The following is a 461,373-nucleotide window of genomic DNA, read 5'->3' on the forward strand; positions in this document are numbered from 1 at the left end:
CTGTTGGCCGGGAAGGGTTTCTACTACGATCTTTACATGAGCCAATTTGGCGAGCCCCTGGTGGAAGAAGTGAGCCAATCATGAATGCCATGGACATCCTGATGCGCCGCTGGCGCCTGGAAACAGAATCCACCGTGCCGCCGTTTGAGCAGGTCCGGCTGCGCATCCTGGACCTCGCCGCCTCCGGAGAACTGGCCGTGGGAACCAAGCTTCCCTCGGTCAGGGCGTTGGCGGCCGACCTTGGCGTGGCCGCCAACACGGTGGCACGGGCCTACCGCGAACTGGAACAGGCCGGCGTGGTCGTGACGGCGGGGCGCAGCGGCACCTCCGTCGCCACCGGAGGGGACCGGCTGGCCGCAAAGGTGGCCGATGCCGCGGACGCCTTTGCCGCCGTCGTGCGCGAACTCGGGGTTCCGCAGGCACAGGCGCTGCGGATCGTCACCGCAGCACTGGAACGCGGGTAATTTCCCCTGCCCCAGGGGTGCGTGTTCGAACGAAGTTTCGATTATACTTTTTGAAGGAAGGCTGCGCGCGGCGTACAGGCGGGCGCGGCACGGCCACGGCGCGGACCGCGCTGCGGCGTCAGTGATGTGAAGGAAACTTTTGAAACAGTCTGTATCCACTGAAATTGTCCGCCCGGACTTGTCCCGTCTCGTCGTCAAGGGCGCCCGCGAGCACAATCTGCGCAACGTGGACCTTGACCTGCCCCGCGACGCCATGATCGTGTTCACGGGCCTGTCCGGCTCCGGCAAGTCCTCGCTGGCCTTCGACACCATCTTTGCCGAGGGGCAGCGGCGCTATGTCGAGTCCCTGTCCGCCTATGCGCGCCAGTTCCTTGGCCAGGTGGACAAGCCGGACGTGGACTTCATCGAGGGGCTCTCGCCCGCCGTGTCCATCGACCAGAAGTCGACGTCGAAAAACCCGCGCTCCACGGTGGGCACCATCACGGAGATTTACGACTACATGCGCCTGCTGTGGGCGCGCGTCGGCACGCCGCACTGCCCCGTCTGCGGGGAACCCATCACCAAGCAGACACCGCAGCAGATCGTTGACCAGCTGCTGGAAATGCCGGAGGGCACCCGCTTCCAGGTCCTGGCGCCGGTGGTCCGCGACCGCAAGGGCGAGTTTGTGGAACTGTTCCGGGAACTGGCGGCCAAGGGCTATTCCCGCGCCAAGGTGGACGGCGAGCAGGTCCAGCTCAGCGACCCGCCGAAGCTGAAGAAGACGTTCAAGCACACCATTGAGGTGGTCGTGGACCGCCTCGTGGTCAAGGACGGGATCCAGCAGCGGCTCACCGACTCCGTGGAAACCGCCCTGGGCCTGGCGGAGGGCCGCATCCTGGCCGAGCTCGTGGACCTGGACGCCGGCGATTCCGGCCGCATCCGCTCGTTCTCGGAAAACCTGGCCTGCCCCAATGAGCACCCCCTCGCCATTGACGAGATTGAGCCGCGGTCCTTCTCCTTCAACAACCCCTTCGGCGCCTGCTCCGCCTGCAGCGGCATCGGCACCAAGCTGGAAGTGGATGAGGAGCTGGTTGTCCCCAACCCGTTCATGTCCCTGCGCGACGGCGCCATTGCACCGTGGTCGCTGGGCACCGCCACCACCGAGTACTGGAACCGGCTGCTCGAGGGCCTGGCGGCCGAGCTGGACTTCACGCTCGAAACCCCCTGGAACAAGCTGTCCACCGACGCCCGCACGGCCATCCTGTACGGCAAGGACCACAAGGTTGTGGTCCAGTACCGCAACCGCTTCGGCCGTGAACGCAAGTACAGCACGGGCTTCGAGGGCGCCGTGCAGTACATCCAGCGCAAGCACATGGAGACGGAGTCCGATTCCGCCCGGGACCGCTACGAAGAGTACATGCGCCAGATCCCGTGCCCGGCCTGCGGCGGGGCGCGCCTGAACCCGGCATCGCTGTCCGTGCTTATCAACGGCATGTCCATCGCCCAGGTGTGTGCGCTCTCCATGCGCGACTGCTTCGACTTCCTCTCCAACCTGGTCCTCACGGGCCGGGAGGCGCAGATCGCCAGCCAGGTCCTGAAGGAGATCCAGGCCCGCCTGAAGTTCCTGCTGGACGTGGGCCTGGAATACCTGAACCTGGAACGCGCCTCGGCCACCCTCTCCGGCGGCGAGGCACAGCGCATCAGGCTGGCCACCCAGATCGGGTCCGGCCTGGTCGGCGTGCTGTACGTCCTTGATGAGCCCTCGATCGGCCTGCACCAGCGCGACAACCGCCGCCTCATCGAAACGCTGACCCGGCTGCGCGACCTCGGCAACACGCTCATCGTCGTGGAACATGACGAGGACACCATCAAGGAGGCCGACTGGATCGTGGACATCGGCCCCGGCGCCGGCGAGCACGGGGGCGAGGTCGTCCACTCGGGGTCCCTCGAGGGCCTGCTGGCCAACACCGAATCCCTTACGGGCGACTACCTGTCCGGACGCAAGGCCATCGCCGTCCCGCCCAAGCGGCGCAAGTACGACAAAAAGCGCGAACTCACCGTGGTCGGGGCCCGGGAAAACAACTTGCACACCATTGATGTGAAGTTCCCGCTCGGCGTCCTGACGGCCGTGACCGGTGTCAGCGGCTCCGGAAAGTCCACCCTTGTCAACGAGATCCTGTACAAGGTGCTCGCCAACAAGCTCAACGGCGCCAAGCAGGTGGCCGGACGCCACCTGCGTGTGGACGGCCTGGAGCACCTGGACAAGGTGGTGCACGTTGACCAGAGCCCCATCGGCCGCACCCCGCGCTCCAACCCGGCCACCTACACGGGTGTTTTTGACAACATCCGCAAGCTCTTCGCCGAGACGAATGAGTCGAAAATGCGCGGCTACCAGCCGGGCCGTTTCTCCTTCAACGTCAAGGGCGGGCGCTGCGAGGCCTGCACCGGCGACGGCACGCTGAAGATTGAGATGAACTTCCTGCCCGACGTCTACGTGCCCTGCGAAGTGTGCCACGGCGCCCGCTACAACCGCGAGACGCTCGAGGTCCACTACAAGGGCAAGTCCATTGCGGACGTGCTGAACATGCCCATCGAGGAAGGCGCCGAGTTCTTCGCCGCCTTCACGCCCATCGCCCGGCACCTGCGCACGCTGGTCGACGTCGGACTGGGCTACGTGCGGCTGGGGCAGGCTTCCACCACGCTCTCCGGCGGCGAGGCGCAGCGCGTCAAGCTCGCGGCAGAACTGCAGAAGCGCTCCAACGGACGCAGCATCTATGTGTTGGACGAACCCACCACGGGCCTGCACTTCGAGGACATCCGCAAGCTCCTGCTGGTGCTCCAGGGCTTGGTGGACAAGGGCAACACCGTCATCGTCATCGAGCACAACCTCGACGTGATCAAGAGTGCCGACTGGATCGTGGACCTGGGCCCCGACGGCGGCACCGGCGGCGGGCGGCTTGTGGCGGCAGGCACGCCCGAGAAGGTGGCCAAGAGCTCCGAGAGCTATACGGCCGAGTTCCTCCGCGAGGTGCTGTAAGGCGCCGGAACCACCGGAGCCAGATATGCCCGTTGCGGCATGGATGGCCTCCAGTGTGCCGGGGTCGTGAGAAACTATGGACGTGAGTACTGCAATCCCTGCCACAAACGCGGGCATAAAACGTGACGGCCCGCCCTCTGTGGTCCTTTTTGACCTCGACGGAACCCTGGTTGACCCCGCCGGCGGCATCACCGGAGGCCTGCAGCATGCCCTTGCTGCCATGGACCTGCCGGTTCCCAGCCTCGACGAGCTGAACGCCGTCATCGGACCCAAGCTTGCCGACGCCCTGGTCAACCTCCTGGGCGTGCCCGCCGGCAAGGTGGAGGATGTCATCGCCGCCTACCGCGCCTGGTACGGGGCCCGGGGCATGGCCATGTCCGTCGTCTACCCCGGCGTGGAGGAGGTGCTGGCGCAGCTGCAGGCGCGCGGCGTGCAACTTGCCGTGGCCACCCAGAAGCCGGAGCCGCTGGCCAAGGTCCTGCTGGCCCATCACGGGCTGGACCGCTACTTTGTGGCGATCCGGGGCTCGCACGCCGACGAGACGCTGAAGCCGGGCGACCCCGGCTACCGTCCCGGAAAGACGGAAATCATCGCGGCCGCCCTGGCGGAGACGGCACCCGCGGCTGCCGCCGGTGCCGAACCCGGCCAGCTGCCGCACGCCGTCATGGTGGGCGACCGGCACCAGGACGTTCACGGTGCCGCCGGCAACGGGCTGGAGTGCGTCGGCGTTGCTTGGGGATTTGCCGCCGACGGAGAGCTGGCAGCGGCAGGAGCCCGCGCCGTCGTCCAGTCCGCGGAGGAACTTCTGGCAACGCTCACCGCAACGGCGGGGGAGGGCACCCATGGCGATCTATGACATGACCCGCGTGCTGACGCGCGGAACCATTAAGGGCCTGTGCCGGCCCACCGTTGAAGGCGTGGAGAACGTTCCCGTGGAAGGGCCATTCATCGTGGCACCCAACCACCTTTCATTTTTTGACTCGGTCATTGTCCAGGCGCTGACCCCGCGGCCAGTGTCCTTTTTTGCAAAGGCCGAGTACTTCACCGGCAAGGGGCTCAAGGGCAAGCTGCAGAAGGCCTTCTTCGAATCCGTGCATTCCATCCCCGTGGAGCGCGGCGAGCAGGCGGCCAGCGTTGCGGCGCTGAAGACACTCCTGGAAATTCTGGGCCGCGGCGACGGCGTTGGCATCTACCCGGAAGGGACCCGCTCGCGCGACGGTGTGCTGTACCGGGGGCGGACCGGCGTCGGCTGGCTGGCGCTCACCACCGGCGCACCGGTTGTTCCCGTGGGCATCATCGGCACCGAGAAGCTGCAGCCGGCCGGGAAGAAGACTGTCCACCCGGCCCCGTTCACGCTGCGCTTTGGCAAGCCGCTGACGTTTGAAAAGACAGGCCCGGACCATTCACTGCCTGCCCGGAGGGCCGCCACCGACGCCATCATGGACGCTATTGCGGAGCTGACCGGCCAGGAACGCAGCACCAAGTACAACCAGAGCCCCGCCGCCGAATAGTCCCCCCGCCCTTGCACAAACAAGGGCAGGGCCGTGCGCACCGGGCCGGGAGGGGCCCGGCACTGCCTTGGGCCCGGCACTGCACCGCGCTGCTTTGGGCCGGCCCGGCGGCGACAGCCTAGGATGTAGTTGTGGCAGATCCCAGCACCTACCGGCCCAAGACGGGCGAAATTCCCACCGATCCCGGCGTATACCGTTTCAGGGACGAACACGGGCGCATCATCTACGTGGGCAAGGCCAAAAACCTGCGCTCACGGCTGAACTCCTACTTCGCCAACCCGGCCACGCTGCTGCCCAAGACCCACGCCATGGTGCACCATGCCGCGAGCGTGCAGTGGACCATCGTGGGCAGCGAGCTTGAAGCGCTGCAGCTGGAATACACGTGGATCAAGGAATTTGCACCCCGCTACAACCTGGCCTTCCGGGACGACAAGACGTACCCGTACCTGGCCGTGTCGATGGGCGAAAAATACCCGCGCGTGCAGGTCATGCGGGGGGAGCGGCGCAAGGGCACCAAGTACTTCGGCCCGTACACGGCGGGCGCCATCCGGGAAACCATGGACACCCTGCTGCGCGTGTTCCCCGTGCGCAGCTGCAGCCCCGGCGTGCTGCGCCGGGCCGAGCGCAGCGGCCGGCCCTGCCTGCTCGGTTACATCGACAAGTGTGCCGCACCCTGCGTGGGGCGCATCAGCGAGGAGGACCACAAGGCCCTCGCCCAGGACTTCTGCGACTTCATGGGTGGCGAGGCCAAGCGCTTCATCAGCACCCTCGAGAAGCAAATGAAGGAAGCCGTCGCCGAGCTCGACTATGAGCGGGCCGCCCGGCTGCGCGACGACATCATCGCGCTCAAAAAAGTTTTCGAACGCAACGCCGTGGTGCTGGCGGAAGACACCAATGCCGACATTTTCGCCGTCGAACAAGATGAACTCGAGGCGGCCGTCCAGGTGTTCTACGTCCGCGGCGGGCGCATCCGGGGCCAGCGCGGCTGGGTGGTGGAGAAGGTGGAGGACGCCACGGACGCCGAACTCTGGGAGCACCTCATGCAGCAGGTCTACGGTGCCGAGGAGTCGCAGCAGGACAACATTCCGCGCCAGATCCTGCTGCCGGAGCTCCCCACCAACCACGAATACCTCGCCGAATGGCTGGGCGGGCTGCGGCAGGGGAAAGTCTCCATCAAGGTGCCGCAGCGGGGTGAGAAGGCCGCGCTCATGGACACCGTCCAGGCGAACGCGCGACAGGCCATGCTGCTGCACAAGTCACGCCGGGCGGGTGACCTGACCACGCGGTCGCTGGCCCTTGCCGAACTGCAGGAGGCCCTCGACCTGCCCATGCCGCTGCTGCGCATCGAATGTTACGACATCTCGCACGTGCAAGGCACCAATGTGGTCGCATCCATGGTGGTTGTGGAGGACGGAATCGCTAAAAAGGGGGAGTACCGCAAGTTTGCGATCACCGGCGATGCCGCCATTGACGACACCGCATCCATGTACGACGTCATCAGCCGCCGCTTCAAGAATTACCTGGCCGAGCAGCAGGAGCGTGCCCAGGCGGCACCCGCCTCCGGCCAGATTTCCCCCGGGGGAGAGGCAGCCGAGACTGTCCGCGGCAAGTTCGCCTACCCGCCCAACCTCGTGGTGGTCGACGGCGGCGTGCCCCAGGTCAACGCGGCATCGCGTGCGCTGGCGGACCTCGGCATCACCGACGTGGCCGTGGTTGGCCTGGCCAAGCGGCTCGAGGAGGTGTGGGTTCCGGACAGCGATTTCCCTGTCATCCTGCCCCGTTCCTCCGAGGGACTGTACCTGCTGCAGCGCATCCGCGACGAGGCCCACCGCTTCGCCATCACCTTCCACCGGGCCAAGCGGGGCAAGGCCATGGTTGCCTCCGTGCTGGACACCGTGCCTGGCCTTGGCCCGGCCAAGCAGAAGGCGCTGCTGGCACACTTTGGCTCGCTGAAGAAGGTCCGGGCGGCATCCCCGGATGAATTGTCACAGGCCAAGGGCATCGGCCCCGCCCTCGCGGCGGCCATCCATGCCACCCTCGGCGCCGACGGTTCGGGTGAGGGTGCTGCGCCGGCAGTGAACATGACGACGGGCGAAATCCTGGACTAGCGGGCAGCACCGGTGCCGCGACCCCTTAACCCGCTTCGCGAGTTTGGGGCCCCTGCGACTAGGCTTAGTGGCAAGACTGCCAGCAATCTAGTGACAGGGAAGTGCAATGACAGAACAGCAGGACGAAACCTCAACCGTGGATGGGGACCTGACTCCCATCAAGCCTGTCGAATCGGAACTTCTGGTTGTCACCGGCATGTCCGGGGCCGGCCGAAGCACGGCCGCCAATGCCCTCGAAGACCACGGCTGGTACGTAATTGAGAACCTGCCGCCGCAGATGCTCGGCACACTGTCCGAGCTTGTCTCGCGCATGCCGGGGGCGCTGCCCAAGCTGGCCGTCGTCGTCGACGTGCGCGGCAAGGCCCTCTTCGCCGACATCCGCGAATCACTCAACGCCCTGTCCGCCGCCGGCGTCGCCTACCGGGTGCTGTTCCTGGACGCCAGCGACGACACCCTGGTGCGCCGCTTCGAGCAGGGCCGCCGCCCGCACCCGCTCCAGAAGGACGGGCGCATCCTCGACGGCATCGCCGCCGAGCGCGTGCTGCTCGCCGAGATGAAGGCCCAGGCGGAAATGCTCCTGGACACCTCCGACTTGAACGTCCACCAGCTGGGTTCAGCCGTCACGGAGCTGTTCTCCGAGTCCGGCCCGGTGGTGCTGACCCTGACCGTCATGAGCTTCGGCTTCAAGTACGGCCTGCCCGTGGACGCCAACTATGTTGCCGACGTCCGCTTCATCCCCAACCCACACTGGATCCCGCAGCTGCGCCCGCTCACAGGCCAGGACGAGGCCGTCAGCAACTTTGTCCTCAAGGACAACGGCGCGGCAGACTTCGTGGACCGCTACGTCCACGCCCTGGAACCAGTGCTGGAAGGCTACCGCCGCGAGAACAAGCACTATGCCACGATCGCCATTGGCTGCACGGGCGGCAAGCACCGTTCGGTCGCCGTCGCCATTGAACTGGCCAAGCGCCTGAGCCAGCTGCCCCGCGTCACCACCAGCATCCGCCACCGCGACCTCGGCCGGGAGTAGGCGCGCGTGTACACGGGAATTTTGCCGATCATTCCGTCGGCAGCGAAATTGTCGGGCCCGGAATCGGCAGTGCAGGTGGCAGCCCTCGGCGGCGGGCACGGGCTGGCCGCCTCCCTCTCCGCCCTGCGCCTGATCACCGGCAACATCACCGCCGTCGTCACGGTCGCTGACGACGGCGGTTCCTCCGGCCGCCTGCGCGAAGAGTTGGGCGTCCTTCCCCCGGGCGACCTCCGCATGGCGCTGGCCGCACTGTGTGACGACACCGACTGGGGCCGCACCTGGCGCGACGTCATGCAGCACCGCTTCACCTCCCGCGAGGGCATCTCGGGTTCCCTCGACAACCACGCCTTGGGGAACCTGCTGATTGTCACCTTGTGGGAGCTGTTGGGCGACACCGTGGCCGGACTGCGCTGGGCGGGTGCCCTGCTGGGCGCCCGCGGCGAGGTGCTGCCCATGGCCAGCGTGCCCCTCACCATTGAAGGGCGGGCCAAGGACAACGGCGTTCCAGGCCCGCTCATCACCGGGCAGTCGGTCCTGGCCAAGGCGGGAGAACTCGACTATGTCCAGCTCATGCCGCAGGACGCACCGGCGTGTGCGGAGGCCGTCGAGGCAATCCACAACGCCGACTGGGTGGTCCTGGGCCCCGGTTCCTGGTACACGTCCGTGCTGCCGCACCTGCTGCTGCCGGAAATGCGCGACGCCCTGTGCACCACCAAGGCCAAGCGGCTGCTCACCATGAACCTGGACGTCAACGATGCCGAGGCAGCCGGCATGAACGCCGCAGACCACCTGCATGTCATCGCCCGCTACGCGCCGGGATTCACGGTCGATGTGGTGCTGGCCGATCCGCGGTCCATCGCCGACGTTGACGAGTTCCGGGCAGCCGCAGCCATGATGGGCGCGCAGGTGGTGTTCGGCATGGTCGAAGGCACGGCCGGCAAGGCGGTCCATGACCCGTTGCGGCTGGCCGCGTCATACCGCGATATTTTTGGGGGATATTAGATGTTTGTGAAAGTGGAGGCTGAACCATGGCGCTGACAGCGGCGGTAAAAGAGGAACTCTCCCGTCTGGAGATCAAGAAATCCTCGGTGCGCAAGGCTGAAGTCTCAGCCCTGCTGCGATTCGCCGGGGGATTGCACATCATCTCCGGGCGCATCGTGATCGAGGCCGAGGTGGACACGGCGGCAACGGCCCGCCGGCTGCGCCTGGCCATCGCCGAGATGTACGGGCACCAAAGCGAGATCGTCGTCGTTTCCGGCGGCGGGCTGCGGCGCGGCAGCCGCTACGTGGTGCGCGTTGTCCGCGACGGTGAGGCACTGGCGCGCCAGAGCGGCCTGCTCGACGGCAGGGGACGTCCCGTGCGCGGGCTGCCGTCCGCCGTCGTCAATGGTTCGACGGCGGATGCCGAGGCGGTCTGGCGCGGCGCCTTCCTGGCGCACGGCTCCCTGACGGAACCCGGCCGCTCCTCGGCCCTGGAAGTCACCTGCCCCGGCCCGGAGGCCGCGCTTGCCCTGGTGGGCGCCGCCCGACGGCTGGACATTGCCGCCAAGGCGCGCGACGTCCGCGGCGTGGACCGGGTGGTCATCCGCGACGGCGACACCATCGGTGAACTGCTGGTCCGCATGGGTGCCCACGACACCTTCCTCGTCTGGGAGGAGCGGCGCATGCGCAAGGAGGTGCGGGCAACCGCCAACCGCCTGGCCAACTTTGACGACGCCAACCTGCGCCGCTCGGCCCAGGCCGCCGTGGCTGCCGGCGCCCGGGTGGAGCGTGCCCTGGAGATCCTCGGCGACGACGTCCCGGACCACCTGCAATATGCCGGCGCCCTGCGCGTGGCCCACAAGCAGGCGAGCCTGGACGAGCTGGGCCGGCTGGCCGACCCTCCGCTGACCAAGGACGCCATCGCCGGGCGCATCCGCCGCCTGCTGGCCATGGCGGACAAGAAAGCCAAGGACCTGGGCATCCCGGGCACTGAGTCCAACGTCACTTTTGACATGCTGGATGGCTAACGCGCCTAGTATGAAAGAGTAGAGACGTGGGGCGGCCGGAAACGGCTGTCCACAGGTTCGGCCCACGTGGCCGGCAAACACTAGAAGAAACGCAATGGAGGAACCGTGACTAAGTACACACTTCCAGAACTCAGCTATGACTACGCTGCTCTGGAGCCCAATATTTCCGCCCGCATCATGGAATTGCACCACAGCAAGCACCACGCAGCATACGTTGCCGGTGCAAACCAGGCCCTTGAGCAGCTGGCAGAGGCCCGCGAAAGCAACAACTTCGCCAATATCAACAGGTTCTCCAAAGACTTGGCATTCCACCTCGGCGGCCACACCAACCACTCCATCTTCTGGAACAACATGTCACCGGACGGCGGCGACAAGCCTGAGGGCGAGCTCGCAGCAGCAATCGACGACGCCTTCGGCTCCTTCGACGCCTTCCGCGCCCACTTCACCGCCGCCGCCATGGGCATCCAGGGCTCCGGCTGGGCGCTGCTGTCCTACGAGGGCCTCGGCGGCAACATGGTCATCGAGCAGCTGTTCGACCAGCAGGGCAACGTCCCCGTGGCCACCACCCCGCTGCTGATGCTGGACATGTGGGAGCACGCCTTCTACCTGGACTACGTCAACGTCAAGGCTGACTACGTCAAGGCATTCTGGAACCTCGTGAACTGGGCCGACGTGTCCAAGCGCTTTGAGGCGGCCCGCAAGAACGCCACCTCGCTGATCCTGCCGTAAGGCGGAACTGCGGCGCGGCGGCAGCACCGCCGCGCACATGACCAATATATGGACGCCCGCTCCGTAAGATTAACGGGGCGGGCCCCATAGAACGTAATATGGATCACGACGCCTGTTTTTACGGCGCCAGCAAGAAGATCTCTGCCCAACGTCGTGCGGGAAACCATGGTTGAAGGTGACCTTCAGCCTGTCTACGTGTGTTCAATTTGGAGCACCAAGGAGAGAGAACAAGTGACTACTCGTATTGGTATCAACGGGTTCGGCCGCATCGGCCGCAACTACTTCCGCGCCGCCCTTGCCCAGGGTGCCGACATTGACATCGTTGCCGTCAATGACCTGACCAGCCCTGAGACCCTGGCACACCTGCTCAAGTACGACTCCGTAACCGGCCGCCTGGCCGCCAGCGTTGAAGTTGTGGACGGCCACCTGGTTGTCAACGGCAAGACCATCCAGGTCTTCGCCGAGCGCGATCCCTCCAACCTCCCCTGGGGCGAGCTGGGTGTTGACATCGTCATCGAGTCCACCGGCTTCTTCACCAAGGCAGCAGGGGCACAGAAGCACATCGATGCAGGCGCCAAGAAGGTCCTGATCTCCGCACCGGCCTCCGACGAGGACATCACGATCGTCATGGGCGTCAACGACGACCTGTACGACCCGGCTGCGCACAACATCATCTCCAACGCATCCTGCACCACCAACTGCCTCGGCCCGCTGGCCAAGGTCCTGAACGACAACTTCGGCCTGGAGCGCGGTCTCATGACCACCATCCACGCCTACACTGCCGACCAGAACCTGCAGGACGGCCCGCACAGCGACCTCCGCCGTGCACGCGCCGCCGCCATCAACATGGTCCCCACCTCCACGGGTGCGGCCAAGGCCATCGGCCTGGTCCTGCCGGAGCTCAAGGGCAAGCTCGACGGCTACGCCATCCGCGTGCCCGTCCCCACGGGTTCCGCCACCGACCTGACCGCAACCGTCAGCCGCGAGGTCACTGTTGAGGAAGTCAACGCCGCCTACAAGGCTGCAGCCGCCGAAGGCAAGCTGGCCGGCTACCTGACGTACACCGAGGATCCCATCGTTTCCTCCGACATCGTCACGGACCCGTCCTCCTCGATCTTCGACTCGGGCCTGACCAAGGTCATTGGCAACCAGGTCAAGGTTGTTTCCTGGTACGACAACGAGTGGGGCTACTCCAACCGCCTGGTCGACCTGACCAAGCTCGTCGCCTCGAAGCTCTAAGGCGAACGAATGACTCTTCACACCCTCAACGAACTTATCGATGAAGGTGTCCGCGGGCGGTACGTACTGGTCAGAAGTGACCTGAACGTGCCGCTCGACGGCTCTAACGTCACAGACGACGGGCGCATCAAGGCATCCCTGCCCGTCATCAAGGCACTGGCAAATGCCGGCGCACGCGTCCTGGTCAGCGCCCACCTGGGCCGGCCCAAGGGAGCTCCCGAGGCAAAGTACTCACTGGCCCCGGCCGTGACGCGCCTGGCTGAACTGGCCCCCGAATTGAACGCGACACTGGCAGCCGACACCACCGGTCCCGCCGCCCAGGCGGCTGCTGCCGCCCTGGCCGACGGCTCCGTCCTGGTGCTCGAGAATGTGCGTTTTGACGCCCGCGAGACCTCCAAGGTCGACGGCGAACGCGCGGCTTTCGCTGCCGAGCTCGCCGCCCTCACAGGGGACAACGGCGCCTACGTTGACGACGCCTTCGGTGCGGTGCACCGCAAGCACGCCAGCGTGTTCGACATTGCCAAGGCACTGCCGTCCTACCAGGGCGACCTGGTCAAGACCGAGCTCGAGGTGCTGCGCAAGCTCACCACCGAGTCCGAGCGGCCCTACGTGGTGGTGCTGGGCGGATCCAAGGTCTCCGACAAGCTGGCCGTGATCGACAACCTGATCGGCAAGGCAGACTCCATCCTGGTGGGCGGCGGAATGCTGTTCACCTTCCTGGCAGCCCAAGGCTTCAAGGTGGGTGCCTCCCTGCTTGAGGTCGACCAGATCCCCGTGGTCCAGGACTACCTGGCACGCGCAGCCGCGGCAGGCACCACGTTCGTGCTGCCCACCGACATTGTGGTTGCGGCGGCGTTTGCCGCCGACGCGGCCAACGAGGTCGTGCCGGCGACGGACATGGAGGCAAGCTCCTTCGGCGCCACCGGGCTCGGCCTGGACATCGGACCCGAAACCGGTGCCGCGTTTGCCACGGCCATCGCCGGAGCCAAGACGGTCTTCTGGAACGGCCCCATGGGCGTGTTCGAGTTTGCCGCCTTCGCAGAGGGCACCCGCGCCGTGGCAGCAGCCCTGGCCGCGAACAGCAGCAACGGCGGCTTCACCGTCGTCGGCGGCGGCGACTCCGCCTCCGCAGTCCGCTCGCTCGGTTTTGAGGATGCCGCCTTCGGGCACATCTCCACCGGCGGCGGTGCCAGCCTGGAATTCCTTGAAGGCAAGGAACTCCCCGGACTGGTTGCACTGGAACGCTAGCTGCACCGAGGTGGTGGCAGGGTCCGCCCTGCCGCCACCTTTTTGCCGCAGGCACCCCTTGACTTTTAGCTACAAGTTTTACTCTAAGCAACGCAAGAAACGAGAGAAGCGATGACTACTTCAACGAACGGCAATTTTGACCGGACGCCGCTGATCGCAGGCAACTGGAAGATGAACATGGACCACGTCCAGGGCATCACCCTCCTGCAGAAGCTGGCATGGACGCTGTCCGACGCCCGCCATGACTTTGCCCGGGTGGAAGTTGCTGTCTTCCCTCCCTTCACCGACCTGCGCGGTGTGCAGACCCTGGTCCAGGGCGACAAGCTCAAGCTCGCCTACGGCGGCCAGGACCTCTCCGACAAGGACTCCGGCGCCTACACCGGCGACATCTCCGGTGCCTTCCTGAACAAGCTCGGCTGCGCATACGTCCTGGTGGGCCACAGCGAACGCCGCGAAATCCACGGTGAAGGCGACGAGCTGCTCAACGCCAAGGTCAAGGCCGCGTTCCGCAACGACGTCACGCCCGTGCTGTGCGCCGGTGAAGGCCTGGAGATCCGCAAGGCCGGCACCCACGTCGAGCACACCGTCGCCCAGGTCCGCGGCGGAGTCGCCGGCCTGACCGCCGAGGAAGCCGCCAAGCTCGTCATCGCCTACGAGCCCGTCTGGGCCATCGGCACCGGCGAAGTGGCCGGCCCGGAAGATGCACAGGAAATGTGTGCCGCCATCCGTGCCGAACTCGCCGAACTCTTCGACGCCGAAACGGCCGCCAAGACACGCCTCCTCTACGGCGGCTCGGTCAAGGCGAACAACGTGGCGGCCATCATGTCCGAGCGTGACGTCGACGGTGTCCTGGTGGGCGGCGCAAGCCTCGATGCCGGCGAGTTCGCCAGCATCGCCCGCTTTGAAAGCCACCTCGTCACGAAGTAGTCCCCACACGCTCCCCGGCCTCGTACCCCGGCCGGGGCCCCTCGCGTGTGTGGGCCCATCCACTTGCCCGCCCGACAAGTCGCTTCGCGATTTTGCCGGAACGCGGCAGGCATGGGCCCGGCACCCCTCCCGGGGCTCCCGGGTCCTCCCTCCGTCATGAACCGTGTCCATTCGCAATGTGCGGGTGGACACGGTTAGACTTGGCTGCGGTGCAACCACCAAAGTCTTGATTTACCCATCTCCATGCTGAAAGGCCCCTCCGTGGAAGCTCTACAAATCGCACTGCAGATTCTTTTGGGTGTCACCAGCCTGCTGCTGACCCTGTTGATCCTGCTGCACAAGGGCCGCGGCGGCGGCCTCTCTGACATGTTTGGCGGCGGCATGAGCTCAAACCTCGGTTCGTCAGGTGTTGCCGAGCGCAACCTGAACCGCTTCACAGTGGTCCTGGGCATCGTCTGGGGCCTGGTCATCATCGGCCTCGGCCTGATAATGTCCTACGGCAACATTGGCGGCTAGCAACACGCCGCAAGACAGGAGAAGGGCCCCGATTGGTTTGCACCGATCGGGGCCCTTCCCTTTGCCCTGCAGAACCGCCTGCAGCAAGGTCCGCAGAATTCCTCCGCACCCCGGCAGACGAAAATGACGGATCCGATTGACTCGGATCCGTCATTGTCGCACCACCAACGGGCTGTGGGCGTGCCCAGCCCCGCTCTGCTGCCTAGGGCTCGCGGCGCATGAGGGCGCCCGGCACCTTGGCGGCGGCCGCTTCGTCGAGCAGCCACAGCGTCTTGTTGACGCCGCGTGCACCCGATGCAGGCACCTGCACCTCGCTGGCACCGGCCAGGCCCAGGCCCACCGCGGCGGCCTTGTCCGCCCCTGCGGCCACGATCCAGATTTCCTGGGCCGAGTTGATGGCCTCAAGGGTCAGGGACACGCGCTCCGGCGGCGGCTTGGGGGAGTTGCGCACGCCCACTGCGGGAGTGCCCTTGGTGCGGATGCCTGCCATCTCCGGGAACAGCGAGGCGATGTGTGCGTCCGGGCCCAGGCCCAGCAGCAGCACGTCGAAGCGGGGGACGGCGGGCGCCTGTGCCGGGGACGCGTCGTCGTTCTCCCACTCCGCAGCCGCCGCGGCGGCGAGCTCCGCAACGTACAGTGCCGCGGCCTCGTCCACATCGGCTGCGGTGTCGCTGGCAGCCATTGCGTGCACGCGCGCCGGGTCCACGGGGATGTGGTCCAGCAGCGCCTCAGAAGCCTGGCGGAGGTTGCGGTCAGGCGAGCCGGTTTCCACAAAGCGGTCGTCGCCGAACCAGAAGTTGACCTTGCCCCAGTCGACCGCGAGGCGGGCGGGGGATGCGGCGACTGCGGCGAGCGTGGCAATGCCGACGCTGCCGCCGGTCAGCACCACGGTTGCTTCGCCGCGTTCACTCTGGACGTCCAGCAGCCGGGTGATGAGCCGGGCAGCCGTGGTGGCGGCCAGCACATCGAAGGAGGGGTGCGGGGTGACACGGATGTTTGAACTCATGACTGGACAACCTCTTCTTCTGCCAATAGCTTTTGCAAGCCTTCGGTGACAACTTCGCCAAACACGTCGTCCGGATCAAGACGGCGCAGTTCCTCGGCCAGGCAGTCCTGGAGGGACCGCCGCGGCAGGGAAATTTGTTGCTGGGGCTGGCCCGGCTGGCTCAGCACGGCCTCGAGGCTGCCGGGGCGGGTGAGTTCCACATTGCCCTTTGACCGCTCGATGACAACCTGGCGGATGCCGGTGCCGCGCGGATCCTCCACCACGGAGATGGGGACCTGCAGTGCCTTGTGCAGCCACGACGCCAGCAGCAGTGTGCTGGGGGAGTCGCTGGCACCCTCGACCCGGAGCCCCGTGATGGGGTCCGCGCCGTCGTACTGGTCAAGGGCGGCTGCGAGCTGGATGCGCCAGTTGGTCAGGCGCGTCCAGGCAAGGTCGGTGTCGCCGGCCGCGTACGTCAAGGCGATGTGCTTGAGCGCGTCGCGGGGGTCATCCGCGTTGGCGGAATCGGTGATCCGGCGGTGGGCGATGCGGCCCACGGGCGACTTGCTCGGAACCTGCGGTGCCTCATTGGGCCACCATGCCACGATGGGCGCGTCCGGCAGCAGCAGCGCGGAGACGATGGACTCGTTCTCCACCGCCAGTTCGCCGTAGCCACGCAGCACGATGACCTCGGAGGCACCGGCGTCGCCGCCCACGCGGATTTCACCGTCGAGGCGGGTTTCCTCCCCGGATGAACCGGTCGCGAGCACGATGATGCGGCAGGGGTGCTCCCGGCTGGCCAGGTTGGCCGCCGCGATGGCTTCCTCCTCCAGGCCGTTTTTGGTGATGACCACCAGTGTCAGGACACGGCCCAGGGCGACAACGCCGCCCTGCTCGCGCATCTTGACGATCTCCTTGGTGATCTTGGAGGTGGTTGTGTTGGGCAGTTCAACGATCATGGACGCCGCCACATCCTTCCGTCTCGGGTCAACAGTTCGTCGGCTGAGGCGGGGCCCCAGCTGCCGGGTTCGTAGCTTTCAGGCTGGATGCCCTCGGCTGCCCAGTATTCCTCGAACGGGTCAAGGATCTTCCAGGACAGTTCCACCTCTTCATGGCGGGGGAACAGGGGCGGTTCGCCGAGCAGCACATCCAGGATGAGGCGCTCGTACGCTTCCGGGCTGGACTCGGTGAAGGCATGTCCGTAGCCAAAGTCCATGGTGACGTCGCGGACCTCCATCTGCGTGCCCGGCACCTTGGAGCCGAAGCGGATGGTCACGCCCTCGTCCGGCTGGACGCGGATGACGACGGCGTTCTGGCCGAAGTCGTCGTCTTCATGGTCGGTGAACAGCAGGTTGGGTGCACGCTTGAACACCACGGCGATCTCCGTCACGCGGCGGCCCAGGCGCTTGCCTGCCCGCAGGTAGAACGGCACGCCCGCCCAGCGGCGGGTGTTGATGTCCAGGCGCAGCGCGGCGTAGGTTTCCGTGGTCGAATCGGCGGGAATGCCCTCTTCGTCCAGGTAGCCCAAGACCTGCTCACCGCCCTGCCAGCCGCCGGCAAACTGCCCGCGTGCCGAGTGGGTGGAGAGGTCGTCCGGCAGCTTGACTGCTGCCAAGACCTTTTCCTTTTCAGCGCGCAGGTGGTCGGCGTTGAAGGAGATGGGCTCCTCCATGGCCGTCAGCGCGAGAAGCTGCAGCAGGTGGTTCTGGATGACGTCGCGGGCTGCGCCCACGCCGTCGTAGTAGCCGGCACGGCCGCCGGTGCCAATGTCCTCGGCCATGGTGATCTGGACATGGTCGACGTAGTTGGCGTTCCAGAGAGGCTCGAAGAACTGGTTGGCAAAGCGCAGCGCCAGGATGTTCTGTACCGTCTCCTTGCCCAGGTAGTGGTCGATCCGGAACACGGCGTCGGCAGGGAACACCGACTCCACAATGTTGTTCAGGGCGCGGGCGGACTCCAAGTTGTGGCCGAAGGGCTTTTCAATGACCACCCGGCGCCAGCTCTCATCCTCCGTCTGTGCCAGGCCGTGCTCGGACAGCTGGCGGCAGACCTGCTCAAACGCCTTCGGCGGGATGGACAGGTAGAACGCGTGGTTGCCGCGCGTGCCGCGGCTTGCATCCAGCCCTGCCAGGGTGGACTTGAGCCGTTCGAATGCGTCGCCGTCGTCAAATTCACCCTCAACGAAGCGGATGCCCTCGCGCAGCTGGTTCCAGACGGCCTCGTCAAAGGGCGTGCGGCAGTACGCCTCCACGGAGGCGCGCACCTCCTTGGCAAACTGTTCGTCGCTCCACTGGCGGCGGGCAAAGCCCACCAGCGCAAAGCTGGGCGGGAGAAGTCCGCGGTTGGCGAGGTCGTAGACGGCGGGCATGAGCTTCTTGCGCGCCAGGTCCCCGGTCACTCCAAAGAGCACCAGGGACGACGGGCCCGCCACCCGGGACAGCCGGCGGTCGCGGCTGTCCCGGAGCGGGTTTTCATTGTGTCGTGTAGCAGAAGTGGACATCTGTTGGGCAGCGCCTTATGCGTTCTCGGTGCGGCCCGCAAGCGCGGCCACAGCAGTCTGGAGTTGGGCCACGCCGGCGGCGGTGTCGTTCAGGTGCAGCCGCAGGACCGGGCGGCCATGGGCCGCCAGCACTGCTGCGTCGCCCGCCGCCTGGGCGGCAATGAGCTCGCCAAAGCTGAACGGCCGGTCCGGGATGGCCAGGTCCGCGGTGGCGGTACCGGTCACCTGCAGGAACACTCCGACGGCGGGGCCGCCCTTGTGGAACTGCCCGGTGGAGTGCAGGAAGCGCGGGCCCCAGCCAAAGGTGACCGGACGCGCAGTGGCCTGTGCCAGCTCGTCGCGGATCCCCTCCAGGGGTGCGTTGTCCAGGCGGTCCAGGTAGACCTGGACGCTGAGGTAGCCATCCGCGCCGAGCGTTCCGGCAAGTGCGGCCAGCGCATCGGTGACGGTGGTCGCGCCGGCCAGCCATGCGGCGTCGGAATTGGCGCAACGAACCTCGACGGCACCGTCAACAAACAGTGCAGCGGTGGGCGCCGGGGTGGCGTCAAGCAGGCCCCGGGCGGCTTCCTTGGCGGCCTCGACGTCCGGCTGGTCGAAGGGGTTGATGCCCAGCAGGCGTCCGGCGACGGCGGTGGCGAACTCCCACACCATCATCTGCGCACCCAGGTCTCCGGCGATGCTGACCTCGTTCTCGCGAAGTTCAACGTCGGAGTCCCCGGCCACCAGCCGCACCACCAGTACGTCGGCGGCACCGCCCGTGACCTCGGGAGAGTTGGGGCCTGCCACGACCGGCAGCACGCCGGTGCCCAGCTTGCCCGTGGACTCGGCGATGAGCTGCTCGGCCCAGTCCGCGAAACCGACAATGCCCGAACCTTCGTCGACGATCACAATCTTGTTGCGCAGCGGCGAGGTGCCGCCCAGGGCTGCGCCAAGGCGCAGGCCCACGTTGTCGACGTCGTCGTCACGGAGCATCTCGGCGGCTTCCTCGGCGGAATCCAGGAGTGCCGCGATGTCGACACCGGCCAGGCCGGAGGGCACCAGGCCAAACGCGGTCAGGCCGGAGTAGCGCCCGCCAACGTTCGGGTCAGCATTGAACACCTTGCGGTAGCCGGCCTCGCGGGCAGACTTGTCCAGGGGCGAGCCGGGGTCGGTGACGATGATGATGCGCGACTTGGCATCGAGGCCCGCGGCAGTGAACTCCTGCTCAAAGATGCGGCGCTGGGAGTCCGTTTCCAGGGTGGAGCCGGACTTCGAGGAGACCACGATGGCCGTGGTGGCCAGGCGGTCGCTGACGGCGGCGCGGACCTGGTCGGGGTCGGTGCTGTCCAGGACGGTCAGCTCGACGCCTGCGGTGGCCGTGATGACCTCCGGGGCCAGGGACGAGCCGCCCATGCCACAGAGGACAATGTGGTTGACGCCTTCGCCGCGGAGCTCGTCGCGCAGGGCGGCGATGTCCTCCAGCAGCGGCGCCGATACCTCGGGTGCCTCAACCCAGCCGAGCCGGATCGCCGACTCCGCTTCGGCGTCCGCGCCCCACAGGGTGGCGTCCTTCGCGAAAATGCGTGAGGCGACCTGGTCGGCGACCAGTGTCATGAGGTGCGTGGCGCCGGCCTCCTGGGCAGCGCCGGTGGCTGCAAATGCCAGTGATGTCATGGGTGTTTCCTAGCCTTCCGCGCCGGCTGCGTCGAGGGCTTCCTGCACGTGGTTGAGCAGTTCCTTCCAGCTGGCGACGAACTTGTCGAGGCCTTCGGTCTCCAGCAGGTTGACAACGTCGTTGTAGGAGATGCCCAGGCCCTCAAGCTTGTTCAGCAGGGCGTTGGACTCCTCGTAGCTGCCCGTGATGGTGTCGCCGGTGACGACGCCGTGGTCGAACGTGGCGTCGAGGGTCTTCTCCGGCATGGTGTTGACCACGTTGGCGGCGACCAGCTCGGTCACGTACAGCGTGTCCGGGTAGGCCGGGTTCTTGACGCCCGTGGAGGCCCAGAGGGGGCGCTGGGGGAGTGCTCCAGCGTCGGCCAGGAGGGCCCAGCGCTCGGAAGAGAAGACCTCTTCGAAGGCCTGGTAGGCGAGGCGTGCGTTCGCAAGGCCGGCCTTGCCCTTGAGTGCTGCGGCTTCGTCCGTGCCGAGGGCGTCGAGGCGGGCATCGATTTCCAGGTCCACGCGGGAGACGAAGAAGGAGGCGACGGAGTGGATGTCCGCCAGGTTGTGGCCGTTGGCCTTGGCGAGCTCCAGGCCGCTGAGGAAGGCGTTCATGACGGCGCGGTAGCGGTCCAGGGAGAAGATCAGCGTGACGTTGACGCTGATGCCTTCGCCGAGGGTGGCGGTGATGGCTTCGAGACCCTCAAGCGTGGCGGGGATCTTGATGTAGACGTTCTTCTTGTTGACCTTTGCGTACAGGCGCTTGGCCTCGGCGAAGGTGCCCTCGGTGTCCCAGGCCTTGCGGGGATCCACTTCAATGGACACGCGGCCGTCGACACCCTTGGTGGCCTCGGCGATGGGTGCGAACAGGTCACAGCCGTCAGCAACGTCGGCCGTGGTGATTTCAAAGACGGCGTCTTCGGCGTTGATGCCGGCGGCGGAGAACTTCTTCAGCTCCGGCTTGTAGTCGTCGCTCTTGGTGATGGCGGCCTCAAAAATGCTGGGGTTGGTGGTCACGCCAACTACGTTCTTTTCCTTGATCAGGGCCGCAAGGCTGCCGCTGTTCAGGCGTTCGCGGGAAAGATCATCAAGCCAGATGGAAACACCGGCGGCGGAGAGGGCGGCGGTGGGTGTTGAGTTGCTCATTGTGCGTTCTTCCTTAGCATGTCCAGGGATTGGAGCCCTGCCTTGTACAGCATTGCAGGGGAGGTGTTCTATTCCTGGCGCCGCCCGCAGCAGCAGGCGGCGCCAGGAAGAACGGGTGTTGCGGTTAGGAGTTGGCGTCTGCCAGCGAGTCCTTGGCCGCGGCCGTCACGGCCGCGGCGGTGATGCCGAACTCGTTGAACAGCACCTTGTAGTCGGCGGAGGCGCCGAAGTGCTCGAGGGAGATGGAACGGCCTGCGTCGCCCACGAACTCGCGCCAGCCCAGGGCCAGTCCGGCCTCGACCGAGACGCGGGCCTTGACGGCCTTCGGCAGGACCTGCTCGCGGTACTCTGCGGGCTGGGCGTTGAACCACTCGACACACGGCATGGAGACGACGCGGGCGGCGATGCCTTCGGCGGCGAGGGCCTCGCGGGCCTCAACAGCCAACTGGACCTCGGAACCTGTGGCGATGAGGATGACCGCGGGGTTGACTGTCACGCCGTCGGACACGGCCTCAGCCAGCACGTAGCCGCCCTTTTCCACCAGGTCCGCCGAGGCGAACTCGGTGGCCGTTGCCGCACCGTTGCCGCGGGGGTAGGTGGGGATGTTCTGGCGGGTCAGCACGATGCCGGCCGGGTTGTCCTTGGTTTCCAGGATCTTCTTCCAGGAAGCGGCAACCTCGTTGGCGTCGCCGGGACGGACCACGTCCAGGCCCGGGATGGCGCGCAGGCTGGCGAGCTGCTCCACGGGCTGGTGGGTGGGGCCGTCCTCGCCGAGGCCGATGGAGTCGTGCGTCCACACGTAGATGGACGGGACACCCATGAGGGCGGAGAGGCGCACGGCCGGGCGCTGGTAGTCGCTGAAGATCAGGAACGTTCCGGAGTAGGCCCGGGTGGGTCCGCTCAGGTGGATGCCGTTCACGATCGAGGCGGCTGCGTGCTCACGGATGCCGAAGTGCAGGACGCGGCCGTACGGGCCGCCGGACCAGGTGTCGGTCTGCTTGGCAGCCGGGATGAAGGATCCGGTGCCTTCCAGGGTGGTGTTGTTGGAGCCGGCGAGGTCGCAGGAGCCGCCCCAGAGTTCCGGCAGGACACCGCCGATGGCGTTCAGGACCTTCCCGGATGCGACGCGGGTTGAGACGTCCTTGCCGCCTTCAAATGCGGGCAGGTTTTCTTCCCAGCCGGCCGGCAGTTCCTTCTTCTCGATGCGCTCGAGCAGGGCTGCGTTCTCCGGGTTGGCAGCCTTCCAGGCGTTGAATCCGGTGTTCCACTCTTCACGGGCTGCGGCGCCGCGGTCCACCAGCTGGCGCGTGTGGTCCAGGACCTCGGGCTCAACCACGAAGCTCTTCTCCGGGTCAAAGCCCAGAACTTCCTTCACGGCGGCAACTTCGGCGGCACCGAGTGCGGAGCCGTGGATGGCGCCGGTGTTCTGCTTCTTGGGGGCGGGGTAGCCGATGATGGTGCGCAGCGAAATGATGGACGGCTTGGAGGTCTCGGCCTTCGCGGCGGCCAGGGCTGCATGCAGCTCGGCAACATCCTCGACGTATTCGCCGGTCTTGGTCCAGTCCACACGCTGGACATGCCAGCCGTAGGCCTCGTAGCGCTTGAGGACGTCCTCGGAGTAGGCGATGTTGGTGTCGTCTTCAATGGAGATGTGGTTGGAATCGTAGATGACAACCATGTTGCCCAGCTCCTGGTGGCCGGCCAGGCTGGAGGCCTCGCTGGTGACACCTTCCTGGAGGTCGCCGTCGGAGGCGATGACCCACACAGTGTGGTCGAAGGGGCTGGTGCCCGGTGCGGCGTCGGGGTCCATCATGCCGCGCATGCGGCGCTGTGAGTAGGCGAAGCCGACGGCGGAGGCCAGGCCCTGGCCCAGCGGGCCGGTGGTGATTTCCACGCCGGCGGTGTGTTTGTACTCCGGGTGGCCCGGGGTCAGCGAGCCCCAGGTGCGCAGCGCTTCCAGGTCGGAGAGTTCCAGGCCGTAGCCGGAGAGGAACAGCTGCACGTACAGCGTCAGGGACGTGTGTCCGGGGGAGAGGATGAAGCGGTCGCGGCCCAGCCAGTCGGGGTTCTTCGGGTCGATCCGCATGACCTTCTGGAACAGCAGGTACGCGGCCGGGGCCAGTGACATGGCGGTGCCGGGGTGGCCGTTGCCAACCTTCTCAACAGCGTCGGCAGCCAGGATGCGGGCAGTGTCCACTGCGCGCTGGTCGGTGGCGGTCCAGTTAAACGTTGGCAAATCCAGATGTGACACTGACAGGTCCCTCTCGTTATGGGCAAAACGTTGCAAATTCGGGCAAGCATGTGCAGCGGCGAAAGCTTGAGACACTGGCCGCACCACGCGCACGTTCCCGGATCTGCATCTGTGATTTTGGCAATCAGGACGTGCGTGGTTCAGGCTTCGTGGCGCGCCTGCGAGCCCGGACATAACCAAAGTTACACGACAAGGGCAGCCAAGCGTGATTGGTTTTCATATGTTGAGCACGTATTTCCTGTGCCTTGACATATGGATTTTTTCTGCTGTCACATAACTGGCGGCTATGATATGTACTTGGCGCGCATTCTGTTCCCGCGGGGACTGGCGCACCGTACCGCACGAATTTTCTGCGGCTGATCCAATCGATGAAAACATGGTGACAACACACGTGAGTGCCGCGCAAACCCCCATCGCCGAGACCGGGGCAAGGCCCCCCATCAGCTTCTCCGAAAAGGCCAAGGGCTACCTGGCCCTGACCAAGCCCCGGGTCGTGGAGCTGCTGCTGGTCACCACACTGCCCACCATGTTCTACGCGCACAGCTTCGCCGGCAATTCCGGCGTCCCCAGCCTCTGGCTGATGGTGGCCACCATGGTGGGCGGGGCACTGGCCGCCGGTGCATCCGGCGCGTTCAACTGCTATATCGACCGCGACATCGACAAGGTCATGAACCGCACCTCCAAGCGGCCGCTCGTGACCGGTGTGATCACTCCCCGTGAAGCCCTCGTGTTCTCGTGGGTCTTGACCGTCATTGCAGTGGTTCTGCTGTGGAGCATCAACCCGCTGACCGGCATGCTCGGCATCGGCGCGATCGTCATGTACGTGGTGGTCTACTCGCTCATCCTCAAGCGCCGCACTACCCAGAACATCGTCTGGGGCGGCGCCGCCGGCTGCTTCCCCGTCCTGATAGCCTGGGCCGCCGTCACCAACACCATCCAGTGGCCGGCCGTCATCCTGTTCATGATCATCTTCCTGTGGACGCCCCCGCACTACTGGCCGCTGTCCATGCGCTACAGCGACGACTACAACGCCGTCAACGTCCCCATGCTCGGCGCGGTTGCCGGCTCACGCACGGTTGCCGTCCAGGTGGTCCTGTACACCTGGGCCATGGTCGCCTGCTCGCTGCTCATGATTCCGCTGGGCGGTGCAGGGATCGTCTACACCGTGGTGGCTGCCGGCGCCGGCGCCTGGTTCCTCTACGAGGCCCACGTCCTCTACAACAACTCCAAGAAGGATCTCGTCACCAAGAAGAACGCGATGAAAGTTTTTCACGCCTCCATCACGTACCTGACGCTGGTTTTCCTCTCCCTTGCCGTGGATCCCTTTGTCGGCTCCGCGCTCATGGGCTAGTTTTTCATCCTCTCCGCCCGGTGCTGGTTCACCGGCGGATGGAACCGCACCAGCACGACGGCGGCCGGCACCTTCCCCAGGGAAGCTGCCGGCCGCCGTTGGTTAAGCAGGCGATTGGCCGCACCAACCACTCGGGAGCCTGATGCAGCCCCGGAGCTGATCCTCACGTGCGCGGTCTCCAACGATTGGTGCCGCCCTGCCAACCCGCGTTTGGGGACCGGAGGTTCCGGGGGTGCGGCAGGCTGGGTTTGGGGTCCCGTCGTCGCCACCCGTGGTGCACACAAGCGGCCCTTGCGACGCCTTTGCCGACGCGGTGGCGCAGCTTTCGTGGTCCGCCGTATTTCTTTGGAGCGAGGCCGGGCGCCGAGAAAGGGGCAAAACCGCGTGCTGAGGGGTGGGTTTCGCCGAAAATGGGTTAAAGCCGCGAGATGGGTGTATGACCTGCACCCATCCCGCGGGTCATGCCCCGGGTCGGTGAAGGGGGCGCGGATTGGTGCGGACCAGGCCCCGGCTCGGTGATCGCTGCGGGGAGGCGCGGCGGGTTTAGGGCCGGCTCGGCGATTGCGGCGGGACGGAACATCGGAGTCGCCCATACCTGGCCGCACAGATCCGCGGCAATGGCAGGAGAAGCACAAAAGCGGCCGGTGCCTTCACAGTGGAAGGCACCGGCCGCCGTCGTTCCCGGCTGCCGTGCACTCAAGCTCGCGGCGGGTCCCGCAGCCGCCACAGGGCCCTCGGCCGTGGGCCGGGCATGCGGGTGGATGCTACTTCGCCGCCAGGGCATCCCTGCCGCGGTTCAGCGCCACGTCGAACATGTTCGTGGCCACGGTCAGCATGAGCGACGCGCCGGCCATGTGGAAGATGACCAGGGTGATCGGGATGCCCGTGAAGTACTGCCAGTAGCCGATGAAGCCCTGCAGGATGACCGAGCCCAGGAGCAGGAGGGAGGCGTTGCGGAGAATGTCGCCGCGGCCGTTGCGCCACAGCAGAACCACCAGGACGACGGCCGTGGCCACCAGCAGGTAGACCGGCAGGGCGTGCAGGCGCGTGGCGAAGTAGCCGTCCAGTTCCATGCGGGGGGAGGTGGAGTCGCCGGAGTGCGGGCCGGAACCTGTGACCAGTGTGCCGAGAACCACGGCAAGGTAGCTGGTTGCGGCTGCCACAACACTGAGCTGGCGGATGATCGGCCGCGGCCGGGCAACGGCGGGCGCGGTAGCTCCGGTGCGGTCGTAGGCGCGGTTGACCAGCAGCATTGAAATGACCACCAGGGCCGCCGACACAAGGAAGTGCAGGCTGACAACGTAGGGGTTCAGTCCGGTCAGCACGGTGATGCCGCCGATGACAGCCTGCGCCGGAATGACCCCCAGTAGGGCCGCGGCTAGCCAGAACAGGTCCTTGCGTTCCTTGCGCAGGTTCCACAGCATGACCAGCAGGACCAGCCCGACGGCGGCGAGGGCGAAGGTCAGCGTGCGGTTGGCAAACTCGATGAAGCCGTGGATGCCCATTTCGGGCGTGTTGGTCAGCGACTCCGCCGTGCACTTGGGCCAGGTGGGGCAGCCAAGCCCGGAACCGGTCACACGCACGACGCCGCCGGAGACGATCAGCACGCCCTGCCCGATCAGCGACGCAACACTCAGCCGCTTGATCGCAGGGGTGACGGTTCGGGGAAGCCTTTCGGCAAAGTTCTGCAGTGCTGTGTTGCCTTGACTCACTTCAGTGACGCCTTTCAATTCCATTTGAACCACTTGAGTGCTGCAACGGTGGCAACGAGCGCCCACGCCAGCAAAATTACCAGGCCCCACACGTCGAGGCGGCTGTCGATCAGCGCCGCCCGCATCAGGTCGCCCAGCGCGCCGGACGGCAGCCACTGCACCACGCCGTCAAGCACACCCGAAAACTTGCCCACCGGCATGACAATCCCGCCCACGGCCGCGAACAGGATCCAGCCCAGGTTGGTAATGGCCAGCGTCGCCTCGGGCCGGACGGTTCCGGCGATCAGCAGGCCAAGCGCCGTGAACGTGCCGGCGCCCAGGATGAGCAGCGGGATGCCGAGCAGCACCCCGGCCAGCGGCGGCCGCCAGCCCATGAAGGCTGCCACGGTCGAAATCAGCACCACCTGCAGCGACAGCGCCACGAGCACGGCGATGACCTTGCCCGCAATCAGCCCGCCCTTGCCCAGCGGCGTGGTGGAGAGGAAGCGCAGCACGCCGTAGCGCCGGTCAAAGCCGGTGGCGATGCCCTGCCCGGTGAATCCAGTCGACAGCGCACACAGGGCCAAGATGCCGGGGGCGGCCACGGCGACCCGCGAGGGACCCAGGCCGTCCAGCAGGGGCGTGGCGACGAGCGCAACCAGGCCCAGCAGCGGCATGACCACCATCAGCACCAGCTGTTCGCCGTTGCGCAGCATGGTCGCCGCCTCATATTTGCCCTGTTCCAGGATCCGCCGCGCCAAAGTTGCCGGGCGTCCCGTGGCGGCTGTGTCAAAGAGCGTGCTCATGAGTTCCCCTTGGCTGTCTCTACGGAATCGTCCGACGCCGGATGGCCGGCCTGCGCTGTTGCGGCGCCTCCCTGCGACACTGCCAGGAAAACGTCCTCCAGGGACTGGGAGGCCAGGTGAAGTGCTGTGGGCATGAGGGATTGACGTGCGCACCAGGCGCCGAACCGTTCCAGGTCGCCGGCTTCCAGCGTGCCGCGCAGGCGGTAAAAGCCCGGCCGTGTCTCCGTGCAGTCCAGTCCGGGCCGCTCCAGCCCGGCCAGGTCAAGGCCGGGGGAGGACTCAAAGGTCAGTTCACGCTGTTTCAGTGCTGCGGTGGAGCGTTCCAGCAATTCCGGCACCGTGCCCTGCGCCACGGTCTCGCCCTTGTCCACAATGTAGACGTAGTCGGCGAGGCGCTGTGCGTCGTCGAGCAGGTGCGTGGTGAGGATGATCGCCTTGCCGGCGTCCCGCAGCTCACGGATCAGTTCAAAGACCATGAGGCGCGACTGGGGGTCAAGGCCGGCACTGGGTTCGTCCAGGAACAGCACCTCGGGGTTGCCCAGGATGCTGGCGGCCAGGGCCACCCGCTGCTTCTGCCCGCCGGAGAGCCGGCGAACGGTGGTGTCGGAGAATTCGCCGATGCCCAGGCGGTCCACGAGCGTGTCCACGTCAAGGGGGTTCTCGTACAGCCCGGCGACGTGCCGGAGCAGGGCCACGGGGCGCGCGGCAGGCGGGAGCCCGCCGTCCTGCAGCATGACCCCGACACGGGCCCGGAGGGCTGCATCGCCGCGGGCGGGATCATGCCCGAGCAGGGAGATGGTGCCGCCCGTGCGGGTCTGCAGGCCCTGTGCACATTCAATCGTGGTCGTTTTTCCCGCACCGTTGGCGCCGAGCAGCGCGGTGACGGCGCCAAAGTGCGCTTGCAGGCTAATGTTGGAAACAATGCGTTTCATCCGGCCGTCAAGGGCCGCCAGCGGCCCCACGTCCTTGATGAGCCCGGAGATGTCCAGGGCGGGGGAGTTTGTGTTTGTCACGCGCCCATTCTACGCGACGTAGATGTGCCTTTTGCCGGTCCATGCGGGGCGCCGGCGCGTGGGTAGGCTCACCTTAGTGGAATAAGGGAACTAATTACGGCATACTTGTGTTGTCTATTGTTGTATGTTATTTCGACTGCGTGGAGGTGCAAATGAGCCAGCATGTATCGCCGGGGGTGCTTGCCTCCATTGAGCCCGACGAGAGGACCCGGGACAGGGTCCTCACGGCAGTTCTGGAACACGGCCCTGTCAGTGCAGCCCAGCTGGGCACGCTGCTCGGCCTGACCCCCGCAGCCGTCCGGCGCCACCTTGACACCCTTTCCCGCGAAGACCTCATTGAAGTCAAGCTCATCAGCAACGCCAAGACCGGCGCCGGCCGCCCGGCCCGCCGTTACGTCGTGTCCCGCCGCGGCCAGACCGAGATTGGCGACGACTACCTGGAAATCGCCCGGCTGGCACTCGACGAGATTGCCGGCGTCCTGGGCGAGCAGGGCGTGGTTGAGTTCGCCCAGCGCCGCTTTGCCAAGATGGAGGCCAAGTACCAGCCCATGGTCGACGCCGCCGGGTCCGACGTTGCCGCCCGGTCCAAGGCCCTCGCGGCGGCACTGAACGCAGACCGCTTCGTTGCCACCTCCGACTCCCTCAACGCCGGCACGCCCATGGCTGCCGAGCAGCTGTGCCAGGGCCACTGCCCCATCCAGGAACTGGCATCCTCCTTCCCTGAGTTCTGCGACGCCGAGACCGAAGTGTTTTCCCGGCTCATCGGCGTCGATGTGCGCAGGCTCTCCACCATGGCCAGCGGAGGCCACGTGTGCACCACTCACGTGCCCACCGGCCGCGCCGTCGTAAGCAAGCACACCCACAAGCAACCGGGCTCCTGAAGCCCGTCGAAACCGATTTCCAACCATCAGCAAGAAAGGCCATGATGACGGATCAACTAGCGCAGGATGTAGGCGCGGAGGCTGCTGTCGAGGACACCACGCTCCACCACATCCTCGAGGCAAACCCTGAACTGGAAGGCTTGGGAAACTACGCCTTCGGCTGGTCGGACAAGAACGTAGCCAGTGACAACGCCCGCCGCGGCCTGAGCGAAGAGGTCGTCCGCGACATCTCCGCGAAGAAGAACGAGCCCCAGTGGATGCTGGACATGCGCTTGAAGGGCCTGAAGTACTTTGACCGCAAGCCCATGCCCACCTGGGGTGCCGACCTCTCGGGCATCGACTTCGACAACATCAAGTACTTTGTGCGTTCCACCGAGAAGCAGGCCACCACGTGGGAAGAGCTGCCGGATGACATCCGCAACACCTACGAGAAGCTCGGCATCCCCGAGGCAGAGCGCAACCGCCTCGTCGGCGGCGTCACGGCACAGTATGAGTCCGAGGTCGTCTACCACCAGATCCGTGAGGACCTGGAAGCACAGGGCGTCATCTTCACCGACACCGACACCGGCCTGCGCGAATACCCGGAACTGTTCCAGGAGTACTTCGGCACCATGATCCCGGTGGGCGACAACAAGTTCGCCTCACTGAACACGGCCGTCTGGTCCGGTGGCTCCTTCGTGTACGTCCCCCCGGGCGTCCACGTGGAAATCCCGCTGCAGGCCTACTTCCGCATCAACACGGAAAACATGGGCCAGTTTGAGCGCACGCTCATCATCGCCGACGAGGGCTCCTACGTCCACTACATCGAGGGCTGCACCGCGCCGATCTACACTTCGGACTCGCTGCACTCGGCTGTCGTTGAAATCGTGGTGAAGAAGAACGCACGCGTCCGCTACACCACCATCCAGAACTGGTCCAACAACGTGTACAACCTGGTGACCAAGCGCGCCATTGCACACGAGGGCGCCACCATGGAATGGGTCGACGGCAACATCGGCTCCAAGGTCACCATGAAGTACCCGGCCGTCTACCTTGTGGGCGAGCACGCCAAGGGCGAGACCCTGTCGGTGGCCTTCGCAGGTGCCGGCCAGCACCAGGACACCGGCTCGAAGATGGTCCACATTGCGCCGAACACGCAGTCCTCCATCATCTCCAAGTCCGTGGCGCGCGGCGGCGGACGCTCCGCCTACCGCGGCCTGGTCCAGATCCGCGAGGGTGCCAACCACTCGGCCAACACCGTCCGCTGTGACGCGCTGCTGGTGGACACCATCTCGCGCTCGGACACCTACCCCTACGTTGACGTGCGTGAAGACGACGTCTCCATGGGCCACGAGGCAACCGTCTCCAAGGTCAGCGAAGAGCAGCTGTTCTACCTGCAGTCCCGCGGGATGCCCGAGGACGAGGCCATGGCCATGATCGTGCGCGGCTTCATTGAGCCGATCGCCAAGGAACTGCCCATGGAATACGCGCTTGAACTGAACCGCTTGATTGAACTGCAGATGGAAGGGGCCGTCGGCTAAATGACCGAGCTCACGCAAGAACACGAAACAGATTCAAAGGTTTGGACACAGGGTTTCATCAAGGGCATGACCGAAGAGGGCGAAAGCCTCTCGGAGATCAACCCTGAGACCGGCCCCCTCGGCGGCGCCGCTGCCAAGGCCCACAGCCACGGCGGCGACAGCCACGGTGGCGGGGTCGGTGTGCCGGACAGCTCACGCGCCGGCCGCCTGACCTCCTACAAGCTTGCCGACTTCCCGGCCATCACCGGCCGCGAGGAAGACTGGCGCTTCACCCCGCTCAAGCGCCTCCGCGGCCTTGACCGGGTCGGCATCAAGGGCCAGGAGCTCAACGGCCCCGCGCCGGTCGTCGAGATCTCCAAGCCCGACGGCGTCACGGTTGAGACCGTGGGCCGCGACGACGCCCGCATCGGTTCCGCCGGCATCCCCGAGGACCGCGTGGCAGCCGCTGCCTGGGAAAACTTCACCGAGGCCACCGTGGTCACCCTGCCTGCAGAGTTTGCGGGCAATGCGGTCAACCCCACCACCTTGACGTTGACCGGACAGGGCGAAACCCCCGCCGCTTCGCACATCATCGTGCACGCCAAGAAGTTCGCCACCGGCGTTGTTGTCCTGGACCACCGCGGCACCGCCGTTCTCAGTGAAAACGTGGAGATCGTGGCCGAGGACGGCGCCAACCTGACGGTTGTCAGCATCCAGGACTGGAACGACGACTCCGTGCACGCAAGTGCCCAGCACCTCAGCATTGCCCGCGACGCCAAGATCAAGCATGTTGTGGTCAACCTGGGCGGAGACCTGCTGCGCACCACCCCGTCAGCCCGCTACACGGGCCCCGGCGGCGACGTGGAAATGTACGGCCTGTACTTTGCCGACGCCGGCCAGCACCTCGAGCAGCGCCTGTTTGTGGACCACTCCACCAAGCACTGCAAGTCCCGGGTCACCTATAAGGGTGCGCTGCAGGGCGAAAACGCCCACGCAGTGTGGATTGGCGATGTGCTGATCCGTGCCGAGGCCGAGGGAACAGACACCTACGAGCTCAACCGCAACCTCATCCTGACCCAGGGTGCCCGCGCTGACTCGGTGCCGAACCTGGAAATCGAAACGGGCCTGATCGAGGGTGCCGGCCACGCCAGCACCACCGGCCGTTTCGACGACGAGCAGCTGTTCTACCTGCAGGCCCGGGGCATCGATGAGGAAACGGCCCGCCGACTGGTGGTCCGTGGATTCCTCAACGAAGTCATCCAGCACATCCAGGTTCCGGAGCTCGAAGAGCGTTTGCGTGACGCAGTGGAACGCGAATTGGCGGCGACGCCGCAGTGAGCGAAACCTCCACGCCCGCCGGCGTCGTCGTCTGCCAAGCCAACGACGTCCAGGTAAAGACGTCCTTGCTGGTCGAGGTCGACGATTACCCCATCGCCATTGTGAGGGATTCCTACGGTGGGCTCCATGCCATCGGGGACACCTGCTCCCATGCGGAGATTTCCCTCAGCGAAGGCGACGTGGAGGACGGCACCATCGAATGCTGGGCACATGGCAGCTCCTTCGACCTCACATCAGGTCAGCCGCTGACATTGCCCGCATTCGAGCCCGTGCCCGTCTTTGCCCTGGCAGTCCACGGCAGCGACGTCTACGTGGACGTCACCAACATTCTTAACGGCGTCAGCCCGCAGTAATTGCGCACAGCAACCGCCGCAACCACACTTTTTAGGAGAAAATAGAGTATGTCTACTCTGGAAATCAAGGACCTGCACGTCAGCATCACCACTGAGCAGGGCAGCAAGGCCATCCTCAAGGGCGTCAGCCTGACCATCAACACGGGCGAAACCCACGCCATCATGGGCCCGAACGGCTCCGGCAAGTCAACCCTCGCCGCAACCATCGCCGGCCACCCCCGCTACACCGTGGACAGCGGCTCCATCACCCTCGATGGCGAAGACGTGCTGGCCATGACCGTTGATGAGCGTGCCCGCGCCGGCCTGTTCCTGGCCATGCAGTACCCGGTGGAAATCCCCGGCGTCACCATGACCAACTTCCTGCGCACCGCCAAGACGGCCATCGACGGCGAAGCCCCCAAGCTGCGCACCTGGACCAAGGACGTCAAGGAAGCCATGGCGCAGCTGCGCATCGAACCCGAGTTCGCACAGCGCAACGTCAACGAAGGCTTCTCCGGCGGCGAGAAGAAGCGCCACGAGATCCTCCAGCTGGAGCTCCTGCGCCCCAAGTTCGCCGTCCTCGACGAGACCGACTCCGGCCTGGACGTTGACGCGCTGAAGGTTGTCTCCGAAGGCGTCAACCGCGCCATCGACGCCGGCGGCCTCGGCACCGTGCTGATCACCCACTACACCCGCATCCTGCGCTACATCAAGCCGCAGTTTGTGCACGTGTTTGTTGACGGCACCATTGCGGAGCAGGGCGGCGCGGAACTGGCCGACCGCCTGGAAGATGAAGGCTACGACCGCTACCTGGTTGCAGAGTCCGCAACGGCGTAACGCCCGCGCACTGCACCGTACGTCAACGGAGGAATCATGACTGACATTAGCGAATCAAGCCCGGCACTGGTTGCCGGCCAAACCGACCTCGAGGACGTCGAGGAAGCACTCAAGGACGTCATTGACCCCGAACTGGGTGTCAACATCGTGGACCTCGGCCTGCTCTACGGCCTGCGCTATGGTGACGACGGCGCCCTGCTCCTGGACATGACGCTCACCACGGCGGCCTGCCCGCTGCAGGACGTCATCGAGGAACAAGTGGAGAACTCGCTTGGACCCATCGTTGACGAATGGCGCATCAACTGGGTGTGGATGCCGCCGTGGGGTCCCGAGCGGATCACGGACGACGGCCGCGACCAGATGCGGGCCCTCGGCTTCAACATCTAGTCCCCACTCGCTCCCTAATCTCGTACCTCGAGTGGGGCCCTCGCGAGCGTGGGCCCAGTCGCCCCAAACAGACGAACCGCCGCCGTCCACGAACTTTTCGTGGACGGCGGCGGTTCTCGGCGTCTGCAGGCTTTTAGACCTTCGGGACGGCGAAGGTGTCACAGGCTGCCAGGTCGGCGCTCTGGTAGCCGGTGTATAGCCACTTTTGGCGCTGCTCGCTGGAGCCGTGGCTCCAGCTTTCCGGATTGGTGCGGCCCGTGGCAGCCTGCTGGATCCGGTCGTCACCCACGGAGGACGCCGCGGACAGGGCATCGTTGAGGTCTGTTTGGGTCAACGCCTTCAGGAACGGCTCGCTGCTGCCGGGCGCCGGCTGGGACGAGGCATAGCGCATCCAGATGCCGGCATAGCAGTCCGCCTGCAGCTCGGTGCGCACCGCACCGGACTCGGCGCCCCTCGCGTTGCCTTGGGCGTTGTTAATGGTGCCGGTCAGGTTTTGCACGTGGTGGCCGAATTCGTGGGCCACCACGTATTCCTGTGCCAGCGGGCCGCCGGAAGAGCCGAACTGGGTCTCCAGCTGGGAGAAGAAGTCGGGGTCAAAGTACGCCTTGTTGTCGCCGGGGCAGTAGAACGGGCCCACGGCCGAGGTGGCCGGGCCGCACGCCGTGCTGACCTGCCCGGTGAAGATCACCGTTTTGGGGACGGCGTAGCCCACGCCGTACTGCTTCAGGTAGCCCGGCCAGAAACCGTTGAGCGAGTTTGCCGTGCCGAGGATGCGGCAGTCGAGGCGGTCGTTGGCATCGGCCCCCGTCAGGCAGCTGTCAATGCCGGAGGCGCCGGCCTGTTCAACTGCCGGCTGGGAGCCGGTGTCGCCGACGAGTGCGCCCAAAAGGTCCGGATTGATTCCCAGCAGGGCGCCCAGCAGCACCACGATCCCGCCGCCCAGGCCCAAACCCACCTTGCCGCCGCGCCCCATGCCGCCCCGCCGGTCTTCCGCCTGCGACGGATCCAGCCGCGCCCCCTCGTTGAATGTCATGGAATCAGGGTACCTGCCGGCGGCGGCCCGGCAAGGGTGCGCCGCAGCCGTTGCGCAGAAAATCGTCACGGGACGTCACCGGAAGGCCGCCATGCCACAGCTTTCGCCTAGGATTGAACGATGCCCTTCATTGAGCGCCTGATCCACTGGGCCGGTGTTCGGGGCCGCCACCCGGCCGTCATGGTGGGCGGCGCCTCCCTGGACTATGCCGGGCTCCTGGCTGCGGCGCAGGAACCAGCTGCAGCCCCCGGTGGCGCTGCATCATCCCTGGCCATCATTGACCTTCCGCCCGGTGTGGACCTGGCCGCAGCCTTTTGCGCCGCTGCCCACCGGAGGCAGGTGGCCATGGTTCTCGACGCCGGGTGGCCGGCGGAATTGCGGGGGCAACTGGCCGGCCGTGCCCGGGCGTGGGCTGCCGACAACCACATCCCGCAGCAGCCGGACGCGCCGGGTCCCTTCCTGCTGGGCCTGTCGTCCGGGACGAGCGGCGTGCCCAAGGCCTTTACGCGGACCGCCGCCTCGTGGCGGGAATCCTTTGCGGCCAGTGAAGAGTACTTCCACCTGTCACCGGACACCGTGACGCTGGCCCCCGGTCCGCTTGCCGCCAGCATGAATCTCTATGCACTGGGGGAGTCCCTCTTTTCAGGGGGAACCTTTGTTGGCCTGCCGCACTTCAGCCCCGACGCTGCCCTGGCCGCCCTGGCAGGGCACCGGGCAACCCGGCTGGTCCTGGTGCCCACAGTCCTGGAACTGCTGGCGCGCCGCGCCCTCGCCACCGGCCAGGCTGCGCCGGCGCTGAGCCACATTGTTTGCGCCGGAGCCGCCTTGACACCGGCAACACTGTCGCTGGTGCGCCAATGGGTTCCCCATGCCCTCATCCAGCAGTACTACGGCGCTGCCGAGCTGGGCTTCGTTGCTGCCTCGACCATCCAGCCAGCCCCTGCCCATGCAGGTGCCCAAATCCATGCCCTTGCCCTTACCCATGTCGGTGGCCATGGCGACGGGGGCGGTCCGACACCCGGGACAGGCACGGCATTGCCGGACGCGGCCGCACCCAACGCAGTTGGCCGGGCCTTCCCGGGGGTGCAGCTGGCCATCCTGGACCGGCAGGGTGTGGAACTGCCTGCCGGGACGCGTGGCAGCGTGTGCGTGAAGGGCGCCCTTGTCTGCAGCGGCTACGCGTGGGGCGACGACGGACTGGCCTTCTCAACATTGGGAGGCGGATGGCACACGGTCCATGACCAGGGCTGGCTCGATGCCCAAGGAGTGCTGCACCTTGCCGGCCGGGCCAGCGACATGCTCCTGGTCTCCGGCGCCAATGTCTACCCGCACGCGGTGGAGGCAGCGATGGCCGCAGCCGCCGGCGACAGGCTCTCGGACATCATCGTGGCCGGCATCGCTGACCCGCTCCGCGGCCGGATGCTGGTGGCCGCATTCCGCCCCGCCGGGGACGGGTGTGCGAGGAAAGGCATGCCCGCCCTGCTGCGCGCTGCCGTGGGTGCGCTGCCGGCAAGCCACCGTCCGTCCCGCTACTACGAACTGCAGGAACTGCCCTTGACGGGCAGCGGCAAAATCAGCCGGCAGGTATTGGCGCAGTGGATAGAAGAGGGGGACGCCCGTGCACGCCGCAGCAGCTGACCGCAGGCCGAACGCCGTCGTGCTGGTGGCACGGCGGCTGCCCAATGCCAGGGCGGGCGGGGCCTATGCAGCCTTTCGTGCCCATGAGCTGGCGGCGGCTGCCATCCGGGGCGTGGTGGCGTCCGCGGGGGTGGACCCGGGGCAGATTGACGACGTGATCCTCGGCAACGCCACAGGTGGCGGCGGAAACGTGGCCAGGCTGGCCGCGCTCACTGCAGGGCTCCCGGATTCCGTGCCGGGGCTGACCGTGGACAGGCAGTGCGGCTCCGGCCTTGAGGCGGTGGTCCTCGCCGCCCGGCTGGTCCAGGCGGGGGCGGGGGAGCTGTACGTTGCCGGGGGAGTGGAGAGCATCAGCACCGCCCCGGCCCGTGCCCACCGCGCCGCGGACGGCACGCTGGATTTTTATGACCGCGCGCAATTTGCACCCCTGGAAACGGGCGACCCCGACGCCGGCACCGCCGCCGAAAACGTGGCGCGGCACTTCGGCATCTCCCGGGAGCGGCAGGACGCCTACGCCGTGGAGAGCCACCGCCGGGCCGTTGCGGCGGCACGCGGCGGGCTTTTCGACGGCGAGCTCCTGCCCTTTGCGGGCCTGGCCGCGGACCAGGGGCCCCGGCCTACATTGGACGGGCGCCTCATGGCCCGGTTCCCGCCGGCCTTCGTGCCCGGCGGCACCGTGACGGCAGGAAACTCCTGCCCCTTCAGCGACGGTGCAGCTGTGATGCTGGTGGCGGAATTGGGACGGGCTCGGGAGCTGGTGGCGCGCAGCGGGGCCACGGTGCTGCAGTTCCAAGGCAGTGCCGTGGCAGGCAACGACCCCAACCTGCTCGGCGTGGGCGCCGCCCACGCCATGCGCCGGCTCCTCGACGACCGCGGGCTGTCCGTGGGCACGCTGCGGAATTCCAGCATCGAGTTCAATGAAGCGTTTGCATCCCAGGTTCTCGCCACCGCGGACCTGCTGGGACTGGATGCCACCCGGTTCAACCGCGACGGCGGGGCGCTGGCCCTGGGGCATCCGTACGGCGCCTCGGGCGCAGTCCTCGTCACGCGGCTGCTCGCCCAGGCACAGAAGGGGGCGGCCCCGGGAGGGGCCGCCCCGGTTGAAGACCTGTTTGCCATGATCAGCATGGCCGGCGGGATGGGCATCGCGGCCCACTTCCGGCCGCTGGAAATCTAGTCCGCGGGCGTGCGTTCCGAAGGACGCGCGGCAGGCTCGCCCAGGCCGCGGGCGGCGAGGGCCTCGCCCGTGCTCCGCGCGTATGCCACGGTGGCAATGACCACCGGCAGCGACCGGGCCATCAGGTTGCGCTCCAGGCCGCGGGCACGCGCCGCGTCACGGACGTCGGCGAAGGCGCCGATGACAAACGGAATGCTGCGCAGCATCAGCGCCACCGTCAGGGAAAACCGTTCCGGGTCGGCCCCGATGCGTTCCAGCGGGCGGACGAGCGAGGCCAGGCCGTCCAGCAGCTCATCCACGGGCGTGGTGGCCGTGAGGATGTTCGAAGCCAGCACCGTGGCAATGATGGCGGCAATGACCTGCCACGCTACTGCCGGTCCGTGCTGCCACCACTGGTAGGCGGCGATCAGGACCAGAAAAATGAGCATCAACTTGACCGCCCGCCACAACCTGCCCCACGGCAGCCCGGCCGCGAAATGGGCGCCGACAACGGCGGCGAGGACCGCCGTCGTCGTCCATAAGCCCGCGGCGACAGACACAAACGGAGAGGCCAGGCACAACACCGCCACCGCAAACAGGGCCGCGGCCTTCAGCCCCAGCCGCATCCGGTGGAAGAAGGAGTCGCCTGGAATGTAGCCGGCCACCATGAACGCATGTCCGCGCACTATCCCACAAGCCTTCGGTAGCGCTCGACCGCTTCCCGGGGCCCGCCGTCGAAGGCAATCTCCCCGTCATCTACCACCAGGACCCGCTCAAACGTGGCGGCCAGGGCGAGGTCGTGCGTGGACATGATGACCTGCTGCGGCAGGGCTGACAGGCGCTCCATCAGCAGCCTGGTGTTGCGCAGGTCCAGGAGGGTGGAGGGCTCGTCGAGGACCAGGATGGAAGGTTCGACGGCGAGCACGGTCGCCAGGGCGGTGAGCTGGCGTTCTCCGCCGGACAGTTCGTAGATGCTGCTGGCCGCCAGGTGCTCCAGCCCGTAGCCTGCCAGGACCGCCATGGCCGCCTCCCGTCGCTTGGCCTTGCTGAGCCTGGTGCGGCGCAGCGACAGCTCAACATCCTCAAGCGGCGTGGGCATGACCAGCTGCGACAGCGGGTCGGTGAAGACAAAGCCCACCAAGGAGCGCACGGCCGAACCCTCGCCATGGGTGCTGCGGCCGTGGACATGGACCGTGCCCGAAGAAGGCAGGACCAGGCCGTTGAGCAGACGCAGCAGTGTTGACTTGCCGCTGCCGTTGGCGCCGATGACGGCGATGCGGCGCTCATCAAGGGTCAGTGACAGCGGTGAGAGGATGCGCTTGGGTTCGGGGGAGCGGGGGTCGCCGGATTCGATGCTGACGCCGGCGGCGGACAGGACAATTGAGGGGGTTGCCGGCTGGTTCACTTGCGACGACGCACCAGGAGGTCCGGGAACGCGCGGTGCAGGCTCAGTGCAATGGCCACGGCGATGACGTTCTTGATGATGTCGCCGGGAATGTAGGCAAGGTCCGTCAGCACGGCGACCTGCAGGCCCATCCCACGGACCATGAAGCCGGCAATTCCGAAGACGTGGATCACCAGGCCGCCGGCCAGGGCGGCGCCGAAAAGCCCGGCCACGCGCCAGCGGCTGCGCACGGCAAGGGTGGCCAGGGCGCCCACCACCGCTGCGCCGAAGATGAATCCGATGATGTATCCGGCGGAGGGGCTCGCCAACACGGCGGGGCCTGCGCGGAAGCCGCTGAAGATGGGCAGGCCGATGAGCCCGAGCAGGACGTAGAGGCTGACGGCGGCGGTGCCGCGCGAGAATCCGAGCACCAGCCCGCACAGGCTGACCACCAGGGTTTGCAGTGTGATGGGAACGCCCAGTGCACCGACGTTGATGCCGGGGATGGCCACCGAGGCGGCCATGAGGGCCGCAAACACTGCAATGAGTGAGAGATCCATCGCATTCCAGCCGCGCCGCCGCCGTGCGGGGGCCGCGGCTGCTGGGGGCCGGTTGCCGTTGCCGGGGTGCGGTTCATTCATGGTGCCGACCCTGCCTTGGGGATCTGTTGACGTCATTAAAAGCTGCTTTCATTCGATTCTTCCGCAGTCCGGGATTTTCGCCACTACGGATCGTCGTTAGACTAGCTAGGTTGCGCTCGGTGTTTCTGCCCAAAATCAGACTTGAACACTGTTCAGCAATTTCCGCTTATGTGAAAGGTTACACGTTGATATCGGTCCAAGACCTTGAGTTACGTGCCGGAGCGCGCCTGCTCATGGACGAAGTATCATTCCGCATCGACAACGGTGACAAGATCGGTTTGGTGGGCCGCAACGGTGCCGGCAAGACCACGCTGACCCGCGTCCTTGCGGGCGAAGGCCTGCCCGCAGGCGGGAAGGTGACGCGCACGGGGGAGATCGGCTACCTGCCGCAGGACCCGCGCACCCCAGACATGGAGCAGCTGGCCAAGGACCGGATCCTGTCTGCACGCGACCTGGACCAGGTCATCACCAAGCTGCGCAAGGCCGAGACCGACATGGCCAGCGAGGACAATGCGGTCCGCGACAAGGCCATGCGCCGCTACGACCGCCTGGAAATTGAATTCCTTGCCAACGGCGGATACGCCGCCGAGGCCGAGGCTGCCGCCATCTCCTCGAACCTGGCACTGCCCGAGCGGATCCTGAACCAGCCGCTTAAGACCCTCTCCGGCGGCCAGCGCCGCCGCGTGGAACTGGCCCGCATCCTCTTTTCCGGCGCCCAGACCATGCTTCTCGATGAGCCCACCAACCACCTCGACGCGGACTCCATCTCCTGGCTGCGCGACTTCCTCAAGAGCCACCAGGGCGGGCTGATCGTGATCAGCCACGACACCGAACTGCTGGAAGCCACGGTGAACAAGGTTTACCACCTGGATGCCAACCGCGCCACGATCGACCAGTACAACCTGGGCTGGAAGAAGTACCTGGCCCAGCGTGAAACCGACGAGCGCGCCCGGCGCCGGGAACGTGCCAACGCCGAGAAGAAGGCCGGCGTCCTCATGGACCAGGCCAACAAGATGCGCGCGAAGGCCACGAAGGCCGTCGCCGCGCAGAACATGGCCAAGCGCGCCCAAAGGCTCTTGGACGGTTTGGAAGAAGTGCGGGCCCAGGACAAGGTGGCCGCGCTGCGCTTCCCCGACCCCTCGCCCTGCGGCAAGACCCCGCTCATGGCCGAGGGGCTCAGCAAGTCCTATGGTTCGCTGGAGATCTTCACCGACGTTTCACTGGCAATTGACCGCGGCTCCAAGGTTGTCATCCTGGGCCTCAACGGTGCCGGAAAGACCACGCTGCTGCGCATGCTGGCCGGCGTGTCCAAGCCGGACACAGGCGAGATCATCCACGGCCACGGCCTGAAAGTCGGCTACTACGCCCAGGAACACGACACCCTGGACGTCACACGCACTGTTTTGGAAAACATGCGGGCCTCGGCCGGTGACATGAACGACGCGGAAGTGCGCGGCATCCTGGGCTCTTTCCTGTTCTCCGGCGACGACGTCAACAAGCCTGCCGGCGTGCTTTCCGGCGGCGAGAAGACCCGCCTGGCCCTGGCCACCATTGTGGCCTCCAGCGCCAACGTGCTGCTGCTCGATGAGCCCACCAACAACCTGGACCCCGCCAGCCGTGCGGAAATCCTGGGCGCCCTGAAGAACTACACGGGCGCAGTTGTCCTGGTCAGCCACGACGAGGGTGCCGTGGAGGCGCTGGATCCGGAACGCGTCGTGCTGCTGCCCGACGGCGACGAGGACCTCTGGAGCCAGGACTACCTGGACCTGATCACCCTCGCATAGCTTCCTTGTTGATGGGGGGCGGGCCCAGTGCATGGTCCTGCCTCCATCCACAGTGTGCGTCAGCGGACTGCGGTCTCAGTTGCCCCAGTGCTCTGCAGAAGCTGCCGGTAGCTGATTGACAGCATGGCCTGGTGGCTTCCGGCTCCGGCCCACAGCACAGGGTACTGTTCAAGGTCGGTGTCGAGGAAGGCGCGAATCGGTTCCCTGTGGCCCATCGGTGCCACCCCGCCCACAGGCTGGCCCGCATGTTCCAGCACGAATTCCGGCGTGGCGCGGGTGATCTTCGGCAGTCCGTGGTCACGCGCCACTTTTTTGGTGTCGACCTTGCCGGCGCCGCTGGACAGTATTAGTAGGGGCTCGCCGCCGCACTCAAAAATAAGGCTGTTGGCGATGGCCCCCACCTCGCAGCCAAGTACAGCGGCCGCGGCCGCGGCGGTGGCCACGGAGTCCGGAACAACCACCACGGTGTCCTCCAGCCCGGCCGCTGCGAGTGCAGCCCGGACGTTTTCAACAACAGGATTGGGAACTTCGGTTTCGCTGTCCACGCTCATGGCCCAAGCCTACCGGCCGAGGGCCCCGTTGCGAGCGTGCGAGCAATGGGAGGCCGGCAGGCGCTACCGGCCGAGGGCCCCGTTGCGAGCTCGCGGGCACTGGGAGGCCGGTGGCCGCTGCCCTGTGTCAGAAGCCCTGCGCGTCCAGCAGGGCGTCCTCTTCCTCTTCGGCCGTGGGTTTCGCTCCGGGCTTGCGGACCTTGGTGTGGCGGCGCGGGTGGAATGCGGAGCCGCGGCCGTAGAGCTCGTCCACGGGCACGCCCGACTCGGCGGCCTCCATGGCGTCGTAGTCGTCGTTGCGCCGCTGCATGCGGGCCGCATAGCCAAAGCCGACGAACGCCAGGATGCCAAAGGCGATCCACTGCAGCGCGTAGCTCAGGTGCGAGCCCTCATCAATGGACGGCGCGGGGAAAGGTGTGGGGTTCACCGCGGCGGCGGGGGACTCGGTGGCCAGCTGCGCATACGCCCCGGTCTTGATGTCGTACGGCAGCTGCGCCGCGTATGAGTCGAGGTCGATGGAGGCGATCTGTCCCTCGGGGGCGCCCCGGTCCAGTGCGGGTTCCGGCGGCTTGAGCCGCCCCACCACGGTGACTTGACCGGATTCCGGCTGCGGCACGCTGTCCGGGTGGCCCGCCTCCTTGTTGCCGATCGGCAGCCAGCCGCGGTCAACAATGACGGTCTCGCCGTTGTCGAGCTTCAGCGGCACCAGCACCTCATAGCCGGGGGCGCCGTTGAGGGGCCGGTTGCGCACGATTCGCTGGTCGGCGCTCTGGTAGGTGCCTGTCATGCGCACCTGCGTCCATTCCCGGGCGGGGTCCAGTGCATCAAAGTTTCCCGAGATGTCGTTGTAGTCGACAATCTCTCCGGAGTAGTTTTGCTGGATCTTGGCAATGTTTTCGACGACGGCGTTGCGCCGGTTCATCTGCCAGTTCCCCAGCGCCACGCAGGCTACCGCGAACACGAGCGCCATGGCAAAGTAGCCGATCCAGCGGCTGGAGAAGAGGAACTTGTAGGTCTTCATGGATTAGGCGGGATCCTCGGGGTTCAGCGGCAGGGCGTCCAGGGGCAGGGTCTCCTTCCACAGGGACCGGCCCTTCAAATAGTCTTCCAGCCATGCGACGTGGTCGTCGCAGGCCAGCCAAATCTTTCGGCGATCCGGTGTGTGGATCTTGGGGTTGTTCCACAGCAGCTGCGTCGTGGCATCGGCGCGGCAGCCCTTGCGGGAACAGACGGGGGATTCGGGACCCTGCGGTGCGCCCGGGTTCCCGCCGCCAGGCAGCATGTCAAAGATGCTCATGGTGCTTCTCCTGCTCATGTTCTGCCTGGCCCCGGCGTGGTTCCTCCGGGGCCGGAATGTCCGCATCCTGCCGCGGGGCTTTCGCAGCCGGTTCGTCATGGTCTGTGTCGGGGACAATCTCGCCGGTGAGGATGTCGCCGGGGGAGGACCCGCCGTCGTCCGAGGGCACGTCAGCGGCGCCAATGGCGTACATGGGGGCCTCGTCGAGCAGCTCGACATCGTTCTGGTGGGAGACATCCGCTCCGCCGTTGGCAATCATGACGGCCACCCAAGGCAGCACCACGGCGCCGACTATCGGGACAAGCTTGAACCAGCCATCGAAGACAAAAATGGCGGCAAGGCACACCATGCGGATGCCCATTGTGACGGAGTACTGCACCATGCGGTGGCGCATGTCGTCGCTGTGGGCCACGGTGGCGTTGGTAATGGACTGAACGGGGGCATCGGAGGCGCCATGACGGTACTTGCTGCGCCTGCCCGCACCGAACTTCGGCGTAGCTGATTGGTCTTTCATCACACTCCAAGGGACGTCTTCATTCTCTCACTGCCGGGGTGCACAACCAAAAGCCAAGTGTGTGCCGGGGTGCCTTTCACCGTAGGATTCATAAGCGAATATGTTTCAACATTGGCTTCCAGGAGGAATACATGAGTGCACCGGCAGGCGAAGAGCGCCAGGGTCGCAGTGTTTTGGTCACCGGCGGCAACCGCGGCATCGGGCTGGCGATTGCAAAGGCCTTCTTGGCCAACGGGGACAAGGTGGCGGTGACCTACCGCAGCCCTTCGGAGCTGCCTGACGGCATTCTTGGCGTGGTGGCCGATGTCACTGACGCGGCCTCCATCGACGCCGCGTTCACCGAGGTTGAGGCCGCGCATGGTCCGGTGGAGGTGCTGGTGGCCAACGCCGGCATCACGAAGGATACGCTGCTGTTGCGCATGAGCGAGGACGACTTCACTTCCGTGGTGGACACCAACCTCACCGGCGCCTTCCGCGTCATCAAGCGCGCCTCCAAGGGCATGATCCGGCTGCGCAAGGGCCGCGTCGTGCTGATTTCCTCCGTGGTGGGCCTGTACGGCTCGCCCGGACAGATCAACTACGCCGCCTCCAAGGCCGGGCTGGTGGGCATCGCCCGTTCCCTGACCCGCGAGCTGGGTTCGCGCGGCATCACGGCCAACGTGGTGGCACCCGGCTTCATCAGCACCGACATGACGGCGGAACTGCCCGAGGAAACCCAGAAGCAGTACCTGTCCTCGATCCCGGCCAACCGCTTCGCCTCCGCCGAGGAAGTGGCCAACGTGGTCCGCTGGGTTGCCAGCGACGAGGCCGCGTACATCTCCGGCGCAGTCATCCCCGTCGACGGCGGACTGGGCATGGGCCACTAGGCCCGCAGCCGCACACTGTCCCCGCACGTAAGATTCAAGGCAGGACAGCCGCACACTTAGGTGCGGCAACAACCCTGCACGCACAAGATTAAGGAATGCATCAATGGGAAAGCTTGATGGAAAGACAGCCATTGTTACCGGCTCCTCACGCGGCGTGGGCGCCGACGTGGCCAAGTTCCTGGCCGCAGAAGGCGCCGCCGTGGTGGTCAACTACCGGCAGAAGGCACCGCGCGCCAACAAGGTCGTGGCCCAGATCCAGGAGGCAGGCGGCCGCGCCGTCGCCGTGGGCGCGGACCTGACCACCCAGGAAGGCGTGCAGGCCCTGGTCAGTGCGGCCCTGGAGAACTTTGGCTCCCTGGACCTGGTGGTCCTGAACGCCTCGGGCGGCATGGAAAGCGGCATGGCCCCGGACTATGCCCTGCAGCTCAACCGCGACGCCCAGGTCAACCTGCTCAACGCCGCCATGCCGGTGCTGCCGGCCGGTGCGCGCGTGGTGTTTGTCACCAGCCACCAGGCGCACTTCATTGAAACCGTGCCCACCATGCCCGAGTACGAGCCCGTTGCCAAGAGCAAGCGTGCCGGCGAGGACGCCCTGCGCGCCCTGATCCCGAACTTGGCCGCCGAGGACATCTCGCTCGTCGTCGTCTCCGGCGACATGATCGAGGGCACCGTCACGGCCACCCTGCTGGACCGTGCCAACCCGGGCGCCATCGAAGCCCGCCGTGCCGAGGCCGGCCGGCTGTACTCCGTGGCCGAGTTCGCCGAGGAGATCGCCAAGATGGCCACGGCCGACGTCCCCAGCGGACACACCGAATACGTTGGCGGCGCCGACTACTTCAAATAGGCCTGTCCAAGTTGCCCCGACCCAACAGTCCCGGCCGGCTTTAAGGTGCGACGGCGGATGGTTGCCTTTCCCATGGGAAGGAAGCCATCCGCCGTCGTACTTTAAGCGGTTGCGGGCGGGCCGCCGGGCGGACTAGATGTTCGCCAGGGCCAGCGCCACGTCAAGGTTGGGGATGTTGATCTGGGCGTCGGCCACGGCCCGTACTGCAGGCTTGGCGTTGAAGGCCACGCCCAGTGCGGCGGCGGCCATCATGTCGAGGTCGTTGGCGCCGTCGCCGAGGGCCATCGTGGCCGTTTCGGAAATGCCGGCCTCGGCGCTCCAGGCTCGCAGCTGCACGGCCTTCGCGGCCCTGTCCACCACAGCCCCGCTGACCTTGCCGGTCAGTACGCCGTCAATAATTTCAAGGTCGTTCGCCAGTGCATGGTCCAGGCCCAGCCGCTCGGCCAGCGGCGCCAGGATCTGCGAGAAGCCGCCCGACACCGCGCACACCACGTGCCCGGCCGCCTTCGCCTCGGTGACGAGCCGCTCGGCCCCGACCGACATCTTGATCTTGGCGCCCACCTCGGCAAGGACGCTTTCAGGCAGCCCCGCCAGCGTTGCCACGCGGTGGTGCAGGCTTTCGGCAAAGTCCAGTTCCCCGCGCATGGCCGCCTCTGTGACCTTGGCCACTTCGGCCTCTGTCCCGGCGTGGGCCGCCAGCAGTTCGATGACTTCCTGCTGGATCAGCGTCGAATCCACGTCCATGATGATGAACTTGCGCCCCGCCTGCCGCAGGGAGTCCGGCACGACGGCGGTGCTGACGCCATCTTCCGCTGCATCTGCCAGTGCTGTGCGGAGCCGGGTCAGGCGGGCCGCATACTGGGCCTCGCTGGTACCGCTGGGGTTCAGTGAGCCCAGCTCAAGGATTGCGGCATCGAAGCCGGGGTGGTTCTCCACACGCTCCGAGGCGATCCTGTAGCCGTGGTCGGCCAGGACTGTACGCACCTTGTCGAGGGCTGCGGGGGAGAGTGTTTGGCCATAGCTGACTGCGGTAAGTGTGGAGGGCATGAGTAGCATTCTAGCGAATTCACGGCCGGGCCCGGTCCCGCGGCGCCACGCGGCGTCATCATCTGCGGCCTCCGCGCCGCACCTGGGGACGGGCCTGCTGCGCCGTCCCGCTGCCCTGGCGCAGCGGGCGCGCTGGTTAGCGCTGGCCGCCCCTCGTGTCATAGGCTCTTGGCTTATGAGTGAAGTTTTGGGTTTGGCCGGTGTCAGCGTAGTCCGCGGCACCAAAACACTGTTGAACAACATCGACTGGCGCGTCACCGAAGGCGAACGCTGGGTGGTCCTTGGCCCCAACGGCGCCGGCAAGTCCACGCTGCTGCAGATCGCCGGTGCCCGCATGCACCCCACCCGCGGCGTGGCCGGCATTCTCGACGAGGTCATGGGCGCCGTGGACGTCTTTGAACTGCGCCCCCGCATCGGCCTGGCCTCCGCCGCCCTGGCCCACCAGATCCCCGAGCACGAAAAGGTGCTCAACGTGGTGGTCACCGCCTCCTACGGGGTCACAGGGCGCTGGCGCGAGGACTATGAGCGCGACGACGAGCGCCGCGCCTTTGGCCTGCTGGAGGAGTGGGGTGTGTCCACGTTCTTCAACCGCCCCTTCGCTTCCTTGAGCGACGGCGAACGCAAGCGGGTGCAGATCGCCCGGGCCCTCATGAGCGACCCCGAACTGCTGCTCCTGGACGAGCCCGGTGCCGGGCTGGACCTGGCCGGCCGCGAAGGCCTGGTCAAGCGCCTGAGCGAGCTCGCCGCGGACCCCTTCGCGCCCAGCACGGTCCTGGTCACCCACCACCTGGAGGAAATCCCGCCGGGATTCACCCACGCACTCCTGCTGCGCGACGGCGGCGTCGTGGCCCAGGGCCCCATCGCGGACGTCCTGACGGAGGAAAACCTCTCCGCCACCTTCGGCCTGCCCCTGTCAGTCTCAAGCACCGCGGGCCGGTACACGGCCACGGCACGCAACTAGCCGCCGCGCGCCCCCGCCGCACGTGAACGCGCTCGAATCCCTCTTCATCCTGCTCGGCGGGCTGTGGGCCGGCACCATCAACACCGTGGTGGGTTCGGGCACGCTGGTCACCTTCCCCATCCTGATCGCCCTGGGCGTGGCCCCGGTCATGGCCGTGGTCAGCAACGCCATGGGCCTGATCGCAGGCGGCATTTCGGGAACGTGGGGGTACCGGCGCGAACTGCGCGGGATGCGCCACAACCTGGTGCGGCTCATGCCGGCGTCCATCCTGGGCGGCATCACCGGAGCGTACCTGCTGCTGCACCTGCCGGAATCAGTTTTTTCCGTGGTGGCGCCGGTGCTGATCGTGCTGGCGCTTGCGCTGGTCATATTCCAGCCGAAGCTGCAGCAGGCCATCAAGGTGCGGCGTGAAAATGCGCCGGCCGCCCGCTCGCACGACCTCGCGATGGTGGTGCTCGTGTACCTGGCCGGTGTTTACGGCGGCTACTTCGTGGCGGCCCAGGGAGTGCTCCTCGTGGCCATCCTGGGCATCTTCATGTCCGGCACGCTGCAAAACGCCAACGCCGTCAAGAACGTCCTGTCCCTGAGCGTCAACGTCATTGCCGCCATCTCCTACCTCCTTTTTGCCCCCGAAATGATCATCTGGCAAATTGTGGGCTTGATTGCCGTCAGCTCCCTCGCCGGCGGTTTCATCGGAGCCCGGATCGGGCGGAAGCTGCCGCCCGTGGTGCTACGCAGCGTCATCGTGGTGCTGGGACTCGTCGCACTTTTCTTCATGATCCAGAAACTGGTTGCCGCATGATCATCCACCTCGAATCTGCCAACGACCCCCGCGTCAGCGACTACGTCTCACTGACCGACGTCCAGCTGCGCAAGGCCAAGGAGCCCGCCGAGGGGCTGTACATCGCCGAAAGCCCCAAGGTGGTGCGCCGTGCCCTCGCCGCCGGACACAGCCCACGCTCCTTCTTTGTCTCGGAGAAGCGGCTGCCGGAAGTCCAGGACGTCCTTGACGCCCACCCCGGCATCCCCGCCTACGTGGGCACCGCCGCCATGCTCGAGGACATCACCGGCATCAACCTGCACCGCGGCGCCATGGCATCCATGCACCGCCCCGCGCCCGTTCCCGTTGAGGCGCTGCTGGTCGGGGCCCGCCGGGTGGCCGTGCTGGAAAACATCAGCGACCACACCAACATCGGCGCCATCTTCCGCTCCGCAGCAGCCCTGGGCATCGACGCCGTCCTCATCAGCCCCAGCTGCGGGGACCCCCTCTACCGTCGCAGCATCCGCGTCAGCATGGGCACCGTGTTCGCGATTCCCTGGGCCAGGCTTGAGAACCTCCCTGCTGGTTTGGAGCTGCTGCACGGCGCAGGATTTGCGACGGCGGCCCTCGCCCTGGAAGAGGATTCGCTCACCATCCATGAGCTCGCGGCGCGCAACGAGGACAAGCTCGCGCTCATCCTTGGCAGTGAGGGCTACGGCCTGAGCCGGGAGACCTTGGACACGGCACAAAACACCGTCATGATCCCGATGTACGCGGGAGTTGATTCGCTCAACGTCGCCGCTGCCAGCGCGGTGGCATTCTTCGCCACGGACCCGCGCCGCTGAGTCCCTTGAGCCCCGCGCCAATGGCAGGGCAGCGGGCTGCAGCCCGGACCGTCCGGGAGGGCCGGGCGGGAGTAGGCTGGCACCATGAAGCTTGATGAGAAAGTCCCTGATTTTTCACTGCCCGACCAGCACGGGAAAGTACGCACCCTAAAGGAACTGACCGCCGACGGGCCGCTCGTGGTCTTCTTCTACCCGCTGGCCGGCAGCGGCGGCTGCACCAAGGAAGCCTGCCACTTCCGGGACCTGCAGGCGGAATTTGCCGCTGCCGGCGCCTCCATCGTGGGCATCAGCACCGACTCCGAAGCCAAGCAACTGGAGTTCGCCACGAAGAACAGCTTCAACTATCCACTCTTGAGCGACAGGAAAGGCGAGGTCGCAGATCTCTTTGGCGTCCGGCGTCGGCTGCTGGCAAAATCCCTGCCCACCAAGCGGGCCACCTTCATTGTTGACAGGGACGCCATCCTGCGTTTCGCGGTGTCAAGCGAAACCAACATGGACCTGCACGCCGACCAGGCGCTGGCGGCGCTGGAGGCCATGAACTAGAACCGGCCCGCAAGGAGTCCGGCCGGAACCGGTTCCGCCGCGGCCCGATGTGGCCCGGCTTGGTGAATCTGCCGGGAACCGGTAAAGTTTCTAGCTGGTCCCAGTGGCCATAACATTCATCCGTCTGGCAAAATCCAGGCAATAACACTCTGAGGTTCACAGTGAAGCAGAACACCCACCCCAAGTACGAAGCCATCGTTTTCAACGACCTCGCTTCCGGCACCAAGTTCCTGACGCGCTCCACCGCCACGTCCAGCAAGACCATTGAATGGGAAGACGGCAACACCTACCCCGTCATCGACGTGGAAATCTCCTCAGAGTCGCACCCGTTCTACACCGGCAAGCAGCGCATCATGGACAGCGCCGGCCGTGTCGAGCGCTTCAACGCACGCTTCGCAGGTTTCGGCAAGAAGTAATTCATCCGCCCCTGCACCGGCCCGCACCGGGCAGCGAACAGCCGACTTACTTGTCGTGTTTTCGCCGCCAGGTGCGGGCCAGCTGTTTAAGCGGCGGTTTTGCCTGGAGCACGGACTGACGCGAAGATGGAGGAATGGCAATTCTTCTGCACGGCGAATACAAGGTCCACGGCGGCAAGCTGGTGGTGGTTGACACCCACGTGGCGGACGGGCGCCTGAGCGGCGTGCGGGTCAGCGGAGACTTCTTCCTGGAACCCGACGAGGCGCTCGACGCCATCAACAACGCACTGGAGGGGCTTTCCGCCAGCCTCCCTGCCGAGGCCATTGCCGAGGCAGTCACCGCGGCGCTGCCGCCGGATGCCGTGCTCTTCGGCTTCTCCCCGCAGGCCGTGGCCATCACGGTCCGCCGCGCCTTGACGAAGGCCTCCAGCTGGATCGACCACGAATGGGACATCATCGCGCCCACGGTCTTGCCGACGGCGGTCAACGTCGCCCTCGATGAGGTGCTGACGGAGGAAGTGGGTGCCGGGCGGCGCAACCCGACGCTCCGGTTTTGGGACTGGGATGAACCGTCCGTGGTGATCGGCAGCTTCCAGTCCTACCGCAACGAGCTGGACCCGGCAGGCGTGGAGAAGTACGGCATCCACGTGGTGCGCCGGATCAGCGGCGGAGGCGCCATGTTCATGGAGGCCGGCAACTGCATCACCTATTCCCTGTACCTGCCCCAGACCCTGGTGGACGGGCTGAATTTTGAAGATTCCTACAAGTTCCTGGACGCCTGGGTGCTCGCGGCGCTCGAGTCCATGGGCATCGAGGCGTATTACGTTCCCCTCAACGACATCGCGACCGACAAGGGGAAAATCGGCGGAGCTGCACAGAAGCGGCTCAGCAACGGCGCCATGCTCCACCACGTCACCATGAGCTACGACATCGATGCCGACAAGATGGTCGAGGTGCTGCGGATCGGCAAGGAAAAGCTGTCCGACAAGGGCACCCGCTCCGCCAAGAAGCGCGTCGACCCGCTGCGGCGCCAAAGCGGCATGAGCCGGGAGGACATCCTGGCACGCATGGCCGAGACCTTCACCGCCCGCTACGGTGCCCGCCCCGCCAGCCTCACCGACGAAGAGCTGGAAGAGGCCCGCCGCCGCGTCGAGGGCAAGTTCGGCACGGAGGAATGGCTGCACCGCGTCCCATGAGCCTGCCCACCAGCGCCGCAGCGACCCGGGGGAGACGCTGGCCCAACCAGCCGCCGGCCTCGTTCGCCTTTGTCATGGCCACCGGAATCGTCTCCTCCGCCCTGCTCGACGCCGGATGGACCCGCACCTCCTGGACCCTCCTGTGCATTGCCGCGGCAGGGCTGGTGGTGCTGCTGGTTGGCCTGGTGGGCCGGCTGCTCACGCACACCAACGATGCCGTCGCCGACTTTCGCAACCCGCACAAGGGATTCGGCTATCTGACCGTGGTGGCTGCCATCAACGTGGTGGGAATCGGCTTCCACCCCGTGGCGCCCGCCGCCACCTGGATCATGGCTGCCATGAGCATGCCGCTGTGGCTCTTCCTGGCCTACGGGGTTCCGCTGTCCATGATGCTGCGGACTGAGATCGGTGAGACGCGCCGGCCCCGGCTGCTGCCCGTCGATGGCACGTGGTTCCTGTGGGTGGTCTCCACCCAGTCCCTGTCCATGGCTGCCGCCTCGCTGGCCTCCGGGGGCAGCAGCGTGCGGCTGCTCAGCGACACCGCCGTGGCATTCTGGGGTGTGGGCATCATGCTGTACTTCACGCTGACCACCCTGGTGATGCTGCGCCTGCTGACCGGAGGCGAGAACCTGGGCGGGATCGTACCCACCAACTGGATTTTCATGGGTGCAACCGCCATCACGGTGCTGGCCGGTTCCATGATCCTGCACCTGCCGTCCGAGGTCCCCGTCATCGCCGTGGCCGGCGCCACCGTGGGCGGCATCAGCTACCTGCTGTGGGCCTTCGGCCTGTGGTGGGTGCCGCTGCTGGTGGCCTTCGGCTTCTGGCGCCACGTGGTGCGGCGAGAACCGCTGCGCTATGGCACCTCGCTGTGGTCCATCGTGTTCCCCCTGGGCATGTTCGCCGTGGCCACATTCAGGTTCGGCAAGGAAAACCACATGCCCCTGGTTGCATGGGTTGGCGATGTCACCACCTGGGTGGCCGTGGCAGCCTGGCTGGCCGTTGCCCTGGGCATGCTGTTGACGTTCACCCTCTGGATGCGGCGCGGGGCTCCCGCCACCTAAGTGGCAGGAGCCCCGCATTCAGGCGTGGATTTGGTGTCAGGCGGCGGCCTGTGCCCGCAGTGCCCGCAGAAGCTGGTCACGCTGCTCCACCACGATCCGGCGCAGCCCCGCGGCGGCATCCGGGTGTTCCGCCAGCCAGGCGTCCGTGCGGTGCACGACGGAATGGTGCTCCGGCGCGGTGCCGGGCTCCAGGTCCTGCGACACCGGGAACAGCCCGCGCACAATGCGCCCGGCAATTTCCAGGCTCCTCGAGCTCCACACGTCCTCGATCGCAGCAAAGTACGGTTCGATGTACGGCTCGAGCAGTTCCGCTGCGCCCACCGTGAACCCGGCAATCGTGGCGCTGAGCAGTTCATTGCTCAGCTCGGACCCCACCACGGCCTCCTGCCAACGGGCAGCCTTGCCCTGGGGGTCCGGCAGCGCCGCCACGGCGAGACAGCGGTTGGCCCGGTGCTCGGCCGTGGTGTCGGCTGCCAGCTCGCCATCCAGCTCGGCCGTCGTCGCGGCCCCGCGTGCCGCGAGCTGCTGCCACAGCAGCCAGCGCAGGCTGCCGTCCACCACCAGCCCGGCCGGGACGTCGCTGCCGGCAAGCAGCTGCCTGCTCCAGGCGTTCACGGCATCCGTGCTGCGCCCCAGCAGTGCCAGGGTGCGCGCCCACACCAGCTGTTCGTCGCTGCCGGCACCCGCCTGCGCCAAATGATGTTCGACGCCGGCCCGCAGGACGTCGCGTGCGCCGTCACGGTCCGCGGCCGGGCAGTACTGGGCCAGTGCGAGCAGCGAGTTGTCGGCGAGGGTCTGCAGGAGGCTCGTGTCCGCCTCCCCGCCTGCTTGGGACACAACCGTGCGAAGGTACACGGCGGCCGGCAGGAGCCCGTCCCGCGTGGCGTTCCACAACGCGGACCAGACCAGGCTGCGGGCCAGGGGGTCGGCAACAGTGCCCACGGAAGCCAATGCGGTGGAGAGCGAAGCTGCGTCGAGACGGACCTTGGCGTACGTCAGATCCTCGTCATTGACCAGCACGAGGTCGGGGGAGGGGCGCCCCACTGCCTCTGCCACGATCGTCTGCGCCCCCACCACATCAAGTGCGAACGAGTCGCTCCTGACCAGGGCTCCGCCGTCGTGCCTGAAAAAACCGACCTTCAGGCGGTGCGGGCGCACGGCTGCGCTGCCGGTGACGGGGTCCAGGGCCGTCTGGCTGATGGTGAGCTGCGTGACGGCGCCCTTGTCCGTGTCCAGGTCCGGGAGCAGGGTGGACATGCCTGAGGTGCCCAGCCACTGGGCGGCCCATTCGTTCAAGTCGCGGCCGGAGGCCTTGCTGAGCGGGACGAGCAGGTCATTGAGCGAGGTGTTCCCGTATTCGTGCGTGCGGAAGTACTCGCGGGAGCCGGCGATGAACGCATCCTGGCCCACGTACGCTACCAGCTGCTTGAGGACGGAGGCGCCCTTGGCGTAGGTGATGCCGTCAAAGTTGGCCTTGGCCGCCTCGAGGTCCGGGATGTCGGCGACGATGGGGTGCGTGGTGGGCAGCTGGTCCTGCGTGTACGCCCACGCCTTGCGGCGGCTGGCGAACATGGTCCACGACTTGGGTCCCCACGGCGTGGCCTCCGCGACGGCGAGATGGCCCATGAAGTCGGCGAAGGACTCCTTCAGCCAGAGGTCGTCCCACCAGCCCATCGTGACGAGGTCGCCAAACCACATGTGCGCCATCTCGTGCATGATCGTGTTGGCGCGCTGCTGGTAGGCGGTGTCGGTGGCGCGGGAGGCGTGCAGGTACGACTCGGTGAAGGTGACCAAACCGGGGTTTTCCATGGCGCCGAGGTTGTATTCGGGCACGAAGGCCTGGTCGTACTTGCCGAACGGGTACGGGTAGTCGTAGAGCTCGTTGAAGTACTTCAGCCCGGCCTTGGTGACCTTGAAGATCTCCTCCGCGTCGAAGTGCGGGGCGAGGGATGCGCGGCAGTACGCGGCAAGCGGGATGTCCAGCGTCTGCCCTGCGTGGGAGCTGTCCGGCCCGAACGCCATGGAGAAATGGTCCTCCGCCTTGAAGTAGGGGCCGGCCAGGACCGTGGTGATGTAGGTGGAGATGGGCAGCGTGGGCGCAAACTCCCAACGGACGGTTCCCGCGTCCGGCAGTTCCTTGCGGCTGCTCACGGACTGGTTCGAGGCGACCTCCCACGCTGAAGGCGCCGTGACGCGGAAGGTGTAGGGAGCCTTCAGGTCGGGCTGTTCAAAGTTGGCGAACACGCGGCGGGCGTCGGCGGGCTCGTACTGCGTGTACGTGTATGTCTTGCCGTCGGCGGGGTCCACAAAGCGGTGCAGGCCCTCGCCGCTGCTGGAATAGGCGGCCGTTGCGCGGACCACCACCGTGTTCTCTGCCGCCAACCCGGGCAGGTGGATGCGCGAGCCGTCCACCACCTCCGAGATGTCAAGCGCAGTTCCGTTCAGGACCACGGACTCGACGCTCGGGCCGATGAAGTCCAGGAACGTAAAGGTGCCGGCAGCGGTGTCGGCGGAGAAGGTGATGGTGGTGGCGCTGGGGAAGCCCGGGATTGCCGGGTCTTCTGCCAGGCCCAGGTCCAGTTCAACGTCGTAGTTGTGGACCGTGAGGAGGGATTTTCGGGCGGCTGCTTCGCTTCGCGAAAGATTATGGTTTGACACCATTTCATTCAATCACGGACCCCCGAAAAAGGCCCCCCGGCCAGTGCCCCCGGTGCCGGGACCGTCGGTGCACCGGGTTGGGCGGGCGCCAGGCCATGGCGCGGACAACTGCTCAGGTGGACATGAGGTGCACGGCGCCGAACGCCAGGGCGGCGATCAGGGCCCATGAACAAAGAGCCATGACCGTGGCCCGCAGCCCCGTGTTCAGCAGCTCGCGGATGCGGACGCTGGAACCGAGCCCGAACAATGCCGCACCCAGGGCAATGTCCTGTGCCAGTGCCCCCGCCTCGATCGCGGACTCCGGCAGCCACCCCGTGGTGCGCAGCGCCACCATGGCCAGGAAGCCCAGCACGAACAGCGGAACCACCGGTGGAAACTTGGGCGCCTCCACGGCCTCAAGGGTGGTGGCGCGGCGCAGCTCCAGTGCCCTGGCATGGCTCCTGCGCTCCAGGGCGCCGGCCACGCCAACAATCGGGGCCAGCAGCACCACGCGGGTCAGCTTGACCACCACGGCGGCGCTCAGTGCAACGGCGCCGGCGGTCTGGGCGGTGGCCACCACCTGGCCCACGTCGTGCACCCCCGCGCCAACCCACTGGCCAAATTGCAGCGGGCTGAGCCCCAGCGGGTTCATGAGCAGCGGCAGGATGCCGATGGCCAGCGTGCCGCACAGTGTAACGAGCGCCACGGGGAGCACCGTGTCCTCATGCTTGGTTCCCTTGACGGCCGCCATGGCACCAATGGCCGACGCCCCGCAGATGGAAAATCCCGTGGCGATCAGCAGGGGGGTGTCGCCGCCAAGCCGGAACAGCCGGCCCAGTGCCAGCGTGCCGGAAAAACTGAGCAGCACCACGCCGATGATGAGCGCCACGCTCACCCACCCCAGGTCCATGATGTCGCCCAGGCTGAGCTTGAGCCCCAGAAACACAATGCCGACCCTCATCAGGTGCTTGCCGGCGAAATTCAGCCCCTTGCGCCACGGCCCCTCGCACAGGGCCTGCGTCCCCGGCAGGTTCACTGCCGCAATGCCAAGCACGACGGCGACGGTCATCGCCGGGAGCAGCGGCACCAGGGAGTGGACCAGGAGGGAGACGGCCACCGCGGCCACCGCCGCTGCAAGGCCGGGGCCCAGCGAACGGGCCGTGGCAGCGAAAGGCGCCATCCCGCCGTCGGGCCTCACCATGGGCTGGGCTTGTAGTCCTTGAGGAAGACGCCGTACTGGTCCTCGCCGGACTCGCCCATGACAATCGGGTCATAGACGCGGGCGGCGCCGTCCACCAGGTCGAGCGGGGCATGGAAACCCTCCTCGGCGAGGCGGACCTTGGTGTAGTGCGGGCGTTCGTCGGTGATCCAGCCCGTGTCCACGGCCGTCATCAGGATGCCGTCGGTGTCGAGCATTTCCTTGGCGCTGGTGCGCGTGAGCATGTTCAGCGCGGCCTTGGCCATGTTGGTGTGCGGGTGTCCGGGGCCCTTGTAGGCGCGGGAGAACTGGCCCTCCATGGCGGAGACGTTGACAATGTACTTTCGGTGCGCCGGGGAGGCTGCCAGGGCCGGGCGCAGGCGCGAAACCAGCAGGAACGGGGCCGTGACGTTGCACAGCTGGACTTCGAGCATCTCCAGCGGGTCAACCTGGTCAACCACCTGCGTCCAGGAGTTGATGGTGGCCAGGTCAGGGACCAGGCCGCCGGCGTCGATGGCCGTGCCGGCCTCTATGCGCTCCAGCGAAGCCGAACCCATGGACAGCGCCAGCGAGGCAATTTCGTCCCCGGCCAGCTTCGGGTGCTCCATCATTTGCGTGGCCAGGGCCAGGGGGTGCTTGTCATGGGCGTGGCCAAAGGTGACCAGCTCGGGCATGGGGGCGTCCGTGGGGAGGTCCTCCAGCTCGGCATCGATGAGCGGCTTGAAGGCGTTGCCGGAGCGGCGCACCGTCTGGGCGGCATTGTTGATGATGATGTCCAGCGGGCCGGCCTCATTGAGGGAGTCGGCCAGGGCCACAACCTGGGTGGGGTCGCGCAGGTCGATGCCCACGATCCGGAGTCGGTGGAGCCACTCGCCTGAGTCTTCCATGGCTGCGAAGCGCCGGGCGGCGTCCTTGGGGAAGCGGGTCGTGATGGTGGTGTGGGCGCCGTCGCGGAGCAGGCGCAGGGCAATGTACATGCCGATCTTGGCCCGGCCGCCCGTCAGGAGGGCACGCTTGCCGCTGAGGTCGGTCCGCGCGTCGCGCTTTGAATGGTTGAAGGCGGCACAGTCCGGGCACAACTGGTGGTAGAAGGCATCCACGAGCGTGTAGTGCTGCTTGCAGATGTAGCAGGGCCGGGAACGGATGAGCGTGCCCGCAGATTCACCGGTGGTGGACGGCTGGAGCTTGTTTCCCCGCGTTTCGTCGTCTATCCGGTCCGGCGCCGCGGTGGCGGTCAATGCAATGACGGCCTTGTCGGCATCGTTGACGGCATCGCGCTTGACGTTGCGGCGGTGCCGCTTGACGGCCTTGAACATTTTTCCGGTGGCCCGGCGCACCGACACGTAGTCGGGATGTTCTTCGTCGTAGACGTGGATGGTTTCCAGAACCTTGATGCAGTTTTGGATTTCTTCAGGGGTCAAATCGGGGGCGCTCACTCCACAATGTTAGCCTCTCGGCGGCGCCCCCGATCCCCGCGGGCATTAGCCGCCCGTCACCGAGTTGACGACCTTGACCTGGTTCTCCACGATCTTGTCAACGGTTTCCTGGGCAAGCTGGTCCCGTTCCACCGCCGTGGCCAGCGCTTCCGGGAGTTCGGCCGCAGCCGCCCGTGCCAGCTCGATCTCTCGCTCATCCGGCGGCGAGACCACCTGGCCCTTGCTGAGGACGGTCAGGCCCGACTCGGTGATGGTGAATCCCCGGGCCCGGTCAAGGTCCGGGTCGACGCCGATGGTCGCCCCTGCGGGCACCTTCACGTTTTTGTCGATGATGGCGCGGCGCACAACGGCACCCGGGCCAATCGTGACCTTGTCGAGGAGGACAGATGCCTGCACGCGTGCACCGGCGCCGATGTAGACATCGTTCGAGAGCACGGAATTTTCCACGACACCTCCGGAGACCACGACGCCGGGGGCGACAATCGAGTCCAGCGCCGCGCCCACCGAGTTCTGCTCACCCCGGACAAACTTGGCCGGCGGCGAGGTGGTGTTCCTGGTGAAGATCGGCCAGGCCCTGTTGTAGAGGTTGAAGATGGGCACCGGCGAGATCAGGTCCATGTGTGCGTCGTAGTAGGAGTCGAGCGTGCCCACATCGCGCCAGTAGTTGCGGTCGCGGTCTGTGGCGTCCGGGATGTCGTTGGTGGAGAAGTCGTAGACAAAGGCTTCGCCGCGGTTCACAAAGTAGGGGATGATGTCCCCGCCCATGTCATTTTTCGTGTCGTTGTTTACTGCGTCCAGCTCGAGGGCCTCGACCAGCGCATCCGTGTCAAAGACGTAGTTGCCCATGGATGCCAGGAACTGATCGGGGGCGTCTGCCAGGCCGGGGGTGGAATCCGGCTTCTCAACGAACGCCGCAATCTTGTGTGCGCCGACCGCACCGGCGACCGGATCGCCGTCGACCTCGATGACGCCAAACTGGTTTGCCATATCCAGTGGCTGCCGAACCGCTGCGACCGTGGCCCGTGCACCTGAATTGATATGGCTCTGAACCATTTGTTCAAAGTCCATCCGGTATACGTGATCGGCACCGACCACCACCACAATGTCCGGCTCGGCGTCCCCGATCAGGTTCATTGACTGGTAGATGGCATTGGCGCTGCCAAGGAACCAACTCTTGCCGCGGCGCTGCTGGGCCGGCACCGACGCGACGTAGTTGCCCAGTTGGGTGGACATCCGCCATGTCTCTGAAATGTGGCGGTCCAGGCTGTGCGACTTGTACTGGGTCAGCACCACAATTTTGAAATATCCCGAGTTTGCCAGGTTGGACAATGCGAAATCGACCAACCGGAATCCTGCGAATGGAACAGCAGGTTTTGCGCGGTCCGCTGTCAAGGGCATCAACCTCTTGCCCTCACCGCCTGCCAACACGATCGCCAGAACTTTCTTTACTGACATGATCAAACCTCCGACAGCTTCGTTGATGCACTTTGTTGTCCCCCGATAACGGTCACAACAACTTCACACTAGAACAAATGTGTTCCGACAGACTACCTTGAGACTGTGCGTATAGATATTGTGACGAAAGAGTTTCCGCCCGAGATTTACGGGGGAGCCGGCGTGCATGTGGCCGAGCTCAGCCGTGTCTTGGCCAGCCGGGCAGAGTTGCGCGTTCATGCTTTTGGAAATGAACGTTTGACGAATTTTCATGGCGCGGAAGTCATGTCGTACCAAAATCTTCCCGAACTTGACAATGCCAATGCGGCAGTCCAGACTATGGGCGTCGATCTGCAGATGGTGTCCGCGATCGCCGGCTCCGATCTGGTTCATTCGCACACCTGGTACGCCAACATGGCCGGCCACATAGCGTCGCTTCTCCACGGCATTCCGCATGTGCTCAGCGCCCACAGCCTGGAGCCCCTGCGTCCCTGGAAGGCTGAACAGCTTGGCGGCGGCTACGCTGTCTCGTCGTGGGTGGAGAAAACCGCCTACGAAGGCGCTGCTGCGATCATCGCGGTCTCCGACGGCATGCGCAAGGACATCCTGCGCAGCTACCCGGATGTGGACCCTGCCAAGGTCAAGGTAATCCACAACGGCATTGACGTGGCCGCCTGGCAGCGCGATGAGAAGGACGACGTCGTGCGTTCCCTTGGGATTGACCCTGACCGTCCCAGCGTTGTGTGGGTTGGCCGCGTGACGCGCCAGAAGGGTGTGCCGTACCTTTTGAAGGCGGCGGCCTCCCTTCCTCCGGAGGTGCAGCTCGTACTGTGTGCCGGTGCCGCAGACACGCCTGCTCTGGGTGCCGAGGTCAACGAGCTGATTGAGGGGCTCAAGGCCCAGCGCGACGGTGTGATTGTCATTGAGCGGATGCTGCCGCGGGCTGAGCTGATCCAGGTGCTCAGTCATGCAACGGTCTTCGCATGCCCGTCCATCTACGAGCCCCTCGGGATCGTGAACCTTGAGGCCATGGCCTGCGGCGCGGCAGTCGTCGCCAGCGCAACGGGCGGCATCCCTGAAGTGGTCGCCCACGGTGAAACCGGTTTGCTCGTTCCGCTGGAGCAGGTCAGTGACGGCACCGGAACTCCGTTGGATCCGGAGAAGTTTGTGGCCGACTTTGCTGCCGCAATGATCGAGGTTGTCAACGACCCCGCCCGGGCCCGGGCCATGGGGGAGAAGGGGCGCCAGCGCGCCACCGACTTATTCTCCTGGGAATCAATTGTTGAACAGACCCTCGACGTGTACCAGAGCGTCCTGCCGCAGTAGGCATTCTTGGCTGGCTTCAGCCGTCGCAACAATAAACCAGCCGTCACCATGAATTGGTGGCGGCTGGTTTTTTGCTGTCTGCATTTCGGCTGAGGTGGCCCAGTTGGGTGGGTGTTTACCGTTGGTCGTGGTTGTTGGGGGTGGTGTTGGTGGGTGTTGGTGGTGTGGGGTTGTTGAGGCCGTGGTGGTAGGTGTTGCGCAGGGGTGTTTGGGTGGGATCGATGGTGGGTGGGGGTGTGTAGTAGGGGGTGCCGGTGATGAGTTGGAGGGTCCATTGGCTGTTGTGGAGCAGGGTGTGGTGGCGGCTGCAGAGCAGGGCGGCGTTGTTGAGATTGGTTTCTCCTCCGTGTTGCCAGGGGGTGATGTGGTGGGCTTCGCAGTGGGTGGCGGGGGCTTGGCAGCCGGGGAAGGTGCAGCCGAGGTCGCGGGAGTAGAGGAGTTTGTGTTGGAGGGGGGGGTGAAGAGGCGTTGGGTGCGGCCGGCGTTGATGATGGTTTGGCCTTGCCCGTAGGTGAGGCGGGTGATGTCGGGGTCGCAGAGGGTGGTGTTGAACAGGGAGAGGGGCATGGGGCCGGAGTGGGTGGTGTAGGCGGTGCCGGTGCCGTCGGTGCGGGTGAGGTCTGCTTCGCTGCAGGTGATGATGAGTTGGGATTTTAGGCCGCCGTTGACTGGCAGGGTGTTGGCGCGGGAGGCGAGCTTGAGGCTGGAGACGAGTCCGTCGAGGAGTTTTTGTCCGTGGGTGCGTTCGTCTCTGGCGGCCGGGGCGGTGGTGGGGTCGGTGGTGTCCAGGCCGGGGAGTTCTTGGTTGCTGCCGGGTTCCGGGATTGGGATGCCGTCGATGAGGTGGGGCCAGGGCGGGATGGGTTCGTGCCCGTCCCCGGCCGAATCGTCATCGTCGGGGCGGGTGTCATCGCCGAGCCTGCCGCCGTACCAGCCCGGCCCAAACCCGTCTCCGCCGGCCGGCCCGGCATCCTGCTGATCGTCCTCGGGATCCTTGAATCCTGCATCGTGGCTGCCGGTGTCCGGTCCCGGGTCGTGGGCAGGGTCCTGTCCTGTGCCTTGGTGGGGGTCCTGTTCCGGGTCGTGCCCGGTGGTCGTGGCTGGTGGTGTGCCGCGGCCGGGTGGCTGGCTGCCGCTGCCGCTGCCGCTGCCGGTGCTGGTGGCGGGGGCGCGGCCGTTGCCGGTGCTGTCACCGGTCCGGGCACCTTTGCTGGTCTCGGTGCTGTCGTGAGGGGTGCCGGTGGATCCGTCGCTGTCGGCGCCATCGGTGCCGCTGTTGTCGGCAGGGGTGTTGAGGTAGTGGGTGGTGGTGGCGAGGTGGTCGAGCAGGTTTCCCTGGCCGTCCATGACCGAGTCACTGCCGCCGCCGGTGCCGTGGTCGGTGGTGTTGTTGTCTCCGCCGCCGCTGGTGCTGGTGCCGGTGCCGGTGCCGTTGGTGCGGTCGCTGTTGTTGTCACCGTTGTTGGTGGTGTTGATGTCTTTGTGGTGGTTGGGGTTGGTGGCGTGGCTGATGGTGGCCATGATGTGTTCGTATTGTTCGATGGTGCAGTGGCCGTAGATGCCGATGAGTCCGCGGCGGGGTTTGCGGAAGAACAGTCCTTGTTTGGCGTGCAGGTCGGCGGTGGAGGGTTTGCTGCCGTCGGGATCCAGGTTGGCCATGATGCGTTGACCCAGGGCGCGCAGGTCGGCGGGGCCGTGGGTGGTGGCGGTGGTGGTGAGGTCGTGTTCGATGGCCTCGGGAATGTCGGGGTTGATGCGTCCGTTGGCGGCGAGCCGGTCGGCTTCTTGGAGGAAGCCGAGCACGGTGTGGGCTTGGTCGGTGTTGATGGTCCCGTCAGCCAGGGCGGTGCCCAGTTCCGGGTGGGCCGTCGGGGTTTCCGCGCCGCTGATGCCATCGATTCTGGGCAGGAGTTCTTCGGCGAGGAGGATGCGCCGGTAGGCGTCCCCGCGGGCCAGGTGCAGGGTTAGTTCGAGCAGGTCCGTGGTGTTTTTCGCCCCGGTGGCGGTGAAGCGGCCGGCGGCCACGCGCCGGTCCAGTTCCGCCGCGGCCTGGATCGCCAGGGCCTGGGCGAGGCGGGTGACTTCCTCCACGGCGCGGGCCCAGGCGACGCACTCGGCGTCGGTGAACGCGCCCGGGTCGACCCCGAACGCGGCCGCGGCGAACGGGTCATCCCCGCCGCCGGGCAAACCGCCGGTGTCGGGGGATTGGGCCCAGTCCGGGGGTGTGGTGGTCGGGGCGGCCATCGTGGCGAGGTCGGCGGCATGGTCCAGGAGCCGGTGCACCCTGTCACCGGCCGGTCCTGCCACTGTGGTGGGGTCCGTTTCTTCAGGCCCCATCGCCGTCGTCCTCATACATTCATTCTAATACAGGCCTCTGACAAGGTAGTTGGACATTGGTGCTGGTGGGGACAACCCACCCGGCAAGGGCCCCTGTGGAGGAACAACCACTCGGGTGCGGCTCTTGTTCGACCGTCTGTCCGCACCGGACGGCCCGTCTGGCCAAGCTTTGCGGTGCAAGGTTGGGTCGCTGGAGTCTGGCGTTGTCCTCTTGGACAAGGTTGTGGATAACTTATGGCAGGTTTTTGGCACTGAGTGTATTTTGGGATGACTGCTAGCGACAGGCGTCACTGTAGATGTCTGCCACTCATAACGACTTATGGGGGACCGCTATGACCGGGCCGAACTTTACGACCGCCTACGCGCAGGGTGCACCCACAGAAGGCCAGCTGCCTGGGAGTGGTGCAGACTGCCGTGGGCCATCTAACGGCCGCGGCCGAGACGGCGCGCGGAGTGCAATGGGGCGAGCCGTCTTGGTTGCCGCGGCCCTGATTGCAGGTGTTTTGGCCTTGGTCGGATGTTCCACCCCACCAACGGCGACCCCTTCAAGCAGCACCGGTGCGGCTACTTCGGCGCCGGTAGAAAGCACCGCTCCGCCGCCGACCACCGCGGCCCCTGCGGTGTATAAGCCCGCTACAGACCAGGGGCCGGCCGAAAACGTCCCCGTGCCGGTACTGCCCGACAAGGCCAAGGAATTCAGCAAGGAAGGACTCATGGCCTTCACTGAATATTGGTACTCCACCCTCGGCTACGCATTCGAAACCGGTGACACTAAACCCATGACGGATATTACGGGTACGGGATGTCCCATTTGCTCAGTCATGACTAAGGCCGCTGTTGCGTGGCATGAGGAAGGGCGGTAGATCGTCGGAGGGCAAATGATCGTCATTGACACTGCATCGTCATTCGCTTCGACTGATGACGGCATATATCAGGCCGTCGCCACGGTTCGTCAGAACCCAGTCAAGTATTTCCATGGGGATGGGACGCTAGCGGAGGACAAAGGCGCCACGCCCACAGTCAAAGACGTAATGTTTGCTACCTATGAGTCGGGTACGTGGACTGCCAACAACGTACTTCACATGCAAGGTAGCAAGGGTCATGATTAGGCCGCTCATACTCAGGGCTGTCATTGTGGTCGCAAGTGCTGTCGCCTTGATGCTAATTGGTCCATCGAGTTCGATTGCGGATGAAACATCTCTTGAAACGCCCGTTTGGACCGATCCAGGCATTGAAACCGCAGCCGTATCGTTGATCCCAGGATCAGAAGATACCTATGTTGCTGCGCCTATTAGTGATTCGATTGACCCGTATATATGTGAGGCGCGCGTTGCCTGCACTGACGGCGACATCATTGATTTCCCTCAATGTCGGATCGTGATACCCGATTGTACGGCTGGCAAGGGAAGCCCGGATGGCGCGCCAGGCGATGTCATCTACTGGTATTTCGCGGACTCCACCAAGAGCCCGCCGGTCTGGACATTCTTCGATGGTCCCGTTTGCGTCTATGGCAAAGAAAGGCCCGTCGATGTTCTGGCGGAGATTGCCGGGCAGATCACCCATGAGTTCCAACAAGTGCCCATCGCCCCGGCGGTGATTGGTTCCCAGCCCGGCCCGCACACCCTGCGCGGCAGGGAAACCAACGTCTGGGCAGAAGCCGCCACCCAAAACTTCCAACTGAACCTCCTGGGCCAGGCCGTCACCATCACCGCCACCCCGGCCGCCTACACCTGGGACTACGGCGACGGCACCCTCTTCGGCCCCACCGACGTCCACGGCGCACCCCTGCACGAAGACCGCATCGGCGAACAAACACGAACCAGCCACGTCTACACCGAAACCGGCGAAAAATACATCAACCTCACCACCCACTTCAACGGCACCTACACCGTCAACGGCGGCCCCGAACTGCCCATCCCCGGCCAAGGCAACATCCCCTCAGCCCCGCTCTGGATCAAGGTCTGGCGCGCACAAATCAACCTCTACGCCGACAACTGCTTCGAAAACCCCAACGGCATCGGCTGCTAACCACGGCGCGCCAAGGATCTTCACGCCGCCAGAGATCATGCATACGCACGCCCAGAAACCAGAGCGGTGCAATGCTGCGCCGGGGACAGGGAAAAAGCGACCAATGCTGCGACAGGGTCAGGGGAAAAGCGACCAATGCTGCGACGGGGTCAGGGAAGAAGCAACCATGACTGCCAGGCTTGCCTGGAACTGTCCCAGGTTCCGTGAACCTCCACCAGCTCGGCGGCTGGGTCGAAGGCGGGCGCCAACCCATTCAGTCCGTGACGACCTCCCTTGAAAGCGACGTGCAAGGACGCTACGAGGTTGAGGCCACCTTTGATTCATCAAGGTGACCTCCCGCCGTCGTGCTATAGGAGTAGAGGGAGCTACTTTTTGGAGGCAGCCTTCGCCTGGGCGATGAGCACCTTCTCGTCGACCGGTGCATCGGAGCTGGCGCGCAGGGCACGGTAGTACTCGCGGGCCTCGTCCTGCCGCTCGCGCTCAATGCCGGAGGCAATGGGGGCGCGGAGGTGCTCGGGACCGTAGCCAAACGCATCAACGAGGTCCAGCGCGTGGGGGCGCAGTTTGGCCAGGACTCGGTTGATGTAGGGGGACAGGGTGCGGGCGCGCTGCATGGAGATGCGGCCGTTCATGAGGTACCAGTCGAGGTGCTTCTCAATCAGGCCCAAGCCGAACAGGTCGCGCAGGCGGGTCAGCACGCGCTTGGTGCCCGCGTCGTCAACGCGGCCCAGGGCGGCCGTGAACGCTTCCCACTGCAGCAGTTCGGCGTGTGCACGGGCAGCCTCGATCAGGTCATTCTGGTTGTCATTGAAGATCGCGGCGCCCTTGTCCTTGGGCATCTTTGCCGCCTCCTTCAGGGCACCGGCCACGTCCGCCACCATGGTCTGGACGCGCTCGGTCAGCATCTGGCGCTGGGTGTCCTCATCCTTCAGTGCCCTGGCGGACTTCTGGGCGGATCCGGTATCGGTGACAAACTGTGCAACCTGGCGCAGGCCGGTCTTGTTCAGGGTCAGGTCGGCGGCCTGGCCGGCCACAAAGCGGGCCAGCACGCCGAAGTCCAGGTTGCGGAGTTCCTTGCTGTAGTCGGCCAGCAGGCGCTTGGCCACGAGCTGGAGGAGCACGGTGTTGTCGCCCTCGAAAGTTGCGTAGATGTCCAGGTCCGCGCGCAGCGAAGTGAAGCGGTTGCCCACCATGAAGCCGGCGCCGCCGCACGCTTCGCGGCATTCCTGCAGCGTGTCCAGTGCGTGCCAGGTCGTGACCGACTTCAGCGCCGCGGCCAGGGTTTCCAGGTCCTGCCGGTCCTCGTCGGTGTCATGCGCACCCGAGAAGACGTCGTCAAACTTTACGAGCAGTTCCTCATGCGCAAAGGCGGCGGCATACGTGGTGGCCAGCAGCGGCAGCAGGCGGCGCTGGTGGCGCTGGTAGTCCAGCAGCACCACTTCCTCCGTATCCGAGGCGGCATTGAACTGGCGGCGCTCCGTGGCGTACTGGATGGCGATCTTCAAGGCCACTTTGGATGCTGCCACCGCTGCACCGTTGAGCGAGACGCGCCCCTGTACCAGGGTGCCGAGCATGGTGAAGAAGCGGCGGCCGGGGCTCGCGATGGGGGAGCTGTAGCTGCCGTCGACCGCCACATCGCCGTAGCGGTTCAGAAGGTTGGTGCGGGGGATGCGCACATTGTGGAAGGCCAGGCGGCCGTTGTCGATGCCGTTCAGGCCACCCTTGATGCCGTCATCCAGTCCTTCGATTCCGGGCAGGAACTCCATGGTTTCCGGGTTGCGCAGGTCAACATAGAACGCGTGGACGCCGTGGTTGACGCCCTTGGTGATGAGCTGGGCAAAGACCACGGCGGCAACACCGTGCACGGCGGCATTGCCGAGGAACTCCTTCCACGCGGCCCGGAACGGGGTGTTGATAACGAACTCCTGCGTTTCGGCGTCATAAGTGGCGGTGGTGCCGATTGAGGCGACGTCGGAGCCGTGCCCGATTTCCGTCATGGCGAACGCGCCCGGGATGGACAGGTCCATGATGCCCGGCAGCCACTTGTCCTGGTGCTCCTCGTTGCCCAGGTGCAGCACGGCGGAGCCGAACAGGCCCCACTGCACGCCGCCCTTGATCTGCAGGGACGGGTCGGCGATGACCAGCTCCTCAAAGCCGGCAACATTGCCGCCGTGGTCGTTGGTGCCGCCCAGGCGTTCGGGGAAGGCGCGGTGCACGCCGTTTGCCTCAACGAGGATGCCGAGCTGCTGGAGGACACGCTCACGGTGCTCCACGTGGCCCAGGCCTTCGACCTTGTGCAGCTCCGGCCGCCCGGCCAGTTTGCGGGCGGCCAGGCGCACCTCGGCCCAGCGGCCAAGCAGCAGCTCACCGAGCTGGGCAGTGTCGACGCCGGCGTCGCTGCCGGCCACGGACGAAACAGGGGTCATTGTGTTGGTCATGATTATCCTTCTGTTGCGAAATTTGAATCTGTTGCGAAATCTTGGTCTTGCCATTGCTGAAACGCCGGTGGTGCCGGAACTGCGGTTACTGCTCGGGACCGGGTGCGCCGCCCGCGGCCACCAGCCTGCCCACGCCGTCGAACAGCCATGCAGCGATCTGCTCGGCCATGGCCTGGGAATGCGGCTTTGCCGGATTCTCCGGCGTCTGCAACCACAGTTCCCCGGCCGTGCGCACCATGCCGATTGCCGCCGTCGGCCAATAGTCCAGCAGTGCCGACTCCGGCGCGCCCAGCAGGTGCCGCAGCGGGTCGGTGATCATTTGGGTCACGGAATCGAAGAACCCGATGAGTTCCCCGGATGTGCGGGCGTCGCCTTCCGTGGGCGTCGTCGCGAAGAAGTAGACGTTGGGTGAGGTCTGCGCCATCTGCAGGTACGCGGCCACCATGGCCGTCACTCCGGCGCGCGGGTCCGTGGCGCCCTGTCGTGCAGCCGCGATGGTGTCCTGCATTTGCCGGATCACGACGGCGCCCACCGCCTGCCGCAGTCCCGACTTGTCGCCGAAGTACCGGTAGAAGACGGACTTGGAGGTTCCCGCGGTGACTGCGATGTCCTCCATGGAGGCTTCCGGGCCGAGGCGGTGGATGGCGCGCCGGGTGGCCTTGATCAAGGCGCGACGGCGTTCCTCGCGGTGCGTTTCCCACCTCGCCGAACGCCCGTCAACAGCGGGGAGGGAGGTGGCTTGCGCAAGGGGGTTGCCCCGAGGCTGGTCCTGGATGGTTGGCGGTTGGCTTGGCCCGCGCCCTGGCGTGTTCACGATACTCAGCGTATCAGGTACGCTGAGTATCAGTTACAAAAGTGATTCCCAGAGGAGAATGCCTTATGACCACGCCCACATCCGCAGTCCAGGCCACCACGCCTGCACCGTCCGCCAGCCCCGCCCCGCGCAAAGCCGTGGTGGTGGGTGGCAACCGCATCCCCTTCGCCCGTTCGGGCGGCGCCTACACGCACTCCTCCAACCAGGACATGCTGACCGCCGCACTGGACGGACTTGTTGCCCGCTTTGGCTTGGCCGGCGAGGAAATCGGCGAGGTTGCCGCGGGCGCTGTCCTGAAGCACTCCCGCGATTTCAACCTGGCCCGGGAGGCTGTGCTGGGCTCTGCGCTTGCCGCCACGACACCGGCCTACGACCTCCAGCAGGCGTGCGCCACCGGCATGGAAGCCGTAATCGGGCTGTCCAACAAGATCAAGCTGGGCCAGATCGACTCCGCCATTGCCGGCGGCGTCGACTCCGCCTCGGACGCCCCCATCGCCGTCAGCGAGGGCCTGCGCACCATCCTGCTGGACCTCAGCCGTGCCAAGACTGCAGGGCAGAAGGCGAAGATCATTTCGCGCATCCGCCCCAAGGACCTCACGCCCAACGCACCCACCACGGGCGAACCGCGTACCGGCCTGTCCATGGGCGAGCACCAGGCATTGACCACAGCGCAGTGGAACATCACCCGCGAGGCCCAGGACGAACTGGCCCTGGCCAGCCACAAGAATCTTGCCGCCGCCTATGACCGGCATTTCTTTGACGACCTGATCACGCCGTTCCGGGGCCTCAGCCGCGACTCCAACCTTCGTGCGGACTCGTCCATGGAGAAGCTGGCCAAGCTCAAGCCCGCCTTCGGCAAGTCCCTCGGCGAGGGCGCGACCATGACGGCCGGCAACTCCACCCCGCTGACCGACGGCGCTTCCACCGTCCTGCTGGCCTCGGAAGAATGGGCCACGGCCCGCGACCTTCCGATCCTTGCCGATGTGGTGGACGGAGAAGCCGCCGCCGTCGACTTTGTCCACGGCAAGGACGGGCTGCTCATGGCTCCCGCGTTCGCAGTTCCCCGCCTGCTGGCCCGCAACGGCCTGACGCTGGATGACATTGACTACTTTGAAATCCACGAGGCCTTCGCCGGCACCGTGCTGAGCACCCTCGCCGCCTGGGAGGACGAGGAATTCGGCAAAACCCGCCTGGGACTGGACGGGGCGTTCGGCACGGTCGACCGCAGCAGGCTCAACGTCAACGGCTCCTCCCTTGCAGCCGGGCACCCCTTCGCAGCAACCGGCGGACGGCTCGTGGCCACCCTCGCCAAGATGCTGCACGAACGCGGCACTGTCGACGGCCGCCCGGCGCGCGGGCTGATCTCCGTCTGCGCCGCCGGCGGCCAGGGCGTCGTCGCCATCCTGGAAGCACGGTGACACCCGTGAGCCAGACCAACAAGGCCTCCGCCATCCGCGACAAGTCAGACAAGTACACCGAATTCGTCAGCCGCGGTTTCGGGCGCGACCTGGCCAAGCGGCTGGGCCTGCCGCAGCCGGCCGTGCTGCGCCGCTACAGCCCCAACGCTCCGCTGGTGGAGGGCCCCATCCTGGTGGTGGGCCAGGGCGCCGGGGCCGACGGCGTTGCCCGGGTGCTGCTTGATTGGCACCAGGACGTGCGGCGCCATGCAACACCCAAGGAGAAGCTGGGTGCCATTGTTGTGGTGCTGGACGCCCTGGAGCACCCCGAACAGCTTTCGGATCCAATGCTGACCATCGGTGCAGCGCTGCGCGACCTCAACAGGAACGCGCGCATCGTAAGCATCTCCCGGCCAGCCCTGGACAGTGACGCCCCCGCCCTGGCCGCAGCCCGCAACGGCGTGGACGGCATCATCCGTTCCGTGGCCAAGGAGCTGCGTGCCGGGGCCACGGCCAACGGCGTGCTGCTGGCCAACGGCATCGCAGCGGATGCGCCCAGTGCCATGTCCGCACTGCGCTTCTTCCTCTCCGGGCGGTCGGCATTCGTGGACGGCCAGTTCCTGACCGCCTCCGCGGACGGTGCAGCCACTGGCACGGACTGGGCCAGGCCGCTGGACGGCAGCGTCGCCGTGGTCACGGGCGCAGCCCGCGGCATCGGTGCCGCAATCGCCCGCACCCTGGCACGCGACGGCGCCACGGTCATCGCCGTGGACGTCCCGGCAGCGGGCGACCACCTGGCCGCCGTCGCCAATTCCATCCGCGGCACCGCACTGCAGCTTGATGTCACGGCACCGGATGCCGGCGCGCGCATCCTGGAGCATGCCATCAGCCGCCATGGCCGCCTGGACATCGTGGTGCACAACGCCGGCATCACCCGGGACAAGCTGCTGGCCAACATGGACGCGGCCCGGTGGGATTCAGTCATTGCCGTCAACATCGCCTCGCAGCTGCGCATGAACGAGGCCTTCCTGGCCAGCAGCAGCTTTGCCGGGAACGCGCGCATCATCAGCGTCTCCTCCACCAGCGGCATCGCCGGCAACCGCGGGCAAAGCAACTATGCCGCGTCCAAGGCTGGGGTCATCGGCATGGTCCGCTCCACCGCGAAGCTGATGGCGGAGCGCGGCGGCACGGTCAACGCCGTCGCACCCGGGTTCATCGAAACCGACATGACGGCCAAGATCCCCTTCGCCACCCGCGAGGTGGCGCGCCGGCTCAACAGCCTGCAGCAGGGAGGGCGGCCCGGCGACGTGGCCGAGGCCATCGCCTACTTTGCCCAGCCCGCCGCGGCCGGCGTTACGGCAAATGTGCTGCGGGTGTGCGGCCAGAACCTGGTGGGACAGTGATGGCCGAGACCGTGCTGAGCGAGATGCCCTCGCTGTCCAAGCTGTACGTCAACGCGGCCGCGACTGCCGCCAAGAGCAGCCTGCTGCGCACCGCCCCGGTCGTGGCCCTGCCTGCGACAGCCGTGGAGGTGCGCGGCGTCCGGCCTGACCTGGCCAAGGTCACAGAGTTTGCACACCTCATGGGCGAGCCGGCCCGCGACGTGCTGCCCTCGGGCTACCTGCACGCCTTCGCGTTCCCAGTTGCCATGAGCGTCATGGTGGCGGAGGACTTTCCGCTGCCGCTGCTGGGCATGATCCACCTGCGCAACCAGGTGGAACACCTCGCCCCCGTGCATTTCGACGACGAGCTCTCCGTCCGCGCCTGGGCCCGGGACCTCACCGGGCACCGCAGCGGCACGCAGGTTCAGATCGTGGCGGAGGTGCTTAGCGGCGACGGCACCGCGCTGCTGTGGCGTGGGGTGTCCACCTACCTGGCGAAGGGCGTGTTCCTGCCAGGCCTGGACAAGCCGTCAGAGCCTGCGGTGCGGGTGGACTTTGTGCCACCGGCGCCCACGGCGCAGTGGCGCCTGGGCGTCGATACCGGGCGGGCCTATGCGGCGGTGTCCGGCGACTTCAACCCCATCCACCTCAGCGTCCTGAGCGCCAAGGTGCTGGGCATGCGCCGGTCCATCGCCCACGGCATGTACGCCGCCGCCCGGGTGCTGGCCACGGTTCCGCTGGCCAAGCCGCCGGCGTACAGCTGGGACATCGCCTTTGACTCGCCCATCTTCCTGCCGGCCACCGTATCGCTCGAGGTGGTTGACCGCAGGGCTGACGACGGCGCCTGGCTGGGCTCGGAGTTCACCGCCTGGAATGCGCACAGTTCCCGGAGGTTCTTCAGCGGATCCGTGACCGCCTCCTGAGCATTTGGGCCTTCCCTCTGGCACGTGCCGGCGGGAAGGCTCAGTTGTCCATGGAGTCCTCGTAGGGGTAGGCGGAGATGATCCCCTGGATGCGGTCGACGGCGGCCGGCTCCAGTCCGCTGGGTGCCACCCCGTTCCACGCGCCAACGGCCACATCGCCAAAGTTGTGGCCGTGGCTGGCGGGGACAGCCTCGCCAACGAACATGTCCACGGCCACTTGCAGGTATGTGAACAGGGGAACCCGGCGCATGGAGTCGCTGACGTCGGGGGCGCGGCCGCCGTCGGCAGCCGTCCCGTTCAGCCAGTCCGGCTTTTCCCAGATGAGCCGCGGGGACAGCCACGTCACGGCATCGGTGCCATGCTGCAGATACGCCACGCGGCCGGCGACCCACGGCCCGGCCAGTGCGTCGAAGTCCCCGTTGTTGGAGAGCCAGCGCACGTTGCGCCCCGCCTGGTAAACAGGCTGCCATTCGGGGGAGCCGGCGTCCCTCGTCTCCTGCAGCGTGCCCCATGGCTGGGAGTTGTTGGGTGCCCCGGAGAACACGGCTCCGTCGACGCTGTCGACAAGGTCCTGCGCGCCGGAAAAGGCAGACTGCATGCCGGAGGCACCCAGGCTCAGCCCGTAAACCACCAGGTCAGGGCGCTGCGCAGCCGGCATGGAATTGCGTTCCTCGGCGACGGCTGCGTACAGGGCCTGTGCTGATTCGCGGGGGAGGTCCTGGTGAAACAGGAACGACACCCAACTGGGCTGGTAGGAATACTGCATTGAGACAATGGCGGTGTCCCCGCCATGCAGGTACTCCAGCGAGTCGACTGCCTGGCGCTCCAGCCAGCCCGAACCCGTGGGTGTGGCCACCATCAGCACGGAGCGGTCAAAGCCGCCGGTGCGCTTGAGCTCGGCGACCGCCACGGCGGCACGTGCGGCCATGGAATCTTCCTGGCCGGCACCTACATAAACCCGCACGGGTTCCTTGGCCGCCTTGCCTGTGGCAGCCCCTATGGCGGCGGCAGTGGGCCCGCCCCCGACAAAGGCCCGTCCCTGCATGCCGAGCCTGTCCCAGCTGACGGCTGAATCCGCACCTGCGGAGCGGTGGGTGGAGGAGGGTTCGGAAATCCCGGCCGGGGTTGTGGCGTTGCGCGCCCCATACACGCGGTCGGTGCCCCACAAGGCTGCGGAAACCAGCACAGTGGCCGCCAGCGATGCAACCAGCACGCCGGCCAGCACCCCGGCCGGACCCGCGAACCCCGACGGCAGCCCGGCCCGGCCCGAGGCCCGCCGTGCGGCGGCCGCGGTGCGGTGCAGGCACCACCGCACCCCAAGGGTTGCGGCGGCCGTCAACAGCGCCGCGACAAAAAACCCGGCGAAGTCCGGACCGTCAACGGGCGGCATCTCCACGTGGGTCCGGACGTCGTTCTGCCACCGCACAGCGACGACGCCAACGAGCACTGCATACAGCAGCAGGGCGGCAGCAGCTGCGATACGCAGCCACACCGGAAGGCGCAGCGTCGCCGGCCAGGCGGGCAGCCGCCGTCGGACGAGAAATTTGTGGGCGGCCGTGCACAGCCATGCGGCGAAAACATAAGCAAGAATGCATGCCAGCCCGGCCAGGAACCCTTGGAACACGGCAGGCCGGGGGACCAGCGACGGGGTCAGCGCCAGCCCGGCCGCGGCGACGCCCGCAATGGCGCCGAAAAGTGAGGCGGTTCGGATGCTGCCCATGGATGATGTCCTGCCTCGAAGTGGAATCCCAGCCTAGCCGGGCCGGAGGCGGCGGTGCGCCATCATCGGATCTCGCTGTTGACGGATGCGCGGTTTCCGGCGGACTGGCCGGCCGCATGCGCATTGGCGGAACCGAAGGCGATGGCTGACCGCCGGGCGGCGCGGGCCTGGGGGTACAGCTGGTGCGCGTGGTCCTCGGCCCGTTCCTTGCGGCCGGCCAGCACCAGCGCATTGCCAGGCCCGCCGGTTGCCACCTCCTGCGCGTAGATGCTGCTCAGCCGCTGCGCCACCGTGGTCAGGAACGCCAGTTGGAACTGCCGCCGTTCCAGAGTCTTCTCATGCGCGCTCAGGTACGGCTTGTACGGGTACTCCACCCACCAGGCGGCCATGGCGGCCTCCAGCTGCAGCAGCAGGGACGTGAAGAGCCGGAGGATCTGGGCGACGTCGGACTCGGCACCGATCAAGTAGATGACCTTTTGTTTCGACGTGGTGGCCAGCAGGACCCTGACCGTGTCGAAGGCGGTGGCAATGGCGATGAAGCCGTGCGCACGGCCCACACGGTAGGCGCCTCCGACCTCAAAGCGTTCCTCCACCATGGTCTCGCGCGGCCGGCCAGCCTTGCCTGCCTCGGCGTCGATGGCCGCCTGCTGGATCCCATAGCGCACCATGAGGCGCTCGGCATGTTCCTGGAACGTCTGGGCCTCGGCGGGAAACGGGGTGCCCTCCGCCTTGGCCAGCAGCTTCATGATCAATGCCAGCGTCTTGTCCGCCTTGCGGGCGGCCTGTGACGCGAGGTCCGGATTGTTCTCCATGGTGGTTCACCCCTTGTGTCGCTGCAGCCGCTGTCCGGCCGCACTGTTCTGCTTGTCCTGTGTTGTTCCCGTCCGGAAAAAGCTGCCGGATTGTGATCTTCCCGACGGTATCGGCAGGCACCGACATTCTTGGCCGCCATGCCCGTTTCAAGGGACATTCCCAGCCCACGTATGAGAGGAAACAAAAAACTCCCCAAGAAACTTTCGTTTCTTGGGGAGTTCGTTTGTGCGCGGAGGGGGACTTGAACCCCCACCCCGTTTCCAGGACTAGCACCTCAAGCTAGCGCGTCTGCCATTCCGCCACCCGCGCAGGTGATGACAGGAAACCGTTTCAGGCTCTCGCTTGAACCGTTGCTCCCTGCAGCAGCGATGAAAACAATAGCACGACTTTTGCCTGAAACAACAATCGGGTGTTCCGGCCCCGGAATCCATGCCTGCAGGCCCCGCCAAACGGCCCAAAAGGTAGGCTGGAGCAAACGCACCAGACATAAGGAGTTTCCCCTTGAACACCGTCAGGCCCGAGGACGAGGTTGCCGGCATCTGTGCCGACCTCATCCGCTTTGACACCAGCAACTTTGCCGACAACGAGGGCCCGGGGGAGCGGGCGATTGCCGAGCATGTGGCCGCACTCATCAACGACGCCGGGCTCGAGACGGAGCTGTACGAGTCCTCGCCGGGGCGGGCCAACGTGGTCACCCGCATCGAGGGCACCGACTCCTCCCTTCCCGCGCTCGTGGTCCACGGCCACCTTGACGTGGTCCCCGCCGAAGCGGCCGACTGGACCGTTGACCCGTTCGCCGGAGAGGAAAAGGACGGGCTGATCTGGGGCCGCGGCGCCGTGGACATGAAGGACATGGACGCCATGATCCTCAGCGTCATGCGGTCCATGGGGCGCGAAGGCCGCAAGCCGAAGCGCGACATCGTCTTCGCCTTCTTCGCCGACGAAGAGGCCGGAGGCACCTATGGCGCCCGCTGGTCGGTGGACAACCGTCCCGACCTTTTCGAGGGTGCCACCGAGGCCATCTCCGAGGTGGGTGGCTTCTCCACGGACATCAACGGCAAGCGCGCCTACCTGCTCCAGACAGCTGAGAAGGGCCTGGCCTGGCTTCGGTTGACCGCCCACGGCCGGGCCGGCCACGGCTCGCACATCAACACGGACAACGCGGTCACCCGCCTGGCCCGCGCCGTGACCCGGATCGGCGACCACAAGTGGCCCATCGAGTACACCGACACCACCCGCGCCTTCCTCGAGGGGGTCTCGGAGCTGACCGGGATCGAATTCGACGAGTCCAACCCGGACACCCTGCTGCGCCAGCTCGGCACGGTCTCCCGCTTCGTCGGAGCCACGCTGCAAAACACGTCAAACCCCACCTACCTGAAGGGCGGCTACAAGGCCAATGTGATTCCCGGCACGGCGGAGGCCATGATTGACGTCCGCACCCTGCCCGGCCAGCACGAGCAGGTCCTGGAAATCGTGCGCGAACTGGCGGGCGAGGGCATCGACATCTCCACCATCCACAACGACGTATCCCTGGAAACCCCCTTCGCCGGCAACCTCGTCGACGCCATGATCGACTCCCTCCACGCCGAGGACCCCGGCTCGACCGTCCTGCCCTACACCCTCTCCGGCGGCACCGACAACAAGTCGCTGAGCCGCCTGGGCATCACCGGATACGGCTTCGCCCCGCTGCAGCTGCCCCCGGAGCTGGACTTCACCGGCATGTTCCACGGCGTCGACGAACGCGTCCCCGTCGACTCCCTCAAGTTCGGCGCCCGGGTCCTGGACCGCCTGCTGAGCACTTACTGAACCATGCAACGGCCCGGCCGGCCGCCGCATATCGCGAAAGGCACCACCATGACACCTGAAGAAATCCTGCCCGGCGAACTGCTCGAACGGTTCCGGGAGCGGGCCCGCGGCTATGACGAACGCAACGAGTTCTGCCACGAGGACCTCGCCGAGCTGAAGGAGCAGGGCTACCTCAGGCTTTTTGCCCCCAAGTCCGACGGCGGGCTGGGGCTTGGGCTGGAAGCGGCCGCCGCCGCGCAGCGCAGGTTGGCAACGGCCGCGCCGGCCACCGCACTGGCGGTCAACATGCACCTGGTGTGGACCGGCGTCGCACACCTGCTCATGGAGCGCGGCGACGATTCGCTGCACTGGGTGCTGCAGGAGGCGGTGGCAGGTGAGGTGTTTGCCTTCGGCATCTCCGAGGCCGGCAACGACTCCGTGCTGTTCGACTCCAACACGGTGGCGGCGCCGCAGGGCGACGGCAGCTACGCCTACACGGGGACCAAGATCTTCACCTCGCTGTCCCCGGCGTGGACGCGGCTGGGCATCTTCGGCAAGGACTCCACGGGGCTGGATCCGGAGCTGGTGTTCGGCTTCATCACCCGCGAGACCCCCGGCTACACGATCAAGGACGACTGGAACACGCTGGGCATGCGCGCCAGCCAGTCCTGCACCACCGTGCTGGAGGGCGCGGTGTCCCCGGCGGACCGCGTGTTCCGCAAGCTCCCGGTAGGCCCCAACGCCGACCCGCTGATCTTCGCCATCTTTGCCTGCTTTGAAACACTCCTGGCCGCCGTGTACACCGGCGTGGGGGAGCGGGCGCTGGAGATCGCCGTGGCCCAGGTGCACAGGCGCACGTCCAAGAAGACGGGGAAGAGCTACGCGCAGGACCCGGACATCCGCTGGCGCGTTGCCGACGCCGCCCTGGCCATGGACGGGCTGTACCCGCAGCTGGCGGCCGTGGCCCGGGACGTGGACCAGCAGGTGGACCACGGCAGGCTGTGGTTCCCGAAGATGGTGGGGCTGAAGATCCGTGCCACGGAGACGGCGCGGGACGTGGTGGACAAGGCGATCCGGGTCAGCGGCGGCGGGACATACTTTGCCGGCAACGAGCTGGGCCGGCTGTACCGGGACGTGCTGGCGGGAATTTTCCACCCCTCCGACGACGAGTCGGCGCACAATACTGTGGCCAATGCGTGGCTGGGCCCGGTCGAACCCTAGGCGGGCCGGGCGCCGTCGTGCGTGGCATGGAACGCATGGCGGACCGGGCGCCGGCCACGGTGTGGTGCGGGCCTAGTAGATGTCCAAGGTCCGCTCCACCCGGAGCACCTTGCGGCGCATCAGGTACCTGCGTTCCCCGCCCATGTAGAGGGTGCTGCGTTCAAGTTCCCACTTGCCGTATTCGGCGTGCTCGCGCAGGCGCTGGTAGGCGGTGGGTACGGATTCGCCGGAGGAGACGGTGATGAGCAGGTACTCGTACTGGCGCAGGGGCGCACCCCTGCCCTTGGCGACGGGCTTGATGACTTCCCTCATGCACACATCCTTTCTCCAGCGGGACCGGACCTTGCCTTCATGCCCCACGCTACCCCTTGCACGGCGCCTCCGGCGGGCGGAAACGGACATGTCGGGCAGCCGGGTCCGGCGGAGGGGCAAAAAATGACTTTCAAGTTCCCCCGCTCACTGGTAGCGTCAATCGCATGAGCATTGATCCCCGCGCCGCCCTGAGTGCCCTGACCACAGCACTGGAAGAACACCTTGTGGCCGCCTCGGCCCGCCGCGGGGAGGAGGACCCCATTGTTGAGGCCACCTTCCTGGGCATCATCGACGCCTTTGAGGCCTATGAGGAAGCCCTCTTCGACGCCTTTGACGAGGTCACCCCGCTGGTGATCTACGGTGAGGACGAGGACTTCGGCGACGACACCGACGAGGACGGCGACGACGAGCTGGAGCCGATCAGCGAATAGCCGGCCCCGGGCAGCCGTTCAGCCCAGCCGGGAAATCTCCCGCAGGACCCCGGCGATCTGGTCGGGAAGCGGAGTCAATTCAGAATTCAGTGTGTCCTTGAGCTGGTCCTGCGTGCGCGGGCCCACCACGGCGGCCGAGACCGACTGGTGGTCCAGCAGCCAGCTCAGCGCAACATCCAGGGGTGCGCGGCCCAGTCCGCGGGCGGCGGTGACAAGCGCGTCGGTGATCCGGGCCGGACGCCCGTCCAGGTACTTCTCCACATAGGACGCCATGGTCTCGCTCGCGGCGCGGGAATCCCCCGGGACGCCGCCGCGGTACTTTCCCGTCAGCGCACCCCGGCCCAGGGGGGCCCAGCACAGCAGGCCGGCCCCCACATGCTCGGCCGCCGGGATGACCTCCCGTTCCACACCGCGCTGCAGCAGCGAATACTCCACCTGGTTGGCCACCAGCGGGGCTTCGCACAAGGTGGCGGCGCGGGCCAGCTGCCAGCCGTTGTAGTTGGACACGCCGGCGTAGCGGACTCGGCCGCTGGAGACAGCGAATTCCAGCGCACCCAGGGTCTCCTCGAGCGGGACGTTGCCGTCCCAGATATGGGCCAGCCACAGGTCCAGGTGGTCGGTGCCGAGCCGGGCCAGTGAGGCGTCAAGCCCGGCCAGCATGGCCCTGCGCGAGGTGTCGACCATCCGCAGGCCGTTGCGGTGGCTGATTCCGGCCTTGGAAATGAGAACAACATCACTGCGGGGAACCACATCCCCCAGCAGTTCGCCGATGATGGCTTCGCTGCGGCCCTCGCCGTAGCTGACCGCCGTGTCAAGGGTCGTTCCCCCGGCATCCAGGAAGTCGCGCAGCATCATTCCGGCCGTTTCGGCCTCAGTTTCCCTGCCCCAGGTCATCGTGCCCAGCGCCAGGGACGAGACACGCAGACCGCTGGTGCCCATGAATCTTTGTTCCATAGCGCCAAGCTTACGGTGGTTTGCCCTCCTGCCGGGGCACCCGCCGTCGTCCGTGGCCGGGGGAGGCGCCTGGCATGCTCTAGGCTAAAACCCGTGAACTGGTTTGAAGCTGCCTTCCTGGGCCTTGTGCAGGGCCTGACAGAATTCCTCCCGATTTCCTCCAGCGCCCACCTGTTTGTGGTGGGCAAGTTCCTGCCGTCGGCGGCGGATCCGGGTGCGGCCTTCACGGCTGTGACACAGCTGGGCACCGAGACGGCCGTGCTGATCTTCTTCTGGCGCGACATCGTGCGCATCATCAAGGCCTGGTGGGGTTCGCTGCGGGGCCGCGTGCCGCGCAACGAACCCGACGTCCGCATGGGCTGGCTGGTCATCATCGGCTCGCTGCCGATCGCGGTGCTGGGCGTTGTGTTTCAGAAATACATTGAGGGCACGTTCCGCAACCTGTGGCTCGTGGCCACCACGCTTATCGTGTTTGGCCTGCTGCTGGCCGTCGCCGACCATGTCGCCACGCAGCGCAAGCACCTGGAGGACCTCTCCTACAAGGACGGCATCATCTACGGCTTTGCGCAGGCCCTGGCACTCATTCCCGGAGTCTCCCGCTCCGGCGGCACCATCACGGCCGGGCTGCTCATGGGATACACCCGCGAAGCTGCCGCCCGCTATGCATTCCTGCTGGCCATCCCGGCCGTGTTCGCCAGCGGCCTGTATGAGCTGTACAAGATCTTTGGCGAACACGAAGGCGCCCAGGGGCCGTTCAGCATCCCCCAGACGGCCCTCGCCACCGCGATCGCGTTTGTTGTGGGCTACCTGATCATCGGCTGGTTCCTGAAGTACATCTCCACCAAGAGCTTCCGCCCGTTTGTGTGGTACCGGATCGCCCTTGGCGTGGCCCTGTACTTGCTGCTGGGCACCGGGGTCATTACGGCGTAGCACGGGCCCGCGCCCGACCCGCTAAGCTGAACGGTGTGAAAACTTGGAAGTCCCATGCCCTGCCCCAGCTCCCCGGCCGCATGCCGGCCATCGCGCTCCACGAAACAACACAGCAGCGCGTGGTCGCCCTGCCGGAGACGGATCCCGCCAGCATGTATGTCTGCGGGATCACCCCGTATGACGCCACGCACATGGGGCACGCCGCCACGTACGTTGCCTTTGACCTGCTGAACCGGGCCTGGCGCGACCAGGACCGCGCGGTCAGCTATGTGCAGAACGTCACCGACATCGACGACCCCCTGCTGGAGCGGGCCGCCCGCGATGGAGTTGACTGGCGTGAGCTGGCCGCCGACCAGACGGCCTTGTTCCACGAAGACATGGAAGCACTCAACGTCCTGGCACCCACCTGGTACGTCGGCGCCGTCGAGGCCATTGAGTGGATTGTGCCCAAGGTTGAGGAGCTCGTCGCGGCAGGGCTGGCCTACCCGGTGGCCGGCACCAACGGGGAGCCCGACGGCGACATTTACTTCTCCGTCGAGGCCGCCTCCGCTGCCACCCGGGAAGGGGGCCCGGACGCCGCGTGGTGGCTGGGCCAGGTCTCCGGCCTCACCCGGGAGCAGATGCGGCCCGTCTTCGCCGAACGCGGCGGCGACCCCGACCGCTCCGGCAAGCGGCACCCGCTGGATGCCCTGCTCTGGCGCGTCGCACGCGACGGCGAACCCCACTGGCCCGGTGCTTCACTCGGCGACGGCCGCCCCGGCTGGCACATTGAATGCACTGTCATCGCCCAGAAGTACCTGCCGCAGCCGTTCACCGTCCAGGGCGGCGGCAGCGACCTCATCTTCCCGCACCACGAAATGGGTGCCGGCCACGCGTTCGCACTCGCACACGAACCCATGGCGCGCCACTACACCCACACGGGCATGGTGGGCCTCGACGGGGAAAAGATGAGCAAGTCGCTGGGCAACCTGGTGCTGGTCTCCAAGCTCCGCGCGGACGGCATCGACCCCGCCGCCATCCGCCTGGCCATCCTTGCCAACCACTACCGCAGCGACTGGTTCTGGACGCAGGAGCTTCTCGACGACGCCGAACTGCGCCTGGCCCGCTGGCGCGACGCCCTCCACGCAGCCCCCGAGGGCTCGGGCAAGCCGCTGCTGTCCGAACTGCGGGCGGCACTGAGCAGCGACCTTGACGCCCCGCGCGCCCTCGCCGCCGTCGACGCCTGGGCCGCCCAGGCGCTGCAGGCCGAGGCGGCCGTGGCGGGGGATGCCGGCAACGGCGCCTCCGAACAGGACGCCGACATGGTCTCCGACTCGGTTGAGGCGCTGCTGGGCATCGAGCTCTAAACGGGTCCGGCCCACCCGGTGGGCCGCCCAAGACAGCCCCGCCCCGACTGTGACGCAGTTGATGCACCAAATGAGGCCAAAAATGCCCGAAACGGTGCAACAACCGCGTCACAGTTCGAAGATGGGGGGCAGGGGAGGGGCTGGGCCAGGCAGCTACGGCTGGTCGCGGCCCCTGCGGCGCAGGTACCGCTCAAACTCCTTGGCGATCGACTCGCCCGTGGCCTCCGGCAGCTCGGCCGTGTCCTTGGCCTCCTCCAGCTGCTGGACGTATGCGGCAATTTCCGGGTCGGCGGCCGCCAGCTCGTTGACACCGCGCTCCCACGCCTGGGCGTCCTCGCCGAGGTCGTGGGTGTCCAGCGGCACGTGCAGGAAGTCCTCAATCCGGTTGAGCAAGGCCAGCTGCGCCTTGGGGGAGGGCGCCTGGGCCACATAGTGCGGCACGGCAGCCCACAGCGAGATCGTTGGCATGCCCGCCAGCATCGCCACCTCGTTCAGCACCCCGACAATCCCCACGGGACCCTCATATTGCGACTGTTCGAGTCCGAGGTTCTCGGCGAGCTCCTCGTCGTCGCACGTGGCCGTGACTGGGATGGGGCGGGAGTGCGGGACATCGGCCAGCAGTGCACCCACCAGCAGCAGGTAGTTGACGTTGAGTTCGGCAGCCTTGGCCAGCAGCTCGGCCGTGTAGGCGCGCCACCGGTACGACGGCTCGATGCCGTGGACCAGGACCACGTCAATGTTGGAGTCGGGGATGGACGCCTTGGTGATCTTGGTCAGCGGCCACTTGATCTTTCGCCCGCCGCGGGAGGTCAGGCGCACCTCGGGGCGGGTGAACTGGAAATCGTAAAAGTCGTCGGGCTCAATGACGGCCACGCGCTTGGCACCCCACAGGCGGTGCAGGTGGGCCAGCGCATCGCTGGCGGCCTCGCCGGCGTCGTTCCAGCCCTCGAAGGCGGCCAGCATGACCGTTACGCGGTCCTCGCCGGGCAGCGGATCCAGCATCCGCCTCATTGCTCCATCATCATTTCTGCTCACAACTCCACCCTACGGCCCCCTTGCCCTGTGTGCACCACACCGGCCGCGCGGCGAGCCGGGCGTGCACGTGCCGGGGCGGAACCGGGGGGCCCGCGCAATCCACGTAGACTGGGGGCATGCTTTCACACGCTGCCGATGCCCTGTACCCCAGCACACCTGCCGAACCCGCACTCAAAGCCGTCCTGTGGGACATGGACGGAACCCTGGTGGACACCGAACCCTACTGGATTGCCGCCGAAATGGAGCTCGTGGCCGCCCACGGCGGGCACTGGACCGAGGCCGACGCCATGTCCCTGGTGGGCAATGCGCTGGAATCCACCGCCGCCGTGCTGCAAAACGCCGGGGTGGCGCTGTCCACGCGTGAGATCATCGACAACCTCTCCAACTCCGTCATCGCCGGCATCCGCCGCCAGCTGCCGTGGCGCCCGGGTGCCCGGGAACTCCTCGCCGACCTGCACGCCAGCGGCGTCCGCTGCGCCCTGGTCACCATGAGCGAGCGCCCCATGGCCACGGAGGTCGTCAACGCCCTGGGCAAGGCCTACTTTGAGTTCCTCATCACGGGGGAGGAAGTGGAGAACGGCAAGCCGCACCCGGAACCGTACCTGCTGGCCGTCGAGCGGCTGCGCCGCAGCGACCCCTCGCTGACGCTGGCCCACTGCGCAGCGCTCGAGGATTCCGTGCCGGGCGTGGCCTCCGCGATCGCCTCCGGTGTGGCCACCATTGCCATCCCGCACGCCGTGCCGCTGCCGGAGGACCCGCGCCGCACCACCTGGGACACCCTTTCAGGGAAGACGGCCGACGACGTTGCTGCCGTTGTGCTGGCGCGCGCCGCCGCCGGGGCTGCTTTGTGAGCGGTCCTGCACCGGGCACGAAGCCGCGCCGCGAGGGACTGGTCCTGGGCTCGGTCCGCGGCACCCCCATCATCCTTGCCAACTCCTGGTTCCTCATTGCTGCCATCACCGTCCTGGTCTTTGGCCCGCAGCTCACCCGACCCTTCGGCAACTGGGCGTACCCGGTGGCGTTCGGCTACGCACTGCTGCTGTTGTTTTCGGTGCTCATCCATGAACTGGCCCACGCCGTTGCGGCCAAGATGTACGGCTGGCCCACACACAAGATCGTGCTGAACCTGTGGGGCGGGCACACCGAGTTCGACTTCAGCACCGCCACCCCCGGCAAGGCCCTGGTGGTGGCGTTTGCCGGGCCCGTGGCCAACTTTGTGCTGGCCGGGCTCGGCTGGCTCGTCAAGCTGGCGCTGCCGGAACCGGCGTCGCTGGGTGTCCTCATTGCCTTCCTGCTGACCAACATCTTCATCTGGGCAAACCTGCTGATCGGCGCCTTCAACATCCTCCCGGGGCTGCCGCTCGACGGCGGCCGGCTGGTGGAATCGATCGTGTGGAAGAGCACCGGAAGCCAGGAGCGGGGCACCATTGCTGCCGGCTGGGCCGGCCGGATCATCGTGGTGCTGTTTGCCGTGGGGGTCCTGGCGGTGCCATACCTGACGGGCGGCGAACCGGACCTGACCACCACCTTCATCATGATCCTGCTGGCAGGCTTCCTCTGGATGGGCGCCTCGGCCTCCATCAAGGGTGCCGGCATCAGGCTGCGCCTGCCCGGCATCACGGCTGCCGGCCTCGCCCTCCCGGCGGCCGGCGCCTCCGTCCAGTGCAGCGTGGCCCAGCTGTGGACGCTGCGCGGGGAACACCCGGACGCCCCAATCGTGCTGTTTGGCGCGGACGGGCGGCCGAACGCCGTCGTTGATGAACACGCCCTGGCGCATGTTCCCCCACAGGCCGCCCCCGGCACACCGGCCACGGCCGTGGCGCGGGCCCTCTCGCCGGGCGCCTATGTCCCGGAAACCGCGTCAGGCGCCGAGCTGGTGACGTACCTGTCGCAGCTTCCCGACGTCGAATACGCGGTGGTCGACCCCCTGGGCAGGGTCACCGGCCTGCTCACCCAGGCCAGGGTGGTCGCAGCCATCACGGGCAAGGCCGCCTGAGGCCCGCCCCGCCAGCCCCGTCCGCCCCCGGCGGCACCCTTCATTTTGCGAGCAACAATCACGAACAGGAACTTCCATGAAGCAGCAAGACCCCACAGCAGCCGCACCGCACGGCGCCGACCAGCGCCGCGGCCCCTTCCGGGCCGGCGAACGCGTCCAACTGACCGACGAGCGCGGCCGCATGAACACAATCACCCTGACACCCGGCACGGCTTACCACACGCACAAGGGCTTCCTCAACCATGACCTGCTGATCGGTTCCCCCGAGGGCTGCATCGTGGAGAGCAACGTGGGCCAGCAGTACCAGGCGTTGCGCCCTCTGCTCTCCGACTTTGTGTTGTCCATGCCGCGCGGTGCAGCCGTCGTGTACCCCAAGGATGCCGGCCAGATCATCACCATGGGCGACATCTACCCCGGCGCGCGCGTCGTTGAGGCCGGCGTGGGCTCCGGTGCACTGTCCATCTCGCTGCTGCGTGCCGTGGGCGACGACGGCTACCTGCACTCCTTCGAGCGCCGCCAGGAATTCGCCGACATTGCCCGCGGCAACGTGGAAACCATCTTTGGCGGCCCGCACCCGGCCTGGAAGATCTCACTCGGCGACTTCCAGGACGAGGTCGTGGCCCAGGAAGCCCCCGGCAGCATCGACCGCGTGGTCCTTGACATGCTGGCACCCTGGGAATGCCTCGACGCGGTGGCCACCGTGCTGGCTCCCGGCGGCGTGTGGATCAACTACGTCGCCACCGTCACCCAGCTCTCCCGCACCGCCGAGGCCATCCGCGCCGACGGCCGCTTCACCGAACCCGACGCCTGGGAATCCATGGTCCGCGGCTGGCACCTGGAAGGCCTCGCCGTGCGCCCCGACCACCGCATGGTGGCCCACACCGGCTTCCTGATGGTCACCCGCCGGCTTGCCGACGGCGTGACGGGCCTGAACCTGAAGAAGAAGTCCAAGGGCGAGTTCAGCGCCGAGGACCTCAACGCCTGGACGCCCGAGGCCGTGGGCGAGCCCGCCGTCTCAGACAGGAAACTGCGCCGCGCCGCCCGCGACGCCTCCTCCACCGTGCAGACCAAGGGCACCAAGTCCAAGGGCGGCGAGGTTCCGGCGGCTCCGGAGCAAGGGCACTAAACTCGAAGTACCAGCCGACTGCGAAAGGTATCCCGGCCATGAGCGACCCCACCCACACCAACCCTGCAACCCCGGAACCGTCGAACCCTGCAGCCACCCCTGCGCCGGGCTCACTCGGTGCCAGCTATTCAGCGGGCCCCGGGCAGCAGGCCGTGCTGGAGCGCCAGCTCAATGTGCTGCGGGACAAGGCACGCAACCTTGACCGCCAGCTCGCCTCGGCAACCACCAACAACTCCAGGCTCGTGGCCATGCTGGAGACTGCCAAGACGGAGATCCTGAAGCTGCGCAGCGCCCTGGAGAACGACGGCGAACCCCCCTACGGCTTCGGCACCATCCTGGCCATCAATGCGCCCAGGCACGGCACGGGCGGCAACGTCGCGGCAACACGCGAGAGCCTGGACATCTACGCGTCAGGGCGCAAAATGAGGGTTGGCCTGAGCCCGCTGCTGCGGCTCTCCGAGCTGAGCGTGGGCCAGGAGGTCCTGCTCAACGAGGCGTTCACGGTGATTGCCGGCCTGGGCTATGAGCAGGTGGGCGAGCTGGTCACCGTCAAGGAACTGCTGGGAACCACCCGCGCCCTGGTCATTGGCCGCGCCGACGAAGAACGCGTGGTTCGGCTGGCCGGCGCCCTGCAGGGCGCCGTCAAGGTCGGCGATGCCCTGACCGTGGAGGGCCGCACCGGCTATGCGCTCGAAAAGGTGCCGCGTTCAGAGGTGGAGAACCTGATCCTGGAGGAAGTCCCGGACATCTCCTACTCCGACATTGGCGGGCTCACCTCCCAGATCGAGCAGATCCGCGACGCCGTGGAACTGCCCTTCCTGCACCCGGACCTCTACCGTGAGCACGGGCTCAAGGCTCCGAAGGGGATCCTGCTGTACGGCCCTCCCGGCTGCGGCAAAACCCTGATCGCCAAGGCCGTCGCAAACTCCCTTGCCCAGCGCGCAGCAGAGCGTTCCGGGGTCAAGGACCAAAAGAGCTACTTCCTGAACATCAAGGGCCCGGAACTGCTGGACAAGTATGTGGGGGAGACGGAGCGCCAGATCCGGCTCATCTTCAGCCGTGCCCGTGAGAAGGCCTCTGACGGCAGCGCCGTGGTGGTGTTCTTTGACGAGATGGACTCCCTGTTCCGCACACGCGGAACGGGCGTCTCCTCGGATGTTGAAACCACCATCGTGCCCCAGCTCCTGAGCGAGATCGACGGCGTCGAGCGCCTCGACAACGTCATCGTCATCGGTGCCTCCAACCGCGAGGACATGATCGACCCGGCCATCCTGCGGCCCGGCCGCCTGGATGTGAAGGTCAAGATCCAGCGCCCCGACGCCGAGGCCGCCGCCGACATTTTCACCAAGTACGTCACCACCTCCCTGCCGTTCCACCCCGACGACGTCGCCGCCAACCACGGGGACCTGCAGGAAACTGTGGACGCCATGATCCAGCGCACCGTGGAGGCCATGTATGCCACCGACAAGTCCAATGAGTACCTGGAAGTCACCTACGCCAACGGCGACACCGAAATGCTCTACTTCAAGGACTTCAACTCCGGTGCGGTGATCCAGAACGTGGTGGACCGGGCCAAGAAGTACGCCATCAAGGACCTGCTGACCAGCGGTGAGAAGGGCATCCGGATCGAGCACATGCTGCGCGCCGTGGTGGACGAGTTCCGTGAACATGAGGACATGCCGAACACCACCAACCCGGATGACTGGGCCCGCATCTCCGGCAAGAAGGGCGAGCGGATCACCTACATCCGCACCATCATCCAGAGCAAGGAGGGCCAGGTCCCGGGCAAGACCCTGGAAACCCTCCCCAACACAGGGCAGTACCTGTGAGCGTTGTGCGGGTCATGGGGGCGGAGACCGAATACGGCATCCACGCCCCCGGTGCGGGCCAGTTCAACGCCACCTGGCTGTCCACCCAGGTGGTCAACGCCTATTCAAAGTCGACGGCGCACCGCGCCTCGGCCGGCGGGGAGACCCGGTGGGACTACACGGACGAGGATCCGCTGGCCGACGCCCGCGGCTGGTCCATGGCCCGGGCCGCGGCGCACCCCAGCCAGCTCACCGACACCGAGCTCACCGCAGCCCAGATCGCGCTGGAGGGCGGGGAAACCGGGGATCCGTCCCTGCCGCCCATGATGAACATGGTGCTGGGCAACGGGGCGCGGCTCTACGTGGACCACGCCCACCCCGAATACTCCTCGCCCGAGGTCACCAACCCACTCGACGCCGTCCGCTGGGACGCGGCCGGGGACCTGGTGGCCCTGGCCGCCGTCAGGCGCATCGCCGCCACGCCCGGGATGCCCGGGGTGAACCTGTACAAGAACAACACGGACAACAAGGCGGTCTCCTACGGCAGCCACGAGAACTACCTGATGCCGCGCGGCGTGCCGTTCCAGAACATTGTTTCCGGGCTAACCCCGTTCTTCGCCACCCGCGCCGTCATGTGCGGGGCCGGCAGGGTGGGGCTGGGCCAGGACGGCTCCGGGGCGGGCTTCCAGATCAGCCAGCGGGCCGACTTCTTCGAGGCGGAGGTGGGACTGGAAACCACCATCCGCCGCCCCATCATCAACACCCGCGACGAGCCGCACGCCGTGGCCGACAAGTACCGGCGCCTGCACGTGATCATCGGCGACGCCAACCTCAGCCAGGTCTCCAACTACCTCAAGTTCGGCACCACGGCGCTGGTCCTGGACATGATTGAGCACGGCACCGCACCCGTGCTCCGGTTCGCCGACCCCGTGGCGACGCTGCGCGCCGTCAGCCACGACTGGGAACTGCGCGGCAAGCACCTCCTGGCCGACGGCAGCGCCGTCACCGCCCTCGAAGTGCAGTGGCGCTACCTCAATGCCGCCAAGGAACACTGCGCCGCCAACGGCTCCAGCCACCCTGAGACGGGCGACGGCCACACGGCCGCCGTGCTGGCCAAGTGGGAGGAAGTCCTGGACGGACTGGGGCGCGACCCCATGTCGCTGGCCGGCCAGCTGGAATGGGTGGCCAAGCTCAACCTGCTGCAGCAGTACCGGACCCGTGACGGCATGGCCTGGGACGACCCCCGGCTGGGATTGATCGACCTGCAGTGGTCCGACATCAGGCCGGAAAAGGGGCTGTACTACAAGCTGCTGGAACGAGGGCGCATGGAGCGGATGGTCAGCGACGAATCCATCGCGGCGGCCGTCGAATCACCGCCGTCGGACACCCGCGCCTACTTCCGGGGCCGCTGCATCCAGCAGTTCGGCGCCAATGTTGTGGGGGCCAGCTGGGATTCGGTCATTTTCGAGCTGCCGTCCCTGCGCCGCCTGCAGCGTGTGTCCACCAAGGAGCCGCTGCGCGGCAACAAGGAGCTGACCCAGCCCCTTTTTGACCGCCACCAGCATTTGGAAGACTTCCTCGCCGAGTTGGTGTCAGGTTCCGTCTAAAGATAAGTTGGACGAACATCCATTCGTTTGACTATCCATTTCCCGGGGGAAACATGCCTTCAGCACGTTCGTCTTTCATCGCTGCCACCGCCACTGCCGCCGTCCTGGCCCTTTCCGCCTGTGGCAGCCCTGCAGCGACGGACAACGGCAGCAGCCAGGAAGCCAAAAAGGAGCAGGTCAAGGCCAAGGTCCTCACTGCCGCCGAGCTTGAGCAGATTGTCGGCTCGCTGACCAACGCCGCGGGGGAGTCCGCCGAGGTCATGCCCGCCTCTGCCCTGGAGGGCAGCGACGAGCTCTCCAAGAAGCTTTTTGAAAACGCGAAAGTTACCCCGGCCTCCTGCAAGGACGCCAACCAGACCAGCCTGGACCTGCCCGAGGGCACGGTCTCGGCCGCCGGCAGCTGGGTGGACCTGGAAACCTCCGGGGCAACCGTGGTCACACTTGTTTCCGGAGATCCCGCCGCCCTGGGCGAACTGGCCTCCTCCACCAACGACAGGCGCGCCGAATGCGGCGAGTTCACCCTGGAGGTCTCGGGCATGACCATCAAGACCACCATCACCGAGGCGGAAGCGGACACCTCAGCCGAGGAGGACGCCGCCTTCATGATCAGCCAGGAGCTCTCCGTCGGCACCGTGACGAAGACCGCCGTCGTGGAAGCCACCCAGGGCGCCGTCACCGTCAACGCCACCCAGGTCTCCGGCGGCTCCGAAACCCCCAGCATCAGCGAACTCTCGGAACTGGTCAACAAGACCTTGGCGGCGGTTGCCGCCAAGTAGCCGCGGCCCGCGTCCAAGCCGAACCCCTGAACGCAGGCAAACCGGGGGTGTCCGTGGCAGGATGGATTGTAGGCACCGGAGCCGGTGCCCACGAACCACGCATATAAGGACGCATCATGGCTTCACAGGAACAGAAAAACGTCTCCTCGCGTACCGAAGAGGAACATGTTGAGGATGTGCCGCTGCCCGCGCCGTCCCCCGACTCGGCCGCTGCGCAGGCTGCAACGTCCGGCGTGGACGACCTCCTCGACGAGATCGACGGCGTGCTGGAGAGCAACGCCGAGGAGTTTGTGCGCGGATTCGTCCAAAAGGGCGGACAGTAGCCGCCATGGGCGGCCAGGTGGGGCGGGGGTTCCCGGCGCTGGAAGCCGGGGGCACCTCGTCGTCGTTCTTTGACCATGTGAGCCGCAGCAATCCAGAACTGCTGCCGTTCCGCACAAGCATGGGCCCCGGCCAACTGCCTGCAACCCCGCACGGGACCACCATCGTGGCGCTCTCGTTTGCCGGCGGCGTGCTGATGGCGGGAGACCGGCGCGCCACCATGGGTTCCATGATCGCCAACCGGCACATTGAAAAGGTGTTCCCGGCGGACCGGCATTCTGTGCTCGGCATTGCCGGGACGGCCGGGATCGCCATCGACATTGTGCGCCTGTTCCAGGTGGAGCTGGAGCACTACGAGAAGATCGAGGGCACACAGCTGAGCTTGGAGGGCAAGGCCAACCGGCTTGGCGCCATGATCCGGGCCAACCTGCCCATGGCGCTGCAGGGCCTCTCAGTGGTTCCGCTGTTTGCCGGCGTCGAGGCGGGCGAGCCTGCCGGCCGGCTGTTTTCCTACGACGTCACCGGCGGGCGCTACGAGGAGCTGGAGCACCACAGCGTGGGCTCCGGTTCCGTGTTTGCCCGCGGTGCGCTCAAGAAGCTGTGGCGTCCCGGGCTGAGCGCGGACGAGGCCGTTGCGGTGGCCGTCGAGTCGCTCATTGACGCCTCCGACGACGACTCCGCCACGGGCGGGCCGGACCTGGTCCGGCAGTTGTGGCCCGTGGTGTACCTGGTGACGGCCGACGGCGCCGCCCGGGTTGGGCAGGACGCCCTGGCCGCCGTGGTGGAAGCCATTGTGGCCCGTCGCACGGCCGAACGCAGGGAGGCCTAGCATGGCACAGCAATTTTACGTTTCTCCTGAACAGGTCATGAAGGACCGGGCCGACTTTGCCCGCAAGGGCATTGCCCGCGGCAAGTCGGTGGTGGTGCTCAGCTGCCGGGACGGGATCGCCCTCGTGGCGGAAAACCCTTCGCCCACACTGCACAAGATTGGTGAGATCTACGACCGGATCGCCTTCGCCGCCGTCGGCAAGTACAACGAATTTGAGAGCCTGCGCCAGGCCGGAGTTCGCTATGCCGACGTCCGCGGCTACTCCTACGACCGGGTGGACGTCACGGCCCGCGGCCTCGCGAGCGTCTATGCGCAGAGCCTGGGCACGGTGTTCACGGCCGAGCAGAAGCCCTTCGAGGTGGAGCTGGCGGTTGCCGAGGTGGGGGAGTCCGAGTCCGGTGACCACATTTTCCGGCTGAACTTTGATGGTTCCATCGCGGACGAAAGCGGCTTCCTGGCCATGGGCGGGCAGGCGGAGACTGTCCAAGCCGCCCTGGCTGCGCAGTGGCAGCGCGGGGCCGGCATGGCCCAGGCGCTGCGCTGGGCCGTGGCGGCGCTCGAGTCCCCGCACGCACAGGCAGCTGCGGCCGCGTCCGGTGCACCGTCACCTGGCGGATCCGGCGGGGCGCACCTGCCGGCCGCCTCACTTGAGGTGGCGGTGCTGGAGCGCAAGGCGGCGGCGGAGCGGGGCACGCACCGCACCTTCCGGCGCCTCAGCGACGACGAAGTGGCCCTGGCGCTGGCCGCCGGAAGCTAGAGACGCAACACTTTTTCAACCCTTCCCTTTAAGGAGACACACCCGGTGGACCGGCGGATATTCGGCATTGAAACAGAATTTGGCGTCACCTACTCCTCGCCCGGCCAGCGCCCGCTGTCCCCGGAGGAGGTGGCGCGCTACCTGTTCCGGAAGGTCGTGAGCTGGGGCCGGTCATCCAATGTGTTCCTGCCCAACGGCTCGCGGCTGTACCTGGACGTTGGCTCCCACCCGGAGTACGCCACGGCCGAATGCGACGGCATCGCCCAGCTGGTCGCCCATGACCGGGCGGGGGAGCGGATCCTGCACGACCTCGTACAGGAGGCGCAGTCGCGGCTGGAGCATGAGGGCTACACCGGCAAGGTGCTCCTGTTCAAGAACAACGTTGACTCCGCCGGGAACTCCTACGGCAGCCATGAAAACTACCTCATCACCCGCAAGGGCGAGTTCAACCGGCTGGCCGACATCCTCATCCCGTTCCTGGTCACCCGACAGCTGCTGTGCGGCGCAGGCAAGGTGCTGCCGGCCCAGCAGGGCGGCAAGTACGCGTTCTCGCAGCGGGCGGACCACATCTGGGAAGGGGTCTCCTCCGCCACCACCCGCTCGCGCCCCATCATCAACACCCGCGACGAACCGCACGCCGACGCCGAACTGTACCGGCGCCTGCACGTCATCGTGGGCGACTCCAACATGTCCGAGACCACCACCATGCTCAAGGTCGGCACCGTGGACCTGATCCTGCGCATGGTCGAGGCCGGGACCATCATGGAGGACATGCGCCTGGAAAACCCGATCCGCAGCATCCGCGAAATTTCCCACGACATCACGGGAAGCCACCCGCTGAAGATGGCGGACGGGCGCACGCTCACCGCCGTCGAGATCCAGCGCCACTACTTGGCCAAGGTTGCTGCGTTTGTGCAGGCCAACGGCGCCCACAACGACCTTGTCCCGCGCATCATGAACCTGTGGGAGCGCACCCTGGACGCCGTGGAGTCCGGAAACCACTCCACCATCGACACCGAGATCGACTGGGCCATCAAGGCGAAGCTGATCGGTGCCTACGCCAACCGGCACGGCCTGGAATGGGGCTCCCCGCAGGTGGCCCAGCTGGACCTGCGCTACCACGACATCTCCCCGGAACGCGGCCTGTTCAACATGCTCGAACGCCGGGGCTCCGCCGCCCGGGTGGTCGCAGACGCCGACATTGCGGAGGCCGTCGATGCCGCCCCGGCCACCACGCGGGCCCGGCTGCGCGGCCGCTTCGTCACGGCCGCGCGCGATTCCGGCCGCGACTACACGGTCGACTGGGTGCATCTGAAACTCAACGACCGCTCGCACCAGACCATCCTGTGCAAGGACCCCTTCAAGAACGACGACGAACGGGTCGACCAACTGATCGCCTCCCTCCGCGCGGACTACTGAGGGGACGCGGCCACCTGGGACGCCCTGGCGGGAAAGGGTGCCCGGGCGGAGGGGTTCGGAAACTCACAGGCGGTGCCCAGCTTCACATTCCCGGCCAATGGGGAACATCCAGCTTCGGCGGATAAGCTGAACTCTGGCTTTCTCCAGAGCCGGCATCCGTTCCATACCTGTCCCGCCATCGAAAGTGTTTCCGTGCGCCGAATTCTTGCACTCATCCTGCCTCTCATGCTGCTGTTGACCGCCTGCGGCCAGTCGGCATCCACCGATCCCACCCCCAGCGCATCGGCGAGCGTCCCGCCGTCGAACGCGGAAGTGTTCGCCTCCGTCAAGGTGGAGGACCAGGGCAAGGGCAAGGCGCCCAAGGTCACCTTCAAGACCCCCCTCGCCATCACCGCCGAGTCGATGGCCGTGGTCTCCGAAGGCAAGGGCGAGCCCGTCAAGGCCGGCCAGGCCATCGTCCTCCAGGCCATCGGCTTCAACGCCGAGGACGGCAAGACCAGCGGCGACAGCTTCTCCGACCCCGCCGGCCAGCGCATCCTCCTGGACGACGCCTTCAAGTCCAGCAACCCGCTGGTCTACAACACGTTCGTGGGCGCCAAGGTCGGCTCCTGGGTTGCCTACGCCTACCCGGCCCAGGCAACCGGTGCCACGGCCAGCACCGAGCCCGCAGCCATGACGGTGTTCCTCGTTGAATCCGCCGCCGACGTGGCCAAGCCCCTCAGCAAGCCTGAAGGCGAGACAGTTGCACCGGTGGCGGGCCTGCCCACCGTGAAGGACGACGACAAGGGCGTCCCGGTCATCACGATCGGCGATGCCAAGGCCCCCACGGCACTTGTGGCCCAGGACCTCATCACGGGCAAGGGCGCCGTGGTCAAGGAAACCGACACCATCGTGGCCAACTACGTCGGCGTGAACTTTGTGGGCGGGGAAATCTTCGACTCCAGCTTCCAGTCGGGCAAGCCTGCGACCTTCCCGCTGAACCAGGTCATCAAGGGCTGGACCCAGGGCCTGGCCGGCAAGACAGTGGGCTCCCGCGTGCTGCTCGTCATCCCCGCAGACCTGGCCTATGGCGAACAGGGTTCGGGCAAGGCCAAGGGCGACCTCGTGTTCGTTGTTGATATCCTTGGTGTCCAGTAACCCCTTTTCCACCCCTCTCAACCCAAGGAGCAACATGTCTTTTGGAGCCCGCAACTTTGACCGCACCAAGCCGGAAATCGACTTCCCGGACCATGGCGTCCCCACCGAACTGGTGATTGAGGACATCATCGAAGGCGACGGCACCGAAGTGGTCCGCGGCAGCACCGTCTCCACCCACTACGTCGGCGTTGCCTTCTCCACTGGTGAAGAGTTCGACTCCTCCTGGAACCGCGGCACCCCGCTGGACTTCAAGGCCGGCATCGGCCAGGTCATCCAGGGCTGGGACCAGGGCCTGCTGGGCATGAAGGTCGGCGGACGCCGCCGCCTGGAAATCCCCTCGGAGCTGGCCTACGGCTCGCGCGGCGCCGGCGGAGCCATCGGCCCCAACGAAGCCCTGATCTTCGTGGTCGATCTCGTGGCAGTGCGCTAACACGCCCCAACCAACCGGCCCGCACCGGGCAGGCATGAAACACGGAAACCCCGTGCTTTTGCCTCCTGGTGCGGGCCGGTTGTTTAACGGGCACGGCGGCGTCGGCGGCGCAACAACGGCCCCGCCTAGTACTGTGGCCATGTGCCCACAAAAATTGATGCCACCGAACGCCTGCTCAACCTGGTGATCGCCCTGTTGGGCACCCGCCGCGGCTACAGCAAGAAGCAGCTGCGCGAAAAGGTCAACGGCTACGCCCCCGAAGCCGCCACCGCCGCTGCCGAGGCCACGCTGCTGCAGTCCTTCGAGCGCATGTTTGAACGTGACAAGAACACCCTCATGGAGCTCGGCATCCCCATCTCCCAGACCGAGCCGGACGAGGGCGACATCCACGAGCAGGTCCTCTATCGGATCAAGCCGGAGGACTACCAGGTGCCGCAGATCCGGCTCGACGAGGACGCCATGTCCCTGCTCGCCATTGCCGCCAACTTGTGGGCCGAGGCAACCCTGGGCGGCGCCGCACAGTCCGCACTGCGCAAGATCGCCACCCGGGCCGGCACCGGCTGGTACGACGACGACACCACCTCCCGCTCCCGCATCCGCACCGCGGAGCCCGGCTTCGAGCCGCTGTGGTCGGCCCTGCGCGGCCACCACCCCGTCACATTCGGCTATCGCCGGGCGGGCGAAACCGCCAGCATCCAACGCACCGTCCAGCCGTGGGGGCTGGGCAGCAAGTACGGCCAGTGGTACCTCGTGGCATTTGACCTGGACCGGGGCGCCGAACGCCACTTCCGGCTCTCCCGCATCACCTCCGACGTCCACGTCCTGCCGGAAAACTACACCCGTCCCGAGGGCTTCACCATCGCCCCCGTGCTGGCCACGCTCGGCACCGGCAACGAACTCACCGCCCGCATCGCCGTCCCGTCCGGCACCGCACACTGGCTGCGCAGCCGTCCAGGAGCCGCACCCGTAGCGGACCCGGACTGGCACCGGGACGGCTGGGACATCATCGAAACCGGCTACCGCGAGCAGGAGCTGATGGCCGACGACGTTGCCGCCATGGGTGCCGCGGCGCAGGTTTTGTCCCCTCCCGCCCTCCGCGACGCCGTGGCGGACAGGCTGCAGCAGGCAGCGAAGGCCGCCGCCGCACCCCTGCCCGGGACCCTGTGGCGCCGGCGAATGGCCGACCCGCACGCCCGGAAAAAAGACACGCGCGACCGCCTCATCCGCCTGCTGTCCATGGTGCCGTACCTCGCGGCCAACCCCGGCGTGGCCGAGTCCGAGGTCCTGGCAGAGTTCGGCATCACCGAGGCCGAGTGGTCGAAGGACATGGACACGCTCAACGTCACGGGCCTGCCCGGCTACTTCCACGGCGACCTCATGGACGTGACGTCGGAGGCCGGGCAGGTGTTCATCCGCGACGCGGAAACCCTCGCCAGCCCGCTCCGCCTGACGCAGGAGGAAGCCTGCTCGGTGCTGATCGGGCTGCGGGCCCTCTCCGCCGTGCCCGGCACCGCAGCCGCCGCCGCCCTCGACTCCGCCACAGAGTCGGTTGCGGCCGTGGCGGGGCAGGACGCCTGGCTGGCGGACGCCGTCGGGCTTGAGATCATGAACGGCACCGACACCGCCACCGTCACCGCGCTGCACGCCGCCATTACCGGCGCCCGCGCCCTGGACATCACCTACCTGGTGCGCAGCCGCGACGAGCTCAGCCGCCGCACCATCGAGCCGTACCGGCTGTTCTCCGTGGATGCGGCCTGGTATGTGCGCGCCTGGTGCCGCGAATCATCGGCGCTGCGCAGCTTCCGGGTGGACCACATCAAGTCCATGCACGACGCAGGGGAGCGGCTGAGCCCTCCGACCAGCCTTCCGGCGGGGGAGCCGGGCGGCGGCCTGTACCACCCAAACCCGGATGACGTGGCGGTGGAGCTGGTGGCCGACACCTTGACCGCACGCCGCCTGGGCCCCGCCTACGGCGCCGGGCTGTTCGACCTGGGGGAAGGGCGCGTGGGGCTGCGCCTGCTGGTGGGCAGCACCGCCATCCTGCCGTCGCTCATGGCCAGGCTCGGCGGGCATGCCGCTGTCGTGTCGCCGGAGTCCGCACGCCGGGAGACTGCCGCATGGCTGGCCGACGCTGCGCAGGGCCCCGCCCATGGGCAGAGTCACGCTTATGGCTTAACTCCCGGGGATCTTCCCAGCGTGGACGGATAGACTCAATAAATGCCTTGGTGGTCATGGATTCTCATATGGGTCGCGCTCTCAGCGCTCGCCCTGCTGTTCCTGGTTTTCTGCGGCTTCAAGCTGTGGCGGCAGGTGGTGGCGCTCGTGCGCACCTTCAACCAGGTCACGGCCGAACGCGGCGCATTCTGGGACAAGAGCCTGGAAAAAGCTGCTGTGGAGCACGTCACAGAACCGCGGACAGCAATTCCGGGCAGTGCGGTTTTTGCAACACCCGAAAAAATGAAGGATGATTACCTAGCTGCCAAGGAAGAACGGCGATTCGTCCGTCTTCAGCGGCGCGTCGCCCGCAGGAAAGAACGCGGACAGCTCCAATCCTTGCGCGACATCGAAGCAATACAGGACGTAGGATGAACCTAAAGGAAAGGCTATACTGTGGCAATTTTTAGGGAACCGTGGGTTCTTGGCATCATTATTATTGTGGCAATCTTGCTCTTCGCTGCACCAAAGCTCCCGGGCATGGCCCGCAGCCTTGGCCAGTCAATGCGGATCATCAAGTCCGAGGTCAAGGAAATGAAAAACGACGGCAAGGCCGAGCAGGCCTCCGCTGCGCCGACTCCCACACCGGCCCCCGCTGCATCCCCAGCACCCGAAGCACCCGTTGAGGGCAAGATCGTCAACGATCCCACACAGGGCAATGCCTCGGGCGAAGGTACCGGAACCGGTACCGGCGCTCAGTCATAGAAACCCTCGCAGCACCGGTGGGCGCAACAAAGGGCCGAAAGGCCAACCCTGAAGGGCGGATGCCGCTCAAGGCGCACCTGATTGAGGCACGCAACCGCCTCTTTAAGAGTGCCTTGGCAATGATTCCGGGCGTTGTCCTTGGCTGGATCATCTACGACCCGCTTTTGTTTGCGGTCACGCAGCCTCTGCGTGACATCAGTGAATCACGTGGCATTGTTGCGGCGCTGAACTTTCCGGGCGTAGCGTCGTCCTTCGACCTAAAGCTCCAGGTCTCACTGATCTTGGGACTGGTCATCGCGTCGCCGGTCTGGATCTACCAGCTGTGGGCGTTCATCACGCCCGGGCTGACCAAGAAGGAACGGCACTACACGCTCTCCTACATGTTTGCGTCGGTGCCGCTGTTCCTGGCCGGCATTTATGCCGGCTGGCTCATCTGGCCCAACATCGTGAAGGCGTTGACTTCCTTTACGCCGGCGGAGACTGACAGCGCCAACCTGATGCAGGCCATGGACTACCTTCAGTTTGCCTTGCAGTTGATGCTGTTCATGGGCGTGGCCTTCCTGGTGCCGGTGCTGCTGTTCGCCTTGAACGCCATCGGCCTGGTGCGGGGCAAGACCTACCTCAAGGCCTGGCGTTTCACCATCCTGGGTGTCACCATCGTCTCCGCGATGGCGGCCCCGGGGTCGGATGTCATGAGCATGTTCTTCCTTGCGGCACCGCTGCTGGTCCTGTACTTCGGCGCCATTGGACTGTGCATCCTCAATGACAAGCGCAAGGACCGCCGGGACGCGAAGAAGGTCAAGGAATCCGAGGCCAACGCGGATGTGGCGACACCCTCAACCGACCTCGAGAAGCTTTAGGACCGAAAGCGTGCCAGCGCTGACGTAGGCTGGAAGCATGCCGAACTCTGAAATGCGCAGTCCTTCCGAACGCTACCTGGAAGCCAAGCAGCGCCTCCAGGACCAGGGCAGTGAACTTGCCGCTTTCGCCACAACCCTGGCTTTCGAGCTGGATGCTTTTCAAGACACCGCGTGCCGGGCCGTTGAGGCCGGCCGCGGTGTTTTGCTTGCCGCGCCCACCGGGGCGGGAAAGACCATTGTCGGCGAATTCGCCGTCTACCTTGCACTGCAGAACGGCCACAAGGCCTTCTACACCACCCCCATCAAGGCGCTGAGCAACCAAAAATTCCAGGAACTCAGCGACAAGTACGGCGCCCACAACGTGGGCCTGCTGACCGGCGACACCAGCATCAACTCCGAGGCGCCCGTGGTGGTCATGACCACCGAGGTGCTGCGCAACATGCTCTACGCGGATTCGGACACCCTCACCGGCCTGGCCTACGTGGTCATGGACGAAGTCCACTACCTGGCCGATCGCACTCGCGGCGCCGTGTGGGAGGAAGTCATCATCCACCTGCCCAGCGAAGTTGCCGTGATTTCGCTCAGCGCGACCGTTTCAAACGCCGAGGAATTCGGCGCCTGGCTGGGGACCGTGCGCGGCGACACTGCCGTGGTGGTGTCCGAACACCGGCCCGTGCCGTTGTGGCAGCATGTCATGGTCCGCCGCGACCTTGTGGACTTGTTCGCCGAGAATGTGGCCTTTGACGAGGCCGCCCCCGATCCCGGATCGTCCGGTTCACCCACAACCCGCAGCAACAAGACGCCGAAAATCAACGGCGAACTGCTCAAGCTGGCGCGCAGTGAGTCTGTCTCCACCGGCAGGGGATCCGGCTACGGGCGCCGGGGCGGACGCGGCAGCCGCGACGACCGCGGCCGGGACGACGGCCGCAACAGCCGCGGGGGAGACCGCGGGGGATCCCAGGGCTGGGCCCGCCCGGCCTCACGCCCCCAGGTCATCCGCGCCCTGGAAAGCCAGAACCTGCTCCCGGCCATCACCTTCATCTTTTCCCGCGCCGCCTGCGACGCCGCCGTGCAACAGTGCGCCGCGGCGGGCCTGTGGCTGACCACGCGCGCCGAGCAGGACGAAATCGCCCGCCGCGTGGACGCCGCCTGCGCCGAGCTGCCTGATTCCGACCGGGAAGTGCTGGGCTTCTGGGGCTGGCGCGACGGACTGCTGCGCGGGCTCGCCGCCCACCATGCAGGTTTGCTGCCCGGATTCAAGGAGGTCGTGGAGGACCTCTTCGCCGACGGACTGGTCCGCGCCGTGTTCGCCACGGAGACCCTGGCCCTGGGCATCAACATGCCCGCGCGCACTGTGGTGCTGGAGAAATTGGAAAAGTTCAACGGCGAAGCCCATGTGGGCATCACCGCGGGGGAGTACACGCAGCTGACCGGCCGGGCCGGGCGGCGCGGCATCGACGTCGAGGGCCACGCGGTGGTGCTGTGGCAGCCCGGAACCGACCCCGCCGCGGTCGGCGGGCTGGCCTCCCGGCGTACGTACCCGCTCAACTCCAGCTTCCGCCCCACCTACAACATGAGCATCAACCTTGTGGCCCAGTTCGGCCGTGACCGCACCAGGGCCATCCTGGAATCCTCCTTCGCCCAGTTCCAGGCCGACCGGTCAGTGGTGGACCTGGCGAAACAGGTCCGCTCCCGCGAGGAGTCCCTGGCCGGCTACGAAAAGGCCATGACGTGCCACCTGGGCGATTTCAACGAGTACGCCAAGCTGCGCCGCGAACTTTCCGACCACGAATCCGGGGCGTCCAAGTCCAAGGCGAAGCAGCGCCGGGAGGCGATCGCGCACTCGGTGGCCGCGCTCCGTGCCGGGGACGTGATCGAGGTGGGCGGCGGGCGCAAGGCGGGGTACGCCGTCGTGCTTGACGACGACCAGCATTCACGCGCGCCCCGCCCCGGCATCCTCGGCCTGGACAAGGAATACCGGCGGCTGGGCCTGCACGACCTCACCGGCCCCGTCGAACCGCTGGCGCAGGTGCGGGTGCCGAAGGGATTCAACCCCAAGGTGCCCAAGGACAAGAGGAACCTGCTGGCTGCCGTCCAGGCGAAGCTGGATGCCGGCGTGGCGCGTCCGGGCCGTTCCTCAGGGTTCAGCTTCACCGATTCCGGCGAGGAGGAGGGCATCGCCCGGCTCCGGCGGCAGCTTCGCGCCCACCCCTGCCACGGCTGCAGCGAACGTGAAGACCACGCCCGCTGGTCGGAGCGCTGGTGGACGCTGCGCAAGGAGACGGACGGGATTGTCCGGGCCATCCAGTCACGCACCAACACCATTGCACGCACCTTTGACCGGGTGATCGACCTGCTCGCGGGCTACGGCTTCGTTGTCGCGGACGACGCCGGTGTGCTGCGTCCCAGCGCCGACGGGCAACGGCTGCGGCGCGTGTACGGCGACAAGGACCTGCTGATTGCCCTTGCCCTGCGCCAGGGCTCCTTCACGGACTTGTCGCCGGAGGAGCTGGCGGCCTTTACCACCACGCTGGTGTACCAGTCCAAGCGCGACGCCGAGGGGGCGCGCCCGCGCATGCCAAGTGTCAGCCTGGAACAGTCGGTGGAGGATGTCATTGTGCTGTGGTCCCGGTTGCAGGATGCGGAGGAGTCGCACCGGCTGCCGCTGACGGGGGAGCCCGAACTGGGCCTGGTGTGGCCCATGTTCAAGTGGGCGCAGGGCCGCAGCCTGCACGACGCGCTCAACGGCACCGACCTGGCCGCCGGGGACTTTGTGCGCTGGACCAAACAGGTGATAGACCTGCTGGGGCAGCTCTCGCAGGTGCCGTCGCTGCCTGCCGGCTTTGCCGGCGCCTGCCACAAGGCCATGGACCTGGTGCGGCGCGGGGTGGTCTCCTACTCCACCGTGATCGACGAGGAGCCGGACCCGGACGAACTGCCCGCCGACGAAGCCCCGCCGCAGCTTGCCGGGTTGGAGATCGCCGTAAATCCCGTGGCGGATTAGGGACTTTTCCCGGCCCTGCCGCGGTTGTACCTGCTGCCTGGCCCCGCCGCATGCGCGGAGCCGTGTCATTCTTGTTGCTTTTTTTCGAAAGGACCTGTCTTTCCCATGTCACTGACCCTGTACCGCAACGGTTCCGTTTACAGCGCAGCAGACCCTTTTGCCACGGCCATGCTGGTGGACGGCGACGTCGTGGCGTGGGTGGGGTCCGAGCACGCCGCCACTTCGCTGCTGGATTCACGCATGACGGAGATCGACCTCCAGGGCGCGCTCGTTGCGCCCGGCTTTGTCGATTCACACGTCCACGTCACCGAAACCGGGCTGGCGTTGGAGTCCGTTGACCTTTCAGGGGCACGCAGCGCGCGGGACGTGTTGGACCTGGTGGCGGGTGCCGCGCCGCTGGCCGATGGCGCGGACGGCATGGTGCTGGGCCATGGCTGGGACAACTCCGGCTGGGCCGACACCACGCTGCCCACCGCCGTTGAGCTGGACAACGCCTCCGGGGGCCGCGGCGTGTACCTGGCCCGGGTGGATGTCCATTCGGCGCTGGTATCGGGCGCTTTGGCGCAAAGTTCCGGGCTGGCCGCACTCTCCGGCTGGGACGGAAGCGGGCTGGTGTCCGGTGCGGCGCACACCACTGCGCGCGGGGCTGCACGGAATGTGACGCCCGCGCGTCGTCGTGCCCTGCAGGAGCGGGCCCTGCGGCACGCGGCTGCCAACGGCTACGTGGCCCTGGCGGAGATGAGCGCACCCCACGTGGGGAGCGTGGAGGACCTGCAGGCGCTCATGGAGCTCACCGCGGCGGATGCGCCCGAGGCGCTGCCGCAGGTGCTGCCGTACTGGGGGCAGCTGGTCTCAAACGCGGCGGAGGCCCGGGAAGTGCTGGCCGGGCTGGGCGTGGACGTGCTGGGGCTGGCCGGCGACTTGAACATTGACGGTTCGCTGGGGTCGCGCTCTGCACTGCTGCGCGGGCCGTACGCGGACGATTCCGCAACCTCCGGCGCGGCCCAGCTCACGGTGGAGCAGGTGGCCGCGCACTTTGCCGCAACCTCCGAACTGGGGCTTACCGGCGGCTTTCACGTCATTGGCGAAGGCGCCATGGACATTGCCGTCGCAGGGCTCGAGCAGGCCGAGAAGATGGTGGGAATTGACGCCATCAGGGCTGCCGGACACCGCCTGGAACATGCGGAAATGGTGGACGCGGCGGCCATGGCAGCGCTGGCCAAGTACTCCGTGGGTGTCTCCGTGCAGCCCATGTTTGATGCCCTGTGGGGCGGGGCCGACGGCATGTACGCCCAGCGCCTCGGCGCGGAGAGGGCGCTGGGGCTGAACCCGCTCGCCCGGTTCTATGAGGCCGGCGTGCCGCTGTTCTTCGGCTCTGATTCCCCTGTCACCCCGTTGAACCCCTGGGCGAGCGTCCGGGCGGCGCTGAACCACCACGAGCCGTCGTCGCGCATTTCCGCGCGGGCCTCTTTCATCGGCCACACGCGGGCCGGCTGGCGCGCCGCCAAGTCGGAAAATCCGTTCCACGGCCAGCTCGGCGCAGGCGCCCCGGCAAGCTTCGCCATATGGGACGTCGAGCAGCTCATGGTTCAGGTGGCGGACGAGCGTGTGCAGTCCTGGTCCACGGATCCCCGGGCCCGGACACCCCTGCTGCCCGCCCTGGACACGGGAAGCGATCCGGTCTGCCTGCAGACCGTCCACCTTGGCCGGCAGCTGTACACCAGCGGGGACATCAGGATCGGCGCATAATTCGCCCAAATAGGGTGAACGGGAATATGACCTGGGACACGCTGGCTGACCTGCGGTGATGGCCATCGGTGCAGGTCAGGGCCGTGTTGACAGCGGAACTGCGGGCAATTAGTTTTAGGTGAGCGGAGAACCTCCTTGGGGAGGGACCCGGTCGGTGCGGGCAACCGTCTTACCGACACACGGAGATAAGTTCACGCGCCAGTAGAAAACAGATCGGCACCGTGTGCACAACTGTGCACGCCCGCGGCTGCCATTTGGTCCGAAGGCGCGTGGACTTATCTTTTCCCCAGACTCCTCACTTATACTGGGTCTTTGACTTGGTCTGCCCGACCACTGTGAGCAGGCGCCTGTTGCCGGCACTGGTGGAGGTAGTGCTTGGCCTCCCCTCCGCTTTCAGAACCGAAAGGCAGCAATTGTTGCGTGTCCTGACCATCATTCCCACCTATAACGAGATTGAGTCACTGCCCAAGACGCTGGCCCGCCTGCGCGCCGCAGTCCCCGACTCGGACGTGTTGATAGCAGACGACAACAGCCCCGACGGCACGGGTGCGCTGGCCGATGAATTCGCCGCCAATGACCCGCAGGTCCATGTCCTGCACCGCGCGGGCAAGGAAGGCCTGGGCGCCGCATACCTGGCGGGCTTCACCTGGGGTCTCGAAGCAGGCTACGACGTGCTGGTGGAAATGGACGCCGACGGCTCCCACCAGCCCGAGCAGCTGCCGCTGCTCCTGGACGGCATTGAGCAGGGCGCAGACCTCGTGCTGGGTTCTCGCTGGGTTCCGGGCGGCAAGGTGGTCAACTGGCCACTGCACCGCAAGCTGATCTCCACCTGCGGCAGCATCTACTCCCGTGTACTGCTGGGCATTCCCATCCGCGACGTCACCGGCGGCTACCGCGCCTTCCGGCGCAGCACCCTGGAGGCACTGGACTTCGATTCCGTTGAGTCCGTGGGCTACGGCTTCCAGGTGGACATGCTTTGGCGTGTCTGCCAGAAGGGCCTGAAGGTGGTGGAGGTGCCCATCACGTTCGTGGAGCGCGAATTTGGTGCCTCCAAGATGAGCGGAAACATTGTCCAGGAGGCCATGGTCAACGTCACCAAGTGGGGACTTTCCGCCCGCTGGAGGAAGCTCACAGGCCGCAAGGGCTAGCCCCCGCCTTCCACCTTAAACAAGGAACGCCCCCGAGAAGGTTCTCGGGGGCGTTCCTTGTTGGTGCGGCACTGTCCAGATTTAGACCTTCTCGCCGCGCTTTTCGCGCAGGATGGTCAGGCGGTCCGCCAGGATGGTTTCCAGCTCGGGGATGCTGCGGCGTTCCAGCAGCATGTCCCAGTGGGTGCGCACCGGCTTGTCATTGGAAGTGTCGGGAGCCTCGCCGTTGACCAGGAGGGCTTCCTTGCCGGTCTTGGACGTCCAGGTTGCCGGAATCTCAGCCTCGGCTGAGAACATGACAAACACCTGCTCGCCGTCCGCGCAACGGTATTCCACGCGCTGGCGGGGTGCCGGCTCCACGCCGGACTCGGTTTCCATGCTCTGTGCGCCCAGGCGCATGCCACGCAGGCTGCGATCGCTCATGATTTCTCCCTCAAAATAGTTCCCAACAGGTTCAACGCTGCACACCCGCCAGTTGTTCCGTGCACTGTGCGGTCTGCGCAAAAAATAACGGCCGGGCAAAATGCCGCGCGGCCAAACACCTATTATACGTGCTTGGCCGCGCGGCATTCTCCGCCTGCTGGTGAATCAGATCAGGGGCTTGGCCCCGGCCTCGTCGGCGGACTCGCCGTCGTCGTGGCCGTCGTGGACGGCGTTGCCCAGGACGTTGCCGATGCCCTTCAAGGCATCTCCGACTTCACTGGGGATGATCCACAGCTTGTTGGAGGTGCCCTCGGCGATCTTCGGCAGCGTCTGCAGGTACTGGTAGGCCAGCAGCTTCTGCGTGGGATTGCCCTTGTGGATGGCGTCGAAGACCTTCTGGATGGCCTGCGACTCGCCGTCGGCGCGGAGGATGGCCGCCTTCGCGTCACCCTCGGCCTTCAGGATCGAGGACTGGCGTTCGCCTTCGGCCGTCAGGATGGCCGACTGCTTGGTGCCCTCGGCGGTCAGGATCGCGGCACGGCGGTCACGCTCGGCGCGCATCTGCTTCTCCATGGAATCCTGGATGGACAGTGGCGGATCGATCGCCTTGAGCTCAACGCGGCTGACGCGGATGCCCCAGCGGCCGGTGGCCTCATCGAGCACGCCGCGGAGTTGGCCGTTGATCTGGTCACGAGAGGTCAGCGCCTCTTCAAGGTTCAGGCCACCGACGACGTTGCGCAACGTCGTGGTCGTCAGCTGCTCCACGGCCTGGATGTAGTTCGCGATCTCGTACGTGGCTGCACGCGGGTCAGTCACCTGGAAGTAGACAACCGTGTCGATGGAGACCACCAGGTTGTCTTCCGTGATCACCGGCTGCGGCGGGAACGACACCACCTGTTCGCGCAGGTCCAGCAGCGGAAGCAGCCGGTCTACGAACGGAATCAACACCGTCAGGCCTGGGTTGAGCGTGCGCTGGTACTTGCCCAGCCGCTCAACAACGCCTGCCCTGGCCTGCGGAATGATCCGCACAGACCTGACCAGGACGATGACAACAAATATCAGCAGGACCAGAACAACAAACAGCCAGACGACTGCGCCGACTCCGTCTCCCATGAAATCCCCTCTTTTCTCTAATAATGAATCAATCTGCAGCCCCTTTGCGGCGCGCCAGCCGGAGCCGGCGGCCAAGGCGGCAGTCAAGCTGTGGTTGCGGCCGTTCCGCTGGACTTGTGGGTGGTGGGCCCGCTGACAATGGCAGTAGCACCGTCAATGGCGGAGACCTCCACGGAAGCGCCAACCGGCAGCTCCGCGCCGCCGGTGATCCGGGCCGTCCAAATGTCGCCGCCGATCTTGACGAGCCCGCCGCCGGTGCCCACGGTCTCCAGGACCACGGCCCTGTGACCGATCAGCCGGTCAACGTTGGACAGCTGGTCGGCCGGGCCGCGCTTGAGGTGCGCCAAGGCTAGCGGCCGGATCAGCACCGTGGTGGCGAGTGCCACCACGCAGAAGATCACGATCTGCAGCCACAGGTCGGCGCCGAACAGGAACGCGACAAGGGCTGCCAGTGCGCCGACAGACATCAAGATGAAGTACAGGTTCAGCGTGAGCATCTCGGCCACGGCCAGCAGCAGGAACACCGTCAGCCAGAAGATCCAACCGAACTCATTAATCCAGTCAAGCATTGAGTCCCCCTTAGAGACTTGTATTGCGTAGTTACGAGCCTACTACGAGAGGCTGGGAAAAACCGTCTAAATGACGGCCTGCAGCGGCATGCGCAGCGGGTCCGAACCCACCTCCCCGGCCAGTTCGGCCAGAATGTCCACGGCGTCGCGCAATTCCTCGCCGGCGTAACAAAACGGCAGCCGCAGGTAGCGTTCAAATGCCCCGTCGATGCCGAAGCGCGGCCCCGGGACCAGCCCCAGCCCATGCGTGCGTGCAGCCAGTGCGAGGGCCGAGCTTGAGACCGTCTCGGTGTTGATCCACAAATTGAGTCCGCCGTCGGGCACCTGGAGCTGCCACTGGGGCAGCCGCTCCCGCAGCAGTTCGACGGCGGTGTCGCGTCCGCGCCGCAGCTCGGCACTGCGGCTGGCCGCCATGGTGGGCCAGTCCCGAAAGAGGTGCACTGCCACCAACTGTTCCAGCAGGGGCGTGCCAAGGTCGACGGCGGGACGGTTGCGCAGGAGCTGGGCCACCACCTCACGGGGTCCGCGCACCCAGCCGATCCGCAGCCCGCCCCAGGCCACCTTCCCGAGCGAGCCGAGGGTGAGGATGTTGGGGTTGAATGCAGCCATGGGCGGCATTGCGCCCCGGTCAATGTCCAGGTGGGCCGTGGTTTCATCGACCACCAGAACCGTCCCCTCACGCGCGGCGGCTGCCGCGAGGTACTCGCGCTCGTGGATTGGCATGCTCATGCCGGTGGGGTTGTGGAAGTCGGGCATCAGGAACGCCAGGCTGGGGGCGGCCCGGCGGATTTGCAGCAGCGCCTCCGGCAGGTCCCATCCGGTGTCCTGCCTGACAGGGAACGCCAGCACCCGTGCACCCACGGAGGAAAAGGTGTCAAGGGCGTGGGGGTAGCTGGGCTGCTCCACCAGCACCCGCTCACCGGGGGAGTATAGGGTGCGCGTGACCAGGTTCAATGCGTGCTGGGCCCCGACCGTCACCATGACCTGGTCTGCCGATGTGGGCAGCCCCCTGTCGCGGTAGTGCTGGGCGATCGCCTCGCGCAGATCGGGCAACCCAACCAGGTCGAAGCCGTCATGGGAGAGGTAGGCCGGCAGTTCCTCCACGGCGGCGGCGTACGCCGCATGAAGTCCGGGATAGGCCGGTGCGGTGGCCTTGGTGAAGTCCAGGGGCAGGCCCGGATGCAGGGCATGCTCCCCTCGTTCCCGTCCGGGAAGGCGCAGTGTGCTTCCGGAGCCGCGCACACTGTCCAGGAAGCCGTCGTCGCGCAGCTTGGAGTATGCGGCAGCAACGGTGGTCCGGCTCAGTTCCAGGGCCTGGCTGAGCTCGCGTTCCGCCGGCAGTCTTGCGCCGCTGGCCAGGCGCCCGTCCAGCAGCAGCACACGGATGCGTTCCGCCAGGGCCTTGTAGGCGGGACCGTTGCTGCGCCATTCGCCGAGCTCCCGCGCCAGCCGCCTGCCGGTGACAAAAGTGTTCATAAGGCCACAATACGTGAATTGGCACTGTTTCATAAGGCCAGTTTGGCTAAGCTTGACCCATGCACTCGTTCTTCACCACCCAAAAGCTGTCCGTCCGGCTCGTCCGGCTCTTTGCCGGACTGGCCCTCTACGGCGTCGCCATCGCATTGATGATCCGCGGCAACATTGGTGCCTCACCGTGGGATGTCTTTGCCCAGGGCCTCTCGCGCAGCACCGGCATCTCCTTTGGGCTGTGCACCATCATCATCAGCGGCGTCGTGCTGCTGTTGTGGATTCCGCTGAGGCAGCGCCCCGGGTTTGGCACGATCGCCAACGCCCTCATGGTGGGCGCCTTTGCCGACATCGGATTGGCCTTCATCCCACAGGCCACCGGCCTGGGCCTGCAGGCACTGTCCTTTGCAGCCGGACTGTTCCTTCTGGCCTTCGCCACGGCGCTCTATATTGGAGCGGGACTTGGCCCCGGCCCGCGCGACGGACTGATGACCGGCCTGGTCCGGGTCACCGGCCGTCCCGTCTGGCTCATTCGCACGGCCATTGAACTGTCGGTCGTGGTGGTGGGATTTTTCCTCGGCGGCGTGGTGGGGGTCGGAACAGCTGTGTTTGCCCTGGGTGTCGGCCCGCTGACCCAGCTCACGCTGCGGTGGCTGAAGGTGGACCTGCATGCCAAGGGCCGGCGCACCACCATGGTTGACCTTGCTGCCGGGCGCGGGCCGGACCTGGACGGTGCGGCCGTGGCCGGTGCCGAGCCTCAGTCAAAGGCTGCGCCCACCGCCTGACAGCCGTGTTGCTGGCGTCCCCGCCGGCCCCGGCCCCGACCCCGCCCCGTCCGGCGCGGGGCGGGCAGCTCCGACGCTGGAGTGCTCGGCTACCGGATGTCGTCGCGTCCCACCCGGTTTGAGAGATTCCGCCCGCCAAACAAGAGCTCCATGGAAAACGTCAGGATGGCTGCTGCCTGCGCCAACCACTTCCTCGGCCCGGGCGGGGCATCCTCCAGGGCGGGAGCCTGATCTGTTGTGCCGCCTGTGGCATCCCGGCTGGCGATTCAAGTTCGCTGCTGTCCACGATGTGCCCCTGTCCCTGGGTTCGGCTTCCCGGCACCTTAACCATGGCGCCTGGACCGCTCCGCGTAAAGGGTGCCTGCCGGCTGCCGCCAGACAGGCTTCAGCCGGCAGCTTGCTGTAGCATCTGTGTGCGCCGGAGGGGCCGCGGGTGCCTAGGCTCGGGCGGCAGCCACCTCGAAGACAGAGATGCGGAAGGCCGCCGTCGCCTCCGTCAAGGCGGGCAGTCCGGCGAGCCGGTCGCCAAGCGCCACGGCGTCCAAGTGGTGGCCGGCCGGACCCATGAGGGACACATTGCCGACGTCGGCCGGGGCCAGTTGCAGCGGCACGGCCAGTTCACGGCTGTTGACCAGGTCAAACTCGGCCCCGAAGGATTCTCCCAGCGCCGCCTCCTTGTCCTCCTGGATGCCGAGCAGCCCGGCGGCATCGGCAATCTCCGCGAGGTGCCCGGGCATGGGCGTGACCACCACGAGATGTCCGCCGGGCTTGAGTATGCGGGCAAACTCTGCGCTGTTGCGGGGTGCGAAGATGACCAGCACGACGTCGGCCGTCCCTGCACCCAGCGGCAGCTCCCGCCACAGGTCCCAGACCACGTTCACGGCGCCGGGGTTGCGGCGGGCGGCACGGCGCAGCGCGAACTTGGAGATGTCCAGCCCCACGGCTGCGGGTGCGGGCCGCCCGTCCCGGTCCAGTCCGGCCAGCAGCTGATGCAGGTACCAGCCGGTTCCGGTGCCGGCGTCAACCACGACGGGCAGGGCAGGTTCCGGGGTGCCGGATCCGGTATTGGACGAGGCGGCGGAGTCGGAGAGCAACGGGCCCACGGTGTCGACGAGACCGTCTGCCAGCGGACGGTAGTGCCCGGCGTCGAGGAAGGCGTCGCGGGCGGCCACCATGGCGGCGGTGTCCGGAACGAACTTGGTGCCGTGGCCCGTCAGCAGGTTCAGGTACCCCTGCCGGGCAATGTCAAAGCTGTGGCTGTTGGCGCAGGACACCGAGTGGCCGCCACGGGTGGAAAAGTCGAGGCCGCAGATCGGGCAGAGCAGGGTGTTCAATGCGGCAGTGTCCATCCCACAAGCCTAGTGGCTGCCGGAATGGGCCGCGGCGTCCCGCCCGGCAGCCGTCCTTTAGGAGTTCTGTGACGCAGTTGTTGAACCACCGGGATCTGTGACGCAGTTGGTCCACCAAATTTCGGCAGAAAACGCTTTCCTGGTGCAACAACTGCGTCATGGATCATGAAACAGGGGAGGGGAACCGCAGCAGCTAGAAGTTGAGCCCGGCCTTGGCCGCCGCGATGTCGGGATTGGCCCAGTACCGGGCGTACTCGGCGTTGGCGCAGAGCGAGCGCGTGTGCGCCTTGTCAATGTACAGCGTGCCGAAGAGGTGGTCGGTTTCGTGCTGGACGATTCTTGCCTGCCACCCCGAGAAGGTGGCGGTCTGCGCGGTGCCGTGCTCGTCGTCGTACTTCAACTCGACGGAGGAGGCGCGGTCCACGACGGCCTGCCAGCCCGACATGGACAGGCAGCCCTCGTAGTGGGAGGCCGGTTCGGTGCCGAGCGGGGTGTAGCTAGGGTTGATGATGGTGAACAGTTCGAGGGGTTCGCGTGCGCGGGCGGCGGCGTTCTCGGCGGAGACCTCGAACGTGTCCTCGAGCACGGCGAGCTGGAGCGGGATGCCGATCTGCGGGGCGGCCAGGCCCACGCCGGGGGCCGCGCGCATGGTGTCCGTCATGATCTCGATGAGCCGGGCAAGTTCGTCCGGGGTGAGCTGGCCGGTGAACGGCAGGGCGCGGGCGCGCAGCACGGGGTGGCCGGCCTGCACAATGGCCGGCAGCCGCCCGGAACCCGGCTCACAGGGGGACAGCACGGCGTCGACGGCGGCGCGCAGGTACGCGGCGTCGATGGCGTGCCCAAATGATGAGGGCTCAGTCATTGCCGCCCTCAATGCGCCACGAGCCCACGGGCGTGTAGGCACTGTCGGAGACGGTCTCAGAGGTGCCCGGGACCAGTTCGTAGTGTTTGAGATTGCCCGCCCAGTAGCGCAGGATCCTCCCGAGCTCCTCTTCCGGCTCACCTGCCAGTGCGTCCAGGTCTATGTCCATCGTGAATTTCATGCAGGCCTCCCCATGTGCCGCCGGGCGGGATGCCGCGGCGTGGTTCCATTGTGCCAAGTGGAGGCCAGCCCTTGCCATATTGACCGATCGGGGACATGGTGGGCTAAAGGGCTGCGGCAGGGTTGCGGTGGCGCGTGCCCGGTGCCAAGGACAGGACAACAAAGGGGATGGGCATGTCTTCCAACAGTTTCAATGCACGCAGTGAACTTGCCGTTGACGGCGAGCGCTATGAGATCTACCGGCTGGATGCGGTGCCCGGCTCGGGGCGGCTGCCGTACAGCCTGAAGGTCCTACTGGAGAACCTGCTGCGCAACGAGGACGGGCGCCTCGTCACGGCGGACCAGGTCCGGGCCGTGGGGGAGTGGGATCCTGCGGCGGAGGCCAGCAAGGAGATCCAGTACACCCCGGCGCGCGTGCTGATGCAGGACTTCACCGGTGTCCCCTGCGTGGTTGACCTGGTGGCGATGCGCGACGCCATGGCGGATTTGGGCGGGGACCCCACCAAGATCAACCCGCTCATTCCCGGCGAGCTGGTCATTGACCACTCCGTCATTGCCGACGTCTTTGACCGGCCGGACGCCCCGCGCCGCAACTCCGAGCTGGAATTCCATCGCAACAAGGAGCGGTACGAACTGCTGCGGTGGGCCCAGCAGTCGTTCGCGGATTTCCTTGTGGTCCCGCCGGACACGGGCATCTGCCACCAGGTCAATCTTGAGTACCTCTCCCGGGTGGTGTTCACCAGTGAGCGCGACGGCGTGAAGCAGGCCTACCCTGACACTCTCGTGGGTACGGACTCGCACACGCCGATGGTGAACGGCCTGGGCGTTCTGGGCTGGGGTGTGGGCGGCATTGAGGCCGAGGCCGCCATGCTGGGCCAGCCCATGAGCATGCTGGTGCCGCAGGTGGTGGGCTTCAAGCTCACCGGCGAGCTGCCCGAGGGCACCACTGCCACCGACCTGGTCCTGACAGTGGCAGAGCTGCTGCGCAAGACACGGGTGGTGGGGAAGTTCGTGGACTTCTTCGGCCCAGGCGTGGCCAACGTGCCCCTGGCCAACCGCGCCACCCTGGGCAACATGAGCCCCGAGTACGGCTCCACCTGCGCCATCTTCCCGATCGACGCCGAGACCCTCGACTACATGCGGCTCACCGGCCGCTCCGAACACCAGATCTCCCTGGTGGAGGCTTATGCGAAGGAGCAGGGCATCTGGCACGACCCGCTCCACACCCCCGACTACAGCCAGATCGTTGAGCTCGACCTGTCCACCGTGGAAAGCTCCATTGCCGGGCCCAAGCGGCCCCAGGACAGGATCCCGCTGCGCAGCGCCTCCCGAGCCGTCCGCGGCCTGCTCGCCGGGGAGCCGCAGGAGGTGGCCGTGCTGGCCGGCGGGCTGGATGACGCAGGGGACGAATCCTTCCCGGCCAGCGACCCCGTGGCCATCAGCACCCGCATCCCGCGTGACGAGCCGCCGCACGAGGTGGGGGACAGCGAAGGCGACGGGCTCGACTGGCCCAGCGATCCGGCGTCGTTCATCCTTGATGGCCAACAGCTCACCCTGGACCACGGTGACATTGTCATCGCCGCCATCACCTCCTGCACCAACACCTCCAACCCGTCGGTCATGATCGGGGCGGGGTTGCTGGCCAAGAAGGCAGTGGAGCTGGGCCTGGACCGCAAGCCGTGGGTCAAGACCACCCTGGCGCCGGGCTCGCGCGTGGTCACCGACTACCTGGACCGGGCCGGGCTCACGCCGTACCTGGACAAGATCGGCTTCGGGCTGGTGGGCTACGGCTGCACCACGTGCATCGGCAACTCCGGCCCGCTCATCCCCGAGGTCAGCGACGCCGTCACTGAGAAAGACCTCAACGTCTCGGCCGTGCTTTCCGGCAACCGCAACTTCGAGGGCCGCATCCACCCCGAGGTCAAGATGAACTTCCTGGCGTCGCCGCCGCTGGTCATCGCCTACGCCCTCGCAGGATCGATGCATGTGGACCTGCTGCGCGACCCGCTGGGTACCTCCGCCGCCGGGGAGCCGGTGTTCCTGAAGGACATCTGGCCCACGACGGCGGAGATCAAGGAGGTGGTGGGCGCCAACCTTGCGGCGCACATGTTCACGGACGGCTACGCGGATGTCTACCACGGCGATGAGAACTGGCGCGGCATGGATGTGCCCGAGGGCGACATGTTCGCCTGGTCGAACGACTCCACCTACGTGCGCAAGCCGCCATATTTTGAGGGCATGCAGCGGGAGCCGGCCCCCGTGGAAGACATCGTGGGTGCCCGTGTTTTGGCGCTGCTGGGCGACTCCGTCACGACCGACCACATCTCCCCGGCAGGCAACATCCGTGCATCCTCGCCGGCTGGGCTGTACCTGCAGGCGAACGGTGTGGCCCGGGCCGATTTCAACTCCTACGGCTCCCGCCGCGGCAACCACAACGTCATGATCCGCGGCACATTCGCCAACATCCGGCTGCGCAACCAGCTGGTGCCCGGCACCGAGGGCGGCTTCACCCGGCGGTCCGCGGGCGGGCCGGTGGAGACCATCTTCGACGCCTCCAACACCTACCTCGATGCGGGCACGCCGCTGGTGGTCATCGCCGGCACCGACTACGGCTCGGGCTCCTCGCGCGACTGGGCGGCCAAGGGCACCATGCTCCTGGGCGTCAAGGCCGTCATCGCGACGTCGTTTGAGCGCATCCACCGCTCCAACCTGATCGGCATGGGCGTGCTGCCCCTCCAGTTCAAGGACGGCGACACGGCGGGGACCCTGGGCCTGACAGGCTTTGAAACGTACTCCGTACTGGGCCTGGCCGGGGCGGATCCGCTGCCCCGCGAGGTCACCGTGAGGGTGGCCGACGACGACGGCAGCACGCGGGACATCGTGACGACGCTGCGGATCGACACCCCCGCCGAGGAGGCCTACTACGCGCACGGCGGCATCCTGCAGTACGTGCTGCGGCAACTTCTGGAGAACTGACCCACGGCGGCCGCGACGCCCATGGGGCCTGCGTCGCGGCCGTGCGCAGAGGCAGAGTGAGGGTGCCGCCGGGGTGTGGGTGCCCGGGGCATAAAGTCAATGTTACGGCCCAGTACGCCCGGGATTCCGGGGTTTCCAAGAGGCTCCATGGCGAATCGTGCATACTGATTCAATGACTGACGCAATTAACACAGAACGCCTTGCCCTGCGCCCGTGGAACGACTCAGACGTCGACTTTGTCTATGACTTGTACTCCCGGTGGGTGGTGCAACGCTTCATCGGCAACGAGCCGGCAGTTATGGAAAGCCGCTCCGAAGCCGTGGACCGGCTGGAGCGATTCAAGGCCCTTGACCACCCCGTCCACGGCATCTGGGCCGTGACCCGCAAGGAAGACGGACTGCCTGTGGGCACACTCCTGCTCAAGCCCATCCCCGCCTCCGGCGAGGAACCGCTGGAACCCTCGTCCGACGTCGAAATTGGCTGGCATTTCCACCCCGACCACTGGGGGAACGGCTTTGCCTCGGAGGCGGCGACTGCCGTGCTCGAGCATGCCTTTGCCGGCGGCCTGCCGCAGGTGGTGGCCGTGACCAACCCGGCGAACGAGGCCTCGCAGAGCGTGTGCCGGCGCCTTGGCATGGAGCACCGGGGGTTGTCCAAGAAGTACTACAACGCCCAGTGCGAGCTGTTTGTGATCGGCAATCCGGCGCTGGCAGCCGACTAGTTTGAAGGATCTCCCGGGCCCGGCGTTGGGCCCGGGATTTTCTGTCCCCAGGAGGAAATGTGGCTGAGTTGCTGTCGGGTGGAAACATGAATTCAGTGCAGCGTGATGGCGAATCCGTCCTGCGCAACGCGGGACCGTGGACGCCGACCGTGCACCGTTACCTGCAGTACCTGCGGCGGGCCGGCATCGACTGGATTCCGCAGGCGCTGGGTGAGGACGCCGGGAGGGAGCGGCTCAGCTTCGTGCCGGGCGAGGTGCCGATGTACCCGCTGCCGGACTGGGTGTGGCATGACAGCGTCCTAGCCGAAGGCGCCCGCAAGCTGCGCCGGCTCCACGATGCAAGCATCGGCTTCGGCACGGACGGTGCGGTTTGGCAGTCCCCGGCGAAGGTCCCTGCCGAGGTCATCTGCCACAACGATTTTGCACCCCACAACCTCGCCTTCCACGACGGGCGCATGACAGGCGCCATCGACTTTGACATGTGTTCGCCAGGCCCGCGGCTGTGGGACCTGGCGTACTTCGCCACGCGCGCCGTGCCGCTGACCCGGGACACGCCGTCGAACGCGCCGGCAATGGACCGGGCCCGGGAACGTGTGCAGCTGATCCTCGATGCCTACGGGTCCGACGCCGGCTGGGACGACGTGCTGCGCGTTGCCATCATCCGGCTGTGGGACCTGGCCGAATTTTCGCGGGCGAAGGCCGTTGAACTCGGCAAGCCTGAGCTGGACGCCGACGCTGACATGTACGAAAGGGACGCCGAATTTCTGGCTTCCGAGCGGGATCTCTCACCCTAAACCGCACTGCGCCCGGCCCCCGGTGTTCCAGCCAGCGGTCCGGGCAGCCGAGGGCGGCCACGCTTGATTCATGATGAATCACTGGGTAGGGTTGAATGGAACAGCAAGGACTGGAGCGCATCATGATCACAGCAGATAGCAGCCTCGACAGCATTCGCAAGGAAGCGCTGCAGCGCCAGGCGCGGCAGCGGGTCGATGTGCTCGATGAGATGAGGGCCGTCAAGAACGCGGTGGACCGCGGGCTGTCACAGCGTCCGATCGCGGACCTCCTCATGACCAGCCAGGCGAGGGTTTCCCGGCTGCTCAAGGCCATCGAGCGCAGGGGCGGGGATCTTGGCCAGGAACCGGAGGAGATCATTCTCCGTGCGACAGCCTACGACACCGACAGAAAGCAGCTCGTGCACGCCCTGCAGGTGTTTCCATACACTTTCGGCGAAGACGCGCCGTACGCCCATGAGGGGCGGATCCCCGGTACGTGGGACCAGGTTGTTGCTTGCCGGGCGCAGAAGATGCTCAGCGTCGAAGAGTTTGACCAAGTCCGCCGGGCCATTGGCCGGTGAAGTGCAGGAGGCCCACCGGGCGCTGACCGAGTTGCTGGCTCCCGGAGGTGCGCTCCATCAGGCCCCCGCCATTCTGGGCACCTATTTTGATGACGCCGCAATCATCCGAACGGCGCACCAGTATATGGAGACGACACAGCGTGGAGTCATTCAAGACGGCAGGGCTGTGGTGGTGAGTGCGGGGCCTCCCGCAGCAGGCAAGAGCTCTGTCTTAAATGGATTGCATCTTGCTGGATACCGCCTCATTGACCCGGATGCAGCAAAGGACCTCCTGCTTCACGACGCGGATGCCCATGGCCTGCTCGACTACCGTTCCGGCGTGCTTTTGCCCGACGGCGAGCCCGTCAAGGTGCGGGAACTGGCCTCCCATGTACATCATGCGTCCACCAGGGTTGCGGACATTGTCAGGAGCCTGGCCATGGCTGCGGGGGAAAACATCATTATTGACGGGACCCTGCGATGGGAGCCGCTGGGGCAATTGTATGTAGACGAATTGTTCGCCCACGGTTACGCCGGTATCGACGTCGTTGATGTGGAAGTGCCCCTGAAGACTGCATTGAAACGCGCACGCCAGCGGTGGTGGGACGGCAGAAGGCACTCGCCTGCCGGCGGGAGATTCGTCCCCGAGGACGCGATCCGTGCATGCTATGGCGCAAATCCCAATGAAAGCCTCAGTGCCGCCAATGCCATGCAGCTCGCCCAGGACGCTGCCGAGGGATTGGGCCATGGATCCCTTCGGCGCTTCGATGTGGACCCGCAGTCGCAAGTGCCGGTGCAAACCCGGTACACAATTTTCGGCACTTAGCAGCCCTTCACCCCTGCATTCGACATTGAGCAGGACTGGAGAACCATTCCTGCCCCCGAGGCGGGCGACTGGCGCTAAAGTGGACTGCGACGAAGACCCGGGGAAAGAGGCGCCATGAGTACAGGTACAGACGTGACAACAACTGCAGGGCAGCGGCATGCGGCCGACAGCCATGAATGGATCCGGGTGCAGGGTGCCCGCGTGAACAACCTCAAGGACATCAGCGTCGAGATCCCCAAGCGGCGGCTGACCGTGTTCACCGGCGTTTCCGGTTCAGGCAAGAGCTCGCTCGTATTCGGCACCATCGCTGCGGAGTCCCAGCGCATGATCAACGAGACATACAGTGCTTTTGTGCAGGGGTTCATGCCCACGCTGGCGCGCCCCGACGTTGACGTCCTCGAGGGGTTGACCACGGCGATCCTGGTTGACCAGGAACGGATGGGCGCCAACCCGCGTTCCACGGTCGGCACCGTGACCGATGCCAACGCCATGCTGCGGATCGTATTCAGCCGCCTGGCCCAGCCCCACATCGGCTCACCCCAGGCCTACTCCTTCAACGTCGCCTCCATCTCCGGTGCCGGCGCCGTCACCATCGAGAAGGCGGGGGAGAAGGTCAAGGAGCGCCGCAGTTTCTCCATCACCGGCGGCATGTGCCCGCGCTGCGAAGGCATGGGCAAGGTCAACGACTTCAACCTGGAAGCGATCTTCGACGCCGGAAAGTCCCTGTCCGAGGGTGCCGTCCTGGTGCCCAACTACAGCATGGATGGTTGGTATGGGCGCATCTTCTCCGGATCCGGATTCTTTGACATGGACAAGAAGCTGGGCAAGTACACCAAGACGGAACTGCACGACCTTCTCTACAAGGAGCCCGTGAAGATCAAGGTCGAGGGCATCAACCTGACATATGAGGGCATCATTCCCAAGATGCAGAAGTCAATGCTCGCCAAGGACGTGGACGCCATGCAGCCCCACATCCGCGCCTTCGTGGAGCGCGCCGTCGTGTTCACCACCTGCCCCGAGTGCGCCGGCACCCGCCTGGCCGAGCACGCCCGCAATTCCAGGATCGACGGCGTCAGCATCGCCGACGCCTGTGCCATGCAGATCAGCGACCTGGCCGCCTGGGTACGCACTTTGAACGAGCCATCTGTTGCGCCGCTGCTTGAGTCGCTGGGGGACACCCTCGATTCCTTCGTGGACATTGGGCTCGGCTACCTGTCCCTGGACCGCCCTTCCGGCACGCTTTCCGGCGGCGAGTCGCAGCGGACCAAGATGATCCGGCATCTGGGGTCCTCCCTGACTGACATCACTTATGTCTTCGATGAGCCCACCATCGGCCTGCACCCGCATGACATCGCACGCATGAACCAGCTCCTGCTGCAGCTCAGGGACAAGGGCAACACCGTGCTCGTTGTGGAACACAAGCCCGAGGCCATCGCCATTGCCGACCACGTAGTGGATTTGGGTCCGTTGGCCGGTTCCGCCGGGGGAGAGGTGGTCTACGAGGGTTCGATTGAGGGCCTGCGTGCCAGCGGCACCCTCACCGGCAAGCACCTGGACGACCGCATGTCGCTCAAGGAGGCGTTCCGCAAGCCGACCGGCAAGCTGGAGGTCCGCGGGGCCACGGAGAACAATCTCAAGAACGTCGACGTCGACATTCCCCTGGGCATGCTCACCGTAGTCACGGGCGTGGCCGGCTCGGGCAAGAGCTCGCTCATCCACGGCTCCGTGTCCGGCCGCGAAGGCGTGGTCACGGTGGACCAGGGCGCCATCCGCGGCTCCCGGCGCAGCAACCCCGCCACCTACACAGGCCTGCTGGACCCCATCCGCAAGGCCTTCGCGAAGGCCAACGGCGTCAAGCCCGCCCTGTTCAGCGCCAACTCCGAGGGCGCCTGCCCCACCTGCAACGGCGCCGGCGTCATCTACACCGACCTGGGCATGATGGCCGGCCTCTCCACGGTCTGCGAGGAGTGCGAGGGCCGCCGCTTCCAGGCCGCCGTCCTCGAATATCACCTGGGCGGGAAGAACATCAGCGAGGTACTGTCCATGTCGGTCGACCAGTCGGTGGAATACTTTGCTGAGGGCGAGTCCAAGCTGCCGGCCGCACACAAGATCGTGAGCCGCCTGTCCGACGTCGGGCTTGGCTACCTCAAGCTCGGCCAGCCGCTGACCACCCTCTCCGGCGGTGAGCGCCAGCGCATCAAGCTGGCCACGCACCTGGGGGAGAAGGGCGGCATCTACGTCCTCGACGAGCCCACCACCGGCCTGCACCTGGCCGACGTCGAGAAGCTCCTGGGCCTGCTGGACCGGCTGGTTGAGTCCGGGAAATCGGTCATTGTGATCGAGCACCACCAGGCGGTCATGGCGCATGCAGACTGGATCATTGACATTGGGCCCGGTGCCGGGCACGACGGCGGAACCGTTGTTTTCGAGGGAACGCCGGCTCAGCTCGTGGCTGGCCAGGAGACGCTGACGGGCCAGCACCTGGCCGCGTACATCGGGGCCTGATGTTCAGACGGTGTTCGATGGTGCGCGGGCCGGTTGAGCTGTCCTATGTGGTGGGCGGTTCGGGGCCGGTGGTGGTGTTTTTGCACGGGCTTGCGGGGGAGTCGGGGGAGTTTGCCCCCACCATGGCCGCGCTGGTTGGCGGGTTCCGCGTCATTGCACTCGACCAGCGTGGGCACGGCCGCAGCACCAGGCGGCCTTCCGACCTGTCCCGTGAGGCGTATGTGCAGGATGTCGTGGCGCTGATTGACCATGTGAGCCCTGGGCAGCCCGTCCATTTGGTGGGCCAGTCGATGGGTGCCCACACGGCCATGCTCGTGGCTGCGGCCCGGCCGGACCTGGTGGCGTCGCTCGCCATGCTGGAAGTTGACGCCGGCTCGGGCTCCTCCGATGATGCCGCTGCATTGGGGCGCTACTTTGCCGGCTGGCCGGTGCCGTTTGCCTCCCGCAGTGCGGCCCAGGCATTTCTGGGGGAGTCGCCGGTTGCGGGTGCATGGGTTTCAGCGTTGGAGCGCAGGGACGGCGGACTGTGGCCCCGTTTTGACGCTGACATCATGGAATCGTGCATCCGGGCAGTGGGCGTGCCGCGATGGGATGAATGGGCAGCTGTGAAGGCCCGGACGCTGGTGATTTACGCTGAAAACGGCATGTTCACCGAGGCCCAGAAGACCGGGTTCGTTGGGCACCGGCGGGGCACGCTGCGTATCGATCTGCCCAACGCCGGCCATGATGCCCACCTGGACCAATGTGAGCCGTGGACGGAGGCACTACAGGCCTATCTGTCAGAATCACTGGTGGTTTGTGACAGATAACTGCATAACTGTCAGTAGGCGTGTTCGCTTGAGACAGGCAGGGCTGAAATGGATTCCCAAACCAATGCCAAGCAGCAGGGACCAGATGGAGCCGGCCGTCCGGAAGAACGTCCTACGCCACGGTCCACAACATGGCCGGAGGGCGGATTCGACACGTTGACGTGGGGCGATCCGGATATAATCGTTGATCATTGTGCGGAAGCCTCCTTTTTGCCATTGGCCACGGCACGGCACTGGCAGTCGACGTCGCCACCAGCACAGAGTCTTGGAATTCACGGGTGGGTGCCAGGAAGGATGCTGCCGTGAGGAAAGCCCTCAATCTTTGGGCTCGGCAGCCGGTGGTGAATGCCTTGTCCCGGCAAGAGAAGCTGGGCCTGGACTACCGGCGGACGAAACGCGCCATGGACGAGCTGGAATCCGCGGGACTCGTCATCAGAGTCAACAAGTTCAAGCAGGGGCATTTCTGGAGAGCCCCGGACATGCATAAGGCGCTGAATGCCTTCGTGGACAGGGCTGGCCGTCGAGCCGCACCCTGAACGCAAATCCGGCAGAGCAAGAGCAACCTGCTGGCCGGTCATTGCGTGAAGCCCTGGCGGGCAACCTGAGGATCAGTCGGTGTCCGTTGATGCGGCGGCCTGGCTGTCCGCGTAGTTAAGAACCTTCTCCAGCGACTCCAGCAGGTCAAAATCCTCCGGCCCAACGATATACGCGGCGGGTTTTCCGTTCTTCGTGATCTGCACACGTTCCCGGCCGTAACTGGCGCGTGCAACCACGTCTGCCAGTTCGCTGCGCAACTCACGGACAGATACTGATGTTGTAACAGTTGTCATGAACTGCACTCTATATTGTGTACACATCCGCGTACGAATCGCGTCATATTCCGTGTACACAGTGGACATGGGCTGGACTGGTCGGGCGTGTACACATTTAGGCTCAAGAGAGGGGTTAGGGCGTGTACATTGTGTACACGCATGTCCGGATGGCAGTTTACGCCTCCGGCAGCTCCTGGCACTTGAGTGCATTCAGGGGATTCCCGTGGTGCGGGCCGGAGGGATCGCCGCAGTGGCAAAAAGGCGGCCGCGCGTCAGTCTCGTGCTGAAGAAACGTGAACCAGGGAAGCCTTGGAAAAGTGCATAACTAACCACTTCTGACGCACCTGGCTAATGCGCCGATAATCTACATTATGTAAAGTAAAGTGAAATCGGGGCTCCCCGATCCGCCAGAATTGTCCCCTGCTCATCCAAACTGGTCCGCAATGGACCGGGCTCACTGCACATGGACCACCGGCAGGTGAATAGCTAAAGTTGAGGCATGACGCGGTCGACGTCGGCAGCCGTACTTGATTCAGCACCCGGACAAAACGTGTGCCAGCTGACGTCGCGCCAGCGCGGCTCCGACGGGCTTGCGGTTCAGCCGCTGACGGCGTGGGCGTTGCCTGTCGGCGACGCCGCCCCAGTTCGCACGCTGCCCTCACCTATGGGCCGGGAAACTTTCATTGCCCTTGTGTGGTGCGCGTCCACTTCCCGGCATGTCGGCTATGGGTCTTGGCTCGAGCGCGACCGGCTGATCTTCCTGGGCCGGGACCCGACGATCGTTGGTATGGCTTCGCAACCGTTCAGGCTCGATTTTGAACTCGACGCTGCAGGCTGGGGGGACCAAAGAGTCGGGGCACTCCCCCGCATAACTGGTGCCAATTTGCACTGGCTTGCCGGCTATAAGCGCCCACGATGCCTCGACACGGTTGACGCCCACACAATCACCGGGTTATTGCACGAAGGTCCGCTTGGTCTGCGAAACGTTGTCCGTGCAGCTGGAAATCCGGTCATGGTCCTCCCCCATGGGTGGAGCGAGGGAAAGGGAATAGCACCATGAAACTCACCATCAGCCTGCAGGTCACTCTCGACGGCGTCGCACAGGCGAACGGCGGCAACAATGAGGAAATGGACCCCGGCTTCACGCGCGGCGGCTGGGCGCTTCCGCTCAACGACAACGAGGCCGCGCGGTACATCCTCGATACTTGGCGCCGCCCGGATGCCTTCCTGCTCGGGCGAAAGACGTTTGGCCTGTTCGAGACTTACTGGGGTGCCCGGGGCGAGGACGGTGGGTTTGGCGAGGCGATGAGCTCGAAGCCGAAGTACCTGGTTTCTACGACCGTGACCGACCCAACGTGGGAGCAGACCACGGTCATCTCCGGCGATGTCGCCGCTCAGGTGCGAGAGCTCAAGGCGCAACCCGGCGGCGAGTTGCTTGTGGTGGGCAGCGCGGCGCTTGCGCAGTGGCTGCTCGAGAACGAGCTGGTGGATGAGCTGAACCTCGTCCAGTTTCCGGTGATCGTCGGGGAGGGCAGGCGGCTCTTCCCGCAAAGCGGTCTGGACTTCGGGCTTGAGCTGCTGGATTCGGCGGTATTTGGCACCGGCATTGTGGCGCTCACCTACCGTGTTGGCGGCCGCCCCGCGTACGCCTGAGCCTCCGGATCGAAAATTTGGAGCGCCTGGTCAACGTCATCGACGATCGGTGCGAGTCCGGTACCTTCGAGGCGCAGATCGCCAACGAAGCGTCCAGTGTCGATGCCACTAGGATTTGCCGGCACCTTCACGGCATGCGTTTGGCCGGACCCATCGACAACTCCAAAGCCGTTCTTGTCGGACCCGCCGCCCCCACTCCCCCGCGACTGCCTTTTTGTGGGGAGGAGCTATGTGCGCCTCCTGGCCCGAGCGCCGAAATCATCGAGTACACGGACCACGTCTTTGGCCAACCAGATTCGATTTCGTTTCCCTGTCGAAATTTGGACCAGGATCCCCGCGTCAACGAGGCGGTTGATTGCTACCTGGGCATTGACGCTGGACACGCCCAGTTCGGTGGCTGCCATGGAGCCGTCGATGACAGGCTGGCGGAGCAGGACGCCCAGGAGTCGGTGTGCTGAAGAGTCCCGTCTGGCCTTGACGCTCTCCCGCCACTTGCCGTTGACGGATTCCAGGTCACCGACGAGCGTGCGGCCGTTGTGGACGGCGGCAAACGACGCCTCCGCGATGGAATGAACTATGGGTGCGATGTCGCCTGCCCGGTAGGCGCCGAGTGCCTCAAAGTAGCTGCCCGTGTCATGCAGTAGTCCGGCGGACACGGGAACGGCGACATTGCGGGTCAACCTTCCACCCCGCAGCATTGCCTGTATCAGGGCACGGCCAACCCTCCCATTTCCGTCCGGGAACGGGTGGATCGTCTCAAACTGGGCATGTGCAATGGCGATTTGAATGAGAACAGGAAGGTCGAGGCGGTTGGCGAATGTGGTGAGATCCTCCATCAGGGCAGGAACGCGGTCGTGGTGCGGAGGCACGAACTGCGCGGTGTGGGGCCCCAGATTCCCCCCGCCAATCCATACCTGCTGGTCACGCCAGTGGCCAACGATGCCCGGGTTGCTTTCCTCCAGCAACGCCCGGTGCATTTCCAGTATCGCCCTGCCGTCGATGGTTTCGGAGAGCGACAAGGCGGCCTGCATGGCCCGGACGTTGCCGACAATCAGCTGCGCATTCTTGGAAGCATGGGCACCGAGCTCAGCCAAGGCAATCTGACGGGCGCCACTCGAGAGGTTCTCAATCTCCGAACTTGAGGCGCTTTCAGTGCGCAAAAGAATTGATGCGAACGGTGCGGCAATTTGACCAACCTCCGCATCGAAGCGTGCAAGCTCACTGGAGGCTTCCTCGGTCAAAGCCTGCAGTTCGCCGTCGACGGAAATTTTCTGCGCGGAAATGAATGGCGGAACGGCCGCCCGATACGGGCCAGACGCCCTGCGTCGTTGCGTGCGTGAGGCATGCCCCTCCCCGACGCTGTGCCATGGAAGCTCTTCATAATCGAGTGCCGGCCAGCCTGTTGTCCTGTTATCCGTTGGCATGGCTCAATCATACCAATGGGAACTTAGTTATCCATTGGTATGGCCAGAAATTCTAATGGGTTGATGCTGGCGCGGGGCCTAACCCTGTTGGCTCCCGGTGGCTGAAGCGGTACCAATTTCCCTAGTCTCCACGACGGAAGATCCGTCTGCCGCGCAAGTCCACAGCGCTCGTCCAGCAATGGCTTCCACCGTGAGCGGGTGGCTTCGTGGGTGGAAAGGATACGGGTTCAGTTGCTGCTTCCGGGCAGTGGGCGGGGAAAGGCTGCGGATGGCGTGCATCCATGCTTCGCCCCGATTCCAGCAGGAGAACCTGGACGGTTGATCCGCGCGTATTACAACTGTTTGAGCATTTCCAGTTCACGCTTTGCCGGGTTCACGTTGTAGGCCACGCTGTGACCAGTCGCGGCGTATCCGTGGCGCTCGTAAAAGCTGATGGCACGCGCATTGTCCTCGTGCACGTGGAGCGTCAGCCGGCCGTCTTTGGCACGCGCCCATTCCTCCACCGATTCCAGCAGGGCGTCCGCCAATCCAGCCCCCGTTCCGCGCCACTCGGGCACCACGAACACCCCCACGAGCAGCGGTCCGGTGGCGGAATCCGGGACATAGCCGCCCATGGTTCCCACCCATCCGCCCGCACCGGTCACCGCAGCAAGCTGGATCCCGTGGACACCGGAGCCCCGCCCGCCCCGCAGCCGCCACTCAGCCTCATCGTGTGCCAGCGCCTCGGCAAGGGTCTCCGCACAGGCATCGGGCGTGTCTCGAATCATCTGCAGCCGCAGTTCGCGCACTTCACGCCAGTCGGCCTCAGTGGTGCGTCGGATTGAGTAGTGTTCTGAGGTCATCTTCAAAAGCCTATTCCATCGTGCACGACTGCATGGACCGTATGATCGAGAAGGCAAGCCGCCGCAAACGATCAAAGGAGATCCATGAACCCGCTGCCGGAATTCGCCTCCCCCACCGATGTTGCCGACCAGGTGGCCCGGTCCCAAGTCCTGTCCCCCGCCCTGCACCCGCTCTGGTCCGGGGCCAGGCTCAGCGGCCCCGCCTACACCGTCCGCTGCGCGCCGGGTGACAACCTGATGCTGCACGCGGCCATCCACCGGGCGCCTGCCGGTTCAGTGCTGGTGGTCGACGGCGGTGACGCCTCCCATGCGGTGGCCGGCGGGAATGTTTGTGCCGTGGCCCATCGGCGCGGCATTGCCGGGATGGTCATCGACGGTGCCATTCGGGACGTTTCAGAGATCCGCGGGCTGGGTTTTCCGGTCTTCGCCCGTGCCGTGGTGCCCAAGCCCGGAGTGAAGGCGGTGCCGCTCCCCCTGCAGGAGCCTGTCACGTGCGGCGGCGTCCTGGTGTACCCCGGCGATTTCATCGTGGCCGATGAGGAAGGGATCGTGGCCGTTCCCGCGGCGGACGTGGGGGCGGTGATGGATGCCGTTGCCAGCAAGGTGGCGGCCGAGCGCGCCCAGGGGCTGGACGCCTGGGCATCTGCCCACGATGAGAAGATCAACTCCATCCTGCGGGCAGCGGGCCTGGATTGGTAGCCGGCCGCGGCCGGGGCCGCACCGGAACAGCGCCGGCGTGCATTGCCGTGCTCGGCGGCGTGCCTGCGGACCATGCTGCGTCGTTCGTTCGCGGGCAGTACAACCCGCACGCGGTGGAGACGCCCTGGCAACGACGGCATGTCGAACATTTCGCCATTGATTGAACCAAAGCCACCCGGCCCACGTGTCACAGGCAGAACAGCCACCACAAGTGCACCGTCCACATGGCCGGTGGGTCAGGCAGGCAGCCATGGTTCTTCCCAGGGACTTCGTCGACGCGGCGTTGCGGGTACTGATAGCCGTCGCTCTGGCCATTGACGCCGTCGTCCATCTGAAACTGGCCTACTACTACCAAATTGCAGCTCCGGGAGGAATCGGGCAGGGAAACCTGTTCTGGATCGAAGCCGGCGCGGCGATCCTCGCAGGGCTGTACGTTTTCTTCCGCGGCAGCCGGCCGGCTTACGCCGCGGCGCTCATCGTCACCTTTGGCGGGGTTGCAGCGGTACTGCTGTACCGCTACGTTGACGTCCCAGCGTTCGGCCCGTTCCCGGCCATGTACGAGCCGGTCTGGTTCTTTGAGAAATCCCTCAGCGCAGTGGCGGAAGCAGCGGGAGCCGTGCTGGCCGCCGTCGGACTGTTCAGGAAAAGGCCGGCGCACCTGCACACGGGAGCCCAGACCCTAGCCAGGTGAACCATCCGGGCCCATACTGCGTATACACGTCAGGAGGTGGGCATGCGCCAGGACGAGCAGGCGGCACTGCGGGAGCTGCACGGCGACTACGCCCAGCTGCTCTGGCGGTTTGCCATGCGGCTGGTCCACGACAGGGCGCAGGCGCAGGACGTGGTGCAGGAAACCCTGTTGCGGGCGTGGCAGCACCCGGAGGTTCTCACGCGGGAACCGGCGGCGCTGCGGGCGTGGCTGTTCACGGTTGCCCGGAACCTGGTCATTGATGAATGGCGCAGCGCCCGGCACCGGCACGAGTTCGGCACGGACCAGCTCCCCGAGACGCCTGCCGACGATGCCACGGAGCGTGTCCTGGACGCCTGGCTCGTGGGCGACGCCATGGAAAGCCTCAGCGCCGACCACCGCGAGGTCATCCGGCTGGCCTATTACGGCGGCCGGGACACTGCGTCGATCGCGGCGGAGCTGGACATCCCGGAGGGCACAGTAAAGTCGAGGCTGCACTACGGCTTGCGGGCCCTGCGGCTGGCCTTGGAGGAGAGAGGGGTGAGCGGGCGATGAGCGCGGACCTGTACGCCTTGTGGGATGCCGCCTACGTCCTTGGCTCCCTTTCTGCCGTCCAGCGCCGAGAATTCGAGGCCCACCTGTCGGACTGCACCGCCTGCCGACAGCGGGTGTCCGAGCTCTCCGGCCTGCCCGGGCTGCTGGCCCTGGCCCGGGATGACAGCGGGGTTCCCGCCCTAGCGCCGGCAGGCCCCCAGGCAGCCCCGCTGTACGGCGGGCTGGCCGCCAAGGTCGCCGCCCGCCGTCGCCGGTGGGCCTTGGCAGCCGCGGCCGCTGCCGTTGTTTTGGCAGGCACGACGGCGGGACTCACCTCCGTGCTCGGCCCCGGCACCGCTCCTCCGCCCCTGGCTGCCACCAGTGCCGCCGCCGCCGGCGTGCCGCTCACCTTCTCCGGCGCCTACGCGCACGGCATGACGGCGACGGGAAGCCTGGCGAGCCAGGCCTGGGGAACCCGGATCGACTGGCACTGCAGCTACCCCGCCGGAACGTACTCGGGCGGGCCTGCGGGCAGTGACTTTGTGCTGGTCATGGTCTCCAAGTCCGGGGCGGAGACCACCCTCGCCAGCTGGACCGCCGGACCGGGCAGTGAGGTCTCGCCCACGGCAACCACGGCAGCCCCGGTATCTGCCATCGCCCGGCTCGACATTAGGGACGGCAACGGGGCCGTGCTTCTCAGCGCGGCCCCGTGATGCCGCCCCGGCGGCGCCGGACGGCTCAGTAGGCGCTGCCGCCGTAGGAGGAGGACGACGGCATGGGCGAGGTTGAGGTGACCTTGGCACCGTCCGGGCCGACCACCCACCAGATGCCTCCATACCCCTGGCCGGTGGTGTCGCCCGGCTTCTTGTCGCCGGCAAAGGTGTACAGCGGCAGCCCGTTGAGCGTCACCTGCTTTGCGCCGCCCGTTCCGGTGATGGTGCCAACCGTCCCCGTGACGCCCTCGATGGTGGGTGTGGCCGCCGTCGTGGTCACGGCCGGCCAGAGGCTGATGCACGGCCCCGTGCAGGCGCTGGCGGATTCGCCCTTCGTGTCATGGTCGTAGTAGTAGAGCGTCATCCCGGCGCCGTTGACCAGGATGGTGCCCGGCGAGGTGCCCGCGGTGTGGAGCGTGCCGGCCGCGGCCTGGGACTGCGACGATCCGCCGGGGGCGCCGTACAGGCCGCCGCTCCCGGGCGTGCCGCCGCACGCGGTGAGCGCTGCCAGCGCCAGTGCGCTGCCGGCAAGCCAAAGTCGGGTGCTGTTCTTCATGGCGATTCTCCCCTTGACTGGGTGGAGCCCGTGCGGCCCCATGCCCAGCACACGAAATGGAGGCCGGTCCGGTTCATCCGTGGCAGGATCGAGCCATGGAAAACACTGTACTGACGGGGCTGCTGATCTGCGACGGCGGGGAGCAGCTGGCCGCCGTCGTGGCACACCTCCCCCTGCACCTGGAACTGACACGCGCCGAGCCGGGCTGCCTTTCCTTCGACGTGGTCCAGACGGCGGACCCGCTGGTGTGGGAGGTGTCCGAGCGGTTTGTGGACGCGGCGGCCTTTGGGCTGCACCAGCAGCGCGTCAGGGCCAGCGAGTGGGGCCGTGAAACGCAGGGCATCCGGCGCGACTATTCATTGTCCGTGGACCGGCCCGGCGCTTGATGGCCCCTGGCCAAAACGCCGCGACCCCTTGACCTTCCGCGGTTTTCGGCATGGAATGGAAATAGGTTCCAGCACGGGGCCTGCACACTGCGTCCGGCCCGCACCGGCCGGGCACCGACCCGGGAGGTGCCGCCATGACTTTCCTGATTCTGGCCGCCCTGGCCACTGGCACGGCAGCCGCCACCGTCTGGCTCGCCGAAACGCGCCCGGCCCGGGAAAACGACCCCGACTCCGCCTTTTGGTACGCCTTCGCCGGCTTGTGCGTGCTGGCCCCGATCATCCTGGCGCCCGCCTTTACGAGCAACGCCGCGTCGCTGACGCTGCTGTTCCTCTCGGGGGTGGCCGCCATTGCCACCCACCTTGCGCTGCGCCGCCGCCGCGGGATGGCCGCTGAGGCCGCCCGGCAGGGTTTGCTGCAGGCCGCCCTCACGGCCGCCGCAACACAGCACCAGGCGACGCTCGACCATTGGGCCTGCTACGTGCTGGACCCGGAAACAGCGAGCAGGCTCCCTGCCATGACCAACATCAACCGGCCCGAAACCGCTTCACTGGTCCGCCTGCTGACCGCCACCGAGGAGCTTTCGCCGGCCCCTCCCCTGACGCACGACGGCGTTGCCGCCTACCAGCATTCCGTCACCGAGCTGGGGCGCGCCCTGGCAACGGCGGAAGATGCGGCGGCCAGACACTGACGGTGGGCCGGCGACCTACGGGGACCGGGCCAGTCCGCACTACTGGACGACGAGTACGGGGACCGGCGACTGGTTGACCACCGCGGCGCTGACGGAGCCAAGCAGCAGGCCCATGATGCCGCCGTGTCCGCGGCGTCCCACGACCAGCATGCGGGCTCCTTCGGCCGCCGACGACAGGGCCGAGGCGGGAAGGCCCTGGATGAGCCGGGCCGACACGGAGGCGGGGACGTCCTCGCCAAATGCCTGGAACAGCGCGTCCTGCAGCACCTTGCCGGCGGCCTCTTCGAAGCTGCCGATGCCGACCGCTGCATAGCTGGCGATCTTGGTGGGCTTCTCCCAGACCGCCACGGCATCGACGGTGCCGCCCATCTCGGAGGCCAGGCGCGCGCCTTCCTTCAGCGCGTTGACCGACGCGGCGGAACCGTCCACGCCAACGACAATGCGAACACCTGATGCAGCTTCAGACACGAGACACTCCTTCGTCACCACGGGCCTTTCCCGTTGCCCTCCATTCTCCCGTACAAAACCGAAAGAACGAACTTGGCCGGGGCCGCTGCCATGTCAGTTGCCGGGCTGCACCGGCTGCTCCGTTGGTGCGGGCTGGTCCTTCTTGACCTGGCCCGGCGGTTCCGCGGCAGGGGTGGGTTCGGGCTGGACCGGCGCGGCGGGCTCCTGTGTTGCTTCAGGTTCCTGCGTGGCCTGTGGCTCCGGCTGTGCCGGGGCCTGCGTCTGCTGCGGCTGGACCGGCTCGACCGGGGGCACATAGTCGCCGGGCTTGGGGTCGTTGACACCCACCACCAACGGGGCTGTCGGGGCCAGCATGGATGCCGGCGGCTGCGCAAACGGCACCGCCGCGTAGGCGGGGTTGTTGCCGGCCTCATTGTTGACGGCGGCCCACATCGAGCCGGCGAGGTCGGCGCCGTCAACGCCGTAGTAATACTTCCCGTTGATGATGATGTCCTGGTTTGCCCACTTGTCGCCGGTGCCCTGGTAGCTGCCGAACCAGGCAGCCGTGGCGATGCCGCTCGTGCCACCCACCGTCCAGGTGTCGGTATTGCCGTCGGTGGTGCCGGTCTTGGCGAAGGCATTGGACTTGTCGTTGAGCGGGATGTACCAGCCGGAGCCCTTGGTCAGCACGTTCTGGAGGGTGTACGTTACGCCGGCGGCCACTTCCTCGGTCATGGTCCGCTGGCAGTCGGCCCCGGGCACCTGGTATGACTTGCCAGAGGAATCAACAATGGATTCCAGCGCGATCGGGTTGCAGCGGACACCCCCGCTGGCAAAGGTGGCCATGGCTGTTGCCATGTCGATGGGCGCCACGTTCTGCGTGCCGATCAGGTTCGCGATGCTGGAAAGGTCGTACGGCTGGTTGCTCTTGCCGTCCTTCACGCCGGCCGCTGTCGCCATCTTCTGGATGTTGCAGAGGTCCAGGTCCGCCGCGGTCTGGAATGTGACGGTGTTGATGGAGCGGTAGAGGCCTTCTTCAGCCGTCATCGGGTAGTAGTGGTTGGGGTCGTCGTTGGGCAGCAGGAAGCTGCCGGACACGGCGGGGTCGTAGACGCCCGTGGTGGTCCCGCAGCTGTTCTTCCAGTTTAAACCTGCGGGATAAAGCCGTACCGCACCATTGATCGAGGTCATCATGGAGTGGCCGCTGTTGAGCCATTCGGCATACACAAACGGCTTGAACGTGGACCCGATTGGGAAGCCGCCTGCGCCGTGCAGGGCCTCCCCGTTGGTGTCATTGACGGGCAGGGCAAAGTTTCCCATGTAGTTGCCCGGTGCCTCGGCAGGATCGTAGACGGTGTTCTGCGCCATGGCCAGCACCTTGCCGGTGTTGGGCTGGACGCTGACGACGGCGGCGCCGCGCTGGAGCGGGTCGGTGGGGGCCATGGTGGCGGTCGCCTGCTCCTGGGCCACCTTCTGCAGGGCGGGGTCCAGTGTGGTCTTGATGGTCAGGCCGCCCTGGAACAGGAGCTTGGCGCGTTCCTCAGCGGTCGCCCCGAAGGCGGGATCGTTGAGGATCAGCTGCTGGACGTAATCGCAGAAATACGGTGCCGAGGCGGCGGCCGCGCACCCCTGGGGGGTCTGCGTCAGGTGCAGTTCCAGGGGAGCTGCCACTGCAGCGTCGTGGTCGGCCTTGCTGATCAACTTTTGCACCAGCATCCGATCCAGCACGTCGTTGCGCCGTTCCACTACCTTGTCCGGGGCGGTGATGGGATCGTAGTAGCCCGGGCGGTTGACCACGCCCGCCAGGGCTGCGGCCTGGGGCAGTGTCAGGTCCTTGGCAGTGGTGCCAAAGTACAGTTTCGCAGCAGATTCAATGCCGTAGGCACCGTTGCCGAAGTAAATGATGTTGAGGTAGCCGGCCAGAATGTCGTCCTTGGACATCTTCTTCTCCAGGCCGATCGACATCTGGATTTCCTTGACCTTGTCGGCCATGGTCTTTTCCAGCCCCAGCTTGGCCTCGTCGGCCTTGCCGTTGGCCACGAGCTGCTCGATGAGCATGTTGTTCACATACTGCTGGGTGATGGTGGAGGCGCCCTGGCGGCTGCCTTTCAGGGTGGCCAGGGCCGCGCGGATGATGCCCTTGGCATCCACTCCGCCGTGTTCGTAAAAGCGTGCATCCTCAACCGCCACAACGCCGTCGCGGATGAACTTGGACATGTCCTCCAGCTTCACGACCTGGCGGTCCTGGGCATACAGGGTGGCAATGGTGGAGCCGTCCGCCGCGAGGACGGTGCTGGTTTGCGCGGGGGCGCTGAAGTCCAGTCCCTCGGGGACCACGGAGAGGAACTTGTCGGCGCCGCTGACGGCCGCCGTCGCTGCGATGCCCAGCGGTGCCATGAGGGCCGCAATGAGCACCCCGGCGATGCCGCACACCATGAGCAGGCGCAGCCAACTGCTTGACGTGGCGCCAAGACCCAGTTCACCTTTTCGCGTTCTTGCCTTGGCCATCGCCCAACTTCCCCTCGGTGTTCGTCCTGTCCAACGCGGTCTTGTCCAACGCCGTCATGCCACGTGCCGCCGCCATGCAGGCATGGCAGGGCACTTCGCCAGTCTCCTCCCGTTAGATGGGTATTTGCTGAAAACCAGCTGAACAATTTGTGGCCGGGGCGCTGTGGCACCGGCTCCACGGGGCGTGTGGGAACCGCGTGCTAGCTTGGAAATGGGCCGGCCTGCACCTTGTGTGCCGGGTTCTCCGTGGCCTGCCCGAGGAACGCGCCGGCCCGTGCCGGAGCGGAACAGTCCGTCCATTGAGTGAAAGCCGCAGGTCCATGACAGCCCAGCCCCAGTACCGGACAGCCTCCACCGTGGAGGACTTTCGGGTGCACCTCGCGGAGGTGCACGGCAGGATAGCCGCAGCCGCCTCACGGGCCGGGCGCGACCCCGGAACCGTCACGCTGCTGCCTGTCAGCAAGACGGTGGATTCCGACCGGCTGCGGCTGGCCGTCGCCGCCGGCTGCACCGACCTGGGCGAGAACAAGGTGCAGGAGGCCCTGCGAAAAAGCGGGGAGCTGGCAGACCTTCCGGAGCTGCACTGGCATGTGATCGGCCACCTGCAGAGCAACAAGGCCAAGTTTGTGGCGCGCTTCGCCCACGGGTTCCAGGCCCTGGACCGGCTGTCCCTGGCGAAGACCCTCAACAACCGGCTCGAGGCGGAAGGCCGCACCCTCGATGTCATGGTGCAAGTGAACACATCCGGCGAGGACAGCAAGTTCGGCCTGCCGCCGGCGGAGGTGGCGGCCTTCATGCAGGAACTGCCCGCCTTCGATCGGCTGCGCGTCGTGGGGCTCATGACCCTGGCCGTCAACAGCCCTGATGAACAGCGGGTGCGCGCTTGTTTCAAGACCCTCCACGCACTCAGGGGGCAATTGCAGCAGGAGGCGCCGTCCGGCGTCGAACTCGGGGAATTGTCCATGGGCATGTCCGGCGACTTTGAGCTGGCCGTGGAGGAGGGTGCCACGGTGGTGCGCGTGGGGCAGGCCATTTTTGGGGCGCGGGCACTGCCGGACAGCTACTACTGGCCCACAGGCGGCTGAGGAAACATGGCCGCCGTTTCGCCGGCAATGGCGGCGCGGCGGGCGCAGGAGTCGTATGCTCGTGGCATGGCTAAATTCTTCGACGTCCATCCACACGATCCGCAGCCACGTTCAGTGGGCCAGATCGTGGACATCCTCAAGTCCGGCGGGCTGATCGCCTACCCCACGGACTCCTGCTACGCGCTTGGTGCGCAGCTGGGAAACCGGGAGGCGCTGGACCGGATCCGCCAGATCCGCCGGCTGGACAGCAAGCACCACTTCACGCTGGTGTGCAAGGACTTTGCACAGCTGGGGCAGTTCGTCATGGTGGACAATGACATCTTCCGGGCCATCAAGGCCGTCACGCCCGGGCCGTACACCTTCATCCTTCCCGCCACCAAGGAGGTGCCCAAGCGGCTGGCACACCCGAAGAAGAAGACCGTGGGCGTGCGCATCCCGGACAGCCGGCTGATCCACGACATCCTCGAGGAGCTGGGCGAGCCCATGCTCTCCAGCACCCTGCTGCTGCCGGACGAGGAGGAGCCGCTGACCCAGGGCTGGGAGATCAAGGAGACGCTGGACCACGTGGTTGATGCTGTGATCGAATCCGGCGACGTCGGCTCCGAACCCACCACCGTGGTGGATTATTCCAGCGGTTATGCCGAAGTGGTCCGCCGCGGCATGGGAGACCCCAGCCGCTTCGAATAGGCACGTCATGGCTTTTCACCGCGGCCTGGCACAAGCGGGCCGCACCAACTGGAGACAAGGGAGTTTCACATGGCAACGAAGAGAACCGCCCACACCGGATACACGGTCCCAGGCCTGTCGCTGCAGGACGGGCACAAGGTTGCGGAGCTGCTGCAGTCGCGGCTTCACGCACTCAACGACCTGGCGCTCACGCTCAAGCACGCGCACTGGAACGTGGTGGGCCGCGACTTCATCAGCGTCCACGAGATGCTGGATCCGCAGATCGAGCTGGTCCGGGCCATGGTGGATGAAACGGCCGAACGCATCGCCACCCTGGGTGTCTCCCCCAACGGCCTGCCCGGCGCGCTGGTCGCGGCGCGGACCTGGGACGACTACTCCATCGGCCGCGCCCACACCTCGGCGCACCTGGCCGCACTCGATGTGGTCTACACCGGTTTCCTCTCCAGCCACCGCAAGACACTGGCCTCGGTGGGCGAGCTCGATCCGATCACCGAGGACATGGTCATCAACCAGTGCGCGCAGCTGGAATTGTTCCAGTGGTTCATGCGCGCCCACCTGGAGGACGACGCCGGCGACCTCGCCAATGCGGGCGCAAAGACCGAGCGTTCGGCCGCCAACAAGGCCAAATGAGCACCGCGCCGGGCTGTCCGTCGGCGCGCGTGGGCGCATACCCCCGGACGGCGATCGTGACCGGTGCCGACCGCGGGATCGGCCAGGCATCCGCCCTGGCACTGGCCCGCGACGGCTTCGACGTTGGCTTCACCTGGCATGACACGGAGGCCGGCGCGCTGGAGACCGCCGCCGCCATCGAAGCACTGGGCCGCCGGGCGTTCTTCATGTGGCTCGACACCTCGGAACTGCCCACGTGCGGCCCTGCCGTGGAATCGCTGGCGGGCCAGCTGGGTTCGCTGGGCGTGTTTGTCAACAACGTGGGGGTCGGCCTCACCAAAGCCGTCATCGACACGCAGTACGCCGAATGGCAGCGCATCCTGGACACCAACCTCAACGGCGCATTCCTGTGCCTGCAGGCTGCGGCCAGATCTATGGTGGCCGGCGGTGTGGGCGGGCGGATTGTGGTGGTCACCAGCATCCACGCCAAGCAGCCGCGCTTCGGCTATGGCGCGTACTGTGCCTCCAAGTTCGGGTTGGACGGACTGGTCAAGACCCTGGCCGTGGAGCTGTCCGGGCACGGCATCACCGTCAACGCGGTTGCGCCCGGCGAGATCGCCACGCACCTGCCGGCAGCGGAGACCCGCCACCCGCACGACATCCCCCGCCCCGGCATTCCGCTGGGACACGCAGGCACGGCGGAGGAAATTGCCGATGTCATCGCCTTCCTTTCCTCCCCTGCCGCCAGCTATGTCACCGGCGCCAGCTGGGAGGTCGACGGCGGCATGGGGCCGGTGGGGGCACAGGCCAGTTCCCACCTGCAAAACGACGACTGGCGTGCGGCCACCACCAAGGGGACGAGCCAGGAGAAACGGTAGTGGTCGCGCGGCGTCCCACCTTTCGTCGAGGACGTGGCAGGCTGGCGACTGTACGGGAAATTTCACCCACGGTCGCCAGCCTGCCACGTCCTCAGTGCCCAGCCGCCGGAACGGCGAAGACCTTGGCCAACCCTCGTCGAACATTCACCTATCGTCGGCAGGCGCCCCCGGGAGGTTCGCTCGGGTCCCTGCGGCAGCACGGTCTTCTCCGGCGGCCGTTGGGCAGGCTACATGCGCTTCTTGACCCGTGACGTGGCGGGTGCGCTCCAGGGGTCTTCCGGCCAGGGGTGCTTGGGGTAGCGTCCGCGCATCTCGGCACGGACCTGCGCGTAGGGGCCGTTCCAGAAGGACGCCAGGTCGTCGGTCACGGCAAGCGGCCGGCGGGCCGGGGACAACAAGTGGAACAGGACCGGCACGCGGCCTCCGGCCAGGCGTGGTGTTTCAGCCAGCCCAAAGCACTCCTGAAGCTTGACCGCGGCCACGGGAGCCCCGCCGTCGTGAACGTCGGGGTAGTCGATGCGGATGTTGGAGCCGCTGGGAACCGCAAGGGTTTCCGGAGCCAGCTCTCCCAGCCGTGAGGCTTCCGGCCAGGGAAGCAGGCGGCGCAGCGGATCGGACAGCGAAAGGGAAGAAAGCGCCCTGCCGGATGCGACAGATTCCAGTTCGGGACCCAGCCAGTCGGCCAGCCGCTCCAGAAGCGCGGCGTCGCCCACATCGGGCCACGGCTCCCCCAGTTCTCGGTGCAGGAGGGCCAGGCGGCGGCGCAGCGCATCGGCGGATCCGGACCAGGAGAGCAGGCCCATCCCGTCCTTCGCCAGTGCGGCGGCCACTGCCCCGCGGCCTTGTTCCGGCGTGGCCTTCACAGGGGTGGAGGACAGAACGATGGCGCCGAGGCGCTGCTCACGCCGGGCGGAAACTCTTCCGCCACTGAACTTTGCCAGCACCGAATCCGCCAGCATGGTCGAGGCAACCATCTCCGCGTTCTCCCGATCCAGCGGCGCCGCGGCCCGGATGAGTGCGCCGGTGCCCGCAGCGTCCCGGCCGTCGGCCCGGGCGACCTCGGCCACGGCGAGCCAGTCATGGCCGGCCAGCGGGCTGCCCGCCGGGAGCCCCGCCCGCGTGCCGGATGAGAGCAGGTACTGCTGCCCGGTGGCGCCTGCCACCAGCCGCGCCACCCTGTCAGGGAAGGCCAGCCCGACGACGAATCCCGCCACCTCCGAGCGTTCCATCGCCGTTGGGGCGGCCGGGACAGCGGCTGGCCCGGCGCCCTTGGTTTCAAGCCGGGCGTCCTGGTGCACGAGCCGTTCCAGGCGATGCACCTCCTGCTTCCACCGCCGGGTGCCGGGATCGCCCCCGGAACGGAGGGCGGCAAGCAGGGCGGTGAGGTCGGCGCCGGGCGCGCGGGAGTCGCCGGAGACCAGTGCCACTATTTCGGCGGCGGCCTTGGCCCCCACCACGCGGGCCCCGTCAAGAAGGGCGCGTGCCAGGCGAGGGTCGGCCGGGATGTCGGCCAGGGTCTTGCCAAGGGCTGTGGCGTGCCCCGTGGCGTCGACGGCGCCGAGCTCACGCAGGACGGCGACGGCGGCGGCCATGGCCTGGGGCGGAGGTGAGTCGGGCAGCAGCAGCCCGGCGCCTTCGGGCGCTCCCCAGCAGGCCATTGTCAGGGCGGCTGCGCTGAGGTCGGTCACGGAGATCTCCGGCATTGGATGGGCCGGTGCCGCGGCAAAGGTTTTCTGGTCATAGCAGCGCACCACCGTGCCGGGGCCGAGGCGGGCGGCGCGTCCGGCGCGCTGTTCCGCCGAAGCACGGGAGGTGGAGACGGTGACGAGCCCGGTCATGCCGCGGCCCGCATCGCGGCGGGGTTCGCGGGACAGGCCGGAATCGATGACGAGCCGCACGCCGGGCACAGTCAGGGATGATTCGGCCAGTGAGGTGGAGACGATGATGCGCGGGGCGCCGCCGGGCTCCCGGCCCGACACTGCACGGTCCTGTTCCCGAGCCGGCACCTGCCCGTGCAGTTCCAGGATGTCCGTGTTTGCCGTGGTGGCGCGCAGCCTTGCGGCGATGTGGCCCACTTCCCAGGCCCCGGGGGCAAAAACCAGTGCGTCAACCTCTGGGTTTATGGTGACGGCCTCCGCGTGGGCGGCGGCTGCCGTGTCCGCCACGTGGTCAAGGAAGGCCCGGCTGATGCCGCGCTGGTCCATGCGGGCAACAGCGGCAGGTGCCCACCTGACCTCAAGGGGGAACAACGCCGAGGGGCAGTCGACAACGGGAGCCGGGGACGCGCCGTCGTCCGAACCCAAAAGCTTGGCGAAGCGCGGGGCATCCAGGGTGGCGGACATCGCGATGAGGGTCAGGTCGCCGCGCATTTGCCGGACCTCGCCGAGCATGCCAAGCAGGAGGTCGGTGTCGAGGCCGCGCTCGTGCACCTCATCCAGCACGACGGCGGTGGCGCCTTCCAGCCCCGGGTCGCGCAGGAGGCGGCGCAGCAGGATGCCGGGGGTGAGGAATTCCACGACGGTTTGCGGCCCGGTGTGGCTTTCGCCGCGGACCGTGTAGCCGACCTTGCTGCCCAAGGCGCTGCCGTCAAGTGTTGCGAGGCGGCGGGCGGCCGAGCGGACGGCAACCCGGCGGGGCTGGGTCACGATGATTCTTCGGGCGGCACCGGCATTGAGCGCGTTGGCCACAAGGGGCGGCACAAGGGTTGTCTTGCCCGTGCCGGGAGGGGCCTGGACCACGGCCGCGGCACCGACAACGGTGCCCAGCAACGCCGAAAGCCCGGGCAGGGACTGTGCGAACACAAGCCCCTGCCCGAGCAGGTTTAGGTCAAAAGTTCCGCCGGGAAGCACTCCCGCAGCGGATTTTTGCACGGGGATCAGCCGATCTGCAGCTCGCCCATTTCGCCCCAGGAGTCGCCGTCAACCTTGCGGGAAACGATCTTCGGAGTGGAGACCAGGTGCGGGCGCATGGACTCCAGGCCTGCCTTGAAGTGGTCACTGTTGACGTGCAGTCCGGCGGCTTCGTCGTCGAGGAAGGCCTCCACCAGGACAAACTCGTTGGCGTCCTCCACGCTGCGCGACCAGTCGAACCAAAGGTTGCCCGCCTCGGCACGGGTGGCCTGCGTGAACGGGGTCACGGTGTCGATGAACTGCCCGGCGGATTCGGGCTTGACCTGGAACTTCACAACAATAAAGTACATAGCTGCCACTCTAGACGAGGGGGACGTGGGGCCCCAACAAGGCAGGCAGCCCTGTTGGGGAAATCACCGGAAACCGGAGTGCTGCTACCAGCCGCGTTCACGCCACTCCGTGAGGGAACCCCGCTCGGCTGCCAACGTGGTGGGGTTGCCGTGGCCCGGCAGGACGATGGCGTCGGGGTACTCGTTGAAGAGGCGCGCCTCGACGTCGTTCAGCAATTGCGTGAAGCGTGCAGGGTCCTGCTCGGTGTTGCCCACGCCGCCCGGGAACAGGGAGTCGCCGCTGAAGATGATGGGTGCCGAATCGTCCCCGCCCGCCAGGACATAGGCGATGGACCCCGGAGTGTGCCCGCGCAGGTGGATGGCGGCCAGCTCAAGGCCGTCAACCGAGACGGTGTCCCCGTGGTTGAGCGGCTGGCTGGTGGCGACACCGCACTCGGCTGCAATTCCCTCGGCATCGGCGGCCCCGGCGGCTGTCGGCGCGCCGCTTTCGGCGACAAGGGCGGCCAGCGCCCTGACATGGTCCCAATGCTGGTGCGTGGTGGCAATCAGGGAGAGGCGCGCCGGAACCTGGGCGTCCGTGGCTGCGTCCGCCAGCAGGGTGTTGATGGCCGGGAGGTCGTCGGCGGCGTCGATGAGGATTTGCGCGCCTGTGCCCTTGGCTGTGACCAGGTAGACGTTGTTCTGCATTGCGGAAACAACCGCACGCCGCACAGTGTGGTTGGGCAGGTCGTGGATCAGGGAAGATTCTTCGCTCATGGCTCAAGCGTAATGGCCAAGGGGTGCAACAGCGAGCGAGTCCGTGCCCTGCCTTGGCGGCGCCCCGGACGCCGCCAAGGCAGGGCCCCGTCTCACCATGCGGCTGGGCGCCAAGGTGTCTCGACGCCACACGCCCCGCGGCCATAGTGTGGGTGGGCGTGGCGTTTCAGGCCACCAGCAATTCCGACAGACCCGAATCCGCGAGGACGAACACATGATCCCTGCAACAAGCATCACCCGCGCCGAGGTTGAAGAAGCCGCCCGGCGGCTCCAAGGGCGAGTCCGCCACACACCCGTCCTGAAGCTCGACGCGGCCCACTCCCCCGGCGATGTCTGGCTCAAGTGCGAGTTCCTGCAGCACACGGGCACGTTCAAGGCCCGCGGCGCCTTCAACCGGGTTCTCGGCTGCCTGGAGCGCGGCGAGCTCGACCCTGAGGTGGGGATCGTGGTTGCCTAGGGCGGAAATGCAGGGCTGGCCAACGCCTACGCCGCCGCCGAGGTTGGTGTGCCCGCCACCGTCTTTGTCCCGCTCACCTCACCCGCCGTGAAGGTGGAGAAGCTGCGGAAGGCGGGGGCCGACGTCGTGCAGGAGGGCGCAGAGTATGCTGATGCCTTCAACCTGGCGATGGCGCGTGCGGCCGAAACCGGTGCCGTCTATTGCCACGCCTACGACCAGCCGGAGATCGCGGCCGGGGCCGGAACCATCGGCCTGGAGTTGCTTGAACAGCTCGACGGCATCGACACGGTGCTTGTAGCCGTGGGCGGCGGCGGACTCATGGCGGGCATTGCAGCAGCCCTGGAGGGGCAGGCAAAAGTTGTGGCGGTGGAGCCGGAGAACGCACCGACGCTGCACGCCGCACTGGCCGCCGGGGAGCCCGTGGACGTGGAGGTCTCCGGCGTCGCCGCGGATTCACTCGGTGCCCGGCGCATTGGCGGAATCGGCTTCAGCGTGGCGGTCCGTGCCGGCGTCGATAGCGTCCTGGTCAGCGATGCCCAGATCACCGACGCCCGCACGTTCCTGTGGGAAAACTACCGGATCGCGCTGGAAAACGGTGCCGCTGCGGCCTACGCCGCGCTGCAGTCCGGCGCTTATGTTCCGCGCGACGGCGAACGCGTGGCAGTCGTCCTCTGCGGTGCCAACACCGATCCCGCCGGGCTCTGACGCCGGGCCTTAGGACAGCCAGCCCGCCCTCCTCATCGACGCTGTCGCAGCAATGGCTGGTTTTCCCCGGACCCCGGCGCACCAATGGCTGAGTTTCACTGGACGCGATCGCACCGCCGGCCGCTTTTTGCTCGCCCATGCCGCACCGGGGCGTTCAGCCGCAACACCCGCCGCGCCGGGGGTGCGACAGCGTTGCCAATAGACGTGCCATTGCTGCGAGAGCGTCGAGGAAAAACGGGCCATTGCTGCGATGGCGTCGAGAGGCGGGGAGGGTTAATGTGCGACGGCGGCTGCCCACCCCAGGTGGGCAGCCGCCGTCGGGCTGCATTGCCTTCCAGCCTTCGCCTGCTGCTGGTGGACTGCCTTACTCGGCCGGATCGGCCGCCTTGTGGTTGGTGCCGGCGGAAAGGGACTCGGCAACTGCTTCCGTGACGGAACCGCCGGCCTTGCCGCCCACCATGCCCTGAAGCAGGCTGATGATGTCCAGCCCGGTGGTGTCCTTGATCAGCTGCGTTGTTTCCTGCACGCCGCTGGAGACGTTCTTGCTCAGGTGGCTGGCGCCGTCGTTGGAAATGACGGTCATGTCCTTGATGGCTGACATGGGTGCGGCAACCTCGCGGGCCATGGCCGGCAGGACCTCCAGTACCTTGCTGAGGATGGCGGCCTCGTTGAACTTCTCGTAGGCCTCCGCCTGGGCGGCAATGCCTGCTGCCTCTGCGACGCCCTTGGCCTCGGTGGACTCGGCCTCGGCCTGGCCCCTCGACTTGATGACGGCGGCATCGGCGCGGCCGCGGGCCTCGATGACGGCGGCTTCTGCGTTGCCGCGGGCCGTGTTGGCGGCGGCGTCTGCCTCGGCGGCAACCCTGTCGCCCTCTGCCGTGAGCTTGCGCTTGGCGAGTTCAACGGTGGCCTCGATTTCAGCGGCAGCCGACGCCCGGCGTCGTTCCTCCAGCTTGGCATCAGCCTGCTGGATGAGGCGGTACTTGTCTGCGTCGGCCGGCTTGCGGACCTCGGTGTCGAGCTCCTTTTCACGCAGCTCGGCACGGCGCAGGGCCACCTGCTGGTCGCGGATGATGACCTGTTCCTGCTGTTCGGCGGCGGCAAGCGGGCCCGCTGCGTCGGCACGGGCCTGGCGGGCGTCGGCCTCTTCCTTGAGCTCTGCGCGCTTGATGGTCAGCTGCTGCTGGGCCAGGGCCACCTGCTCGTCGGCAAGCGCCTTGGCCTGCTCGGATTCCTGCAGGGCCAGGGCTTCTGCGATCTTGGCGTTCTTCTCCACCAGGGCTGCCTCGGGTCGGCCAAGGTTGGCCAGGTAGCCGGAGTCGTCGTCGACCGACTGGATCTGGAAGGTGTCGATGACCAGGCCCTGGTTGTGCATGGAGTGCTCGGCCTCCTCCTTCACGCTCTTGGCGAAGGTGGCGCGGTCCTTGATGATGGATTCCACGCTCAGCGTGCCCACGATGGAACGCAGCGAACCGGCGAGGGTTTCCTGCGTGTAGTGGTCGATGGCCTCCTGCTGGTTGAGGAAGCGCTGGGCCGCCTTGCGCACGGAATCCGCGTCGCCGCCAACCTTGACCTGTGCCACGCCGGTCAGGTGCAGCTTGATGCCGTTCTGCGAAATGCCCTCAATTTTCAGCGAAACCTGCCGCGAGGCAAGCGAGAGCGGGTAGGCGCGCTGGGTGAACGGGTTGATGAAGATGCGCCCGAACACGACGCGCTGGCTGTTGGGGTCCGGCTGGGACTTGTTGTCCTTGGAGGAGATGACCAGCGCCTGGTCCGGGCTGGCGATGTGCAGGGCCATGCGGGAGATGATGAGGCCAATGACGACCACAAAAACGACCACGCCCAGGCCGATGAGCAGCGGGATGAGAAGCAAAAAGTTCAAAATGAGACCTTCCAGAGCTTGCGGCGGCTGGGTGGAGACCTGCGAACCGCCTGAGTCTTCCCATCCTACGGACGGCCGGCCTTTTCTCCACATGAAGGAGAAAAGGTTACGGCGCCCGCCTGCCGGATTCCGGCTTAGGGTTCCATTCCCGCATGGACCGGAACGTGGTCGACGGCGTTGCGCCGGTGGATGTTCTTGGCGTTGCGGTCAAAACCCTTGGCGTCCAGGTTGTTGCCCAACCGGAACGCCGCGAGGGCTTCGTCGTAGATGCCGTTCATGCGCTGGCCCGAGTACTCAGCGCTGGTGCCGTCGTTGAAGGTGATGGACACGGTGGTTTTGGCCGGGAAGTGCCGGCTCATGCGGACGTATCCGTCGTTGTCCTGCGTCAGGTGGATCATGGGGTTCCGTGTTCTGCTTGAGGTGCCGGCCCGGGCTGGTGCGCGGCGGTGGGTTCAACGCTAGTGCAGGTTCAGGCGTTCGGGGCAACGGCGGTGCCGGCACCGCGCCGGCGGATGGCCGGGAGGGCGCCCAAGGTGGCGGGCGCGCCCGGGGAGGCGGCGCCGTCGTGCAGGGAAGTGCGGGCAGGCGAAGGCGGCAGGCTGCTGGAAGCCTCAGGGCTGGGGTTTTGGCCCAGGACGGTGAATCCGGAATCGGCGATCATGTCAAGGTCGGCCTGCCCTGGCTGCCCCTCGCTGGTCAGGTAGTCGCCGAGAAACAGCGAGTTGGCGATGTGCAGGGCGAGCGGTTGAAGGGTGCGCAGGTGCATCTCACGGCCGCCGGCCATGCGCAGTTCCGTGGACGGGCAGGCGAAGCGGACTAGGGCGAGGATGCGGATGCAGTGGGCAGGGGTGAGCAGCCAGGTGCCCTCCAGGGGTGTGCCGTCGAAGGGCATGAGGAAGTTGACGGGGATGGAGTCGCTGTCCAGGTCGCGGAGGGCGAAGACGGCGTCGACGAGGTCGCCGTTGCCCTCCCCCATGCCGACGATCAGGCCCGAACACGGCGAGAGGCCGGCGGACTTGGCATGCTCCACGGTGCGGATGCGGTCGGCGAAGTCGTGGGTGGTGCAGATGTCCTTGTACATGGCCTCGCTGGTGTTGAGGTTGTGGTTGTACGCGTCCGCGCCGCAGGCCTTGAGCTTTTCGGCCTGGCCTTCCTTGAGGATGCCCAGGCACGCGCAGACCTCCACGCCGGGATGATCTTCCTTCAGGCCCTCCACCATGGCGGCGACGCGGTCCACGTCGCGGTCGGTGGGACCCTTGCCGCTGGCGACGAGGCAGACGCGGGAGGCCCCGGCCGCGATGCCGCTGCCTGCCTGGGCCAGGGCTTCCTCCGGCTTCAGCCACGTGTACTTCAGGATTTGCGCTGCGGAGCCCAGCCTCTGGGAGCAGTAGGTGCAGTCTTCCGGGCACAAACCGGATTTGAGGTTGACCAGGTAGTTTACCTTCACCGCATTGCCGAAGTGCGCGCGGCGGAGGCGGGCGGCTGCGGCCACGAGGTCCATGAGCTGGTCGTCGCTGGATTCGAGGATGGCGAAGGCGTCGTCGCGGGACAGCACGGCACCTTCGAGTTGGCGGTCGGCGAGGGCATTGAATGAATTGAACACTGTTCAAGTGTGCAGGCCGGACCGTTCCGGGTCAAACGGTTACGCCGTGTTGTGCGGCGCCCTGCCGCCAGCCGGGCGGCCAATGCATGCGGGGTGGGCCGCCGGTATGTGCCCGTGCACGCCCGCTCCCCCGGCATGGGGCAAAATGGAGGGGCCGCCTACCCGAAGGGACCACACATCCATGGCATTGACCCGCGAGCAGCTCGTCGACACGGCGTTTGGCATTCTGCGCGACTACGGCCTGGCCGACCTTTCCATGCGGCGGCTGGCAAGGGACCTCGGCGTGCAGGTCGGGGCGCTCTATTGGCATGTGAAGAACAAGCAGGAATTGCTGGGCGTGCTCTCGGTCATGATTCTGGCCCGGGTGGAAGGCGGCGCCGGCCAGGATGCCGCACACGGCGCCGTCCCCCAGGCCCGGCCTGCGTTGGCCGCCGACGAAGCGGCTGCCGCAATCCGGCGTCGTGCCCGGGACATCAGGAACGCGCTGCTGGGCGTGCGCGACGGGGCGGAGGTCGTGGCCTTGACGCATGCCCTGGACCCGGATGCACTGCCCGCCCTGAAGGACCTTGAGCCTCTGTTTGCCGCGGCCGGGATGACCCTGGAACAGGCAAACTGGGCGGGGAACGCGGTGGTCAACTACATCCTGGGGGCCGTCAGCCAGGAGCAGACCCGGAACGGCTTGATTGCTGCGGGCCTGCTGCCCGGTGAGGCCGATCCCGGCGGCGACGCTGCGGCGTTCAACTTCGGGTTGGACATGTTGCTGGCAGGGACCCGCTAATCTCTTGGCCGCCGGTTCGAGTCAGGCCCGGGGCACAATGTGGCGCTAACCTGCGGTTATGTACTGCAAGCCAGGGCCGTTTGGGACCAACTCGCCTTTGACCCCCATTAGTCAAAAAATTCCGGCGGTGCCGCTCCCCTTTTCAGCAGGGCGAGCTCCCCCTTTTTGGTGCCACAGCGACCACTTTTGCGTAGTCCGAAATGCTTTCCAGGCCGCTCAAGCGGTCAAAGCAGGTAAGCGGGCCGGCTCCTTAATTGCTGGCCATCGAACTTCGGCGGGACCCAATTACGAACGATATCTTGTGCCGCTGCAGGCAAGGTGTTTATGGCCAAGTTCCAGAGTGTGTCGTATCCCGCGTTATCTCATTCAACAGGATCCTGAGAACGTCCATTGCCGGGTTCCGGCAGCGTGAATTCACTTCCGGAGGTGCGGGGCCACACGAAGCGGTCGAACTACGCTGCCGCGTCGAAACAAGTGGCTAGCCGATTCCCGCCAATCGGATGCCAATAACCAACTTTGGATCATCACGCCCCTTAAACATTGCAATATTGGGCCGGCCGGTCACCGCTTTGCAGATGTTCGCTCGAACCAATTGACCACCTGCATGGAGGCATGGAGGCATGGAGGCATGGAGTCTTCGGTGACATACGCTCGACCGTGGGACGATTTCTTCCACCCTTGAGAAACTACACAGAAATCTGTATAGTTTCCGTATGACCACCATGACCATCACAGAAGCATCCCGTGCCGGCGTCTCATCTCTTGTTGCCTCGGCTGAAGCGGGAAACGATGTTCCCCTGTCCCGCCATGGCAGAGTCGTTGCCGAGGTTGTTTCCGCTGATGAGATCGCCGGCCTGAGGCGTGATCGTGACACTCTTCGCGATGCGGCGCTCGTCATGGCCCGATTCGCAACCGACACCGGGGTCCGCACCGACCTGGACCAGGCCATGGAATTCTTCGGCTTCACCCGCGCTGAACTGGAAGCCGAGATTGCCGCTGACATCGCAGCCGGGCGAGCGTGACAACACGCCCCCAGCGAGTCTGCGTAGTTCGACTCACAGAGGATGCCGTAGCCGACCTTCATCGACTCAGTAAGAAAGACCCCCAGATCGTCCGCACCGTATTCAAGAAGATGCTGCTGCTGGAGCGGTCAACCAACGCCGGCGAGCCCTTACTTGGGGCTTTGATTGGATTCCGCAAACTCGTTGTAGGTGACCGGGATTGGCGCATTGTCTGGCGCGTAACAGCGGACACCGATGGCACGCCGATCCTTGATATCTCCGAAGTATGGGCCGTAGGCGTCCGATCCGACAGCGAGGTCTACGAGGAACTCAAGGCACGCGTTGCACGGATAGGCGACGACCCCAAGCTCCAACCACTAAAAGACGTCATTACCCAAATGGGTCGTCTCTATGAATCCGTTGCAGCCGCCGCGGAACCTAATCGGGAGTCGTCCCTGCCTGGCTGGCTTCAGGCCGCCCTCCGCGAACAACTCAACCTTGACCAGGAAGAGATCTCGAAAATATCGGAGCGGGAGGGACAGGAGCTGCTGATGGAATTCTGGTCCGGCCGCCAGAAACCCTAGAGCACAAGGCGAAAGTCGAAGATGCGGGCCCGGCGACTGCCAACTGTTCCCGGCCGAAAGCTAACCGCCAATCTGAACCAAACAAATGTCACACGGTCGCCCGCAAACAGCCCCGACGAGCGTTTCGAATTCTCGAAGAACGCGCATTCCCTCGACCCTCGGCTGCGGCGTAAAATGATAAGAACTGTCGGCACCCTGCACTGTTTCGTGGCAAATCGCTGACAAGCCCGTTTCCACGGAATGAGACGCCCAAGCAAAAAATATATCGGGAGCGAACAGCAGCCGCTCCCCTTTTACTCCCCCTTTTCAACCAATAACCATGGCAATGCGCGACATGTCACGGCATTCGAAAACAGTGAAACTCGCCGAAAACACGGGAAATATGGCAAGTACCCCCACCCAACAGAATCCAGGTAGTGAGATTCTCTTGGCCGCCGGTTCGAGTCCGGCCCAGGGTACAAAGGCCCTCTGACCCGCGGTTTCATTCTGCGGGTCAGAGACGTTTATGAGCAAGAACGGCCAACTCCCCCTTTTCTCCCCAAATTCAGCAAATTTGGGCTCTTGTGACTCTTCCGTGGGTGTTTTTCGCGCGCCTTAACGTCCACACGCCGCTTCCTGCCTAGGTTTTTGACTGTCGAAAGAACGATCACCATGGCGGGGAAACGGCGTGCAGAAAACAATCACAAGGTCTGCCGTGCTCGGAGCCGAAATATGCTTGGAGTTCACTCGGCCTCCCACTCCAATAGGGGGCGCTGATTCTAGTCACGTATATTTCAACGATGAAACTCCCCAACATACTTGTCGGCTCCGTCCACTCAAATTCACTGTCGCCTGATTCTGGTGGCTGATTTGTCAACTGAAAAGTGAAACTGCCCACTCACTGATAAGTGTGTCGCCCAGCCAATTTTTTGCTAGTCGTTTGCGGGCAGAAGTGCCGCGTAGCTGGGCGTCTGGGCCAACGAATCAGGAGGACTTGTGACGTCGTATTGCGTCAGCACGACCGGTGGGATTGACCCCTCAGGCGTCCACACCGAGCAGGTGCCCCCTCAGTGTGCGGGTTGTGTACCGGTTCCGGAACAGCCCGCGACGCTGCAGCAGCGGGACCACGCGGTCCACAAATTCTTCCAGGGACCCGGGAAGGACGGGCGGCATCAGGTTGAAGCCGTCCGCGCCCCCATTCTCAAACCAGTGCTGGATCCCGTCTGCAACCTGTTCGGGGGTGCCGGCCATGGTGCAGTGGCCGCCTCCGGCCGCCAGCCGATCCAACAGCTGGCGCACCGTGGGTCGTTCCGTCTCAACCAGCCGCAGGATGGTGGCATACCTGCCCGCCGGACCGGAAAATTCCGACGCCGGTGCCAGCCGCGGGACGGGGGCGTCCAGCTCCCAGCTGATGCAGTCCTGCTGGATGAACTTACCCAGCTGGGCCAGCGACTGGGCCACCGGCACCAGCCCGTCCAATTCCGCCCGTGCAGCAGCGGCCTCCTTGGCTGTGCTGCCGATGTAGCTGACTAGACCCGGCATCACCACCACTTGGCCCGGATCTCGGCCCGCACGGGCGGCGCGGGCCTTGACGTCCCGGTAGTACTGCTGTGCGCTCGACAGGTCCGCTGCAACGGAATACACACCTTCGGCATGGCGTGCCGCCAGATTGCGACCGTCCTCGGAAGCGCCTGCCTGGAACAGGACGGGGCGGCCCTGCGGGGAACGAGGCACGTTGAGCGGCCCGGCCATCCGGAAGTGCCGGCCCTCGTGGTGCACGGGCCGAATTTTGGACATGTCGGCGTAGGCTCCCGCGGGATCTGCACGGATGGCGTCGGCGTCCCAGGAGTCCCACAGGGCCAGGGCGGCCTGGACGAACTCGGCCGCCCGCCCGTACCGTTCGGCATGCACGGGCAGTGTGTCCATGCCATAATTCTGTGCTTCCGCGTCGAACATGGAGGTCACCACATTCCAGCCCGCCCGTCCGCCGCTGATGTGGTCAAGCGAGGCCAACATCCGGGCCGCGGGAAACGGCTCGTAGAACGACGCCGGGATGGTGCACACCAGGCCGATCCGCTCCGTGCCGGCCGCCATGGCCGACAACAGGGTCAGGGGTTCGAGGTTCCACAGCGGGCCGTGGGTGATGTCGCCCTGGGACTGGCCGTCCGCCAGGAACACGGCGTCGAAGCATCCGCGTTCCGCCGTCTGTGCAAGGCTGGTCCAATAAGCGTGGTCCACCAGATCCGCGGGCCTTGCCCTTGGGCTGCGCCACGCGGCATTGTGGTGCCCGCAGCCGTGGACAAAGGCGTTCAGGTGGAGCTGTCTGGCGGGTGCCCCGGGCATCAGTTCATCACCAGGCCGCCGTCGACCACCAGATTCTGGCCGGTGACACAGCGCCCCCAGGGCGAGGCAAAGAAGAGCGCGGCATCGGCCATTTCGGCGGGCGTGGTGATGCGCCGCAACGGGGTGCTTGAAGCAATGAGGTCAAAAACCTCCTCCGGCGTGGCCGAGCTGGCATCGGTGGTGCGCAGCAGCCCGCCGGAAACCATGTTGACAGTGATGTTCTCCGGGCCGAGGTCCACCGCAAGCGTGCGGGTCAGCGACAGCAGGGCGGCTTTTGCCGCCGTGTAGTCGTGGTACGGCACCACGGGATTCTGGAACAAGTTGGTGCCAATGTTCACCACCCGGCCAAACCCTGCACGGCGCATGCCCGGCAGCGCCTGCTGGACCGTGTTGAGCGCGCCGCGGACCGTGCCGGAGAACTGGGCATGCAGTTCCTCCCATGACAGCTCCCCCGCCTTGCTGCGCGCGTCCCCGTTGAAGGAGAAACCCGCCAGTGCGTTGTTGACGACCGTGGTCACCGGGGCACCGAAGTGGTCCTGCGCCGTGGCAAGCATGGCGGCCACCTGGCCGGGATCGGTGACGTCGGCCTGCAGGGCCACGGCCCGGCCGGCCCCTGCCGTCGCAGCCAGGTCGTGCGCCGGTCCGGCGCTGTTGAGGTAATTCACCACCACCCGGGCACCGGAATCCAGGAATGCCCTGGCAATGGCTGCGCCGAGTCCGCGCGATGCGCCGGTGACGAGGACGATTTGTTCGGAAATGTGCATGGGTCTCCACCTTTGAAAGGCAAAGAGATGGGTTGCATGGCAGCGCAGGCGCGCAAAAGGCCAGCAGGACATCCCTTCGCTAGTGCTAACTAGATCAGGTTCAACGGGTGTTCTCTCAGCCCCGTTTCGGGGCACCCCGTGTCACTGCAAGCGAGTATAGCCACAATCCCTGCCGGCCCCGCAATCGGGCCTGCAAGCCGGTGCCGGTTGTTACGCCAGGCGCTTGCGGACCATGTCGGAAACGGCCTTGCCGTCAAAACGGCCGGCGATTTCGGCGGTGATCGGCTTCATGGCCAAGCCCATCTGCTTCATGGACAGTGCGCCCTGCTTCTCTTCCAGGCCGGTGATGATCCGGTCAACAATGGCGGCTGCCTCCTCGGCCGTGAGCGGCTTGGGCAGGTATGCCTCGATGACCTCTGCCTCGGCGACTTCTGCCGCCGCGCGGTCGGCCTCGCCGGCCTCCGTGTAGATCGCGGCCGTCTCGCGACGCTTGGCAGCCTCCTTCTGCAACAGCGCGGTGACCTGGGCGTCGTCGAACTCCACAGGCGTCTTGCCGCCCTTTTCCTTGGTCTCAATTTCACCGAGGACGTTGCGGACGGTGGTCAGGGCAACCTTGTCGCCGGCCTTCATGTGTGCAACGACGTCGGTCTTGAGTTTTTGCTTCAGCGTAGACATGTGTCCCCTAAGAGTCGGTGTATGCGTGCCTGACGGCAATCGAGAACAATTATCCACCGTCCACGGGGCCGAAACAGCATGGGAGGGCAGACTGCGGGCGCGGTTGCCGCCTATGGTTGGATAAATGACCAACAACGGGGGGCGTCATGGCAGCGGAAAAGTGTGAAGCGATCCGGCGGGCAGGCTGGGCCGTGGCGGCCGTGGTGGCTGCGGTCGGGATTTGGCCCGGTTGCCGGGGCCGCCGAGAGCTACCAGCAGCTGATCATGAGCAGGGAACCCACCAGCGAGCTGATTCAACACGCCTTCCCCGACGCCATGGATGAAACAACCGCCAGCGAGCCGCCGCAGCCCCGCGCCTGAGCCACACGGAGCGGGCACGGACCGCGTCAGGGGGAAGTACGGCCGGCGGTGACCAGCCCGTGTTCGTAGGCGGCGATGACCAAGCCGGCGCGGTCGCGGGCATGCAACTTTGCCAGCAGCTTTCCGATATGGGTCTTGACCGTCTTGATCGAGATGTACAGTTCCGCGGCGAGCTCGTCATTTGAGCGGCCCCGCGCCACCAGCGTGAGCACCTCGACTTCACGGGCCGTGAGCCGTCCCGGCCCTGTCGCGGGGGCGGCGGGCCTGCTCACGAAATTTTCCACGAGCCGCGTGAGAATGGCCGGGGCAAACAGGGACTCCCCCGCATGCGTGCGCCGGATCGCGTCGCGGAGCTGGTCCGGGTGGGCATCCTTGAGCAGGAAACCGCTGGCGCCGGCCCGCAGCGCACCGTAGACGTATTCATCCAGCTCAAACATGGACAGCACCAGCACCCGGCAGCCTGACAGTGCAGGGTCGGAGGTGATCTCCCGCGTGGCCTGGATGCCGTCGCCGCCGGGCATGCGGATGTCCATCACGACAACATCGGGGGCCAGCTGCCTTGCCACGCTGACAGCTTCCGTTCCGGAGGCGGCCTCCCCGACAACGGCGATACCCGGCGCCCCGCCGATCAGCAGCGCCAGGCTGTGCCTCAACAAAGGCTGGTCGTCGGCAATCACCACCCGGATGTCGGGTGCGGCAGGCCCGGCGGTCATGGGCGCCCCTGGTCGGGAATGCGGGCGGTCAGCGTAAATCCCTGCCCGGTGGAGGACGTGTGGAGCGTGCCGCCCAAGAGTGCGAGCCGTTCACGCAGGTTGTCGAGGCCGTGTCCGGCGCCGGGTTGCGGCTGCCAGCCATCCTGCGGGCCTCCATCCTGAACCACGACGACGACCATCCCACCTTCGCGCCGCAGCTCCACCTCCGCGCGGGCCGGGCCGGCATGCCGCAATGAGTTGTTGAGTGCCTCTCGCACCACGGCGCAAACGGTGAGCTGCACTCCCGGGGCCGTGTGGCCGAGGTCCCCGACGGCCAGGGTGGCCCTGAGCCCGCCGTCTTCCGCCGACCGGATGATCGAGGGCAGGTCTGCCAGTGATTCGGCCGGGCGCAGCGGTGCCGCGCCCGGTTCGCGGAGCAGCTGGAGCATGCGGCGCAGCTCGGTGGTCGTTTCACGCCCGGCCTCTTCGATGTCCGCCAGGGCTTGGCCCCGTTCCGTCTCGCCTGCGGGCCCCTGAACGCTGCGCGCGGCGGCGGCACGGACTGTGATCAGTCCCAGCCCGTGGGAGACAAGGTCGTGGAGCTCCGCCGCAATCCGCAGGCGCTCGGCCTGGGTTGCGCGCTCGCCCGCCCACGCGGCGACCGCATCCTCGTGCACCGTGCGTTCAGTTCGGATCCGCAGTTGGGTCCCAATGACGACGACAAGCGCGGCCGCTGCGGCGATGCCCAAGACCGCGGCCGCAGCGGCGGGGCTGTCAATGCCGACTGTCAGGATGAATATCGCCAGCGCCAGCAGGATTTCCGCTGCCACCAGCCCTGTGCGTGAACGCCACAGGGGCCGGTCATTTTCCATCCCACCATGCTAGCCGCCCGGCCTGCTCCCGGCTTCGGACCAGGGTCTGAGGGACCAGGGTCGCATGTCATCGCCTGAAGTGAGGTCCCTGGCCCGATGACTGGACACCCGGGCCAAGATTGGATTGAACCATGCTTCAATTCAACTCACTCAGCAAACGCCACGGCTCCCATGCCGCGCTCTCCGATGTCTCGTTCCAGGCCCTGCCCGGCCGGGTGACGGCCTTCCTTGGCCCCAACGGGGCCGGCAAGTCTTCAACCCTGCGGATCCTGCTTGGACTGGACCGTCCCACCACGGGAACGGCCCTCGTCAACGGGCAGGCGTACAGCAAGTTGCCAGATCCACTGCGCACGGTCGGTTCCATGCTGGACGGGTCGGGCGCCCACCGCTCCCGCACGGCCCGCAACCACCTGGCATGGGTGGCACGAGCCGGCGGCATCCCCCAGCGCCGTGTTGGCGAGGTGCTCGAACAAGTGGGCCTAGCTGATTCCGGCAGAACCCGTGTTGGCCAGTTCTCCCTGGGCATGGGCCAGCGGCTGGGCCTTGCCGCGGCACTGCTCGGCGAGCCGGAGGCGCTGGTGCTTGATGAGCCCGTCAACGGGCTCGATCCGGAGGGCATCCGCTGGATTCGCAGGCTACTGCGCGGCCACGCTGATGCCGGCGGCACAGTCCTTCTGTCCAGCCACCTCATGGGCGAGGTGGCTGAGATCGCCGACGACCTGGTGGTCATCACGGCCGGCCGCGTCGTCGCTGACGGGGGTGTCGCCCAGGTGACCGCAGGCTTCGCCTCGCTCGAAGACGCCTTTTTCGCCCTCACCGGCGGTGCGGAGGCCCGGCGATGAGAACCGGACGCTTCTTCCTGGCCGAACTCCGCAAGACGGCCACCCTTCCCGCGGCGTGGGCAGGGATCGCCGTGGCGCTGCTGGGTTCAGCGGCAATCACCGTGCTCAACGCGTTTACTGTACGCGGCGCCGTGGCAGCTGGCACGCCGGGGATGGTTGCGGATACGTCCGCCTTTGAGGCGGGATTCGCGGCCATGCCCATTGTCGGCGTCGTGGGTGCCGTGGTGGTCGGTGTGACGGCCATCGGCAGCGAGTACACGGCAGACCGGGCAGAATCCGGCGGAGCACGGCAAATCAGCACCACGCTGGCTGTTGCGCCGCAACGGCTGTCCCTGTTCACGGCGAAGGCCGCGGTGGTCCTCACCTTTGTCGCCTTGGCCGCCCTATTGACGATACCCGGCAACATCGCGCTTGCGCAGGCCATCATCGGGGACGCCGGAACCGAAACGGTCAGTGCAGCCGATGCCGTCAGCCGTTCGCTGGGCACCGCACTGTACTGGGCATTGATGGGGCTGCTCGCCTTCTCCATCACTGCGCTGGCACGCAGCGGCATCATTCCGCTGATCGTGCTCATTGCCAACGGTTCCGTTGTCTCCTTCTCGCTGCTGCTCTCGATGCTCACTCCCCTGGCGCACTGGCTTCCCGACCTGGCAGGGCGAAAGTTGTTCGGCTTCCCCGGTGAGTTTGTTCTCGAGGGCGGCCTGGACCCCGTCCCCGGCGCGATCGTAATGGCCGGCTGGACTGCCGTGATGCTTGTTGTCTCCGGTGTTGTGTTCAATCGGCGGGATGCCTGAGATGGCCGTGACAAAGGGTGGCCTGGTCCTGGCTGAGCTGTCAAAGCTGCGAACACTGCCGTTGGCGGTCCTTGCAGCGGCGGGCACCGTCGTGCTCGGCGCCGCAATCTCCGCTGCCATGGCTGCCACTGGACTGCGTGAATCCGCGGGGGTGGTCGATGCCGTGCTGGCATCCGTCCCTTTTGCCCAGCTGGGGATCATCCTGCTGGGTATCCTGCCCGCGGCGCATGAATACGCGGGCGCCCAGATCCGCACCTCCCTCACGGCGGTTCCGAACCGGATGGTGTTTCTTGCCGCGAAAAGCGTGGCAGCACTGATGGCGGTTTCCCTCACCGCCGTGGCCGCCTTGGGCGCGGGCTTGCTGGCTGCGGTTGTCACCCGTTCGGCGACGGGCTTCACCGGGGCCGGCGCTGATGCTGGACCGTGGGCACTCGCCGGTGCTGCACTCTATCTATTGCTGACAGGGCTGCTGGCGTATACCGCTGCCTTGCTCCTGAGGCACCTTATGCCTGCGCTGGTGGTGATGCTGGCGCTGGTCCTACTCGCCTCACCGCTGGTGGGAGCGGCCACCGAGCACGCACGGTGGCTGCCCGACCGCGCCGGCAGTCTCCTCTACCTGCCCGATACCGACCCGGTGCTTTCGGCGGGAACCGGTGCACTGGTGCTGCTGGGCTGGGCGCTTGTTGCGGGGATGGCAGCGGCGGTGAGGTTCACGAGCAGGGATCACTAGTCGCTTCGGCTGCTGCGCCAGGCGATTGGCAGGTGTTCCCGTTTTAGCCATGCCCAGGATGCCTGATATGGCTGTTCAATGGATGAGCGGCAACCGATCTTGCGCTCGATATCTCTCGGAACCTTCCATTCCATGGCGCAGCCACTGGAACAAACGCCCAAAACTCAAAGAACCGGATTACCGACCGGCGTCCCACCTCCAGAGCCCTGAACTCACAAACCATGCCCATTTCCGAAGTGACCGGACATCACTCATGCATTACGTCTTGAGAAGACGTTTCATTCACCGAAGGCCTCCCAACCTTCATGAGCCACCTGGCAAAATATAGTAAAGGTTCGAGAGCCATCATTGGAACCCACAATATTAATGCTAAAAATAGACTTTCAATTAGTTCTTTGTGGCCGGGTCTGTAAACCATTGAGAACTCTTTTTCCGGAGGATAGGCAACAACGGCGATGACCCATAGGGCTGCGATCAAAAAATGCAAGATATCAGGGCCAGCGTGAAGCTCAATAGCGGATACTTTTTGCTTCTAAACATGGATACGGCATGCCAAATCCAAAGCGTTAGAGGGAGAGCCAGCGACCAGTAATAATTTATGATCATGGATGCTGTGCCAAAGTGTTGTCATAACTCCCACCAGCCGTACCACGGCAGGTGCTCGGGAAAATATTTGAGCACACTAAAGTGACCATCATAATTGGCGCATGGGTTCTGGAGTGCCAAAATCCTCCACAATCCGCCAGAAATGCAGGATCCGAGTTTGGTGAAGAAATATCGAATAACCCCCGTCTCATTGCATCCCTGCCCCCAAAGTGAAGGTTCAAAAACTCGCGGTCATTATATTTTGCTTGCGCATCACCATGGCTCCGGTCACGGTGATGATGCTATCAGGCGTTCATCCCAGTCTGACTTGGAGCCGGACGTGACTTCATGGGAGCTGCCTCCTGAGGGCCGAGGGGGTCAATCGGGCTGAGCAGAAAGTTCGATCCGTTGGCTGCTTGCCAGGCCGCCGAATCGGCACTGCCTGGCAAGGACGCGTTCACGCCCCAAACCTCCAACGGGTATATTCAAACGCTGCGGGTGCTGCGGACCGCCCGCACCGTCTTCCCGAACCAAATCAGCTACGCCCGCACCTCCGCCCGGAGGAATTTCGCACGAGATGCCGCCGTCTGGGCAGTGAATTCCAGGCAAGGGCCATGGCAGCCGTCAGGCCCGGCGGCGACCCGCCCAGCCCCGGCGTGCTGACCCAATGATGCTGAAGCGGCTGGCCACACCACGCCGCTCCCTCCCGCAGGAAGTGTCAAAGGAAGCCATTGCCACTATCGCTGAATATACCCCCGTAGGGTATGATTGCACTGTTGCCAGTGAAGCAGCGCGTCGCGCGCCCGCAAGAATGCACGAATCAGGTCCCGCCACCGCAGCTCGTCCCCCAACGCATAGTTCACCCTCCCCGCAAAGGAAGTGTCATGCAAGAGCACCACGGCGACCACCAGCACGGTGATGCGGCCATGAAAACGCAGCCATCAGGCGTCGACCATTCCACCATGAACCACGCAGGCAGGGACCACGACGACCATGCCGTCCACTCGCACGGCGAGCATGCCGGGCACAGCGTGGCGATGTTCCGCGACCGGTTCTGGCTCTCGCTGATCCTGAGCATCCCCGTACTGGTTTTCAGCCCCATGGTGGGCCACCTGCTCGGCTACACGGTGCCGGATTTCCCGGGCGCCTCGTGGATTCCGCCGGTGATCGGCACATTCATCTTCCTCTACGGCGGCATGCCGTTCCTGAAGGGCGGCTGGGGCGAGATCAAGTCCCGCCAGCCCGGCATGATGCTGCTGATCTCCATGGCGATCGGCGTCGCGTTCATCGCCTCGTGGGTCACCAGCCTGGGCATTGGCGGCTTCGACCTGGACTTCTGGTGGGAGCTGGCCCTGCTGGTGGTCATCATGCTGCTGGGCCACTGGATTGAAATGCGTGCGCTCGGTTCGGCCAGCGGCGCCCTCGATGCACTCGCCGCGCTCCTGCCCGACGAAGCGGAGCGCATCACGGCCGACGGCACCGAAACCGTCGCCATCGGGGAACTAAGACACGGCGACCTGCTGCTGGTCCGCTCCGGCTCGCGCCTGCCCGCCGACGGCGTCATTGCCGAGGGCACGGCCGAGATCGACGAATCCATGATCACCGGCGAATCGAAAACCGTCTCCCGCACCGTGGGCGACGCCGTCACCGCCGGAACCGTCGCCACCGACAACTCGCTGCGCGTGCAGGTCACCGCGATTGGCGAGGACACCGCCCTGGCCGGCATCCAGCGGCTCGTCGCCGAGGCGCAGGCGTCCACCTCCCGCGCCCAGGCCCTCGCCGACCGCGCCGCCGCCTTCCTCTTCTACTTCGCAGCCGGCGCCGGCGTCATCACGTTCATCGTGTGGGCCCTGCTCGGCAGCATCCCCGACGCCGTCACCCGCACCGTCACGGTCCTCGTGATCGCCTGCCCGCACGCCCTGGGCCTGGCCATCCCGCTCGTCATCGCCATCTCCACCGAACGCGCCGCCCGCGCCGGCGTCCTGATCAAAAACCGCATGGCGCTCGAGCGGATGCGCACCGTGGACGTGGTCCTCTTCGACAAGACAGGCACGCTCACCAAGGGCGAGCCCACCGTCACGGGCATTGCCATGGACGACGGCGTCACAACAGTTGAGCTGTTGGCCCTCGCCGCCGCCGTGGAGTCCGACAGCGAACACCCGTCCGCCCGGGCCATTGTGGCCGCTGCCGCAAAGCATGGTGCGGCTGTTCCTCCCGCCTCAGATTTCCAGGCGCTGGCCGGTCGCGGCGTGACCGCCACTGTCAACGGCTCCCCCGCCGCCGTGGGCGGGCCGGCACTGCTGGCCGAGCACGGCATCACCGTGCCGGAGAACGTCACCGCGGCAACGCAAGCCTGGATCACCCGCGGCGCCTCCGTGCTTCACGTCATGCGTGACGGCCAGGTGATGGGCGCCGTCGCCCTTGAGGACGAGGTCCGTGAGGAGTCCCGCCAGGCGATTGCCGCCCTGAAGAACCGCGGCATCAAGGTTGCCCTGATCACCGGCGACGCACGCCAGGTGGCAAACGCCGTGGCCGCAGAGCTGGACATTGACGAGGTTTTCGCCGAGGTGCTGCCGCAGGACAAGGACCAGAAGGTGCGCGAGCTGCAGTCCCGCGGGCTGAAGGTGGCAATGGTGGGCGACGGCGTCAACGACGCGCCCGCCCTGGCCCGGGCCGAGGTGGGCATTGCCATCGGTGCGGGCACCGACGTGGCCATGGAATCGGCCGGCGTGGTGCTGGCCGGAAACGACCCGAGATCCGTGGTGTCCATGATCGACCTCTCCCATGCCAGTTACCGCAAGATGTGGCAGAACCTGGTGTGGGCTGCAGGGTACAACGTCATTTCGGTGCCTTTGGCGGCCGGCGTGCTGGCGTTCGCCGGCTTCGTGCTCTCCCCCGCGGCCGGGGCCGTGCTGATGTCCCTGTCAACCATCGTGGTGGCGTTGAACGCACAACTGCTGCGCCGGCTCGACCTCAACCCGGAGAACGTCCGGTAACTCCTCCCCAACACCCGGGCCGCAACGCCCGCCTGGCCCGCCTTGCCCCCAATTCCGGAGACCAGAAAGGAGCAGCCATGTTCACCGCCGCCCGGTGCCTCTTGGCGAAGCCGTGCCGCCGCCACGTAGCACTCCTTGCCGTGCTCGCCGGGCTGGTGGCCGCACTGCTGGGAATGCACGTCATGGCCGGCGGACCCCTGCCGGCCGGCACATCCGGGGCACACGCGGCATCAATGGCCGCTGCGCCTGCGAGCGCACTGGTGCATGAAGCCGGGATGGTGTCCGGGCTGCCTGCGAGCGCCGATGGCAGCATGGACATGGCATGCCCTGCCACCGGGCATGGCCAGGAGCTGCCGTCGCATGGCGGCTGCGCTCCCCTGCCCGTTGCCTCCCTGCTGGGGCTGGCCAGCCCCGCAACGCTGGGGGCATGGTCCCTGAAAGTTCCCTTTCCCCGTGTTCCGGGTCGTGCGTTCCGGCACAGGCCGTCCGGGGCGCCGTCGTTGGAACAGCTGCAGGTGAACCGCACGTAGAACACCGGCTGACTGGTTGCGCATCCGTGCGCCCATTCGTCCCTGTCCGTGTCAGCCGCGCATGTGCGCGCCGGACGGCCTGATCCTTGCCGTCCGTTCACCTTGTTGAGGAATACTTTCATGTCTTATCCCAAGAGCAATATTGTCCGTCCCACCCGCCGCGGTTTCCTTGGCCTGTCGCTGGCCGCCACGGCTGCGGCAGCGCTCGCTGCCTGCTCCGCCGATCCCGCAGCGGATGCGGCGAGGCGGGTCATGCCCACCGACCCCCTGGTGGCCGAGCGTGAGGCGCTGCGGCCGTCGTCGGGCGTGACGGTTGCGCACGTCCTGGAGGCGGGCACCGCCTCCACCACCCTGGATGGACAGTCCGTGTCCACGTGGGGCTACAACGGAGCGTTCACCGCCCCCACGCTGCGTGCCCGGGCCGGTGACCGGCTGCAGGTCACCGTGCGCAACGCCCTGCCTGAGCCGACCAGCGTCCATTGGCACGGGCTGGCGCTTCGCAACAATGACGACGGCGTCCCCGGCCTGACGGAGGAGGCGGCCGCGCCGGGTGGCGCGCATGTGTACGACTTCAAGCTGCCGCACCCCGGCACGTATTGGCACCACTCCCATGTGGAGATGCAGCGAGAGCGCGCCCTGTACGGGGCCCTGGTTGTGGAAGATCCCCAGGAGCCGCTTGAGTACGACCGCGACTGGGTCATCGTGCTGGATGACTGGGTGGACGGTGTGGGAGGGACCCCGGACGACGTGATGGCCGAGCTCTCTGAGGGCATGGGGGCGATGGCGGGCATGGACCACTCGGCCATGGAGGGGATGGGCCACGGTGACGGGCCCATGCTGATGGGCCGCCACATGCTCATGGGGGCGCGCAGCGACTACCTGGGCGGGGATGCCGGTGACGTCTATGTCCCGCACCACTTGTTCAACGGCCGATCCTCCGATTCCCCGGAGATCTTTGAGGCCAAGGCCGGCGAGCGCATCCGGATGCGCATCATCAACGCCGCCGGGGACACCGCCTACCGGGTGGGGCTGCCGGGGCAGGCGCTTACCCTGACCCACAGCGACGGCTTCCCGGTCCAGCAAACCCAGGCCGACGCCGTCGTGCTTGGCATGGGCGAGCGCATTGATGCCCTCCTGACTGTCAGGGAGGGGCAGACGCCGGTGCTGGCGCTGGCAGAGGGCAAAGGCCAGCTGGCCTACGGACTTGTCAGCACGGGGACGGGTGAGGCTCCAACGGTGGAGGGGCTGCCGCAGGGCTTGGCGGGGACCGTGCTCGACGGCGGAAAGCTCACCGCGGATCCTGCGGTGCTCCTGCCGAAACGCAAGGCTGACCGCAGGCACGAGCTGCGGCTGACCGGCGGGATGGCAAAGTACGACTGGGGCATCAACGGGCGCCGCTTCGACATGGACAAGCCGTTCGAACACAGTTTCGATCTGCGGGCCGGCGAGCGCGTGCAGGTCACGTTCATCAATGACACTGACATGTGGCACCCCATGCACATCCACGGGCACACGTTCCAGATTGGTGAGGCGGGCGCACGCAAGGACACGGTGATTGTGCGGCCCGGCGAGACGGTGGTGGTTCACTTTGATGCCGACAACCCGGGGCAATGGCTCACACACTGCCACAACGCGTACCACGCAGAGCGCGGCATGATGGGAGTGTTCTCCTACCTCAAGTAGTGCCGGAGGGGCCGGGCCGGCGTCGTGCACCGTGGCGCCGCCGGCAGGGCCGCGGCCGCAGGATCTGCAGGCGTATAATTTCCTGCATCCACGGGAACAGATTCCTGACAGCAGCCGGCGCCGGCCCTCTATAGAATCCAGGTGGTTCGCATGCGGACCGAAATCAGCGAGAAATGGGTGCGCGCCATGGTGGGCGGCACCGCCGTGGTGGACAGCCGGGCGCCGATGCTCTACTGGGAGCAGAAGTTCCCCATCCCTGCCTACGCCTTCGCCCCGGAAGACATCCGCATGGACCTGCTCACCCCGTCCACGGCAGCCCCGGCGGGGCCGCCAACGTTCTATAGCCCCAAGGGCCCCGTGGCCCAATGGTATGACGTACACGCCGACGGCAGGGTCCTGCCCAACGCCGCATGGCGGAGGGACGCACCAGAGCTCGAGGGGCGCACCACCTTCAGCTGGGACCCTGCGGGCATCGACCGCTGGCTCGAGGAGGAAGAGGAGGTCCACAGCCATCCCCGCGATCCGCACAAGCGCGTGGAGGCGCTCCCCAGCTCCCGGCACATCACGGTCTCGCTCGACGGCGTGCTGCTGGCCGACAGCACCGACCCCGTCCTGCTCTTTGAAACCTACCTGCCCACCCGCTACTACCTGCCCCGCGCAGACGTGCGCCTGGACCTGATGAGCCGCGGAAACAACCGCAGCCACTGCCCCTACAAGGGATATGCCGAAGACTACTGGGATGCGCCGGGGTCGCCTTCCGTCGCCTGGGCCTACCCGGACCCGTATCCCGCTGTGGCGCGCATCAAGGACAGGATCTCCTTCTACAACGAATCCGTGGACATCACCGTCGACGGGCTGGCTGTCCCGCGGCCCCGCTCCATCTTCTCCAACACGAAGAACCGGCCCAGCGACGGCTAGTAGCGGCGCATGGGCAGATAATGGAAGCATGGACTTTGAACTGCGCACCATCCCCGGTTGCCCCAACGATGCCGCAGCCAAGGCACTCTTCAGCGAGGCGCTCTCGCTGGAAGGCTTTGCCCCAGCGGCGCTCGCCGTCAGGGAGGTTCGTAATGACGATGAGGCGGCAGCCCTGAACTTCCACGGCTCCCCCACCTTCGCCGTCAACGGCCGCGACCTGTTCCCCACCGACAATGAACCTGCCGTGACGTGCCGGGTTTACCCCACACCTGCGGGCCTGCGCGGCAACCCCGAACTGGGCACACTGCGCAGCGCCATCCGCGAAGCAGCCGGCCGGTCCGCGGTCTAGCGGGGGCCGGGCGATCTGGCCCCGGACCCTGGACCCGCAGGCTGCCGCCACGTCATTCGGCAGCCCGGTCCCACAACCCCGCATCCAGTGCAAACAACGTGGCGGTTACCCTGTTGCTCGCACCGGTCTTCACATAGATGTGCTCCACATGGTTCCGGGCGGTCTTTGGCGCAATGACGAGTGCCGCGGCGATCGACTTGTTGTCCATCCCGCGGCACAACAGCCGCAGCACCTCAAGCTCCCTGGCCGTCAGCGAAGACGGCAGGGAACGCCGTCGTGCCTCCTTGAACCCGGCAGCCGCAAGGACGGAGTCGACGGCGGCTCCCGCCAACCTGCCCGCCCCGGACTCCGCACGCAGGCGTCCCGCGGCATCCGCCGGCAGCAGCCCCGGCCGGTGCGGACGCGGCTCAAGCATGCTCTGGTAGGCGTCGGCCGCGGCCAGGATGCACTGCCCCGGGTCCAGCTCACCCGCACCCAGGCCGCGCGGATAGCCCGATCCGTCAAGCCGCTCCCGGTGCGCACCGGCCAGCTCGGCCACGCGGTGCATGCCCGGCACCCGGCCCAGGATGCGCCCGCTCAGGAACGGGTACAACTGCAGGCGCTCGCGGTCCACGGCCGAGAGCGGTCCGGGCTTGTCCCAGATGCCGTTGGAGACACCCATCCGGCCCAGGTCGTGGACCCAGCCGGCGCGGCGGACGGCCAGGACCTCCGCACTGCTGCAGCCTTGGTGCACGGCGGCCTGCGCGGCGAGCGCCGACACCTGCCGCGAATGCCCCGCCGTCCACGGCGATTTCAGGTCGGCAAAGTCGCCCATGGCCGCCAGCACGCCATCCAGCTCCGCAGCTGTGAGGGCCGACTCTGCCGGGGCCGCCGCCAGCGCAGCCGGCCACGGGTCAAGCGCCAGCAGACCTTCCGTCAGCCCTGCGGCCCGGGCGCAAAAGACATCGGCAAGCTCCGGGTCGAACTGGGTGCCCCGGCGCTCCCTGACAATGCCAACGGCAGCGTCCAGGCCCGCGTTGCGCAGGAAAACCTCCACGGTGTCGGCCAGCTGTGCAATGCGCATCTCCACGGGAATGTCGACGCCGGACACCCCAGCGGGCAGGCCCCGCCCGTCCCAGCGTTCAAAGGTGTGGCGCAGGATGCCCGGCAGCTCCGCGTCGAGCCCCACCCTGTCTGCCAGGCGCCCTGCAGAGGTGCAGTGCGAGGAGATCAACGCCCGAACAGCCGTGGTTGCCGTGGCCGCAAACTGGGAGCGGCGCACGGTGCGCTGCAGCAGGGGCAGCCCGGTGCCGGTGTGGCGCAGCATCAGCGAGAGCATGGGCAGCCCGTGGGCGTCGATGAAGTAGTAGTCGGCACGGAAAGCGATGTCGTCGCCAAACAGGGCGGCGAGTTCGTGGGAATCCGCATGGCAGCCGATCCAGGCGAGCAGGTTCGCATAAAAGATGCGGCCCCGTGGCTGCTCCGGGATGCCCAGCGTGTCCGCGATGCGCAGTCCCAGTAGCGTGGCCCGCAGCATGTGCTCCATGGGCTGGCCCAGCCCCAGGTCGATGGCCAACGACAGGGCCGCCAGCATTTCGCTGCGGCGGGCGGCCGGTTCCACCCGGTGGTCAGGGGCGCCCTGCCCGGCGCCGCTGCGTGCCGCGGAGCCCTCCGGGACAGGCCCGGAGGGCTGTCCCTTGGCAACGCCCGAACCGTGGTCAGCCACCTGTTAATTCTAGGGTCGGTCCGTGCGCACGGCACGCGTGAATATTGGCCGTCAGGGGCTCAGTAGCTGAACGACACAACGGCGTCCTCCCCGATCCAGTCCCACATCTGCACGGTCCCGCCCGCGGCCGCATTCGCGGCGAAGCCGGTGCGGTCCACCTTCCGGGCATCCAGGCAGATGGGGCAGACCAGGAACTTCCCGCCGGCAGCCTCGTAACGGGACAGCAGTCCGGACAGCGGCGGGCATCCGTCGCACGCCACCACGTTGGCGAAGCCGCTGAGGGCAATCCGAACGGCCTCCTTCGTCAGGAACATCAGAGTCTGCCGCCCTTGCTCGGCGGCGCCAACCGCCACGAGGAACGCCACGGTGACGCGCTCCGGATCTTCCAGCCCCGTGCACAGGCTGATGACTGCCTTGTTCATGATGTGGTCCTTCCGAGGTGTGCCCCCGTGTGGGCGGCTTGTTGTTTGGAGGGGGCTGGTTGTGTGCGGGCTGGTGCGGTGGAGGGGAAATGCAGGCTCATGTCCGCGACGAAGAGGCCCCTTTGCGGAAGCCAAAAGTCGCCGAGGTGTAGCTGTTGCGGCAGCGGTTTTGGCGCCCCGGCGTCGGTGCCGTCGATTACGGCATGGCTGGCCTTGACCACCCACACCCGCATGGGCCGCGCCTGGTACGTCTGCCCATTCGGCACCGTCCCGGCCAGCCGCAGCGTCCCCGCATGCAGGGCAGGTCCCATGAACCTGCCCATGCCGGCCAGCACGGCGGGCCGCCCCCAGAACCCCTCGGGAAGGAGGCCTGCCGCGGTGGTGAGGGCCGCCGTCGAACGCGTTTCCTTCAGTTCAAGGCTCCACCGCACGACGCCGGGCACGCCCACCGTGAGTGCGAAGGGACCCTCCCAGTGACGTTCCACCGGGGTGAGGGCGGTCCCGGCGAGGTCGGCGCCAAAGTAGCGGGCGCAGCTTTGCTCGGGCGGGGCGTCGGCGTAGATGGTCCAGCCGGCGTTGGGGCGGAAGAGCCACAGTGCAGCGTAGGCGGGTCCGATGGAACTGGCCGGGAAGCGCCGGAACGCCAGACAGTGTCCTGAGCTGAACGGCATGCCCATGAGGGCGTAGCCGCTGAGCCGTTCGTCGGTCCCGGGAGGCAATGCGGCGGTGGTCTCGGCAAGTGCTGCGCAGTCCCGGGGTGATGGTGTGGCCATGATGAGCTCCTTCACGTTGTGTGAAAAAGCGTAGGTCCGCCGGGCGGCGCACGCATGGGGCATCTGCCCCATCTTTGGGTCTCAGCAGCCGCCACCACGAGGAAAGCGGCCATACGCGTGTCGGGCCCCCGTACCCGCGCCGAGTTCTGAGCGCGCCGACAATCTGGGCCCCACGAGTTCTGATGTCCCCACCGTATTCTGACGTCCCCACCCATTTGTACGGTTTTACCCATGCATGTCGACGCAGAGGTCAGAACACGATGCAGACGTCAGAACTCAGCACACCAAGGTCATCCCGTGAGAGTGGATCCCACCCAGAAATTGCGGGGAACGGGACGGCAGTGCGCGATTTCACGCTATTTCAACCGAAACCCAACTTTGCAGGCCGCCAGGCGTTGGCGGAACACCGGAGATTGCCACCACGGGGATGCCCCGCGGCCTGCTCAGCGGTCGATGGGCGGCTGCTGTGGCGACATCGGGTCGGGTGGGAAGACCGGCTCCGGCGGGACCGGATGCGGATACGGTTCGTTCGGATCCGGCGGGCGGTACGGGTCAGGCGGCTGGGTGGGATCAGGCGGGTACGGCGGCTGGGTGGGATCGGGGTGGCGGGGCCTGTCAGGATAGGGAATGCTGGCCCGCACCGCCCGCCCCTCGCTAGGTGTCATGGGTGGCTCGCTTTCATCTGTCAGGCGCCGGTCCTGCGCGGTTCGATGTCCGGGTCGCCTGTGGTCTCTTCCTCCAGAAGTTCGGGTTCGGGCACGATCAGCTTGATGAAGTCCTCCACCGCTGAGTGCTTCCCGTCCGGATGGTTTTCCGTTGCCGGGTTCTCTTCGACTGGGTGCTTGCTCATGTACCAACGCTACGCCGCGCGAAAAGGTGAGGGAATAGTTTTTGGCGGAAGGACGCCGTCGGGCATCCCCCCGGGGATTCCGGTTTGATGAATCCAGCGGGACAACACAGACAAGACGCAGGCTTCACTGGCATAGTTCATATCCACACAAAAAGTGAACCTGGAGGCATGCATGCGCAAAAAACTGATCTTGGCAGGGGTCCTGCTGGTGCTGGCTGTCGCGGCGGTGTGGGGCGGCAGCGTCATCTACGCCAACGTGCAGAACAGCCGGGCGAGCAGCGAATTCACGCTTACGCCCCAGTCGCCGGAAACGGGCGGGCCAAGCGCGGGCGCAACCGCCAGCCTTGGCCCGGAAGGGTTGAACGGGACATGGAAAGTCGCGGCAGGTTCGCAGGCCGGCTACCGGGTGGACGAGGTGCTGAACGGCCAGAATGCCACCGTGGTGGGACGCACCAGCGGGGTGCAGGGCGAGGTCACCATCGACGGCACGAGCCTCACCTCGGCAAAGGTGGTCGTGGACATGAACGGGCTCGTCACCGACAGCGACAGCCGGGACAGGCAGTTCACCAGCATCGTCAAGACCCTGGACTTCCCCACCTCGACGTTTACACTGACGGAGCCCGTGGACATTTCTGCGGTGGCAACCGGGACGGCGTCGGTCACGGCCAAGGGCGAACTGACGATCGCCGGGGCCACGCAGGCCGTCACAGCCAGCCTCCAGGCGCAGGCCACGGCAGGCGGGGTGCAGGTGTCGGGCTCGATTCCGATCACATTCTCAGACTTTGGCATCGACGCCCCGAACCTTGGATTCGTGAAGGTGGAGAACTCCGGAACCGTGGAGATGCTGCTGGAATTGGCCAAATAGGGCGGGCCCCCGGAGCCCGGCGTCCACCTGCTCAGTCGGCGGCGAAGGCCAGGCCGCGGCTGGCCAATTCCCCGCCCAGGATCCGTACCGCCTTGGGTCCCACACCATGCAGTGCCAGGAGATCCCCGGCACTGCGGGCGGCCAGCTGGTCGAAGCGTGTGATGCCTGCATTGGCCAGGGCCCTTGTTGCGGGCCTGCCGATGGCCCGCGGAAATTCCGTCTCTTCCGGTGTCCCTGGATCGCTCATTGGCCCATTCTTGCACGGCGGAAGGTCCGGCTCCACGGACACGGTTCAGTCTGTTTCCGCCAGCAGGTCCAGGGCAAACCGGCCCATGGCCAGGCGTTGGGCCATGAAGGCGTGCAGTTCCGGCGAATCGGGTTCCTCCAACCGGGGGGTTACCAGGGTAAAAAGTCCGGTGAACAGCGCCAGCGACAAGGCGTGCCCGCGTCTGACGGCGCTCTTGTCCACGTGGCTGCCGGACTGTGCCAGCCCCTCACAGTAGGAGCCGAGGCACTGCGGCTCCAGCCTGTGTACAGCCTCCGCCGGGAGCCGGCCGTCGTTGGCGTGCCCGGCCAGCAGCTGGCTGAGGTCGAAACCGGGGCAGGCCGGGCCGGCGAGACCCCAGTCGATGGCCACAAATTGTGCAGGGCCGTCCCGGCCGCTTTCGATGACCAGGTTTTGCGGGCAGGCGTCCCCGTGCGAGGGAAGTTGGGGCATGGCCAGCATTTCCTCCACAATGTCCCCGGCACGCACGGCCAAGGCGCGCAGCCCTGCCACCAGATCCGGCGTCGCCGCGGGGGCCACCGACGGCAGCCGCCACAAGTCCTCCCCCAGCAGCGACGGCACCAGCACGTGGGCGCCGACGCCGTGTACATAGAAGCGCAGCTTGCCTGCGGCGCCCTCCTCATCGAATTGCGGCCAGTTGGCACGGACCGCCCGGCTGCCGGCCAGACGCCCCAGCCAATGTGCCGCTTGGGCAAACACCTCATCAGACCACGAGGCGTCCGGATGTTCCTGCACGTCCTCCATCCAGATCACGGTGCGCTGCGGGTCCACGTCGCAGAGCCCCAGGACATCTGGCAGCCGGCCACCGCCGGGCACCACTTCGGCAAGCCGGGAAGCATAAATCTCCGCCTCGGTGCGCCACAGGTACTGGCTGGCCAGTTCCTCCCGCATGCCGGGCGGCACCTGTCCGATTCCATGCCACAGCAAGGGAGACTGGATGAGTTTTGCCACAACACTAAAGGGCTTGGTCCTGCTGTCAGCGGTGTTCCCGTCGCCAGCCGCCAGGGCGGCAGTCCTCTGGACCCGCCACAGCCCGCCGGTGGTCATGTTGGGAGTGGGCATCTCGATGCGGGCCGCCCGCACCGACAGGACAGCCTGCGCCGCGCCATGCATGGCTGCGCCGGCAACTGCCGCCAAAGTTGCTGCATCCGGCGCAGCTGCACCCATGATGCCCAGGTTTCCGCATGCATTTTCCATGATGGTCCCTTGCCGAGGGGTTGGCGTGCTGCCTCCATGGTGAAACCCACCGGCCCGCCTGTCAACAGCGGATGATTTGTGCCTCGTCCGAACAAATATCCGGCAGGACTGTGACGGGTGCCGCACGCCGTCGAACAGTGTCGGTGCCTGCCCGTAGGCTTGTCCCAGCAGGTTTTGTCCACGTGTTTGCGGGATCAGAACATCGACCCGAACAAGCGAAGGACATGCCCTCATGATGGGAGCCCACCACGCCGCCAGCGGCGCCGCCGTCTGGCTGGCCCTGACCACCCAGTTTGAAGTGGGGCTGGGCGGGCTGCACCAAATGCTGCCTGCCGTCCCCGAATCCGTGACGGTGGGGTTGGGCCTGATGGAGATGACCCCCACGGCCGTCGTGGCCGGCGCCGTGGTGGCCGCCGGTGCCGCGCTGGTTCCCGACGCCGACCACCGGCACGCCACGATCGCCAACTCACTGCCGCCGCTGTCCAACGCCCTGTGTATCCAGATCGGACGGATGTCCGGCGGACACCGGCAGGGCACCCACTCCATTCTGGGCCTGGCCGTCTTTGTGCTGATCGCGGCACTGGCGGGCATGTGGCGCATTGAGCTGCCATTCGGCACCATCTTCCCCGGTGCCGGGCTGCTGGCCGTGCTGCTGGCTTCGTTCGCGGCGAAGGCGTTGAAGTTCATCCCCGACACCATGCAGAAATTCCCGTGGATCCTGGGCATCTCCGTGGGCGCCTACGTCACCATGTTTGCCCCGCAGGAGGACTACTGGTTCCCCATGGCGATGGGCATCGGCGTGGCCGCCCACATTGCGGGCGACATGCTTACCACCGGCGGCTGCAACTTGATCTGGCCCATACGCATCAAGCCGCCGCGCTGGCTCCGCCGCATGCCCCTGGTCCGGAAGATCTGGCGCCCGGGGGGCCACGTTGCCGTGCCGATCCTGGGCAACGCCGGCTCCGTCCGCGAGTGGCTGCTGCTTGTTCCGGTCAGCGGCTACGTCATTTGGGCCATCGCCGCCGCGGCCTTCTCCTAGGGTTCCGCCGCCCGGCCCGTTTCCACCAGCCACAGCTGCAGCTTCCCTGTGACGGAACCCCTGCCGTGCCGAACCACCCGGTAGCGGTGACCGAAATCGTCCGTGACGTGCTCACCCTCCACTAGTCCGGTGGCCAGGGGCTGCAGTTGCAGGGTTTCAAAGATGTCGGCGAGCAATGCCGCCGAGGTGCCTGCATGGAACCGCCGGATCCGGTGCTCTTCCGGGAACCGCCGCATGGCACGCAGCCATTCCTGCTGCAGCCACGCAAACTCCACCGTCCCGTGGGCCCGGCTGAGCACCATCCCGCCCGCACCGGCAACCAACCGGTGGGAGCTTCCGCCCCTGTCCAGGACGCACACGGCCTCGTCCAGATACTCAAAGGCGGCCACGACGGCGGCACTGTCCGAATGGCGGCTGAAGTGCCCGCCGTCGTCAATGGCAACATATCCCCCGGCCTGCCCCGCCGTTGTTCCCTCCATGGGACTCCTCCTCCGCATTTGCCCGTCGCACCGCCCCGGCCGCGATCCCCACTCCAGAAAACCATCGCCCCGGCGCCTCGAACGGACCCTTGACGATACCCATATGCGAATGGCCGCAACTTTGCCGGTTCCTTGACGCACCGCCGTCCCGGCAGAGAGCGCCCCGCTGCTGTTAACATGGCCTGTGGGATGCACGACGGCGGTCCCTCCTTCGCTGTTGAACGTTAGACAAGGTTGTGGCTGGGCATGTACGTAAAGATCTGTGGCTTGCAAACTGCCGAGACGGTGGCCGCCGCGGTGGATGCCGGCGCGGACGCCGTCGGTTTTGTGTTTGCCCCCGGCAGCCCCCGCACGGTGACTGCGGAGTTGGCCGCCGAACTTGTTGTGCAGGTGCCGGCAGGTGTGGAGACGGTGGGGGTTTTCCGCAACCAGCCCCTGTCGGAGGTGCTTGACACGGCCCGCCGGGCAGGAGTGTCCACTGTGCAGCTGCACGGGGACGAATCCCTGGCGGACATGCACCAGGCCAAGGCAGCCGGGTTCCGCACCCTCCGGGCATTCTCCGCCGAGGCCTACAACGCAATCACCGCGGCGGAGAAGCAAGCCTGGGATGCCGAGAGGCTGCTGCTGGATGCCGTGGAACCAGGGGCCGGAGTCACCTTTGACGCGGCGATGCTGCACAGTGTTCCTTCCGGTTTCTGGCTGCTGGCCGGCGGGCTCACCCCGGGCAACGTGGCCGCGCTGGCGTCCTCCCTTAAGCCGAACGGCGTGGACGTGTCCAGCGGCGTCGAATCCAGCCGGGGAATCAAGGACGCGGCGCTGATCCGGGCGTTTGTTCGCGCTGCACGGAGCTGACGGCCCGGCTCCGGCTACGGCCTGTCCGCGCCGGGAACCAGCCTTGAGCCTTGCGACGCGGGCCTAACGGCTGTTAATGCGGCTTCGCTGATTCTTCCGTGGCAGTGGTGGCGCAGCTTTCGCGGTCCGCCGTGTTTTTGGAGCGAGGCCGTGCACCGAGAATGGGTTCAAACCGCGCGCCGGAGGGTCAGTTTCGCCGAGAATCGGCATGACCCGCGAGACAGGTGTATGTCCTGCACCCATCTCGCGGGTCATGACCCGGTTCGGTGAAGGGGCCGCGTAATGGTGCGGGGTTGGCCCCGGATCGACGTTCCCGGCGGGATGCGCGGCGGGTTTTCCCCGGCTTGGCGGCCAGGACCAACTGAAGAGCCACAAGGGCGGCATGTGCCTCGTCCCGGAGTCGCAGGTTTCAGCGGCGTTCGCGCACCACCAGCGTCTGGACCGCAACGCCCACCGGTCCGTCGACGTCGTACAGGCGGGAGAGCGTGGTCCCCGCCCCGCCGCCGTCCACCTGGGACTCCGACTCCATGCCCAGCCATTCCCCGGCTGGTGCGCGGTGGAGGTGCAGGGACAGGTCAGCGTTGGCAAAAAGGTACGTTTCCGGGGGCAGCACCCAGCTGATTCCGCTGCCGGAGTCAGCCACGGCGGCGGCCAGCATGAACGGGGTGGTGGTCGCGCCGTCAATGATTGGCACCCGCAGCCGGAACCAGGCAGCCCCGGGACCGGGCCGGGCAATGTTGCCGCCCGCCATGCGGTGTTCAACGGCGTTGTAGTAAAACGATGTGCCGTGCGGCATCCCCGGAATCACCGCCGGCTCGGAGCAGGATGCGGGACCCGGCAGCAGGCGGTCCGGCGACCACCCGGGAACGCCGTCCGGAAGCGTGAAGCCCTGGCCCCTGACAGCCAGCATGTGTGCCCGTGCCACCAGCACCTCCCCGCTCAACAGGTCAACGGTCATCCGCATGGTTGAACGTCCCGGATGCAGCGCGGTGCGTGAATGCAGCGGTGCTACCGGCACCGGCTTGACCAGCTCCATGCTCATCCGGCTCAGCGTCCAGGAGTGGTCCGGCAGTTCCGACTCCGCCACGTGGGCCAGCAAGGCCCCGGCCGCCCCGCCATGCTGCGCCCGCTCATCCCACGGGCCGCGGGAGAGCGCGGAGGGGAGCCAAGCGCCGTCGTGCATGGAAAAGACAGCGGAAGGTTCAGCCAAAAGCGGGGTGGACACGGTTCTCCTTGGTTGGCAGGCAACATCGGCTACTGGTCAGCAGCCTAGCCTGTTCGCGGGCCGGGACCCGGCGGCTGCACGCCTGATCCGGATGCCTGCCGGCCGTCGGACTCGCACGTCCAAAAAGTTTGCAACCGAGAGAGGCGAAGAGGAATAATTCCCGCACGGCAGGCCTTACACTTGTTGACCTGCCCGGCGGTGCGGCAGCCCTTCAAGGCGAACGTTCCGGCAGCCCATAATTTTCCGTATTAAATCGAGTTCAGGATTCCCATGTCTACAACCAGCGTTCAAGTGCCGGACAAACTATCGGCCAGGGACCGCACCACCATCGGCGTGCTCCTCGTGTCCGCGTTCGTGGTGATCCTCAACGAAACCATCATGAACGTGGCCCTGCCGAAGCTGATGCATGAGTTCCAGGTGTCGCCGTCGGCCATCCAGTGGCTTGCGACGGCGTTCATGCTCACCATGGCCGTGGTCATCCCCACCACCGGCTACCTGCTCCAGCGCCTGCCCATCCGCACCGTGTTCATACTCGCGATGGGCCTCTTCTCGGCCGGCACGCTGCTGGCCGGGCTCGCACCGGGCTTTGAGGTGCTGCTGGCCGCGCGCGTTGTCCAGGCCTCCGGCACGGCCATCATGATGCCGCTGCTCATGACCACCATCCTGGACCTTGTCCCCACGCACCGCCGCGGCGCCGTCATGGGCAACGTCTCCATCGTCATTTCCGTGGCCCCGGCCATCGGCCCCACCCTGTCCGGGCTGATCCTGCACTCGCTGTCGTGGCGCTTCATGTTCCTGCTGGTGCTGCCCATCGCGCTGATCGCCCTGGTCCTCGGCGCCCGCCTGCTGCCCACCGACGGCGAACGCAGCAAGTCCAAACTGTCTGTTCCCTCGCTGCTGATGTCCATCCCCGCGTTCGGCGGTCTCGTCTACGGCCTCAGCGGCATCGGCTCCCCCGACGCGCAAACCCACCAGGTCGCGCTTGTCTCCCTGGCCGTGTCGCTGCTGTTCCTGGCTGCGTTTGTGCTCCTGCAGCTGCGCCTGCAGCGGACCGACTCCGCGCTCCTGGACATGCGCCCCTTCAAGTACCGCCAGTTCACCCTGGCCCTGGCCCTCATGGTCATGGCCATGCTGTCCATGTTCGGCGTGATCATCCTCCTGCCCATGTACCTGCAGAACGTGCGCGGGCTGGACGTGCTCTCCACGGGCCTGGTCATGCTTCCCGGCGGCGTCCTCATGGGCCTGCTGGCGCCGTTCGTGGGCAAGTTGTTCGACAAGGTTGGCGCCCGCCCGCTCCTGGTTCCCGGAGGCTTGCTCCTGGCCGCCGTCCTGTTCGCCTTCACGCAGCTCAGTGAAACCACGCCGCTGCCGCTGATCATCGGCCTGCACCTGCTCATGTCCACCGCACTGGCGTTCATCTTCACGCCGTCCTTCACCGCCGGCCTGAACCCGCTGCCGCACTCCCTGCACTCGCACGGATCCGCCGTCCTCTCCACGCTCCAGCAGCTGGGCGGCGCGGCGGGAACGGCGCTCCTGGTGGGCATCATGTCCGCCGGGACGGTTGCCGCGGCCGCTGCCGGAAAGGGCGAGATCGCCGCCCAGACCGCCGGCTTCAGCAACGGCTTCCTGGTTGCAGCGATTGTCTCGCTGGGCATTGTGGTGATCGCGCTCTTCATGGGCAAGTCCGACGCCGGGACCTCCCCCGCGCCCGATGCCGCCGACGCTGTGCTCGCCAAGGAGTCGCACTAGTTCGCAGCCGGATTCCGGCCCAGTTCCGGAATCCCCGGGCCCGCCACCAGCACGGTGGCGGGCCCTTCTGCTTGTTTCTGCTTGCTGCAGGTTGCCGGCGGCTCAGTCCGGGACCAGGAAGTGCCATCCCAGCCACCACACAAACAGCAGCAGGGCAATGCGTGCAGCCCGGTGAGCAAACACGTTCCCCAAGAGCACTCCCAGCGGAGCGATCACGTCCGGTCTGGCCCGGGCCACCAGAACCAGGGTGATGCCGGCCACCGGAACCAGCACATAGCCTGCCACCATCAGGGCAAGGATCATGGCTTCACCGCCGACCGGACCAGTCCGGCGGACGCCGCGAGCCACACAATCATCATGAGCCAGCGGCTGGCGTCATTGTCGAACAAAGGCTGCAGCAGGTCCGTCAGCGGAGGGAACGCCCACGCTCCGGCGGGGTCTAGCATGTCGGCGAAGTAGTTTCCCAGTTCCCACAAGGCCAGGAACAGCAGGACGGCCGCACACCACCAGGCTGCCCGGCGCAGCGGTTTTGGGGCGTGTGCGTGCACTTCTCCCGTCCCCGGCTCCCGGGCGGCCCGGCCGCCCGCCTGCTGCGCCGCATCCCCCGTTCGCGGCCGGGCCGGGGACCGGCTTTGCGGCCAGGCCACCAGCTGCATCGCCACGCCCACCAGTCCGACCACAGCAGGAATGCCCAGGCTGCCGGGCGGCGCCAGGACCACCACAACGGCGGCTCCCACGCCCACCGCCAGCATGGTCCACACCGGGGCCCGGCCAGACATCCGCGGCGGCCGGCCTTCGCCCGCGGCCAGGTGCGCCGGTTGCCGCCGCACGTGCAGACGGGCCGTGTCCGCACCCAGCACCAGCCCCGCGGACAGAAAGATCCAGCCGTCCACGGGGACGCCCCGGTAAAAATGGAAGCCTGCCGTGATGAAGAGGATCAGCAGCCAGGGCAGGGAATGGCGCAGCTCCCCGGGTCCTCGAACCAGCGCCGTCCCTGAAACGGCCGCAGCGTGCCGGGCCGGGGTGCCGCCATCCCGGCTGCTTCCCGCGACAGGACCAGCCATGGTCCAAGTCCACCACCGGAACGCGGCCATGGCCAGAGGCGGCGCATGGGACTACCCTGAATTCGAGGGCACCCGCCCGCACCCCGCGCAAGCCGAAGGGATCTGCCATGAGCTACACAGTTGGCGTGTTCGTTGGAAGTCTGGCCTCCGACTCCATCAACCGAAAACTGGCCAAGGCCCTGTTCAAGCTGGCCCCGCCCGAGTTGAAGCTTATCGACATCCCGATCGGGAACCTGCCGCTGTACAACCGCGACTTTGACGCCGACTACCCTCCGGAGGGCCGCGCATTCAAGGAGGCGGTGGCAGCAGTGGATGCGCTGATCTTCGTGACCCCGGAGTACAACCGCAGCATCCCGGGCGTGCTGAAGAACGCCATTGATTGGGGTTCGCGGCCGTGGGGCACCAACTCATTCGCCAAGAAGCCGTCGGCAGTGACTGGGACGTCGAGGGGCCAGATCAGCACGGCGGTCGCACAACAGCACCTGCGCAGCATCCTGTCCTTCGTGAACTCGCCGGAAATGGCCCAGCCGGAAGCCTACGTCCACTTTACGGAGAACATGATTGACGACGACGGCTACGTCGCCGACCAGCACACCGTGGACTTCCTGCGGAACTGGCTGCAGGAATTCCACGTCTTTGTGGTCAAGGTGGTTGGCGCCCAGCGGATCACCCTGTAGTGGGCCGGCGCTGCCGCCATGCGTCCTGCAGTTAGGCGGCGTCTGCGGTTTCCAGCACCTTTACCCCGGCTTGTCCGCCTTCTTCGGCGAACTTGCGGAGGCGGCGTTCCTGCCAGCGGCCAATCACCTTGTCCATGACCACGCCCAGCAGGCCGGCAATGACCACGGCCACGATCAGGCCCAGAACGGGGTGGTCGTGCAGCCAGGATCCCGCGACGGCACCGATGGCCACGGAGTAGATGCCCCAGATGGTGGCCGAAAGTCCGGACACCATCAGAAATTTCCGGGCCGGGTAGCCGCTGGCACCGGCGGTCAGGTTGACGGCCACGCGGCCAACGGGAATGAAGCGGGCCACGAGAAGCAGTGAAATGGCCCGCTTCTCCAACTGGTTCTCCACTTTGGCAAACGCCTTTTGCATGACGGGCCGGCGCATCCACCTGAAACGGTCAATGCCCAACTTGCGGCCAATCGCATAGGCGATGTTGTCACCCAGGAAGGCGCCGATGACGGCGGCAGGCAGGAGCATCCACAACCCCCACCATGCCTGCGAGGCGGCAAGGGACGCCAAGCCAACCACGAGGGTTTCGCTGGGAACGGGCGGGAAGAAGCCGTCGATCAGGCAGAACAGCCCCACTACGGCGTAAACCCACGGCTCACCCGGCGCAGCCAGCAAAAGCTCAGTCATGGAGGCAACTCGCAGTTTCAACGGTGGGCGTGCGCATGATCATAGTCACTAGGGTACGTAATGAAACTGGGAGCCACCACAATGGACACCCCTTAATTTCCGGTGAGTGGCCTTGGACACCTGCGGTGACTCCCCTGTTGTCCGGCAGCCGTCAGTTGTTGACGAACGTGGGCGAGGCCCAGGCGTACTGGTCGTTGTGCTGGCGCACCCGCGCGTAGTACTGGTCTCGCGGTGCGTCGGTTCCTGCATCATTGAGCTCAAGGTGGACATGGCGGGAGGAGTGGGGCACGGCGCGGTGCATGAGCATGGCGCCGGTGAGGAAGCCTCCGAGGTATTCGGTCTGCGGCCCGCGCAGGAGCTCGCCAATGGTGCGGAGGGTCTCCTTGCCGTTGAACGTCACGGACAGGACGGTGTCCCGGTCCCCGATGACGTGCAGGGCCATTTGCTGGGTGGCGTCGGTGGCGACGTTGGGGTTGCCGTGTGTCTCGGTGTTGAAGGAGACATGTCGTGCATCCTGCTGGTCCCAGCGGGAGAAGCTGAAGCTTTCGGGCTCCTGTGCGCTGGGCTCGACAATGTCGTAGCCGTGGAAGCGCGGCTCCACTGCCTCGATCCGGCCGCCCCTGATCTCGATTCGCACGTCCCATTCGTTGCGGACGCCGACTTCTCCCCAGCCAACGCTGACGGCAAGCATGCCGTCAAAGTCAAAGGAGTCTGTGGCCTGCGGACCGGCCTTGGCGATGACCTCGTTGTTGCGCATGACCTCCACGTAGTCCACGGTGTCCCCGCCCAGGACCTCGACGGCGATTTCCCGGGTCCCGGGGTTGCTGTACTGCGCCCCCATGGGGTTTCCGTCGATGCTGGTGGCCAGCATGATCCGATCGCCGGTGACGGCGTAGGTGCGGCGGTTCTTGATGGCATCCCAGATCCCGTCGCGCGTCAGTTCCTGCGCCCAGACCATGGCGCGGCCGTGGCCGTGGGAGCCGGGGTGAGCGCTGTGGTGGTCGGTGGAGCCGATGAAGCCGAAGGTGTTGCCCAGTTCCAGGCCTCGGTCGGCCATGGAACTGGCGTCGCGCGGGCCCATGGTGTGGAGGTAGTTCCGGGGTGCGTCGGCGCTTTCGCCGCAACCGTGCATGGACATCATCTCCACGACCGGTGACAGCTCGGGATCGTAGGTGTTCCAGTTGATGCCGCGTCGGTCCGCGCGGTAGCCGATGTGGTGCGGGATGACGAACGCCTCCAGCCCGGCCCGGCCAAGCCCGCGCAGCACCTCGCGCAGTTCCTCCAGGCTCTGCGCCTGGGCCGGTTCCAGCGGCCCGGTGCCGGACTTGTAATAGACGCAGTGGTCTCCGTACGTCATGGAGTGCCATTCGAAGGAGAGCAGGGAGACAAAGGAACCGTCCACGTTGACCTCCTCGGTCAGCCGCTGCACCTCGGGCCAGTGCCCCCGCAGGCGTTCGAAGCCGGCGCTGTGGTAGTCGCTGACATGCGGGGGTTCGGACGGCATGTCGTGCCAGGCGGCGTGGCCGGTAACGGTTCCGAATGCGCCCGTATCCTAAATTGAGACAGTGTTTAGGAGAATTTGTTTCATGGCTAGTCGTCGTAAATTCAGTCCGGAGTTCAAGGCCGAGGCTGTTGAGTTGGTGATTTCCTCGGGCCGTCCCATCGTCCAGGTTGCCAAGGAAATTGGTATCAGTGATGGATCACTGGGGAACTGGGTGCGGGAGTGGAAGGAAGAGCATCCCGAGGCCGGATCCAAGGACCCTGGCCCGGTGGAATGGGCGAAGTACAAGGCCCTGCAGGCTGAGAATGCCGAGCTAAAACGGGAGATCGAATTCCTGGGAAAAGTCAGCGCCTTCTTCGCCGCGAAGCAACGATAGACGACTATTACGAGTTTATTCGGCAGGAGAAGGCACATTACAAGGTTGACTGGATGTGCCAGCAATTGAAGGTTCCACGGTCCTCGTACTACCGCTGGGCCAAGCCCCAGGAACCGACTCCGACGCAGCTGCGCAACGAGAAGCTGACCAAGGATGTGTGCCGGGTCTTTGAACGGGAGAAGGGCATGGCCGGGCGGGACCAGATCACCACGATCCTGGGCCACGAGGGCATCCCGGTGGCGACGGGAACGGTCGGGACGATCATGAACAAACACGGCCTTCGGGCGGTCCGTATGCGGGCGTGGAAGAAGACCACAGTCGTTGACCCTGCAGCCAGGACCGAACACATCAAAAACCACATGCTCGATGCCGACGGCAAGCGGGACTTCACTTCCACGGTGCCGGGAGCCAAGCTGGTCGGCGACATTACCTATTTGAAAACGGACTCGGGCTGGCTGTATCTAGCCACCGTCATCGACCTCGCAACACGGATGGTGGTCGGATGGTCCATGGCCTCACACATGCGCACGGAGCTGATCATTGACGCCCTCAAAATGGCCCGAGATCACGGCCGGCTGCATCCAGACGGCGCTATTTTCAATAGCGACAGAGGATCTCAATACACTTCCGGTGACTTCCAAAAATGGTGTGCCGGCAACAGTGTCACTCAGTCCATGGGTGAGGTTGGGGTGTGCTGGGACAACGCGGTCGCCGAGTCGTTCTTCTCGCATTTGAAGACCGAGATGTACCACCACCACAATTTTCCCCATCACATGGCGGCACGGACCGCGGTCATGGAATACATCGAGTCTTGGTACAACAGGCGCCGGCCCCATTCCTACAACGAGGGCCTGCCGCCGGCGAAGGCTCTGGCGGAATACCAAATCAAGATCGAACAAGCAGCAGCGTAAGAAGAAAAATCAATCAAACTGTCTCACAAACTTGACGGGAGCAGTTGGTTCCCACTATTCAGGATGCCCAACCTGGCTTGATGGGAGGACCGCAGGTACTTCGCGAGAATTGCAGCGACGTCAATTTGGTCACTGCGATGAGGATCTACCCGGGTAGAGCGGGCTAGAAAGTCTTTCGGAACTGATCAGCAATACCGTCCCGCAAGACGGTCGTCCAACGGACACGCCAGCCGTAGACCTGCTGTTTTGCTAATGGCGACCTATGAAAAGTCCGCATAGCGTGTACGGTGACCTGTCCGATAAAGGATCCCTATGTAACGCACTGATCTACATTTTCAGATCATGGCCGGTTACGCACGCGTGTCCACGGAAGAGCAAGGCATCAACGCCCAGCGTGATGCCTCGGCCTCCCTCGGCGTTGACCCCCAACGCGTCTATGTTGATGATGGCCTTACCGGCAGGAACAAGAATTGCCTAGGACTTCGCGAATCCCCCGCCGCATGCCTGGCCGGAGATAACTTCGTCGCTACCAAACCTGATCGTCTGGTCCGGTCCGTCAGGAACGCCCGCGAAATGGCCGGCGACCCTGCCAGCCGCGAAATCAAACTCAGCATGGGTGGTTCCGACCATGACCCCACCCACCACTTGCGCAAACTGCTGTTCAACGTCCGGGCGATGATCGCCGAATTCGAAGCCGACCTCACCAGCATGCCCACCCGCGAAGGAATGAAGGCCGCTAAGGCTGACAGCTGGCTCCGGGGAGAACAGCCAAAACTCAGCGTGAAAAAAGAAGCCCATCTCCTGGAATTGCACGATGCAGGGAAATACACCATGACCGAAACGGCCGAACCATTCTCGATCAGCCGATCCACCATCTACCGAGCCGTTGACCGCGGACTACACAGGGCAGCTGCACCACTACGCGACTGAGACATGAATTGCCCTACCGATCCTCCTCAGGCCCCGAGCTGCGGCCGAGCCGGCGCTACTTGACGCCGGCGCTTTCCTGCACCGCGGGGCTGGTCTGCGTTTCAGTCCCGGCACCGCGTGCGTCCCCCTCACGCCAGCCCGTGGTCGCATCCACTCCATCCACCAGCCTGCGCCTGCGGAGTGCGGCCGACACCCGGTCCAGCACGATGCCCAGCAGGCACGCTGCCACCACGGCCACCGTCAGTGCCAGGATGGGGTTCGCCGCAAACCAGGACCCCGCCAGCGCCCCGAGCCCGATGCAATAGGCGGCCCACAGGGACGCCGAGACCGCTGATATGGCCACGAACTTCCGGCGCGGAAACCCAGTGGCGCCGGCCGTCAGGTTCGCCGCAACCCGGGCAACCGGCAGGAACCGTGCCACCATCATCATGGCCGCTCCCCGGCTCTCCAGCTGTTTCCCGGCCGCGGCAAATGATTTCTGCATGAAGGGCCGGCGCATCCAGCGAAACCGGGTGGTGCCCAGGGCCCGCCCCATGGCGTAGGCAAGGTTGTCGCCCGCGAAAGCCCCCACGATGGCGGCCGGCGCCAACATCCACAACCCGGCCCAGCCGTGGGAGGCCAGCAGCGAGGCCATGGCGACCACCAGGACTTCGCTGGGGACTGGCGGGAAAAAGCCGTCCAGCAGGGCACAGGCCGCAACCACGGCGTACGCCCACGGCTGACCGGACGCCTCCTGCAGGAACTCAATCATGGGCGTGGCCCTCGTGCGGAAGCGTAGGAAGGATCATGTCTCCAACGCTACGGACCGCAGGGGCGCGCCACCATGGGGGAAACCCCCGGTTTTACCCCGGGAATTCCCCCGGGCCCCGTCGACGGCGGAGGGCGGCTTACGCCGTCAGCCCGCGCTGCTCCGGGGGCAGCCTGAACTTCAAGGGTTCTCCCCGGCCCAGGCGGTGGGCCTCGGCCACCGTGCTCATGGCCATGCGTTCAAGTTCCGTGCCGAGCGATCCCGCCATGTGCGGGGTGAGCAGCACGTTTGGGTGCGTGAACAGGCCCGAGTCCGGGGGCAGGTCCCAGGGCGTGGTGACGTCCAGGACGGCGTACAAGTCACCGCGCTGGATGCGCGCAAGCAGTGCGTCCTGGTCCACAATCTCCCCGCGGGCGGTGTTGATGAACGTGGCGCCGGATTTGAATCCTGCAATCAATTCGGCATTGATCATGTTCCTGGTGGACGGCAGTGACGGCGCATGCAGGCTGACCACGTCCGACGTGGCGCACAGTTCCTCAAGCGTTACCTTCGATGCCCCCAAAGCTGTTGCCTCGGCGTCGGACACGAAGGGGTCCGCGAGGACCACCTCCAGCTCATACTGCGCCAGCAGCCGCATGACATGGCGGCCGATCTTGGAGGCGCCAATGATGCCCACGCGCTTGTTGTAGTTGCCGAGGCTGGGGAACTCGGCCTCCGCGTGGACCATGGTGCGCTGCGCGTGAACCTTGCGGCCCACCTGCAGCACCCGCTTGTTGGCCAGGATGACCATCGCCACGGTGTACTCGGCGACGGGGACGGAGTTGGCGTCGGCGGCCGTGCTGACCTGGATGCCGCGCTCCCAGCAGGCTTCGCCCACGTGGTATTTGACGGTGCCTGCGGAATGCAGGATGTACCGGAGATTGGGTGCTGCATCGAGTACGGCGGCGTCGATCATGGCGGTGCCCCACCCGGTGATGAGTGCCTCGGCCTCGGCCAACAGGGCAAGGGATTGCGGGCTGGTGAACTCGGTCATGGGCTCGCGGCTCAGGAGGTCGGCCCCGGAGTCGAGGGCGTCCAGGACCCGTGGCGGGAAAATGCCCGCCGCCACATCCTCGGGCATGGCCAGCGCAACCTTGATACTCGTGCTCATGTTCGGCTCCCCAATGTTGCTGCCTATTCGTTCCCGGTGCGGACCCCGTTCGGGGATTCCGCTGCACCTAGAACGCTACCAGCAGCGCGCCGGCCGGCCAGGGGCGATGACGGCGTGGCGGGCGCGGGACCGCCCGCCCGTCACGGGGTCGCGGCGTCGTACCGCAGGCCGGATGACACCTCGCCGAGCCAGGGCCGTTTGCTGCGCCCGCGCCACACGTAGCTCCTGCCGTCGTATCCGCGGGCGAGCTGGTCGGTGATGCGCACGTCGATGCCGCTGCGCGTGACCTCCTCGTCGTTGACGTCGCGCACCCCGGCCATGATGGCGCCCTGCGCCCCTCGCCTGGCGCCCGTTTCCGTGGCCAAAATGCGGGCCTTGCGCAGGATGGGGAGGGTGGTTCCGTCCTGCCTGACCGCCACGAGCGGTGTCCACGTCTGCGCCACCGGCGTCGACAGCCGCCAGACGAGTTCGTGGGGGTCGGCGGTGTCCGGCTTCGGCAGCCCAAACTCCGAGTTCAGCCAGGGCCTGTCTATGGCGCGGCCGGCGGGGCCCATGATGCGGCGTTCGATGCACCAGCCCATGTTGGCGCCCTCATCGCGCTGCAGGGCAATCTGTTCCAGGGGCGGCGATTCAATGGGTGCAAGTGCCGAAGGCAGGACGGCCAGCAGCGGCACGTCCTCCAGCCCGCGGCCCAGCGTTGCCGACGGCTGGAACATCCGCCCCACGTTGTCCGACGCCTGCCACGCACTCGTTCCGACCAGGGTGGCGACCCCAAAGTTGTCCCGGACGATGACCCAGTCGATGCGGGCGACCCCGCCCACGGGCAGTTCCACCGGTGCCAGGAACCAGTCGGGGCTGAAGACCGTGGCGAAGTCCACGGCCGCCATGCGGACCAGGTCCGTGGGCCCGGCGGTGCCGCGCCCGAGGGACAGTTGCGAGTCTTCAAACTCCCAGAACCTGTTTGAGGGCATCCCCTCAAACACCAGGGGCGCCGGCAGGACGGTGCGCACATGGCGTCCGGTGCTGCCTTCGGAGAAGCCGTCCCCGTCGTGGGGATCCGGCGGCGGCGCGTCGATGCCCTGTTCCCGCTGGTACTGCGCGGCCAGCGTTTCCGCCGCGGGGCCGGCGATGTCCAGCGAGCTCCAGGTCATGCCGGTGCCGTTGTATTCCGGCGCCTGCATCAGCACCTGTTCCGCGGCCTGGGCGGGGTTGACGGCGGCGGCAAAGCTGTCCACCGGCAGTGGCGGCGCGGCGATCGTGAACGAGTATTCCAGCGCCGGGTTCGACCATGCCGGCACGGCGGTGCCGGCAACGCCCCAGTCCTCGACCATCTCCCGTTTCCAATCATCCACCGCCGCCTGGACCGCGGCCGGGTCGGTCCCGCCGAGAGCCTGCGCCGGAAGCGCCCCCGCGCCGTCGAGCAGCGAGAGGACCTTGGCCCCGTCCAGCACCTTTCCGGCCAGCAGTGCGCGGTACCGTGCCTCCACCGCACCCTCCACGATGTCGGTGCTGGGTTCTGGCGGCTGGAAAAGCACGTTCGGGAAGAGGTCCGCCAGCGTGTCGGCCACGGCGGCGGCCTGGTGCCTCTCAAGGTGCCGCCGCAGTGAGCGCCCGGCCTGGACGGCGGCCACCCACGGCGTCTCCTGCCCGCCGGCGGCGCCCGGCCGCAGCACGGGTTCGGCCTCAACCACGGCCTCCAGCGGCTTCGAGGATTCCCCCACCAGGGCCACCCGCGGCTGGGCCGCCGGATCCGCACCATCGCCGGGAACCGTTCCGCCTGGCAGGTAATGGGTGAACCGCGTCCAGCTGGAGGCGATGTCCACGGCGACGGGCGAGCCGCCGTCGTCCCCGCTCAGCTCCCCCAGCTGCCACTGCCGCAGCAGCATCCACAGCGGGTCTGCCATGCCGGCGGAGAGACCCGGGTCCAGGTCCTGTGTCTGCGTGTGGGGCTCGAGTCTCTTCCACATCGTGTAGTTGTTCACGGCGCCAACCTCATCACGTTCTTGTAGGCCTTCTCGGTCAGCAGCCGCCGCAATCGGTCCTCGGTCAGCTTCGCCAACGGCGTCATCGCCAGCACGGAGGTGGGCGGGTCCGGCAGATAGATCAGCGGCAGGAATTCGCCCAGGCCCGTCTGCTGCAGGTCGTCCAGGTCCACGCCCCGGATCTTCGCCAGCTCAACGGCCTCCCGCACCGTGTCCAGCATGAGCCGCCACGTCCACGGCACGCCGGGGTTTGGGGCCACGGCCGGGTTGGGGTGGACGGCCAGCAGGATGCTTTGCGGGGCCCGCGCGTTGGGCGCGTTGTAGTTCAGTGCCAGCCCGGTGGCGGCCGTGGGGGCCGGCAGCACCTCGGCCACCTCATCCAGCACCAGCAGGTGGGTGGGTCTTCCGTCCGGCACGGGCACACCGCTGACGACGGCGTGCACGTGCGGTTGGGCGGGCCGCTTCCAGCGCCGGATCGTGTTGGGACGGGCATCGGGCCCGGGCGGGTCCGCCTCCTCCAGCGGCCCTCCGAGCCAGGCCAGCGCAGGCGTGGGAGGCAGGTGCATGGCCGTCAGCCCCGGCACGGGGCGCCCCGCCGCCTCCGCAAAGCTGCTCAGGTCCACGAACTCTGCCATGGCAGGGCGCACCCTTGAGGTCCGCACGAGCCACCGCTGCAGCTCCAGCTGTTCCACGCCCACGACGGCGGAAGAGTCCAGGCCCAGCTCCAGCGAGGGCACCACTGCATCCCCGCCCAGGCGCCGGACCACCTTCACCAGCGTGTCAATGGCGGTCTTCGACTGCAGAAGCCCGTCCAGCGCGTTCTCCCAGTTGTCGACGCCCACCACCGCCGGTCCGGCATCGGCCGCCCCGCCGCCCGGCACGGTGGAGGTGGCACTGTTCGGCCGGCCCTGGCCCAGCAGGACAAAGACGTCCCTGACGACTGCCCCCGCTGAGGATGCCGCGGCCAGTGCCTGGCTGGTGCTCACGCCGGAACCGGCCACCACACACCCGGGAAAACCGAGGGCGGCCAGCGGAGCAAGCAGCGTGGCGGGCACCTCGACCCCTTCCAGCGGGACGGGAACCGAAGTGCCGTCGGACGGCGTCGCCGACGCGGCCAGCACGCCGGCAATGCCTCGAACAACCGCGCCCAGCTGCGCCTTCACGGCCCCAACCAGGCCGGAGAGTTCAGCGGGTCCGGGCGCCGGCGCCGTCCAGCTCCGGCTCGGGCCCAGCGTGGGGTCCGGGTGGGGATAATCCAGGTCTGCGGGCACGGCGGGACGCGCCTGGGACAGCACCGAGGCAGCCGCACGCGCCATGTGCAGCAGCGCCGGATCCACCTGGCACCGGGCGTCCAGGGCACACCCGCCGCTGGGTCCCGGCACCGATTCCGCCACGACGTCCAGGGCACACAGCCCCAGCGAATCCAGGGGCACCACGGCGCCCTCCGCCGCGCCGGATGGCGCCGCCGTCCAACCGGTGGCCGGGCCCAGCATCCCCCGCGCCCATTGTTCGGCGCCGCGGGCAAGCTGCGCCCGCGGCGCAGCATCGTTCCAGCCTGAGCCGTCCGGCTGCCCGGCAGACCCGTCCACGGAAAGCATGAGCCGGTGCGTGATGGTCACCCCGCTGCGAGGTTCCGCGGCGACGGTGATGTCCGGCAGCGGGGCGCCGTCGGCAGCCGCAGCGAAGGACGCCCCGGCATGTTCCAGCCTGCCCGACGAAAGTTGATGCACGCCGTCGGCCACCAGGAGGTCGGCCACCGACTCGATGGCATCGCCCAGCTCCTGCAGCGCGGGCCCGGTGCCCTCCAGGCCGGCCATCCCCGCCAGTGCGGCCCTCCCCGTCCAGGCATCCAAGCCGTCCACCACCTCCGGGGGCACGACGGCGTCGTCTCCGGCCGCAGGCTCACCCGCAGCGCCCGACGTGCGCCGTTGCGGGAAAAGCTCCCGAAGGATGCCCACGGCAGTTTGCAGGCCGCTGCTGTTGAGCCTGCGTTCAAGCTGCTGGCCGAGCAGCGCCCCCAGCGGCTGCCCGTGCCCCATTGCGGCCACGATGTCCAGGGCGGCCCGCACCCGCTTGGACGTCAGGTCCATGCCGGCCAACGAAGAGCCTCCTCCTGCGTGGGCGGCCTCGGCTGCGCGCAAGATGCCGGCGGTCACGGCCTGGGGCAGGGACGGGGCGTGCACATAACCCAGCGGATCCGCGGGGATGCGCAGCTCGGGCGCATCCGGCACACCGTGCGCCTTCAGGTGCTCCACCCACGCATCCGGGACGGGCCCGGTGCTGCCGGCCGCCGTCGCCTGGGCTCCCGCGGCAGTGCTTTGCGGCCTGATGTTGACCAGCACGCCCCATGCCCCTGCGTGCAGCCCCAGCTCAGTTCCCTTGCGGAGCGTCGCCAGCCTGCTGGTGGCCAGGGACGTGTACCAGGCGTCGAGCCGGTGGCTGGAGGCGGCCAGGGTTTCCGAGGTCATCCGCGTGTACTCCGCGTCGCTGAGCCCGGCCTCGGCCAGTGTCCACAGCGCCCGGCGGGTTCCGGCCAGGGTGTTGACTTCCTGCCACGGGTGCAGGATCGCATCCGAGGCGAGGACTCCGCCGTGGATGTTGACGGCGTCATCCCAGACTGCGTCGTGGATGCTCAGGCCGGCCCCGGCCGCAGTGACCATGCCGGCGGCCGTCGCCACGGCCGACAGCTTGGTGTTGTACACGCTCCCCATCTGGACCGCGGCGGGGTCTGCACTCTTGTCCGTCTCCGGAGGCAGCACCATGGCCGCCCTGAATTCAACGTCGTTGACCACGCTGAGCAGCAGTTTGGCGTCCAGTTCACCGGCTGCCTCCAGGGCCCGCTCGGCCACCACATACAGGAGGTCGTCCGGCGGGTTCGGGTCTGCGGGCGCCGGCGCCCCGAACCCGTGGCGCCAGGTGCTGCGGCGCAGCAGGGCCCCCAGATAGTCCGACGGCGTCACCCGTGCCCCTGCCCTGGTCGCCGTTTGTGCCACGGCCCTGAGCACGGGGAGCTGGCCCCGGGTGGACATTTCAACCAGCAGGGAGCCGTCGAAGTAGTCGCCGAGGGTGGCGGAGAGAACCCGCCGCACAGCGTCCAGGCCCAGCGACTTGACCAGGGACGAGTCCTTGGCCACCATGCCATTCAGCAACGCCAGCGGGTCAAGGTCCCTTCCCGCAGCGGCACCGAGGTCCAGGGCCCTGGTCATCATGCCGACCATCGGCCCCACCACGTCCCGGAGCCACCAGCCCGCCTCATGCGGCACCGGCGAACGGCCGAAGATCGTGAACATGGCAGCCGCGGCATTGGCGGTGCCTGCGGCCATGGTGGGCACGGACCCGGCAGCGCGGGAGAAATACCAGCGCAGCTCATTCAGGGTGTCCAGCAGGCTGCCCTGCAGCCTGTCTTCCCCGGCCACACGGACCCAGCCCGAGGTTGCCATGACGGGCAGGATTCCGTAGGGGTTGCTGCCGATCCGCAGTGGCTGGATGGGGCCGTTGCTGCGCACGAACGATGTGGCGTGGGTGCGGGCAAAGAGCAGCGTTTCCTGCCGCAGGCGGGCACGCGCATTGCCGGGTTGGGGATCTTCGAAGGTGCGCCGGGCCAGGTCGCCCAGGGCCTGCCCCAGGGTGACGGGAAAGAACGCCCCGGTGAAGTTGCGTGAGTACCACGCCTCCCGGCCGGACGCGCCGGAGAATCCCGCAGCCGTCCCCGGCGGCAGGCCGAGCGCCGCCTCAAAGACCGTGCCGTCGGCGGCACCGCCGGCGAGGGCGGGCACGGCCGGGTCGAGGGGCGCCGGGGCCGCCGCCGTTTCCGTCACGAAACGGAAGCCGTCAAATTCGTCCTGTTCCGCCGACCACCCGCTGGGCGCACCGCCCAGGTTGTTCGTGGCGGCTCCCTGGGCCACAAATCCGAGTGGCGCGGCGGCGGCGTGCCCGGACAGCAGTCCGGCAACGAAGTTGGCAGTGCTGTCGGGATCGGCACTGCCCACGCCGAACACGTACAGCGCCTGCAGTCCGTGAAGTGCAGCCGGCGTGTGGCTCCCGGAAGCCGCCTCTCCAGTGGTTTCAAGGTCGATTTCCGCCGCCATTCCGCAGGCAAGTGCCGCATCAAAGTCGCTGACCCAGCGGGCCGGGTCTGCCTTCGGCACCAGCTGGGCGTCGGCGGGATCCAGTGCGTGGTCGGGATCCGCCGGGGCAAGCGGCAGGGTGCCCGGCACCCCCTCAATGTGGTGCACAAAAGCCAGCCCTCCGCCGTCGTTCTCCCCGACAACCACCCAGGAATCCGGCAGCAGCACGGCATGCGGCACGTCCGCGGCCGCGGCGGGAACAGACCCGCCGCGTGTCTGCAGGGCCAGGTGGACGGCCTTGGCGCTGCCCACGTGGCGGACGTAGAGCTCCCAGGCTGCGCCGCGGCGCGCAGCGTCCTCGGCCGTAGCTCCGGCGTGGTCCTGCTGGGCCTGCCAAAACGCGGCTGCTGCCGCAATTTCCGCCTCGCTGAAGGCGGGGCTGCCTCGGTCGACGGAGAGGTCGTCGGGATAGATGCGAAGGCGCAGGGTGGCGATCTCGGGTCCGTCGGCGGATTCGCGGCGCGTGCCGAAGCGGGTCTCCAGCCGGACGGGCAGGAGCGCCACGGGAACCGTGGTGAACAGCCTGTCGAAGAGGTTGTCCGGCGGTGGCTGGGGTTGCATGGGAGGCTCCGTTCAGGTTCCGGATTGCTAGATGTAGTCGGTGCCGAGCATGAGCAGGCGGAATGGCTTTTGGTAGAGCCGCTGGGCCGCGACGGCGCTGTGGGCCGTGAGGATGGAGTTCTCGCCGACGCACTGCTGCGGGGTCAGGTGCAGTGTTCTGGCGGGGTTGGCCGGGGGCGGGTTCAGCCCCTGCCACGACCATGAGTCGGCAGGAAGGAGGTCCGCCTCTTCCAGCCCTGCCGGCGCCTGGTTGCTGCCCGGCAGGGCACCCGGTACCTCGTCCAGGCCGAAGCGGGGTTCGCCGTGGGGTTCCGCGAGCTGGATGTACCAGCGCGTCGGATTGTCCGCCGGCCCGACCTGCCGCAGCGTTTCCGGTGCGATGTCCAGGCCAACGTAGCTGACATCGGGGTTGAGGGTGCCCCGGAAGAGCTCTTCGCCCACATTGTCCGTGGGCGTGAAGGTGCCCGCCGGTTTTTCCACCCCCTGCACCGCATTGATGACGGTATTGGGATAGCGGCGCAGCAGGTCTCCCTTCAGGACCAGCAAGGTGATGTCCGCCCGCTTGTTCCCGGCTGCGGCGGGCTGGTGCATTCCAAGGGCGCCCCGCCAGGAGTCCATGCCGGCGATGTCCTCGGCATTCTTGTCCCAGAAGCGCCTGAAGCAGCTGCCCCGAAGGTCCGTGGGGTACCTGCGCCACAACATTTCCCGGGCCATCTCGTGGTTGGCACCGGCCAGGAGCGACTCCACAAACTTCCAGTTCACCTCCAGCAGGCACACACTGTTCGGTTCAAGCCTGTCCACACCGCCGAGGACCCATTTCTCGTCGATCGCCTTCAGCCGCTCCACCACGGGCTTGGTGAAGGTTGGTGCCGCCATGGCCGGGGTGAAGGCGGTGTCGGGACGTTTGCGGACCAGCGCAGGGTTGAATTCCGCGGCGAAGGCCAGCATCTTGGCGTAGGCACGGACGGGTTCAACGGCCGCCGCAAGCTGCGTGCTCGCCTCGGCGGTCCAGGCCTGTGCGGCAGGGAAGGAAACCTTGGCCGCGACGGGCGTCACCTGGGCCCAGTCCGCAGCAATGGCATCCGTGACCGCCTTCAACCGGTTGTTCTTGACGGCCCCGTCCAGCCACGTACCCTGGAGCGTGGTGGTGCCCAGCAGTCCGGCTGCCGCTTCCCGCAGGCCCGTGGCCGCTGCACCGGCGTCCTGGAATTTCTGGCGCAGCGGTGCATCGACTGTTGCCGCGGCCAGGACTGCGCCGAAGTCCAGACGTGCCGGTGCCACCTGCAGCCGTTCGGACATCAGCCGCGGGTCCAGCAGGTCCTTGGCCTGGGCCTTGCTCAGTCGGGCAACGTCCACGGCGGCCGTATTCTTCAGTTCCGTCGTGTCCTGGTAGCTCCACCGCCGTCTGGCGGCCAGGTTGGCGACGTCCATTGGGGCCTGGCCGCCGACAGGACCTTCAACACGGCCATCGGCACCCCTGCGCCGAAGTTCCTCCCGGAACACCGGCCCGCCTTCGGGCAGCCGCAGGCCGCCGATGCCACCGCCACGATTGGCCCTGAGCCCGCCGGCTGCACCGCCCCGGTTCAGACTGATGCCGCCCACTCCCCCCAGTCCCCCGCCGCGGTTTGGCCGCAGTTCGCCGATGCCTCCGATTCCGCCACGGCCATCAACCCTGCCTCCGCCGATGCCGCCCCCGCCGCCCTGTCCCCCGGCGTCGGGCACCACCACATCCGGGGTGACCGCCGCGGCAGCGAGCCTGCCCAGGAAATCAGGCAGTGACTTGACACGGTCAAGGTAGGCCGGACCATCCACACCCAGCACGGCCGTGAGCCTGCCGGCAAAGCGCGGCTCCGTGAGCACATCTTCAAGGATTCGGTCCCCCATGGGCGCGGCTGTGAAACGGCCCGGCTGGAATCGTTCAGGTTCGTCCCGCAGGATCCGCACCGCGTCCGACACCACGGCTGCGACGGCCGGAGCCCCCGCATGCACGGCCCCGGCACTGCGCCGGACGGCGAGGCTGGCCGCGCGCGCCTGGCGGGTGAACGCCGTCGTCAATACTTCCGATGACACCACGGAGGCGCTGACCTTCCCGTAAAAAGACTCTCCGGGGCCGCTGCGCAGCCTGCCCAGCGAAGGTGCCAGGAACCGCAACTGCGAGCCCGGGTCGGCCTTCATGACGCGGTCGTGGAGCGTTGCAGAAACCGCCATGTGCAGTGCCGACCAGCGGATCCGGCGGTTGGCCCGTTCCAGCCCGGCCAGCTGTTCCCAGGCGTCGCGCATGAGTTCCTCCTGGTCGCGGCGCACCACGGCGGCGCCCAGCCCGGCGGCGATGCGGTGGAACGGGTCGGCATTGAGCTGCTCGATCCAGCCCTGCCTGCTGCCCGGGTCCTTGTCGACGTCGGCCAGCACGCCGGCGTTGTCCAAGTCCCCGTCGATGTTTCTCACCTGTGCCGGCCACTGCCCGTAGAGCGGCGGACCCACCAGCGGCTTCTCGTCACCGGCCAGGGCCACGGGGTCCAGCAACTGCTTGAGCATCGCGTGCAGCCCGGCCGCCTTTCCGCCCGGCCCGGCAAAGTCCGGTGCCAGCGGCCCCACCCCGTCGGTGCTGCCGGGTTCGCCTGAGCGGTCGATGCGGATGATGGCCGTGGGGACGGCGAAGGCACCCGGCACGGCGCCGCCGCCGAATCCGCCCTGCATGAGATGCGCCGGCAGCATCGAGCCCTTGGGTTCAATCGCCACCGCGCGCGACCCCAGCTGGGCCATGACCGCCGGATCGCTGGGATGAAGCAGGCCCGCCAGGTCCTCGAAATCCCCGGAGGGGCCGGTCCGGAACGTCCACGAATCGTAAACCGGAAGCTGCAGCCCGGCGGCCGGGGTCCACCACTTGTCGCCGTTGGCTCCGGCTTGCGAATCGAGGCCCAGCCCGGCCAGCCTGCCAACTTCATAGGTGGGCACGACGGCGGCCACATAGCTGGTCTCCGGCACCAGCCTTGTGGGGCACAACAGCCGGGAACGGAGCGCAGGGGCATGCACCTGGGCGTCGCCGGCCCACCCCTGTGCCTCCCCGCCGCTGTCCGCGCCGTGGACCTGGACATGGGCAAAGGCCCAGGCATCATCTGGACGCGGAACGCTGCCGGCATCGGGCAGCGTCAGGACCGGGCAGGGCGAGTTGGGCAGGTAGCCCACCGGATTCCCTCCGGCTTCAGGCAGCACAATGAGCATGATCCAGGGATTGAGCGTTTCGTTCACGACCCCGCCCAGGGTGAACATCCATGGCAGGTCCGGATGGGCCAGTTCAATGCCTGCCAGGTAGTTGGGCTCCATTGACTGGTCGCCGCTGCGCGGGATGCGGCGCACGATTTGGCTGTCGGACAGTCCACGGACATCGGCTGGGCCCAACACGGACAGGGGTGCCGACGCCACGTCCACAGGCTGCACTGCCGGCACGGGCCCTCCCTGCGGCGGCGTCGGCCGGGTTTCCAGGGTCAGGGGCAGGGAAACCTTCCTCCGCCCATTTTCAAGCCCTGCCCCGGGCCCCGCACCCTCGCCGCGCCTGGAGTATGGAAGGAAGTGGAGCAGCAGCGGTTCCATCAGGCCATCTCCCACGTCTTGGCTACGAGAACGTCATTGAGGATGCCGGCGTCCAGACGTGCCGCGCCCTGCCCCGCCAACAGGCTCTGGGCCACGCCGGCGTTGATTCCCGCCATGGCGTCCGCGCCCAACACCCCTGCGTCGGACAGCGTGCTCGCCCGGGCCAGGACCACTGCGCCCGGGTCCCTGGCGGTCGTGACGAGCCGCGGAATTTCAGGCACCTGCAGCCGGTGCATTTCCGCAAGAGAGTACATGTTGCGGGTCAGAATGGCGTGCCGCACGGGCGATTGTGTGGACATGATCTTGGTTTCCGGGACGGCGGGGTTGCGCACGGCGGCGACAGTTCCGGCGTCGGGCTTGTTGGCCAGCACCACACCGGCATCGGCGCTGACATATCCGCCGGCCGCCAACTTTGCCTGGGCGTCCATGGACCGAAACTGCGACGGCGGGAATTTCGCCGAGGTGTTTGACAGCGCCGGGTTGGCCGGGCTGAGCAGGGACAGGGTGACCGGCTGCGGAAGAGGGCGCCCATCCATGCGCTGAAGCTCAAGGTGCAGCGGCACGCTGTTTTGGGTGAAGGAAACATTTGCCAGCGGGTGGAGCGCCGCGGTGCCGGCGGCCGCTGCCGGGGACAACTGCACGACGGCGGGCAGCTCGCCTTGCGCCTGTTCCCAGTTGACCGGATCCTTGAGGGCATTGGCCAGCACCTCGGCCGGAATGCGCCCGGCGGGCAGCTCGGGTGCGTTGCTGTCGCCCCAGGTGATTTCCGGGACGTCAACGTCCACGTCGAACCAGAGGATGGAGACGCTGGCGTGGCCGCGGATGCGCCACGGCGTGGGCCCGGAGAAGTGGCCGGAGAGCCTGATGCTGCCAATGCTGAAGTCGGCGCATTCCACGCTGACGTGCGCGGAGAAGTCTGCCATGAAGCCGAAGGGGTCGAACATGATGAGAGCGTCGAAGGCGAAGCCGCCGCTGATGCCGAATCCGGCGACCTTGGCTTCGAGCTCCGCAGCTGCCCCGAACTGCACCGTGTTGGTTGTTACGGCGAGGTAGGCGCCGAGGCGGGCCCGGAGGAAACCGCCGGGCGAAACTTCGGTGCCGATGCGCTTGAGTCCGCCCATTCCCTCCGGAGGGGTGAACGCCGGGTGGAAGCCGCCGGCGCTGAAGGCAAAGAGTGGGTCGCTGCCGCCGCGGGTGCGCAGCATGATGTCCCCGGTGATGGGCAGTCCGACGATGCTGGATCCGGTCAGGGAGGCACCGATCGTGAGGCCGTCGGCGTTGATGGTGCCAAGCATCATGGCCTGCAGCTTGATGAGGGGGGCGTCCTCGAAGGGCAGGACGATGGCGAACCTGCCCAGCAGGACCACACCCTCATCGCTGACAAACACGCCCAGCGCCGCCGATGCGAGCGTGGGGGTGCCCCAGCCGAGCTTGAGCATGGGGCCCACGATGAAACCGCCGTCCTTTTCCGGGAAGGACGCCGCCAGCGCCGGCAGTATGCGCGGGGCATCGCTGACGGCGTTGCGCGGGAACATGAACTCGGCCAGGGTCCCGGCCTGCAGCGCCGCGAACAAGCCGTCGCTGTCGGCCCGGCGGTTGATGCCGACCATTCCGCCCACACCGGCAAGGGTGAAGCCAAAGGACAGCTGGATGGGGACGGGGAGGTCTGCCGACAGCAGGAGCAGCAGGGATTGCGTCGCGGGGTTGAGGATGGCAAAGCCGTTGACGGCAACAGGCCCCATCTTGGCGGTGAAGGCACCCTGCCAGGAGCCTTGCACCTTCTTCAGGTATCCGCCGCCGGTAAAGCCGGGCAGCGTCAGTTCCGCCCGGGCGCCGTCGGGCCCGCCCAGGTCGGGTCCGGCCAGGCGCAGGCCCAGGCGCCCGTTCTCCGAGACCATGGAGAGGTTGTAGCTGATCCGCATGTTGTCCACGGAGAGGACCAGCCCGGGGAGTTCCAGGCTCCCCTTGACCCACACGCCGACGGAGACGGAACTGTCCGCTCCGTTGGCATTGCCGGCCACGTCCAAACCCACATTGAAGCTGTTGCCCATGGCCAGGTCCTCCCTGAGCTGTTGTCTGCACGGGCCGGCGGCCCGCGCGTTTCAGGTCAAGCTGAATTGCGGTGCCGCGCCCTTCTTGAGGGTCAGGTGCGGCGAGTAGTCGATCTCCGGCAGGGACAGGTTCACCAACTGGGAGAAGTCGCCAAGGACCCGTCCCAGGTTGATAGAGGCGTGCACGCCGTGCCGGCCGTCGACCGTGGGGTCGCCCAGGCTGATGGTGGCCTCGTAGCTGATGTCGGCCGGCTGCGGCCCGTGGCCGACGACGGCGGAAAGCATGGCCGGGCCGACGGAGAACCCGAACGTTTCCCGGTCCGGGTCGGAGGAAGGTACGGGGAGGTGCCAGGCGATGGCGGCGTTCACCTGCGCGGAATCGGCCGGGGCCTCCGGTGCTTTCCCGAATTCCCAGTCCCAGCTCGCGTTGCCGCTGCTCTTGATGTTCAGGGTGATGCCGGTGTCGTCCCCCAGCGCAAGGGTGGGGGTGCCGGAGCAGCGCAGGTGGAGGCCGTGCCGTCCGGGGATGGCTGCCCTGCCCAGTGATACGCCCAGGACCAGCTTCGTGCCGGCCATGGCGGGATCACTGTAGACGAGTGCGACTGCGGGCGCGAAGCCGGGCGCCTGCATCGTGCCGACGCTGAATTTGTCGTCGAGTTCGGCGATCTTCAGGAAAACAAAGACCAGCAGTGAATTCCAGTCGGGGTCCTTGGCGAAGTTCTTCAGGCGTGCCAGCAGTTCCTCGGGCAGTTGCGTCGCCTCGTCAACGAGCTGCCCGGCCTGCTGCCGGGCGGCGTCCATGACGTCGGTGAAATCCTGGGTGCCATCATCGGCCAGCTGTGATGCGGCCGCGAGGATCTGGCTGACGACTGTGCCTAGGGTCTCAGGTGTTGCAGCGACCATGGTGTGCCCGCTTATTTCCGGTAAAGCCCCGAATACTGGTGCAGCAGTCCGGCTGCCGGTACCCAGCTGCCTCTCACACGGGCCACGGTTTCCACCCGTTCAGCCCATGGCACCAAGGTCAATGTCCCGCGGTCCGGTCCCCACCAGGCCGCTTGCCCCATCCCAAGACCATCAGCGGCTCCGGCGGGCCTGCACTGCCGCCGGAGAAGTTCCGCTAGTCAAAAGTGTGACGCTTCTCATGTGGCGCGTCAACGGAAAGTTTTCAGGCATTGCCAAGGAAACGTTCAGAGCGTGTTGGGGCGAGGCACTGCAGGAGGTCCCTGACGCATGATTGAAGTGCGAAAGGCGTCCGTTGCCTCATTTTCCCTGCACCCCGTCGGTGCGGGCGAGGAAGAAGTCCGGATGCCCACGCCTGAAGGAAGATGATCGGGAACCAAACGATTGCCCTCACTGGCGATGCCGGTGGAAACGCATGATCCGCACAAAAGGGACGGTGTTGGCGGATTCGGACGGCGGTATACCCCTGTCCGAATCCGCAAACACCGTCCCTTCTCATTGTGGGTGCCAAGCAACGCCCTGAACCACCGGCCTAGTACTACAGTCGCGTTTGTGGGGTGTGGCCGCGGGCTTTGTAGTGGCATTGTTGGGCGCGGTATTGGTGTCGTCGTCGCCAAAGTGACCAGCGGATCACGTGGTGTGGGTCCGGTTCCCGATGCCAGATGATGCGGGTGATGAGGTGCCTGATTTCTGGCAGGGAGAGTCTTACCAAGTGCTCGGAGCCTGGGTGCGGGCCCCCTTTTTAGAGCGGATGACGCTCAGGAATGCGTGGGCGAACATGGAGAGGGTGATGTGCCTGTACCAGCCGGTGTATTGGCGCACCTGGTAGTGATCGAGTCCCGTTTCGCCCTTGGAGGTTTGGAAGGTTTCCTCGATGGCCCAGCGGGCCCCGGCGACTCGGGCCAGCTCGATCAAGGTGACGTTCTCGGGGGTGTGGCAAATGAAGTACGCCAGGTCGGTCGGGTCTTTCAGGGAGCGGCGGGCCAGCAGCCAATGCTCGCCGGTTTCGGCAGGGCCGTTAATGCGGATCCTGGCCCAGGCGTAGAGCCGTTCACCCTTGGTCCCGGTCCCGGCGGTTCGGGTGCGCCAGGCACGCCTGTCTAGGGCAGCGAAGAGCTCATCGGCACGGCCGTCCCCGCCCACTGAACCACGCGCCCGGGCGATGGCGTGTTGGTTCATAGGTACCGCCATGACGTAGTGCATGCCCCGGGCCTCGAGTCGGCGGCGCAGCCCTGTGTGTTGGCCGTAGACGGCGTCCCCGGTGGTCCATTCGGCCTGGATTCCGGCGTCCAGGGCACGTTCAATCATGTCCCCGGCCAGCACCGGCTTGGTGGCCATTTCCCGCTCTTCCGGGATGCCAGCGCGCTTGCACCGGGCCTCGTCCTCGATCCAGGCCTTGGGCAGGTAAAGCTCCCGATCCAGGAACGTGCGCCCCGCCGGTGAAGCGTAGCTCAGGAACACCCCGATCTGGCAGTTTTCCACCCTCCCGGCGGTGCCCGAGTACTGGCGGGCCACCCCGGCAGAAGCCGTCCCCTTTTTCAGGAAACCGGTCTCATCAATCGCCAAAATGCCTTCTGGATCACCGAGGTGCTTTTTCACGTAGCCGAACAAAGCATCACGGACCTTATCCGGGTCCCAATCGGTCGTCGAGAGTAGCCGCTGCATCCCATCCGGCGTGCCCTGCCCAGCGCGCTCGGACAGCGTCCAAGAGTTCTTCCGCTCCTCATCCGAGAGCAGGCCACGGATGTAGTTGACCGCGTTATTCCGCGGCTCCGTGCGGGCGAACTCGTCCCCGATCAGCTCCCGGATTTCCTCCAGGCCATCAGCCCATTCCTGTATCTCTGCCACCCAAATATCATCGCTCACCCATCATGATTAACAGGATTCCGGGCCAAAGTCCGATTAAACCGCCGACACGACCAAAAATAAACGCGACTGTAGTACTAGACGAGATTGGGTCGACGCATGGGCAACAGTGTTAAAATCCGCCCCCGAAGATGTGCGCAGGTTCACTATCAGCTGGGTGCTGTGACTTCGCGCCAACCTACAAAATGTGCGTCAAACCCGTGCCGAAAGGGCTGGCCGCACTGCAACGGATGGGGCCGACACTACATGTTCTCCAACACACAACAAGTGCGGGCGCTGAATGCTGAGAGGTCACACATCATACGACATCTGGAGGACTTTCGCCGGACAGGGTCCCAGCTGTACGCGGACCAGATGGCCGTCATCAACCGCGTCGCACGTGGGTTGATCCTGGAAGCGACCAAGGAGGGCAATGGCGGGAACCTTTTGCAAGATCGGCCACCACGGCTCGGACAACACGACGGTCATCGTCCGTGCCGACGAACCTCAGGCCGGCGGCACGGTATCCATCGGCCCCTGCGGCTTGTGGCGTGGGATCACCCTGACCTCAGCGCCTGCCGGCTAGATTGTCCAGACTGCTTCAGCGCATTGAACTTGCCCACGCGCAGAACCCAATACCACATCCTTCCCTTCGTTACGCGGCGGTGGTGATCCGAGTCATGGGCGTGGGACGAATCTTGTTAGACTACTCACTGGTAGACCACGGGCTGAGCGGGGGCGGGCCCTACGGTGGAAAGCAACTACCTTCCAAATCAACTGCCAATGGTGGCGGATTCACGATGCATCTGAATGCGTGGATCCGGCATGGCCGGCCAACGTGCCGGCAACTTCGGCGGCAACTTCGGCGGCAGGTGCGGGGCGACGGTGCTTGCAAGGGTATGGATGTGCGGGATCGGCCCGCCACTTTGAAGGGAATATGATGGCTTCGCGCGTTTGTGGATATTGCGGTGTCCACGCCCACTTTGCACTTAAGGGCGAGACGACCATCACCCTTGACAACGACTCCCACCGGACCATCGCGTACGTCCAGGCCACGTTCTCCTGTGCTGCCTGCGGCTTCCTTAGCCTGGCATTGACCGAGGTGTATGCGGGCACGGCCGAGTGGGACTATGAGCGAACGGCCGGCCACGAGGCACAGTACTGGGAGCAGATCGGCATCGACAAGTGCCTGCCGGAGAATGACGGTCCCTCGATTTCCAACCTGCCGCTGGCCGTTGAATCTGCCTCCGCCGAGGCGTTCAGGTGCTTCAAGTCCGGCCAGTTCCGGGCAGCCATCATCATGGCCCGCGGCACGATTGAGGCCTGCGCGAAAGCCAACAACATCACGGCCGGGACGCTGCTGGACAAGATCTCCGAAATGCACGGCCGGCACATGATCCTGGCCTCCACAAAGTCGGCGGCAGAGGCGATCCGCATCATCGACAGCGACATGGCGCACGGCGACCTGACAGCCTCCGTCACCTGGAGCGAAGCGCGCGACTGCGTCCAGCTCATGGAACTGATCCTGCGCGAAGTGTTTGAACTTCCGCAGCTGGCCGCGCAACTGCGCAGCCGCACTGCCAGGCGCAGCGGCGCCGTGGGAGACACCAGCCGGGACAAGACTCCGCGGGACTGGACGCCGCCGGCCGCCATGAAACGGACACCGGTGGTGGACATCACCACGAGTTCGGCTGCGTCGCGCCGGGCCGCCAGGCCCAGCGACATCCCCGCACCCCCGCAAAACCCGCCGGCGGCAGCAGCGCCGGGACAGGCGGAACCGCCGGTCTCGCCGCGGCGGCTTGGCGGCGGGCGCCGTGCCGCAATTGCCCCCGTGGACGCCCTGCCCGATTCGCGCCGCATCTCCCCCAACGACAAGGTACTCTTCGCCCGCGGATAACCGCGCCGTGCCGGGACAGGCGCCTTGGCGGGCCGGGCGCCGTCGAACGTCAGCAGCGCTGAACCGGCGCCTGCCGACAGCCCGGGCCTGGCCCGGCGGGTTCAGGCTTGGTCGGGTCCGCTGAGGTCCATGTCCTTGAGCTTGACCAGCTTGGACCTGCTGGCGATCTGGTGGGCCAGCCACAGGCCCAGGAAGATCGGGATGCCAATGTATGAGGAGAGGACCTCCACGCCGCGCCCGGCCAGGACCGCCTCGTAGTTCTGTCCGGCTATGACCAGGATGAGCACGGCAAACGCCAGGATGGGCCCGAACGGGAAGAATGACGCGCGGTAGGGCAGGTCACTGACCTTGTTGCCCTGGGCGAGGAATCCGCGGCGGAAACGGTAGTGCGAGACGGCGATGCCGGCCCACACAATGAAGCCGCTCAGTCCCGAGACATTCAGCAGCCACGCGTATGCGGCGCCCTGGCCCACGACGGCGCTCAGGAAGCCGAACAGCCCGACGGCGGCTGTGGCAAGCAGGGCTGCCATGGGCACGCCGCGGGCGTTGGTGCGGCCGAAGATCTTTGGCGCCTTGCCGTCGCGCGCCATGGCGTAAAGCATGCGGGTTGAGGCGTAGAGGCCGGAGTTTCCTGCTGACAGGATGGCCGTGAGAATCACGGCGTTCATCAGGGCAGCCGCGAAGGCGATTCCGGCACGTTCAAAGACGAGGGTGAAGGGCGAGGCGGCGATGTCGGCCTCGCCGGATGCCAACAGGCTGGGGTCCGTGAAGGGGACAAGGCAGCCGATCACAAAGATGGCGCCGATGTAGAAGATCATGATGCGCCAGAATACGGACCGGATGGCGCGGGGGACTTCCCGGCGCGGGTTCTTGGCCTCGCCGGCCGCGACGCCGACCAGCTCGGTGCCCTGGAAGGAGAAGCCCGCAATCATGAAGACGGAGATGATGGAGACCCAGCCGCCGTGGAAGACGTCCTCGCGGTTTTGCCAGTTGCTCAGCCCCTTGGGGCCGTCGCCCAGGATGCCGAAGATCATGAGCGTTCCGGCCACCAGGAACAGGATGACGGCCACTACCTTGATGAGGGAGAGCCAGAATTCGCTCTCCCCGAACGCCTTGGCCGAGAGTGCGTTCACACCGGTTAGCAGCAGGAGAAACGCCCCTGCCCACACCCAGCCGGGAACGTCGGGCAGCCAGAAGCTCATGATGATGCCGGCGGCCACGAGTTCGGCAGCGACGGTGATGGCCCAATTGAACCAGTAGTTCCAGCCGATGGCGAAGCCGAACGACGGCGACACGAAGCGGGTTGCGTAGGTCTGGAATGAACCTGCGACGGGGATCTTGGCGGACATCTCCCCCAGCGACTGCATCAGCAGGAAGACCATGAGGCCCACGAGTGCGTAGGCAACGAGTGCGCCGCCCGGGCCGGCCTGAGAAATGGTGCCGCCCGAGGCCACGAACAGGCCGGTGCCGATGGCGCCGCCGATCGCGATCATCTGGAGGTGGCGGCTGGCAAGCCCGCGCTTGAGCTCGTTTTCCCCTGCCGCCTTGTCCCCCGGGGCCGCGCCGTTCACAGCCCCGGCCGGGTGCTCCGGTGTGGCTGTCGTTGGGCCGGACGGCTCCAAGGAACTGGTCTTTTGAGGCATTGCTGACTTCCTGGCAGGGGGTTCTGTCGCATCCGCGGTGTCTTCGGCAAGGCGGTAACAATCAGGTGTACAGCCCTCCATTATGTCGGTCGTTTGCCATAACATGGGAATCAGTGGCATGCATCACTGGATTCGATCGAACTATTGAATGTTTGCCATGATCGTTCGGTGCCTAATGAAAGAAATGCATTGACCCGTCATCTCAAGCCCTCCGTGGCAGCCGCCGCGGCAGTGCTGGCGTTCGCCCTGTCCGGCTGTTCCCCCACTGCCACCAACACTGCTACCGGCGCTTCCGTGCCCGCCGCCGAGTCCGTGGCCACGGAGACCGCTGCTTCCACGCCCGAATCCGCAACCCCGACTGCCTCCGCAGGGCCCGCATCGGCGGCCGACACTGCGGCCGACGCGGCCGCATCCGCCGCCCCGGAAGAACACCAGGTCACGGTCAAGGTGGAGGGCAACCACGCCACGGCCATGGTGAAAACCGTGGTCGTCACCGCATCCGGCAAAAAGTCCGGCGGCGCCATGTCGGAGCAGAAACTGCCCTACACGCACGAGCTGACCTTCGTCGAGGGCCAGCCGTTCACCAAGATCCTGGTCGTGGCAAAGTATCCCGATGGGGCCGCCGGCGCCCTCAGCTGTTCCATCACTGTCGACGGCGGGGAAGCCTCGGCCGCCACCGCCACCCAGCGCAAGCCCGCCACCTGCCAGTTCGTGCGCCCGGCCGGCAAATAGCGGACGCCGACGCACCCCGCCCAGGCGGCAACGGCGTCGCGGGTCTAATTCCGGATCGGCGCCCGGTGGTATTGCTGCGGCGCGTAGGCGATGTCCGCGCCGAGGGCGGCCGCTGCACGGAGCGGGAAGTTGGGGTCCCGCAGCAGGGCCCGTCCCATCATGACCACGTCGGCCAGCCCAGTGCCCACAATCTGTTCGGCCTGCCGTGGCTCTTCAATCATTCCGACGGCGATGGCCGGCATGTGTGCGCCGGTGCGGACCGCGGTGGCGAACGGGACCTGGTAGCCGGGGCCGGCCGTGATGTGGGCCGGGATGTTGCCTCCTGAGGAAACATCGGCCATGTCGGCTCCGTGCTCCCTGGCCCAGCCAGCCACGGTCGCCGTGTCCCCGGGCGTCCAGCCGCCCTCCACCCAGTCGGTTGCCGAGAACCGGACCAGCAGCGGAACTTCCGTGCCCACCTCGGTCCGGACGGCGTCGATCGTTTCAAGGAGCGCCCGCGCCCTGTTTTCGAGGTTTCCGCCGTAGGCGTCGCTGCGCTGGTTGGACAGTGGTGAGAGGAACTGGTGCAGCAGGTAGCCGTGGGCGGCGTGGATCTCGATGAAGTCAAAGCCCGCGTCGAGGGCGCGGCGGGCGGCCGCGGCAAAGGCGGCGGACAGTTCCTTGATGTCGTCGGCTGTCATCACCCGCGGCACGGCATATCCCGGATAGGCGACGGGGCTCGGCGCAACGGTGGGCCAGCCGCCGTCGGACACGGGAACAGTGCCGTGGCGCTCTTCCCAGGGCCGGAAGGTGGATGCCTTCCGCCCGGCGTGGGCGAGCTGGATCCCGGCTGCGGCGCCCTGGCTGTGGATGAAATCCACGATCCGGGCGAGGCAGTCGCGCTGGGAGTCGTTCCAGATTCCAAGGTCCTGCGGGGAAATTCGCCCCTCCGGCACCACGGCGGTGGCCTCGGTGAACACCACGCCGGCGCCGCCCCGTGCCAGCCCGCCCAGGTGGACGAGATGCCAGTCGGACGGCATGCCGTCCTGGTTTTCGGCGGAGTACTGGCACATGGGCGACACCCAGAGGCGATTGCGGACCGTGGTGCCGCGGACCGTGATGGGCGTGAAAAGTGCAGGCTGCATGGATGTTCCCCTCGTAGCTGTTTCCAAGGTAACGTGTGGCAGCAGCGGAGGATTCCCGGGGCACGGAATCAGGCGTTTGACGGCAGGGCTATCGGCGGGCGGCGGCCGCCGGATAGGATTCCCGCATGGCTGAAACCGACATGAAGACCACCCTGCAGCGCTATCTTGACCTCGCCTGGGACGCATTGCTGTGGAAGCTGGAGGGCGTGGATGAATACGACGCCCGCCGCCCACTCACGCCCACGGGCACCAACCTGCTGGGCCTGGTGAAGCATGTGGCAGTCACCGAAGCCGGCTACTTCGGCGAGGTGTTCGGCAGGCCGTCCAGCCTTGTTCCCTCCTCTGCGGAGGACGACGGCGCGGACAACTGGGACATGTGGGCGTCCCCCGAGGAGTCGGTTGCGTCCGTGACGGCGTTCGCCGCCCGGGTGCGCGAAGACACCCGGGCCACCCTGGAGGCACTCCCCCTCGACGCCCCCGGCCTGGTGCCGTGGTGGACACCGGCGCGGCAGAACGTGACGCTGAACCAGATCCTGGTCCACATGATCGCCGAAGCGCACCGGCACGCCGGGCATGCCGACATTCTCCGGGAGCTGGTCGACGGATCCGCCGGGCTGGTCAAGGGCAACGAGAACCTTCCGTCCCAGGACACGGCCTGGTGGGCACAGTACCGTGAACAATTGGAGCGGGTGGCCCGCGACTCCCGATGAGGGCACCGCACCGGAATGGCTGTTTCGGTTGCCACGAGTCCCTTGTGCACCACGCCGGAGCGTGGTATTTTTTTCGGGTTCGTGAAGAATTCGCAGGAGGTGAGACCCATGTTTGCAGGATCAACAGTGGGCGCTCCCCTGCAGTCCACGAATGCGCGGCTGGCCTAGCCGACACCGGGAGCGCCTGATACGGCACATCGCGAAGGGCGACTCCCATGAATTCAACGTTTTATCCAACACTTCCGGCAGACCCGGCGGCCGCATCGCAGCGGGCACTTGTCCTTGGCGGCGGTGGATCCGCAGGCAATGCCTGGCTGGTCGGCGTCCTCGCCGGACTTTTTGACGCGGGCGTGGACACGGCTGCTGCCGGCCTCATCGTCGGCACCTCGGCAGGGGCCACCGCAGCGGCTCAGGCCTCCGCCACCAGCCCGCTGCAGTTGTTCGAAGACATCCTTGCGGCCCCCGTGACGCCCCGGCCCGTGGACGGCACTCCCGGTTCCGGGACCGGTGGCCGCGGTTCGGCAGCCGAAAACATGCGCCGGACCGGCGAGGTCATTGCAGCCTCCGCAGACCCGGCCGACATGCGCCGGCGCATGGGCGCATCCGCCCTCACGCTGGGCGCTTCGCACGATGCCGGGGCACAAGCCAAGTGGCGGGCGGCCGTCGCATCCAGGTTTCCGAACACCAGGTGGCCCCGGTGGCGGATCCTGCTGACGGCTGTCAACGCCGGCACCGGTGAGCCAGTCGTGTTTGACGCCAACAGCGACGTCGATCTGGTGGACGCGGTTGCCGCGAGTTGTGCCGGCAGCTTTGCCTACAGCATTGGCGGCGTCCCCTACATCGACGGCGGCTACCGGCGCAACAGCGAGAACGCCGACCTTGCCGCTGGGTTCGGCCGGGTGCTGGTGCTCTCCCCCTTGGGTGGGCGCACGCGGCACCCACGGGACTGGGGCATGCAGCTGGATGCCCAGGTCGAAGACCTGCTCGCCTCCGGCAGCAGGGTCGCATCGATCCTCCCTGACAGCGGTTCGCTCGAGGCGTTCGGATCCAACATGATGGACCTGTCTGCACGCCCTGCCTCCGCCCGGGCCGGATTCGACCAGGGCAAGGCGGCTGCCGCGAATCTTGCCGGCTTCTGGGGCTGACACCCCGAAGCAATGCTCACAGCCTCACAGCGGCGTGGCCTGTTCCTCGAGTGCCGGCCTGCCCCGGCTCCCCACAGCAGCCCGGCGCAAGGCTGCTGGACCGCTTTGGCAGGTGGCGCCGTCGTGCGCGCAAAAGTGGCTCTTCAGAATTGAGAGTGTAGTTTCGGTCTGAAGCCGCCGGATTCCAGCAGTGATCTGGCGACGTAGTTGGTGAGGTTGCGGAAGCCAAGGGCGGATCCTCGGAGGTGTTCCAATCTTCCATTAATTGCTTCAGTTGGGCCGTTAGAAGTTCCCGGACGGTCGAAGTACGCGAGGATGTCAGTTGCCCTGCGTTTGAGTGTTCGGCCCATCTTTTTCAGTTCTTTCAGAGCTGCAGGGACCCCGCTGCTGAGGGAATCAATGAGGGCTTGCATGAGCTTCTTACCTTGGGCCGGGTCTTCTGCCCGGTAAGCGGCGATCATGCGTTGATAGGCGCCCCACGTAGCTTCGACTTCGACATGTTTCTCCTCGGCGAAGAGATCAGCGATTCGCTTTTGTTGTTTCTCGGTCAGCAATCCTTCACCGGTATGCAGCGTCAGCCGGGCTTTGTAGAGCGGATCCCCGGCTCGTCCCCGATGCCCACACGTGGCCTGCTGCACCCGGCGACGGCAGTCATCGAGCGCGTCGCCGGCAAGACGGACGACATGGAATGGATCCATCACCGCAACAGCGGCAGGCAGCTCTTCGGCGGCAGCGCTTTTGAACCCGGAGAACCCGTCCATGGCCACGACTTCCACCCCGTCACGCCAAGCTTGAGGGCGTTCCTTCAACCAGGTAGCGAAGACCTGTTTGGAACGGCCCTCAACCATATCCAGCAGCCTGGAGGGGCCCTTTTTGTCGCGGACCGGGGTGAGGTCGATGATGACGGTGACGTATTTGTCTCCATGCCTGGTGTGGCGCCACACGTGCTCGTCAACACCGATGATCTTTACTCCGTCGAAGCGTGTGGGGTCATTGATTAGCACCCGCCGTCCTTCGGCCAACACGGCCTTGTTCGCGGTATTCCAGGACACGCCCAGCCCCTCGGCGACGCGAGCGACGGTGAGGTGCTGGCACACGATGCCTTCCAACGCCCACACCAGGCCGCGACGGGAAAGCTTTGACCGTGGTTCGGCCGCCTGGGTGGTGTCTTGCCGCCAGACATGACCGCACCCGGTACACCGATAGCGGCGGATCCGGACCAGCAACGTCGTCGGCCGCCAGCCGAAGGGTTCATGGCCGAGTTCCCGGGTCACTGTATCCCGCGGGATACCTTGGCCGCCACACTTACGGCACCATTCATCCGTGGCCACCACCCGACAGGCAATCACAGCACGATCAGGAGCAAGGAACTGCCCGGTCGCTTCCAGACCAAGCCTGTCAAGGCGGCAGAAAGTAGTCAGGTCAGGGCATTGAAGAGTAGCGTTGAACACGAGGGCCTTGCTGTAGAAAAATCTGGATCTAGACAATCTGATTCTCTACCAAGGCCCTCACCTATACCGAAACGAGTTCCTCGCCCGGATTCATCACTGACCAACCCCACCTACACCCTGCATTCGGAAGAGCCGCAAAAGTGCCTGTCCGGCACGGGCATCAGCTGGCGGGGTTTGCCTCCAGCCAGGCGAGGACCTGCTGCGCATGGGTGTTGGGTGGGAAGATCGGGTAGAAGACATGCTGGATCACGCCTGCGGTGGCAACGAGGGTCAGTCGCGAGTAGAGGCGCGGGTGGCCAGGTGCTGCGAAGGTGGGCAGCGTGAGGGCGGCGGCGAGTTCAAATCTGGTGTCGGAAAGCATCGTGAAGGGCAGGCGGAGGCGGGCGGTGACTTCGCGCTGGTAGTCGGGGCCCTGGCTGGAGAGCCCGTGGACGCGCTCGACGCCGGCCGCCTGGAGTTGGGCGAAGTGGTCGCGGAAGTCGCAGGCCTCTGTGCTGCAGCCGCGGGCGCCGGGGATGGCGTCCCAGCCGTCGGGCAGGTCCGTGCCGGGGACGCCGGTCAGCGGGTAAAGGTAGATGATGCTGCGGCCGGTTCCCAGGTCGGCGAGGTTGATGCTCCGGCCGGAGGTGTCCTCGAGGACCAGTGCCGGCATCTTGAGGCCCGGAAGGTGGGCTGTGGCGCCGTCATCCGCGGGGATGGGCAGGTTGTCGGGGAGTGTTGTGGCGTAGTCGGTCATGTCTGGCTCCAGGGTGAAGGTGCGGGCGGCGCCCTGCTGCAGCCGTGCGGCGAGCAGTTTTCGGCGTGCGGTGAGGGAGGCGATGGCACGGTCAAGCTCGGCGAGGCTGTCGCGGTAGGCGGCCAGCGATGCCGGGCATTCGTCGCTGTGGCGGTGGCCGGCGTCAAGGCATTCGATGAACGGCCTGGCCTTGGCGGGCGTGATGCCGTGGCCGGCCAGTTCACGGATTTCCTGCACGATCTTCAGGTCGTGGTCCGAGTAGTGCCGGTAGCCGTTGATGTGCCGGGCGGGTGTGACCAGGCCCAGCTGTTCGTAGTACCGGACAGCCTTGATGGTTGTTGCTGATTTCGCGGCGAGTTCACCGATGCGCATTTTTGCCTCCCGGTGCCAGCCTAAACCTTGACCTTGGGGGCAGGGTCAAGTCCGGAAACGCCGTGGCGGAACCTGCCTGCCGCATTCTTTTGCCCGCCGTGCCTGCAAGTGCTTCCTGACGGCTCCAGCGAGCCACGTGCTCAAGCCGCCCGCAGCCGGGAAAGGGCAAAGAAACGGCCCCGCCGCGGCAGTTTTCACTGTTGGGTCCGCGGCAGGGCCGGTGGAATTGTTGCGAAGGCAGCCTACTTGGCGGTCTCAGTCTGCTTCGCGTACTCGTCCTGCGTCACGGTCAGGGTGACATTGACATAGGAAGCGTCAGACATGGTGCCGGCAGCCGGATCCGTTGACTTGACGGTGACGTCGGCCCAGGGGTTGCCGGTGATCCATTCATCACCGTTTTCGTCAACCAGCTTGGCGAAGAAGTCTTCGCCGACGAGAGCGTTGTAGGCCTTGTCGTACGTCATGCCCACAACGTCGGGTACGGCGCGCTCGTCCTGGGCTGCTGCGGCCGTGGTGCTGGGGGCATCGGACGGCGTTGCGGAGGAATCCGACCCACAGGCGGAAAGCCCGGCAAGCAGGATGGCGGCGAAAGACAGGGAAATGAGTTTCTTCATGGGCCTAACTTCTTCGTTGCGCTCGCCGGCGAAGTTCATCCTTCGCCGGAAATATTGTCAAAGTTCAAGCCTAGTCTCAACAATTCGGCAAAGGCGTGTGACAGTCGGCTTTTATGCGCCATCTCACATTGTTGGGCGAATGCGCCTGCTCCGCCGCCAGCCAACGGCGGCGGCCCCCCACACCAGCAGGAACATACCAACCAGCAGCAGGCCGGCGTGGCCCAGGTCCAGGTTGGCCAGCCATGTGGTGACAGGGTCGCCCAGTCCCAGGACGTCGTGCAGGATGGCGGCGATGGTCAGTGCGGAGATGAACAGGGCCGAGGTCGCCGAGAGACCGGTGACAACCATGTTGAAGCCGATCCGCCGGGCGGGGTTCATGACGGCGGAACGGTACATTTTCATCATGGCCATGCCGTTGGCGGTGTCGCACAGTGTCATGGCCGCGGTGAACGCCAGTGGCAGGGCCAGCAGAGCGGCAACGGAGATGCCCGCCAGCGCCGCCGACGCCGTCAGCAGCAGGAACGCGATGGTGGAGGCGGTGTCGAACCCCAGGCCGAACAGGAACCCCAGCACGTAGATGTCTCGCGGGCGCTTCACCTTCGACAGCGGCTTGTCCATGAGGCGGGCCACCATGCCGGTCGGCGCCAGCTCGTCGTCGCGCACCGTCCCTCCGCCACGGACGCGCCGGAACAGGACGTTGGCCTTCAGGAACGCGGAGCCGTTGAACAGCCCGATCGCCAGCAGGAACAATGCCGACACGCTCGCCCCGAACACCGCCAGCGCCATGTTGGCCGCCGAGCCTTCCTCCAGCACGGCGCCCATGATGCCGGCGCCGCTGACCACGAGGATTCCGGCCAGCAGCACCACGGAGCTGTGTCCCATGCTGAAGGCAAAGCCCACACTGACGGGCGAGCGTCCCTGCGCGGCGAACTTTCGGCTGGAGTTGTCGATCGCGGCAATGTGGTCCCAGTCGTAGCTGTGCTTCACCCCGGCCAGGTAGGCGGTGATGAGCAGGCCGATCGCCAGCGGGTGCACATCGGCCATGAAGGAGTAGGCCATGAGCCCGGCCACGGCAAGGTGGAGCAGTGCCACAGCCAGGAACGTGGCGCCCATCCTTCGGGCAACCGGAAGCTTTTCACGTTCCAGATATCCAAGGCGGGCAAGGGCAGTCATTTAGTATTTCCTTAAGTTCAGTGGTTCCTGGCCGTGCCAGCGCTTCCTGAGAAGGTCGACGGCGGCGGCCAGCATTTCGTTCAATCGTTCAGTGGAGTGGGACAGGGCGCGCAACGCCAGCCCGGGCCCGTCCAACAGCGTCAGTCCCAGCCGGCCGCCGTCGTTCATGGGGGCCAGCAAGGTGTGGAGGTCATCCACCAGCGCCTGGTCCACCCGGGCATCCACCGCGAGCAGCGAGCCGAGGTGGGTGTAGTGGGACATGAAGTTGCTGCTGTCCACGGGCGAGCCGGTGCCGGGGCGGATCAGCAGGTTGTCCAGGACCGTGAGCCGGCCGCCGATGGATATTTCGTTGCGCATGCGGATCTCGTCGTAGCGGAACAGCCCGCCGTCGGGAGACCAGCCGGGCGTGAGAACCTCGGCCATGACGAGCGAGGCCGTGGGGTCCATGTCCACGCAGCTCACCTGCCCGTAGCTGGCCTCGCGGTAGGCAATGAGAGGGTCCGGCAGCAGTTCGAGCCGGGCATTGGCGCCGAGGCGGATGTGGGTGTGCTGCTCCGCCCGGTCGTTGGGCGTGCGGTAGATCTTCGTGGCCGACTGGGTGGTCAGCAGCAGGTCCGAGCCGTCCGCGACCGACACTTCGATGAGGTATTTGTCCCCGCCCAGGTAGGCGCCGCCCGGGTTGACGATGACGTAGCAAACCTGCCCGGAACCATCGAGGTAGTGCGGGCGCAGGATCCGCAGCGCGCCGTCATGGAACTGGCGCACCGCGATGGACTTGCCCGCACGCCGGTCAATGTCCAGGGACAGGGTGCCCGCCCACGTGGCCGGCGCCGCGAGCCGGCCGACGCTGCGGGGCTCGCCCCCCAGCCGCTCCCACCACTCGCGAGCTCGCGGCGGAACCCTCGCGGCCGTGGGCCCAAGCTCAGCCACCGGCGGCCCTAGTTCGCCAGGTCAAGCATGAGCACATCTCGCTTGAGCCAGTTGATGACGTGCTCCAGCCCGTCGTCGGTCTTGAGGTTCGTGAAGCAGTACGGCTTGTTGCCGCGGAATTCGAGGGTGTCGGCCTCCATGACAGACAGGTCGGCGCCCACATACGGGGCCAGGTCCGTCTTGTTGATGATGAACAGGTCGGACTTGATCATGCCCTGCCCCGCCTTGCGCGGGATCTTCTCCCCCTGCGCCACGTCGATGATGTAGACCGAGAAATCCACCAGCTCCGGGCTGAACGTGGCCGAGAGGTTGTCGCCGCCGGACTCGATGAAGATGACCTGCAGGTCCGGGTGCCGCGCCTCCAGCTCTTCCACGGCGGCCGAGTTCATCGAGGTGTCCTCGCGGATGGCGGTGTGCGGGCAGCCGCCCGTTTCAATGCCGATGATGCGGTCCAGCGGCAGCACGCCGTTCGCGGCCAGGATCTTCGCGTCCTCGATCGTGTAGATGTCGTTCGTGATCGCCGCGCTGGAGACCTCCCCGTCCAGGGCGCGGGTGAGGCGCTCCACGAGCTGGGTCTTGCCGGCGCCAACGGGTCCGCCAATGCCAATCTTGATGGGTTTCATTTGGTGCTCCTTTTGTCTAAGTTTGTGGTCCCCGGTTCCGTGCTGCCGGCCAATGTGATGCGGCGTTCGTCGAAACATCGACTTATCTGATGCCGCGTCGGGGAAAAACGCGACTTATCTGATGCGGCGTCGGTGGTGGTCAGGACATGAACATTCTTGCCCTCTGGCGTTCGTGCTGCATTTGGGCAATTTCCAGGCCCGGCGCCGTGATGCCGAAGTCCTCCCGTTCCAACTCCTGCACAAGCGCGACGGCGTCGCGCACCTCCCGGTGCGCGGCGGCAAGGACACGCTGGCCGGCGTTCTGGCCAAGCGGAATGCCGCGGATGGCGTTTTGCGTCAGTGAGGTGACAGCAGAAAACAAGTACGTGGTCAGCAGTTCCTCCAGCGGCACGCCCAGGTTCTTCCCTGCGATGGCGAAGGCCAGCGCAGGGTGTCCCGCGCACTCCCCCGAACCAACCGCCGCCGCGTATTCCTCAAGGTCTTCGCAGGGGAAGACCGCGCGGGCAATGTCCAGCATGCGCGCACCCATCTTCACCCCGGCCTCCCTGATCTCCCGGGGCAGGGCGGATGCGTGCACCTCCCGGTCGACGCGGAACAGCTCCGCCGGGGATTCTGCCTCGTAGACGAAGCGGATGGCGAGCCCGTCGGAGTGGACCAGCTGGATGCGGATGAACTGGGTGAGCCAGTTCGCAAAGCTGTCCTCGTCGTGGACCATCCCCTGGTGGAGGTGCGTTTCCATTCCGAGCGAGTGGCTGAATGCTCCGGTTGGCAGGGCCGAGTCGCTCAGCTGCAGCAGCGGCAGCAGGTAGCTGGGTGCGGCCCCCATGTCAGTGCGTGTGTTCGGCGTGGCGGAACGGCACGGGCATGACGCGTTCCCGGCGTGAGTAGGGGACGCCCACATGTTTGAGGTAGTCCTCCACGGTGTGGTCGTAGGCGAGAACCATGACCTGGGCACCGTAGTCGCTGTCGTCACCGAAGAACTGGGCCTGCATGTGCCGGTTGCCAAGATTGTGTGCCACCACGCCCATCTCCTTGACGGATTCCGGGGCGATGACCAGGACGTCCGTGTGCTCCACGGAGATGATGATGGCGTCCTTGCCGTCAAGGTAGAGGACGTCGCCATCGCGGAGGTCGGGCGCGTTCTCACCGTTGAGCCGGATGCCAAGCTCGCGGCCGTGGTCGGTGGTGACGCGCTGGATGCGCTTGACCAGCTGGGCCGAGGGCAGCACGACGCGTTCCTCGTGCAATTTTTCCAGGTCGGCGGGGTTGAAGGTTTCTGTTGCGGGGTCAAACTTGTTGCCAAGAATGGCTTCAATAATCAATGGTTCTCCTTAATACATAGAGAAGTTGGCGGTGCGGGAAGTCTGTCTGTTAGAAGAGGAAGTAGCGCTGGGCCATGGGCAGCACGCTGGAGGGTTCGGCCGTGACGACCTCGCCGTCAACGCGCACTTCGTAGGTTTCGGGATCCACCAAGATGCTTGGCATTTCGCCGTTGTGCTTCATGTCCGCCTTGGTCAGGGTGCGGATGCCGTGGCACGGGCGCACCTCGTGCGCCAGTCCCAGCTCGGCGGGAACGCCGGCGTCGACGGCGGCCTGGGACATGAAGGTAATCGAGGACGAATGCACCGCCCTGCCGAGGGTGGCGAAGTTGGGCCGGAAGGTGCGCGGCTGCGGGGTGGGGATGGATCCGTTGGGGTCGCCCATGATGGACATGACCATCTGCCCGCCCTTGATCACCATCTCCGGCTTCACGCCAAAAAATGCCGGCTCCCAGATGACGAGGTCGGCAAACTTGCTTTCCTCGATGCTGCCCACATAGTCGGAGATGCCGTGGGCAATGGCCGGGTTGATCGTGTATTTCGCAACAAAGCGCTTCAGTCGGGCATTGTCGCCCACTGATGGGTCGTCGTCGTACTTCCCCCGCTGGCGCTTCATGGCGTCGGCCACCTGCCAGGTGCGCAGGACCACCTCGCCCACGCGGCCCATGGCCTGGGAGTCGGAGGAGGTGATGGAGAAGATGCCCATGTCGTGCAGCACGTCCTCGGCCGCGATGGTTTCCTTGCGGATGCGGGAGTCGGCGAAGGCCACGTCCTCCGGGATGTCCGGGCTGAGGTGGTGGCAGACCATGAGCATGTCCAGGTGCTCGTCGATGGTGTTGACGGTGAAGGGCAGGGTGGGGTTGGTGGAGGCCGGGAGCACGTTGGGCAGGCCGGCCACCTTGATGATGTCCGGGGCGTGCCCGCCGCCGGCACCTTCGGTGTGGAAGGTGTGGATGACACGGCCGTCGATGGCCTTGATGGTGTCCTCCACGAAGCCGAATTCGTTGAGGGTGTCGGAGTGGATGGCGACCTGGATGTCGAATTCGTCGGCGATCTTTAGCGACATGTCGATGCTTGAGTGGGTGGCGCCCCAATCCTCGTGGACCTTCAGCCCGATGACGCCGCCACGGACCTGTTCGGCGAGCGGTTCGCGGGCGCTGGCGTGGCCCTTGCCGAGCAGGCCCACATTGATGGGCAGGTTGTCCACCGCCTGGAGCATCTTGGAGATATGCCATTTGCCGGGCGTGACCGTGGTGGCCTTGCTGGCCTCCGACGGGCCGGTGCCGCCGCCGATAAGCGTGGTGACGCCGCCGGCCAGGGCCACGGGGACCTGGTCGGGGCTGACGAAGTGCACGTGGGTGTCGATGCCGCCGGCGGTCATGATCTTGCCTTCGCCGGCGATGATGTCGGTGGCGACGCCGATGGTGATGTCCACGCCGTCGGAAATGTCCGGGTTGCCGGCCTTGCCGATCTTGAAGATGTGGCCGTCGCGCAGGGCCACGTCAGCCTTGTAGATGCCGGTCCAGTCCAGGACGATGATGTTCGTGATGACGGTGTCGGGGATGTCCTCGTCGCGGGTTCGCTGGCCGTTTTGGCCCATGCCGTCGCGGATGACCTTGCCGCCGCCGTAGACCACTTCCTCCCCGTACCGGGTGTAGTCGTGCTCGATTTCGAGGAAGAGTTCGGTGTCGGCGAGGCGGATGGCGTCGCCGGTGGTGGGTCCGTAAAGGTCGGAGTACTGCTTGCGGCTCAGTTCAAAGCTCATTGTCCGTCCTTATCGGTTGTTGCTGCGGGGGTTTCCGGCTGTGCCTGGGTCGACGGCGACCGGCCGGGGAGCGCCTGCGCGGCACCCGGGCCGGCGGTGCCGCCGTCGAGCTTCCCGTTGACCTGGTCGCGGAAGCCGAACACCTGGCGTGTTCCGGCCAGTTCGATCAAGTTGACGGTCTTGGGGTCCCCGGGTTCGAAGCGGACGGCGGTGCCTGCGGGAATGTCCAGGCGGCGGCCGTACGCGGCGGGGCGGTCGAATTCAAGGGCGTCGTTGACCTCGGCGAAGTGGTAGTGCGAGCCGACCTGGATGGGCCGGTCGCCGCGGTTGACGACGGAGAGTTGGGTGGCATCCTGGCCGGCGTTGCACAGGATGGGCGGTTCGCTGAGAATGTATTCCCCGGGAATCATGGCTTGCTCCTTTGGCGCGCGGCTGGTGTCAGCGGATGGGGTTGTGCACTGTGACGAGCTTGGTGCCGTCGGGGAAGGTGGCCTCGACCTGGACGTCCTTGATCATTTCCGGCACTCCGTCCATGACGTCGGAGCGGGAAAGGATGGTGCTCCCCCAGCTCATGAGGTCGGCAACCGTGCGGCCGTCGCGGGCTCCTTCAATCAGTTCGTAGGTGAGGATGGCGACGGCCTCGGGATGGTTGAGTTTCAAGTTCCGGCCTTGTCGGCGGCGGGCCAAATCAGCGGCGACAACGATCATGAGCTTTTCCTGCTCACGGGGCGTCAAATGCATACATTCCTCCTGTGGAACTAACGGATCTAAGTCTCCACCCGTTATCTGCAACCGGCAAGAGAACATGCCGGGAGGCCCGTGGAATAGTGCCAGAGTAGCATGCAGGCCCGAAGCGGCAAAACTCGCTGGATTCCGCGGAATTTTGGGGTTTCTCGGGGTGGAGCCGCCGCTTGCCGCCGTGCTGCCTCGGACCGTGTCAAAGGCGGCAGGCACCAAAGCGGGCGCCGCCGTCGTGATTTCCGTGCGTCGGCATCGTTGGCGGCAGGTCCGCGAGCTGACAAACTGGGAACGACAGTTTCAATCCGGCTGAAGGAACCGCCCGTGGATGCTCTATTGACTAGCCTGATTCTCATACCGCTTGTGGCCGCCGCAGCCCCGCTCCTTGCGGACCTTGTGGGCAGGGTGGCGAAGGTTCCGCTGGTGGTGTTCGAGATTGCCTTGGGCATCATGATTGGGCCGGGCCTGCTGGGGTGGGTGGAACCCTCGGAGTTCGTCGGTGTGCTCTCCAACCTCGGCCTCGCCATGCTGTTTTTCATGGCCGGCAACGAGATCAATTTCGGTGCCATCAAGGGCAGGCCCCTCAAGCGCTCGAGCATTGCATGGCTGATATCGCTCGCGGGCGGTGTGGTGGTGGGCATCCTGCTGGCCCCCACCGTGCCCGCCGGCGTCTTCATCGGCGTCGCCCTGGCATCAACGGCGCTGGGCACGCTGCTTCCGGTGCTGCGAGACGCCAACGAGCTTTCGACGCCGTTCGGCAAGGCGGTCACCGCGATTGGAACTGTGGGCGAGTTTGGGCCGCTGCTGGCCATTTCGCTGTTTCTGAGCGGGCATTCCCTTGGCTCATCCGTTGTGGTCCTGGCGATGTTCGTGGCGATTTCCGGCCTGGCCATTTGGATGACCGGGCGCAGCGAGAACCGCACACTGCTGCGGCTGGTCAACGCCACTTTGCATTCAAGCGGCCAGTTCGCCGTCCGGCTCGTGCTGCTCATCGTGGCGCTGCTGGTGGGCCTGAGCCTGGTGTTTGGCCTGGACATGCTGCTGGGTGCCTTTGCCGCGGGCATCCTGTGGCGGGTGCTGATCTCCGGTGCCGCCCCGCACGACCGCGAAGTCGTTGAGCACAAGCTGGACGGGGTGGCCTTCGGCTTCCTGGTCCCCGTCTTCTTTGTCTACACCGGTGTCACCTTTGACCTGGACGCATTGTTGTCGGACCCCAAGACACTGGCCCTGGTGCCGATCTTCCTGGTCTTGATCCTGGTGGTCCGCGGCCTGCCGAACCTGCTCGCCGTCCCTGTGGGGTCCAGTAGCAGGGACAAGCGCGCCATCGTCCTGTTTGGTGCAACCGGGCTGCCGATCATTGTGGCCGTGACGGCGATCGGCCTGGACCGGGGCATCCTCACTTCCGGAACCTCCACGGCGCTGGTGGGCGCCGGCATGCTGTCCGTCCTGCTCTTCCCCATGCTCGCGCTGCTGGAGCGGAAGAAGAGCGTCGAGGCTGCCGCCGCGTCGGAGAAAACACCCCGTTAGCTGCTGCGGCGCCGGCGGCCAGCCACCCGTGGTGGCCGGCCAAGTGCGGGACCGGACCAAAGGGGCAACCACGCGCGGCACGTCGTTGGCACGGCTGGCCGAATGGAGAACGCCCCCTCACCAGGTGGCCGCGGTTCTCGGGGCAGCCATCAAGTGAGGGAGCGTCTTGTTTGCGGATGGGGCTAGCTGAAGGTCTCACCCAGCAGGTCCACCAGCTGGGTTGAGCTGTAGTAGTCCAGGCGGAACGAGGTCGGTCCCATGGCAACCACCTGGCCGGACTTGACCGAAGGCAGGTTCGCCAAAACCTTTTCCCCCTTGAAGGCTTCCACCATGGCATTGTCCGCTGCCAGGAGGAACACCGTGTTTCCGGTGGCTGCCCTGGTCAGGTTTTCAAAGGAGATGAAGGCGAAGTCCTGGCGGGGCTGGGCGCTGGTGTCCAGGCCCTCGGGGATGTCGGCGATCTTGAAGCCGAGGGATTCCAGCACATCGGCATGCGAGCCGCCCTGCTTGGCCACGCCATTGTCCTGGCCTGCGCCGTTGAAGCTGATGATGTTGGATTCGCCCTCGGGGAGCTTGATCTTGGCGGCGACGTCCTTCACGTGGGCGTCGTACTTGGCCACTGCGGCGCTGGCGGCAGCCTCCTGGCCCGTGGCCTCGCCCAGTTCGGCAGCCAAGTCCTGCCAGGACTGGCTGCCGTAGTTCACCACAATGGTGGGGGCAATGGCACTGAGTTCCTTGTAGTGGTCTGCGGCACTGTCGGCGCCCGAGGTGGAAACCACAATGAGGTCGGGGGCGGCGGCAACCACAGCTTCAAGGTCGAATTCCAGGGCCGGGTACAGCACGCCGACCTTGCGCTCGGTGGCCACAGTGGCCCACTGCGAGAAGAAGCCCTGGCTGTCGGTGACGTCACTGGGGTTCGTGGCTGCGGAACTGGTGACCGGGGCGTCGATGGCCAGCAGGGTGCCCGTAACGCTCAACGAGGTGGAGGCAATGTTCTTGGGCTTGGCCGGGATGACTGTTTCGCCGGATTCGTGCTTGACGGTGCGGGGCCACTCCCCCTGGCTGGCCGGGGCGCTTGCCCCGGCGCTGCCGGAGGTGGCGTCCGCCGAGCCGGAACAGCCGCTCAGGGCGATTCCGGCGGCCGCCACGGCCGCCAGCAGGGGCAGGATCTTGCGTTGGAACTTCACAGTTGTGTCTCCTCAGTTGATGGTGCCGGGTAGGCGTGTGGACGGAATTGTCCGGATGTTTCAAGCGCCGGCCTGGCCGCGCTTGCCGTGGAAAAACTTAGCATAGCCTTACCTAACTCTCTAAATGGCCATGTTTTTATTGCGTAATTATTCGCAGGTGCCGAAGGTTCAGGTATTTCGTGGCACCTGAGGCTCGACGCGCCCACCACCGCAACAGCCGCCGAGCACTCCACTGCAGCTTCGAGCAGTTGCACAGCAACCCCGCTGTGGACGTTGACTGCCCTGCTCCCCAGCACGCTGCCGGCAAAACACAGTTCGGCGGGATCGCGCCGCAGACCCTCGCCCACGGCCTTCAGTGCGGCCTCCTTGCGGACCCAAAGGTCCGTCCGCAGCTGCGGCTGCAGAGCCGGCAGCGTCCCAGCCACCAAGTCCCTTTCCGGCACCGACAGTGCCACCTGGTCAAACCCGTCAAAGCCGGTGGCGCAGTGCTGTTCCACATCCACCCCGACCATTCCGCCACGGGCCACCGCCACCACCACCACGTCCCCCGCATGGGAGACATTGGCACTCAGCCCCGGTGGACCGCCGGGCTGCCGGACCCAGGCCAGCTCAGGCCTGGTCCCGCGCCCGCCAGCCGCCAGGAGTTGCACCGTGCCGGGGTCGATGCCGAACTCAGCGGCCAGCAGCCGCTTGAGCAGAATCCGTGCGGCCGCCGATCTTGCACGGTCGGCCGGCAGCCTTTTGGCAGCAATGCAAGCCCGTTCGCCTTCGCTAAGCCAGGCCGCGTCCATGGCAACTTCCGGCGTGCCCCGGCAGATCCACACCTCGGCGCCCGGTGTCACGGGATGCCCGCTGCGGCGGTTCTCGCGGGCTGCTGCGGGCTGCCGGCGTCGTCCCCGCCTACGGGCCCGGTCCGGCGCAATGCCCCAAAACCGGCCATTCCGGCCAACCCCAGCACGGCAGCGGCGCCTCCGAACAGCACCACGGCGGTGGCTGCGGGCACGGCGCGGCCCAGGCCGCCCAGTCCGAGGGCGCCGATGGAATCGCCACCCACCTCCTGGGCCATCCAGAGCGCATTGACGCGGCCCAGCATGCGGTCAGGGGTGTGGGCCTGGACCAGCGCGTACTGCAGGATGCCGCTCATCGAGGCTAGCGCGCCGAACAGGGTCAGCATCATCAGGGCCGCGGGCAGGCCGGTGCACAGGCCCAACACCGCCAGGGCCAGGAATGAGGCCACGGACAGCAGGGCCATGGAACGCCCGGGCCGCCGAGTTGTGGTGGTCCAGCCGCTGAGCAAGGTTGCCAACACCGCCCCGCAGGGCACAGCCGCAAACAGCAGGCCCGTCCCCTGCGGCCCCACGCCGAGTGAGGTTGCAGCCAGGGCAGGCAGCATGATCCGAACCCCGGAGGCCATGGTCTGCAGCGTGCCGAGCAGCACCACGCCACGGACCACCGGCTGCCGGTAGACAAACACAGCGCCCTCCACGGCTGTCCTCACCGGGTGGCGGCGCGGCCCGGACCGGTCCGGCGGCAGGCTGGGCAGCCCCGTCAGCAGCGTGATGGTCACCAGTGTTGCAGCGGCCGCGCATGCATAGTTCCAGCCCACACCGGCCACGGCAATGATGGCTCCGCCCAGCGCGGGTGAGGCCATGGTGCCCAGCCGCACCGTGAGCATGTTCAGTGCCCCGGCCGCGGCAAGCTTGTTCCGTGGCACCAGTGTGGGTGTGACGGCCATGAGGGCCGTGACACTGAGTGCGCCGAAGAAGCCGTCCACGCCACCCACCACGTAGATGGCAGCGACGGAGGGTTCGGGCAGCCAGGCGTTGATGGCCAGCAGTGCGAATCCGCTGCCGCCCACCACCCGGGAAAAGACAATGATGCGCTTTCGGTCAAACCTGTCGGCGAGATCGCCGCCCACCAGCAGCCCGGCGAAGGCGCAGATGCCCTCGATTGTTGCCGCGGCGCCCACCTGAAGTGTTGATCCTGTCAGTTCAAAGATCTGCAGCGGCACGGCGACCGCCAGCATGCCCAGCCCGAAGATGGAGATGGTGCGGGCAATGAAGATGCGCCTAAAAGCCGGACTGCTGCGCAGTGGGCTGGTGTCAATCACCAGCCCGCTGGGCAGCAGCCTTCCCTTGGCCGGCTCAGTCATCGCCGTCCTGGACATGGTGGTCCAGGCCTTCCACGCCAACCTTCCAGTAGCCGTCAATGTCTGCGTGCGTCGGTGGCAGCTGCAAGACCTCGCGCACGTGCCGGCGGATGGGCTTGAGCGAGCCGGCCTCCCCTGCCGCCCAGACGAACAACCGGCCCGGGCCCGGCACGACGGCGGCAAATGCCGCTGCCAGGACACCGGCGCCGTGCACCGAACGGTCCAGGAAGGTGACAGTTGTGCCGGCCCTGCGCGGCAATGCGGGCTGCTCTGCCCGGGAGGCCACGCTGACCAGGACCGTGGCCTGTGCCCCGCGTGGCAGTTCCTCGAGCCAGCGCGCCACGGCAGGCACAGCTGTTTCATCCCCGGCTATCAGGAACTGGTCAAAGTCACTTGGGTAGATGTGGGACCCACGGGGTCCCAGTACGCCCAGGGGGTCGCCCAGTTTCGCCCCGATCGCCCAGCGTCCGGCGGGGCCGTGCCGGTGCAGGACGAAGTCTATGTCCAAGGTGCCGGCGTCGCCGTCATGCGCACGCACCGTGTAGTCGCGGAAGATGGGGCGCGGCCGCCCCTCCGGCATGGCGAGCCTGTCATCGGCAACCGTCGGCAGGTGGATTTCCCCGGTTTCCGTCTCCGGGAACACGAGCTTGACGTGGTCGGAGGTGGCCATGGGCGTGAATGGAAACGGTGCTTCCGCAGCCAGGCCGGCCAGCGTGATCCGCCGCATGGACGGTGTCAGGGTTTCAATGCCCGCCACGTGGAGCAGCCGCGGCACCAGTGGGTGCATGACAAGCCGGATGGGATTGGCCTCTGTTGATTGTTTGCTCATGGTGTTGCCTTTCCTTGGGTGCCGGCGCCCCCGCCGTGGGCCAGCAGGGCCGCCAGCAGGGGTCCGAGCACGGAGAGTGTTTCGGGGGCGAGGATGTCTTCGTGGGAGCAGTCGATGGGTTCGATGTCCAGGTTGCCAATGTGGCCTGCCCAGGCGCGGGCGGGGTCATGCCCGTCCGGGATGGTCCGGGTTGCCGTGAACAGCTGCGCACGGCCCGGGAATCTGCCGGTTGCGGCGCGGGAGAGCAGCCTGACGGAGTCGCGGTAGTTCTCCACAATGTCCCGGGCCATGGCTGCCTGTTCGGCTGTGGTGCCGCCGGGCCCCTGCTCCAGTTGTTCGCGTTCGGCTTCGGCCGCAACTTCCTCCTCGGCTCCGGAGCCCCAGTCTTGGCCTTCGGGAGGATAGGTGTCCAACAGTCCCAGGAAGGCCACGGCTTCCCCTTCGGCCGCCAGCCGGGCTGCCACGGCGTGGGCGATGGTGCCGCCGAGCGAGTAGCCAAGGAGGCTGTAGGGGCCGTGGGGCTGCACCGAACGGATGGTGTTGTAATGCCGTTCATGGGCCTCGGCCATGGTGGCGGCAGTGGCGAGCGGACCTCCGGGGCGCGGTGACTGCAGCCCCACCAGGGTTTGGGCGGGATCGAGGTGGCGGGCCAGGGCGCGGTACTGCCAGGCGAACCCGGAGGCCGGGTGGATGCAGAACAAGGGCAAGGTGCTGCCGGTGCGGATGGGCAGGACCTCGCCAAGTGCCTCCATGCCATCGGATTTCTCCGCAATGCGCCGGGCCAGGCCCTCCACGGTGCTGGCGGCCATGACCGTGCCCACGGCAACCTGCCGGTCCAGTAAGCGGCTGAGCCGTGCAGCCAGTGCCATGGCCAGCAGGGAGTGCCCGCCCAGGGCAAAGAAGTCATCCCCGGCATTGGTGGCAGGCACGCCCAGCACCTCCGTGAAGGCTGCCGCCACGGTCTGTTCCAGTCCTTCCCGCAGCTCACGGCCCGTGCCGCCGGTGATGACTGGCTCGGGCAGCGCCCTGCGGTCCAGTTTTCCGTTGCTGGTCAACGGCAGGGCGTCCAACAGGATCCAGTGCACCGGCACCATGTGTGCCGGCAGGGCACGTTCGCAAGCCTCCCTGCCGCGGGCCGGGAGGGCCTGCCCGGCAGCCGCCGCAGGATCCCCGGCGTCGTTATTGGACGGCACCAGGTAGGCCACAAGGATCCGGGCATCGGCACCGGCCGGGCCGGTGGCCGCTGCGGATGATTTCGCGGCCACCACGGCCGCCTCCACGCCGTGGGTAGCCGCCAGGACCGCCTCGATTTCACCGAGCTCCATGCGTTGGCCTCGGATCTTGAGTTGGTCGTCCGCGCGGCCCAGGTATTCCAGGGCGCCGCAAGGCAAACGCCGCACAATGTCGCCGCTGCGGTACAGGCGGGTGCCGTTGCCAAAGGGGTTGGCAATGTACCGTCCGGCTGTCAGGGCGGGGCGGCCCAGGTAACCGGTGGCCAGTTGCACGCCCCCCAGGTAGAGCTCGCCTGCCACGCCCGGGGCTACCGGGCGCAGCATGGAATCCAGCACATGCAGCTGCGTGTTCCATACGGGGCGGCCAATGGGGACTCCTGCGCCCAGTTGCCCGGGCACCGCCCGGGCGCCGGAATGGAAGGACACATCCACCGCGGCCTCCGTGGGGCCATACAGGTTTTGCACAGGCACCCCAAGCAACTGTTCGGCAGCGGCCGACAGCTCCCGCGGCAGTGCCTCGCCGCTGCAAAAAACGTGGCGCAGGGCCGGCAGCGGTTTCATGGAGTGACCGTGTGCGGCCAAAAAAGCGGCGAGCATGGACGGCACAAAGTGCACCGTGGTGACGGCGCCACGGCTCATCAAGGCATGGAGCTCCACGGGATCCTTGTGCGCTTCAGGCGGGGCAACCAGCTGTGCTGCACCGGCCAGGAAGGGCCAGAAGAACTCCCAGACGGATACGTCAAAGCTGGAGGGCGTCTTTTGCAGGACCACATCCCCGGCCCCGATGGGGTATTCGTGCTGCATCCAAAGCAGCCGGTTGGCAATGGCGCTGTGCGGCACCACCACCCCCTTGGGTTGGCCCGTGGAGCCGGAGGTGTAGATGATGTAGGCCGGGTGGCCGGGGGTCAGTTCCGCGGCAACCTGGGCGCGCCAGCCGGCCGGGCCCTGTGCAGCCAACGGCCCATTGCCAGCCGGTTCGTCAGCCAGGACGCTCACCATGCCGGGCGGGAACCCGCCGGCACGTCCCGCCGTGGTGAGCACGGCCGCGGGGGCCGCGTCCGCCAACATGTACGCGAGCCGCTCGGCCGGGTAGCCGGTGTCCAGCGGCAGGTACGCGGCACCGGCCTCGATGACGGCCAGCAGCGCAATGCTCAGGTGGGCCGAGCGCGGAATGGACACGGCCACAATGTCGCCGGTGCGCACGCCTGCGGTCCGCAGCCTGCCCGCCAGTTCCAGGACGCGCCCGCGCAGCTCGGCGTGGCTGAGGCTTTGCGCACCGTCCTGCAGGGCAGCGGCCGGCCCAAATGCGGCGGCGCCCACTGCCAGCAGGTCCCGGATGGTGGTTTCCGGGACATCGCGGTTGCTGTAGTTGGCCTCCGCCAGGACGGTGCGCTCGTCCGGAAGCAGTGCCGTGGTGGCGGCCAGGGGCTGCTGTCCGGCTTCGATAATCTTTTCCAGTGCCGCCTGGAAGCGGGGCAGGATGGCAGCACCGGCAGCCTCACCCAGGCGGTGTTCAAGGACCACCTGGTACCCCTGCCCTGCCGGCAGGACCAGCACGGTCAGGGGGTAGTGGGTGTAGCCGCGGTTTCGCAGCCCAGACACGGCCAGGGCGTCCGGGCCCGGCCGTTCGGATGCCTCCTGCGCCGGGTAGTTTTCCATGACAAACAAGGTGTCGAACAGCGTTCCTGTGCCGGCCAGCGCCTGGATTTCGCCCAGGCCCAGCGTGGCATGCTCGCGCAGTTCGGACTGGTGGGTCTGCAGTGCGGCCAGGTGTCCGGCAGGTGTGCCGGCCGGGTCCAGCTGCACGCGGACGGGCACCGTGTTGGTGAACAGCCCCACCACGTCCTGGACGGCTTGGTCCTCGCGGCCGGAGACGGTGGTGCCGAAGACGACGTCGGTCCGTCCCGTCAGTTCGCCCAGCAGCAGTGCGTGGGCCAGGGCGAAGATGGAATTGTGGGTGGCACCGTGCCGCTGTGCGGCTTCCGCCAGGCGGCGGGTGAAGGCGGCATCCAGGTCCAGGCAGATCGTGGCCGGCTCACCGCCTTCTGCGGCGGTGACCAGCGTGCCTTCCGCAAGGGTTGGGGTGGCACCGGCGAAGGCCGCCGCCCAGGCGTCCCTGTCGGCGGAGGCGGGGATGCGTTGTGCGCAGGCCGCGGCATAGCCGGCCAGGGTGGTGGCCGCAGCGGGGCGGCCGGTATTGTAGCAATCCAGCAGGGACTGGACCATGAGCGGTGTTGACCAGCCGTCCACCAGCAGGTGGTGGGCGTTGAGCACCAGCCGGGCGGATCCGTCGGCCCAGCGGACCAGGCGGGCGGTGAGCAGTGGACCGCGCTCCACGGTGAAGCTGCGTGCGGCCTCGGCACGTTCCAGGGCCAGGGTCTCGGCGGGGCCGTCACCGCCTGCCGGCACCGAGGACTCCTGGAAGTCCACGGGCCGGCGGAAGGCCGGGTGGCCGATGTACTGCACGGGAACGGGACCTGCCGTGGTGTTGAACGAAGCCCCAAGTTGGGGATGGGTGTCAACCAGGTGTTCCAGCGCAGTCCGCAGGCGTCCCGTGTCCACGGGACCGGTGAATTCCATGACGGTGACGGAACTGTAGCTGCCGGCGTCGCCGCCGAGCTGTTCGTGAAACAGCAGCCCCTGCTGCAACGGCCCCAGCGGCAACACCGCAAGCGCAGGGCCGTGGCTTTCCTGGAGCCGGTTCAGCCCGGCGGCGTCCAGAACTGTGCCACTGACGTCGGCCGGCACCAGGGTGGCGGCTGCCTTGCGGGGTTGGGCTGCGGCGAACTCCGCCAGTGCCGTGGCGGCCTGTTCCATGCCGGCAGTCACGGCACTGGCATCTGCCTCGTTGAGCAGCCGGGAGGCCCAGCTCCAGCACAGGGCCAGCCGGGTTCCGTCCAGGAACGCGTTCAGTTCCAGCGGGTGGGCCAGCGGCATGGTGGCGTCCTGGCTGACGGCGAAGGTGTCGGCGAAGGAGCCGCCGGCCTGCACGGGGGTGAAGTGTCCACCGTGGGAGCTGAAGCGGCCAAGGTAGTTGACCAACAACGCCGGCGGGTTCTGTGCGGACGCGGCGACAAGGCCTGCTTGCTCGCGGGCATCAAGGTGGCGCAGGATGCCGTAGCCGAGGCCGTCTCCGGGGGTGGCCCGGACGGCCTGCTTGACGGCGCGCAGCACGGCTGCGGGATCGCCGCCGCCGGCCAGCAACACGGCTGTGTCGAGGCCGTCGAGTGCCACGTGGATGGGATGTTCGGCAGTCAGCCAACCAACTGTCCGCTCCAGGTCCAGGGTGTCGCTGTGGCGTCCGTGGGATTCGCGGGTCATGGCCAGGGCGTCCACGCCGAAGTGGTGCGCCGCGGCCAGCACCGTGACGGCCAGCAACGTCTCCTCAACCGTGGCCTGGAACGCTGTTGGCAGGGCGGAGAGGATGGCCGTGGTGGCTTCCTCGCTGAGCAGGATCCGGCTGCTGCCTGCCGTGGCCTGCGTGTCCAGCACGGGGTCCATGGTGCCGCGGCCCAGCGGGTCGGGGCCGCCGCGCAGCTGGTCGAGCCAGTGCGGCAGTTCCGCGCGCCGTGCCTCCTTCTGTGCGTGGAGGCGGCTGCCCCAGTGCCGCAGCGAGGTTTGTTCGGGCTCCAACTGCGGCGTGCGGCCGGCCAACAATGCCTGTACGGCTTGCTCGAGGTCCGGCAGCAGCGTGCGCCAGGAGACGCCGTCGACCACGAGGTGGTGGATGGCCAGCACCAGCAGCCGGGCGCCGGGCTCCGCGGGCTGGACAGGCACGCCGTCGAGCAGCACGGCCTGGACCATGGCGCCGCCCTCGGGGTCCAGCAACTGGGCCGCCGCGTGGAAAGCAGAGCTGGCGGTGGTGCCGGGCATCCCCGACAGGTCCATGGTGGTGCGGGAAGCGTCGATGGTCTCCCTGCCTGGGATGTGCAGCATGCCGTTGCGCAGCTGGGCGCGCAGGGCGGGGTGGGTGCGCAGCAGTGCCGTGAGGGCCTGCCGGAGGATCTCCTGCGTCAATTCCTGCGGGACGCTGACGCAGACACCCTGTGCGTAGTGTGCGTCCAGCCCGGCCGTGCTGCCCAGCCAGCATTGGATGGGCAGCGGGGGGACATCGCCCTCTGCTGCCACATCCTGGCGGACGTCCTGATGCAGGGGTTCAAGGGCGGCGGCCAGTGCGGCGGGAGTGCGCCGGGCAAAGATGTCGCGGGGACGCAACGCCCAGCCGGCGCGGCGGGCCGCCCCGCACACGGCCATGGCGGAGATGCTGTCGCCGCCAAGGACAAAAAAGTCGTCGTCGGCGCCCACTGCTTCCCGGCCCAGCACGGCGGCAATGGCGGTGCACAGCAGGTCCTCGCGGGCGTTGGCCGGGGCGCGGCCCGGCTCACTGGGCTCGGTGCTAGGTGCTGGCAAGGCGGCCTTGTCCACCTTGCCGTTGACGGTCAGGGGAAGGACGGGAAGGGGCACCAGCACGGCGGGGACCATGTAGTCCGGCACGGTGGCGGCCAGCCCGGAACGAAGGGCGGCGGCATCCACCGGCGCAGCATCGTGTCCGGGCACGTAGTAGCCCACGAGCCGGCTGGTCTGGCCAAGTTGTTCGGCAATGACCACTGCGGCGGCCACCCCGGGCAGTGCGCCCAGCGCATCCTCGACCTCGCCAAGTTCCACCCGGTGGCCGCGAATTTTCACCTGGTCATCGGCGCGGCTGAGGTAGTCAAGCTGGCCGTCCAGCTGCCAGCGGACCAGGTCGCCCGTGCGGTACATCCGCGCACCGGGCATGAGGGGGTCGGCCACAAACCGGGAGGCGGTCAGGGAGGGGCGGCCCAGGTAGCCGCGGGCCAGGCCGGGGCCGGAGATGTACAGCTCCCCCACCGCACCCGGTGGCACGGGGCACAGGCGGGAATCGAGCACATGCACGCGGGTGTTGCCGATGGGCCGGCCCACCACCGGATGCGGCGAATCGGCAACACCGGCGCCCAGGGTGTCCACCGTGTATTCGGTGGGTCCGTAGAAGTTGTGGCTGCGTGTTTCGGGGGCGGCGCGCAGGGCTTGCCACAACGACGGCGGGGCGGCCTCGCCGCCGAAGAGCACCAGCGCCGGGTGGTGCTCACCCGGCGCCAGAAGGCCGCAGTCCAGCAGCTGGGTGCCCAGGGACGGGGTGATGTCAATGGCGTCGATCCGCTGGTCCCGGATCACCTCCACAATGGCCTGCGGGTCGCGGCGCTGTTCGTCGTCGAGCACGTGCAAGCGGTGCCCCAGGAACAGCCAGATCAATTGCTCCCAGGAGGAATCAAAGGAGAAGGAGGCGCTGTGCCCGGCCCGCACGCGGCGGCCTGCGAGCGCGTCCACGGTTTCCCCAAAAACCCCGGCCCCGTGGACGGCCAGGAGATTGGCGAGTCCCTCATGGGTGGTCATGACTCCCTTGGGCCGTCCCGTGGAGCCGGAGGTGTAGATAATGTAGGCAAGATCGGCAGGGTGGAGGGGCCGCAACCTGTCCTGCTGCGTGACGGGCGCAGTTGCCTGCCCGGCCAGTTCCCGGGCGATGTCGGGGGTGTCCAGGGTGAGGGTGGAACCGTCGAAGGCAATGCCTGGCTGGACCGTTGACGCGGTCAGCAGGATCTGGGGAGCGGCGTCCTGGAGCATGTAGGCAAGGCGCTCGCCGGGGTAGTCCAGGTCAAGGGGCAGGTAGGCGGCGCCGGCTGCGAGCGCAGCGGAAATGGCCACGACGGTGTCCATGGAGCGCGGCAGTGCGATGGCCACAACGGTCCCCGGGCCCACGCCGCGGGAGATGAGCGCCCGGGCCAGTGCGTTGGTGCGCGCGGACAGCCCGGCGAAGGTCAGGCTTCCTCCTGCATCGGACAGGGCCGTCTCGTGCGGGTGCGCTGCGGCGTGGGCGTCCAGCAGGCCTGTGATGGTGCCGGCGCCGGGGGCGAGGCGCGGCCCCCTGCCCCAGTCCCCCTGGATCCGGCCCAGTTCCTCCGGCAGGGGCAGTACTGCGTCCGCCAAGGGCTGGCCCGTCTCCACGAGTTCTTCAAGCCAGTGCGCCAGCCGGCGGGCGTGCAGTTCCACCTCCAGTTGTGTGTACAGGCCGGAGGCTGCCTCGAGTTCCAGGACAATCTCGCCGCCGTTCCTGTATACGGACACCTCGAGATCGTCCACGGGGCCGGCGGAGAGGTGGTTGGTGCGCAGCGTGGCACCCGGCAGTTCGAACGGGTATTCGAAAATCTTCAGGTTCAGCACGGTTCCGTACAGGGCAGTGCCGCCGCCCACCATGCCCAGGTCGCGCTGGAGCTGTTCGGCCCCGTAACGGCTGTGCGGGCGGATCCGGGCCAGGGCCGACGCCGTGGCCGCGGCTGCGCGGCCCAGCCCGGCACTGGGCGTGAACTGCAGGTGCAGCGGCATGACGGCCACTACGGGGGCTGCCGCATTCAGCGCCGCTGTGCCCATGCGGCCCATGAACGGCACGCCCAGGACCACGTCGGTGGAACCTGCCATGCGGGCCACGTAGCTGCCGACGCCGGCGCTCACCACATCCGCCCAGCTCACCTTGTTCTCCCTGGCCAGGGCGGCAATGCCCTCGCCGAGCCGGGCATTAAGGCGCGCCTCGGCACACCTGCTTCCCGAGGCGCCGGTGATGGCTTCCGTGCGGGATTCGGGGACGGCAAGGCTGGTGCCCGGGGGCAGCTCCCGGCAGTAGTCGCGCCAGAACATTGCGTCTGCCTCCTCATGTTCCGACCTCCGGTAGCTGGCCTCGGCGCCACCCACATCGCGGGTCGGGGTGAATGTCGAGGGCGGCGCCGTGCGGCCCTGAACCAGCGCACGATAGTGTTCCAGGATGTGGCGGGTGATGGCGGTGAAGCTGTAGCCGTCCAACAGGATGTGGTGGTAGCGCTGGTACCAGAGCCACTGCGTGTCCCCCATCTGCATGAGCACGTGGCGGTACAGCGGCCCGCCACCTTCCAGGGAGACGGGGGTGGCCAGGTCGGCCGCCATGAGCTGTTCCGCAACTGCCGTTCCCTGTCCGCGCAGGTCAACGAGCTCCAGCGGCTCGCGGCCGCTGTGTGCGGGCCACTGGGCGGGCGCACCTTCAACTTCGCCAAAGGCGAATCCCAGGGTGTCTACCGCCGCCAGGCCCAGGGCCACTGCTTCGGTGAGGGCCGCGGCGTCGAGCTTTCCCTCGATGGCGGTGCTGCGGGCCACGTTGTAGCTGCTGGCGCGCTCCCCCTCGAGATGGTGGGCATACCAAATGCCCGGCTGGGCTCCGACCAGGGGCAGCACGTGGCTGGCTTCCGGCCCGGGTGTGGGCAGTTCAAGGGTGGACGGTGACGGCGTTGCCATGGGTTTTCCTGTCGGTGGGGGCTAGCGGGACACGGTGGCGAGGATCTGGCCGAGCAGGCTCAGCGGCCTCAGGTCGGTCCAGTGTCGCTCGATGTAGTCGTTGCAGGCTGTGTGGGAGTCGGGGCCATGGATGGCGTGCCAGCCCAGCGGGACGGGGACAAACTCCGGCCACAGGCTGTGCTGGCCCTCGGCGTTGGCCAGGACCAGAAACACGCCTTCGTCATTGTCAAAGGGGTTGCCCGCCGCGCTCATGCCCCTGCCCCCTGCAGTGCCGGTGCCTGGCCTTCAAGGGCGGCGGCCCACTCCCGCACGGTGGCCGCAGCGGCCAGGGTTTCAAAGGAAACCTCCAGGCCATCCGCTCGCAACGTCTCCACCAGGTCCATGATGCGGATGGAGTCCAGCCCCAGTTCCAGCAGGTTGTCGTGGTCGCCAATGTCGGCAGCGTCCATGTACATGAGCTCGGCCACGCGGCTGCGGACCAGCTCACTCACGGGCACGGGCGTTTCCGTGGCGCCCGACCATGCGGCGGCCAGTTCGTCGGTTCCGGTGACCACCCCGCAGCGCCCGGCCACCCACTCCAGCGCCTGGGCGTGGTGGGCGGCGGTGAAGTCGGCCACGGCGTCGGCCACCATGAAGGGCTGGATGTCATGCATGAAGGCGTCCGCGGCAGAGACCTGGCAACCAATATGGGCGTAGACGCCGGTGATGACGAGCTGGTCCCGGCCTGCGGCGTGCAGTGTTTCGGCCAGGTTTGAGCGCTGGAAGGCCGAATAGCGCCACTTGGTCAGCACGGTGTCCTGCGGCTGCGGCGCCAGCACTTCAACAATGCGGGCACCCTCCTCATTGGAGCCGATGCCGGGTCCCCAAAAATCTGTCAGCAGGGCGCGGTCCGCCGGCTGCTGGTGCGGGGGCTGTGCCGTGTAGAAAACGGGGATGTTCAGCTCCCGTGCCAGCGTGAGCAGCCGGCCAATATTGGCCAGCAGCGACCGGCCCGGCTCCTGCCCTGCGCCGTAGGGGCGCAGGAAGTGCTGCTGCATGTCATGCACCAGCAGTGCCGACCGGGAGGGGTCCGGGGCCCACGGCACGCAGCGCCGGGGCAGTTCGGCCGTGGCCGGAAGCTCATAGGAGATGGATTGGGGAAGGTCGTTGCGCATGGTCAGTCCTTTGCGTGTCAATAGTTTTGTCGTTGTTGCTGGGGTTCAGGCTGTGGGGTTGAGTTGGGCGGCAAGGGCGCGGCGCAGTTCCGCCCGGCTGTTCTTGCCAACGCCCGTCAGGGGAAAGTCCGGCACAATGTGGACCCGGTCCGGGACCTTGTGCGCCGCGACGCCGCGGCCGCGCACAAAGGTGACGATCTCCGCCCGGCTGGGGGCCACGCCGTCGGGCACGATCACGGCACAGGAAATCTCGCCGAGGAACGGATCCGGCACCGCAACAAGGGCGGCGTCGTGGACCCGCGGGTGTGCCAGCAGGTGGTCCTCGACCTCCTCGGCGGAGATCTTTTCCCCGCCCCTGTTGATCTGGTCCTTGCTGCGGCCCTCCACCACCAGGTGCCCGCCGGGAAGCTGCCGGGCAATGTCCCCCGTGCGGTAGTGGCCATCAGCGGTGAAGGCAGTCTTATTGTGCTCGTCCGCCTTGTAGTAGCCGCGGATGGTGTACGCCCCGCGCGTGAGCAGGTGCCCGGGATCCCCCGGGGCCACGGGCTGGCCTGCGTCGTCAACGATCAGCACCTCGTCTGCCTCACTCATGGGCCGCCCCTGTGTTTGCGCCACAGTGACGGCGTCGTCGTCGGCGCGGGTGTAGCAAACCAGCCCCTCGGCCATGCCGAAGACCTGCTGCAGCTGCACCCCCAGGACCTCTTGAAGTTCGACGGCGGCACCCGGCAGGAATTTCGCCCCACCCACCTGGACGGTTTCCAGGCTGCTCAGATCCGGTGTGGAGGTGCGGGCGGCCCGGGTCCAGGCCAGGGCCAGCGGCGGCACCAGCGGAACGCATGTGACCTGCTCTCGTTCAATGAGCGGGAAGGCCAGATCCGGTGAGCCGTTGCCGGCCAGGACCACCTTGCCGCCGGCCAAAAGTGCGCCAAGGAATCCCGGGGAGCTCATGGGGAAGTTGTGGGCCGCGGGCAGCACCAGCAGCAGGACCGTCTCGTCATCGAAGCCACAAATCTCGACGCTGCGCCGAACAGAGTAGAGGTAGTCGTCATGGCTGCGGGGAATGAGCTTGGGGGTGCCGGTGGTTCCGCCGGAGAGCTGGAGGAACGCCAGTGCCGTGGTGTCCACAGGCACTGTTTGCTGCGCCAGTGCGGCACCGTTGCGTGCCACAGCCTCCAGCGCCACCTGCCCCTCGCCGGGGGTGCCATCAATGATCAGCTGCAGCCCGCCCGGGATCCCCTGGGACAAGGCGCCGGCCAGCTCCCGGTAGTCGAAGCCGGCATGCACCGCCGGGCCAATGTACGCCACGGGGGCGGCCTGGACGGCAATGGCCGCCAATTCGCTAATGCGGTGGGCCGGCAGCAGGTAGACCGGGACGGCCCCGGCCCGCATCAGTGCCATGGCGGAAACAATGAAAGAGACCCGGTTGGGCAACTGGAGCAGCACCCGCTCCCCCGGGCGGATGCCTTGGGCTGCGAACCCGGAGGCCAGGGCGGAAATGCGCCGTTCGAGCTCCCCGTATCCAATCCGTTCCGTCTCATCAACCAGGGCAATCCGGTCCGGAACCGTGCGGGCAAACCTGGCTGCGACGGCGTCCAGGCGCTCGCCGGTCCAGTAGCCGCGATCGCGGTACTGCCCCACCAGCTCGGCGGGCCAGAGACTGCATCCCATTGCCACCGTCACTGTGCCACCCCCAGCCCGGCCAGGATGGTGCGGAACTTGGCCTCGGTCTCGGCAAGCTCCAGCTGCGGGTCGCTGCCGGGGACAATCCCGGCACCTGCATGCACCCGCACGCCGTCGTTGGAGACTTCAGCGCAGCGGATGCTCACGGCCCATTCGCCGTCGCCCGCGGCATCGGTCCAGCCCACGGCGCCGGCGTAGAAGCCGCGTGCACTTTCCTCCAGCTCCTCGATCAGCTCGCAGGCCATTTGGGTGGGCCAGCCGCACACGGCCGGAGTTGGGTGGAGGGCAAAGGCCAAGTCCAGGGACGTGGTCTCCGGGTCCTTCAGCCTGCCCTGGAGCTTGGTGGACAGGTGCCACATGGAGTCGGTGCGCACCAGCTCCGGCCGGGGCGGCACCACCATGTTGTTGCACAGCCCGCCCATGACACCGGCCACCATGTCCACCACGATGGCGTGCTCGCGCAGGTCCTTGGCCGAGCGCAGCAGTTCCTGTGCATTGGCGGCATCCAGCACCGGGTCGGCGCAGCGCGGCACCGAACCGGCCAGCGGGTTGCTCAGTGCCAGGGTGCCGCTGCGGCGGATCAGCAGTTCGGGGCTGGCACCCACCAGCGTCTTGTTGCCGGGCAGCGGGGCGGCAAACACGTAGGCCGCGGGATTTTGTCCCAGCAACCGGGCCAACAATGCGGTGATGTCCAGCGGCTCCGGCAGGGCAGCGCTGCGGGAACGCGCCAGCACCACTTTCTGCAGGCCACTGGGTGAGAACTTCTTCAGCGCAGTGGCCACGGCATCCGTGTAGTGGCCATCCGCGGCCTGTGGTGCCATGTGCGTCCCACCGTGCGGCTTGCGGCTGGCGCCTCCTTGCTCCACAGTGGCCGCAGCGGCGGGGCGGGCCAGGCGGGGTCCACGCAGCGTGGTGTCCATGATGAGGAATTCGCCGCTTTTGCCGGGCTGGAATGGCAGGACTCCGGCGATGGCCGGTCGCTGCGGTGCGGAGCCAAAGTGTGCGGACAGGATCTCGCGGCTGTTGGCGGCATCCATGCGCAGGGTTGCCGTGCCTCGCCCCAGGACGCTGCCGGCGGTGCCGGACATGAGGAAGTCGCCTCGCCTGTACTCGGCCAGGGGGTCTCGCAGCCAGGCTGCGGTGGGGATCGGCGCGGGCGCCAGTGCAATGGTCATGGTGTGCCTTTCGGTGGAAATCAAGTCGCTGGGATGGTGGTTCAGGCGCGCAGCGTTGCGCCGCCGTCCACATACAGGTCCTGCATGGTGATGTGCCGGGCTTGTTCCGAGAGCAGGAACGCCACGGCGTCGGCAATGTCTTCGGGTTCGGCCATGCGGCCCAACGGGATGCCAACCCGGAACGCGCTGGCATCGCCTTCCAGCACGGTTTGGCGCCCAGACTGCGCATCAGCACCCCAGAAGGCCTGCTGCATCCCGGTGTTGGTAGATCCCGGGCAGACGGTGTTGCAGCGGATGCCGCGTGGTGCCAGGTCGAGGCCAAGGGACCTCATGAACGCTGCGGCCGCGGCCTTGGACGCGGCGTACACCGGCATGGTGGAGCGCGGAACGCCGGCCGCGTTGGAGCCGACAAGAACCATGGAGCGGTTCTTCAAGGGCCGTTGCAGCATCATCTGCGCGGCTGCGGTTGCCACCAGGAACACGCCGTCGGCGTTGACCGCCAGCGTCCGGCGCCACGCCTGGAAGTCAACCTCAAGGGCGGAGCCGACGCTGAGGATCCCTGCCGCGTGGACAAGTGCGGCCAAGGGATCCGGGAGGGCCCCGATGGCGGAGAACAGGGACGCAACGGAGTCCGGGTTGCTGACGTCGGTGGGCACGGCCAGGACCTGGCGGCCCGGCATTTCGGCTGCCAGCCGTTCCAGTCCCGGACCGTCGCGGTCCGCCAGGACCAGGACGTCCCGGACCGGGCTGTCCCGGTCCAGCTTCAGGGCGCAGGCCCTGCCAATTCCTCCGGCCGCCCCTGTCACGAGCAATGTCCTTGGTTCCGTCACGGCAGTGGATTCCGTCCAGTAATTGTTGGGCCCGGCTCATCCGGACACTCGATACGAAGCGAGCATAGCCTTACCTAACTTATTTACGTCACATTTTTGTTTCGTTATGAAGATTTTCACCGCTTGACAGCGCCGTCACGCCAGCGGTAGGCGCCAGGGCCAGGGCGCCGGGACAGCGTCAACCGAGGGCGAGATGGAATGTTGACGAAAATGCCGCAAAGACGGGGTTTTCGAAGCCATGCAGCACCATTTCGCCACTGCCGGCCAACTCAAGCCGGAGCGATGGCGCCAAGGCCGCCGTGGGCACAATGGGTTAAATATGTGAAACATCCCACACTTTTCACCTTGCGAAGCGTTGGGCAACATTTCAAGCCGCTGCATATCCATGCAACTTTCTTAGCTTAGGCTTACCTATGCAACCTTGCCGGCGTCCGCCCCGGGCCGGCACAGCACCAGGAAATGAGAACCAGCAATGAACCCCCACAGCAACGGCTGCGCCTAGAGATGTTCCAGTCCCCGCGCAAGCATTCCCGGATGAAACCCGCTTGGATTGGCGGCCTCGCGCTCCTGGCGGCCCTGGCCCTGGCGAGCCTGGCGATCGGCAGCCGGGCCATTTCCCCGGCAGAGACCTGGCAGGCACTGACCCACTTTGACCCGGCCCAAAACACGCACCTTCTGGTCGTTGAGCTGCGGCTCCCTCGTACATTCCTGGCCATGGCAGTCGGTGCGGCACTGGCACTGGCCGGCGCCCTCATGCAGGCGCTGACGCGCAACCCGCTGGCCGAGCCGGGCATCCTGGGCATCAATGCCGGAGCCGCCGCAGCCGTGGCCGCAGGGCTCGCATTTCTGGGCGCGACGGGTCCTGGCGAGTACATGTGCTTCGGCTTTGCCGGAGCCGCCGCCGCGTCCCTGCTGGTCTACGCACTGGGCAGGGCGCACGACGCCGGCAACAATCCGGTTCGGCTGGTTCTGGCCGGGGCCGGGCTCAGCGTCATGCTCGGCTCCGTGACCGCAATCATCATCCTTGCCGGCGACGCCCAGCGGCTGCGGAACTTTGTCAGCTGGGCAAGTGGATCCCTGCAGGGCCGCGGCTACGATGTGCTGCCGTGGGTGCTCGGTGCCTGCGCCGTGGCCATGGTGCTGGGGCTGTCCACCGCGCGGAGCCTTGACTCACTCTCCCTGGGCAACGACCTCGGCAACGCGCTGGGCATCAAGATGCGCACCACATGGCTGCTCGGCACCGGGGCCATACTGCTCCTGGCGGGTGCAGCAACGGCAGCGGCCGGACCCATAGGCTTCCTTGGCTTGGCGGCCCCACACATCGCCCGCCTGGTGGTGGGCCCCAACCACAGCAGGCTCCTGCCGTTTTCCATGCTTCTGGGTGCGCTGCTGCTGCTGGCCGCAGACATCCTGGCCCGGGTGGTGGCCTACCCCGGTGAGATTGGGGCCGGGGTCATGAGTGCTGTGATCGGCGCGCCGGTGTTCATTGCCTTGGCCCGCCGCCGGAAGCTGGTGCAGCTGTGAACGCCCTTCGCCTCCCCGCGGTACCCCGCACCGCCGTGGTGGGAACCGCCCTGGCCGCGACTACCGCCCTGCTGGGGGTGCTGGCCATGCAGACAGGCACCATCAGCTTCTCCTTCACCGAGGTCATGGCAGCCGTGTTCGGCGTTTCGGACAATCCGCAGGCCGGCATGGTCATCCACCGGATCCGCCTGCCGCGCACGGTGACGGCCATCGGCGTCGGACTGTGCCTTGGAGCCGCCGGCGCTACGTTCCAGTCCATCTCCCGCAACGCCCTGGGCTCGCCGGACATCATCGGCTTCACCACCGGCGCAGCCACGGGCGCCGTGGCCCAGATCATCCTGTTCAACGCCGGCCCGGCCGCCACCGCCCTGGCCGCCATTGCCGGTGGGCTGCTTGCCGCGGCCGCGGTGTATGCGCTGTCCGTGCGGGGCGGCGTCAGCGGCGGCTACCGGCTGATCCTGGTGGGGATTGGCATTGGCGCCATGCTCGGTGCCGTCAACACGCTGCTGCTGCTGAAGGGCAATGAGGACTTGGCCCTCCAGGCACAAATGTGGCTCTCCGGGTCCCTGGCGGCACGGACGTGGGAGCACGCCGTGCCCGTTGTCATTGCCGTGGTGTTGCTGCTCCCGGTGCTCATGGTGCAGGGCCGGAGCCTGGGTCTTCTGGAAATGGGCGACGACGTGGCCCGCGCCCTGGGCGTCCGGGTCGAGGCGAGCCGGCTGGCCTCCATGGCGGCCGCCGTCGGGCTGACGGCAGTGGCCACGGCCGCGGTGGGGCCCATCGCCTTTGTCGCCCTGGCGGCACCACAGCTCGCAGCGAGGCTGACCCGATCGGTTCAGGTTCCCTTGGGCACGGGCGCGCTCATGGGTGCCGCCCTCATGGTGGCCTGCGACCTCCTCACCCAAAATCTGCCGATTGCCGTCCACGTGCCCATTGGGCTCATGACCGGCCTGGTGGGCGGCTGCTACCTGCTGTGGCTGGTCACGCGCAGCCGGAGCATCTGATATACAACACAAGAAGGAAAGCCATGAACACTGCAAGCACGCACCCCGGCGGCAACGACGTGCTGTCCGGACACGCCCTGGACCTGGGCTACGACGGCCGCCGCATCTCCGAGGGGCTCGACGTTGTCATTCCGCCGGGATCCTTCACCGCCATCATTGGGCCCAATGCCTGCGGCAAGTCAACGCTGCTGCGGGCCCTGTCCCGGCTGCTCAAGCCCACGGCGGGCCGGGTGGATTTGGACGGGAGGGACATCCACAACTACCGCACCCGGGATGTGGCGCGGCGGCTGGCACTGCTGCCGCAGCAGTCCACCGCACCCGACGGCATCACCGTTTCCGACCTCGTGGCGCGCGGACGCTTCCCGCACCAGGGCGTGCTGCGGCAGTTCTCCGATGTGGACAAGGCCAAGGTGGCTGAGGCAATGGCCGCCACAGGGGTCGCCGAGTTGGCGGACCGTGCCGTGGGCGAACTCTCCGGCGGGCAGCGACAGCGCGTGTGGCTTGCCCTGGCACTGGCCCAGGACACCCCGGTGCTGCTGCTGGATGAGCCCACCACCTTCCTGGACATAGCCCACCAGCTGGAGGTGCTGCGCCTGTGCCGGCGGCTCCACCTCACAGGCAAATACACGCTGGTCACCGTGCTGCACGACCTCTCACTCGCCTTCCGTTTTGCCGACCACGTGATCGCCATGAAGGACGGACGCATCGTCGCCCAGGGCCCGCCGGCCCGGATCGCCACGCCGGACATCATGCGGGAGGTCTACGGCATCGAGTCAGTTGTCATCACCGACCCCGCCACGGGCGGACCCCTGGTGGTTCCACTGGAGCCCGACGGCGTGTCCCCGGCGGCGCCCGATTCAGTGCGGGTGCCGGCGTGAACGGGCTGCACGGTTCACGTACCGAAGCTTTTCCGGCCCCGAAGGACCCCGTGGCAGGCGAGGCCCCGGCAATTCCAGTGCTTCGCGGTCACTTCGCCGCCCGCTGGAATGCTTGGGGCGCCGGGCGGCAGGAGGCGTTCCTGGCCCGGCTCCTCGCCGGCGACGGCGGCAGCTTCCCCTTGGTGGAGCCATCCCCGGACGGGCGGGCGGACCTCCGGGCCGTCACCTTCCTGCACGTGGCCCCGGATGCCACCGCCGTGATCCTCTCCGCCAATGCCCTGGTGGACCACAGGAACACGGCGGCCAGCGAGTTTGAACGCCATCAAGGCACCGGGCTGTGGGTGCTGACGTACCTGATGCCCGCGGACTGGGAATGCGGCTACCGGATCACCGTCCACCGCGGCCCCGGGCAAGCACCCTGGCAGGCCGCCACCATGCGCCGGGCCATCCGCATGGCTGCCGACGCCGGCGGCCCGGACCCGCTCAACCCCGTGCTGGGTGCGGGGATGAACGGCGGGGCCATGTCCGTGGTCCGGCTTCCCGGAGCCCCGGCCGCCCCCTGGCTGGCCGCCGCGCGCGTGGATCCGGTCGCCACCTCTCCCGTCATGGGCGGCGTGCTGGCAGGAGGTTCGACCAGCGCCGCCTCGGAGGGACTGGCGGAACTGCAGCTGGTGGACTCAGGCAACGGGCGCCTGCGCACCGTGTGGATATATTCACCAGCTCCCGGCAGCACCGCGGGACCCACTCCCCTGCTCATCCTCCATGACGGGCAGGTCTGGGCGAAGCACCTCAACCTCAAGGCAACCCTGGACGCAGCGGTGAGGGACGGCGTCGTGCCTGCCCTGCACGTGGCCATGGTGGATTCATTCGACGGGGCCACCCGGTCCCAGGAACTCAGCGGGCCAGTGGGCACCGTGGACTTCGTGGCAGAGGATCTGCTGCCGGTGCTGCGCCGAACCCTGCCGGTGCGCACGGATGCGGCTGGAACCATTGTGTCTGGGGCGAGCTACGGCGGCCTTGCGTCGCTGTGGCAGGTGGCGCGGCATCCGGATTTGGTGGGCGTGGCACTGGCGCAGTCGCCCTCGCTGTGGCGCTACGACCTGGCCGAGCCGCTGGCCCGGGTGGCGGACCGTGTGGTGCTGCGGCTGCAGGCGGGCATTTATGAGGCGGAAATCCATGCCACCTCGATGCAGCTGCTGGCGGACCTGGTGCCGCTGGGTGCGGACATTTCCCTGTGTTCGGTCACCGGCGGGCACGACTGGTCGTGGTGGAACCCCTGGCTCATCCACGGGCTCGCTGATTTGCTGGGCTGAGGCCCCAGCGCTACCAGCGGTGCCCAATGTGGTGCAGGGCGCGGACCATGTGGCTGACCGCCTGGGGCATGTGGGCCGCATCCGTGGCGGCAACGTGGACGGGGCCCTGCCCATCACCGACACTGCAGCAATATACGGGTCCACCAGTTCCTGCGCCCCTATGGGGTTCATCATTCGAGACACGGAAGCATCAGGTGCAACTCCTCGAGTTGCGGGGCATCCACACACAGGAGGTTGCTGTTAGAGAAGCGGCAGGACCGACTGGTAACCGTCGTCGATCACGGTGCTCTCAAGGTCGAAGACCTTGGTTGTGGCCTTGGCGCCGTATTGCGGCCAGCCCGGATCGGCCTCGGCCAGGAAGCGGCTGGCGTCGGCGTGCAGCTCGTCGGCGATCTTCTGCGGCGGGGCGTCGCCGGCCAGTGCGCCGATGGCGCCCTTGTCCAGGACGTCGAAGAAGAACGGGACGTCTATGCAGTGGATCGCGTAGCCAAACACCGGCGAACGCCAGGAGAAGCGGTACACCCAGGTGGGTGCATCGCCGCGGGCCTCGAGGAACTTCACAATGAAGGTGCGGAAAATGGAGTCCGTCAGGAACCGGCCGGCAATGGCACCGGAGCCTCCTGGCACCACATCCTGGTTGGCGGCCAGGTAGCGGGCACGCCGCTCACCCTTCATGCCCAGGCCGCCTAGCAGGAAGCCGGTGGGAATGAACTTTACGATCTTTTTCATCATGGCAAAGATCATGGAGAATTCATCGTCTGCGGAGCCGATGACCAGGGGGATGTGTGAGCCGATGCCGGAACGGATGGAGTCGATCGTGGGTTGGGTGATGAGAACACCATCCATAACGGGCCCCAGGATCAATCCGTCCGTTGCCAGCGACTGCAACGCCTTCAGCGGCATGCCCTTGGGCATGATCGCCTTTTTCTGCAACGCCAGAAGCTTCTCCTCCGGCACCAACTCGAAGCCCGCGCGTGTTGGCGCCACCCCCGCCGTCTTTGCAAATTTCAGGGCAAAGTCGCGGGCCTTGTCCACGGGGACGTCCGCTGCCACACCGGACATGCAGTACACACCCTGGAACAGGTGGTGCGCTTTTTCCATGCCCAGCAGGGTCAAGACGGCACCTCCGCCGGCGGACTGGCCGGCAATGGTGACACGGCCCGGATCGCCGCCGAAGGAGGCAATGTTCTCCTGCACCCATTCAAGGGCCAACAGCCAGTCCATGACGCCGCGGTTGTGCGGAGCACCTTCCACCCAGCCGAATCCTTCAAAGCCCAGACGGTATGAGATCACCACTGTCACGGCTCCATCGCGGGCGAAGGCGGTGCCGTCGTACCAAGTGCTGGCCGGGGAACCCGAGGTGAAGCCGCCTCCGTGAATATAGACCAGTACGGGCAGGCTGGCATCGGCGCCGGGCGACGGTGTGAACACGTTGACGTTCAGCGTGGACTCGCCCTCAACGGATGGCTCCGGAATCAGCGTGATGCCATTGTCGCCTCGCTGCGGGGTGGCCCCCATGACCAGGGCGTCACGGACACCTTCCCACGGCTCGTGCGGCACGGGTGCAGCGAAACGCAAGGGACCCACGGGTGGCTGGGCAAAGGGAATGCCTAAGAAGACAGCGCAATTGTTGCGCCAGGCACCCTTGACGAGCCCCGCCGTCGTACTCGCCTGAACGAAGGACCTAACACGCTGGTCCGCGGCGCTCACAGCGCAATCCCGTGGCCGAAGGGAAACAGCGGGGCTGCGGTGTCAAAGGGCATGTCTGGCCTGCTTTCTACTACGGCATTCATACTTGAGGGCAGCTCAAAGGGGAGCTTGCCGCGTGCATGGCTGGCTCCGAAAAGGACGTCCAGGACGGCTTCGTCAGAGGCGCCGAAATCGACCATGAGCGCGGCTGCCATGTCGGCGAACGGCGTGAGGATGGCAGGCCGGTCCAGGTAGATCTCCAGGACAGTTGGGACCTTGGCGCAGAGTGCGTTGATACGGTCCACCTCGTCCTGCGGATACGCGAGCGAGCCCTGGTGGAAGAAGCTCTCAAACATGCCGGGGCGGGGTTCAAAGGGTGCCTGCAAGCGGAGCAGGGCGACGTCGGCCTGCTCCGGTGTTGCCACCACCTCGCCGTAGGCTGCGGCTGCTTCGGGTGCAAACCCTTCCACGTAGACCTTGATGTTCCTGGCCAGCGGCAGGACGTTGTTGTTGGTGAGGAGCGTGAGCGCCTCGCGCTGCGCCTGCTCCCCCGCGGCGCGGAACTCGTCATTGCCGACGATCCGGCCGGCGGCTTCTTCATCCACCATGGGTTTGTCGAACAAGCCCAGCACGAACTTTTCGCGCAGGAGGCGGCGGGCGGATTCGTCCATGCGCTGCTCGGTAAGACGGCCTTCGCGGACCAGTTGGACCAGGAGTTCGGGGATGTTTTCCCCGCCAAACTGGTCCACACCGGCGTCAATCACCTTGGCCATGCGGTCCTTCACGGACAGGTGTTCAACGCCCCAGGCACGGGCCGGGAAGGGCTCGCCCATCATGACAGCGTCGCTGAGCAGGCCCCAGTCGGTGCAGACAATGCCGTCGAAGCCATAGCGTTCGCGAGCCAAGCCGGTGATGACCGATTTGTTGAAGCCGAAGCCGACCTCTTCATACTCGGTGCCTACGGGCATCCCGTAGTACGGCATGAGTTGGCTGGTGCCAGCCTCGAAGGCGTCCTCAAAGGGCTTGAGATGGTACTCAAAGTTGCCACCCGGGTAGACCTGTTCGCGGCCGTGGGCAAAGTGGGGGTCTTCGCCGTCCTTCTGGGGACCGCCTCCGGGGAAGTGCTTGGTCATGGTGGCCACGGAATCGGGGCCAAGTTTCTCGCCCTGGAAGCCGCGGATGTAGGCGGCGCCGAGCCTGCCCGTCAGTTCAGCATCTTCGCCGAAGGTGCCGTTCTGGCGTCCCCAGCGCGGCTCGGTGGCGAGGTCGATCTGCGGGTGCAGTGCCACGCGAAGTCCGACGGCGGCGTACTCCTGGCGGGCGATGTCACCAAACTTCTCAGTGGTTTCTTCATCACCCAGGGCGCCGAAGCCGAGGGTTTCCGGCCACTGCGAGAACGGTCCGGCCAGCATTGAGGCGCCGGGATTCATGGAGAAGTGGTGGCGCGGATCGGTGGAGAGCGTGACGGGGATGCCCAGGCGGGTGCTGGCTGCAACTTCTTGCACGGCGTTGTGCCAAGCGGCGAGCTCTTGGCCGGACGGTGCGGAGCCGAGGACGTTGAAGTGGGTCATGCCCTGTTTGAGGATCATGTCCGTGGTGCTGGGAACGTCAAACATTCCGTCCACAACGTCAACGCCGCCGTTGCTGCCGGGCATGATCATGGTGTGGAAAAACAGTCCCGCCTTGTCCTCAAGAGTCATCTGCTGCAGGAGGTTTTCGACCCGTTCTGCAACAGGCAGGGAAGCGTCCCGGAAGCTGGTGTCGACGGACTTGGCCTGCGGATCTACATTGTTCACGCGTGCTCCTACTTAGTGGATATTTCAAAACAGTATCCCGCTCAGTTTTCGCAGTCAAGAGGTGGGCAGAACTCGCTTTGGCTTATGCTGGCAAGATGGCTGCACGAGGATCCTACGCAAAAGGCATCGCCAAGCGCGATGAAATTCTAACCACCGCCCTGAGGGTCATTGCCGAAAGGGGCTACCGCAAGACTTCTCTTCGTGAATTGGCAACTGCGGTGGGGCTGAGCCAAACCGGACTTCTGCATTACTTTGGCACCAAGGAAGACCTCTTCATCGAGGTCTTGCGCCGACGCGATGAGGTGGATATGGACGCCTACGGTGTTCAGCTGAACCACAACGACGTGATCCGGGGAATTCTGGATGTTGTCCGGCACAACACCGACGTGCCCGGCCTGATGCACCTTTACACCCAGTTCTCTGCCGAGGCCAGTGAGGAAACCCATCCAGCGCACGGCTACTTCCAGGAGCGCACAGCTTTCTTCCAGCAGACGGTTGCCGACGCCATCAAGGCCCAACAGGCCGCCGGAGAACTGCCAGGTTCCCTTGATGCTGCGCATATTGCACTGATGCTGCAGGCTTCCATCGACGGGCTGCAGAGCCAGTGGCTGATGGACAACTCACTGGACATGGCCGCGCATCTGTCCCGATTGTGGGACGCCCTGGTCCGCGCCTGACGCCAAGGAAACCGGCTTCGCCGGCATGTGGGCCTGGTGGCGGCCTCGCGGCTTGGCCGGCCCTCCACGTGCGGGAGTCATTCGCCTTGGGCGGTGATCGTCGCCAGGGCCTGCCGCACCCAATCAAGCATCAGCTCGGGGCGGTGAAGCACCATGCTCCCCGTAACCCGCAGACAGGGCAGGCCCTCGATGAGCATCATGTTGTTGCGGACCATGTCCTTTACCCACCCGTCCTGAGTGTCGTGAAAATTGACCCCGTCCGTTTCCAAGCCGAGCAGCCCCTCAATCAACATGTCGACATCCCCCATGCCCTTGACGCGATACTGGCACTGCACGTTATACCCCTCTTGACGTAGGTAATAGCGGGCCATGGTCTCAATGATGGACATCGACTGAGGGTCGATCATGTCGATGATGGCTCGCGCCTTTGCGTCCTTCCTGCCGCTGAAGGCTGCTCGCAGCTGGGGGATGGTGCATTGCTTCAGGACCACTGCGGATTCCAGGACCGCCAGCGCCTCCATTTCGCTGCCACAATGGACACATTGGCGCAGGATGTCTATCAATGTCTGTGGTCCACTGACCCTGTGGACCACGCACCCTGGCACCGGGCGTCCATGCGCGGCAGCAACATGCGTGATCTTGGGCTCCTCGATGACCCACAGGCCAATCTGGGCCGCCTTGCTGAAGCATGTGCGTCTCGCCTGATGCTGAGCAAGGCGCACATCGAGGGGGTCCGCTCCGGGGAGAGCGTAGTAGCCGCGACCGACCTTGCGAACAGCCCCCGCATCTTCGGCCTGTTTGAGCTGCCATTCAGTGCAGCCCCGACTGAGCAGGTCTTTTCTTCGCGCAACCTTTCCAAGGCGCTCAATTTCCGCCACGACGGGCGGGCTCTTTCGTTCAATTTGAGTTGTCATGCGACCAATGGTTCCGCTGCAGCAGGTGGCGCGACAGCCCCCTGGGCACGATTGTGGATGGAAGTCAGCAAGGCTCCCCCTGTGGAGGAATCAAAGGCTTCTTAATGCGTACCATTTGGGACCTTACCCTGCGCATGCGCCAAGACGGGTTTGGGCATGCGCCGGATTGACCCCTGAAAGCTGCGCCTCAGCCGGGGCTGCGCATGTTAGCCACCCCAACCACGCGCATACCCCAAGCGACTTTTGGCATGCCCAGGATGACCGCAGAATCATGCGCATCAGCCCGCGAATCCAAGGCCCAGACAACATCCTGGGCCACCCCTGGCCAACTGTTCCGGCTCCAGCCACGCAGCAGGCAGGCACAAACAGCCACTCGTAAGGCCACGGAGCTCCATACTGACCCAGGTGTGCGCCCTAAATCCCACCGCAGCAAACTCCTCTAGGCTTTATGCGCGCCATCTGGAGCCCTACCGTGCGCGTGCGCCACGACGGGTTTGGGCATGCGCCGGATTGAACCCTGAAAGCTGCGCCTCAGCCGGGGCTGCGGATGTTAGCCACCCCAACCACGCGCATACCCCAAGCGACTTTTGGCATGCGCAGGATGACCGCAGAATCATGCGCTTCAGCCCGCGAATCCAAGGCCCAGACAACATCCTGGGCCGCCCCTGAGCAACCGCGCTGCGCCCCAATTGAAGCCGCCATGATCAGCCGCCATCGAACCGGGCCAACACAGTCCGTCCACTCGTCCCAACCAACACACCCCAAGCCAAAGGTGCGGCAAACAAGGAAGGTGGGGACCCTGCGCAGCACCAAAACCTGTGACCGTGGCCACAAATAGTTCTTGCACTTTGAAACCGAGTGCCCTACGGTATTCACGTACGGCTCAACGAAGAGCCCTTTGAGAGGTTTCCTAAATGGCAATCACACCCCCATCCACAACACTCGACGGCCAGCTAGATCCGCCGCCGCTGGTCAAGGGCAGCGTCAAGCGCCTTCTGGGCTGGATCATTCCGGCCAACATCAGCATTTTCATTATTTGGGGCGCCGTGCCGGGCATCCTCCTCCCGCTGCAAGTCGCAGGCATTGACCCAGCCAACAAGATTGCCAATCTGGGCATCATCTCCACCATCAGTTCCTTCGCCGCCATGCTGGCGCAACCAATTGCCGGGCTCATTTCTGACCGCACCCGCTCCAAATTCGGCCGCCGCGCTCAACTGATGGTGGGTGGCACGCTGGTGGGCGGACTGGCTCTCATCGGCATGGCCATGGCCAATTCGCTGGTGCAGATCGGCATCGCCTGGGTCATCGTGCAGATCGCCTACAACTTCACGCAGGGCCCGCTCAGCGCAATCCTGCCGGACCGCGTGCCCCGCGCGGCCCGTGGCACGTTTTCCGCGCTGGCCGGCCTCGGCGCCATGCTCGGTGCCATTGGCGGCCAGATTGTAGGCTCCATCTTCGCGAAAAACATCCCGTTCGGCTACATGTTCTTCGCAGGTTTCGCCGTTGTCGTCATCACGTTGTTCACGGTCTTCAACCCGGACCACTCCAGCAAGGAGCTCAAGCCCGAGTCCTTCTCCCTGACGGTGTTCCTGAAGACGTTCTGGGTCAACCCCATTGCACATCCTGACTTCTTTTGGGCCTTCACCGGGCGCCTGCTGCTCTACACGGGATATTTCGCGGTCACGGGATACCAGCTCTACATCCTCTCCGACTACATCGGCCTGGGCGACGGCGCCGCGGCAGCAATCCCGCTCTTCGGCCTGGCCTCCCTCGCCGGAATCATCACCGCGACCCTCATTGCGGGCCCGCTCTCCGACAAGCTGGGCCGCCGCAAGATCTTCGTCTTCGTCTCCTCGATCCTGGTGGGACTGGCACTGGTCATCCCCATGCTCATGCCCACCTTCACCGGCTGGCTGCTGTTCACCGTCATCTCGGGTCTGGGCTTCGGCGCCTTCCAAGCCGTGGACCAGGCGCTCATGAGCGAGGTCCTGCCCTCCGCCGACTCCTTCGCCAAGGACCTCGGCGTGGTCAACATTGCCGCGACCCTGCCGCAGACGCTGGCACCCGGCGTGGCCAGCTTCGTCATCCTGACGTTCGGCGGCTACGTTGCGCTCTTCCCGATCGGCATTGTCCTGTCCATCCTGGGCGCCTTCGCGGTCTGGTTCATCAAGGCGGTGCGCTGACGTGCCCTCCCCCGCCGCTAGAACCATCCGGATGGAAAGTACGACGCCGGCACGTCGGCGCCTGCTTGTCACCGGCCTTGCGCTGGTGCTGGCTTTTGCGGTCTTCGGTGCGCTGATTTCGCTCGACGTCACCCACCCGTTCACCCAGCGCATGGATGACGCATGGCGGCGGCTGGTTGGTGCCGGCCCGGGTGCGGAAAACATTCTGCCGTCCGTGTTCTTCCAACAGTTGGGCATGCTGCTGGGCATGGTTATCTATGTCCTGATCATCCCCGGCATCCTGTTTGCCGTCCGGCGCTGGCGCACAGCGTTGTTTGTGCTGGCCTCGATGGTTGGCACCACAGTGGTTGCGCAAATTGCCAAGAATCTGGTCGACCGCCCGCGCCCGTCTGCCGATGAGGCCGCCGGCCTGTACAGCCCGCTCGTCCGGGTTGATCACGGGTCCTTCCCCTCGGGGCACGCCGTCACCATGGGGTTCATCATCGTGGCCACAGCAGCCCTGATTCCGGTGGCCCGGCGCTGGATCTGGTGGATCATTGGCATCCTGTTGGGCGCCGGCATGATCTGGCAGCGCACCTTCATCAACGCCCACTGGCTCTCCGACACCCTTGCGGGCACCGCCGCAGGAATTGGGGTTACCCTGATCCTGTGGTGGGCCTTTTCCCCTCTGCTTGACCGAGATCGGGGAAAGCCACTGCGCCGCACCCGATCAACAACCATTGAACAAGGAGCATCATGACCAACCCCACCCCCGAAGAAGTCGCAGGGTCCCTGAGCGTGGAGCAGAAGGCGGGCCTCACCAGCGGCGCGGACTTCTGGACCACCAAGGAAGCCCCCGGCGTTCCTTCCATCATGCTGACCGACGGCCCCCACGGCGTCCGCAAGCAGGACGAGGCCTCGGACCATCTGGGTCTGGCCGGCAGTGTTCCCGCCACATGCTTCCCACCTGCCGTGGCGCTTGGTTCCAGCTTTGATGAAGGGCTGCTGGTCCGGGTTGGCACGGCCTTGGGCGAGGAGGCCCGCGCGGAAGGCGTCGGTGTTCTGCTCGGCCCCGGCGTGAACATCAAGCGCTCCCCCTTGTGCGGCCGCAACTTTGAGTACCTCTCCGAGGATCCGTTGCTCTCCGGCGTGCTGGGTGCGGCCTTGGTCAACGGCCTGCAGTCCCAGGGCGTGGGCGGCTCGCTCAAGCACTTCGCTGCCAACAACCAGGAAACAGACCGCATGCGCGTCTCAGCCGACATCGACGAGCGCCCGCTGCGTGAAATCTACCTCCGCGGTTTCCAGCGTGTGGTCCAGGACGCCCAGCCGTGGACGGTCATGTGCTCCTACAACCGCATCAACGGCACCTACGCATCGCAGGATCCGTGGCTGTTGACCACCGTGCTGCGCGGCGAGTGGGGCTTCAAGGGCCTGGTGGTCTCCGACTGGGGTGCCGTGGTTGACCGCGTCGCCTCACTCTCCGCGGGCCTGGACCTGGAAATGCCGTCCTCCAGCGGGCGCACGGACGCCGAGCTGGTCGCGGCAGTTGCCGCCGGCGAACTGGATGAGTCGGTTCTCAACACCGCCGCCTCACGCGTGGTGGCCATGGTTCAGAAGGCTGTGGCAGGCGCGGATTCCTCCGCCACGTACGATGTCGAGGCGCACAAAACCCTGGCCCGCGATGCTGCTGCGGCCAGCGTTGTCCTTTTGAAGAACGACGGCGTCCTGCCGCTTGCGCTGTCGGCATCCGTCGCCGTCGTGGGTCACGTCGCGCAGGATCCCCGCTACCAGGGTGCCGGCTCCTCGCAGATCAACCCCACCAGGCTGGAAAATGCGCTGGCGGAAATCCGCAGCCTGACCGGCACCGACGTTCCCTTTGCCGCCGGTTACGGCGAGGACGGCGAAAGCACCGCCGAACAGAAAGCGGAGGCCGTAGCCGCCGCATCCGCAGCCGAAACCGTGCTGCTGTTCCTGGGCGTTCCGGCCTCACAGGAGTCCGAGGGCTTCGACCGCGAACACCTGGAACTGCCCGCAGCACAGCTGGAACTCCTTGAGGTTGTGCTGGGCGCCAATCCGCGCACCGTGGTGATCCTTTCCAACGGCGGCGTGGTGCGCCTCTCGGGCTTTGCCGACCGCGTCCCCGCCATCATCGAAGGCTGGCTGCTGGGCCAGGCGGGAGGTGGGGCAATCGCCCAGGTGCTCTACGGCGTCGTCAATCCCTCAGGCCGCCTGGCCGAGACCATCCCGGTCCGCCTCGAGGACACCGCAGCATTTGGAAACTTCCCCGGCGAGCACGGCCATGTCCGCTACGGCGAGGGCCTCATGGTGGGCTACCGCTGGTACGACTCCCGCAACATGGAGGTGTCATTCCCGTTCGGGCACGGACTCTCCTACACCACATTCGAGTACTCGGATGCTTCCGCTGTTGCCAACGACGCCGGCATCACCGTTGCGCTGACCCTCACCAACACCGGTGCCCGAGCCGGCGCCGAAGTGGTCCAGGTGTACACGGGACTGGCCGCCTCCGCGGTCTCTCGTGCCAAGCGTGAACTCAAGGCTTTCAACAAGGTGCACCTGGCCGCCGGTGAAAGCCGCACGGTGGAGGTTTCGGTGCGCCGCGAGGACCTGGCGTACTGGGACACCCGGGTTTCGGGCTGGACCGTGGAAGGCGGCAGTTACACGGTGGAGGTCGGCGCCTCGAGCCGTGACATCCGCGCAGCAGTGTCCGCAGACGTCACCGGCGATGTCATTCGTGTGCCGCTGACAGTTGATTCCAGCATTGGCGAGGTGATGGCGCACCCCGTTGCCGGACCCATCATCACCGCTGCCATGAGCGGCGGGGAAACGAGCCTGTTGGCCGATCCGTCCATCCTGAAGATGCTGGCCTCGGCTCCCATCGGCCGCATGATGGGCTTCCCCGGCTCGGGAGTTGAGCCCGAGCAGCTGGAGCAGCTGCTGGCCGCGGCAAACGCCAGTTAGTTTCAACGGGTGATCACCCGATTCCCCTCCGCGACCTGGTTTCGCGGAGGGGAAATCGTGCTTAAGGACGTCCGTGCGGCGGTCTGCTATCGGCCGTTGAGCGTGTAGCTGCCCTCTGCGCAACCGGTCATGGACCAGCCGCCCTGGACACGGCTGAGCTTCACGCCTGTGACGCCCGTGCCGTCCAGGGCGGGCCTGGCCTTCCCGGGAATCCACACTTCCAGGCCGCAGCTGGGTTCGGCGGTCGATCCGGCAAGTTCAAAGACCGGGCCGGCGGCCGAAAGCGATGTGAGTGTTCCGGGGGCCCGCTTGGGGTACGCCCGGCTGAGCAGTTCCAGCACGTCGGTCATGGGTTCCATGTCGTCTCCGGTGGCGCAATCCTCCATCATGAGTCCGTTGCCCGTGGGGCCGATGCCGTTTTGCGGATCACCGCACGCCTGCTTCCACACCCAGTAGGCGCTGCCCAACATGTGCAGGTCCTCGGCGGCGGCATAGCGCCCCATGCGCGAGAGCACGTCGGCATCCTCACCCCAGTATCCGTATTCCCCCGACCAGAGCGGGGCGTTGTAGCCGGCAGCAACACGCTGCGCCACGTCGAATTGGCGTTCCAGGCTGACGAAGGGCGGCAGGCCGAGGTCCCGGTCCATGGTGATGGATTCGGCGTAGAGGTGCGGGGAGAACACAAGGTTTCCATCCTTGGTGAATCCCGGGACAGGGCCGGTGTCAAAACCCAGCCCGGACCAGAAGATGCTCGGCTCAATGAACACGATCTGCTGCGCCCCGGCATCCCGGATCTCGTCGATGGCCGAGCCGTAAAACTCCGCCAGCTTAAACGCCGTCGTAACGGGTGCACTCTCGCCAAAGCCGGGCTCGTTGAGCAGGTCGAACCCTGCCACCATGGGCTCGTCCCGGAACTCGGCGGCAAGCTTCCCCCACGTCTGCGCCAGGGCGTCCCGGATTCCGTCCGTGTTGAAGAAGAAGTGCTGGAACGCGCGGTTTCCGGCGGGTGAGATATCGCGGCCGGTGAACTGGCACCGCGGTGCACCGTCGGTGATGGTGGCCCATTCCGGCGCCCCGTCATAGCCCCACATGGGCTCGGTCCCGGGCCGGCACTGCACATCCTCCGGGCTGGGCCCGTTCCACCAGCCGTCCTGGTGCATGTCCAGCACGGTATGGATCCCGTGCTTCTTCCCCCAGGTGACGGCCTCCTTGACCCGCCCCAGGTAGGCCGCATCAAGTTCGCCGCGCACCGGTTCCAGCGCCGACCACGAAATGTTCAGCCGCACCACATTGAGGCCGTAGCCGGCCATGGCCGCATAGTCTGCCTCGGTGAGCGGGCGGACCGCGGGCAGGGCGGGGTCATGCTGGTAAAGGTCCACGAGCTGGTTCACATTGGCCCCGCGCAGCAGCACCTGGTTGCCGTGCCCGTCCGTGATCCTGGAGTCCCGGGCGCGCAGGAAGTCCGCGGGCATGACTTCCGCGGCCGCCGCTTCCATGTCCCTGGAGGCGGCGGCCGGGGCGGGACCGGTGAGGTTCATGGCTGCCAGAAGCACGACGGCGCCCGCCGCGCCTGCCGCTGTTGCCGCGGCCGCCCTGGCGCCTCCCCCGCCGCGGGCGGTTCCCGCCCCTGCGGGCACCTTGTTGTGGAAACGGCCGGCAGCCAGCACGGCGAACCCTGCAATCCAGCCGGTGCAGGCGCCAAAGGCAATCCCGTCGGAAACCGCCACATACAGGACCATGACGGGCCAGATGTCGCCGCGAAAGCCGCCGTCGACCACCATGCCGATGAGTGCCTGGATGACACCCACGGCACCTCCGGCGACAAGGGCCGCGATCCACCCGCCCAGCATGCCCGGCACGCGCGCGCAAATGCTGCGCATCAGCGGCACCGCAAACAGAAGCAGGAGCAGCACAGCCCCCACGACGGACATGATGCCGCTGTCGTGGCGGGCCACGGGAACGCTGGTGCGTAGGCGGCACCCCTCCACAACTGGCCGGCCAGCACGGGCGCGGACAGGGCCAGGACCACGGCGGGCAGCCACGGATTCCCCGCCCCCTGCCGGACCCGTGTGCGCGAGCCGCCGAAGATTCGTGCCGCAGCGGCAACGATGAGCGCCGCCGGGACAGCCTTGGCGGCCACGAACCCGGCAGACCAGCCTGCAACGGACAGGTCCCAGGACATGGCGAATGCGGCGGCGGCCTGGGCCAGCAGCACGGCCAGGACCAGCCCCGCCGTGTGCGTCCAGAACCTCATGCCGGCGCGGGCCGTGGTCCACCAGGTCATGGCGAGCAGCACCGGGACAAAAATGAGGTACGGCGCCAGCGGCCACAGGCCCAGGTCAAAGCGCAGGGCCGCCCCCGACCACCCCACCAGCGCCAGCAGGCCTGTGGGGTCGGCCGCCGCCTGCGCCACCACCAGGACAACCATTGCGGACAACGCGACGACGGTGCGGCGGGGCAGTTTCATGACACTCCAGTGTGGCAAGGACGGCGGCCTGCACGGGCTGTACCGCACAGCAACTTATCGGGCCAGCATCTCCCGCCCCCGCCCCCGCGTCAATCCCGAACGGAGAATGGTTTCTCCGTTCCGCCGGAATCCAAGGTTCGGCGGCGGAATGTTACGTCCGCGGTGCGCGCACCCTCCGCGGCTTTTGCAGCCACGGGCGCAGCATCCGCATGCTCAGCGGCAGCAGCAGGTAGGTCATGAGTGGGGTCAGGATGCAGACGTTCAGCAGCACGGCCAGCACCACCGGCCAGCCCGCCGTCAGCGGGGAGAGAAGGAGATTGGAGAGAAGGCTGAGTGGAAAGAAGGGCAGGAAGATGCCCACGGCCTGTTTCCAGCGCGGCGGAACAACGGTTTCCGGAACGGTGATGGAAACATCGCCGGGCCGGTCAAACCAGCCCTCGATGCCCGTCCGGTGCTCCACGCGGGTGATTTCCATCAGGTCCCCGCCGCTGTCGATCCACCACCTGCGTTCATGGGAATCGTCCCAGGCCCGCAGCGTCTCCACGTCGGAGAAGCGGTACATGACATGCCACTCGTTGGACTCCGGGCTGGCCCGCACCCAGCCGGACCCCAAGTAGCCTGGCCATTCGCGGGCAAGTTCCTGTCCGGCATGCGCCCACGCCGCAAATTGCCGGTGGTAGCCGGGCTGGACGGTCCTGGCGACTGACACGGTGACTGGTTGAAGTTTGGGCACCGGACAAGTGTAGTGGAATTATGCAAGGCCTTCCCACCATGTGGACACCCGGGATCGGCCCTAGGAAGTGGGTTCCGTGTCTCCGCTGAGTGCGCGCAGGTGCTTGCTGTGCGGGCTCGACTCCAGGGCGATGGCCCGCACCAGCAGGGTGAGCGGGATGCACAGGATTGCCCCGATCGGCCCGATCACCAGTGTCCAGAAGACGACGCTGAAGAAGGTCAGGGTCATGGTCAGCCCGACGGCGTCGCTGACAAACTTGGGCTGCACCATGACCTGGAGCACCACGTTGACGACGCAGTACGCGGCCACAACAAGCAGGGCCAGGGGCCAGCCGCCCACGACGAGGGCGAAGATGGCCGGCGGGATGACGCCGATGATGAACCCGATGTTGGGGATGAAGTTGGTGACAAAGGCCAGCACGGCCCACACGATGGGGACCGGGATGCCCATCCACCACAGCAGCAGGCCGTCAACCACGGCAACAATCAGGCCGAAGGTGGCGTTCACGACATAGTACCGGCGGACACCCCGGAAGTAGCGCTCGGCGATAACGGCCGGGCGTGGGGCGAAGCCCACCTTCCGGCGGCCCAGCGTTGCGGCATCGGCGGCCATGAAAATGACGTACGCCAGCACAAAGAAGAATGCCGTAGCCAGGCCCAGGATGGAATCGGCCACCCCGTAGGCGGCGTTAAGGAGGAAACTCGGCGTCAGCCAGTCGAAGGCTCCCGCTGCGGTGGCAGGGTGGAAGCCGAGGGATCCGAGCGCCGAAACAAGGCTGTCCACCACGGCCGTGAATTCATCCGAGTAGTTGGGCAGCATCCTGATGAACTGCGCGGCGGCCACCGTGAGCAGCAGCCCGAGCCCTGCCAAAATGGCAAAGCTGACTGCCACGACGGCCGTGGTGGCGGCCCACCCGGGCCAGCCGCGGCGTTCCAGCGGGTGTCGGACCGGGTGGGCAATGATGACTATGACGGCGGCGACAGCAACAGGTGCCAGCACGTCCTTGGCGAACCATACGCCGACGAGTGCAACGACCGCCGCCGCCAGGTACAAGAGGATGCGTCCACCGGGCGCGTATCCGGTTCCGGCAGCCACCGAGCCGGCAGGCTTCGCGGGTGCAACGTCCGGGACGGACGGCGCCGCCTGGTCAGCAGCAGGGACCCCACCGGCGGCATCTGCTTCCTGCCCGGCCGTTTCAAGCAATTCGTCGGTGCCGGCGTCCGCGCCGGGCAATCCTGCGGAAGCCTCGTCCGAGACCGTTGCCTTTGATGCCACGATGTGATCCCCATTGTTCAAGATGATTGACTCGCCGCCCCAATCATTACACTGCGGGGTGGCCAACCGGCGGCACGGCGCGGTCACTGTGGCTGCGCCGCCCCGACGGGGAAGAACGCAAGGCAAGGCACGGCACGACCCGTGAAGGTGCCGGTTCCGCCGTTGTCCGCGGAGTGCCCCGGCCGTCATGCGCCGGCGCCGGTCAGTGGCTGGGCTTCTTGTACTGGCCGTGGGTGGCGACAAGTCCCATGACGACAGTGATCACGACGATGGCGGCGATGACGATGGCAAGTCCCATCATGTTCATGGCGGGTCAGCTCCTTCACTCCGGGCCGGGTTACCGGCGGTTGCGGCATCCGGCACGGACTGCCGCCTGTCTCCATCATGCACCCCCGGCACGGGACTGGCCAGAGCCGGACCCGCGGGGCGGCAGCCCAGCAGCCGAATCAGGCACCGGGCACACCGCCGGGGCTATCATCAAGGCACCACCCAGGAGAATGGAGCACACCATGGAGCTTGGCGCGTTTTCAGTCAGCCTCACCGTGAAAGACATCAAGGCCTCCGTGGCCTTCTACGAAAAACTCGGATTTGCCCCGCATGTGGGCGATGCGGGGCAGAACTGGCTGGTGATGAAAAACGGCAATGCCGTGATCGGGCTGTTCCAGGGCATGTTCGAGAAAAACGCCATCACGTTCAACCCGGGTTGGGACCATGAGGCACAGGCCCTGCCGCACTTCACGGACGTCAGGGACATCCAGCGCACGCTGCGGGAGGCGGGAATCGAATTTGAGGTCGCGGCGGACGAATCCGGCACCGGTCCGGCCAGCTTCATCGTCCTGGACCCGGACGGCAACCCGGTCATCGTCGACCAGCACGTCTAGCCCCTGCCGGAGTCCTGCCCGCTCCTTGCCCCATCCCGCAACTGACCCAGCCGCCGGGCAGGGCCGACGGCGCCGGCCGGCCTGCGCCACCGGCCCTGCCCGTGCGTGGCAAACTGGGGGAATGGACATAGTGGTTGGCCCGGCGCTCACGATTCCCGAAGCGGAGCTCAGCTGGCGCTTTTCTCGGTCGTCGGGGCCGGGCGGGCAGCACGTCAACACCTCCGACAGCCGGGTGGAACTGATGTGGAACGCGGCTGAATCGCCGGTCCTGAGCGATGAACAGCGGGCGGCCGTGCTGGCACAGCTGGGGCGCCGGCTGTCAGGCGGGGTGCTGACAGTGACTGCGCATGAGCAGCGCTCCCAACTGCGCAACCGGGAAATCGCCATGCAGAAACTGGGCGCCCTGGTGGCCGCGGCGCTCGCTCCCCCGCCAGCGTCCCGGCGTCCCACCAAGCCCACACGCGGTTCGAAGCGGCGGCACCAGGCGGCCAAGCAGCAGCGGTCCGCGACGAAGGCACTAAGGAGGCGTCCGCCGTCGGACTGAGCCGCGGAGTTCAGTCATCGCTGCTGAGAATCCGGCGCCGCGCGCTGAGCAGGTCAATCTCAGGAAGGGCGGCCACGTGGTTCTCCACGGCGTCCAGCACCTCCACCAAATGGGCCCTTTGCCCGGAGACAAGCCCCACGCCAACCATGGCACGCCGGTGCAGGTCCTGGTGGTCCACCTCCGCCACTGAAACGTCGAAGCGCTTGCGGATCTCGGCAATGACCGGCCGCAGCACCGACCGCTTCGCCTTCAGCGAATGAACATCGCCGAGCAGCACGTCAAATTCGATCCACCCAACCCACATGCCCACATCATCCCCTCCCCTGCCGATATTCGCCACCGCCATTCAATGACCGCCGGCCGCTGGCCGCTATGGTTGTCCCATGACACGCACGACGGCGGTTTTGCTGGCGGCAGGTGCCGGGACCCGGCTGGGGCTGGGGCCGAAGGCATTGCTGCCATTCCGCGGCACCACCCTGGTGGCCCATGCTGCGGGCGAACTGCTGCGCGGCGGCTGCACAGAGGTGGTGGTGGTCACTGGCGCCGGCGCAGGCGAAGTGGCCGCCGTACCCCTTCCCCCGGGCTGCCGGGTTGTTGTCAATCCCCGCTGGCAGGATGGCATGGGAAGCTCCTTCGCCGTGGGTGTCGCCGCGGCGCTGGACGGGCAGGGGCACCTGCCGCCTGCGGACGGAACCGTGTTGGTGGCGCTGGTGGACCAGCCCGGCATGGATGCGGCCCTCATCTCCACGCTCATCGCCCTGCACCGCCCCGGCAGGATCACGGCTGCAGGCTACCGCTCCGGCCACGGGGTCCCGGCCGGGCCCTCCGGCACCAGCGGCAGCCGTCCACCCCTGAGGCGCGGAAACCCCGTGGTGTTCACCCTGGCCCACGCCGCCGGGGCCGCCGCCATGGCATCGGGTGATTCCGCCGCGCGCGCCTATCTCAAGGCCCACGCCGACGTGGTGGACCTTGTTGATTTCAGCCCTTTCACCGACGGGGCCGACGTGGACACTCCCGCCGACCTGCACCTGCTGCAATAAGGCCGGCACTGCCGTGCCGCGCCGGGAAACAGCTCTCATTGCGTGGCCCCGTTGTAAGCGCTTACAATGGAGCCGATGTGTTCGATTGCCCCGTTTTTCAGGGGTTTTTTCAAAAACATCTGATCCGCCTGTTGAGGGTCCGGCAAGCATGCCCCCGGCCCAAACCGCCACGCCGCCTCAGCAGTCCACTGCGGTATGTTTGCCATCAACCAGGTTCCGAGAGGAAGGGCTCCACGCCGTGTTTCATGTCTGAGGTTCAGCGCGCCACCATCCAGGACGTTGCCCTGCTGTCGGGGCTGTCCATCTGCACGGTGTCCCGGGCGCTGCGCGGGCTGCCAAACGTGTCGGAAGCTGCCCAGGCCAAGGTGGCCGGCGCCGCGGCAAAACTGGGATATGTGGCGTCCGCAGCGGCATCGCGCCTGGCCGGCGGCAGCACCCGCTCCGTCGCCATCATCACACCCACCGCGACCACGTGGTTTTTTGCCCATGCAGTGGAAGCTGCGGAGCAGGTCTTTGCCGACAGCGGCCTGGACACCATGCTCATCAGCCTGCGCAACGACCCCGCCGTGCACAGCCGCATCTTTGCCGACCTCTCGGGACTGGCACAAAAGGTTGACGGCGTCCTGCTGCTCAACGTGGAGCTGACGGAAGGGCAGATCCATGCCCTGGACGCTTCCTCCCTGGCGGTGGCCAGCGTGGGCATGCACGACGTCCCCTGGGACAATGTGGGCATCGACAACGTCCAGGCCGCCCGCACCGCGACGGAGCACCTGCTGGACCTGGGCCACTGGGACCTGGCCATCCTGTGTGACAGGGAGAAGGGCGCCCGCTCCGTGCTGACCGCCACGGACCGGCTCCGCGGCTTCACGGAGGCGCTGGCCGGCCACGACCTGACGGTGGATGCCGACCTTGTGGTGGGTGCCCCTTCCACCATCGACGGCGGGCGGCGCGCCATGTCAGAGCTCATTGAAAACCGCAGGGTGCCCACCGCCGTTTTCGCCGGTTGCGATGAAACTGCGTTCGGGGCCATGGCCGCACTGCGGGAACATGGTCTCTCCGCCCCCAGGAACATCTCCATCGTGGGACTCGATGAGCACCCGATGAGCCATTTTCTGGGCCTGAGCACGGTCCAGCAGCCCGTGGCGGACCAGGGCGCGTTTGGCGCCAACCTCCTCGTCGAACGCCTGCACAACCCCGAAACCGCACCGGAACCGGCCAGCCACCTTTTGCCGACGTCCCTGATGGTGCGCGACAGCAGCCGCCGAAGACGCTGAGCCTGCCAGCTTTCAAGCACGGGCTGCTCACCAAAATGCCATTCAAGCCACTGCACGACCCTCCCGCCACCGCCCCCGCAATGCGCACCGTTCCGAAAGGACCCCCATGACCACCCCCTCCCCCTCCAATCCGTGGTCCGGCGCCAAGGCCATCCTTTTTGACCTGGACGGCGTGCTCACCCCCACGGCGGATGTCCACGAGGAGGCGTGGCAGCACTTGTTTGACGGCTATCTCAGTAGCATCGGCTCCACCGAGGGATACCGCGGCAGCGACTATTTTGAACACATCGACGGCAAGCCCCGCTTCGACGGCGTCCGGGACTTCCTCGCCTCTCGCGGCATCACCCTGCCGGAGGGCGGGCTGGGAGACATGCCGTCGCTGGAGACGGTCCATGGCCTGGGCAACCGCAAGAACAAGGTCTTCAATGACATCATCGCCAACGACGGTGTGACCCCTTACCCCGGGTCGGTGCGGTTCATCGCCGAGGCCCAGTCCCGGGGACTGATCCTGGCCGTGGTCTCCTCGTCCCGGAATGCGCCGGCCGTGCTGAAGGCCGCCGGCCTGGAGCGGCACTTCCCGATCGTCGTCGACGGGCAGGTGGCCAATGCGAAGGGGCTGCCCGGGAAGCCGGATCCGGCCACCTACCTGTATGCGGCGGAGCAGCTGGGACTGCCCGCCAACACCTGCATCGTGGTGGAGGACGCCGTTTCCGGCGTGCAGGCCGGGGCCGGTGCAGACTTCCACTCGGTGATAGGCGTCAACCGGGGGGCAGGTGCCCAAACCTTGCTTGATGCCGGAGCCAGCTACGTTGTGGACGACCTCGCCGAACTCCTGTAGCCGGTACGGCCGGCGGTCCCGCCCCGGACAGGCGCAGCCCGCACCAAGGAACCCCACCCGTTTTTCGAACTTCCCAGCTAACAACACCTCCCAGCAACAAGGACTGCTACCGCCATGGCATTGATCTCTTCGGACCGCACCCGCTTTCCCTCCGACCCGTGGAGGGTGGTGGAAACCTCACACGCCCCCGGCAAGGCCGGCGCACTGGAAACCATTTTTGCCTTGGGCAACGGGCATTTGGGCATCCGCGGCGCACACTGGTCCCCGGCCGACGCCGCACTGCCGGGCACGTTCATCAACGGCTTCCACGAGACGTGGGAGATCAAGCATGCGGAAAACGCCTTTGGCTTCGCCCGCACGGGGCAGCGGATCCTGCATGTCCCGGACGCCAACAACTACACCGTGGTGATCGACGGGGAGAAACTGACGCTGGCAGGGTCCACCGTCCTGGACTACCGGCGCACCGTGGACTTTGCCACCGGCATCTACACGACGGCGATCACCTGGGAGTGCCGCTCCGGGGCCGTGGTGCAGACGGTCGGCCGCCGGGCCGTGGGCTTTGCCGTGCGCAGCAGCCTGGGCCTGTCCCTGGAGCTCACGAGCGACAGGATGGTCTCGGTGGACATCACCTCATCCCTGGTCAACCGGCAGGACCAGCCCGTCGAGGACCACACGGTGGCCGACCCCCGCCGCGCCGGCCGCCATGCCGGACGGGTGCTGGAACCTCTGGCCCTGGACGGCAGCGGCGGCTCGCTGCGCATGTCCTGGCAGGCGGCCGAATCCAAACAGCGGGTGGGCGTTGCGCTCGACCATGCCTTTTCAACAGGCGTGCAGCCGATCGACACCGTTGTGGACCAGGATGTGAGCAGCGTCCGCTACGTGCTGGCCATACCTGCCGGGGAAACCGTGGCCATGGAGAAGTCCGTCAGCTACGCCGTGGCCGAAGCCCACGAGGACGTCGACGTGCGTGCGGCGGCCGCGGCCGAGCTGCGTCCGGTGGCGGAGATCTTCGCCGACAGTGAGGCGCACTTTGCACGCTATTGGGCCACGAGCGACATTGTCGTTGGCGGCGGCGAGGAACTGCAGCAGGCCGTGCGGTGGAACTTGTTCCAGCTGGCGCAGGCAACAGCGCGGGCCGACGTTGCCGGCATCCCTGCCAAGGGCGTAACAGGTTCCGGCTACGAGGGCCACTACTTCTGGGACCAGGAAATCTACCTGCTTCCCTACCTGAGCTACACCAACCCGGGGGCGGCCCGGGATGTGCTGCAGTTCCGGCACAACCTGCTGCCGCTGGCCAGGGAGCGGGCCACCGAGTTGAGCGTGGACGGGGCCATGTTCCCCTGGCGGACCATCGCCGGACTGGAAGCCAGCGCGTATTACGCCGCAGGCACGGCACAGTTCCACATCGGCGCGGCCATCGCCTTCGCGGCGAACCGCTACGTGTGGGCCACCGGCGACACGGAGTTCCGTGACCACCAGGCCACCGACCTGCTGGTCGAGACGGCCCGCATGTGGGTCTCCCTGGGCTTTTTCGGGGCGGACGGGGCGTTCCACATCCACGGCGTGACCGGCCCGGATGAGTACACGGCCGTGGTCAACGACAACCTCTACACCAACGTCATGGCCCGCTTCAACCTGCGCGCCGCCGCAGCCTGCCGCCGCGATGATGTCTCCGACGAGGAGCGCGCCGTCTGGCAGGAGGCTGCCGACCGCATGCACCTGCCCTTCGACCGCACCCACAACGTGTACGCCCAGGACAACGACTTCATGACGCTCGAACCCTGGGACTGGAACACGCCCCGGGAGAAGTACCCGCTGCTGCTGCACTTCCACCCGCTGGTCATCTACCGCCACCAGGTGCTCAAGCAGGCCGACACCGTGCTGGCCATGTTCCTGCAGTGGCAGGAGTTCACGGCGGATGAAAAGCGCCGCGCCTTTGAGTTCTACGACCCCATCACCACCGGCGACTCCACCCTCTCCGCCTGCGTCCAGGGCATCATGGCGGCCGAGGTGGGCCATCCCATGGAGGCGCTGGAGCACTTCACCGAGGCCGTCTTCATCGATCTGGACGATTCCCACAACAACACGGTCGACGGCGTGCACATCGCCTCCGCCGGCGGCATCTGGAGCTCCCTCGTGTCGGGCTTCGCCGGCATGCGGGACCAGGGGCTCATGCTCTACTTCGACCCCCGCCTGCCTGCCGGATGGGACGGCATCGACTTCCAGCTGAAGGTCCGGGGCGGCCTGCTGGGCGTGTCGCTCACGCATGGGGAGATTGCGTTCACGTACGACGGCGCCAGCCGCTTGTCCCTGAAGGTCCGGGACACGGTGGTCGCCGTGGGTGCGGGGCAGCCCGCCAAGGTGGCACTGAAAGATGACGTGAAGCTGTCGTTGGCCGAGTAACCGGCGTCGAACGTCATTTTCGCAAGAGCGGACGCAACCGTCAGTTAGCATGGCCGTATGCGATGGTTTCTTCGATGAGGCGGGAAGCGGCCTTTGGCGCGCATCCCTCCCCGGGGCTACCCCGGGGCACGAAATATTGCCTGATCCATGCACCGCAGGTGCGGCACTGCGCTCCGCGCAGCTGCGCACCCGCACAGACAGCCGGGTCATCGGGGAAGCCATCGCAGCCATGACCGCTCAGCCTCGCGCCAGAGCAGCCGGGCGCGCCGATCCGGCTGTGGCCCCTGTTACCGCGGCGTCGGCAACCCTGAAGCGCACGCCCCGCCCCTCGCCAACCGCCATTGCCGCGACACTGGCACAGGCCTTCCTCAGTTCCCCTGACTGGTCCAAGCCGGCCCTCATGGAGTCCGGCGCCCAAGTTTTGGGCGCCCGGCGGCGTTGGCTGGGACCGCTGGCAGCCCAGGTTCTGCGGAGCCATCCCCGCCCACCCGTGGACGCCCCGCGCGAGCTGGCCGCGCTGGTACTGGTGAGCGAACCGTTTGTGGAGGCGCTCGCCAAGTCCGTGCAGCAACGCAAACCAATCCATTTGGCCCGCTACGTGCTGGCCGCCGGCGCGGCCCGCGACAGCCAGGTCCGCGGTGCCCCGCGGATCGACACCGTGGGCGCGTTGGCCGCGCGGCTCGGGCTGGGCGTCGGGGAGCTCGACTGGTTTGCCGACCCCCGGCACTGGAACAGGCGGGCCGATGCGCGCCTGCAGCACTACCGCTACCGGTGGCTGGTGCGCCCGGGCCGCGTGCCCCGGCTGTTGGAGATCCCCCGCCCACGGCTGCGCTTCCTGCAGCGTGCCGTGCTGCGGGAACTGCTCCACCCATTGCCGCTGCACGATGCCGCCCACGGTTTCGTGCCCGGCCGCAGTGCCGTCACAGGCGCCGCACAGCACACCGGGCGGGCCGTCGTGGTGAACCTTGACTTGGCTTCATTCTTCGCACATGTCACCGCAGGGCGCGTGTTTGGCGTACTCCGCCAGGCCGGGTTCACCGAGGCCGTGGCGCACCAGCTCACCGGCCTGTGCACGCATGTCGTGCCGCCGCGCATCCTGGTCCAGATGCCTCCCGGCGGCGACCCTGCCGACCGGCTGGCCCTGCGCCAGGCGCTCTCGCTCCCCCACCTTCCCCAGGGTGCACCCACCTCCCCCACCCTGGCGAACCTGTCACTGCGCCGGCTGGATTCCCGCCTTGCGGGCCTCGCTGAAAAGTTCGACGGCGGCTACACCAGGTACGCCGACGACCTCGCCTTTAGCGGCGGCCGGGACATGCTGCGCCGGGCAGACGCACTGGTCCGCGCGGCGGGCACGATTGTCGAAGATGAGGGCCACCGCCTCAACCGCCTGAAATCCCGGGTGCGTCCGGCGGGAACGCGCCAGGCCGTCACCTCGGTCGTGGTCAACGAACGCACCAACTTGGCCCGTGACGACTTTGACCGGCTCAAGGCAATCATCCACAACTGCCGCGTGCACGGGCCGGAGTCGCAGAACCGGGACTCCGTGCCCGAATTCCGCAGCCACCTGCTGGGCCGCATTTCCTGGCTTTCGTCGCTCAACCCGGCCCGGGGCGCAAGGCTGCGGCAGGCGTTTGACCTCATCACTTGGTGACGGTCCGTCCCGCAAAGCCGGGGGCGTCGACGTGCAGGCTTGTCGCACACCGGCCTCCCGCCGCCCGCCAGCTCGCTGCGGGGCCCTCGGCCGCAATCGCACACCGGCCTCCCGCCGCTCGCCAGCTCGCGCGGGGCCCTCGGCCGCTATGCTTGGGGGCATGACGACGACGTCCACTGCCTCCGCGTCCGCCCTCGCGGCCAGCCTGGCCGAAACCGGCTACCTGGCCGACGAGGGGCTGGCCACCATCGCCTACCTCGCCATGGCCATGGAAAGGCCGCTGCTGCTGGAGGGCGAGCCCGGCACCGGCAAGACGGCCATGGCCGAAGCCATCGCCGAAGCGTTCGGCCTGCCGCTCATCCGGCTCCAGTGCTATGAAGGGATCGACGCCGCACAGGCACTCTACGACTGGGACTTCACCGCGCAAATACTGCACCTGCGCAGCGTTGAGGCCGGCGGCGGAAACCCTGGCACGGAAGAACTCGAGAAATCGCTCTACGACGAACGGTTCCTGCTGGCCCGGCCCATACTCAAGGCGCTGCAGCAAAGCCCGGCAGTGCTGCTGATCGACGAAATTGACCGGGCCGACGACGAATTTGAGGCCTTCCTGCTTGAAGTCCTCTCCAATTACCAGGTTTCCATTCCGGAATTTGGCACGGTCAAGGCTGCCACCCCTCCCATCGTGGTGCTCACCTCAAACCGCACCCGCGACCTCCATGACGCGTTGAAGCGCCGCTGCCTTTACCACTGGATCGACCATCCAGGACTGGCCCGCGAGGTGCAGATCGTGCGCACCCGGCTCCCCCAGGTTCCCGTGCTGCTGGCCGAGCAGGTGGTCCGGGCCGTGCAGCAGATCCGGGCCACGGACGATGTCATGAAGCCGCCCGGAGTGGCCGAAACCCTCGACTGGGCCAGGGCGCTGCACCTGCTCGGCAGCGCCGAACTCGACCTGGAATCGGCCGCCGCCAGCATCGGGGCCCTGTGCAAATACCGCGAAGACACCGCACGCGTCACGGCCACGCTGGCCAGGATCCTGGGCTGAGCCATGGCGGCGGCCCATCCGGCAGCGACGGCACATGGCGGACCGGCGACGTCCGGCGCCTCCGCCGAGGAGATCCTCCTGGCCTTCGCCGCTGCCCTCCGCAATGCCGGTGTCAAGGTCACTGCGGATCGGTCGCGCAGCTTTGTCGACGCCGTGGCGCACCTGTCCATGGCGCACCGTGCCGATGTGTTTTGGGCCGGCCGGGCAACGCTGTGCGCGGCCCCCGAGGACCTCGAAACCTACCAGCGGACCTTCGAGAGCTGGTTCGCGCCGGCGCATGTGCCGGGCGGAGCACCCCAGGGCTCGCCGATCCCCGTGAAGGCCGCCTCCCTGGACGACGACAGCGGAACAGGCTCCGACACGGACGGAGAGGAGGCCCTGCAGGCGGTGGCTAGCCGCCGCGAGCTGCTGCGCCACCGCGACGTGGCCACCCTCGATGATGCTGACCGGGAACTGCTGCACCGCATGTTCGCGGATCTTCCCGTTGCTCTGCCCACCCGCCAAAGCCGGCGCAGGCACACGGCCCGCCACGGCAGCATCGACCAGGTCCGCACCTTGCGCGAACAGCTTCGTCGGGGCGGCGAACCCGGCCCGCTGAAATATGGCAGGGCCCCCCGAAAACCCCGGAGGGTGGTGTGGCTGGTGGACGTCTCCGGTTCCATGGCGCCCTACGCGGACAGCCTGCTGCGCCTGGCCCACCGCGTCCTCCAGGAGGCGCCGTCGCAGGTGGAGGTGTTTACGCTCGGCACCCGCCTGACACGGGTCACCGCCGCACTCAAACTGCCCGACCCCGACGACGCCCTGGCCCAGGCCGGGCGCACCGTGCCGGACTGGCAGGGAGGCACCCGGCTCGGCGAGGTCCTGCGGGCGTTCAACGACAGGTGGGGGCAGCGCGCGGTGGCGAGGTCCGCCGTCGTGATTGTGGCCAGTGACGGCTGGGAGCGCGGGAGTTCCGAACTGCTGGGCCGGCAGGCGGAGCGGCTGCACCATGTGGCCCGGCGCGTCATCTGGGCCAACCCGCACCGGGGTAAAAACGGCTATGAACCCGTGCAGCAGGGAATCAGGGCCGTCCTGCCGCACGTTGATTACTTTGTAGGGGGCCACTCATTGAAGAGCTTCGAGGAGTTGTTGGGCGTGATGGGCAATGCGTGAAGTGTTGAAGGATTTGGTGGAGGCCGTGGAAGCCGGGCACACGGTGGGGCTGGGGACGGTGGTGCGCACCTTCCGCTCGGCGCCGCGGCCGGCGGGCGCCTCCATGATGGTCGACGCCGGCGGGCTGGCTGTGGGGTCCGTGTCCGGCGGGTGTGTGGAGGGCGCCCTGTACGAGCTCGCCACCGAGGTCGCGGCGGACGGGACGCCGGTGCTGCAGCGCTACGGCATCAGCGACGACGACGCCTTCGAGGTGGGGCTGACGTGCGGGGGCATCATCGACGTCTTCGTCGAGGCTGTTTCCAGGGAGACGTTTCCGGAGCTGGCCCATGTGGCCGCGGAGGTGGCTGCGGACCGGCCCGTGGCCGTGGTGACGGTGATCGAGCACCCCGACCGGGCTTGGCTGGGCCGGCACCTGGTGGTGCACCCTGACGGCTTCGAGGGAACGCTCGGTTCCGAGCGCGCCGACCATGCCGTCAGCGACGACGCCATGGGGCTGCTGGCCGCGGGCCGCAATACGACGCTCATGTACGGCCCGGACGGCGAACGGCGCGGGGACGGCATGCGCGTGTTTGTGGCCAGTTTTGCCCCGCAGCCGCGCATGCTTGTTTTTGGTGCGATCGACTTCGCCGCCGCCGTGGCCAGGCAGGGCAGCTTCCTGGGCTACCGCGTGACGGTGTGCGACGCCCGCGCCGTGTTCGCCACGAAGGCCCGCTTCCCCGTGGCCGACGAGGTGGTGGTGGAATGGCCGCACCGCTACCTGCAGGCGCAGATCGACGCCGGGCTCATCGACGCCCGCACCGTGATCTGCGTGCTCACGCACGACCCCAAGTTCGACGTGCCCCTCCTGGAGGTGGCGCTGCGCCACGACGTCGCGTATGTGGGCGCCATGGGCTCGCGCAAGACCCACGACGACCGCCTGGACCGGCTGCGCGAGGCGGGCCTGGCCGGCGTCGAACTTGAAAGGCTCTCCAGCCCCATCGGCCTGGACCTGGGCTCGCGCACTCCGGAGGAGACGGCCGTCTCCATCGCGGCGGAGATCATTGCCCTGCGCTGGGGCGGTGCCGGCGGGCGGCTGAGCCTCATGGACACGCGCATCCACCACGTGCCCGTGGCCGATGCCGAGCACGAGGGTGCGTGAGCCGGCCGCGCCATGGGGCCTAACTTTTCCGGGGCCGCTCATGTAACGTAAGGCACATCATGGGCTGGAGCATTGCTGCTTGGCATGAGCTCCACGGATATTTAGGAGATCTCAATGGCGAGTTCCAAATCCATCCACGTCGAGGTTGACGGCGTCAGCTACGAGGACGACGTCGAACCCCGGCTTTTGCTGGTCCAGTACCTTCGCGAACGGCTGGGAAAGACCGGGACGCTGATTGGCTGCGACACCACCAACTGCGGAGCCTGCACCGTGCACCTGGACGGTGAGAGCGTGAAGTCCTGCACCATGTTTGCCGTGCAGGCCGACGGCCGAAAGGTCACCACCATCGAGGGCATGGCACAGGACGGCCGGCTGGCCCCGATGCAGGAGGCGTTCCACCAGTGCCACGCGCTGCAGTGCGGCTTCTGCACCCCGGGCATGATCATGCAGTCGGCGTCCCTGCTGAAGGAGAACCCGAACCCCACCGAGACCGAGATCCGGGAAGGGCTGGAGGGCAACCTCTGCCGCTGCACCGGGTACCAGAACATCGTGGCCGCAGTAAAGAGCGTGGCGGACGGCGTGGCATACGGCGACTCCGGCGTCTCGGTGGCCGAATCCCTCGTTGAAGATGCAGAATCGGCAGGTGTGTCATGACCGCCACGGCAACCCCGAAACCGGAAATTGGCACGGCCAGGCTGCGCAAGGAAGACGCCCACCTGATCACGGGCCGCTCCCGCTTCACCGACAACATGGTGCTGCCGGGCATGCTGCACCTGGCCATGGTGCGCAGCCCGTTCGCCCACGCAAAGATCACCTCCGTTGACGTTGCCGCGGCCAAGGCCTCCCCCGGCGTCCTCGACGTCCTGACCGGCGCCGACGTGGCGCAAGAGCAGGGCTCACTGCCCAACGCCTGGCCCATCACCCCGGACCAAAAAGCACCCGCCCACCCGTCGGTCGCCGTGGACGAGGTGGCCTTCTCCGGGGAAATCGTGGCCGTGATCATCGCCCGCAGCGTGGCCGCCGCCCGTGACGCCGTCGAGCTTGTCGACGTGGACTACGAAGAGCTGCCGGTGGTCATGGACCTCGAGGAGGCCTACACGGACAAGGTCCTGGCCCACACCTCGCTGGACTCCAACAAGTCCGCCACCTGGGTGTTTGATTCGGCCCAGGCCGGCACGGGCACCGACGTTGACGCCGAACTGGCCGCCTCCGACGTGGTGGTGGAGCGGACCCTGTACCAGCAGCGGCTGATCCCGGCATTCATGGAGCCCCGCTCCACCGTGGTGGACCCCACCGGCCAGCAGATCACCATGTGGAGCGCCACGCAGATCCCGCACATCCTGCGGCTCATGCTGGCCCTGACGCTGGGCATCCCCGAAGGCAAGCTGCGCGTCGTCGCCCCTGACGTGGGAGGCGGTTTCGGCGGCAAGCTGCAGGTCACGCCCGAGGAAGTCATCACCCTGCTGGCGGCCCGGCGCATGGGCAAGCCGGTCAAGTACACCGAGACCCGCAGCGAATCCCTGCAGGCCGCCCACCACGGCAGGGCACAGGTCCAGCGGCTGAAGATCGGCGCCACGAAGGACGGCATCGTCACCGGCCTGCACGTGGACCTGCTGGCAGACATGGGCGCCTACCTGGGCCTGGTCACCTCCGGCGTCCCCATCCTGGGCGCGTTCATGTACAACTCCATCTACAAGTTCCCGTCCTACCGCTTTGAGTGCCACAACATCTTCACCAACAAGGCGTGGACGGACGCCTACCGCGGCGCCGGCCGGCCCGAAGCCACCTTTGCCATCGAGCGGATGATGGACGAGCTGGCCGTGGAGCTGGACATGGACCCCCTCGAACTGCGCGAGAAGAACTGGATCAAGCACGAGGAGTTCCCCTTCGCCACGGTGGCCGGGCTGGAATACGACACCGGCAACTACGAGGCCGCCACGGAGAAGGCCGTGGAACTCTTCGACTACGACGGCTTCCGGGCGGAGCAAAAGCGCCGCCGCGACGCCGGCGACACCGTGCAGCTGGGCATCGGCATCTCCACGTTCACGGAGATGTGCGGGCTGGCCCCGTCCCGCGTGCTCGGCTCGCTGAGCTACGGCGCCGGCGGCTGGGAACACGCCCAGGTGCGGATGCTGCCCACCGGAAACGTCGAAGTGGTCACCGGTTCCTCGGCGCACGGGCAGGGCCACGAAACCGCGTGGAGCCAGCTCGTTGCGGACCGGCTCGGCGTGCCGTTTGAGAATGTGGAGGTGCTGCACGGCGACACCCAGGTGTCCCAGCGCGGCCTCGACACCTACGGCTCCCGGTCCCTCTCCGTGGGCGGCATGGCGGTGCTGGCCGCGGCCGACAAGGTCATCGAGAAGGCCAAGGTCATTGCCGCGCACCTGATGGAGGCCAACGAGGACGACCTCGAGTTTGCCCACGGCGCCTTCACCGTCAAGGGCACGGACCAGTCCACGGCCATCGGCGAGGTTGCCCTCGCCGTGTTCGCGGCACACAACATGCCCGACGGAGTGGAGCCCAACCTGGATTCCGAGGCCACCTTCGACCCCGTCAACTTCTCCTACCCGCACGGCACCCACCTGGCGGCCATGGAGGTGGACACCGAAACCGGCGAGGCCCGCATCCTCAAGTACGTGTGCGTGGACGATGTCGGGGTGGTGGTCAACCCCATGCTCGTGGAGGGGCAGGTGCACGGCGGCCTGGCCCAGGGCATCGCCCAGGCACTCTACGAGGAAGCCGTCTACGACGACGCCGGGACCCTCGTCTCGGGATCGTTCGTGGACTACCTCGTCCCGAGCGCACCGGACCTGCCTCACTACATCACGGCCCGCACGGAGACCCCGGCAACCAGCAACCAGCTGGGTGCGAAGGGCGTGGGCGAGGCCGGCACCATCGCCTCCACCCCCGCGATCGTCAACGGGGTGTTGGACGCCATCCGCCACCTCGGCGTGACGGACATCAAGATGCCGTGCACGCCCTCGCGTGTGTGGCATGCCCTGCAGGAAGCCAAGACCACCGGAGGTGTGCAGTGATCCCCAGCGCATTTGACTATGCCGCGCCAACCACGGTCGAGGAGGCGCTGTCCCTGCTCGCCGGCGCCGACGCATCAGGTGACGACGTCAAGCTGCTCGCCGGCGGCCAGAGCCTGATCCCGGTCATGAAGCTGCGTATGGCCGACCCCTCCCTGGTGGTTGACCTGGGCAGGGTTGCCGGCCTTTCCGGCATCACGGACGACGGCGGATCCCTCACCATTGGTGCCATGACCCCGCACCACACGGTGGCCACGGACTCACTGGTGATGGCCCACGCGCCATTGCTCGCGCAGGCGGCGCAGACGGTGGCGGACCCACAGGTGCGCCACCGCGGCACCATTGGCGGGGCACTTGTCCACGCCGACCCGGCCGGCGACATGCCCGCCCCGGTGCTGGCGCTGGACGCCACGTTCAACATCACCGGAACTAACGGCACACGCTCCGTGGCCGCCGCCGACTTCTTCCAGGGCTACTTCACCACGGCCGTGGAGGAGGGCGAGATCCTCACCAGCATCACGGTTCCGAAGTACACCGGGTGGGGCTCCCACTATGAGAAGTTCACGCGGGTCGCCCAGCAGTGGTCCATCGTGGCCGTGGCTGCCGCCATCAGGGTGGAAGGCGGCACAATCGCCGAGGCCCGGCTGGGGCTGACCAACATGTCCAGCGTGCCGCTGCGGGCAGCATCCACTGAGGCCGCGCTAGCCGGCTGCGAGCTGCGGGAGGATGCCATTGCGGCAGCCTGCGCGCATGCCGCGGATGGCACCGAGCCCGCCAGCGACCTCAACGGCGACGCCGCCTACCGGCGCCACCTCGCAACGGTGATGGCCCGGCGCGCGGTGCTGGCCGCCGTCGGACTTCACGGGCTGAAGGGGTAGACGGAGATGGAACTCAAGCACCACTTCACCGTGCCCACACCGCTGGAGGACACGTGGCACTCCTTCAACCAGCTGGAGGAGATTGCCCCGTGCTTTCCCGGCGCCACGCTGACCGGCGTGGAGGGCGACACCTTCACCGGCACGGTCAAGGTCAAGCTGGGGCCGATCGCCATGATGTATGCCGGGACCGGGCAGTTTCTGAGCCGCGACGAGGCGTCGCACACCGTGGTGATTGAGGCGCAGGGCAAGGACAAGCGCGGCAACGGCACGGCCGGTGCCACCGTGACGGCGGTGCTGTCGGCGGCCGGCAGCGGAACGCAGGTGGACGTGTCCACCGACATGAACGTCACGGGCAAGCCGGCACAGTTTGGCCGGGGCGTCATCCAGGACATCTCGGACAAGCTCCTGGAACAGTTTGTGCAGTGCGTCATCAAGAAGGCGGAGGAGCCGGAGGCGGCGGTGGAGGCGCCGGCCGGTTCCGTGCCGCCGCCGGTCGCCGCGGCCCCCGCGCCTGTCACCGCTGCCACGCCGGGCACGCCGGCGCCACCCGCCCCGCCGCAGGGCAGCAGTGAACCCAGGCACGCCGCTCCCCCGCCGCCCCATCCCGGGCCGCCCGCCGCTGCCGCCGAACTGGACTTGGGTTCGGCGATCCTTCCGGTGCTGGCCAAGCGGTTTGCCCCGCTGCTGGCTGCGGCAGCCGTTCTGGTGCTCGTCGTGGCCTGTTGCCGCAGAAGGCGCAAGTAGCCAACCACGTGGGCCGGCCATCACGGCCGGCCCACACCTTTCGCCCCTCTTTCATTTTCATTCCCAACGCCCTCGCAGCAATGGCTGGTTTTTCCACGACGCCCGCGCAGCATTGGTCAACCTTTCCCGACTCTTGTTTCACTTGTGGCTCCACCATTGGTCCGGGCCGCCGAACCGGGGCCAAACCCGCCGCGCCTCCACGCCGCAATCACCGAACCGGGGTGAAGCTCGCGAGACAGGTGTAGGTAGCACGCCTATTTCGCGGGGTTGACCCATCTTCGGCGAAGCAGGGCCCGCGGCATGCGGTTTTGCCCCTTCCTCTGCGCGCGGCAGTGTGCCCAAGACCCGGTGGGCCGCAAAGTCTGCACCACCGCTTCCACGGAAGAGTCAGGCGGGCCGCTTCGCCCCGACGCCGTCGCATCAATGCTCACTTTCCTCCGGCTCGGTGCCACCCACGGCGGGTGTAGACTCTCACGCGTGTTGAATTTTTCTGCTGTTGCAAAGCCCTCAGGGCGTTTGGAGGTCGCCGGCATTTCCCAGGCCGGCGGCAGATAGCCCTGTCCCACCAGTGAATTGCGGCCCCTTAAGTGCAGCCGCCCGCCAGCCGCGCCTACGCCCGGCCGGCAACTCTCCACCACACCACACAGCCCGCGGCGGCACGCCCGCGCGGGCGGGACAGAATCGACACTTCAACCATGCTTCCCATGACCGAAAAACAAATTCGCGCCTCCTTCACCAACGCATCGATGAGGGAGCGCAACAACCTGACCCTGCCGGAGGACTTTGAGTCCACCCGGTGGGAGGACCTTGACTTCATCGGCTGGCGCGACCGCAAGTACCCCGGCATTGGCTACGTCATTGCCTGGGTTGACGGGACTGCCTCCGGACTGTTGTTCCGGCACGTCGAAGGCCGGATTCGTTCCCGGGCCCAATGCGCCTGGTGCGAGGACGTCACCCTGCCCAACGACGTCGTTTATTTCACCGCCAAACGACCCGGTGCCGCCGGCCGCAACGGCAACACGGTGGCCACCCTCATGTGCGCCAACTTTGAATGCTCCACCAATGTCCGGCGGCCCGCGCCGCCGGCGTATGTTGGATTCGATGTTGACGCGGCGCGCCGGGAACGCATTGCCTCGTTGCAGTCCCAGGTCCATGACTTCATGGCAAGGATGCATGCCGAAACGGATTAGTCCCTGGGTGGGGCACCAGGACACACTCTCCTGTGGTGTCCCACCCGGACAGTTTCAATCCAGCAGGGCCGTGGCCTCAATTTCCACGCGAAGGCCCGGCTCAAACAATTGCGCAACTCCTATCAGGGACGCCGGCGGCATGGGCAGCGTCAAGTTCGTGTCAGCCGCAGCCATTTCCACCCCCGCCATGAACCCCTCCATCTGGTCCGGGCTCCAGTCCGTGACATAAAACGTCAGTCTCACCACATCCTTGAATCCGGCGCCGGCCGCTGCAAGCCCTTGGGCAACATTTCGCAGCGCCTGGGCAACTTGTGCAGCAAGCCCCGGCGGAACGTCCCGGCCATCCGACATGTGGGCAACCTGGCCGGCAACGTGGACCTGCCTGGTGCCCGTTCCGACGGCGACATGGTGGTACGGCGCATCCGGAACCAAGGCGGATGGACTCAAATACTGAACTGGCATGGTCTGCTCCCTTGATGACCCTGCAGGATTGCAGGTATAAAACATATACTTGGTGCATGGAAGTCACTGCAACGAAACCTGGTTCCCCCGGGGAGACCCCCGCAGAGGTCATGACGATCTCCATGGCACACAGGGAGCTGCTTGATCAAGTACTGGACAAGTGGTCCCTGCAGGTCCTCGCGGAGCTGTGCACGGCCCCGCAGCGGTTCAATGAACTGCGCCGCGCCATTCCGGCAGTCAGCCAAAAGTCACTGACGAACACGTTGCGGCGGCTGGAGCGCAACGGCGTGGTTGAGCGGCTGGTCATCTCGTCGCGCCCCGTGGCCGTGGAGTACCGCATCACTCCGCTGGGCAAGACCATGCGGGACCCCATTGACAGGCTTCTTGAATGGGCGGCACAGCACATGATGGACATTGAAAGGGCTCGGGACCGGTTTGAGGGACTCGATCCCGGGCGCTGATGAATCCGGTGCTGCGGCAGGAAAGCAACCGATCAGCAGGCGCAGCGTTCCGAGTGTGGGACTTGGCGGGCGCGCCCCCTCCGTGGCTGGCGTCACACTGGCGTAGAGTTGATTGAACACGCACATTCTAGGTACGGGACTCTCACTAAAGCGCATGGCGAACCACGACACGACCCTCTTTTCATCCCTGGCCCGCATCGGACCGCAACTAAGACCCATCATGTGGCGGCTCATCTTCGGGCTCCTTTCGGCGCTCGCCGCAAGCGTCGTGGCGCTGGCCATCCCGCAGGTCTACCGCGTCCTCGTCAACAACGCCCTGCAACCTGGAAACGGCACAGGCGCATTGTGGCTGGGGACCGCCGTCGTGCTGGTCCTTGGCATCATGGAGGCCTGGCTGCTGGTGCTGCGCCGGCAGCTGGTGATCGTTCCCGCCACCACGGTGGAAACACGCATGCGCACCAGTTTCTACCGCCACCTGCAAAACCTCTCCGTGGAATTCCATGACCGCTGGGGCTCCGGCCAGCTGCTCAGCCGCGCCATGAGCGACCTCAACTTCATGCGCCGCTGGATGGCATTCGGTGCCATCATGCTGGTGGTGACGGCCCTGACCGTGGCCATCGGCGTGGCGCTGATGTTTTCGATGAGCTGGGAGCTTGGCCTGATTTTCCTGGCGGCAGCCGTGCCGATCGTGATTTTCGGTTTCACCTTCCGCCGCTCGTACGGCCAGGCCAGCCGCAGGAGCCAGGACCAGGCCGGCGACCTTGCCACGGTGGTGGAGGAATCCGTCCACGGCATCCGCGTGCTGAAGGCGTTTGGCCGCGGCAGGGAGGCGCTTGATTCCTTTGCCGGGCAGGCGCAGGAGCTCCAGGCCACAGAAATCCACAAGGCCAAGTCGCTGGCCACCTTCTCCCTGGTGGTCACCCTGCTGCCCGAGCTGGCGCTGGCCGCGGGCCTCGTGGTGGGCATTCTGCTGGTACACGCCGGCAGGCTCGACGTCGGCACCCTTGTTGCGTTTTTCGCCACCGCCGCCGTGGTGGCCGGGCCGGTGGAATCCATGGGGCCACTGCTGTCCATGACGCTGACCGCCAAGACTGCGTTGGATCGGCACTTTGAGGTCATGGACGCCGAAAGCACCATCACCGATCCGGAAGAGCCGGTCCATCTGGGCGCAGTGCGCGGAACCCTGGAATTCCGGGACGTCCACTTCCGCTTCCCCGACACCCCGGAGGGCACGGCCGACCTGCTCAACGGCATCGACCTGGAACTGCGGGCCGGGGAGACCATGGCCCTGGTGGGCGTCACCGGCAGCGGCAAGAGCACGCTGCTGAACCTGGTCCCCCGCCTGTTCGACCCCACCGGCGGGGCGCTCCTGCTGGACGGGGTGGACATCCGGCGCATCCCTTTGGCAGAACTGCGCACCCACGTCTCCGTGGCCTTCGAGGACACCACGCTGTTCTCCAACTCGGTGCGAGAGAACGTGCTGCTGGGAGCGGCCGACCACCCGGGCCTCTCCGCCGACGAGGTGCTCGAACAGGCGCTCGACGTGGCACAGGCCGGCTTTGCCCACACCCTGCCCCAGGGCGTTGACACCCTGATTGGCGAGGAAGGGCTCAGCCTGTCCGGCGGCCAGCGCCAGCGCATCGCCCTGGCCCGCGCCATTGCGGCGAAGCCGGCCGTGCTGGTGCTCGACGACCCCCTGTCTGCCCTGGACGTGAACACGGAGGAGCGCGTGTCGCGGCGGCTGCGCCAGGTGCTGGAGGGCACCACCACGCTGATTGTGGCCCACCGCCCGTCCACTGTCGCCATGGCGGACAGGGTGGCACTGCTGCAGGACGGGCGGATTACGGCCGTAGGCACACATGCGGTACTGCTGGCCGGAAACGACCACTACCGTTACGTCCTGGCCAGCCTGGACACCGAGCCCAAGGACCTTGACAGCGGGCTCGACGACGAACTGCCGGACGACCTTGGCACCGGGCCGCTGCCCGTCGCGGTGCGCACCGGCGCACCCAACCCGGCCGCAACCACTTCAAAGGGGACCAAAGCATGAGCCGCAGGGACAAGCGCAGGCAAGGTCCGGCGTCGGCCGTCTCCGTGGATGCGCGCAACGCAGAGACGGCGCAGGGCACCGCCGGCGAGGACCGGGTGGAGCTGAGCCGGGCCGACAGCAAGGCCGTGCGGCAGCGTTCCGTCAGGCTGCTGCGCACCCTGCTGCGCCCGGTCCGCGTCAGATTTGGCATCACCGTGGCGCTGGTGGTGCTCTCACAGGCGGCGAAGGTGGCCGGGCCGCTGCTGATCGCGTTTGGGATCGATTCCGCACTGCCGGCACTGGACGACGGCGACTGGCTGCCCCTCGCGCTCACGGGCGGCGGCTACGTGGTGGCGGCCCTGGCCGCATCGTGGCTGACTGCCGCGTACCTGACGGCGACGGCGCGTTTGAGCCAGGCGATGCTGCTGGACCTGCGCATCCAGGTGTTTAGGCACACGCAGCGCCTCAGCATGGAATTCCACGAAAATTACACGTCGGGGCGCATCATTTCCCGCCAGACCTCCGACCTTGAGGCGCTGCGGGAGCTGCTGGATTCGGGCATCTCCTCACTCGCGTCGGGTCTGGTGTTCATGGTGCTCACGGCCGCGTCCATCTTCGCGCTGGACTGGGTGACTGGCCTTTTGGTGCTGCTCTCCGGCGTGCCCATGTACTTCCTTTCGCGCTGGTACCAGGTCCGCTCCCAGGCGGCCTACCGCTCCTCGCGGGTGGTCTCGGCGCGGCTCATCGTGCACTTCATCGAGACCATGACCGGTATCCGGGCGGTCAAGGCGTTCCGCCGCGAGGAGGACAACGCCGCCCGCTACGACGAGCTGGCTGAGGACTACCGCCGGGTCACTGTCCGCTCCATCAACCTCAACGGCGTGTTCCAGCCCGGCCTGGTGCTGATTGGGAACATCGCGGTGGCCGCCGTGTTGCTGGCCGGCGGCTACCGCGTGCTCGGCGGGGCGCTCGAGGTGGGCGCGCTGCTGGCGCTGCTGCTGGCGACGAAGCGCTTCTTCCAGCCGGTGAGCCAGATGGCCATGTTCTACAACTCCTTCCAGTCGGCGCAGGCTGCGCTGGAGAAGGTGTCCGGGCTGCTGGAGGAGGTGCCCACGGTCCGGCCGCCGCGCAATCCCGTCCCGCTCCCGCACGCCCGCGGCGACATCCGCTTCACCGGCGCCGAGTTCGGCTACGGCGACGGGCCGGTCATCCTGCCGCACCTGGACCTGCACATCCCTGCCGGGCAGACCGTGGCCGTGGTGGGTGCCACCGGTGCCGGAAAGTCCACCCTGGCCAAGCTGATGGCCCGCTTCTATGACGTACGTTCCGGTTCCCTGGCGCTCGACGGCGTGGAGTTGCGTGAGCTCTCCACCGACGACCTGCGCCGTGCGGTGGTCATGGTGACGCAGGAGGCGTTCCTGTTCAGCGGCACCGTGGCAGACAACATTGCGCTGGGCCGGCCGTCGGCCACGCGGGCCGAGATTGAGGCCGCCGCCCGCGACGTCGGCGCCGACGAGTTCATCCGCGCCCTGCCCGACAGCTACGACACCGACGTCAACAAGCGCGGAGGGCGCGTCTCCGCCGGGCAGCGCCAGCTCATCTCCTTCGCCAGGGCGTTCCTGGCCAACCCGGCAGTGCTGATACTGGATGAAGCCACCTCCTCCCTGGACATCCCCTCCGAGCGCCTCGTGCAGGAGGGCCTGCACCGGCTCCTCGGTTCCTCCGCCGGCGGCGGTGGCGCAGCGGCTCCCGCCACAGGCAGCGCGGGCGGCACAAGGCACGATGGCGCCCGGACAGCCGTTGTCATTGCCCACCGGCTCTCCACCGTGGCCATCGCGGACCGGGTCCTGGTGATGCACGACGGCCGCATCGTGGAGGACGGCTCCCCCGCCGAGCTGCTCGCCGGCGGAGGTCGTTTCGCGGACCTCCACGGCGCGTGGCAGGATTCCCTCGTCTGACCTCCGCTGCTGCCGGCGGCTGCCAGGCCCGACGGCGGCCTACCTGCGGCGGGTGGGCCGGGCGCCGTCGTGCTGAAGCCCGGGCCAAGCGTGCTGTTCTGCGCAACGCTGGCGGCTGGCACGACGCGGAGCGCTGTTATGCGTCACGCCGGCACCAAGCTCCGCGCAGAACAGCACGGTCGCTGCACTGCGCTGAGGGCAGGTTCACGCGGGGCCCATGTCCGCCGCACGGCGCAGCAGGTAGTCCCGCACCCCTGGACGGCTGGCCATGTCGGCAGCGGCGGCGAACTCGGCAGATGCTTCAGCCCTGCGGCCCGCCCCGGCCAGCAGCTCAGCCCGTGCCGCATGGTAGGGCTGAAAACGTTCGACGGCGGAGCGCACCTCCCAAGGTGCACCGTCGCCTATGCGCTCAATCGCCGAAAGTCCCGCTGCGGGCCCATCGACCCTGCCGATGACGGCCGCCAGGGCCACACGCGCGCCCAGTCCCGGAGCCACAGCCACCAGCGCGGTGTAGAGGGTTCGCAGCGCATACCAGTCCGTGGCACCGGTGCGGGCGCGGGCGCAGTGGACGGCCTGGATGGCAGCCTCGAGCTGGAACCGGCCGGGTGCACTGCCCGGCGTGACAGTGGACGCCGCACGCCGCAGCAGTGCGTCACCCTCGGCCATCATGCGGGCATCCCACATGCCGGGGTCCTGTTCGTCGAGCGGAAGGTAGGCGGGCACCGGGCCGGCGGGGACTCGTTCCGACCCCGTCCGGCCCCGGTCCCTTGCCACGGAAAGGGTGATGAGTGCGGCCAGTCCCCATGCCTCGGACTCGCCGGCCAGCAGCCGAGCCAGGGTCCGGGCCAGGTATTGGGCCTCCCCGCGCAGATCGACTTCAGCTCCACCCATGCCCGGCCCGTCCTGGTCCCATGCCATGGCGTAGCAGCCATAGACCGCCTCGAGCACGGCGGGCAGCCGCTCCGGCATGGCCTGGCGCCCGGGAACCACGAACGGAATGCGGGCTTCCTTGATCCGCCGCTTCGCCCGCACCAGTCGCTGGGCCATGGCGGAGGCGGGGACGTTGAATACGGCAGCGATCCGGGCGGCGTCGAGGCCCAGTACGGTTTGCAGCATGAGCGGGGTGCGCACGGCCGGGTCGATCGCGGGATGGGCGCAAACGAACAGCAGTTCCAGCCGCCTGTCGCCGATGGCGTCCACCTCGACCTCCTCGAGGCGTTCATCCGGGGCTCCCAGCCGGTCCGCAGCCTCCAGGGGAGCCAACGAGCGCCGGTAGGCAGACTTCCAGGAATCCCGCTGCCGGTTGCGCGCCACCGTCAGCAGCCAGGCCTCCGGGTTGCGGGGCACCCCGCCGGCAGGCCAGCTGGCCAACGCCTGCTCATACGCTGCAGAGAGCGCATCCTCGGAGCCCGCCAAATCGCCTGTCGGCGCCGCGAGCAGTGCGAGCAGGCGGCCATGCGAGGCGCGTGCCGTCCGCCCGGCGACCCCCCACGCCTCCCCTCCGCTCACGTATTGGGCACCCACGCGCCGTCGACCGTGAACACGCCTCCCGGGCGGACTTCAACGGCGCCCCATTCGATTGAGGGGGCCTGCCGCCCCCACTCGATGGCTGCGTCGAGGTCGGGGACGTCGATGACGAAGGTGCCGCCCAGCTGCTCCTTGGTGTCGGCGAACGGCCCGTCCTGCACGTGCAGTGCGCCGCCGGCCATGGTCAGCGTGGTGGTGTTGGCGGAGGGCTGGAGCACCTCGGCGGCCAGCAGCACGCCGGCCTGGTGCAGCGTGGCGGCGTAGCTGGCAAAAGCCTGCTGCCCCGCGGCCAGCACCTCCTCGCCGAGCGTGGCGGCATCCATTTCCGGATAGTGCAAAAGCAGTGTGTATCGCATGGTTCATTCTCCTTCGTGATGGTGCCGCCGTCCATGTCCGACGGCGGCCGGCCCACCAGGGCGTGTGCCCCGGCGGCTGCGCGCAGTGTGCGTGCACAGTGGTGACGATCGGGGCGGGGCCGGATCGACAAGCAGACCCGGGCAGTTGCCGGCGGCTCCCTTGGCTGGCGCCTAGACTGGCCCCATGGCCCAGTCCCCGGCACCGGTCATCACCGCCCTCGCCACCTCCCCTCCGCAGTGGTGGGAGGTCCTTGGGGCGCTTGGCCCGCTCGCGGTCCTGCTGGGTGCCGGGGCGGCTGCCGTCCTGGGCGCCTTTACGCTCAGGCAGCGGACACGCGCTGATGCGCTCGCACTGGCCCAAAAACGCGAAGCGGATGAGAGGGCACTGGAACAAAAACGCCGCGCCGACGACCGCAGCGAATGGTGGCGGCGCGCCGAATGGGCGCTGGACCGTGCACTGGACGGCCGTCCCGCGACCAGGGCCGTTGGCCTCTCCACCCTGCAGGTGCTGGCCCGCAGCACGCTGGCCCGCGCCGAGGAACTGGAACTGTTCGACACCGCCTGGGCCAGCGTCAGCGATCCCCACAGCGGGAGCGGCGGCCGCGACAACGAGGAACCTGTCCGCCCCGTGCAGGCACTGCAACCGTCCCCTGGTGAACGCCGCGTCCAGATCGCGGCGGCCAGGCTGCAGGTCACCCTCGACGACCGCCTGGGCCGGACCACTCCCGAACAGGTCAGGGCACTGGCCGGGGAAGCGTTCTAGGTCCTGCCTCCGCGGCGCACGGGCACGCACCAGCGGCGCACATGTTCACCCGTCCAGAAACAGGAGCACAGCCTTGACCCGGCGGTGCCCGTCGTCCGGCACCAGGCCGAGCTTGGCGAAGATGTTGCCGATGTGCTTGGCCACGGCGGCGTCGCCGACCACCAGTTTCTGCGCGATCGCCTGGTTCGCCAGCCCCTCCGCCATGAGCGCCAGCACTTCCCGTTCACGCGGGGTGAGCGATGCGATGGGGCTGCCGGTCTTCTTCGCGATCAGGTGCGCCACCATTTCCGGATCGATGACGGTCCCGCCGGACGCCACGGTTTCCAGGGCGCGGGAAAAATCGGCGATCCGCCCGATCCTGTCCTTGAGCAGGTACCCCACGGCACCGTCACTCCCCGAGAGCAGTTGCGCGGCGTAGGCGTCGGCCACGTATTGCGAGAGCACCAGGACCGGCACCGGCCCGTGTACGCGCCTGATCTCCAGGGCCGCCTGCAAGCCGTCGTCCTGGTTTCGCGGGGGCATGCGCACGTCCGTGACCACCAGGTCCGGCAGGCCTCCGTCGCAATCCGCGGCCTCAACGGCGGACACCAGCCCGGGTGCGTCCACGGCGGTGGCGATGACGTCGTGCCCCATTTTTTCCAGCAGGCTGGTCAGGCTCTCCCGCAGCAGGGAGGAGTCCTCGGCCAGGATGATGCGCATGGGTGCTGCCTTCTCTCAGGAAATGTTCGACGCCGGATGGCCGGCTTCTGCGGGCAGGGAAAGTTCCAGCGTGGTTGGCCCGCCAACGGGGCTGCACAGGGTGAGTGAACCGCCGAGGGTTTCGGCCCGTTCACTCAAACCGCGCAGGCCGGTGCCACGGGAGGTGTCCGCCCCGCCGTGTCCATTGTCGGCCACGCTCAGCAACAGGGCGCCGCCATCATGGCGGGCCCTCACACTGACGTTCGTGGCGTTCGAGTGCTTGAGCGCATTGGCGATGGCCTCGCTGGCGGTGAAGTAGGCACAGGCTTCCGTCGCAGCGTCCATCCGGCCCACGGTTGCTTCCAGGGTCACCGGCAGCCCGGCCCGGCCACACAGTTCGGCCAAGGCAGCCTCAAGTCCGTGGTCGGACAGAACTGCGGGGTGGATGCCACGGACCGTGGTGCGCAGGGACCGCAGGGCGTGCTCGGCCTGGTCGTGGGCGGTGGCAACCGACGCCCTGGCCTCCGCGACGGGCGCACCGGCGCGTTCGACCAGCTCAAGGTCCATCCCGGCCAGCCCCAGCGCAACGGAAAGTGCCACGAGTTCCTGCTGGACGCCGTCGTGCAGGTCCCTCTCGATCCGTTTGCGCTCCTGCTCGAACGCCGCCACGAGCGAGACCCGTGACAATGTGAGCCGCTCCAGGTTGCGCTGCAATTCCACATTTCGCGGTGCCAGCAGGAAGCGCGCCAGCGAGGCCTGGCCGGCGGCGAACAGCATATTGATGTAGGGCAGCGCGGCCAGCAGGAGCACCCCCGCCAGACACACAATCCACACTTGGCTGGGGGCCAGGGGTATCTGCACGTCGCCGAAAAGCGTGACCGCAGAGGGCCCGCGGGAGGCCGCCACCACCATGGTCACCATGACCGCGAGCGCGGCAATCTCAACGGCGAGTAAAGCCAGGGCGAGCCAGCCGAGGAGCAGTGTTGTGACCAGGTTTCCTGCGGCCCGCCAGGTGGCTGCTTCGCTCATGCGGATGTTGAGCCAGATGTAGCGCTGCTCGCGGGCCACCGGCGCATGGGCGGAGGGCACCTGTGCGAAGCCGAGCAGTTGGACGCGGCGCCGCTCCAGTGCACCCAGTCCCAGTCCCCAGAAGGGGATGAAGACAAAGGTTGCCACGACGACGGGCAGCAGCACCGCCCCCAGCACCGCACTGAGCAGCATGTAGAGCAGCGCGAGCCACGGCCAGCGTGAGGCCCAGAACTGCCACGGCCTGGCTGCGAGCGCACCCCACGCCGTTGTTTTCATGGCTTCAGGCTATCTCGTTCCATGCCCGCTCCCGGGCAGGGTAGAGCCTGCACCACCCCCAAGTGTGGCCCCTGCTCCACTGTATTCACAGGGCATCCTTGATGGACTGTGGGCATGAACCCGCCCCTCGTTGCCGCCGATTCCTTGGCCACGTCATTTCCCTCCCGTTCACGCAAGGAACCATCCGTCCCTGTGCTGTGTGGCATCTCCCTGGCCGTCATGCCCGGGGAGATGGTTTCCATTGTGGGTCCCAGCGGCTCCGGGAAGTCCACCCTCCTGTATTGCCTCTCAGGCTTGGAAAGCCCGACGTCGGGCATGGTCACCTTGATGGGCCAAGACCTCGCAAGCCTGCGGCGTCCACGCGTGGCGGCCCTTCGTCGGGACCATGTGGGGTTTGTCTTCCAACAGTTCAACCTGGTGCCGTCCCTCTCCGCCCGTGAGAATGTTGCGCTGCCTGCCAGGCTGGCCAGGCGTCCGCTCGACGCAGCCGCTGTTACTGCCGCCTTGGCTTCCGTGGGGCTCTCGGAGCATGGGCGCAAGCGGCCCGGCGAACTGTCCGGGGGCCAGCAGCAACGGGTGGCCATTGCCCGGGTCCTGGCACACCGGCCGGACGTAGTGTTTGCCGACGAACCAACCGGCTCCCTCGACACCTCAAATGGTGCCGAGGTCCTGGCGCTGCTTCGCTCGGCAGCCGCGGCAGGCTCCACGGTTGTCCTGGTCACCCACGACCTTGAAGCTGCTGCGCTCGCAGACCGGGTGCTCGTCTTGCGTGACGGCTCCATCCACACGGAACTGCACTCCCCCACTCCTGATGCTGTGCTTGGTGCTGTTCGTTCGGCTGGATCGGCTCTCACGCGATGACCCGCCTGCTGCTTGCCGACCTTCGCACCCAGTGGCGGACGTGGCTGGGCGTCCTTGTTCTCGCCGCAACGGCTGGCCTGGTGCTGTCCATTGGGGTGTCCGTGGCAGAAACGGGCTTTGTCCTGGGGGGAGAGTTCCAGGAGGGCCTTGCGGGCATGGCCGGGATGATCCTCATGTTCAGTGGCGTCAGTGCCATGGGTGTGCTGGGCAGTGTCGCCGCCCTCACCGTCCAATTGCAGCAACGCTCTTACGCCCTGTGGCAATTGCTGGGCGCACGGTCCGGTGCCGTGGGCGCCATTGTCATGGCCCAGCTGCTGCTGGTGGCCCTTGCGGGCTCGCTGCTCGGCATTGCGGCAGCGCCGCCCCTGGCACGATCGATTTTCAGCTGGGGCTTCCCGGCAGATTCCATCCTGCACGGCATCCAGGTCGCCTTTGGCCTGCCCACCGTGGTGGGCACCCTGTTCGCCGTGTGCCTTCTGGTCTTCGTGGGTGGGTGGCGGCCTGCACGCAGGGCCGCCCGGACCGAACCCCTGGAGGTGCTGCGCGAGGCTGAGCCCAAGGGCAGGGCCATGGGTTGGCTGCGCTGGGTGTTCTTCGCCCTTGCAGCCTCCGGCTTGTACGGCATCGCCGCCGAGATGTTCGTCCCTGACCCGGCCCCCGGCATCACGCCGCTGATCGCACCGGCGATGGCCGCCGTCGTGCTCTTCCTTGGGCCTTTCCTCTACCCTCTGGTGCTTGCGGCCTGGACCGCGCTTGTTCCGGGGAGCGTCTCCTCCGCCTGGTTCCTGGCGCGGCACCGGCTCGGTTACAGCACCGCCGCCATCACTCCCCTCTTTGTGGGGATCAGCCTGACAGGCGGGCTGCTCACGGCGGCGGCCACGCAGTTCAAGGGCGAAAGCGTTGCGGTGGAACAACTTGTCATCATGCTCGGCGGCCCAATTTTGCTGGCTGCGGTGGCATCGGCCGTGGTGGTGTTCATGGGCAGCCGCACTCGCGGGCAGGAGCTGGGACTCCTGCAGGCAAGCGGCGCGACGCATCGAACACTTGTTCTAGCCGCGCTTTTTGAGGCATTGGTTTACGTCGTCACGGCCAGCTTGTTGGCGTTCGTGGTGATTGTTGGCAGCGGCGTGGTCATTGCTGCCGGATTGAGCGTCTCGGAGCCGGGGACCGCGCCACGCTTCGCCTTCGGGGCTGCGGCTGCCGTTGCGGCCCTGGGCGGGGCTCTGGTTTTGGTGGCGACCTTGCTGCCCACGGTGTTGGGTCTGCGCAAGGACGTCATCAGCGCCCTGTCCGCGGAGTGAGAACCGCCGTCGGCAAAAGTGCCGTTCGGGGTGCTGCACCGCACAGTGGGCTGGGGCCGCCACCTGGCGTAGGCTGGATCCAGCAGGCATTCCTGCGGGAGGAGGCACCCATGAACACCACTGCCGGCATCGATCCCACGGTCCCGCCAAGCGGAAACGGCTGCGCCGAGTGCGAGACGGGCGGCGGGTGGTGGGTCCACCTGCGCCGCTGCGCCCAGTGCGGGCATGTCGGTTGTTGTGACAGCTCCCCTGCGCAGCACGCCTCGGCCCACGCAGCGGCCACGGGCCACCCTGTCATCCAGAGTTTTGAACCCGGCGAACACTGGTTCTGGGACTACGGCACGGAAAAATTCCTGAACGGCCCAAAACTGGCCCCTCCCGAACACCACCCGGCGGACCAGGCCGTGCCGGGCCCGGCCCACAGGCTGCCAAGGAACTGGGAAGAGCAGATCCACTGACCCAGGTGGCCTGCACCTGGCCTGGAGCCTTCACAGCCCAACCCTCAGAATGGCTCAACCACCGAGCCCTCACCGGGCAGCCCGGATCCCCGGTCCACTGGTCCGGAGGAACGGCGCGGCCATTCGCGGAAGCTGCTGAAACGCAGCGGCAGGCCCCGGGCCACGGCCAGGTCCATGCTGTCCATGGCCTGGACGTGGACATGCGGTTGGGTGGAGTTGCCTGAGTTTCCGCATTCGGCCAGCAGACGGCCTGCCGCAACCGTGTCCCCGACGGCGACCCGGATCGAACCGCACCTCAGGTGGACCAGGGCAACAAACACGCCCGGTTCCAGTTGCAGGACCACGTGGTTGCCCGCCAGGGCGGCGGCGCCCCGGCGCAGCCTCCCGGGCTGGCCCAGCATGTAGGGCAGCAGCGCCAGTTGCGAGCGCCGGGCCGCATGGTCCTCCTCGCCGTCGTGGGCAGCAACCACCACGCCGCCGGCAGGGGCAAGGATGGCCCGGCCAAAGGCGAAAAACCGCTCCGGCGGCTCGGTGGCGAGAACGGTGCGCCAGTCGCGCCCCGGCGCGCTCCTTCCGGAGCCGTCAACGCCCACAAAGTCAATGGCCCAGGAGCTGCCCAGCAGCTCCGTGCCATGGCTGGGCACCCGCCGGGCCGGGCTGTTCTGCACCAGCCAGGTCCCCGTGAACGGCAGGCGCAGCCGGACGGTGCGGTTCACCGGCCGCCGGCGATCTTCCTGCTGCGCTGCTCCTGCGCCTTCGGACCGTACGGGTAAACGCCCAGGTCCGGTTCGCTGACCAGGGTGAGCTGGTCGACTTCGCGGGCCGTCAGGGCCAGTTCGGCGGCACCAAGGTTGTCGGCCAGCTGCCCCGTGGTGCGCGCCCCCAGAATCACCGAAGTCACCCCGGGCCGCCCGGCCACCCAGGCCAGGGCCACCTGCGACGGGGAGGTTCCGCGCGCCGCGGCAATGTCAGAGACCGCCGCGACCACGTCCCACGTGTGCGGGTTGGCATTGCGCTCGGCCCAGGCTTCCATGCCCCGCTGCGGGTTTTCGCCCAGGCGGGTGGCACCGGCCGGCGCCTGGTCCCGCACGTACTTGCCGCTCAGCCAGCCTCCGCCCAGCGGCGACCACGGAAGCAGCCCCATGCCGGCGTCTTGGGCCGCCGGCACAATTTCCGCCTCGATGCCCCGCACCAGCAGGCTGTACTGGGGCTGCAGTGTAACCGGCAGGTTCCAGCCGTGGGAGCGGGCCACGTGCACCGCCTTGGTCAGCTGCCAGCCGAGGAAGTTGGAAAAGCCGTAGTAGCCGATCTTCCCGGCCGTGACGGCGTCATGCAGGAACCGCAGCGTCTCCTCGACCGGGGTGATGGGGTCCCAGGCGTGCATCTGGTACAGGTCTATATGGTCCACGCCGAGCCTGCGCAGGGAATCATCCAGGGCACGGGTGAGGTGCCTCCTTGACGTCCCGACATCGTTCGGAAGGCCTCCCATGGGGAAGCGGCCCTTGCTGGCCAGCACGACGGCGTCCCTCACCCCGGGGCGTGCGGCAAGCCAGCGCCCGATAATCTCCTCCGAGGCGCCGGCGGTGTAGACGTCTGCCGTGTCGATGAAGTTGCCGCCTGCGGCCAGGTAGTTGTCAAGGATGGCGTGTGAGGCCGCCTCATCAGCCTCCGCACCGAAGGTCATGGTCCCCAGCGCGTAGTTTGAAACGACGGCGCCGCTGTTGCCCAATGTCCGGTATTCCATGGTTCTCCTCTTTTCGTGGTGTGCTGCGGATCCGCAGCTCAGTCCCAGCCGCCCGGGGCCGCTTCCCGGGCCGTGCGCCAACTGTGTTCGGGCTCCCAGCCGAGCAGGCGGCGTGCCTTGTCAATGCACAGCAGGGTTTCGTGTTCCCCCAGCTCCCGACGCACCTCGACGCCAGGGAAGACTTCGGCCGCGAGGCTGGCGCTGTGCCGGGACATGACGGTGTCGGCGTTGGCGATGATGTAGGCCTCAAATCCCGGCCGTGCCGTGGCCAGCGCACAGGCCACCGCCCGTGCGCCGTCGCGCCCGTCAATGTAACCCCACAGATTCCATTTCCGGGCCAGCGGGTCGGCGTCATATCCGGGAAATGCTGCATAGTCGGCCTCGTCCATGACGTTGGAGAAGCGCAAGGCGCAGATGGACAGTGCCGGATCCCAGCGCACCAGCTCCCGCGCCATGGTCTCTTCCAGGTGCTTGACCAGCGAGTAGGTGCTTTCTGGGCGGGCCGGGTATTCCTCGTCCACGGGCAGGTAGGGAGGGGCGGTGTCGAACGGCAGCCCCAGCACCGTCTCGCTTGACGCATAGGCGATTTTTTTGATCCCGGCGCGGCGCGCGGCCTGGAACACGTTGTAGGTGGACAGCATGTTGTTTTCAAAGGTTGCCGCGTCCGGGGCCAGTCCGGGTGCTGGAATGGCCGCCAGGTGCACGAGTGCGTCAAAGCCGTTGTGGCGGTCGTCCAGGCCAAGGAGCACATCCAGCACCTGGCCGTAGTTGCGCAGGTCAACTGCCACCGTGCCGGGGCCGCGCTCCCCCGCCCGGTCCAGGTTGAACACCTGGTGGCCGTCCGCGGCCAGTCCGCGCACCACGTGCCGTCCCAGCTTTCCGCTGCCGCCGGTTACTGCAATTCTCATGAGCTTCCCCTCGTTACGATGCCTTCTTCCCCTCCACTCTAGGACCCTGTTGCAGGCCGGCGCGAGGGTGGGTCGCCAAGAATCACGGGCGGTGTACCGGCCGGCGGCGCCCACAATGGGTACACACAGCCCGCCGGCCACCCGTGGGCCGGGACATGGCGCTGCCCGCCTGCACCTGCAGGCGCGTGCGGCCGCGCCGGGGTGTCCACTGTTCCCGGTTGGGTGCCTCTGGGTCGCGGCGCGGCGCCGGCTTCCAAGCCGAGACGACGCGGGCCATGGCGATCACCAGGAACAGGGTGCCCACCACGGCTTCCAGGATGGCCATGCTCTGGACCACAGGCCCCACGGGCACCTTGTCGCCGTAGCCTGTCGTGGTCAGCGTGGTGAAGGAGAAAAACGACTGGCTGGTCAAGGAGTTCGGTTCGCCGCTGCTGAAGAGCGGCACTTGCATCACCAGGGCAATGAAGTTGTATACGAAGGCAAACACGATCCCGAGGAGCACGTACATGGCGACGGCGGCCAGCAGCGTCTGCCCGTCCACGCGGCTCTTGTGCGACTCATGCACGCCAATTGCCACGGCCGCCAGCATGTAGGCCACGATGGGCGTTGCCGAGAGCATGGCATCCAGCAGGTGCCCGGTGGAGCCGGCAACCGCAACGCCCAGAACCGCCACCCCGGCCGCGAAGGCCGTCAGCGCGGCCAGGCGCATCACCAGTGTCCTGACGTCCGTCACCCGGAGGATGACCACCACAGTCACCAGTTGAAAAAGGAGTGCGACCTCGCTCGGCTCCGGGCTGTCCTGGGCCGCGCTGAAACCGTAGGAACAGGCCAACAGCAGCAGCGCCACCCCGGACCCCAGGTTGTGGGCGGACTTGCGCTGCCTGAAGGCAGCCCATCCCGTCAAAGCCCTTCCGGTCATGCCAGCTCCTCCCCCTGCAGCCTGCCGTAGCAAGCCGCCTCCCATGTCCAGTGCACAGCGTGACTACACCGCGGGCGGGCCGGACTTCACCCCTGTTTCGTCCCGGCGACGGCCGCGCTGCAACCGTGCACACAATCTTCATCCGCTGCGGGTGATGCCTTGAGGTCTTCTGCCGCGGTACATTCAGCACGGAGGTGCACGCGGCACCGTCCCGGAGCGGAGATGACGTGGCTACTCGAATGCACCCCAACGGGGAAACACCGGGCCGCGCGGATGGGCCGGCCCGGCCGCGGAAGGAAAACGCAGCCTTGACCGGGGCCCTCGGCGGACAAGGTGCACGGCAGGCGCCCGGCGGCACGGAGGGACACACGCGGGGCAGAAGGGCGCGGACGCGGGGCTGGACCCTGCTGGCCGCTGTTTTGCTCACCTTCGGTTCGCTCCTGGCACCGATGGCCGTGGCCGCGTCGTGGGCAAAGGTGCAGTTGAGCGACACCCAGCGGTTCGTCGTAAGCTACTCGCCGCTGGCCCGGGACGGGCGGATCCAGACGTTCATCACGGCAGAAACGCTGGCCGTGATCGAAGAACATGTGGACATCGCGGAGCTGACGGACCAGGTGTTTGACGGCATCACCGAGCTCGGCACCGGTCCCGCGGCGACGAAGGCACTCGAGGCGCTGAAGGGGCCCGCCGCACAGGGCGTGACGTCGCTGGTGGAATCGACAGTTGCATCATTTGTGGCCTCCGACGCGTTTGCGCAGACCTGGGAGGACGCCCTGAGGCTGACCCATGCGCAATTGACAGCCACCTTGCAAAACGATCCGCGGGCTGCCGTGGCCATTGGGCAGGACGGCTCGGTCGGCGTTCAGCTGGGCCCAATCGTGGAGCGCGTCAAGTCAGAATTGCTGCAGCGCGGCATGACGTTTGCCGAGCAGATACCGGCCGTCAACCGCACCATCACGGTGACGCATGCCGAGCAGCTCCCCTCCCTCCAGCTTGTCTACAATCTTGCCTTGGCGGCCGGTGCCTGGCTGCCATGGACCGCCTTGCTGTTCCTGGCTGCCGGGGTGCTGGTGGCGCGGCGGCGCCACGCCGCCCTGGTGTGGGCCGGCCTCGGCCTTGCCCTGGCCATGGTGATGCTGCTCGGCGGGCTGGCGGTGGGCCGCACATTTTTCGTGGGATCAGTTTCACCCGCCTTGATTCCGGTCGATGTGGCCCGGCTTCTTTTTGGGACGGTGACTTCCGGCATGGCAGCAACCGGCGTGTCCGCGCTGGTGCTGGCTGTGTGTGTTGCCGTGGCCGCATGGTTTTCCGGGCCGTTTCCGCCGGCCCGGGGCCTGCGCAGCCTCTTCGTGTCCGGGGCCGCCTGGGTGCGCAGCAGCGCCGAAGGCCACGGTGTCAGCACGGGCAGGACGGGTACCTGGCTGCACAGCCATCGGACGCTGGTGCGCGCCGCCATCGCAACAGGGGCCGCGGCGATCATCCTGTTTGTCCGGCCGCTGGGCGTGGGCGTGATCCTGTGGACCGTGGCGGGGGCCGTGGCCGCCGTGGCCGCCGTCGAACTCATGCGCCGGCCCCCGGCTGGCACCGTTGGAGGAGACCAGCCCGGCGACGGCGCCGCTGCAGTATCAGCGCCCGGCTGAGCCCTGCAGTTCCAGCAGGCCGGCAACGCGCTGGATACCGGCCCGGATCTGCCGGATCGAGGCGGCACTGTAGGAGAGGCGGATGTACGGGGCAGGGGGTTCGTCGACGTAGTACTGCCGACCGTCACCGATCATGACGCCGGCAGCGCTTGCGGCGGCGGCCAGGGCGGTGGAGTCCGCACCCACCGGCAACCGGACCCACAGGTGGATGCCGGAGGCCGGGACCGTGGCAACACGCGTGCCGGGCATGGCGCCGTGAACTTCGGCGACCATGGCGTCACGGCGTTCCAACAGTCCCGAGCGCAGGCGCCCGAGGTGGCGCGGCCAGGCTGCCGAGCTGAGCAGGGCAAGAGCAATTTCCTGGGTCAGCGCGGGCACGCACATGTCGTCGGCGATGCGTGCCGTGCGCAGCCGCTCACCTGCCGGGCCGCGGGCGGCTATGGCTCCCACGCGCAGCCCGGGGGCGGCCGGCTTGCTCAGCGTGGCGACGGTGACCACGTGTCCGTCGGTGTCCTGGGTGAACAGCTGGGGCGCGGCGGCACCGTCGAGCGACATGTTGCGGGCCCAGTCGTCCTCGATAATGAAGGCCCCGTGTTTCGTCGCCAGTGCCAGCACCTGCTCCCGGCGTTCCGGGCTGAGCACGGCGCCTGTGGGGTTGGAGCAGCCGGGCTGCAGGTAGATCAGCCTGGCACGGGTGCGTTCCAGTGCGTCGGCCAGCTGGGCGGGGATGATGCCCTCGGCGTCGGCCTGCACGGCGGCAATGTTGAGCCCGGCCGCCTGCGCAGCAATCGTTGCTCCCGGGTAGCCTGGGCTTTCGGTGATCAGTGTTGAGCCGGGGTCCGCAAGGGTGCGCATGGCAAACGCGAGCGACTGCTGGCCGCCGGGCATGACCAGAACCTCGTCCCGGTGGGCGCCCAGTTCCGAGGCAAAGGCCTCCCGCAGGCTGGGCAGGCCCATGGGAGGCGCCATGGTCCATGCGCGGTGGCTTTTGGCGCAGCGGGAGCCAATGGTGCGCAGCTCGTCGAAGGGCTGGAGTTCCGGCGCCAGGTAGCCCCAGGAGAGCTGGACGTGTCCGGCGGTTCCCGCCGAGCCAAAGCGACCGGCCCGGCCCGGATCCACCCGGGTGCGGCCCAGCGTGGACGACTGCCAGGCATAGTCCGGTTCATCGGCGGTCCCCGGGAGGGAGCCGGACCTTTCCTCCGGTTCCGGCCGGGGCGCCACGAAGGTGCCGCGCCCTGGCTCCGGGCGCACGATCCCGTCCTCGGCCAGCATGGTGATGGCCGCCGTGATGGTGACGGGGCTCGCCCCGTAGGCCTTGGCGAGGGTGCGCACCGAAGGCAGCTTGTCCCCCGAGTCCATTGCTGCCGCCTGCTGCCTTAGTTTCTCGGCGATGTCGCCGGCCCTGTCATTGCTCACAACGGCAAGCATAGATAGCGTTACTGCGAATGTCGCCTAAGTGTTACTGCACGTTGCGCGGACCCGGTCAGGAAAAGACCACGAGGCCGTAGACCGCAAAGACGGCCAGGTGGGCCGCGCCGTGCATGGCCGTGGCCTTCTTCGACGCGAAGGTGGTGATGGAAAGCAGCAGTGTGACACCTAGCAGCAGCAGGTTGGCCGGGGACTCGGCGAGCGTGACGGCCTGGCCTGTGAACAGCCCGATCAGCAGCACTGCCGGGATGGTCAGGCCCACGGTGGAGACGAGTGCGCCGTGGCACAGGTTGCTGACGCGTTGCGCCTCCCCCGCCAGGGCTGCCCGGATCGTGGTGATGGTCTCCGGCAGGAACACGATCATCGCAATCAGGATGCCCGAGAGGGCGACAGGTGCGCCGGCCCGGCCGAGCCCGTCGTCCAGGAGGGCGGCCATGTCATGCGAGAGCAGCACGATGGGCAGCACCGTGACCACCAGGACGCCCAGGCGCAGCAGCACCTCGGCGCGGTGCTCGGCGAGAATCTCGGTGATGGGCCGGCGCTGGGCGGGGACCTGGGCGCCTGAGGCGGTGCCGGCGTCGGACGTGGCAGCAGCGGCAGGCAGGCGGGGGTCCACCTCGGTGAAGTCGCCGGCCTGGGCGCCCATTTGGCGGACCAGGAAAAACGCGTAGAGGCCCATGGACAGCAGGATGATCGGGCTTTCCTGGCCCGTGGTGTAGGACCCGCCGGTCCCGATCAGCGCGGGAAGTGCGAATGCGAGCGAGGCCAGCACGATGATCATGGCGAAGTATGCGGACGTGCCGGTGCGGTTGTGGCGCAGGCCGCCGTGCCGCAGCCCGCCCAACAGGAGGGACAGGCCGATCACGCCGTTGAGGATGATCATGGACACCGCGAACACGGAGTCGCGGGCGATCGTGGCATGTTCGCCGGGTCCGAGCATGACGGCGGAGATCAGCACCACCTCGATCAGCACGATCGAAAGCGTCAGGACCAGTGAGCCGTAGGGGTCGCCGAGGCGGCGGGCCAGGTGTTCGGCCTCGTGGACCACACCGAAGGAACAGAGGAGGATGACCGCGATGATGGCGGCCAGCGCGGTGGCCAGCAGGGGCGTGGGCACGGGCGGTTCCAGCAGCGGCGCGGCAAGCATGAGTGCGGCCACGGCACCCCAGCCGACAATGATCCGCATGATGGCGGTGCGCGTAAAAATGGAGCGTGCAGTTTGGGAGACCATGGGGCTACCTGTTCCACGGGGCCGTCCCCGTGTCGCATGAACAGACGGGCCGTCCCGTCCGTGAATCTGGCAGGGCTGCCGTCAAGGGCAGCCCCAACCCAGAGTAGGCCACGGAGTTGACGAAAGGCCAGCCGCCCGCGGGACAGGGCTAAAATGGAAGGCAGCGCCCGGCGGCACGGAGACAGTCCTGCCGCACCTCCCACCCCTGAAGGCTAAAACATGAACCCCGAACGCATGAACGTGGAGTCGTTCAACCTCGACCACCGCACGGTGGCGGCACCCTACATCCGCGTCGCGGACCGCAAGCAGCTCCCGCTCGGGGATGTCATTACCAAATATGACGTGCGCTTCACCCAGCCCAACGCGGCACACCTGGAGATGGCTGCCATCCACTCGCTGGAGCACCTGTTTGCCGAGCACTCCCGCAACCACTCCGGCGCCGTCATCGACTTCTCCCCCATGGGCTGCCAGACCGGCTATTACCTCATCCTGGCGGGCGAGCCGGACCTGCCCGCCGTCATGGACCTGGTCGAGGCCACCCTGACCGACGTCCTGGGCGCCGCCGAGGTGCCCGCCGCCAATGAGATCCAGTGCGGCTGGGGTGCCAACCACTCGCTCGCCGGCGCACAGGATGCCGCCCGGGCATTCCTGGCCAAGCGTGCCGAATGGGAGCAGGTCACCGCATGAGCACCCTGTCCCCCTCAGCCGTAGACGTCGTCATCATCGCCGCCATGGAGGAGGAAATCACCCCCTTCCTGGAGCGCGCCGATTCCGTCGGCACCCCCGTCCGGGTGGGCCATTCCATCCAGCGCACGGGCCTGCTCGGCGGTGCCCGCACCTTGTTCGTCCAGGGCGGGATCGGCCTGGTGAACGCCGCCGGAGCCGCCACGTCCGCACTGCTCCACGCCGCACGCACCAACGGTGACGGCGTCCTGCCGCTGGTCATCAGCGCCGGCACCGCCGGGGGCCTGGGCGATGAAGTCCGCGTGGGCGACGTCGTCATCGGCACCGACACCATCAATGCCGACGCCGACGCACAGGCCTTCGGCTACAAGCTGGGCCAGGTTCCGGGCATGCCGGTTTCCTACCCTGTGCCGGATGCCCTGCTCGCCGCCTTCGATGTGGACCTGTCCGCGCCGCGGCTGGTCGAGACCGTGCACCGCGGGCTCATGGTCTCCAGCTACAAGTTCGTGGACCAGGAACGCGCCGTGGCCATCAAGGACCACTTTGACCAGGTGCTCTCCACCGACATGGAATCCTCCGCCATCGCCCAGACGGCCCACGTCCACGGGGCCCCGTTCCTGGCCATCCGCGGCATCTCCGACCTCTGCGGCCCGGCAGCCAATGCCGACTTTGCCACGCATGTCGACGACGCCGCCGAGCGTTCGGCCGAGATCGCCGCGGCGGTTGTGGCCGCATGGTTCGCGGCAAGGGCCGCCACCCGGGACACAACACCGGCCGCTTCCTAGCCCTTCCATCCCGGCATTCCCAAAAAGTACGACGGCGGCAGGCGCCCTTCGCTGGAAGGGCGCCTGCCGCCGTCGAACTTGGGAAAGGCTGTGCCTACCCAGGCGGGCAGGTTCCGGTCATGCGCACGATGACCTTGGCCACCTGCTCAATGAATTCGGCCGTGGGTTCGCGCTGGGACGGTTTGGTCTCCACCCGCTGCACGAGCGCCTCGGTGATGCCCCCGATCAGGATGAGGCTGGTCAGCCCCTTCGGGGCGGCGTCGATCAGGCCCGCGGCGGCGATGTCCTCGAAGGCCGCATCGACGGCCGATGCCATCCGCCGCGTGGTGAGGCGGCGCTCCCGGGCGAGGGCCTGCGAGACGCCGACCACCTCAACCTGGAGCACGCGCGCCTTCCGTTCGTCCGCCAGCATGGGCCCGAGCGCGGCGGCAACCAACTGCTTCACGGCGCTGAGCGCATCCGGGGCCGGCAGCACGGTGCGGGCGGCGATGGCGGCGAGGACCTCGTTGTTCAGGTCGTGGTAAAGCTGGGTCAGCAGCTCGCCCTGGTCGGCATAAAGCTCGTAGAAGGAGCGCGTGGAAACCCTGGCGCCCTGGCACACGGCATGGACAGTGGTGGCGCGGTAGCCTTGGGTGCCGTAGAGCTCCAGCGCCGCATCGAGCAGCCGGCGCCGGCGTTCCTGGTCCCGCACATTGCGTTCAGTGCCATGCCACAGGACGTGGTCAACGGGAAAATCTGGCCTCATGCGCGGTCTTCCTTTCGGCGGAAAAACTAATTGGAAACCTGTATTTTCAGTGTAATACTTATCACATGGCGTACCTTGTAAAACCCGGCGACCTGGCCGATCCGCTCACCGCACCGGTCCCCGTCGACGAATCCCTGCCACGCACGGCCGTGATCGGCGCGGGACCGTCCGGGATCGCCGCCGCCAAGGCCCTGCACGCCGCCGGGATCCCCTTCGACTGCTTTGAGCGCGGCAGCGAGATCGGCGGAAACTGGCTGCTAGACAACCCCAACGGCCAGTCCGCCTGCTACGAGACCCTGGAAATCAACACCTCCGGGCCCCGCATGGCGTTCTCCGATTTTCCCATGCCCGCCGATTACCCACCCTATCCCCGGCACGACCTAGTGCACGCTTATTTTGAGCGGTATGTTGACCATTTCAACGTCCGCCGCACCATCACCTTCAACACCTCGGTGGAGGAAGTTTCCCGGGACGACGACGGCGGCTGGCTCGTGCGCACGGCCGGCCCCGCCGGGGAGGCCACCGGCCGCTACGACGCCGTCCTCGTGGCCAACGGGCACCATTGGGACCCGCAGTGGCCGGACCCCGGCTACCCCGGAACCTTCGACGGGGAGCAGATCCACGCCCACAGCTACCGCTCCGGTGCACAGCTGGAGGGGAAGGACGTGGTGGTGGTTGGCGCCGGGAATTCCGCCATGGACATTGCAGTGGAAGGTTCGTTCCGTGCCAACAATGTGGCCCTGTCGATCCGCCGAGGCCAGTGGGTGCTGCGGAAATCATTTCTGGGCAAGCCCAGCGACCAGGTGGCACTGCCCGGCTGGATGCCGTGGTGGGTGACGGGCCTGCGCCTGCGCATGGGCGCCCTGACCTCCGGGCCGCTGCGCCGCTACGGCCTGCCGGTTCCAGCCCACAAACCAGGCCAGTCGCACCCGGTGCAGTCGGATTCAATCCGGGCACGCATCGCCGCCGGCAAGGTGACCGTGCATCCGGGGATCGAGCGATTTGAGGGACGGGAGGTGGTGTTTGTCGACGGCACGCGGGCGCCGGCGGACCTGCTCGTCTGGGCCACCGGCTACAAGGTCTCCTTCCCGTTCTTCGACCCTTCCCTGGTCTCGGCCAAGAGCAATGACCTGCCGCTGTGGAAGCGCACCGTCCACCCGGACCTGCCGGGACTGTACTTCATTGGACTGGTCCAGCCGGTTGGCGCCGTCATGCCGGTGGCCGAGGCCCAGGCATCCTGGGTTGCCGAGATCCTGTCCGGGCGGTGCGCGCTGCCTCCGGCGCACGACATCCGCGTCCGGATGGAACGCGACCACCGGCGCAACAAGCGCCAGTTTTACGCCTCGCCCCGGCACACCATGGAGGTGGACTTCGACCGCTACCTCTGGGACCTGGGGCGGGAGCGGCGGCGCGGGCGCCGGCAAGCCGGCTCCGGGCTGGTGCCGGCGGAAGCCCCCGGCACGTCCCTGCAGCATCCGGCGGTTGCGTGGAAATGAGCGGCGGCTACAACCTCTCCGGGAAGACCGCGGCAGTCACCGGCGGCGCCAGGGGCATCGGCCGCGACATCGCCTTGGCCCTGGCCGCTGCCGGGGCCAAGGTGGCCATCGGAGACCTGAACCTGGACGAGGTCCGCGCCACGGCCAAGGCACTCGGGGGCACCGTGATCGGCCTGAAACTCGATGTGACCAGCCCGGCCTCCTATGCCGCCTTCCTTGCCACGGCGCGGTCGGAGCTGGGCGACATCGACATCCTGGTCAACAACGCCGGCATCATGTGGGTGGGGAAATTCGACGACGAGCCCGACGCCGTTGCCGGCGCACAGATTGCCGTCAACCTTTTGGGCGTCATCCGCGGCGTGAAGCTCGTGGCCCCTGGCATGGCTGCCCGCGGCAGCGGCCACATAATCACGATTGCCTCGGCGTCGGCGGTCCTGCCCACACCGGGCGAGGCCAGCTACGGGGCCAGCAAGCACGGCGTCCTGGGCTACGTTAAGTCGGTGCGCGCGGAACTGCACCGCTCCGGCGTCAGGATTTCCGTAATCATGCCAGCTGTTGTGGATACCGAACTGGCGGCCGGAACAGGCACGGGCGCCGCCAGGCAGCTGGCACCCGCGGACGTTGCAGCCGCCGTGCTGCGCACCCTCGAACGGCCCCGCTTCGAAGTCACTGTGCCCGGCTACATCGGTCCGCTGAACCGGGCGGTCAACATTCTTCCGCGCCCCCTGAGGGACGTCGTGTACCGGCAGATGGTCCCCAACCAGGTCAAACAGGTGGACCGCGCCGCCCGTGCGGGATACGAGTCCCAGTTCGGGGAATAGGGGCAGCCCAGGACCGGGCGCGCGTGGCGGGAGCCGCTCCCTTCGGGCACAGTGGCAGCCCATCCCCCAGGCGGGCGGGCCGCCGTCGTGCCCATCTCCGAGCCAACTGCATTAAGTATCACTACGCCTCCGCGGGCTTCGAAGGCACAAAGCTGGGAAGATTGAAGGGCAGCGCAATCCCCTGGAGGCTCCATGAACACCCTGATCCGTAAATTTCTCGACTTCTTCACCTCTTCCGGGCAGGAACCGCCGGCGGCAGTTGCCATCTTGGGCGAACCCGACGGCATGCCGCTGGCCAGCGCCGCATACCTGCGCGAATTTGCGCACCGGCTGGGTCTCGAGGTTGATGACCTGTCGCCGGCCGAGCAGTCCGAGTTGAAGCGGCGCCTGGACGATTCCATGGACTTCCGAGAAGAAAACTACAGCCGCCTGTACCACGGGGTCTACGAGCTGGGCCACGGCTACTCGCTGGACGATGCCCAGCGCGTCAGTGCCCGCATCAATGAAATCAGCGCAGAACCAGCGGCCGGAGCCTACCTCGACTACCGGGAAAATGCCGTGGCGGCCGAGGCACTGATGGCTGCCGGGGCGCTCCTGCGCCAGGAGGGGGATCTGGCTGCCGGGGCGCGGCTGTTCCAGCTGGCCGACGCCCGCCGGCACCGCAGTTCCCTGCTGTCCACGTCCGTGGCAGCACTCACGGCGGGCGGAACCGCACAGCTTGCGGAAGGTGCCGGACAGGCCACGGCCGTTGGCGCAGGCGCCACGGCTGATGCAGGCATCGTGTCGGCAGACAAGGCACCCGGCGAACCAGCCGGCACTTCCTCAGGATCAGGCACGGCCCGGGACGGTTCCGGCGACGCGGCGGCGCAATCCGGCATTGCCATGCTCATGGCAGACCGGAGCAAGGATGCCGGCGATTCCGCACCGGAGATTTCCGAGCCCACCCCGCCTCACGCTGCTGCAGGCACACCGGGCCAGGCTCCGAAGCCGGCCTCCAGCTCCGGTGCCGCCTCTGACGCCACAGCAGGCGGCGACGGCGGACCTGCCGCGGCAGCCGGCACCTCAACCGGGACGGCAGGCAGTAGCCCTGTTTCCAACAACGCACCCAAGGCCGCGCCCAAGGCGGCCCCGGGGCAGAAGCCTGTCAAGAAGAACCGATAGCCGGCCCCGGCCACATCCGGCACTGTGGCGCCGGCCCTCCCTCAAGGACACCGCATGCGCGATGTTCGCCAGGGACGGCCGGCGCCATTTTTGTTGGGACCAAACTCGCGGCGTGTCACCAAACAGGCGGCGGGCTGGGCAAGGGCGGTTCCGTCACCTTGTTCGATGGTGAGGAACGAATTCACCGGCACTTGGGTGTGCATCGACTCCGGCGACGGCGACCACGGCCACCACGTCGACCCGGCCCACCTGATGCGGAGCGCCATGGCCCGGCGCGGCCCTGCACCGCACGCCCCACATTTCCTGATCTGCTGTGCTGGTGCGAGTCCAACTCTGGTATGACTGGTAGCTGGACTTCAAGGAGACGGTGTGGAGAACAACAACGGCGGCCAGGCTGTCAAAAGCAACAAACGGGCCGGAAAGCGCACCACCACCAGGGCATTAACCATAAAAATATTGTGGTCTTCGACGGTCCTGGCGGCGGTCCTTTCTGCTGTGGCTGGGGCCGCGGTATTTCTTTTCGCCATGCCGCAGACACCGGGTGGGGGCAATCCGGCGCTGCTTTACCCGGCGTATGCCCTCAGCTGGCTCGGCGCTCTGGCACTTCTGGCCATTGCCATCCTGTCCATGCCGTTCAGCAGCGAGGACGACGAATGGGATGCCGGACTGGAGCAGCTGCATCCGTTCTGGCGTCCGGTGATAAAAATCGGTGCCTGGATTGGTCTCGGACTTCTCCTCGTGGCGCACATCGCCGCCGCCCTCGGCTCCGACGGTGGCGGCATCCTGCCGGGCAGGCCACGATTCACCATGTCGCTGCTGGCCATCCTTGGCGCCGCCGGGGCACTTCTTGCCGGCAGCGCCCTCGGACTGCCGGCCACCATCGCCCTGCTGGCCGCCTGGGGTTTGTCGCTCGTGCTGTTCCTCGTCCGCGGGATCGTAGGGTTGTTCGTCGAGTAGCAGTGGCGGCTTTCGTCAGGTCAGCCCATCCGCTTCGGCCTGTAGCTGGCAGGCGTGAACGCACCATCCTCCGCCACATGCGTCTCCGCACCCGGCACCCTGTCCGTGTTGTGGGCGCTGACACACAGCCAACCGCCGTCGCCCTGCTTGGCCATCACGAAGCTGAAGACTCCCCTGCGCCGGCCCGCCGGTTTCCCGTCCGGCGTGACCTGCCCGGTGACCACCCAGGCTGCGTGGACCACGGCGGTGTCGGCCCCGATGCGCCGCACCGTCACTTTTCCCAGCGACATGGATGAGTGTGGAAATATGTGTGCAAAGCCGTACGCGTGTGCGTCCCTGATCTGTCCGCGGGTACTCCACCACAGGCCCACCACGTTGACAAAGGCGGCATCGTCGGTGAACAGCGCCGCGAGGTCGTCGGCGTCGGCGTCATTCCAAGCGGAGGCAAAGCCGGCTGCCACGTCTTCTGGCCGGTCAAGCATGGATCGTGCCCTCCATTCCGGTGCAGGCAGCCCGTTGGCGCCCTCCGGCAACCGTATCAACCCCGCGGCAGCCGGCAGCTTGGTGGACTTCAATCCCGGTGATTCCCGCCAAGCAATTCGGCGCCGGCTTTTTGGCCAGACATGGACCAAAAGCCTTGGCCACGAACAACGCTCATGTCCCTGCGTCCGGAAGGTGGCCATGTGCGCCATACCGGCCCGCAGCCACCGTGGCCACCGCGATGGTTACCAGTGCACCGAGGACGAGGGCTGCGGGTTCCCCTGGCGCCAGCAAACCTTGCTGTATCCCGATGGTGGCCGCTGCCACCGGGACTCCCAGCTGCGAGGCAGCCAGCAGGCCGAGAGCGAGGTCCTGTCCCAGCAGTCTCATGCAGGCGTGCACTGCCAAGGCGCCCAGCCCCAAAAACAGTCCCAGCACGATCATCCTCGGATGGCCACCGAATGCCTGCAACTGTAGGGAGGCGCCGAGCCAGACGAAGAACAGGGGCCCCAGGAAGCCCTCGGTAATGGCAAATAGCTGCCGGGCCAACCGGCGGGGCTCCCCCACGGCAGCGACGGCCAGCCCAAAGGAGAAACCGACCAGCATGATGGACACATGACCCCAAACCGCCACGCCGGACAGGGTAAACAGGACCACCAACTGCAGCCGCAGCTCCAGCGCAAACTTCCGCTTCTCGGACACCCTGTGGATTCGCTGCTGCGTGCCCCTGCGTTCACCCTCTCTCAAAACAAGATAGACGACGCCGGCGCCCGCCAACACGGCAGCCACACCCAGCGCGGTCCGGCCCGCCGCCGACGGATCCATGGCCAGCGGCAACGCGACAATGGCCACGACATCAGCCAGTGCCACCTGGGCCATTGTGGCCAAAATCCGGGGACCCCGGAGACCCAGGGACGTGACTATGGGCAGCACCATTGCCGCCGAGGACGAGGCCATCAAGACAGCATAAAGTGGCGCCTGTCCTGTACCAAACAGCAAAGCAACCCCGATTCCAGCAACGGCCGCCAGCACAGTGACGGCCGCTTGCCGGACTGCTGCCGCGGACAGGGAGGCCCGCAGCGAAGTGTCGCGCACGGGTACGTGGCTGCCGGCAACAAACATGACCAGGGCAAAGCCGACGTCGGCAAGAAACACAAACGCCGGTTCAGCCGGGTCCACCAGATTCATTCCAGAGCGGCCAATGAGAATCCCAGCCACCAGTTCCCCGACCACTATCGGCACCCGCCACTGGCGCGGCAGTGCCAGCAACGGCCCAAGCAGCGCCGCGGCACAAATGACGGCCAGTAGGGGAAAAGTCATGCCATGATCCTTGCCTTCTGCATTCCGTCGGCGTAGCCCGCTGGCGTCCCCTTGAGGGAATCCAATGGCAGGGGGCATTCAATTCCCGGCAGGCCAGCCAAACCGCTTGACACCAAGACCCGGTCCCATCACGGATGGCGGCAACTGCCAGCAGCAGCGGGCCGCATTGGTAATGCCGTTGTCCGGATACGACGCCCCGCCGGGACGGGATAACCCGGCCGACACGCTTTCCACAAGCATGTCCAGCCCGGCCGAAGCCCTTTCCTCACGAGTCTTTCCCGGGCCTGTCGGCTTCCTCGCCCGTATTCACCACCAACACGGGACAGTGAGCATGTGCCACACAGGCCTGGCTGACCGAACCGAGCAGGAGCCCCGCGAAGCCCCCATATCCCCTGCGTCCGACAACAAGCATGTCCGAGCCGTCGCTCATTTCTATGAGCTTCTGCCGTGGCTGGCCATGGACCAAGGTCGTTGACATGTTGGCAGGCAGTGGCTGGCCAAAGGTGTCGGTGACGGTGGCCTGGAGAAGTTGCCTGGCACCTTCTTCGAACTCCACCGTGCCCAAGGCATAGGGAACGGCCAAGGACGTGGGGACATTCCAGCAGGCCACCACTTCAAGCCACGAGCCGGTCGCATTTGCCATGCGTGCAGCTTCCTTGAGCGCCGCAATGGACCCGGCAGACCCATCAACACCGACGACAATTTTGCCCATTTCCTGATTGGTGCTCACTGTAGATACCTTCCTTCGACGCCATGTCCATCTGGCTTCCATGCTGCAGTGCCCCGGCACCGGTGCATAGGGTCCAACGGCACCAAATTCATTGCCGGCTCCGAAGCCTTGCCAGGTATTCGGGACCTATGGCTCTGTGGTCCGCCACATTGGCGGAATACTCTGGCTGACATGAAGTCAGGCTTGGCCTTGCAACCGCCTGGGTTGTTAGGCATTAGACCAAGCCCACATGATCAACCCTTGGAGCTGGCAGTGGCCAACCATTTTGAACGCTACGTGGAAGTCGCGGAAATTTTGATCCGGCACGGATTCGGCCAGATCGCCCCGTTGCTGGGGCTCGGACAGATGCACCTGGGGCCCACACCTCGCAGGGCCGGCACACGGGCCACGCCCGAACGGCTGGTTGTGGCTTTGGAGGAACTAGGTCCCACATTCATCAAGCTGGGCCAGTTGCTCTCAACACGCCCGGATATTTTGCCCCGTCCCTACATTGCCGCGCTGGCACGGCTTCAAGATGATGCCCCTCCCGTGGCGACGGAACAAGTCCGCATCATCGTCGAACAGGAATTGGGAGCCGGCATTGACGTTGTTTTCAGCACTTTTGTGGATGCACCGCTCGCCAGTGCCTCGATCGGCCAGGCCCACGCGGCAACCTTGATCGACGGCACCTCCGTCGTCGTGAAGGTGCGCCGTCCCGGAGTCGTTGCCCAAGTCCAGGAGGATCTGGAGATACTGCAGAATCTGGCCCACCACGCCAGCCGCAACTGGGCGGCCTTGGCTGACTACAACGTGGAGGCCGTGGTCTCTACCTTCGCCGCCACGCTGCGGGCAGAACTGGACTATCTCGTTGAGGGACGGAACGCGGAGCGGTTTGCCCGAAATTTTGCCCATGACACCGGCATCCACATACCAAAAATTCATTGGGCGACCACCACGTCCAGGGTGTTGACCATGGAGAGGATCTACGGACGGCGGATCGATGACGCACAGGTTGCCTCCCTGCCCCTGGCAGACAGGGACCGGCTCGCCACCACGGCGGCCAAGGCTGCAGCCAAGATGATTTTCGAAGACGGCTTCTTCCATGCCGACCCGCATCCCGGGAATTTGTTCGTGGAGTCCAACGGCCGGATTGCCCTGATCGACTTCGGCATGGTGGGAGAGGTGGATGAACAACTCCGCCAACGGCTCGGCACGCTCCTGCTCGCCTTCAGCCGCAACGACCCCGAACGAATCAGCCGTGCACTGCTGGGACTTTCCGTCAACGGGGCTGCCCCCGACCGCGGACGGCTCCGGCAGGACATGGCCGTTTTTATGAAGCAGTACCAGGGCCGGAGTCTGGGCGAGATCCAGCTTGCACCGCTGATCGTCGAAATGTTGGCCATCCTGCGAAACCACCACATCCAACTACCTGGCAGCATTGCCCTGCTCGCAAAAATGGTCATCATGACCGAAGGCATGGGGGTGGGCCTCAACCCTGGCTTCAACCTCGGCAAGGTACTCAAGCCCTACGCCGGGCGGTTGGCCCTTGAACGAATCAACCCGCGAAAGCTGCCAGCACTGCTGAGACAACTCGGCCTGGACGCCGCCGCCCTTGGTGCGGACATGCCGGAAAGGCTGGAACGACTGTTGCAGCAACTCGACGACGGCCTCGAAGTGCATCTGCGCACCGAGGAGATCACTCCGCTTGTGGCAAGGGCCGAACGCATTGGCAACCGGCTGGTGGCCGGCCTAATTCTCGCCGCCTTTATTCGCGGCATCGGTGATCTGACGGCCGCTGACCGCCGGCACCTGCAAAACTGGCAGAACACGCTGCTGGCCACCGGTGTTGGTGCAATGGGAGCCATGGGCGGTTTCCTTGCATGGACGTCCCGACCCGGGCTCCGCATCCGCCGCTAATCTCCGTCAGGCTCGCCGCCGAGAACAAACTTTCGGCCGTCGACACTCGCCGGGGTGATCTCCACGTAGGTCCATTTCCGTGTCCTGGTCCAGGATTCAAGGTGGAGCAGGTCGGCAGCATCAATCTCCGTCTGGGACTCCACCGCCCTGGCCGTCCCCTTGACCACGATGCTCCATGCTTCCCCGTCGCCTACTTCGTCGCATTCCAGGGCCACCAAGGGATTGATCGCCATCTCTGCAAGCTTGGTGCCCGGATTGGTCCTGATCCATATCTTGTCTGTGGTTGCGATAAAGTTCAGCGGAAAAATGTCCGGCTGGTTGGCGACGCTGACGGCCAACCTGCCAAAACGGCTGCCCCGCAGCAACTCCCACGCTTCGTTCCATGGCAACACTGCCCCTGGTTCTTCATCACTAGTCATGATCCGATCATCTCCCTGTTCCGTGCCGCTTGGTAGGGCCCAAAGACCGTGTTGGGCCACCGCACCACTTCCCGCGGACAGCCGGCTGCAAAACTTGGGACTTTGGACCGTGGTCTCAGGCCCGGGATGGGGTGACCATGTTTGTAACCCGCACACGTGCGGGACTCGAACAAGGAGATTAGTTCCAGTGACAAGACAGGCACGCTGGCAGGACGGTGGTTGCAGACCCACCATGGCGCACTCACAACTGACGCATACGCGGCCGGTCCCTGCGACGTCACCATGCCCCAAGGACAGGGAGGGACCCGCCACACGCCACTCCCCCTTGCGATTGAGAACCCAGCTGCCGGCTGGCACCTGGATCTTGCCGTCCCGATCCCAACACATCGCAACAAGAACCGGAGGAAGTTTGTCATGGAACTGTCGGAGCACGAATCACTGATCCTCCAAGAGATCGAGCAAACCTTGACGGCCGGCGACCCGCGGCTTGCGAGGGCCCTGTCCACCGCCACGCTCAAGCGCACGGCAGTCCAGCACCTGCTGCTTGGCGCCACCATCATGGGGTTGGGCGTCGGAGTGATGGTCTTCGCCCTCGCACTCGGTTCGATGCCCGTAGGTGCGGTCGCCTTCGCTTCCATGACGGCAGGTGCCTATGTCTCTTCAGCCAGGGTTTTTCGGCTCAGGACGAAGAATGCTCTCAAACGAAAATCAGGCAAGTCCCAGAATGAGCCCGACCAGTAGCCTCATGCGTTGCCTGCCCGGTGCAACCACCAAACGGGTGGCCGAGCTCCTAGACTGGCTTGAGACGGGCCACGCGGTTCGGTGTTTCTTCTTGCGTCATGAGTTCGGTGGATCAATCCAGGAGATGAAGGCAGTTATGGACACACCAGCACAGTCGGCACATCCCGGACCGGACACTGCCACCCGGGTCTTCATACTCGATGACCACGAACTCGTCAGACTGGGCCTAAAGGACATGCTGGAAGGGCATGGCTTTACGGTAGTTGGTTCCTCCGGCTCAGCGGCCGAGGCCACGCGCCTCATCCCTGCACTTCATCCCGATGTTTCCGTGCTCGACGGGAGGCTGCCCGATGGTACCGGAATTGAAGTGTGCCGCGACGTGCGCTCCGTGGACCCGTCCTTGAATTGCCTGATTCTGACAAGCTACGACGACGAGCAGGCACTCCGGGGAGCCGTGCTGGCCGGAGCCTCCGGTTACGTATTGAAGGAAATTGGCGGCACAGACTTGATTTCCGCCGTCCGATTGGCTGCCGATGGCGGGTCCTTGTTTGACGCGGACCTCAAGAGCCGGGTCATTGCCGGCCTCACAGAACCTGTCCCGCTTGATCCTCGCGTGGCGGCCCTTACAGCCCAAGAGCGCCGAGTCCTGGCGCTCATTGGGCGTGGCATGACCAACCGGCAGATCGGCCAGGAGTTGTTCCTTGCCGAGAAGACAGTCAAGAACTATGTCTCCTCCCTGTTGGCCAAGCTCGGATTTGAGCGCCGTACGCAGGCAGCCGTGTACATCACCCGAAAATGGCAGGCTGATTAGTCGTGGGACAAGCTGTCTCGATGTGGGGAGCCGCTGCTTGTAGTTTCACGGTCGAGGGGAACTGACCAAAAGAACCTGGTCCCCTTGCCCTCCGGGCTTCCCACCTCAAAGACGCCGTCACAATTCAGTGCCCGAACCTCCATGTTCGCCAAGCCGCTTGTCCTGTGGGGACTGCCCATGCCGCGACCATCATCAATGACGGTGACAGTCAGGGCTCCTCCGGCAACGGTGACCGCAATGTCAATCTGGCTCGCTTGCGCATGTCTGACCGCATTGCTGACTCCCTCCGTCACCACGGCAAGCAATTGCCCTGCCAGTTCAGGAGCAACGAGCGAATCAATGGGCCCGGACAAGACGATGCCTGGCGCGAAGGGTAGCGGCCTGGACACCTTGCCGACGATGTTTATAAGACGGCTGCTCAAGAGGTCTGTCTCACCGGAGGAGGCCTGAAGGGAATATATGGTGTCCCTGAGTTCCTTGATCGTGGCATCCAACTCGCCGGTTATCGCACGGATGCGCGAGAGGCCGGCCGGATCAGAGACGTACCTGGCCATGCTCTGCATGTTGAGCCCGGCGGCAAACAGGCGCTGGATGACGACGTCGTGGAGATCCTGTGCAATACGGTCGCGGTCCGCGTACAACACCAACTGCTCCCGCACGTGGTGTGCCTTGGCAAGCTCAAGCGCCAACGCCGACTGCGCACAGTAGACGGCAACCATGTCACCGGTCAACGCTGAAAATACCGGCGCTTCTCTGTCTCGCATCAATATGAGCAGGCCTTGCTCGGCACCTTGCGTGCCAAGGCGCGCCAGCAATGCCGGTCCAGTCAATCCACCGGCCGCCGGCCCCAGAAGATCGGATGCCGACGCAAACGCCCCCGGCGTGCCCGACGCCAGGACGCTTCGCATGCTCAAGCCATCCAGATCCAACAACTTTCCCATCCACTGCTGCGCCGCCGCGCCGGCTCCGGCGAGAACTTCAAGTTGTCCTGCCTCATTGGGCGGGCCCGCGATCAGGACCAGCACGGCCTTGGAGGCCTCAAGGGCAGCCTGGGCAACCCAGCCACGGCCTGCAGCGAGATCATCTGCCTGGGCGCCCATCATGCGCACTGCAATCCTTCTCCCGGCCTCAAGCCAGTGGGTCCGCAATTGCGCCTCGTCGAAGAGTTTGGCGTTCTCGATGGCAAATCCCGCTGCGCCCGCAAGCGCGACTGCCATTTCCTCGTCGTCGTCCGTAAACAGCTCTCCGCCATGTTTTTCGGTCAGGTACAAGTTTCCAAAAACGGAGTCACGAACACGGATGGGGACCCCCAGGAAAGTGCGCATGGGGGGATGATGCTTGGGGAACCCGTAGGATGCGGGGTGCTCGTGAAGGTCAGGGAGGCGAATCGGGCGAGGGTCGCGGATGAGCAGCCCCAACACTCCGTGCCCCGTGGGCAGTGGACCTATGAGTTTTATCAGGTCCGGCTCGATCCCCTCCGTCACAAAGTGGCTCAGCCTGCCATTGTCTCCGATGACACCCAAGGCCCCGTATTCGGCGTCAACGAGCCGGCAGGCTGCCTGCACAATGTGCCTCAGCACCGCGTCAAGGCTCGGTTCCTCGGCAATGGATGCGACAGCGGCGAGCAGCCCCTGCATCTTGTCGTCGGCCGATTGTTGGGGGGACCCGCCCGAGGTGTCCACCGATTCGTCCCTGCCTTGCCTCCGCCAGCTCATGCACGCTCCCTTCCCAACCGTCACTGAGCCCTGGATGATGCTGGTTCTCCCCCTTTTGCCCATGCTACGCGGGCGGTGGCATTGCTGCCATGGGTGACCATGGGACTTTATCCCCTAGTCGCGCCGAAGCCTGGGCAATATGCTCAATCCATGAATGAGAAAGCAGCCGCCGCACGGGCGGAGAACCTCCCGGTCCACGAATGTTGGGCACAACTCCGGGTTGTCTCAGTAGGCAGGCTGGCTGTTTGGGACACGGACCATCCAGACATCTTCCCGGTCAATTACACGGTGGATCACGGCACTCTCGTCTTCCGGACAGGCGAAGGCACGAAGCTCTCTGCACTGCTCCGTGGCCACCCCGTGGCTCTTGAGGCCGACGGCGTCGATCCTGACACCGGTGTTGCCTGGAGCGTGGTGGTCAAGGGGCCGGCCGAGGTTCTGTCCACAACTGATGACCTTGTGGACAGTTTTTCGCTGCGACTTTTCCCCTGGCATGCAGGTCACAAGGACAACTTTGTGCGCATCCAGCCAACTTCGGTCACGGGTCGACGATTCAAGGTCACCCCTCCGGCGGACTGGTGGACCGCGTATGCCAATGCCCCTCACTCTTCACCCGAGTGACACCTGCCACAGGGCGGCCCGCCGTCAACCGGCGCATTCCCCTGCAGGCCCTTCCTGAGGAGCCCGATGGACACTCCCTCCACCCATGCCGGCCGCGTCATCGCTGGGGTTGACGGCTCGGTCCACTCCGCGCGCGTCTTGAGAACGGCGGCAGTCCTCGCCGGTGCCCTGAACCTTCGGCTCGACGTCTTCACCTGCTGGGAGCGGTCCGAGATCGACCTTGCGGCGCATATTCCCACCGGTGTGGTTGCGGAAGGCGACCCGCTGGAAGCGGAGGCAGCCCGCTTGGTGGAGGACGCCGTCGAACGCGTCTTTGGCTTGGAACGCCCAAGAACACTGGCCACTTTCGTCAGGTACGGCCATCCTTCCCAAATTCTTGTGCAGGAAAGCGCCAGCGCCTGCCTGCTTGTCGTGGGCCGGCGCGGACAGGGCGGTTTTGCCGGCCTCCGCCTGGGATCTGTGTCATCCGCGTGCATCGCCCATGCCCGTTGTCCGGTACTCGTCGTCAACAGCGACGTGCGGCCGCGGGGCTAGCCACACACCGGGCCAACCGTCCAGTGTCCGGACACCGGCCCACATCACCGACCCGGCAGTCGATCGCCCACAGTCCCGTGGGTCACCGCCATGGGGCAGGCGATTCGCGCGAGCACCAGTGAGCCAATGGCCCCGGGGCTCATGTGCTTCACGCCTTCGTGGCCGCGGCTGCCGACTACAAGAAGTACGGCTCCTTCCGCTGCGGCGGCAAGTGCCTCGGCGGCAGGGTTGCGCGTGTCCAGCACGCAACGGACAGCCAGGCGCGGGTGCCTGGCAGAGACAACCTTGGCTGCCGCGGCCAGAATCATTTCACCTTCTCCTGCTGCTGCCTCCCCGGTCCGGTCCTTCTGTTTCCCCCGAGGCGCAGCCGCAGCACCGCAAGCGGAATGCACGATGGTGAGCGGCTGCTTCAAGACCTCTGCCTCCCCGGCAGCAACGCGCACGGCGCGATCCGATTCGGGATCGCCGTCGACACCCACAACCACGCCTCTTCCGGGTGCGGTGATTCGCGGAATGATGGCCACTGTGCAGCGGCTGCGGATCACGAGGGGCAGGACAACTGCGCCAAAGCCTTCCCCGTGGGTGTCGCCAGGTTTGTCCCGGCCCACCACCATGGCCGCACCGGAGGAGAGCCCATCAAGCACCTCGGCCACTTCACCCTGCCTCACGGTCACGTGAATGGTCTCCAAGGGAAGAGAGCCCGAAATCCTTTCCCGTTCAGCGTCCAGCCCACGGGCTGCCGTATCAAGCGCCGTCTCGGCCAGTCTGGGCATTCCAGGACCCCAGGCATCCGGCAGGATACGCACTAGGTTCACGTCGCAGCCCAACCGTTGGGCGCGGCTGGCCGCCCAATCCACCGCGGCAGACGATGCCGGTGAGCCGTCAAATCCCACCACGATGGTGCTGGGCATGTTCCCTCCCTTTCAGCACGGGAAGGACCCCGTGCTGGTCTCTGATAATTATGTATTGAATTTCCGGGATTGAAGTTATCTCCCCTCTCCGAAACATGTCCCCCTCCATCCTCGTATCTGGCTTGTGCCCGGCCTCAACCGGGCACCAGTGGGTGTGGAACGCTGAACCGCGCTGCCCGGCGGTGGACGCGGTGGCTGTGTCCCCGCAACCGGGCAGGGGAAGGCAGCGGGAGCTGGCGGGAAAAGAACCACTTCTTGGCTATCTCCACCAGGACGAGGTAAACAACGACCATGGCAAGCAGCGCCGCGAAGAACAACGGTGGCAACGGGTCGAATCCGAGTGCGGTGCCCACAGGCGAGAGCGGCAGCAGCACGCCCACACCGACCACCCCCAGGGACGCCCACAGCAGCCCTGCCGACGGACGGCTGCGCAGGAACGGCACCCTCCGGGTGCGGATCGCAAAGATGATCAGTGTCTGGGTGGCAATGGATTCAATGAACCAACCGGCACGGAACTCGCCCGGCACAGCGTGAAACGCCAGCAACATCAGGGCGAAGGTGGCGAAGTCGAACAGGGAGCTGATGGGTCCGAAAACCAACATGAACCGCCGGATGAAAGCAATGTTCCAATGTGACGGGGCGAGGAGCTGCTCCTTGTCCACCCGGTCACCCGGTATGGCCAGTTGTCCCGTGTCGTAAAGCAGGTTGTTGAGCAGGATCTGTCCCGGGAGCATGGGCAGGAAGCTCAACACCACCGACGCTGTTGCGGCGCTGAACATGTTGCCGAAATTGCTGGAGGTTCCCATGAGCACGTATTTGATCGTGTTGGCAAAGATGCGTCTGCCCTCACGCACCCCTTCAGCCAGGACTGCCAGGTCCTTGTCCATCAGGACTATGTCCGCCGCATCCTTGGCAACATCGGTGGCGCTGTCCACTGAGATGCCAACATCAGCGTGGTGCAGGGCCAGGGCGTCGTTGACGCCGTCACCCAAAAATCCCACGGACCGCCCCTGTTGTCGCAACAGGCTGATGACGCGTGCCTTCTGCTCCGGAGATACGCGGGCAAAGATTCCGGTCTCCCCCAGCGCCGCTGTGAGTTCGACATCCGAGAACCCATCAATTTGTGCGCCTGTCAGCGTCCTTCCGGACTTCAAGCCCAGGTCTGTGCACACCTTTTCGGCCACGCGGGCGTTGTCTCCGGTGGCAATCTTGACGGTGATGCCGAGATCGAACAGGTCCAGCAGGGCGTCCTTTGCATTGGCCTTGGGCTTGTCCAGGAAGACCAGGAATCCAGCCAGTTCCAGGCCGCGCTCATCCGCCGCATCTAAGGATTCCCTGCCCACAGCGGTACGTGAGGCTACAGCAACGACCCGGGATCCGGCGTCGTACTCATGGTCGAGCAGGGCCTGCGCTGCCTTCGGGACTTCGCGGCAAAGTGGCAGGACATCCTCCGGCGAACCCTTGGTGACAAGGACCCGGTTGCCGTCCGCGCCGGTCACGAGCGCAGTGGTTCGACGGCGGCGGTGGTCGAAGGGGACGATGTCCAGCCTGTGGTGGTCTGCCGGGTTGAAATGGAGGGCCTGCGGGGCTTCCCAGAGCGCCGCGTCAAGAGGATTCTGTGCCGCGGACGTGACAACCCCCTGGGAATAGTCGGCTTCGGTGGACACCAGCCCCAGCGTAAAGAGGGCTGCCTCCGTGATTTCCGGGCGGATAGGAAGTGCAGCGGTGAAGCTGATGTGCCCCTGCGTGAGTGTGCCCGTCTTGTCCGTGACGAGCACGTCCATGTCGCCGAGATCCTCAATGCAGACCAGACGCTTTACGAGCACCTGGCGGCGGGCCAGCATGCGGGTTCCGGCGGCAAGGCAGGTACTGACGACGGCCGGCAGCAGCTGCGGCGTGATGCCGACGGCGATGGCCAAAGAAAACAGCAGGGAATCGAACAGGGGGCGCCCAAGAAGGAGATTGGCAACAAAAATGAGTGTGGTCAGGACCACGGCCACCTGCAGCAGCAGGAACGAGAATCGTTTCAGGCCCACTTGGAATTCCGTCTGGGGCTGCTGCTCTCCCAGCCCCAATGCTATGCGGCCAAACTCGGCCCTGCCGCCCGTGGCAACCACAACTCCGGTGCAGCTCCCCGTCTGAACAATGGTTCCCATGAAGACGCAGCAGGACAGGTCGCCCAAGGCTGCATCCCCCGTGACGGGAACAGGCAGCTTGTCCACGGGCAGTGACTCGCCCGTGAGGATGCTCTCGTCACACTGCAGACCCTCGCTGTCCAACAATCGGATGTCAGCCGGGATGACTGAGCCCAGACCCAGCCGGACGACGTCGCCGGGCACCAGATCCACTACGCCGATTTGGCACTCCGTGCCGTCCCGAAGGACAACCACAGTGTGCGTGACGCGGGAGTGAAGTGCTTCGGCGGCACGTTCGGCCCGGAATTCGTTGCTGAATCCCAGCCCGACGCTGGCAAGCAAGATGACTCCGATAACTGTCGAATTCGTCGCATCCCCCAAAAACAAGGACACACCGGCAGTGACAACCAGGAGAATCAAGATGGGGCTGCGCAGTTGGCGCCACAGCACCGGCCAAGGACTGGCTTCGTGCGTTCTCAGCGCATTGGGGCCAACCGCCTCCAACCGCCGACGCGCCTCGGCGGTGGCAATCCCCCGGCTGGTGGACCCCAATTCCTTGAGCGACTGCTCCGGCGTCAACCGTGCAGCTTCTTCGATGGAGAGAATCCGGGCAGTTATCCCGGCTGATTTAGGCGTCGCCAGTTGGCTCATCGACGTCCTGCCCCTGCGATCGCTGCACCGCCATCGCCTGGGCAGGGCCCGGCGCCTGAGCAGCATGGACGACAAGGACCGGGCACTGGGCATGGGCAGCACAAGCTGAACTGACCGAACCCAACAGCAGGCCGGCAAACCCCCCGTGGCCGCGTGAACCGAGAATGAGCATTTGTGCGGACTGTGCCAGGTTGAGCAGTATCTGGACCGGCCGCCCGCGACGGACCTCAGCAACCATGCCCTCGGGGCGATCTGCGCCGAAAGCCTCATCAAGCGCCTGATCCAGCAACTGTTGCGCCTCTGATTCGCCGTCCCAATCGGAAACGGGATATGGCCCGTACACGGTTTCGAGATGCCACGCGGAAATGGCCAAGATGGTGCAGCCAAGGGCAGCAGCGAGAGTCTGCGCCCACTGCAACGCCAAGATCGATTCCGGCGAACCGTCCACACCGACGACAACGGCTGCCGCCTTGCGAGGTGTCTCATCGGCCATGTCCCTTACCAACTTTCAGTCGCCTGCTCCGGGTCCGGGCCCATGGGGCGTTTGCCGCCGATTTCCCTGCACGGCCCGGCCATCATTCCGCTTCCATGCTTGCCGCTGCCGACGGCGCTGCACAGGGTACAAGGTCCCTAACGTCCGGCCGGCCAGGGCTGGCGGGCCGGCTCAGCTGATGTGTTGCATGGCACCCCAGCGCTTGGGTGGCGGGTAGACGAATCTGGCGATGGTCGTCGAGACCCAGCCGATGCAGAATCTTCCGAAGACCAGCAGGAACACCCGCCCGGTTGCCGGGCCGCGGCTTGCAAAGATGATCAGCAGGGCTATCGCCCAAACAACGCCCAGTCCGGCACTGTAAATCCAGTAGTTTCGCAATCGCAGCATCTGTTGCTCCCATGTTCCCTCGCGCAGCAAATTCGGCAGACTCCACTCAGCCTGTAGCGCCCGGCAGGAGTCACCACGGTGCGGTGTAGGGTACAAGGTCCCTACTGCCGCATCCGGCCGGGTGCAAGGCTGGTAGACAAACGGGCGGCGTTGTGTCACTTTGATCCGCGAACCCGCAGGCGACTCGTAGACATGGAGCACATCTTGGCCAGTCAACAGTTTCACGGCACCACACCCCCGCCACAAGAGGCCTGGCAAACTGACACGGCACTAGGGCACGAGGAACTGGGACTCCTCAACCGGTATTGGAATGCCGCCAACTACCTTACGGTGGCGCAGATATATCTTCAGGAGAATGTCCTCCTGCATGAACCACTGAGGCCCGGCCACATCAAGCCGCGCTTGCTGGGGCACTGGGGCACCAGCCCGGGCCTGTCGCTCATCTATGTTCATTTGAACCGGCTGATCCGCAGGACAGCTGCCAAGGTGCTTTTTGTTGCCGGCCCTGGCCACGGCGGCCCGGCAGTTGTTGCCAACCTGTATCTTGAGGGCAGTTACTCCGAAATCTACCCGGCCGTCAGCCAGGATGCGGCGGGCCTGCGCAGGTTGGTCCGGCAGTTCTCCACACCGGGAGGCATTCCAAGCCATGTTGGTCCGGCTACGCCAGGTTCCATCCATGAAGGCGGTGAACTGGGATATTCCCTGGCCCACGCCACCGGCACCGTCATGGACAACCCGGACCTGCTGGTGGCTTGCGTGGTTGGAGACGGCGAGGCTGAAACGGGGCCCTTGGCGGCTTCCTGGAAGGCTCCGGCATTCCTGAATCCCGCCCGGGACGGGGCCGTGCTGCCCATCCTCCACCTCAATGGCTACAAGATCTCCGGCCCCACCGTGCTGGGCCGCCAATCGGATGAACAAGTCTCGGCATTGCTGGCGGCCCATGGCTGGGATCCAGTTGTCGTCTCCGGCGCCGATCCCGCCGCGGTGCACCGCCAGCTGGCAATGGCATTGGATTATGCATTTGCCCGAATCCGGCGGTTCCAGGACAGTGCCCGCAACCACGGCGCATCGGAGCCGGCCCGGTGGCCGGCGATCATTCTGCGCACCCCCAAGGGCTGGACCGGGCCGGGCATCGTTGATGGAATTCATGTGGAAGGAACCTTTCGCTCCCATCAGGTCCCACTGTCAGGAGTGCGGGAAAACCCCGAACACCTAGCCCTGCTGGAAAGCTGGCTGCGGTCATACAAACCGGAGGCACTCTTTGACGACGACGGGCGGCTGCTGCCGGAGCTGGCTGCTTTGGCCCCGGCCGGGAGCCTGCGCATGGGGGTAGGCCCTTGGGCCCATGGTTCCACCGTGAAACCACTGCCCCTGCGGCCGCTTGAGGACTATGCCTTGGAGATTGGTGTGCCGGGGGCAACCAAGCACGAGACTACCCGCCCGCTGGGCGAAATGCTCAGGGATATCTATCTGGACACGGCACAGGATCCGCGGTTCCGGCTCTTCAGCCCGGACGAGACCAACAGCAACCGCCTGGGAGCGGTCTTCGAAGCCACCGAACGGTGCCTTATGGAACCGGTGCTCGCCGGCGATGACCACCTGTCACCCGACGGGCGTGTGATGGAAGTCCTCTCCGAACACCTCTGCCAGGGCTGGTTGGAAGGGTACGTCCTGACAGGCCGGCACGGTCTGTTTGCCACGTATGAGGCGTTCGCCATGGTGAGCGCATCCATGACAGTCCAACACGCCAAATGGTTGCAGCATGCTCGCGAACTTCCGTGGCGGAACCCTGTGCCAAGCCTGAATATCCTGCTTACCTCAACATGCTGGCGCAATGACCACAACGGTTTCAGCCATCAGGGGCCGGGCCTGATCGACACTGTGCTGTCCCTGTCCGGATCGGTCATCCGCGTCTACCTCCCGCCAGACTCCAACACATTGCTGGCCACGGCCGAGCATGTCCTGCAAAGCAAGGACTACGTGAATCTGGTGGTCGTAGACAAGCAGGAACACCCCCAGTACCTCCCCCTTGAGGAGGCACGGCGGCACGCTGCGGCCGGCGCATCCACGTGGCGGTGGGCCGGCAACGAGCAGCAGGGTTCGAGCTCCGGCCCGGACATCGTCATGGCATGTGCCGGTGACGTGCCCACGGAGGAAGCACTCGCAGCAGCCTGGCTGCTCCAGCGCCACGTTCCCGGGCTGACCGTGCGCGTTGTCAACGTCATGGACGCGTTGGTGCTGCCACCTCCGGACGTCCACCCTCACGGCCTCTCCGAAGCGGCCTTTGAGGAGCTGTTTACCCAGGACACGCACGTCATTGTGGCCTGGCACGGCTACGCCCGTACGGTCCACCAGCTCCTGCACGGCCGGCGTAATCCGGGTCGATTCCACGTCCGCGGCTACAACGAGCAAGGAACCACAACCACCCCTTTCGACATGGTGGTACTGAACCGCATGAGCCGCTACCACCTGGCTGTGGAAGCCCTGCACCGGGCAGGCGGCCAGCATCAGGGCGCCCAGGAACTGGCCACATATTGCCAGGAGATGCTCACCAAACACGAAGAGTACGTCCTGGCCCACCTGGAAGACCTCCCGGAAATACGCGACTGGGTTTGGTCTCCCCCACAGCAACAAAGGACAGACGGATGAGCAGCGCACATCACCCATTTCCCATCATCGTGCGTGTGGACGGATCCGAATCCTCCGTCGCGGAAACCGAAATGCTCGCAAGCGGGCTGCGCACTCCCCTTCAGGCCCTGTTGTGCTGGAACTACCCACGCGCTTCATCGGTGCCCCACGGGCCGGGTTCCTTCGATTTCAGGGGTGCCGCCCAACAGATCCTGGACACCGCAGTCGAGGACGCCTTTGGCTTGAATTGGCCAAAGAACCTCACCATCCGGCTGGAGCAGGGGCTCCCCGGGCAACCCTCATTGAAGCCAGCAAGGATGCGGCACTGCTTGTGCTGGCGTTCTGCCGGGGTTTCACGGCCTTGGAGTTTCGGGTCTTTGGGCCCTAGTTCCGGCAACCGGGGTTTCCATAGGATCAAGGCATGAGAGACAACGAAGTTGCACCCAAAGCAGAAGTCCTGACCACCGCACAGTGCTGGAAGCTCCTTTCAGAAACATCCGTTGGGCGGCTTGCAGTGAATGTGGACGGCCGCCCTGATGTGTTCCCGGTAAATTACAGGGTGGACGGCGAGACACTGATCTTCCGCACTGGTGGCGGCACCAAGATCAACGCCATGAACGAGGACGCAAACGTAGCGCTGGAATCCGATGCAGTAAGCGGCGAGTTCGGTCTTGCGTGGAGTGTGGTGGTCAAGGGTCGTGCGGAGGCTGCCGCTGTGGACAACCCCGCGCTAAATTCCAAGGTTCACGGATTCTTTCCCTGGCAGGGGGTCGGCAAAGAACGCCTCATCCGCATTGTGCCCGAGACAGTGACCGGCAGGCGCTTCACATTGGATGCGTCCATGACGTGGAATGTTCCGCTCGATGCCGCTATTCGGGCCGGGCTCGAATAGGCGGCCCCAACCGCAAAGCGGCACGCAGCGCAAGATGCCGCGGCTACCGCGGAGTCGTCCGCTCTGGGCCGGAAGAGTGCGGGGTCTTTGAATTCTCGCGGGTATGGCCCGCTGTCGTGTCGGTCCATGGCACATGCAGGAGGATGGTTGACGCCATGGACGGCCACGGACACGATAGCGGCGCGAAAACCCGCCATCGCAATCAAAAGGAAGTGTGGCTGCGCCACAGGAACATACCCCGACGCCACCTTCCACGCCGGTCATGCGCACCCTGCCAAATATCCGTCGACATCGCCGGATTCCCGGGTGGATGATCGGGCTCGCCTCAACCCTTCTATTGGCAGGGGCAATCTGGTGGGTCATCGCGCCCCAATATGCGGGCGCGGTTAACACGCTCCAGTCCCTGGAACGTATCTCCTTCACGCTGGTCCTCGTGGCAGGGGCCCTGGACCTGGCGTCCTTGGCCGCCTATTCGGCGCTTACGGCCTCGATACTGGGTTCGGGCCGGCCACACTTTTTCACCATCGTGGGCATCGACCTCTCAGGGCTGGCCGTCAACCACCTTGTGCCCGGCGGCGGCGCCACTGCCACCGCCATCGAAGTGACGGTGTCAAAACTGCTGCTCGGGGTCCTTTTTTGCTTTGGGTCTGCTCCTGTCGTTGACGTTGGTTGAGGCCAGCGGGTACTACCGCACGGCAGCAATTGCTGCGCTTGCAGCCCTGTTGGCCACTGGGCTTGCCGCCTGGTTCCTGACCCAGCGCACGGGCAGGACAGTCCAGCTCGCCCGTTCATTGGCAAGACATGTTCCGCTGCTGAACGCGGACTCCGCCGAATCGTTTCTTCGCATGATGGCCCAGCAAGTGGGAATGCTGGGCAGGGATCCGCGCAGGTTGGGCATTGACGTCTTGTTTGCGGCCTTGAATTGGTTGCTGGACGCGGCTGCGCTGTGGGTGCTTTTGGCAGCGTTGGGGCACCCGCTGGGGCCTGGCCCGCTGCTTACCCTCTACTCGGTGGGGAACATTCTTGCCACGCTGCCACTAACCCCGGGTGGCCTGGGAATCGTGGAGGGTGTCATGGCCCCGGCACTGGTCGGCTTGGCGTCCCTTCCGCCATTGCAGTCTTGGCAGTCATCGGCTGGCGGCTGTTCCAGTTCTGGATGCCACTCCCCCTTGGTGCCGCGGCCTATGCATCACTTCGATTTGGGGCCATTTCGCCGGAGGTTGGTCAGTTCCCCTTGGGGATGGGCCCAACAGTGAAAGACAGCGACTTCCGGGCCGCAGGCAAATGGTTCAGATGCAGGCCCTTTGGCCCTAACCACCACTCTCGGCCGGCAGTAGCGTCTACTGTGCGAGCCGGATCAACCGGCCTGAAGCAGCAAGCACACAGCAGAACATCGGGAGGACATGTTATGAAAGCTCTGGTGTACCAAGGCCCAGGCGAGAAGGAGTGGAAAGACGTTCCGATGCCACAGCTGGCCAACTCCGGCGACGTCATTGTCCGCGTGGACACCACCACTATTTGCGGTACAGACCTGCACATCCTAAAGGGTGACGTTCCCGCGGTCACGCCGGGCCGGATTCTGGGCCATGAAGGCGTGGGAACAGTCACGGAGACCGGCACAGGAGTCAAGGACTTTGCTGTCGGCGACCGCGTCATCATCTCCTGCATCAAGTCCTGCGGGCACTGCATCAACTGCCGCAGCGGTTTGTATTCACACTGTCTCGGGGACGAAGGTGCCGCCGGCATTGGCTGGGTATTTGGGCACCTCATCGATGGAACCCAGGCAGAATATGTCCGTGTTCCCTACGCCGACAACTCGCTGCACAAGCTGCCCGACGGCGTGAGTGATGTTCAGGCTGTCATGCTCTCTGACATTCTGCCCACCGGATTCGAGATCGGGGTCCTTGCCGGGGCGGTCAAGCCGGGCGATGTGGTGGCGGTCATCGGCGCCGGCCCCGTGGGGCTCGCTGCCATGATGACCGCCGGGTTGTGCGGCGCGGCCAAGGTTATCGCCCTTGACCTGGACAAGGGCAGGTTGGAGCAGGCGAGGAAATTTGGTGCCACAGACGCCGTCGACTCCGGCGACGCAGACTGGAAGGATCAGGTCTTTGCCCTCACCGACGGGGCGGGGGTGGATGTTGCCATCGAAGCCGTTGGCCTTCCAGCTACATTCGAGATGGCTGTGGACACGGTGCGCCCCGGCGGCCATGTGGCCAATGTCGGCGTTCATGGAAAGCCCGTCGAACTGCACCTGGACGAGCTGTGGATTCGCAACATCACCATCACCATGGGCCTGGTCAACGCCAACTCCACGCCGATGCTGCTCAAGCTTGTTGCCGCACATAAGATCCCGGCCGAACAGTTCGCAACCCACTTCTTCAACTTTGACCAAATGCTGGATGCCTATGAGACGTTTGCGAATGCGGCCACCACCAAGGCCCTCAAGGTCATCATTTCACGCGCTGGCTGAACGCCGCGGAGCAAGAAAATCCGGCGGGAGCACGTGTCTTCTCGCCACAATGAAAGGAAGAGAACCATGTCCCAGGTAACCATCATCGGCAACGGACACATGGCCAGGGCCATAGCTGTGCGCATGATCCATGCCCGCCATTCAGTCCAGATCCTTGGCCGTGACGGAGAAAGAACCCGTGAACTGGTCGAAGACCTCGGCGCCGGCGCCACGGGTGGCGGAGAGGAGGCAGTGATCGAAGGCGGCATCGTCATTCTGGCGGTCCCCTACGAGGAAGCAGTAAGGGTGGTGCTCCTGTACGGCGAAACCTTGGCCGGCAAGGTCGTGGTCGACATCAGCAACCCAGTGAACCTGGCTGACTTTGACTCAATGCGCACCCCTGCCGGGTCGTCCGCAGCCGAGCAGGTTGCCCTGCATGCGTCCAAGGGTGCCTTGGTTGTCAAGGCATTCAACACGTGTTTCGCAGCAACCCTTGAAGCCGGACATGTTGCCGGCCAGCCCTTGGATGTTTTCATTGCCGGGGACTCACAGGATGCCAAGCTGAAGGTCAGCGCCGTGGTCGCCGCATCCGGCCTTCGCCCCATCGACGTCGGCCCCCTCCGCCGGGCGCGGGAATTGGAGGCCATGATGTTGATGCTGATGGGGTTGCAGGTGGACCCAAGCCATGAGAACTTCAATTGGGACACCGCAATCAAGCTTCTTCCGTGATCCATGGCGACTGGGTTGGCTGTGGATTTCGCCGCATACGCCCGGTCCAGGTGATCAACAACGAAGCCTCACCATCAAGATAGGCGCAGCTGGAGGCGGGGCCCGCGATGGCCCCGCCTCCAGCTGTGTCCCGCTGCGTTCAGCGGGGATCCGCCAGGGAAACAGTCTCCAGATACTCTGCGGCCCGGGCGTTCCAGTCCAGTTCGTGCTTGATACGCAGGCGCAGTGCATCTGACGCATCGGGCTCACCGTGGACTATGTAGCTCATGCGCGGAGCTTCCGGGGCGGCCCGCAACCACTCCATGATGGCATCGGCATCGGCGTGGGCTGAAAACGCCTCCGTCTGGAAAACCTCTGCCCGGACGGGGATGTCCTGCCCGTAGATGCGCAGCTGGCGATTTCCCGATGCCAGGGAAGCCCCTCGAGTTCCGCCCGCCTGGTAGCCGGCCAGGACAATGGCGTTCCTTCGGTCCTGCCCATAGCTTGCCACGTGGTGAAGGATCCGTCCGCCGGTGAGCATGCCGCTGGCCGAGATGATGATCATGGGCCCACCCCGGAGATTGAGCAGCTTGGATTCATCCACTGTCCGGGTCATGGTTGCCAGCTTGTACATCTGGCTGAACTCCGCATCGCTGATCCGGTGCTCGTCACGGTGCCGCTGGTACATAAGTGAGGCGTCAATTGCCATCGGGCTGTTCAGAAAAATCGGGACCTCAGGGAAGGCGCCGTGGCGGCGCAGCCTCGCCAGGCTCAACAGTATGCTTTCGGTCCGCCCCACTGCGAAGGCGGCAATCATTACCACGCCGCCACGCTTGACCACCCGGTTGATCAGCTCACCCAGTCCGTCGTCGGCGTTTCCGGTCGGATGGGTGCGGTTTCCGTAGGTCGATTCGGTGACCAGCACCTCCACCGGCTCAAGGTCTCGGGGAGGGTACATCAGCGGATCGTCCGCCCGGCCCAAGTCTCCCGTGAAATGGACGCTGTGGCCGGCAATCGACAGGCGAATCTGTGCAGCTCCTAGAATGTGTCCCGCCGGCACCAAGGTGGCGCTGATACCAGCGCCTACGTCGAATGGCCTGTCAAAGTCATGCGTCCGGAAACTCTTGAGCGAGCGGACCGCGTCCGCGGCCGTGTACAGCGGCACGGGCGGGGTGTGGGTTGATGAGCCCCGGTGTTCGGCGTAGTGGGCCTCTTCTTCGAGCAGGTGCCCGCTATCAGGAAGCAGCAGGGTGCACAGCTCCTGCGTTCCCTCGGTGGCGTGGATCGGTCCGCGAAACCCGTCACGAACCAGCGCTGGCAAATATCCGGTGTGGTCAAGATGGGCGTGGGTGACAATGACGGCGTCGACCGACGCGGCAGGGACGGGCAGCCTGGCACGGTTTCTCTCACGGAGGTACTTGTAGCCTTGAAAAAGGCCGCAGTCCACCAAGATCCGCCGACCTCCAGCTTCCAAAAGGTATTTCGAACCTGTGACTGTGCCGGCGGCGCCGAGAAAACGCAGGGTGGGGCTGTTGTCGCGACTCATGTTTACTCCCGATGGGTTTTGCCTGCCGGCCTTGGACAGACCATTGGCTGGTCCTGTCCGTTCAGGACCGCAAGATCAGCTGCAGAAAGTGCCGCCACGCCGCCCTGTTCGACTGTGGCGGGGCCGGAATAGCCGCCACTGACAATGTTTACCGGGGTCCGGGGCAAGACACGGCACCCCGAGTTCTGCCGGAGCCAGTCATTGGTGTCCTGGCCAGGCCCATCCCAAACCCTTTGCAGCAACCTCGGATTCACGCCCTGTTCAGAGAGTTCATTTTCCTTTGGTCCAGAGCATGCGCCGCCATCGCGACCTCGTGGAGGGGCCAAGGCCGGGCACTGGCCGTGGGCCTCGACCACACGGCTGGTCATGGGAGCCGTCTTTTCACAGGTGCATCCTCGAAGCCGTGGCGCAGGTGGTGCCTCATCATTGCCAATCAGAACCCTTCCTGGAGCGAGTCATACCTTCCCCTTTCAAGGTTAGGGCGGGCAAGTCTGCAGGCGACAGGGCCCTAAGTCCCGTCCCTCGGGTTACCAGGCACCAGGGTCGGCCTTGGCCTGCAGTGCGTTGATGGCAACCGTGCGGTGTCCATGGCGATTCCGGCCGGCTGTTCACAAGTCGGCACAGGCATCACGGCGCCAACATGGAGCCCAAACAGTGCGGGAAGGGTCTTTCAAGTCCCTCCTTTGTTGCGGACTCGGCGATGGTCCTGCCATCCCCAATGCCCTATCTTCCAGGCAGGGTCGTCCCCACCATGTCATGCTTCATCACTGCTTCTGCCGCCGCAATGGTGGGGACGGTGCGCAGGAAGCTGTCCGGATTCAGCGAGATTGAATCAATGCCCGCTGCCACCAGGAACTGTGCAAAATCCGGGTGGTTGCTGGGTCCCTGCCCGCAGATCCCAATGTGGATGCCCGCCGCGTGGGCAGCGGCGACCGCCGCACCGATCATGTCCATCACGGCCTCGTCACGTTCGTCAAAAAGCGGTGCAAGTGCCGCAGAGTCCCGATCAACGCCGAGGACCAGCTGGGTGAGATCGTTGGATCCGATGGAGAAGCCGTCAAATTTGGCAGCGAACTTTTCAGCCAGGACAACATTCGCAGGGACTTCACACATCATGTACACCTTGAGCCCGTCCCGGCCACGGACCAAGCCATTGTCGGCCATGACGGCCAGGACACGGTCAGCCTCACCCAGTGTGCGGCAAAACGGCACCATGACAATGACGTTGGAGAAGCCGCAGTAGTTGCGCAGGCGCTGGATGGCCCGGCACTCGAGCTCAAAGCCGTCTTTGTAGCGCGGGTCGTAGTAGCGTGAGGCTCCCCGGAACCCGATCATCGGGTTGGACTCCTCATCCTCGAAGGCTGAACCGCCCACCAGGTGGGCGTACTCGTTCGTTTTGAAGTCACTAAACCGCACCACTGCCGGTGCCGGGTAGAACGGCGCAGCCAGTTTGGCCAGGCCCCGTGCCAATGTGTGCACAAAATAGTCTGCTGGGTTTTCAAAGCCGCGCGTGAGCTCCTTGATTCTGGACTGCTCCGCCGGGTCCGTGACACGTTCCGGATGGGCCAGTGCCATGGGGTGCACTTGGATCATGTCGTTGATGACGAACTCCATGCGCGCCAGTCCAATGCCCTTGGCCGGAAGACGCCACCATTTGAATGCCTCGGAGGGGCTGGCCAGGTTGAGCATGACTTCCGTTCGCGTGGCCGGCATCTCGCCGAGGTCCACATCGTCTTGGGCACTTCCCAGGAGACCCTCATAGACATGTCCGGTGTCGCCGTCCGCGCAGGAGACCGTGATGGCCTGCCCATCGGCAATCGTGCTGGTGGCGTTGGAGGTTCCGACGACGGCGGTGATCCCCAGTTCCCGGCTGACGATGGCCGCATGGCTGGTTGCCCCGCCCCTGTCCGTGACGATGGCCTTGGCCCGTTTCATGACCGGGACCCAGTCTGGATCGGTTTGTTCGGCTACCAGTACGGAACCGTCCACAAAGCTGCCGATGTCAGCGGCGCTCTTGATCACGCAGGCGGTCCCCGAGGCAATCGAATCACCCACTGCGGCGCCTTCGGCCAGCAGCGGTCCTTCCTCGGTCAGCCGGTGCGTGCTCATCACGGTGCCGCTCTTGCGGGCCTGGACAGTTTCAGGCCGTGCCTGGACGATGAACAGCTCGCCGCTCACCCCGTCCTTGGCCCATTCCATGTCCATCGGCCGGCCATAGTGGTTCTCGATCTGGATGGCCCACCTGCCCAACTGGACAATTTCTGCGTCGTCCAGGCAAAAGGAGGCCCGTTCCGCATCACTGCTGTCAACCATGAGCGTTCCCGCACCGCCGCTGGCCGGGTACGTCAGTTTGCGCGTCTTGGACCCGAGCGTCTTTTCGATCACCGGTGAGAACGCCTCGGTGTCCAGGAGTGGTTTGAAGACCCCGTATTTGTCTGGGTTCACCATGCCCAGGACCACTGTCTCGCCCAGCCCCCAGTTTGCGCTGATGACGGCGGCCCTGGGAAAACCGGTTTCGGTGTCAATCGAGAACATGACACCGGCGGCGCCCACATCGGAGCGGACCATGAGCTGAACACCCACCGACAATGCCACCTCAAGCTGTCCGTAGTGCATGATCTGGCGGTAGCTGATGGCCCGGTCGGTGAAGAGGGAGGCATAGCAGCGAAGGCAGGCATCCACCAGCTGCTGCTCGCCCCTGACGTTCAGGAACGTTTCCTGTTGGCCGGCAAAGCTGGCGTCGGGCAGGTCTTCGGCAGTGGCGCTGCTGCGGACGGCGACGGCGGGTTCTTCCTCTCCGCTGCGCTCGGCCAGCTCACGGTAGAAGGAACGGATTTGGGCGGCCGTTTCATCCGGAAACTTACCGCTGAGGATCAGTGCCCGAATCTCGCTTCCGATGTCCCGCCAGTTGGAGTCGCTGCCGTTCTTGCCTGCGAGTATCCGCGCCAGCTTGGGCGCCATGTTGTTCGCCACGATGAATTCGCGGTAGGCCGAAGCTGTGAGGGCGAAACCGCCTGGCACCCTGACCCCTTCGGCGGACAGCGAATGGAGCATCTCACCCAGGGAGGCATTTTTTCCGCCGACATCGGCAACGTCCTTAATGCCAACATCCTCAAGCAAGACAACATTCTCTTTGTTCACAGTAATCAGTTTTCCTTGTCACTTGTTCACCGGTGTTGCGCCGTAAGGCCTTCTTGGGCCAGCTGCCCACGCAACGAGTCAAACCCCGTTGGAGGGTGCCCGGATAGGGGCCAAAGTCACGACTGTGCTGCAATGCGAGACGGACCATCTCGGAATGTCATACACCAGGAGGCCAAAGGACCTTGTGCCCTTGCGGGAGGCGCGCGCCGAGGTCACACTCAAAAGGAGCGCTGCTCGGCAACCGGGCCGGTGCCAGAATCCGGCGAAGGAGGCAGCCATGCGTGCATGGTGGATAGAGGAACCGGGTCCGATGGCCTCGCATCCCCTTGTCTGGGGCGAACGGCCCGACCCGATACCCGGGCCCGGCGAATTGCTACTGCGTGTATTGAGTTGCGGGGTCTGCCGCACCGACCTGCACCTTGCCGAGGGCGACCTTGCCCCCCGGCACCTGCACATGATCCCGGGCCACGAGGTGGTGGGAGTTGTAATCGGGATGGGTCCGGACTGCAACGAGGTTCAGATCGGCGACAGGGTTGGCGTGCCATGGCTGGGCCAGACGTGTGGTGCATGCCGGTTCTGCCTGCTTGGGGAAGAAAACCTGTGCCTCTCCCCCACCTTCACGGGCTGGGACCGTGACGGAGGCTATGCTGAACTCGTCACGGTGGTTGAGGCCTTCACCTACAGGATCCCTAAGGTGTTCAGCAACGTAGAGGCTGCGCCCCTTCTGTGCTCGGGCATCATCGGCTACAGGGCGCTCCAACGGGCTGCGCTGCCTGCCGGCGGGCGTCTGGGAATTTACGGTTTCGGCGGATCGGCCCACATTACGGCCCAGATCGCGTTGCATCAGGGTGCCTCCATCTATGTCATGACACGCTCGGCCGAAGCCCGCGCACTCGCTGTGGCACTGGGGGCAGTGTTCGTGGGTGATGCCATGGACGTTCCTCCCGAGCCTGTGGATTCTGCCATCCTCTTTGCGCCTGTTGGAGACCTGGTGCCGGTTGCCCTGCGGGCACTGGACCGTGGCGGAACCCTTGCCGTGGCTGGCATCCACCTCTCTGACATCCCTTCGCTGCACTACGAAACGGAGCTGTTCCAGGAACGGGCACTGGTCAGCGTCACGGCCAACACCCGAACGGATGGCCAGGAACTCTTGAGCATCGCCGCGCAGATCCCCATCCAACCGACCACAACGACCTATCCTTTTTCAGCCGCCGACCAGGCCCTGGCCGACCTGGCCGGGGACTGTGTCACAGGTGCCGCCGCTCTCCTCATGGACTAGCACGCCGACGGCGGAGGAATCACGGGAACCAGGCCGGCGTCGATTCTTTCGATGACCTCCCGGTACCCCAGTTGGGCGAGCCCGGGCGTGGCAATTTCGGACCACTGGCGCGGTGCCGCCGCGGTGGGCGTCGGCCGGCCTCGCAGCGAATAGGGCACAATGGTGGTCTTGGCCTGCCAGTTCTGGCTCCAGTCAATGAAGATCTTCCTGCGCCGCACGTCCTTGCCCATCCGGCTGACGACTAACTCGGGGTGGTCGTGTTCCATGGAAAGGGCCACCTCATGGGCCAGGGCAGCAATGTCCGCCGAAGACCGTCGGCCGTCCAGGCCGGCATACACGTGGATTCCCTTGCTGCCGCTGGTCACGGGCAGCGACGGCAGTCCCAGCCGGTCCAGTGATCCCTTGGCAATGAGCGCCACGGCTGCGCACTCAGCCAGCCCGGCACCTTCCCCGGGGTCAAGGTCAAGGACCAGCCGGTCCGGGTTTCCGGGCTTGCCGGCGTCAGAGAACTGCCACTGCGGAACGTGGATCTCCAAGGCCGATATTTGGGCGAGCCAGGCCAAGGTGCGGGCGTCGTTGACCAGCGGATACACGGCATCGTGGTCTTTGTGGTGCAACCGCTGCCTTATCACCCAGTCCGGTGTGCCTGTGTCGAGGTTCTTTTGGAAGAAACTATTCCCGGGGGCAGCGGCTGTTCCCACGCCGTCCACCCAACGTTTCCGGGTGGCGGGACGGTTCCTGGCCCACTGGATCAGCACGGGCGCAACATGCAGGTAGTAGCTGGCGACGTCGGTCTTTGTGGTGCCAGTTTCAGGGTAAAGGATCTTCGCCGGATGGCTTAGCCGGACTGTCCCGTCCCCTGCATCCATCCGTCGCCGTGCGCTTGCGTCATTCATGCAGACCCTCCGTGCAGCTTGGGGTGCGGTCCGGGGCCTCGGCGGCGCTTTGGCCATCAGCGGCCGGAACACCGGAGCGCTGGCCGGGCCGGGTGTGCCCATGAGCCGGAAACAGTGAAGAATGCCTGTTTGCCATGGCACCGGCATCGGGATGTCATCCCGGCCCAGTCTAGGCCCTTCCCCTGCACCACGCACCACTTGGCACTGCCCGTCCTAGCAGCAGTTGTTCCGGTCCGGCGAAACCACTCAAGACTCAGCGGTGAATCCGCGCGGCAGGCACATACGCGGGCCGTGGTGGATCACGGGGACTTCAGTTCCGGCGCAGAGCCCGATTCCCTTCTCCTGCTCAGGTTCCGGAGGTCCGTGGAACGGCTCTGCCACGTTTGAGATTCTCTGGCGGCTCATGTCCCGGCAGGGGACGTTTGGCACTAGTGGAACAGGCGGCCCTCAACAAGACTGCAGTTAACCACCTGCCACCGCACTGCCGCCAAAAAGGGGCCACTTACATGAGCATTGCCGTCATCTACGAATCAATGTTTGGCAATACGAGGAAGATTGCCCTCGCCATCGCTGAGGGACTTGCACCATTCGGGATGGTGTCCACCGCGAATGTCAACGACCCGCGCGCCAGGAAAGCCGCCCATTCAGCCAACTTGCTTGTGCTCGGCGGTCCAACCCACGTGCACGGCATGAGCCGTCCATCCTCGCGTCAGGAAGCACTGACATGGTCCAGTGATCCCCGGAAGGACCTGGAGCTTGAACCCTTGGCACCAGGAACAGGCGTCCGTGAGTGGCTCCGGGACACCGAACTCATTCCTCCCCTGAGTGCGGCCTTTGACACACGGGTCGACATCGCCCACCTGCTTTCAGGTGCGGCCTGCGGCCACATCCAGCATGCCTTGGCGAAGCGGGGCTCTCGTGAGGTCATTGCACCTGAAAGTTTGCTAGTCACCAAAGACAACATCCTAGGCGTAGGCGAACTGGCCCGTGCCCGGGACTGGGGCACCAGCGTGGGCCGGGCCATGGAGCGGTTCCGCGACCGCTGAGGCGCCGCACACTGCAGGCTTTCCGCGAATGACCTCCGCGCCAATGCCATCGTACTGAACAGACCTGGCCTTGTGTGATGCCGTGCTCAAGTGGCTGGCAAACGGCACCACAACCGGGCCCAACGCAAGAAACTGTCCCCTTGCGAGCCAAGGAGGCTGGCCTCGGCACGTCCCGCTGGCTGCCTTGCCCTGGCCAGGATCTTCCCGTGAGTGGCTTGGTGCGTCAGAAACTAGTGGGATCCCTTGTTTGCAACCTGATGGGCGTACATGCCAGCAAGGTTTCCCTTCCCGTGCCAGAGACCATTGTCCTGGCTTGGGGTTGGGTTGCCTGGATCGGGTCCAAAACCACCAGGCCTTTCTCCTCTACTGCCGGTGCGCCGTACAGGACAAAGTGGAGAGCAACAGTCGGGGAGCGATGAGATGACAAGCACTGCAGAGATTGACAACGGCACACCGGATCCGGGAGGTGCCCGTGGTGGAGCCGCGGGTGGCGTCGTGGCGCTTGCGCTGGGAATTCTTCTGGCCTTGCTCGGTGCGACCGGGATCGCCGGTGGCATAGTTGCCTCCACGGTATCTGCCGGGCAGGGACCGGACGGATATCTCAGTTCCCCGGCACGGGAATTCACCACCACGTCCTACGCACTCACCTCTCCGCCAGCCAGGATTGGCACTGAGAAGGTTCCCTTTGACTTTGGCAGCTTCCGGCTTAAAGCCACACCCTCCCAGGCCGGAGGGCAGGTTTTCGTTGGCATCGGACCCAAGACTGACGTTGACCGCTACCTCAGCGGCGTCAACATCAGCGAAATCGCCGGCGTCGAGTCTTCTCCTTTCCGGGTGCAGTACCGGGATGTTCCCGGAACTGCTGCCGCAACGCCTCCGGGTGACCAGGGCTTTTGGACCGAATCTTCCTCCGGGCCGGGGACCCAGCAGCTCACCGTGGACCTGCGCAGCGGCAACTGGGTTGCGGTTGTCATGAATTCCGACGCCGGGGCCGGCGTCACGGTGAATCTGCAGGCAGCGGTCCACTCCGCCTGGCTGGACACCGTCCCACCAACCCTGTGGATTGGCGGGCTGGTGCTGCTGGTCCTTGGTGGCGGCCTGGTGGTGCTGGGTGCGATTCTCCTTGGCAGGCAGGCGGCCCCTTCGATGCGGCCAGGTGGCGATGCCGTCCCCGCCACGACCGGGGTCTACCCTGCAAGGCTCTCCGGGAAGCTTGACCTACAGCTGTCCCGAGGACTGTGGCTGGTCAAATGGCTCCTGGCCGTGCCGCACTTCTTCATCCTCTTTTTCCTGTGGGTCGCCGTCGCCATCACCACCATCACCACCATCATCGCCGGCTTCGCCGTCCTCTTCACCGGTCGGTACCCCCGTTACCTTTTTAGTAGCCCCTAAACGAGTAAGAATTGGGGTTGTTGGTCTGTCGGTCCCGGCATGATTAAGTCCCCCAGTCGTTGATGATCCGGGGGGTGTTGTCACCGGGGTCCGATAGGCGCCAGGGGATCGCTAATGGGGACCGGACCAGCACAAGGAACCGTCGTGTAGGTCAGCCGTAACGTGGATGCCGAGCCTTGCCGCCGTAGGACAAGCCAACGAATGTTTCACAGGACTAGATTTCTGGGAGGTTTACGTTGATCAACAACCATGACGAAGTCGATATCTTCATCGGTATTGACGTCGGAAAGAGCAATCACCACGCGGTCGCTATTGACCGGGCAGGCAAGAAAATCCTGGACCGGGCGCTGCCTCAGGACGAGGCGAAGATCCGGGCGATCATCCAGGCCGTGGCTGGGAAAGGCACCGTGCTGCTCGTCGTTGACCAGCCCTCGACCATCGGGGCGCTGCCGGTGGCCGTGGCCCGTGCCGAGGGCATCATGGTCGGCTACATTCCCGGCTTGGCCATGCGTCGCATCGCGGACCTGCACCCGGGAGAGGCGAAGACCGACGCCCGGGATGCTGCCATTATTGCCGAGGCAGCCAGGTCGTTGCCGCACACGCTGCGTTCGATCGCCCTGGCTGATGAGCAGGCCGCGGAACTGTCCATGCTCTGTGGTTTCGATGATGATCTGGCCAAGCAGGCCACCGCGACCTCGAACCGGATCCGGGGCCTGCTCACCCAGATCCACCCGGCCCTGGAACGGGTTATCGGCGGCCATCTGGACCACCCGGCCATGGCCGAGTTGCTGATCAAATACCCCTCCCCGGAGAAGATCCATAACGCCGGGCAAACCCGGGTCAGGACGCTGTTGACCAAGTACGCTCCGCGGGGCGGGAAACCCTGGTCTGCGGACATCTTCGCCGCCCTGAGCGAGCAGACAGTGACCGTGCCCGGGAGCGGTTCAGCCGGGATCGTGCTGGCCCAACTCGCCGCGATGCTCAAGCAGCTGCGCACTGCCCGCAATGAACTGCTGACACAGATCGAAGCTCTGGTGGAGGCCCACCCTCTTCACGAGGTCCTGACCTCCATGCCGGCCGTCGGTGTCAGGACCGCAGCACGCATCATCACCGAAGTCGCCGGCAAAGAATTCCAATCCTCCGGGCACCTGGCCTCCTACGCCGGCCTCGCCCCGGTCACCTGGCGCTCCGGGACCTCGATCCGCGGCGACCACCCCTCAAGGAAAGGCAACAAAACCCTGAAACGGGCGTTCTTCCTCTCCGCGTTCGCCGCGCTCAAAGACCCGCTCTCACGCGCCTACTACGACCGGAAACGCGCCGAGGGCAAACGGCACAACCAGGCCCTGATCGCCCTCGCCAGACGCCGCTGCGACGTCCTGTTCGCGATGCTCCGCGACGGCACCCTCTACGACGCCCCAACACCCAAAGCCACATAACCACCAACGACTACCCGCCGGACGAATCACCCCGCCGGCCACCCCAGCCTGCCCAAAAACACGCTCCCAAACTCTTTCGAAAAAGTGGGTTAGCGGCCAGAATGTGTGTATGAAAAGTGGCTTTTGGCCAGTAATCATATGGGATGCAGGGCCCTGTACATGCTTTGAAAGCATGTACGGTGACAGTTCCCAAGAATCACCCCAGGTGTGGTGTATGTACTAAGAAGCTCGTAAAGAATGGCAAGACCAGCGCGGGAAGAACTAGGTGGCGGTGCAAGTCCTGTGGTGCTTCCAGCACCCAGTCACGTGTCGATGTCAGCAAGAAAGCAGAGTTCACAGCGTTCCTGTCCTGGATCACCGGCAAGGACCGTCAGGAAGCCCATGCAGGCTCCGCACGCACCTTTAGGCGTCAGAGTGCCTGGTGCTGGACGGTGTCCCCTACAGCCGTCGTGAGCGGCGAAATACACCCCCAGATCATGCTTGACGGAACGTACTTCAACGACTGGTGCGTGCTGGTCGCCTACACCGGCAACCACGTCATCGCCTGGCAGTGGTGCGACAGAGAAAAGAATGCGTCCTGGTCTGCCCTGCTGCAACAAATCCCGGCACCTGCGGTCGCGATCGTTGACGGGCACAAAGGCCTGGAAAGTGCGCTGCGCGAGCACTGGCCAGAGACGAAGGTGCAACGGTGTCTTTTTCATATCCAGCAGAACATTCGAACACACCTCACGATGCGCCCAAACCTCGATGCCGGCAAGGAATTACTGGCACTAGCCAAGGCCCTGACACCGATCCAAGACCTTGACCAAGCCGCTGTCTGGGCCGGGGAATTCGCTTCCTGGGAAGCACGCTGGGAGTCCTTCTTGAAGACCCGAACCTACGCGAAGAAGAACGGCGAGAGGCCCTCCCATATCGGCACGAACCAGCAATGGTGGTTTACACATCTACGCCTGCGTCGGGCCCGCGGAACACTGGCCACGGTATTGAAAAATGGGCACCTGTTCACTTGGCTCACCGCCGCCACCAACGAGCACAAGATCGACCGCACCACCAGCCCCTTGGAAGGCGGAATCAATGCCGGTCTCAAGCACCTTCTACGCGATCACCGTGGTCTCACCGACGACCACGCCAAACGAGCCGTTGACTGGTACCTCTACCTCCACAGCGAGTCTCCGAAAGACCCCTGGACGTTCGTGAAACCCAGCCACTGGCAGCCCCAAAGAAAACAAAGCACAACCATCGAAGAGCCCATCGGGCCAGCCCTCTACGACACAGCCTTCAGCCCCGAAGACGGGAACGGAATCCAACAAGGATGGGGCGGAAGAAGCCGATGACACCCCCGGGCCATACACACATTCTGGCCGCTAACCCTGCGAAGTCACGGTGCAGGCGCTTAAACACGAAAACCCCCTGTCACCAGGAGGTTCCCGCACGAAAAAAGTACCCGAGGTGGGACTCGAACCCACACACCTTTCGATACTGCATTTTGAGTGCAGCGCGTCTACCATTCCGCCACTCGGGCCCCTGCAACACGGCCACAACGGCCTCCGTTACAAAGATCACGCTCTCATTATGGAATCTCTTCTCAACGAGTGCGCGGAACAACTCTACATGCATATAGGCTGTTTTGTAGAACCGAAGCCCGCCATGGGCATGATTTTTGCAAAATGTGGTGCACCTCACCCTTACAAGGAGTTACCTGTGTCTGAACAAACGGATTCCACCCCCACGTCCCCCGCACGCCGCGTCATCGTTGCCGAGGATGAGACCCTGATCCGTTTGGACATCATGGAGATCCTGCGCGGCGAAGGCTACGACGTCGTGGGCGAGGCCGACAACGGCGAAAAGGCCGTGGAGCTCGCGAAGGAGCTGCGCCCCGACCTGGTCCTCATGGACGTCAAGATGCCCGTCATGGACGGCATCACTGCCGCGGAGCACATCGTCAAGGCCCGCATCGCCCCCGTGGTGCTGCTGACCGCCTTCAGCCAAAAGGAACTCGTGGAGCGTGCCCGCGACGCCGGCGCCATGGCCTACGTGGTCAAGCCCTTCACCCCCGCCGACCTCATCCCGGCCCTGGAGATTGCACTTTCCCGCCACGAGGAAATCAAGGCCCTTGAGGACGAGGTTTCCGACCTCCAGGAGCAGTTCGCCACCCGCAAGCTCGTGGAGCGCGCCAAGTCCCTGCTGACCACCAAGATGGGCCTCACCGAGCCCGAGGCGTTCCGCTGGATCCAGAAGACCTCCATGGACCGCCGCCTGAGCATGCGCGAAGTTGCCGAGACCATCATCAACCAGGTCAACTAGGACTAACGCCGAACACTAAATGAAGCCGATCGTGCTTTCTGAGCCCGGGATTCCGGGATCAGAAAGCGGGATCGGCTTCATTTTTGCCCAGAGCCCTTAAAGCACGACGGCGGCACCCGCCCAACGCGTCAAGCGAAAGGCAGGTGCCGCCGTCGTTGTCTAACGAAGGTGCCGGGACCACGCGCCCGAGGCCCCAAGGCCCGGACGCGCGAGCGTCCGGGCCTTGGGAGAGTGCGTGGATCAGTCAGTGGGCCAGGGACCGATCTTTTCGCGGGTGGCGCCGCCGCCAACTCCGGCCTTGCCGAGGTCGGCGAGGTCGCCCACCTTGTGCACCTTGACCAGGTTGGTGGAGCCGGCCTGTCCGGGAGGGGAACCGGCGGCGATGACGACGAGGTCGCCCTCGTTTACGACGCCCTTTTCCAGCAGCGCGGTGTCGACCTGCTCCGTCATGGCGTCCGTGTGGGCGACCATGGGGACCAGGACGGGCTCGATGCCCCAGGCGAGGGCGAGCTGGTTGCGCACGCGCTCATCCGGGGTGAAGGCGAAGACGTGCTTGGCCGGGCGCAGGCGTGAGAGGCGGTGTGCCGAGTCGCCGGACTGCGTGAACGTGGCGATGTACTTGGCGTCCAGCTGGTTGGCGATCTGCACGGCAGCTGCCGTGATGACGCCGCCACGGGTCTTCGGATCGGAGGTGAGCTTCGGGATCAGCTTCATGCCGGCCTCGGACTCAGCGGCCTCGATGATGCGTGCCATGGTCTGCACGGTCACGATCGGGAACGCACCGACACTGGTCTCGCCGGAGAGCATGACTGCATCCGCACCGTCGAGGACGGCGTTGGCGCAGTCGGAAGCCTCGGCGCGGGTGGGGCGCGGGTTCTCGATCATGGATTCGAGCACCTGCGTGGCCACGATGACCGGCTTGGCCCAGCGGCGTGCCAGCTCGACACAGCGCTTCTGCACCAGCGGGACGTCTTCCAGCGGAAGCTCAACGCCGAGGTCGCCACGGGCAACCATGATGGCGTCGAAGGCGTCAACGATGGCCTCGAGGTTTTCGACGGCCTGCGGCTTCTCGATCTTGGCGATGACCGGCACGCGGCGGCCTTCTTCGTCCATGATCTCGTGGACGCGGGTGATGTCGGCGGCGTCGCGCACGAAGGACAGCGCGACAAGGTCGACGCCGCAGCCCAGGGACCAGCGCAGGTCCTCCTCATCCTTTTCGCTCAGGGCGGGGACGTTCACGGCAACGCCGGGGAGGTTGATGCCCTTGTTGTTGGACACCTTGCCGGGGACGGTCACCTCGGTGACCACCTTGACGTCGTCGACCGCGGTGGCGCGGACGGAAACCTTGCCGTCGTCAATGAGCATGATGTCGCCGACCTTGACGTCCTCGGTGAGGGACTTCAGGGTGGTGGAGCAGATGTCCTTGGTGCCGGGGACGTCTTCGGTGGTGATGGTGAAGACATCGCCCACGGCCAGGTCGTAGCCTACGTCGTTGGCGAAGCGGCCCAGGCGGATCTTGGGGCCCTGCAAGTCAGCCATGATGGCGACGGGCTTGCCAAGCGCCTCGGCGGCCTTGCGCACGTTATCGTATGTGTTCTGGTGCACGGTGTAGTCACCGTGGCTCATGTTCATGCGGGCTACGTTGACGCCCGCTTCCAGTACCGCAAGTGTGTTTTCATAGCTGGCGATAGCCGGCCCGAAAGTCGCAACAATCTTTGCGCGTCTCAATGTACCTACCTAGTGTGTGGTTTTCAGCATAAAACTTTGGTGCCCCCAGACAGCCTATCGTCTACAGGCTAGACACTGATAGCCGATTCACTGGGTGAGACGGGGGCGGGGAGAAATGTTTCGCCCATCAGGAACTTGTCCACCGCCGCGGCACAGGCCCGCCCTTCCGCAATGGCCCACACAATCAGCGACTGGCCGCGGCCTGCATCCCCGGCGGCAAAGACCCCTTCACGGTCCGTCATGTAATGGCCGTCACGGTTAACATTTCCGCGGGCATCGAGGCTGACGGGCAGCTGGTGGGTCAGTTCCGCCGTTTCCGGACCGGTAAAGCCGAGCGCCAGGAACACCAGGTCCGCCGGGATGGTCCGCTCCGTGCCCTCCTTCGGCACGCGCCGGCCGTCCACATATTCTGTCTCGGCAATGACCAGCCCGGTCAGCACGCCGTCCTCGCCCAGGAACTCCACGGTGGAGGCCAGGTAGCTCCGCTCGCCGCCCTCTTCGTGGGCACTGGCCACCTCAAACAAGTTCGGGAAAGTGGGCCACGGCTGGTTGGCCGTGCGCTCCAGCGGCGGCTGGGTGCCGATCGCCAGCGTCGTCACGGAGGCAGCGTGCTGGCGGTGGGCCGTGCCAAGGCAGTCAGCACCGGTGTCGCCGCCGCCCAGGATGACCACATGCTTGCCGGCCGCATCAATCCGGCCCGGACCTGCGCCGTCGAACGTGTCACCGGCGACGGCGCGGTTGGCCTGCACCAGGTAGTCCATGGCGAAGTGGACGCCGGACAGGGCACGGCCCGGGATGGGGAGGTCGCGCGGGACGGTCGCGCCGGTGCAGACCACGACGGCGTCATAGCGGCGCCGCAGCTGGTCCCAGCTGATGTCGCGGCCCACGTCGACGCCGGTGCGGAAGCGGGTGCCCTCGGCCTCCATCTGAGCGATGCGCCGGTCAATGCTTTCCTTCTCCAGCTTGAAGTCGGGGATGCCGTAGCGCAGGAGCCCGCCGATCCGGTCGTCGCGTTCATAGACGGCCACGGTGTGCCCGGTGCGGGTGAGCTGCTGGGCGGCCGCCAGCCCGGCCGGGCCTGAGCCGACGACGGCGACCGTCTTGCCGGTGAGCCGCGCCGGGGGCAGCGGGTGCACCCAGTCCTGGTTGAACGCCTCGTCGATGATGGAAACCTCCACCTGCTTGATGGTGACGGCGGGCTGGTTGATGGACAGCACGCAGGCGCTCTCACACGGGGCGGGGCACAGCCGGCCGGTCCATTCCGGGAAGTTGTTGGTGGAGTGCAGGCGCTCCGCCGCCTCCTCGCCCTTGTCGCGCCAGGTGAGGTCGTTCCATTCGGGGATCAGGTTGCCCAGCGGGCAGCCCTGGTGGCAGAACGGCACGCCGCAGTCCATGCAGCGCCCGGCCTGGGACTTCAGGATGCCCTTCTCCTGCGCCTCATAGACTTCCTTCCAGTCCATGATGCGCACCGGGACGGGGCGACGCTTTTGGGTGATGCGTTCCCTGTTGTTCAAAAAGCCGTGCGGATCAGCCACCGGTGACCTCCAAAATTTTCTGCCAGGCGGCTGCACCGTCCGGGTCCTCTCCCAGCCCGGCTGATGCCAGGCGGGTTTCCAATACTGCCGCGTAGTCGCGGGGCAAAACCTTGGTGAAGCGGGCTGCGGCGGCGGGGAAGCCGGCCAGCAGCGCACGTGCCGCCGCCGAGTCCGTCTCCTCGGCGTGCCGGGCCAGCAGTGAGCCGAGAATGTCGGTGTCTGCGCCGTCGAGCGCCAGCAGGGACAGCTCCCCGGAGTCCAGCGCGGCCTTGTTCAGCTGGCGCGGGTCAAGGTCCAGGACGTAGGCGGTGCCGCCGGACATGCCGGCTGCAAAGTTGCGGCCGATGGGCCCGAGGATGAGCGCGGTCCCGCCGGTCATGTACTCGCAGCCGTGGTCGCCGATCCCCTCCACCACGGCGGTGGCGCCGGAGTTGCGGACCAGGAAGCGCTCCCCCACGAGGCCGTTGAGGAACATCTCCCCGCTGGTGGCACCGTATCCGATCACGTTGCCGGCAATCACGTTGGTTCCGGCATCGAGGGCGCTGCCGCGGGGCGGGCGGACCGTGATGCGGCCGCCGGAGAGGCCCTTGCCCACGTAGTCGTTGGCCTCTCCGAGCAGGCGCAGCGTGATGCCGGCCGGCATGAACGCGCCGAGCGACTGGCCGGCCTGGCCCTCGAGGGTGACGTCGATGGTGTCCGGGCCCAGCAGTTCCGTGCCGAAGGTGCGGGTCACGTGGTAGCCGAGCATGGTGCCCACCGAACGGTCGGTGTTGACCACCGGCAGGCTGATTTTTACGGGCGTGCGGGCGTTCAGGGCCTCGGCGGACATGGCCAGCAGCTGCTGGTCGAAGTGCTTCTCAAGCTCGTGGTTCTGGCGGGTGAGGTTGCGCACCGGCGCATCGGCCGGGACGCCGGCGTCGGAGAGGATGGGCGTCAGGTCCAGGCCCGCCGTCTTCCAGTGGTCCACGGCGGCGGCCAGCTCCAGCACCTCGCTGTGGCCGATCGCCTCCTCCAGGCTGCGGAAGCCCAGTTCCGCGAGCAGTTCCCGCACTTCCTGCGCCAGGAACTCGAAGAAGTTGACCACAAACTCGGGCTTGCCGGTGAAGCGGCTGCGCAGCTCGGGGTTCTGGGTGGCCACGCCCACGGGGCAGGTGTCCAGGTGGCAGACTCGCATCATGACGCAGCCGGACACCACCAGGGGTGCGGTGGCGAAGCCGTATTCCTCGGCACCGAGCAGCGCGGCGATGACCACGTCGCGCCCGGTCTTGAGCTGTCCGTCAACCTGGACCACGACGCGTTCGCGCAGCCCGTTCAGGCGCAGGGTCTGCTGGGTCTCTGCGAGCCCGAGCTCCCAGGGCATGCCCGCGTGCTTGAGCGAGTTGAGCGGGCTGGCGCCGGTGCCGCCGTCGTGCCCGGAAACGAGTACGACGTCGGCCTTGGCCTTGGTCACTCCCGCCGCCACGGTGCCGATCCCCAGTTCGGAGACGAGCTTGACGTGGACGCGTGCTTCGGGGTTGGCGCGCTTGCAGTCGTGGATCAGCTGGGCCAGGTCCTCGATGGAATAGATGTCATGGTGCGGGGGCGGGGAGATGAGCCCGACGCCGGGTGTGGAGTGGCGGGTTTCGGCGATCCACGGGTACACCTTCTTGGCCATGAGCTGCCCGCCCTCCCCCGGCTTGGCGCCCTGTGCCATCTTGATCTGGATGTCCTGGGCGTTGCTCAGGTACAGGCTCGTGACGCCGAAGCGGCCGGAGGCGACCTGCTTGATGGCGCTGCGCCGCTCCGGGTCGAGGAGGCGGTCAACATCCTCGCCGCCCTCACCAGTGTTGGACTTGGCGCCCAGCCGGTTCATGGCGATGGCCAGGGTCTGGTGGGCCTCCTGCGAGATGGATCCGTAGCTCATGGCGCCGGTGGAGAAGCGCTTGACGATGGTGGACACCGGCTCCACTTCCTCCAACGGCACCGGTGCGCGGTCCTTGAACCCCAGCAGCCCGCGGAAGGTGTTGAGCTTCTCTGACTGGTCGTTGACGCCGTCGCTGTACTTCTTGAAGATGTCGTAGCGGCGTTCCCGCGTGGCGTGCTGCAGGCGGAACACCGTGTCCGGGTTGAACAGGTGCGGCTCGCCGTCCCGGCGCCACTGGTACTCGCCGCCACCAAGGAGCGGGCGATGGGGGACGTCGACGCCGTCCACGGGGTAGGCGTTCTGGTGCCGGGCCGCGACCTCGGCCGCGATGACGTCCAGGCCCACGCCGCCCAGCTGTGAGGCCGTGCCGGTGAAGTACTGGTTGATGAATCCCTGGGACAGGCCCAGCGCCTCAAAGGTCTGTGCGCCGCAGTAGGAGGACACGGTGGAGATGCCCATCTTGGACATGATTTTCAGCACGCCCTTGCCCAGGCCCTTGATGAGGTTGTGGACGGCCTCCTCCGCGGAGACGCCGGTGACATCGCCGGTGCGGACCAGCTCCTCCACGGATTCCATGGCCAGGTAGGGGTTCACTGCCGCGGCACCGTAGCCCACCAGGACCGCCACATGGTGGACTTCCCGGACGTCCCCGGCCTCCACGACGAGCGAGACCTTGGTGCGGTTGGCGCTGCGCAGCAAGTGGTGGTGGACGGCGCTGAGCAGCAGCAGCGACGGAATCGGGGCCCAGGCTGCGGAGGAGTCGCGGTCCGAGAGCACAATGTACTGCACGCCGCGGTTGATCGCGCCGGAGACCTGCTCACAGATTTCGCCCAGCCGGGCACGCAGGGCGGGCTCACCGCCGTCGAGCTTGTACAGGCCGCGCACCTTCATGGCGATGCGCTCCCCGCCGGAGCCGTCCGGCAGGAACGGGCTTTCCATGTTGGCGATCTTGGCGAGGTCGTCGTTGTCGATGACGGGGAAGGTCAGCGCGAGCTGCGGCGCCTTGACCTTGCTGCGCGAGAGCAGGTTGCCCTGGGGACCGATGGTGGTGTTGAGCGAGGTGACAAGTTCCTCGCGGATGGCGTCCAACGGCGGGTTCGTGACCTGCGCGAACTGCTGGACGAAGTAGTCGAAGAGCAGGCGCGGGCGCTTGGACAGCACGGCCACCGGGGTGTCGGTGCCCATGGCACCCAGCGGCTCGGCACCGGTCTTGGCCATGGGGCCGAGCAGGATCTTCAGCTCCTCGGTGGTGTAGCCGAAGGTGCGCTGGCGGTGCAGCACGGAGGCAGTGGTGTGCACAATGTGCTCGCGTTCGGGCAGTTCGGCGAGGCGGAGTGTGTTCTCGCGGGCCCAGTCGGCGTACGGGTTCGCCGAGGAGGCCTGTGCCTTGATGTCGGAGTCGCTGACGAGCTCGCCCTTGTCCGTGTCAACCAGGAACATTGTTCCGGGAGCGACGCGGCCCTTCTCCACGATGGATTCCGGGGCCAGGTCCAGCACGCCGACCTCGGAGGCGAGGACGACAAGGCCGTCGTCGGTGACCCAGTAGCGGGCGGGGCGCAGGCCGTTGCGGTCCAGGGTGGCGCCGACGAGCGTGCCGTCCGTGAACGAGACTGCGGCGGGGCCGTCCCAGGGCTCCATCATGAGCGAGTGGTATTCGTAGAACGCCCTGCGGGCCGGGTCCATGGTGGCGTGGTTTTCCCAGGCCTCGGGGATCATCATCATAATGGCCTCGGTCATGGGGCGCCCGGACAGCCAGAGCAGTTCGGCGACTTCGTCAAAGGAGGCCGAGTCCGATGCCCCCGGGGTGCAGATGGGGAACAGCTCTTCCGGGGTGTCGCCCAACAGGGCGTGGGACATGGTGGACTGGCGGGCCCGCATCCAGTTGCGGTTGCCCTTGACCGTGTTGATTTCGCCGTTGTGGGCGATGGTGCGGAACGGCTGGGCCAGCGGCCAGGACGGGAAGGTGTTGGTGGAGAAGCGTGAGTGCACCACGGCGAGCTTGGTGGCGAAGCGGTCGTCGGAGAGGTCCGGGTAGAACGGCTCCAGCTGGGCCGTGGTCACCATGCCCTTGTAGACAATGGTCTTGGAGGAGAACGACGGGAAGTAGACGCCAAGCTTCTGCTGGGCCCGCTTGCGCAGGCGGAAGGCCTTGCGGTCAAGCTCGTTGGCCTGCTTCGTCTCCAAGACTTGGGCGCCATTGTGCAAAGACACGAAGAGTTGGCTGAAGTGCGGCATGCACGCCTCGGCGGCGGCACCCACGAGGCCGTGGGTCACAGGGACTTCCCGCCAGCCCAGGACGGTCAGGCCTTCGCTTTCCGCGAGTGATTCCAGGCCTGCCCTTGCGGCCGCCTGTTCCTGCGGGTCTGCGGGGAGGAAAGCGGTTCCGGCGGCGTAGTGCCCCTGGGCCGGCAGCTCGAAGCCCGCCACGGCGCGGAAGAACGCGTCGGGAATCTGGATCAGGATTCCGGCGCCGTCGCCGGTGCCCTCATCGGCCCCCACCGCGCCGCGGTGTTCCAACCGGCGCAGGGCAATGAGCGCCTGAGTCACGATGTCGTGCCCGGCCGAGCCGCGCAGTGTGGCCACGATGGCCAGGCCGCAGGCGTCCTTTTCATTTTCCGGCTGGTACAGCCCGGCCTGGTCAGGCATGGCGGCGAAGCGCCTGAATGGCGAGATGGCCTCGGCTGCCTCTGGAATCTGGTGGGAGCCACGTGCATTGTTCAGTGTCACGACGTGTGAGTCCTTCCCCGTGGATGAGCGATTGGTGGGGACGACGCTGGCCCGGACGGTGGGGGGCGGATCCCGCCCAACGTAATCGGCGAACAGGCAGTTCACCGTGCACTTGCACAATAGAGAGCGGGTCGATGGACCCTCCGTTTTGCGCAGCGGTTTTTACTATATAGCCGTGCGCGGGACCGAAATATGCAATTCTCATTATTTGACACGATATGCAAGAACAGTAATATTAAAAGTTTTCAGCGGCACAAGCTGCTCCTCAGATGTCCACAGCACGGGCCTGCCGCGGCTCCCGCCCCAACGCCAGAGTCCGTGCCCAGCTGCCACCGGTCCGGCGTGAACTTATGCGGACTATCCGCGGGTCAGCCATGCGCATGACTCCTTATGCGCAAGCGCGGGCCGGGGATCCTGCGCATAAGTTCGGAACGGCTCAAGGGACCGCACGGCGCGAGGGACCGCGGGCAGGGATGCCTGCTGAAGCGGGCGCTTAAACAAGAAGTCCCCGGCCCTGCCGCCACGGTGTGTGGGGGCAGGGCCGGGGACTTCCAGTTGCGGGGACCGCCTACGCGCCGGGGCCGGAGTCCTTGGCATCGTCGCTGGCGGCATCCGAGGCACCGGCCTTGGCACCTCCAGCCGCGGCAGCGTCACTGTCCCTGGCCACGGCCTCACTCTTCGCCGGCGTGCTGACGGAAGATTCACCGTCGCCCGCCTGCGCAGCAGCCAGGGCCGGTTCACGGCCGGGGAGGTAGACGGACTCGTCGTCCTTGCCGCGGCGCAGGATGCCAATCGCGATGAATGCGGCAAGCGCCCCGACGAACACCAGGATGCTGGTCCACACGTTCAGGCGGGCGGTGATGCCCAGGAGGGTGATCTGCTCGGCGGCGTCGATGCGCAGCATCTCGATCCACACACGGCCCGCCGTGTAAATCATGGCGTAGAGCAGGAACAGGCGCCCGCTGCGCAGGCGGAACCTGCGGTCCACGAGGAGCAGCACAACAACGCCGAGGAGGTTCCAGATGCACTCATACAGGAAGGTCGGGTGGAAGAGGGTCTCGGTGCCGTATCCGGCCGGGACAAACTCGGGTGAGACGCTCAGGCCCCAGGGCAGCGTGGTGGGGCCGCCAAAGAGTTCCTGGTTGAAGTAGTTGCCCCAGCGGCCGATGGCCTGGGCCAGCAGGATGCCGGGGGCGGCAGCGTCGATGAACGCCGAGATCCGCACGTTTGCGCGGCGGCAGCCGATCCAGGCGCCGAGGACGCCCAGTACGACGGCGCCCCAGATGCCCAGCCCGCCGAGCCAGATCTGCGGGATGAGCGACAGGTCGCCGGTGCCGTCAAAGCCGGGGCCAAAGTACGCGTCCGGCGAGGAGAACACGTGGTAGAGCCGCCCGCCGACGATGCCGAAGGGGATGGCCCAGATGGCGATGTCCCAGATGGAACCCTCGGGCCCGCCGCGGCGGGACCAGCGGCGGTCCGTCAGCCAGATCGCCGCGATGATGCCCAGCAGGATGCACAGGGCGTAGGCATGGATGCGCAGCGGCCCGATGTCGAATCCGGACCAGGCGGGGGCCGGAATTGCGGCAGCGACGCTGCCGGCCAGGGCCTGCGGTGCCATCAGCCCAATCACAGGGCGGCACCGGCGGCAGGGGCGTCAAAGCCCGTGCTGAGTTCCTTTGCCAGGGCGCCGACGGCGGGAACCCCGCCGTCGCGCAGGGCCGCCACGAGGGCGGTGCCGACGATGACGCCGTCGGCGTAGGCTGCGATCTCCCGGACGTGCTCCGGGCGGGAGACGCCCAGTCCCACGCAGGCACGCTCGGCTCCCGCGTTGTGGGCGGCGGCCACGACGGCTTCGGCGGCGCTGGACACGGAGGTCCGGGCGCCGGTGACGCCCATGATGGAGACGGCGTAGACGAAGCCGCGGGTGGCCTCAACGGTCATGGCCACGCGTTCCGGCGTGGAGGATGGCGCCACGAGGAAGACACGGTCCAGGCCGTACTTGTCGGAGGCGGCAAACCATTCGGCTGCCTCGTCGGGGATGAGGTCCGGGGTGATGAGCCCGGCTCCCCCGGCTTCGGCCAGACGGCGGGAGAATTCATCGACGCCCATGCGCATGACGGGGTTCCAGTACGTCATGACCATGACGGCGGCGTCGGTCTCGGCCGTGATGGCGGCGACGATGTCAAAGACGTCGGAGACGTGGAAGCCATTGGCCAGGGCCGCGGTGGTGGCGGCCTGGATGACGGAGCCGTCCATGACGGGGTCCGAGTACGGGATGCCGATCTCGATGATGTCGGCACCGTTGCGTGCCACGGCGATGGCGGCGTCGATCGAGGCCTGCTTGTCCGGGAAGCCCGCGGGCAGGTAGGCGATGAGCGCCTTCCGCCCGGCTGCCTTGGCCCGGTCAATGGCCGCGGCGGACTTGCTCACGACTGCTCCTGTGGTCTCACTCATTGCTGGCGTCCTCCGCGTTGATGTCCATGTCCTCGGTGGCACCGGCTCCGTGGGCGGCACCCTTGGCGCTGCGGGTCGAGAGCATGGTGCCCTTGACGTTGCCGTCCTCATCCAGCAGGCCAAACCAGTCGGCAGCCGTCTGCACGTCCTTGTCGCCGCGGCCGGACAGGTTCACAATGATGACCTTGTCCGACGGCGTGGACGTACCTTCCGTGAGCCGGCGGCCCACCTTGAGCGCCCCCGCCAGTGCATGGGAGGACTCGATGGCGGGGATGATGCCCTCGGTGCGGCAGAGCAGCTTGAAGGCGTCCATCGCCTCGGCGTCGGTGATGGGCTCGTACGTGACGCGGCCAATGTCGTTCAGGTAGGCGTGCTCCGGGCCGACACCGGGGTAGTCCAGGCCGGCGGAAATCGAGTGGGACTCGATGGTCTGGCCGTCGTCGTCCTGCATAAGGTAGGAGCGGGCACCGTGGAGCACGCCGGGGCGGCCCAGCGTGATGGTGGCGGCGTGGCGGCCGGTGTCAACGCCGTCTCCGCCTGCCTCGAAGCCGTAGATCTTCACGGAGGGGTCGTCCAGGAAGCCGTGGAACAGGCCGATGGCGTTGGAGCCGCCGCCGATGCAGGCGCACACGGCGTCGGGCAGGCGGCCGATCTGCTCGATGATCTGTCCGCGGGCCTCTTCGCCGATGACTTCGTGGAAGAAGCGCACCATGGCCGGGAACGGGTGGGCGCCGGCGGCGGTGCCGAGCAGGTAGTGGGTGTTCTCGACGTTGGCAACCCAGTCGCGCAGGGCGTCGTTGATGGCGTCCTTGAGCGTCTGGGAACCGTTGGTTACGGGCACCACGGTGGCGCCGAGCAGCTGCATGCGGGCCACGTTCAGCGCCTGGCGGCGGCAGTCCTCGGCACCCATGTACACCACGCATTCCAGGCCGAGCAGCGCCGCAGCCGTGGCACTGGCAACACCGTGCTGGCCTGCGCCGGTCTCGGCGATGACACGGGTCTTGCCCATGCGCTTGGCCAGGAGTGCCTGGCCAAGGACGTTGTTGATCTTGTGCGATCCGGTGTGGTTCAGGTCCTCGCGCTTGAGGAACACGCGGGCGCCGCCTGCGTGTTCGCTGAAGCGCTTGGCCTCGGTCAGCAGCGACGGGCGGCCGGAGTAGTTCTTGTTCAGCTCGGCGATCTCGGCCAGGAACTCCGGGTCCACCTTGGCTTTTTCAAAGGTGTCTTCAAGTTCATCCAGGGCGGCGATCAGCGATTCCGGCATCCAGCGGCCGCCGTAGCTGCCAAAGTACGGTCCGGGGGCGTGGCGCAGGGAATGCTCCACATCCGGGTCTGCAGGGGCGCCGCCCTGCAGGAAAGCTGTTGCCGGATCCACCATGTCGGCGGGATCTTGTGACGAAGCTGCTGGCATGTCAGCCATCAGTTCCACCGTCCTGTTCCTTGGATAGTTGTGCACTGTTAATCAATGGGCGGCGGACCCGCCAGGGGCCCGCCGCCACGCACAGTGCCGTGTGCAAAAAAGTTTCCTTGGCCGCCGGGGCGGCCCCGGCGCCTACCGTGCGCTGATGGCCACCGCGCCGGCAGTCTTGAACGCAGCGATCCGCTCGCGCGGGGTTGCGTCCTTCACGAGGGCCTCCCCCACCAGGATGGCGTGGGCCCCATGGGCGCTGTAGTGCTCGACGTCGGCGACGTCGCGGACACCTGATTCCGCCACCACCACGGGACCTGCCGGGATGTTGCCGGCCAGTGCGGCAAAGACGCCGCGGTCCACGTCGAGTGTCTTCAGGTTGCGGACGTTGATGCCGATGATGCGGGCACCGACTGCCACGGCCCGCTCAATCTCTTCCGCCGTGTGGGTTTCCACGACGGCGTTCATGCCCAGCTCATGCGTCAGGGCCAGGTACTGCGCCAGTTCGGCGTCAGTCAGCGACGCCACGATCAGCAGCACGAGGTCCGCGCCATGGGCCCGGGCCTCCCAGATCATGTAGGGATCGCAGGTGAAGTCCTTGCGCAGCACCGGGATGTCGACGGCGGCGCGCACGGCGTCAAGGTCTGCGAGCGAGCCGCTGAAGCGGCGCTCCTCGGTGAGGACACTGATGACAGAGGCACCGCCGTCGCGGTATTGCTGCGCCAGCTGCGCCGGGTCGGCAATGCCGGCGAGGTCGCCCTTGGAGGGGCTGCGGCGCTTGACCTCGGCAATGACCATCAGTTCCCGGCGGTCATCGGAAGGCCCGCCCAGCGCTGCCCAGGCGTCGAGCGCCGGGGCCGTGTGCTTGACGCGTTCCTGCAGCTCTGCCAGGCTGACCAGCTGCTGCCGGGCGGCCATGTCGTCACGGACGCCGTCAACAATGTCCTGCAATACGCTCACGCTCAGTGGCCGTTGCTCTTCAGCTTGCTGCCGCCCACGCCGTAGCCGGCAGCCTTCAGGACCGGTCCCAGGATGACGCCGACCAGGATGACGCCCACGCCGATCCAGAACAGGGTGGTGGCGCTCTCGCCGATGAGGAAGGCGATGCAGCCAATGACCACACCAACCAGCATGACGGTGACGCTGGTCCACGCCGCCGGGCTGTTTCCGTGCCCCAGTTCGATGCTGTGGTCGATGGGTTCCTGCACGGATACCTGTGCGGGCGAATTGTTGCTCATGGTAAAACTCCCTATTTAACGCGGATACTAAAAATACATTCTGCCATTAGTTGCCCATGGAAGCCGAAAGCGGCGCACCTTGGGACATCCGGCTGCGGCTAGTCCGTGGGGTCCTCGCCGCGGCTGAGCTGGTCCCAGCTGTCGATGTCGTCCACCGGACCCGTCTTTTGTGTCGGTGTACCGGTCTTGGCGGCATCATATTTGGTGCGCACATTCCAGCCGCGCCCAAACCACAGCAGCGCCAGGGCAGCCAGGGCCAGCACGGCCGCAGCTGCGATGGCGAGCACCGGGAACACTGTCACGGTGGCGTCCGAGGCCTGCCCGTCGATGCCGGTTGCCGCGCCCACCTCGGAGGCTGCTGCAGCCACCGGGTCCGCCAGCACCCCGGCCACGACGGCGATGATGCCCACCGCGCTGAGGAAGACGACGGCGCTGGTGATGATGCGTGCGATTTTTCCGGCAATGGTGGTGGCGAGGGATCCCGCCAGCGCCACCAGGGCCAGCGCGGAGACGGCCACCGCCGCCTTGCTGCCAGGGATGTCCAGGTCGCTCTGTGCCACCTCGCTGGGGCCTATGGCGACGTGGATCCAGGTCTGCGTGGTGGTGCCGAACACGGCCAGGGCGGCGAGGACCGCGACCATGACAAGCGTCGACTTGCGCTGCCAGCGCGGCGGGGCGGCGGCGCTGCTGTGGGGGGTTCCGGCGTCAGGAAGGTCCCGGCCCGGCTGCTCGGTGCTCATGGCTGTGTTCCCGCATTCTGCCCGGTGGCAACATCTTCGAGGGCGCGCAGCGATGCTGCCGCGTAGACGGCCCGCAGGGGTGCGGCCGCCTTGTTGACTGTTTCTTCCGCCTCGGTCTCGTTCACCGAGTCTGCCACAATCCCGCCACCGGCCTGCACATACGCGCGGCCGTTGCGCAGCAGTGCGGAGCGGATGGCGATGGCCATGTCCATGTCGCCGGCAAAGTCCAGGTAGCCCACCACGCCGCCGTAGATGCCGCGGCGGTGGGGTTCCAGCTCGTCCAGCAGGCTCAGGGCGCGCGGTTTTGGGGCACCGGAGAGGGTTCCGGCGGGGAAGGTTGCGGCGAGGACGTCGTACGCCTTCTTGTCAGGGCTGAGCGTGCCCACCACGGTGGAGACCAGGTGCATGATGTGGCTGAAGCGCTCGACCTCCATGAACTGCGTGACGTCCACGGTGCCGGGTTCGCAGACCTTGGAGAGGTCGTTGCGGGAAAGGTCCACGAGCATCAGGTGCTCGGAGCGTTCCTTCTCATCCGCCAGCAGGTCCTTCGCCAGCCACTTGTCGTCCTCCGTGGTGCCGCCGCGCGGGCGGGATCCGGCAATGGGGTGCGTGATGACCTCGTTGCCGAGCACCGTGACGAGGGCCTCCGGGGAGGAACCGACGATGGAGTAGGGCCGGCCGGCCGCGTCCTCAAAGCTGAACAGGTACATGTAAGGGCTGGGGTTGGTGTTGCGCAGCACCCGGTACACGTCCAGGGCGGAGGCCTCGCACGCCATCTCAAAGCGGCGCGAAACCACCACCTGGAACACCTCGCCGTCAACAATGGCAACCTTGGCTGCGTCCAGCGCCTTCAGGTACTCATTGCGGTCCCAGCGTTCCTGGACACTCTCGGCAAAGCTCGCAGCGGGCACCTCAACAACGGACATGGGCTGCGCCACGGGAACCTGCAGCTGGGCCACCATGGCCTGGACGCGGGCGACGGCATCGTGCCAGGCGCCGTCCACGTTTTCGTCGGTTCCATTGGCGTTGACGGCGTTGGCGATGAGCAGCACCGTGCCCTCATTGTTGTCGTGCACGGCCATGTCGGCCACCAGGTTCAGTGCCAGTTCCGGCAGCTGGAGGTCGTCCTCCGGCGGGGACGGCAGCTTCTCCCAGTGGCGCACGGCCTCCCAGCCCACAAAGCCGACGAGGCCGGAGGTGAACGGCGGCAGGCCCTCAAACCGTTCCGTGGCCAGCAGCTTCAGCGTCGCCTCCATGGCATCCACGGGGTTCCCGGCGAGGGGAACGCCTATGGGGGGTGCCCCTTGCCAGAACGTCACGCCGTCGTCCGTGGTGAGCGTGGCGCTGGACCGGACGCCGATGAAGGAATAGCGGGACCAGACACCGCCCACGGCAGCCGATTCCATCAGGAAGGTGCCCGGCGCCCCGGCGGCGAGTGAACGGTAGAGGCCGATCGGCGTTTGCGCGTCGGCGAGAACCTTCAGGTGGACCGGGATGACCCTGCGGGTGCGGGCGAGTTCGCGGAACTCGTCAAGGGAGGGGCTGATGACGCCTAGATCTTGCATGGAATGTTTGGGCTTTCTTCGTTTCAAGGGCGAGGAATGGCTGGTGGTGCGGCGCTATTCGCCGCGGCTGCCCACCACGGCGGTGAGCGGGCGGGCATCGAAGCAGGTGTGGGTTCCTGTGTGGCAGGCGGCCCCGACCTGGTCAACGGCGATGAGCAGGGCGTCGCCGTCGCAGTCCAGGGCCACGGACTTCACGTACTGGTAGTGCCCGGAGGTGTCGCCCTTGCGCCAGTACTCCTGGCGTGAGCGTGAATAGAACGTCACGCGGCCGGTGGAGAGGGTGCGGCGCAGGGCTTCGTCGTCCATCCAGCCCAGCATCAGCACCTCCTTGGAGTCGAACTGCTGAATGATGGCGGCCACGAGGCCGGCACCGTCGTGCTTGAGCAGGGCCGCAACATCGGCAGGCAGTTCGAAGGCCTGCTGCTGGGCGGAATTCACGGGCAATGTCTGGGGATCTGGGCTTTGCTGCATCAAGGCCAATTCTAGTGCCAGAGTCACCCGAAACGGGCCATCTTGACCGCTGGGCGGACGTCCGGGCCCCCGTATTGGGGAACACGGCGTCTCATTGTGGCGGTTCGAACTGCCACCGGCGGCCAATACATGCTAATTTCACAAGTGATGCAATTTGTAGAACCTTCACGTGAAGTCCTCGCCGAGACCCTGCTGGCCGCCGGGCCGGGAGCCAGCACGCTCTGCGAAGGTTGGCGCACCCAGGAGCTGGCCGCGCACCTAGTGCTGCGCGAGCATAGTCCCCGCGTAGGCCTGGGCATGGTCCTCAAACCGTGGCGCAAGGCGTCCGAGAAGGCCATTGCAGAGCTCGCCGGCGCATCGGGCACGCCGGAGGCGTTTGCCGCACTCGTTGAGAAGTTCCGTGCCGGCCCGCCCAAGCTCTCCCCGTTTGCACTGAAGGCCATTGACCACAGCGCCAACCTGACTGAATTTTTCATCCACACCGAAGACGTGCGCCGGGCCCGCGACCGCTGGGCACCGCGCGCCCTTGACGCGAACTACTCCCAAGCGCTCTGGGCCGAGCTGCTCAAGCGTGCGGCGTTCCTGTACCGCAGCGTGGACCTTGGCATTGTCCTGGTGAACCCCGACGGCCCCCGCCACGTTGCCAAGCGCGCGCCAGTCTCCGTGGCCATCATTGGCGATCCCGGCGAGCTGCTGCTCCATGCCAGCGGGCGCACCGGCGAGGCCCTGGTGTCCTTCGAGGGCCAGCCGGACGCCGTGGCGCTGCTGCAGACTGCCGACGTAGGCCTCTAACTTCCCCCACGCAGAATTCGTTGGAAGCACGGTATTCCTTGGAAGCACGGTGGCTTCCGGCCGCCGTGGTGCCTTAAGCCAAAAACCACCCGCCACAATTGACAACGCAGTTGTTGGACCAATACCGGCGGAATCGGTCCAACAACTGCGTCATCGATGGCAGGTGCCAGCGGCGGTGGGGCGTTCCGGGCTAGCGGACCTCGTAGCCGGCGTCGCGGATGGCCTGCTTGACGTCGGCGATGGCGTTGTCCGGACCGAAGTGGAAGATGGACGCTGCCAGCACGGCGTTGGCGCCCGCCTCCACTGCCGGCGGGAAGTGTTCCGGCTTCCCCGCGCCACCCGAGGCGATGATGGGGATGTGCACGGCGGCGCGGACGAGCCGGATCAGCTCGAGGTCGAAGCCCTCCTTGGTGCCGTCGGCGTCGATGGAGTTGAGCAGGATCTCGCCCACGCCGCGGTCGGCCGCCTCCTTGGCCCATTCGATGGCGTCTATGCCGGTGCCCTTGCGCCCGCCGTGCGTTGTCACTTCAAAGCCCGACGGCGTGATGCCGCCCTGGGTGCGGCGCGCGTCAACGCTGAGCACCAGGACCTGGGAGCCGAAGCGCCGGGTGATCTCGTCAATGACTGCCGGGCGGGCAATCGCCGCGGTGTTGATGGAGGCCTTGTCGGCCCCGTGGCGCAGCAGCTTGTCCACGTCGGACACCTCGCGCACTCCCCCGCCAACGGTCAGCGGGATGAAGACTTGCTCGGCAGCGCGTGAGACCACGTCAAAGGTGGTCTCCCGGTTGCCGGAGGACGCTGTGACATCAAGGAACGTCAGCTCGTCCGCACCGGCGCGGTCATAGCGCTGTGCGAGCTCAACGGGATCACCGGCGTCGCGCAGGTTTTGGAACTTGACGCCCTTGACCACGCGGCCGGCGTCGACGTCCAGGCAGGGGATGACTCGGATGGCAACACTCATGGCATGTACCTTCTTCGAATGAAATTGTGGATGGGCCCGGCGGGCGGGGGTGGCTGGCGCTAGATGCGGCAGGCGTGGATGTTGCTGACCAGGATGGCGCGTGCGCCGAGGTCGTACAGTTCATCCATGATGCGGTTGGTGTCCTTGGCCATGACCATGGAGCGCACGGCCACCCAGTCGGTGTCGCGCAGCGGGGAAACCGTGGGCGACTCCAGGCCGGGGGTCAGGGCTGTGGCCTGGTCCATGAGCGACTTGGGCACGTCGTAGTCGAGCAGGACATACTGGCGGGCCACAAGGACGCTGTGCAGACGGCGGATGAGCACCTCTAGGCCGGGGGGCGCGGTGACGCCGCGGCGGCCGATCAGCAGTGCCTCGGACTTGAGGATGGGCTCGCCGAAGATCTCCATGCCCGCGGCCTTGAGCGTGCTGCCGGTTTCCACGACGTCGGCAATCGCGTCTGCGACGCCGAGGCGGACGGAGGATTCCACGGCGCCGTCGAGGCGGACCACCTGGGCGTTGATGCCCAGCTCGGAGAGGTATTCGCGCAGCAGGCCGTCATAGCTGGTGGCCAGGCGCTTGCCCTCAAGTTCGGCGGCGCTGGTGAAGTCGCCCACCGGTCCGGCAAAGCGGAAGGTGGAGACGGCGAATCCCAGGGGAAGCAGCTCTTCGGCATCGACCTGGGCGTCCATCAGCAGGTCGCGGCCGGTGATGCCGACATCCAGGGTGCCGGCACCAACGTACACGGCAATGTCGCGGGGGCGCAGGAAGAAGAATTCAACGTTGTTTTCCGGATCCACCATGACCAGTTCACGGGAGTCCCGGCGTTGGCGGTAGCCGGCCTCGGCCAGCATGGCGGAAGCGGATTCGGACAGTGATCCCTTGTTCGGGACGGCAACACGCAGCATAATAAAGTTTCTTTTCAGGTTGGTTCAAGCAAAAGTTTTTCAGCGTTGCGCACAACGCCATTTCAGGGTTGTCTCAAGCAGCCACGGCACGTGGCTAGAGATGCTTGTAAACGTCCTGAAGGGTCAAACCTTTGGCGATCATCATGACCTGGAGGTGGTAGAACAGCTGGGAAATCTCTTCGGCGCAGGCTTCTTCCGATTCATACTCGGCAGCCATCCACACCTCAGCGGCTTCCTCAACCACTTTCTTGCCGATACCGTGAATGCCGGAATCAAGTTCGGCGACGGTACGGGAGCCGGCGGGCCGCGCTGCGGCTTTCTCACTCAGCTCATCAAAAAGGGATTCGAAGGTCTTCACGCCATCCACCTTACTGGTTGGGCATCGTGTTTACGGATTTTGAGACGCGGTGCGTCCACATTGTGAACACGTTCCACCGCGCGGCAGGCCGGCGCAGGCTGTCCGGCGCGCCGGGCATGGGAGCAGCGTCACAGCGCAGGCGTGGGGCAACGGGGCCCAGTTATGGGCAACAGCCGCCGTTGTCCCACACCTCAGCGCCGTGCAGCCGCCGTTATCTCACTTCTCAAGGGAGGCCAGGGTGAGAGCTGTGGCCACCGCGGCGGTCAGCGCCTCATGCCCCTTGTCCTCCTCAGAGCCGGGCAGACCGGCGCGCGCCAGCCCCTGCTCCTCGGTGTCACAGGTGAGCACGCCGAAGCCCACGGGCACGCCGGTGCGCACGCTGACATCCGTCAGGCCCATCGTTGCGGCTTGGCAGACATAGTCAAAGTGCGGGGTGCCGCCGCGGATCACAACACCCAGCGCCACCACAACGTCGAAGGACTTTGCCAGCCGGGCCGCCGCGACCGGCAGTTCAAAGCTGCCGGGCACACGCACCACCACGGGTTCGGCGATGCCGGCGTCAGCCGCTCCGCGCAATGCCCCGGCCAGCAGGCCGTCCATGATCTCGGTGTGCCAGCTGGCGGCGACAATGGCCACCTTCAGCGCCGCGGCCTGCGCCTGGCCCGCCGGGTCGAATCCGATCGTGGGTGCTCCGTGTCCGCTCATGATGAAAGTCCTTCCGGGTTGCCGGCTGGTGCCGGTGTGGCTTCGTTGACGCGGAGCGCATGGTGCATGCGGTCCCGCTTGGTGATCAGGTAACGCAGGTTTTCCTCCCGGGCAGGCACCTCGGCCGGCACCACTTCCAGCACCTCGATGCCGTGGCGGGCCAGGTCCTGCCCCTTGAGCGGATTGTTGCTCAGCAGCGCGATTCGGCTCAGCCCCAGCGACCGCAGGATGCCGGCCGCCGCCGCGTAGTCGCGCGCATCCACGGGCAGCCCCAGCTGTTCGTTGGCCTCGACGGTATCGGCGCCTGCCTCCTGCAGGCTGTAGGCCCGCATCTTGTTGGCCAGGCCAATGCCGCGTCCCTCGTGCCCCCGCAGGTAGACCAGGGTGCCGCCGCGCCGGTGGATGAGCTCCAGTGCGTAGTCCAGCTGCTCGCCGCAGTCGCAGCGGTAGGAGCCAAAGACGTCCCCCGTGAGGCATTCGGAGTGCAGCCGCACCAGGGGCACGACGCCGGGTCCCGGCCCTGCGCCGTAACCCCCGCCTTCCAGCGGCTCGCCGGGCGCGCTGACGCTCAGGTGCTCAGCCCCCGTTGCGGCATCGATCCAGGCCTGGGCGGTAAAGGTGCCAAAACGGGTGGGCAACTGCACCTGCGGACCACCGCTGACGGCACCTGTGGTGGACTCCGGGCCGTTGCTGCCGGACGGGCTGTCCGGGCGGGTGCCCGCGGGGACAGGCGGCTGTGCGCTCACGGCCGTGCCTCCGCACCGTTCGTGGCGGCAGCGGCCGGCTCTGCCGCCAGGTGCGCAACGAGGTCCGCGATGGAAATGAGGACCAGGCCGTTGGCGTCGGCAAAGTCGCGCAGCCCGTGCAGGCGCAGCATTTCACCGCCGTCGTCCACAACTTCGGCAATCACGCCGACGGGTTCGGCCCCCGCCAGCCGGCAGAGGTCCACCGCCGCCTCGGTGTGCCCCGGGCGCTGTCGCACTCCCCCGGCCACGGCGCGAAGGGGGAAGATGTGCCCGGGCCGGGTGACGGCGTCGGGCATGGAGGAAGGGTCAGCCAGCACGGTGGCGGTGAGCGAGCGGTCCGTGGCGCTGATCCCGGTGGTGACGCCGTGCGCCGCATCGCACGAGACGGTGTAGGCGGTGCCCTTAGCGTCCTGGTTGTCGGCGACCATGGGCGGCAGGGACAGGCGGTCGGCGCGGGCTTCGTCCATGGGGATGCAGATGACGCCCGAGCTGTGGCGGATTGTCCAGCCCATGAGTGCGGGGGTGCTGTACTGGGCGGCAAAGATGATGTCGCCCTCGTTTTCGCGGTTTTCATCGTCCACCACAAGCACGGCTTCCCCGCGGGCGATCGCGGCGACGGCCAGCGGCACCGGGTCCAGGAGTGTCAGCGGGTTCATTGTGCGCCGCCCGTGGCGAATTCCAGCAGGCGCTTGGCGTACTTGGCCAGCACGTCCACCTCAAGGTTGACGGCGCCGCCGGCTTCCTTGGCGCCAAGCCCTGTGGCGGCAAGCGTGACGGGGATGAGCCCCACCTCGAACCACTGGTCCTGCTCGGCGGCGCGGCTGACGGCGGTCACAGTCAGGGACACCCCGTCCACGGCGATGGAGCCCTTTTCGGCGATGTACTGGCCCAGTTCGCGGGGAACGGAGAAACGCAGCGTGTCCCAGGCGCCCTGCTTCTCGCGGTGCAGGAGGGTGCCCACGCCGTCCACATGCCCCTGGACCACGTGGCCGTCGAGGCGTCCGCCGGCCGGGACGCAGCGTTCGAGGTTGACGGTGTCCCCGGCGGCCAGGGATCCGGTGGTGGTCCGGCGCAGGGTTTCACCCATGACGTCCACGGCCACGGTGCCCCCGGCCAGTTCGACGGCGCTCAGGCACACGCCGTTGACGGCGATGGAGCCGCCGAGGTCCATCCCGTCAAGGATCTCCCCGGCCGCCAGCACCAGCCGTGCGGTGCCCTTCTCGGGCAGGTTTTCCAGGGCGAGCACGGTGCCGCGCCCTGCAACAATTCCAGTAAACATTTCAGCTTCCTTCCGGAGCGGCCTTGGCCGGCATGAGTGTCAGCTTCAGGTCCGGCCCAAGGATTTCCACGGGGCCGGTGAGTGTTGCATCCCATTCCCAGCGCTGGGCCTGGGCGAGGGTGCCGATGCCGAGGTCGGTGAGGGCCGGGATGCCCGAGCCCAGCAGGGTGGGTGCCAGGTAGACGACGAGTTCGTCCACGAGCCCCTGTTCAAGGAACGAGGCGTTGATGGTGGCCCCGCCCTCGATCATGAGGTGCCCGACGCCACGGGACTGCAATTCCTGCAGGACGGAGCGGGGGTCGTGCGTGCGCAGGTGCAGGAAGTCGTCGTCACCGAGGCGGTCCGGGCTGCTCGGTGTGCCCGCCGTGCCGCGGACTGCCGCGTCCTGGGGCACCTCGCGCAGGCCCATGACCACGCGCAGCGGCTGCTTTGCGGCGTCGGAACCGTCCGCAGCCCGGGCGGTCAGGCGGGGGTTGTCGGCGATGACGGTGCCGGTGCCCACCACAATCGCGTCCACGCGGGCCCGCAGTTCGTGCGAATCCTGGCGGGATTCCTGGGAGGTGATCCACTGGCTGGTGCCGTCGACGGCGGCAATCCGCCCGTCCACTGTCTGTGCCAGCCGGGCCGTGACGAACGGCCGTTTCTCCCGAACTGCCACGAACCACTGCCGGTTCAGGTCCTCCGCTTCCGCGGCCATCAGTCCCATGCGCACGTTGATGCCCTCGTTGGCCAGGATCTCGGCGCCTCCCGCGGCAGGCTGGTGGGGGTCGCGCACGGCAAACACCACGTTGCCGATTCCCGCGTCCAGGATCGCCTGCGTGCAGGGGCCCGTCAGGCCCGTGTGGCTGCACGGCTCGAGCGTGACAATCAAGGTTGCCGCCGAAAGGTCGCGCTTGACGCCCGTGCCCAGCAGCCGGTTGATGACGTCGGTTTCCGCATGGGCCGTGCCGGCGCCGCGGTGGTATCCGATGGCAAGGAACGTTCCGTCGGCGTCGATGATGACGGCGCCCACCAGCGGGTTGGCGCCGCGCACGCCCTGGCGTGCGGCCGAGAGTGCCGTTTCCATGCCGAGGATTTCTGCATCGCTGAAAACCTCGGGCTCATTGTTCTGCTCATTGTGCTGGTTGGCGGGGAACAGTTCGCTGAAATTCATGGTTTGGCCTCTCGATTGCTCACGGTAATGTCAGGAAAGGTGGTGTCCACCGAAACCTGGCGGTCCTGCACATCACGATTGTGCCGCACCCGCCACCAGACAAAGAATCCGGCCAGGGTGAAGGCTCCGTAGAAGACGTACATGAACGCCGAGGCGTAGTAGCCTGCGCTGAACAGCAGGGGCACGCCCACCAGGTCAACGGCCACCCAGATCAGCCAGAACTCCACCCAGCCCTTGGCCATGCCGTAGGTGGCCAACAGGGATCCCATGAAGATCCAGGCATCCGCCCAGACGGGTTCGTAGGAGCCCATGGCCCTGAAAATGGGGGTCAGTATGGCTGTGCCGGCGATCATGGCGGCCACCAGGAGCCAGCGTACGCGGCCCCCCGCCCAACGGGGCTCGACGGCTTCGCCCACGTGGGTGCCGGCGTCGTCCCGGCCGCGGCGGGTCTGGTTCCAGCGGTGCCATCCGTAGATGGACACGGCGATGAACATGATTTGGCGCCCGGCCTGGCCAAGCAGGTTGACGTGGTCGGCGGTGCCGAACAGTGTGCCCACGAAGACCGTGAACAGCAGTAGGTTTCCGATGATGCCCACCGGCCATGCCCAGATTTTACGGCGCATGCCGCCGAGGGCGCTGGCGAGCCCAAAAATGTTGCCTATGACTTCGCGCCAGAGGAGGAACCCGCCACCGGCGAATTCCATTTTGGCGTCAAAGAGCCATCGCAGAAAGTCCATTGTTACCTTCCCTTTGCAAGACCGCGATGGCTCCGGGGGTAACGTACGGCCAAGGCGCCGGGGTGCAGGGGCGCGCGGCACGGTGGTGCCGGCACACCCCTGGCCTGGCGGCCAAGGCTGTTCGTGCTTCTCCCATCCAGACTTTAACTGTCGGTTCCGGAATTTCACCAGATCAACCGTGCGCTGCCTGCTGTTTCCAGTGGGCTGCGCGCGGGTCGCGGACTATAACCGCCGGTTCGGAATTACACCGACCCCGGAGCACGTAATATTCAATTGCGCCCGCGGTTGCGGGCGACTTCCTCCATTATGGCACCTTTTCGATGCCGTCCTGCCCCGCCCCTCGCGGGGCGAATGCACAGAGCATAAGCGTACCGGGGCAGGATTCATTCCCGCCCCGGCCGCGCCAGCGGAGCCCCGCGGCAGTTGCTGGACCGATTCGAGCCAAGATCTACTGTTTGGCCCAACGGCCGCCACAAGGAATCGGCAGCGACCGTCTACCGGCCTGCTTGCCCGAAGGCGAGCTGCCCCTTGGCGCGCAGGGAGTTGATGGCGTCCTCGGGCGAGGGCTTGCCGTATACCGCCGAGCCCGCCACGAAGATGTTCGCACCGGCCTCGGCAGCGCGCGTGATGGTTTCCTCCGTGATGCCGCCGTCCACCTGGATGGCCACGTTGACGCCGCTGCCTTCGATGGCGGCGCGTGCGCGCCGGATCTTGGGCAGCGTGACATCCAGGAACGACTGCCCGCCAAAGCCCGGTTCCACGGTCATGATCAGCAGCATGTCCAGTTCCGGCAGCATGTCCAGGTAAGGTTCGACGGCGGTTGCCGGCCGAAGCGCCATGCCCGCCTTTGCGCCGCGGGCACGCAATTCACGGGCCAGCTTGATGGGCGCATCCGACGCCTCCACGTGGAAGGTGACCGAATCCAGCCCGGCATCTGCATACAGCGGCGCCCAGCGGTCGACGTCGGCGATCATCAGGTGGGCGTCCAGCGGCACGGGGCTGACCTGCTGGATCCGCTCCACCACGGGCAGCCCGATGGTCAGGTTGGGCACGAAGCGGTTGTCCATGACGTCCACGTGCACGGCGTCTGCATTGGCGATGCGGGCCAGTTCGGCCTCAAGGTTGACGAAATCTGCCGAAAGGATGCTGGGGTTGATGCAGCAGGCAAGTGGTTTGCTCACGAAAAGTTCCTCATCATTTTCTTGGATTTGGCGGGTGTGCCGGCGCGGGACGCAGCCGGCGCCGGCCGGTGCTAGTTCTTGCGGATCAGGGCCATGAACATGGCGTCGCTCTGGTGGATGTGCGGCCACAGCTGCGCCATCATCCGGTGGGCGGGAACGGCCGAGGTGGTGTTGCCGGCACCGATGCTTCCGCTGAGGCTGACGGCGTCCAATGCGGCGCCGGCGTCGAGCAACTCCAGGTCCGTGCGCTTGCGCATGGCATCCTCCACGACGGCGATGGTCTCGGCCACGTGCGGGGAGCATGTCACGTAGGCCACGACTCCCCCGGGCTTGACGGCCGCCAGGGCGGATTCCAGGAGCTCGCGCTGCAGCGGGCCGAGCTCGGCGACGTCGGAGAGCTTGCGGCGCCAGCGTGATTCCGGGCGGCGGCGCAGGGCGCCCAGGCCCGTGCACGGTGCGTCCACGAGGATGCGGTCAAAGGCTTCGGGGTGTTCCCTGCCAATGTCGCGCCCGTCGCCGGTGCGCACGGTCCAGCTGTCGGCAGGCACGGCGGCCAGGGCCTGCGAGACTAGCTTGGCGCGGTGCGGTGCCGGTTCATTGGCGAGCATCCAGGCATCCTGCTCGGCGGCCAGGGCGGCCAGCAGCGCTGCCTTTCCACCCGGGCCGGCGCACATGTCCAGCCAGCGTTCCTCGCCGTCGGTCTTCTCGGTGGAGACCATGACCGCGGCCAGGGCGCGGGCCACCAGCTGCGAACCGGCATCCTGGACGCGCACGGAACCGTCGCGGACACTGTCCAGCCGGCCCACGTCGCCGCCGGAGGACAGCGCGGAATCGATCACGAGCTCACCCGGCGTGAAGCCGGCGTCGAAGGCTTCGTCCAGGCTGCCCAGGCCGGGCAGGGCCACAAGGTTCACGACCGGTGCGGCGTTGTCGGCCTCGAGCAGCGCCTCGATTTCGCTGACGTCGCGGCCGTGGGCAACGAGCGCCTGGCGCATGGCCCGCACAATCCATTCCGGGTGGGCATGCACGATGGATGCGATTTTGACGTCGTCGCCCAGCCCGTCGGTGAGCTCGGCCAGCCACTGCGGCAACTCCTTCGCGGCAACCTTGCGCAGCACGGCGTTGACCAGGCCCGACGGTCCGGCACCAATGACGGCACGGGCAAGGCCAACGGTCTGGTCCAGCGCGGCGTGGGTGGGCACGCGCATGGCCATGAGCTGGTGGGCGCCGATGCGCAGGGCGTCCAGAATGGCGGGGTCAAGCTCGGACAGCGGGCGGTCCACGCACTTGGCCAAGATGGCGTCGTACGTGCCCTGCGCGCGGAGCGCCCCGTAAGTCAGTTCGGTGGCGAATCCGGCGTCGCGGCGGTCCAGCCCGTGCTTGCGAATGCGCGTGGGCAGCACGAGGTTGGCGTAGGCGTCGTCGGCCGAGACCGCACGGAGCACCTCAAAGGCGACGAGCCGTGCGGGGTCGGCCACGCGGGTGCGCTGGCCGGGCGCCGTCTCGGTCCGGTTGCGCCCCGTGCTGCGGTTGCGTTCGCGGCCGGCATCGTCACGACGCCGGACGCCTCCCCCGCGCTGGCCTCCGCCGGAGTTCTGGCGGGCCGAGTTCTGGTGGCCCGAACGTCCGCCTTGTTCGCTGGTCATTCAAACACCACATCTTCCTTGTTGGCCAGGCCCCTGGCCCAGTCTGTTGCCTTCATCATTTTCTTTCCTGCCGGCTGGACCTCGCCGAGTTCAACGGCATGCGATCCCGTCCCCACCAGCACGGCCTTGCCGTCAACCCGCAGGCGGGCCGGCGCCAGGTCCGCCACGTCGGCGCGCAGTGCCACCGGTCCCAGCTTGAACCTTTGCCCGGCCAGCATGGTCCAGGCGCCGGGTTCGGTGGTGACGCCGCGGATGCGCCGGTTGATGGCCAGGGCGGGGTCCGTCCATGAAACATGGCCGTCCTCGAGCGTCAGCTTGGGCGCCAGCGAGATTTCCCCCTGCTGCGGCACTCCGGTGACCATGCCGGCGCCGATGCCGTCGATGGTCTGGGCCAGCAGCACGGCGCCGCTGTGCGACAGCCGTTCCAGCAAGGCCGCACTGGTGTCGGCGGCGCCAATGGATTCGGTCATGGTGCCGTAGACGGGGCCGGTGTCCAGCCCCTTCTCCAGCAGGAACGTGGAGGCGCCGGTGACCTCGTCGCCGTTGATGATCGAATGCTGCACGGGCGCCGCACCGCGCCAGGCGGGCAGCAGCGAAAAGTGCAGGTTGATCCAGCCGTGGACGGGGATGCCCAACGCACTCTCCGGGATGAGGGCGCCGTAGGCCACAATGGCGGCGACGTCCGGTGCGGCGGCGGCGATCGCCGCGGCAGCCCCGGCGTCGATCTTGTCCGCCTTGATGACATGCAGGCCCAGCTCGGCGGCCCGGGCGGCGACAGGCGACGGTGTCATGATGCGCTTGCGGCCCAGTGGCGCATCGGGGCGGGTCAGGACGGCGACGATTTCATGGCCGGCGGCCTGGAGGGCTGCCAGGGAGGGCAGCGCTACGGCGGGGGTTCCGGTAAAAAGCACCTTCACTGGGCGGCCCCGAAGGCAGCACCGGTGCCGAAGGCCGAGCCCACGGTGTGGGCCCTTTTGGCAACGGTCTGCGCCGTGACGTCGTGGTAGTTGGCCATGCGGATGGCGCGGAGGGCATCCTTGCGGTCCTCGCCTTCCAGCCGGTCCACGTACAGCTTGCCGTTGAGATGGTCGGTCTCGTGCTGGAAGCACTTGGCCAGGGTTCCGGTGGCCTCAAGGTCAATGGTGGCCCCGTTGACGTCGACGCCGGTGATCCGGACCCAGCGGTGGCGCGGGACCGTGTATCCCAGGCCCGGGACGGACAGGCAGCCCTCGGGTTCGCCCGGGGCAAAGTCGTCACTGGCCACGATGACCGGATTGATCACATGGCCCTCTTCGCCGTCGACCGCGTAGGTGAAGATCCGCTTGTTCACGCCGATCTGGGGGGCGGCGAGCCCGGCTCCGCGGACGTCATGCATGGTCTCGGCCATGTCCTCGACAAGTTTGGCCAACTCCGGGCCGAAGGTGGTCACTTCCTCGGCGGTTTCCCGGAGGACGGGGTCGCCGATGATGCGAATGCTCAGGATGGCCATGGGGTGGCACCTCACTTTGAAATTGGCGCGGACCCTGTTTGCGGACCGCTGACTGCTGGCGCCTTCCAGTCTAGTTGGACGGCTGGTGCGGCGGGGGCGCAATCTCCAGCAACGGTGTCCCTGCCTGTGCCGCTTCCAATGAGGTTTGCCACACCCGGCGCAGCGAGGCGAACTTAAACCAGTGGGACTTGAGCACTTCGGGGTTGGCGCGCAGGGTGCGCACCTCCGTTTCGCCGATGGCGACGCCCAGCAGAATGGGGTCCTGGCCGTACTTCCAGGGCTCCCATGTACCGGCGGCCTCGTCCACGATGGACTCCTCGGCCTTCATGCCGGCCACCAGCTGCATGACCACCTTGGCGTCAAGGGATTTCACCTGGCCGTTGCGGTCGGTGCCCTTGGTCTTGAAGTCGATGATGCACAGCTTGCCGCCAATGGTGGCCACCAGGTCCAGCGTTCCCGCGTAGCCGAGTGTTTCATTCCAGACAGTGATCTCCGGATCCAGCGGCTTGACGGCGTAGTCCTCCCACCACTGGTCAAACCGCAGGGCGAAGTTCTCCTCACCCTTCTCGGCAAGCGCCTCCCGCGCCTCCTGCAACTGGTGGGGCCGGTCCAGCGCGCGCAGCGACACCTGCTCGCAGTAGTGGTGGACGCGGTCACCGCGGGCGGCTGCGGCATCCCTGAACTGTTCGGCCGCGTTGGAGCTGTCCCGCACCACCGTGCGCAACTGTCCGGGATTGCCGACGGCGGCACCCAGGTCCGGGTGCTGCGCCACTGCGTTGGCTGCCATGTAGCCGATCCAGCCGTCCAACGACATGGCCTGCTGGCCGATGACGGTGGTGATGGAGGGGACCTTCGGCGGGTCCTGCAGGGAGCGGGCGTACATGCGCCCCAGGTCTGTACTGTGGGCCAAGGCTGGTGCTGTCATGCCTCCACTATTCCACCCCGCGCCGACACATCCCAGCCCGACCGGACCAACTTGTGGATAACCCCGCGATGCTGTTAGGGGATGTCGGCCAACAGCCGCGGCGGGCCAGGCGCCGTCGAGCCTCACAGCAGCAAATGGCCGGCGCACCGCCAGCCCCGGACCGCCACAGGGCAGCAAAAAGGCCCCTGCATCAACAGGAGCCTGCGTAGTGTGGGCGATACTGGGATCGAACCAGTGACCTCTTCCGTGTCAGGGAAGCGCGCTACCGCTGCGCCAATCGCCCCAGGCCGCGCCACGGGGGTTAGCGGCCAGAATGTGTGTATGAAAAGTGGCTTTTGGCCAGTAATCATATGGGATGCAGGGCCCTGTACATGCTTTGAAAGCATGTACGGTGACAGTTCCCAAGAATCACCCCAGGTGTGGTGTATGTACTAAGAAGCTCGTAAAGAATGGCAAGACCAGCGCGGGAAGAACTAGGTGGCGGTGCAAGTCCTGTGGTGCTTCCATCACCCAGTCACGTGTCGATGTCAGCAAGAAAGCAGAGTTCACAGCGTTCCTGTCCTGGATCACCGGCAAGGACCGTCAGGAAGCCCATGCAGGCTCCGCACGCACCTTTAGGCGTCAGAGTGCCTGGTGCTGGACGGTGTCCCCTACAGCCGTCGTGAGCGGCGAAATACACCCCCAGATCATGCTTGACGGAACGTACTTCAACGACTGGTGCGTGCTGGTCGCCTACACCGGCAACCACGTCATCGCCTGGCAGTGGTGCGACAGAGAAAAGAATGCGTCCTGGTCTGCCCTGCTGCAACAAATCCCGGCACCTGCGGTCGCGATCGTTGACGGGCACAAAGGCCTGGAAAGTGCGCTGCGCGAGCACTGGCCAGAGACGAAGGTGCAACGGTGTCTTTTTCATATCCAGCAGAACATTCGAACACACCTCACGATGCGCCCAAACCTCGATGCCGGCAAGGAATTACTGGCACTAGCCAAGGCCCTGACACCGATCCAAGACCTTGACCAAGCCGCTGTCTGGGCCGGGGAATTCGCTTCCTGGGAAGCACGCTGGGAGTCCTTCTTGAAGACCCGAACCTACGCGAAGAAGAACGGCGAGAGGCCCTCCCATATCGGCACGAACCAGCAATGGTGGTTTACACATCTACGCCTGCGTCGGGCCCGCGGAACACTGGCCACGGTATTGAAAAATGGGCACCTGTTCACTTGGCTCACCGCCGCCACCAACGAGCACAAGATCGACCGCACCACCAGCCCCTTGGAAGGCGGAATCAATGCCGGTCTCAAGCACCTTCTACGCGATCACCGTGGTCTCACCGACGACCACGCCAAACGAGCCGTTGACTGGTACCTCTACCTCCACAGCGAGTCTCCGAAAGACCCCTGGACGTTCGTGAAACCCAGCCACTGGCAGCCCCAAAGAAAACAAAGCAAAACCATCGAAGAGCCCATCGGGCCAGCCCTCTACGACACAGCCTTCAGCCCCGAAGACGGGAACGGAATCCAACAAGGATGGGGCGGAAGAAGCCGATGACACGCCCGGGCCATACACACATTCTGGCCGCTAACCCCGCCACGGGGCACTGCCGGGAAATGAAAAGGACCGCCGAAACGCGAAAGTTCCGGCAGTCCCGTTCCTTATTCCGAGCGGTTGACGAGATTCGAACTCGCGACATCCACCTTGGCAAGGTGGTGCTCTACCAGCTGAGCTACAACCGCATGCTTGCTGCCGGGCCTGAAGTGCTTCAGGGCTCCAGCGCATAAAAACGCCCCTGCCTCAACAGGGGCCTTCAAATGCGTGGGCGATACTGGGATCGAACCAGTGACCTCTTCCGTGTCAGGGAAGCGCGCTACCGCTGCGCCAATCGCCCAAGGCCGCACCCCAAGCGGGGTGGGCCGAGGCTGAACAAAACTGCCGAAACCCTCAGGTTCCGGCAGATGCGTCCAAACATGCGAGCGGTTGACGAGATTCGAACTCGCGACATCCACCTTGGCAAGGTGGTGCTCTACCAGCTGAGCTACAACCGCATTTTACTGCTGAACAACACTATCTGATTTCTCAGAAACAACCAACCGAAGTTGATTCGTGGGCGATACTGGGATCGAACCAGTGACCTCTTCCGTGTCAGGGAAGCGCGCTACCGCTGCGCCAATCGCCCAATGCATCCCGCTGAACTATACAGCAAAATACCTTTGATTCAGCCAAATGGAGGTGGGAACGGGATTCGAACCCGTGTGCACGGATTTGCAGTCCGTTGCCTCGCCTCTCGGCCACCCCACCATGCAAACTGAATGGTGTAAAGCGAGCGGTTGACGAGATTCGAACTCGCGACATCCACCTTGGCAAGGTGGTGCTCTACCAGCTGAGCTACAACCGCATTAGCAATCATTTTCTCCCGTTTGCGTCTCGCATTCGGTAGTCCGTGTTGCTGCGGTGAAAACATTACCCGAGCAGTTTCCCAAACACCAAATCGAGGGCCCGCCGCTGGCAGTGCAGGCGAGGGCAACCCGCCCGATTCCCCGGGTTTGTGCGGAAGTTGGCCCCATCACTCGAATTACAAGCATGTGATTCAGGGGCCGGATAGGCCCGTTTTTGGGCTTCCAGGGCCAAAATGGGCCTTGAGGCGCTCGTCACACCCAATCTTTGGTGCACGACGCCGGACGGCCGGCTCCTGCAAAGGGGCGGCACCCTATTGCGGTGCGCGCCACCCGCCACGGTAGCGGCTGCCCGGCGCCGGACGGGCCTGCCTGCCGAACGACACAGGGCCGCCGGCCACCATAATCAGGCACTCGAACACGGGCGATTATGCACTCGCGAAACTTTGGGCTATTGTTTTTTACGCACCGAGCAGCACGCATGGTCCGCCCGCGGACCGAGCATGCGGATTGGGCGATTGGCGCAGTGGTAGCGCGTTCCGTTCACACCGGAGAGGTCACTGGTTCGAACCCAGTATCGCCCACCAAGGGAAAAGTCCCTCCGACCAGCACAAACGCTGGTCGGAGGGGCTTTTTCGTGTCGCAATTCAGCTCGCAAAATCGGCACAGTGCATCAAACGTGCATCATCCCCCATCCTCATCCCCCCGCCCTCCGCCACGCACTCGGCCACTCCCCCAACCCCCTCGCAGCAATGGCAGCTTATTGCTGAGCCCCCTCGCAATTCAGCCCCATCCCTCGCAGGCCTGCTCAGTGCCCGGACGGCACCCGGCTCCGCCTTGGCAGGGTGCCGGGTGCCCGCCGTCGCCCTTGTCAAGGCAGTCCACCTGTTACGGACCGATCCAATGTCCCGGCACTTTCTTGTACGCCACAGACGACTTGGCGTTGACATTGTGAGTCATGGCACTAGGCTGGAAAAAGTTGGGGCGCCAATGGCCCCAGGAGCGAAGGGAGGTGCCTGTTGTCTATTTTTGACGATTTGAAGGGCAAGGCTGAAGGACTCATCAAGGGCAATGAAGAGGCCATCAAGGATGGCATCGAAAAGGCCGGCGACGTTGTCGACAGCAAGACCGGTGACAAGTTCAAGGGCCAGGTTGACCAGGTCCAGCAGGCTGCCAGCGATTTTGTGGATGGCGCCAACAAGTAGTCCCCACCCCTTCGCCCTATAAATGGCGTCAAGAAAGGCGCCGGTCCGCTCGAGAGAGCGCACCGGCGCTTTTTCGCTTTAATGCCGTCGGGTTCAGCCCACTGGGGCGGGCACAGCCGATTCCTGGGCCTCTCGGGCCAGGGCTGTCAGGCGGGAGACTGCACGGAAGTACTTCTTCTGGTACCCGCCCGTCATCATTTCCGGGGTGAACAGCTGGTCCAGGGGAACGCCGCTGGCAAGGATCGGAACATCCTTGTCATACAGCCGGTCGGCCAGCACCACGAAGCGCAGGGCCACGGACTGCTCCGTAATGGTGTGGACATTGCGCCACACGACCGCGTCGATTCCCTCCAGCATCTGGCGGTAGCGGGACGGGTGGACGCCGGTCAGGTGGTCCATGAGGATGCCAAAGTCGTCCACGGCAACGCCCTTGCCGGCAAAGTCCCGGCGCATGCGGGCGTCAAGGTCGCTGTTGGGCACCGGTTCCGGCGGCGTGGGCAGCCCGCGGTGGCGGAAATCCTCGCCGTCGATGTGCAGGATCTCAAACTGGTCCGCCAGGACCTGGATCTCACGCTGGAAGTCAACAGCAGCAAAGCGCCCATCACCCAGTGCACCGGGCAGGGTGTTGGAGGTCGCCGCCAACTTGACACCGGCGTCGGCCAATTCACGCATGAGCCGAGACATCAGCACGGTGTCTCCGGGGTCGTCCAGTTCAAATTCGTCGATGCAGACCAGCTTGTAGCTGCTGAGCGCCTCCACGGTCTTGCGGAACGACAATGCGCCCACCAGGTTCGTGTATTCGACGAAGGTGCCGATCGCCTTGGGCCCCTCCGCCTCGTGCCACAGGGATGAGAGCAGGTGGGTCTTGCCCACACCAAAGCCGCCGTCGAGGTAGATGCCGGCCGGCTTGCCACCGTTGGCCTTGGACTTGCCATTCGCCTTGCCCGCAGGCTTGGCGCCGTTGGCTTTCGCCTTCCCGCCAAACAACCGGCGAAGGCCGCCGGCAGGCTTTCCGCCGGTGCGGGCCGCGAAGCCTTGAAGCAGGTCCACCGCTTCTGACTGGGTGGGCTGTGCCGGATCCGGGCGGTAGGTGCCAAAGGAGACCTCGCCAAATCGGGGCGACGGGACAAAGCCCGCCAACAGTTCCTCCACCGAAACGGCCGGCTTGCGGGTGGAAAGTTGCTCAACGTGTACCAAGAAAAATTGTCCGATCCTGAAGGCTGTTCATCGGGCCGGGCGCATACGGCACCGGGCCCACGGATACAAGAATACCCACCGCATATTGCGTTAAGTTAACGCCGGGGAAGTAAACGGCACCCCAACTCGTTAGTCTGATAGACAGGAAAAGCGCCTGCACCCATCATTCGTGGCGGCGCCGCTTTCCGCACCTCACGGCAATGGAACGGCCCCAGACTGAGCTGGGGAGGCACCCGCCTGAGAAGTTTACGAGAAGGGGCATCATGCCTGTTGCAGTTGAAACAAATGAAAAGTTCGCCGCCTACGCACACCCGGAGCGCCTGGTTTCCACCGAATGGCTTGCCGAGGCAATCGCCAACGGCGCCACGAAGGACGGCAACCTCGTGGTGGTCGAGTCCGACGAGGACGTGCTGCTGTACGAAACCGGCCACATCCCCGGCGCCGTCAAGATTGACTGGCACACGGACCTGAACGACGACGTCACCCGGGACTACATCGACGGCGCGGCTTTTGCGCTGCTCGCCCAGGCGAAGGGCATCTCCCGTGACAGCACCGTTGTCGTGTACGGCGACAAGTCCAACTGGTGGGCCGCCTACGCACTCTGGGTCTTCACCCTGTTCGGCCACGAGGACGTCCGCCTGCTGGACGGCGGCCGCGACAAGTGGATCGCCGAGGGCCGCGAGCTGACCACCGAACGCACCGTCACCACCCCCTCCGCAGGCTACCCGGTTGTGGAGCGCAACGATGCCCCCATACGCGCCTACAAGGAAGACGTGCTGGCCCACCTGGGCAAGCCGCTCATCGACGTCCGCTCCACCGAGGAATACACGGGCGAGCGCACGCACATGCCGGCATACCCGCAGGAAGGCACGCTCCGCGGCGGGCACATCCCCACCGCAGCCTCCATCCCGTGGGCCCGTGCCGCTGCAGAGGACGGCAGCTACAAGTCCCGCGCCGAGCTTGAGGCGCTCTACCTCGACGAAGCCGGCCTTGTCCCCGGCGACGACGTCGTGGCCTACTGCCGCATCGGCGAGCGTTCCAGCCACACCTGGTTCGCCCTGAAGTACCTGCTGGGCTTCGAGACGGTCCGCAACTACGACGGCTCCTGGACCGAGTGGGGCAACGCCGTGCGCGTTCCCATCGCGGTAGGCGCCGAGCGCGGCGAACTGCCCTCCGCCAACTAGTCGCACCAGGCTGCCGGGCCGTTCGCGGCCCGGCAGCCTTTGGCCGCACCCACTGGTTTCACACTCTTAAGAAAAGAATCGTACGCTTTAGTTGATGACTACTTCACAAGCACTCCCGCAAGCACTGGCCGAGATCGTCAACGATTTCAAGGAACTCGAGGAAGCCGACCGGCTCACGCTGCTGCTCGAATTCTCGCGCGGCCTGCCGCCGCTGCCGGAGCGCCTGAGCAACCACCCCGAACTGCTGGAGCAGGTGGTGGAGTGCCAGTCGCCGCTGTTCCTGACGGTTGAGTCGGAAAAGACGGACGACGGCGACATCATCCGCTTGTTCTTCCAGGCACCCCCCGAGGCGCCCACCACGCGCGGCTTCGCGGCGGTTCTCTTTGAGGGCCTGGACGGCCTGACTGCTGAGGAAATCCTCGCCGTGCCCGACGACATGCCCGAGCAGCTCGGCCTGACCCGCGCCATCTCCCCTCTCCGCATGCGCGGCATGTCCGCCATGCTGGGCCGGGTCAAGCGCAAGATCGCCAACGGCGTGCGCCCCTCCGCCTAGCCTGGCCATGGCAAGGAAATCCGCGGCGGGGGCCGGAACCCCCGCCACAGTTGAACTGACCAAGGCCGGCATTGCCTTCACCGGGCACGCCTATGAGCACGACCCCGCCGCCACGAGCTACGGCATGGAGGCGGCGACCGTTTTGGGCCTGGATCCGGCCCGCGTGTTCAAGACACTTGTGGCCGATGTCGGGGGAACCCTGGCCGTGGCGATCGTCCCGGTCAGCGGCACCCTTGACTTGAAGGCGCTGGCGCACGCGCTGGGCCAGAAAAAGGCCGCCATGGCCGACCCTGCCCTGGCCCAGCGCCGCACCGGCTACGTCCTGGGCGGCATCTCCCCCATCGGCCAGCGCCAGCACTCCCCCACCGTGCTGGACCATTCAGCCCTGGCCCACGAGACCATCTTCGTCTCTGGCGGACGCAGGGGATTCGACATTGAGCTCTCCCCCGCAGACCTCATCGCCGTCACGAAGGCGTCAACCGCCCCCATCGGCCACCAGGCCTGACGCGCCCCCGCCTCCGGCGCCGGCCAGTACCGCCCAGCACCACCCGGCACCGGCGCCGGCCAATCCCGCCGCCTTCCAACCCGGGCGTCCAATCCCGGCATCCAATCCTGACGCCATCGCACCATTAGCTGGTTTTTCCCCGACCCCGTCGCACCAATGGCTTGTTGCTTGACGAATGCTGTCGCACCTTCCGGCACACCGGGTCCGCAGTGTTGACCAGCTGGCCGGCCACTCGCATCCCCCATTTTCCGGCAGCTTTCAGGGCCGCTAAGTCAAGGGTTGTCCGGTTCGCTGCAGTTCAGTTGGGAGGGGAACACGTCGTTGATTCTGACCATGATGGGCGGACGGGCGCGCTCCCTGCATCGGATGTGGCGTGCCTGCTCCCCGGTTTCTCGAATCGGGTCCTGTCAGAGGAAGGCAATGGTTCCGGCAGTTCCGTCCACTGCGATTTGGGCGCCGTTGCCGATGAGGGAAGTCGCATGGGCAACTCCGAGCACGGCGGGAATCCCGTATTCGCGGGCAACGATCGCAGCGTGTGAGAGCGCCCCGCCGGTCTCTGTGACAACCCCCGCGGCCACGGTGAACAGCGGCGTCCAGGCCGGGTCGGTGTAGGGGCAGACCAGGATGTCGCCACGGCGGACAGTTGCAAATGCGGAGGGGCCGCGCACAATCCGTGCGGTCGCGGCGGCTGTTCCATGGGAACCGGGTGTGCCCGTCAGCACCCCGGCAGGACCGGACGGTCCAGGTACCCTCCTGGCAGGAAGTTCCGCCGTAATGGGGCGTGCCTGCAAGATCCACAACTTGCCGTCCGCGACAGCCCATTCCACGTCCTGCGGCCCGCCAAGGGTCCCCGCTATCTGCCCACCCAGGCCAGCCAGCGCCGCGACCACCCCGTCATCCAAGGTGCGTGCTGTTTGCTGCTGTGCAGCGACGGCGCTGCCAACAACACCGCTGAGCCCGTGGGCCAGGTCGATTCGGGCCAGTTTGCTTCCCACCAAGCAGTCAATGGTTCCGTCTGCCGCTGCCTCGTAGGCGTCCGGGGTGACGATTCCGCCCACCACTGACAGCCCCAGTCCCCAGGACGCCTCGATCCTGGTGGGTTCGCCCGGCCGCTGCGGCGTGAACATGACGCCGGAGACCTCCGCCTCAACCACTCGCTGGACCAGCACCGCCATGCCCGCGGCACCATGCGGGTTGCCGGAACTCGTTCGACGGCGGTAGTCACCAACGCGTGCGGCGCCGGCTGACATCCTGCAGGAGGCTATGGCGTGGCATACCTCGGCGGTTCCACGAACACCGATTACGGTTTCGTACTGGCCGGCCGCCGAGGCGGCAACGCCGTCCTCATCCGACGCTGACGACCGGACTGCCACGACGGGGTCACCCAGCCGTGCCAGTGCACCGGCGACCGCTACCTGCAAGGAGGCACCGCCGTCGGACGTGGCCAACGGAGCTGGGTTGGGCACCACGAACCCGTCAGGCACTGGAAATCCCCCTCGAAGCAGCACCGCCAGTGCACCCGCCTTGCCCCCTGAGGTGGCCGGGTCGGCATCGCAAAGCCTCGACAGCACCACAAAACCTTTCAATGAAATGTTGACAACATTATGTTGATGCTAGCAGGATGGGCGGCATGGAAAGCACGCAGGGGCCCGACCCGACCGGCAATATCGACCACACGCAGGCCCGCCGTGAGCGCGAAGCCCGCGACCGGATTCTCGACCGGGGGGCAAAGGACCTGGCGCCTCGCCCGTGGCGGCCGGCGCCGGTTCCACCCTCAGCGCTCGACTTGACGCAATTTGCCCTGTGGCGTTCATCCGAGCCCGACCCCGGTGAACTGCTCGATGCGCTGTCACTGCTGCCGGCAGCGAGGGCGGAAGTCGACGGCGTTGAGGCCGGGCTGCTCTTCGCGGCCCGCAATGAGGGGCTGACCTGGGCGCAAATCGCCGAGGCGATGGGCTTTCGCTCCCCGCAGGCGTGCCAACAGTACGTGAACCGGCTCAGTGCCAGGCAGGCCAAGTGACCACGGCACACCCTTCCACACAGGAATTGTTGGTGCTGCACGCCGTATGCCTTCTGGGATTCGCGGACAGCAGGGCCGTTGCCGAACGTGCCGGGACCAGCCATGGCACGGCCGTGCAGGTGCTGGGGCGCGCGGAACGTGCCGGGTGGATTCAGCACTTCACCTTCGCCGACCTGGCCGGCTGGTCACTGACAGACCCAGGCAAGTCCGAGAACGAACGCCAACTGGCAGCAGAACGCGGGACCGTCGACCGGGAAAACACGATTCCAGCGATCTACGGCGGATTTCTCCCGCTCAATGCCCGCCTGCTGCGTGCCGTCACCGACTGGCAGATCAAACCAACGGGCGCGGACCGGTTCGGCACCAACAACCACGACGACCCGGAATGGGACCGTGGCATCCTTGACGAACTGTCTGCACTAGGCAGTGAACTGGCACCACTGGCCGGGCGCCTGTCCGCCTTGCTGATGCGCTTCGACGGCTACGTGGCCCGTTACGAATCTGCTCTGGAAAAGGGAAGGAACGGTCAGCACAACTGGATCGACACGACCACTGTGGATTCCTGCCACCGGGTGTGGTTCCAACTCCACGAAGACCTCATCGCCACGCTGGGCATCAGCCGCCACGAGGAAGCCTAGAGTTCCTGGCCCGGGACTGCCGGCTGCCGTCGCCGTCCCGGCCGTCATGGCTGCGACAGGGCTCATTAAAATCCAGCCAATGGTGCGACAGGGACTGGGGAAAAGCAACCAATGCTGCGATGGCGTCGAGAGGCGGAGGCGGCAGGCAGTTCTGCGTCAGTGGCGGGGCAGGCCGTGCCGCCCCAGCCGGGGGCGCAGCCATGCTTCCACCTCTTCTTCCCAGCGCTCGGAATCCACGTTCCACTCCTTGGTATGCCGGGCCTTGCTGAACGGTTCGAAGGTAACCATTTCCGGGTTGCGGCGCGCCAGTTCAGCGGTGGGCTCGTACGGAACAAAGTCATCGTCGATGCTGTGCAGGATCAGGGTGGGGGTGCGCAGTTCAATCGCGCGGCTGACCCAATCCATGGCCTTGAAGTCCACGGGCGCGGCCAGCCCCGTGATGCGCCGCCCCATCGGATGGCTGAGCATCAGCTCCCCGTACTTGCCCACATAGTTGGGGATCCGGTTGAGCTGCGCCTGGTGCGCCAGGACATCAACCCAGTTGATGACCGGCGCGTCCAGCACCAGCGCCAGCACGTGCTTCCTGTTGCGGGCGAGGTCGGCAACCTGCAGGCTGATCGCCCCGCCCATGGAGTAGCCAAACAGCACCACGTCCTTCGCACCGTGGGCGATGGCGTAGTCGATCGCCACCTCGATGTCGGCCCACTCGGTGACCCCCAGCCCATACCTGCCGTCGGGCGCTGCGGGGGCATCGCCGTCGTTCCTGTAAGAGACCAGCAGCGCGTTCATGCCGAGCCGGTGGGCGGTGGGGACAGCCCGCAGGCCCTCGTTGCGGCGGGCGCCGCGGCCGTGGACCATGATGGCCCAGGTGGATCCGGCGTTCAGCGCCGGCAGGAACCAGCTGGGGCCGGGGCCGCCGGGCAGCGCCAGCTCCACTTCGGAAAATTCCAGGCCCATCTGTGCAGGGTCGGCGTAGGGGTTGCCCGACCACCAGCCGGAGGTGGCCTGGCGCAGGTCCCCGCCGTGGACGGAGATTACCTCGCGGGTGACGCTGCCCTCCCGGGGCACATACGAGGTGATGCGGCCGATGACGGCATTGGCGGTGCTGTCGTTGAAGTACAGTCCGTAGCGGCCGTCGATGACCGTGTCCGCGGTGGCCTCCAGGACTACGTGGAGTGAGGGTCCGTCGGGGATGACAGCAAGGATGGCGACGTCGTCGGCCCGGTGCTTCTCCGGGGTCACCACGCGCCGGGCAAAAAATGCGGCGAGCCCTGAGGTGGCGGTCAGGACAACCGCTGCCCCTCCCCCTGCCGCGGCGGCGCCCAGGGCACCCCATTTGAGCCATGAACGCGACTGCTGATCCGTGGAAGCCATGCTCCCATTCTGCCCATGGCGTGCGGCCGAGTCGAGCGGCTCACCGCGGCCTGCGTAACTTTCTTCGCGAATCCGCGGGCGCCGGCCGGATTTCTGGTTGTGAGCGCCTAAACTGAACCCATGACCGAGTCGATCATTATCCTGACCGAAGAACCCTTGACCGCCCTCGACGTGGAGAACGTCACCGATCTTTACGGGCCCGACGACGATGTTGAGCTGGTGCTGCTGGTGCCCAACGACACCAAGCGGAACTTGTTTGTCGATGTCATCGACCAGCTGACCATGCTGGATATTCCGGGCGCGCTGAAGGAATTTGCACCCCAGCCGGACGCCAAGACCCGCGAGCACGCCGCCCAGGAAGTGCTGGCCTCCTCGCTGGCGGCCCTTGCTGCCGGCGGCGCCAAGGCCACCGGTGAAGTTGCCGAGGGCGACGCCGTTGCTTCCCTGGTTGCCAAAGTCACCGAAACGGGTGCCCGGCAGGCAGTGGTCATCACCCGCCCGCACGCGGTTGCGGACACGTTCCGCCAGGACTGGGCCAACCAGGCACAGCGCAAGCTGGGGCTGCCGGTTCTGCACCTGTACTCCGATTCGGGATTTATTGGCGACTCCTAAGCGTTATGCAGTCATGAGCACTTCTGACTACTCCCCGACCGTGACCAAGACCGATGAGCAGTGGCGGGAGGAACTGAGCCCCGCCGAGTACCAGGTGCTGCGGCAGGCCGGGACCGAACGTCCCTTCACCGGCGAGTATTGGGACTCCATGCAGGAAGGCGTGTACGCCTGCCGGGCGTGCGGGGCCGAGTTGTTCACCTCCAAGGAAAAGTTCTCCTCACACTGCGGCTGGCCGTCGTTCTTTGCCCCGCTGGCGGAGGGCACCGTGCGCTACCTGCACGACAACTCCCTGGGCATGGAGCGCATCGAGGTGCGCTGCACGGCCTGCGACTCGCACCTGGGCCACCTGTTCAAGGGTGAAGGCTATGAGACTCCCACGGACGAGCGCTTCTGCATCAACTCGGTGTCCCTGAGACTCAAGGACGCCTGAGCGGCGGCCCATCGCCACAACCCCGCCCGGCACCTGCATACCAATCCGGCCTGGCACAGGCCCCACCGCCCCTGCGCACCGGCAAGGGCACCCGGCGCTGTCGTGAGAAACGCGGAAACAGCCCCTGAGCATGAGAATTTCTTATGCTCAGGGGCTTTTCTGATTAGTTTTGTTGTTCCATTGCTACGCTCGGAAAAAAGGGCCCCGGGCCAGAGCAGCAGCAAGGAAGCGACCTCCATGAACCTCACCATTGAAAACGCCGGCACGGCCGGAACCGTCGACACCACTGCCCTGGCCGCCAGCCCCGCCTGGCTGTCGCTCAAGGCTGCCGCCACAGGGCTGCAGGGCCTGCAGGCCAAGGACGGCTCCGTCCCGGATCCGGCGGACCACCCCGCCGCCGCAGCCCTGGTGCGCTCCATCACGGAGTCCGTCGCGGAACTGGCCCCGCACTTCCCCCACGACGCCCGCTACCTGGAGCTGCTGGTCGCAGACTTCACGAAGTGGGTGGATTCGGGCCTGGCCATCCCCGACTTCCTTGACTCGCTGCTGGCGTTCAACCCGCAGGAACACCGAACCAACGGGCTGGGCCACCTGGTGGTCTTCCCCATGTACACCCAGAACGGCTCCACCTCCCGCTTCGTGGAGGCGGTCCTGGTCGAGGTGATCTGGCCCGAATTCATTGGTGAGCTGGAGGCCGGCAACTACTCCAACAAGCTCTTCGTCCCGCTGCGCTTCATTGACTTCACTCCCGGCTACGACACCAACTCCGCCGTGCTCTTCCCGGAAAGCGTCTCCGTCCGCGAAACCCCCACCTTCACGTGGGGCGCCATCTTCCAGGACCGGGAGGCCGCCCGCTTCCGCCGCGTGGTCCGGGAGGCCGCACAGGTGACGCGCCTCGAGCTGCCGGGCGACGCCGTCGAACTTCTGGACAACCAGGAACTGACACAGGAAACGTTCGTCATGTGGGACCTCATCCACGACCGCACGCACATGCGCGGGGACCTGCCCTTTGACCCGTTCATGATCAAGCAGCGCATGCCGTACTTCCTGTACTCCCTGGAGGAGCTGCGCTGCGACCTGACCGCGTACCGCGAATCCGTGGCAGTGGAGAAGGACGAGAAGGCGTCCTCCGAGGCCCGCCGGCACGCCAAGCTGGTCCAGTACGCCGTCATATTTGACCGGATCTTCCGTTTTGCCATCACGGGCTCGCGCGTGCGCAACTACGACGGCCTGGGCGGGCAGCTGCTGTTTGCCTGGCTGCACCAGCATCACGTGCTGCACTGGACCGACACCAAGCTGACCATCGACTGGGCGGAGGTGCCGGATGTGGTGATAGCGCTGGGCCACGAGATCGAGGAGCTGTACTGGCGCTCGATCGACCGGCCCAAGCTGGCCCACTGGCTTGCCGCGTATGAACTGGTGTCCGGCACGCTGACGCCCAATCCGGCGTCCACCTGGGCGAAGGGCCCGGACGCGCTGCCGCTCACCGCCCCGCTGCGCGAGATCACCGACCAGGTCATGGACGACGAGTTCCCGCTCTCCATGTTCTACGAGGCCTTGAGCAAGAAAATGCGGGGCACCATTGAATCCACGGCGGGCATCACCGGTGCCAGCGCCGCATAAGTGGGTACTGTGGAAAGCATGAACAGTCCCTTGGTATTGATCGCCGGCGGCAGCAGTGCCGCCGGCGTTGCCGTGGCCGGCGCCCTTTTGGGTGCCGGCATGCGTGTGCTCACTGTGGGGTCCGACGCCGGACGCATCAGTGCCGCGGCCGGCCTCACCCCCGGCGCCGTCCCCCTCGTGTGCAATTTGGCCGACCCCGAGGACGTGGCCGAGCTGGCCGCCGACATCAAGGAAGGCTACGGCCCCGTTGACGGACTGATCCACCTGGTGGGCGGCTGGCGCGGCGGTGCCGGGATTGCCGGGCAGTCCGATTCCGACTGGGACTTCCTGCACCACACCGTGCTGGCCACCCTGCGCAACACGAGCAAGGCGTTTTACGACGACCTGGCCGCCTCACCCGCGGGGCGGCTGGCCATCGTCTCCTCCACCACCGTCACGCACCCCGGCCCCGGGGATGCCAACTACGCCTCCATCAAGGCCGCCGCGGAGACCTGGGTGCAGGCCGTTGCCGCCGGCTTTGCCGGCGGGCCGGGCACCGGTTCCGACGCAACCAGCGCCGGCGGGCAGGCCGCGGCACCCAACGCAGGCGCCGCCGTCGTGCTGGTGGTGAAGGCGCTCGTGGACGATGCCATGCGCGCCCGCTCCCCCGAAAGGCGCTTCCCCGGGTTCACCGACGTCAGCGTGCTGGGGCAGGCGGTGGCGGGCCTCTTTGACACCCCCGCGGCGCAGCTCAACGGCGCACGCCTGATCCTTGACACCGTCGCCTGACATATTTTCGTTCCACACACCATCCGAGAAAGACACCCTGTGAGCACCTTTGAACAACTGCACGACACCGCACTGACGAGCTTTGCCTCGGACAACTACTCCGGCTTCCATCCCGAGGTCATGGCGGCCCTGGCTGCGGCCAACGGCGGGCACCAGGTGGCGTACGGCGAAGACGCCTACACGGCGCGGCTGGGGCGGGAGCTCACGGAACTGTTTGGCCGCGACGTGGAGGTGTTCCCGGTATTCAACGGCACGGGCGCCAACGTGACGGCACTGCAGTCGCTGCTGCCGCGGTGGGGTGCCGTGGTGTGCGCGGCCACGGCCCACATCAACATGGATGAGAACGGGGCGCCGGAGCGGGTGGGCGGCATGAAGCTGTTGCCCGTGGCCACCCCCGACGGCAAGCTGACCCCGGCGCTGATCGACAAGGAGGCGTGGGGCTTTGGCGACGAGCACCGCGCACAGCCGCTCGCCGTGTCCATCACGCAGACCACGGAACTGGGCACCTGCTACACGCCCGCCGAGGTGCGTGCCATCTGCGACCATGCCCATGCCCTCGGCATGAAGGTGCACATGGACGGCGCCAGGCTGGCCAACGCGGCGGCCTTCCTGGGCGTGCCGGTGCGTGAATTCACCTCGGATGCCGGCGTCGATGTCATCTCCTTTGGCGGCACCAAAAACGGGATGCTGTTCGGCGAGGCCGTGGTGGCGCTGAACCCGGACGCCTGCGACGGGCTGATCTACCTGCGCAAGATGAACATGCAGCTCTCCTCCAAGATGCGCTTCATCTCCGCCCAGTTCCTGGCCATGCTCGACGGCGGGCTGTGGCTGCGCTCTGCCGGCCACGCCAACGCCATGGCTGCACGCCTTCGCGCGGCGGTGGAAGGGCTTCCAGGTGTGGAGCTGACGCGCGCCACGGAATCCAACGGCGTCTTCGCCGTGCTGCCGCCCGGGGTTGCCGACCGCCTGCGCACCCGGTTCCGTTTCTATGACTGGGACGAGGCCGCCCGCGAGGTGCGCTGGATGTGTTCCTACGACACCACAGAGGCCGATGTCGACGCCTTTTCGGCCGCCGTTGCGGAGGAACTGGGCAGCTGAGGCGCCCGGGCGCGCCGGGGGAATTGTTACGGCCAACAGTCGCAGTTGCACCCCTGCGGCGCGCCTGCCGCTGTTTCCGCCGGCAGCATCGTAGCCTTCGTGTGTGAACCCCAATCCTGACCTTCCGGCCGACTTCCAGCAAGCACTTGCCTCCCTGCGGAGCGCCCGGACCCGCAGGGAGCTCAAGCTGGCCGAAGTTCCTGCGCCGGCACGGCTGGCCCCCTACCGCGTGGCCATCGGCGCCGAGGCAGTGGTCCATGGCGAAGAGACGGCCACGGGCCGCTTCATCCTGCTGCACGATCCCGAAGGATCCCCCGTGTGGGGCGGCACCTTCCGGATTGTCACCTACATCCGCGCCCAGCTTGAACCCGAAATGGGCCACGACTCACTGTTGGGCAATGTTGCCTGGGCCTGGCTGGTTGAGGCACTGGAGTCGGCCGGCGCCAAGTACGGCAATGCCGGCGGCACGGCAACGCGTGTGCTGTCGGAAAGCTACGGAGCCCTGGCTGGGCGGCCCGACTCCATCGACCTGGAGCTGCGCGCCTCCTGGACCCCCTGCGGCACTTCGTCCATGGCCAACCACCTCGAAGCGTGGTCCAACATCGTATGCACCTTTGCGGGCCTGCCGCCCCTTCCCGACGGCGTGACCCTCCTCGCCCCTCGGCGCAAGCGCTTCTGAGCCTCCACTGGCACGGGTGAAGCAACCGGGCCGCCACCCCGGGCCCGCCCGGCGCCCGCTGGCTGCCGCCCGGCGCACCGGTTTCGGCCACCGGCCCGGCCGCTTCGGCTGTTCGGTAGACTAAAGGCATCATGACCAACCCACAAGCAAGCGCCCACAGCCGCGCCAGGGCCAAAATGTCCGCGACCCACACGGGCCATGCCGCCAAGGACCGCACCGGGGGAACCGCCACGGAAGTGGCCCCTGAGCCGCTGACCTCGGTCCTTATCGACGGCGTCCAGGTTGAGTTGGGCGAACTGCCCGACCTTGTGGACCTGGACATGCCCCGGGACGGGATTCCCGCCGTCGTTGACACCGACCCTGCACTCCGGCGCTGCGCCGCCGCCCTGGCCGCCGGCCACGGGCCGGCAGCAGTCGACACCGAGCGCGCTTCCGGCTTCCGCTACGGCCAGCGCGCCATGCTGGTGCAGATTCGCCGCGACGGCGCCGGCACCTGGCTCATCGACCCCGAAGCCTTCCCGGACCTGAAGATCATCGACCAGGCCCTGGACGGCGTCGAGTGGATCCTCCACGCAGCCAGCCAGGACCTGCCGTGCCTCGCCGGAGTGGGCATGTGGCCGGACAGGCTCTTTGACACCGAGCTGGCCGCCCGCATCGCCGGCCTCCCCCGGGTGGGGCTGGGCGCCGTCGTCGAATCCCTGCTGGGCTACCACCTGGCCAAGGAGCATTCAGCAGCCGACTGGTCCACCCGCCCGCTGCCCGAGCCGTGGCTGCGCTACGCCGCACTGGACGTGGAGGTGCTGGTGGACCTGGAGGAGGAGCTGCTGGCCCTGCTGGAGGACAGCGGCAAACTTGAATATGCCCGGCAGGAATTCGCCCACCTGGTTGATTCCGGCGTGCCGGCACCGCGGGTTGATCCGTGGCGCCGCACCTCCGGATCGCACACCATCCGCAACCGCGTCCAGCTGGCCGCCGTCCGGGATCTGTGGCAGACCCGGGAAAAACTGGCAGAGCACCGCGACATCGCCCCGGGCCGGCTGATCCCCGATTCGGCCATCATTGCCGCGGCCAAGGGCATGCCCACCACTGTCCCCGCGCTGCTGGCACTGCCCGGATTCCACGGCCGCTCGGCAAAGCGCGACGCCCCCAAGTGGCTCCACGCCATCCAGACCGCCAAGAACACCACGGACCTGCCTCCCCTGCAGCTGGCCAACAACGCTCCCCCGCCGCCGCGCGTGTGGGCAGAACGCGATCCGGCCGCCGCCGCCCGCATGGCCACCGCCCGGCCCCGCCTGGCCGCCCTGTCCGAGGAACTGAACATTCCGGCGGAGAACATTCTCACGCCCGACCACCTGCGCCGCATCTGCTGGCGCCCCCCGGCCGAGCCCACGGAAGCCGCCGTCTCCGCCGCGCTTGCCGAGCTGGGCGCCCGCCCGTGGCAGATCGGCCTCACGGCAGCGCTGCTGGCCGACTCCATCGCCAACCCCGATCCACTGGAACCCCGGAAGCCCAGGCACGACGGCGACTCCCCCGCCTAGCGCCGCCTGGACCAACGGCCCAGCCAAGCGGACGCCACACACGACGCTGTCGCAGCAATTGCGGGTTTTGTCGCGACGCCCTCGCAGCAATGGCGGGCCTAGTCGCAACGCCCTCGCACCCGCCTTCGTCTTCGTCTTCGTCTTCTGATGCGAAACCCTTTTGATCGACAGACTTGTGCCGTAAAGTGTGCGGGCAAGGTGTCCTGCTCCCAGCGTGAGCGGACCAGTCCGCCGGCCTGTGGAGTGGCCGGGGCTGCCGGCGCTGCGGCGTGACTCCCATTCGCAGGACCTCGCGGCCCGGCATCGAGAAAACTTGAGGAGGTGCAGCCGTGGTGCTTGATTGCACAAGGGCATGCCCTGCCACCACGGATTGCTCGGGGCCGGCCGCGCCCCAGGGACTCTAGCCATGGCGGTCACCGAGGACGTTCTGTCATTGGGCGAGGAATTGGAACGCTCCTACCTTGCATACGTGCGCGGGCAGTTGAAGTTCCGCGTCGGCCAGATCGTCTACGTCGCGTTCTCCCTCGACGAGAGCGTGATGGGGTTCGCCTTCCCGAAAGACATGCGGGCTGCCCTCATCGGCGGGGATCCAGATGAGTTCATGCTCCCCCGACAGTCGGACATGCGCTTCAACTGGGTCCACGCCAATCTGGCGTTGCTGGACCCGGCCGAGGCCCGCGAGCTTGTCGTGGAGGCCTGGCGCATGGTCGTGCCGGCGAAAGTCTCCCGCAGCTACGACCTCAGCCATCCCACCGGTCCGCAATGACAACAGGCGAGCACCCATGAGCGGCGCCGCTGGTGTTGCTCGCGGGCGGCACGACCATGCTGTCCTGGCCCGATCGGCTCTGCGAGGCGCTTGCACACCGGGGGCGGCACGTCGTGAGATACGACCTTCGCGACTGCGGAGCCTCGACGACCGTCGATCCTCAGGCCCCGGCCTACACATTGCGTGACCTCGCAACTGACGCCGCAGCACTCGCCCGCGCACTGGACGACCGCCCCGCCCACCTCGCAGGCGTCGGCGTCGGCGGGATGGTGGCGCAGGTCGCTGCAATCGAGCACCCGTCAGCGTTCTCGGCACTCACCCTGGCCGGCACCAGGCCAGTGGCACCTGGCCCTGTTCCCCACGACCTTCCCGACCATGCCGCGGCAACAATAGCCAGGTTGTTTGCACGCCCGTTTCCCGACTGGTCGGACCGCACCGCGGTGGCCGAGTTCGCCGCCGCCGGCGCAGAAATCCTCGGCGACGATCCCGACACCGCCCGCTCAGCCGCAGCGCGCAAGTGGGACCGCACCCCGGGCACGGATGCCGCACTGCAGATGGCCAATCAGCTGGGCCTGGTGTTCTCGCGCCTCGACTGCAAGCCAAGCTGGCGCAGGTATCTCCCCGAGATCGCTGTCCCGGCATTGGTGGTGCACGGACGCCACGACCCCTTCTTCCCCGTCGGCAACGGCGAAGCGCTTGCCCGGGAGATCCCCGGCGCAAGGCTGCTCGTGCTCGAACACGCCTCCACGGCTATTCCGGAGGCGGCGGCGGCCCAGGTCGCCGACGAGATGGCACTGCTGTAACCCGCCCGGCGCTGACGCGGCCTTGGCCGGATCCTTCCCAACGCTTTCGCAGCAATGGCTGGCTCTTACGGGACGCCATTGCTGCGACATGGACCGTGAAAATGCAGCCAATGGTGCGATGGCGTCAACGATTTGGTGCGGAAGTTACCCGCTAGTAACATGATGTTCAACACAACCGCCGAGAAGCCCCCTAGGCTGGCGGTATCCGTTGAACGCAATCGAGGAGATAGACGTGAGCCAAAATCGGCAGATCAGGGACGTGGTCTTTGTTGACGGCGTCCGCACACCCTTTGGCCGGGCGGGAGAGAAAGGCATCTACGCCAACACCCGCGCCGACGACCTGGTGGTCAAGTGCATCCGCGAATTGATGCGCCGCAACCCGTCGCTGCCCGCCGAGCGCATTGACGACGTCGCCATCGCCGCGACCACCCAGACCGGCGACCAGGGTCTGACCATCGGCCGAACAGCCGCCCTGCTGGCCGGGCTGCCGCAGTCCGTCCCCGGCTTTGCCATTGACCGCATGTGCGCGGGTGCCATGACGGCCGTGACGACGACGGCGTCGGGCATTGGTTTCGGCGCCTACGACGTCGTCATTGCCGGTGGAGTGGAGCACATGGGCCACCACCCCATGGGCGCCGGTGCGGATCCGAACCCACGCTTCATGTCCGAGCGCATCGTTGACCCGGCCGCGCTGAACATGGGCAACACGGCCGAGAACCTGCACGACCGCTTCCCGGCCATCACGAAGGAACGCACCGACGCGTACGCCGTCGCGAGCCAGGACAAGCTTGCAGCCGCCTACGTAGCGGATAAGATCCAGCCGGACCTCGTCCCCGTCGCCACCATGAAGCCCTCCGCCGGCTGGACCGTCAACACCGTGGATGAGCCGCCGCGTCCCGGCACCACCCTCGAGGACCTGGCCGCGCTGCGCACCCCGTTCCGCGCCCACGGCCGCGTCACCGCCGGCAACGCCGCCGGACTGAACGACGGCGCGACGGCGGCACTTTTGGCCTCGGCCGACGCCGCCGAAGAGCTGGGCCTGCCCGTCAAGATGCGCCTGGTCAATTACGCGTTCGCCGGCGTCGCCCCGGAGGTCATGGGCATCGGCCCCGTCCCCGCCACCGAGAAGGCGCTGCGCCTGGCCGGGCTCACCATCGAGGACATCGGCCTGTTTGAGATCAACGAAGCCTTCGCCGTCCAGGTGCTCAGCTTCCTGGACCACTTTGGCATTGCCGACGACGACCCCCGCGTCAACCGCTACGGCGGCGCCATCGCCGTGGGCCACCCCCTCGCTTCCTCCGGGGTGCGTCTCATGAACCAGCTGGCCCGCCAATTCGAAGAAGACCACACCGTGCAGTACGGCATCACCACCATGTGCATCGGCCTGGGCATGGGCGCCACCGTCATCTGGGAAAACCCGCATTTTTCTCCCGCCGCCACCACCCCCGAAGGGAGCGCAGCATGAGCGCCCAGGACTTTAGCAAGCTCGCCGTTTTGTTCCCCGACGAGGTAGTGACGCACTCCTACGTCCAGGACATCACACTGCCCGGCGTCGACGGGGCCCCCAGCGCCGGCACCTTCGCCCTCATAACCCTGGACAACGGCCTGGACCACCGCCGCCCCAGCACGCTGGGACCCAACACACTCGTGGAATTCGGCACCGTGCTCGAGACCCAGCGTGAACGCGCGGCCCGCGGCGAAATCCAGGGCGTGGGCGTCACCGGCAAGCCCTTCTTCCTGGCCGCCGGCGCGGACCTGTCCGCCGTCAAGAGCCTGAAGGATCCCGAGGCTGCCCTGTGGATGGCCCAGCTGGGCCACGACGTCTATTCCACCCTGAACGAGATGGGCGTGCCCAGCTTTGTCTTCATCAACGGCGTGGCACTGGGCGGCGGGCTCGAAATCGCGCTGAATGCCAACTACCGCACCGTCTCCACCGGTGCCGGCGCCCTTGCACTGCCCGAGGCGTTCCTGGGCCTGGTCCCCGGCTGGGGCGGCGTGTACCTTCTCCCCCGGTTGATCGGCCCCGACAACGCCGTGCAGGTCATGATCGAGAACTCCCTGTCCAACAACCGCACCCTCAGCGGCCCGGCAGCCTGCAAGCTCGGCATTGCCGACGCCATGTTTGAGCCTGCCGACTTCATCGAGCAGTCGCTGAACTGGGCGGCCCGCGTCCTCGCAGGCGCCGAAACACCAAGCCGCCCCAACGCGGTGGCCGACCCCCTGAGCGAGGACAACAGCGCAGCCTGGGATGCCGCCGTCGTGCGTGCTAGGAAGTTCGTGGAGGCCAAGACCTCCAACGCAGCCCCCGCCCCGGCGAAGGTGATCGAGCTGCTGGAGAAGGGCAAGAATTGGACGAAGGCGGAGTCGTTCGCCGCGGAGGACGACGCCCTTGCGGAACTCATGGCCACGCCGCAGTTCAAGGACACCGTCTACGCGTTCCTGGACCTGGTGCAGAAGCGCGCCAAGAAGCCGGCCGGCGCGCCGGATCCGAAGCTGGCGCGCCCCGTGACGAAGGTGGGCGTGGTGGGTGCCGGGCTCATGGCAGGGCAGTTTGCGCTGCTGTTTGCCCGCCAGCTCAAGGTCCCGGTGGTCATGACGGACATCAGCCAGGAGCGCGTGGACAAGGGCGTGGCCTACGTGCACGGCGAGGTGGACAAGCTCCTCGCCAAGGGCCGGATCAGCCAGGACGGCGCCAACCGCACCAAGGCACTGGTCACCGGATCGGCCACGAAGGACGTGTTCGCGGACGCCGACTTTGTGATCGAGGCCGTGTTTGAGGAACTCGCCGTCAAGAAGCGGGTGTTTGCAGAGGTGGAGGCCATCGTCTCACCCGAGTGCATCCTCGCCACGAATACCTCCTCCCTCTCCGTGACCGCCATGGCCGAGGACCTCAAGCACCCCGAGCGGCTGGTGGGCTTCCACTTCTTCAACCCCGTTGCCGTCATGCCGCTGCTGGAGATTGTGCGCGCACCCAGGACCGACGACGCCGCCCTCGCCACCGCGTTCGCCACGGCCAAGGCGCTGCGCAAGACGGCGGTGCTGGTCAAGGACGCGGCAGCGTTCGTGGTCAACCGCGTGCTGCTGCGCCTCATGGCCGAGGTGTCGGCGGCCTTCGACGAGGGCACCGACGCCCACACGGCCGACACCGCGCTGCGCCCCATGGGCCTGCCCATGACCCCGTTCAACCTGCTTGCGATGGTGGGCATCCCTGTGGCGCAGCACGTGACGGAGTCGCTGCATGCGGCGTTCGGCGACCGCTTCCACGTCTCCGCCAACCAGCAGGCGCTCATCGACGCCGGCAAGAAGGGGCTGTGGGAGACGGCTGCTGACGGCACCCAGGAGATCCCCGCCGACACACTGGCCCTGCTGACCTTCGGCGACACGCCGTCCACCGGTGAGGAGCTGCTGCTGCGCACGCAGGACGCCCTTGCCGAGGAGATCGGGCTCATGCTGGAGGAGGGCGTGGTGGCCGGCCCGGAGGACATCGACCTGTGCATGATACTGGGTGCCGGCTGGCCCATGCACCTGGGCGGCATCACCCCGTACCTGGACCGGGTCGGCGCTTCCCAGCGAATCAACGGGAAGCTGTTCCACCCGGCCGCCTAGCCGCCGCGGATCTTTCCGCCTGTCCAGCACGACGCCGGAGGCGCACCTTGGCTGCCAAGGTGCGCCTCCGGCGTCGTCCGGCTTATGTGCCCTGTGCCCGCCAGTCCCGTGGTGTCAGGTCTCACTGCGGGGCACTGGCGCCCGTTTCGCTTTCCCGCGGGGCTGCCTGAAAGAATGGGGGCATGACTGTTGAGCCTTCCGTTTCACGCCGTTCCACCCTGCGAGCCACCACGGCAGCCACCGGCGCCGCCTGCGCCCTGGCACTGGCGGGCTGCGCGCCTTCCGCCTCCGACATCAAGAAGAAGGGCAGGACGCCCGCCGAAATCCCCACCGGCGGCACGCCCGTCCAGGTGGGGAAGGTGTCGGAGCTTCCCGTGGGCGGCACTGCGGCTGCGACGGCCGGGGACGTGGAGGTCATGCTTTTCCGCCCCGACGAGACCACCGTGCTGGCCTACACCGACATCTGCACGCACGCCGGCTGCAAGGTGGCCCCGGATGGCGCCGACTTCAAGTGCCCGTGCCACAGCAGCGTCTTCAAGGGCAGCGACGGCACCGTGGTCTCCGGCCCGGCCAAGGAGGCGCTGCCGCGCTACGCCGCCGCGATCGACGGCGAATGGATCACCGTTTCCGTGTAGCCGGCCCGGCCCGATTGGCAGCGACGGCGGCAGGCGGGCCTGCCCCCGACGGCCCTCCTAGAAGAGTGCGACCTTGGGAGTCCGGGGGAAGATTTCATCCAGCTGCGCCAAGTCCTCCGCCGTGGGCTTCCAGGAGGCGGCCACCGCGTTTTGTCGGACCTGTTCCGGCTTGGTGGCACCGGCGATCACGCTGGCCACGGAGGGCTGCGCCGCGAGCCAGCTGAATGCGACCTCTAGCTCGGTCAGGCCCCGCGCGGCCGCAAACTCGCCGTACGCCTGCAACTGGCCATAGTCCGCATCCGAGACCATGTGCTGGCGCGTGTGGGAGAGCCTGCTGCCCGCGGGCGCCTTACCCGAGCTGTACTTGCCGGTCAACAGGCCGTTGGCCAGGGGGAAGTATGGCAGGACGCCCAGTCCGAAGGCCTCCGCTGCCGGGGTGATTTCCAGTTCGGCACGGCGGTCCAGCAGGTTGTAGTGGCTCTGGCTGGAAATGAACCGGTTCGCTCCCAGCTCGCGGGCCACGAACTCAGCCTCGGCCACTTGCCAGCCGGCCCGGTTCGAGTGGCCGATGTAGCGCACCTTGCCGGCGCGGATGAGGTCGTCCAGGGCGCTGATGGTTTCGGCAATCGGGGTGTGCGGGTCGGGCGTGTGGAACTGGTAGAGGTCGATGTAGTCGGTCCCCAGGCGGCGCAGCGACGCCTCAACCGACTGGATGATGTACTTGCGCGAACCGCGCCGCCCCCAGTCCACCCCGTTGGCCCCGTCCACGTCCATGCCAAACTTTGTTGCCACGACGACATCGGCACGGTGCGCGCCGAGCGCCCTGCCCAGGATGCTCTCACTGAGCCCGGGCGTCTTGCCATAATTGTCGGCCACGTCAAAGAGGGTGATTCCGGCATCCAACGCGGCATGGACAACGGCGTCGGATCCCTCCTGCGTCTCGGTGACGGTTCCCGTGCGGCCCAAGTTGTTGCACCCGAGCCCCACGGTGGAAACTGTCAGTCCGGAGCGGCCCACCTGGCGGTATTCAATTTCATTCTGCGTCATGCTTCCACTGTATCGAACACGCTGCGGGGTGAGCCGCCCCGGCCCCTTCATGACCCCGTCGCAGCAATGGCCGTTAAAACGGCAACGCCATCGCAGCAAGCAGGTGCGATGGCGTTGCCAAGAATGCCGACATGGCCGTTGCCGCGATGGCGTCCTGGAAAAACCGACCATTGCTGCGACAGCGTCGTGAAAGAACCGACCCATGCTGCGAGGGCGTCCGGAGGCGGGGCAGGCTGTGGGGGGCTGCCGGTGGCTACAGGGTGAAGGCCGTCCCGCCGGTGGCGCTGTGCTTGGCGCGCAGCGTGTCCGGCTGGTCCACGGTGCCCGCTGCGACGGTCAGCTTGGTGAAGTCCAGCTTCTCCTCGCGGATGCAGACCTTGATGTTGGACACGGCGCGGGCGGCGTCGGGGGCGATGATGTGCACGTTCAGCTTGCCCAGGCCGCGGCCGGCCGACTTGAATTCAATTTTCTCCAGCACGCCGCTGCCGCGCCAGGCCAGGTGCGCGGTCAGCACGTCCTTGACGCGGTTGGCCAGGTGCTTGTCGCGGTCCGTGACGCGGTCGCTCTTGAGCGCAAACTGGGCCACGACAAGGGACTGCTCCTCGCGGGCCAGCGGCGCGAAGCCGTCCTCGGCGCACTGCTGCGCGAACGCGGCCAGCATGGCCTCGGCCTCCTCGACGGTGTCCACGGGCGCGTCCTTGGACGTGCTGATGTGCCCCACGGTGCCGTGGTTGACCACGAAGTAGACCTCCGTATCACCACCGGGCTCATCCGGCTCCCCGGCTCCCCCGGCGTCAACCCACGCCTCCCTGAAAACCAGGGCCCCGTCGTCGTCCTTCTTGAACATGCGCACAATGTTGGGGTCCAGGCCCGCCAAAATGGTCTCGTTGATCAGCTCGCTCATGCTGGTTGCAGCATCCTTCCTTGGGTGAACCAGGCCGCCTCGCGACCGTCGAATGGTGCGCTGCCGGCGGCCACGGCCTCCACCAGGGAGGCGCAGGCGGCCAGCATGCGGGTGCGGAGCTCCTCCGGATAGGAGTACTTCACGCTGTGTTCGGCAAATTCGTCCTCGTCGTCGACGAAGAGGCCCTGGGACTTGGTGCGGATGACGTCCAGGTCCATGTCGACCATGTGGAACTCGATGACGGCCGGTCGGATGCGGCGCCATTCCAGCTCGATGGCCAGGTCGATGTACAGCTCCACGCCGTGGGGGTGGGAGTCGTCATAGAACGTGGCCACCCAGTCGCCCGTGTGCGGGATGAGCAGGATCGCGTCGGATTCGGTGTAGAGCGCGGCGCCGGGGCGTGAGATGAACTCGCCGGTGCCCTGGAAGACCCAGTCCCCGTATTCATCGGAACCGAGGTGGCGGCCCGGCACAACCCAGTGAGCGCCGCCGTCGTACTTGCGGTTGCGGGCCACCACGAGGTCGCCGGGCCGCGGCCGGTCCGTGGCTGCATTCAGCGCGGTTTCCGTCACAGGATCGGCATCTGTCCGGTGCGCGGCGCGGGCTGGCCCGGGAGCGGGCGGGCGAAGGGCACCTTGGTGCCCAGGACCTGTTCGACGACGTCCTGCGCCACCCGCTGTGAGGTCAGGCCAATGCGTTCCAGGACCTCGCCGCGGCTGCCGTGCACGAGGAATTCCACGGGCAGGCCAACCTCGTTCAGGGCCGTGTCGATGCCGGCGGCGCGCAGTTCCTGGCGGATGCGCGAGCCCACGCCGCCCACGCGGACGCCATCCTCGATCACGATCACGATGCGGTGCTGCGAGGCGAGCTGGACGATGGAGCGCGGCACCGGCATGACCCAGCGCGGGTCCACCACGGTGGAGCTGATGCCCTGGTGTCCGATCCGCTGCGCCACATCCAGGGCCAGTTCGCTCATGGCCCCGACGCTGACGATCAAGACGTCAATTTCAGGCAGCTTGCCGTCTTCGGCTCCCGGCGTCTCGTGCAGTGAGCGGGCCAGGACGTCAACGCCGTCGTGCAGGCGTTCGAGGGCCTTCACTTCCGGGCCGACCTTGCCCTTGGAGTAGCGGACCACGCTGGGGGCGTCCTTGATGGCCACGGCCTCGCGCAGTTCCTCCCGGAGCCTCTCGGCGTCGCGCGGGGCCGCCAGGTGGAGGCCCGGTACGATCTGCAGCATGGACAGGTCCCACATGCCGTGGTGGCTGGGACCGTCCGGCCCGGTCACGCCGGCACGGTCCAGGACGATCGTGACGCCGGCCTTGTGCAGGGCAACGTCCATGAGGAGCTGGTCGAAGGCGCGGTTGAGGAAGGTCGCGTAAATCGCCACAACAGGGTGCAATCCACCAAAGGCCAGCCCGGCCGCCATTGTGACGGCGTGCTGTTCGGCAATGCCGACGTCGATGACGCGGTCCGGGAACTTCCCGGCGAACTTGGCCAGCCCCACCGGGATGAGCATGGCGCCCGTGATGGCGACGATGTCGCTGCGTTCCTCGGCGATCTTGGTGATTTCATCCCCAAAGACGCCCGTCCAGGAAGCGCCGCTGGGGCCTTCCACCGAGGCGCCGGTGACGGGGTCGATCACGCCGACGGCGTGGAACTGGTCGTCGACGTCGGCGCGGGCGGGTGCGTATCCGCGGCCCTTCTCGGTGTAGGCATGGACGATCACGGGGCCGGCGAAGTTGCGTGCCGTGGTGAGTGCGGCCTCCATGGCCTGCTCGTCATGGCCGTCAACAGGCCCGATGTACTTCATGCCGAGGTCGTCAAACAGGCCTTGGGGCGCCCACCAGTCCTTAACGCCCTTCTTTGCGGCGTGCAGGCTCTTGTAGATGAATCGGGCGGCGGCGTTGCCGTCCTGCAGGCGCTGCTTGCCCCAGTCCATGGAGGCCTCGTACTTGCGGTGGGTGCGGACCTGGTCGATGGTGGGGCGCAGGGACGCCAGGTAGTCGGCAACACCGCCAACCGTCGGCGCGTAGGAGCGGCCGTTGTCGTTGACCACAATGACCACCTTGCGGTCCTTGTCGGCGGCGATGTTGTTGATCGCCTCCCACGTCATGCCGCCGGTCAGGGCGCCGTCGCCAATGACGGCCACCACGTAGCGGTCGCTTTCACCCTTGAGCTGGTGGGCGCGGGCAATGCCGTCAGCCCAGGACAGCGAGGAGGAGGCATGGGAGCTCTCCACAATGTCGTGTTCGGATTCGGCCCGGTCCGGGTAGCCGGAGAGCCCGCCCTGCTGGCGCAGCGTGTCGAAGTTCTGGCGGCCGGTGACCAGCTTGTGCACATACGACTGGTGCCCGGTGTCAAAGACCACGCTGTCCCGGGGCGAGTCGAACACGCGGTGGATGGCCAGGGTCAGCTCCACGACCCCCAGGTTGGGGCCAAGGTGCCCGCCCGTCTGGGACACGTTCGCGATCAGGAAATCCCGGATTTCCTGGGCCAGAAGCTCCATTTGTCCGTCGCTGAGTTTGCTCAGGTCACGCGGATGCGTGATGGTTTCTAACAGTCCCATTGGTAACCTCCCGGGTGCACAGTCAACGTCTAACAATATCGCGCCCGGACGTCCGGTGCGTGCCGGGAACCGCCGGTGCGGGATTTATGGATGGTGGAATGCACGACGGCGCTGCGCACCAAACAGCGCGCGCCGGGTCCCGCCGTCGTGCCTTGGGTGCGGAAAACCGGGCCCGATGGGGCCGCCGGCGGAACCGGCAGGCCTGTCTCCGGGGATTTAAATGTCGAGGGTGGGCGCCTGGTTACCCAGGCGCCCACCCGAAGCGAACTGCTAGCTGGCTGCCGAGATCTGGCGCAGCACGTACTGCAGGATGCCGCCGTTGCGGTAGTAGTCGGCTTCACCGGGGGTGTCGATGCGCAGTGCGGCATCGAAGCTCACGGTGGTGCCGTCTTCAGCAACAGCGGTGACCTTCAGCGTGCTGGGCGTGGTGCCGTTGTTGAGTTCGGTCACGCCTTCCACGGAGAAGGTTTCGGTGCCGGTCAGGCCCAGCGACTCGGCGTTCTGGCCGGCCGGGTACTGCAGCGGGAGGACGCCCATGCCGATGAGGTTGGAGCGGTGGATGCGCTCGTAGCTCTCGGCGATGACGGCCTTGACGCCCAGCAGTGCAGTGCCCTTGGCTGCCCAGTCACGGGACGAGCCGGAGCCGTACTCCTTGCCTGCCAGGACGACCAGCGGGGTGCCGGCGGCCTGGTAGTTGACGGAGGCGTCGTAGACGTAGGCCTGCGGGCCGCCTTCCTGGGTGAAGTCGCGGGTGAAGCCGCCTTCCACGTTGTCCAGGATCTGGTTGCGGATGCGGATGTTCGCGAAGGTGCCGCGAATCATGACCTCGTGGTTTCCACGGCGTGAACCGTAGGAGTTGAAGTCCTTGCGCTCCACACCGTTGGCCAGCAGGTACTGGCCGGCCGGGGTCTCGGACTTGAAGGAACCTGCGGGGCTGATGTGGTCGGTGGTGACCGAATCGCCCAGCTTCAGCAGAACGCGTGCACCGGCGATGTCGGTGACGGGATCGGCTTCGGCCTTCATGCCCTCGAAGTACGGGGGCTTGCGGACGTAGGTGGACTTGGGATCCCACTCGAAGGTGTTGCCCTCGGGAGTTTCCAGTGCCTTCCAGCGGTCGTCACCATCGAAGATGGTGGCGTAGGAGCTGGTGAACATCTCGCGGTCGATCGAGGCGTCCATGACTTCCTGGACCTCGACCGGGTTGGGCCAGATGTCCTTCAGGAAGATTTCGTTGCCGTCGGCATCCTGGCCCAGGGCGTCGGCGTCAAAGTCGAAGTCCATGGTGCCGGCCAGGGCGTAGGCGATGACCAGCGGCGGTGAGGCCAAGTAGTTCATCTTGACGTCCGGGTTGATGCGGCCTTCGAAGTTGCGGTTTCCGGAGAGCACGGCGGTCACGGAGAGGTCGTTTTCGGCAATGGCTGCCGAAACCTCGGTGTCCAGCGGGCCGGAGTTGCCAATGCAGGTGGCGCAGCCGTAGCCCACGGTGTAGAAGCCGAGCTTCTCCAGGTAGGGCACCAGGCCGGACTTCTCGTAGTAGTCGGTGACTACCTTGGAGCCGGGGGCGACCGAGGTCTTGACCCACGGCTTGGACACCAGGCCCTTGTTGACGGCGTTGCGGGCCAGGACGGCCGCAGCGAGCATCACGGAGGGGTTGGAGGTGTTGGTGCAGGAGGTGATCGAGGCGATCGAGACCGCGCCGTGGTCGAGTTCGAAGTCGACGCCCGATTCGTTCTTGACGTGGATCGGGTTGGACTGGCGGCCGTTGGCACCGGCTGCGGCGGAAACCACTGCGCGCTCGGTGTCGTGGGCGTGGTTGTCCGCATGCGTGAACGACGGGGCGTCGGAGGCCGGGAAGGACTCTTCCAGGGACTCGTCCACCGTGTTGCCCTCGGCGTTTGCATCCGCGGCAACGTAGTTGTTCAGGTCGGAGCGGAACTGGCCCTTGGCGTTGGTCAGTTCGATGCGGTCCTGCGGGCGCTTCGGTCCTGAGATGGAGGGAACCACCGTGGACAGGTCCAGCTCGAGGTACTCGGAGAACTTGATTTCCACCGAAGGATCGTGCCAGAGGCCCTGTTCCTTGGCGTAGGCCTCAACCAGTGCCAGCTGCTCCTCGGAGCGGCCGGTCAGGCGCAGGTAGTCGATCGTAACGGAGTCGATCGGGAACATGGCGGCCGTGGAGCCGAACTCCGGGCTCATGTTGCCGATCGTGGCGCGGTTCGCCAGCGGCACGGCTGCAACGCCTTCGCCGTAGAACTCAACGAACTTGCCCACAACGCCGTGCTTGCGCAGCTGCTCGGTGATGGTCAGCACAACGTCGGTTGCGGTGGCACCGGCCGGGATGGACCCGGTCAGCTTGAAGCCCACAACGCGCGGGATCAGCATGGAGACGGGCTGGCCCAGCATGGCCGCCTCGGCCTCGATGCCGCCAACACCCCAGCCCAGCACGCCCAGGCCGTTGACCATGGTGGTGTGCGAGTCGGTGCCGACCAGGGTGTCCGGGTAGGCGCGCAGCACGCCGTCGACCTCGCGGGTCATGACGGTGCGGGCCAGGTACTCGATGTTCACCTGGTGGACAATGCCCATGCCCGGGGGGACGACCTTGAAGTCTTCAAAGGCGGTCTGGCCCCAGCGCAGGAACTGGTAGCGCTCACCGTTGCGCTGGTACTCAATCTCCATGTTGCGCTCAACGGCGCCGGAGTTGCCGAACACGTCGATCTGCACGGAGTGGTCGATGACCATCTCGGCAGGTGCCAGCGGGTTCACTCGGCTGGGGTCGCCGCCGAGGTCCTTGACGGCCTCGCGCATGGTGGCCAGGTCAACGATGCAGGGAACTCCTGTGAAGTCCTGCATGATGACGCGGGCCGGGGTGAACTGGATTTCGGTGTTGGGCTCCGCGCTCGGGTCCCAACCGGCCAACGCACGCACGTGGTCGGCCGTAATGTTTGCACCATCTTCGGTGCGGAGCAGGTTCTCCAGCAATACCTTGAGGCTGAACGGAAGGGCCTTTGCGCCTTCAACCGAGTTCAGTCGGAAAATCTCATAATCGGTTCCGCCTACATTAAGTACGCCCTTGGAACCGAAACTGTCCACATTGGTCATCGAATGGACTCCTCTCGCCACTACTTTTATCTTGGCCACGCAGGCGGCGGGATGCCAGTTAGGCACCCCTAACCCTGCGGCACACTTACTTCAATCCTAGCCCTTGGCGGGCACCAGCAGCGCCACGGTTTCCACGTGGTGGGTGTGCGGGTACAGATCGAAGGCGCGCAGTGATTCCAGCGCCCAGCCCGCGTTGGCAAAGTACTTCACGTCGCGTGCGAAGGCTGCCGGGTCGCAGGAGACATAGGCAATGGCCGACGGCGATGTGGCGGCCAGGGCGCGCACCACTGCCTTCCCTGCACCCGCCCTGGGCGGATCCAGCACGACGGCGTCAAAACTGTGACGCTGTCCGGCTGCGGTTTGGGAGGCGCGTGAGGCCGTGCCGAGGACCTTTTCCACCCGCCCCTGCACGATTTCCACCTGTGCGGAGGCGTGCAGGTTCTTGCGGGCGTCGCGGCTGGTGCCGGGCGAGCCTTCCACGGACAGCACGTGCCCGTCCGGACCCACGGCGTCGGCCAGCGGGGCGGTGAACAGCCCGGCCCCCGCATACAGGTCCGCCACCTGGGCGCCGTCGTCCAGGTAGCCGCCCTGCAGCAGGGCGCCGAGTGCGGCATCCGTGAGGACCTTGGGGGCGCGGCGGTGGATCTGCCAGAAGCCGTCGCCGGTGACCCGGAATTCGTGGTCCTCGGTGGTTTCGCGCACCCAGCCGCGCCCGCTGGCCACCTCGACGGCGCCGTTCTCCGGGTTCCAGCGGGCCACGGACGGCGGGGTTTCCAGGGCGGCAAGGGCCCGGGCCACGCGCTTGACGGCGGCACCGGCGGCCTTTTCGCTCAGCTGTGCGTCGGGTGCCAGCAGCACCAGCACGCCGGAGCCGTTGGCGGGGGCGGCAACCTCAACGCGCTCAATGCCGGTAAAGTCCAGCTCCCACAAGCCCAGGTCGTTGATGGCAGGCAGGGCCAGCGGCATCTCCCTGATGGGGTGCACGTCGTGCGAACGGTGGGCGTGCATGCCCAGCTTCCCCGACGGGGTCACGGCGAAGCCCACGCGGGTGCGCCAGCCGAGCCCGGCCAGCTGCTCTGGCGTGCCTGCGGTGTCCACGTCCTCGACCCCTGCGGCAAACAGCGCATCAATGCGGTCCGCGGCCAGCCCGCCCAGGCGCTCCAGCTGTTCCCGGACCACCGCGGTCTTCAGCTCCAGCTGGCCCTTGCGTGAGACGTGGCCGAATTCGGCCCCGCCCACGGGGGCGGCGTTGCGTGCAGCGGCGCGCAGGGCGTCGGCCTCAGGCCAAAAGTGGGGCACGCGTTCGGGCGAGGCGACCAACACCTTGGTGACGTCTGCACGCCAAAACTTGGCATCGGCGTCGTTCTCGGTCAGGGCAATCTCCACCGTCTCGCCGGGGATGGCGTGGCGGACAAAGATGACGCGGCCCTCATGCCGGGCCACGCAATGGCCGCCGTGGGCCACGGGGCCCACAGTCACTTCAAGGCGCGGCGAATCGGCGGGACGGGTGCTGCTGGGCTGGCTCATGATGCTCTATTCCTGGTATTTCTTCGCGTCGGTGGAGGATTTCAGCTGCCATGGCACGCTGGCAACCACCACCCCTGGTTCAAAGTGCAGCCGCGTCTTGATGCGCAGGGCAGTCTGGTTGTGCACCAGCTGCTCCCACCATTTGCCCACCACGTATTCGGGGATGTACACCACAATCAAGTCGCGGGGCGCGTCTTGGCGCATGGCCTTGATGTGGTTGATCAGCGGCGTCAGCGTTTCCCGGTACGGGCTCGCCAACACTGTCAACGGTACCGGGATGGACAGCCGCTCCCAATCCGCGATGGTGGCCTCGGTCTCGGCGGCGTCCACGTCAACCGTGACGGCTTCGAGCGTGGAGGGCCGGGATGCGCGGGCGAAGGCGATGGCGCGCATGACCGGCTTGCGGACATGTGAGACCAAGATCACCGCGTGGATGCGGGCGGGCAGGGCCTTGACGGCCGAGTCCGTGTCCACAGCCAGTTCCCTGGCCACGTTGTCGTAGTGGGCACGGATGCTCCACATGATCACGAACAGCACCGCCATGGCCAGCAGCGCGATCCAGGCGCCCTGCTCGAACTTGGTGACAAGCACGATGACCAGAACGGTCAGGGTCATGCTGAAGCCGACCGTGTTGATGATCCGGGAGCGCTTCATGCGGAATCGCACGTGCCGGTCCTTGACCTTCAGCAGCTCCCGCGTCCAGTGCCGGATCATGCCCAGCTGGCTGGCGGTGAAGGAGATGAACACGCCCACGATGTAGAGCTGGATGAGCCTTGTGACGTCAGCGTTGAAGGCGATGATGAGCACCAGCGCGCCGGCGGCCAGCAGCAGCACGCCGTTGCTGAACGCGAGGCGGTCCCCGCGGGTGCGCAGCTGGCGCGGCAGGTAGCCGTCCTGCGCCAGGATGGAAGCCAGCACGGGGAATCCGTTGAAGGCGGTGTTGGAGGCGAACACCAGGATGGTGCCGGTGGCGGCCACGATAAGGAAGAACGGGAATGAGCCGGCACCGAAGATGGTGGCGGCGATCTGGCTGATCGACGGGTTCTGCACGTAGTCAACCGGCGGGGCGACGCCGTTCACCAGGAATTCGGTGTGCGGGTCGGCCACGATGTGCACACCCGTGGCGTTGGCCAGGAACAGGATGCTGGCCATCATGCCCGCGGCGATGACACCAAGCATGAGCAGCGTGCTCGCGGCGTTTTTGCTCTTGGGCTTGCGGAAGTTCGGCACGCCGTTGCTGATCGCCTCAACGCCTGTCAGGGCGGCGGCACCCGAGGAGAACGCCCGCAGCAGCAGGAACGCGCCGGCCAGCCCCACCAGGCCCTGGTTGAAGGCGGCTTCCGGAACAATCTCAAAGTCGGCCGACGGCGCCCGGCCCAGTGTGCCCCTGGCCGCCTGGAACAGCCCGGCCGCGGTCATGGCGAAGATGCAGAACATGAAGATGTAGGTCGGCACGGCAAAGACTGTGCCGGCCTCCTTGATGCCGCGCAGGTTGACCAGCGCCAGGATGATGACACCGACGACGGCGATCACGGCCTGGGTGCCGTGCCAGCCGGGTATCGCGGTGGCAAGGTAATTGGCTGCCGAGGACATGGACACCGCCACGGTGAGCACGTAGTCCACCATGAGCGCCGAGGCCACGGTGAGCCCGGCCCCCTTGCCGAGGTTCACCGTGGCAATTTCGTAGTCGCCGCCGCCTGACGGGTAGGCGTGGACGTTCTGCCGGTAGGAGGCCACCACGGTCAGCAGCACCACCATGACCGCCAGGCCCACCCAGGGAGAGAGCGACACGGCGGCCACGCCGGCGAGGGCCAGCGTCAGCAGGATTTCATCCGGCGCGTATGCCACGGATGAGAGCGCGTCGGAAGCGAACACCGGAAGCGCGATGCGCTTGGGCAGCAGCGTGTGGGCAAGCCGGTCGTTGCGGAACGGCCGACCCACAAGGGTTCGCTTGAACGCGTTGAAGAAATTCAGCACGCGGGTAACGCTAGCACCCCGCGGGCGCGCGGGCCCCGTGTGTCACCCGCTCCGGCGAGCCTGCGGCAAGGTAGCGACGCATGCGCCGGGCTGGCCGGGCCCCTGGCGGGGCGGCACCACGGGTGCGGGCTGCCGCCGTGGCAGACTGTACCTCAGGCTGGCAGCTCTGCCGGCCCGCAGCGCCCGGCGCAGGCACCCCGCGCGGGGCGACTTGACCGGAACCCTGCCGGCGGCGTGAAATTGTAGCCGCACCGCATGCCAGACGCAGGCGGGCCCAACAGCGGAACTTGCGGCAGGCGCCGCAAGTCCCGCAGGAGAATGGAGCAACAGTGGCGCACTTCGTCATCATGGGCTGCGGCCGCGTGGGCGCGACCCTGGCGCACACGCTGGAGGATTCCGGGCACTCGGTTGCCATCATCGACCAGGACGAGCGTGCATTCCGGCGGCTGCGGACCGGTTTTGGCGGGCGCAAGATCACCGGCGTGGGCTTTGACCAGGACACCCTGAAGCAGGCCGACATTGAGAACGCCTACGCCTTTGCGGCGGTTTCCAGCGGCGACAACTCGAACATCCTGGCCACCCGGGTGGCCCGCGAGACCTTCCACGTGGAGCACGTGGTGGCCCGGATCTACGACCCCGGGCGCGCAGAAATCTACCAGCGCCTCGGCATCCCCACAGTCGCGGCTGTGCGCTGGAGCGCCGACCAGGTGCTGCGGCGCATCCTGCCGGAGACCGCCATCAAGGGCGACTTCCGGGAGCCGTCGGGGCGGCTGTTCCTGACCGAACTGTCGCTGCACCCTGACTGGATAGGCCGGCACATTCTGGACATTGAGGCCGCGGCGCGGGTGCGCGTGGCCTACCTGACACGTTTTGGCGAGGGCATGCTGCCCGGTCCCGACACCAGCTACCAGCAGGGCGACACCGTGCACGCCATGGTGGTCGGTGCCCAGGCGGCCGAGATCGGCCACATCCTTGCCAGCCCGCCATCGAAGGAGATTTAGCATGCTGGTTGTCATAGTCGGTGCCGGCAGCGTGGGCTGCTCCATCGCCAAGGAACTGCTCTCCAACAGCCACGAGGTGCTGCTGATCGACCCCAAGCCGGAGGTCATCGGCAAGAGCGGGCTGCGCGGCGCACGATGGCTCGTGGGCGACGCCTGCGAGATCAGCACGCTGCGCGAGGCCAAGCTGGAGGAGGCCGACGTGGTGGTTTCTGCCACCGGCGACGACAAGGTCAACCTCGTAGTCTCCCTGCTGGCCAAGTCCGAATTTGGCGTCGGCCGCACCGTGGGGCGGGTGAACAACCCGAAGAATGACTGGATGTTTGACGATTCCTGGGGCGTGGACGTTGCCGTGAACACCCCGCGCCTCATGACGGCGCTGGTGGAGGAGGCCGTGGAGATCGGCGACCTCGTGCGGCTGCTCACGCTGCAGACAGGGGTGGCCTCCCTCGTGGAGTTCACGGTCCCGGGCGACTCGCACGTGATCGGATCCACCGTGGGCGACATCGAGTGGCCGCAGGACTCAACGCTCGTGGCCATCCTGCGCGATGAGGCTCCCATCACGCCCAGCGCCGACGACGTTCTGGAAAACGGTGACGAACTGTTCTTCATCACCACCATTGCAGCCGAGAACGAGCTCCGCGCACTGCTCTCCACCCACTGATGCAGCGCCACTGGGTCCCGGGTGCGTCAGGCCTTCGGCGCCGCGGCGTCCCCAGTGGTTTCAGTGTCTTCGGAACCCTCGACGGGGCGGCTGATGAGCCAGGCGATCCACAGCCCGAACGCGTACAGGGGCACGCCCATGATCAGGCGCATGGCACCCAGCGCGTCCACCATCTCCGCCAGGTACAGCGGCAGCTGCACCACCAGCCGCAGCGCCATGACCCCCACCAGGATCCAGGTGGCCACGCGGTAGGCGCGCAACCGCTCGGGCCGGGCACGCCAGCCCAGGCCCTCGTTGCGGGCGTAGCCGAACAGCAGGCCCAGCACCGGCCAGCGCACCGCGATGGACACCACCATGGCCACGATGTAGGCGGCGTTCGTCACAAAGCCAATGAGGTAGTAGTTTTCCGCCTTGCCGGTCTGCATGGCCAAAAACGCTGACAGCACGACGCCGGCAATCCCCGCCAGCGCCTGCGTCAGCGGTGTTTTCTGGAGCAGCCGGGCAACGAGAAAGACAACTGCCATGGCCACGGAACCCACCAGCGCCGGCGTCAGGTCCCGGGTGAGCGTGAAGGCCACCAGGAACACGAGCCCCGGCAGGATGCTTTCGGCAATGCCGCGCACTCCCCCGGCGGCCGCCAGCAGGTCGATGTGCCCGTTGTCCTTGCGCACCAGAGTGCTCTTGGCCGCCATTTCCTGCGCGATCTGGGCGAAACCCACTGCGCCGGCCGGCTCATGCAGCGTGTGCTCCGGCGCGGCCGGCTCCGGCACCTGCTGCCCCTCCGGAGATTCCTGCGGGCTCTGCTGGCTCAATTAAATCTCCTGGATTCCGATGATTTCGTAGCGGGGGTTGTACATGGTGGGCAGGCCGTCGCGCAGCGAGACCATCCCTTCCACCCGCAGCCGGGTGCCGGCAATGATGCCGGGGACCCGGCGCCGCCCGATCCAGACCAGGCGGAGCCGGTGGTTCAGTCCGTCGCTGGCACTGCGGTGCGATTCCCTGTCCGTCATGACCACCGAATAGTGCGGCGCAGCGGAAACGGGCAGGATCGTGACCGCGTCGATCACGCCAAAACACACGGCGCGGCCGCGTGCGGGAAGCCCGCTGATGGGGGTTGCCGGAGGCCAGTCCCCCTGGTGTACGACAGGCAAAGGCTAGCCGATCGCCGTGATTTCAGGGCCGCGGCGGAAAGGCTCCCCGCCCTGGGCCGGTGCGGCGTGGTCGGCCGCCATGGCGCCCTGGGGCCCGGCAACCGCGTCCTTGGGAAGTCGCAGCAGCAGCAGGTCGCGCGGGGGCAGTGGCACCTCGCCGCGCACCACCACCACGCCGCGGAACAGGTCTTCCAGCTCAGCGGCCGCGGCCGGGTCGACGGCGGCCGGCCCGCCCAGGACGCCGCGCAGGAACCAGCGGGGTCCGTCCACACCAAGGAACCGTGCCACCCGGAAGCCGCGGCTGCCGTCGCTTCCCTGGGCCGGAACCTTGGCGAGCACCTCCTTGCCGAAGGTGCCGTCGAGGATCTCAATCTCCCCGCCCTGTGAACCGACGGAGAGCCCGATCTGTTCGCGGATGTCGCGCCAGAGCTTGTCCGAGCGGGAGGCCGCAAATGCCTGCAGCTGCAGGCTGGAACCGTTCAGGTCCAGTGTCACGGCAATCACGCGGTTGGTGCTTTCCTCCACTTCCAGGCGCAGGGAAAGGCCCTCGCGGGGCGTGACCAGCAGTGCGCCAAGGTCCACGTAGCCGTCGCGGCCCTCCACTTCCGACTCGTCGAGCGGGCCGTGAAGGGCGCGGTCGTAGACGGTGTCGGAGGGATCGGGAGGAAGCCCCAGCTGTGCCGCGTCGGCATCTCCGGAGATGCCGCCGTCGTTCAGGCCAAGGGCGGCGTCTTCCGCGTCGGCGTACCGATCATCCTTGTTCTTGTTTTTCCTACCAAACCCAAAAGCCATGGGATTAACCGACTCCTTGTAAAAGATGGATGGGGGCTGTTCAGCCGTTGCGGGCCGCGGTTTCGCCAAGCGGCGCGGCGAAGCCGCCCGTGGATCCGAAGCCGCCTGTGCCGCGCACCGAGTCCGGCAGTTGTGCCACCTCGATGAATTCAGCCCTTTCAACGCGCTGAATCACCATTTGTGCAATTCTATCGCCCCTCTTCAAGGTGATGGAATGGTGCAGGTCGGTGTTCAGCAGCGTAACGGAGACCTCCCCGCGATACCCGGCATCAACCGTGCCTGGGCTGTTGACAATGGTCAGCCCCTGCTTGGTGGCCAGCCCGGAGCGCGGGTGGATCAGGGCGACAAAGCCAAACGGCAACGCCAGGCTCACGCCGGTGGGGACCAGGGCCCGCTCACCGGGCGCCAGCACCAGGTCGATCCGGCTGCGCAGGTCCGCGCCCGCGTCACCGGGGTGCGCGTAGCTGGGAGGTGCGATCCCGTCGTCGAGCATGTGCAGCTGAACGCTCAGGGTGGGCGGGTTTTCTTCAAAAGTCTCGTGGCTCACAACAGGACACTCTATCGTGAACGGGACCGGTCGCAGCTTTCCCGCCTGCGGGCCGGGGCTCCGGGGCGGCCAAGATGAAAAGCTGGGCGAAAGATGAAAAGCTGGTCCCATGTCTTCAACCACGCCCGCAGGCGCCACCTCCCCCTCATCGGCCAACTACACCGAAAAGCTGTGGCCCAACTTCTGGGGCTGGGTCATTGTTGTTGGCCTGTCCGCCGCGGGCATCCTGATCTTCATCCCGATCAGCCCCATGGCCGGCTACGTGGCGTTCGCGGTCCTGTTGGCGGGCATGTCCACCATCCTCATCGCCTCAACCCCCACGATCGCGGTCACCCCGGAGACCCTGCGCGTGGGCCGGGCCCAGATCGAACGTGAATTTGTGGGCGAGGTGACGATTTACCGCGGCGACGCCGCCACCGAGCAGCGCGGCATCAAGCTCAACGGTCTCGCATACTTGTGCATCCGCGGCTGGATCAAGCCCGTGGTCAAGATTGAAATCACCGACCCCAACGACCGCACACCCTACTGGCTGACGTCCACGCGCCATCCCGAGTACCTGGCTGCTGCCCTCGGCGCCACAGCGCGCAGCGGCAGCGCCGAAGCCTAGCCGGCCCGCCCGTCCGGCACGGTGTTGATCCAGGCCCATGCGGCCTGGATCCGCCGGTGTGCCGGGCGGATTTCAGCCCCGGCAGCCTCCGGGGTTCAGCCTTCGCAGTCCCGGCAAAACATCAGCCCGCCCTTTTCACGCGCAAGCTGCGAACGGTGCCGCACCAGGAAGCAGGAGCCGCAGGTAAATTCGTCGGCCTGCTGGGCGAGGATCTCCACCTCAAGCTCTTCGGGTGCCGGCTCCGCGCCCGGCAGTTCGAACAGCTCCGCCAATTCCGTCTCGGACAGGTCCACCACGGCGTCCCTGATGCTCCCGGCGGCGCCGGGTTTGCGGGCAGCCCCGCCGCGGTTGATGCGCTGCGCCGCACGCGGCTGCTGGTAGCCAGTGGTCATGGTCGCCCCCTTGAAAAATATGCTGCGGTTTACTCTTTTGCCGCGGCAAACAGTAAACACCCCCTACACCCTAGAACGGAAACCGCCGCACCTGGGGCCCGGCCCGCAGCACGTTCGCAAAAGGCTTAAGAGCCGCCGGCCCCACCCTCCACAGGCGCCGCCAAGATAAGGCGCATCGGGCGGCCCGCCCAGGCTCCACGGCCAACCGTTCCCCGGCTGGCACGCAGGTGTCCCGGACGCTGCCAACCACGCGCGGTGCTCCACAAGTGCCCCAAAACACACCCGAACGGCCTCCGGCGCCCTGAAATGCCGCAATTTCAAAGCCATCTCACGCCACGCCTGCCGCGGTAGTAGGAAAAGCCGTGCATCGGTGGCAAAGTTTCGAAGGGAACTACAATGACTTTTTGGGAGGACGGCATGGCTGAGCTTCGGCTGGTGGGTGTCCACGACGACGGCGGTCACCTGCTGCTCAGTGGGCCCAACGGGGACAACTACCTGCTTCCCCTGGACGAAGCCCTGCGCTCAGCTGTGGGCAAGGGCCAGAACCGCACCGCCCGGGCACCATCACAGGCGGCTGCCCGGATGTCGCCGCGTGAAATCCAATCCATGATCCGTGCCGGCTCCACCGCCGCTGACGTGGCAGAGGCATCCGGACACTCGATTGACCAGATCCGCCGCTACGAGGGCCCCGTGCTGGCCGAACGCGACTACATTGCCAATCAGGCACGCACGGTGGAAGTTGCCGCGGCCGCACCCCACAACGACGTCTACCGCGCGGCGTTCGGGGACGAAGCCATCCCGCTCGAAGCCATGGTCCGCCACCGCCTGGCGGCCTTCGGCATCGACCCCAAGTCCCTGCGCTGGGACGCCTGGCGTGAAGGTGCCGGCGCGTGGACCATTGCCGCCGACTTTGAACCCGGCACGGAGTGGGCCGCCAACAGCATCGGCGAACCCGCCCCTGCGCTGTGGCATTTCCACTCCGGCCGCAAGTCACTGCAAAATGCCAACCGCTGGGCGCAGCAGCTCAGCGAGCTTGAACCGCTTGACAGCCCCGTCCCGGAACGCCGGCTCAGCGCCGTGGCCGACCAGCCGTTTGACGTCGAAGCCAATGGCGGGGAGCCCGCCGTCGACCCTGCAGGGGCTCCCGAAGACGACCCGGAATCACCCGACTTCCCCGGGCACGGCCTGCTGGAAATGCTGCGCTCGCGCCGCGGGATGCGGCTGGGCATCGACGAGGACGGCGACGATGAACTGGCCGCCATGCTGGGGAGCCACGTCCCCGGCGCACACCCCCGCGACGAGGAGCTGTACGGCACTCCCGCGCCGGAGCCGGAGGACGGCGGCGGCGAACGGCCGAAGGCGGTGCCGTTCCTCCAGCTGGCACCAACGCTGGAAGACCGCGACGAACCGCCTGCAGAACCGGTGAACAGTGTCTCTGAAGTCAGCACGGAAACCCGTGAGGTGATTGTCTCCGGTGAGCCCGTGACGTTCCTGCGCCCGGCCAGGCCCGTCGCCGCCGCGCCTGGTACCCCCGCGGCAACCGCAGATGCTGCCCCGGCCCCGTCCCACGCCCCCGCCGAGGATGACGGCCCCTCCGACACCGAGGTGGCGGAGCGGCTGGAACGAAAGGCCGCGGCCAAGCCCAAGCGCTCCAGCGTGCCAAGCTGGGATGAAATCGTCTTCGGCACCAAGGGCGATTGACCACAAGGCCACCCAGTGGGTGGCCGAGCAATGCCAATGAGAAGGGCAGCCGGCGCGATGCGCCGGCTGCCCTTCTCATTTACAGCGTGTTGCCCCGCCGCGCGCCCGCAGCCCGCCAACCCTGCCAGGCAGGGTTTGACGGTGCCTAGCGGCGCCTGCCGCCTGCGGGCTTGCCCGTCACGGGAATGCGCAGCAACGGCACCTCGCGCTCGGCCTTGGTGATGGACCCATGCTGGCCCACCACCTCCATGGCCTGGGGGCGCACGCGCCGCATGTCATAGAACGCCACGGATTCGCGGGCCAGCACCAGCACATCGCCGATCCGGCCGCGCACCTCATCACGGACCTCGCCGAAGTATCCGGCGTCGACGGCCTGGTCCCGGGTGAGGACCCACGCCAGCTTGCCATAGCGTTCCAGCCAGGCGGACATCAGTGCGTCCCGGCCCGCCGCCGTGGCGCCGTCGTCCAGGTAGAGGTGCACCATGCGCGGCTCCCCCGCCGTGTGCCGGACCCCGGCCACCAGCTCGGGGTGCTGGGAATAGTCCACGCGCGCGGAACGCGGCACATCCACCATGCCGTGGTCTGCCGTGAGCAGGATCAGCGTGTTGGCGGGCGCCGTGGCGGCCAGCCGCTTCATGCCGGCGTCGAGCTCTTCCAGGGCCCGTTCCCACTGAGGCGAGTCGGCGCCGTGCGAATGCCCGGCCTTGTCCAGCTCGCTCCAGTACAGGTACACGAGTGCCTTGGGCGTGGCCGCCAGTGCCTCCGCCGCCGCCTCCACACGGGCATGCGACGAGGTGGCCCCGCGGAACTCGCTGCCGCGCAGGGCCGCACGCGTCATGGGCGAGTCGGCAAACTTGGGCAGGCTCACGGTGGTGGTCGGCACGGAGCCGGCGAGCTGCTCAAAGATGGTGGGGAACGGCTGCCAGCGCAGCGGGTCCACCCCGCCGTCCCAGTTGCCCAGCAGGTTCACCACCTTGTCCTGGCCGGGGTCCAGGACGTCGTAGCCGACCATTCCGTGCTGTCCCGGCACCTGCCCGGTCCCGAGAGAGCTGAGCGAAGTGGCCGTGGTGCTGGGGAAGGCCGCGTGCAGGGTCCGCGGGTGCGAGCCGCCGGAATCGTCCGCCAGCACGGTGCGCAGAAACGGTGCATGGGCGGCGCGCTTGGCCAGCAGCGACTTGCCCAGGCCGTCCACCAGCACCACGCAGATCCGCGGGGCGGCCGGCAGGCCCAGCACATTCCGGCTGCCGGCGTGGCCCAGTACGGCCGCCGCACTGCTCAGCAGGTCGCCAATGGAGGCTTTCCCGTACGACGGCGGCCGGGGCAGCTCGGGCTGCCCCGCCAGCAGGGCACCGGCTGCTTCGGAGACGCCGACGGCGTTAGCGGCGGTAATGGGAGCGGCCCAACCGTGCACCAAACGCGGGGAAGCGGCTGCCGCCGGTTTCACCGTGGCCGGTGGTGCCGGCCGCGGTGTTCACGGCCCGCAGTGCCCGGGCAAACGCCTTGGCGTCGGCCACGGCCTGGAGGCCCTCGGCCTCGGCGCTGATGCGCAGCACAATGTCTTCCTGCGCAATGGTTCCGGTGTAGCCGTGGTCGGCGTCGCAGCCGGGATCCCCGCACGACGCCGGGCCCAGGTCCACCCGCTGTCCGCCAGACCACGCGATCGACAGGGTCAGTTCGCGCGCCGGGTCCGAGGGCTTGTAGTCCTGCGGCTGGGCGTAAATGTAGCTGAGCACCACCGACTGGATCTGGCTGACCGGCACCGACTCCGTGGACACCTGCGCCACCATCTGCTCGCCGTCCTCATCCAGCTGGTGGTCGTCCACGTGCGTGATCACCAGCATGTCGGTGGTCAACACCAGCACGGTGATGTGCCGGTGGACCTCGTTGCGGTCAAAGTGGGTTTCCAGGTGGACAAGGTGTGAGAGGCTCGCCTGCCCGTCGAGCGCATCATTGACGACGTCTGCGACAAGCCGGGGGTAAAATCCAGAGCGCTGGAGTGCTGCTTCCAAGTCGCTGCCTCTCGTGTTGGCCGGGGCGCCGGCTCCGAAGCTGTTCATGTCCTTCATTTTCGCACCTTGCCGGCGGCGAAAGCGAACTGGGCGGCGGGCCCTCCCCGCCCCGGCCGGGCGCACCTCCCGCCCAAAGCACGACGGCGGCAGGTTACCCTGGCCGGCAAAAGGCGGCTTCCCGCCGTCGTACTGGGGCGGCGGGCTCAGGAGTTCAGGGCCCGCCGGGCACTGTCGGTGCGCTGGGCGGGGTTGCCGATGCGCAGGTCGACGGCGAGCACCGTCACCTTGGTGGGCCCGGCCAGGACCGGCTTGAACTCGAGAAACGCCACTTCCGGGTGTTCGTCCTTGAGCATGGCCACCCGGGCGGCGAGGTCCTCCAGCGCGGCGACGTTCACGGCGGGCAGCCCCTCGTAGCCAAAGAGCTTGCGGGCGGCCCGTGGCGAGCGCACCAGCTCGGCCGTGTCCTGCACCGACAGCGGCGGCACCCGGTGGGCCCAGTCGTCGAGCAGGCTCACCGCGTCCCCTGACATGCCGAAGGACACCACGGGGCCCAGCAGCGGATCCTCGATGGCGCGCAGGGTGCACGACTGCCCCACCTCGGCCATGCTCTGCACCTCCAGCGCCTTCTCCCCGTAGGGCTGGAGGAACTTGCGCATCTGCCCGATGTTGCGCCGCAGCGACTGCTCATTTTCAATGTTGATCCGCACCCCGCCCAGGTCCAGGCGGTGGCGCAGGGACGGGTCAAGGGTCTTGATGGCCACGGGCCAGCCCAGCCGTTCCGCCGCGGCGACGGCCTCGTCGTCGCTGCCAAAGGGCACCGACTCGAGGATCGAGATGCCGTAGTGGCCCAGCAGTTCGGCGGCCTGCGCCGGATCCAGGGTCTGCAGCCCGTCGCCGGACACCCCTTCCAGCCAGCCGTCCAGCAGCTCCTGCGCTGCTTCCGGGTCAACGCCCTCCGGCGGATCGAACAAGGGCGTCTCCGAGGTGCGCCACTTCGCGTACCGGGCCACGGCGGCCAGTGCCGCAATCGCCGCGCCGGGGCTGGAATACGCCGGCAGCGTCCCGGCCATTTGCCGGTTGACGTGGATTCGGGCGTCCACAATGCCGGTGAAAACCCCGATCACCGGCTTGCCCGATTCCTCCGAGCACTCCTGCAATGTGCGTGCAATCGTGTCAATGGTCAGACCGATGACAGGCAGCAGCGTCACGATCGCCGAATCCGCGCCCTCGCGCGCCAGCGCCCCCAGCACGGTGCGCCTGAGCAGCGGCAGCGCACGGGACTGGCCAGTGTCCAGCGACAGCATTGATTCCACGGCGGCAACCTTCAGCCCGTTCTGCTCGGCGGCGTCCGCCACCACCGTCCCCAGCGCGCCCGAGTTGCCGATGATGGCAAGCCCCGGCCCCTGCGGCAGCGGCTGGCCCACCAGGATCTGGGCAACGTCCGAGAGCTCCTCGATGGTGTTGACCCGCACGACGCCGGACTGCCGGAGCATGGCGTCCAACGCACCCGCGGGGGCCTGGGTGGTGCGCACAACATGGCCGGGCGGCAGGTGCAGGCCCATGGCGTCGGACTTGGCCACGATGACCGGCTTGGTGCGCGAGAGCCGCCGGGAGATCCTGGAGAACTTGCGCGGGTTGCCGATGGATTCCAGGTAGAGCCCGCACGCGGTGGTGTTGGGGTCGTCCTCCCAAAACTGCATCATGTCGTTGCCGGAGATGTCCGCCCGGTTCCCGGCCGAGAGCACGCTGGACATGCCCACGCTGCGCCGCGACATCGAGGCGAACAGGGATACGCCCAAGGCCGCTGACTGGCTGAAGATGCCCAGGCCGCCGCGCAGCGGCAGCTCCGGCGCCATCGAGGCGTTCAGCGAGACGGCCGGATCCGTGTTGGCCAGGCCCAGCGAGGCCGGGCCCACCAGCCGCATGCCGTTCGCCCTGGCGCTGCGCACCAGGGCGCGCTGCCTTGCCAAGCCGTGTTCGCCGTCGTCCGCAAAACCGGCCGTGGCGATCACGAGCCCCTTCACTCCCGCCGCGCCGCACTGCTCCACCACGGAGGGGACCTGGTCGTAGGGGACGGCAATGACGGCCAGGTCCACGGGGCCCGGAACCTCGGCGATGGAGCCGTAGGGCATCATGCCGGAGACCTCCAGCGCCTCCTGGTTGACGGCATGGACGGCACCCGTGAAGCCGCCCTCCACAATGTGCTCCAGCAGCTGCTGGCCGATGCTCCCCCACGCCCGGCTCGCGCCGATGACGGCCACCGAGGCCGGGGCCAGGAGCCCGGCCACGCTGCGGGCGTCCGCGCGGTGCTCACGGGCTTCCATGACGGCGCGTGACTTTTCCGTGGGGTCGATGTCGAAGGAGAGGGAGATGACGCCGTCGTCAAACCGCCGGTGGACCTCGTAGCCGGCCTCCGTGAACACCTGCATCATCTTGCGGTTTTCCGGCAGGACCTCGGCGGAAAATTTGTCGATCCCGTTTTCCCGGGCCGCGACGGCCAGGTGCTCCAGCAGGATCGAGCCCAGCCCGCGGCCCTGGTTGGCGTCGGAGACGTTGAAGGCGACCTCGGCCTCGGCGGGGTCGTCGAGGCGGTCGTAGCGGCCGATCCCGATGATCTCCCGGCCGTGGGTTATGACAAATGCGACGCGGTCGCGATAATCGAGTTCGGTGAAGCGGCGCAATTCCTTCGGCGTGAGCTTCGACTTGTACGTAAAGAAGCGCATGTAGATGGAATTTTGGGACTGGGCCATGTGAAAGGCCTGCACGGCGTCCGCATCGGCGGCGGTCATGGGGCGCAAATGGCCCGTGGCCCCGTCACGAAGGACCACATCGGCTTCCCAATGAGCCGGATATTCGGGCGCTTGCTCTGGCTTCACCATAGAATCACTGTACCGACATGATGCGACAAAGACGCGCATGCCGCCGTCGCAACACCCCCATGAAGAATAGGAACCACCGCAACCATGGCCAAGCGCCAACCGACTGCCCCAGAAGACTTCACCGAAAACATCGTTGACATTGACGTGTCCACGGAGATGGAGGGCTCCTTCCTGGAGTACGCCTACTCGGTGATCTACTCGCGCGCCCTGCCCGACGCGCGTGACGGGCTCAAGCCGGTGCAGCGGCGCATCCTGTACATGATGAGCGAGATGGGGCTGCGGCCAGAGCGCGGCCACGTGAAGAGTGCGCGCGTGGTGGGCGAGGTCATGGGAAAGCTCCACCCGCACGGCGACACCGCCATCTACGACACCATGGTCCGCATGGCCCAGGACTGGACGCTGCGCCTGCCGCTCATTGACGGGCACGGCAACTTTGGCTCGCTCGACGACGGTCCCGCCGCCCCCCGCTACACTGAGGCCCGGCTGGCTGCGCCCGCGCTCGAGCTGACGGGCAGCCTGGATGAAAATGTTGTGGACTTTGTGCCCAACTATGACAACCAGATGCTGCAGCCTTCCGTGCTGCCGGCCGCCTACCCGAACCTGCTGGTCAACGGTGCGAGCGGCATCGCCGTCGGCATGGCCACCAACATGGCCCCGCACAACCTGGGCGAGGTCATTGCCGCCGCCCAGCACCTCATCGCCAACCCGGACGCCACGCTCGAGGACATCATGGCGTACGTCCCCGGCCCCGACCTGCCCTCGGGTGGACGGATAGTTGGCTTGTCTGGCATCCGCGACGCCTACGCCGGAGGCAGGGGCTCCTTCAAGACCCGGGCCAAGATCGCCGTCGAGCAGATCTCCCCCCGCAAGGTGGGCCTGGTGGTCACCGAGCTGCCGTACCTGGTGGGGCCGGAGAAGGTGAAGGAGAAGCTCAAGGACGCCGTCAACAACAAGAAGCTGGTGGGCATCGCCGACTTCATCGACCTCTCCGACCGCAAGCACGGGCTGCGCCTGGTCATTGAGATCAAAAACGGCTTCAACCCCGCCGCCGTCATGGAACAGCTGTACCGGTACACGCCGCTGGAGGAGTCCTTTGGCATCAACAACGTGTGCCTGGTGGACGGCCAGCCGCAGACCTTGGGCCTGCTGCCGCTGCTGCAGGTTTTCGTGGACCACCGCATCGACGTGGTTCGGCGCCGCACCGCGTTCCGACTGGGCAAGAAGCAGGACCGCCTGCACCTGGTCGAGGGCATGCTGATCGCCATCCTGGACATCGACGAGGTCATCCAGATCATCCGCACCTCGGATGAGGTGGCGGCCGCCCGCCAACGGCTCATGACCATCTACGACCTCTCCGAAATCCAGGCCAACTACATCCTGGACCTGCAGCTGCGCCGCCTGACCCGCTTCTCCATGGTGGAGCTGGAAACTGAGCGGGACGAGCTCCGCCGCGAGATTGCCGCACTCGAGGCGATCCTGGCGTCCAAGGAGCTGCTGCACCAGCTGGTCTCCGACGAGATGGGCGAGGTTGCCGCCAAGTACGCCACCCCGCGCCGCACCGTGCTGCTGGAATCCGAGGCCATGGCCCCGTCTGTGGCGAAGGCGCTGGCTGCCGCCCCCGGCAAGGCCGGAAAGCTCGCGCCCATCGCGCTGGAAATCGCCGACGACCCGTGCTGGGTGCTGCTCAGCGCCACCGGCCAGATTGCCCGCACATCCACGGCGGACCCCCTCGCGGACCCCGGCACCCGCAGCAAGCACGATGTCTTCACCTCCGTGCTCAAGTCCACAGCACGGGCCGAGATCGGCGCCCTGACGTCCCTGGGACGGATGCTGCGCCTGCAGGTCGTTGACATGCCCGTGCTGCCGCCCACGGCGTCCCTGCCCAACCTGGCCGGAGGCGTGCCGGCCAAGGACTTCATTACGCTGGCCAAGGGCGAGTCGCTCGTGGGCTTCGTGCCGCTGAACGCCGTCTTTGCCGTGGGCACCGCCGCAGGCGTCGTCAAGCGGGTCACCCCCGACTATCCGCTGAACCGGGATGACTGGGAGTACATCGCCCTCAAGCCCAAGGACTACGTGGTCGGCGCTGCGGTTGCCGCGGACGACGACGACCTCGTCTTCATCACCAAGGGCGCCCAGCTGCTTCGGTACAGTGCCGCGACAGTCCGCCCCCAGGGCCGCACGGCGGGCGGCATGGCCGGCATCAAGCTCTCGGCCGGGGACGCCGTGATTTCCTTCACCGCTGCCTCCCCCAATGACCCCGACGCCGTCGTCGTGACGGTTTCCGGCGGCCAGGACCCGCTGCCGGGGACGCCGTCGGGCTCCGCCAAGGTGACGGCATTCTCTGAGTATCCCGCCAAGGGCCGCGCCACCGGCGGTGTCCGGGCGCACCGCTTCCTGAAGGGCGAGGACCACCTCCTCACCGCCTGGGCGGGCCATGGTCCGGCCAAGGCGTCGTCCGCCACCGGCGTGGTGCGGGCGCTCCCCGTCGAGCACGGCCACCGCGACGGCTCCGGCGTTCCACTGTCGGCGGGCATCGACCTGCTGGGCCCCAGCCTGGCTGCCCCGGCCAGTCACGCGCCCGACGCCGGCCTGCCCCCTGCCGCTGCCCCGGCAGCTTCCGCAGGAGGGGGCAAGGAGACGGCCCCAGTGGGCACAAGAACTGAAGGCGGTACCAAGGCCGCACCAGCCAGGACGGCACCGCCGGCTCCTGCCAGGGCGCCCCAGGCGGCACCGGCACGCGAGCCCCTGCCGGACCTCGACCCCACGCAGGGTGCCTTTGAACTTCCCCTCGAGTAGCCCGCCGCTCCCAATGCGGCGGCGGTGTTGGGTTCCTGGTTCAGGGGCCTCGTGGCGGAATCGGCCGCTTTTCCGTGGCGCCGAGACCGCTGGCGTTGGCGGGAAGGTTCGGGCGGGTGCGGACGATGGCGAAACCACTGATAGTAGATTTGTTCTAGAAACTATTGTGCGGTTCGAACGTGCAGGGTAAAATGGGTGCATGAGCATTCCGGAGCAGTTCCCGGAGGACCGGGGCGATGACGCACCAGCCACACCGCGGGGTGTGGCTGGGCTTCTGGCCGGGATTGCCCTTCCTGTTGTTGAGCCCTTTGGTGCCGGCAGTGCTGCCCTGGCTGGGTTGCCCGACTATCCGCCGGTTTCGGCCGTGGGGCCGGAACCGCCCTCGCGGAACGGGGTCGCGTACGGCGTGCATTGTGCCGGGATTGACGCCCTGGAGGAGTTGCGGGCCCACCAGGGGAAGGTGGATGCGTTCCGGGTCCGGCTCATCGCGCGGGTGCACGGGGCGGCCGAGGTGGAATGGCGGGCGGCGAAGCTGGACAGCTTCCAGCGCCGCGTGAGCGGCGCGTCGATCGTGACGGAACTGGCCATGGCCCTGTGCATTCCCGAACGGACCGCCGCATCCCTGGACCAGAACGCCTGCACCCTCGTGGAGGAGTACCCGTCCGTGCTCGCCGGCATGGAGGCCGGCACGTTCGCCTACGGGCACGCGGCCGTCATGCTCAACGAATGCCGCACCCTGGAAGTCACCGCCGGTGTCACCCCGGAGCTGGTTGCCGCGTTCCTGGCGAAACTGCTCAAGCTCGTGATCGGAACCACGGTGGCCTCCTTCAAGGGCAAGGCCCGCCGCGCCCGTGAACGCATGTGCCCGGAATCCCTGGAGACCCGCACCAAGGAAGCCTGGGCGCGCCGGTCCGTGAGCTGCGAACCCGGACCCGACGGCATGTCCTGGCTCACCCTGTACCTGCCCACCCTCAGCGCCACCGCGATCTACACCTACTGCACCCGCCTGGCCCGCGCCATCAAATACGACGCCGCCACCAGCGACCGCCTGAACAAGGCCCGGCATCCGGGCACCACCGAAGACCTGCGCGAACACCGCACCCTGGACCAGCTCCGCGCGGACATCGCCACCCTCCTGCTCCTGCACCAAGACCCCACCCATCCCGCAGACAACACCGGCAACCCCGCCGACAACACCACCGCCGCCCAGGGTGCAGGCGAACCCGGCAACCCCGCCCACGGCGCCCCGGATTCGGGTCCGAACCGTGACGGCGCCAGCGCCGGTGAGGGTGGGGACACCGGGTGGAAGGGCTTCGGCCCTGACGCGGGTTCGCAGCCCGCCGAGGATGACTCCGGCGGCTGGGCCTGGCCCACCACCCCGGACACGGGCCCAAACCGTGGCGGCAGCCGACCGGGCAGTGGCAGTGCCGCCGGCAACGGTGACACACGACCCCCGGGCGGCGGCACCCCTGCACCCTCCGACCACGGCGATACGCTTTCCGCCACCGCCAGTGGCAGTGGTGGTGGTGGTGATGGTGGTGGTGGTGTGGATGATGAGCCGCCCTGGGCGCACCACGACCCTGCCACAGCCCCGGCGAACCCACCTGGCAACCCGCAGGACCCTGATGTCCGGGACGGTTGCCGCCCGGACGGCCGCGGGCCGGCACTGCAGGACACCCCGCCCGACACCCCGCACACCCCGGATATCCCTGCCGTTGCCGGTGCCCATGACGATTCCGGCTCCGACGTGCTGGAGGGCATCATCCTGCCCGAGGGCGTCTCGTTCATGACCGGCCAGGACTTCATGGACGAAGTCGTCGGAGACGGCAGCGGCTACACCCCCAACGGACTCGTTGACGGAATCACCGAAGAAGAGCCGTGGCAGGAATACCGGGAGCAGCTCGAACGCCTCCAACACGGCAAAACCATGACCGACCCGCCCGCACCCCAGGGCCTGTTCATCCTCACCGTGCCCATCCTGTCCCTGTTCGGACTCACCAACGAACCCGCCGAGATCGCCGGCCCCCAAGGCGGGCTGCTGCCGGCCAGCATCGCCCGGGAACTCACCGCCCGCGCCCCCTCGCTCCTGCGCATTCTCAACGACCCCGTCACCGGCGACGCACTGCCGCTGCACCCGCAACGCTACACACTAAACAAAACCGAGAAAGCAGCCCTCCGGGCCCTCCGCAGCGGCTGCTACGTACCCAACTGCACCAACCCAGTCATGGAAACCGACCTCGACCACCTGCGCGCCTTCGAATTCGGCGGCGCCTCCACCATCGCCAACCTCGCCCCCGCCTGCGAAACCCACCACCGCATGCGCCACCTCAAGGACGACAAAAACAAAAACGGCCAACGCCGCACCATCAACGAACCCGAACGCCAACACATCACCCTGCGCGGCTGGACACCCCAACCAACCCCCGACGGCCGCGTCGGCTGGATCACCCCCACCGGCCGCTACCAACCACCCACACCCACCGACCCCACCCGCCCCGAATACCCCCAATGGCTCCAACACCTCATCACCGAAACCACCACAACCCAACGCAAATAACACCCCACAACGCTCAACACCAAGGCCGCTAGATCACGTGCAGTGCACCGGCAGGCGGATCCCGGGACCGGGCTCAACGACCGGCCGAACCACCCATTCGACGCAAAACACAACCTTGGGACGACCCGGCATAGACTGGCCCCATGGCTATCATTCCTGATGAAAAAGACTGGACATGGGTGCTTGAACGACCCTGCCCTGAATGTGGATTCCGTGCCGGCAAGGCTACTCCGGCAACGGTCGCGACCACCATTCCCGCACTCCTTCCGCGCTGGGTGTCGGCACTGCGCCGGGCTGGCGCAGAGGAGCGCAGCAACCCAGACATCTGGTCAGTGCTCGAATACGGCGCGCATGTCAGGGACGTCTTTGAAGTCTTCTGTGCACGGCTGGAACTTATGCTCCGCGAAGACAACCCCACCTTCGAGAACTGGGACCAGGACCAGGCCGCCCTTGACGGCAACTACGGCTCGTTGGATCCAGAGGGAGTTGCGTCCGAACTGGTGGCAAACGGCATGGATGCGGCCGCCGCCTTTGGCGCCGTCGACCCGGAGCTTTGGGACCGGCGGGGGCTGCGCAGCAACGGCGCCGAATTCACCGTCGTGACCCTGGCCGGGTACTTCCTGCACGACGTGGTCCACCACCTGCACGACATCAACGCCTGAACCAACACCGGACCATTGGGCCCGGTCCCCCGCAGCCAGCACACCGCCGCCCGGGCGTGCTGCCGGCCTGGGCGTGCGCCGGCCGGCCAAAATGCAGGCGGGCTAATTCAATCCATGCAGGCTTGGGACATGCTCACAGGGATTTGTCCCACGCGGCGCTGCTGCGGATGGGCTTGTAGCCCATCCCTTCGTACAGTCCCAGCGCACCCGTGGGATTCTCTGTGTCAACGTCCAGGGCGGCATGGTCCAGGCCTGCCGCGGCAAACCGTGCCATGGCGTCCGCCAGCATGGCGGGGGCGATCCCGCGTCCCCGCCACGCACGCCGCACGCCCAGCAGCTCGGTGTACCCTTCAGCACGGCCTGACTCTGCCGCCATGTCCAGGTCGACCGTGGCGATCTGGTAGCCGGCAACCTCACCCGAAGCAGCATCCAGGGCCACCGTGGACAGGTCCCGGCGAAGGTGCTCATGCGCCATTTGAACCGCCCATTGTTCGGGGCTGCGCGGCTCAGAGCCCCAGTGGTCGGCAAACGCCTCGTTGTGGGCCAGCCGTACGGCCTCATTCATGTCCGGCGTGTAGGAAACCACATGGATCCCGGCCGGCAGCGGCACGGCCGGGGCACCTGCCAAGGGCCGGAGCATCTCGGAAAAATACCGCACCACCGAATACCCGGCACCGGCCAACAAGGCAGTGGTGGCGGCATTGTCGGACTCTCCGTAGGCGCGGGCCAGCGGACCGCCTTGCGCATCGGTGGCAAAGCGCTGCAGCACCCGGGCCTCCTGCCACGCCAGGATGGCGGAGCCCACGCCACGGCGGCGCCATTCGGGATCCACACCACCCATGACGTGTGCCTTCTCCCCGTCCGGATTCTTGGACACCCGCCCGAGAGCACGCAGGACACCCGCGGCGTCAAAACCGCCCACCGAATTTTCGGCCACGGGATTTCGCGCATCCTCCACCACCGCCACCAACTCCGAGCGCTGCGTCCGCCACGGGACCTGCTCGGCCGCCTCGATGCGCGCCATCAGCTCCAACCACCCGTCCACATCGGCCGCTGCGAGGGGCCTGAAGTGGAGGCCGCCCGCGACGGGAAATGGAGGCAGTTGCTGATTGTCGGCGGGATGCGTTTGTGTCATCCCACCAGCCTAAGGCCGCGCCGCACCAGCCGCCAGAATTGGCCCGCCGGCAACTTTCCCCAGCGCCAGGTGGGAATCCGCACGGCTGGCGAGTTCGCCGTCGTGCGTCACCAGCACAACAGCGGCACCGGAGAGCGCCTGGCGCAATTCATCCACCAGCTCGCCAGCTTCGTCCTGGCCGAGGTGCGCGGTTGGTTCATCAAGAAGCACGACATCGGCACCCGCCACGAGCGTTCGGGCCACCGACACCCGGGTCCGCTGGCCCCCGGAGAGACTGTGCCCGCCAGGTCCCACCCGCGTGTCCAGGCCCAATGGCAACTCCGCCAGCCAGGGTCCCAGGCCAACGGTTTCCATGGCGGCAACCAGCTCTTCCCCGGTGGGCGGCGTGGCCGCGGGGCGGGCCAATGCGAGGTTGGCGCGCAGGGTCGAGTTGAACAGGTAGGCATCCTGCGGGCACCAGGCGATGCTTGCCAGCGTGGCGGGTGAGGCCGGCTTGTTGTTCAGCAGGTAGCGGCCTTCCTCGGGCGCAAGGAATCCGAGCAGAACCGCGAGCAGCGTCGACTTTCCCGACCCCGAAGGCCCGCTCACGCTCCACCACTGCCCGCGCCGGACGCCGCCGCCAAGACCCTTGAAGACCGGCTCGGCGGCGTTGGGGTATCGGGCCGTGATCTGGTCAATGGCCAGTTCGGCAACCGGATCCGGCTCAACATTCTCGGCGGCCATGACCGTCGCAGGGGCGTCAAGCAGGGGCAGCGTCCGGTTCATGAGGGCTGCCAGCGCCGGCAGCGCGCTGACGGCTTCCATGTACATTCCGAGGGGCTCAGCCAGGGCCAGCATCAGCAGGGCTGCCACGGCGGCCGCGCGCGGATCGACCCCGGCACCCACGGCCACTCCGGCCGCTGCCACGGCGGCGAGTGAGGAAAGCAGCGCCACGAACCCCTGGCCCATGCCGTCGGACCAGGCGAGCCTGCGCAGCGGCTTGGCAACCGCGGCATCGGCGCGGCGGAACCGGGCGGCCTCGTTCCCGCCCACCCCGTTGGCGGCCAGCTGGCCTGCCGCGGCGAACAAGGTGGTGGTGCGCCCGGCGAGCCAAATCCGGTGAATGGCTGCCGCCGCGGAGGCGCGCCGCTGGGTGGCCAGCACCAGGACGGGCAGCACCACCAGGGCCAGCATGCCAAGCACCAGCACCACAACTGCGGCTTCAGGGACCAGCAGGTACACGGTCAGCAGCACCGCCCCATAGGAGATGAGCGCCGACGGGATGGGCACCACCACGCGGGGAACGGCGTCGCGCAGTTCATCGACGTCGGCCACGAGCGTGCCCAGGGCACCACCCGACCGGGTCAGCCTGCCCCAGTGGAGCACCGAGGAACCCAGCGAATCCCAGAGCCTGAGCCGCAGCCCGGCGGCCCAGCGGAATACCGCGTCATGGGTCAGCAGGCGTTCGGAGTAGCGAAGTACTGAGCGGCCGATCCCGAAGGCCCGCACCCCAACAATCAAAGTCAACAGGTACAGGATGGGCGGCTGCGCGGCCGCCCACACAATCAGCCAGCCCGAGATGCCGGACAGAGCCGCCGCACTCAGGGTGGCCAGGGCCGACACCAGCACGCCGGCGGCGAAACGGGGCGAGCGCAGCGGCAACTGCCGCAGGTGGCGCCAGCTGAAACGGGCAGGGTCCGCAGCGGTGGCGGTTGGTGCCGCAGGTTCATCCTCTGCTGCCCGCCCTGGCCGGGGTGCATCCGCCGGGGTGGCAACCCGCGCCTGGGGCAAGGCGCCGGCCGGGGCATGCTGCGCGCCGGCACCGCGGCCGGCCGGGGCATGTTGCGCGCCGGCCGCTGCCGGTACAGCCCCGCCCAGATCCGCAGCCAATTGCGGATCGTGTGTGGCGGCCACAACGGCCACGCTCCCCCGCAGCGCGGCCAGCGATGCGCGAACCGTCCGTGCCGATTCAGGATCGAGGTGGGCTGTCGGTTCGTCGAGCAGCGCCAGTTCCACGGCAGGGTCGACGGCGATGCGGGCAAGTGCGCGGGCCACGGCCACGCGGCGCAGCTCACCAGGGCTGCACTCCACCACCCGGCGCCGGGCCAGATGGGAGCCGTTGACGGCGGCCAGTGCGGCAGCAACCGCATCCGCACCCACACGCAGGGAGGAGGGGCCGGCCGCATACAGGGCGATCTCATCGGCCACCTGCTCCTCCGTGAAGACAGGGTGCTGGGAGACAAACACCAGGCCCTGCTGATTGCGCACTGCCAACTCGCCTTCCACGACGGCGGCGCCGGGACCGGCGGCGGGAAGGATTCCCGCCATGGCAGCCAGGATGGTCGACTTGCCGGTTCCGCTGGGGGTGTCCAGGACCAGCACAGCGCCCGGTGCCAGGCTGGCAGTGAACCCGGAAACGGCTGGTTCGGCGCGTCCGTCATAGCGCACGCTGAGGTTTCGGGTAGTCACAACGGACCCGGACGCCGCAGTCGCGGCAGGCACCTCGGCAACCATGCCGGAAGGAGCGCCAGGCTGGGAGGGGGATCCGCCGTCGAGAATTTCCGTTGCACGGCGCAACGCCTCCACCCCGTCCTCGCTGCCGTGGTGGGCGGCACCGAGGTCGCGCAGCGGCTTGAAGCATTCCGGGGCAAGCATGAGCGCCAGCAGCCCGGCCTCGAGCGGCATTTCCCCGGCCACGAGCCGGACGCCGATGAACACGGCGACCACCGCCACGGATATGGTGCTGATGAGTTCCAGTGCCATCGACGACAGGAACGCGGTGCGCAGCGTGGCCATGGTGGTCTTGCGGTATGCCTCGCACACGTCGGCCAGGGCGCGGCGCTGGGCGGAGGCGCGGCGCAGGCCCACCAGGACCGGCAGCCCGCGGGCCAATTCGAGGAGGTGGTTGGAGAGCCGGTCCAGCCCGTCGGCAGCCTCGGCCACGCGGTCCTGGGTGTGGTGGCCGATCAGGATCATGAACACCGGCACCAGCGGCACTGTCAGGGCGACGATGAGTGCGCTCACCCAGTCGGTGAGCAGGATTTGCAGCCCCACGAGCAGCGGCAGCACGGCCGTGGTCACCAGTGCGGGCAGGTAGCTGGCAAAGTAGTTGTCCAGGCCGTCGAGCCCGCGGCTGGCCAGCATGGCTTCCGCGCCGACGGCGCCGCCTTGCCCGGCGTGGCGCCGGTCCAGGCGGTGCGCCACGAGTTTCGCGCGCAGTTCCTCCTTGGCCCCGAGGGCGGCGCGCCGGGCCAGCACCTGCTGCCCCCACACGGCGGCCGCGAGCAGCACGGCGCCCACACTCCCCTGCACCAGCAGCCGTTCGGCATCCAGCGGGGACCCGGCCGCCCACTGGGCGAGGGCGTAGGCCAGGGCACCAAGGCCCAGGACCAGGCCCGCGGCCTTGAGCGCGGCAAGTCCGCCGAGCCCGGCCAGTGACAGCCGTGTGGCCCGGCCGGGAGGGAGTGTGGGGCGCATGCTCATGCTAGGAAGCACTTCCTGTCGGGGTGGTGCCGGTTGCCCCGGCAGGTGCCGCACCGGCTGTTGCCAGTGCGACGGCGGGGGCAAAGTCGTGCGGTTCGGGCAGGTGGGCCGCGGTGATCCTCTTGCGGAAGATCCAGTACGTCCACGCCTGGTAGGCAAGCACGAGCGGCACACCAAATGCAGCCACAATGGACATCAGGCCAAGTGTGTAGCTGGACGAGGAGGCGTTCTCCACCGTCAGGTTCCACAGCGGATCCAGCGTCGACGGCAGCACCACGGGATACACGGCGCTGAAGATGGCGGCGGCACCGGCCAGCAGGAACCCGCCCATGGCCAGGAAGCTGAACCCTTCACGCCCGGCCCTGTTGGCCGCCCACGATGTCACGGCGGCAGCAACAGCCACCGCGATCAGCAGCCAGCTGAACCACTTGCCGTTCTCGAGTGCCACGGCGATGGCCCACACGGCCATGGGCGCCAGGCCCACAGGCATCCACCGGCCCACGAGGCGCCGCGCACGGTGGCGGATGTCGCCGTCGGTCTTCAGTGCAACAAAGGCTGCGGCGTGGATGACGGCGAAGCCGACGATGGCCAGGCCGCCGATGACGGCGTACCAGGTAAACCATGCGAACGCCCCGCCAACGCGGTCGCCGTTCTCGTTCAGCGGCAGCCCGGTGGTGGTCAGGGCGAGCATGGCGCCGATGCCGAAGGCTGCCACGAGCGAGCCGAGCGCGATGGCCCAGTCCCACACCGTGCGCCAGGTGTCGTTGTGCACCTTGCCGCGGTATTCAAAGGCCACGGCGCGGAAGATCAGCCCCAGCAGCACAAAGACCAGCGGGATGTACAGGGCGGAGAAGAGCGATGCATACCAGAACGGGAACGCGGCGAACGTGGCGCCGCCAGCCGTCAGCAGCCAGACTTCGTTGCCGTCCCAGACCGGCCCCACGGTGTTGAGCAGGACACGGCGTTCCTTCTCGCCGCGCGCGAAGGTCTTCATGAGCATGCCTACGCCCAGGTCGAATCCCTCAAGAAACAGGTAGCCGATCCACAGCACGGCAATCAGTATGAACCACAAAGTGGGCAGAAAATCCATCATCAATCCTTAGGAATCCAGCGTGGGGAAGGAAGCGGTGCCGGCCGAATGCCGGCGGGGATGGCGCGGCAGGCGGGCCGGGCGCCGGAGGTGCACGGAATCAATACGCAAACGCAAGCACATCGTCGTCTGCCTCCCCGCCCGGGCCGTTTCCGCCGTCGTCCTTCTTCTTTGTCTGGTCCAGCTCAGGCATGGCCGAGACCACCCCGCCGCGGATGAATTTCGTCAGCAGGACCACCTCCACCACCAGCAGCACGGCATACACCGTGGTCAGCGCCACGAGGGAGAAGATCACCTCACCGGCAGAGACGCCCGGCGAGACGGCTGCGGCAGTGAACATGAAGACCTGGTCGACTCCGGACATCGCCGGGTTGGGTGCCACGACGAACGGCTGGCGGCCCATCTCGGTGAAGATCCAGCCCGCGGCGTTGGCACCGAAGGGTGCCAGGATGCCCACCAGGGCCAGTCGCATGAGGCCCTTGGAGCGCGGCACGGTGCCCTTGCGGGTCAGCCACAGGGCCACTGCGGCGGCCGCGGCGGCGAGCCCGCCGAAGCCGATCATCATGCGGAAGCCCCAGTAGGTGACGGGCATGATCGGGACGTAGTTGATTTCCTGGCCGGCGCGGGCGCCGTACATGGGGTCATCCGGCAAGTGGGTGCCGTACTTTTCCTGGTATTCGGGAATGAGCGTGTTCACGCCCTTGATGTCGGTGGTGAAGTCGTTGTGTGCCAGGAAGGAGAGCAGGCCGGGGATTTCCATGACGGCCACGACGTCGGAGCAGTCGCGGCTGCCGACGTTGCCAATCGAGAGGATGGAGAAGCCGGTGCCGTCGTGGCAGGCTGCCTCGGCGGCGGCCATCTTCATGGGCTGCTGTTCAAACATCAGCTTGCCTGACAGGTCGCCTGAAATTGCGGAGCCGGCAAATGCGATCATGGCCACTACGGCACCGAATCGCAGCGACTTGATCCAGACCGAGTGGTCCTTTTTGTCGCGGCCGGGAATGGTGGCGGATTCGCCAACGACGACACGGCCATTGGCGTCCACGGTGTCAATGCCATCCTTGCGGCGGCGCCACAGGTGGTACCAGGAGATACCCAGCAGGAATCCGCCGGCCACGGCCAGTGCGCCGGTGATGGTGTGGAAGAACGCCACCAGGGCGGTGTTGTTGGTGAACACGGCCCAGGCATCAACCATGACGGGGCGCCCGTCGATCATTTCCACGCCCACGGGGTGCTGCATCCACGAGTTGGCCACGAGGATGAAGTAGGCGGAGACGATGGACCCGGCCACCGCGATCCACAGGCAAGCCAAGTGGACCTTCGCGGGCAGCTTTTTCCAGCCGAAAATCCACAGTCCCAGGAACGTGGACTCCACGAAGAACGCCAGCAGCGCCTCCATGGCCAGTGGCGCGCCGAAGACGTCGCCCACAAAGCGGCTGTACTCGCTCCATGCCATGCCGAACTGGAATTCCTGCACAATGCCCGTGGCCACACCCATGATGAAGTTGATCAGGAACAGCTTGCCCCAGAACTTCGTCATGCGCAGGTACGCCTCGTTGCCCGTCTTGTGCCAGCGCGTCTGCAGAATGGCCACCAAGGTGCCGAGTCCAATGGTCAGCGGCACCATCAGGAAGTGGTACACCGTCACTATCCCGAACTGCCACCTGGCAATTTCAAGAGCTTCCACCAACTACCCCTCATCCATGAATTATTACGGCCCGAGTCAATTTCTACGAACTGTAGAATGTTCTAGTTCTACCCCGTGTAGAACTTCCTTGTCAAAAGCTGTATATTTAGGCATGTACGCATGTTTGGCGTACTGTCTTGTATTTTGATGGCCGCAGTAAAGTAGAGGAATTTTGATGGCGACGCTTGGCGATTTGGAAAGAGCTGTCATGGACCTGCTGTGGGAGCATCAGGAGGCCATTACGGCCAACAACCTGCGGGACCTGCTCTCGCAGCGTGCATCGGAAGGCAACGCGGAGGCACGCCCGCTGGCAGTCACCACCGTCCTGACGGTGCTGTCCCGGCTGGAGAAGAAGGGCTTGGTGGAGCGTGAGCGCTCATCGCGCCCGCACCGCTACCGGGCAGTGACCAGCCGTGAAGAGCACACGGCCGAACTCATGATGGAAGTCCTGGGATCCGCACCCGACCGCGAGGCCGTGCTGGCCCGCTTCATCGGCACCGTCAGCGCAGGCGAGGCGCAGACCCTGCGCAAGCTGCTGGGCCACTCCTGACGGACACCGCGCCACCCCCGGCAGGCAGCCGCCACCGAACCGACGGGACCGCCCGCCACCCGGCAGCACCTCCGCAGCCCAATCCTGCCGGCGAGGCAGGGCGGCAGCGGAGGCGGCCGCCGGGCAATCCTTCAGCTGGAAGCGGTAAGTTGTAAACCATGTTTTGGACCTCCTGGTTCCTCGCCGCCTTGGCCGTGATTCTGGCCTGGCCGGTGCCGGTTTTCCTGTCCCGCGCGGCCTGGCCCGCACGGGCCCCTTTTGCCGCCATGGTGCTGTGGCAGTCCATCGCCCTCGCCGGTGGCCTGTCCATGATCGGCGCCATGCTCTGCTGGGGCCTGTCCACCCTCGGCGGGAACCTGCCCAGCGGGTTGCACGGGCTGCTGGGCATCTTCCTGGGCACGGAATCCCTCGACACATTGGGCATCGTGCACGCCTTTGCCCTGAGCGCCGCGGCCCTACTCACGGCACACCTTCTCTTCACGCTTTGGCTGACATATTTCCGCATAGAACGCCAGCGCCGCAAGCACCGCGACCTCCTGCACCTGCTCAGCTCCCCTTCGCACGACCAGCCGGGAACGCTGGTCCTGAACCACCAGGCCCCGGTGGCCTACTGCCTGCCCGGCGGCTCGCGCTCCGTCACCGTACTGTCGGAAGGCCTGCTGGCGCTGCTCTCCCCCGACGAACTGCGGGCGGTCCTGGTGCACGAACAGACACACTTGGCCCAGCGCCACCACCTGCTCCTGTGGGCCTTTGCAGCTTGGCGCTCGGCACTGCCGTGGCTGCCCACATCAAGGCTGGCCCAGGAGTCGGTCTCCTCGCTCATTGAAATAATGGCCGACGACGTCGCCTTGCGTTCGGTTGACAAGCCCACCCTTGTCACCGCCATCGCCTTGGTGGCCAGCGGCTCGGACCAGCTTCCGGTAGATGCGCTTGTGGCCGGGCATGCGGCACAGATCGACACGCCGACCACCACATCGGCCCGCCTGGGAAAGCTGCTGGGAAACGCCCCCGGGCTGTCCGTGTTCCCCAAACTCTGCGTAATCGCCGCGGCGCTGCTGCTCCTGGCTGCGCCCACGGCACTGCTGGTGGTTCCGGGCATCCTCCCCTGACCGCAGGCATCAGGCGTGCAACTCCCCTGCACCGCCTTGCACGCTGTCGCACCAATGACCATTTTTTAGCCGACGCCAGCGCAGCAACGGTGCATTTCTACCCGACGCCAGCGCAGCAATGACCACTGTCAGCACATCCTTGTCGCAGCGGACAACACCGCGCACCTGGAACCGCTAGCCTACGCGGCCCCGACAATGGCAGGCGCGACGGCGCACATGGATTCACAGGGCGGGCCGCCGCATCAGATTCCACCACCGGCGCAGAGCAATCCACACGTGGTGCGCCGTGTTCTGGCCGTCGAACCACGAGGCGACGCCGTGGCGCCCGCCCCTAGGCGTCGATGCGGTCCTGGTCCAGCTGTTCACTGCCGGCCACGATGAATTCCTTGCGCGGTGCCACATCGGAACCCATGAGCAGCTCAAACGTGTGCTCGGCGCGGTCGGCATCGGCGCTCGTCACCCGGCGCAGGGTGCGGTGGCGCGGGTCCATGGTGGTTTCGGCCAGCTGGTCCGCGTCCATCTCACCCAGGCCCTTGTAACGCTGGATGGGCGTCTTGTGCTTCTTGCCCTGCTTATCCAGCTTGGCAAGAAGAGTGTGCAGTTCCTTTTCCGAGTACGTGTACACCATCTCGTTGGGCTTTGAGCCGGAGTGGATGATCTCCACCCGGTGCAGCGGCGGGACGGCAGCGAAGACCCGCCCGGCGTCGATCATGGGGCGCATGTAGCGGAAGAAGAGCGTCAGTAGGAGGGTGCGGATGTGCGCCCCGTCCACGTCGGCGTCGGTCATGAGAATGACCTTGCCGTAGCGGGCCGACTCAAGGTCGAAGCTGCGCCCGGAACCGGCACCCACCACCTGGATCAGGGCGGCACACTCGGCGTTGGCCAGCATGTCGCCCACCGAGGCCTTTTGCACGTTGAGGATCTTGCCGCGGATGGGCAGCAACGCCTGAAAATCGGAGGACCGCGCCATCTTGGCCGTGCCGAGGGCGCTGTCGCCCTCCACGATGAACAGTTCGCTCTTGGCAACGTCATTGCTGCGGCAGTCTGCCAGTTTTGTGGGCAGCGAGGAACTTTCCAGGGCGTTCTTGCGCCGCTGGGTTTCCTTGTGGACCCGGGCGGAGATGCGCGACTTCATCTCCGACACAACCTTCTCCAGCAGTTGCGCCGACTGTGCCTTCTCGTTGCGCTGCGAGGACTCCAGCTTCGCCTTGAGCTCCTTCTCCACCACCTTGGCAACGATGCCCTTGACCGCGGGGGTGCCCAGGATCTCCTTCGTCTGGCCTTCAAACTGCGGCTCGGCCAGGCGGACGGTCAGCACGGCGGTCAGCCCGGCCATGACGTCGTCCTTCTCGATCTTGTCGTTGCCGGCCTTGAGCTTGCGCGCGTTGGCCTCGATAACCTTGCGGAACGTTTTCAGCAGGGCCTGTTCAAAGCCTTCCTGATGGCGCCCGCCCTTGGGCGTGGCAATGATGTTCACAAAGCTGCGCATCGTGGTGTCGTAGCCCACGCCCCAGCGCAGCGCAATGTCCACCTCGCAGTCGCGTTCGACGGCGGTGCTCTCCAGGTGCCCGGCGCTGTTGAGCACGGGCACCGTCTCGGTGAAGGTGCTGTGCCCCTGCAGCCGCCAGATGTCCGTCACGGCGCCGCCAACGGAGAGGAAGTCAACAAACTCGGACAGGCCGCCGTCGTGGTGGAACACTTCCTCGTGCGTGGCGAACTCCCCGGGCGTGCCGGCCAGCCGGCGCTCATCGACCACCCGGATCTTCAGCCCGGGCACCAGAAAGGAGGTCTGGCGGGCACGGCCCACAAGCTCCTCGTAGGAGAACTTGGCATCGGCCGTGAAAATCTGCCGGTCCGCCCAATAACGGATGCGGGTGCCGGTGACGCCGCGCTTGGTGGTGCCCACAATGTCCAGGCTGGAGGCCTTGGTGAACGGCTCGAACGCGACGTCCGGGCTCAGCGACTTGCCCGAGTCCTTGAAGTGGCCGGGCTCCCCGCGCCTGAAGCTCATCTGGTACGTCTTCCCGCCACGGTCCACCTGGGCGTCCATGCGTGCGGAGAGGGCGTTCACCACGGAGGCGCCCACGCCGTGCAGGCCGCCGGAAGCGGCGTAGGAGCTGCCGCCGAACTTGCCGCCGGCGTGCAGTTTTGTGAGCACAACCTCCAGCCCGGTGAGCCCCGTCTTGGGTTCCACATCGACGGGAATGCCGCGGCCGTCGTCATGCACTTCAACGGAGTTGTCCTTGTGAAGGATGACGGTGATGTTCTGCCCAAAGCCGGCGAGTGCCTCATCGACGGAGTTGTCGATGATTTCCCACAGGCAGTGCATGAGTCCGCGCGAGTCGGTGGAGCCAATGTACATGCCGGGCCGTTTCCGGACCGCCTCCAGGCCCTCCAGCACAGAGAGATGGCGTGCACTGTAATTGGAACTCTCGCGTGCCACGGTGGACATGCTCCTTTGCGGTGGTGGGCAGACAGGTCACTGGCTAGTTTAACGGCATCCCGGACAAAAGGCGGCAACGAGCCTGCGCCGTGACGCGCGCCACCGCACGGATACGCGGTTAGCGAAAGTCGCCCGCGCCATGGAAGCCCAAGCCGTTCGGGGTGGTTGTATAAAGTACAGGAACTAACGAAGGAGGCCATCATGACCACCACAGCCATCAGCAGCCCCCAGCTGACCACCCTTGATCGCTGCGACCGTTGCGGCGCGCAGGCATATGTGCGGGTAGTTTTGGAGTCCTCCGGCGGCGAGCTGCGTTTCTGCGGCCACCACGCCCGCGCGGTCGAGGCCACCCTGCGCCCCCTGGCGTCGGAATGGCTCGACGAGACGGGCCGCCTGCACGAGAAGGCCCCGGTCTCAGTCGACTAGGCCAAGCGCAGCATTTTCGCATGGCGGCGGGCCCCCGGATTTTTCCGGGGGCCCGCCTTTTTTGTGCCTTTTCAAGTACGACGGCGGAGGGTTGCCTTGCGCTGCCGTCGCGCCTGCGCAGGGCCTGCGCAGGCGCGTTGGGAAGCTTTCGCGGCTTAGGCGCCTTGGGCAGATTGGCGGCTAAGGCGCCGCGTGATGTTTCGCGGCCTGGCCCCCTGGACGACCTGGCAGCTAAGGCACCTTAGGAGGAACCGGATGCTTCCGGCGCGGGCAAAGATAGGGCATCGGCCCCATGTTCCCAGGGCCCTGATTCGGAAGAATTGAGACATCAAAGGGGTTCTGGAATCGCCGGGTCTCCACTTGCAAGGAGCACAAGGCAATGTCTGACTTCATGGCTCTCATGACCCAACAACAGACCGAACGCGAACTCGCAGTCAACCTGGAACGCCGCCGGCTTCAACGTGAAGCAGCGGCTGCGGCGAAGGTTCGGCGCACCGCGGACCGCGCCGCAAGTCGGGCCGATGGCCGGATTGCCGCGGCACGGAAAATTCAGGGCCGTCACGCTCAGGGCTGGTGGCACCGGTTGTGGGCCCGGGACTCCCGTACGGCCGAGCCCGCCCGCGGCGGCATCCATGCCAGGTAGGGCGGAAGCCATGCCCGGCAGCGCTGCACGCACGGCAGAATCCAGGCCCGGGAAGGCAGCGCCTGCGGCTGCAATGGACCTCAGTCCGTGGCAGGATTGGAAGATGAACCAACCCCCGGCCAGCGCAGCCATGATCGGGAGGGACGCCGAAATGGCAGCCCTCATGGACTCCTTTGCGGAGGCGCGGCTCAGCAAGCCCCAGGCTGTTGTAATCGGCGGCGAGGCGGGGCTGGGGAAGACCCGCCTGCTGCGCGAGTTCCTGTCGGCCGCATCCCAGGAGGCGCTGGTCGTCACCGGCCAGTGTGTGGACTTGGGCAGCCTGGCCACACCCTATGCACCCCTGACGGGAGTCCTTCGTTCACTGGTGGCGCAGCTGGGGCTGGACGCCGTGGTCGACTTTGCCGGGCCCGGGCGCGACGCACTGGCGCTGCTGCTGCCTGAAGTGGGCGCCGAACCCGACGGCTCCCCCACCGCCAACCGCGTGCTTGAGGCGGTCAGCACTGTCCTGGAACGGGCCAGCGCGAGCAGGCCCGCCGTCGTCGTCATTGAGGACCTGCACTGGGCCGACGACGCCACACTGGCGGTGCTGCGTTTTGTCCTGCGCGCATTCAACGGCGGCCAGTTCCTGCTGGTCATGAGCTACCGCAGCGACGAGATCAACCGCGGACATCCGCTGAGAGAGTTCCTGGCTGAGGCCGAGCGGGGCCGTTTTGCCAAAATCATTCGCCTGGGCCGGCTCGACAAGGACCAGGTACGCCTCCAGGTGGAGGCGATCACCGGCAAGGACGCCGGATACGAGCTGCTGGAGAATGTCTACTCCCGCAGCGAAGGCATTCCATTCTTTGTGGAGGAGCTGTTGGGGCTGGACGACTGCGATGCCAGCGCCGAGCTGCCCGATACCCTCACCGAGCTTTTGCTGGCGCGGTATGAGCGCATGTCCGACGAGGTGCAGTATTTCCTGCGCGTCCTTGCCGCCGGCGGCGTCTGCGTCCCGCATGCCCAGGCACTGGCCGCCTACGACAGGGACGTGCAGGAATTTGAGGAGTCGGCCCGCACGGCACAAAGGGCCAACCTGCTCGGACTGGACGGCGGGTCCTACACGTTCCGCCATGCCCTGGTCCGTGAGGCCATCCATGCCGACCTGTTGCCGGGCGAGCGCACGCGCTTTCACACCCGCTACGCCCAGGCGCTTGAGGCTGCCGGGTCCGGCGGCCTGGACTCGGTCGAAATCGCCTACCACTGGCATGCCGCCAACGCCCAGGAAAAAACCTTCCGTGCCTCGATTGCGGCGGTTGCGGAGGCAGAACGCGGCTACGCCTATTCAACGGCGGCCCGCATGGGTGAGCGGGCCTTGGAACTCTGGGACAGTGTCGCCGGCGCGGAGTCCGTGGCAGGGATGCACCGCTACGCACTCATGGCACGCACGGCGTCGGCCCACAACCAGGCAGGCAACGGTGAACGCTCGCTGGCCATGATCCGGCTCGCCGCTGCCCAGCCAGACGCAGTCGGTGCCGGCCTGGCACGGCTGCTGGCCGACCAAGCCCGGTACTTGGGGTTCAACGCACAGCCAGGTTCGGCCGATTTGCTGCTTCGCGCCCTCTCCCTTGTCCCACGGGGCAGCGATGACCAACTGCGCGCAACCCTGCTCAACCACCTCGCCGCACGTTGCATGCTTGAGGCACGGCTGGAAGATGCCATTCAGGTTTCCAGCGAAGCGCTGGAACTGTCCACGGCAGACGGCGACCGGCAGCAGCAATCCATCGCCGCCAACCTCCGGGGCAGCTCCCGTGCCATGGCAGGCGACGTGGAGGGCTGGCGGCAGGACCTCTCCGTGGCTCGCGAGCTGGCGGAGGGCAACAGCGACGCCATGCTGCGCTACCGCATCAACTACTCGGATGCCCTGAACCAGCTCGGCTTGTACGACGATTCAATAAGCATTGCCGAGGAGGGAATCCGCCAGGCAAGGGCGCTTGGCGTGGAGCGCACCACGGGGGCCATCATGTCGTCCAACGCCGTTGAACCGCTTTTTTCCCGCGGCGACTGGGACAAGGCAAACGAAATCCTGGAACGCAACCTGAAGTTGTCGCCGCCCAGTTCCTTCCGCGCCTACCTGCTGCGGTCCAAGATCTGGTCAACACTGTGGAGCGGCGACACCGAAACGGCGGGCCTGCTGTTTCGCCAGTGGCAGCCGCTGCTGCGGGAGTTGGCCCGGGTTGAGATGCAGTCGCGCACCCCGCTCGCCATGATGGCGGCGGAACTCGCCTGGCGAAATGGCGAGCTGGCCGAGGCGTGGCAGGAGGCGTCATTTGTGTTCAGTGCAGATTTCCGGCGGCTTCCCGGCTACGACCTGCCCCTGCTGGCGGTGGCTGCAAGGATTCTTGCCGCCCTCCGGTCTGCAGGTGCAGCCCCGGACGCCGAGGACGAAACCCGCCTGCGTGCCGTTATGGACGCCGACGCGCCATGGCCCACCCAAGCCGCGTGGGCTGCGCTGTTCGAGGCGGAACTCGGCGGTGGTGACGGGGCTGGGAGTGACCCCGCGCCCTGGCGCCATGCAGCCGAAAAGTGCCAGCTGCTGCCGGCCAACCTGCGATGCTACATATCAATGCGCCTGGGCCAGGCCGAATTCATTTCCGGCAACAGGAAGGGCGCAGTGGCGGCGCTGCAAGAATCAATCCGGGACGCCGAACGGCTCGGCGCGGGCATGGTGCCGGCCCTGGCCCGGGAATTTGCCATCCGCAGCGGCCTCAACCTCGACGGGCAGAGCGCACGCCCCAACACCAACGAGCTGACGGCGCGGGAGGCCCAGGTGCTGGAGCTTGTGGCGGAAGGGCTGAGCAACAAGGACATCGGCTCCCGGCTGTTCATCAGCCCCAAGACCGCCAGTGTCCACGTATCCGCCATCATGAGGAAGTTGAATGCGGGCAGCCGCACAGAGGCGGCGGGTAGGGCCCGCACGGCCCCGAAACGAAACTAACCCGCTGCAACCACCGTGGACCTGGCCATTTGGCCGGGTCCACGGCGGTTGCAGCGGGTTAGTCTTCCGTGCATGCCGCCGGGGATTAGTCCAGGTAGTCGCGCAGCACCTGTGAACGGGACGGGTGGCGCAGCTTGGACATGGTCTTCGATTCGATCTGGCGGATGCGCTCGCGCGTTACGCCGTAGACCTTGCCGATTTCGTCTAAAGTCTTCGGCTGCCCGTCGGTCAGGCCGAAGCGCATCGCGACAACGCCGGCTTCACGTTCGGACAGCGTGTCCAGTACGGAGTGCAGCTGTTCCTGCAGCAGGGTGAAGGACACGGCATCGGCCGGAACAACGGCTTCGGAGTCTTCAATCAAGTCACCGAACTCGGAGTCGCCGTCTTCGCCCAGGGGCGTGTGCAGGGAGATGGGCTCGCGGCCGTATTTCTGGACCTCAACAACCTTTTCCGGGGTCATGTCCAATTCCTTGGCCAATTCCTCGGGCGTGGGTTCGCGGCCCAGGTCCTGGAGCATCTGGCGCTGCACGCGTGCCAGCTTGTTGATGACCTCGACCATGTGCACGGGGATGCGGATGGTGCGGGCCTGGTCGGCCATGGCGCGCGTGATGGCCTGGCGGATCCACCACGTGGCGTACGTGGAGAACTTGAAGCCCTTGGTGTAGTCAAACTTCTCAACGGCACGGATGAGGCCCAGGTTGCCTTCCTGGATCAGGTCAAGGAACAGCATGCCACGGCCGGTGTAGCGCTTGGCCAGTGATACGACCAGGCGCAGGTTGGCTTCCAGCAGGTGGTTCTTGGCACGCTTGCCGTCGTGGACGATGCGCTCGAGATCGCGCTTGAGCTGCGGGTTCATCTTGGCGGAATCCGCCTGCAGCTTCTCGTTGGCGTAGAGGCCTGCCTCAATGCGCAGGGCCAAGTCGACTTCCTGCTCGGCATTGAGCAGCGCAACCTTGCCAATCTGCTTCAGGTAGTCCTTGACGGGGTCGGCGGTGGCACCGGCTGACATGACCTGCTGCACAGGTGCGTCGTCGTCATCGGAGTCCGAGTAGACAAAGCCGGTTCCGGTGGCAACCGGGCGTTCCTTCGCGGTCTCCTCCTGGTCGTCATCGTCGACGGCGGAGTCGGAGGACGTGTCTTCTTCCTCCTCCTTCGGCGCAGCCTTTCCGCGGCGGGCGGGGGCGGCCTTCTTGGCGGCGGGCGCAGCAGCGTCCCCACCGGCGGCCTTGGCGGCCTTGTTGGCGGCAATGGTGGCAGCACGCTTCTGTGCTGGTGTCAGCGGTGCGTCAACTGACGATGCTGGGTCCTCGATCTCCTTGGTTTTGGAGACTTTGCTCTTGGCAGTAGCAGACACAGAAAACCTTTCTTACGGCGGTCTGTGGAGTTACCTTCGGGCAACACCACTATGACCCTGTCAAGTCCGTGATGCTTGGCGCAGCACATTCGCTTGGAGGGTCACAGGGTATAACTCCCGGCACGGCTGCGTTGTTCCCGCAACTGTGGAAGAAAAATCTTCCGGTCCTTTTGTCCAACTCATGAAACTGCATCAACACGGACCCAACCGGGTCTTATGTACCAGTGTCTCATGATTTGCCCCGTGCCTGCTTCACTTCATGCGGCCTGTTCCGTGGTTTCGGGATCATCATCCCGCTGCCCATGCCACGCTGTGGCAGGGTCCTTGGCACAGGCTGCGACGTATCCCACAGACAGCAGCCGGTCCAGGAGCTGCGCCAGACGGTATCCCGGCTGGATTTCGTCGCAGAAGTGGAAGTAGTTGCCGGCCCACGTGCCCCGGCCGCGGCACCACTCGATCCAGCCGAGCAGGCAAAGCACGGGCGCTTTGTCGGCGGAACCCGTTGCACCGGCGAGGAACTGCAGGAGCTGCTCGGCCTTGGCCAGCCTGTTCCAGTCCGGCCCCAGGGGACGGGAACCATGCCCGCCACAGACCTCACCAACCAAGATGTTGCCGTAGTCGGCAGCGGCCCTCATGACCGCTTCATCACTGACGTCCTCAATGGCGGCGTCCCACCCCTCCGCCTGGTTGCCGCCGTACCAGTTGACGGGCGCCTGGAGTGGTGCGTCGTCGGGCCTCAGCGTTCCTGTGGCGGCGGCGCCGGCCATGGCCGAATTGGGACCGGTGGCCATCGCCACGATGACGGCGTCGCGGACGGCCACCGCACCAAGGCTGGCCAGCAGGAACGCCGCCATGGACGCGTCAGGCCGCTTGGGCCACTGATAGAGCGCCATTTCCCAGGCGCCGAGTGTCACGCCGAGCTGGCGGGCTCCGGACCCGGAGTTCTGCAGCGTGTCCCTGAACTGCTCGCCAGCCACTGCCACACTGCGGGCAAAGGACTCATCCGACACAGTGATGAGCGTCTGGATCTGCTCTTGCGGACTTTCCCGCACCAGGCTGCCTCGGTAGATGAATTCCGCGTTGACAAAGCTCTCCCTGATGGAGGCATTGTCCTTGCCCGGCCACGGACAGCAACGTTCGTTGGCGCACTCCAGGCTTCGCCAGAAGTTTGGTCCCACATACCAGGCGTCCTGTACCGGCAGCCTGAACTTTTCGAACGCCTCCCGCAGATCCTCATAGAGGCCCTGCTGCGGCAGGTCGCGGGGCGAATACCAATCGTCAACACCAAAAATGGCGATGAGGCAGCCGTCCGCTTCCCTGTCGCTGGCCAGCTGCGAGGCCGCAACCGCGGCAAAGCCGGCCACATCGTTCATGTCTTCCGGTGGCAGGTCCATGCGCAGGGTGGCCCGAAGCCGCTTGCCGTTCATGCCGATGCACACGATGCTGCGCTCCGGCCAGTACCCCAGAATGTGGGGGATGAATGCCAGGAGATCCTCGCCGGCACTGACTTTGATCTTGTCTATTTGCTTTCCCATGATTCAAGCGTGGCGCGCCACCTTGACGTGGAACAGGCCCGGCCGCCCGAACCGGCAAATCTGTGGATAGCACACGCCCGCATCCGCATGATTGCGTGTTTCGGCATTGACAAAGCGCACCTGTGGATAACCTCGGAGTCCGCGCAGGCCCATGGACAGCCATGGCAGTCCGGGGCGTGTGTGGGCAGTGTGGGCGACCGAGCAGTCCCATTGACAGTGCGGAGAAGGCAGATGCTCCGGTCAGTTCCTGCGTTCCTGGCGTTCCTGCCGCTCCTGGCGCTGTTCGGAGCGGAACTGGCTGCGCCGGCGCCTGTTGTCGGCCAGCGCTACACGGAGCGGGGGCACGCGCTCGCCACGTTCGGCCATGGCCCGTCGAACCTTGCCCCGGGATGCGACGACGCCGGCTATCCCGATGCCGAGCACAATGAATTGGAAGGAAAACGCCACACGGAAGGCGTCGAGCGAATACAGGCCGCCGCTGAAGACGCCGGCCCCGTTGAGCAGGTCCAGGATCAGCCCGACCATGTACATGGTGACGAGTGCGGCAAAGAAGCCGCCCACGTTCACAATGCCTGTGGCGGTGCCGATCCGGTGGGAGGGGTTGAAGGTGCGGGCAAAGTCAAAGGCGATCATGGATGCCGGTCCCCCAATGGCCAGGACCAGCACCAGTAGAACGAGCAGCCACAGCGGCGCCGGGCCGGACGGCAACAGGACGGCGAGCCACACCGCGGTGATGGCAATGGTCACGGCCAGCACCATGGTGGAGCGTCGCAGCGGATGGCGTCCCACCCAGCTGCCCAGGAACGGACCGCAAATGATGCCGACCACCACGAACAGACTCAACAGCACGCTGGCGGTGGCGGGTGTGAGGCCCTCGCCGGAGACCAGGAAGGGGTAGCCCCACGTCAGGACAAAAACGGTGCCGGAGAACTGGGTGGCAAAGTGGCTCCACAAGCCCAGCCGCGTCCCGGGCTGGCGCCAAGCCGTGCCCAGGTCCGTGCCTGTTTCCCGGAAGCTCCTCTTGGTGGTGGCGGCCGGGGCGCCGGGCGGCGCGTTGCGCAACAGCGCCGCCGCAAGCACGCAGGCGAGCAAGCCCAGGGCAGCCAGCCCCACGAAGGCCTGGCTCCAGCCACCATGGTGCAGGACAAAGGCAAAGGGGACGATGCTGATGAGCTGGCCGACCTGCCCCAGCTGCCCCGTCAACTGGGTCAGGACAGGGACGCGGCGGGAAGGGAACCACAGGGGGATGAGCCGGATGACGGCAATAAAGGTCATGGCGTCGCCGGCGCCAACAAAGATCCTGCCCACAACCCCGGCGGGGACGGACTCGGCGGCTGCCAGCTGCAGCTGCCCCACGGCCATCAGCGCGGCACCCGTGGCGATCATGATGCGCGGGCCAAAGCGGTCCACCATCACACCCACCGGAATCTGCAGCCCGGCGTAGACGATGAGCTGGATTACGGTAAAGGCGGACAGCGCCGAGGCCGTGGCGCTGAAACGGTCGGTGGCCGCAAGCCCGGCCACCCCGAAGGACGTCCGCTGGGTGATGGCGACCAGGTAGGCGAAAACGCCGACTCCCCACACCAGCCAGGCGCGCGTACCGTTCACTCGGACCACCGAGCGGCCATGGACGGCTTGGCCCCATCCTCCGGTCCGGGCGCCGCCGACAACTTCGCCCGCGCTGCCATGGACGGTTTGGCCGCCGCCGCCGGCAGGGGCACTGCCAACCGGCTCAGGACCCGGACCCGCCGTGTGTCCCGGCATCCCTGCTGGCCAGATACGCCTCCACGGCTGCACCCAGTTCGTCGGCGCCGGGCAGTTCGTCGTTGTCCCCCGCCAACAGCGACCGGCGGGCCACGCCGTCGGAATGCTCGTCGTACTGCTTTTCCAGGTTCGTCACCACGGTGGCAACCTCGGCGGAACCCTCCACCTGCTCGGTGATCTGGCGCTCCACAGCCCGCCCGGCCTCGCGCAGGCGTTCGCTGGGAAGCATGAGTGAGGCAGCGGCGCCCAGAAACTCAAGGCCGGCGACGGTGGCGGGCGGGTACTCGGCGTCGGACAGGTAGTGCGGGACATGGATGGCGTAGCCCACCACGTTGCGGCCCGCCGCGGCCAGCTTCACCTCCAGGAGGTGTCCGATGGCGGCCGGAATGTCCATGGTGGCCTTCCACGCCGAGATTCCCTCGATGAGGTCCGGCCGGTTGCCGTGGACGGTGGCGCCGATGGGGCGGGTGTGCGGGACAGGCATGGGCACCGAATGCACCCAGGCCACGAGGTTGACGTCAAAGCGCTCAACAAGGCCCAGGACGGCGTGGGAGAACCGTTCCCACTGCAGGTCCGGTTCGCTGCCAGCCAGGAACAGGAAGGGCGTGCCGAGGGCGTCGGCCATCTTGTACAGCACCAGCGACGGCGCCCGGTAGTCGCTCAGGTGGTCCTCAGTGAACGTGATGCGGGGGCGCCGCGAGCGGTAGTCAACCAGCTGGTCGATGTCGAAAACGGCCAGCGGCTCCGCGGGCAGCTGCTCCTTCAGTTCACTGGAAATCTGGGTGACAACGTGGCCGGCGTCGGAAAAACCGGTGAAGGACATGAGCAGGTTGGCACCGCGAAGTTCCTCGTCGGCCGCCAACTCTTCATTGACAACGTAGAGGGAATCCGGGTCTTGGAAAGGGGTGTACTCAGAAATGTTCATGATCTTCCTCGGCAGCTTGCAAACTCTGAACAGCACAACACCGCACGCCGCCCAATCATTCCTCGCCCGCCCCGGCCCATGGCGGGGAGGGCGTGCGCGGCATGCGGGCGGGGTGCGGTGCCGGTGGTTCGCTACGCCTTGACGTTGACCTGCACGAACGGGGGCTTGACCACCGTGACGCCGAGCCGGCGGCCGCGAATGTCCAGGGCCAGTGCATCGCCAAGCTGGACAGCCGGGTCCACCAGGGCCAGAGCCACACCGTTGCCCAAGGTGGGTGAGAAGGTGCCGGAGGTGGTGCGGCCCACAACGGCGCCGTCGGCATCGAGCACGTCGACGTCAGCGCGCGGCACGCCGCGGTCGGTTGCAAGCAGCCCGACGGACTTGCGTGGTGCGCCGTCGGCCTTCTGCCGGGTGAGCGCCTCCTTGCCCCAGAATGCGTCCTTCTTCCAGCCCACTGCCCAGCCCACTCCGGCCTCGACGGCGGTGATCTCCGTGGAGAGCTCGTGGCCGTGGAGGGCGTAGCCCATTTCGGTGCGCAGGGTGTCGCGGGCGCCGAGGCCGGCGGGGCGGCCCCCGGCCTGCTCCACGGCTTCGGCCAGGGCGGCCCAGACCACGGCCGTGTCTGCCCAGGCAGGAACAACCTCGTAGCCGATCTCGCCGGTGTAGCCGGTGCGGCAGACGGTCAGGGCGATGTCCTGCCCGCCAATGCTCACGGTGGCGTCCACGAAGGACATGTAATCGGAGGGCTGCGGCAGGCCCACGGCCGCCATTACGGCGTTGGCCGCCGGGCCCTGGACGGCGAATACGCCGAACTTCCGGTGCAGGTTCTCAATTTCCACTGACGCACCGGCGGATGCCCGTGCGTCCTCGAGCGCTGCGACAACGGCGGTGGTGTTGGCGGCGTTCGGGATCAGGAACAGGTCCTCGTCAGAGCGCAGGTAGGCGATGAGGTCGTCGGTGACCGTGCCTTCCTCCGTCAGGGCGAGCGTGTACTGGGCGCTGCCGGGGGCGATGCGGCCAAGATCGTTGGAGAGGCAGCTGTTGGCGAACGCCACGGCACCGGCGCCGCGAATTTCAGCCTTGCCCAGGTGCGAGACGTCAAACAGGCCCACGGCGGTGCGAACTGCCGTGTGCTCGGCGACCACGCCGCCGCCGTCGTACTGCAGCGGCATCAGCCAGCCGCCAAATTCAGCCATCTTTGCACCATGGTCGACATGCCACTGGTGCAGCGGTCCTTGCAGAAGTTCTGCGCTATTTTCACTCATGGCTCATACGGTACCGCAGGCGGGGCGCCGGGTTCATCCTGCGCCGGGGCCGCCAACGGGCAATGCCGGCGCGATGGCGATACGATCGGAAGGCAGCTACACCATTCCGCAGCAACTCAAAGTGAGGAAAAAATTTCAGTGAGTGCGAAAGAACCCATCAGCTTCCACGTTGTGAGCTCCGACTTGTCGAAGGTGTCCGCCGACGCCCTCGTGATCGCCGTCAGCAAGGGTGCTGACGGACCCGTGATCCTCGACGCCCCCATCTCCCCCGCCGCGCTGACCTCCCTCAAGGCCTCCCTGTCCTCGTTGGGCGTCACGGGCACCGCCGACCAGGTGGTCCGCCTGCCCGGCCTGCCCGACACGGGCGCCAAGATCCTGGTCCTGGCCGGGATCGGCAAGCTCAGGGACGGGGCCGCCACGGATGAGGCCCTGCGCCGCACGGCAGGTGCCGCCATCCGCCAGCTCGCAGGCCTCAAGCATGTCGTCTTTGCCCTGCCAACGACGTCGGTCGCCCAGTTGGGTGCCATTGCGGAAGGTGCCGCGCTGGGCGGCTACCAGTACGCCAGCCTGCACTCGAGCACCGAAGGCAGGCAGGCTCCCGTCTCCAAGGTGACCATCCACTCAACCCTCGCCAAGGACCCGGCCCTGGCGGCCGCCGTCGAACGCGCAGCCATTGTGGCCAAGGCCGTCAACGCCACCCGCACCCTTGTCAACGAACCGCCGAGCAGGCTGTACCCGGCAACATTCGCCGAAGCGGCAAAGGACCTGGCCAAGGGACTGCCGGTCAAGGTGACGGTGCTGGATGAGAAGCGCATGTTGAAGGAGGGCTGGGGCGGCATCATGGGCGTGGGCCAGGGTTCCTCGCGGCCCCCGCGCATGGTCAAGCTGGAATACAAGTCGGACCGCGCAGTGGCCTCCCTGGCGTTTGTGGGCAAGGGCATCACCTTTGACTCGGGCGGAATCTCCATCAAGCCCGGCGCCGGCATGGTCACCATGAAGTGCGACATGGCCGGTGCCGGTGCGGTGCTGAACGCCGTACTGGCCGTGGCCGCCCTGGGCCTGCCGGTCAACGTCACGGGCTGGCTGTGCATTGCCGAGAACATGCCCTCAGGCACCGCCATCCGCCCCTCCGATGTGCTGACAATCCTGGGCGGCAAGACGGTGGAGGTGCTCAACACCGACGCCGAGGGCCGCCTGGTCATGGCCGACGGCCTGGTCGCAGCGTCGCAGGAACTCCCCGATGTCATCATCGACGTGGCAACACTGACCGGTGCGCAGATGATGGCGCTGGGCAACCGCACCGCCGGCGTCATGGGCGATGAGGGTGTCAGTGCCGCCCTGAAGGCCGCCGCGGACCGCGCCGGCGAACTGATCTGGCCCATGCCGCTGCCGGAGGAGCTGCGACCGTCCCTGGACTCCCCCGTGGCCGACATGGCCAACATCGGCGAACGCATGGGCGGCATGATGACCGCCGCCGTGTTCCTGCAGGAGTTCATCGGCAAGGGCAAGGATGGGGAGACCATCCCGTGGGCCCACCTGGACATCGCCGGCCCCGCCTTCAATGAGGGGGCTGCCTACGGCTACACGCCCAAGCAGGGCACCGGCATGTCGGTGCGCACACTGATTGCCTACGTTGAGGATGTTGTGGCCCGCAGCGCATAGCCTGCTGTGCCCCATGCTGTTCCGGCGCAGCCCCTGCCCCAGCGAGAGGCAGGGGCTGCGCCACGCTGTCTGGCAAAGTGAGTATTACCACATTCGCCTTTACTGTGACAGCGGCGACGGCACAGCAGGGAACAACTGACGTAAGGTAAATGCTGAAAGTATTTGTCTTTGACTTCGAAGAAGCCTGGGCGGTTCCAACAGGATTCCCAGACTTCTCTCAATAATTGATGAGATGACGCGCCGAAAACGCGCGCGTCACCCGAACGCGAGGGAGCGTCAAGTGGCCGAACAGGCAGCTGGACAAGAATTCGATATTTTGGTTCTCGGCGGTGGCAGCGGCGGATACGCAACTGCCCTGCGCGCCGTGCAATTGGGCATGACCGTTGGTCTGGTGGAGAAGGGCAAGCTGGGCGGCACGTGCCTGCACAACGGCTGCATCCCCACCAAGGCGCTGCTGCACGCAGCAGAGGTGGCCGACCACGCACGTGAAGGTGCTTCCATTGGCGTCAACAGCCAGCTGAACAGCATCGACCTGGTGGGCGTCAACAAGTACAAGGACGGCATCATCGCCGGCAAGTACAAGGGCCTGCAGGGCCTGATCAAGGGCAAGGGCGTCACGGTCATCGAAGGTGAAGGCCGCCTGACCGCAGCCAACACCGTCACCGTGAACGGCGTGAACTACACCGGCAAGAACATTGTTCTGGCCACGGGTTCCTACTCCCGCAGCCTCCCGGGCCTGGAAATTGGCGGCAAGGTCATCACCTCCGACGAGGCCCTTTCCATGGAGACCCTGCCCAAGAGCGCCATCGTGCTTGGCGGCGGCGTCATCGGCGTCGAATTTGCTTCCGTCTGGAAGTCCTTCGGCGTTGACGTGACCATCATCGAAGGCATGGCCTCACTGGTCCCGAACGAAGATGCCTCCATCATCAAGGTCCTCGAGCGCACCTTCCGCAAGCGCGGCATCAAGTTCAATACCGGCACCTTCTTCCAGGGCGTTGAGCAGGACGCCAACGGCGTCAAGGCCACCCTGGTTGACGGCAAGACCTTCGAAGCAGACATCATGCTCGTTGCCGTCGGCCGCGGCCCGTCCACCGCAGGCCTCGGTTTCGAGGAGGCCGGCGTCACGATCGACCGCGGCTTCGTCATCACGAACGAGCGCCTGCACACCGGCGTGGGCAACGTCTACGCAGTGGGCGACATCGTCCCCGGCGTCCAGCTCGCACACCGCGGCTTCCAGCAGGGCATCTTCGTGGCCGAGGAAATTGCCGGCATGAACCCGGTCATCGTTGAAGACATCAACATCCCCAAGGTCACCTTCTGCGACCCCGAGATTGCCTCGGTAGGCTTGAACGAGAAGCAGGCCAAGGAGAAGTTCGGCGACGCCAACGTTGAGTCCACGGAGTACAACCTGGCCGGCAACGGCAAGAGCGCCATCCTCGGCACCGGCGGCATCATCAAGTTCGTGCGCGAAAAGGACGGCCCGGTTGTGGGCGTCCACATGATCGGCAGCCACATCGGCGAGCAGATCGGTGAGGCACAGCTGATCGTGAACTGGGAAGCCTACCCGGAGGACATTGCAGGCCTCATCCACGCACACCCCACCCAGAACGAAGCCCTGGGCGAAGCGGCAATGGCCCTGGCCGGCCGCCCGCTCCACGGCTAGCAACAATCCGCACTGGTGCACCCGGCGTCCACGCCGGGTGCACTAAGCTGAAAACCAAACTTAGAATTCACAAAGCTTTTCGCGTTCGATGCACAACATGAACGGCGAATGCAGCGCAGAAGAAGGAGAACGGGGACGAAATGTCTGAATCCGTGAACTTGCCCGCCTTGGGTGAAAGCGTCACCGAAGGCACCGTCACACGGTGGCTCAAGCAGGTTGGGGACCGCGTCGAAGTGGACGAGCCCTTGCTGGAAGTTTCCACCGACAAGGTGGACACTGAGATCCCGTCGCCCTTCGCCGGCATCCTGGAAGAAATTCTGGTGCCCGAGGACGAGACCGCGGAAGTGGGCGCCACACTGGCGCGCATCGGCACCGGGGCAGCAGCCCCGGCCGCCCCCGCGGCGGAAGCCGCACCAGTGGCAGAGGCGCCGGCACCGGTTGCAGAGGCCCCCGCGGCCCCCGCAGCAGAGGCTCCCGCGGCAGCCCCTGCAGCAGCACCGGCCGGCGATGCCCACGAGCTGGTCCTGCCCGCACTGGGCGAGTCGGTCACCGAAGGCACCGTCACCCGATGGCTGAAGGCCGTCGGCGACACCATCGAGATCGATGAGCCGCTGCTCGAGGTCTCCACCGACAAGGTCGACACCGAGATCCCCTCCCCCGTGGCTGGCGTCCTGCTGGAAATCCGTGTTCCGGAAGACGAAACCGCAGAGGTTGGCGGCGTCCTGGCACTCATCGGCGCCGCTGGCGCAGCCGCCCCGGCAGCCCCGGCAGCCCCGGCACCGGCAGCCGCTCCGGCACCCGTGGCAGCACCCGCTCCCGTGGCCGCCCCGGCACCCGTGGCAGCACCCGCTCCCGTGGCCGCCCCGGCACCCGTGGCAGCACCGGCACCCGTGGCCGCCCCGGCACCCGTGGCAGCTCCCGCCGCCCCGGCTGCAGGCGCCGAGTCCAACTACGTCACTCCCCTGGTGCGCAAGCTTGCCAACCAGCACGGCGTTGACATCTCCACCGTCACCGGCACCGGTGTTGGTGGACGCATCCGCAAGCAGGACGTCGTTGCAGCAGCAGAGGCCGCCAAGGCCGTTGCCGCCCCGGCCCCCGCAGCAGCCGCCGCCCCGGCAGCCAAGTCGGCTCCCGCCGTCGTGCCTTCCTCACTGCGCGGCACCACGGTCAAGGCACCGCGCATCCGCCAGGTGATTGCCCGCCGCATGCGCGAGTCGCTGGAAGCCTCCACACAGCTCACGCAGGTCCACGAGATCGACATGACGCGCATCGTCAAGCTGCGCGCCAAGTCGAAGGACCAGTTCCAGGCCGTCAACGGCACCAAGCTGACGTACCTGCCGTTCATCGCCAAGGCTGTCACCGAGGCGCTGAAGGTCCACCCCTCGGTCAACGGTGAGTACAACGAGGAAACCCAGCAGATCACGTACCACAACGCCGAGCACCTGGCGATTGCCGTGGACACTGACAAGGGCCTGCTGGTACCCGTCATCTCCAACGCAGGCGACCTCAACCTCGCCGGCCTGGCCGGCAGGATCGCCGATGTTGCCTCGCGCACCCGCAGCGGCAAGATCGGTCCGGACGAGCTCTCCGGCGGCACGTTCTCCATCACGAACATCGGTTCGGTTGGCGCCCTGTTCGACACCCCGATCATCAACCAGCCCAACGTGGCCATTCTCGGCACGGGCACGATCGTCAAGCGCCCCATGGTCATCACCAACGCTGACGGCGATGACACCATCGCCATCCGCCACATGATGTACCTGTGCCTGACGTACGACCACCGCCTGGTGGACGGCGCGGACGCCGGCCGCTTCCTGCAGACCTTGAAGGCCCGTCTGGAAGATGGCGCGTTTGAGGCTGACCTGGGCCTGTAGCACCTGGCGCACGACGGCGGCCGGCGGCTTGGATTTTCCAGGTCGCCGGCCGCTTTTGTTGTGTCAGACGTTGTTGCATGGGTTGTCTTGTTTCTCTGGCCCGTGTCATGTTGGCCACATAAGGCAAACCTTGATAGACACTGTGTCAGCAAGTTGCATAAGCTGGGGGCATGGACTTCTTACGCTTAGTGCTCGTGTTTTTGCATATTCTTGGTGCCGCTGCGATTGTGGGCGGCTGGCTTGCCGCGTTCAAGACACCCACTGTGACCCAGTGGCAGTGGATTGGTGCGCTCACGCAGCTCGTTACCGGCCTGCTCCTGGTGGGGCTGGCGGAGATGGGCGACGGCGACGTCAACAACTTCAAGATCGGCGTCAAGCTGATCATCGCCCTGGTCGTGGCGGTTGCCGCCTTCATCGGCCGCCGCAAGGTCAAGAACGGCGAGCCCGTTGCCAAGGGACTGGCCCACGCAGTGGGCGGCATGGCGTTCATCAACATCGCCGTGGCCGTTTTCTGGGTCTAGCAGCTCCTCCAGGCGGGCGCGGCACCGCCCACCCGCCCAACAGCACGTTCCTGCGCGCCGGAGTTTTCCTCCGGCCGAGCCGGGGACGTGCTGTTTTGCGTTAAGACACCTGCCGGGAAGGGCGGCTGTCAGCCATGCTCGGGAGAAATGCAGAACTCATTTCCGTCGGGATCGGCCAGGACAGCCCAGCGGAACCCTGGAAAAGTATGTTCCTCGACTGTTGTTGCGCCCAGTTCAAGGGCACGGGCCACCTCGGCATCCATGTCCGATGCCTCAAAGTCCAGGTGAAGCCGCCGCCGCCCGCCGGTGGGATCGGCGACCTCTTGGAAGGCGATGCGCGGCTGGCCGGGTTCTGCAGCCAGCCATGTGAACCCGTCCTCCGCAGAGGCCACCGTGGTCCCCAGGAATGCCGTCCAAAAGTCACGCAGAGGCGCAGAATTGTTCGTATTGATGACAATTGTTGAGAGTTTAATCATACGTGGATTCTAGTAACTTCGATTGGCGGCGGACAAGAGCCTAAGGTGGATGTGCGGGCCATGCTTTTGCCGGCTCGCACCCATTGGAATCTTCTTGAGGAGTTAACATGGCTACAACTCGCAACGCCCACGCAGGCTGGGTCGGCGACCTTCCCACCGGCGGCGGCCAGGTCACCCTGGACAGCTCGGGACTGGGCACCTTTGACATCACCTGGAAGGCACGCACCGAAGCTGCCGGCGGCAAGACCAGCCCCGAGGAGCTCATCGCAGCGGCCCATTCCTCCTGCTTCGCCATGGCCTTCTCGCATGAGCTGTCCGGGGCCGGTCACGCAGCCGAGTACGTCAACACCAGTGCAGCCGTGACCTTCGTCCCCGGCACCGGCATCACCGGCAGCCACCTGACCCTTGCCGCGAAGATCCCCGGCATCAGCCAGGAAGACTTCGACACGATTGCCAACGCCGCCAAGGCCGGCTGCCCCGTGTCGGCAGCACTGGCGGGCGTCGAGATCACCCTCGAGGCAACGCTGGAAGCGTAGTCCACTGCCTGCGGCACCAATGCCGGGGCACCATCTGGGCAAGCGCCCTGAAACTGCAGGCCGTGCGGCCCTGCCCGGCCGGACGATGTTCCGGTCCCGCAGGGCCGCACGGCCTGCGGTGTTCCGGGCGGGCACCGGCGCCGAGGCCGGCTGCACCATCACCGCGTTACTGCGGCAAGAATCTGCTGGATGCGCCAGCGCCCGTCCACATTCGCCAGGATGAAGTCCAGTTCTTGCGTCTGCTCCCCCGTCGTGTTGTGGATGAGCACCCCTGCCTTGTCCTGTTCAGCGAAGCTGCTGATGTTGACGGTGGCCTCCACGGTGATCTTGGTTCCGGCAGGGGGCATTGCAGTGCCGGTGCTGGGCGTTCCGGCAGCGCCCTCCTGCGCCGGGGCCGAGCCCGCATCTGCGTCCCCCTCGGCATGGGCCTCGGCCACAGTGATGTCCAGTCCGGTCAGCCGGTGGCCGCGGGCCGCCAACTCGCCAACGATGGCACTGTCGGCGGCCAGGGCGTTCGAGTCGGGAACGTTGACCATGTCCACCAGCTCCTGGTCTGCGTTGGAAAGTGCGTAGGAACGAAGCCAGGCGAGCGCATGGAGCGCCGTGACCGGCTCAGCCGCAGCAAGATCCCTTTGAATTTTGGGTGGAAGCGCACCGGCCCAGGCCATGTTCGTTCCTGGCGCCGCGGCCGGGGCAGCTTCGGGCGGTGCACCGGCTGCGGCATCATTGCCCGGCCCGCCCCACTCCCGCCCCAGCACCATGGCAGTGGCCAGCAGAATTGAGGCCATGGCGGCAGCACCGGCCAGCAGCCACAGCCTCCGCGCCCTGCCGCGCGGCGCAGACGATTCCCTGTTTCCGCTGGTCCACATCCTTGACAGACCCGGGACACGGCCGGAACCACCGCGGCCTTGCGCCCGCCGACGCACGGTGGCAGGGCGCCACCGGCCCCTGGACTTCCTGTGCAGCACCCTCCCCGGACGGCCGGCCAACCCCCTGCCCGTTGACTGGTGCCGGGTGGGCAGCTGTGGCAGCACGCTGGGGTGGACGGCGCTGCCAAGGGCCAGGGCCTCGGCCGGCGCGCTGCGAAACACCGCCTGCGCGAAGGCGGCCGCCGTGGGCCGCCGGGTGGAGTCTTCGTTGAGTCCGGCCTCCAGCGCGGCCACAAGCTCGGCCGGCACATCCCGGACAAAGGTGCCCAGGGGCAGTCGGTCCCGGGTTGCGGGCGGGGCTTTCCCGGTCAGGGCAAACCAGCCGATGGCGGCCAGGGCGAAGACGTCCGCGGCCTCGTCCCGGGCGATGTCGTGCGGGCAGTGGTAGCCCGGCGTGCCCGCCGGCGGGACGGGCGGCTGGCCCAGCATCCGGCCGAAACCAAAGTCGGCGAGCAGCGGCTTTCCGACGGCGCTGAACAGGACGTTGCCGGGCGAAAGGTCCCCATGGACCGCGCCGCGCCCGTGCAGGTAGGCCAGCACCTGGCCCATGGGGGTCAGAATCGTGACCGCCTCCCCCACGGTGGCGGGCCCACGGGCATGGACGAGTTGCGCCAGCGAGCCTCCGGCAGCGTGGTCCATGATGATGGCTGGGACGCCTCGGGCATCCTCCGCCAGTCCCCGCACGGCCACAAGGTGCTCATGGCGGAACTGGTCCAGGACCCGCCACTCCTGTGTGATTTGGCTTTCATTGTGACGCCCCGCCGCCGCATTCATGTCATCTCCTGCGGAACCGGGCACCAAAGTGATGAATTTGGCCGCAACCTGCTCACCGCCGTCGTGCGGGGCCATGAGCCAGACCTCGCCCTGGGCGCCGCGGCCCAGACAACGCACGGCATCAAAGCCGGGAAGGTCCGGTGGGCGGTCCGGCACCCCTTGTGCTTGAAAAGTTTCCATATACAAGTAGTAGACCTGTTTGGCCATTCCTGCCCGAAGTTATCCACAGGCAGGGTGCCGTCCACAGATTTCTGATTTAGGCGAACATGCATCGTCCTCTAAAGTGGCTCCTATGAGTCTTCAGTTTTCAGAACTCGGATTTGCCCCTCATTTCATCGACTACCTCGGTGCGTGGGAACAGCAGCGCGAACTCCACGCCGCCGTTGTTGCCGGCAGTGCACCGAATTCGGTGCTGCTGCTGGAACACGCCGCCGTGTACACAGCAGGCAAACGCACCGAAGACCACGAACGCCCCTTTGACGGAACGCCGGTGGTCAACGTTGACCGCGGCGGCAAGCTCACGTGGCACGGTCCGGGCCAGCTGGTCATGTACCCGATCGTGAAGCTTGTGGATGCGCACAGCATCCGCGCCTATGTGTATGCGCTCGAGGACATCATCATCGAGGTGCTGGCGAACTTCGGCATCAAAGGCGTTCGCGTGGACGGCCGCGCCGGCATCTGGCTGCTGGAGGATGAGAAGGGACCGGACCGCAAGATAGCCGCCATTGGCATCAGGGTCCACGACCGCGTCACCATGCACGGCATCGCCATCAACGCCAACAACAGCCTCGCACCGTACAACCAGATTATTGCCTGCGGCATCCAGGACGCCGGCACCACCACCATGGCCGTGGAAACCGGCCGTGACATCACCACTCGGGAACTGCTGCCGGTGCTCAAGGAAGCCACCGCCAAGTTCCTGGCACCACTCATCACCGACATTGAGCCTGAAGAGGCAACAACCCCCGGCGCAGCGGAAGCGGGCCGGGCAGAAGGAGCACTGCTGTGACGTTGGCACCCGAAGGACGCAAGCTGCTGCGCATTGAACAGCGGAACGCCGCCGTCCCCGTTGAGCGCAAGCCCGACTGGATGAAGGCAAAGGTGTCCATGGGCACCGAATACATCGCCATGAAGAACCTGGTCAAGGGCCAGGGACTGCACACCGTCTGTGAGGAGGCCGGCTGTCCCAACATCTTCGAGTGCTGGGAAGACCGCGAGGCCACGTTCCTGATCGGCGGCTCCGAGTGCACCCGCCGCTGCGACTTCTGCCAGATCGACACCGGCAAGCCCTCCCCCATCGACATGTTCGAGCCCACCAAGGTCGCCCGCTCGGTGGTGAAGATGAACCTGCGCTACGCCACCGTCACCGGTGTCGCCCGCGACGATCTCGAGGACGAGGGCGTCTGGCTCTATGCCGAGACGGTGCGCAAGATTCATGAGCTCAACCCGAACACCGGCGTCGAACTTCTTATCCCGGACTTCTCCGGAAAGCCGGAGCACATCACGGCCATCTGCGAGTCCAAGCCCGAAGTGTTCGCGCACAACGTGGAGACGGTGCCGCGCATTTTCAAGCGCATCCGCCCCGCCTTCCGCTACGACCGTTCCCTCGATGTCCTGACCCAGGGCCGCGACCAGGGCATGGTGACCAAGTCCAACCTGATCCTGGGCATGGGCGAGACCCGCGAGGAAATCTCAGTTGCGCTGCAGGACCTGCACGACGCCGGGACCGATTTGATCACGATCACGCAGTACCTGCGTCCCTCCGAACGCCACCTGCCTGTGGACCGCTGGGTCAAGCCCCAGGAGTTCCTGGACATCTCCCAGGAGGCGGAGGAAATCGGCTTCCTCGGCGTCATGTCCGGGCCGCTGGTCCGTTCCTCCTACCGGGCCGGCCGCTTGTGGGCAACGGCCATGCGCAAGAAGGGGCTGGACATTCCAGAACACCTTGCACACATTGCCGAAGGCATTGAAGATTCAGGGCACACGCGGCAGGAAGCTGCCTCGCTGCTGGCCGCACAATAAGTCCGCCGGAACCCGCTAGAATTGAATCACTATGGCCAAAACTGACTCCCCATCCAGCAACACCGACGACTCCAAGCGTTCACTCTTCGCTCGCAAGCCCAAGGCTGAGAAGCCGAAGAAGAACAAGAAGCCCAGCCGCATCAAGCAGATGGTGGACATCTTTAAGATGACCCGCAAGTCTGACCCGATGATCACGTGGCTGATGATCGGGGCGTTCTTGCTCCCCATCGCCATCTGCTTCGGCATCGGCTTCTGGCTGAACAACTGGATCACCGGCCTGCTGGTGGGCATCCCGCTGGGCGTGCTTGCCGCCCTGTTGATCATGTCCCGCCGTGCCGAGCGCGCCGCCTACGCCCAGATTGAGGGCAAGGCCGGAGCCGCGGGCGCTGCGCTCAGCGCATTGAAGAAGGGCTGGATCTTCGATGAGCAGCCTGCCTCCGTGAACCCGCGCACGCAGGATGTGGTGTTCCGCGCCATCGGCAAGCCGGGAATTGTCCTGGTCACCGAGGGGCCCTCCACCCGGGTCAAGGGCCTTGTTGACGCCGAACGGCGCCGCCTGAACCGGATCCTTCCCAACGTCACCGTCACCGTCATTGAGACGGGCCGCGGCGAGGGCCAGGTTCCGATCGCCCAGGTCACCAAGAAGATGGGCAAGCTGAAGAAGGAACTGACCAAGGTTGAGGTCAGCGCCGTCAACAAGCGCATCACCTCCATGGGCAACAAGCTGCCCATTCCCAAGGGGATCGACCCCTACAAGGCACGCCCCGACCGCAAGGCGGCACGCGGCCGCTGACGACTGCTCAACATTCAATGCCCGGTGGGACTTCCCACCGGGCATTTTTGTGCCGTGCCGGCCGCGGCCCAGTGTGCCACGTGCCAGGGAGCGACCATGCGCGTGGTGCCGGGCAGCATACTTGGAACCCGCGCTCCTTGACCAAGGGGAACTTGAAACAGCAGCACATGCGATGGAGCCAGCCTGGGCGGTCGCACGAACTGCTGTTTCAGCCGAAGGTCGCATGGCAGTTGGCTGTATCCGGGAACTCCGGACCGGCCTTGCCAAAACCGGGCACAGCGCAAGGTGCGGGTGCTCCGGGAAGGCGGGTCCGGCGTCGGGCATCAGGAAAAGAAACACCCGTTAAACAACAGCACCCCCGGCGTACCGGGGGTGCTGGCGGGCTGATGCGCTCAGCGGCGGATCAGGATGGTTTTGATGGCGCGGTCGTGCAGGCCGCGGTGGTCTGCATCGACGATGATGCACGGGATGACCAGGCAGATGAGCACGGCGCGGATGACGCCGTCGAGCAGGCTGGGCTGGCGGCCGTCGAGCTTGACCACCTCGATGCCCATGATGCGGTGGCCCACACTGTAGCCGAGCAAGCCAACCAGGAGCATCTGCTCCACAGCGAAGACGGCGAGGGTTGCCGTGGGGTCGCCGCCAAAGAAGGCGTTGGAAATGAGCAGCGACAGGCCCCAGTCAATGCAAATGGCCAGAATGCGACGGCCGGCACGGGCCATTGAGCCAGGTCCAGATTCTGGTTGCCCCAAACGTTCGCCCGGAAATTTCGATATATTGGAAGTGTCCGGGCCGCTGAGCCAAGAACCGATGTCTTTACGATTTACCACCCCTCCAGCCTACCGGTGTGCGTCCTGCGCGGCGGAATCCACGGAAGTCGGAGGGCTTGTAACGTGCCGGAAACAATTCCGACACGGTGAAGTAATCGCCCTGTTCTAGGCTTGTATTCGTTGCACAGGCACCACGGCCGTTTTCGAGCCGGCCACAATCCCCAGCGCCAAGGAGCGTAGATGTTCAAGAACGCGGAAGAAGTCCTCCAGTTCATCAAAGACGAAGATGTGAAGTTCGTCGATATTCGATTCACAGATCTCCCAGGCGTCCAGCAGCACTTCAATGTGCCTGCCAAGACCGTTGACCTTGACTTCTTCGTCAACGGCCAGCTCTTTGACGGCTCCTCCATCCGGGGTTTCCAGGGCATCGCGGAATCAGACATGCAGCTGATCCCGGACCCCAAGACCGCCTTCGTTGACACGTTCCGCAAGGAGAAGACCCTTGCGTTGAACTTCTCGATCGTGAACCCGCGCACCGGCGACCCGTACCACCGCGACCCCCGCGGCGTGGCTGAGAAGGCCGAGGCGTACCTGGAGTCAACCGGCATCGCCGACACCGCCTTCTTCGGCGCTGAAGCCGAATTCTTCGTCTTCGACAACGTCCAGTATGAATCCTCCGCAAAGGGCTCCTTCTACAAGATCGATTCAGAAGAGGCCTACTGGAACACCGGCCGCGAAGAAGTTGGCGGCAACCTGGGCTACAAGACCCCCGTCAAGGGCGGCTACTTCCCGGTTGCACCCATTGACCACCAGGCCGACCTGCGCGACGCCATGTGCCTTGAAATGGATGCTGCCGGCCTCGAGGTTGAGCGCTCCCACCACGAGGTTGGCGCCGCCGGCCAGGCAGAGATCAACTACAAGTTCAACACGCTGGTCCACGCAGCCGATGACATGCAGAAGTTCAAGTACGTCATCAAGAACACCGCCTGGGCCTGGGGCAAGTCCGTCACGTTCATGCCCAAGCCCGTGTTCGGCGACAACGGCTCCGGCATGCACTGCCACCAGTCGCTGTGGAACAACGGCGATCCGCTGTTCTACGACGAGAAGGGCTACGCCGGCCTCTCCGACATGGCCCGCTGGTACATTGGCGGCCTGCTCAAGCACGCCGACGCCGTCCTGGCCTTCACCAACCCCACGGTGAACTCCTACCGCCGCCTGGTCAAGGGCTTCGAGGCCCCGGTCAACATGGTCTACTCGCAGGGCAACCGCTCCGCCGGCATCCGCATCCCGATCACCGGATCCAACCCGAAGGCCAAGCGCCTCGAGTTCCGTGCACCGGACCCCTCGTCCAACCCGTACCTGGCGTTCGCCGCGCAGCTGATGGCAGGCCTTGACGGCATCAAGAACCGCATCGAACCACCGGCACCCATCGACAAGGACCTCTACGAGCTGCCCCCTGAGGAGGCCAAGGACATCCCCAAGGCCCCCGAGTCGCTCGAAGAGGCCCTGGTCGCCCTGGAGAACGACAACGAGTTCCTCCAGGCCGGCGGCGTCTTCACCCAGGACTTGATCGACACCTGGATCGACTACAAGCGCGAAAACGAGATCAAGCCGCTGCAGTTGCGCCCGAACCCGTATGAGTTCGAGCTCTACTACGGCTGCTAGCCGCTCATGAATGCAGGAGGGTCGGAACATTGCGTTCCGGCCCTCCCATTTGTTTAATGTTCGACGGCGGCGCGCGCCCGCAGCTTTCGGCGCGCCGGGCGGGCAGGCTAGCGCTTGCCAAACTTCTTGTGGACTGCCTGCTTGCTCACGCCGAGGCACAGCGCAATGGCTTCCCAGGAAAGCCCGGCGGCACGGGCGCGTGCCACCATTTCCGATTCTGTGCGGGCGAGCTGTTTGCGGGCTTCCGCCACGGCATACAACGACTCCGCGGGCCCCATTCCCTCAGTGTTTCCAAGCAGAGTTTTCACGATCCCAACCTCCTGGCGTAAACGTTAGTTGACGTGGGCCCTGCCGTCAATGAAAGTTGACGGCCTTTCACGGAGTGTGAAAAGTCCTGTACATGATCCGCTGGGGACCCGACCGCCCGCCCAGGTACCTGCCATGGTCCGCAAACCCGGCGTGTGCATAGGCGCGCAGTCCGGCAGCGTTGTCCTCGTTGACGCCAAGCACGACCCCTTCCGCCGGCAGGTCAAGCTCCGCCGCAATGCCTTGGGCAAGCCCGACGGCGGCTTCGGTCGCCGCGGTGCCGTACCCGAGCCCCTGCGCACGGCGGTCGATCAGGAAGCCGCGCAAAAGGATCGCACTGTCGTTGTCGGCCCATCCGGCGTCGCGGCCTGCATTGACATGCAGAATCCCCATGCCCACCACCGCCCTGCCTGCGCCGCCCGACGTCTCGGCGGTGGCCGGGGCGGCGATCGTGCATGCGGCGGCTGTCCCGGCAGTGACTGCAAACAGGTGGCGGTGCGGGTCGGCCAGGGCCTTTTGCGCCATCGGCCACGGTTCGCCCACGAATGCCGCCTGGCCCGGCATGAGCTCCAGGGCGGCAATGCCGGCCAACAACTTGGAATGCTCGGGTGCCCCGTTCACGGGAAGGAGGGTCACGGCGGCCGGAGTATGCATGCGAAAATCATATGCTGCCCTGGTAAACAACCCTGTTCCGTGCATCATCGAGCGGTCTCCTCACAGCAGCCAGAAGGTGACGGAAACGCTGGCAGGGACCTCCCTCCGTGGGGTAACCTGACCCTCATGAAATCCTTGGCGGCGGAGAATCCTGTCCACTACTTCCGGATGCCGCTACCTCCAACTGGTGGCGCCGCCGGCCGCCGGCCGATGAGCAGCGGGGAGAACCACTGATGGCCATCAAGCTCGACAATGTCGGCATCGCCGTGCGTGACATTGAGGCGGCGATAGCCTTCTTCACCGACCTCGGCCTCACTGTGCTTGGCCGTGACACGGTCAGCGGCGAGTGGGCCGACACCGCTGTCGGGCTCGACGGAAACCATGCCAAGATCGCCGTGCTCCAGACACCCGACGGCCACGGCCGCCTCGAGTTCTTCGAGTACATCCACCCGGACGCGATCGAGACGGAACCGACACGTCCCAACGAGATTGGCATGCACCGGGTGGCATTTTCCGTCGACGACATCGACCAATCCTTGGCGATTGCCGCGAAACACGGCTACCACCCGCTCCGGGGCGTGGCCACCTACGGGGACATCTACAAGCTCACGTACCTGCGCGGCCCCAGCGGAATCCTGGTGATGTTCGCGCAGGAGCTCAAGCCGGCGGGCTCGTGAACCCGGCTCCCCTGCGTCTCACGCGCGGGGCAGGGTTAGGGGAAACCGCGGCACAGTGATGCGGCGTTGGGGAAAACCGCGGAACAACTGATGCCGCGTTGGGGAAAACAGGGACTTATCTGATGCGGGATCGGGGATGGCTAGAAGATGGACCAGCCGGTCTTTGCCGTGAACTCGTCCAGGGCCGCGATGCCGGCAACGGAGTTTCCGTTGGGGCCCAGCGACGGACCCCAGACCGTGATGGCGCAGCGGCCCGGGACGATGGCCACGATGCCGCCCCCCACCCCGCTCTTGCCGGGAAGGCCCACACGGTAGGCGAACTCCCCCGCGGCGTCGTACGTGCCGCACGTGAGCATGACGGCGTTGACCCGCTTACTCTGGTTGGGGCTCAGAAACGGCGTGCCGCCGGCCGCCACGCCGTGCCGGGCCAGGAACAGCGATGCCTTGGCCAGGTCCTCGCAGCTCATGGACAACGCACACTGCCGGAAATACGCCTCCAGCACGTCGTCCACCGGGTTCTCCAGGTTGCCGTAGCTGGCCAGCAGGTGCGCCATGGAGGCGTTGCGGTGGCCGTGGTCGGCCTCGGATGCCGCCACGACGGTGTCAATGTCCACGGCGGGGTTGCCTGATTCCAACCGCAGGAGGCCCCGGATCGAGGCGGCCGCGTCCCCGGTCAGCGTCAGCAGCCGGTCCGTCACCACAAGTGCGCCGGCGTTGATAAACGGGTTGCGGGGAATGCCGTGGTCCGCCTCCAGCTGGATCATGGAGTTGAACGGCGTGCCGGATGGTTCCCGGTGCACCCGGCGCCAGATCGAGTCATAGTCGTAGGACATGACCAACGCCAGGGAGAACACCTTGGAGATCGACTGGATGGAGAACTGCTCCTTCCAGTCCCCCGCCCCGTACACTTCACCGTCGGCCATGGCCACGCAGATGCCAAACTTCTCCGGTGAGACCTCCCCGAGGCTGGGGATGTACGAGGCAACCGCCCCGTCATGGCACAGCGGGGCCACATGCTCCGCGATGCCCTCAAGCACCTCCTGCAAATCTTCCACATGCCCTCCCAACGAAAGTACCGGCGTCGAACCTGGGCCGCTGCCGCCCGCACGCAGGCGGGCAGCGGGCCAAAAAAATGGGGGTGGCAGCCAATCAGCCGCCACCCCCACACTACAGAGGTGCTAGAGGACCTTCGCGAGGAAGTCCTGCAGGCGCGGCTGCTGCGGGTTGCCGAAGACGTCCTCGGGCCGGCCCTGCTCGCAGATGACGCCGCCGTCCATGAAGATGACACGGTCGGCGACCTCGCGGGCGAAGCCCATCTCGTGCGTGACCACAACCATGGTCATGCCCTCGGCGGCGAGGTCGCGGATGACCTGCAGAACCTCGCCCACCATTTCGGGGTCGAGGGCGCTGGTGGCCTCGTCGAAGAGCATGATGCCGGGGTTCATGGCCAGCGCGCGGGCGATCGCCACGCGCTGCTTTTGCCCGCCGGACAGCGAGGCGGGGCGGGCGTCGGCCTTCTCGGCCAGGCCCACGCGGCGCAGCAGTTCCATGGCCTGTTCGCGGGCACCGGGCTTGTCCTTCTTCTTCAGTTCCACCGGCGCCAGCATGATGTTCTGGATGACGGACATGTGCGGGAACAGGTTGAAGTGCTGGAACACCATGCCAATGTTCTGGCGCACGGCATTCAGGTCAACCTTGGGCTCGGTCAGGTCAAAGCCGTTGACCGTGACGGAGCCGGCGGTGATGTCCTCGAGCTTGTTCAGGCAGCGCAGGAAGGTGGACTTGCCCGAGCCCGAGGGGCCGATCACGCACACCACCTCGCCCTCAGCAATGTCCACGTCGATCCCCTTGAGGACCTCGTTGGCGCCAAAGGACTTCTTCAGCCCGCGGACGGCAATTTTCACGTTCTTTTCAGTGGTGGGGCTCATTTGTTGAACTTCCTGTCAAGGGCGTTGGATACCTGGGTCAGGATGGTGATGACGATGAAGTACAGTGCCGCCACGATCAGCAGGGTCTCGCCCGTGCGGAAGTTCGAGGCGTAGATCTGCTGGCCCTGGTAGGTCAATTCCGCGAAGCCGATGACGGCAAGGAGGGAGGTGTCCTTCAGGGTGATGATGAACTGGTTGATGAACGACGGCGTCATGATCTTGACCGCCTGCGGCACCACTACACGGCGCATCGATGTGACGTAGCTCAGGCCGAGGCTGCGGCTGGCTTCCAGCTGGCCGGGATCCACGGACTGGATGCCGCCGCGGACGATTTCGGTCATGTAGGCGCCGGCGTTCAGGCTCAGCGTGATGACACCGGCCGTGAGCACGTCGAGGGGCTGGCCGGTCATCTGCGGCAGGCCGAAGTAGAAGAAGAACGCCTGGACCAGCAGCGGGGTGCCGCGGAAAATGGAGACGTAGGTGGTGGCGATGCCGCGCAGGACAATGTTTTCGGAGACCTTGAAGAAACCAAACAGGATGCCCAGGACAAGCGCGATGGCCAGGGAGAGCACGGTGGCGACCATGGTCAGCCACAGGCCCTTCATCAGTGCCGGCCAGCTGTTCTTGAGGAGGTCGAAGAAGCCGCCCTGCTCCTGCACCTCGGACTTGGCAAGGTACTTGTCCAGGATGGCGTCGTATTCACCGTTGGCCTTCAGCGTGGCCAGGCCGTCGTTGAATGCTGCCAGGAGGTCCTGGTTCTGGCCCTTGTTGACCGCGAATCCGTAGGAACTGCCCTGTTCCTTGTCGGTGACGATCTTTAGGCCGTTGTTCTGGCTGACACCGTAGGCAAGCACCGGGTAGTCGTCGAACACGGCGACGGAGTTGCCGGCCTTGACGTCGTCGTACATGGTGGCGGAGTCTGCCAGTGCCTTGACGGTGAAGCCGTACTGGCCGGCGATGGACTTGGCGAATGACTCGCCTTCACTGCCGCGCTTGGCCGTGACGGTCTTGCCCTTGAGGTCCTCGTAGGACTTGATGTCCTGGTTGTTCTTGGCCACGGCCATTTGCACGCCGGAGTCGAAGTACGGTTCGGAGAAGTCAAAGATCTTCTTCCGCTCGTCCGTAATCGACATGCCGGCGATGACGCCCGCCACCTGGTTGGACTGCAGTGCCTGCAGGGCGGCATCGAAACCGAGCGACTTGATGTCGACCGTGAAGCCCTCCTCGTCGGCGATCGCGTGGATCAGGTCCATGTCGATGCCCACCAGGTTGCCGCTGCCGTCGCGGAACTCAAACGGCGCGAAGGTGGTGTCGGTGGCGATGGCGAAGGTCTTGCCCTTGGCATCGGTGACCTGGACACCGGCGGACTGGGTGCCGGGCTGCGGGGCCGCCGGCGCACTCAGCGCTGAGGCGCCGCCGATCCCCAGCAGCATGGCGGCAACAGTAAAAAAGGCGGCGAGTGCGGCAAATATGCCGCCCCTGCGCCGCCGCATGGGTGAGTGCCTAAGCATAGTTTTCCCTTACAACGATGGATTCGATCCCTGTCCAGACGAATGAATTACCCCCAAGACGTTACAGCCTAAAGTCCCATCAGGCGAGACGAAATGGATCCCGCCGGAAGTTTGTGTCCGTACCGTGAGGATCCACGGGCCGGGTTCCGGTGCACTGCTGTCCCACAACACCTGCGGGATGGCCCGGCCGCCGGCATCCCTGAGGCGCCGGCACAGTGCAGCTGTGCCGCAAACAGGTCAACGGCACCCGACGGTTCGCGAGGCCCCAGGCACGGACCGGACCCGCCACGCCAGCCGACCCGGGGCGGGCACTTCGTTGTGGATTCGCCTAGGCTTGATGTGGCGTCCGTTACCTTCAGCGCCGCCCGGAACAACCCGCGTCATCCGGAACCACCCGCGAAAAGGCCATTAATGTCCCAGTCCACACCCCTGCCCACGTCCACGCCCGAATCCAAGCCCAACGTGATCCTCATCTGCGTCGATGAGTGGCGCGGCGACTGCCTCGGCGCCGAGGGCCACCCCCACGTCCAGACACCGCACCTGGACGAACTGGCGTCCAAGGGTGCCCGCTTCCGCCACGCCTACTCGGCAACGCCCACCTGCGTCCCCGCCCGCGTTGCCCTTTTCACGGGGCAGTCGCAGGAGCGGCACGGCCGGGTGGGCTATCAGGAGGGTGTGAAGTTCGACGACGTCCATCCCGTCACGCTCCAAGGGGAGTTCCGCCGTGCGGGCTACCAGACACAGGCGATCGGCAAGCTGCACGTGTATCCGGAACGGTCCCGGGTGGGCTTTGACGACGTCATGCTCCATGACGGATTCCTGCACTTCGCCCGCAGGGAGCACCGCCGCGATTTCAAGTTCTTTGACGACTACGTGCCGTGGCTGCGCCGACAGCCCGGAGCCACGGCGGATGAGGAATACATGGACCACGGCGTGAACTGCAACTCCACCGTGGCCCGGCCCTGGGACAAGCCCGAACGCCTGCATCCCACGAACTGGGCGGCAGGCCAGGCGGTGGAGTGGCTCTACCGGCGGGACCCCACGCGGCCCTTCTTCCTGTACCTTTCCTTCCACCGCCCGCACCCGCCGTATGACCCGCCGGCCTGGGCGATGGAGATGTACCTTGACTTGCCGGCCGTGGCACGCCGGGTGGGCGACTGGGTGCACCACTACGAATCCGTGCGCCACGACGGCCTGCACCAGACGGCCTTCGGGACGCTCTCCCCCGCCGTCATGCAGCGCGCACGGGCCGGATACTACGGGCTCATGACCCAGATCGACCACCAGCTCATGCGCGTCTTTGAGGCCCTGAACGAGTTTGGCCTGGCGGATAACACCGTCATCGCGTTCACCTCCGACCACGGCGAAATGCTGGGCGAGCACGACTTCTACCGCAAGGCCGTGGGCTATGAGGGCTCGGCCCGGGTGCCGTTCATTGTCACCCCGGCCCCGAACGACGCTGCCGCACTGCGCGGAACCGTGGTCGACGAGGTGGTTGAGCTGCGCGACATCATGCCCACCCTGCTCGACCTGGCCGGCGTGCCCGTGCCGGCTTCCTGCGACGGGAAGTCGCTGGCGAGGTTCCTGCGGGAGATGCCGGCCGCCGTCGGACATCCAGCGGAGAATCAGGCAGGCGGGGAGAGTCCCGGCCAGGAACAACCTGCCGGACTAGAGCCGTGGCGGGAGTGGCTGCACGGCGAGCATGTCTACTTTGGCCAGTCGCTGCAGTGGGTCACGGACGGCCATGTGAAGTACCTGTGGGCATCAGGCTGGGGAAGCGAGGAACTGTTCGACCTCGACGCAGACCCCGGCGAGCTGCACAACCTCGCACCCCTGCCGGAGCACGCCGGGCTGCTGGCGCTGTGGAAGGGGCGGCTCATTGAGGCGCTCTCCGGGCGCGAGGAGGGTTTTGTGCACGACGGCGAACTGGTCACCGGTGCGCCCGTGTCCACCATGCTTCCCCACGCCAGGGCGCTGGCCGGCATGTAGGCACCTGTCCCGGCTGCTAGTCCAGTGCGATGTAGCCGTTCGAATCGGGCAGCTTGGGATCGTGGTACCGGATGAATTTGGAGCCGTGGCTGTTGTCCACGAGGAAGGCCGCGTAGCCGGTAAAGTTGCCGGTCACCTGCTGCCCCTTGGCGAAGAGCTTGGGGGCCGGAGGAACCACGTTGGAATTGAACGCGTGGTAGCGAATCGCAGTGGTCTGCAGCTCGATCCGCTGCTTGTAGCCAAACAGTGGCTTGCCGCTGATGCTTTTCAGCGTCAGGTTGGCTGCGACAAAACGGTGGGTGTCCCCCGGGTCGGTGTTGGCCGGCTCCAACTCGAGCAGCTGTTCCGTTGCGTTGTCGCTGAAACTGTTCAGAACAATCTCGAAGTGTTCGGCAATGACGCGGGTGCCCAGGCGGTGCGGATCTTCGGGGGTGCCGGCGTTGGTGGAGAGCGGGGCATCCGCGGTGCCGTGGGCGTCCCACGGAATGTTTGCCTCGAGGCCCTGCGCATCGGGGCGCTCCGCCACCTCAGGCTCAGGCTCGGACTCCGTCACTGCCTCCTGCCCGTCCGCCTGCGACTGCGGTTGTTCGGCAGCGAAGGATTCCATGGCCACCGGCGGTTCCACCTCTTCAACGGTGAATTCATGGGACTCGGTGAATTCCCAGTTGTCGGTGCCTGCCAGTGCATTGAGCAGGTTGCCGCCAAAGGCAATCAGCAGCACCGTGACAATGATGGAGGTGGCAGCGGCGACGGCTCCCAGGATCAGCCCCGTGAGCGACTTGCCGCGGGAGCGCTTCCTTCGCAGCGCGAGTGCGCCGAGGATGATGGCGGTGGCGCCCAGGAGCAGGCCCAGAACCGGGACGGCGCCGCCCAACACTGCAATGATGCCGACCACGAGGGCCGCTGTCGCAAGCCCGTCGGGCGCCTTGGCCTGGGGCGGGGCACCGGAAAGGGCTTGGTCGGGAACGGGCGGCTGGGTCATGGCAGGCTCCTGGGCAGCTTCGGCAGGGCGGCAGCTGCGGCCGTGCACAGGTTCTGTCGTGCACCGGCTGCTCCGGCGGCCCGTATGTGTGGCCAGACTATGGGCGGCCCTGTCAGTTTCATGAAAGCCACCGGACACATGCGGGCACGCCTTTTCCACCCTGGCCGAGCCCGCCTCCCGTGCCGAAGCCGTTTAAGAATGATCACATCCACGGCGCTAGTCTCAGCTGCACGGGCCGACGCCGGCACCACACCTATTTTTCAAGGAGCGCAGCCATGGGACTCGGACAATGGATTCAACGCAGCCTGGGGATGTCGGGCGGCATCAAGGTGGGACTGGAAGTGCCCCCGGTCTTTGACTGGCCGGACCGGGTGATCCCGGTGGCGGTGACCGTCACCGGCCACAAGGCCGAACCGCGCACCATTACGGGCTTCGACTTTGTCCTCAGGGACAAGGCCCCCGCCAGCGCCGATGCGGATGCCGGCAACGGCAGCCGCTTTCGCCACGAATGGAGCCACAAGGAAATGATCGCGCTCGAGCCCGGCGCCTCGGTGACCGTGCCGCTCCACTACGTGCTTCCCACGCCGCCCTCGGCCGAAGAGCTGGGCATCGCCGACAGCCTGCAGGCCAAGGGAATAGCCGAGCGGATGCTGGCAAAGGGCTTCATGGCCGCCACGAAACTGCCCGAGGGAATACACCAATACCTTCTTACGGTCGATGTGCGGGTTGACGGCGTGAAACGCGGCGTCGGCGACACCCGCAGCATCAAGCATGGCGGCAGGACCAAGACCACCTTCGGGTTTGGCGGTGTGAACATCGGCTAGGCGGGACCCGCGGGTATGAGGGCGAGTCGCCCCAGCGCCGGGCAGGAATTGCTCAGCCGTAGAAGAGCCGCTCAAACACGGCGCGGGCACGGCGGGTCAGGCCCAGGTAGTCGTCCTCGAACGCCGTGGCGTTGCCGGGTTCATAGCCGCACCAGCGGGCCACCGCTTCCAGGTCCCGCCGCGCCGACGGCAGCAGGTCGGATGGCTTGCCCGTCCACATGACGTTGGCATTGCGGATGCGTCCGGCCAGGCGCCAGGCGGCCTCGAGCACGGCGGCGTCGTCCCCGCCCAACAGGTCCAGCCGGATGGCTGCGTGCAACGCCGGGATAGTGGCGGTGGTGCGCAGTTCCGGATGCTCGTGGGCGTGCTGGAGCTGCAGCAGCTGCACCAGCCACTCGACGTCGCTGAGCCCGCCGCGGCCCAGTTTCACATGCCGCGACGGATCGGCACCGCGCGGCAGCCGCTCTGATTCCATGCGTGCCTTGATCCGCTTGATTTCGCGCAGGCTCGCCTCCGGAAGCTCCCGCGGGTAGCGGATGGGGTCGGCCATGGCGATGAAGTCCGCCGCCAGCTCGTCCGATCCGGCCATCGGCAGTGCACGCAGCAGCGCCTGGGCCTCCCATGGGGACGACCAGCGCTGATAGTACTCCCGGTAGGCCTCGAGGGAACGCACCAGCGGCCCGTTCCGCCCTTCGGGGCGGAGGTCCGCGTCGACGCTGAGCACCCGTTCGGCCACAATGGCCGGACGCAGGGGCGCCGTCAGCAGCGCTGTCAGCTTTTGCACAATCGCCTTGGCCTGCTGTGTGGCCGCCTCGGCGCCGGCACCGGAGGGCCCGTCAACGGGCAGGTGCACGAACAGCACGTCGGCGTCGGATCCATAGCCGATCTCCCTCCCGCCCTGCCGGCCCATGGCCACCACCAGCACCCGTGTCAGCGGCTCGGTTCCGGCGTACACCTCGTTTTCTGCCACATGAAGCGCGCCAAGTACGGCCGCCCGGTCAGTGTCGCTGAGGGCCAGGGCCACGGCGTCCTGGTCCAGCAGGCCGCAGCAGTCGGCGATGGCGATCCGCAGGATCTCGCGCTGGCGCAGCAGCCTGATCAGCCGGATCGCATCCGTGCCGTCGCCGTGGCGGGACAGCGTGGCCCGGATTTCCCCCCACTGCGATTCAAAGCTCTGCGGCACCAGGTCCTTGGAGTTCCCCAGCCACGCGGTCGCCTCCGGGGATACTGCCAGCAGGTCCGCCACGAGGGAGGAACTGGAGAGCAGGTGGCACAGCCGTTCCGCTGCGGCTTGGTGGTCGCGGAGCATGCCCAGGTACCAGTGCGAAGTGCCCAGCGAATCGCTCACCCGGCGGAAGGCGAGCAGGCCTGCATCGGGATCGACGCCGTCGGCCAGCCAGCCCAGCAGCACCGGCAGGAGCTGGCGTTGCAGCGCGGCCCTGCGGCTCACCCCGGCCGTCAGCGCCTCGATGTGCCGCACCGCGCCTGCTGCGTCCCGGTAGCCGAGCGCGGCCAGGCGGGCCTTGGCGGCGTCGGTGGTCAGGGCGGCGTCCTCGGCGCTGAGGTTCGCTGCCGTGGCCAGGATGGGGCGGTAGAAGATGCGTTCATGCAGGGCGCTGACGGAACGCTTGACCTGGGCCCAGTCCGCCAGCAGGGAATCGGCGCTGGGCCGCTTCGTGTTCAGCGGACCCGTGACCGAACGTGCCAGGGCCCGCAACTGCCGGGGGTCGCTGGGCATGGTGTGGGTCCGGCGCATGTGCACCAGCTGGATCCGGTGTTCCAGGACGCGCAGGTAGCTGTAGTGGTTGAGCAGCAGCGCCGCGTCCGTGCGGCCAACGTAGCCCGCCTTGGCCAGCGCATCGATGGCTGCAGTGGTGGCCCGCACCCGCAGGCTCTCGTCGCTTTTGCCATGAACCAGCTGCAGCAGCTGCACCGTGAACTCCACGTCCCGCAGCCCGCCCCGGCCCAGCTTGATCTGCCGGTCGGCGTCGGCATCGGGGATGTTGGCTGCCACCCGGCGGCGCATGGCCTGGACGGATTCCACAAAGCCCTCACGCTCCGAGGACGCCCAAATCAGCGGGGCCACGGCCGCCTCAAATGACTGCCCCAGCTCCACGTGCCCGGCGATGGTGCGGGCCTTGAGCAGGGCCTGGAATTCCCAGCTTTGCGCCCAGCGCTGGTAGTAGGCGAGGTAGGAATCCAAGGTGCGCACGAGCGGCCCGTCCTTGCCCTCGGGGCGCAGGTTTGCGTCCACCTCCCACAGTCCCGGTTCGCGTTCCGGGGCGTAGATGGTGCGGGAAACGGCACCTGCCAGCGCGTTGCCCACGCGCACGACGGCGGCCTCGTCCAGTTCGGCGGCGGGCGGCAGGTTCGGAGCGCCCCAGGTGCCGGAAGGGCCGGTGCCTGAACGGGGTGCCACGACATACATGACGTCGACGTCAGAAATGTAGTTCAACTCCCGGGCCCCGCACTTGCCCATGCCGATGACCGCCAGCTCCACGGCGGCCACCTTGTCCACCCCCATTGCGGCACCCACCTCGGTTCGGGCCACGGCCAGGGCCGCCTCCAGCGCGGCCGCCGCAAGGTCCGCCAGCACGGCGCCGACCTCCGGCATGGCCTGCTGCGGGGATGCGGCCGCCAGGTCCATGACGGCCAGCTCGCACAGGTGCCTGCGGTAGCTGGTGCGCAGGGCGATCCGGGCTGCCTTTCCCTCCAGTGCGGACACCGGCACCGCAGCCTCCGGATCCGCACCCACCGCACGCAGCAGCGAGCCGCGCAATGCCGAAGCGTCGGCGGGGCCAGGCACCGGGGAGGGCGCGCCGTCGAACATGTCCAGGTGTTCAGGGTGGCGCATCAGGAAGTCGGCGAGGGCCTCCGAGGCGCCCAGCAGCCTGAAAAGCGACTCGTTCGGGGCGCGGCGGCCGGTGTCCGGATCCGGCTGGAAGAGGCTGTCCTGGCTCTCCGGCACGGCGCTGAGCAGCCGCACCAACGACTGCAGGGCCATGTCCGGATTGTCGGCCAGGGCCAGTGCGTCCAACAGCTCCGGCTGGTCAAGCCCGGCGAGTTCGTCGAAGCCGAGGAAGCGTTCGCACATTTCAAGGTCGGAGAAGCCCCGGGAGATCAAGGTGCGGGTCAGTGAACTCATGGCAGGGTCTAGAGCACCCCCAGGTACCGGTTGATCTCATAGGGGGTGACCTGGAGGCGGTACTCCTGCCATTCCTCGCGCTTGTTCCGCAGGAAGTTCTCGAAGACCTGCTCACCGAGGATGGCCGGCATGAGCTCGGACTCCTCCATTTGGCGCACGGCGTCGTGGAGGCTGGAGGGCAGCGGGTCGTGGCCCAGGGCGCGGCGTTCCGCGCTGGTCAGGGCGCTGATGTCCTCGACGGCGGCCGGCGGGAGCTCATACCCTTCCTCGATGCCCTTGAGCCCGGCGCCGAGGAGCACGGCGTAGGCCAGGTACGGGTTGGCGGCGGAGTCGATGCCGCGGTACTCGATGCGCGAGGCCTGCCCCTTGCCGGGCTTGTACAGCGGCACCCGGACCAGTGCGGAACGGTTGTTGTGCCCCCAGGAGACGTAGCTGGGGGCCTCTCCCCCGCCCCAGAGGCGCTTATAGGAGTTGACGAACTGGTTGGTGACGGCGGTGAATTCCGGGGCGTGCTTGAGGATGCCTGCCATGAACTGGCGCGCCGTCTTGGAGAGCTGGTACTCGGCGCCCGGTTCGTGGAAGGCATTGGAATCACCCTCGAACAGGGAGAAGTGGGTGTGCATGCCGGAGCCGGGGTGTGAGGAGAACGGCTTGGGCATGAACGTGGCGTAGGTGCCCTGCTGGATGGCGACCTCGCGGATCACGGTGCGGAACGTCATGATGTTGTCCGCCGTGGCCAGCGCGTCGGCGTAGCGCAGGTCGATCTCGTTCTGGCCGGGACCGCCCTCGTGGTGGCTGAACTCCACCGAGATGCCCACATCCTCCAGCATGGTCACGGCCGTGCGGCGGAAGTCCTGGGCGACCCCGCCCGGGACGTGGTCAAAATAGCCGGCCTGGTCCACGGGGACGGGGATGCCGTCCGGTCCGGGGCGGTCGCTCTTGAGCAGGTAGAACTCAATCTCAGGGTGCGTGTAGCAGGTGAAGCCCATGTCCGCGGCCTTCTCCAGCGTGCGCTTGAGAACGTTGCGCGGATCCGCGGCGGAGGGTTCGCCGTCGGGTGTCAGGACATCGCAGAACATGCGCGAGGTCTGCTCCGACTTTCCGTTGCCGCGCCAGGGCAGGATCGCGAAGGTGGAGGGGTCCGGCTGGGCCAGCATGTCCGACTCAAAGACCCGGGCAAGCCCCTCGATGGCGGAACCGTCGAAGCCGAGCCCCTCCTCAAAGGCGCCTTCCACTTCGGCCGGTGCCAGGGCCACGGATTTCAGCGAACCCACGACGTCGGTGAACCAGAGCCGCACAAAACGGACATCGCGCTCTTCGATGGTGCGCAACACAAATTCCTGTTGACGGTTCACGCCGCTGCCTCTTTCTAAGGGTGGTGCCCGCACTCCATCCAAGGTGTGGCTGCGGGCAGCTCGGTTGCTGCTGTGAACACTCTACTAAGGACTGTCCCGCCGCGGGCACATTGCGCGCCGTCCGGCCCCGGCGCCAACTCGTAATAAGCTGGTGCCATGGCATCCTCAAGCATCCCTGATTCCTCCGCGCCCGCACACAACGCCGTGTCCGGCGAACCGGCCGTTGCGCCTGAGCTTCCCGCGCCCTACGGCAACGCCGCCGGCACCCCGGCCGCTGCCTCGGCAGGCACAGCCGCTGCCGGCCCGGCCGGTATTCCGGCAAAGGCGGCCAAGGTCCGCACCCACCACCTGCAGGCCGCCAAGCGCGCCGGGGAAAAATTCGCCATGCTCACGGCATACGACCAGTACACCGCCCAAATCTTTGACGAGGCCGGCATCGAGGTGCTCCTCGTGGGCGATTCCGCGTCCAACAACGTCCTGGGCAATGAGACGTCGCTGCCCATCACGCTGGACGAGATGATTGTCTTCTCCCGCGCCGTCACAGCCGGCGCCAAGCGGGCCCTCGTTGTTGCGGACCTGCCGTTCGGTTCTTATGAGCAGTCCCCCGAGCAGGCCATCGCCTCCTCCGTCCGCCTCATGAAGGAGGGCCTGGTGCACGCCGTGAAGATGGAAGGCGGCGCCTACTATGCCCCCACCGTCCGAGCACTGACCCAGGCCGGCATCCCCGTGATGGCGCACATCGGCTTCACCCCGCAGGCCGAACACGTGCTGGGCGGCTACCGGGTCCAGGGCCGCGGCGAGTTTGCCCAGACCATGATTGACGACGCCGTTGCCCTGGTTGACGCAGGAGCGTTCGCAGTGCTGATGGAAATGGTCCCGGCCGACACCGCTGCCGCCGTGGATGCCGCCATTGCCGTGCCCACCGTTGGCATTGGCGCCGGCAACACCACCACCGGCCAGGTGCTCGTGTGGCAGGACATGGCCGGGCTGCGGACCGGCAAGATGGCCAAGTTCGTCAAGCAGTATGCCCAGATGCGCACCATCCTGGCCGACGCCGCCCGCGAGTACGGCGAAGAGGTCCGCTCCGGCGTGTTCCCCGGCCCGGAGCACACCTTCTAGTCCCCCAAGTCCTTCTTAACCTCGCTTCGCTCGGCCAGGGAACCCTCGGACTTGTGGGCCCACCACGGTGGAAAATGAGTCCGATTCACCCGGCCTGGAATCCACTGGCCGGGCGGCGTCGCGGCGGGCGTGCCGGGAACAACGGGGCTATTCGTCGTCGTCCTCGTCAAAGGCATCCGCGGCCTCGTTGCGGGCGCGGACCCGTTCCGGCGCGGCCTCGGCCTCGGCACGCGTTTCATAGGGGCCGATCAGCTTCTGCCAATCGGATTGGGCGTCCTTTTCAACTTCGTGCGTTTCCACGTTGTACCAGTACTGGGCCATGGTTTCCTCCTTGGACTTGACGTGTGTCACTGTCATCTTAGGCCCAGCGCACGGGGCGGGTGTCCAGGCTGCGGCGGGCGGCGGAAAAACTTATAGGATGGTGGCATGTCTTCCACCGCACTTACGGCCCCAGTCGGCACGCTCGTCCCCGGAACCATCAGCCCCGAGCTGGCCGTTCCCCTGTCCATCCCACGCCCCGAATACGTGGGCAAGGCCGGCCCGGCACCGTTCAAGGGTTCCGAGGTCAAGGACGCCGAGACGCTG

At 66.4% G+C, this 461,373-nt stretch carries 401 protein-coding genes, 10 tRNA genes, 3 pseudogenes and 2 riboswitches (2 of these 416 cut by a window edge); of the genes and pseudogenes, 210 read left to right on the forward strand and 204 right to left on the reverse strand.

Translation table 11 applies throughout. The features are described from left to right. The 14 genes from JOF48_RS16775 to secG form a co-directional block, all read left to right on the forward strand. Positions 1-84, forward strand: partial view of an ABC transporter ATP-binding protein gene (locus tag JOF48_RS16775; protein ID WP_209682557.1) — the 3' end only. It extends 1,851 nt beyond the left edge of the window; only the last 84 of its 1,935 coding nucleotides appear in the window; its start codon lies off the left edge, out of view; the stop codon is at positions 82-84. Beyond that, the gene (locus JOF48_RS16780) at positions 81-464 is read left to right on the forward strand and encodes a GntR family transcriptional regulator (protein ID WP_245346588.1); all 384 of its coding nucleotides are present in this window, start codon (positions 81-83) and stop codon (positions 462-464) included. The genes JOF48_RS16775 and JOF48_RS16780 overlap by 4 nt, the downstream gene beginning before the upstream one ends. Positions 465-603: 139 nt before the next feature. Next, positions 604-3,480 (forward strand): excinuclease ABC subunit UvrA, encoded by a 2,877-nt coding sequence (gene uvrA, locus JOF48_RS16785; RefSeq protein ID WP_209682560.1) that lies wholly within the window; start codon positions 604-606, stop codon positions 3,478-3,480. 82 nt (positions 3,481-3,562) lie between these two features. Next, a complete protein-coding gene (locus JOF48_RS16790; protein ID WP_342591284.1) occupies positions 3,563-4,336 on the forward strand; it encodes an HAD hydrolase-like protein in 774 nt (257 codons plus the stop codon). Further along, positions 4,323-4,991, forward strand: a complete 669-nt coding sequence (locus JOF48_RS16795) for a lysophospholipid acyltransferase family protein (RefSeq protein WP_209682565.1) — start codon at positions 4,323-4,325, stop codon at positions 4,989-4,991. The genes JOF48_RS16790 and JOF48_RS16795 overlap by 14 nt, the downstream gene beginning before the upstream one ends. Positions 4,992-5,122: 131 nt before the next feature. Beyond that, the gene (gene uvrC / locus JOF48_RS16800; protein WP_209682568.1) at positions 5,123-7,099 is read left to right on the forward strand and encodes an excinuclease ABC subunit UvrC; all 1,977 of its coding nucleotides are present in this window, start codon (positions 5,123-5,125) and stop codon (positions 7,097-7,099) included. A 106-nt stretch (positions 7,100-7,205) separates the two neighbouring features. Further along, positions 7,206-8,129: an RNase adapter RapZ gene (rapZ, locus tag JOF48_RS16805; RefSeq protein ID WP_209682571.1), complete on the forward strand. Its 924-nt coding sequence runs from the start codon at positions 7,206-7,208 to the stop codon at positions 8,127-8,129. Between the two features lie 6 nt (positions 8,130-8,135). Further along, positions 8,136-9,131 (forward strand): gluconeogenesis factor YvcK family protein, encoded by a 996-nt coding sequence (locus JOF48_RS16810; RefSeq protein WP_209682574.1) that lies wholly within the window; start codon positions 8,136-8,138, stop codon positions 9,129-9,131. 26 nt (positions 9,132-9,157) lie between these two features. Next, complete coding sequence (whiA, locus tag JOF48_RS16815; RefSeq protein ID WP_203314320.1) at positions 9,158-10,138, forward strand: DNA-binding protein WhiA; 981 nt, start codon at positions 9,158-9,160, stop codon at positions 10,136-10,138. 105 nt (positions 10,139-10,243) lie between these two features. Beyond that, complete coding sequence (locus tag JOF48_RS16820) at positions 10,244-10,867, forward strand: superoxide dismutase (protein WP_209682578.1); 624 nt, start codon at positions 10,244-10,246, stop codon at positions 10,865-10,867. Positions 10,868-11,098: 231 nt separating this feature from the next. Next, positions 11,099-12,106: a type I glyceraldehyde-3-phosphate dehydrogenase gene (gap, locus tag JOF48_RS16825; protein ID WP_209682580.1), complete on the forward strand. Its 1,008-nt coding sequence runs from the start codon at positions 11,099-11,101 to the stop codon at positions 12,104-12,106. 9 nt (positions 12,107-12,115) lie between these two features. Then, positions 12,116-13,354, forward strand: a complete 1,239-nt coding sequence (locus tag JOF48_RS16830) for a phosphoglycerate kinase (RefSeq protein WP_209682583.1) — start codon at positions 12,116-12,118, stop codon at positions 13,352-13,354. Positions 13,355-13,465: 111 nt separating this feature from the next. Next, positions 13,466-14,281 (forward strand): triose-phosphate isomerase, encoded by an 816-nt coding sequence (gene tpiA, locus JOF48_RS16835; RefSeq protein ID WP_209682586.1) that lies wholly within the window; start codon positions 13,466-13,468, stop codon positions 14,279-14,281. A gap of 243 nt (positions 14,282-14,524) precedes the next feature. Further along, positions 14,525-14,797, forward strand: coding sequence for a preprotein translocase subunit SecG (secG, locus tag JOF48_RS16840; protein WP_245346589.1), 273 nt, complete (start codon positions 14,525-14,527; stop codon positions 14,795-14,797). 202 nt (positions 14,798-14,999) lie between these two features. Here secG and pgl read toward each other — a convergent pair whose 3' ends face one another. The 6 genes from pgl to tkt all read right to left on the reverse strand — a co-directional run bounded on the left by pgl (position 15,000) and on the right by tkt (position 23,317). Beyond that, entirely contained in the window at positions 15,000-15,803 is an 804-nt protein-coding gene (gene pgl / locus JOF48_RS16845; RefSeq protein WP_209682592.1) for a 6-phosphogluconolactonase, read from the reverse strand. After that, positions 15,800-16,741: a glucose-6-phosphate dehydrogenase assembly protein OpcA gene (locus JOF48_RS16850; protein ID WP_209682594.1), complete on the reverse strand. Its 942-nt coding sequence runs from the start codon at positions 16,739-16,741 to the stop codon at positions 15,800-15,802. Before JOF48_RS16850 ends, pgl begins: the two co-directional genes overlap by 4 nt. Then, positions 16,738-18,282 (reverse strand): glucose-6-phosphate dehydrogenase, encoded by a 1,545-nt coding sequence (gene zwf, locus JOF48_RS16855; RefSeq protein ID WP_209682596.1) that lies wholly within the window; start codon positions 18,280-18,282, stop codon positions 16,738-16,740. The genes JOF48_RS16850 and zwf overlap by 4 nt, the downstream gene beginning before the upstream one ends. A gap of 15 nt (positions 18,283-18,297) precedes the next feature. After that, complete coding sequence (locus tag JOF48_RS16860) at positions 18,298-19,935, reverse strand: glucose-6-phosphate isomerase (RefSeq protein WP_209682598.1); 1,638 nt, start codon at positions 19,933-19,935, stop codon at positions 18,298-18,300. A 9-nt stretch (positions 19,936-19,944) separates the two neighbouring features. Continuing rightward, on the reverse strand, positions 19,945-21,066 hold the full coding sequence (tal, locus tag JOF48_RS16865) for a transaldolase (protein ID WP_209682600.1): 1,122 nt from the start codon (positions 21,064-21,066) through the stop codon (positions 19,945-19,947). A 124-nt stretch (positions 21,067-21,190) separates the two neighbouring features. Further along, positions 21,191-23,317: a transketolase gene (tkt, locus tag JOF48_RS16870; RefSeq protein WP_342591285.1), complete on the reverse strand. Its 2,127-nt coding sequence runs from the start codon at positions 23,315-23,317 to the stop codon at positions 21,191-21,193. Between the two features lie 379 nt (positions 23,318-23,696). On the opposite strand from tkt, the gene JOF48_RS16875 reads away from it, so the two are divergent. After that, entirely contained in the window at positions 23,697-24,668 is a 972-nt protein-coding gene (locus tag JOF48_RS16875) for a heme o synthase (protein ID WP_425353745.1), read from the forward strand. A 764-nt stretch (positions 24,669-25,432) separates the two neighbouring features. On the opposite strand, the gene JOF48_RS16880 is transcribed toward JOF48_RS16875, so the two are convergent. The 3 genes from JOF48_RS16880 to JOF48_RS16890 are packed head-to-tail and all read right to left on the reverse strand — an operon-like array spanning position 25,433 to position 28,178. Beyond that, positions 25,433-26,404 carry a COX15/CtaA family protein gene (locus tag JOF48_RS16880; RefSeq protein ID WP_209682604.1) on the reverse strand — a complete coding sequence of 324 codons (972 nt, stop codon included), beginning with the start codon at positions 26,402-26,404 and terminating at the stop codon, positions 25,433-25,435. Continuing rightward, positions 26,395-27,165 carry an ABC transporter permease gene (locus JOF48_RS16885; protein ID WP_209682606.1) on the reverse strand — a complete coding sequence of 257 codons (771 nt, stop codon included), beginning with the start codon at positions 27,163-27,165 and terminating at the stop codon, positions 26,395-26,397. Before JOF48_RS16885 ends, JOF48_RS16880 begins: the two co-directional genes overlap by 10 nt. Further along, complete coding sequence (locus JOF48_RS16890) at positions 27,162-28,178, reverse strand: ABC transporter ATP-binding protein (RefSeq protein ID WP_209682609.1); 1,017 nt, start codon at positions 28,176-28,178, stop codon at positions 27,162-27,164. The genes JOF48_RS16885 and JOF48_RS16890 overlap by 4 nt, the downstream gene beginning before the upstream one ends. A gap of 152 nt (positions 28,179-28,330) precedes the next feature. Here JOF48_RS16890 and JOF48_RS16895 point away from each other — a divergent pair, with 152 nt between their 5' ends. The 6 genes from JOF48_RS16895 to JOF48_RS16920 are packed head-to-tail and all read left to right on the forward strand — an operon-like array spanning position 28,331 to position 33,452. Then, positions 28,331-29,059 carry a helix-turn-helix transcriptional regulator gene (locus tag JOF48_RS16895; protein ID WP_209682612.1) on the forward strand — a complete coding sequence of 243 codons (729 nt, stop codon included), beginning with the start codon at positions 28,331-28,333 and terminating at the stop codon, positions 29,057-29,059. Positions 29,060-29,103: 44 nt separating this feature from the next. Continuing rightward, complete coding sequence (gene sufB / locus JOF48_RS16900) at positions 29,104-30,579, forward strand: Fe-S cluster assembly protein SufB (RefSeq protein ID WP_209684708.1); 1,476 nt, start codon at positions 29,104-29,106, stop codon at positions 30,577-30,579. Further along, on the forward strand, positions 30,580-31,896 hold the full coding sequence (sufD, locus tag JOF48_RS16905) for a Fe-S cluster assembly protein SufD (protein ID WP_209682615.1): 1,317 nt from the start codon (positions 30,580-30,582) through the stop codon (positions 31,894-31,896). Further along, positions 31,893-32,249, forward strand: coding sequence for a non-heme iron oxygenase ferredoxin subunit (locus tag JOF48_RS16910; protein ID WP_209682618.1), 357 nt, complete (start codon positions 31,893-31,895; stop codon positions 32,247-32,249). The genes sufD and JOF48_RS16910 overlap by 4 nt, the downstream gene beginning before the upstream one ends. A gap of 48 nt (positions 32,250-32,297) precedes the next feature. Continuing rightward, the gene (sufC, locus tag JOF48_RS16915) at positions 32,298-33,065 is read left to right on the forward strand and encodes a Fe-S cluster assembly ATPase SufC (RefSeq protein WP_209682621.1); all 768 of its coding nucleotides are present in this window, start codon (positions 32,298-32,300) and stop codon (positions 33,063-33,065) included. 36 nt (positions 33,066-33,101) lie between these two features. Continuing rightward, positions 33,102-33,452, forward strand: a complete 351-nt coding sequence (locus tag JOF48_RS16920; RefSeq protein WP_209682623.1) for a metal-sulfur cluster assembly factor — start codon at positions 33,102-33,104, stop codon at positions 33,450-33,452. A gap of 133 nt (positions 33,453-33,585) precedes the next feature. Here JOF48_RS16920 and ypfJ read toward each other — a convergent pair whose 3' ends face one another. After that, positions 33,586-34,485: a KPN_02809 family neutral zinc metallopeptidase gene (gene ypfJ, locus JOF48_RS16925; protein ID WP_209682625.1), complete on the reverse strand. Its 900-nt coding sequence runs from the start codon at positions 34,483-34,485 to the stop codon at positions 33,586-33,588. Positions 34,486-34,605: 120 nt separating this feature from the next. Between ypfJ and JOF48_RS16930 the strand changes: the two genes are divergently transcribed. Both JOF48_RS16930 and JOF48_RS16935 read left to right on the forward strand, forming a co-directional pair. Beyond that, positions 34,606-36,123 (forward strand): AMP-binding protein, encoded by a 1,518-nt coding sequence (locus JOF48_RS16930; protein WP_209682626.1) that lies wholly within the window; start codon positions 34,606-34,608, stop codon positions 36,121-36,123. Next, positions 36,104-37,300 carry a thiolase family protein gene (locus tag JOF48_RS16935; RefSeq protein ID WP_209682628.1) on the forward strand — a complete coding sequence of 399 codons (1,197 nt, stop codon included), beginning with the start codon at positions 36,104-36,106 and terminating at the stop codon, positions 37,298-37,300. Before JOF48_RS16930 ends, JOF48_RS16935 begins: the two co-directional genes overlap by 20 nt. Here JOF48_RS16935 and JOF48_RS16940 read toward each other — a convergent pair. From JOF48_RS16940 to JOF48_RS16950, 3 genes are read right to left on the reverse strand one after another with little or no spacing between them, the layout of a single operon-like run. Then, positions 37,297-37,965, reverse strand: coding sequence for an energy-coupling factor transporter transmembrane component T family protein (locus JOF48_RS16940; protein WP_209682630.1), 669 nt, complete (start codon positions 37,963-37,965; stop codon positions 37,297-37,299). The two genes, JOF48_RS16935 and JOF48_RS16940, sit on opposite strands and share 4 nt — an antisense overlap. Then, positions 37,965-38,684 carry an energy-coupling factor ABC transporter ATP-binding protein gene (locus JOF48_RS16945; protein ID WP_425353725.1) on the reverse strand — a complete coding sequence of 240 codons (720 nt, stop codon included), beginning with the start codon at positions 38,682-38,684 and terminating at the stop codon, positions 37,965-37,967. The genes JOF48_RS16940 and JOF48_RS16945 overlap by 1 nt, the downstream gene beginning before the upstream one ends. Then, positions 38,681-39,304, reverse strand: a complete 624-nt coding sequence (locus JOF48_RS16950; protein WP_209682632.1) for a biotin transporter BioY — start codon at positions 39,302-39,304, stop codon at positions 38,681-38,683. The genes JOF48_RS16945 and JOF48_RS16950 overlap by 4 nt, the downstream gene beginning before the upstream one ends. 185 nt (positions 39,305-39,489) lie before the next feature. On the opposite strand from JOF48_RS16950, the gene abc-f reads away from it, so the two are divergent. After that, entirely contained in the window at positions 39,490-41,088 is a 1,599-nt protein-coding gene (gene abc-f / locus JOF48_RS16955; RefSeq protein WP_209682635.1) for a ribosomal protection-like ABC-F family protein, read from the forward strand. 59 nt (positions 41,089-41,147) lie between these two features. On the opposite strand, the gene JOF48_RS16960 is transcribed toward abc-f, so the two are convergent. The 4 genes from JOF48_RS16960 to JOF48_RS16975 form a co-directional block, all read right to left on the reverse strand. Next, positions 41,148-41,639: a YbaK/EbsC family protein gene (locus tag JOF48_RS16960; protein ID WP_209682636.1), complete on the reverse strand. Its 492-nt coding sequence runs from the start codon at positions 41,637-41,639 to the stop codon at positions 41,148-41,150. A gap of 127 nt (positions 41,640-41,766) precedes the next feature. Further along, positions 41,767-42,660 carry an SURF1 family cytochrome oxidase biogenesis protein gene (locus JOF48_RS16965; RefSeq protein ID WP_209682639.1) on the reverse strand — a complete coding sequence of 298 codons (894 nt, stop codon included), beginning with the start codon at positions 42,658-42,660 and terminating at the stop codon, positions 41,767-41,769. A gap of 3 nt (positions 42,661-42,663) precedes the next feature. Further along, on the reverse strand, positions 42,664-42,936 hold the full coding sequence (locus JOF48_RS16970; RefSeq protein ID WP_209682641.1) for a hypothetical protein: 273 nt from the start codon (positions 42,934-42,936) through the stop codon (positions 42,664-42,666). Continuing rightward, a complete protein-coding gene (locus JOF48_RS16975) occupies positions 42,923-43,450 on the reverse strand; it encodes a DUF3099 domain-containing protein (protein ID WP_209682644.1) in 528 nt (175 codons plus the stop codon). Before JOF48_RS16975 ends, JOF48_RS16970 begins: the two co-directional genes overlap by 14 nt. A gap of 131 nt (positions 43,451-43,581) precedes the next feature. Between JOF48_RS16975 and fabG the strand changes: the two genes are divergently transcribed. Then, positions 43,582-44,316, forward strand: coding sequence for a beta-ketoacyl-ACP reductase (gene fabG / locus JOF48_RS16980; protein ID WP_209682647.1), 735 nt, complete (start codon positions 43,582-43,584; stop codon positions 44,314-44,316). Between the two features lie 103 nt (positions 44,317-44,419). Then, the gene (locus JOF48_RS16985; RefSeq protein WP_209682649.1) at positions 44,420-45,160 is read left to right on the forward strand and encodes an SDR family oxidoreductase; all 741 of its coding nucleotides are present in this window, start codon (positions 44,420-44,422) and stop codon (positions 45,158-45,160) included. A gap of 132 nt (positions 45,161-45,292) precedes the next feature. Here the strand turns inward: JOF48_RS16985 and serB are convergent, their stop codons facing one another. Continuing rightward, the gene (gene serB, locus JOF48_RS16990; RefSeq protein WP_209682652.1) at positions 45,293-46,207 is read right to left on the reverse strand and encodes a phosphoserine phosphatase SerB; all 915 of its coding nucleotides are present in this window, start codon (positions 46,205-46,207) and stop codon (positions 45,293-45,295) included. A gap of 175 nt (positions 46,208-46,382) precedes the next feature. Here serB and JOF48_RS16995 point away from each other — a divergent pair, with 175 nt between their 5' ends. From JOF48_RS16995 to JOF48_RS17025, 7 genes are all read left to right on the forward strand, one after another. Further along, positions 46,383-47,168: an ABC transporter ATP-binding protein gene (locus JOF48_RS16995; protein WP_209682655.1), complete on the forward strand. Its 786-nt coding sequence runs from the start codon at positions 46,383-46,385 to the stop codon at positions 47,166-47,168. A 22-nt stretch (positions 47,169-47,190) separates the two neighbouring features. Beyond that, entirely contained in the window at positions 47,191-47,970 is a 780-nt protein-coding gene (locus JOF48_RS17000) for a sulfite exporter TauE/SafE family protein (RefSeq protein ID WP_209682658.1), read from the forward strand. Then, positions 47,967-48,773 carry a TrmH family RNA methyltransferase gene (locus JOF48_RS17005; protein WP_209682661.1) on the forward strand — a complete coding sequence of 269 codons (807 nt, stop codon included), beginning with the start codon at positions 47,967-47,969 and terminating at the stop codon, positions 48,771-48,773. The genes JOF48_RS17000 and JOF48_RS17005 overlap by 4 nt, the downstream gene beginning before the upstream one ends. A gap of 84 nt (positions 48,774-48,857) precedes the next feature. Next, positions 48,858-49,316: a peroxiredoxin gene (locus JOF48_RS17010; protein WP_209682663.1), complete on the forward strand. Its 459-nt coding sequence runs from the start codon at positions 48,858-48,860 to the stop codon at positions 49,314-49,316. A 161-nt stretch (positions 49,317-49,477) separates the two neighbouring features. After that, positions 49,478-49,732, forward strand: a complete 255-nt coding sequence (locus JOF48_RS17015) for a type B 50S ribosomal protein L31 (protein ID WP_110501743.1) — start codon at positions 49,478-49,480, stop codon at positions 49,730-49,732. Positions 49,733-49,866: 134 nt separating this feature from the next. Further along, positions 49,867-50,928 (forward strand): lipoate-protein ligase LplAB, encoded by a 1,062-nt coding sequence (gene lplAB / locus JOF48_RS17020; RefSeq protein WP_209682667.1) that lies wholly within the window; start codon positions 49,867-49,869, stop codon positions 50,926-50,928. Continuing rightward, positions 50,907-51,992 carry a tellurite resistance/C4-dicarboxylate transporter family protein gene (locus JOF48_RS17025; RefSeq protein WP_209682670.1) on the forward strand — a complete coding sequence of 362 codons (1,086 nt, stop codon included), beginning with the start codon at positions 50,907-50,909 and terminating at the stop codon, positions 51,990-51,992. Before lplAB ends, JOF48_RS17025 begins: the two co-directional genes overlap by 22 nt. Positions 51,993-52,028: 36 nt before the next feature. Here the strand turns inward: JOF48_RS17025 and pepN are convergent, their stop codons facing one another. The 4 genes from pepN to glgC all read right to left on the reverse strand — a co-directional run bounded on the left by pepN (position 52,029) and on the right by glgC (position 58,724). Then, complete coding sequence (gene pepN / locus JOF48_RS17030; protein ID WP_209684712.1) at positions 52,029-54,650, reverse strand: aminopeptidase N; 2,622 nt, start codon at positions 54,648-54,650, stop codon at positions 52,029-52,031. A gap of 112 nt (positions 54,651-54,762) precedes the next feature. Next, a complete protein-coding gene (locus JOF48_RS17035; protein ID WP_245346591.1) occupies positions 54,763-55,830 on the reverse strand; it encodes a YeiH family protein in 1,068 nt (355 codons plus the stop codon). Then, positions 55,824-57,263: an SDR family NAD(P)-dependent oxidoreductase gene (locus JOF48_RS17040; protein WP_209682673.1), complete on the reverse strand. Its 1,440-nt coding sequence runs from the start codon at positions 57,261-57,263 to the stop codon at positions 55,824-55,826. Before JOF48_RS17040 ends, JOF48_RS17035 begins: the two co-directional genes overlap by 7 nt. A gap of 45 nt (positions 57,264-57,308) precedes the next feature. Next, positions 57,309-58,724 carry a glucose-1-phosphate adenylyltransferase gene (glgC, locus tag JOF48_RS17045; protein WP_209682676.1) on the reverse strand — a complete coding sequence of 472 codons (1,416 nt, stop codon included), beginning with the start codon at positions 58,722-58,724 and terminating at the stop codon, positions 57,309-57,311. A 99-nt stretch (positions 58,725-58,823) separates the two neighbouring features. On the opposite strand from glgC, the gene glgA reads away from it, so the two are divergent. After that, a complete protein-coding gene (gene glgA / locus JOF48_RS17050) occupies positions 58,824-60,023 on the forward strand; it encodes a glycogen synthase (RefSeq protein WP_209682680.1) in 1,200 nt (399 codons plus the stop codon). Positions 60,024-60,138: 115 nt separating this feature from the next. Here glgA and JOF48_RS20210 read toward each other — a convergent pair whose 3' ends face one another. After that, a complete protein-coding gene (locus tag JOF48_RS20210) occupies positions 60,139-60,876 on the reverse strand; it encodes an HNH endonuclease signature motif containing protein (RefSeq protein WP_425353746.1) in 738 nt (245 codons plus the stop codon). A 638-nt stretch (positions 60,877-61,514) separates the two neighbouring features. Then, positions 61,515-62,375 (reverse strand): annotated as a pseudogene (locus tag JOF48_RS20215) (DUF222 domain-containing protein); the annotation flags it as partial. A 443-nt stretch (positions 62,376-62,818) separates the two neighbouring features. Between JOF48_RS20215 and JOF48_RS20220 the strand changes: the two are divergent. Both JOF48_RS20220 and JOF48_RS17060 read left to right on the forward strand, forming a co-directional pair. After that, positions 62,819-63,469, forward strand: a pseudogene (locus JOF48_RS20220) (DUF6318 family protein). A 268-nt stretch (positions 63,470-63,737) separates the two neighbouring features. Beyond that, positions 63,738-64,388: a hypothetical protein gene (locus tag JOF48_RS17060; RefSeq protein ID WP_245346592.1), complete on the forward strand. Its 651-nt coding sequence runs from the start codon at positions 63,738-63,740 to the stop codon at positions 64,386-64,388. 365 nt (positions 64,389-64,753) lie between these two features. Here JOF48_RS17060 and JOF48_RS17065 read toward each other — a convergent pair whose 3' ends face one another. Further along, the gene (locus JOF48_RS17065; RefSeq protein ID WP_209682686.1) at positions 64,754-66,826 is read right to left on the reverse strand and encodes an acyl-CoA dehydrogenase family protein; all 2,073 of its coding nucleotides are present in this window, start codon (positions 66,824-66,826) and stop codon (positions 64,754-64,756) included. 85 nt (positions 66,827-66,911) lie between these two features. Beyond that, positions 66,912-67,640, reverse strand: a complete 729-nt coding sequence (locus JOF48_RS17070) for a TetR/AcrR family transcriptional regulator (RefSeq protein ID WP_342591288.1) — start codon at positions 67,638-67,640, stop codon at positions 66,912-66,914. A gap of 65 nt (positions 67,641-67,705) precedes the next feature. Between JOF48_RS17070 and JOF48_RS17075 the strand changes: the two genes are divergently transcribed. The 3 genes from JOF48_RS17075 to JOF48_RS17085 are packed head-to-tail and all read left to right on the forward strand — an operon-like array spanning position 67,706 to position 71,342. After that, positions 67,706-69,058: an acetyl-CoA C-acetyltransferase gene (locus JOF48_RS17075; protein WP_209682688.1), complete on the forward strand. Its 1,353-nt coding sequence runs from the start codon at positions 67,706-67,708 to the stop codon at positions 69,056-69,058. Positions 69,059-69,063: 5 nt separating this feature from the next. After that, complete coding sequence (locus tag JOF48_RS17080) at positions 69,064-70,440, forward strand: 3-oxoacyl-ACP reductase (protein WP_342591289.1); 1,377 nt, start codon at positions 69,064-69,066, stop codon at positions 70,438-70,440. Beyond that, complete coding sequence (locus JOF48_RS17085) at positions 70,440-71,342, forward strand: MaoC/PaaZ C-terminal domain-containing protein (RefSeq protein ID WP_209682691.1); 903 nt, start codon at positions 70,440-70,442, stop codon at positions 71,340-71,342. Before JOF48_RS17080 ends, JOF48_RS17085 begins: the two co-directional genes overlap by 1 nt. A 40-nt stretch (positions 71,343-71,382) precedes the next feature. On the opposite strand, the gene JOF48_RS17090 is transcribed toward JOF48_RS17085, so the two are convergent. From JOF48_RS17090 to JOF48_RS17100, 3 genes are all read right to left on the reverse strand, one after another. Then, complete coding sequence (locus JOF48_RS17090; protein WP_209682694.1) at positions 71,383-73,062, reverse strand: alpha/beta-hydrolase family protein; 1,680 nt, start codon at positions 73,060-73,062, stop codon at positions 71,383-71,385. A gap of 62 nt (positions 73,063-73,124) precedes the next feature. Then, a complete protein-coding gene (locus JOF48_RS17095; RefSeq protein WP_209682697.1) occupies positions 73,125-73,874 on the reverse strand; it encodes a DUF2786 domain-containing protein in 750 nt (249 codons plus the stop codon). Between the two features lie 227 nt (positions 73,875-74,101). Continuing rightward, positions 74,102-74,184, reverse strand: a tRNA-Leu gene (locus tag JOF48_RS17100). 192 nt (positions 74,185-74,376) lie between these two features. Between JOF48_RS17100 and JOF48_RS17105 the strand changes: the two genes are divergently transcribed. Next, complete coding sequence (locus JOF48_RS17105) at positions 74,377-75,681, forward strand: M20/M25/M40 family metallo-hydrolase (protein WP_209682700.1); 1,305 nt, start codon at positions 74,377-74,379, stop codon at positions 75,679-75,681. A gap of 48 nt (positions 75,682-75,729) precedes the next feature. Next, a complete protein-coding gene (locus JOF48_RS17110; protein ID WP_209682702.1) occupies positions 75,730-76,881 on the forward strand; it encodes an acyl-CoA dehydrogenase family protein in 1,152 nt (383 codons plus the stop codon). Between the two features lie 72 nt (positions 76,882-76,953). Here the strand turns inward: JOF48_RS17110 and JOF48_RS17115 are convergent, their stop codons facing one another. After that, entirely contained in the window at positions 76,954-77,193 is a 240-nt protein-coding gene (locus tag JOF48_RS17115) for a DUF5703 family protein (RefSeq protein WP_209682705.1), read from the reverse strand. A 164-nt stretch (positions 77,194-77,357) separates the two neighbouring features. Here JOF48_RS17115 and JOF48_RS17120 point away from each other — a divergent pair, with 164 nt between their 5' ends. Continuing rightward, the gene (locus tag JOF48_RS17120) at positions 77,358-77,624 is read left to right on the forward strand and encodes a hypothetical protein (RefSeq protein WP_209682718.1); all 267 of its coding nucleotides are present in this window, start codon (positions 77,358-77,360) and stop codon (positions 77,622-77,624) included. 18 nt (positions 77,625-77,642) lie between these two features. Here the strand turns inward: JOF48_RS17120 and JOF48_RS17125 are convergent, their stop codons facing one another. Then, the gene (locus JOF48_RS17125) at positions 77,643-78,563 is read right to left on the reverse strand and encodes an aldo/keto reductase (protein ID WP_342591290.1); all 921 of its coding nucleotides are present in this window, start codon (positions 78,561-78,563) and stop codon (positions 77,643-77,645) included. Between the two features lie 108 nt (positions 78,564-78,671). Between JOF48_RS17125 and JOF48_RS17130 the strand changes: the two genes are divergently transcribed. Next, positions 78,672-79,508, forward strand: a complete 837-nt coding sequence (locus JOF48_RS17130; RefSeq protein WP_209682723.1) for an undecaprenyl-diphosphate phosphatase — start codon at positions 78,672-78,674, stop codon at positions 79,506-79,508. A gap of 35 nt (positions 79,509-79,543) precedes the next feature. Then, positions 79,544-80,854 (forward strand): cysteine--1-D-myo-inosityl 2-amino-2-deoxy-alpha-D-glucopyranoside ligase, encoded by a 1,311-nt coding sequence (mshC, locus tag JOF48_RS17135; RefSeq protein ID WP_209682725.1) that lies wholly within the window; start codon positions 79,544-79,546, stop codon positions 80,852-80,854. 153 nt (positions 80,855-81,007) lie between these two features. Here mshC and JOF48_RS17140 read toward each other — a convergent pair whose 3' ends face one another. Then, the gene (locus tag JOF48_RS17140) at positions 81,008-81,865 is read right to left on the reverse strand and encodes a PAC2 family protein (protein WP_209682728.1); all 858 of its coding nucleotides are present in this window, start codon (positions 81,863-81,865) and stop codon (positions 81,008-81,010) included. Positions 81,866-82,005: 140 nt separating this feature from the next. Between JOF48_RS17140 and JOF48_RS17145 the strand changes: the two genes are divergently transcribed. From JOF48_RS17145 to JOF48_RS17235, 19 genes are all read left to right on the forward strand, one after another. Further along, on the forward strand, positions 82,006-82,740 hold the full coding sequence (locus JOF48_RS17145; protein ID WP_209682731.1) for an HAD family hydrolase: 735 nt from the start codon (positions 82,006-82,008) through the stop codon (positions 82,738-82,740). Further along, entirely contained in the window at positions 82,737-83,885 is a 1,149-nt protein-coding gene (locus JOF48_RS17150; RefSeq protein WP_342591291.1) for a site-2 protease family protein, read from the forward strand. Before JOF48_RS17145 ends, JOF48_RS17150 begins: the two co-directional genes overlap by 4 nt. 76 nt (positions 83,886-83,961) lie before the next feature. Continuing rightward, a complete protein-coding gene (locus JOF48_RS17155) occupies positions 83,962-85,011 on the forward strand; it encodes a tRNA (adenine-N1)-methyltransferase (protein WP_209682734.1) in 1,050 nt (349 codons plus the stop codon). Between the two features lie 38 nt (positions 85,012-85,049). Continuing rightward, positions 85,050-86,840, forward strand: coding sequence for a proteasome ATPase (gene arc, locus JOF48_RS17160; protein WP_209682736.1), 1,791 nt, complete (start codon positions 85,050-85,052; stop codon positions 86,838-86,840). A gap of 14 nt (positions 86,841-86,854) precedes the next feature. Continuing rightward, positions 86,855-88,426 (forward strand): depupylase/deamidase Dop, encoded by a 1,572-nt coding sequence (gene dop, locus JOF48_RS17165; protein WP_209684725.1) that lies wholly within the window; start codon positions 86,855-86,857, stop codon positions 88,424-88,426. 53 nt (positions 88,427-88,479) lie between these two features. Continuing rightward, positions 88,480-89,202, forward strand: coding sequence for a hypothetical protein (locus JOF48_RS17170; RefSeq protein WP_209682739.1), 723 nt, complete (start codon positions 88,480-88,482; stop codon positions 89,200-89,202). A gap of 116 nt (positions 89,203-89,318) precedes the next feature. Continuing rightward, positions 89,319-89,525, forward strand: a complete 207-nt coding sequence (locus JOF48_RS17175; RefSeq protein WP_209682742.1) for a ubiquitin-like protein Pup — start codon at positions 89,319-89,321, stop codon at positions 89,523-89,525. 5 nt (positions 89,526-89,530) lie between these two features. Continuing rightward, a complete protein-coding gene (gene prcB / locus JOF48_RS17180; RefSeq protein ID WP_209682744.1) occupies positions 89,531-90,352 on the forward strand; it encodes a proteasome subunit beta in 822 nt (273 codons plus the stop codon). Between the two features lies 1 nt (position 90,353). Further along, positions 90,354-91,109, forward strand: a complete 756-nt coding sequence (gene prcA, locus JOF48_RS17185; RefSeq protein WP_209682748.1) for a proteasome subunit alpha — start codon at positions 90,354-90,356, stop codon at positions 91,107-91,109. 45 nt (positions 91,110-91,154) lie between these two features. After that, positions 91,155-92,528 (forward strand): Pup--protein ligase, encoded by a 1,374-nt coding sequence (gene pafA, locus JOF48_RS17190; protein WP_209682751.1) that lies wholly within the window; start codon positions 91,155-91,157, stop codon positions 92,526-92,528. A 192-nt stretch (positions 92,529-92,720) separates the two neighbouring features. Further along, positions 92,721-93,665: an FKBP-type peptidyl-prolyl cis-trans isomerase gene (locus tag JOF48_RS17195; RefSeq protein WP_209682754.1), complete on the forward strand. Its 945-nt coding sequence runs from the start codon at positions 92,721-92,723 to the stop codon at positions 93,663-93,665. Positions 93,666-93,699: 34 nt separating this feature from the next. After that, positions 93,700-94,095 (forward strand): FKBP-type peptidyl-prolyl cis-trans isomerase, encoded by a 396-nt coding sequence (locus JOF48_RS17200; protein WP_209682757.1) that lies wholly within the window; start codon positions 93,700-93,702, stop codon positions 94,093-94,095. Between the two features lie 141 nt (positions 94,096-94,236). Next, positions 94,237-96,303 carry a helix-turn-helix transcriptional regulator gene (locus JOF48_RS17205; RefSeq protein WP_209682760.1) on the forward strand — a complete coding sequence of 689 codons (2,067 nt, stop codon included), beginning with the start codon at positions 94,237-94,239 and terminating at the stop codon, positions 96,301-96,303. A gap of 9 nt (positions 96,304-96,312) precedes the next feature. Then, complete coding sequence (locus JOF48_RS17210) at positions 96,313-96,684, forward strand: hypothetical protein (RefSeq protein ID WP_209682763.1); 372 nt, start codon at positions 96,313-96,315, stop codon at positions 96,682-96,684. A 21-nt stretch (positions 96,685-96,705) separates the two neighbouring features. After that, positions 96,706-97,014 carry a Sec-independent protein translocase subunit TatA gene (gene tatA / locus JOF48_RS17215; RefSeq protein WP_209682765.1) on the forward strand — a complete coding sequence of 103 codons (309 nt, stop codon included), beginning with the start codon at positions 96,706-96,708 and terminating at the stop codon, positions 97,012-97,014. A 59-nt stretch (positions 97,015-97,073) separates the two neighbouring features. Then, a complete protein-coding gene (gene tatC / locus JOF48_RS17220; protein WP_209684727.1) occupies positions 97,074-97,874 on the forward strand; it encodes a twin-arginine translocase subunit TatC in 801 nt (266 codons plus the stop codon). Positions 97,875-97,911: 37 nt separating this feature from the next. Next, positions 97,912-100,878, forward strand: coding sequence for a DEAD/DEAH box helicase (locus tag JOF48_RS17225; RefSeq protein WP_245346593.1), 2,967 nt, complete (start codon positions 97,912-97,914; stop codon positions 100,876-100,878). 105 nt (positions 100,879-100,983) lie between these two features. Further along, complete coding sequence (locus JOF48_RS17230) at positions 100,984-102,627, forward strand: amidohydrolase (protein WP_209682768.1); 1,644 nt, start codon at positions 100,984-100,986, stop codon at positions 102,625-102,627. Positions 102,628-103,043: 416 nt separating this feature from the next. Continuing rightward, positions 103,044-103,775: a polyprenol monophosphomannose synthase gene (locus JOF48_RS17235; protein WP_209682771.1), complete on the forward strand. Its 732-nt coding sequence runs from the start codon at positions 103,044-103,046 to the stop codon at positions 103,773-103,775. Positions 103,776-103,856: 81 nt separating this feature from the next. Here the strand turns inward: JOF48_RS17235 and JOF48_RS17240 are convergent, their stop codons facing one another. The 4 genes from JOF48_RS17240 to yczR all read right to left on the reverse strand — a co-directional run bounded on the left by JOF48_RS17240 (position 103,857) and on the right by yczR (position 107,356). Continuing rightward, positions 103,857-104,198 carry an RNA polymerase-binding protein RbpA gene (locus JOF48_RS17240; RefSeq protein ID WP_209682773.1) on the reverse strand — a complete coding sequence of 114 codons (342 nt, stop codon included), beginning with the start codon at positions 104,196-104,198 and terminating at the stop codon, positions 103,857-103,859. A gap of 165 nt (positions 104,199-104,363) precedes the next feature. Further along, positions 104,364-105,311, reverse strand: a complete 948-nt coding sequence (locus JOF48_RS17245) for an SPFH domain-containing protein (RefSeq protein WP_209682776.1) — start codon at positions 105,309-105,311, stop codon at positions 104,364-104,366. An 83-nt stretch (positions 105,312-105,394) separates the two neighbouring features. After that, positions 105,395-105,880: an NfeD family protein gene (locus JOF48_RS17250; RefSeq protein ID WP_209682780.1), complete on the reverse strand. Its 486-nt coding sequence runs from the start codon at positions 105,878-105,880 to the stop codon at positions 105,395-105,397. 66 nt (positions 105,881-105,946) lie between these two features. Further along, entirely contained in the window at positions 105,947-107,356 is a 1,410-nt protein-coding gene (gene yczR / locus JOF48_RS17255; protein WP_209682783.1) for a MocR-like transcription factor YczR, read from the reverse strand. 59 nt (positions 107,357-107,415) lie between these two features. On the opposite strand from yczR, the gene yczE reads away from it, so the two are divergent. After that, entirely contained in the window at positions 107,416-108,132 is a 717-nt protein-coding gene (gene yczE, locus JOF48_RS17260; RefSeq protein WP_209682785.1) for a membrane protein YczE, read from the forward strand. A gap of 437 nt (positions 108,133-108,569) precedes the next feature. On the opposite strand, the gene JOF48_RS17265 is transcribed toward yczE, so the two are convergent. The 3 genes from JOF48_RS17265 to JOF48_RS17275 all read right to left on the reverse strand — a co-directional run bounded on the left by JOF48_RS17265 (position 108,570) and on the right by JOF48_RS17275 (position 110,524). Further along, a complete protein-coding gene (locus tag JOF48_RS17265; RefSeq protein WP_209682788.1) occupies positions 108,570-109,481 on the reverse strand; it encodes a putative RNA methyltransferase in 912 nt (303 codons plus the stop codon). 193 nt (positions 109,482-109,674) lie between these two features. Continuing rightward, on the reverse strand, positions 109,675-110,343 hold the full coding sequence (locus JOF48_RS17270; RefSeq protein ID WP_209682790.1) for a peptide deformylase: 669 nt from the start codon (positions 110,341-110,343) through the stop codon (positions 109,675-109,677). Next, entirely contained in the window at positions 110,336-110,524 is a 189-nt protein-coding gene (locus tag JOF48_RS17275; RefSeq protein WP_209682793.1) for a hypothetical protein, read from the reverse strand. Before JOF48_RS17275 ends, JOF48_RS17270 begins: the two co-directional genes overlap by 8 nt. A 173-nt stretch (positions 110,525-110,697) precedes the next feature. On the opposite strand from JOF48_RS17275, the gene acnA (JOF48_RS17280) reads away from it, so the two are divergent. The 8 genes from acnA (JOF48_RS17280) to JOF48_RS17315 all read left to right on the forward strand — a co-directional run bounded on the left by acnA (JOF48_RS17280) (position 110,698) and on the right by JOF48_RS17315 (position 120,229). Then, complete coding sequence (gene acnA / locus JOF48_RS17280) at positions 110,698-113,499, forward strand: aconitate hydratase (protein WP_281067991.1); 2,802 nt, start codon at positions 110,698-110,700, stop codon at positions 113,497-113,499. A 172-nt stretch (positions 113,500-113,671) separates the two neighbouring features. Beyond that, the gene (locus JOF48_RS17285; RefSeq protein ID WP_209682798.1) at positions 113,672-114,220 is read left to right on the forward strand and encodes a GNAT family N-acetyltransferase; all 549 of its coding nucleotides are present in this window, start codon (positions 113,672-113,674) and stop codon (positions 114,218-114,220) included. A gap of 86 nt (positions 114,221-114,306) precedes the next feature. After that, positions 114,307-115,014 carry a phosphotransferase gene (locus JOF48_RS17290; RefSeq protein WP_245346594.1) on the forward strand — a complete coding sequence of 236 codons (708 nt, stop codon included), beginning with the start codon at positions 114,307-114,309 and terminating at the stop codon, positions 115,012-115,014. A 122-nt stretch (positions 115,015-115,136) separates the two neighbouring features. Next, the gene (locus JOF48_RS17295) at positions 115,137-115,574 is read left to right on the forward strand and encodes a hypothetical protein (protein ID WP_209682811.1); all 438 of its coding nucleotides are present in this window, start codon (positions 115,137-115,139) and stop codon (positions 115,572-115,574) included. After that, a complete protein-coding gene (locus JOF48_RS17300; RefSeq protein ID WP_209682814.1) occupies positions 115,543-116,379 on the forward strand; it encodes a zeta toxin family protein in 837 nt (278 codons plus the stop codon). The genes JOF48_RS17295 and JOF48_RS17300 overlap by 32 nt, the downstream gene beginning before the upstream one ends. A gap of 114 nt (positions 116,380-116,493) precedes the next feature. Then, on the forward strand, positions 116,494-118,884 hold the full coding sequence (locus JOF48_RS17305; protein ID WP_209682816.1) for an ATP-binding cassette domain-containing protein: 2,391 nt from the start codon (positions 116,494-116,496) through the stop codon (positions 118,882-118,884). Positions 118,885-118,901: 17 nt separating this feature from the next. Continuing rightward, positions 118,902-119,693, forward strand: a complete 792-nt coding sequence (locus JOF48_RS17310) for an alpha/beta fold hydrolase (protein WP_245346595.1) — start codon at positions 118,902-118,904, stop codon at positions 119,691-119,693. A 302-nt stretch (positions 119,694-119,995) separates the two neighbouring features. Further along, a complete protein-coding gene (locus JOF48_RS17315) occupies positions 119,996-120,229 on the forward strand; it encodes a hypothetical protein (protein WP_209682822.1) in 234 nt (77 codons plus the stop codon). 72 nt (positions 120,230-120,301) lie between these two features. On the opposite strand, the gene JOF48_RS17320 is transcribed toward JOF48_RS17315, so the two are convergent. Next, positions 120,302-120,523: a type II toxin-antitoxin system Phd/YefM family antitoxin gene (locus JOF48_RS17320; RefSeq protein WP_209682825.1), complete on the reverse strand. Its 222-nt coding sequence runs from the start codon at positions 120,521-120,523 to the stop codon at positions 120,302-120,304. Positions 120,524-121,561: 1,038 nt separating this feature from the next. On the opposite strand from JOF48_RS17320, the gene JOF48_RS17325 reads away from it, so the two are divergent. After that, positions 121,562-122,158: a dihydrofolate reductase family protein gene (locus JOF48_RS17325; protein WP_209682828.1), complete on the forward strand. Its 597-nt coding sequence runs from the start codon at positions 121,562-121,564 to the stop codon at positions 122,156-122,158. A 227-nt stretch (positions 122,159-122,385) separates the two neighbouring features. On the opposite strand, the gene JOF48_RS17330 is transcribed toward JOF48_RS17325, so the two are convergent. Both JOF48_RS17330 and JOF48_RS17335 read right to left on the reverse strand, forming a co-directional pair. Then, a complete protein-coding gene (locus JOF48_RS17330) occupies positions 122,386-123,582 on the reverse strand; it encodes a Fic family protein (RefSeq protein ID WP_209682831.1) in 1,197 nt (398 codons plus the stop codon). A gap of 332 nt (positions 123,583-123,914) precedes the next feature. After that, positions 123,915-124,424: a GNAT family N-acetyltransferase gene (locus JOF48_RS17335; RefSeq protein WP_209682834.1), complete on the reverse strand. Its 510-nt coding sequence runs from the start codon at positions 124,422-124,424 to the stop codon at positions 123,915-123,917. Between the two features lie 84 nt (positions 124,425-124,508). Between JOF48_RS17335 and JOF48_RS17340 the strand changes: the two genes are divergently transcribed. The 4 genes from JOF48_RS17340 to JOF48_RS17355 all read left to right on the forward strand — a co-directional run bounded on the left by JOF48_RS17340 (position 124,509) and on the right by JOF48_RS17355 (position 127,058). Continuing rightward, on the forward strand, positions 124,509-125,123 hold the full coding sequence (locus tag JOF48_RS17340; RefSeq protein ID WP_209682837.1) for an RraA family protein: 615 nt from the start codon (positions 124,509-124,511) through the stop codon (positions 125,121-125,123). 250 nt (positions 125,124-125,373) lie between these two features. After that, entirely contained in the window at positions 125,374-125,814 is a 441-nt protein-coding gene (locus JOF48_RS17345) for a hypothetical protein (protein ID WP_209682840.1), read from the forward strand. 42 nt (positions 125,815-125,856) lie between these two features. Next, the gene (locus tag JOF48_RS17350) at positions 125,857-126,366 is read left to right on the forward strand and encodes a sigma-70 family RNA polymerase sigma factor (protein WP_209682842.1); all 510 of its coding nucleotides are present in this window, start codon (positions 125,857-125,859) and stop codon (positions 126,364-126,366) included. Beyond that, positions 126,363-127,058 carry an anti-sigma factor family protein gene (locus JOF48_RS17355; protein ID WP_209682846.1) on the forward strand — a complete coding sequence of 232 codons (696 nt, stop codon included), beginning with the start codon at positions 126,363-126,365 and terminating at the stop codon, positions 127,056-127,058. The genes JOF48_RS17350 and JOF48_RS17355 overlap by 4 nt, the downstream gene beginning before the upstream one ends. Positions 127,059-127,083: 25 nt before the next feature. Here JOF48_RS17355 and JOF48_RS17360 read toward each other — a convergent pair whose 3' ends face one another. After that, positions 127,084-127,614 (reverse strand): COG4315 family predicted lipoprotein, encoded by a 531-nt coding sequence (locus JOF48_RS17360; RefSeq protein ID WP_209682849.1) that lies wholly within the window; start codon positions 127,612-127,614, stop codon positions 127,084-127,086. Between the two features lie 95 nt (positions 127,615-127,709). Here JOF48_RS17360 and JOF48_RS17365 point away from each other — a divergent pair, with 95 nt between their 5' ends. Both JOF48_RS17365 and JOF48_RS17370 read left to right on the forward strand, forming a co-directional pair. Beyond that, positions 127,710-128,000 carry a putative quinol monooxygenase gene (locus JOF48_RS17365; protein ID WP_209682852.1) on the forward strand — a complete coding sequence of 97 codons (291 nt, stop codon included), beginning with the start codon at positions 127,710-127,712 and terminating at the stop codon, positions 127,998-128,000. Between the two features lie 134 nt (positions 128,001-128,134). Beyond that, complete coding sequence (locus JOF48_RS17370) at positions 128,135-128,689, forward strand: hypothetical protein (RefSeq protein WP_209682855.1); 555 nt, start codon at positions 128,135-128,137, stop codon at positions 128,687-128,689. Between the two features lie 39 nt (positions 128,690-128,728). Here JOF48_RS17370 and JOF48_RS17375 read toward each other — a convergent pair whose 3' ends face one another. Then, positions 128,729-129,157, reverse strand: coding sequence for a universal stress protein (locus JOF48_RS17375; protein WP_209682858.1), 429 nt, complete (start codon positions 129,155-129,157; stop codon positions 128,729-128,731). A 93-nt stretch (positions 129,158-129,250) separates the two neighbouring features. Further along, positions 129,251-131,644: a transglycosylase domain-containing protein gene (locus JOF48_RS17380; protein ID WP_209682861.1), complete on the reverse strand. Its 2,394-nt coding sequence runs from the start codon at positions 131,642-131,644 to the stop codon at positions 129,251-129,253. 320 nt (positions 131,645-131,964) lie between these two features. Between JOF48_RS17380 and JOF48_RS17385 the strand changes: the two genes are divergently transcribed. The 4 genes from JOF48_RS17385 (at position 131,965) to JOF48_RS17400 (ending at position 134,903) form a co-directional block, all read left to right on the forward strand. After that, entirely contained in the window at positions 131,965-132,729 is a 765-nt protein-coding gene (locus JOF48_RS17385) for a YggS family pyridoxal phosphate-dependent enzyme (RefSeq protein WP_209682864.1), read from the forward strand. Positions 132,730-132,795: 66 nt separating this feature from the next. Beyond that, positions 132,796-133,416, forward strand: a complete 621-nt coding sequence (locus tag JOF48_RS17390) for an L-threonylcarbamoyladenylate synthase (protein ID WP_209682867.1) — start codon at positions 132,796-132,798, stop codon at positions 133,414-133,416. 69 nt (positions 133,417-133,485) lie between these two features. Then, a complete protein-coding gene (locus JOF48_RS17395) occupies positions 133,486-134,046 on the forward strand; it encodes a Dps family protein (RefSeq protein WP_209682870.1) in 561 nt (186 codons plus the stop codon). Then, positions 134,043-134,903: an SDR family oxidoreductase gene (locus tag JOF48_RS17400; protein ID WP_209682873.1), complete on the forward strand. Its 861-nt coding sequence runs from the start codon at positions 134,043-134,045 to the stop codon at positions 134,901-134,903. The genes JOF48_RS17395 and JOF48_RS17400 overlap by 4 nt, the downstream gene beginning before the upstream one ends. 227 nt (positions 134,904-135,130) lie before the next feature. Here the strand turns inward: JOF48_RS17400 and hrpB are convergent, their stop codons facing one another. From hrpB to JOF48_RS17415, 3 genes are all read right to left on the reverse strand, one after another. Further along, the gene (hrpB, locus tag JOF48_RS17405) at positions 135,131-137,773 is read right to left on the reverse strand and encodes an ATP-dependent helicase HrpB (protein WP_209682875.1); all 2,643 of its coding nucleotides are present in this window, start codon (positions 137,771-137,773) and stop codon (positions 135,131-135,133) included. 5 nt (positions 137,774-137,778) lie between these two features. After that, positions 137,779-138,102 carry a putative quinol monooxygenase gene (locus JOF48_RS17410; RefSeq protein ID WP_209682878.1) on the reverse strand — a complete coding sequence of 108 codons (324 nt, stop codon included), beginning with the start codon at positions 138,100-138,102 and terminating at the stop codon, positions 137,779-137,781. A gap of 84 nt (positions 138,103-138,186) precedes the next feature. Next, entirely contained in the window at positions 138,187-138,858 is a 672-nt protein-coding gene (locus tag JOF48_RS17415; RefSeq protein WP_209682881.1) for an MBL fold metallo-hydrolase, read from the reverse strand. Between the two features lie 214 nt (positions 138,859-139,072). Between JOF48_RS17415 and JOF48_RS17420 the strand changes: the two are divergent. Further along, positions 139,073-140,020, forward strand: a pseudogene (locus JOF48_RS17420) (threonine/serine dehydratase). Between the two features lie 364 nt (positions 140,021-140,384). On the opposite strand, the gene JOF48_RS17425 reads toward JOF48_RS17420, so the two are convergent. From JOF48_RS17425 to bioB, 3 genes are all read right to left on the reverse strand, one after another. Beyond that, positions 140,385-141,902, reverse strand: a complete 1,518-nt coding sequence (locus JOF48_RS17425; protein WP_245346596.1) for a flotillin family protein — start codon at positions 141,900-141,902, stop codon at positions 140,385-140,387. A 134-nt stretch (positions 141,903-142,036) separates the two neighbouring features. Beyond that, the gene (locus JOF48_RS17430) at positions 142,037-142,300 is read right to left on the reverse strand and encodes a hypothetical protein (protein WP_209682887.1); all 264 of its coding nucleotides are present in this window, start codon (positions 142,298-142,300) and stop codon (positions 142,037-142,039) included. Between the two features lie 71 nt (positions 142,301-142,371). Further along, a complete protein-coding gene (bioB, locus tag JOF48_RS17435; RefSeq protein WP_209682890.1) occupies positions 142,372-143,505 on the reverse strand; it encodes a biotin synthase BioB in 1,134 nt (377 codons plus the stop codon). 181 nt (positions 143,506-143,686) lie between these two features. Here bioB and JOF48_RS17440 point away from each other — a divergent pair, with 181 nt between their 5' ends. From JOF48_RS17440 to JOF48_RS17450, 3 genes are all read left to right on the forward strand, one after another. After that, positions 143,687-144,283, forward strand: a complete 597-nt coding sequence (locus JOF48_RS17440; RefSeq protein WP_209682892.1) for a TetR/AcrR family transcriptional regulator C-terminal domain-containing protein — start codon at positions 143,687-143,689, stop codon at positions 144,281-144,283. Between the two features lie 713 nt (positions 144,284-144,996). After that, entirely contained in the window at positions 144,997-145,305 is a 309-nt protein-coding gene (locus JOF48_RS17445; RefSeq protein ID WP_209682894.1) for a type II toxin-antitoxin system Phd/YefM family antitoxin, read from the forward strand. Continuing rightward, positions 145,302-145,868: a type II toxin-antitoxin system RelE family toxin gene (locus JOF48_RS17450; RefSeq protein WP_209682896.1), complete on the forward strand. Its 567-nt coding sequence runs from the start codon at positions 145,302-145,304 to the stop codon at positions 145,866-145,868. The genes JOF48_RS17445 and JOF48_RS17450 overlap by 4 nt, the downstream gene beginning before the upstream one ends. Before the next feature lie 1,017 nt (positions 145,869-146,885). Here the strand turns inward: JOF48_RS17450 and JOF48_RS17455 are convergent. From JOF48_RS17455 to JOF48_RS17465, 3 genes are all read right to left on the reverse strand, one after another. Beyond that, positions 146,886-148,190 (reverse strand): LLM class flavin-dependent oxidoreductase, encoded by a 1,305-nt coding sequence (locus JOF48_RS17455; RefSeq protein WP_209682898.1) that lies wholly within the window; start codon positions 148,188-148,190, stop codon positions 146,886-146,888. Continuing rightward, complete coding sequence (locus tag JOF48_RS17460) at positions 148,190-148,954, reverse strand: 3-oxoacyl-ACP reductase (RefSeq protein ID WP_209682900.1); 765 nt, start codon at positions 148,952-148,954, stop codon at positions 148,190-148,192. The genes JOF48_RS17455 and JOF48_RS17460 overlap by 1 nt, the downstream gene beginning before the upstream one ends. Before the next feature lie 54 nt (positions 148,955-149,008). Then, positions 149,009-149,103: riboswitch (TPP riboswitch) on the reverse strand. Positions 149,104-149,164: 61 nt separating this feature from the next. Beyond that, positions 149,165-149,629 carry a GatB/YqeY domain-containing protein gene (locus JOF48_RS17465; RefSeq protein ID WP_209682902.1) on the reverse strand — a complete coding sequence of 155 codons (465 nt, stop codon included), beginning with the start codon at positions 149,627-149,629 and terminating at the stop codon, positions 149,165-149,167. Between the two features lie 162 nt (positions 149,630-149,791). On the opposite strand from JOF48_RS17465, the gene JOF48_RS17470 reads away from it, so the two are divergent. Next, positions 149,792-149,989 (forward strand): hypothetical protein, encoded by a 198-nt coding sequence (locus JOF48_RS17470; RefSeq protein ID WP_209682904.1) that lies wholly within the window; start codon positions 149,792-149,794, stop codon positions 149,987-149,989. 26 nt (positions 149,990-150,015) lie between these two features. Here JOF48_RS17470 and JOF48_RS17475 read toward each other — a convergent pair whose 3' ends face one another. Both JOF48_RS17475 and JOF48_RS17480 read right to left on the reverse strand, forming a co-directional pair. Then, on the reverse strand, positions 150,016-150,702 hold the full coding sequence (locus JOF48_RS17475; RefSeq protein ID WP_209682907.1) for a response regulator transcription factor: 687 nt from the start codon (positions 150,700-150,702) through the stop codon (positions 150,016-150,018). After that, complete coding sequence (locus tag JOF48_RS17480; RefSeq protein WP_209682910.1) at positions 150,699-151,553, reverse strand: sensor histidine kinase; 855 nt, start codon at positions 151,551-151,553, stop codon at positions 150,699-150,701. Before JOF48_RS17480 ends, JOF48_RS17475 begins: the two co-directional genes overlap by 4 nt. A 131-nt stretch (positions 151,554-151,684) precedes the next feature. Here JOF48_RS17480 and JOF48_RS17485 point away from each other — a divergent pair, with 131 nt between their 5' ends. The 8 genes from JOF48_RS17485 (at position 151,685) to JOF48_RS17520 (ending at position 160,980) form a co-directional block, all read left to right on the forward strand. After that, positions 151,685-152,395 carry an ABC transporter ATP-binding protein gene (locus tag JOF48_RS17485; protein ID WP_209682913.1) on the forward strand — a complete coding sequence of 237 codons (711 nt, stop codon included), beginning with the start codon at positions 151,685-151,687 and terminating at the stop codon, positions 152,393-152,395. After that, entirely contained in the window at positions 152,392-153,189 is a 798-nt protein-coding gene (locus JOF48_RS17490) for an ABC transporter permease (RefSeq protein WP_209682916.1), read from the forward strand. Before JOF48_RS17485 ends, JOF48_RS17490 begins: the two co-directional genes overlap by 4 nt. Further along, positions 153,182-153,919: a hypothetical protein gene (locus tag JOF48_RS17495; RefSeq protein WP_209682919.1), complete on the forward strand. Its 738-nt coding sequence runs from the start codon at positions 153,182-153,184 to the stop codon at positions 153,917-153,919. The genes JOF48_RS17490 and JOF48_RS17495 overlap by 8 nt, the downstream gene beginning before the upstream one ends. A 1,469-nt stretch (positions 153,920-155,388) precedes the next feature. After that, positions 155,389-157,500: a heavy metal translocating P-type ATPase gene (locus tag JOF48_RS17500; protein ID WP_209682921.1), complete on the forward strand. Its 2,112-nt coding sequence runs from the start codon at positions 155,389-155,391 to the stop codon at positions 157,498-157,500. A 77-nt stretch (positions 157,501-157,577) separates the two neighbouring features. Next, on the forward strand, positions 157,578-158,030 hold the full coding sequence (locus JOF48_RS17505; protein ID WP_209682924.1) for a DUF6153 family protein: 453 nt from the start codon (positions 157,578-157,580) through the stop codon (positions 158,028-158,030). Positions 158,031-158,150: 120 nt separating this feature from the next. Beyond that, positions 158,151-159,713, forward strand: coding sequence for a multicopper oxidase family protein (locus JOF48_RS17510; RefSeq protein ID WP_209682926.1), 1,563 nt, complete (start codon positions 158,151-158,153; stop codon positions 159,711-159,713). A gap of 150 nt (positions 159,714-159,863) precedes the next feature. Continuing rightward, entirely contained in the window at positions 159,864-160,631 is a 768-nt protein-coding gene (locus tag JOF48_RS17515) for a DUF427 domain-containing protein (protein WP_209682931.1), read from the forward strand. A 28-nt stretch (positions 160,632-160,659) separates the two neighbouring features. Further along, entirely contained in the window at positions 160,660-160,980 is a 321-nt protein-coding gene (locus tag JOF48_RS17520) for a hypothetical protein (RefSeq protein ID WP_209682934.1), read from the forward strand. 52 nt (positions 160,981-161,032) lie between these two features. Here JOF48_RS17520 and JOF48_RS17525 read toward each other — a convergent pair whose 3' ends face one another. The 4 genes from JOF48_RS17525 to JOF48_RS17540 all read right to left on the reverse strand — a co-directional run bounded on the left by JOF48_RS17525 (position 161,033) and on the right by JOF48_RS17540 (position 164,730). Beyond that, on the reverse strand, positions 161,033-162,685 hold the full coding sequence (locus JOF48_RS17525; protein WP_342591292.1) for an HD domain-containing phosphohydrolase: 1,653 nt from the start codon (positions 162,683-162,685) through the stop codon (positions 161,033-161,035). A 59-nt stretch (positions 162,686-162,744) separates the two neighbouring features. Next, on the reverse strand, positions 162,745-163,107 hold the full coding sequence (locus JOF48_RS17530) for a DsrE family protein (RefSeq protein WP_209682937.1): 363 nt from the start codon (positions 163,105-163,107) through the stop codon (positions 162,745-162,747). Then, positions 163,104-163,880 carry a hypothetical protein gene (locus JOF48_RS17535; protein ID WP_209682939.1) on the reverse strand — a complete coding sequence of 259 codons (777 nt, stop codon included), beginning with the start codon at positions 163,878-163,880 and terminating at the stop codon, positions 163,104-163,106. The genes JOF48_RS17530 and JOF48_RS17535 overlap by 4 nt, the downstream gene beginning before the upstream one ends. Positions 163,881-164,565: 685 nt before the next feature. Beyond that, entirely contained in the window at positions 164,566-164,730 is a 165-nt protein-coding gene (locus JOF48_RS17540) for a hypothetical protein (RefSeq protein WP_209682942.1), read from the reverse strand. 172 nt (positions 164,731-164,902) lie between these two features. Here JOF48_RS17540 and JOF48_RS17545 point away from each other — a divergent pair, with 172 nt between their 5' ends. Further along, positions 164,903-165,595, forward strand: coding sequence for a YceI family protein (locus JOF48_RS17545; RefSeq protein WP_209682945.1), 693 nt, complete (start codon positions 164,903-164,905; stop codon positions 165,593-165,595). Positions 165,596-165,626: 31 nt separating this feature from the next. Here the strand turns inward: JOF48_RS17545 and JOF48_RS17550 are convergent, their stop codons facing one another. Together JOF48_RS17550 and JOF48_RS17555 are read right to left on the reverse strand one after the other, a co-directional pair. After that, on the reverse strand, positions 165,627-165,842 hold the full coding sequence (locus JOF48_RS17550; protein WP_209682947.1) for a helix-hairpin-helix domain-containing protein: 216 nt from the start codon (positions 165,840-165,842) through the stop codon (positions 165,627-165,629). A gap of 45 nt (positions 165,843-165,887) precedes the next feature. Further along, complete coding sequence (locus JOF48_RS17555) at positions 165,888-167,078, reverse strand: phosphotransferase (RefSeq protein ID WP_209682950.1); 1,191 nt, start codon at positions 167,076-167,078, stop codon at positions 165,888-165,890. 232 nt (positions 167,079-167,310) lie between these two features. Between JOF48_RS17555 and JOF48_RS17560 the strand changes: the two genes are divergently transcribed. Then, positions 167,311-168,117, forward strand: coding sequence for a metal-dependent hydrolase (locus JOF48_RS17560; protein ID WP_209682953.1), 807 nt, complete (start codon positions 167,311-167,313; stop codon positions 168,115-168,117). Here JOF48_RS17560 and JOF48_RS17565 read toward each other — a convergent pair. After that, a complete protein-coding gene (locus JOF48_RS17565) occupies positions 168,114-168,596 on the reverse strand; it encodes a hypothetical protein (RefSeq protein WP_209682956.1) in 483 nt (160 codons plus the stop codon). The genes JOF48_RS17560 and JOF48_RS17565 overlap by 4 nt on opposite strands. 246 nt (positions 168,597-168,842) lie before the next feature. Here JOF48_RS17565 and JOF48_RS17570 point away from each other — a divergent pair, with 246 nt between their 5' ends. Continuing rightward, complete coding sequence (locus JOF48_RS17570) at positions 168,843-169,448, forward strand: phosphoribosylanthranilate isomerase (protein WP_209682958.1); 606 nt, start codon at positions 168,843-168,845, stop codon at positions 169,446-169,448. Between the two features lie 409 nt (positions 169,449-169,857). Here JOF48_RS17570 and JOF48_RS17575 read toward each other — a convergent pair whose 3' ends face one another. Further along, complete coding sequence (locus JOF48_RS17575; protein ID WP_209682961.1) at positions 169,858-170,673, reverse strand: thioesterase family protein; 816 nt, start codon at positions 170,671-170,673, stop codon at positions 169,858-169,860. 270 nt (positions 170,674-170,943) lie between these two features. Between JOF48_RS17575 and JOF48_RS17580 the strand changes: the two genes are divergently transcribed. After that, positions 170,944-172,422, forward strand: a complete 1,479-nt coding sequence (locus JOF48_RS17580) for an MDR family MFS transporter (protein WP_209682964.1) — start codon at positions 170,944-170,946, stop codon at positions 172,420-172,422. A 102-nt stretch (positions 172,423-172,524) separates the two neighbouring features. Here the strand turns inward: JOF48_RS17580 and JOF48_RS17585 are convergent, their stop codons facing one another. Then, positions 172,525-172,725 (reverse strand): DUF6186 family protein, encoded by a 201-nt coding sequence (locus JOF48_RS17585; RefSeq protein WP_209682967.1) that lies wholly within the window; start codon positions 172,723-172,725, stop codon positions 172,525-172,527. Then, positions 172,722-173,486 carry a hypothetical protein gene (locus tag JOF48_RS17590; protein ID WP_209682970.1) on the reverse strand — a complete coding sequence of 255 codons (765 nt, stop codon included), beginning with the start codon at positions 173,484-173,486 and terminating at the stop codon, positions 172,722-172,724. The genes JOF48_RS17585 and JOF48_RS17590 overlap by 4 nt, the downstream gene beginning before the upstream one ends. A gap of 107 nt (positions 173,487-173,593) precedes the next feature. Here JOF48_RS17590 and JOF48_RS17595 point away from each other — a divergent pair, with 107 nt between their 5' ends. Then, a complete protein-coding gene (locus JOF48_RS17595; RefSeq protein WP_209682973.1) occupies positions 173,594-174,163 on the forward strand; it encodes an NADPH-dependent FMN reductase in 570 nt (189 codons plus the stop codon). Positions 174,164-174,194: 31 nt separating this feature from the next. On the opposite strand, the gene JOF48_RS17600 is transcribed toward JOF48_RS17595, so the two are convergent. Then, positions 174,195-174,848, reverse strand: a complete 654-nt coding sequence (locus JOF48_RS17600; RefSeq protein ID WP_209682975.1) for a DedA family protein — start codon at positions 174,846-174,848, stop codon at positions 174,195-174,197. Positions 174,849-174,999: 151 nt separating this feature from the next. Beyond that, entirely contained in the window at positions 175,000-176,352 is a 1,353-nt protein-coding gene (locus JOF48_RS17605; protein WP_209682978.1) for a DUF3604 domain-containing protein, read from the reverse strand. A gap of 82 nt (positions 176,353-176,434) precedes the next feature. Between JOF48_RS17605 and JOF48_RS17610 the strand changes: the two genes are divergently transcribed. Both JOF48_RS17610 and JOF48_RS17615 read left to right on the forward strand, forming a co-directional pair. Then, positions 176,435-177,636 (forward strand): IS3 family transposase gene (locus JOF48_RS17610; RefSeq protein WP_209682981.1). Its coding sequence is split into 2 segments (ribosomal slippage): positions 176,435-176,687 and positions 176,687-177,636, totalling 1,203 coding nucleotides; the frame shifts between segments, so codons are not numbered across the junction. 342 nt (positions 177,637-177,978) lie between these two features. Beyond that, positions 177,979-178,566 carry a recombinase family protein gene (locus JOF48_RS17615; RefSeq protein ID WP_209682984.1) on the forward strand — a complete coding sequence of 196 codons (588 nt, stop codon included), beginning with the start codon at positions 177,979-177,981 and terminating at the stop codon, positions 178,564-178,566. 55 nt (positions 178,567-178,621) lie between these two features. Here the strand turns inward: JOF48_RS17615 and JOF48_RS17620 are convergent, their stop codons facing one another. The 8 genes from JOF48_RS17620 to JOF48_RS17655 all read right to left on the reverse strand — a co-directional run bounded on the left by JOF48_RS17620 (position 178,622) and on the right by JOF48_RS17655 (position 195,584). Continuing rightward, positions 178,622-179,317: a DedA family protein gene (locus JOF48_RS17620; RefSeq protein ID WP_209682987.1), complete on the reverse strand. Its 696-nt coding sequence runs from the start codon at positions 179,315-179,317 to the stop codon at positions 178,622-178,624. A gap of 136 nt (positions 179,318-179,453) precedes the next feature. Continuing rightward, entirely contained in the window at positions 179,454-180,464 is a 1,011-nt protein-coding gene (locus tag JOF48_RS17625) for a hydroxyacid dehydrogenase (protein ID WP_209682990.1), read from the reverse strand. Between the two features lie 140 nt (positions 180,465-180,604). After that, positions 180,605-182,446: a hypothetical protein gene (locus JOF48_RS17630; RefSeq protein ID WP_209682992.1), complete on the reverse strand. Its 1,842-nt coding sequence runs from the start codon at positions 182,444-182,446 to the stop codon at positions 180,605-180,607. Further along, complete coding sequence (locus tag JOF48_RS17635; RefSeq protein WP_209682995.1) at positions 182,443-187,134, reverse strand: hypothetical protein; 4,692 nt, start codon at positions 187,132-187,134, stop codon at positions 182,443-182,445. Before JOF48_RS17635 ends, JOF48_RS17630 begins: the two co-directional genes overlap by 4 nt. Positions 187,135-187,161: 27 nt before the next feature. Further along, the gene (locus JOF48_RS17640; protein ID WP_209682998.1) at positions 187,162-190,725 is read right to left on the reverse strand and encodes a hypothetical protein; all 3,564 of its coding nucleotides are present in this window, start codon (positions 190,723-190,725) and stop codon (positions 187,162-187,164) included. After that, on the reverse strand, positions 190,725-192,776 hold the full coding sequence (locus tag JOF48_RS17645) for a DUF6603 domain-containing protein (protein WP_209683008.1): 2,052 nt from the start codon (positions 192,774-192,776) through the stop codon (positions 190,725-190,727). The genes JOF48_RS17640 and JOF48_RS17645 overlap by 1 nt, the downstream gene beginning before the upstream one ends. A gap of 51 nt (positions 192,777-192,827) precedes the next feature. After that, positions 192,828-193,679, reverse strand: a complete 852-nt coding sequence (locus JOF48_RS17650; protein ID WP_209683010.1) for a hypothetical protein — start codon at positions 193,677-193,679, stop codon at positions 192,828-192,830. Positions 193,680-194,441: 762 nt separating this feature from the next. Further along, complete coding sequence (locus JOF48_RS17655) at positions 194,442-195,584, reverse strand: IS701 family transposase (RefSeq protein WP_425353747.1); 1,143 nt, start codon at positions 195,582-195,584, stop codon at positions 194,442-194,444. A 430-nt stretch (positions 195,585-196,014) separates the two neighbouring features. Between JOF48_RS17655 and JOF48_RS17660 the strand changes: the two genes are divergently transcribed. Both JOF48_RS17660 and JOF48_RS17665 read left to right on the forward strand, forming a co-directional pair. After that, positions 196,015-196,167: a hypothetical protein gene (locus JOF48_RS17660; RefSeq protein WP_209683013.1), complete on the forward strand. Its 153-nt coding sequence runs from the start codon at positions 196,015-196,017 to the stop codon at positions 196,165-196,167. A 351-nt stretch (positions 196,168-196,518) separates the two neighbouring features. Then, entirely contained in the window at positions 196,519-197,478 is a 960-nt protein-coding gene (locus JOF48_RS17665; protein ID WP_209683016.1) for a DUF4145 domain-containing protein, read from the forward strand. Between the two features lie 101 nt (positions 197,479-197,579). Here JOF48_RS17665 and JOF48_RS17670 read toward each other — a convergent pair whose 3' ends face one another. Continuing rightward, positions 197,580-199,121, reverse strand: a complete 1,542-nt coding sequence (locus tag JOF48_RS17670) for an amino acid permease (protein WP_245346597.1) — start codon at positions 199,119-199,121, stop codon at positions 197,580-197,582. A 189-nt stretch (positions 199,122-199,310) separates the two neighbouring features. Here JOF48_RS17670 and JOF48_RS17675 point away from each other — a divergent pair, with 189 nt between their 5' ends. Then, on the forward strand, positions 199,311-199,853 hold the full coding sequence (locus JOF48_RS17675; RefSeq protein ID WP_209683019.1) for a hypothetical protein: 543 nt from the start codon (positions 199,311-199,313) through the stop codon (positions 199,851-199,853). Between the two features lie 44 nt (positions 199,854-199,897). On the opposite strand, the gene JOF48_RS17680 is transcribed toward JOF48_RS17675, so the two are convergent. Beyond that, positions 199,898-200,977, reverse strand: coding sequence for an NADH:flavin oxidoreductase/NADH oxidase (locus JOF48_RS17680; protein WP_209683022.1), 1,080 nt, complete (start codon positions 200,975-200,977; stop codon positions 199,898-199,900). 125 nt (positions 200,978-201,102) lie between these two features. Here JOF48_RS17680 and JOF48_RS17685 point away from each other — a divergent pair, with 125 nt between their 5' ends. After that, the gene (locus tag JOF48_RS17685) at positions 201,103-201,687 is read left to right on the forward strand and encodes a DinB family protein (protein WP_209683024.1); all 585 of its coding nucleotides are present in this window, start codon (positions 201,103-201,105) and stop codon (positions 201,685-201,687) included. 215 nt (positions 201,688-201,902) lie between these two features. Beyond that, entirely contained in the window at positions 201,903-202,832 is a 930-nt protein-coding gene (locus JOF48_RS17690) for a patatin-like phospholipase family protein (RefSeq protein ID WP_209683027.1), read from the forward strand. Between the two features lie 143 nt (positions 202,833-202,975). Here the strand turns inward: JOF48_RS17690 and JOF48_RS17695 are convergent, their stop codons facing one another. The 11 genes from JOF48_RS17695 to JOF48_RS17745 form a co-directional block, all read right to left on the reverse strand. Next, entirely contained in the window at positions 202,976-204,283 is a 1,308-nt protein-coding gene (locus JOF48_RS17695; protein WP_209684305.1) for an ISL3 family transposase, read from the reverse strand. Positions 204,284-204,443: 160 nt separating this feature from the next. Then, the gene (locus JOF48_RS17700; protein ID WP_209683030.1) at positions 204,444-205,391 is read right to left on the reverse strand and encodes a MerR family transcriptional regulator; all 948 of its coding nucleotides are present in this window, start codon (positions 205,389-205,391) and stop codon (positions 204,444-204,446) included. A gap of 242 nt (positions 205,392-205,633) precedes the next feature. Next, positions 205,634-206,005 (reverse strand): PASTA domain-containing protein, encoded by a 372-nt coding sequence (locus JOF48_RS17705; RefSeq protein ID WP_209683032.1) that lies wholly within the window; start codon positions 206,003-206,005, stop codon positions 205,634-205,636. Positions 206,006-206,128: 123 nt separating this feature from the next. Continuing rightward, positions 206,129-207,178 (reverse strand): HoxN/HupN/NixA family nickel/cobalt transporter, encoded by a 1,050-nt coding sequence (locus JOF48_RS17710; RefSeq protein WP_209683035.1) that lies wholly within the window; start codon positions 207,176-207,178, stop codon positions 206,129-206,131. Beyond that, positions 207,179-207,985 (reverse strand): urease accessory protein UreD, encoded by an 807-nt coding sequence (locus JOF48_RS17715; RefSeq protein WP_245347082.1) that lies wholly within the window; start codon positions 207,983-207,985, stop codon positions 207,179-207,181. Between the two features lie 131 nt (positions 207,986-208,116). Continuing rightward, positions 208,117-208,731: an urease accessory protein UreG gene (ureG, locus tag JOF48_RS17720; protein ID WP_209683038.1), complete on the reverse strand. Its 615-nt coding sequence runs from the start codon at positions 208,729-208,731 to the stop codon at positions 208,117-208,119. Positions 208,732-208,870: 139 nt separating this feature from the next. Next, complete coding sequence (locus JOF48_RS17725) at positions 208,871-209,557, reverse strand: urease accessory protein UreF (RefSeq protein ID WP_209683041.1); 687 nt, start codon at positions 209,555-209,557, stop codon at positions 208,871-208,873. 1 nt (position 209,558) lies between these two features. Beyond that, complete coding sequence (gene ureE, locus JOF48_RS17730; protein ID WP_209683043.1) at positions 209,559-210,053, reverse strand: urease accessory protein UreE; 495 nt, start codon at positions 210,051-210,053, stop codon at positions 209,559-209,561. A gap of 49 nt (positions 210,054-210,102) precedes the next feature. Beyond that, positions 210,103-211,815: an urease subunit alpha gene (gene ureC, locus JOF48_RS17735; protein ID WP_209683046.1), complete on the reverse strand. Its 1,713-nt coding sequence runs from the start codon at positions 211,813-211,815 to the stop codon at positions 210,103-210,105. Further along, the gene (locus JOF48_RS17740; RefSeq protein ID WP_209683060.1) at positions 211,812-212,225 is read right to left on the reverse strand and encodes an urease subunit beta; all 414 of its coding nucleotides are present in this window, start codon (positions 212,223-212,225) and stop codon (positions 211,812-211,814) included. The genes ureC and JOF48_RS17740 overlap by 4 nt, the downstream gene beginning before the upstream one ends. 28 nt (positions 212,226-212,253) lie before the next feature. Further along, positions 212,254-212,556 carry an urease subunit gamma gene (locus tag JOF48_RS17745; protein WP_209683063.1) on the reverse strand — a complete coding sequence of 101 codons (303 nt, stop codon included), beginning with the start codon at positions 212,554-212,556 and terminating at the stop codon, positions 212,254-212,256. A 333-nt stretch (positions 212,557-212,889) separates the two neighbouring features. Between JOF48_RS17745 and JOF48_RS17750 the strand changes: the two genes are divergently transcribed. Continuing rightward, positions 212,890-214,080: a cation:proton antiporter gene (locus JOF48_RS17750; RefSeq protein WP_245346598.1), complete on the forward strand. Its 1,191-nt coding sequence runs from the start codon at positions 212,890-212,892 to the stop codon at positions 214,078-214,080. A 182-nt stretch (positions 214,081-214,262) separates the two neighbouring features. Here the strand turns inward: JOF48_RS17750 and fepB are convergent, their stop codons facing one another. Genes fepB through JOF48_RS17800 form a run of 10 tightly spaced genes read right to left on the reverse strand, consistent with a single transcriptional unit; the run spans position 214,263 to position 231,627 of the window. Continuing rightward, positions 214,263-215,267 (reverse strand): Fe2+-enterobactin ABC transporter substrate-binding protein, encoded by a 1,005-nt coding sequence (gene fepB / locus JOF48_RS17755; protein WP_342591293.1) that lies wholly within the window; start codon positions 215,265-215,267, stop codon positions 214,263-214,265. Continuing rightward, positions 215,264-216,058, reverse strand: coding sequence for a 4'-phosphopantetheinyl transferase family protein (locus JOF48_RS17760; RefSeq protein WP_209683069.1), 795 nt, complete (start codon positions 216,056-216,058; stop codon positions 215,264-215,266). The genes fepB and JOF48_RS17760 overlap by 4 nt, the downstream gene beginning before the upstream one ends. Positions 216,059-216,105: 47 nt before the next feature. After that, a complete protein-coding gene (gene entS / locus JOF48_RS17765; protein WP_209683072.1) occupies positions 216,106-217,419 on the reverse strand; it encodes an enterobactin transporter EntS in 1,314 nt (437 codons plus the stop codon). Continuing rightward, positions 217,412-218,245: a siderophore-interacting protein gene (locus tag JOF48_RS17770; RefSeq protein ID WP_209683075.1), complete on the reverse strand. Its 834-nt coding sequence runs from the start codon at positions 218,243-218,245 to the stop codon at positions 217,412-217,414. Before JOF48_RS17770 ends, entS begins: the two co-directional genes overlap by 8 nt. After that, positions 218,242-226,812, reverse strand: a complete 8,571-nt coding sequence (locus JOF48_RS17775; RefSeq protein ID WP_209683077.1) for an amino acid adenylation domain-containing protein — start codon at positions 226,810-226,812, stop codon at positions 218,242-218,244. Before JOF48_RS17775 ends, JOF48_RS17770 begins: the two co-directional genes overlap by 4 nt. Before the next feature lie 21 nt (positions 226,813-226,833). Then, positions 226,834-227,064 (reverse strand): MbtH family protein, encoded by a 231-nt coding sequence (locus tag JOF48_RS17780; RefSeq protein ID WP_209683091.1) that lies wholly within the window; start codon positions 227,062-227,064, stop codon positions 226,834-226,836. Further along, positions 227,061-227,966, reverse strand: coding sequence for an isochorismatase family protein (locus tag JOF48_RS17785; RefSeq protein WP_209683094.1), 906 nt, complete (start codon positions 227,964-227,966; stop codon positions 227,061-227,063). Before JOF48_RS17785 ends, JOF48_RS17780 begins: the two co-directional genes overlap by 4 nt. 45 nt (positions 227,967-228,011) lie before the next feature. Further along, a complete protein-coding gene (locus JOF48_RS17790; protein ID WP_209683097.1) occupies positions 228,012-229,634 on the reverse strand; it encodes a (2,3-dihydroxybenzoyl)adenylate synthase in 1,623 nt (540 codons plus the stop codon). A gap of 8 nt (positions 229,635-229,642) precedes the next feature. Then, complete coding sequence (locus JOF48_RS17795; RefSeq protein WP_209683099.1) at positions 229,643-230,821, reverse strand: isochorismate synthase; 1,179 nt, start codon at positions 230,819-230,821, stop codon at positions 229,643-229,645. A gap of 41 nt (positions 230,822-230,862) precedes the next feature. Then, positions 230,863-231,627 carry an SDR family oxidoreductase gene (locus JOF48_RS17800; RefSeq protein ID WP_209683102.1) on the reverse strand — a complete coding sequence of 255 codons (765 nt, stop codon included), beginning with the start codon at positions 231,625-231,627 and terminating at the stop codon, positions 230,863-230,865. A gap of 558 nt (positions 231,628-232,185) precedes the next feature. On the opposite strand from JOF48_RS17800, the gene JOF48_RS17805 reads away from it, so the two are divergent. The 4 genes from JOF48_RS17805 to JOF48_RS17820 are packed head-to-tail and all read left to right on the forward strand — an operon-like array spanning position 232,186 to position 236,370. Further along, entirely contained in the window at positions 232,186-233,175 is a 990-nt protein-coding gene (locus JOF48_RS17805; RefSeq protein ID WP_245346599.1) for a FecCD family ABC transporter permease, read from the forward strand. Further along, positions 233,172-234,179, forward strand: a complete 1,008-nt coding sequence (locus tag JOF48_RS17810; RefSeq protein WP_342591294.1) for a FecCD family ABC transporter permease — start codon at positions 233,172-233,174, stop codon at positions 234,177-234,179. The genes JOF48_RS17805 and JOF48_RS17810 overlap by 4 nt, the downstream gene beginning before the upstream one ends. A gap of 23 nt (positions 234,180-234,202) precedes the next feature. Further along, positions 234,203-235,057 carry an ABC transporter ATP-binding protein gene (locus tag JOF48_RS17815; RefSeq protein WP_209683104.1) on the forward strand — a complete coding sequence of 285 codons (855 nt, stop codon included), beginning with the start codon at positions 234,203-234,205 and terminating at the stop codon, positions 235,055-235,057. After that, positions 235,054-236,370, forward strand: a complete 1,317-nt coding sequence (locus JOF48_RS17820) for an alpha/beta hydrolase-fold protein (RefSeq protein ID WP_209683107.1) — start codon at positions 235,054-235,056, stop codon at positions 236,368-236,370. Before JOF48_RS17815 ends, JOF48_RS17820 begins: the two co-directional genes overlap by 4 nt. A 240-nt stretch (positions 236,371-236,610) precedes the next feature. On the opposite strand, the gene JOF48_RS17825 is transcribed toward JOF48_RS17820, so the two are convergent. Continuing rightward, the gene (locus JOF48_RS17825) at positions 236,611-238,080 is read right to left on the reverse strand and encodes a carboxylesterase/lipase family protein (RefSeq protein WP_209683110.1); all 1,470 of its coding nucleotides are present in this window, start codon (positions 238,078-238,080) and stop codon (positions 236,611-236,613) included. After that, positions 238,077-239,855: a glycoside hydrolase family 3 protein gene (locus JOF48_RS17830; protein ID WP_342591295.1), complete on the reverse strand. Its 1,779-nt coding sequence runs from the start codon at positions 239,853-239,855 to the stop codon at positions 238,077-238,079. The genes JOF48_RS17825 and JOF48_RS17830 overlap by 4 nt, the downstream gene beginning before the upstream one ends. A gap of 95 nt (positions 239,856-239,950) precedes the next feature. Here JOF48_RS17830 and JOF48_RS17835 point away from each other — a divergent pair, with 95 nt between their 5' ends. After that, the gene (locus tag JOF48_RS17835; protein WP_209683113.1) at positions 239,951-240,532 is read left to right on the forward strand and encodes a TetR/AcrR family transcriptional regulator; all 582 of its coding nucleotides are present in this window, start codon (positions 239,951-239,953) and stop codon (positions 240,530-240,532) included. A gap of 77 nt (positions 240,533-240,609) precedes the next feature. On the opposite strand, the gene JOF48_RS17840 is transcribed toward JOF48_RS17835, so the two are convergent. Further along, positions 240,610-241,446, reverse strand: a complete 837-nt coding sequence (locus JOF48_RS17840) for a type IV toxin-antitoxin system AbiEi family antitoxin domain-containing protein (protein ID WP_209683117.1) — start codon at positions 241,444-241,446, stop codon at positions 240,610-240,612. A 914-nt stretch (positions 241,447-242,360) separates the two neighbouring features. On the opposite strand from JOF48_RS17840, the gene JOF48_RS17845 reads away from it, so the two are divergent. From JOF48_RS17845 to JOF48_RS17855, 3 genes are read left to right on the forward strand one after another with little or no spacing between them, the layout of a single operon-like run. Continuing rightward, the gene (locus JOF48_RS17845) at positions 242,361-243,629 is read left to right on the forward strand and encodes an MFS transporter (protein ID WP_209683120.1); all 1,269 of its coding nucleotides are present in this window, start codon (positions 242,361-242,363) and stop codon (positions 243,627-243,629) included. Positions 243,630-243,660: 31 nt separating this feature from the next. Next, on the forward strand, positions 243,661-244,368 hold the full coding sequence (locus tag JOF48_RS17850; RefSeq protein WP_209683123.1) for a phosphatase PAP2 family protein: 708 nt from the start codon (positions 243,661-243,663) through the stop codon (positions 244,366-244,368). After that, positions 244,365-246,587 carry a glycoside hydrolase family 3 C-terminal domain-containing protein gene (locus JOF48_RS17855; protein ID WP_209683126.1) on the forward strand — a complete coding sequence of 741 codons (2,223 nt, stop codon included), beginning with the start codon at positions 244,365-244,367 and terminating at the stop codon, positions 246,585-246,587. Before JOF48_RS17850 ends, JOF48_RS17855 begins: the two co-directional genes overlap by 4 nt. 86 nt (positions 246,588-246,673) lie before the next feature. Here the strand turns inward: JOF48_RS17855 and JOF48_RS17860 are convergent, their stop codons facing one another. The 4 genes from JOF48_RS17860 to JOF48_RS17875 all read right to left on the reverse strand — a co-directional run bounded on the left by JOF48_RS17860 (position 246,674) and on the right by JOF48_RS17875 (position 251,062). Then, positions 246,674-248,542: a glycoside hydrolase family 5 protein gene (locus JOF48_RS17860; protein WP_209683128.1), complete on the reverse strand. Its 1,869-nt coding sequence runs from the start codon at positions 248,540-248,542 to the stop codon at positions 246,674-246,676. Then, a complete protein-coding gene (locus JOF48_RS17865; RefSeq protein WP_209683131.1) occupies positions 248,467-249,054 on the reverse strand; it encodes a hypothetical protein in 588 nt (195 codons plus the stop codon). The genes JOF48_RS17860 and JOF48_RS17865 overlap by 76 nt, the downstream gene beginning before the upstream one ends. A gap of 151 nt (positions 249,055-249,205) precedes the next feature. Beyond that, the gene (locus JOF48_RS17870; protein ID WP_209683134.1) at positions 249,206-249,787 is read right to left on the reverse strand and encodes an antibiotic biosynthesis monooxygenase; all 582 of its coding nucleotides are present in this window, start codon (positions 249,785-249,787) and stop codon (positions 249,206-249,208) included. 60 nt (positions 249,788-249,847) lie between these two features. Next, positions 249,848-251,062: an AI-2E family transporter gene (locus JOF48_RS17875; RefSeq protein WP_209683138.1), complete on the reverse strand. Its 1,215-nt coding sequence runs from the start codon at positions 251,060-251,062 to the stop codon at positions 249,848-249,850. A 509-nt stretch (positions 251,063-251,571) separates the two neighbouring features. Between JOF48_RS17875 and JOF48_RS17880 the strand changes: the two genes are divergently transcribed. Both JOF48_RS17880 and arfB read left to right on the forward strand, forming a co-directional pair. Then, entirely contained in the window at positions 251,572-251,943 is a 372-nt protein-coding gene (locus JOF48_RS17880; protein WP_209683140.1) for a VOC family protein, read from the forward strand. Positions 251,944-252,064: 121 nt separating this feature from the next. Beyond that, positions 252,065-252,487 carry an alternative ribosome rescue aminoacyl-tRNA hydrolase ArfB gene (arfB, locus tag JOF48_RS17885; protein WP_209683143.1) on the forward strand — a complete coding sequence of 141 codons (423 nt, stop codon included), beginning with the start codon at positions 252,065-252,067 and terminating at the stop codon, positions 252,485-252,487. A gap of 10 nt (positions 252,488-252,497) precedes the next feature. Here the strand turns inward: arfB and JOF48_RS17890 are convergent, their stop codons facing one another. After that, complete coding sequence (locus JOF48_RS17890) at positions 252,498-252,791, reverse strand: DUF503 domain-containing protein (protein WP_209683146.1); 294 nt, start codon at positions 252,789-252,791, stop codon at positions 252,498-252,500. Positions 252,792-252,870: 79 nt separating this feature from the next. Between JOF48_RS17890 and JOF48_RS17895 the strand changes: the two genes are divergently transcribed. The 13 genes from JOF48_RS17895 to JOF48_RS17955 all read left to right on the forward strand — a co-directional run bounded on the left by JOF48_RS17895 (position 252,871) and on the right by JOF48_RS17955 (position 268,869). Continuing rightward, the gene (locus JOF48_RS17895) at positions 252,871-253,527 is read left to right on the forward strand and encodes a nucleotidyltransferase family protein (protein WP_209683148.1); all 657 of its coding nucleotides are present in this window, start codon (positions 252,871-252,873) and stop codon (positions 253,525-253,527) included. Between the two features lie 245 nt (positions 253,528-253,772). Beyond that, entirely contained in the window at positions 253,773-254,801 is a 1,029-nt protein-coding gene (locus JOF48_RS17900) for a LacI family DNA-binding transcriptional regulator (protein WP_209683151.1), read from the forward strand. Positions 254,802-254,907: 106 nt separating this feature from the next. Continuing rightward, positions 254,908-255,639: an HAD family hydrolase gene (locus JOF48_RS17905; RefSeq protein ID WP_209683154.1), complete on the forward strand. Its 732-nt coding sequence runs from the start codon at positions 254,908-254,910 to the stop codon at positions 255,637-255,639. Between the two features lie 114 nt (positions 255,640-255,753). Then, positions 255,754-258,042, forward strand: a complete 2,289-nt coding sequence (locus tag JOF48_RS17910) for a glycoside hydrolase family 65 protein (RefSeq protein WP_209683157.1) — start codon at positions 255,754-255,756, stop codon at positions 258,040-258,042. Between the two features lie 136 nt (positions 258,043-258,178). Next, positions 258,179-259,693: a reverse transcriptase family protein gene (locus tag JOF48_RS17915; protein WP_209683159.1), complete on the forward strand. Its 1,515-nt coding sequence runs from the start codon at positions 258,179-258,181 to the stop codon at positions 259,691-259,693. A 160-nt stretch (positions 259,694-259,853) separates the two neighbouring features. Then, on the forward strand, positions 259,854-260,735 hold the full coding sequence (locus tag JOF48_RS17920; RefSeq protein WP_209683162.1) for an AAA family ATPase: 882 nt from the start codon (positions 259,854-259,856) through the stop codon (positions 260,733-260,735). A 3-nt stretch (positions 260,736-260,738) separates the two neighbouring features. Further along, positions 260,739-261,887: a vWA domain-containing protein gene (locus tag JOF48_RS17925; RefSeq protein WP_209683165.1), complete on the forward strand. Its 1,149-nt coding sequence runs from the start codon at positions 260,739-260,741 to the stop codon at positions 261,885-261,887. Continuing rightward, positions 261,880-263,025, forward strand: a complete 1,146-nt coding sequence (locus JOF48_RS17930; protein ID WP_209683168.1) for an XdhC family protein — start codon at positions 261,880-261,882, stop codon at positions 263,023-263,025. The genes JOF48_RS17925 and JOF48_RS17930 overlap by 8 nt, the downstream gene beginning before the upstream one ends. Positions 263,026-263,139: 114 nt before the next feature. Beyond that, positions 263,140-263,679, forward strand: a complete 540-nt coding sequence (locus tag JOF48_RS17935) for a (2Fe-2S)-binding protein (protein WP_209683171.1) — start codon at positions 263,140-263,142, stop codon at positions 263,677-263,679. Beyond that, positions 263,676-266,060, forward strand: coding sequence for a xanthine dehydrogenase family protein molybdopterin-binding subunit (locus JOF48_RS17940; RefSeq protein ID WP_209683175.1), 2,385 nt, complete (start codon positions 263,676-263,678; stop codon positions 266,058-266,060). The genes JOF48_RS17935 and JOF48_RS17940 overlap by 4 nt, the downstream gene beginning before the upstream one ends. Then, the gene (locus tag JOF48_RS17945; protein WP_209683178.1) at positions 266,057-266,935 is read left to right on the forward strand and encodes an FAD binding domain-containing protein; all 879 of its coding nucleotides are present in this window, start codon (positions 266,057-266,059) and stop codon (positions 266,933-266,935) included. Before JOF48_RS17940 ends, JOF48_RS17945 begins: the two co-directional genes overlap by 4 nt. 6 nt (positions 266,936-266,941) lie before the next feature. Continuing rightward, positions 266,942-267,679 carry an SRPBCC family protein gene (locus JOF48_RS17950; RefSeq protein ID WP_209683181.1) on the forward strand — a complete coding sequence of 246 codons (738 nt, stop codon included), beginning with the start codon at positions 266,942-266,944 and terminating at the stop codon, positions 267,677-267,679. Positions 267,680-268,383: 704 nt separating this feature from the next. Continuing rightward, a complete protein-coding gene (locus JOF48_RS17955) occupies positions 268,384-268,869 on the forward strand; it encodes an FBP domain-containing protein (protein ID WP_425353726.1) in 486 nt (161 codons plus the stop codon). A gap of 54 nt (positions 268,870-268,923) precedes the next feature. Here the strand turns inward: JOF48_RS17955 and JOF48_RS17960 are convergent, their stop codons facing one another. Then, positions 268,924-269,331, reverse strand: coding sequence for a RidA family protein (locus JOF48_RS17960; protein ID WP_209683187.1), 408 nt, complete (start codon positions 269,329-269,331; stop codon positions 268,924-268,926). Between the two features lie 56 nt (positions 269,332-269,387). On the opposite strand from JOF48_RS17960, the gene JOF48_RS17965 reads away from it, so the two are divergent. The 3 genes from JOF48_RS17965 (at position 269,388) to JOF48_RS17975 (ending at position 273,779) form a co-directional block, all read left to right on the forward strand. After that, on the forward strand, positions 269,388-269,792 hold the full coding sequence (locus tag JOF48_RS17965) for a winged helix-turn-helix transcriptional regulator (RefSeq protein WP_209683189.1): 405 nt from the start codon (positions 269,388-269,390) through the stop codon (positions 269,790-269,792). A gap of 154 nt (positions 269,793-269,946) precedes the next feature. Continuing rightward, the gene (locus tag JOF48_RS17970; protein WP_209683192.1) at positions 269,947-271,842 is read left to right on the forward strand and encodes an ABC transporter ATP-binding protein; all 1,896 of its coding nucleotides are present in this window, start codon (positions 269,947-269,949) and stop codon (positions 271,840-271,842) included. Beyond that, positions 271,839-273,779 carry an ABC transporter ATP-binding protein gene (locus JOF48_RS17975; protein ID WP_209683195.1) on the forward strand — a complete coding sequence of 647 codons (1,941 nt, stop codon included), beginning with the start codon at positions 271,839-271,841 and terminating at the stop codon, positions 273,777-273,779. Before JOF48_RS17970 ends, JOF48_RS17975 begins: the two co-directional genes overlap by 4 nt. Before the next feature lie 204 nt (positions 273,780-273,983). Here JOF48_RS17975 and JOF48_RS17980 read toward each other — a convergent pair whose 3' ends face one another. After that, positions 273,984-275,288 carry an RNA polymerase sigma factor gene (locus JOF48_RS17980; protein ID WP_209683198.1) on the reverse strand — a complete coding sequence of 435 codons (1,305 nt, stop codon included), beginning with the start codon at positions 275,286-275,288 and terminating at the stop codon, positions 273,984-273,986. Further along, the gene (locus JOF48_RS17985; RefSeq protein ID WP_209683201.1) at positions 275,285-275,662 is read right to left on the reverse strand and encodes a YciI family protein; all 378 of its coding nucleotides are present in this window, start codon (positions 275,660-275,662) and stop codon (positions 275,285-275,287) included. Before JOF48_RS17985 ends, JOF48_RS17980 begins: the two co-directional genes overlap by 4 nt. Positions 275,663-275,846: 184 nt before the next feature. Between JOF48_RS17985 and JOF48_RS17990 the strand changes: the two genes are divergently transcribed. Continuing rightward, the gene (locus tag JOF48_RS17990; RefSeq protein ID WP_209683203.1) at positions 275,847-276,425 is read left to right on the forward strand and encodes a hypothetical protein; all 579 of its coding nucleotides are present in this window, start codon (positions 275,847-275,849) and stop codon (positions 276,423-276,425) included. 45 nt (positions 276,426-276,470) lie between these two features. Here JOF48_RS17990 and JOF48_RS17995 read toward each other — a convergent pair whose 3' ends face one another. Together JOF48_RS17995 and JOF48_RS18000 are read right to left on the reverse strand one after the other, a co-directional pair. Then, the gene (locus JOF48_RS17995; protein ID WP_209683205.1) at positions 276,471-277,124 is read right to left on the reverse strand and encodes a response regulator transcription factor; all 654 of its coding nucleotides are present in this window, start codon (positions 277,122-277,124) and stop codon (positions 276,471-276,473) included. A gap of 15 nt (positions 277,125-277,139) precedes the next feature. Beyond that, entirely contained in the window at positions 277,140-278,408 is a 1,269-nt protein-coding gene (locus tag JOF48_RS18000; RefSeq protein WP_209683207.1) for a sensor histidine kinase, read from the reverse strand. Positions 278,409-278,522: 114 nt separating this feature from the next. Between JOF48_RS18000 and JOF48_RS18005 the strand changes: the two genes are divergently transcribed. The 3 genes from JOF48_RS18005 to JOF48_RS18015 all read left to right on the forward strand — a co-directional run bounded on the left by JOF48_RS18005 (position 278,523) and on the right by JOF48_RS18015 (position 281,028). After that, positions 278,523-279,269, forward strand: a complete 747-nt coding sequence (locus JOF48_RS18005; RefSeq protein WP_209683209.1) for an ABC transporter ATP-binding protein — start codon at positions 278,523-278,525, stop codon at positions 279,267-279,269. Further along, positions 279,266-280,570: an ABC transporter permease gene (locus JOF48_RS18010; protein ID WP_209683210.1), complete on the forward strand. Its 1,305-nt coding sequence runs from the start codon at positions 279,266-279,268 to the stop codon at positions 280,568-280,570. Before JOF48_RS18005 ends, JOF48_RS18010 begins: the two co-directional genes overlap by 4 nt. Before the next feature lie 110 nt (positions 280,571-280,680). Further along, positions 280,681-281,028: a UBP-type zinc finger domain-containing protein gene (locus tag JOF48_RS18015; RefSeq protein ID WP_209683212.1), complete on the forward strand. Its 348-nt coding sequence runs from the start codon at positions 280,681-280,683 to the stop codon at positions 281,026-281,028. Between the two features lie 44 nt (positions 281,029-281,072). Here JOF48_RS18015 and JOF48_RS18020 read toward each other — a convergent pair whose 3' ends face one another. The 4 genes from JOF48_RS18020 to JOF48_RS18035 form a co-directional block, all read right to left on the reverse strand. Next, a complete protein-coding gene (locus JOF48_RS18020) occupies positions 281,073-281,744 on the reverse strand; it encodes a M23 family metallopeptidase (RefSeq protein ID WP_209683215.1) in 672 nt (223 codons plus the stop codon). Further along, positions 281,741-282,772 (reverse strand): aldo/keto reductase, encoded by a 1,032-nt coding sequence (locus tag JOF48_RS18025; protein ID WP_209683217.1) that lies wholly within the window; start codon positions 282,770-282,772, stop codon positions 281,741-281,743. Before JOF48_RS18025 ends, JOF48_RS18020 begins: the two co-directional genes overlap by 4 nt. 38 nt (positions 282,773-282,810) lie before the next feature. Further along, the gene (locus tag JOF48_RS18030) at positions 282,811-283,680 is read right to left on the reverse strand and encodes an NAD-dependent epimerase/dehydratase family protein (protein WP_209683219.1); all 870 of its coding nucleotides are present in this window, start codon (positions 283,678-283,680) and stop codon (positions 282,811-282,813) included. Between the two features lie 82 nt (positions 283,681-283,762). Further along, positions 283,763-284,599, reverse strand: a complete 837-nt coding sequence (locus JOF48_RS18035) for an ion channel (RefSeq protein ID WP_209683221.1) — start codon at positions 284,597-284,599, stop codon at positions 283,763-283,765. A 308-nt stretch (positions 284,600-284,907) separates the two neighbouring features. On the opposite strand from JOF48_RS18035, the gene JOF48_RS18040 reads away from it, so the two are divergent. Then, positions 284,908-286,239 (forward strand): hypothetical protein, encoded by a 1,332-nt coding sequence (locus JOF48_RS18040; protein ID WP_209683224.1) that lies wholly within the window; start codon positions 284,908-284,910, stop codon positions 286,237-286,239. On the opposite strand, the gene JOF48_RS18045 is transcribed toward JOF48_RS18040, so the two are convergent. After that, complete coding sequence (locus tag JOF48_RS18045) at positions 286,225-287,655, reverse strand: aminotransferase-like domain-containing protein (protein ID WP_209683226.1); 1,431 nt, start codon at positions 287,653-287,655, stop codon at positions 286,225-286,227. The two genes, JOF48_RS18040 and JOF48_RS18045, sit on opposite strands and share 15 nt — an antisense overlap. 67 nt (positions 287,656-287,722) lie before the next feature. Continuing rightward, positions 287,723-288,898 carry a calcium:cation antiporter gene (locus JOF48_RS18050; RefSeq protein ID WP_209683228.1) on the reverse strand — a complete coding sequence of 392 codons (1,176 nt, stop codon included), beginning with the start codon at positions 288,896-288,898 and terminating at the stop codon, positions 287,723-287,725. A gap of 219 nt (positions 288,899-289,117) precedes the next feature. On the opposite strand from JOF48_RS18050, the gene JOF48_RS18055 reads away from it, so the two are divergent. Together JOF48_RS18055 and mtnN are read left to right on the forward strand one after the other, a co-directional pair. Beyond that, positions 289,118-289,585 (forward strand): S-ribosylhomocysteine lyase, encoded by a 468-nt coding sequence (locus JOF48_RS18055; protein WP_209683230.1) that lies wholly within the window; start codon positions 289,118-289,120, stop codon positions 289,583-289,585. Beyond that, positions 289,582-290,367 (forward strand): 5'-methylthioadenosine/S-adenosylhomocysteine nucleosidase, encoded by a 786-nt coding sequence (mtnN, locus tag JOF48_RS18060; protein WP_209683233.1) that lies wholly within the window; start codon positions 289,582-289,584, stop codon positions 290,365-290,367. Before JOF48_RS18055 ends, mtnN begins: the two co-directional genes overlap by 4 nt. A 94-nt stretch (positions 290,368-290,461) precedes the next feature. Here mtnN and JOF48_RS18065 read toward each other — a convergent pair whose 3' ends face one another. Further along, positions 290,462-291,112 (reverse strand): TetR/AcrR family transcriptional regulator, encoded by a 651-nt coding sequence (locus JOF48_RS18065; protein WP_209683235.1) that lies wholly within the window; start codon positions 291,110-291,112, stop codon positions 290,462-290,464. A 65-nt stretch (positions 291,113-291,177) separates the two neighbouring features. Here JOF48_RS18065 and JOF48_RS18070 point away from each other — a divergent pair, with 65 nt between their 5' ends. The 4 genes from JOF48_RS18070 (at position 291,178) to JOF48_RS18085 (ending at position 295,547) form a co-directional block, all read left to right on the forward strand. After that, positions 291,178-292,608, forward strand: coding sequence for a flavin-containing monooxygenase (locus JOF48_RS18070; protein ID WP_209683238.1), 1,431 nt, complete (start codon positions 291,178-291,180; stop codon positions 292,606-292,608). After that, positions 292,605-293,429, forward strand: a complete 825-nt coding sequence (locus JOF48_RS18075; protein WP_209684747.1) for an SDR family oxidoreductase — start codon at positions 292,605-292,607, stop codon at positions 293,427-293,429. Before JOF48_RS18070 ends, JOF48_RS18075 begins: the two co-directional genes overlap by 4 nt. Positions 293,430-293,621: 192 nt before the next feature. Continuing rightward, on the forward strand, positions 293,622-294,590 hold the full coding sequence (locus JOF48_RS18080; RefSeq protein WP_209683242.1) for a hypothetical protein: 969 nt from the start codon (positions 293,622-293,624) through the stop codon (positions 294,588-294,590). A gap of 525 nt (positions 294,591-295,115) precedes the next feature. After that, on the forward strand, positions 295,116-295,547 hold the full coding sequence (locus tag JOF48_RS18085) for a hypothetical protein (RefSeq protein ID WP_209683245.1): 432 nt from the start codon (positions 295,116-295,118) through the stop codon (positions 295,545-295,547). 20 nt (positions 295,548-295,567) lie between these two features. On the opposite strand, the gene JOF48_RS18090 is transcribed toward JOF48_RS18085, so the two are convergent. From JOF48_RS18090 to JOF48_RS18100, 3 genes are all read right to left on the reverse strand, one after another. After that, complete coding sequence (locus JOF48_RS18090) at positions 295,568-296,029, reverse strand: YybH family protein (RefSeq protein WP_209683248.1); 462 nt, start codon at positions 296,027-296,029, stop codon at positions 295,568-295,570. A gap of 172 nt (positions 296,030-296,201) precedes the next feature. Further along, entirely contained in the window at positions 296,202-297,347 is a 1,146-nt protein-coding gene (locus tag JOF48_RS18095) for a cation:proton antiporter (RefSeq protein WP_209683251.1), read from the reverse strand. Between the two features lie 265 nt (positions 297,348-297,612). After that, positions 297,613-298,077, reverse strand: a complete 465-nt coding sequence (locus tag JOF48_RS18100; protein ID WP_342591297.1) for a universal stress protein — start codon at positions 298,075-298,077, stop codon at positions 297,613-297,615. 252 nt (positions 298,078-298,329) lie between these two features. Here JOF48_RS18100 and JOF48_RS18105 point away from each other — a divergent pair, with 252 nt between their 5' ends. After that, positions 298,330-299,973 carry an ABC1 kinase family protein gene (locus JOF48_RS18105; RefSeq protein ID WP_342591298.1) on the forward strand — a complete coding sequence of 548 codons (1,644 nt, stop codon included), beginning with the start codon at positions 298,330-298,332 and terminating at the stop codon, positions 299,971-299,973. Here the strand turns inward: JOF48_RS18105 and JOF48_RS18110 are convergent. After that, positions 299,970-300,392, reverse strand: coding sequence for a pyridoxamine 5'-phosphate oxidase family protein (locus JOF48_RS18110; protein ID WP_209683257.1), 423 nt, complete (start codon positions 300,390-300,392; stop codon positions 299,970-299,972). The two genes, JOF48_RS18105 and JOF48_RS18110, sit on opposite strands and share 4 nt — an antisense overlap. Positions 300,393-300,806: 414 nt before the next feature. Here JOF48_RS18110 and JOF48_RS18115 point away from each other — a divergent pair, with 414 nt between their 5' ends. Together JOF48_RS18115 and JOF48_RS18120 are read left to right on the forward strand one after the other, a co-directional pair. Next, entirely contained in the window at positions 300,807-301,133 is a 327-nt protein-coding gene (locus tag JOF48_RS18115) for a DUF3040 domain-containing protein (RefSeq protein ID WP_209683260.1), read from the forward strand. 136 nt (positions 301,134-301,269) lie between these two features. Next, positions 301,270-301,944 carry a response regulator gene (locus JOF48_RS18120; RefSeq protein WP_209683263.1) on the forward strand — a complete coding sequence of 225 codons (675 nt, stop codon included), beginning with the start codon at positions 301,270-301,272 and terminating at the stop codon, positions 301,942-301,944. Here the strand turns inward: JOF48_RS18120 and JOF48_RS18125 are convergent. Beyond that, positions 301,941-303,581 carry a GAF domain-containing sensor histidine kinase gene (locus tag JOF48_RS18125; protein ID WP_245347094.1) on the reverse strand — a complete coding sequence of 547 codons (1,641 nt, stop codon included), beginning with the start codon at positions 303,579-303,581 and terminating at the stop codon, positions 301,941-301,943. The two genes, JOF48_RS18120 and JOF48_RS18125, sit on opposite strands and share 4 nt — an antisense overlap. A 228-nt stretch (positions 303,582-303,809) precedes the next feature. Here JOF48_RS18125 and JOF48_RS18130 point away from each other — a divergent pair, with 228 nt between their 5' ends. Continuing rightward, complete coding sequence (locus tag JOF48_RS18130) at positions 303,810-304,280, forward strand: pyridoxamine 5'-phosphate oxidase family protein (protein ID WP_209683269.1); 471 nt, start codon at positions 303,810-303,812, stop codon at positions 304,278-304,280. A gap of 66 nt (positions 304,281-304,346) precedes the next feature. Next, positions 304,347-304,814, forward strand: coding sequence for a universal stress protein (locus JOF48_RS18135; protein ID WP_209683272.1), 468 nt, complete (start codon positions 304,347-304,349; stop codon positions 304,812-304,814). Between the two features lie 44 nt (positions 304,815-304,858). On the opposite strand, the gene JOF48_RS18140 is transcribed toward JOF48_RS18135, so the two are convergent. The 4 genes from JOF48_RS18140 to JOF48_RS18155 form a co-directional block, all read right to left on the reverse strand. Further along, positions 304,859-305,725 carry a universal stress protein gene (locus JOF48_RS18140; RefSeq protein WP_209683274.1) on the reverse strand — a complete coding sequence of 289 codons (867 nt, stop codon included), beginning with the start codon at positions 305,723-305,725 and terminating at the stop codon, positions 304,859-304,861. A gap of 134 nt (positions 305,726-305,859) precedes the next feature. Continuing rightward, on the reverse strand, positions 305,860-308,511 hold the full coding sequence (gene mgtA, locus JOF48_RS18145; protein WP_209683278.1) for a magnesium-translocating P-type ATPase: 2,652 nt from the start codon (positions 308,509-308,511) through the stop codon (positions 305,860-305,862). Continuing rightward, positions 308,489-309,004 (reverse strand): universal stress protein, encoded by a 516-nt coding sequence (locus JOF48_RS18150; protein WP_209683281.1) that lies wholly within the window; start codon positions 309,002-309,004, stop codon positions 308,489-308,491. The genes mgtA and JOF48_RS18150 overlap by 23 nt, the downstream gene beginning before the upstream one ends. Positions 309,005-309,175: 171 nt before the next feature. Then, a complete protein-coding gene (locus tag JOF48_RS18155; RefSeq protein ID WP_209683284.1) occupies positions 309,176-309,391 on the reverse strand; it encodes a hypothetical protein in 216 nt (71 codons plus the stop codon). Between the two features lie 204 nt (positions 309,392-309,595). Between JOF48_RS18155 and JOF48_RS18160 the strand changes: the two genes are divergently transcribed. From JOF48_RS18160 to JOF48_RS18185, 6 genes are all read left to right on the forward strand, one after another. Then, positions 309,596-312,040 (forward strand): phosphoketolase family protein, encoded by a 2,445-nt coding sequence (locus tag JOF48_RS18160; protein WP_281067995.1) that lies wholly within the window; start codon positions 309,596-309,598, stop codon positions 312,038-312,040. A 400-nt stretch (positions 312,041-312,440) separates the two neighbouring features. After that, the gene (locus JOF48_RS18165; RefSeq protein ID WP_209683290.1) at positions 312,441-312,911 is read left to right on the forward strand and encodes a pyridoxamine 5'-phosphate oxidase family protein; all 471 of its coding nucleotides are present in this window, start codon (positions 312,441-312,443) and stop codon (positions 312,909-312,911) included. A 337-nt stretch (positions 312,912-313,248) separates the two neighbouring features. Beyond that, entirely contained in the window at positions 313,249-313,584 is a 336-nt protein-coding gene (locus JOF48_RS18170) for a hypothetical protein (RefSeq protein WP_209683294.1), read from the forward strand. Next, complete coding sequence (locus JOF48_RS20225; protein WP_425353748.1) at positions 313,577-314,167, forward strand: flippase-like domain-containing protein; 591 nt, start codon at positions 313,577-313,579, stop codon at positions 314,165-314,167. The genes JOF48_RS18170 and JOF48_RS20225 overlap by 8 nt, the downstream gene beginning before the upstream one ends. A gap of 152 nt (positions 314,168-314,319) precedes the next feature. Then, positions 314,320-315,381, forward strand: a complete 1,062-nt coding sequence (locus JOF48_RS18180) for a zinc-dependent alcohol dehydrogenase family protein (protein ID WP_209683299.1) — start codon at positions 314,320-314,322, stop codon at positions 315,379-315,381. Positions 315,382-315,447: 66 nt separating this feature from the next. Beyond that, positions 315,448-316,089 (forward strand): NADPH-dependent F420 reductase, encoded by a 642-nt coding sequence (locus JOF48_RS18185; protein ID WP_209683302.1) that lies wholly within the window; start codon positions 315,448-315,450, stop codon positions 316,087-316,089. 139 nt (positions 316,090-316,228) lie between these two features. On the opposite strand, the gene JOF48_RS18190 is transcribed toward JOF48_RS18185, so the two are convergent. Continuing rightward, entirely contained in the window at positions 316,229-317,614 is a 1,386-nt protein-coding gene (locus JOF48_RS18190) for an MBL fold metallo-hydrolase RNA specificity domain-containing protein (protein WP_209683304.1), read from the reverse strand. A 723-nt stretch (positions 317,615-318,337) separates the two neighbouring features. Then, positions 318,338-320,755 carry a phosphoenolpyruvate synthase gene (gene ppsA / locus JOF48_RS18195; protein WP_209683307.1) on the reverse strand — a complete coding sequence of 806 codons (2,418 nt, stop codon included), beginning with the start codon at positions 320,753-320,755 and terminating at the stop codon, positions 318,338-318,340. A 277-nt stretch (positions 320,756-321,032) separates the two neighbouring features. Here ppsA and JOF48_RS18200 point away from each other — a divergent pair, with 277 nt between their 5' ends. Further along, positions 321,033-322,034, forward strand: a complete 1,002-nt coding sequence (locus tag JOF48_RS18200) for a zinc-dependent alcohol dehydrogenase family protein (protein ID WP_209683310.1) — start codon at positions 321,033-321,035, stop codon at positions 322,032-322,034. Here the strand turns inward: JOF48_RS18200 and ligD are convergent. After that, complete coding sequence (ligD, locus tag JOF48_RS18205) at positions 322,031-322,930, reverse strand: non-homologous end-joining DNA ligase (RefSeq protein WP_245346601.1); 900 nt, start codon at positions 322,928-322,930, stop codon at positions 322,031-322,033. The two genes, JOF48_RS18200 and ligD, sit on opposite strands and share 4 nt — an antisense overlap. Before the next feature lie 506 nt (positions 322,931-323,436). On the opposite strand from ligD, the gene JOF48_RS18210 reads away from it, so the two are divergent. From JOF48_RS18210 to JOF48_RS18225, 4 genes are all read left to right on the forward strand, one after another. Further along, entirely contained in the window at positions 323,437-323,976 is a 540-nt protein-coding gene (locus JOF48_RS18210; RefSeq protein WP_209683313.1) for a hypothetical protein, read from the forward strand. A gap of 420 nt (positions 323,977-324,396) precedes the next feature. Next, positions 324,397-325,368, forward strand: a complete 972-nt coding sequence (locus tag JOF48_RS18215) for a hypothetical protein (protein ID WP_209683315.1) — start codon at positions 324,397-324,399, stop codon at positions 325,366-325,368. A 236-nt stretch (positions 325,369-325,604) separates the two neighbouring features. Further along, positions 325,605-326,804, forward strand: coding sequence for an IS110 family RNA-guided transposase (locus tag JOF48_RS18220; RefSeq protein WP_245346602.1), 1,200 nt, complete (start codon positions 325,605-325,607; stop codon positions 326,802-326,804). 179 nt (positions 326,805-326,983) lie between these two features. Further along, positions 326,984-328,138 carry an IS1249 family transposase gene (locus JOF48_RS18225; protein WP_209683318.1) on the forward strand — a complete coding sequence of 385 codons (1,155 nt, stop codon included), beginning with the start codon at positions 326,984-326,986 and terminating at the stop codon, positions 328,136-328,138. Positions 328,139-328,245: 107 nt separating this feature from the next. Here the strand turns inward: JOF48_RS18225 and JOF48_RS18230 are convergent. Continuing rightward, positions 328,246-328,326 (reverse strand) — tRNA-Leu (locus JOF48_RS18230). A gap of 179 nt (positions 328,327-328,505) precedes the next feature. Here JOF48_RS18230 and JOF48_RS18235 point away from each other — a divergent pair. Beyond that, positions 328,506-329,108, forward strand: a complete 603-nt coding sequence (locus JOF48_RS18235) for an ANTAR domain-containing response regulator (protein WP_209683321.1) — start codon at positions 328,506-328,508, stop codon at positions 329,106-329,108. A 240-nt stretch (positions 329,109-329,348) separates the two neighbouring features. Here JOF48_RS18235 and pyk read toward each other — a convergent pair whose 3' ends face one another. The 11 genes from pyk to hisI all read right to left on the reverse strand — a co-directional run bounded on the left by pyk (position 329,349) and on the right by hisI (position 344,877). Then, entirely contained in the window at positions 329,349-330,836 is a 1,488-nt protein-coding gene (gene pyk / locus JOF48_RS18240; protein ID WP_209683325.1) for a pyruvate kinase, read from the reverse strand. Between the two features lie 68 nt (positions 330,837-330,904). Next, positions 330,905-332,371 carry a glutamate synthase subunit beta gene (locus tag JOF48_RS18245; protein WP_209683328.1) on the reverse strand — a complete coding sequence of 489 codons (1,467 nt, stop codon included), beginning with the start codon at positions 332,369-332,371 and terminating at the stop codon, positions 330,905-330,907. After that, positions 332,364-336,920 (reverse strand): glutamate synthase large subunit, encoded by a 4,557-nt coding sequence (gene gltB / locus JOF48_RS18250; RefSeq protein ID WP_209684754.1) that lies wholly within the window; start codon positions 336,918-336,920, stop codon positions 332,364-332,366. The genes JOF48_RS18245 and gltB overlap by 8 nt, the downstream gene beginning before the upstream one ends. A 649-nt stretch (positions 336,921-337,569) precedes the next feature. Then, positions 337,570-338,619, reverse strand: a complete 1,050-nt coding sequence (gene lgt / locus JOF48_RS18255) for a prolipoprotein diacylglyceryl transferase (RefSeq protein ID WP_209683331.1) — start codon at positions 338,617-338,619, stop codon at positions 337,570-337,572. Between the two features lie 8 nt (positions 338,620-338,627). Next, a complete protein-coding gene (trpA, locus tag JOF48_RS18260) occupies positions 338,628-339,455 on the reverse strand; it encodes a tryptophan synthase subunit alpha (protein ID WP_209683334.1) in 828 nt (275 codons plus the stop codon). Continuing rightward, complete coding sequence (gene trpB, locus JOF48_RS18265; RefSeq protein ID WP_209683337.1) at positions 339,448-340,875, reverse strand: tryptophan synthase subunit beta; 1,428 nt, start codon at positions 340,873-340,875, stop codon at positions 339,448-339,450. Before trpB ends, trpA begins: the two co-directional genes overlap by 8 nt. A 132-nt stretch (positions 340,876-341,007) precedes the next feature. Continuing rightward, positions 341,008-341,823, reverse strand: a complete 816-nt coding sequence (gene trpC, locus JOF48_RS18270; protein ID WP_209683339.1) for an indole-3-glycerol phosphate synthase TrpC — start codon at positions 341,821-341,823, stop codon at positions 341,008-341,010. Positions 341,824-341,825: 2 nt separating this feature from the next. Then, positions 341,826-342,101, reverse strand: coding sequence for an HGxxPAAW family protein (locus JOF48_RS18275; protein ID WP_209683342.1), 276 nt, complete (start codon positions 342,099-342,101; stop codon positions 341,826-341,828). 98 nt (positions 342,102-342,199) lie between these two features. Then, the gene (locus JOF48_RS18280; protein WP_209683347.1) at positions 342,200-342,841 is read right to left on the reverse strand and encodes a Trp biosynthesis-associated membrane protein; all 642 of its coding nucleotides are present in this window, start codon (positions 342,839-342,841) and stop codon (positions 342,200-342,202) included. Further along, positions 342,838-344,406, reverse strand: a complete 1,569-nt coding sequence (locus tag JOF48_RS18285) for an anthranilate synthase component I (RefSeq protein WP_209683350.1) — start codon at positions 344,404-344,406, stop codon at positions 342,838-342,840. The genes JOF48_RS18280 and JOF48_RS18285 overlap by 4 nt, the downstream gene beginning before the upstream one ends. Before the next feature lie 54 nt (positions 344,407-344,460). Continuing rightward, the gene (gene hisI, locus JOF48_RS18290) at positions 344,461-344,877 is read right to left on the reverse strand and encodes a phosphoribosyl-AMP cyclohydrolase (RefSeq protein ID WP_209683353.1); all 417 of its coding nucleotides are present in this window, start codon (positions 344,875-344,877) and stop codon (positions 344,461-344,463) included. Between the two features lie 147 nt (positions 344,878-345,024). On the opposite strand from hisI, the gene JOF48_RS18295 reads away from it, so the two are divergent. Then, on the forward strand, positions 345,025-345,669 hold the full coding sequence (locus JOF48_RS18295) for a TIGR03085 family metal-binding protein (RefSeq protein WP_209684756.1): 645 nt from the start codon (positions 345,025-345,027) through the stop codon (positions 345,667-345,669). Positions 345,670-345,859: 190 nt separating this feature from the next. Here JOF48_RS18295 and hisF read toward each other — a convergent pair whose 3' ends face one another. The 15 genes from hisF to JOF48_RS18370 all read right to left on the reverse strand — a co-directional run bounded on the left by hisF (position 345,860) and on the right by JOF48_RS18370 (position 358,037). Further along, positions 345,860-346,630 (reverse strand): imidazole glycerol phosphate synthase subunit HisF, encoded by a 771-nt coding sequence (hisF, locus tag JOF48_RS18300; protein WP_209683356.1) that lies wholly within the window; start codon positions 346,628-346,630, stop codon positions 345,860-345,862. Between the two features lie 59 nt (positions 346,631-346,689). Further along, a complete protein-coding gene (hisG, locus tag JOF48_RS18305; RefSeq protein WP_209683359.1) occupies positions 346,690-347,535 on the reverse strand; it encodes an ATP phosphoribosyltransferase in 846 nt (281 codons plus the stop codon). Positions 347,536-347,629: 94 nt separating this feature from the next. Continuing rightward, entirely contained in the window at positions 347,630-347,893 is a 264-nt protein-coding gene (locus JOF48_RS18310) for a phosphoribosyl-ATP diphosphatase (RefSeq protein WP_209683362.1), read from the reverse strand. Positions 347,894-348,109: 216 nt separating this feature from the next. Next, positions 348,110-348,598 (reverse strand): 6,7-dimethyl-8-ribityllumazine synthase, encoded by a 489-nt coding sequence (ribH, locus tag JOF48_RS18315; protein WP_209683366.1) that lies wholly within the window; start codon positions 348,596-348,598, stop codon positions 348,110-348,112. Next, positions 348,595-349,344 carry a GTP cyclohydrolase II gene (locus tag JOF48_RS18320; protein WP_209683370.1) on the reverse strand — a complete coding sequence of 250 codons (750 nt, stop codon included), beginning with the start codon at positions 349,342-349,344 and terminating at the stop codon, positions 348,595-348,597. Before JOF48_RS18320 ends, ribH begins: the two co-directional genes overlap by 4 nt. Further along, on the reverse strand, positions 349,341-350,000 hold the full coding sequence (gene ribB / locus JOF48_RS18325) for a 3,4-dihydroxy-2-butanone-4-phosphate synthase (RefSeq protein ID WP_209683380.1): 660 nt from the start codon (positions 349,998-350,000) through the stop codon (positions 349,341-349,343). Before ribB ends, JOF48_RS18320 begins: the two co-directional genes overlap by 4 nt. Next, positions 349,997-350,623 carry a riboflavin synthase gene (locus tag JOF48_RS18330; RefSeq protein ID WP_209683382.1) on the reverse strand — a complete coding sequence of 209 codons (627 nt, stop codon included), beginning with the start codon at positions 350,621-350,623 and terminating at the stop codon, positions 349,997-349,999. Before JOF48_RS18330 ends, ribB begins: the two co-directional genes overlap by 4 nt. Before the next feature lies 1 nt (position 350,624). Then, entirely contained in the window at positions 350,625-351,776 is a 1,152-nt protein-coding gene (ribD, locus tag JOF48_RS18335; protein WP_209683385.1) for a bifunctional diaminohydroxyphosphoribosylaminopyrimidine deaminase/5-amino-6-(5-phosphoribosylamino)uracil reductase RibD, read from the reverse strand. Beyond that, on the reverse strand, positions 351,773-352,513 hold the full coding sequence (gene pnuC / locus JOF48_RS18340; protein WP_209683388.1) for a nicotinamide riboside transporter PnuC: 741 nt from the start codon (positions 352,511-352,513) through the stop codon (positions 351,773-351,775). Before pnuC ends, ribD begins: the two co-directional genes overlap by 4 nt. Positions 352,514-352,633: 120 nt before the next feature. Next, positions 352,634-352,778, reverse strand: a riboswitch (FMN riboswitch). Positions 352,779-353,007: 229 nt separating this feature from the next. Further along, positions 353,008-353,694, reverse strand: a complete 687-nt coding sequence (gene rpe, locus JOF48_RS18345) for a ribulose-phosphate 3-epimerase (RefSeq protein ID WP_209683391.1) — start codon at positions 353,692-353,694, stop codon at positions 353,008-353,010. A 71-nt stretch (positions 353,695-353,765) separates the two neighbouring features. Further along, entirely contained in the window at positions 353,766-355,340 is a 1,575-nt protein-coding gene (locus JOF48_RS18350; protein ID WP_209683394.1) for an RsmB/NOP family class I SAM-dependent RNA methyltransferase, read from the reverse strand. Continuing rightward, positions 355,337-356,257, reverse strand: a complete 921-nt coding sequence (locus JOF48_RS18355; RefSeq protein WP_209683396.1) for a methionyl-tRNA formyltransferase — start codon at positions 356,255-356,257, stop codon at positions 355,337-355,339. Before JOF48_RS18355 ends, JOF48_RS18350 begins: the two co-directional genes overlap by 4 nt. Beyond that, positions 356,254-356,829, reverse strand: coding sequence for a peptide deformylase (def, locus tag JOF48_RS18360; protein WP_209683399.1), 576 nt, complete (start codon positions 356,827-356,829; stop codon positions 356,254-356,256). The genes JOF48_RS18355 and def overlap by 4 nt, the downstream gene beginning before the upstream one ends. A 70-nt stretch (positions 356,830-356,899) precedes the next feature. Beyond that, positions 356,900-357,754 carry a cytochrome gene (locus JOF48_RS18365; RefSeq protein ID WP_209683402.1) on the reverse strand — a complete coding sequence of 285 codons (855 nt, stop codon included), beginning with the start codon at positions 357,752-357,754 and terminating at the stop codon, positions 356,900-356,902. A 211-nt stretch (positions 357,755-357,965) separates the two neighbouring features. Continuing rightward, positions 357,966-358,037 (reverse strand) — tRNA-Val (locus JOF48_RS18370). 108 nt (positions 358,038-358,145) lie between these two features. Between JOF48_RS18370 and JOF48_RS18375 the strand changes: the two genes are divergently transcribed. Next, positions 358,146-359,300 carry an IS1249 family transposase gene (locus JOF48_RS18375; RefSeq protein ID WP_209677619.1) on the forward strand — a complete coding sequence of 385 codons (1,155 nt, stop codon included), beginning with the start codon at positions 358,146-358,148 and terminating at the stop codon, positions 359,298-359,300. Between the two features lie 112 nt (positions 359,301-359,412). Here JOF48_RS18375 and JOF48_RS18380 read toward each other — a convergent pair. The 6 genes from JOF48_RS18380 to JOF48_RS18405 all read right to left on the reverse strand — a co-directional run bounded on the left by JOF48_RS18380 (position 359,413) and on the right by JOF48_RS18405 (position 360,144). Then, positions 359,413-359,485, reverse strand: a tRNA-Gly gene (locus tag JOF48_RS18380). Between the two features lie 80 nt (positions 359,486-359,565). Continuing rightward, positions 359,566-359,637, reverse strand: a tRNA-Val gene (locus JOF48_RS18385). Between the two features lie 84 nt (positions 359,638-359,721). After that, positions 359,722-359,794 (reverse strand) — tRNA-Gly (locus JOF48_RS18390). 59 nt (positions 359,795-359,853) lie between these two features. Continuing rightward, positions 359,854-359,925: transfer RNA gene (locus JOF48_RS18395), tRNA-Val, on the reverse strand. A gap of 48 nt (positions 359,926-359,973) precedes the next feature. Beyond that, positions 359,974-360,047: transfer RNA gene (locus JOF48_RS18400), tRNA-Cys, on the reverse strand. A gap of 24 nt (positions 360,048-360,071) precedes the next feature. Beyond that, a tRNA-Gly gene (locus JOF48_RS18405) sits at positions 360,072-360,144 on the reverse strand. Positions 360,145-360,654: 510 nt separating this feature from the next. Here JOF48_RS18405 and JOF48_RS18410 point away from each other — a divergent pair. Together JOF48_RS18410 and JOF48_RS18415 are read left to right on the forward strand one after the other, a co-directional pair. Beyond that, a tRNA-Val gene (locus tag JOF48_RS18410) sits at positions 360,655-360,729 on the forward strand. A 432-nt stretch (positions 360,730-361,161) separates the two neighbouring features. Then, a complete protein-coding gene (locus JOF48_RS18415) occupies positions 361,162-361,347 on the forward strand; it encodes an antitoxin (protein WP_209683404.1) in 186 nt (61 codons plus the stop codon). Between the two features lie 93 nt (positions 361,348-361,440). Here JOF48_RS18415 and zapE read toward each other — a convergent pair whose 3' ends face one another. After that, the gene (zapE, locus tag JOF48_RS18420; protein ID WP_209683407.1) at positions 361,441-362,544 is read right to left on the reverse strand and encodes a cell division protein ZapE; all 1,104 of its coding nucleotides are present in this window, start codon (positions 362,542-362,544) and stop codon (positions 361,441-361,443) included. A 263-nt stretch (positions 362,545-362,807) separates the two neighbouring features. Here zapE and JOF48_RS18425 point away from each other — a divergent pair, with 263 nt between their 5' ends. From JOF48_RS18425 to ybaK, 3 genes are all read left to right on the forward strand, one after another. After that, positions 362,808-363,728, forward strand: coding sequence for a sulfurtransferase (locus JOF48_RS18425; RefSeq protein ID WP_209683409.1), 921 nt, complete (start codon positions 362,808-362,810; stop codon positions 363,726-363,728). Positions 363,729-363,822: 94 nt separating this feature from the next. Next, complete coding sequence (locus JOF48_RS18430; protein ID WP_209683411.1) at positions 363,823-364,281, forward strand: SufE family protein; 459 nt, start codon at positions 363,823-363,825, stop codon at positions 364,279-364,281. Between the two features lie 7 nt (positions 364,282-364,288). Further along, positions 364,289-364,786: a Cys-tRNA(Pro) deacylase gene (gene ybaK / locus JOF48_RS18435; RefSeq protein ID WP_209683413.1), complete on the forward strand. Its 498-nt coding sequence runs from the start codon at positions 364,289-364,291 to the stop codon at positions 364,784-364,786. A gap of 407 nt (positions 364,787-365,193) precedes the next feature. Here ybaK and JOF48_RS18440 read toward each other — a convergent pair whose 3' ends face one another. Next, positions 365,194-366,270, reverse strand: coding sequence for a PEP/pyruvate-binding domain-containing protein (locus JOF48_RS18440; RefSeq protein ID WP_342591300.1), 1,077 nt, complete (start codon positions 366,268-366,270; stop codon positions 365,194-365,196). Between the two features lie 146 nt (positions 366,271-366,416). Between JOF48_RS18440 and JOF48_RS18445 the strand changes: the two genes are divergently transcribed. Both JOF48_RS18445 and JOF48_RS18450 read left to right on the forward strand, forming a co-directional pair. Continuing rightward, complete coding sequence (locus JOF48_RS18445) at positions 366,417-366,806, forward strand: RNA polymerase sigma factor sigma-70 region 4 domain-containing protein (RefSeq protein ID WP_209683417.1); 390 nt, start codon at positions 366,417-366,419, stop codon at positions 366,804-366,806. Next, positions 366,803-367,444, forward strand: a complete 642-nt coding sequence (locus JOF48_RS18450; RefSeq protein WP_209683426.1) for a transcriptional regulator — start codon at positions 366,803-366,805, stop codon at positions 367,442-367,444. The genes JOF48_RS18445 and JOF48_RS18450 overlap by 4 nt, the downstream gene beginning before the upstream one ends. A 156-nt stretch (positions 367,445-367,600) precedes the next feature. Here the strand turns inward: JOF48_RS18450 and JOF48_RS18455 are convergent, their stop codons facing one another. Continuing rightward, on the reverse strand, positions 367,601-368,818 hold the full coding sequence (locus JOF48_RS18455; RefSeq protein WP_209683430.1) for an alpha/beta hydrolase family protein: 1,218 nt from the start codon (positions 368,816-368,818) through the stop codon (positions 367,601-367,603). Between the two features lie 120 nt (positions 368,819-368,938). Here JOF48_RS18455 and JOF48_RS18460 point away from each other — a divergent pair, with 120 nt between their 5' ends. The 12 genes from JOF48_RS18460 to JOF48_RS18515 all read left to right on the forward strand — a co-directional run bounded on the left by JOF48_RS18460 (position 368,939) and on the right by JOF48_RS18515 (position 381,376). Next, the gene (locus tag JOF48_RS18460) at positions 368,939-369,430 is read left to right on the forward strand and encodes a hypothetical protein (protein WP_209683432.1); all 492 of its coding nucleotides are present in this window, start codon (positions 368,939-368,941) and stop codon (positions 369,428-369,430) included. Positions 369,431-369,443: 13 nt separating this feature from the next. Then, complete coding sequence (gene msrB / locus JOF48_RS18465) at positions 369,444-369,860, forward strand: peptide-methionine (R)-S-oxide reductase MsrB (protein ID WP_209683435.1); 417 nt, start codon at positions 369,444-369,446, stop codon at positions 369,858-369,860. A gap of 237 nt (positions 369,861-370,097) precedes the next feature. Further along, positions 370,098-371,483 carry a DUF6421 family protein gene (locus tag JOF48_RS18470; protein ID WP_245346605.1) on the forward strand — a complete coding sequence of 462 codons (1,386 nt, stop codon included), beginning with the start codon at positions 370,098-370,100 and terminating at the stop codon, positions 371,481-371,483. Positions 371,484-371,501: 18 nt separating this feature from the next. Further along, entirely contained in the window at positions 371,502-372,251 is a 750-nt protein-coding gene (locus tag JOF48_RS18475) for an SDR family oxidoreductase (protein WP_209683438.1), read from the forward strand. Positions 372,252-372,290: 39 nt separating this feature from the next. Then, a complete protein-coding gene (locus JOF48_RS18480; RefSeq protein ID WP_342591301.1) occupies positions 372,291-373,349 on the forward strand; it encodes a threonine aldolase family protein in 1,059 nt (352 codons plus the stop codon). 103 nt (positions 373,350-373,452) lie between these two features. Next, positions 373,453-374,028, forward strand: coding sequence for a DUF3000 domain-containing protein (locus JOF48_RS18485; protein ID WP_209683440.1), 576 nt, complete (start codon positions 373,453-373,455; stop codon positions 374,026-374,028). Between the two features lie 176 nt (positions 374,029-374,204). Next, entirely contained in the window at positions 374,205-375,566 is a 1,362-nt protein-coding gene (locus JOF48_RS18490) for an HRDC domain-containing protein (protein WP_209684762.1), read from the forward strand. A gap of 433 nt (positions 375,567-375,999) precedes the next feature. Continuing rightward, a complete protein-coding gene (locus JOF48_RS18495) occupies positions 376,000-376,332 on the forward strand; it encodes an MmcQ/YjbR family DNA-binding protein (RefSeq protein ID WP_245346607.1) in 333 nt (110 codons plus the stop codon). Positions 376,333-376,364: 32 nt separating this feature from the next. Further along, positions 376,365-377,135: an alpha/beta fold hydrolase gene (locus tag JOF48_RS18500; RefSeq protein WP_342591302.1), complete on the forward strand. Its 771-nt coding sequence runs from the start codon at positions 376,365-376,367 to the stop codon at positions 377,133-377,135. A 232-nt stretch (positions 377,136-377,367) separates the two neighbouring features. Then, positions 377,368-378,600 (forward strand): thiolase family protein, encoded by a 1,233-nt coding sequence (locus tag JOF48_RS18505; RefSeq protein ID WP_342591303.1) that lies wholly within the window; start codon positions 377,368-377,370, stop codon positions 378,598-378,600. After that, a complete protein-coding gene (locus JOF48_RS18510) occupies positions 378,597-380,741 on the forward strand; it encodes a 3-hydroxyacyl-CoA dehydrogenase NAD-binding domain-containing protein (RefSeq protein WP_209683448.1) in 2,145 nt (714 codons plus the stop codon). Before JOF48_RS18505 ends, JOF48_RS18510 begins: the two co-directional genes overlap by 4 nt. A 182-nt stretch (positions 380,742-380,923) precedes the next feature. After that, positions 380,924-381,376: a Rieske (2Fe-2S) protein gene (locus tag JOF48_RS18515; RefSeq protein WP_209683451.1), complete on the forward strand. Its 453-nt coding sequence runs from the start codon at positions 380,924-380,926 to the stop codon at positions 381,374-381,376. A gap of 57 nt (positions 381,377-381,433) precedes the next feature. Here the strand turns inward: JOF48_RS18515 and JOF48_RS18520 are convergent, their stop codons facing one another. The 7 genes from JOF48_RS18520 to JOF48_RS18550 all read right to left on the reverse strand — a co-directional run bounded on the left by JOF48_RS18520 (position 381,434) and on the right by JOF48_RS18550 (position 392,496). Next, positions 381,434-382,423, reverse strand: coding sequence for an aldo/keto reductase (locus tag JOF48_RS18520; protein ID WP_209683454.1), 990 nt, complete (start codon positions 382,421-382,423; stop codon positions 381,434-381,436). Positions 382,424-382,676: 253 nt separating this feature from the next. Then, a complete protein-coding gene (locus JOF48_RS18525; RefSeq protein ID WP_209683457.1) occupies positions 382,677-383,327 on the reverse strand; it encodes a hypothetical protein in 651 nt (216 codons plus the stop codon). Beyond that, positions 383,324-383,899, reverse strand: coding sequence for a DUF402 domain-containing protein (locus JOF48_RS18530; RefSeq protein ID WP_342591304.1), 576 nt, complete (start codon positions 383,897-383,899; stop codon positions 383,324-383,326). Before JOF48_RS18530 ends, JOF48_RS18525 begins: the two co-directional genes overlap by 4 nt. Next, entirely contained in the window at positions 383,896-385,893 is a 1,998-nt protein-coding gene (gene dxs / locus JOF48_RS18535; protein ID WP_209683460.1) for a 1-deoxy-D-xylulose-5-phosphate synthase, read from the reverse strand. Before dxs ends, JOF48_RS18530 begins: the two co-directional genes overlap by 4 nt. A gap of 270 nt (positions 385,894-386,163) precedes the next feature. Beyond that, positions 386,164-388,992 carry an aconitate hydratase AcnA gene (gene acnA / locus JOF48_RS18540; RefSeq protein ID WP_209683463.1) on the reverse strand — a complete coding sequence of 943 codons (2,829 nt, stop codon included), beginning with the start codon at positions 388,990-388,992 and terminating at the stop codon, positions 386,164-386,166. Positions 388,993-389,088: 96 nt separating this feature from the next. Next, positions 389,089-390,519, reverse strand: a complete 1,431-nt coding sequence (locus JOF48_RS18545) for a class I SAM-dependent RNA methyltransferase (RefSeq protein ID WP_209683466.1) — start codon at positions 390,517-390,519, stop codon at positions 389,089-389,091. 6 nt (positions 390,520-390,525) lie between these two features. Continuing rightward, positions 390,526-392,496: an APC family permease gene (locus JOF48_RS18550; protein ID WP_209683469.1), complete on the reverse strand. Its 1,971-nt coding sequence runs from the start codon at positions 392,494-392,496 to the stop codon at positions 390,526-390,528. 329 nt (positions 392,497-392,825) lie between these two features. Here JOF48_RS18550 and JOF48_RS18555 point away from each other — a divergent pair, with 329 nt between their 5' ends. Together JOF48_RS18555 and JOF48_RS18560 are read left to right on the forward strand one after the other, a co-directional pair. Beyond that, the gene (locus JOF48_RS18555) at positions 392,826-393,497 is read left to right on the forward strand and encodes a potassium channel family protein (RefSeq protein ID WP_209683472.1); all 672 of its coding nucleotides are present in this window, start codon (positions 392,826-392,828) and stop codon (positions 393,495-393,497) included. A gap of 1 nt (position 393,498) precedes the next feature. Next, positions 393,499-394,158, forward strand: coding sequence for a potassium channel family protein (locus JOF48_RS18560; RefSeq protein WP_209683475.1), 660 nt, complete (start codon positions 393,499-393,501; stop codon positions 394,156-394,158). Positions 394,159-394,184: 26 nt separating this feature from the next. Here JOF48_RS18560 and JOF48_RS18565 read toward each other — a convergent pair whose 3' ends face one another. Genes JOF48_RS18565 through dut form a run of 4 tightly spaced genes read right to left on the reverse strand, consistent with a single transcriptional unit; the run spans position 394,185 to position 396,648 of the window. Beyond that, positions 394,185-394,970, reverse strand: a complete 786-nt coding sequence (locus JOF48_RS18565; protein ID WP_425353727.1) for a DUF3159 domain-containing protein — start codon at positions 394,968-394,970, stop codon at positions 394,185-394,187. After that, positions 394,971-395,309 carry a single stranded DNA-binding domain-containing protein gene (locus JOF48_RS18570; protein ID WP_209683478.1) on the reverse strand — a complete coding sequence of 113 codons (339 nt, stop codon included), beginning with the start codon at positions 395,307-395,309 and terminating at the stop codon, positions 394,971-394,973. Positions 395,310-395,312: 3 nt separating this feature from the next. Then, positions 395,313-396,101 carry a DUF3710 domain-containing protein gene (locus JOF48_RS18575; protein ID WP_209683481.1) on the reverse strand — a complete coding sequence of 263 codons (789 nt, stop codon included), beginning with the start codon at positions 396,099-396,101 and terminating at the stop codon, positions 395,313-395,315. A gap of 40 nt (positions 396,102-396,141) precedes the next feature. Next, on the reverse strand, positions 396,142-396,648 hold the full coding sequence (gene dut, locus JOF48_RS18580; protein ID WP_342591305.1) for a dUTP diphosphatase: 507 nt from the start codon (positions 396,646-396,648) through the stop codon (positions 396,142-396,144). Positions 396,649-396,757: 109 nt separating this feature from the next. Between dut and JOF48_RS18585 the strand changes: the two genes are divergently transcribed. Beyond that, positions 396,758-397,255: a DUF3093 domain-containing protein gene (locus JOF48_RS18585; protein WP_209683487.1), complete on the forward strand. Its 498-nt coding sequence runs from the start codon at positions 396,758-396,760 to the stop codon at positions 397,253-397,255. A 95-nt stretch (positions 397,256-397,350) separates the two neighbouring features. Here the strand turns inward: JOF48_RS18585 and JOF48_RS18590 are convergent, their stop codons facing one another. Further along, positions 397,351-397,647, reverse strand: coding sequence for a DUF4193 family protein (locus JOF48_RS18590; protein WP_209683490.1), 297 nt, complete (start codon positions 397,645-397,647; stop codon positions 397,351-397,353). Positions 397,648-398,043: 396 nt separating this feature from the next. Between JOF48_RS18590 and sepH the strand changes: the two genes are divergently transcribed. Then, positions 398,044-399,348, forward strand: coding sequence for a septation protein SepH (sepH, locus tag JOF48_RS18595; protein WP_245346608.1), 1,305 nt, complete (start codon positions 398,044-398,046; stop codon positions 399,346-399,348). 145 nt (positions 399,349-399,493) lie between these two features. Here the strand turns inward: sepH and JOF48_RS18600 are convergent, their stop codons facing one another. The 3 genes from JOF48_RS18600 to JOF48_RS18610 all read right to left on the reverse strand — a co-directional run bounded on the left by JOF48_RS18600 (position 399,494) and on the right by JOF48_RS18610 (position 404,236). Continuing rightward, entirely contained in the window at positions 399,494-400,672 is a 1,179-nt protein-coding gene (locus JOF48_RS18600) for an alkaline phosphatase family protein (RefSeq protein ID WP_209684772.1), read from the reverse strand. Positions 400,673-400,724: 52 nt separating this feature from the next. Beyond that, positions 400,725-401,414 (reverse strand): DUF5998 family protein, encoded by a 690-nt coding sequence (locus tag JOF48_RS18605; RefSeq protein WP_245346609.1) that lies wholly within the window; start codon positions 401,412-401,414, stop codon positions 400,725-400,727. 146 nt (positions 401,415-401,560) lie between these two features. Then, the gene (locus JOF48_RS18610; protein WP_209683493.1) at positions 401,561-404,236 is read right to left on the reverse strand and encodes a bifunctional acetate--CoA ligase family protein/GNAT family N-acetyltransferase; all 2,676 of its coding nucleotides are present in this window, start codon (positions 404,234-404,236) and stop codon (positions 401,561-401,563) included. Positions 404,237-404,320: 84 nt separating this feature from the next. On the opposite strand from JOF48_RS18610, the gene JOF48_RS18615 reads away from it, so the two are divergent. The 3 genes from JOF48_RS18615 (at position 404,321) to JOF48_RS18625 (ending at position 410,251) form a co-directional block, all read left to right on the forward strand. Beyond that, on the forward strand, positions 404,321-407,032 hold the full coding sequence (locus JOF48_RS18615; protein ID WP_209683496.1) for a DNA gyrase/topoisomerase IV subunit A: 2,712 nt from the start codon (positions 404,321-404,323) through the stop codon (positions 407,030-407,032). Between the two features lie 199 nt (positions 407,033-407,231). After that, entirely contained in the window at positions 407,232-409,589 is a 2,358-nt protein-coding gene (locus tag JOF48_RS18620; RefSeq protein ID WP_209683499.1) for an HNH endonuclease signature motif containing protein, read from the forward strand. 143 nt (positions 409,590-409,732) lie between these two features. Next, a complete protein-coding gene (locus tag JOF48_RS18625; protein WP_209683503.1) occupies positions 409,733-410,251 on the forward strand; it encodes a DinB family protein in 519 nt (172 codons plus the stop codon). A gap of 133 nt (positions 410,252-410,384) precedes the next feature. On the opposite strand, the gene JOF48_RS18630 is transcribed toward JOF48_RS18625, so the two are convergent. The 4 genes from JOF48_RS18630 to JOF48_RS18645 form a co-directional block, all read right to left on the reverse strand. Beyond that, a complete protein-coding gene (locus tag JOF48_RS18630; RefSeq protein ID WP_209683517.1) occupies positions 410,385-411,386 on the reverse strand; it encodes a GNAT family N-acetyltransferase in 1,002 nt (333 codons plus the stop codon). Between the two features lie 9 nt (positions 411,387-411,395). Next, positions 411,396-414,842: a thiol reductant ABC exporter subunit CydC gene (gene cydC, locus JOF48_RS18635; protein WP_209683535.1), complete on the reverse strand. Its 3,447-nt coding sequence runs from the start codon at positions 414,840-414,842 to the stop codon at positions 411,396-411,398. Between the two features lie 7 nt (positions 414,843-414,849). Further along, positions 414,850-415,938, reverse strand: a complete 1,089-nt coding sequence (gene cydB / locus JOF48_RS18640; protein ID WP_209684774.1) for a cytochrome d ubiquinol oxidase subunit II — start codon at positions 415,936-415,938, stop codon at positions 414,850-414,852. Positions 415,939-416,038: 100 nt separating this feature from the next. Then, positions 416,039-417,625: a cytochrome ubiquinol oxidase subunit I gene (locus JOF48_RS18645; RefSeq protein ID WP_209683538.1), complete on the reverse strand. Its 1,587-nt coding sequence runs from the start codon at positions 417,623-417,625 to the stop codon at positions 416,039-416,041. Positions 417,626-417,800: 175 nt separating this feature from the next. On the opposite strand from JOF48_RS18645, the gene JOF48_RS18650 reads away from it, so the two are divergent. Both JOF48_RS18650 and JOF48_RS18655 read left to right on the forward strand, forming a co-directional pair. Beyond that, positions 417,801-418,175, forward strand: coding sequence for a BlaI/MecI/CopY family transcriptional regulator (locus JOF48_RS18650; protein ID WP_209683541.1), 375 nt, complete (start codon positions 417,801-417,803; stop codon positions 418,173-418,175). A 158-nt stretch (positions 418,176-418,333) separates the two neighbouring features. After that, positions 418,334-419,284, forward strand: coding sequence for a M56 family metallopeptidase (locus tag JOF48_RS18655; protein ID WP_209683544.1), 951 nt, complete (start codon positions 418,334-418,336; stop codon positions 419,282-419,284). 331 nt (positions 419,285-419,615) lie between these two features. Here the strand turns inward: JOF48_RS18655 and JOF48_RS18660 are convergent, their stop codons facing one another. Then, a complete protein-coding gene (locus JOF48_RS18660) occupies positions 419,616-421,736 on the reverse strand; it encodes a DNA gyrase/topoisomerase IV subunit B (protein WP_209683548.1) in 2,121 nt (706 codons plus the stop codon). Between the two features lie 192 nt (positions 421,737-421,928). Between JOF48_RS18660 and JOF48_RS18665 the strand changes: the two genes are divergently transcribed. The 3 genes from JOF48_RS18665 to JOF48_RS19935 all read left to right on the forward strand — a co-directional run bounded on the left by JOF48_RS18665 (position 421,929) and on the right by JOF48_RS19935 (position 425,770). Then, positions 421,929-422,153 (forward strand): DUF7455 domain-containing protein, encoded by a 225-nt coding sequence (locus JOF48_RS18665; RefSeq protein WP_209683551.1) that lies wholly within the window; start codon positions 421,929-421,931, stop codon positions 422,151-422,153. A gap of 379 nt (positions 422,154-422,532) precedes the next feature. Beyond that, entirely contained in the window at positions 422,533-422,796 is a 264-nt protein-coding gene (locus JOF48_RS18670) for a hypothetical protein (protein ID WP_209683553.1), read from the forward strand. A gap of 103 nt (positions 422,797-422,899) precedes the next feature. After that, on the forward strand, positions 422,900-425,770 hold the full coding sequence (locus JOF48_RS19935) for a helix-turn-helix transcriptional regulator (RefSeq protein WP_209683556.1): 2,871 nt from the start codon (positions 422,900-422,902) through the stop codon (positions 425,768-425,770). A gap of 85 nt (positions 425,771-425,855) precedes the next feature. On the opposite strand, the gene JOF48_RS18680 is transcribed toward JOF48_RS19935, so the two are convergent. The 5 genes from JOF48_RS18680 to gcvT all read right to left on the reverse strand — a co-directional run bounded on the left by JOF48_RS18680 (position 425,856) and on the right by gcvT (position 432,613). Next, positions 425,856-427,124 (reverse strand): RNA polymerase sigma factor, encoded by a 1,269-nt coding sequence (locus tag JOF48_RS18680; protein WP_209683559.1) that lies wholly within the window; start codon positions 427,122-427,124, stop codon positions 425,856-425,858. Positions 427,125-427,381: 257 nt separating this feature from the next. Next, positions 427,382-428,659, reverse strand: a complete 1,278-nt coding sequence (locus JOF48_RS18685; RefSeq protein ID WP_209683562.1) for a DUF4192 domain-containing protein — start codon at positions 428,657-428,659, stop codon at positions 427,382-427,384. A gap of 240 nt (positions 428,660-428,899) precedes the next feature. Then, entirely contained in the window at positions 428,900-430,267 is a 1,368-nt protein-coding gene (locus JOF48_RS18690; protein ID WP_209683565.1) for an MFS transporter, read from the reverse strand. A gap of 124 nt (positions 430,268-430,391) precedes the next feature. After that, positions 430,392-431,348 carry a proteasome assembly chaperone family protein gene (locus tag JOF48_RS18695; protein WP_209683568.1) on the reverse strand — a complete coding sequence of 319 codons (957 nt, stop codon included), beginning with the start codon at positions 431,346-431,348 and terminating at the stop codon, positions 430,392-430,394. Between the two features lie 131 nt (positions 431,349-431,479). Further along, positions 431,480-432,613: a glycine cleavage system aminomethyltransferase GcvT gene (gene gcvT, locus JOF48_RS18700; protein ID WP_209683572.1), complete on the reverse strand. Its 1,134-nt coding sequence runs from the start codon at positions 432,611-432,613 to the stop codon at positions 431,480-431,482. Between the two features lie 138 nt (positions 432,614-432,751). Between gcvT and JOF48_RS18705 the strand changes: the two genes are divergently transcribed. The 4 genes from JOF48_RS18705 (at position 432,752) to JOF48_RS18720 (ending at position 438,333) form a co-directional block, all read left to right on the forward strand. Beyond that, the gene (locus tag JOF48_RS18705; RefSeq protein ID WP_342591306.1) at positions 432,752-434,275 is read left to right on the forward strand and encodes a leucyl aminopeptidase; all 1,524 of its coding nucleotides are present in this window, start codon (positions 432,752-432,754) and stop codon (positions 434,273-434,275) included. Between the two features lie 280 nt (positions 434,276-434,555). Further along, positions 434,556-435,938 (forward strand): dihydrolipoyl dehydrogenase, encoded by a 1,383-nt coding sequence (lpdA, locus tag JOF48_RS18710; protein ID WP_209683578.1) that lies wholly within the window; start codon positions 434,556-434,558, stop codon positions 435,936-435,938. 140 nt (positions 435,939-436,078) lie between these two features. Then, positions 436,079-437,812: a 2-oxoglutarate dehydrogenase, E2 component, dihydrolipoamide succinyltransferase gene (gene sucB / locus JOF48_RS18715; RefSeq protein WP_209683581.1), complete on the forward strand. Its 1,734-nt coding sequence runs from the start codon at positions 436,079-436,081 to the stop codon at positions 437,810-437,812. 170 nt (positions 437,813-437,982) lie between these two features. Beyond that, positions 437,983-438,333, forward strand: coding sequence for a hypothetical protein (locus JOF48_RS18720; RefSeq protein WP_209683584.1), 351 nt, complete (start codon positions 437,983-437,985; stop codon positions 438,331-438,333). Between the two features lie 128 nt (positions 438,334-438,461). Here the strand turns inward: JOF48_RS18720 and JOF48_RS18725 are convergent, their stop codons facing one another. Then, positions 438,462-438,809: a VOC family protein gene (locus JOF48_RS18725; protein WP_209683586.1), complete on the reverse strand. Its 348-nt coding sequence runs from the start codon at positions 438,807-438,809 to the stop codon at positions 438,462-438,464. A 107-nt stretch (positions 438,810-438,916) separates the two neighbouring features. Here JOF48_RS18725 and JOF48_RS18730 point away from each other — a divergent pair, with 107 nt between their 5' ends. Further along, positions 438,917-439,345, forward strand: a complete 429-nt coding sequence (locus JOF48_RS18730) for an OsmC family peroxiredoxin (protein WP_209683589.1) — start codon at positions 438,917-438,919, stop codon at positions 439,343-439,345. Positions 439,346-439,503: 158 nt separating this feature from the next. Here JOF48_RS18730 and JOF48_RS18735 read toward each other — a convergent pair whose 3' ends face one another. Beyond that, complete coding sequence (locus JOF48_RS18735; protein WP_209683592.1) at positions 439,504-441,228, reverse strand: serine/threonine protein kinase; 1,725 nt, start codon at positions 441,226-441,228, stop codon at positions 439,504-439,506. 103 nt (positions 441,229-441,331) lie between these two features. On the opposite strand from JOF48_RS18735, the gene lipB reads away from it, so the two are divergent. The 3 genes from lipB to JOF48_RS18750 are packed head-to-tail and all read left to right on the forward strand — an operon-like array spanning position 441,332 to position 443,863. Then, complete coding sequence (lipB, locus tag JOF48_RS18740; protein ID WP_342591307.1) at positions 441,332-442,057, forward strand: lipoyl(octanoyl) transferase LipB; 726 nt, start codon at positions 441,332-441,334, stop codon at positions 442,055-442,057. After that, positions 442,054-443,070, forward strand: a complete 1,017-nt coding sequence (lipA, locus tag JOF48_RS18745) for a lipoyl synthase (RefSeq protein ID WP_209683596.1) — start codon at positions 442,054-442,056, stop codon at positions 443,068-443,070. Before lipB ends, lipA begins: the two co-directional genes overlap by 4 nt. Before the next feature lie 31 nt (positions 443,071-443,101). Continuing rightward, positions 443,102-443,863 carry a DUF4191 domain-containing protein gene (locus JOF48_RS18750; protein ID WP_209683598.1) on the forward strand — a complete coding sequence of 254 codons (762 nt, stop codon included), beginning with the start codon at positions 443,102-443,104 and terminating at the stop codon, positions 443,861-443,863. Positions 443,864-444,255: 392 nt separating this feature from the next. Here the strand turns inward: JOF48_RS18750 and JOF48_RS18755 are convergent, their stop codons facing one another. Further along, a complete protein-coding gene (locus tag JOF48_RS18755) occupies positions 444,256-444,693 on the reverse strand; it encodes an RDD family protein (protein WP_209683600.1) in 438 nt (145 codons plus the stop codon). A 180-nt stretch (positions 444,694-444,873) separates the two neighbouring features. Here JOF48_RS18755 and glnA (JOF48_RS18760) point away from each other — a divergent pair, with 180 nt between their 5' ends. Then, entirely contained in the window at positions 444,874-446,298 is a 1,425-nt protein-coding gene (gene glnA / locus JOF48_RS18760; RefSeq protein ID WP_209683602.1) for a type I glutamate--ammonia ligase, read from the forward strand. Between the two features lie 107 nt (positions 446,299-446,405). Here glnA (JOF48_RS18760) and JOF48_RS18765 read toward each other — a convergent pair whose 3' ends face one another. After that, positions 446,406-446,606, reverse strand: a complete 201-nt coding sequence (locus JOF48_RS18765) for an AsnC family protein (protein WP_342591308.1) — start codon at positions 446,604-446,606, stop codon at positions 446,406-446,408. Positions 446,607-446,673: 67 nt separating this feature from the next. Then, positions 446,674-447,258 carry a GNAT family N-acetyltransferase gene (locus JOF48_RS18770; RefSeq protein WP_209683604.1) on the reverse strand — a complete coding sequence of 195 codons (585 nt, stop codon included), beginning with the start codon at positions 447,256-447,258 and terminating at the stop codon, positions 446,674-446,676. Positions 447,259-447,491: 233 nt separating this feature from the next. Between JOF48_RS18770 and JOF48_RS18775 the strand changes: the two genes are divergently transcribed. Continuing rightward, a complete protein-coding gene (locus JOF48_RS18775) occupies positions 447,492-447,935 on the forward strand; it encodes a VOC family protein (protein WP_209683606.1) in 444 nt (147 codons plus the stop codon). A 140-nt stretch (positions 447,936-448,075) separates the two neighbouring features. On the opposite strand, the gene JOF48_RS18780 is transcribed toward JOF48_RS18775, so the two are convergent. The 3 genes from JOF48_RS18780 to JOF48_RS18790 form a co-directional block, all read right to left on the reverse strand. Continuing rightward, the gene (locus JOF48_RS18780) at positions 448,076-448,990 is read right to left on the reverse strand and encodes a glutaminase (protein WP_342591309.1); all 915 of its coding nucleotides are present in this window, start codon (positions 448,988-448,990) and stop codon (positions 448,076-448,078) included. A gap of 123 nt (positions 448,991-449,113) precedes the next feature. After that, positions 449,114-449,863 (reverse strand): amino acid ABC transporter ATP-binding protein, encoded by a 750-nt coding sequence (locus tag JOF48_RS18785; protein WP_209683609.1) that lies wholly within the window; start codon positions 449,861-449,863, stop codon positions 449,114-449,116. Beyond that, entirely contained in the window at positions 449,860-451,374 is a 1,515-nt protein-coding gene (locus JOF48_RS18790; protein ID WP_209683624.1) for an amino acid ABC transporter substrate-binding protein/permease, read from the reverse strand. Before JOF48_RS18790 ends, JOF48_RS18785 begins: the two co-directional genes overlap by 4 nt. 411 nt (positions 451,375-451,785) lie before the next feature. Here JOF48_RS18790 and JOF48_RS18795 point away from each other — a divergent pair, with 411 nt between their 5' ends. Next, on the forward strand, positions 451,786-453,363 hold the full coding sequence (locus tag JOF48_RS18795) for an arylsulfatase (protein WP_209683627.1): 1,578 nt from the start codon (positions 451,786-451,788) through the stop codon (positions 453,361-453,363). A 16-nt stretch (positions 453,364-453,379) separates the two neighbouring features. Here the strand turns inward: JOF48_RS18795 and JOF48_RS18800 are convergent, their stop codons facing one another. After that, positions 453,380-454,345 carry a DUF4190 domain-containing protein gene (locus JOF48_RS18800; protein ID WP_209683630.1) on the reverse strand — a complete coding sequence of 322 codons (966 nt, stop codon included), beginning with the start codon at positions 454,343-454,345 and terminating at the stop codon, positions 453,380-453,382. A 275-nt stretch (positions 454,346-454,620) separates the two neighbouring features. Between JOF48_RS18800 and JOF48_RS18805 the strand changes: the two genes are divergently transcribed. Next, entirely contained in the window at positions 454,621-455,169 is a 549-nt protein-coding gene (locus tag JOF48_RS18805) for a hypothetical protein (protein WP_209683633.1), read from the forward strand. Between the two features lie 52 nt (positions 455,170-455,221). Here JOF48_RS18805 and JOF48_RS18810 read toward each other — a convergent pair whose 3' ends face one another. Both JOF48_RS18810 and glnA (JOF48_RS18815) read right to left on the reverse strand, forming a co-directional pair. Continuing rightward, the gene (locus JOF48_RS18810) at positions 455,222-458,314 is read right to left on the reverse strand and encodes a bifunctional [glutamine synthetase] adenylyltransferase/[glutamine synthetase]-adenylyl-L-tyrosine phosphorylase (RefSeq protein WP_209683636.1); all 3,093 of its coding nucleotides are present in this window, start codon (positions 458,312-458,314) and stop codon (positions 455,222-455,224) included. A gap of 8 nt (positions 458,315-458,322) precedes the next feature. Beyond that, complete coding sequence (gene glnA, locus JOF48_RS18815; RefSeq protein WP_209683639.1) at positions 458,323-459,669, reverse strand: type I glutamate--ammonia ligase; 1,347 nt, start codon at positions 459,667-459,669, stop codon at positions 458,323-458,325. Between the two features lie 156 nt (positions 459,670-459,825). Between glnA (JOF48_RS18815) and panB the strand changes: the two genes are divergently transcribed. Continuing rightward, entirely contained in the window at positions 459,826-460,788 is a 963-nt protein-coding gene (gene panB, locus JOF48_RS18820; protein WP_209683642.1) for a 3-methyl-2-oxobutanoate hydroxymethyltransferase, read from the forward strand. A gap of 147 nt (positions 460,789-460,935) precedes the next feature. Here the strand turns inward: panB and JOF48_RS18825 are convergent, their stop codons facing one another. Beyond that, positions 460,936-461,109: an SPOR domain-containing protein gene (locus JOF48_RS18825; protein WP_209684780.1), complete on the reverse strand. Its 174-nt coding sequence runs from the start codon at positions 461,107-461,109 to the stop codon at positions 460,936-460,938. 105 nt (positions 461,110-461,214) lie between these two features. Between JOF48_RS18825 and map the strand changes: the two genes are divergently transcribed. Further along, positions 461,215-461,373, forward strand: the 5' end (the start) of a protein-coding gene (map, locus tag JOF48_RS18830; RefSeq protein WP_209683645.1) for a type I methionyl aminopeptidase. It continues 720 nt past the right edge of the window; only the first 159 of its 879 coding nucleotides appear in the window; it begins with the start codon at positions 461,215-461,217; the stop codon falls past the right edge of the window.

This window comes from Arthrobacter stackebrandtii (assembly GCF_017876675.1).
GTDB classification, from domain to species: Bacteria; Actinomycetota; Actinomycetes; order Actinomycetales; family Micrococcaceae; genus Specibacter; species Specibacter stackebrandtii.

Bases quoted from the DNA above. Each gene is read 5' to 3' on its own strand.
- JOF48_RS16780 (WP_245346588.1), top strand. From the start codon at position 81: ATGAATGCCATGGACATCCTGATGCGCCGCTGGCGCCTGGAAACAGAA.
- JOF48_RS16795 (WP_209682565.1), top strand. From the start codon at position 4,323: ATGGCGATCTATGACATGACCCGCGTGCTGACGCGCGGAACCATTAAG.
- rapZ (WP_209682571.1), top strand. From the start codon at position 7,206: ATGACAGAACAGCAGGACGAAACCTCAACCGTGGATGGGGACCTGACT.
- whiA (WP_203314320.1), top strand. From the start codon at position 9,158: ATGGCGCTGACAGCGGCGGTAAAAGAGGAACTCTCCCGTCTGGAGATC.
- JOF48_RS16830 (WP_209682583.1), top strand. From the start codon at position 12,116: ATGACTCTTCACACCCTCAACGAACTTATCGATGAAGGTGTCCGCGGG.
- tpiA (WP_209682586.1), top strand. From the start codon at position 13,466: ATGACTACTTCAACGAACGGCAATTTTGACCGGACGCCGCTGATCGCA.
- secG (WP_245346589.1), top strand. From the start codon at position 14,525: ATGCTGAAAGGCCCCTCCGTGGAAGCTCTACAAATCGCACTGCAGATT.
- pgl (WP_209682592.1), bottom strand. From the start codon at position 15,803: ATGAGTTCAAACATCCGTGTCACCCCGCACCCCTCCTTCGATGTGCTG.
- JOF48_RS16850 (WP_209682594.1), bottom strand. From the start codon at position 16,741: ATGATCGTTGAACTGCCCAACACAACCACCTCCAAGATCACCAAGGAG.
- zwf (WP_209682596.1), bottom strand. From the start codon at position 18,282: ATGTCCACTTCTGCTACACGACACAATGAAAACCCGCTCCGGGACAGC.
- JOF48_RS16860 (WP_209682598.1), bottom strand. From the start codon at position 19,935: ATGACATCACTGGCATTTGCAGCCACCGGCGCTGCCCAGGAGGCCGGC.
- tal (WP_209682600.1), bottom strand. From the start codon at position 21,066: ATGAGCAACTCAACACCCACCGCCGCCCTCTCCGCCGCCGGTGTTTCC.
- JOF48_RS16880 (WP_209682604.1), bottom strand. From the start codon at position 26,404: ATGGAATTGAAAGGCGTCACTGAAGTGAGTCAAGGCAACACAGCACTG.
- JOF48_RS16885 (WP_209682606.1), bottom strand. From the start codon at position 27,165: ATGAGCACGCTCTTTGACACAGCCGCCACGGGACGCCCGGCAACTTTG.
- JOF48_RS16895 (WP_209682612.1), top strand. From the start codon at position 28,331: ATGAGCCAGCATGTATCGCCGGGGGTGCTTGCCTCCATTGAGCCCGAC.
- sufB (WP_209684708.1), top strand. From the start codon at position 29,104: ATGACGGATCAACTAGCGCAGGATGTAGGCGCGGAGGCTGCTGTCGAG.
- sufD (WP_209682615.1), top strand. From the start codon at position 30,580: ATGACCGAGCTCACGCAAGAACACGAAACAGATTCAAAGGTTTGGACA.
- sufC (WP_209682621.1), top strand. From the start codon at position 32,298: ATGTCTACTCTGGAAATCAAGGACCTGCACGTCAGCATCACCACTGAG.
- JOF48_RS16920 (WP_209682623.1), top strand. From the start codon at position 33,102: ATGACTGACATTAGCGAATCAAGCCCGGCACTGGTTGCCGGCCAAACC.
- ypfJ (WP_209682625.1), bottom strand. From the start codon at position 34,485: ATGACATTCAACGAGGGGGCGCGGCTGGATCCGTCGCAGGCGGAAGAC.
- JOF48_RS16930 (WP_209682626.1), top strand. From the start codon at position 34,606: ATGCCCTTCATTGAGCGCCTGATCCACTGGGCCGGTGTTCGGGGCCGC.
- JOF48_RS16950 (WP_209682632.1), bottom strand. From the start codon at position 39,304: ATGAATGAACCGCACCCCGGCAACGGCAACCGGCCCCCAGCAGCCGCG.
- JOF48_RS16960 (WP_209682636.1), bottom strand. From the start codon at position 41,639: ATGAGCGTGGACAGCGAAACCGAAGTTCCCAATCCTGTTGTTGAAAAC.
- JOF48_RS16965 (WP_209682639.1), bottom strand. From the start codon at position 42,660: ATGAAGACCTACAAGTTCCTCTTCTCCAGCCGCTGGATCGGCTACTTT.
- JOF48_RS16970 (WP_209682641.1), bottom strand. From the start codon at position 42,936: ATGAGCATCTTTGACATGCTGCCTGGCGGCGGGAACCCGGGCGCACCG.
- JOF48_RS16975 (WP_209682644.1), bottom strand. From the start codon at position 43,450: ATGAAAGACCAATCAGCTACGCCGAAGTTCGGTGCGGGCAGGCGCAGC.
- fabG (WP_209682647.1), top strand. From the start codon at position 43,582: ATGAGTGCACCGGCAGGCGAAGAGCGCCAGGGTCGCAGTGTTTTGGTC.
- JOF48_RS16985 (WP_209682649.1), top strand. From the start codon at position 44,420: ATGGGAAAGCTTGATGGAAAGACAGCCATTGTTACCGGCTCCTCACGC.
- serB (WP_209682652.1), bottom strand. From the start codon at position 46,207: ATGCCCTCCACACTTACCGCAGTCAGCTATGGCCAAACACTCTCCCCC.
- JOF48_RS16995 (WP_209682655.1), top strand. From the start codon at position 46,383: ATGAGTGAAGTTTTGGGTTTGGCCGGTGTCAGCGTAGTCCGCGGCACC.
- JOF48_RS17005 (WP_209682661.1), top strand. From the start codon at position 47,967: ATGATCATCCACCTCGAATCTGCCAACGACCCCCGCGTCAGCGACTAC.
- JOF48_RS17010 (WP_209682663.1), top strand. From the start codon at position 48,858: ATGAAGCTTGATGAGAAAGTCCCTGATTTTTCACTGCCCGACCAGCAC.
- lplAB (WP_209682667.1), top strand. From the start codon at position 49,867: ATGGCAATTCTTCTGCACGGCGAATACAAGGTCCACGGCGGCAAGCTG.
- JOF48_RS17025 (WP_209682670.1), top strand. From the start codon at position 50,907: ATGGCTGCACCGCGTCCCATGAGCCTGCCCACCAGCGCCGCAGCGACC.
- JOF48_RS17035 (WP_245346591.1), bottom strand. From the start codon at position 55,830: ATGGTGAGGCCCGACGGCGGGATGGCGCCTTTCGCTGCCACGGCCCGT.
- JOF48_RS17065 (WP_209682686.1), bottom strand. From the start codon at position 66,826: ATGACCAACACAATGACCCCTGTTTCGTCCGTGGCCGGCAGCGACGCC.
- JOF48_RS17075 (WP_209682688.1), top strand. From the start codon at position 67,706: ATGACCACGCCCACATCCGCAGTCCAGGCCACCACGCCTGCACCGTCC.
- JOF48_RS17085 (WP_209682691.1), top strand. From the start codon at position 70,440: ATGGCCGAGACCGTGCTGAGCGAGATGCCCTCGCTGTCCAAGCTGTAC.
- JOF48_RS17090 (WP_209682694.1), bottom strand. From the start codon at position 73,062: ATGGGCAGCATCCGAACCGCCTCACTTTTCGGCGCCATTGCGGGCGTC.
- JOF48_RS17095 (WP_209682697.1), bottom strand. From the start codon at position 73,874: ATGGAGAACAATCCGGACCTCGCGTCACAGGCCGCCCGCAAGGCGGAC.
- JOF48_RS17110 (WP_209682702.1), top strand. From the start codon at position 75,730: ATGACACCTGAAGAAATCCTGCCCGGCGAACTGCTCGAACGGTTCCGG.
- JOF48_RS17115 (WP_209682705.1), bottom strand. From the start codon at position 77,193: ATGAGGGAAGTCATCAAGCCCGTCGCCAAGGGCAGGGGTGCGCCCCTG.
- JOF48_RS17120 (WP_209682718.1), top strand. From the start codon at position 77,358: ATGAGCATTGATCCCCGCGCCGCCCTGAGTGCCCTGACCACAGCACTG.
- JOF48_RS17125 (WP_342591290.1), bottom strand. From the start codon at position 78,563: ATGGGCACCAGCGGTCTGCGTGTCTCGTCCCTGGCGCTGGGCACGATG.
- JOF48_RS17140 (WP_209682728.1), bottom strand. From the start codon at position 81,865: ATGAGGCGGATGCTGGATCCGCTGCCCGGCGAGGACCGCGTAACGGTC.
- JOF48_RS17145 (WP_209682731.1), top strand. From the start codon at position 82,006: ATGCTTTCACACGCTGCCGATGCCCTGTACCCCAGCACACCTGCCGAA.
- JOF48_RS17155 (WP_209682734.1), top strand. From the start codon at position 83,962: ATGAAGCAGCAAGACCCCACAGCAGCCGCACCGCACGGCGCCGACCAG.
- arc (WP_209682736.1), top strand. From the start codon at position 85,050: ATGAGCGACCCCACCCACACCAACCCTGCAACCCCGGAACCGTCGAAC.
- dop (WP_209684725.1), top strand. From the start codon at position 86,855: ATGGGGGCGGAGACCGAATACGGCATCCACGCCCCCGGTGCGGGCCAG.
- JOF48_RS17170 (WP_209682739.1), top strand. From the start codon at position 88,480: ATGCCTTCAGCACGTTCGTCTTTCATCGCTGCCACCGCCACTGCCGCC.
- JOF48_RS17175 (WP_209682742.1), top strand. From the start codon at position 89,319: ATGGCTTCACAGGAACAGAAAAACGTCTCCTCGCGTACCGAAGAGGAA.
- prcB (WP_209682744.1), top strand. From the start codon at position 89,531: ATGGGCGGCCAGGTGGGGCGGGGGTTCCCGGCGCTGGAAGCCGGGGGC.
- prcA (WP_209682748.1), top strand. From the start codon at position 90,354: ATGGCACAGCAATTTTACGTTTCTCCTGAACAGGTCATGAAGGACCGG.
- JOF48_RS17200 (WP_209682757.1), top strand. From the start codon at position 93,700: ATGTCTTTTGGAGCCCGCAACTTTGACCGCACCAAGCCGGAAATCGAC.
- JOF48_RS17210 (WP_209682763.1), top strand. From the start codon at position 96,313: ATGCCTTGGTGGTCATGGATTCTCATATGGGTCGCGCTCTCAGCGCTC.
- tatC (WP_209684727.1), top strand. From the start codon at position 97,074: ATGCCGCTCAAGGCGCACCTGATTGAGGCACGCAACCGCCTCTTTAAG.
- JOF48_RS17225 (WP_245346593.1), top strand. From the start codon at position 97,912: ATGCCGAACTCTGAAATGCGCAGTCCTTCCGAACGCTACCTGGAAGCC.
- JOF48_RS17230 (WP_209682768.1), top strand. From the start codon at position 100,984: ATGTCACTGACCCTGTACCGCAACGGTTCCGTTTACAGCGCAGCAGAC.
- JOF48_RS17240 (WP_209682773.1), bottom strand. From the start codon at position 104,198: ATGAGCGATCGCAGCCTGCGTGGCATGCGCCTGGGCGCACAGAGCATG.
- JOF48_RS17245 (WP_209682776.1), bottom strand. From the start codon at position 105,311: ATGGGAGACGGAGTCGGCGCAGTCGTCTGGCTGTTTGTTGTTCTGGTC.
- JOF48_RS17250 (WP_209682780.1), bottom strand. From the start codon at position 105,880: ATGCTTGACTGGATTAATGAGTTCGGTTGGATCTTCTGGCTGACGGTG.
- yczR (WP_209682783.1), bottom strand. From the start codon at position 107,356: ATGAACACTTTTGTCACCGGCAGGCGGCTGGCGCGGGAGCTCGGCGAA.
- yczE (WP_209682785.1), top strand. From the start codon at position 107,416: ATGCACTCGTTCTTCACCACCCAAAAGCTGTCCGTCCGGCTCGTCCGG.
- JOF48_RS17265 (WP_209682788.1), bottom strand. From the start codon at position 109,481: ATGGACACTGCCGCATTGAACACCCTGCTCTGCCCGATCTGCGGCCTC.
- JOF48_RS17270 (WP_209682790.1), bottom strand. From the start codon at position 110,343: ATGACTGAGCCCTCATCATTTGGGCACGCCATCGACGCCGCGTACCTG.
- JOF48_RS17275 (WP_209682793.1), bottom strand. From the start codon at position 110,524: ATGAAATTCACGATGGACATAGACCTGGACGCACTGGCAGGTGAGCCG.
- acnA (WP_281067991.1), top strand. From the start codon at position 110,698: ATGTCTTCCAACAGTTTCAATGCACGCAGTGAACTTGCCGTTGACGGC.
- JOF48_RS17285 (WP_209682798.1), top strand. From the start codon at position 113,672: ATGACTGACGCAATTAACACAGAACGCCTTGCCCTGCGCCCGTGGAAC.
- JOF48_RS17290 (WP_245346594.1), top strand. From the start codon at position 114,307: ATGAATTCAGTGCAGCGTGATGGCGAATCCGTCCTGCGCAACGCGGGA.
- JOF48_RS17295 (WP_209682811.1), top strand. From the start codon at position 115,137: ATGATCACAGCAGATAGCAGCCTCGACAGCATTCGCAAGGAAGCGCTG.
- JOF48_RS17305 (WP_209682816.1), top strand. From the start codon at position 116,494: ATGAGTACAGGTACAGACGTGACAACAACTGCAGGGCAGCGGCATGCG.
- JOF48_RS17310 (WP_245346595.1), top strand. From the start codon at position 118,902: ATGGTGCGCGGGCCGGTTGAGCTGTCCTATGTGGTGGGCGGTTCGGGG.
- JOF48_RS17320 (WP_209682825.1), bottom strand. From the start codon at position 120,523: ATGACAACTGTTACAACATCAGTATCTGTCCGTGAGTTGCGCAGCGAA.
- JOF48_RS17325 (WP_209682828.1), top strand. From the start codon at position 121,562: ATGAAACTCACCATCAGCCTGCAGGTCACTCTCGACGGCGTCGCACAG.
- JOF48_RS17330 (WP_209682831.1), bottom strand. From the start codon at position 123,582: ATGCCAACGGATAACAGGACAACAGGCTGGCCGGCACTCGATTATGAA.
- JOF48_RS17335 (WP_209682834.1), bottom strand. From the start codon at position 124,424: ATGACCTCAGAACACTACTCAATCCGACGCACCACTGAGGCCGACTGG.
- JOF48_RS17340 (WP_209682837.1), top strand. From the start codon at position 124,509: ATGAACCCGCTGCCGGAATTCGCCTCCCCCACCGATGTTGCCGACCAG.
- JOF48_RS17345 (WP_209682840.1), top strand. From the start codon at position 125,374: ATGGTTCTTCCCAGGGACTTCGTCGACGCGGCGTTGCGGGTACTGATA.
- JOF48_RS17350 (WP_209682842.1), top strand. From the start codon at position 125,857: ATGCGCCAGGACGAGCAGGCGGCACTGCGGGAGCTGCACGGCGACTAC.
- JOF48_RS17355 (WP_209682846.1), top strand. From the start codon at position 126,363: ATGAGCGCGGACCTGTACGCCTTGTGGGATGCCGCCTACGTCCTTGGC.
- JOF48_RS17360 (WP_209682849.1), bottom strand. From the start codon at position 127,614: ATGAAGAACAGCACCCGACTTTGGCTTGCCGGCAGCGCACTGGCGCTG.
- JOF48_RS17365 (WP_209682852.1), top strand. From the start codon at position 127,710: ATGGAAAACACTGTACTGACGGGGCTGCTGATCTGCGACGGCGGGGAG.
- JOF48_RS17370 (WP_209682855.1), top strand. From the start codon at position 128,135: ATGACTTTCCTGATTCTGGCCGCCCTGGCCACTGGCACGGCAGCCGCC.
- JOF48_RS17380 (WP_209682861.1), bottom strand. From the start codon at position 131,644: ATGGCCAAGGCAAGAACGCGAAAAGGTGAACTGGGTCTTGGCGCCACG.
- JOF48_RS17385 (WP_209682864.1), top strand. From the start codon at position 131,965: ATGACAGCCCAGCCCCAGTACCGGACAGCCTCCACCGTGGAGGACTTT.
- JOF48_RS17390 (WP_209682867.1), top strand. From the start codon at position 132,796: ATGGCTAAATTCTTCGACGTCCATCCACACGATCCGCAGCCACGTTCA.
- JOF48_RS17395 (WP_209682870.1), top strand. From the start codon at position 133,486: ATGGCAACGAAGAGAACCGCCCACACCGGATACACGGTCCCAGGCCTG.
- JOF48_RS17400 (WP_209682873.1), top strand. From the start codon at position 134,043: ATGAGCACCGCGCCGGGCTGTCCGTCGGCGCGCGTGGGCGCATACCCC.
- JOF48_RS17410 (WP_209682878.1), bottom strand. From the start codon at position 138,102: ATGTACTTTATTGTTGTGAAGTTCCAGGTCAAGCCCGAATCCGCCGGG.
- JOF48_RS17415 (WP_209682881.1), bottom strand. From the start codon at position 138,858: ATGAGCGAAGAATCTTCCCTGATCCACGACCTGCCCAACCACACTGTG.
- JOF48_RS17430 (WP_209682887.1), bottom strand. From the start codon at position 142,300: ATGATCCACCTGACGCAGGACAACGACGGATACGTCCGCATGAGCCGG.
- JOF48_RS17440 (WP_209682892.1), top strand. From the start codon at position 143,687: ATGGCATTGACCCGCGAGCAGCTCGTCGACACGGCGTTTGGCATTCTG.
- JOF48_RS17445 (WP_209682894.1), top strand. From the start codon at position 144,997: ATGACCACCATGACCATCACAGAAGCATCCCGTGCCGGCGTCTCATCT.
- JOF48_RS17455 (WP_209682898.1), bottom strand. From the start codon at position 148,190: ATGCCCGGGGCACCCGCCAGACAGCTCCACCTGAACGCCTTTGTCCAC.
- JOF48_RS17460 (WP_209682900.1), bottom strand. From the start codon at position 148,954: ATGCACATTTCCGAACAAATCGTCCTCGTCACCGGCGCATCGCGCGGA.
- JOF48_RS17465 (WP_209682902.1), bottom strand. From the start codon at position 149,629: ATGTCTACGCTGAAGCAAAAACTCAAGACCGACGTCGTTGCACACATG.
- JOF48_RS17475 (WP_209682907.1), bottom strand. From the start codon at position 150,702: ATGACCGCCGGGCCTGCCGCACCCGACATCCGGGTGGTGATTGCCGAC.
- JOF48_RS17480 (WP_209682910.1), bottom strand. From the start codon at position 151,553: ATGGAAAATGACCGGCCCCTGTGGCGTTCACGCACAGGGCTGGTGGCA.
- JOF48_RS17485 (WP_209682913.1), top strand. From the start codon at position 151,685: ATGCTTCAATTCAACTCACTCAGCAAACGCCACGGCTCCCATGCCGCG.
- JOF48_RS17490 (WP_209682916.1), top strand. From the start codon at position 152,392: ATGAGAACCGGACGCTTCTTCCTGGCCGAACTCCGCAAGACGGCCACC.
- JOF48_RS17495 (WP_209682919.1), top strand. From the start codon at position 153,182: ATGCCTGAGATGGCCGTGACAAAGGGTGGCCTGGTCCTGGCTGAGCTG.
- JOF48_RS17500 (WP_209682921.1), top strand. From the start codon at position 155,389: ATGCAAGAGCACCACGGCGACCACCAGCACGGTGATGCGGCCATGAAA.
- JOF48_RS17505 (WP_209682924.1), top strand. From the start codon at position 157,578: ATGTTCACCGCCGCCCGGTGCCTCTTGGCGAAGCCGTGCCGCCGCCAC.
- JOF48_RS17510 (WP_209682926.1), top strand. From the start codon at position 158,151: ATGTCTTATCCCAAGAGCAATATTGTCCGTCCCACCCGCCGCGGTTTC.
- JOF48_RS17515 (WP_209682931.1), top strand. From the start codon at position 159,864: ATGCGGACCGAAATCAGCGAGAAATGGGTGCGCGCCATGGTGGGCGGC.
- JOF48_RS17520 (WP_209682934.1), top strand. From the start codon at position 160,660: ATGGACTTTGAACTGCGCACCATCCCCGGTTGCCCCAACGATGCCGCA.
- JOF48_RS17530 (WP_209682937.1), bottom strand. From the start codon at position 163,107: ATGAACAAGGCAGTCATCAGCCTGTGCACGGGGCTGGAAGATCCGGAG.
- JOF48_RS17535 (WP_209682939.1), bottom strand. From the start codon at position 163,880: ATGGCCACACCATCACCCCGGGACTGCGCAGCACTTGCCGAGACCACC.
- JOF48_RS17540 (WP_209682942.1), bottom strand. From the start codon at position 164,730: ATGAGCAAGCACCCAGTCGAAGAGAACCCGGCAACGGAAAACCATCCG.
- JOF48_RS17545 (WP_209682945.1), top strand. From the start codon at position 164,903: ATGCGCAAAAAACTGATCTTGGCAGGGGTCCTGCTGGTGCTGGCTGTC.
- JOF48_RS17550 (WP_209682947.1), bottom strand. From the start codon at position 165,842: ATGAGCGATCCAGGGACACCGGAAGAGACGGAATTTCCGCGGGCCATC.
- JOF48_RS17555 (WP_209682950.1), bottom strand. From the start codon at position 167,078: ATGGAAAATGCATGCGGAAACCTGGGCATCATGGGTGCAGCTGCGCCG.
- JOF48_RS17560 (WP_209682953.1), top strand. From the start codon at position 167,311: ATGATGGGAGCCCACCACGCCGCCAGCGGCGCCGCCGTCTGGCTGGCC.
- JOF48_RS17565 (WP_209682956.1), bottom strand. From the start codon at position 168,596: ATGGAGGGAACAACGGCGGGGCAGGCCGGGGGATATGTTGCCATTGAC.
- JOF48_RS17570 (WP_209682958.1), top strand. From the start codon at position 168,843: ATGTACGTAAAGATCTGTGGCTTGCAAACTGCCGAGACGGTGGCCGCC.
- JOF48_RS17580 (WP_209682964.1), top strand. From the start codon at position 170,944: ATGTCTACAACCAGCGTTCAAGTGCCGGACAAACTATCGGCCAGGGAC.
- JOF48_RS17585 (WP_209682967.1), bottom strand. From the start codon at position 172,725: ATGATCCTTGCCCTGATGGTGGCAGGCTATGTGCTGGTTCCGGTGGCC.
- JOF48_RS17590 (WP_209682970.1), bottom strand. From the start codon at position 173,486: ATGGCTGGTCCTGTCGCGGGAAGCAGCCGGGATGGCGGCACCCCGGCC.
- JOF48_RS17595 (WP_209682973.1), top strand. From the start codon at position 173,594: ATGAGCTACACAGTTGGCGTGTTCGTTGGAAGTCTGGCCTCCGACTCC.
- JOF48_RS17600 (WP_209682975.1), bottom strand. From the start codon at position 174,848: ATGACTGAGCTTTTGCTGGCTGCGCCGGGTGAGCCGTGGGTTTACGCC.
- JOF48_RS17605 (WP_209682978.1), bottom strand. From the start codon at position 176,352: ATGCCGTCCGAACCCCCGCATGTCAGCGACTACCACAGCGCCGGCTTC.
- JOF48_RS17615 (WP_209682984.1), top strand. From the start codon at position 177,979: ATGGCCGGTTACGCACGCGTGTCCACGGAAGAGCAAGGCATCAACGCC.
- JOF48_RS17620 (WP_209682987.1), bottom strand. From the start codon at position 179,317: ATGATTGAGTTCCTGCAGGAGGCGTCCGGTCAGCCGTGGGCGTACGCC.
- JOF48_RS17625 (WP_209682990.1), bottom strand. From the start codon at position 180,464: ATGAGCACGAGTATCAAGGTTGCGCTGGCCATGCCCGAGGATGTGGCG.
- JOF48_RS17635 (WP_209682995.1), bottom strand. From the start codon at position 187,134: ATGCAACCCCAGCCACCGCCGGACAACCTCTTCGACAGGCTGTTCACC.
- JOF48_RS17640 (WP_209682998.1), bottom strand. From the start codon at position 190,725: ATGGAACCGCTGCTGCTCCACTTCCTTCCATACTCCAGGCGCGGCGAG.
- JOF48_RS17645 (WP_209683008.1), bottom strand. From the start codon at position 192,776: ATGGGCAACAGCTTCAATGTGGGTTTGGACGTGGCCGGCAATGCCAAC.
- JOF48_RS17650 (WP_209683010.1), bottom strand. From the start codon at position 193,679: ATGGTCGCTGCAACACCTGAGACCCTAGGCACAGTCGTCAGCCAGATC.
- JOF48_RS17660 (WP_209683013.1), top strand. From the start codon at position 196,015: ATGGCGGGAACCTTTTGCAAGATCGGCCACCACGGCTCGGACAACACG.
- JOF48_RS17665 (WP_209683016.1), top strand. From the start codon at position 196,519: ATGATGGCTTCGCGCGTTTGTGGATATTGCGGTGTCCACGCCCACTTT.
- JOF48_RS17670 (WP_245346597.1), bottom strand. From the start codon at position 199,121: ATGCCTCAAAAGACCAGTTCCTTGGAGCCGTCCGGCCCAACGACAGCC.
- JOF48_RS17680 (WP_209683022.1), bottom strand. From the start codon at position 200,977: ATGCAGCCTGCACTTTTCACGCCCATCACGGTCCGCGGCACCACGGTC.
- JOF48_RS17685 (WP_209683024.1), top strand. From the start codon at position 201,103: ATGGCTGAAACCGACATGAAGACCACCCTGCAGCGCTATCTTGACCTC.
- JOF48_RS17690 (WP_209683027.1), top strand. From the start codon at position 201,903: ATGAATTCAACGTTTTATCCAACACTTCCGGCAGACCCGGCGGCCGCA.
- JOF48_RS17700 (WP_209683030.1), bottom strand. From the start codon at position 205,391: ATGCGCATCGGTGAACTCGCCGCGAAATCAGCAACAACCATCAAGGCT.
- JOF48_RS17705 (WP_209683032.1), bottom strand. From the start codon at position 206,005: ATGAAGAAACTCATTTCCCTGTCTTTCGCCGCCATCCTGCTTGCCGGG.
- JOF48_RS17710 (WP_209683035.1), bottom strand. From the start codon at position 207,178: ATGACTGCCCTTGCCCGCCTTGGATATCTGGAACGTGAAAAGCTTCCG.
- ureG (WP_209683038.1), bottom strand. From the start codon at position 208,731: ATGAAACCCATCAAGATTGGCATTGGCGGACCCGTTGGCGCCGGCAAG.
- JOF48_RS17725 (WP_209683041.1), bottom strand. From the start codon at position 209,557: ATGGGGGCCGCACCCAGCTACCTGCTGCCGCTGCTGCAGCTGAGCGAC.
- ureC (WP_209683046.1), bottom strand. From the start codon at position 211,815: ATGAGCTTTGAACTGAGCCGCAAGCAGTACTCCGACCTTTACGGACCC.
- JOF48_RS17740 (WP_209683060.1), bottom strand. From the start codon at position 212,225: ATGATTCCCGGGGAATACATTCTCAGCGAACCGCCCATCCTGTGCAAC.
- JOF48_RS17745 (WP_209683063.1), bottom strand. From the start codon at position 212,556: ATGCATTTGACGCCCCGTGAGCAGGAAAAGCTCATGATCGTTGTCGCC.
- JOF48_RS17760 (WP_209683069.1), bottom strand. From the start codon at position 216,058: ATGGACGCGGCCTGGCTTAGCGAAGGCGAACGGGCTTGCATTGCTGCC.
- entS (WP_209683072.1), bottom strand. From the start codon at position 217,419: ATGACTGAGCCGGCCAAGGGAAGGCTGCTGCCCAGCGGGCTGGTGATT.
- JOF48_RS17770 (WP_209683075.1), bottom strand. From the start codon at position 218,245: ATGAGCAAACAATCAACAGAGGCCAATCCCATCCGGCTTGTCATGCAC.
- JOF48_RS17775 (WP_209683077.1), bottom strand. From the start codon at position 226,812: ATGGCAACGCCGTCACCGTCCACCCTTGAACTGCCCACACCCGGGCCG.
- JOF48_RS17780 (WP_209683091.1), bottom strand. From the start codon at position 227,064: ATGAGCGCGGCGGGCAACCCCTTTGACAATGACGAAGGCGTGTTTCTG.
- JOF48_RS17785 (WP_209683094.1), bottom strand. From the start codon at position 227,966: ATGCGCAACGACCTTCCCCAATCCATCTCCTATGAGCTTCCGGCCACG.
- JOF48_RS17790 (WP_209683097.1), bottom strand. From the start codon at position 229,634: ATGGGATGCAGTCTCTGGCCCGCCGAGCTGGTGGGGCAGTACCGCGAT.
- JOF48_RS17795 (WP_209683099.1), bottom strand. From the start codon at position 230,821: ATGACCATTGCACTGGCGCCCGCGCCGATCCCCACCGCAGCCTGGCTG.
- JOF48_RS17805 (WP_245346599.1), top strand. From the start codon at position 232,186: ATGAAACCCGCTTGGATTGGCGGCCTCGCGCTCCTGGCGGCCCTGGCC.
- JOF48_RS17815 (WP_209683104.1), top strand. From the start codon at position 234,203: ATGAACACTGCAAGCACGCACCCCGGCGGCAACGACGTGCTGTCCGGA.
- JOF48_RS17835 (WP_209683113.1), top strand. From the start codon at position 239,951: ATGGCTGCACGAGGATCCTACGCAAAAGGCATCGCCAAGCGCGATGAA.
- JOF48_RS17840 (WP_209683117.1), bottom strand. From the start codon at position 241,446: ATGACAACTCAAATTGAACGAAAGAGCCCGCCCGTCGTGGCGGAAATT.
- JOF48_RS17845 (WP_209683120.1), top strand. From the start codon at position 242,361: ATGGCAATCACACCCCCATCCACAACACTCGACGGCCAGCTAGATCCG.
- JOF48_RS17850 (WP_209683123.1), top strand. From the start codon at position 243,661: ATGGAAAGTACGACGCCGGCACGTCGGCGCCTGCTTGTCACCGGCCTT.
- JOF48_RS17855 (WP_209683126.1), top strand. From the start codon at position 244,365: ATGACCAACCCCACCCCCGAAGAAGTCGCAGGGTCCCTGAGCGTGGAG.
- JOF48_RS17865 (WP_209683131.1), bottom strand. From the start codon at position 249,054: ATGAAACTGCCCCGCCGCACCGTCGTCGCGTTGTCCGCAATGGTTGTC.
- JOF48_RS17880 (WP_209683140.1), top strand. From the start codon at position 251,572: ATGGAGCTTGGCGCGTTTTCAGTCAGCCTCACCGTGAAAGACATCAAG.
- arfB (WP_209683143.1), top strand. From the start codon at position 252,065: ATGGACATAGTGGTTGGCCCGGCGCTCACGATTCCCGAAGCGGAGCTC.
- JOF48_RS17890 (WP_209683146.1), bottom strand. From the start codon at position 252,791: ATGTGGGTTGGGTGGATCGAATTTGACGTGCTGCTCGGCGATGTTCAT.
- JOF48_RS17895 (WP_209683148.1), top strand. From the start codon at position 252,871: ATGACACGCACGACGGCGGTTTTGCTGGCGGCAGGTGCCGGGACCCGG.
- JOF48_RS17900 (WP_209683151.1), top strand. From the start codon at position 253,773: ATGTCTGAGGTTCAGCGCGCCACCATCCAGGACGTTGCCCTGCTGTCG.
- JOF48_RS17905 (WP_209683154.1), top strand. From the start codon at position 254,908: ATGACCACCCCCTCCCCCTCCAATCCGTGGTCCGGCGCCAAGGCCATC.
- JOF48_RS17910 (WP_209683157.1), top strand. From the start codon at position 255,754: ATGGCATTGATCTCTTCGGACCGCACCCGCTTTCCCTCCGACCCGTGG.
- JOF48_RS17920 (WP_209683162.1), top strand. From the start codon at position 259,854: ATGACGACGACGTCCACTGCCTCCGCGTCCGCCCTCGCGGCCAGCCTG.
- JOF48_RS17925 (WP_209683165.1), top strand. From the start codon at position 260,739: ATGGCGGCGGCCCATCCGGCAGCGACGGCACATGGCGGACCGGCGACG.
- JOF48_RS17930 (WP_209683168.1), top strand. From the start codon at position 261,880: ATGCGTGAAGTGTTGAAGGATTTGGTGGAGGCCGTGGAAGCCGGGCAC.
- JOF48_RS17935 (WP_209683171.1), top strand. From the start codon at position 263,140: ATGGCGAGTTCCAAATCCATCCACGTCGAGGTTGACGGCGTCAGCTAC.
- JOF48_RS17940 (WP_209683175.1), top strand. From the start codon at position 263,676: ATGACCGCCACGGCAACCCCGAAACCGGAAATTGGCACGGCCAGGCTG.
- JOF48_RS17950 (WP_209683181.1), top strand. From the start codon at position 266,942: ATGGAACTCAAGCACCACTTCACCGTGCCCACACCGCTGGAGGACACG.
- JOF48_RS17955 (WP_425353726.1), top strand. From the start codon at position 268,384: ATGACCGAAAAACAAATTCGCGCCTCCTTCACCAACGCATCGATGAGG.
- JOF48_RS17960 (WP_209683187.1), bottom strand. From the start codon at position 269,331: ATGCCAGTTCAGTATTTGAGTCCATCCGCCTTGGTTCCGGATGCGCCG.
- JOF48_RS17965 (WP_209683189.1), top strand. From the start codon at position 269,388: ATGGAAGTCACTGCAACGAAACCTGGTTCCCCCGGGGAGACCCCCGCA.
- JOF48_RS17970 (WP_209683192.1), top strand. From the start codon at position 269,947: ATGGCGAACCACGACACGACCCTCTTTTCATCCCTGGCCCGCATCGGA.
- JOF48_RS17975 (WP_209683195.1), top strand. From the start codon at position 271,839: ATGAGCCGCAGGGACAAGCGCAGGCAAGGTCCGGCGTCGGCCGTCTCC.
- JOF48_RS17985 (WP_209683201.1), bottom strand. From the start codon at position 275,662: ATGCGATACACACTGCTTTTGCACTATCCGGAAATGGATGCCGCCACG.
- JOF48_RS17990 (WP_209683203.1), top strand. From the start codon at position 275,847: ATGGCCCAGTCCCCGGCACCGGTCATCACCGCCCTCGCCACCTCCCCT.
- JOF48_RS17995 (WP_209683205.1), bottom strand. From the start codon at position 277,124: ATGCGCATCATCCTGGCCGAGGACTCCTCCCTGCTGCGGGAGAGCCTG.
- JOF48_RS18000 (WP_209683207.1), bottom strand. From the start codon at position 278,408: ATGAAAACAACGGCGTGGGGTGCGCTCGCAGCCAGGCCGTGGCAGTTC.
- JOF48_RS18005 (WP_209683209.1), top strand. From the start codon at position 278,523: ATGAACCCGCCCCTCGTTGCCGCCGATTCCTTGGCCACGTCATTTCCC.
- JOF48_RS18010 (WP_209683210.1), top strand. From the start codon at position 279,266: ATGACCCGCCTGCTGCTTGCCGACCTTCGCACCCAGTGGCGGACGTGG.
- JOF48_RS18015 (WP_209683212.1), top strand. From the start codon at position 280,681: ATGAACACCACTGCCGGCATCGATCCCACGGTCCCGCCAAGCGGAAAC.
- JOF48_RS18025 (WP_209683217.1), bottom strand. From the start codon at position 282,772: ATGGAATACCGGACATTGGGCAACAGCGGCGCCGTCGTTTCAAACTAC.
- JOF48_RS18030 (WP_209683219.1), bottom strand. From the start codon at position 283,680: ATGAGAATTGCAGTAACCGGCGGCAGCGGAAAGCTGGGACGGCACGTG.
- JOF48_RS18035 (WP_209683221.1), bottom strand. From the start codon at position 284,599: ATGACCGGAAGGGCTTTGACGGGATGGGCTGCCTTCAGGCAGCGCAAG.
- JOF48_RS18050 (WP_209683228.1), bottom strand. From the start codon at position 288,898: ATGGTCTCCCAAACTGCACGCTCCATTTTTACGCGCACCGCCATCATG.
- JOF48_RS18055 (WP_209683230.1), top strand. From the start codon at position 289,118: ATGAACCCCGAACGCATGAACGTGGAGTCGTTCAACCTCGACCACCGC.
- mtnN (WP_209683233.1), top strand. From the start codon at position 289,582: ATGAGCACCCTGTCCCCCTCAGCCGTAGACGTCGTCATCATCGCCGCC.
- JOF48_RS18065 (WP_209683235.1), bottom strand. From the start codon at position 291,112: ATGAGGCCAGATTTTCCCGTTGACCACGTCCTGTGGCATGGCACTGAA.
- JOF48_RS18070 (WP_209683238.1), top strand. From the start codon at position 291,178: ATGGCGTACCTTGTAAAACCCGGCGACCTGGCCGATCCGCTCACCGCA.
- JOF48_RS18075 (WP_209684747.1), top strand. From the start codon at position 292,605: ATGAGCGGCGGCTACAACCTCTCCGGGAAGACCGCGGCAGTCACCGGC.
- JOF48_RS18080 (WP_209683242.1), top strand. From the start codon at position 293,622: ATGAACACCCTGATCCGTAAATTTCTCGACTTCTTCACCTCTTCCGGG.
- JOF48_RS18085 (WP_209683245.1), top strand. From the start codon at position 295,116: ATGCCGCAGACACCGGGTGGGGGCAATCCGGCGCTGCTTTACCCGGCG.
- JOF48_RS18090 (WP_209683248.1), bottom strand. From the start codon at position 296,029: ATGCTTGACCGGCCAGAAGACGTGGCAGCCGGCTTTGCCTCCGCTTGG.
- JOF48_RS18095 (WP_209683251.1), bottom strand. From the start codon at position 297,347: ATGACTTTTCCCCTACTGGCCGTCATTTGTGCCGCGGCGCTGCTTGGG.
- JOF48_RS18110 (WP_209683257.1), bottom strand. From the start codon at position 300,392: ATGACTAGTGATGAAGAACCAGGGGCAGTGTTGCCATGGAACGAAGCG.
- JOF48_RS18115 (WP_209683260.1), top strand. From the start codon at position 300,807: ATGGAACTGTCGGAGCACGAATCACTGATCCTCCAAGAGATCGAGCAA.
- JOF48_RS18120 (WP_209683263.1), top strand. From the start codon at position 301,270: ATGGACACACCAGCACAGTCGGCACATCCCGGACCGGACACTGCCACC.
- JOF48_RS18125 (WP_245347094.1), bottom strand. From the start codon at position 303,581: ATGCAGGGGCTGCTCGCCGCTGTCGCATCCATTGCCGAGGAACCGAGC.
- JOF48_RS18130 (WP_209683269.1), top strand. From the start codon at position 303,810: ATGAATGAGAAAGCAGCCGCCGCACGGGCGGAGAACCTCCCGGTCCAC.
- JOF48_RS18135 (WP_209683272.1), top strand. From the start codon at position 304,347: ATGGACACTCCCTCCACCCATGCCGGCCGCGTCATCGCTGGGGTTGAC.
- JOF48_RS18140 (WP_209683274.1), bottom strand. From the start codon at position 305,725: ATGCCCAGCACCATCGTGGTGGGATTTGACGGCTCACCGGCATCGTCT.
- mgtA (WP_209683278.1), bottom strand. From the start codon at position 308,511: ATGAGCCAACTGGCGACGCCTAAATCAGCCGGGATAACTGCCCGGATT.
- JOF48_RS18150 (WP_209683281.1), bottom strand. From the start codon at position 309,004: ATGGCCGATGAGACACCTCGCAAGGCGGCAGCCGTTGTCGTCGGTGTG.
- JOF48_RS18155 (WP_209683284.1), bottom strand. From the start codon at position 309,391: ATGCTGCGATTGCGAAACTACTGGATTTACAGTGCCGGACTGGGCGTT.
- JOF48_RS18165 (WP_209683290.1), top strand. From the start codon at position 312,441: ATGAGAGACAACGAAGTTGCACCCAAAGCAGAAGTCCTGACCACCGCA.
- JOF48_RS18180 (WP_209683299.1), top strand. From the start codon at position 314,320: ATGAAAGCTCTGGTGTACCAAGGCCCAGGCGAGAAGGAGTGGAAAGAC.
- JOF48_RS18185 (WP_209683302.1), top strand. From the start codon at position 315,448: ATGTCCCAGGTAACCATCATCGGCAACGGACACATGGCCAGGGCCATA.
- JOF48_RS18190 (WP_209683304.1), bottom strand. From the start codon at position 317,614: ATGAGTCGCGACAACAGCCCCACCCTGCGTTTTCTCGGCGCCGCCGGC.
- JOF48_RS18200 (WP_209683310.1), top strand. From the start codon at position 321,033: ATGCGTGCATGGTGGATAGAGGAACCGGGTCCGATGGCCTCGCATCCC.
- ligD (WP_245346601.1), bottom strand. From the start codon at position 322,930: ATGAATGACGCAAGCGCACGGCGACGGATGGATGCAGGGGACGGGACA.
- JOF48_RS18210 (WP_209683313.1), top strand. From the start codon at position 323,437: ATGAGCATTGCCGTCATCTACGAATCAATGTTTGGCAATACGAGGAAG.
- JOF48_RS18215 (WP_209683315.1), top strand. From the start codon at position 324,397: ATGACAAGCACTGCAGAGATTGACAACGGCACACCGGATCCGGGAGGT.
- gltB (WP_209684754.1), bottom strand. From the start codon at position 336,920: ATGCCTGACCAGGCCGGGCTGTACCAGCCGGAAAATGAAAAGGACGCC.
- lgt (WP_209683331.1), bottom strand. From the start codon at position 338,619: ATGGCACCGCAGGCCCTGGCCGGCAGCGTCGCTGCCGCAATTCCGGCC.
- trpA (WP_209683334.1), bottom strand. From the start codon at position 339,455: ATGAGTGAGACCACAGGAGCAGTCGTGAGCAAGTCCGCCGCGGCCATT.
- trpB (WP_209683337.1), bottom strand. From the start codon at position 340,875: ATGGCTGACATGCCAGCAGCTTCGTCACAAGATCCCGCCGACATGGTG.
- JOF48_RS18275 (WP_209683342.1), bottom strand. From the start codon at position 342,101: ATGAGCAACAATTCGCCCGCACAGGTATCCGTGCAGGAACCCATCGAC.
- JOF48_RS18280 (WP_209683347.1), bottom strand. From the start codon at position 342,841: ATGAGCACCGAGCAGCCGGGCCGGGACCTTCCTGACGCCGGAACCCCC.
- JOF48_RS18285 (WP_209683350.1), bottom strand. From the start codon at position 344,406: ATGCAAGATCTAGGCGTCATCAGCCCCTCCCTTGACGAGTTCCGCGAA.
- hisI (WP_209683353.1), bottom strand. From the start codon at position 344,877: ATGCAGCAAAGCCCAGATCCCCAGACATTGCCCGTGAATTCCGCCCAG.
- JOF48_RS18295 (WP_209684756.1), top strand. From the start codon at position 345,025: ATGCAATTTGTAGAACCTTCACGTGAAGTCCTCGCCGAGACCCTGCTG.
- hisF (WP_209683356.1), bottom strand. From the start codon at position 346,630: ATGAGTGTTGCCATCCGAGTCATCCCCTGCCTGGACGTCGACGCCGGC.
- hisG (WP_209683359.1), bottom strand. From the start codon at position 347,535: ATGCTGCGTGTTGCCGTCCCGAACAAGGGATCACTGTCCGAATCCGCT.
- ribH (WP_209683366.1), bottom strand. From the start codon at position 348,598: ATGAGCGGACACGGAGCACCCACGATCGGATTCGACCCGGCGGGCCAG.
- ribB (WP_209683380.1), bottom strand. From the start codon at position 350,000: ATGAACCCGCTGACACTCCTGGACCCGGTGCCGCTGGCCGTCGCCGCG.
- JOF48_RS18330 (WP_209683382.1), bottom strand. From the start codon at position 350,623: ATGTTTACTGGAATTGTTGCAGGGCGCGGCACCGTGCTCGCCCTGGAA.
- ribD (WP_209683385.1), bottom strand. From the start codon at position 351,776: ATGAATTTCAGCGAACTGTTCCCCGCCAACCAGCACAATGAGCAGAAC.
- pnuC (WP_209683388.1), bottom strand. From the start codon at position 352,513: ATGGACTTTCTGCGATGGCTCTTTGACGCCAAAATGGAATTCGCCGGT.
- JOF48_RS18350 (WP_209683394.1), bottom strand. From the start codon at position 355,340: ATGACCAGCGAACAAGGCGGACGTTCGGGCCACCAGAACTCGGCCCGC.
- def (WP_209683399.1), bottom strand. From the start codon at position 356,829: ATGGCCATCCTGAGCATTCGCATCATCGGCGACCCCGTCCTCCGGGAA.
- JOF48_RS18365 (WP_209683402.1), bottom strand. From the start codon at position 357,754: ATGACAGCACCAGCCTTGGCCCACAGTACAGACCTGGGGCGCATGTAC.
- JOF48_RS18425 (WP_209683409.1), top strand. From the start codon at position 362,808: ATGCCTGTTGCAGTTGAAACAAATGAAAAGTTCGCCGCCTACGCACAC.
- JOF48_RS18430 (WP_209683411.1), top strand. From the start codon at position 363,823: ATGACTACTTCACAAGCACTCCCGCAAGCACTGGCCGAGATCGTCAAC.
- ybaK (WP_209683413.1), top strand. From the start codon at position 364,289: ATGGCAAGGAAATCCGCGGCGGGGGCCGGAACCCCCGCCACAGTTGAA.
- JOF48_RS18445 (WP_209683417.1), top strand. From the start codon at position 366,417: ATGGAAAGCACGCAGGGGCCCGACCCGACCGGCAATATCGACCACACG.
- JOF48_RS18455 (WP_209683430.1), bottom strand. From the start codon at position 368,818: ATGGCTTCCACGGATCAGCAGTCGCGTTCATGGCTCAAATGGGGTGCC.
- JOF48_RS18460 (WP_209683432.1), top strand. From the start codon at position 368,939: ATGACCGAGTCGATCATTATCCTGACCGAAGAACCCTTGACCGCCCTC.
- msrB (WP_209683435.1), top strand. From the start codon at position 369,444: ATGAGCACTTCTGACTACTCCCCGACCGTGACCAAGACCGATGAGCAG.
- JOF48_RS18470 (WP_245346605.1), top strand. From the start codon at position 370,098: ATGAACCTCACCATTGAAAACGCCGGCACGGCCGGAACCGTCGACACC.
- JOF48_RS18475 (WP_209683438.1), top strand. From the start codon at position 371,502: ATGAACAGTCCCTTGGTATTGATCGCCGGCGGCAGCAGTGCCGCCGGC.
- JOF48_RS18490 (WP_209684762.1), top strand. From the start codon at position 374,205: ATGTCCGCGACCCACACGGGCCATGCCGCCAAGGACCGCACCGGGGGA.
- JOF48_RS18510 (WP_209683448.1), top strand. From the start codon at position 378,597: ATGAGCGCCCAGGACTTTAGCAAGCTCGCCGTTTTGTTCCCCGACGAG.
- JOF48_RS18515 (WP_209683451.1), top strand. From the start codon at position 380,924: ATGACTGTTGAGCCTTCCGTTTCACGCCGTTCCACCCTGCGAGCCACC.
- JOF48_RS18520 (WP_209683454.1), bottom strand. From the start codon at position 382,423: ATGACGCAGAATGAAATTGAATACCGCCAGGTGGGCCGCTCCGGACTG.
- JOF48_RS18525 (WP_209683457.1), bottom strand. From the start codon at position 383,327: ATGAGCGAGCTGATCAACGAGACCATTTTGGCGGGCCTGGACCCCAAC.
- dxs (WP_209683460.1), bottom strand. From the start codon at position 385,893: ATGGGACTGTTAGAAACCATCACGCATCCGCGTGACCTGAGCAAACTC.
- acnA (WP_209683463.1), bottom strand. From the start codon at position 388,992: ATGACCAATGTGGACAGTTTCGGTTCCAAGGGCGTACTTAATGTAGGC.
- JOF48_RS18545 (WP_209683466.1), bottom strand. From the start codon at position 390,519: ATGAGCCAGCCCAGCAGCACCCGTCCCGCCGATTCGCCGCGCCTTGAA.
- JOF48_RS18560 (WP_209683475.1), top strand. From the start codon at position 393,499: ATGCTGGTTGTCATAGTCGGTGCCGGCAGCGTGGGCTGCTCCATCGCC.
- JOF48_RS18575 (WP_209683481.1), bottom strand. From the start codon at position 396,101: ATGGCTTTTGGGTTTGGTAGGAAAAACAAGAACAAGGATGATCGGTAC.
- JOF48_RS18585 (WP_209683487.1), top strand. From the start codon at position 396,758: ATGTCTTCAACCACGCCCGCAGGCGCCACCTCCCCCTCATCGGCCAAC.
- JOF48_RS18590 (WP_209683490.1), bottom strand. From the start codon at position 397,647: ATGACCACTGGCTACCAGCAGCCGCGTGCGGCGCAGCGCATCAACCGC.
- sepH (WP_245346608.1), top strand. From the start codon at position 398,044: ATGACTTTTTGGGAGGACGGCATGGCTGAGCTTCGGCTGGTGGGTGTC.
- JOF48_RS18605 (WP_245346609.1), bottom strand. From the start codon at position 401,414: ATGAAGGACATGAACAGCTTCGGAGCCGGCGCCCCGGCCAACACGAGA.
- JOF48_RS18610 (WP_209683493.1), bottom strand. From the start codon at position 404,236: ATGGTGAAGCCAGAGCAAGCGCCCGAATATCCGGCTCATTGGGAAGCC.
- JOF48_RS18615 (WP_209683496.1), top strand. From the start codon at position 404,321: ATGGCCAAGCGCCAACCGACTGCCCCAGAAGACTTCACCGAAAACATC.
- JOF48_RS18620 (WP_209683499.1), top strand. From the start codon at position 407,232: ATGAGCATTCCGGAGCAGTTCCCGGAGGACCGGGGCGATGACGCACCA.
- JOF48_RS18625 (WP_209683503.1), top strand. From the start codon at position 409,733: ATGGCTATCATTCCTGATGAAAAAGACTGGACATGGGTGCTTGAACGA.
- JOF48_RS18630 (WP_209683517.1), bottom strand. From the start codon at position 411,386: ATGACACAAACGCATCCCGCCGACAATCAGCAACTGCCTCCATTTCCC.
- cydC (WP_209683535.1), bottom strand. From the start codon at position 414,842: ATGCGCCCCACACTCCCTCCCGGCCGGGCCACACGGCTGTCACTGGCC.
- cydB (WP_209684774.1), bottom strand. From the start codon at position 415,938: ATGGATTTTCTGCCCACTTTGTGGTTCATACTGATTGCCGTGCTGTGG.
- JOF48_RS18650 (WP_209683541.1), top strand. From the start codon at position 417,801: ATGGCGACGCTTGGCGATTTGGAAAGAGCTGTCATGGACCTGCTGTGG.
- JOF48_RS18655 (WP_209683544.1), top strand. From the start codon at position 418,334: ATGTTTTGGACCTCCTGGTTCCTCGCCGCCTTGGCCGTGATTCTGGCC.
- JOF48_RS18660 (WP_209683548.1), bottom strand. From the start codon at position 421,736: ATGTCCACCGTGGCACGCGAGAGTTCCAATTACAGTGCACGCCATCTC.
- JOF48_RS18665 (WP_209683551.1), top strand. From the start codon at position 421,929: ATGACCACCACAGCCATCAGCAGCCCCCAGCTGACCACCCTTGATCGC.
- JOF48_RS18670 (WP_209683553.1), top strand. From the start codon at position 422,533: ATGTCTGACTTCATGGCTCTCATGACCCAACAACAGACCGAACGCGAA.
- JOF48_RS19935 (WP_209683556.1), top strand. From the start codon at position 422,900: ATGAACCAACCCCCGGCCAGCGCAGCCATGATCGGGAGGGACGCCGAA.
- JOF48_RS18685 (WP_209683562.1), bottom strand. From the start codon at position 428,659: ATGGGAAAGCAAATAGACAAGATCAAAGTCAGTGCCGGCGAGGATCTC.
- JOF48_RS18695 (WP_209683568.1), bottom strand. From the start codon at position 431,348: ATGAACATTTCTGAGTACACCCCTTTCCAAGACCCGGATTCCCTCTAC.
- gcvT (WP_209683572.1), bottom strand. From the start codon at position 432,613: ATGAGTGAAAATAGCGCAGAACTTCTGCAAGGACCGCTGCACCAGTGG.
- sucB (WP_209683581.1), top strand. From the start codon at position 436,079: ATGTCTGAATCCGTGAACTTGCCCGCCTTGGGTGAAAGCGTCACCGAA.
- JOF48_RS18720 (WP_209683584.1), top strand. From the start codon at position 437,983: ATGGACTTCTTACGCTTAGTGCTCGTGTTTTTGCATATTCTTGGTGCC.
- JOF48_RS18725 (WP_209683586.1), bottom strand. From the start codon at position 438,809: ATGATTAAACTCTCAACAATTGTCATCAATACGAACAATTCTGCGCCT.
- JOF48_RS18730 (WP_209683589.1), top strand. From the start codon at position 438,917: ATGGCTACAACTCGCAACGCCCACGCAGGCTGGGTCGGCGACCTTCCC.
- JOF48_RS18735 (WP_209683592.1), bottom strand. From the start codon at position 441,228: ATGGAAACTTTTCAAGCACAAGGGGTGCCGGACCGCCCACCGGACCTT.
- JOF48_RS18750 (WP_209683598.1), top strand. From the start codon at position 443,102: ATGGCCAAAACTGACTCCCCATCCAGCAACACCGACGACTCCAAGCGT.
- glnA (WP_209683602.1), top strand. From the start codon at position 444,874: ATGTTCAAGAACGCGGAAGAAGTCCTCCAGTTCATCAAAGACGAAGAT.
- JOF48_RS18770 (WP_209683604.1), bottom strand. From the start codon at position 447,258: ATGCATACTCCGGCCGCCGTGACCCTCCTTCCCGTGAACGGGGCACCC.
- JOF48_RS18775 (WP_209683606.1), top strand. From the start codon at position 447,492: ATGGCCATCAAGCTCGACAATGTCGGCATCGCCGTGCGTGACATTGAG.
- JOF48_RS18785 (WP_209683609.1), bottom strand. From the start codon at position 449,863: ATGAGCCCCACCACTGAAAAGAACGTGAAAATTGCCGTCCGCGGGCTG.
- JOF48_RS18790 (WP_209683624.1), bottom strand. From the start codon at position 451,374: ATGCTTAGGCACTCACCCATGCGGCGGCGCAGGGGCGGCATATTTGCC.
- JOF48_RS18795 (WP_209683627.1), top strand. From the start codon at position 451,786: ATGTCCCAGTCCACACCCCTGCCCACGTCCACGCCCGAATCCAAGCCC.
- JOF48_RS18800 (WP_209683630.1), bottom strand. From the start codon at position 454,345: ATGACCCAGCCGCCCGTTCCCGACCAAGCCCTTTCCGGTGCCCCGCCC.
- JOF48_RS18805 (WP_209683633.1), top strand. From the start codon at position 454,621: ATGGGACTCGGACAATGGATTCAACGCAGCCTGGGGATGTCGGGCGGC.
- JOF48_RS18810 (WP_209683636.1), bottom strand. From the start codon at position 458,314: ATGAGTTCACTGACCCGCACCTTGATCTCCCGGGGCTTCTCCGACCTT.
- panB (WP_209683642.1), top strand. From the start codon at position 459,826: ATGGCATCCTCAAGCATCCCTGATTCCTCCGCGCCCGCACACAACGCC.
- JOF48_RS18825 (WP_209684780.1), bottom strand. From the start codon at position 461,109: ATGGCCCAGTACTGGTACAACGTGGAAACGCACGAAGTTGAAAAGGAC.